The sequence below is a fragment of the Spirosoma endbachense genome (assembly GCF_010233585.1).
In the GTDB taxonomy this organism is placed as follows: Bacteria; Bacteroidota; Bacteroidia; order Cytophagales; family Spirosomataceae; genus Spirosoma; species Spirosoma endbachense.
The window spans coordinates 1-461,373 of the sequence record NZ_CP045997.1 but is presented as its reverse complement, the minus strand read 5'-3'; the positions used below and the strand labels follow the sequence as shown (position 1 = coordinate 461,373).

The window sequence follows — 461,373 nt, the reverse complement described above, 5'->3', positions numbered from 1 at the left end:
CCATAGCTAAATACATAGACAGTCAATCTATCGTCAGATGGTCCGGTAAACAGGCTCTTACCGATCAGCTTAGCCCAGATAACCTGCAAAAAAATCAACTTGTTTTAGCGGACAATGTATCATTAAACGCCGATCCCGGGCGAAAGCAGAAAATAAAGGACTTTAATGATATAGCTTCCCTACAAACTCACCTGAGCCGGGTCGGGACTGGTAAATTACACGGATGGCGGCAGGCTGATCTGGGTTGGTTATCATCGGGCGATGTGTATCATTTCGGTTCACCAGGGCCGAACGGGCTTCGTAATAACTTTTCGCTCTCGCTGCAATCTCCTACTGAAACGTCTATTCAAACACTTACTCTTAAGGTCAACCTCAATAACCCTAATCAGAAGCATATATTACTTATGGAATATGCCTCGATTGGCCAAAGTACGCTAAAAGCCATTGGCATTCCCGCACCAGCTGGCTTATTATCAGCCTTGCTGAATGGAGACCCTTTTGAGGACGAGAACGATCAGCGATTGATTCGCAATGTGTTTGAGCCGGGTCGGATCGACTCCTGGAAACTGATTGTAGTTTCGCACTAACCAGTTCTCCAGGCTTGAAATCGGAAATCAAGTAAACATCGACAGAACGACAAACCTGTTGCTTGCCTTAAATAGTATAAATTGAACTGCCTAAGCTAATCACATGGGTTATTGCTCTATGCTAGTGTCCTGATCTGTAAAGTGCCCGTTATTAACCTGAGCCGGACACTTTACAATAGAAATATCAACTAAGGGTTCAACAGCTTCATCTGAACCACCCCAATGCCACATACTAGCCTGAATAAGCTAGTAGAGAATGAAGGTTTATGTGTTTTACTAGTCTGGGATACACAACCATTACTTTTAAATCGACTCAGCTAATGAAAACAATTCATTTTTCACTCGACCTGCGCTCCTTTTTTCTGGGTGCCCTTACCATAATAGGCGTTCTGATTCTGGCGAATTTTACCGCTAAAGGAACGAATCAACCAGAACCTGGCCAGACCGATACGCGTCGTTTCCAGGCCGTATCAAGTGAACGGGAATCCATTATTCTCGACACCAGGACTGGCCAGTTTGTTATATTACCAAGTTACCTTGGACAACCCCGCTGGATCAAAGCCGACTTTGATGAGATTCAAACGAAGGCTAAAAAATAGCCTAAACCAGACTCCAGGTACATTCTAGTCGCTACTGTTGACAGATACTGATCGTATCTGGAAGCTTGATACGGATGGTCTGATTCCCTGATGTTTGTCCGGAATTGATACGAACGGAGTTGAAACCATTGTAATCAACTCCGGCTTCATACTCTGTATTGGGCTCAAGACCAACCAGCTTCCCCTGGCCTGCCGTCAAAAATGATTGTTGCCAATTGGTGGTTCCAACTTTCCGGTACCGTACCCAGGCGCTGGGAGAAACGACTATATCTGTTCTATTTTCGCAATAAGCGGTAACCGAAATGTCCAGATCAATTAGATTTTGTGGATAGGTAACAGAGGCCGTGTGACTTCCGCAGGCATCACTAACCGTCGAACTACCAACAAGCTTACCGTCGGGCGAAAACAAGTCCAGGCGAGCAGCCCCTGATGATAGTCTGGGAATGGTAATGGTATTCTCCGATGATAAACCGTCGCTCACGTATTGCTGGTTGGCATTGTAAAGTACCCATTTTATGGGCTTCCCTTCCGGTTTTCCCGATAGGGTCCATTGGCCTCCATTAACGCAATCACCCGATGGTGTCCAAAAGGCCAGGTGATAGCCCGACAAATGCCTAACCGGAATCGAGACCACTAAACCAGTGCCTGCCTGTGTGAGTGGTACATTTTGCTCGTAGGTCCATTCGCCTGTAGTCTCGTTATAGCTAAATACAGGAAGCTGGTCCCCCGGTTTTAACGGCTGGCCAGTCAGTGGATTCTTAAGTTGACCAGCGATTTCCAGCGTGGCCATAATTGGCTGGCCAAGCGTAGTTACTCGCTGACCGCTTGCCGTAGTAAGTTCAATAGACACGTATCCAATGGGCGAAAATGTCCCTTTAACATTCGTATTACCCCGGTCGTCGCGGGTTACTCGTGTGGTAAATCCTCCCGGAAAAGCGCGTAACGAAGGTTCTGTTTGACTCGAATAGGCAACTAGTTGTGCAGATAGATTCCCGACAACAGGTTGCCCTTTAGCATCTGTCAGGAGTGTGTTGGCGGGTATAGTTACGGTTGCACTGGTCGTCATCGATGCGTTCGATGGCGTCGTTATTGTTCTCGCCTGCTTTGTCATACCCGTCGTTGCGGTTTCAATACCCTCCTGATTAAGAACAACACCGGCTGGCGGATCGGTTTTTTTTACAAGCCGGATTGAAAAGGGTTCTGGTTTGGCTTTGTCGATGAATAAATAAATGCTTGAATGGATATAACCGGTTGCACTGACGACAATCCTTAATTCGGCCGGTTTGGTGGACGACGGAACATTGCCGGTTAAGCCCAGGAATAAATCTGCTTTAGGGCTTTGAAAAGATGATACCGCTTCACCCTCATAACTAACAACCCGACTTGCATCGGGCCCGAAAATAGTAAACTGAACGGGCACATTGAGCGGAGTGCCGGTTTTAGCGTCAACCACCAATCCCTGAATGGTGGTGGGTGAAGGTTCATAATTGATCTTGAATACAACGCCTTTCAGCGGATCAAGCTGTTGAATGTCTTTCAGATCCTGGCACCCCACGATCAATATGATTAGGAGACTTGACAGGATCGACTTGTTCATACGATTTAACCAGCCGATTTGGTTGTTCATGTTCATGGCGGTATAGCTAGCTAATTGCGAGTGAATCGAATCGTGTAAGAAAGGCCAATGCTGATTAACGGATAGTATTTCAGCGGTTTAAGGTTATTTTCGATCACCGGTCCCTGATCGCTGGAAGGTGTCAGCATACCCGTTGTGACGAGTGTGATGCCAGGGGATTGCTGGTAAAAGAAACCGACATCGGCCATGAGCTTTATCCTGCTGCGCATAAACGGATGCCCCCAGCCAATTCCCGCGTAAGGGGCTATACGCGGGAAATCTGCCTTCCCTTCAACAATGCCAATCTGATCAATCGTGAAAACGACATCGTTAAACCGAACGTCTTTCGTAGGCTTACCCAGAAAGGTGACCTGATTTAAGTTGTAAAAAGCACCTGCCGTAAGTCGAAATCCCGTTTGTTTAAACGGATAAAAATCGAGTAACGCATTGAAGGATAGCAGGTTGATGGTGTAATTAAACCCAAGCTGGAGCTCATCCGATTCATTCTCCGAAGTTAACGTTCCTTTATACGTGAATTTGTTAGCCCCGATTCGTAGTGCTAGCTGTTGAGAAAGCGATTTATCAATCTCAAGCCCAAATCCAGCTGTGCCTGCCTGGGCAATGAGGGCGATACCTGGATTGTATGATGTACTTCCGTTGTACTGACCCCTGCTTAGGCAGGGCAGCAATATCAGGACCCAAAAAAGCGATAATGGCTTCATACCTTAGGCTATCTTTAGAAAAAGAGTATAGTTTATAATATACTATTTTAGTAGACATTTTGTTTTCTAATTTTACAATTGATTAACTATTTAATCCATTGATCAATAATGATTTAGGGGGCTACAGACTGGAATCACGTTAGCTCAGGTAGATTCTTTTCTACATTGGTGCCGTTTAATCAGAAAGTGACTTTATGATTAACCCACTTCCGCAAGCTTGCATGTTCAGGCTGGGTTCTACTATCCGATTCTAGCTCAGAGCCAAACAAACCTGGCCGACTAAGCAGGCATGAGCGATAAACTGCGTGTGTTTGGTGGTGCCCCGATCGGCTTCATTAACTCGCTGGTCGAGTGACAGGGTTATTTCTGGCCTAAGGCAGAATTTTCCAAAAGGATTAGGTAGCTAATGGCTGTGATTAAAAAACGCCGGGGTTCAGGTATAGCCAGGCATTTGGCGTCTTTTTGCTTCGAGTTGTCAGCTAGTAATCAATATCGCTACGATGGCTAATCAGTCAGGTTAAATTTTATAACCTATAGACAAATAGATTGTTAATAAGAGACATTAACACGCTATCGACCCATGAAACTGACTGCTGATCAATTAGCTCGAAAATCCAACTTCAATCAGGCTAAGTTATTGATCGTTGAAGATAATGATGATCATTGGCTACTTATCCAGTCCGCTATTCGTCAGTGCCTAATTGAAGTAACCGTCGTACGGGTTAGTACGCCACAGCAGGCACTGGATCGGCTGGATCAGTGGCAATATCAGGAATGGGAACAACCGAAATTGATTTTACTGGATCTGTACCTTCCCCGCAATTCGGATGGCTGGCAGCTACTCGAACAAATCAAACAAATGCCTGCCCCGCTAAGCCATGTTCCGATCGTTATCTTTAGTTCTTCAGAGGATAACGACGACATTCTTAAAGCCTACCAGTTGGGCGCATCCTCCTATCTGATCAAACCGATGAATGCCGAAGAGTGGCTATTTTTCTTCCGCAAGCTTCGGAGTTACTGGTGGGAAACGGCTACGCTTCCACGTTCTGGGTTTAGTTTTTGATCGTTAACTCGCGAAGTCGGTTTAGGGCTTGTTGATGGCTTAAGGAAACCTTTCTGAGCTGCTCCTCATAGTTGTTCAACAGAGAGACAAAGTGATCGCTGACCGGTGAAAAATTTAAATCATGTGGCTTACAGCTTTCAGCCCGACAACGCAGTTGCTTAAAGTGCCTGATGGTGCTCTCAATTATTGCCATTTGTTTTTCGTAATGATCGATCTGTTTCTTAAGCCATTCGATCAACTCCTGAAGGATACCATAAACTGGTAATCCAGACTCCGGAGCATGATCCAGAACCGAAAGCCATTCCTGTTTTAAGTTTTCAATGGCACGCAGAAAAGGAATTCCATCAAACGCGTCGAGCGGGAGTTGAGTTAGCTGACCATCCTCTTCCGTACAGGCTTGTAGTAAAGTATCTCCCCGGACAACAATCTGATTTAGAAAGTCAAAGGCCTGTTCAAGTTCATGAAACTGGCAGGAAAACTCACGGGTTCGACAGTGCCCATCAATTGTAGTTATGAAAAGAACCATAGGACTAACGGGATTAACTGCGTTCATTTAGCTATAAAACGAGATTAGTCAATTAAAGGCTTGTTTGTAAGGCTAAAATTTAGGTTTGGGCCAGACACATTTGATTCATCCTTTCGCCCAGTGTAGAAGGTTACACAATCAATAAATGCGGGTAGTTTTCAGCTACTACTTAGTCTGGATTAGGACTTTCGCTTCGAGTCGTGCCATCGCAGCCGCGGACGGTCGCAACGGAGGAACAGTGGTTAGTGATGCTGCTCCTGATAATCACCGTCCACGGCTGGGGTTGTACGGCTCTGACTCTAACCGAAAGTACTGCTGTTTTCTTTGCAGCAGTATGTTTGCGCTATTGAGTAGAATGGTATAGCTGATTTAGCATACGACCAAAAGAGGATCTATGAGACCAAGTAGATTTAACGTCCCGTTCCCTCGCATTTAGTTAGCTATAAAGGTCAAAAGCGTCTCGACATACAACCTGATCGTTTTTGAAAAATCGTTCATTACAAAGAAGCCATTGCAGAGGCTCGACCTGACTTTTGTAAATCGATAAGCAGCGAAATGTTTAGCAGGAGATAACCAATGATACACACCGGCAGGAGATACCGCAAGTAGATGGCTAACCAGAAGGAATTCTGAATATAACCTGTCCAGTAAGTGGTTAACGTGTAGTCGGGATAAGCCTCCAGAAGAAACCGAACGGTTTGAGTAATTGGACTAAAAATGAGATAAGCAAGAAGCAAAACAGGCAGAAAACTGAGTTCATAACGGACAAGGGATGTCCAGTTTAATTTTACATGGGTAATCTTAAACAGGCGGTGAAACAGATTCAGCAAGGCCGCGATAATTAGCGCGGTAGTGATCTCAGGAATAATCAGGCTTCGCACCAGGACGGTTATATAGGCCGATAGTCCACCCTCACGATTGACTAGGTTTAGTTTTGCCTCATAGGCGATGTTCCAGGACAGGAACTCGATGAGCACCACTATTGCAAGCAGAATAATCAGACTGCTCAAGGGATTCTTTAGAAAACTGCGAGTCACCTGAACTTCGTTCATACTGAGTTTGGATTTACCACCAAGGTCAATAAACTACAATATACCATTGACTATAAGCAATTTAGAAGATTGTAAGCAATTGACCGAGCAAATTGATCGATCGGTTGCAGGTAGCTTGATAACAAATCTATCAGCCGAGCCGCCGGGGCGGTTTCAAAAACCTGATAGATTTACCTTGGCCGAGCTCTAGTCTTCCAGTAATGTTAACCCTTTCTCTTTATCCAGAAAATAATGACGGTAGGTCGATGCACCATTAAAGCCTACATCGAGCCAGAACTCCGTCTCCGAAACCAGCGATGTCATGCTCTGAACCGAATGGCCCCCATACACCCGAAAGTAATAGGTGCGTCCTCGCTCGAAATGTAAATAGGCGGTTTTCTTATTGGTTACGACAATTCCTAAACTATCCGCGTTTGTTTCCAGTAGTGTGCAGCGACCAATCTTGATGGGCTTATCCGGATTCAGTGTCGTATGGAATGAATTGGCAGGCATAGCTACAAAATACAGCCTTGTGGTCGCCGGACTCTGGCAAAAGGCAATAGCGCTAACCATCATTAGCTTTAGGAAGAACAGGCGTGTTTTCATAAGTTGAGGCTTTCCCATAAAACAGCCAAATGCACTCTCTTTACTGTATCAATGCGGTAAACAGTGCCTACTCTGTGAATCAAATCAGAAGTATTCTATCAAAAAAACGCCCGATCTCAGAGAAATCGGGCGTTCACTTCTATCCACACTTTTTTAGGCTTTTAGACCCAGAAAAGGGCTATACACGGCTACCGTGTACAGACTCTATAACAAGTACTTACCAATTAGTTTATACCCATCGAATGTTTTTCAGCCAGGCTCAAACGGATCTGACATACGTTGGCAAATGGAGCATCTTCCTCGGGTAAATCAGTAGCAGTTTCCGTCAATTATTCCAATTGTTCACATATCAGCAACTATACGCTTACAGCACAGCGTCTGGATTGGGAATAAAGTTTAAAAAGGAATGGGTCGATTGTTGGTATTTCTGCGTATCAACCTGGTAGAAATAAGCTCCTTTCCGGGAGAACCCTTTTTGCTTCTCATCTAATTTAATGAGCAGATTTGTCGAGAGGATTTTCCGACTAAAGTTCCTTTTATCGAATTCTGTATTGTAAATGGCATCGTACAGCTTCTTAAGTTGAGGAATGGTAAATTTCTCGGGTAAGAGTTCAAAGCCAATTGGATGCTGAGATGCTTTATAGCGCAGTCGCTTAATGGCTAAATCCACCATATCGGCATGGTCGAAAAGCAGGGTTGGTAAGTCGTAAAGTGAAAACCAGCGGGCCTGATAGGTCTCCGAAATTTTAGATGCATAATCCGCTACTTTCACTAGGGCAAAATAGGCTACCGAAATCGTGCGGGCAATTGGATCGCGATCAGGATCACCAAAGACACTAAGCTGCTCCAGATAGACATTGTTTAAGCCCGTGAGTTCCAGCAGTATTCGGGCGGCTGCCTGTCCTAAACTCTCGTCGGGTTGCAGCCAGCCGCCCATCAACGACCAGGTGGTTTCTTCTACTCCCCGTTTGACCAGTAATATCTTCAAACTTTCTCCATCGAAACCGAAAATAATGGAATCCAATGCTAGTAGATAGGCATGTTGCTTTTTATACTGATCGATCATTCGTTGCAATAAAGAGTGCCGTTTAGAAAACTGATGGGCCTATTTTAGACTTCCAGGATTGGCATTTCTGCTCATCAAAATAGAAATGGTACAAACTAAATGCAAACTACGTGATTTTGTATTCAGAAACGCATCTGGGCTAATCACTCCGTTTTCCAGCTTTCAGGTCTTGATCTGCCCATTTCCAGGCCAGATTCAACACCGTCTGTGTTTGCTGCGCTTTCTCGACAGCGCCCTGGCTGAGCTGAGCCTGATGCAGACCCGACAACGCCCATCCATTGCGCGGAAACACGGTCAGGTCCTGAGTTAATACTGCTTCCGCTTCACTAAAGCGTTTGGCTTTCAACAAAACAGCGCCAAGCGTATGGCGTACCGGAAAAAACCAGTCTGGTGGTTCCTGATAATTTAGTCTGTCTTCTAACGCAACGGCTTCGTTTAATAATCGGATACTGGATGATAATTGTCCTTCCTGTGCCATTATTTCGGCATTCAGCACCCGACGGGCGATCTCCAGAATTGAGCTCATCGGATTAATGCCTGCTATCTTTAAATTGGCAATATCGGGATCGGCTGTCAGCTTGTTGAGCTCCTGCAACTCCAGTTTCGCTTTCAGAAGCTGCTGTTTACCAACTAAAGCCAGGCCACGGGCATAGTGCCGAATGGCGGTCGGATACTTTAGCTTGACCGTATCGTCCCGACACATACGAAGCAATTCGTCCCATTGTGAAAACTTGATGGCTACGTGATACGGTATGGTGTAATAATGCTGAAGCGTACTCCAGGCAGGATCAGGCATCAGTTTTTTACTGGTATTTTCGGCAACTTTCCGGGCCGATTCCATCGCTAACCGGTAATTGCCCTCCATGGTAGCCGTGGCCACCAATAAGTGATAATTATGGGGAAAGTAGTTCAACGGGAACGCCCCCTGTGCATACACGCCCATCAAATAAAGGCTATCCACTTTCACGGCCTGCAAATTGCTTCGTGAACCTTCGTGGTAGTCGCCTGTGCGGATGTATATGTGTGAGGGCATATGTACCAAATGACTGGCCCTTGGTGCTACCTTTCTGAGCATAGCTGCACTATTCAGCCCTCGCTCCGGCGTTTTAGACGCTTCTACAGCATGAATGTAATAATGATTAAGGGCTATATGGCCGGGGTTATTCGCCATTAAAGTTTCCAGAGTCGTTATTATTCCGGGCGTCCAGGGCTTGGGTTGCCCATCCTGCTCCCATAAATCCCAGGGGTGTAAGTCCATCAATGATTCTGCGTAAAGAGCCGCAATGTCCGCGTCTTCGGGGAATCGTTCGTGAACTTCTTTTATTGCTATCGAATAAGCTTCATCATACGGCCTGCGGTCGTCGACGGGCGAGGCCGTATATCGTTTTGCCAGCGCATCAATCAACGCTTTTTCCTTAGCTGTACAAGTTGCCGACAATTTAACTGCCTGCTGAATGGCCACATAAGCGCGCTCATAGTTATCCGCTTCCATGCCCGCGTTATAATTTGGACCCAGCACATAGGCGAATCCCCAGTAAGCCATGGCACAGGTTGAATCAAGCCGGGTTGCTTCATAAAACGAGCGGGCAGCTTCGGCATGATTGAAGCCCACAGCCAGCATGAGTCCCTGGTTGAAATACCGTTGAACCTCCTGGTTCCGGGTAGTAATGGGGAAGTGCAGATTACCCAGGCTATCGAACAGGGGTGCCTTCTGGCCCGAGCTATACCAGGCTTTGTCAGTGGGTGCAGTGCGGCAGATAACCTGAGCTGTCGTTTGCTCGTCGGTGGCTTTTTGTCGGGATTTACAGGCCAGCAACAGGACCAGGAAGAGTACGGTTACCTTCATGCGGGTAAGGAGTTTAAGTAACGTGAATTTAGTCGTCGCAACCAGTCATTCAATTACTACTCATTTCGTTCAGGTCGTTGGCTCAATCAGAAATTGATCGAAAGCCTTCTCACAAATCGCCTAAAATACCGTACTGCTTTTCCGGCATCTGTTGGTGTATACCTCACCAAGAAACAAATTGAAAATTAGTCACTTACCGCAGTTTCGGGCAGGTAAATTACGATAAGCGGCTAACACTTATCAAGCCTATTTAGCTATCGGCCGCAGATTCCCTTAAAATCACAATACTGACACATTTCCAGCTGATCTGTTTTGCGGAACGGCTCAGTAGGGTCGAGCATTTTCTGGACCAAGGCCCGCAGCAATTCTTCCGAATCATGGATATACTGCGCTGGGCTATCATCGGCTCCGAAAGTAACTGGATTAGTTTTGAAGCCGCCCTTGAGGTCTCTGAATGAATAAAACCCAGCTTCAACGGGCAGATTAGCAGCCGGATAGATGTTTCGTTTTGCTTTGTCACGGGGCAATCCGCCGTGGTCGCGAATATTTTTGAGTGCCAGATACCGGTAGAGCCATAGCTGCCTCATTTTGTCTTCCTTACCGTCATTCAGGAGCTTTTCGGCCAGATCTTTGGGCGCTTTATCGGGCAAATCGACCTTCCCAGTTTTATAATCCACAATACGGATCTGGTCGCCGAAGCGTTCAATACGGTCAATTTTTCCGGCGATGCGCACCCGGATTGACTGGCCATTCGTGAGTGGCACATCGAGGTATGTTTCGAGGGTTTGTTCGGTGCCAATAACCGTTAGTCCTACCTGATCACTTTGCTGCCGATAGAAGTCGAGCATCAGTTTCTTAGCCAGATCGTATAGGAGCAGGTTCATGCCCGATTCAATAACCCGGCCTTTCATCGATGAGGCAAATTCCTCTTCCAGCAACTGCCGTACAATTGATTCGTCGACAGGTTTCCCTTTCAGCCGGTAATCAATATCCAGTCGTTCGAGCACCTTATGAAGCCAGCTTCCGAATTCGGCGGCTCCCATCTTTTCCTCTATTTCTTCTTCTTCGCTGATGTTCACGATCCGGCTGAAATAAAACCGCATGGAACACGTAACAAATTGATTCAGATACGAGGGATATAACCCCTTTGTTGTCAGCAGCTTGATTAGATCCGCCCGAACGCTTTCTGTTTTAGGAACGCTCAGATCGGATGTATCGGCCAATTGATTTATACCCGTTCGGCCAAAACGAACCGTTGGATGCGTAATCCGAATAAGGCCATTTGAACGAGGAACCAGTTCATGCTCAATCTGCCGGATAAACCGACTGGGTTCGCCCTTGCTGTTTCCATAGGCATCGGTTGAGGTCGTATGCAACAGCACAATATCGCTGGCCCGCTGCAGCAATCGGTAGAAGTGATACGCCATAACGGCTTCCTGGTCGCGATAGGTAGGCAGCCCTAGTTCCTGAGCAATGTCAAAGGGAATCAGCGAATTCAGTTTACGGGATTGGGGTAGAATGCCTTCGTTTACGGACAGAATAATAACCCGTTCAAAGTCCAGAGCCCGCGTTTCGAGCATACCCATGACCTGCAACTGGCTCTTCCCTTCGCTCGTGAATGGAATACTCGTCTGTCGAATCAACTCATACAGAAACTGCCGGAAGCTACGCACCGTGACGGCCGTTTCGGCATTTCCGGATTCAGTCTGTCGCTCAAGAGTTGCCTCCAGTTGTTTAAGCAGCGTAAAGAACAGGTACAGGTATTCGATTTCAATGGCATCCTGGCTAGTCCGGTATACATCACGAAGCAATTCGATCAGGTCATACAAACTGCGAATTGCCTTCATCGGTTCCTCATTTGGCCAGCGCGCAAACAGCACCTGAATCAACGGATCATGCTGGCCTAATTCGTGCATATCCTCTTCGGTGAGGTATACGCGCTGATCTTTTACGATGGTTTTTGAAATCCACTGAAACAAAGGCTCCGGGGGCAGAATCTCGCCCGTTTCCTGCACACCTCCCGGCCACTGCAACGCCCGAATCCGCTCGTATTGCTTAACGAACGGATGATTCAGGACCTTGACAACATGCCGGTGGTGGTATTTCGGAATGCGCAGATCACGCCCGTCCTTTGTTCGGAACTCATGCACGGTGCGCTGCATCTCAAACAGAGTATCAACCAGCGTGAACAGCAATGAACTGCGTAAGGATAAACCCATCGTTACGTTCAGGTCGGTAACGCTCTCATCCAGGGCGTAGAGGACGGGCATCAGTAACGTTTCATCAGCCAGCACAATGGCTGTCTTTTTGGTCGGTTCGCTCCTCTGCTCCCGACCCCAGTCGGCATAAAGCTTTCCGGCTACCTTCGCCTGCATACTGGCATTGGGAACACCAACGACACGAATATTTTTTTCGGTACCGAGCAGATTATTAGACAGTTGACTCAGGTCTTCGCGGTTCTTTTTCGAGAAGAACCAGCCATTTTCGCGGTATCGGCGCAAAAATTCACCCGCTTCCTGCCCCCAGTCACGGATGTAATATTGATCGGCATCCCAGATCAATTCAGCTTTATTCGCATCAACCAACACGCGAACAATGTGCTCCTCGGCTCGACTCAGTGCGTTGAAGCCCACAAAATAGACACGTTCATAGCTTAGATTATCCCGTATCAGTACGTCGACATTCTGGGCGAGCAACCGATAGGCCATGCCCCGATAAGCAAGTCCCTGATCGGTCAGGCGTTTTTGCAATGCATGATAGGCTATCTGAAGGTTTTCGAAGAGTTTAAAGTACCGATTTGTACCGGCCGTTTCCAGAATTGGTTTTGCGGAAGCCGGTCGATCCACCTGCCATCGTTCGAGTGCTTTGGCTGCGGTCAGGTAGCTAAACAGCTCAGGGGGATCGATCAGGTACTGATCGATCCGGTCGAAGTCGGCCAGCAGGACGGATGCCCAGCCGATAAATTGCTCGAATTCAACCAACGGATCGATCTCCCGGAAAACGTCGTAGAGTTCAAACAATAAACTTACGGAATCAACCAGCTGTAGACCAGCCGCCTGCGTTATAAAGTCATCGACGGCTAACGCATGGGGGGCCAGAAATGGTCGATCTGAAAGCGTTGCCAGCTCATCAAGAAAGACGGACACTGCCCGTCGGGTAGGCAAAATAACCCAAACATCGCTAAGGCTGGGACCGTGCGTGTCAAAAATTCGCTGAGCCGTTTGTTGAAGAAAAGTCAAATGAACGTTATGGTTAGTCGCACAGTAAAGGTACAACTTGTCGGGCACTGACTCACGTCAACAGGGCTCTTTCCTGAGCAACTATTTCAGTGCATCCGGTCGCCCCGAACTTCCAGATTCGCTATAATATCAGCTTCAACGGCCAGAAACTCCTTCCATCGCTCCCGTACGCGTTCAGCGGGTATGTATGTTTCGGCCAGCTCGATGAAATTGCGGTAGTGGCCCGCTTCGGAGATCATCAGTTCACGGTAAAATTTCCGTAAACTCTCGTCGGCAATGTGTTCAGAGAGGATTTTAAAGCGTTCGCAGCTTCGGGCTTCAATCAGGGCGTTTAGTAACAGGTTGTCCATCAGTTGTTCTTTCTGATCGCCAATCGACCGGCGTAATCGTGCCCTTAACTGATTAACATACTCATCCTTACGCTGACGGCCGAGGGGAATATTACGCTTGCGAAGTTCTTTCAAAACCCGTTGAAAATGCCCCCACTCTTCAGCAACTACTGGTGTCAGCACCTCAACCAGCTCCTCTTTGTCAGAATATTGAACGATGAGCGAGATACACGACGAAGCTGCTTTCTGTTCGCAATATGCGTGATCGATCAAAATATCGCCGATGTTCATTTCGGCGATGTTCACCCAGCGTGGATCGGTGGGCAGTTCGAGGCCTAGGGTTGTAAGCGACATAGCAATTGAGTCAGTATGCAGCAACAAAGATACGTACGAACAGACGTATTGCCCGTGAACGCCAAGGCTGATTCGCAAAGAAACCATTGGCAATAGTCGATGTTATTGATCCGTGACTTAGTCAGTAAAGCAATGGCTGTTGATGTCGGTTTCTTAAAGATGTGGTGTTGGTTATAAGAAACCGACACGGCGAGGACGGTTCGCCGTGCGATTCTCAAAACCTCGTCGTTCAGGCAGTATACGCTTCGGGAAACCACTGGGTCAGGTTGAAGAACCTGACCTCACTTAAAATAGAGCAAACCTTTCGTCCAAAGCCGTGCCACGGTTAGTTTTTGCAACATTAGAAACCATGGCACGGCTTTGGACGAAAGGCTAGTTGAATTCCCCGAATCGGAATCCTGACTCCAATTCTCGTGTTATAAGAGCAATGACTGACATTTTCATGTATTGGAAAAACATACGATTCGCTTTGAGCCTGCTGGTCGTTTATACGCTGCTCTTTACAGCCTGTAATAAGGCGCCGACCAGCACAGCGGCAGAAAACACCAACCCAGTCGACACTCGTCTGGCGACCCTTCCTGTTTTAACGTCTGGCGAGGCCACTGCTACATTTGCAGGGGGCTGTTTCTGGGCAACCGAAGAAGAAATGAAGTCGCTGAAAGGAGTTCGGGCCGTGGTTTCGGGTTATGCCGGTGGTGACCTCGAATACCCAACGTATGAGCAGGTAGGGACGGATCAAACGGGTCATGCCGAATCCGTACAAATCTATTACGACCCGACTATCCTTTCCTATGACACATTGCTGGACGCTTTTTTTGCCGGTCATGATGCGACGGAACTTAACCGCCAGGGGCCCGATATAGGTAAACACTATCGCTCCGTTGCTTTTTATCGAACACCAGCCGAAAAATCCAGAATTGACGCTGCTATTCGGCGTGATTCGAAAAATCACAAAGCGCCTATTGTCACCCAAGTGGTTCCATTCGTTGCATTCTATCCCGCCGAAATGTATCATCAGGATTATTATCGACAACACCCCTACAGCCTATACATCCATCTTGTTTCGGAACCCAAAGTCGATAAGTTCCGAAAACGAATGGCGGAGTGGGTAAAGGAATAAACCGAATAGACAGCCAAACATTCGGCCCGTCCCAGGACAATTTGTCAGGCCCCGCAACCGTTCGGCCAAATCTGATATTGCGGGATTGACCTGAACCTCGTAACATTGTTCAGTCTTTTACAACACGGGCGTCCCCGTAATGACAGACAAACTATGCCAGAACCTGATAAATCGCTTGGTCAAAAGATTCTGAATTTCTTCGTTAAAGAAGAAGTGTCAGGCGTTGCAGCCGGAACACCCGCTGCCCCAACACCAACAACGCCACGTCCGGCAGCAACCAATTCGCCAACTCCAGGGCCAACTCAACCGATACCTCCGGCACCGGTAGGTACGGGTTCAGTAGACCCCAAGTTTGCCGAACACCTGGCCAATGTACTGGCACAGAACAATCCGCCGGGCCCCGACTATTTCGAGTATCGGGAAACGCTGCGGAGTCTGGCCAATCTGGGCCTTCCCGAAGACAAGCAGTATCAGGCGGCCTGGGCTAGTTTTAAGGCTCTGGGCGGTTCCGGTGATATTGCCGCATTGACTAAAACCGCGAATCAGTATATTGCAGCGCTGAATAACGACCGGGATGCTTTCGCAAAAAGTGTCGATGCTGCGCTTGCTGATCGGGTTGGTGGTTTGCAGAATGAGCAGAAACGCTTGCAAACCGAAAATGAAGCACTGGCCAAGCAGTTGGTAGAGATTCAACAGAAGATCAGTGCCAATACCGATCGGCTAACAGCTATCGGTGGCGAAATCACGGATCAAAGCGGTAAAATCACGCAGAACCGACAAAACTACGAAGTGACATTCGCGCATTACACAGAACAAATCAAAAACGACATCACCAAAATAACGCAGTATTTAAAGTAAGTTTCCAGTGACTACATTTTCAGTTGATTTAAACTGAGCAAACTCATTGAAGACTAAATGACCTTAAACTGATAACACTAAACAATGGCTACTCCTGATTTTTCGCAACTTGGTGGTAATACGGACGTGGAAAAGCGTTCGTTCTGGAGCCGCCCCGAAGGTATTCTGGGCATGATTACCCTGGCCGGTATTGCCGGTTTCGGGCTCGTTTATTTCAACCGAATCATTGAATTTCTAATCAGAGCTACTTCGAACGTGCTCGAACTGGCTCTCCTGCTCGGCGCATTGGGCGCTCTGATTTTCCTGTTCACCAGTAAAGATGTTCGGACAGCGGTATTCTTCCTGTTCAAAACCCTCATGCGCAGCCTTACCGGTACGGTAATTCAACTGAATCCCATTGCGATCATGAAAATCTACATTCAGGATTTGAAAGACAAACGGGAGAAAATGCAGGGTCAAATTAATATTCTGGCGGGGCAACTGGTTAAACTGAACAAGAAAATCGGTGAAAACAATGAGACCATTAAGCAGAAGTTTGCCGAAGCCAATAAAGCGAACTCCTTAAGCGACAAGCCTGGTATGCGCGAAACGGCTCAACTGGCCACCATCGAGGGCGCTGGTTTGCAGGAAATGAACGAAAAGTTGCTGCCTCTTCAGCGGAATATGAAAAACGTGCTGGCCTTCATGGAAAAAGTGAACCAGAGCGCCGATTATATTATTAAGGAAACTGAAATCAAAGTTCGGCTCAAAGAAACTGAATACCAGATTGTTAAAGATAGTTCTAACGCGCTCAAAACGGCCGTTAGTATCTTTAAAGGCGATCCGGACAAGAAGTTTTACTTCGACCAGTCCATGGAATATATTCAGGACGATATGAGCATGAAACTTGGCGAAATGAAGCGGGCGATGGATCTCTCGATGGACTTCATCAATGGGGTAGATATTCAGAACGGGATTCTCTCCGATAAAGGCGAAGCTCTGCTGGAAGCTTACAATAAAGGTGAATTCAAAATGGTGCAACTCGATGCACCCGCTCAACCCCTTAATTTAGGCCCAAATCCGCAGAAAGACGCCGGGTATCGGAATCTGCTCGATTAATCACCTATGAGTGAAAGAGCAAATGAGCCATTTAGTTGCTCTTTCACTCGTTTATTCGTTCACTCTTTCATCCTTTCAACATATGCAACGTTTAACTGTAGCCGGTCGGCTGCTAATCACGGCCCTGATTCTGGCCGCTATTTTCTTCGGGTTCCGGTATTTCGGTGGTAGTGAAGCCCTGCGCAAAATTGCGCCGAAACAATCAGAAGAATCCGCTACGCTCCCCAAATCGGACGAGCAGGGATCGTCTACTTCGGCCGACGAGTCATCGGCTTCCGATAATAACTCGGCTTCATCAGGCGAGGCAACGAGTGGTGGGTCGAGTCGGTCATTCACCTATACGCCCCCTGCCCCCAACGGTGGGAAACTTAAGGGCGTTGTGGAGCTAGGTGCCAGTGGATTCAACTCCTTCATTATCCGGGTCGATGATCAGAAAAACTGGAAACTCGAAAAAGCGGAGTTCGGCAATAGCCTGGTCATTGAAAACATGGCTTCGGACGATGATATCCGGTCGGGGTTAAAAAGTTACATCGGCAAAATGCTCGATTTTGGGGTAAGTGGTCGCGATATCCACTTCGTTGTAAGTTCAGGAGCGGTAAAAGCCGACGGCACGCAGAAAATTATCAAAGCGCTGAAGTCGCTGAATTACTTTGTAAACACCGTTACGCCTGAGCAGGAAGGTTCGCTGGGGCTTAAGTCGGTCCTACCCGCTGACTATTACAACAATTCGTTCGTTGTCGATATTGGCTCAGGTAACACCAAAATTTCCTGGAAAGAAGGTAGCTCGACCAAAGCGCTGGAAACCTATGGCGCCAAATATTTTCAGAATGGAACCAGCGATGAGACGGTAACAACAGAAGTAACGGCCAAGGCCAAACAAGTGCCGGAAGACCACCGCAAAACCTGCTTCATTATTGGTGGGGTGCCATTTGAGCTGGCAAAATCCGTCAGAAAAGACAAAGAACGCTATACGGTCCTCGACGCACCTTCGGCTTATAAGTTAGACAATGCGAAGTCGAAAGCGGGGTTAAACATCTACAAAGCCATTGCCGATGCGACTGGCTGCGATCAGTTCGTGTTCGACTGGGATTCTAATTTTACAATTGGCTTCCTGCTGAATATGCCCAAATAACGGAGCGTAAGGTCGGTTTGAAAATCGGCCATATCCAGCAAATCGCCCGGTTCCTGTTGTCTGGAACCGGGCGATTTGTTTATGAAGGATTCTGCTTAAGCCAAACTTTTGGAACCTTATAGTTTAGTGCCGAAATCGGTTACCCAGTAATGTTTGTAGCTGCTACTGGTGCTGTATCCGTAGCCTACACCAACCTCTTTAAAATTGGCACTCATAATATTCTGGCAATGGCCGGGCGATTTTAGCCAACCATCTACCACAGCACGGGTTGTTGTGTATCCAGCCGCAATATTTTCACCGGCAGCCCGCCATTTATACCCCTCCCGTGTCATACGGTCCCAGGGTTGCGACCCATCGCGGCCAGTGTGGCTGAAATAATTATAGGTAGCCATATCGACTGCGTGCTTATCGGAAGCGGCATTGAGTTGGGCATTCAGAGCTAGTGCCGGAACTGCCGGATAAACTTTAGTACCGCATTGGCAAGGTTTAGAACGAGCCTGGTTGATATACGTCAATACCTCCTGCTGCTGCGTTGTGGTAGCTGCTGCCGCCCTCGCTCCTGCCAGATCCGGTGCACTGGCTGTTGTTTCGCCGTTGCCGCTTTCTTTGTAAATGGATGAAGCTACCGGGGCGGGTGATTGATCGGTTTCTCGATCTGATTGGCAGGCCGTTACGGCCCCTAATAAAGCAAATACTCCCAATAGGTACGTAATTTTCATAGATGAACAAAGCGTATAGTTGTTGATTAAACGGTATTTTTCAGTACTTATTATTACAGAATTTACTTTCAGGAACAAATAACTTAACTAGTTCAATGGAGTAGAAACAAAAAAAGGTGAGTGGCCTGTAAAAGCAAATGAGGGAAATTAACAGTGGCCTTTGCAGTAGCTTGCGGAATTAAACGAGCGTAGTTCATTGAACTACTCCTGGCATATCGAGACGCTGGCCATTCTACTCGGATTGAATTAGCTCAGGAAAGTTTATATTTGAATTTCGCAAACCAGTGTATGGAGATTATTTCACTCGACGAATTTTATCAACAGCTAGCATCTGCTACTGAAGGCGGATTAAGTGTACTTTTACCAGATGGTATAAACAAAGAAATAGGCCACTTCAATCTATTTAATGTTGATGAACTGATTGCCAGGGTCAGGGAAAAACCGTTTATGCCTTACAACCGAAGAGCTTATTACAAAATAAGTTTGATTAGTGGACGCAATCGGGCAGAATATGCGGATAAAGTAATCGACATTGAACGAAATGCGCTCTTGTTTGCAACTCCGAAAGTACCTTACCACTGGTTACCGCAGGACATGAATCAGGGCGGTTACTTTTGTGTATTTACCGATGAATTTCTGGTCCAGACCAAAAGTGGTGTAGTTCTCGATGAACTACCTATTTTCCAGCCCGGCGGTTACCCCATTTTCCAGCTCTCTGATGAAGAATCAGAGACTATTTCTTTCATATTCAGAAAGATAGAAAAAGAGTTGTCATCAGACTATATCTTTAAGTATGACCTGATCCGTAATTATGTGCTTGAGTTGATCCACTATGGGCAAAAGCTTCAACCGGCTACATCCCTCTATCCTACTCATACGGCCTCAGCCCGTGTTTCGTCCCTATTCATCGAGCTGTTAGAGCGACAATTTCCGATCGAGTCCCACCATCAAAAACTTAGCCTCCGTACAGCTAAAGATTATGCCGATCGTCTATCTGTCCACGTAAACCATCTGAATAAAGTACTGAAGGAAAATACCGGCAGAACAACAACAGATATAATCACCGGCAGGATCATTCAGGAGGCCAAAATCCTGTTAAAACAAACCGACTGGAACATTTCAGAAATCGCCTTTTGTCTGGGTTTCGAAGAGGTTGCTCACTTCTCCAATTTTTTCAAAAAGCAAACCTCATTCGCTCCAGTCGCCTTCCGGGCTTAAAGCAATACGTTGAATTTTGCAAACGATGGATTGATGTTTGCAAACACCCTGCCCACTTTCTGTATCACCTTTGTTCCATCCTATTTCATAAACAAAGATGGACCTTAGAAACAGCACAGTTTTAATTACGGGTGGAACCAGTGGCTTGGGCTATGAATTTGCTTCCCAACTGCTTGACCTTGGCAGTACGGTCATTATTACCGGAAGAGATCAGGCCAGGCTCGACCAGACGAAGAGAAAGCTACCCAACGTTCACACATTTCAAAGCGATGTGAGCGATCCGGAAGCCATTTCCCAACTTTTTGACAACGTAACCAGGCAATTCCCTGAGCTTAATATTTTGATCAACAATGCGGGTGAAATGCGTAAACTCAACCTTCTTGACCCAATGATTGATCAGGACAACATCAATCGTGAAATTGCCATCAACTTATCGGGTCCGGTCCGTATGGTCCAGCAATTCCTGCCCCACCTCCTGAAGCAGAAATCGGCTGCCATTCTCAATGTAACATCCGGTCTGGCCTTCATTCCCTTTCCGCTTTCCCCAATCTACGGCGCTACCAAATCAGGCCTTCGTGCGTATACACAATCATTGCGAGTTCAGTTGAAGAAGACAACTATTAAGGTATTCGACTTAGTTGCTCCCGGTGCAAAGACGCCTTTAAATGACAAGTTTGGGGGTGATGTAGATAGCCGAATGATGATGGAACCCGACAAATTGGTAAAGGTTGCCATTCAAGGATTGACGAAAAACAAGGTTGAGATCCTTCCGGGCATTGCCGGTATAATGAAATTCCTTAGCCGTATCGCACCTGGTGTGCTTTTTAATCAATTTAGTAAGATCGCTGAAAAATCGCTTGCCCAGGCAGCATAATCAACACAATGAACCTGTCGTCCTACCTGATTATAAGCGAAAAACACCTGAAAAAATGAAAATCATAAGTGGAATCCTCATTCTAATTACCGTCTTCTTTAGTGTCAGACACGGATGGGCTGGTCTATCGAATAACTTAAATCCAGAAGCCTCCAAAATGCTCACGTCGTTGGGAATTGGAAAGACCGCTCTGCTCATAATAAGCATTCTTACGTTGAGTGTTGGGCTGTTAATCCTGTTTCCGCAAACGTATTTTATCGCCAACCTGATCAATGCGGCACTGATTCTGCTTATCCTCGCTTTCCAGCTAAAAGCCAACAACCTGAAAGCCGCACTGATTGAAATTCCGTTTTTGCTGATGCCTTTAGTGATGATTTACCTGGGACACCCGCTTAAAAAGTAAAGCCGTGAAAACTGATTTGATTGGGTACCCGTAAATCCATTACAATTTACCGGTCTTTTTTTCGCTCCCAGTTCCCTTTTTCTGGTTGTGGACGCAGCACATATACGTCGAGGAGGGCGTATGGTCGGGCGAGGTATTCGCGAACGAGGGTGCGAAGGGAGTAACCATCAGGAACATCCTGGGCGGCAAAAGCAATAGCCTCAATCCCCTCGTGATTGCCAATGTAGAGCGCACGGGCATTGTGGAAATTCTGGGAGATGATCGTAATTTTTTCCTGATTGAAGACGTCTTTGCAGCGAACCACCGAATCGAATGTTCGATAACCAGCGTAATCGAGTGTCATTACGGATGTTGGAACCCCTAATTTTACCAGCGCACGCTGCATGTCTACCGGCTCATTGTAGTATTCTGAATCATTATTACCACTCAGAATCAGGTATTTAACTTTCCCTTCCTTCCAAAGCCGCGCGGTTGCCTCCATCCGGAATCGGAAAAACAGGTTTTCTTTTCCAGATCGAACAAACTTGCTCGTACCAAGCACCAGGCCAACATCGTTGGCGGGTAACTCATTGATGTCAAAATAGATCTGGTCCTTTGTGTTATGAACAACCCACCAATTGCAAATCAACACGACCATGGCCCCCGTGAATGTCAGTGCGATGGTAAACTTGATGGTCCATTTGACCACGCGAACGCCAACCGCTTCGCGGGGCGTGTCGTCGCTGTAGTCGGTGGCCAACGTCGTGTTCATTTTACAAACTAAAATGGGGATTTTCGATTAATCCAACAACATTACCAAATGGATCTTTTATGGATGCAGTCTTAATTCCGTCGCCTACATCCTGAATATCAGTGTGTAAAGTCGCTCCCAAATTAAGAAATCTTTGCATTACTTTATTAATATCGGCAACGCCCCAATAGCTAATGGTGCTACCCTCAACAATTGTCGCATCGGGAATAAGTCCCAGTTCATAACCGCCCACATTGAATCCAACGTAAAAGGGCTCATCGAAATAAGGCTCGATCGCCAGCGCTTTTGCATACCAGGCTTTTGTTGCCGAAAGGTCTGGAGCCGCATAAATTACCGTTCGTAATCCTAAAAAAGGCTTTTCTTCCATGCTGTATTATCCTTCCAGAACTCAGTTCTGGAAGGATTTAATGGTTCTATGAAAACAACCCTAACTGAACAGACTCTTTTTCGTCGGTCTCCGTTGTACTGGCTTCTACAGGTTCAGCCGGTTTTATGGGATTCTTTACCGCATTCGGAATTACAACCTTTGGTGCCAGCAGTTTTACTTCTTTTACTTTGGCAAAAGGAAGTTTATTGCCCAGTGCTTTCCAACCCCGCACTTCGATAAAACCTTCTGGCTCAAGGACCATTTTTTCGAGTGGGCCCCGATCCTTTACCTGATGCACAATTTCAATACGCGGAAAGCGATCGGCCGTAACAGCCAGGTTCTTAGACCCTTTGGTGTCGCCTATAAAACTAAATTTCTTATCGAGCGACGTTGTTTCGACTTTAAACCGTTTCACATACCACGCCTTCTGATTGATCTCGTAATAGATCGCAGAAAGCACCGTTTCCGGATCAAATTTCATTAACACAGCCACCTCATTCGGCTCATACCGATTGGTCAGATCAAAGCTGGTCAATTCATACTGTCCATCTTTATAAACGACCAGAATGCTATCTTTTGCATCAAAATTGCCGAGGAGTCGTCCGCGTTCGTCGCGATTCAACCGCCCGAGATGGTCGTCATACCAGATATCGACACCACCCAGTGTAGAAACACCGCCCGATTTCTGAGTAATCTTTCGTACGGGGTATTTAGTCAGAATGTTACCCTGTGCCCCCCGATTCTTAATACCGACCGAAGCAAAGTCGAAATCAAACTGCTTGATCTTTGCCGTCGACTGCGCCGTCAGATTTATCGTAATGATTTCTGCCTCGCCATTATCATTCGCACTGAAATACGTCAGTTTCGATTTCGGGTTACCCATGGTCAGGTCATATTCGCGGTCACGGGTGACGCCCGTAACAGGAAAGCGCTTCGCCATCGAAATTCCCGATTTCCCATCCAGATAGACAAGGTTGTAAATCTTACGCTCGTCATTTTTCTTGAATACAGAGACGTGTACAATATCCTTGCCGACGAATATCTTCTCCTGAATTTTAGTAACCAGGCATTTGGCATCGCGCCGGAAGATAATGATGTCGTCGATGTCGGAACAGTCGCTGACGTACTCGTCCTTCTTCAGGCCATACCCGATAAAACCACCTTCCCGATCCACGTAAAGCTTCTGGTTGGCAGCAGCCACTACATTAGCACTAATTGTGTTGAACGCCCGTATTTCGGTCTTACGTTCGCGACCTTTGCCGTATTTCTTTTGCAGGTCTTTGTAATAAGCAATGGCATACCGGGTAATATTAGCCAGGTTATCTTCAGTTTCGGCCAATTCCTGCTCCAGCCTGCGCATCAGTTCCTCGGCCTTGAAACCATCGAATTTGGAAATTCGCTTGATCTTGATTTCAGTCAGGCGAATCAGATCATCTTCGGTAATTTCCCGGTAGAACTGCTTCTTAAACGGTTTGAGCGCTTTATCGATCGTTACCAGTACGGCCTCGAACGTTTCGCACTCTTCAATTTTACGGTAAATCCGGTTTTCAATGAAAATCTTTTCGAGCGAACTGTACAGCAATCGCTCCATTAATTCACTACGCCGAATTTCAAGCTCGCGTTGCAACAAGTGAACCGTTTGGTGCGTGTTGACGCGCAGAATATCCGTTACGCTGACAAAATGAGGTTTATCGCCAATAATTACGCAGGCATTGGGCGAAATCGATACTTCGCAGTCCGTGAATGCATAGAGCGCATCAATGCTCACATCGGGTGATACGCCCGGCTGGAGGTGAACAAGAATTTCAACATCTCTGGCCGTATTGTCAACGACGGCAGCCACGTTACGACTGGGGGCTTTGATTCTGATTTTCCCTAATTCAGCTGCTTTAACGATAGACTCGATCAGCTGTGGCGTGGTAACGCCAAACGGAACGTCACGAATAGCCAGTGTTTTCTTATCGACTTCTTCTATTTTGGCCCGAACCCGAACCTTACCGCCCCGATGACCGTCGTTGTAGTTACTGACATCAATCAGTCCCCCCGTCTGAAAATCGGGAAATAGCGAAACGGGCTTGTCTTTCAGGATCTGGATCGACGCTTCGACCAGTTCATTGAAGTTGTGCGGCAGAATTTTGGTAGAAAGTCCAACGGCAATTCCTTCAACACCCTGCGCAAGCAGTAAGGGAAACTTGACAGGCAGGGTTACCGGTTCACGCTTCCGGCCATCGTAGGATAGCTGCCACTCCGTTGTCTTGTCATTGTAAATAGCATCCTGGGCAAACTTCGAGAGCCGAACTTCAATGTAACGTGGAGCAGCAGCGCCATCGCCCGTACGAACGTCTCCCCAGCTTCCCTGCGTATCGAACAGCAGTTCTTTCTGACCAATATTAACAAGCGCTTCACCAATCGACGCATCACCATGAGGGTGAAATTGCATGGTCTGGCCAATGACGTTCGCGACTTTATTAAATCGGCCATCGTCCATTTCTTTAAGTGCATGCAGAATCCGGCGCTGAACGGGTTTCAGACCGTCTTCAACGGCGGGTACTGCCCGCTCAAGGATGACGTAAGATGCGTAATCGAGAAAGTAATTTTCATACAGCCCTGAAACGACGGTTTGGTCATGCAGGACTTCGTTAATGGTGTCAATCGGTTGTTCATCCGGTCCTATAGCGTCGATTGGCTCTGCGCCGTCGGCAGAATTATCTGCTCCATGCAGTGACTGTTCGTCGTCTATCGGTTCCTGATTTTCTTCGTTCATCATGAATTGTAATAGGTACTATTTCAATGGATAATTAGGCGGGGTTTGCCGAACGATATATCCTCGGTTCGACTCCTTAAATATACAAAAAAAAGTTGAAAAATCGGCTTTAAAAGCCTAAAAATCGACAAAAAATACTAAATTGACTTTTGTATTTCCGGTTAATATCCCCGGCCCAATTCTACTCCATTCTCGACTGGTTCACCAGCCCGGAACCGGTTAAAATTTTTGATAAACTGAACCACCTTACCCGCATCTTCGTCGGGTTGTCCACCGCCGGTATGTTGCGTCAGCAGCACGTTCGGTAACGTCCAGAGCGGATTGTCGACGGGCAGTGGTTCAACAGCTGTCACATCGAGTACAGCGCCCCCCAGGTGTCCGGATTGCAACGCTTCGATCAATGCTGATTCATCTGTTGTACTACCCCGGCCTACGTTGGCGTACATACTGCCTGGCTTCATAGCTGCCATCAAATCTGCTGAAACAAATCCGGTTGCTGTGCCGGGCAGGCAATTAACGACGATATCGGTCTGAGGCAGGACCGCTTTCAATTCATCAATCGAATGCAACTCGGCCCTGGGGTCGGTACGGGCCAGCATTTTGCAATCGCAGTCAAAGCCGCTCATCATCTGCCGCACAGCCTGCCCGATTGTACCCGTTCCAAGAATAACAACGCGTTTGTTACGGAGCAATCCGGTTCTGGCCCGAATTGGTGCACCAACCCATTCGCTCTGGTTCTGCAAGGTCACTAATTCGGGAATACGCCGGTAAAGAGCCAGAATGCCCGCCAGCATTGTTTCAGCACAGGGCCAGGCGAAGTAATCACCCATGTTGGCCACAATTGCCTGAAGTTGAACGTTTTTGTAGCCATCAAAACCGGCAGAATCCAACTGCCAGAATTTCAGGTTGGGTAATGGCACTGCAAACCAGGCCGATGGTGGGTTTCCGAGTACTAAATCGGCCGCCTGAAAGGCTGTTTGTTGGTCTGCTGGTGGCAGATCATGGCGGAACACAACGGTTATGTCGGCAGGAAGTTGCTGACTAAGTGTATTTTTAAACGTATTATTGAGTGCCGTGTTAACAAATAGTTGCATACTGAAATTACGTAATTCTGACCGATTTGGTTGCGTTCTAACGGAAAAACCGACTTTTAGAGAGATATACTACTGAATTTTGCCAATACCACTTAATCCTGAATTAATAGCACAGGTATTCGACATTCTTCTATTCCAGTTTCTAAGGAGGCACAAAGAATACAACGATTTCTCTCTGTGCTCTTTGTGCCTCCCTACGAAATAGTGGGTAAAACAGAACGAATAATGCGCTGTTATTTACTACCTCCTTTTAACTGGGCCAGGAGCCAGCTGGTCATTTTTTCGGTTTGCTCAGGATAGGTCCAGTGTCCTGTATCAAGAAAGTTCGTGTCGAGTTCTTTGGGACCGGGAATTACGTTATAAGCGGCATACATGGAGGTTGGCGGACAGGTTTCGTCATTAAATCCCCACGAATACCGGCCCGGCACTTTAACCAGTCGGGCAAAATTGACTACGTCGTAATAACCCGTCGTTTTAATGCGATCGGGCTTGTTGTTATACGCCAGTTCGTTGCCCGCAAACAAGTGTGGCCATCCCCCGGCACGACCATTCAGGTAGCCCGTCACGTCGCTTAATGCTGGATAATAGGCAGCCAGCCATTTTATGCGCGAATCAAGACCAGCCGTAACAATCGACAGGGCTCCCCCCTGGCTACCGCCCGTAACGGCCAGATTCTGACCGTCATACTGTGGCATACCTGCCAGAAAATCGACGGCCCGCACGCAGCCCAGATAAACGCGCTTGTAGTAATAGCGGTCGCGATCGTCGAGGTTAGCGGCCTGATAACCGCTCAATGCCCCTCGGCTAAGGTTATCATACACGATTTGATTCATTGTGACGGGAACGCCGTGAATACCCACTTCGAGCGTAATAAACCCTTTTTCGGCTTCAGCAATCATGCCATTGTAAGGCCGAACGCCAGCGCCGGGCACTCGTAGAATGGCCGGGTATTTCCCCTCTTTCTTGGGCACACACAGGATTCCGTAGAAGCGGGAGTTGTTAATGTTTTGCAGGCTCAGCTCGTAGACATTCGTTAGTTCGGTACAGCGGTCAGGCAGCAACGTCATGCGGGCGTCGATGGGTATGGCAGCCAGATCGGTTTTTGCCTTATCCCAGAATGCCTGAAAATCGGCCGGATTGGCAACGGTTGGCTTAATAGCCTGTGGTTCAAAACCCGCCGTTGTTAGCCCCCGGTACTCTTTGCCATCCAGTTCAACGGTTGCAATACAGCGCAGGAAACCCGCCGTTTTCATTGTACCACCGTCCAGCGCCAGCGTTCCGTCGCGCAACGTAACGGTTTCCTTTTTCGTTGGCTCCATCTTTTCAGGGCCAATTTCATACCGAAGTTTCGCCCCTTTCAGTAGCACGTTACTTCGGTAAACCGAGATGTTAAATTTGACTGGTTCGCCGGTTTTATAAACCCAGTCGTCGTGATTGGGTGTAACGATAACTTTGACGAGACGCTCGGCCGGTTGGGCAACAAGATCTGCGATACAAAACAAGTAAAGGACAATAAATAGCCGTTTCATGCAAGAGGTAAAGATGTTTACCGGTAGAAGTTGATTCGGATTTTGGCCTACTCATTCTGACGGAACTCCTCGGTGAAAACAGACTAAGTTGTCATCTATCATACGTCCTATGCTACTCGTGCCGGTGTCTGGTAACCACGCCGGACCATCTGAATATTGACAATACACCGGATAAGTAAGGTTAAAGGAAACACCACGTCGAAACCTCCCGGCACTTTTGAGAAGATCATACCCAATAGAATCAATAGGGCAGTCAGGCTGAAATACGTGGTTCGACGCCGGGAAGTAGTTTTCGAACTGGTAGCCCAATAAATCAGGGGCAAATGAAGCGGCATCATGTAAAACAGCGTCGGATTCCAGGCCGTTACGCCGTGGTCGGTGCCCACCCATAACAGAAAGAGAAACCAGCCCAGAAAGCCAACAATACCAAATAGCCAGCGATCGAGCCAGCGATCCACTTTCCCCGCCTGGTAGCGACGAGCCGTAAATAAAGCGACAATGATCCCAAACAGCGTAAATACGACATTGGGGTCCAGAATAAACGGCAATTCATGCGGAAAAGTCTTCGCGGCCGTAAAAAGCGTCTGATCGCGGGCTACCAACGGCACTACCTGACCGGAAGCCTGTTTTAATTTGGCCTGTGCCATCTGATCATACACATTTTCGGGCAGGTACATAGCGTGCCATCCATCGGTCTGTTCATCAGCCGGCTGTCCGATGGCGAGGTTCATGCCCAGTTTGGCCCAGGCTTTTTCGCCCAGATAATCGTTCATCCAGTCACGGTAGGATTTACCCGTCATTCTAGACCGCGACGGCATCATCAAACTATCACCGCAGGCTTTGGCGATTACATCGCGGGGACGAGTTGCACAATTGTCGTAGAAAAACTTGTACTGGTAGGTTCGATTTTCGGGTAGCATGTTGGTTGCCAGCACCGTAAACAATTGCTGCTTCTGACCCGGCGACAGATTCAGCACCTGTTCCCGGATGGTTCTATTTTCGGCCTGATAGGCGTACATCATCACGTACATCTCGTACGCATCGATGTAATACGGTAAGGTGCCGCGCAGAAATTTCAGATAGAAATTATTCTCAGCGAAGCGGAATCCTCCCCACCCATAGGTTCGGTCTATGTTCTGCGTCGGGTCGTAAATACGAATGGCCGTATGTCCAAAAACAGAATACAGCTCCTCTCCTGACCCGAACGTGAGCAAACTCACCTGCGCCGACGGCGAAAAGGGCTGCGCTACTGCTTCTTGATGGCTACTGAGTATGAGTTGAAGAACGAGCAGAAAACTGCCGATTATTTGTTTCACTATCCGGTTGCTATTCATCGTCTTCGTTGTCATCAACGTCATTTTCATACTGTCGTTTGGCCTTCCCTTTGGCCGGTTCTTTTCCCTGAACGCAGATAACAAGCTCACCCTTTATCGTTTTTTGGGCAAAATACGCAATTAGTTCGGACAACGATCCCCGCTGATTTTCCTCGAAAACTTTTGTTAACTCACGCGAAACACTGGCCGGCCGATCGGGACCCAACACCTCCGAAAACTGTTGCAGGGTTTTGATCAATCGATGGGGTGATTCGTAGAACACCATGGTCCGTTCTTCTTCGGCCAATTCGGAAAGTCGGGTTTGACGGCCTTTTTTGTGGGGCAGAAACCCTTCAAAGGTAAATCGGTCGTTGGGAAGGCCCGAATTAACCAGTGCCGGTACAAAAGCGGTTGGTCCGGGCAGGCATTCGACGGTTATGTCGTTTTTGATACACTCGCGAACCAGAAGAAAACCGGGGTCTGAGATACCAGGTGTTCCGGCATCGGAAACAAGCGCCAGTGTTTTCCCTTCTTTCAGTTGATTCACCAGCCGCTGAACGGTCTGATGTTCATTAAAGATGTGGTAGCTATGGAGCGGTTTGCTGATATTCAGATGACGGAGCAACACGCCCGATGTACGGGTATCTTCGGCCAGGACTGCGTCGACACTTTGAAGCACTTTAATGGCCCGGAGGGTAATATCGTCGAGATTGCCGATGGGCGTCGGCACGAGGTACAGTTTCATGCCGCAAGTTAACTGTCCGCTCACATCAATCACAAAAACTTCATGAAGCAGGATAGATTGCATTAAAATCGCCTTTATAGGTGTAAGGCCAACCTGGTGCTGGTTTCCCCTATCTATATTCTGACTGTGTTTATGAAATCAACCCGATTCTACTTGATTCGTCGATTACTTAACCTCCTGTTCATCAGCCTTTCGTTCTACTATTCAGCAACGGCTCAGCGCTGGTCTGCCCAGCAAGCAAACGACTGGTATAAAACGCAACCGTTTCTGGTAGGGGCCAATTTTATTCCCAGCACCGCCATCAATCAGTTGGAAATGTGGCAGGCCGAATCGTTCGATCCGGCGACTATTGACCGTGAACTGGGGTATGCCGAATCGATCGGGATGAATATTATGCGGGTGTTTCTGCATAACCTGGTCTGGGAGCAGGACGCTGAAGGCTACAAAAAACGGATCGATCAATTTCTGCAAATCGCCGATAAACATCATATCAAAATTATGTTTGTGCTGTTCGATTCCTGCTGGAACGACGACCCCAAATCAGGCAAACAACAGGAGCCGGTTACGGGCAAACACAACTCAGGCTGGGCCCGCTCACCAGGAACTAAACGTCTGTTCGATTCACGCACATGGGGCGGTCTGGAACAATATACCAAAGGCGTACTTACTGCATTCGGGAACGACAAGCGAGTCATAGTCTGGGACTTGTTCAATGAGCCGTCCAACAACGGCTACAACGATGCGGTTCTGCCTTTGCTGACGAAGACATTTGTCTGGGCACAATCCGTGCGACCATCCCAACCCATCACGGCGGGCTGGTGGAATGACCATCCCCTATCGAACGACCTGATGTTCAGCCAGTCCGACATCATAACGTTCCACAATTATTCTGAAGCGCCCAAGCTGGAAGCGCAAATCCTTGACCTCCAGAAACTTGGCCGACCACTCATCTGCACCGAATACATGGCCAGAACCCGTAACAGTTTGTTTGAAACCTGTCTGCCCGTATTCAAAAAGTATAAAGTTGGGGCCATAAACTGGGGGCTGGTCAAAGGGAAAACCAATACCATCTATGCCTGGGACGCTCCAATGCCCAGTGGCGAAGAACCAAAAGTCTGGTTTCACGATATTTTTCGCCCCGATGGCTCGGTTTTCGATCCCAAAGAAACGACATTGATCAAGCAACTGGCAACGGGAAAGTAATTGATTTTATTATCCAGGACTTTCGCCGATAGGTGTACTTACCTTACTACCATGAAATCTACCTTCCTTAGCCTGACTATAGTTCTTCTAGTAACCGTCGTCAATTCATACGCACAGAAAGCAACCTCTGGCAACAATCGGACTCCACTGGCTCCGCAGAAATACCTTGAATTGCCGCTTGGAGCCATCAAACCCGATGGCTGGCTTCATCACCAGCTCGAGGTCATGCGTGATGGGTCCACTGGTCATCTGGATGAGTATTACCCTAAGATCAAAGACGATAACGGCTGGCTGGGTGGTAAAGGCGATGGTTGGGAAGAAACACCCTACTGGCTCGATGGTGCCGTTCCGCTGGCGTATTTATTGGACGATAAAACGCTGAAAGACAAAGTCCAGAAATACGTTAACTGGAGTCTTGAGCATCAGCGGCCCAACGGTTTTTTTGGCCCTTATACCAAACAGGAAGTTGCCAACAGAGGTAAAATGAATTCCTGCGCCGATGGTGAAGACTGGTGGCCTCGCATGGTGATGCTGAAAGTCCTGCAACAATACTATTCCGCTACGAACGACAAACGGGTCATTCCGTTCATGACCCGGTATTTTCGCTACCAGCATGAAAGTCTGAAAACCTGCCCCCTCAACAAATGGACCGAATGGGCCGAGTCGCGCGGGGGCGACAATATCATGGCCGTGTACTGGCTTTACAACCAGACCGGCGACAAATTCCTGCTCGATCTGGCGGATATGCTTTATAAACAAACGACCAACTGGACCGACCTGCTTGGTGGTCGTAACTGGGCCATTGGGGCAGCCGTCAACCAGACGAGCCAACGCTGGATGGATAGGCACGCTGTTAATGTGGGCATGGGGCTGAAACTACCCGCCGAATATTACCGGGGCAAAAAAGACGCAAAGTATCTGTCGGCCGTGAAGACCGGTTTTCATGACCTCATGACTCTTCATGGTCTCCCTCACGGCATGTTTTCGGGTGATGAGGATCTGCACGGCAACGAACCGACACAAGGCGTTGAACTCTGCGCCATTGTTGAAACCATGTTTTCGCTGGAAGAAATCATTGGCATTACGGGCGAACCGGCTTACATGGATGCCCTCGAACGCATGACATTCAATGCGCTGCCAACCCAAACGACCGATGATTTCCATTCCAGGCAGTATTTCCAGATTGCCAATCAGGTACAGGTCTCGCGGGGTGTCTATGATTTCTCGCTCCCCTTCGACCGGGGGATGAACAACGTGTTTGGGCCCTATGCCGGTTATACCTGCTGTACTGCCAATATGCACCAGGGCTGGACAAAATACGCGTCGCATCTCTGGTACAGATCCGGTCAGGAAAATGGCCTTGCCGCGCTGGAATACGCACCTAACACTGTTAAGTCGCCGGTTGGTGATGGAACAATGGTTACCATTCGGGAAGCAACAAACTACCCCTTTGACGATCAGATTACGTTCTCGATCAGCCTGCCCAAAACAACCACTTTCCCACTTGATTTGCGCATACCGGGCTGGTGTAAAGAAGCGACGATACTGCTGAATGGAGCGAAACTTCGCTCGGATAAAGGGGGGCAGATCATTAGCCTGAATCGGGCCTGGAAAAATGGCGATAAAGTTACACTTCAACTGCCGATGCAAGTCATTACGAGCAACTGGGCCAAAAACTCGCGTACGATCGAACGCGGCCCCCTGGTCTATGCCCTGAAAGTAGAGTCGGAAGTAACCGAAAAGAAAATTAAAGAAGAAGGGACCTATTATGAATTTCAGCCGAAAGGAAGCTGGAATTACGGCTTGCCGAAAGCATTGGTTGATGACCCTGTCAAAAATACGACTGTCGTTATGAAGCCAGTCGCTGCCAATTTTGTGTGGAATGAAACCAACGCGCCAATCGAAATTAAGACGACTGGTCGGCAAATTCCTAACTGGAAAATCGTTGAGGGAGTAGCCCGGCAACCCGTTACGCCCCGAGATGGTGTTTACAAAGGCGAAGTAAACGACAAAACCGAAACCATTACGCTCATTCCCTATGGCTGCACCAAACTTCGGGTCGTTGCCTTCCCGGTCGTTCCATAGAGATTCACAGATCGACCGTTTAAAAACACAATCTGTTTGCTGCAACTACCATTATTCTAAAAATCAATAAATTATCCTACCTTTAAAATATCCTCTTTTCTAAATTTAACTGAACATGAAAACAGCTTTAAAATGGATTGGCATCCTGGTTGGCGTTGTTATTGTGAGTATTGTTGGCGTAATGGCTTATGTTAAACTGGGTCTGCCAAATGTAGGTGATGCGCCTGCGCTCAAGGTAGAGAAAACGCCGGAACGTATTGAACGTGGCCGATACCTGGCTAACCATGTTGCGGTTTGTATCGATTGCCACAGTACGCGTGATTTTACCCTTTTTTCAGGACCATTAGTACCCGAAACGCATGGCAAAGGGGGGGAACTGTTCGATCAGAAAGCCGGATTTCCAGGCTCGTTCACCGCCAAAAACATCACTCCTTTTGGCATTGGAAACTGGACCGATGGCGAAATCTACCGGGCCATTACAACGGGCGTCAGCCGCGACGGTCATGCGTTTTTCCCGGTTATGCCCTATCCCTATTATGGTAAAATGAACGGTGAAGATGTGCAAAGTATCATAGCCTACCTACGCACCCTCAAACCCATCGATAACAAACCGGCTGAATCGAAAGCAGATTTTCCCTTCAATTTTATTCTGAACACCATTCCCAAAAAAGCCGAGCCAATGCCGCTGCCCGACCCAACCGATGAACTGGCAATGGGTAAATACCTGGTGACGATCGCCGGTTGTATTGAGTGCCATACCCAGGTTGAAAATGGCCAGATTATCAAGGAAAAGGCGTTTGCTGGCGGACGCGATTTCAATTTACCCTCGGGAACACTGTATACACCGAACATAACGCCAGACAAAGAGACAGGTATTGGGAAATGGACCAAGGAGGTTTTTGTCTCCCGGTTTAAAGCCTACGCCGACAGTAGCTACAAGCCCCATAAGATCGGGCCAACCGATTTCCAGACGCTTATGCCCTGGATGATGTATTCTGGGATGAAAGAGCAGGATCTGGGTGCAATTTACACCTACCTGATGACGCTGCAACCCGTTCAGAATAAGGTAGCCAAGAAATTTAAGCCCATCGTTGCCATGCGCTAACACAGTCGATTAGCTTAAAATAGTGGGGATTCAATAGGTAGCTCTGTGCTATCTACGGAATCTCCACTATTTTTTTTGCATTTATAGACTGGTTACCATCGAGCCTGATAGTGTTTACTAACGAATAAATTTTCTTAAGCCTCTGAAAAGAATCAAAAAAAAGTACGAATAAAAATAGATTTTAAAATCCAGAAGGTAAAACCCTGATGTATATATGCTGTAAGACTTCCAGGAGGCCTTTCTGAAAACACGTTACCGAATCGGCTTTTAATCGCCCGAGAACTCAACTGATTTATTGCGAATCGGACACTCATTGTCCCAGCCCGCGAGGAGCCTAAAAGCTCCGATTCAGTACCCTTGTGTCTAAATTTTCTAAGCCTTAAAAAAAATGAAACTAAACCAACAATACCGAATCTGATGAAAACCAATATCGAAACCGTTCAGGCCATGTACGAAGCGTTTGGCCGGGGCGACATACCTGCTCTCCTTGAGTATCTTGCCGACGATGTGCATTGGGAAACCTGGGCCGATAATTCTGCTCAAAAGCACAATGTTCCCTGGCTGGAGGCCCGTTCGGGCAAAGCAGGTGCCAAGGAGTTCTTTGGCATAGTGGCTCAGTTAAACATCATCGATTTTCAGGTACTGTCGATCATGGCAGGTGGCAATCAGGTAGCAGCCGAATTTGTTATCGAAGCGGCTGCATCCGCTCTTAGCAAAGGGTTTCGCGACGAAGAAATGCACCTCTGGACCTTCAATGACCAAGGTAAAGTAACCCGCCTGCGCCACTACACCGATACGTTCAAGCACATTCTGGCAGCTCAGGTATAATCGAAATGTAGTACGACAACCTATCGCTGGTAATCCTTAATAAATCAGACTATTCCTAATTCTTTGACCGTCATGAATCATACGGACAACGCTCAACGCGCCCATGCCATTGTGGTGGGTGCCAGCCTGGGCGGGCTGCTGACCGCCCGGGTTTTGAGTAATTATTATCAAAAAGTAACCCTTGTCGAACGCGATCCCGTAAATCGACAGCCTGAATCGAGGCATGGACAACCCCAAACCCGGCATCTGCACGGGCTATTACCGGGAGGCTTTCAGATTATGCTGGACTATTTCCCTGACCTTCGGCAGGCTTTGACCGACGCCGGCGCCAACGTGGCCGATTTCGCCGAAAATATGGTTTGGTACACCCACGGCGGTTACCGCAAACGGTTCGATATGCATCTTCCTGCCGTTACCATGAGCCGCCCCCTATTGGAACATCTCATCCGGGAGCGGGTTCTGGCCCTTCCTGCTGTCGAATTAATCGACAACTGTACGGTTCAACACCTGACCACGACCACCGACAAGCAACGGATAACAGGCATTACTATTCAGCATAAACTAAGCGGCCAGATCAAATCCCTGACGGCTAACCTGGTCGTAGATGCATCCGGTCGTGGTTCGCACAGCTCCCAATGGCTGAAAGAACTGGGTTATGAAGCTCCGCAAACGAGTGAAGTAACGGTAAAAGTGGGCTACGCTACTCGAATTTATGAACGCGACCCGAACGCACCCGGTAGCAACTGCTGGTTTCTGTATACCCCGAATGCACCCCACGAAAAGCATTTTGGTGGAATTTTTCCAGTCGAAGGCAATCGCTGGGTCGTTTCGGTTGGGGGCTGGCACGGAGATAGTGCGCCGATTGATGAAGTGGGTTTTACAGAATTCGTGCGCAGTTTACCCATGCCTGACCTGTATGCTATTGTCAGTAAAAATAAGCCACTGACGGAGCCTTATGCCTATAAATTTCCGGCCAGTCTGCGTCGGCATTATGAATTGCTCAATCACTTCCCGTTAGGCTATCTGGTACTGGGCGACGCCATCTCCAGTTTCAATCCTACCTACGGCCAGGGTATGACTTCGGCATCCATGCAGGCCGTCGCCTTGGATAATCTGCTGGCGGCTCAACTTCCCGACCACAAACTAGCTAAGGTTTTCTTTCAGCGAGCGGCTAAAATAGTAGATACTCCCTGGCAATTGGCGGTAGGCGAAGACTTTCGCTATGCCGAAACAGTTGGCCCAAAACCGGCGGGCGTTGGCTTCATAAACAAATACGTTTCCCGCGTACAACGCGCTACCCTCTGCGACGAGGTAGTCTGTGCCGCTTTCCTTCGCGTTATGAGCTTGTTAAAACCCCCTACGTCTCTCTTTCATCCGCGAATACTCTGGCGCGTAATGACCGCTCACTAACGACTAATCCCAATAATCAATAACCTCAATCAAAATCAATGAAAAAACTAATTTCTGTTGCCCTGCTGGCGGGAGTGCTGGCCGGGAATACCATGGCCCAAACCATGGAGATGAACAAAAAAACAGCCCGTGAGGCTTATGAAGCACTCATTAAATACGACTCGGATAAATTTCTATCGTATCTCGCCGACGACGCCATTGATTATGCACAGGGGCCGAAACCCGTTCTGGGCAAAGCAGCCATCGCGGCAAATCTGAACGATTTTTTCAGAGCGTTTCCCGGCTATACGTTAACCGTTGAAGGAATTGCTGCCGATGGCAACAAGGTTTATGTACAAAACACGTTTAAAGGGACGCAAAAAGCCATGCTCGCCGGGATGATTCCGGCAACCGGCAAAACTGTGATCTGGAGTGACGTCGATATTCTTGAATTTGACCAGAATGGAAAACTGCGGGCTCACTGGGCCAACAATTCGAATGCCGTTCTGGACCAACTAGGTTACCACGCATTCAACAATCCGAATACACAGATTGTGTTGGCCGCTTACGAACAATTTGGCAAAGGGAATGTGGCCGGCATTCTGGCTCAGTGTACACCCGATGTCGTTTTTGACGTTACCGATCGGGTTTTTCTCCCGAATGGCATGGTGTATAAAGGCGCAACCGAAGTGCCCAACTTCTTCAGGACTTTAGCGGAGAAAGTGACGTTCACGAAGTTCGACCCTTATCGTTTTCTGGCCGATGGCGACGACGTAGCGGTATACATTAACGGTGAATACAAGGACAACAAAACGGGTAAGCTATTGAAAGCCAATATCCTCCATCAGTTTAAGGTCATGAATGGAAAGATTACCTGGTTTAAAGGCAATACCGATATGCCGAAAGAAATTACAATGGCCACGAAATAAACCAGACTATTTTATAGACGACTTTCGCTGAGAACCACGGTCCGCCCTTGCGCTGTCCTCACTGGGCGGACCGTGGATTCTGAAACTGCTCCTACTGGTGTGATTAATGCCATAAAGCTGATACGATGCTACCCCATTGACCAGATTTAGCGGGGATTGGGGTGAGGTATCGTGCGGTCAGGTTCTTCAAGCTGACCGCTGCGGTTTTGAGAAACCGCATCAACACATCCATTCTTACCAAGCTAAGTCACCAATCAATACTTACCGAACCACGGTTCTCAGCGAACGCCCTATTACTACTTAATTTTGAACGAATCAGTCATGTCCACCAATCAAATGCTCGAAAAATCGGCCCCAGGTATCAACGCCTACCACTTCATCACTCATTGGCATGTAGCGGCTTTGTCCGAAGAGGTTTACCGAACTCTTGAAGATATAGATGCACTGGCTCGCTGGTGGCCAGCGGTGTATCTCGATGTTAAGGTTCTGGAAAAAGGGCAACCCGGCGGTGTCGATAAAGTGGTTGAACTTTACACGAAAGGCTGGCTTCCCTACACATTGCGCTGGAAATTCCGGGTAACAAAAACCAGCGTTCCTACGGGTTTCGCGCTCGAAGCATTTGGCGATTTCGTTGGTCGGGGCATCTGGACGTTTACGGGGGAGGGTTCGGGTACTCACATTACCTACGACTGGCTAATCGAAGCCGAAAAGCCTCTCCTAAAAAAACTATCATTTTTACTGAAACCTATTTTTTCCATGAACCACGAATGGGCTATGCGGAAAGGGCTGGAAAGTCTGCAACTGGAACTTCGACGCCGAAAGGGCGAGAAAAACGTTCCGCCACCGCCCCAACCAACCTTCCCGCACAATCTGTTGAAACGTTCCTCGGCCAATTTAAACCTATAAGCCGGGCCGCCGATGCGCCGGGCCGCCGATGCGGTGTCAAAAACCGTATAGGTTTGTAATCAGAAAAGCAGTCAGTTAGAATCACAACAACCTACAAATCAATACTTTGTTCGAGAAGACTGTGACAAATATCCAGAGCCATGATAATATTCTACTCGCTCTGTCCGGCCATCGGTATGCCGAATCAGTGAATGTGTTTCGGTCGGTTTTAGTCGCCCAATAGCAGGCTGGCTATTTTTTCGGAGGGCTAACCATTGAACGGGCCCATTGGTATTGGTCACCAGATAACTGACTGAAGCGCCAGTCGATAAAACGGCCAGCCCTTTGGCATCACCATCTACCTGCAATCCGGCTTCAGCCGAAGGCACCGCCCGAAACTGGCCTTTCCCGTTGCCCAGCAATACCGTTCCCCGACCAGCATCATACCAGCCCGAATAGGTCTCAGGTGCGTATGAATTACCGGTCAGCAATACATCACGCCAGCCGTCCGCATTGAAGTCGCCGGTTTGCATGCCAAAAACGGGTGAAATCTGGACCGGCATCGGGAGTGGCCGCACGTCAAACCGGCCTCCCCCCTTGTTTTCGATATAGATACTCCTTAGTTCAGTCGCTTCGAGTCGAATAGCCCCCTTTCGTTCCTCATCGGTAAACATCTCGGCAAATGGCTGCTGGGCATATTGCTGAAAACTAACGAATCGTTTACGGGACAGGGTGGTCATCTGGTCGTTCATAACATCCCGAATAGCCACTACCTGCTCGGTTCCCTGAAGATAGTGGGTCAGGATGGGGTCGATCTTACCATTCCCGTCAAAATCGTTGCCGTAAATGCGTAAGGGTTCTGAAGCAGAGACGTTATACCGCGTATTCAGGCCGGTATTGCCAGCGAGGTAATCGATATCACCGTCGCAATCGAAATCAGCACCGATTAACGAATTCCACTGACCAGCTGGCAGTGTAGCAGGCTGTTGCTGAAATTTCCCTTTGGCGTTTTTAACTAGTTTGATTGGCATAAATTCGCCAGCAAGCAGTAAATCAGGCCAGCTATCATTATCATAGTCGGTCCAGAGTGCTGTGCAAACCATCCCTATCTGCCGCAAGCCGGGAGCCAGTTGATCGGTAACATCTGTAAACAGACCTCCATCATTTCGAAATAAATAACTGCGGGGTGGAAATGGATACTTTTCTACCTTGACACGCCCTCCACGGAACAAATCCAGATCGCCATCGTGGTCAAAATCGGCGGCTACAATACAGGAGCCCGAAGAGATCGTTGGTGGTAACAAACCCTGCGATCGGGTAAATTTGCCATGGCTGTCGTTCAGGTATAATCGATCCTGATAAATAGGGCTGCTATCGGGCTGCTGACTTCCTCCACTAACGACGTATAGATCCTGATCGCCATCGTTATCGGCATCAAAAAACAAAGCCCCCATATCATCAAGGTCATTGGCTCCCTGAATCAACGGTGCAAACTGCCCGGCTTTTTTCTGTAAATATACCGTTCGTACCTGACCGGGACCCGCCCCAACAAACACATCATCCAGGCCATTACCATCTACATCGGCAACCGCTATGGCAGGCCCGTTTTTTCCATATACCTGCGGGAGCATCGGCGTTCGCTGCCAATCTGACGAGCGTGCGACCCGATGCAGAAAGGGTATGCCAACCACCGACGCTGGCTGCGTAGCAAACAAACCTGTCGAACTGCTATCTCGTCGGGTCGAGGTCGGGCTATTGGCCGGCAAATAGCGAGTGGTATGCGTTTGATCGGCTTTCAGCTGCCCAAGCGACTGAACTGTGCCATTCGCCCAATGAATGTCAACCCAGGCCGAGGTGTATTTTCCCAGCCCAAAATGAACAATCGATTCAACGGAGGAGGTATAACCCCGAACCGGATGCGCCAGTGTGGTCTGCGTTGTCCCATCGGGTAATTTCAAGCGGACTTCGGCCCCTGAACCCTGTGCATCGGCGGGTAATTTCAGTCGCAGGAAGTGGCGGATAATCGGTTTGCCAGCTTGATTCGTTTCATTTCGATAGAGTCCGGCTGGCTCATCAATGTTATTGAAAACAAGATCCAGATCACCATCTTTATCCAGATCGGCATAGACCGCACCATTCGAGTAATTGAGTTCACCCAAGCCCCAATCCAGCGATTTATCCTCAAAGGTCAGGTCGCCCCGATTTCGATACACATAGTTATGGAGTTTTATCTCGGGGAGTTTATACAGAGCCTCCATGGTCTGTTTATGCGTTGCCGCCAGACCAAAGTTTGAGATCTGCTGGTTGAGATAGACTACATAATCCAGATTGGTAATGTCGCGTCGGTAGCCGTTCGAAACAGTAAGGTCTTTCCAGCCATCGTTGTCCAGATCAGCCAACAGCGGTGCCCAGCTCCAGTCAGTGCGCGAAACGCCCGCCAACTGGCCGATTTCACTAAAGCCCGGTTCCTGATTCTGACCAGATGGACCCTGATTGAGTTGCAGGGTATTTCGAACGTATTCATCCTGATAGCCCTGCTGACGAGCCAGCGTAAAAAAATCCCAGTTGGTTTTAATGAGCATCATTTTTTGTCGCTCATTCGTCTCCGGCATCATGTCAACGACCATCACATCGGGGCGGGTGTCATTATTGATGTCCTGAATATCGACACCCATACTGTTGTAACTGGTATGCTTGAAATAATCGGCCGCACGATTGGTGAACCCGGTATGCTCCCCTTTTTCATTGTGATTGTTGATCCAGACGACATCATTCGACAGAAAATCATTGGCACAGTATACATCCAGCCAGCCGTCCTGATTCAGATCCGCGATCGTGAGTCCCAGGCCATACCCTTCGGCCTTGATTCCCTCCTGACCCGACACATCGACAAACTGCGGCAGCGTTGTGGTTTCGTTCTGAAGCTCACTTTTCTTCGTTGATTTTTGCTCAGCCGTTGATCGGCTTTCATTTCGATACAATCGATCGGTGCTTAGGCCGGTTCCATCGAGTCGGCGTGGTCGAATACTGTTCCGGCCCGTTCGCTCGAAGGCATTGTTCAGAATATAGCAGTCCAGATCACCGTCGTGGTCATAATCAAAAAAGGCAGCCTGAGTATTCATCCCGCTGTCTGCCAGCCCCACTTGTTCGGCCACTTCCTTAAATGCTGGAATGCCGCCCGGCCTGCATTTCTGGTTGAGAAAAAGCAGGTTTCTTCGAACAGCCTTAGCGGTATCGGGACCCGCCACGCTGATATAGATATCCAGCCAACCGTCCTGATTGAGGTCAACGACTGAAACACCCGTACACCAGCTTCGGGTCTGTACGCCAGCCTGTTTAGTAATATCCCTAAACTGGAAGTCAGAATTTTCCTTTTTCGAAAGACCCATCTGGTTCAGATACAGACGGCTACTCACCTTGTTCCCAGCAAAAAAGAGATCATCCCATCCGTCATTATTGAAATCGCCAACCCCTACTCCTGCCCCATTATACAGGGGGTCGTACGTATTGGCATTTAGCGTTTCATTTTCGAAAGGCTGGATTTGATTGTTGAACGATAGGCCCGATTCGTCAGCGCTGATTTTTGTAAATAAAGGAAGACTGTCGGGTGCTGACCGACAACCGGCTAACGTACTGATCACACTGAGTAATACCAGAAATAAAGGGCGTTTAACGATCATAGTTGCAAAAGACATCAGCGAGCATTTTTATCCCTATCGCTAAAAATAAACATTATTTTTCACTGAGTAATTATTACTATTCCTACCCATTACTGTAAATTTAGCCGCTTTTAAATCTACGTAAAGTTGGACGCATCATCAGGCTACCTATACACGACAGATGCTGTGCTTTGGGATAATTTTCTGGAAGGCAGTAAAAGTGCCTATGCTTATCTGTATGCAAAGTATGCGAAGACCCTCTATAACTATGGCTATAAAATTGCGCAGAACCGGGAAGTAACTGAAGATTGCCTGCAGGATCTCTTTCTGACAATTCTGGAGACACGGGAGCGATTAGGCCGCACGGACTCGATCAAATTTTACCTGATGCGGGCATTACGCCGGGATATTGTCCGTAAACTCACCAGCGAACAACGGTTTAATAATGACCTGGATACCCTGGACTTTACCATTGAATTTCATTACGAACCGACCTGGCTCGATGCGCAGATTTCACTGGAGCAGTCGACCCTTTTGCTGCGCGAACTGAATAGTCTTCCGGCCCGTCAGAAAGAAGCCCTGTTTTTGAAATATTTCGATAATCTCAGTTACGAAGAGATTGCGGGCGTAATGGGCATTGAACAGAGCTCTGTCTATAAAATCGTTTACAAAGCCATTGCATCGCTTCAGAAACGGATGGCAACGCATGTCGTTTTTCTGCTATTGGCACTCATTCGATAGCAAATAGTACTAATTTGCGATCTGGAAGAGATAATTTACGAACGTTGGCTCTTTAGTTAGTATTCACTACCTGAGCCATGACGACGAAACTACCTCTTCTCCTCTTTATCTGTCTGGTTGCGTTACGCTTTACCGACAACACCAGTGTCGAATGGAATCAGCCGGTACTCATTAACGATCAGCCCGTTTTCACTGATGCGGGGCTGGTATCCCACGCGGGCGAAACAGAATTACGCAAACACGGAAACTACGGTTCAGAATACGGACGAATGCTTCGCCTGTCGAATGGAACCTGGTTGGCGGCCTACACAATTTCCCGCAATAATGGCTACCAGCGCGATCCGAAAGCAGGGCTGGAGCTTCAGGTTTCTGAAAGCCGCGACAACGGTCAGACCTGGAAATCAATCAGCATTCTTACCGATCCTGGCCGCGATCTGGACAATGCTCAGCTCTGCCAACTCCCCAATGGAGCTGTTCTGCTGGCGTGCCGGTCGGTCCGCTGGCAGGAGTCATACCGGCTGCCCATTTATCAGAGTACGGATCTGGGCAAAACGTGGGCCAAACACAGCACAATAGACGTGGCTGAAGGGAAACCGGGCACACTGGGTAAGCCCGATAAAGGCATTTATGAACCGCATATGGCTTTTCTGGCCGATGGGCGCCTGTCAGTCATGTATGCGAATGAAAAACACGTTACGGAAACGCCTGCCTACAGCCAGATTATTTCGCAGAAGATTTCGGTCGATCAGGGCGCAAGCTGGGGTCCGGAAATATGGGTAGCTCATGAAACGGGGCACAATGCTTCCCGACCAGGGATGCCCGTATGGACACGGATGACGAATGGGCAGTATATGGTTGTCTATGAAATTTGCGGCCCCGAAAAATGCATGGTCTATTACAAATCCAGTCCCGATGGCACCCATTGGGCTGAAGGGTTGGGCACGTCCATTCCCGACCAGTTAGGTGGCCCCTACCTGCTTTCGTTAACCGATGGTCGGTTGGTTGTTTCCTCCAATAGCAGTCACATTTCCGTAAGCAGTGACTATGGGCGATCCTGGCAGCGTATCGCCGACGCCTGGCCCAAATCATTGTGGAGCAGTCTGTATCAGCCAGGACCCAATCAGCTTATTGTCATGAATTCTGTAGAGCGCTCAATTGGTGGGCATAACATTCAGATTCGGTCTGGACAGCTAAGCAGTCAGACCAAGTAAGGTTTACAATTCCCCAAATTGAACTCATCCGACATTCGTTAGTAAAAAAACAGTATGAACGAGGGATAATCTGGAGCCCACTCGTCTTTTCCTACTACAAGTCACCTGTCTCACCCAATGAAATCACCTGATTATAGCCAGTATTCCATGAATGACTTTGTATTGGACGAGTCGTTTCGACGTTGGGTTTTCCAACCCGACGAACAGACGATGTCGTTCTGGCATTCATTTATGCTCAGGCATCCCGATAAACAGAACGCCATTGATGAAGCAAGCGCGATTTTACTGCATCTGCGGGTGCACTACGACGATTTAACGGACGCCAGCCAGGAACGCATCTGGCAGGTATTGGACACCGCTTTTGACCGGCAGCTAGCCGCTCAGACGGATACTATTGAACGGGCAAAACCAATTCTGAGACGGCTTATCAGCTATCCATTCAGGAACTGGCAACTGGCAGCCTCACTCACTGGCCTGTTGTTGCTGGCTGGCGGTGGGTGGGCTTATCGGCACTTTTGGCAGCGTCAGGAAATTCATACCCGATATGGCGAACTCCTGACAATAACCCTGCCTGATGGGTCAGAAGTACGGCTCAATGGCAATTCAACGCTGACCTACCCCAATGACTGGACCGATCGCGATGATCGGGAAGTATGGCTCGAAGGCGAAGCGTTTTTTAGAGTAACCAAAAAACAGGCATCGTCAGGACGACTGAAATTCATCACCCATACACCCAATCTGGATATTTCTGTACTGGGAACACAGTTTAACGTGAATACCCGTCGGGGCAATACGCTGGTCATGTTATCGGAAGGAAAGGTTCAGTTGTCTAACCCTAATGACAAAAAAGCGCCTGTCATTCTGATGAAGCCCGGCGATCTGGCCAGCGCCCAGACGGGTATAGAACAGGTATCGATCACCCCTGCGAAACCCCAGATACATACTGCCTGGACCAAGCATCTGTTTGCCTTTGAAAATACGCCCCTTCGGGAAATTGCCCAACAGTTAAGCGATACCTGGGGTATCACGCTGGTTTTTGAAGACAACGCGCTCGCCGAACGACGCTTTACTGGAAATTTATCCAGTCAGGATATGGAAACGCTCATTACAACCCTTACTACGGCATTCAACCTACAGGCTGATCGCGAAGGCAATCGAATCATCCTCCACAGGCTGTAAATCACCTAAACTACCCGACTATCTACAAGAACTGCTCATAATTCCTTAACTCTTGATGGTATGAAAAAAATGTATTTATCGCTTACCCTCTGGATAGCAGGGACGGCTTTCTTTAGCCTTCCACATTCCGCTGCTGCCCAGTTACTGACCAGGGCACAAACCAAACCTGATCAACCCGCACTGGACACTCGTCCTACGAAAGCACGCGCGCTAAAGAAAGTACTGAATGAACTGGAACGACGCTACAAGGTAAGTTTTGCTTATGAAGAACTATTGATGGCCGGTCGGCTCACCGAAACCGAGACCGATGGAACAACCCTAGAGCAAAACCTGAGCCAGCTACTGGCCGAACAGGGCTTGCGATACCGGAAAATCAAAGACAACCTGTATGTCATTCAGCCTGATGTAAAGCCCGAGCCGGGTATCGCAACACCTCCAGCCATGGCCGACGCAAACCAGCCAGTCACAATCGCTGAAGTTGCTGTTATCCGGCGTTTAACGGGTCGGATTACGGATGAGAGTGGAGCCGGATTACCCGGAGCCAACATCGTCGAAAAAGGTACCGCCACCGGAACGTCGACCGATGCCAATGGCGACTTTGCCCTAAATGTGAGTGATGGGGCAACCACGCTGATCATATCAAGTGTCGGGTACGTTGCCCAGGAAGTCGCCATCGGCAACCGATCGACCATTACCGTTCAACTGGTTGCCGACAACCGCACCCTCGATGAAGTCGTGGTCGTTTCGTATGGTACAGTCAAAAAATCGAACCTGACCGAAGCCGTCAGCATTGTGAATGTTGCCGATGCCAAGAAAGTACAGGCAGCCTCTGTCGTTGATCAGATCCAGGGCAGGGCCGCCGGGGTAACGGTAGCGTCGGCTGGGGGTGCGCCCGGTGCAACGGCCAGCATCAAAATTCGGGGTTCCAGCACGTTTGGGTCAAATCAGGACCCAATCTACATCATCGATGGCGTTATTATTGGCAGCGCATCATCCGACTTTAACCCCAATGATATTGAGACGGTTACGATCCTGAAAGATGCGGCTGCTACGGCGCTTTACGGGTCGCGGGGTATGAACGGCGCCATTGTCATCACAACCAAACGCGGAAAAGCGGGAAAAGCCGTTATTGACTACAATGGTTATTATGGCGTACAGAATATTGACCATCGGCTTCCCCTGGCCACCCGCGACCAGTACATCAAAACCTGGACCGCTGCCTATCAGAATGGCAAACTTCCCGTTCCGGATTTTGGCCAGGGCGGGTTTGATACGGACTGGCAAAAAGAACTGATCAAGCCGGGTGCCATTACCGATCATAACGTCAGCATTTCGGGTGGCGTCGATAATGGGGTCAATAAGTCGAATTACCGGATTTCGGGGGGCTATTTCTCACAGGATGGCACAATCCGGGGTCGAAAAACCGACGGCACGGAGGTGAGTCCGTATTTCAAACGCTACTCGGCCCGCGTCAATGCGGGAACAACCCGTGGAAAACTGACCATTGGCGAATCGGCCTATCTAGCCTATACCAACGAACGGCGGGTTATTGGGCAGCCTTTCGATAATGTTATCCGGATGCCACCTACCATACCCGTTTTTGATCCTACCAATGCCAGTGGCTATGGCTATGGCAATGCCAACAACGCTACGTTTGGTACGAATCCCATCGGTCAGCAGGCCAAAGATGACAACCTCGCCAATAGCTACAAACTGTTGGGTAACGTATATGGCGAATATGCCATTCTTCCCTGGCTGACGTATCGGCTGAGTGTTGGACTGGATTTCAGCAACTACCAGAACAAGTATTTCGCCCGCCCCGGTGCCCTCAGCTACAACAGCCCCAGCGCACCCAACGGCATTCTGGACGACCGGAATGGACGTTTCTTTAACACGCTGATTGAGAATACACTGAACATCAACAAAACCATTGGCAAGCACCAGGTCAGCGCACTGTTGGGCTATACACGGCAGCGGTTCGACCAGAACGAAATCTACTCCCATACGGAAGGGATTGTTGGTGAGTTTTACCAGCAGGGTGCTGGTACGGCCAGCCCACGAACAGATGGATTCTCCAGTATTTCGGGCCTGATCTCGTATTTAGGCCGGGTAAATTACACATACAACGACAAGTACAATATTCAGGCGAACCTGCGTCGGGATGCGTCGTCGAACTTCCCGAAAGACAATCAGGTTGCCTATTTCCCCTCTGTATCAGCGGCTTGGAATATCAACAAAGAGGCTTTCATGCGGAATATTCCGGCCATTGGCGACCTGCGTCTGCGGGCCAGTTATGGGTCAGTGGGTAACCAGGCCATTGCCCCCTATTCGCTCGATCCAACCATTCAGCCTAATCTGAACTATGTACTCGGTGGTGGAAATGTTATTGTTCCGGGCGCATCGAATCGTCAGTTGCAGAATTCAAACCTGAAATGGGAAAGCAAAACCACGACAGATGTGGGTATAGACGCTACATTTCTGAATGGTAAGATTCAGCTTCAGGCCGACTATTTTTACTCATTGTCGAAAAATCTGCTGTTACGCGTTCCCCTGCCCATTACGGCCGGTAACCAGGGGGATAACCCGTACGATAACCTCGGAAAAATTGAAAATAAAGGCTTTGAGTTAAGCCTGACCTATCAGGATAAGACAGGTGATTTCCGGTACAGCATCAATGGTCAGCTTACCAGCATTCACAACAAAGCCCTACAGTTAGTACCCAGCAATGGGAACCAGCCTTTGTATGGCTACGGGAATGTGACACGAACGGAAGTAAACGGTCCGCTGGCTGGCTTTTATGTGCTACGGCAGGCAGGCATCTTCCAGAATCAGGCGGAAATCGATGCAGCGGCCAAGCAACCGAATGTAACTCCTGGCGATGTGCGTTATGTGGACACCAATGGCGACGGTCAGATCAATAACGACGACCGTCAGATTGTGGGCACCCCGTTTCCCAAGTTCGAGTACGGGGCTAACATTTCGCTGTCGTATAAAAACATCGATTTCACGGTCTTTTTCCAGGGCGTGTCGGGGAATCTGCTGTTTAACCGCAGCCGCAACTGGACGGATCGGTTCGATGATGTCCAGAATGTCCGGTCTGATGTTTCGTTCTGGACCGGTCCGGGAAGCTCTACCACGACACCCAAGCCAATTAAAGGGGATCCGACCCTGAATCCGGCTTTCAATACGGATCGGTGGGTTGAAAGTGGGGCTTATGGTCGAATTCGGACCATGCAACTTGCCTATAATTTCCCCACGGCTATGCTAACCAAGCTCAAAATGGGATCGGCTCGGATTTATGTGAATGCTCAGAATTTGCTGACCATTACAAAGTATTCGGGCTACAATCCAGATGTGATTGGTGATGTGGGCGATGGAAATCCTCAAAATCGGGGCAATTACATCGGTCGTGGTATTGACCAGGGCAACTATCCCGTTTCGCGGGTCATCAGCGCAGGTTTGCAACTGAGTTTCTAAGCCGTACACTGAATCATTCAGACAATCGTATAACAAAACTTCACTATGAATACGAAAACACTGGCGCTGACAGCGATGCTTACGGGTGGAATCCTGTTCAGTTGCAGCGAGAGCAAACTGCTCGACCAGGTCAATCCCAACCAGGCGTCGACAGCAACATTCTGGAAAACGTCCGATGATGCGGTTAAAGGCATCAACGCGGCTTACAGCGGTATGCAGGATCGTCGGTTCTCGCTCTGGATTCGCTTCCTGACTGATCTAAGCTCCGACGAAGGATACAGCCAAAGTCCCTGGACAGATCTGGGTAATCTGAGTAAGTTCATCGTAACGGATTATAATATTCCGATGAATATCGAGTCGTTTCAAGCGGCTTATCAGGGAATTTACCGCTGCAATCAGGTACTGGAGAACGTTCCAGCCATTAAAATGGACGCTACTCTACAAAAACGAATTCTGGCAGAAGCCAAAGTAATCCGGGCCTACTGGTACTATAACATGGCCAACATCTGGGGAAATGTGCCGCTGGTTTTAGCCTCTCAAACACTGGGAGATCGGCCAAAACAGTCCACACAGGCGGAGGTTTTTGCGCAGGTAATTAAGGATTGCCAGGAAGCAGCTACCGATTTACCCGAAAGCTATACGGGTCAGGATGTTGGTCGGCTTCACAAGTACAGCGCGGTTGCGTTGATTGGCAAGGCGTATATGCAGCAGCGCAAGTGGACCGAAGCTGCTGCGGCTCTCAAGCAGATCATCGACCAGACGCCTACCCGTTTTGACCTGGTTGCCGATTTTAAGGACAACTTCACGACGCTGTTAGAAAACAATAAAGAGTCGTTGTTCGAGATCCAGTATTATGACGAAAACGAAAGTAAAGTAGGCGGTGCCGTCAACTACGATGTGGCGGGTGGTTCTGAATCCTCCGAACACGCCCAGTTTTTCGGCCTTCGTAATATCAACGGTTTTAGCAAAGGGGGCTGGTGCGATGGGCAGCCTACAAAGTGGCTCCTCAATGAGTTTATGAAAGAAAAAGACAAGGCCGGAAAGGTCGACTACCGGCTCGATTATACCATGTTCTACGGCGGCAGTTCCCTTAAATCGCATGGCTTTTCGTATGCCGATCTGACCAAGTTAGCGGCTGGCAGCGATTATCTGCCCGAGCGGGATCGTTTCTGGATTAAATACACCAATTATTACCAGGCCACCGACAGCTATTTTTCGGGGATAAACGACCGGGTAATTCGTCTGGCCGATGTTTATTTACTCTATGCAGAAGCACTCAACGAATTGGGCAAACCCGCCGATGGTATTCCGTTTGCCAACAAAGTACGGGCACGGGTAAACCTGCTGGCCCTGCCCCTGACGATGACCCAGGCTGACTTTCGGATACAGCTTCGCCACGATCGCGTGGTTGAACTGGCTGGTGAAACCCAACGATTCTGGGATTTGAAACGCTACGGTATTCTGGGTCCTGAACTCGCCGGGCCTGATGCGGGTAAAAAACCGGCCAATGAATCGGATTTCGATACTGATTTTACCACATTTCAGAAAGGGAAGAGCGAGTTATATCCCTTGCCGCTTTATGAAACAGATGCAAATCCTAACCTGAAACAAAATCCGGGTTGGTAATTTATTATTCATAGGTTAGTAGTCGTTTAAAGCCGATTACCTCTATGGTGATCGGCTTTTTTAGATCAGTCAACGCATGAAATACACAGCTTTCTTTTCTCTGCTGATCGTGCTGTCGAGTGCGACAATAGCCTGTAAAAAAATACCCAGTACCAGCTCCGGTGTTACGCCAACTCAAACAGCGACGCAGGATACATCGACCCGATTTCAGAATCCATTGCTGACCTCCGGACCAGACCCCTGGGTTATTTATCAGGACGGCTATTATTACGTCATGCATACAACCGGCGGGGATTTAAGGCTCTACAAAACCAAAAAGATGAGCCTGCTCGGTCAATCGCAAACCAGCGTCGTCTGGTCGCCACCGGCAACCGGGCCAGTCACTCGTGATATCTGGGCACCCGAACTGCATCGGGTAAATAATCGCTGGTATATTTATTATGCTGCCGTGGTGGCACCCAGTACAACACACCGGATGTGGGTTCTCGAGAACGAAGCAACTGACCCAATGACCGGCACATGGATTCTGAAAGGTCAGGTTCAACTTCCCGACAATCGATGGGCCATTGACGGAACGCTGCTCCAGCTAAATGGGAAGTTATACTATGCCTGGTCGGGCTGGGAGAATGAGATACGAAACAACATCCAGCATATTTATCTCTGCACAATGAAAAACCCCTGGACGGCCGACAGTCCAAGGTTGCGTGTTTCAACGCCCGAGTATGACTGGGAGAAACAGGGAATGCCTTCCGTAAACGAAGGTCCTGAATTCCTGACACATGACAACAAGGTTTTTCTGGTTTACTCGGCCAGTCATTGCAGTACCGACAGTTATGCGCTTGGCATGCTCGCTGCCGACGCTTCCGCTGACCTTATGAATCTGGCTTCATGGCAGAAATCAGATCAGCCCGTTTTCGGTCCAAATGCTGCTGATGGCGCTTATGGAGTTGGCCACAATAGTTTTTTTATAACGCCCGACAACCAGGAAAACTGGATTCTGTATCACGCAAATCCGCAACCTGGACAGGGTTGTAGCAACAATCGGTCTCCCCGTATGCAACGATTTACCTGGCGAACGAATGGCTATCCCGACTTCGGTAAGCCTGTTCCCTTAACAACTAGTCTCAAGCGACCAAGTGGCGAATAAAGTGAAAACTTTCTTCCCTCTACACCTAATCCGTTCCTAACCTAAAGAATTTTGCCAATGTTACGTCGCCAGACAAACCTAGCTTCGAACTGGCTTCCTCAGCCTCGCTCCTACCTTTTTCTCCTGCTGGCATTCCTGAGTATATCAGGCGTTTGGGCACAGTTACCCGTCCAGAAATTAGTGGCCGATCAAACCGCTTACTATCCGCGCGTCATACGGCTCCAGACGGATAATCATACACCCAAAAGGCTCCTTGCCAGTTTTGACCGGGGCAATACCGGTTCGTTTTACGAAAGTCTGGACGACGGAGCAACATGGAGTACAAGCCCGGTTGGAACAATCACCGAAACCACTCCGCCCCGTACCTGCTGTAGCGGATTTTACGAAGTGCCCACGACATTTGGGTCAACCGAAGCGGGCACACTTTTCTGGGCAACGTCCGTTGGCACCGACCAGAAACCGCGCACAGATTGTTCTATCCGACTCTATAAAAGCACCGATAAAGCCCGAACATGGTCCTATTTTTCTACAATAGTGAGTGGTAAAACCGGGCTCTGGGAACCCGAGTTCATGATCGATCAACAAGGGCGTCTCTTGTGTTATTACTCAAGCGAAGAGTATAAAGATCAGGGCTTTAATCAGCTTATTGCGCACAAAACATCTATTGATGGCGGCCAAACCTGGACCACCGAAGTAACTGACGTAGCCATGCCGGGTGGTATGTTGCGGCCGGGTATGCCGATCATTCGGAGATTATCTGATCGGAGTTATGTAATGTCGTATGAGTTGTGTGGCGCAGGCTGCGATGCGTATGTGAAATTTTCCAAAGATGGCCACCAGTGGGGTTCAGTGGCGGAAAAAGGCACCCGTATCGAATCCTCGAATGGGAATCATTTTGCTCATGCTCCTACCATTAGCTGGGCACCAGATGGTTCAGCAACTGGCAAACTGCTGGCAATTGGTCAGGTTCTGCACCGAAATAGTGATAACTCCACACCACCCGCCAATGGGAAAGTGTACATGGTTAACAGCAACAAGGGATTAGGCACCTGGACCGAGATGGCGGCACCCGTTTGGTCGCCCAATCAGGGCACTGATCCTTGTCCGAATTACAGTTCACAATTGCTCGTTTCGGCAGATGGCAAACACGTGCTGGAGATCGCTCTGGCCAAAAATACATCCGGACGTTGCCGCCCTTATGTCAATACGATTCCGCTCAACAGCCCGGTTACCGAAAACATGTTGACGAATACTACCGATACGACTGCCCAAACATTCACCAATCCGTTACTCCCGGATGGGGCCGATCCGTGGGTTATTTTTAACGATGGCTATTACTATTACACCAATACGACCGGCCAAAATCTCACCCTTTGGCGCACCAAAGACTTTACAAATTTAGTTCAGGCGGAGAAAAAGGTTGTTTGGACGCCACCCGCTTCCGGGCCTAATTCACGCGACATCTGGGCACCCGAACTGCATCGGCTGAACGGGAAATGGTATTTGTATTATACTGCTACGGACAAAGCAAAACCCAGTGACCTTAACCGATATGTTTTTGTGCTTGAAAACGAGTCAGCGAACCCATTGGAAGGGAACTGGACAGACAAGGGGAAGGTGAATACAAACTACACGGGCCTGGACGGGTCAGTTTTTGAGCACAATGGGAAAATCTATTTTCTGTATTCCGGCTACGTAGGTCCACAAAGCAACCTGTTCATTGCCGACATGATAAATCCCTGGACCATCAGCACGAAGCAGGTAGAACTTACGCGCCCGACTTATGCCTGGGAAAAATACGACGGTCGGGAAATCTGTGAAGGGCCTCAGTTTCTGCGGGGGAAGAATGGCAGACTTCACATCATTTATTCGGCTAGTGCCTGTTGGGATGACAATTATTCGCTGGGGATGCTGACAAGTAATGACACCAGTGATTTGCTCGATCCGGCCTCCTGGAAAAAGTCAGCGACGCCAGTTTTTTCAAAATCAGTCGAAAATCGGGTTTTCGGGCCGGGGCATAACTGCTTTACGAAATCACCGAATGGGCAGGAAGACTGGATTATCTACCACGCAAAAGAGCAGGCAAATGGCGAATGCAAAAACCGGACACCAAGCGCTCAGCCGTTCTTCTGGAAACCCGATGGAAGTCCCGATTTCGGCATTCCAGTAGCCAGTGGCAAGGAAGTTCCCAAACCAAACTAGGCGCTCAGGATAGTTGCGCTACATCAGCAGTCGTACCGGTGGTTCGCCCCTCCCATCGATAAAGCCAGACGGACAACCAGCGCAATAAAGTCGTTGTGCCCAGATAGAAATACATCAGGAACAGCAACTTAAAAAAGCCCCGCCTGAATGTATAGGCAATATTCGCACCGTCTACGTGTTGAATGATGAACCCAAAAAGCAGATAAAGGCCAATTAGCCAGGCCAATACCATCAGGCCATGCCTGTCCCGAAAAATGACAAGGTTCAAACCGGTGGTTACCAAAAAGACTGGAACAGCATAATTCCAGTAGGCAGCGTGGAAAACAACCTGCTTGTTCATGCCCGTAAACACAGTGGCCAGTTCGTCGAGATAGCCTTCGCTGATGCCATGAATCTGGCCCACGCTGACATGGGATGGCAGCGCTACATACCCACGCAGGAATCCATAATTCCAGAAAAGAACTGGAATCAAGCATAGCATGGAGAATATCGAGGCCCAGCCAACCGCTCTCAACCGATTTGTTTTCCATTCCTTCAAGAGTACGACCACTGCTCCGATTGGGGCGAAGAAAATCGTTTCACTCCGTGTCCAGCAGGCAAATGCCAGCAATAATCCACTGGCGATCAATATATTCACGCGATTCGATTCAAGATATCGCTGAAGCAAAATAACACCCGATGCAAAAAACGCAGCATTGGCCCAATCTGTCTGTACCAGAAACGTATACGCAAAAAGTTCGGGCGTACAGGCTAGCAGCGTTACCAGTATTCCGGCCAAAACAGGATGAATACGTTCTCTCAGTTCGGCATACAGAAACAGACCGAAACTGATAACCAGACTAGTAAGCCATAGTTTCCCGAACATGAATAGACCAGAGTCCAGAGCCGCCAGCCGGTAGATAATCTGCTGCATGGCCGTAAATGGCGCATAAAAGGGCTGGTTGCTGAATACAGATACCGACGGCAAATGCGCTGTAAACACAGAGGAGACCAGGGTTTGCTCCCGAACGGCAAACGTTGCGACCAGATCAGGCCCAACAATGGTATCGAATGGGGTGTTTGGAAACCAGGCACATTTCCAGGCACTAATGACCAGTAAATAAGCCCAGAAACCGAGAAATGGTAGTTCATAGAGCCGGATCGATATCCGTTTCCAGGCAAAAACAGCTTTCAGATAAGGCCATTGCCCCCGGAGAAGCGACAGTGATACAAGCGACAAAATACCCAAACTGACCAGAACGGGCACCAGTGTAATCGGTAGGTGTATAAACTGCACCATAAATGGAGCTATTGAACTCACACCCAGTCCGGCCAGCATCGATAACCCCAGCAGACTCAAGCCATTAGTAACGGCTCTCAGGCGGGTAGCGATGCCAAAACCGATCAGAAATTGGGTACAGATTACAACAGCCAGTGGTAAGCTCATTTTCGGGAATAATAGTATTTTCTGGCCTGACTTGGGATGTACGCGAAAAAACGGGGATCATATTTCCTAAATTCGGTCAATACCGACGGCCGATTCTGGGTCGTAAGAGCGAGTAAGGTAACCCGCTTATTCTGCACCCAGAGCGTATGGGTTGCCCGCTGTAGTAACGTATCCGGGCCAGTCAATTCCAGCAAATGAACCGCTTTTCCCAGATGATAATAGAGAACGCTGGGATAAATCCAGACAAAACCATCAGCGGCTCCCTGCCGATAGGCATTTCGAATGAGATAACGTTGGGGAGGAATCAGGAAATAATCGGTCGGCTTACACTGCTGCTTGATAAGCATCGTGTATGTATAGGCATTGCCATAGCCCGCCCGTTCCCGGCTCTGACGATCGGTTTTTTGCCCCAGCTTCTGACGTTGATTGTAAAAAATCTGAATTGGCCCACTCAGCCAGGCGCTGTTTTTAGGTAACAGCAAAATGAACAACACCACCAGCCCGCTCGCGATCAGGTAGACAGATTGCTTTACCCAAAACCGACTAAAAAAATTTACCACACTTCGCCAACAATCAGTTTATCAATTGCCGAAGCCAGTTTTTGATCTTTCTCCGTCACGGTGTTACCCGCATCATGCGTTGAGAGTTTGATCGTAACCTGATTATAGACGTTAGACCACCACGGATGATGATCCATTTTTTCGGCAATGAGCGCCACACGGGTCATGAAGGCAAATGCTTCCGAAAAGTCGGCGAAAGTGAAATTGCGCGTAAGTTGATTATCCTGTTCCTGCCACATAAGGGTTTCGTTTGGGTATATAACTACGGGAGTACTACCCAAGTTTAGGCTCTACCCAAAGACCACTCAGACAGACGATAAATACTACCAGCCAGACCCAGTCCGGCAGGTGATTTTCGGTCACTCTTGATACAGCAGTTCGTCCACTCTGGTCTAACGCATGCGCCATGGCATAGGCCCGCACCAGTCGACTTTGGGCGATGGCTGGCAACCCGTTCCCCTCGGCATAAGTCGCCAGAGAATCCAGTACCGGCATCCAGCCAGCTTTGCTGATTTTAAATTTCCCTTCTGCCGAAAGCGGATTGATAGGTGAATAGGACATCTGAACGGTGTCATTGCCCAGTTGGATAATGGATGGCCGCGCTGGTACGTTGTTCACATGAACTGCCTCCCGGAAACCGGCAAAAACGGGAGCCTCAATGTCGGCGCTGTTGATCGCTGAGGGCTGAAGTTGAGCCAGAATAGCGTTCCAGACCCGATTGTAGGCAAGGCTATCGCCACTCAGTTTCAACGGAAATGTTTCATTCAGTAAACTAACCCCAACCTTGCCCGACACTTGCTGAACAACCACCGGATAGCCAGGAATAACGGCCTGTGCAACAGTCGGGACAATGGAAAAAGGCAACGCATTCAGTCCCTCCGAAACCGGCACCAATGGCTCGTTCGACACTTTCCGAACCTGTAGATTACTCCCAAGCGCTTTATTGATCAGGCGGCAATCGGCTTCCGGATTGGTCAGGTTAATGAATAGCACTGATTTGCCTTCGGCAATTGCCCGCTTAACCACCACATTACCGGCATTGGTTGGATCGGTCACGATCACATCCGGTTTCTTAGACGCTCGATTGATCGTTAGCTGGTTACTGACATCTTTAGAGAGCGTTGCGGTAATCTGAACCGAGTTACCGTTTTTCCCCAGCCAATCGGCCAGGGTTCTGCTCTCAAAATCGGGCGTTCCCAGAATGAACTGGTACGTCAGCGACTTCATGGGGCGGGTAAAAAACCGAATCGTATCCAGCGTAGTCTGATCCAGTACCAGCTCGGCCTCCGTTCGCCCTAACGTAAACGCGGGAAACTGAAGCGAAAACGACGTAAACCCTTTGGGGAGGTTCAGACTGTCGAGTGTCCGGCCTCCATACATGAGCTTGATGCGTTGCTTTTGCGACGACTGAAGGCTCCCCACAACCTGCTGCATCTCTCCTTTCTGGACAATGCTTTTCCAACGAACAGCCTGCATCTGATCAGGTGCGTAATAGGGAATCCAGCGAACCACCTGCCGACTCAATCGGCTCAGTAATTCGGGGGGGAAATCCTGTCCTACAAGGGTCACCGAATCAAAGCGTTCGCTGTTGAATGTTCGGGCCGTTACGACCTGCCGTACCTTCAGACTATCACTTATTTTCTGGCGAAACGTACCCGGAACATCTTCACCAGCCAGCAGCGCATGCGTTGAACTGGCCGTTACGGTCCAGACTGGTTGCAGAACGTAGCCAAGCAAAACCAGCCAGAGCAGTACGTTCAGGGTCAGGCGAACCGATCGCCGTTGCGTTGTGAGCGAATCGTTTCGTAGGGTGAGCCAAACCTGAACCAGCAGCAGGATGACTACCAGTACCAGGATAAGCCAGGTAAGTAAGTCAGTTCGGTCAAAATGGAAAGAAATCATCGCAAATGGTGCCAGAATGACCGTTCAAGTTTTCGTTCACTGGTATAGGATCGACTGGTTTGCAGCGACGTACCCGCCAGGTCATAGAGTTTAGTTTTTAGTTGTTTTTTCTCCGGATCGGTCAGTGTTTTACCACCGGCGAGTTTCTGTAATCCCGTCAGCACCGACCAGTTCGGCAAACCGCTGTTGACGACCCGGTCGGCGAGTGTGTTGCCCAACTGCTGAACAGTTTGTCGCTGTGATGGGCTAAGTTGCTCCAGCGACAGGAAACCCAGCACTTCACCAACCAGCAGCTCAAGCTGTGGCTGATCATATACACGCTTCTGCGTTGTACTGGCATTCACATTCTTCAATTCGCCGGTAAGCCGTGTTTCGAGTTCTTTGATCGGTGGTGGATCGAAGCCGGTTTTCTTCACAAATGACCGGGCTTTCTGCTGCGACAACTTCAGATACTCCAAGGCTTTTTTCTCGAAGGGCAATGCCTTTTCGGGTTCATATAACCGCAAATGCAACTCCGACTGCCACATCTGTTCCAGTGCCATTTTCAGCAAACTCCGGGTCGATTGTTCATGGAAGGTATTCGTTTCGGCATCGTCGTGCGAGTGAACATATTGCTCCATCAAAGCGGCAAGCGGATCTTTACCATCGTCTGTGTGCCCACCGCCACCGTGATTATGCCCATCGTCCTGGGTATGCGATTCGCGCTGGGGAGCAGCTGTTTGTTCACCCTCCCCTTCATCGTGTTTATGCATGTAGGCCTGAATGGCCGCCATGCCCGCTACAACAGCACCATCGCTATTGGTGGGTAAAGGCGGAGGGCCACCCCCACCAATCGATTTCTCGAATTCTTCGCCCAGAAACTGGCCATAGCGCAACCGCAAGGCTTTCTGATCGAAACCGATCTCGTTCGATAAACTCTTAAAAGCCATGGTCGCACCCGACTTGTCGCTCAGCGTTTTGCGCTTCGCAATGAGCTTTTCAGTGTCAATAATGATTTGTCGCTGGCTGCGGAAGTATTCGGGCATTATATTCACGGCCATCGTCGCCAGTTCCCCTTCTTCTGCTTTTGTTGTGTCCTTATAAACCAGGAAATAGGTGTCTGACTTCGTAAAATTTGGTTCTGGCTGGCGGTTATCGAAAGCAGCCCAGTAATAATAGAGTTCATCGCCGGGGGCAAAGTTCAGCGCTTTCAGGTCGATTTGTTTCGTCAGTTTTGCCTCCTTGAAATTGGTTTTGTCCAACGGCATTTTCACTTCCCGAAACTTCACGTTTTCGCCTGATCCCCGTGCCAGTGTTGCCACAATAAACGCCTGGCTCACACTAAAATCATCGGATATTGTCGCTGACAGCCCAATTGCTTTCGGATCTTTCAGGTAGTGGTAGCTGTATAATTCTTTCGATTCAGGAACAATTTTAGGCGCCAGATCCGGTTGGGCTTCCAGCCGGTAAAAGTCAGATTGGTACACTAAGGAATCTTTCCCCGCCATCCCGGACCAATAGGCTTTAATCGCATAAAGGCCAGAACTTATCAGTTTGTCCTGGTAGATGAACCCAGCCGAGGATGGCTTAAACCGAACTTCCACTCCCCGATTACTGACCAGCCGAACCGAGAGATTTCGGTTATCGCTGAAAAGCATACGCCACGTCAGCATTGATCCATTAATGGCGGCAGCATTTAGATCCGAAGAGGTCCGCTCAGGCAGACGCGTATAGGATGGTGGCTGAATGTGCAGCTGGGCTGACTTAAAGGATGGAGCAACCGGCTTTTCGACCGATATTAACGTTGCCTGTGTCTCGCCCTGTTTGGGTGGTACCGGCTCTGACCGTTGAAGCAATGGATACCCAAAACGAATACCCAAAGCAGCCAGCAATACAAGACCATAAACCCAGAGTTGCGAGAAGATGACCGTCGGAATTTTGGCCTCGCGGATTCGCTCGCTGAGTCGCTCCAGTTGCAGTTGTTCGGCAACATTGAGCTGCGACTTATCCAACAACGGGAGACTATATTCAGTATCGCCAACCGTCTGATGGATCAATCGAATGGCTTGCGGTTTCTTGTCCTGATACAGTTTTCCCAAAAATATACCAAGGCTAAGTCCTGCAAATCCGGCCAGTAAAGAGGGTAGCAACGAATTGGTGAATGTAGCCGTGAGGATATAGGCCGATACCCCAAGGACCAGGCACCGTAGCAGGGCGTTGGCGTACAGCTGCTTGCTGACCGATGTTAGAATTTGTCTTGGATCTGTCATGCGTTCTTTGTTAGTGCCATCCATCGTTCTCCAATCAGTAGAACGACAAAAAGCAGTACGATTACGTTATGAACCAATGTCTGTGGTTTCCGGTCGGGCCGGTTTGCCACGACAAACAACGACTTCAACTCCTGCTGACTCAACGGTAATGAACTGACCTGCAATCCGTAATGCTGAATTAATTGCTCACCTAACCATTCGGGCAGTTGCCCATTGGCTACCCGTTCATCGGTTTGCGCTGTCAACGCATTGCCCGTATAACAAATATTGGGTGCCATCGGATAGCCCGGCTTACCCGAAACGATGTATAGCGTTTGGGGCGATGGATTCGAACTAATCCGATCCGTCAGCACCCACTCATAGGGCGTCGTGCCCGTCTGGTTATGGTCAATCAGAAAATCAAGGCCATACACATCAGTCAGTGCCTTGAGAGCCGCTTCAACGGTCTGCTGTTCGCGCTGGCTTCGATAATCGAGCAATACCCGCAACTGGCCACTATGAGCCGGAGCCGCCTGAAACTTCTGGGCTGGCTCGAACACGGCGCTGTTCGTTAGCTTTCCTCCCTGACCTACAAACAGTTTCTGACTGCCTTTTGTCACCAGATAAGCACGCGGTGGCCGGGTTGAATCGACAAGCGTATGCAACTGAAACCGGGGTGGCACATAAATTGACGGGACAGTTGCTAATGATTCATTGTTCAGCAAATACAGATGTACTTCGGTATTTTCCCGACGTAGTTTGTCAATGGCAGCCTGAAGCAATAGCGGTGTAACTGATTTTCGTTCAGGCAATTCAGTCAATTTATCGACTGGCTCGGCGGTTTCATTTATCCAGTATAGCTTCTCTCCCCGTTTGCTGGCCTCTTCCAGCTCGAAGCGAAAATTAGTACTAACCAACGCATTGGGCTGCACCAGATGAATTGGCTGGCTATCGGCCTTACTTTTCAGACTGTTCAATACCGGCTGACTTAGGAGAACAGCCAACAGGATCAATAACAGGCACCGAAGTATCAGCAGCAGGATATTGTCCAGTTTCAGACCACGCTGTTGTTGCTGGTTCTTTTCAACGAGCCATTGGGTAGCTGCCCACGCCAGCGGTTTCCCTTTTTTCTGGTGCCAGAAATGGATGATGACCGGAATTACTACCGCCAGCGCACCCCACAACAAAAACGGTTCTAAGAATGCCATTTATCAATTAGATGTTGGGTAATGGACATTGGAGAGAAGACATTGACGGATCAATGCCAATTGCCAACGTCCTGAATCCCTTATCAAAAGTTCTTCCCGGTCAGAAACGCACTTAACACTCGCCCAATCGGATCACTCAATCGAACACGGATGAGCCGAACGTGCGGAATCCGTAGGGCTACGTCCAGTTTCGCTAAATAATCAGCAGCCGCCTGCCGAACCGTGTCCCGAACAGCATCGGCCTGTAACTCAATCTCTTTCCCCGTTTCCAGGTCCTGAAACCGGTAGAACCCACTCAGGTTGAAATCAAGCTCCTGATCGCCCAGAATCTGGAAAATAACGATCTCCCGGCGAGGGGCCGCTATACTCTGGATGAGTTTTATCCACTCATCACCAATCTGTAAAAAGTCAGACACCAGAACCAGCATTTCGGCCTGTTTCCGGCTAAAGTCCGGAAATGAGGGTTGTTTGATGGTCCATTGCCCGGCTGCCTCCGACGTTTCCAGCGTTCCTACAATTTTCAGGAATGCCTGTTTTCCGGTCGGCACCAATGCCTGAACGGCTCCATTTTGCAGCCCGTACAAACTCAGTTGATCGTTCTGCCGATACCCTAAATAAGCCAATGAGGCCAACAGAATCTGGGCATATTGTAACCGGCTTACCCCGGCTTCAGCGTAGTTCATCGACCCCGACAAATCCAGCAATAGTCGAATTTGCTGGTTGCTCTCCGTTGCCGACTCGCGCACCAGATAGTGACCACTGCGGGCAAACAGCTTCCAGTCGATTCGCTTCGGATCATCGCCCGGCTCGTAGTGACGATACTGCTCAAATTCGGTTCCGACACCCGACCGACGGCTGGTTTGAATACCCAGCATCATTTCATCACTGACGAGTTTACTCGCCAGCTGGAGATTGTTTAATCGAATCAGATCGGACGTTAGTTGGGGCATACTGCTTCTCGTTTTCGGTATTCGGCTTACTGTTTCAGCAGGTTTGGTCTGCCAACGTAGTGATAGACAACCATAAGCCAAAAACTGTAAACCGAATCGTTATTTAACAGTCGTCAGCAACTCCTTAATCACCCGGTCCGTCGTGATGCCTTCCGCATCGGCGCGGAAATTCAGGGCTATCCGGTGACGCAATACGGGATAGGCCAGCGTTTGAATATCGTCGGGTATAACGGAGAATCGCTCACTGAGAACAGCTCTGGCTTTTGCGCACAATACCAGTGCCTGTCCGGCACGTGGCCCCGCTCCCCATTCACACCACTGCTTCACAAAAGCCGATGGGCTATCCTGCGGGCGCGACGCCCGTACGATCCGGTTAATGTACTCGATCAGTTCTTCACTGATGTGCACCTGTCGGGTAAGGCTTTGCAGATTCAGAATATCTTCGTCAGATAGAATCGTTTGCAGCACCGGCTTTTGCGTACCTGTCGTGCTTTTCAACACAACAAGTTCTTCCTGTTCCGACGGATAGCTAAGTTTAATATAGAGCAGAAAACGGTCGAGCTGAGCTTCCGGCAAGGGATAGGTCCCGGCCTGTTCGATGGGGTTCTGAGTGGCAATGATGAGAAATGGCCGGGGCAACGCATAATCGTTACCGCCGTAGGTGACCTTATACTCCTGCATCGCTTCCAGCATAGCCGCCTGCGTTTTAGGCGGTGTCCGGTTGATCTCATCGGCCAGCACCACATTGGCAAAGATCGGCCCTTTGTTAAACTGGAAGAATTTCTTGCCGGTTTCGTGGTCTTCTTCCAGAATTTCGGTACCGACAATATCGCCGGGCATGAGGTCGGGCGTAAACTGAATACGCTTGAAGCGCATTGCCAGCGCATCGGACATTGTTTTCACCATCAGCGTTTTAGCAAGCCCAGGCACTCCTTCCAGCAGGCAGTGTCCGCCCGCCAAAAGTGCGATCAGCACTTCGCTGATGACTTCCTGTTGTCCGATGATCACTTTACCGATTTCGTTTCGTAGCTGTGGCAAGCGGGCCACAAGCGTTTTGTAGCGGGTTAAGTCTGTTGATTCCAATTCGTTAAGTCAGGTTGTATAGAAAAATGGATGATGAAGATTATGGGCTGTACGATCCACACCAAAAGGCAATAGGCACACAGTATATATCCTTCGTCATTCATAAAAATAAACTCAGGCAGTCAACGCGTACGTAATAATGTTTACACCAAATTTTGTGTTATCCTCGGCCAGAAATCGCTTGTTACGAAAATCGTAATCCCATTCACAACCATAATCTTTGTTGCTGTAGAGAACACCAATGCGACCGTTGATCATAATGGCCTTAAGGTAATCATGCACCAGATCATCGCCCCAGCCATTCAGTTCAAATGAGGTTGTCGGAGGCCCTTCATCGAACTTAAAAAAACAGGTGTAGAGCGGATGGTTGTTCGGGATCTTCTGTAATGCTTTCGGCCCGAACGTACGGGCCATTTCCTGCTCGAATGATCGGGCAAAAAGCGCATCGATATCGTGATTGCAGTCGTCTACGAATACGAAGCCCCCATTTTGAACATAGCGTTTGAAATGATCGCGCTCCTGTACTGAAAACTCGACCAGCTTATGACCGCTCATGTAACAGAACGGACTCCTGAATAAGTCAGGACTGCTCAACTGCACTACTTTCTCTTTCTGATCAACCGGGATAGTCGTGTACTCCACCAGTGAGTGCAGTATATTGGACGGCATTCGCTGGTCGGTATCCCAGTCGCCGGACGTATATTGGATTCGGGTGAAAATAAATGGTTTCAAAAGAGGTTCGTTGCGAAGTGTTTTTTAAGAAATCATCAATCGAGCCGGGCGATTAACCCCTACCCTTTCTACATCTGATCGATGATCTATTGGCTTCCAACAAGTCCGTAACACATTTTTTAAGCAATACGGACTATAGTTTTCAGCAGTTGAAGTTACGAATTTTTCGGTGGAGTCGAGCGTAAAAATCGAACTCCGCCGAAAAAGCAAAACTATTCTATATCCTATCCAAAAAACAGCCAATTATAAACCTGAAACCAGGCCAAAAATCAAAATATTCCTACACCGCATCCGATAAACTCGTGAAGGTAAATTCGCGAATTTTCATCGGCGGCACCAGATAATTCTGATCCGTTTCCGTGCTGACTACCCGTTCCGGCTTGCCCAGGGATTCCAGGTTATTGAGCATAATGATGGGACTTTCGTTAAAGCGGAAGTTTTTGACCGGATACTTGATCTTACCGTCTTCGATATAAAACGTCCCATCGCGGGTGAGGCCCGTCAGGAGAATGGTTTGCGGATCAACTTCGCGGATATACCAGAGTTTGGTAACCAGAATGCCGCGCTGGGTCGTCTTGATCATTTCCTCCAGCGACGCATTACCCCCCATCATGATTACGTTCGTTGGGTTAGGGACGGCTTTTTTACCCGTCTTCTGTGCCCAAAACCGCGAATAGGTCAGATTTTTGACAATGCCCTTCTCAATCCACATCGTTTTTTCCTGCGGACGCCCATCACCCGACCAGGGCGACGAAGGAAGTTCCGCATTTGTCGGATCGGTATAGATGGTTACGCGCTCATCAACAATTTTATCACCCAGCCGTGATTTACCGCCCGTTTTACTGAAGTAAGACCGGCCCTCATCGGCACTACGGGCATCCAGATTAAAATAGATGTTTTCCAATAGTACGACGGCAGCTGTTGGCTCCAGAATAACCGTGTATTTGCCCGGCTCAATAGCCCGTGCTTCGGCAGAACCCTGTGCTTTCTGGATCGCAATCCGCGTTGCTGCAACGGTATCCAGCTTCGTAAAATCATTGTAACCCCGCGCCACATAACCCGATCCTTTCCCATCGTCAGTACGAACGGTCAGAGAGAAATTAACGTTTGAACTGGGGTAATAGGCGAATAACCCTTTGGAGTTCATCATAGCCCTGTAGCCATGATTATCCTGCAAAAAACCAGCGGCAGTGAGTTTTTGGTCGCGCGCCAATTGCAGGCTTTTTGCAACAGCCTCTGCCCGAATGTCGGGTGTAATAGTAGCCGTAGCGTCAACATAACCGTTGGATTTCAGGTACTGCTGAGGGCTCAGCACACCAACGTGTTCGGTGTTTTCGGGAGCCAGCCGGGCCAGTTCCTCTGCCCGTCGTACAACCTTCTCCAGCGATGCATCATCAAATTCATCAATCGTAGCAACGCCGACTTTTTTACCAAATGCCGACTGGACCTGTAAATTCTGAGTGGTTAATGAACCACTCGTGGAGACTTCATTACGAGCATAGCGAAGATTTCCCCGTTCTTCGCCGAGAATATTGACCTCACACTCGTCTGCTTTCGAATAACTTAAAACTTTTGTCAGCAGCGCTTTCGCTTCTGCTTCGGTGAGTATGGTTGCCATAAAAGTGTCGTGTTTATACGCTTCCAGTTTTCAATTGGATGACTCGTCAATGAACTGAAAACTGGAAGCGGAGGGCTTTTAGATTTTCCGGGCAGTATTGATCACGTTGACCCCGTTGAAGCGGGCGGTCGAACTTCCGTGCGATACCGCGCTGGATTGCGGTGGTTGCCCTTTGCCATCGAAAAACGAGCCCCCTAGTCTATAATCACGCTCATCGCAGACAGCGACACAGGAGTTCCAGAATTCCTGCGTGTTGGATTGATAGGCCACATCTTTCAGCATGCCAGCAATCTGACCATCTTTGATTTCGTAGAACAGCTGTCCGCCAAACTGGAAATTGTAGCGTTGCTGATCAATCGAAAACGAGCCATCCCCAATGATGTAGATGCCTTTTTTCACATCTTTAATCATATCCTGCACCGACAGGGGTGTTTTTCCAGCGGCCAACGACACATTGGCCATGCGCTGGAACTGGACAGAGCCCCAGTTATCGGCATAGCAGCACCCCTGCGATTCGTTTTCGCCGATGATGTGCACCTGATCACGAATGGCCTGATAGTTCACCAGGGTTCCCGCTTTCACCAGATCCCACTGTTTGGTCTTAACGCCTTCGTCATCCCAGCCAACAGCACCTAATGAACCAACCTGTAATTTATCAGCAAAGAGGTTGACCTGCTTGCTGCCATAGTTGAAGTTCTTGGTTTTCCACTTATCCAGGGTAGCAAAGGACGTACCGGCAAAATTGGCTTCATAGCCCAGTACTCGGTCGAGTTCGAGCGGGTGACCCACCGATTCGTGAATGGTCAGCCACAGGTGGGAGGGGTCAAGTACCAGATCGTATTTCCCGGCTTCAACGGATTTGGCGCTGTGTTTCGCCCGCGCCTGTTTGGCGGCAGCGGTCGCATCTTCCAGCATGTCATACCCCTTATTGTAACGTGTAGTAACACCCGTCACTTTATCCGAAGGATTGGCTTGCAGGTATTCGTAGCCCATGCCGACCGGCGCACTCAGCGCGTTGCGCGTTTCGAACTTACCCGTCTTGGGGTCAATAGCTGTTACGTTGAATATTGGCCATAACCGGTGAACATCCTGATCGGCAAAAGTGCCATCGGTCGAGGCAAAATACTTTTGCTCATTGACCATGAACAGCACTGAATTCACATAGTTTGCGCCGTTTTTGAGAGCAGCGTCGTTTACGGATAACAACAGGTCAACCTTTTCTTTAATCGGGACCTCGAACGCATTTTTCTGAATCGGCGCTTTCCAGCTCACTTCACCATAGCCTTTCTGGGGAGCCAGTTGAACGGGTTGTTTCATCAATCTGGCATTTGCCTTCGCGATAGCAACGGCTTTTTCAGCGGCTTTGGCCGTATCTGCTTCGCTCTTGGCATCGACTACGGCAGCAAAACCCCAGCAACCATCGGCAATGACACGAACGCCAACACCATAAGACTCTGTGTTTACGATATTCTGAACTTTATCCTCACGCGTAATCACGAATTGATTCAGGTAACGACCAATCCTGACATCTGTATACGTGGCCCCTTTGCTTTTGGCCGCGTTCAATGCTGCATCGGCCAGGCGCTTTTTCGTGGCAACATCTACCCCCGGCTCCAGTAAAGCTTCAGGGCTAACGGTACGGGAAAAAGCAGGCAAATTGGGAAGCAATATCCCGGTTGCCCCCATACCCATCAATTGATTAAAGTTTCGGCGGTTCAAAATAAGTTATGGTTTTTAGTTTGCGATTCTTAGTTCGTTGTTTCTGGTCTGTAGTTCATGCATAGGGTCTTTGCTGACCTTACCGCATGAACCACAGACCAGAACCGGGCAGGCTAAACAGCGTCCGACAAGCTCGTGAAGGTGAAGTCCCTGATCTTCATCGGCGGAATCAGGTTGCCACCCGCCCGAACCGGTTTGCCGAGTGCTTCGAGGTTATTGAGCATAATAACCGGGCTTTCGTTGAACCGGAAATTCTTGACCGGAAACTTAATCTGCCCATTTTCAATATAAAACGTCCCGTCGCGGGTAAGGCCCGTGTATAACTGGGTCTGTGGATCAACAGCGCGGATGTACCAGAAGCGCGTGACAAGAATGCCCTTATCCGTACTTTTGATCAAATCGGCCAGTGACTGCGTACCACCCTGAACAATGAAACCGGATGGTGGTGGAACGGCTTTAACGCCCTTCTTATCCGCCCAGAATCGCGAGTAGAACATGTTCTTGACAACGCCATTCTCGATCCAGGTGATCTTTTCCTGAGGTACGCCTTCGCCACCTCCGCCACCACCAAAGCGGCCACCGCCACCTCCTCCGCCACCACCACCAAATGGAGCGAGCGGCAGATCGGCATTCATCGGATCGGTAATAATAGTAACCCGTTCATCGAACAGCTTTTCGCCCAGACGGGTACCTCCCCCTTTTTTGCCCAGAAAGCTACGGCCTTCGTCGGCACTACGGGCATCCATGCTACGCATCATATTTTGCAGCAATTCAACCGAAGCCGTTGGTTCCAGAATAACCGTGTATTTACCCGGCTCCAGCGCTCGGGCACTGGCCGATGCCAATGCTTTCTGCATGGCGATTTCCGTGGTAGACTTCGTGTTTAGTTTGCTGACGTCGTTTACGTCGGGATTGGCATAACCAGATCCCAGTCCGTCAGCAGTCCGAACGGTAATGGAGAAATCAACACCCGTTGACCGGTTATAGCCGAATAAACCCTTGCTGTTGCCAATGGCTGTAAATCCTGTTGTATCTTCCATGTAGCCCGCAGCGGTCAGGTTCTTCTGACGGCATGGATCGATGCTATTGAACGCAGCCTGAGCACGAAATTCCGGGTCAATTTTGGCCGTGCTTTCTGCATACGTACTTGTTTCCAGGTATTTCTGCGGCCCAAGCATAGACATATACTCCGGGTTTTCGGGAGCTAAGCGGGCAATTTCTTCAGCCCGCCGAACGGTTTTCTCCAGCGACGCGTCGTCGAACTCGTTGATCGTCGCGGTACCGCTGCGCTTGCCGAATACGGCTGTAACCGCCAGCGCTAAATTGTCCGTTTCGCCACTGGTCGAAACGGAGTTACGCGCATACCGAATATTACCGGTCCGACCACCATTCAGGCTAACACTGGTTTCATCGGCTTTTGAATAGCCCAAAACCTTATCAATGATTCGTTTGGCTTCGTCTTTAGTTAAAATAGCCATTTATTTAGTTTGTCGTTTTAGGTTTATAGTTTGCGGCTGGTTGGTGTACCTTTTGCAGTGTCAGCCAGCCGCAACTTGTTTTTAGATTTTCCGGGCAGTATTGATCACGTTGACCCCGTTGAAGCGAGCGGTCGAACTTCCGTGCGATACCGCGCTGGATTGTGAAGGCTGGCCTTTCCCATCGTTGAAAGCCCCCCCTAGCCGGTAATCGCGCTCATCGCAGACAGCGACGCAGGAGTTCCAGAACTCACGGGTATTAGCCTGGTAGGCCACATCTTTCAACATACCGACAATCTGACCATCTTTGATTTCGTAGAACAGCTGTCCGCCAAACTGGAAGTTGTAGCGTTGCTGATCAATCGAAAACGAGCCATCCCCAATGATGTAGATGCCTTTTTTCACATCTTTGATCATTTCATCCACGGACAAGGGCGTTTTACCAGCCTCCAGCGACACATTGGCCATGCGCTGGAACTGTACCGAACTCCAGTTATCGGCATAGCAGCACCCCTGCGATTCTTTCTCACCGATGATATGAACCTGATCACGAATGGCCTGGTAATTCACCAGGATACCATCTTTGACTAAATCCCATTTCTTGGTCTTAACGCCTTCATCGTCCCAGCCAACAGCACCTAATGAACCGACCTGTGTTTTGTCGGCCACGAAGTTTACCGCTTTGCTACCATAGTTGAAGTTCTTCGCCTGCCACTTATCCAGAGTAGCAAACGAGGTACCGGCAAAATTGGCTTCATAGCCCAGCACGCGGTCGAGTTCGAGCGGGTGACCCACCGATTCGTGAATGGTCAGCCACAGGTGGGAGGGGTCAAGAACAAGGTCATACTTCCCGGCCTCTACCGACTTAGCCGACAATTTTTCTTTCGCCTGTTTGGCGGCTATAGTAATATCTTCCAGTAAATCGTATCCCTTATTGTAGCGGGTTGTAACACCGGCCAGCTTGTCGCCCGGATTGACCTGAAGGTACTCATAACCCATACCCATTGGCGAACTCAACGAGTTACGGGTAGAGAACTTTCCGTTTTGGGGATCAACGGCCGTTACGGTGAAACTCGGTCCAATCCGGTGAATGTCCTGATCGGCGTAGGTGCCATCGGTCGAAGCAAAATACTTTTGTTCGTTCACCTGAAACAACACGTTATTGACGAAGTTCGCGCCATTTTGCATGGCCGCTGCGTTAGCCGCCAATAACAAATCGACCTTTTCTTTGGCCGGAACCTCAAAAGCACTTCGCTTAATGGGCGCTTTCCAGCTTACTTCGCCGTAGCCTTTCTGGGGTGCTAATTGCACGGGTTCAGTCAGCAGCCGGGCATTTGCTTTGGCAATCGTCACGGCGGTTTCGGCGGCTCTGGCCACAACGGCTTCGTCGCGGGCATCGCCTACGGACGCAAAACCCCAGCAGCCATTGGCAATAACCCGAACACCAACCCCGAACGATTCGGCGTTGATAATTCCCTGTACTTTGTTTTCGCGGGTGAGAACGAATTGATTGAGATAGCGGCCAATGCGGACATCCGCATAGGTAGCTCCTTTCGATTTAGCGGCATTCAGGGCCGCATCAGCCAGGCGCTTTTTGATCGATACATCCATGCCTGGCTCCATCAGGACTTCGGGAGAGACAGTCCGGGAAAAAGCGGGCAGGTTAGGCATCAGCATCCCAGCTGAGCCCATGGCTAGTAATTGGTTAAAATCGCGACGATTCAAGGTAGTTTTTAGTTTATGATGTTCGGTCTATAGTTTACGGTGATCAGCAAGCCGTTGCGACGGATGCGGGGTAAACCATAAATTTTTACACAGCATCCGACAAACTGGTGAAGGTAAAATCTCTGATTTTTAATGGCGGGATCAGATTCCCAGCCAGGCGGACTGGCTTGCCCAGCGACTCCAGATTATTGAGCATAATAATGGGGCTTTCGTTAAAGCGGAAGTTTTTGACCGGAAACTTAATCTGCCCATTTTCAATATAGAACGTTCCATCACGGGTTAAGCCCGTATAAAGAAGCGTCTGTGGGTCAACGGCACGGATATACCAGAAGCGAGTGACAAGAATCCCTTTTTCGGTGCTTTTGATCATATCCGCCAGCGATTCGGTACCACCTGCCATGATAAAATTGGCTGGAGGAGGAATCGCCTTTACGCCTTTTTTATCGGCCCAGTACCGCGAATAGGACAGATTCTTAACTACGCCTTTTTCGATCCAGGTTACTTTTTCCTGCGGACGACCGTCGCTCCCACCCCCACCAAAGCGACCGCCACCACCACCAAACGCAGCAGCAGGTACTTCGGCGTTTGTCGGATCGGAGTAGATGGTTACGCGCTCATCGAATAACTTTTCGCCCAGTCGCGTACCTCCGCCTTTTTTACTGAGAAAACTGCGGCCTTCTTCGGCATTACGAGCATCCAGCGAATTCATCATGGCGGCCATGAGCGACGCATCAACATTGGCCAGAAGCGCGGCTGGTTCCAGAATGACCGTGTATTTGCCCGGCTCCAGTGCCCGTGCATTGGTTGAAGCCATGGCTTTCTGCATGGCGATCTCGGTTGCGTCTTTCGTGCTTAATTTCGACACGTCAGTTACGTCGCGGGTTGAATAGCCCGAACCTGTTCCATCGGCAGTGCGCACCGTAATTGAAAATTCAACGGATGTCTCCCGATTGTAGGCCGATAGGCCTTTGGTGTTGCCTATTGCCGTGAAACGTGTCGTATCCTCCATATAACCCGCAGCCGTCAGATTCTTTTTCCGGCAGGGGTCGATGCTGTCGAATGTTGCCTGAGAGCGATAGGCCGGGTCAATGTTAGCGGTGTTTTGGGAATAGGGATCAGCTGCCAGATACGTCTGAGGCCCTAACATGGGCATGTACTCTGGATTTTCCGGAGCGAGTCGGGCAATTTCCTCGGCTCGCCGAACGGTTTTCTCCAGCGACGCATCGTCGAACTCGTTGATGGTGGCGGTACCGCTACGCTTGCCAAAAGCCGCCGTTACGCTCAACGACAGATTGGTACCTTCGCCACTGGTCGATACGGCGTTGCGGGCATACCGAATGTTTCCGATACGACCTCCAGTCAGATTGGCACTCAACTCATCTGCCTTCGAGTAAGACAGCACTTTATCAATTATTTTTTTGGCTTCGTCTTTGGTTAAAATAGCCATAAAAAAAGGTTCCGTTTTTGAGTTTACTAGTTGTCAGGGGCATGTTTTCAGCGCAAACACGAGTCGGTTTTCGTAGTTATTACGTACGAACTGAAAACCGCTCTGGCGAACTATTGTAAACTGTATTAGATTTTCCGTCCGGTATTGATCACGTTGACACCATTAAAGCGCGTCGTTGCACTGCCGTGCGAAACAGCACTCACCTGAGAGGGCTGCCCTTTCCCATCGAAGAAAGAACCGAACATGCGGTAGTCGTCTTTGTCGCAAAGCTGTGCACAGGAGTTCCAGAATTCCTGCGTATTCGACTGGTACGCAACGTCGTCGAGCATGCCCACTAATTCGCCATTCTTGATTTCGTAGAACAGCTGACCACCGAACTGGAAATTATAGCGCTGCTGATCAATGGAATAAGATCCACGACCAATGATGTAAATGCCTTTATCGACCCCTTTGATCATGTCGAAAACCGAACGTTTTTCATTCCCATGTTTTAAGGATACGTTCGGCATCCGCTGAAACTGCACAGAGTCCCAGTTATCGGCATAACAGCAGCCATTCGATTCTTTTTCACCCAGAATAGCGGCCTGATCGCGAATGGCCTGGTAATTGACCAGAATACCGTCTTTAATCAGATCCCACTCTTTACTGGGCACTCCTTCGTCGTCGTAACCAACCTTACCCAGTGAATGGGGCTGTAATTTGTCGGCTACGATGTTAACCAGTTTACTCCCGTAGTTGAATTTTTTGGTTTTCCATTTATCCAGGGTAGCAAAGGACGTACCGGCATAATTTGCTTCGTAGCCCAATACACGGTCGAGTTCGGTCGGGTGACCCACCGACTCGTGAATGGTCAGCCCGAGGTGGTTTGGATCGAGGACAAGATCATATTTGCCCGGCTGAACTGTTTTTGCGGTCAGTTTTTCCTTAGCCTGTTTAGCCGCCAGAATGGCATCCTCGACCATATCGTATGAATTACGATAGCCAACGAGACCATTTGGAGCTGCTATTTTTTCGGACGCCAGTCCGTCGAGGTATTCATAGCCCATGCCCATTGGTGAGCTGAGCGCATCGCGGGTTTTAAATTTACCCGCAGCTTTATCGACAGCCGTAACCGTAAAGGTTGGCCAGACACGGTGAATGTCCTGATCGGCATAGGTGCCGTCAGTCGAGGCAAAATACTTTTGTTCGTTGACGAAAAAGAGATTGGAGGTAACGAAGCCTGCTCCGTTTTTCATGGCCTCGCTGTTTACTTTCATCAGCAGTTCTATTTTCTGCTGAACCGGAATTTCGAAAGCATTTTTTGTAATGGGTGTTTTCCAGGTTACGTCACCGACTCCTTTTTGGGGAGCCAGTACAACCGGCTCAGTCTGGAACTTCGAGTTAGCCTTAGCGATGGCTACGGCTGTTTCCGCACAACGGGCGATGGCGTCGGGCGTAACGTTGCTGGTCGCGGCAAATCCCCAGGTTCCGTTGGCGATCACGCGAATACCTACTCCATAGGATTCAGCGTTGACAATGTTCTGCACCTTCATTTCGCGGGTGAACATGAACTGTTGCAGGTACCTTCCGATGCGAACGTCGGTGTAGGTAGCACCTTTGCTTTTTGCGGCATTCAGCGCAATGTCGGCAAAGCGTTTTTTGGTTGCTACATCCACACCGGGCTCGAGCAGGTACTCAGGCACCACTGAATTTCCCAGAACCGGAATACCGGTTGCCGGGATACCCGCTGTCAGTAACGCCCCCATGCCCATGCCAGACAAGTGGATGAAATCTCTTCTTTTCATGTGATGAATTAAGTATTTTACTTAGTTAATAAGCCTTAGTAGGTTAAACTTATTGGTTTTGAGAAGCGCGAATATGGCCAAAAATGGCCATCCGAACAATGAGCGACCAAACTTTTATGATGAACGGTGAGAGAATTACCAAATTTTCATTGGCACTAGTACACTTTATACCAGAAACTTGCTATATCCAGCGACCATTTATATTCTTTTGAAAAAAGCAATACATACGCGCATTCTGAGCACCTATTTTTTTTCTGTATCTTATCCCATTCCCGATGAAATTTATGCCACTTTCTTCTTTAAGTTTATGAGGGATTTTGCACAAACTACTGATTTTTGGATTTTCAGGAGAATATATACGACGTAATGCGGTAACGTTCCGCAGAATATTAGGGCGGTATCTATTCTGACCAAACATCGGCAACCTCTTTTTATGCATTACCCTAAACTAACTCAATTTATCATGTTCAAAGTTTTCCGATTAGCGGCCATTTTCCTGCTGATGGTTCAAACCAGCGGATGGTCACAGACACTTCCATCACCCAAAGAGCATTTTGGTTTTAATATCGGCGACGATTACCAACTTGCTACGTACACGCAAACTGAAGCCTATTTTAAAAAACTGGCTACCTCTGATCGCACCAAAATGGTCGACATTGGATTGACGGAAGAAGGCCGTCACCAATTCATGCTGATCGTTTCCTCACCGGAAAACATTAAAAAACTCGACCGTTATAAGGAAATTTCTCAGAAACTGGCCCGAGCCGAAGGACTTACTGAAGAGCAGGCCAGGGCTATGTCCATGGAAGGCAAAGCGATCGTCTGGATCGATGGGGGCCTTCATGCTACCGAAACGGTTGGTACGCATCAACTCATCGAAACGGCCTGGCAGTTAGTGAGTCGCAAAGATCCCGAAACGCTCCGTATTCTGGACAATGTCGTTATTCTGATGACCCACGCCAATCCGGATGGGCAGGAAATTGTCAGTAACTGGTATATGCGTGAACCCAAGCCGGAAAAACGGTCATTGGAAAATTTACCCCGGTTGTATCAGAAATACGTTGGCCACGATAACAACCGCGATTTTTTTATCATGAACATGAAAGAATCGCAGAATATCGGCCGTCAATTGTTTGTTGAGTGGATTCCGCAGATCATGTACAATCACCACCAGCGTGGCCCGGCTGGTTCTGTACTGGCAGGCCCACCTTACCGCGATCCGTTCAACTATGTGTTCGACCCGCTGATGATTACGGGTATCGACGCGTTGGGAGCTGCGATGATCAACCGACTCAATGCTGAGAACAAGCCTGGCTTTACGCGTTTAGGGGGGTCCGTTTTCTCGACCTGGTATAATGGCGGATTGCGCACCACCACTCACTTCCATAATATGATCGGCTTGCTAACCGAGATTATTGGTAACCCGACACCCGAAACGGTTCCCCTTGTTCCACAGCGTCTGATTCCGAATGGAAACACACCCTTCCCGGTAACTCCGCAGAAGTGGCACTTCAAGCAATCGATTGACTATTCGCTTTCACTCAACTACGCTACGCTCGATTATGCAGCAAGGCACCGCGATGAGCTTCTGTATAACATCTACAAGATGGGCAAAAACTCGATTGACCGTGGTACCAGCGATTACTGGACACTTTCACCCAAACGTGCAGAGGCCATTACGCAAGCCTATCAGGCTGATCTGAGAAAAGCGAAACCTGATTCGGCTGGGCGCACAGGTGCCGCAGCCTCCGAATCGGCCAGTGGAAACCCACGAGGTGGTGGTATTCCGGTTAAATATTTCGATGCGGTCCTGAAAGATCCTCAGTTGCGCGATCCCCGTGGTTTCATTATCCCGGCTAGCCAGACCGATATGGCAACAGCCGTTAAGTTTGTCAACGCACTGATCAAGACAGGCATCCAGATTCAGCAGGCAACGGCTGAATTCACCGTTGCAGGCAAAAAATATCCGGCTGGTTCGTATGTTGTTAAAACCGATCAGGCTTTCCGCCCACACGTGATCGACATGTTTGAGCCACAGGATCACCCGAACGATTTTCCGTATCCGGGGGGTCCACCGATCCGTCCTTACGATGCAGCTGGCTGGACACTGGCCTACCAGATGAACGTTCAGTTTGATCGTATTCTCGACGCTTTCGATGGTCCGTTCAAGAAACTGCCCTACGGTGAACTCCAGTCCCCAACGGGTCATCTGGACCCTGCGTCGGGAGCTGGCTATGTCCTGAATGCACGGGCGAATAATGCGTTCATTGCGGTCAATGACCTGCTAAAATCGGGCGTAGAGGTTTACCGTCTGCCTTCGGGCGTTACCGGTAAAGCAAATGTAGAGTCAGGATCTTTCTTTATTCCATCATCGGCCAAAGCTAAAACGGCCCTGGAAAAATCGTCGAAAGACCTCGGACTTGACGTGATCAGCATAGCCAAGCGTCCGGCTGGTGCCCTGGTTAAAGTGTCGCCGATGCGCATCGCTTTATGGGATACCTACGGCGGTTCGATGCCTTCGGGTTGGGTTCGATGGGTGATGGAACAATATCATTTCCCCATAAGTCTTATTTATGCGCAGGACATCGACGCGGGCGATCTCCGGAAAAAGTACGACGTAATTGTGTTTGTTACGCGTGCCATTCCCGGTCTTGGTAATGCGGGTGTTGGTAGTCGTGGCGAAGGCGAAGGATTCCAGGGAAGGGAGCCCAAAGCAGAAGAGCTGCCTGCCGAATATCGTCCGTGGCTCGGCAAAATTACTGCTGATAAGTCAATTCCTCAGCTGAAGAAATTCCTGGAAGCAGGTGGTAATGTCGTAACGATCGGCAGCAGCACAAACCTTGCCTATCATCTGGGACTTCCTGTCAAAAATGCATTAATCGAGATGACAAACAGCGGTCAGGAGCGACCACTGCCAGCTGAGAAATATTATATTCCAGGGAGTATTTTACGGGTAACGCTTGATTCAACCCAACAGGCGACCTGGGGTATGCCTACTCAGACGGATGTTTACTTCGACGCGAGTCCTGTATTCAAACTAGCTCCCGATGCCATTGCCAAAGGCACTGTAAAACCACTGGCCTGGTTCTCGACCAACAAGCCATTACGTAGTGGCTGGGCATGGGGCCAGACCTATTTACAGGATGGTGTTGCCGCGTTTATGGCACCGGTTGGCTCAGGCAAGCTCTTTGCATTTGGACCCGAAATCACATTCCGGGCTCAGGCTCAAGGCACCTTCAAATTGCTGTTCAATCAGCTTTATACGAATTCGGTTGCCCAATGATCGCAGCGATCTGATTTAGTTTTTAACATGAAACAGCCTGATTGAGTCAATCAGGCTGTTTCTGTTTCATAACACCAGGAATCTTCCGAAACTTGTATCCCTGATATATTGGCTCTACAAGATGAGCACCAGACTTCGATACTGGTCCCCCTGCATTCCGGGCAAGACACTAAGCTAACTCTTCGAAATAGGGTAACCGAATAATCGAAATCCTCGATATAGCCATCCGTACAGAAGTTTGAACAATGTCGCCACCGAGTCTCTTCATGCCCACATACCGGACAAATCGTACCGTTCAATTCATAGTCGTTCATGACTTAGCATCATTACTTAGTCTTCTATGAATAGGCTAAAACAAAAGCCCATTCTTGAAAGGTGAAGGAGGTGGTACGTTTAACAAATAGGAAAAATACAAATCACGCAGATATTGTATAAGGCAGCGTAACTGGATAAAAAAGGAGATAACTCAAGCAAAACTTACTGATAATCTATTAAAACAATCGTATAGAATAGTCTACTGATAATTTTCGTTTTTTGGTTCAACCTCTACAAAGGTACGGAAGACTACTATTTCTGTCAACTTTCTTTCTACGAAAAAGAATTCCTCACCGAGATGGTTTTTATAAACCGATGCAGCTACACCCATTGACTACTTTACGAACGAATTTACAGATCAATAATTAATTGTATGTATTAATCCGTATCAATAATAAACTTACTTTTTATCGTGTAAGAGGTTGAATTTTATAAAACCGATCAGAAGCATTGATCCTAGTAAGCCATAAAAAAGTGCAATCAGTATATATTGGATTCGGTCACGCGTATTTGATTTTGCCTGAATAGCATGATGTATATAATTAGCAACCATGAGCAATTCAAACAGCACACCAATACCAATTAGATAATTTGTCATGTTAAGTCACTACAAATAAATATATTTTTTGTTTTGTAAACTTTTAATTTACAATAAAATCAATATAATAAATAGATAGTAAAATTCAAGTTCGAATGCGAAACCTTTTTTGATTTTTACGTCTTAGCTTCATGCAAGCCAACAGTACACGACCTGATGAAGCTCTATTTATTGATCAGAATAAGTATGATCAGCTTCCTTTCGCCATTCAATTAGGTGCACTATTGCTCTGGGGACTAAAACTCACTTCTTACCAACATGAAACTCGGTTATGGGAATTATACCATTTTAATGAATTCTTTGCGAAAATAGAGTATGATGAAAAAGGGCAACCAAGTAGTGTACGTACTCATTCAACCATACAACTTATTGAGTTTCTGCATGGTGAATTGAATTAATCCCCTAAAAACAAGTGAGATTCTCTACGGAAGCAAATTACGATGCTTCTATAGAGAATCTCACTTGTTTTTACTTAAAAGGAATATTCGGCTTTATGAATGGCAAGGCCGTTGTTGGCTACCCGGCCAACGAGTTCGTTTTATTCGGCTACTGTCTGGCGATTGCCTGCTCTGCTGGCCCATGTTTGTGAACTGGTTTCGGCGCAACAAATAAGGTGAGCCAGGTTCGGCGGGCCATCCGAAAGAAGTAAGGCGTTAACAGGATCAGGGATGGGATTAGCCCCATCAAATAATAATCAAGATCAACATCCAGCCATTGCACTACGATAAAAAATGTAAGCAGCGTCCAGATCGTAAACAGCGCATAGCTTACGAACATGGATGCCCAGTAAAAGCCAGGTTCGGGGTTAAAATTTTCTCCACAATTGGGGCAATGATCGTGCATTTGGTCAAAATGTCGGCTAAATGCACTTTTTGTAACAAAGAAATCTCCCTGATGACAACGAGGGCATTTATTGAACAGGACACTATATATGCGGCTATTGGCTAACATGGCGATGGAACAGTTTCTGTGCGTCAGGCCAGCTCACCCGGCAGGCATCCGTAGCGCACTTATTACGTCACAAAGGTACACGAAGCCCAATCGGAACAGAACGATAAACCAAGCCAAGTATGGTACAAATCAACGATGATCGGTCAGGAACAACCGAAATTCGGCCGGTGTTTGCTTTGTCTGTTTTTTAAAGAAACGGACGAAGTATGACGGGTCATCGAAGCCTAACCTGAAGGCAATTTCCTTAACCGATTGAGTTGTATGTGTTAACAAGCGCTGCGCTTCAACAATTAGCCGTTCGTGTACCAGCTGGCTGGCCGTTTTACCCAATATTTTCTTACAGATGTGATTCAGGTAATTAGGCGTTATGTTCATCTGGCTGGCATAGGCGCTAACTTCACGAACAGTAATAAACTGATGCTCAAGTAATTCTTCGTATTGCCGGATGTGATCATATAATTGGGTGTCGGCTCCAGGCCACTGCTGACTGTATAATCGATTTGCGGTTTCCAGCAGGAGATGCAGGTAAGACAGGAACACGTCTGAACGGTTTGCCTGTTGCTGCTCATATTCCTCATAGGCGAACGTAAATAAATCACCAATAAGTTTTTTTCGATCGTTTGCATTCAGCAGAGGCTGGTGCTGATGGGAGTGATAAAACGGATACTGGTGCAACCGATTCCCGAAGCGGCTACGCATAAAATTAGCTTCAAAAAATAAATTATAGCCTCGAATGTCGGCCGATAGCTCCCAGTTATGAACCTGACCTGGCGTAAGAAAATACAACTGGTTAGCAGCTACATCATAGGTTTTAAAATCAATTGTATGCGTGCCACTTCCCTGAGTGATCCACATCAACAGGTAAAACGTGTGAGAATGGGAGTCGCCGATACCTGTAAACTCGCCAACAAGCCTTTCCAGTCGGGTGATATAAAATAGCGCATTGGGTTCATGACGGGGAAAGGACGCCAGTTTGTATACAGGTACTGATTTTGCCATAGTACTCTTCCAATTTATATTTTATACGTGATTACAAACTTATAAGCCGGGCCGCCAGTGCGGTTTCAAAAACCGTATAGGTTTAAATTGGCCGAGCAATAGACAAGAAGATTATTACCGAAAACTGGACAGATTAGCACACCCTGCGCGTGAAAACCTGTCCAGACAAACAAACAATTTACTTTATATCCCGATTTCGGGACTATTATCCATTTAACCTTGTATTGACAAAATAAGTCATCGCTTTACTGAGGAACGAGGCAAATTCAGGATTTTCCTGGCCATTCCGGCTCGTAAAACGTGGGTCGTCAACATACAACTGAGCAAGACCTTTATAGGCTTCAAGTGGATTGCCCCCTCCTACCGACTTTCCCCAGAAAGCCAGAATGTTTGCATAATGCCGGGCAACCTGCTCCTGCACGTTAACTGACGCCGGGTCCAGATTGACCATCGCGGCTAACGATTGTGCGATTTCTTCCTGTTCTGCTTTTAACTGGTCAAAATCGGTCTTGCCCAGGTGCCGTAACGTCACTTCACTTTCCTCAACGACCTGTGATCCATATTTTTCAACAGCCTCGTTTCGATAGGCCTCCGCTTCATCTTTTGGGAAACCCGCATACAATTCCTCGTCTGTCAGCATCGCATTTTCTCCTTTTAGTTTAGACATGGTTTTGTCAATGGTTTCCAATAGCATAGTAAGCCGATTCCGTCGTGTTTCAAGGGCGTGCCGGTGATTTTGCAGCGCCAGTAGCTGGTCGAAATTGGGGTCTTTCACCATCTGTAGAATTTCCTCCAGCGAGAAATCCAGTTCTTTATAAAACAGAATTTGCTGTAATCGAAGCAACTCCTGATCACCATACAGTCTATACCTGGCCTCAGTACGGACTGCTGGTTTCAATAGCCCCAATCGGTCATAATGATGCAGTGTGCGCACACTGATACCTGCCAGTTTGGCCAGCTTGTGAACGGGATAAATGCTCATGCTACTATTGATTCGTATTGACGGAGCAAAACTAGGCTATGACGTAAGGGGAGAGTCAAGTAAAATTTCAACTTTTTTTTATACATTTTCAAAATAGCCTCTTATTCATTTGAGACTTCGGCAAGAAGGCTTCAATTGTAATCAGATTCAGGCTACTCATAGCAAACAGAACACCGTATACAGGATCTTACAGGCAAAAGCTCTTATACACGGCCTGATTCATTGTGGCAATACGACGAATGTAGCATTCAGCACTCAACAGAAAACTGCCTGCTTTGCAAATCCAAGGTTGCCTGTAATCGATTAATGAGGTTATCTTCTACTAGCTCATACCTTCTAAATTAATCCTTTAGCGGGGTAGAACAGCTTTCGTTTAGTGCATGAACGATCACTCCGTTCAAATGTCCAGACTCGTCATACTCGGCCTGGTAAACAAATTTTTTGGAACAAAATAGTTTTCCGCCGATCGATTTTACCTGAACAGGTTTACCATCGACGACAATACGAATTGGGTATTTTCTGGGTGCTGGCATGGAATCACTTCTTTATGTCAATTATACATAAAGAAACTAACGGGCATATTTTTCAAATCGTGTCCAATAGTTAGGATAATCGTTGTGTAGTCCTAGCATTCCCTGTTATCGATCAATTGTGGTGTAGATATGCCAATTTGATGAGACAGATTGTACGGCTGATTAAGACAGACTCAGGCTAACTATTGCTCGAATAGCCGTTTTTATTATAAACTCTGGATATCTATTTTATCGATTAGAATCTAGTAGTGGCAGGTAAATCTGTAAGCGTCATTCCTTCACAGCTCCCCTTTTCCAGAAACGCTGAGCCTATAAACTTGTCATTAACAGCACGGAGCACAGGACTATATACCTTATATGGGTCTAAAGCCAACAACAGGTCGACATTCACCTGGATAAAGTTGATTGAACCAGCCTCTGGAGTAGTTGGCGACTACAAAAAATAAAGGGCAAGCTAACGATGTAGCCTGCCCTTTGCCATTATTCTTCTTTTAGACTAAAAAAAACAGAATCGGTCACACGAAGGTGTCAAGTTTTTTTAAATTTTAAAATTATTCAGCCGAGATACTCTCTAAGTCTCTGATTTTACATAGTGTGCGGTGGTCTTTTACCATTGACTTCCGTGCCGGCAATTCTATTTTCATGAATAGAGGCTTTAGGTAACAACAATTCTTAGATACCATAATCTGGCCATTGTCAGCTATGGAATGTCTTCTGCTTTCAGTTGCCAGTGAAGCCTGTCGACCCAACAAACCCGAACTTGCTGACATCCTTTTATGAGTTTATGCTGTCATAGCCATTACAGGGCAACTACTGAACACCAACAGGTAAAGTTACTGAAGCTCTACTAACTTGACGTACACCAAAAAGCCCAACCTGCATGCAGGCTGGGCTTTTTGGTGCAACAGTATTTTGTACTTTTCCTTTTCAAATTTTTCAGGCTGTTTCTCAAAGCAGGCTGTAAATCAGAGCCAGGTAATTTATTTAGGGGCAATTGAAATCTTTAGTTTCTATAGCATACGTTGATTGATCAGCCGATTTAATTTATCTCTGGTACGCTTGAGTCGCATCTTGATCGCACTTTCATTGAGGTTAAGTTGCCGGCCAATCTGGCTGACGGATAGCCCTTGCTCATACTTAAGTCGCAACAGGGTTACCTCTTCAACTGGCAAATTTTCCATCAATCGCTCGAGCGCCTGTAATTGAAGTTCATCGGAAACGGCTGGTTCTTCAACTAATTCCACCCCTTCAGGAAGCCCCTGCAGATTCATCCGTTTACTGATTCGAATTTGGTCCAGACAGTAATTATGAGCTATCGAGTACAGCCAGGTCGATGGAGCAGACTGTTGTTTAAAGGTATCTAATTTACTAAAAACCTTGATAAAGATTTCCTGGGTAAAATCCTGGGCGTCTTCACTATCTTTTGTCATCGACAGGCATTTCCGATAAACCTGATCAGCGTATTGCGTATAGAGTGTTTCAAAATCGTCCTTTGCCCATGCAGATTGCTCTCGCTTACGATTAGGTTTTTGGCCGTTCAACGATTTATGCATATGGGAATAGACAGTTTTGTTTTGGAATTATATAGTAACAAAATTAGATTTAAAATTATAAATTACTGATTAAGATAAATTTAATATAGCAGTGGTACGTTGTTTACAAAATTCAAAAAATATATCTTTAATAAAATATCTATTTACAATAATTCCATTTTTTACAAAATAGATAACCTTTTATTAAATAATTTTATAATTAGTGCAATTAAATTTCCATTTTCCTTATATAAAAAATTTATTATATGGTAGTTTGATCTTTTAGTTTAACAATAGATGGGAGTAAATGTAATCATCTACAGGGTCAGATCTCTTACACTTTCGGTAGCCGGCCATACGAGGCTATCACAGCTCGACCGGTTTAGACTTGCTCGTTGTCTTAAAACGAGACACTGAAAAATGCGGGATAAATACTTGCATAACGACCAGATTGGGTATTTCCCGGATCAAACCCATGAAAATAATAGTCCCTACTATTTCATCAACTAACATCCTAATGCCTTTATACCAGTAGCGATTTTTCAAATCAGCGATAGAACGAAGGCCAGATTTACCAGTTGATCATGCGTTATTTTTTATAGCACAACGGTATCTGAGGTCAGGATTACCCTGATCTACAGGAGTTAATTTTTGTTTACATTTTTACAATTTCATTAATTAATGTTTTATTGCATTAGGATTAAGTATTATTAGGTAGTAGATGCATAAGACACCAAACAGCCCGGACACTACTAGGCCCGGGCTGTTTTATTAAATTTCGGGTTAAGTATCTCCTGATTAGTTGAAAGCCGAACCATAGAGTGTCGATAAACCTGTGTCTTCGAATATCCTGCTACCAGGCCGCTCACAGTCTGGCAATCCAGATTACATATAGGTAGGTAATTGGACGGTTTCAAACCAATAAATGCACAATGCCCTAACCGATCTTTCCAGACTAGGTTGATCGTCTGACTTCAGGATTACCGAACTGGCTCCGGCCTGATAGCATTGAACCACCTGGCTGGCATCCAGCGAACCCGACCAAATCACAATGGGGATTCGATATAAATTAAGATTCTGCTTGAGTGTCGCTACTAGTTCTAATCCCGTAAGAAGCGGCATATGAAAGTCCAGCAAGATCAGATCAGGCAAAGCCGACACGGAGGAAAGCAGCTCGGACAGTTCAGTGCTACTACTCAGATGTCGAAGCACAAGTTGATTGGAGTACGCTTTAAATGCCTGTTTCAACAGGTAAAAGTCATCGTCATCGTCATCAATTAAAACGACTTCAAGTTGCCGATTCGTTTGAAGAGCCATAGCGCTGAGTAATAATGCTACACGAAGTTAGCCATCGAAAACGGCTAAAAATCAGAAAGTTACTGTATGGGATGTGAGCCGATAAGCCAACTAAGTCAACTTCCACTCCTGCACTAACTGGTTGAATAATTTCAGGGTTAATTCCATCGTCGGGGGTTTTGTCAGAAATCCATTGGCCCCCAGTTGTTTGGCCCGCTCCCGATCGCAATAATCCGACGAGGTCGTCAGCACAATGACAGGTATCTTCTGGAAAGCAGGCTCTGCCCGTAGCTGCTGTAACGCTTCAAATCCATTCACCCGAGGCATGTTCAAATCCAGGATAATCAGACTTGGCAACGAATCATGTTGAATCAGGGCGGGCAGCAATTCTTCACCATCATTGAATAGCTTGATGGAAACGGGTGGAATAAGCTGCTTAAAAGCAATTTCAAACAAATACTTGTCATCCTCATCATCATCAACGATCCAGACGACAGGGGGGACGGAAGAAGGCATAGTTGGGTGGGAACGATGATTATACAGCAAAAGGGAATCCGGGTAAACATACTCATTTATGAGTTGTCTATCCATTAAGCTTGGCTTAAAATATTCGAATTTTGGACTTATAAGGGTAAATAAACATGAAAGGTAGCTCCCTGGCCTGGTTGGCTGTTAGCAGTAATAGCTCCCCCATGATTGGCAACGACTTTCTCACAAATGGCCAGACCAATGCCCGTACCCATATACTCCTTCTTGCCATAGAGCCGCTGAAAAACCTGAAAGATGCGATCCAGGTACTTCTCATCAAAGCCAACCCCATTATCTACCACATCGATTCGGTAATACGCATTGGAAGACCGCGCTGGGTGTACAGACGCGGGTAATTCGGTTACCGCTACGAGCCGGGATAAAATCTGAATTCGTGGTGGGATATTCGGTTGACGGTACTTGAGCGCATTAGAGAGTAAATTCTGAAATAGCTGGTCGAGTTGTAAAGGGTCTCCCTCAATAGTCGGTAAGGCCTCTACCATTATATCTGCCTTCGTTTCGATAATAACTAACTCCAGGGTCGTCAAGGCCCGATCAACTATTTCCTGAAGGTTGGTTGGACGACTTCTGTCCCGTTGGGTAGATACCCGAGAATAATCAAGCAGATCCCGAATCAATGACGACATACGGTTAGCCGCTGACTGCATTCGCTCTAAAAAATACAGCTCCTCCTCCGATGTGCCGGTATATTTTGTCCGTAAGAGATCACCAAATTGTTGAATCTTGCGCAGGGGCTCCTGTAGATCATGCGAAGCTACGTAGGCAAACTTTTGCAGGTCATCATTGGAACGGTTTAGGAGCTGATTGGATTCTGTTAATTCTTCATTAATAGCCGCATATTCTTCATTGGCGGCTTCCAGTTCATGGGTACGCTCCTGTACCAAATGCTCTAACTCACCCGATAAGGCTCGGTAACGGGCTTCACTTTCCTCAACGGCAAGACGAGCTAGTTCTGCCGCCTTTCGGGCTTGAATGAGTTCCGCTTCATACGCATGTCGATGCCCTACAGACAGGTAGGCACAACAAATTAACCCATCGCTAGACTGACGTACTGCATTGAGTAAGATTGGGATGCGCTCACCCGTCCGGGTCAACAGCGTCAACGCCACTTCCTCCACATGGTTATGAAGGTTAATGAGGGGATAAAAATGAGTCTGGTAAAAAAGCCGACCAGCTACCGTGAGTATCTGACTAATGGATTGGCCGACCAACTCGTCGGGCTCATACCCTAGTTGTTGTCCGGCTGTTGCATTGATCTTCCTGATCAGTCCCACTTCATTGATTAGTACGACCCCACAGGGTAACTGGTTTACCAAATCATCCATCATCAAACAGTGCAGAAAGATTAAGCCTGTTTATTATCGAACAGATATGCTTGCATTAGGGCAATTGTTTCCTCGGGAGCGCTCATATGGGGACAATGTCCGCTTGCCTTCATATACTGTAGACTACTAAAGGGAAGATGCTGGTGGGTATATTCGCCTACCACCTGAGGAGCAATGATATCATCACTACTCTGTAAAATTAAAGTAGGCACTGTCAGTTTAGGCAAATCCTGGCGGTTATCAGACAGGAAAGTAACGCGGGCAAATTGTTGCATCACCAGTGGATCGGTGGAACAAAAGCTTTGGGTTAACTCCTCCCCTAAGGCCGGATGATCTGCATTGCCCATAATGGCGGGGGCTAGGGTATTCGCCCAACGGACAAAATTCTGATCCATCAAGGCTAATAGCTCATCCACATCGGGCCGCTCAAAACCACCAACATAGTCTGGAATCTCGTTGAGATAGCGGGGAGAGGGACCGATCATGATGAGTCGGTCAAAGTACTGAGGTTGTTGGATAGCTGCCAGTAGGCCGATCATTGAGCTAACCGAATGCCCGACAAACACAACCTTGGTTAACTCGAGAGCCTGGCAAATATCAAGCACATCCTGAGCATAGCCGTTCAGCTCATTATACCGGATTGAATCATAGGCGGCTATATCTGACTGGCCAGACCCCACAAAATCGAAAAGAATCAATCGATAGTCGGGCTCAAAGGCAGGCGCAATGTGACGCCACATATTCTGATCGCAACCGAATCCATGAGCCAACAACATGGGTTGAGTTCCCAGACCCTTGATTTTAACGTTATTGCGTTTAAGGATATCGGAGGTCATTAATCAGCTTGTTGAGTTTAAAACAAATATAGACTATTTATAATTGGATAAGACTGATCGATACACAAGCCCATTGACAATCAAACATTCTATGTTAATACTAATTTTGTAAAAATTGTCTGACTATTATGGAGCGAGGCTTTAAAAATAATAACGAACATTCTGATATCAATTGGTAATTGTCACGTCTAGCTTTAACAGTGCTTTTCACTATCTATTAGCATTGCTAGAACGCCAACAGTCATATTTTAGCAGGGCCGAACTCGTGGTGATAAAGTTACAGAGCCGGTACGGTGTGTTATTTTCATTAATCGGAGCCGGATGCATAGTAATACTTCTTAATCTTTTTGTTAAGCTCAGATCGGTATACATACCAAAAGGCTGTTACTGAGCAAGTAACAGCCTTTTATGTTGATTCGGCAGAGAGGAAGGGATTCGAACCCTCGATACGGTTGCCCGCATACACACTTTCCAGGCGTGCTCCTTCAACCACTCGGACACCTCTCTAGGGTTTTAAATAAGTCGGTCTGAGGCCGATAAGTAGAAAAAATAGAACTACTTGTTCTGTTCCTTCTTCAACAATCCGCTTTAACCGGCCACAAAAGTACTAATTTTTCGTAAACCTCCGCCTTTGCATTTATAAGATTGACAGGAAAACTGCAAATCGCCTGCCTTTGCCAAATACTTCTGGCGGGTGTCTACTCCCATAAGAGAAGATCAACCACACGGTCTACGTTATTGCGATTCAAGTCGTAAGCCATTTATCTTTTTCACTTGACAAGAACATAATATCACAAATTGTGTTACGTTAGCAGCAAATTTTTTCAAGTATCATGTGGTGGAAAAAAACAAAGACCTACTCTAAACAAATACTAAAAGACGCCAATCTGGACCCAGTTCCGTATGCAAAGGACCGGCTTCGATCCGAATTCGCCAAAACGCTTTTAGATCCTTTACCTGTTGAGCAGATCGATATCGGTGATTCCGTTGAGTTTAAAGTCGAGGCCATTCTCCTCTCTGTTTCTCAATGGCAGGATATCAAGGAACGGTTGTCTACACTGTCCGGATCAACCCAATCCATAAATCAGGATGCAATAGTTCAGCTTATTAACGATATTGAGAATAAGTAGACGGGGGTATTTAGTTCTATTATCCCCGCCCTATCCGGTAAGGTCGTATGGCGTACCATGTCCCTACATTAGTCGTCGACGATGATCCGGCCATTGCCGAAATTCTCCAGCGTGCCGCTAAAAGCAATTTCCCAGAAGCTTCATTTACGCCTGTTCGTACTATTGATGATGCTCTCTCTTACCTGGAAAATCTCGAAGGCAAAGACCCTAAACATATAGTGATGGATATAAATCTGGAAAGTGATGGTGAAGGGCTTGGCTTTTTATCGCCCCTTAGAAGCCATCCGCAGGGCCGTTTAGTGCCAACTATTATGCTCTCCGCGAGTGAATCGTCCCATCAAATTCGGGAAGCCTACGAACTGGGAGCGACTTCTTTTACCAGTAAACCGTATTGTTATACCGAATGGAAAGACTATCTGAGCCGGTTACGAATTTACTGGTACGAGACTGTCAGTTTACCAGGCATCTGGTTTGAAAAGATATTTGAGCCTTTGCCTAAAATTCGAACCACGTCTCCCGTTTACACCTGATCTACTCCGTGACTATCGACTAGCCGGTGCTGACTGAACCCGTTGGCTGTTTAGCAGAATACCTTCTATCCAGCCAACGGGTTTTTCTTTTTTGTAGTAACTTGCCGCCCGAAATCAAAACCAGCCTGTTTATTTCCGGTGCTTTTCCTTAATATTTTCATAACAATCTATAAATCAACCACCTACCCTCCTCCTCATCTTTATGTGGACGATTTACAGCAGGCATGTCTGACGGCAGCTTCTGGTCATGTTTCAGGCATTCATTAAATCACTTCTGCCCTAATGTACCGCAACGTCTGATTACCTTCCGTAAATCATAACTTATCCATTTGTTATGTCTCGCAATCTTAAAATTGGCTTATTTCTCACCGTTTCCATCCTGCTAACGACGTTTACTTTTTACTTCTGGCAGATCTTTAAAAGTCCAAACCTTCAGGTCAGGGACAACGATAAAACCTTTGCCCTACTCATTCCGAGAGGCTCTACCTTCGAGTCGGTGATGGATACGCTTAAAACGCACCAGGTCATTAATGATGAGCTGTCGTTTCGTTTCCTGGCTAAATTGATGAAGTACCCTGAGCGCGTAAAAGAAGGCCGGTACGAGATCAAACCGCGGATGGGCAACCGAGACGCTCTCACCAAACTTCGCAGTGGCAGTCAGGACGCTATGCCCGTTACGTTCAACTCCATGCGCATGAAGAGCGACCTGATCCAGCGATTAGGCAGCAAATTTGAATTTGGCCCCGATGCGCTTGGCAACCTGCTCAACGATCCGGCCACTTGTGAGAAATTTGGCTTTGATACGACGACCATCGTCTGTCTGTTTCTACCAAACACCTACGAATTTTTCTGGACGATCAAACCCGAGGCTTTTCTGGAGCGAATGGGTAGTGAATACAAAAAATTCTGGACACCCGAGCGTCAGGCTAAAGCTAAAGCACTGGGATTAAGCCAAACACAAACCCAGGTACTGGCGTCTATTGTAGCGGCCGAAACCAATAAACGGGATGAACAACCCCGTGTTGCCGGGGTTTACCTCAACCGTCTGAAGCAGGGTATCAAACTCGAAGCCGACCCAACTGTAATTTTTGCCTTACGCGATTTTAGCATTCGGCGATTGCTAAATCGTCAGCTGGCCGTTGATTCTCCTTACAACACCTATCGATATACAGGCTTGCCACCGGGACCAATTAATCTACCGGCTCCCGCTACTATTGACGCCGTACTGAATGCTGAGCAACACGATTACCTTTATTTTGTGGTTAATGCCAATTTCAACGGCTACCATACCTTCTCGAAAACGCTGGCCGAACATTTAGCCAACGCCCGTCTCTATCAGCAGGCGTTGACACGGATGAAAATTATGAAATAGAAAATTGGCGTAAATAAGGAATTAACCAATTGCCTTGTTTACGCCAATTTTCTTTACTAGCTGCCAAAGCTCTCACCATGTTTGTTCACGACGTTACAGGTATCCGTGTTCGGTATTATGATACAGACCAGATGGGTATCGTTTATTACGGCAATTATGCCCGTTTTTATGAGATTGGGCGTGTTGAAGCACTTCGCCATCTGGGTATGGAGTACAAAAATCTCGAAGCTCGAGGCATTGGAATGCCAGTCTATGACATGAGTTCCCGCTTTATTCGACCCGCTAAATACGACGACTTGCTCACGATTCGGGTTACCATTCCTCAACTTCCTACTACACGTATTCTGTTCCGATACGAAATCTTCAATCAAGACGGACAATTACTCAATACGGGTGAAACCACGCTCATTTTTCTTAAATCGTCTACCGGTCGTCCAGGCCCGGCTCCGGCCGATTTGGTAGACGCGGCTAAACCTTTTTTTGAGTAGCCGGTTAAAAAAACAGTCAATGAGTTACTAATGAGCACGTATGTCATTGCTTAGCGGCTTATTACTTTATCGACTTATGTATGATTGAAAAACTGTTGAGCTTCAAGGCGTTGCGTGGTACTCGCGTATGGCTCCGTGATCATAAGCCGTTCAACTCAAAGAGAAGCTGGTACGATTTTCTAAAAAAGATGGGCGATAAAATCACGGAGAACGATACCAGTGAGCGAGCGGCATCGGTATCGTACAGCCTTATTTTGTCAGTCTTCCCTACAGTCATTTTTCTGTTTACACTTATTCCTTACATTCCCGTTCCTAATCTTGAGGAGCAAATAATGGGGTTTCTGAAAGAAGTTTTACCTGGCGACACATTCAGTTCGGTTGAAACAACGATTCGTGATATCATCAGCCGCCCGCGAGGAGGGGTGCTTTCGTTTGGCTTCCTGCTGGCACTTTATTCAGCTACCAGTGGGGTCGTTGCCCTAATGAATGCCTTTAATTCATCCAACGAAACCCAGGACAGACGGGGATTTTTTCAGGTACGGGCCGTTGCCATTGGCTTAACGTTTATTTTGGCGGTTGCGCTGATTCTGGCTATTATCGTGCTTATTGTGGGGGGTGTCGTAAGCGACTACCTCTTGCATTTTGGTATTCTGAACAACCTCATTTTCATCAACCTGCTGGCTTTAGGGCGTTATCTGCTGGTTTTCGCGGTATTTGTGGCAGCGGTTTCGGTCATTTATCACTTTGGCCCTGACGTTCGGATGAAATGGGCCTTTGTTACACCCGGATCGGTTACCGCATCGGTCCTGATTGTGCTGACGACGCTCGGTTTTTCGTATTATGTTTCCAATTTTAGCTCGTATAATAAAGTCTATGGTTCCATCGGTACGCTGATTGCGCTGATGATCTGGATCAATCTGATTTCTCTATTGCTGATTATTGGTTTCGAGATGAACGTTGCGCTTTATGACCTCGAAGGTGAACGCAATCCCAGCGTTGCCGAAAAAACAACAAACGCCACCTAGAATACCTTAGATGGCGTTTGCAAACCCTAACCCATAAATGTAAGTACGGTCGTCTGACTCCAGTTGCTGTCGTCTTCTGAATCCGCTTTTTGATTTATGTCGAAAAACCGTGCCAATTCCATTATTTATTTAGCCTGGGCATATTCTTTTTTCCCGTTTACTCAAAAAACAGAAATTCGGTGACAAACCGTTTGTAGTATTGCTGTATAGTTTAGTACTGAATACATAGCTACTTTTATTTCTGCCGTTCTATTAACTGATCAGCCTGTATGATTTCTGTTACTGGCCAATCTAACCCACTTCCGATGAGTCCTTACCTCAATCGGATTAAGCCGTGGGTAAGTGTTATCTGCACCAGTTATAACCATGAAGCCTATATTGAACAAGCACTTCAATCTGTAGTTGACCAGAATTACCCGAATGTTGAACTGATTGTTATCGATAATGGCAGTACTGATCGTTCTGCCGAGCTGATTACCAATTTCGTAGAAACGAATCCAGCCGTACGGTTCCTCAAAAATCTTACCAATCTTGGCTTAAACCGTGCTTTTAATCAGGGACTTGCTTTAGCGGGTGGCCGATATGTGATCGATCTGGCTGCGGATGATGTACTCCTGCCGAACCGGATTGCTCAACAGGCCGACTTATTCGAGCAGTTGTCCGGGCCTTATGCCGTTGTCTTTTCGAACGCTGTTTATATTGACGAGCAAGGCAAAGAAATTGCCATTCACTACGCCGTGGATGCCGATGGCCGTGCTCGAACCAAAGTACCTTCAGGAGACGTATTTCAGCAGATTCTGGAGTCTTACTTTATCTGCACGCCAACCATGATGATGCGTCGCGATGTGCTGAATGAACTTGGAGGTTACGACGAAACGCTATCGTATGAGGATTTTGATTTCTGGGTGCGCTCATCCCGAATCTATCATTATGCCTATCTCGACGAAGTATTAACGCTAAAACGTCGGCTTCCTGATTCAATGCAGGCGCAGGTAGTGCTACCGGAGAACCAATTGCTTAGCTCATCATTGGCCGTATGTTATAAAGCCTTTGACCGTTGCACCACCCCCGCCGAATACCAGGCGCTTGCGGGTCGCATTCGAAAATTTATTCGAAAATCATTTTATACTGAGCAGTTTGAATTAGTGTCTCAATTCGGCCAGTTATTACAGTATATTGAGCAACCAGACCTGTTAACCAATCTGATTCTCAGCCTAAACCATTTTCATCCGCCCGTCAACAGCTTATACCGGCATTACCTCAAATGGAATCGGGCCCGCCAATCCCCCTACCCACAGGTGAAACTGGTTTAGCCTGTTTGCAGTTTACAGTTTTCAGTTAAGCATTAGCCCGAAAGCCCCATTTGCAAGCTGGACCAACTAAAAACTGTAAACCCGACTTCCCATGCCAGCTGAATTTATTAAACTATATCCCCAGAACCCCGACCCTCGACGTATTGATTATATCGTGAAAGCGTTACGCGATGGGGCCGTTATTATCTACCCAACCGATACAATTTATGGCATGGGTTGCGATATCCATAACGCCCGGTCCGTTGAACGAGTAGCCCGAATTAAAGGAATAAAGCCAGCAAAAAACGATTTTTCATTCATCTGCTACGACCTGAGCCATATTGCCGATTATGCCCGAGTGAGCAATCAGGCGTTTAAGCTGATGAAAAAATTGTTGCCCGGACCATTTACGTTCATTCTGGAAGCAAGCGGCAGCGTTCCAAAACTGCTCAATACGAACAAGAAAACAGTGGGTATTCGTGTTCCTGACAACAGCATTCCCCGCCAGATTGTCCATGAGCTGGGAAATCCTATTATTACAACATCGATCCGTGATGAAGATGAAGTCATTGAATATTCGACCGATCCGGAGTTAATCTTCGAGAAGTTCCAGCATCAGGTCGATATCGTAATCGATGGAGGCTACGGCGGCAATATTCCTTCCACAATCATTGACGCTACCGATGATGATTTTTCGATAATTCGACAGGGCTTAGGCGAATTAATGCTTTGAAAAGTTACAATAAGATTCTATACTTGCACCCTAGGCTAAGCGTTCATTCATGTGAAACATAGCCCTTTTTTCACGACTTATCCTTCTAACCTAGTTGATTAACATGCGTTTCCCCCTGGCCGCACTATCTCTGCTGGCTCTCAGTCAACTTACTGGCTGCACTTCCCAATCTCAACAGGAAAATACCGCTCAAACTGGCAAAATCACTGCTGAAGCATCAGCCGAGCCAGCTAACGCCAAGGTTGACTCGTCAGAAAAGCCCGCTGCTGAAGCCCGACCAATGGCGTCAAATCGTGCGGTATCCACGGGAGATTCTACACTCGATTCGCTCACATACGCACCAGAAGGAGCTATTCTTCCCCAAAAACGAATCTTCGCTTACTATGGTAATCCTCATTCCAAGAAAATGGGAATTCTGGGTAAATATCCTAAAGAGGAGATGCTGGAAAGGCTCGACCGGGAAATAAAAAACTGGGAAAAAGCAGATCCTGCCACACCGATTCAGCCTGCCCTTCATCTGGTGGCTATATCGGCTCAGGGAGCTCCCGGTAAAGATGGCGGCTACCGAATGCGCATGTCCGACAAAACGATCAAGAAAGTTTTGAAATGGGGCAATGAACACAAAGCGATTGTGTTTCTGGACATTCAGCGAGGTCATGCACCCCTTGGCCCAGAGATGGAATTCTTAGGAAAATACCTGAAACTGCCGTTTGTGCATCTTGGCATTGATCCCGAGTTCTCTATGGTGACGGGTGCTAAACCAGGCACTAAAATTGGTAGCTATGATGCCGCTGATGTCAACCAGGCGGTGCAGTTTCTGAGCCGTATGGTAAAAGAATATAAGCTGCCGCCAAAAGTGCTGGTCGTTCACCGTTTTACGCAGGGCATGATCAAGAACTACAAAAACATTAAGCTTGATCCAAATGTACAGATCGTGATGGATATGGACGGTTGGGGCCCGCCGGTACTAAAGAAAGATTCGTATCACGATTACATTCAGAAAGAACCGGTTCAGTATACTGGCTTCAAGCTGTTTTACGATAATGATTTCCGTAAGCCTGGCTCACGTATCATGACCCCCGAAGAGGTACTGGCATTGACTCCCAAGCCCATGTACATTCAGTATCAATAAAGAAATAGCATAAACCTGAAAATCCCGGTTGCTTAGCGCTTCCGGGATTTTTTTTGATTCGTTTGTCAGCCACAGGCAGAAAATCTGACCCGCTTAAACAGTCTTAAAGCATACCATTTTCGTGCGGCATGCTGGCCGGTATAGTCTGGCTTACCGACCATTGCTCGACGATCTTTCCTCCAGTCAAACGGAATATATCATAGAACACAGTCGGCTTCCCTGCCAGTTGGCCCTCTGCCTGAACAACCACAAAATTGCCTTCGCCAATAATCCGATGTACCTTTTTAACGGAAAATTTGCTGGATTCCCCACTAAAATACGCTTGCAAACCGGTGGCTCCATTCGCTATTTCGGGATTGTGCTGAATAAGATCTACCACTACAAAGTCGGTAAGCCGATCGGATTGTCGCTGAATCAAAACTCGTTGGTAATAATCCGCAACAACTGCTTTGTTGGTTTCCGTTGGCTCGGTCGGATCAGCCTCCACGGCTCCATCCAACATAGCATTTCCATTGCGGGTGGATTCGGGCTGATCCTGAACCGCATCCCAATGCTCAATAACCTGCCCATTTTCAAATCGGAACAGATCAACTACCACTTTCTGCGAGCCACCCCACCCAAAACTCATGTTCGTTACAACAAAATCACCTTCCGCCAGTAATCGCATAAATGGTTTTGAGGTTGATACGGGTTTGGGCATTTTTCCGAACGATTCCAGGGATTCAATGAGGCCCGCTTTACCCGGTTTACCCATTGCACTATGCTGAATATACCCATCTGCCACGATTTCCCTGGCAAAATCGATGTCGCCCTGCCCTAAGGCTCGTCTGTAGAAATCGCGGATTAGTGTTTTGTTTACGCTATGTTGGTCCATCGCTGATTCACGTTTGGTCTTGAACTGAAAATTGGAACTTGAGCACGACACTGACAGGCACGCGATTAGACATACCGTGCCAGGAATGAAATGATTGAATTTCATTGGCATCAGAAAGTAAAAAATGAGAAATAGGAAGAATGGCAGGAGAAGCTATCCCTGTCTGGTAAGGTCGCAGCAAACAGCCTACCCTGATTGTTGACGCCTTGTTTAGTATTGAGCTACGGGCGAATCACCGTATAGCAAGACCAGACTAGCGCAACTAGCTTCGTTCAATAAGCTGAACGGGTAGGTGCCTTTAAGAAGGGCTGCGGTATGTGGCAAATGTGATTTTCAGTACGGCAAATGTAGGGTAAATTTCTAAAAAACATAGGGGCTGATTGAAGACGAATTCATTTTTGCTGGCCCCAAAGTCCAGAGAGAAGTCATTAGAACTCGCCTTCTGCGCCTTCTTTTACTTTCTTCTTCGCCTGACGTAACCGATAGCTGAGGGTTAGATTAAACTGGCGAAGCCGAAATTGGGAACTGCTTTCGGCGTAAAAATTAGGCCCTTCTGTAATTGACCGAAAGCGACGGGAATTGAAAACATCAAGTACATTGAGGGTCAATGTGCCGTTATTATTGAACAGATCCTTACTTACCGATAAATCGAGCGTAGCCAGCGCTTTCCGTCGTCCCTGAGGTGTTTGCTGAGGAGCTTCGTAATTTCCCCGCAACTGAATATCTGTGGATTTCCAGACGGTAAAACGGGAAATCATCCGGGTAAACCAGCTATAGGTATCACTTTGATAATTAACATCGAGGTTACTCCCATTGGTTACGGCCCGAAAAAAGTTGAAACTACCATCGAGTTTCCACCAGGTAAACGGGGAATACGATCCGGCAAATTCTGCCCCATAAGAATGTTCACCAGCAAGGTTTTCGGGCCGGGTCGTTGAAAAACCCTGGTCATTAACCCGCCGAATCGACAGAATTTTATTGTCGGTGTGCCGGTAATATACGGATGAACTGATGGAGCCTTTGTTGAAATATTTGATGTGGCCAATCTCGAACGCATTCGTGAATTCAGGATTCAGGTTTGGATTACCGCTCCAGAAGTTCCGATTGTCGCTAAATGTCATAAACGGACTTAGGTCGTTATACTGCGGTCGGCGAATTCGACGGCTATAGCTAAGTTGAAGCGCATGCTGGCGGGGCAGATCGTAGGTGACATGCACACTGGGAAACAGGTTCGCATAATGACGAGGATTGACATCGTTGGTTTGCCGAAGTGTTGTGGTTACATCGGTCATTTCGGCGCGCAACCCCGCCTGATAGGACAGTTTACGCGCTTTGTTTCCAATTATGGCATAGGCCGCATTGATTCGCTCTTCGTACAGAAAGTCGTTGGTCAGGCCCGGCAATGGCGTCCAGCTCCCGTTGTCGGCCCGTTGGGTAACCGAATAATCGTTGGTCATATCGCGGGAACTGCTGCGCAATCCAGCCTCTATCTTCCCATTCTTGCTGAAGGGTCGGATATAATCAATCTGAACCAAAAACTGTTTTTCTGTTTCATCATTAAGTGATCGCTGCAAGGTTGCTGGTGCACTCGCTGTTATTCCATCTGCCTGAAACGTCTGCTGGTTAAAATACTGATCAGAACTCTCCCAATTGTCGAGGTATCGGACATCGGCAGTCAGTTCGTGACCTTCACGGGCAAATGTTCGCTTATAGGTTAGCGCATACTCCGAGTTTGGTTCAGTTTCGGTTTCATCCTGCGTGCGATTGGTTGTACTTCGGAGATTATTGGTCGTAAACTGATAATCCCGATAAACAATATCAGCAAATCGTTTTCCCTTACTCAGGCGCCACGTATACGAAGCAGTCAGGACATTTTTAGGATTGAAGAAATAATCGAGACCAGCACGGGCGTTATTATTTAATCCTTTCAGGCGATTGGTCGAATTCTGTTGGGTGATGAAGGTCGTATCATTGCGGTATAATTCCTGATACAAAGAACTGCGGCCGGGCGTATTTCGGTACGAGGCAGTATAATTGACAAAGAAATTGAGGTTTTTCCGGCGGTAGTTTACGTTGGCAGCTACTCCAAAATTACTCGGGTAGCCCGTTATCAGATCGAACGAACCGTTGATTCCTTCTTTATGCTCTTTCTTTAAAACAATGTTAATGATACCTCCCATCCCTTCTGCCTCGTAGCGGGCGGAGGGATTCGTGATCACTTCAACGCGTTCAATGCTACTGCCCTGTAACTGTTGTAAGCCGCTGCCACCTTTTAGACTTACCAGACCCGATGGCTTCCCATCGATCAGAATCCGGACGCTGTTACTCCCTCTAAGACTAACATTGCCTTCGGCATCGACCGCAACAGATGGTACATTGCTCAAAATATCAACGGCTGTTCCTCCGGCATTCGCCAGATCTTTACCGACGTTGAAAATGCGTTTATCCAGCGACAGTTCCATCTGGCTTCGTTCACCTTTTACAATGACCTCGTCCAATCGTTTGGTTGTGGCTTTAAGAATCAGCTTTCCTAAATCGATCGTTTTATCGACTACCTGAATGGCCGGAATCCGCCGGTCCTGATAGGAAACGACCGTAACTTTCAGCCAGAAAGAGCCGGGTTTACTACGCAGTTCAAATTTTCCGGCTTCATCAGATATTGAGCCTGTTACCATTGACGAATCCGATTTCTGGTGGAGGGTGACGGTTCCAAATGGAATGGGTTTGCTTTGCTCGTCAATCAGAACACCTTTTATCGTTACCTGATGATCCGTTTTATTTTGTGCTAACGTCAACAGCGGTAATAGAAATAGAATCAGTAAACTTGGTTTCATACGCATGAATAGCGACTTCCTTAATCGTTTAAACAAATGGGTAAATGCTGATGGCTTGAAGTAAATCCCAGAACAGTTGGTATAACTAATAGCTGAATTCGGGGAAAATATACTGTTTAATACGGCTGATTTCTTGAAACTATATCATTAGTAGGCCTATAAAGGTATTTACTCGCCGATGAAAAAAAATGGTTAACCTCCCCCTTGTAAGCTGGCAATTCGTTCTGGACTGTGATCTGCTGGTCCATAAATACAGAAGGCCCAGTCAACGACCGGGCCTTCTGTATTTACCTTTTAAAATCTATCAACGATTCTCAACCAATGCTTTAAACTCATCAACTGTCACATCCTGCGACACGATGGTTAGTTGCGTTTTTGCATAGTCAATGACTTTATCGTCATAAACCCGATTGAAGGTGCTCGTATAATTCTGACCGTTGTTCTTTTCATCCAGCAGATAATTCCGGGCAATACGGTCGATGGTTTGGTTCATCTCCTCGTTCTCGCCACCCGCGAAACCAAACTGCTCGCGAACCATCTGGCGCGTTACCTCAAGAACTTCATCGAACTCAACTTTGATGTCGGCTTTATAGGCGATTTTGTTCTTGATGAGTTGCAGTTTTACCGACTTTGTAAAGTCATCATACTGCTCATCAATCTGCTCCGGCGTAAACTTACCTTCGTTCACTTCCAGCAGCCAGTTTTTCAGAAACTCGTCGGGCAACAGGATCGGCGTATTGTCAAGCAGGTTCTTTTCGATATCTAACCGCAGCAATTGAGTCGATTCGCGACCGTAGTTACCCCGAATAATCTCAGCTACTTTTACGCGGAACTGCTCTTCCTCTTCAACCGCTCCGGCGCCAAGCACTTTATCAAAAAACTCCTGATTTAATTCGGCTGGCTCGTGGCGGGTAATGTCGTCAACCTCAAACGTGAATTCACCGGTCAGGTCACCAACTTCTTCTTTGCTTGCGCCGGTAGCTGTGGCACGAGCTTTCTCGTCCGGGAATGCGTCCTCTAATACGAACGTCACTATGTCACCTTTTTTCTTACCGACAAATTGACCTTTGGCCTCTTCAGCCATTTGGTTCATCGGGAAGGCTGTTTTTGCGGTAAACTCACCATTCAGTTGTTTCAGTTCGCCGTAGATGGTATCACCGTCGCCAACCTCTTCCCCATGCGCGTGGGTATGAAAACGTTGTTGCAGATCAGCGATGGTCGAATTAATTTCCGACTCACCAGCCTGTATTTCGTATTGAGTTACGCTTGGAAGGTCACTGAAATCGATATCAAATTCCGAAGCCAGACCGAGTGTATAGCTGAACGCGAAATCAGATTGGTTATCCCAGTCGATTGCATCCGCTTCGTCGCGGTTCGGAACCGGATCGCCAACAACCTGTAGTTTGTTTTCGCGAATATACTGGCTAACTGTTTTGCTCAGCATCGAGTTAATTTCATCCACCAGAATGCTTTTGCCATACATCTTCTGAACGAGCGATGCTGGCACGTGACCCGGACGGAACCCTTTCAATTGAACCTTACGACCGTAGTCTTTCAGTTTCTTATCTACTTCTGGTTTATAATCGGCCGGAGTCAGGACGATTTTCAGCGAAGCATTTGTGTCGCTGGCTTTTTCTAGGGTAATATCCACGTTTATATCGGTTTTAAATAATTAAAGAGCGAAAGAGCGAATGAGTGATAGAGCGCCTGTCCGTAAACATTTCACTCTTTCACTCTTTATCTCTTTCACTCTTTTAGCTATTTGTACGGGCGGAGGGACTCGAACCCCCATGCCTTGCGGCACCAGATCCTAAGTCTGGCACGTCTACCAATTTCGCCACGCCCGCGGCTCTGACGGTTGAAATTTTCCAGAGTTGGCTTCTCGTTACTGTCTCCACCAACGGTCAGCAAATTCGACTCTAAAACCCGTCAACTCGTGTTTTGGAGGTGCAAAAGTACAAAAGAATTTTAATTCACCAAGCAAATTCAGGAAGGATTTATTTTTAGTAAGTCTCTCGTCATTTTTAGATTATTATTTTGTTATCTTGGTAGTACGAGTACAACCGATAGGCAATTACCTGCAAAGACGCCAACCATGATGAATGCCACTGCCGAACCTGCCATTGATTTAGAGTTGGAGCGTCAGGAAATCCTGAAACGCTACCGACGCTTGCTGCGGGCGGCTAAGCCAATGTTGAAGGGCGATGACGCCAAACTGATTAAAAAAGCGTTTAACACATCTGCCGAAGCGCACAAGAACATGCGCAGGCGGTCGGGTGAACCGTATATCTACCATCCGCTCGCGGTTGCCCAGATTGCGGTTGAAGAAATTGGGTTGGGAACAACCAGTATCGTGGCGGCTCTGCTCCACGACGTCGTGGAAGATACCGATACGACCATTGCCGATATCGAACGGGCGTTTGGCCTCAAAGTAGCCCGCATTATTGATGGCCTGACCAAAATCTCAGGAATCTTTGAATACGGCACCTCGCAACAGGCCGAGAATTTCCGAAAAATGTTGCTGACCCTGTCAGATGATGTTCGGGTAATTCTGGTAAAACTGGCAGACCGGCTCCATAATATGCGGACGCTGGATTCGATGCCCCGCGATAAGCAGTTAAAAATTGCCTCCGAAACGATCTATATCTATGCTCCCCTGGCGCACCGGCTGGGTTTGTATGCGATCAAATCTGAACTGGAGGATCTGTATTTGAAACACGTTGAACCGGAAGCCTACAAGGACATCGCCAAAAAACTGCGCGAAACCAGGGTTGCCCGCGATCGGTTTATTGGTCGGTTTATCGAACCCATTGAAAAAGACCTGGCAGAAACGAAGATCAAGTATATAATAAAAGGTAGGCCAAAGTCCATTTATTCGATCTGGACCAAGCTGAATAAGTCGCAGAAACCGTTCGAGGAAATCTACGATCTATTCGCCGTTCGGATTATTCTGAATGTACCACCCGAAGAAGAAAAAGCCGCCTGCTGGCGTGCCTATTCAATCGTTACTGACCATTACAAGCCGAACCCCGATCGCCTTAAAGACTGGATCAGCACCCCACGCACGAACGGCTATGAATCGCTTCATACAACTGTTATGAGCCGGTCGGGCCAGTGGGTTGAAGTGCAGATCCGGACCGAACGGATGAACGAAATTGCGGAGAAAGGCTACGCAGCCCACTGGAAATACAAAGGAAACGATACGCAGACAGGTGCAGGGATTGAAGCCTGGATCAGTCAGGTACGCGACATGATCGAATCGGCAGGGAGTGGCGACAAAAAAGCTGCTATCGAATTTGTCGATGACTTTCGAAGCAACCTCTATAGCGAAGAAGTTTTTGTATTCACGCCGAAAGGTGACCTGAAAGTATTGCAGCGGGGAGCAACTGCGCTGGACTTTGCGTTCGACATTCACACCCAGATCGGGGCACGCTGTATGGCGGCCAAGGTCAATAATACGCTCGTGCCGCTTAGTCACGTTCTGCAAAATGGCGACCAGGTGGAAGTTATCACCTCCAATCGCCAGAAACCCAGCGAAGACTGGCTGCGTTTCGTTGTTACTTCCAAGGCCAAGACCAAGATCAAGGATTTAATCAAGGAAGATAACAAACGGTTCGTTACCGATGGCCGTGATCTGGTTCAGAAGAAACTACGGGTGTTGCGGATGGAAATGACCAATGAGACCATCAATCAACTCCGGGCTTACTTCGGCTCTAAAACCACCGATGATTTTTTCTATCGGGTGGGCAAAGGCCATATTGATGTACAGGAACTAAAGAAATTCAAATCTGACAAAGAAGCGAAGGAAAATCGCCTGAACAAACTCAATACCGATACGATTCAGGACGGGAAGTCGTTTACGAAAGAGCTTAAAAAAATTCATGGTGAACGGGCCGATGCCGATATGTTGCTCATTGGCGAAGACATGGACCGGATTGATTATACGCTCTCCAAGTGTTGTAACCCGATTTCGGGCGACGACGTATTCGGATTTGTAACCATCAATGATGGCATTAAAATTCACCGGGTTACCTGTCCAAACGCCGTCGAACTGATGTCGAACCACGGAAACCGGATTATCAAGGCGAAGTGGACTTCCCAGAAAGAACTGGCATTCCTGGCGGGTCTGCGAATTACAGGTACGGATCGGGTAGGCTTAGTGAACGATGTAACGCGGGTCATCAGCAATGAGCTGCATATCAATATGCGCTCGGTCACGATTGACTCAACAGATGGAATTTTTGAGGGTAATATTCGGCTCTATGTTCACGATACCGGTCACCTCGAAACCCTGATGCGTAAGCTTGAACGTGTTCAGGGCGTATTCGAGGTCGTTCGATTCGACTCGTAAACATCAAAATGATAAATAATAAAGGATGAATCTTCCCATAGATCATTCATAAGTTATCATTCATCATTCCTTTCACTATTTTTGCACTCTCAATAATCGGAACGGATATGGCTGCGCCGAAACAAACCAATTTAGAATCTGCCCGGACAATTTTCACGGCTTACCTGGAAAACAAGGGGCTTCGAAAAACGCCGGAACGATTCGCTATTCTGGAAGAGATTTATAACCGCCAGGACCACTTCGACGTGGATGAGCTGTATATCTCCATGAAGAATAAGAACTACCGCGTTAGCCGGGCCACAGTTTACAATACACTCGATGTGCTGGTAGACTGTGATTTGGTGACTAAACATCAGTTTGGTCGGAATCTGGCTCAATACGAGAAATCGTATGGCTACCGTCAGCACGACCACCTGATCTGCACGGATTGCCACAAGGTGATGGAATTCTGCGATCCGCGCGTTCAGAACATTCAGAGCATGGTCGGCGATATGCTAAAGTTTAATGTGATGCACCATTCGTTGATCTTTTATGGGGCATGTGCCCGCGATTTCTGCGAAAACAGGCAACAAACGGCCAAAGACATCCAGGGTGTTCAAGTACCTGTTGAAGGATAAAAATCGGTGAAGAGTTATGAATGATGCATGAAGGGTAGTCAGCTACTCATCGTTTATTTTCATTCATAACTCTTCATTATTTCTTTATGATGCATCATCTTGCCCAGCTTAACATTGCCCGAATGCACGTGCCGGATATCAATCATCCGATCATGGCCGACTTTGTGGCACAACTCGACCCGATCAACCAATTGGCCGAAGAAAGTGATGGGTTTGTCTGGCGGTTAAAAGGGGATGGCAATGATGCCACTGAGTTTCGACCATTCGACGATGAGCGTATTATTGTCAACATGTCGGTTTGGGAGTCACCGGAGCATTTACAGGCGTTTGTGTTCAAGAGCAGGCACACAGACGTGATGAAAGAACGCCGGAAATGGTTTGAAAAACCAGATCAGCTGATGACGGTATTGTGGTGGATTCCGGTTGGTCATATTCCCACAATTACGGAAGCCAAAGAACGACTTGAGCACCTTAATAAAGTTGGGTCGGGGCCGCAGGCCTTTACATTCCGCGACATTCAGCCAATGCCGGAGGCAATCGTTCCGTCAACTTTATAAATGATTGTACTATGAATGTTTATGCCGGGTTTATTGACTTCATTGTTGCAAACATTAAACCTGAACTTATTGCGGAATTTAAAGCATCGGAGGAAACTCATGATTACTTTTACAGTCTCCTAAGCAAAGAGAAAGCAGGTATTGCATCGGAAGAAGAACGAAAGAAACTAGATCAATTTCTACAGCTTGAGCATATACTTCGGATGACAAAGATTAAAGCCCGACAGTATGTCAAGCAGTAATTATGTTCCACTTACTGTCCGAAAACTGGTTGCTTTACGAGCCGGATATAGTTATGAATATTGCTTACTACCGGAAGCAGACTCGTTCATCGGATATGAAGTCGATCACATAATTAGTCTGAAACATGGGGGTTCCAGTAATGAAGCAAATTTAACATATTCCTGTCCGGATTGTAATCGAAATAAGGGCAGTGACATTGCTTCCATCGACTGGGAGACAATGCAGATTACGCGTTTTTTTTAATCCAAGAATGGATTTTTGGGCTGAACACTTTCGTTTATCAGGTGCCTTAATTGAGCCGGTTACGGTCATCGGAAAAGTCACCGTTATTATATTTAAGTTCAATGATGAAGAGCGGTCAAACGAGCGAACTCATTATCAATCTGACAATTAAATGGTAGATGTTTTATTAGGCCTCCAGTGGGGCGATGAAGGAAAAGGCAAAATCGTGGACGTGCTGGCGCCACAGTATCAGGTTGTGGCCCGTTTTCAGGGTGGCCCAAATGCCGGGCATACGCTCGAATTCAACGGATTCAAGCATGTTTTACACCAGATCCCATCCGGCGTTTTCCGGGATGATATCCTGAATATTATTGGCAATGGCGTTGTACTCGACCCCATCGTTTTCAGAAAAGAAATTGACGGGCTGGCTAAGTTCAATCTGGCACTGACGAAAAATCTCCAGATTTCGAAAAAAGCGTCAATCATTATTCCAACCCATCGTCTGCTGGATGCGGCCTATGAACAAGCCAAAGGAGAGTCGAAAATTGGATCGACGCTTCGGGGTATTGGGCCAACCTATCAGGATAAAGTGGCCCGACAGGGTTTACGTGTCGGCGATATTCTGTCACCTAATTTTCAGGAGAAATATGGTAAGCTGGTAGCCATTCATAAAGTCATACTGGAGCAGAATAATTTCGATTATGCTTCGGTACTTCCTCAGGCTGAAATTGATTTTTTTGCCGCGGTGGAGTTTATGAAGCAATTCCAGTTGACCGACAGCGAATATGAAGTCAATCAGGCTTTAAGTGATGGTCGCAAGGTGCTGGCTGAGGGTGCACAGGGATCACTGCTCGACATTGATTTTGGCTCCTATCCGTTCGTAACCTCGTCGAACACGATGACGGCCGGTGCCTGCACCGGGCTAGGTGTAGCTCCCCGTCAAATCGGTGAGGTCTTTGGAATTTTTAAAGCCTATTGCACCCGGGTTGGCAGTGGTCCCTTCCCTACCGAACTCTCTGATGAAACGGGCGAACGTATCCGGCAGGAAGGCCGCGAATTTGGTGCCACAACGGGGCGTCCCCGCCGGTGTGGATGGCTCGATTTGCCTGCCCTGAAATACGCCATTATGATCAATGGTGTTACCCAGTTGGTGATGATGAAAGTAGATGTGCTGAATATCTTCGATGAAATTCAGATTTGCACCCATTATCAGCTTCCCGATGGTACGACAACCGAGCATTTACCCTATGATCTTTGCGATACAGCGGTGATTCCGGTTTATAAATCATTCAAAGGCTGGCAGACTGATCTGGCGAATATTCATTCGTTCGATGAGATGCCGGCCGAACTGGCAACCTACGTCAGCTTCCTCGAAGAATCACTTGGGTTACCGATTAGTTTTATCTCGACCAGCCCCGATCGCGAAGCCATCATCTACCGGCAGGCAGTAGGCATTCACTGAGCTGTCTGCGATAGAGTATACCTTGCCAGCCTCACTGGATAAACAGAGGCTGGCATTTTTTATGTAATTTTGATCCATCAATTCGGTACTTTCCTACGTACATGGCTTTCCTTAACCCAACTCATAATCACTTCGACCGCCGGGGTTTTCTCAAAAAAAGCTCTCTGGCTACGCTTGCTACCCTGATTGGGACTGACATCGTCTTTGCTGATCGATTACCCCAACATTATCTCCCGCTGGCCTTCGAGGTTGATCCAATGGCCACAAAAAATAAAGGACTGGTCGTTTTGAACGATAAGCCCTGGAATGTTGAAACCCCCGCCCATCTACTCGATGATGCCATTACGCCCGCCGACAAACTCTTTATTCGGAATAATGGCCTGATTCCAGAAAAGATTGATCCGGAGACCTGGACACTAACCATTAATGGTGAGTCGGTTAAACAAGCCAAAACCTACAAACTTGACGACTTAAAGAAACGCTTCAAGCACTATACCTATCAATTGGTGCTGGAATGCGCGGGAAATGGGCGAGCCGGTTATTTCCCAAAAACGGCAGGAAATCAATGGACAGACGGGGGTGTCGGCTGTGCAGAATGGACAGGGGTTCGGTTAAAAGATGTTCTGGCCGACGTTGGCCTGAAAGATGATGCGGTGTACATTGGGTATTATGGAAAAGATCTGCACATAAGCCTCGACCCGAAAAAAGAAGTGATCTCCCGGGGCGTCCCGATGCGGAAAGCCCTTGAAGATGAAACGCTACTTGCCTGGGCCATGAATGGGCAGGATATTCCGCTGGTTCACGGCGCACCGTTAAGACTGGTCGTGGGCGGGTGGCCTGCGTCTACGTCCGGGAAGTGGCTGCATACGATAGCCATCCGCAACAAAGTTCACGATGGTGCCAAGATGACGGGCAAAAGTTATAAAGTGCCGATCAACCCTGTTGAACCCGGTGTTGATCCCCCCGAAGATCAGTTTCGGATTATTGAATCGATGCCCGTCAAATCGATTATCACATTCCCGCAAACGGGTGCTATGCTCACGAAAGGTCAATCGCTTACCCTTCGTGGCCATGCCTGGGCAGGCGACCGATCGGTGCGAGATGTAGCTGTATCGGTTGATTTTGGCGCAACCTGGCAAAAAGCCGACCTGAAACCGCCTAAAAACCGGCTTGCCTGGCAACAGTGGACGGCAGAAGTAAAGCTTCCTCAATCGGGCTATTACGAAATCTGGGCACGAGCCACCGACAGCGCCGGTGTAGCACAGCCAATGGTTATGCCCCAATGGAATCCGGAGGGATACTGTAACAATGCCTGCCATCGAATTGCGGTAAAAATTGGGTAACGAAAGCAACGGGATGAAAGCAAGCAACAAATTATTGGTACTCGTCGTCATTTTGGCAGGGCTATTATCGGCAACAGCACGTATTGGCTTATTAGCAAAATACCCTGAACACCAACCAGTCGTTCAGGTTGTGCATCTGGACTCAGTAAAAACCGATCCGGAGACCGGCCTTGCCGTCGATGATCAGTTCATGCTTGTGAAAGCTCAATGTACGGCTTGTCATTCGAGCAAATTGATCCTGCAAAGTCATTTTTCGCGGGACAAATGGATTGAACGCATCCGATGGATGCAGCGCACGCAGAAACTTTGGGATCTCGGTGAATCTGAGCCTGTTATTCTTGCTTATCTCGTTAAACATTATGGGCCAATTGAACGCCCGTTCGACGGTCGGCGCGAACCATTGAAGAACGTAAAGTGGCATAAACTGGAAACCGGACGATAACCATCAGCGAATGTCAGCAAAGAATTTTTATCAGACGCTTTACCAGAATGACCAGTTATTCCGGGTGGCCAATGACTCCTGGAATTTGGGGAGCGAGTCCTCCATACCAACCCAGGTAGCCGACGAAGTTATTAGCCTTTCGGAGGAAACCACTGATATACCTGTTTTACTGGCTAGTACTGACTTGCTGGCAGAACTTGATGCGTTGGCGGCTGCTCCTATACCCACTCCGGCAGCATCTACAACACCCGATATCATACCAGTACCAGCTAGTGAGACTGCCATTGCTCTTGAGGTAATTAGTGTGCCTGAACCTGTATCTGTAATTACGACACCAGAACCACTACCTCAGGTAAATCCACGCCCAACGGCTCCATCGGTTACACCCCCGATTCAGCAAGTCCGGATGCCCCAACTCAACCACAAAGTTTTGTTATTGGCCGATGAAGAACTGGATCCCAGCAATCTGCTCTTTCTGGAGAAAATTCTGAAGGCCGTCAATCTTAATATCGACGGGGTAGATTTACTGAACCTGCACGGCGCTCGTGACCTCGACTTTGCTGAGCTGGTTCAGGATAAAAAGATTCATCACTTCATAACCTTCGGTGTTCCCTTCAATCGTATTCATCTGGATATTGCGATGGATCGATACCTACCCATTCGTTTTTTTGGCATAACGTTCCTCATGGCTGACTCGCTTCCTACCATCGAAGCCGATCAGAATCTTAAGAAGCGGCTTTGGGGTGCTCTCCAGCGAATATTTTTACAGCGCTAACTGGCTAATTACCTATTCCCGGCACCCGTTGGAAGGATGGTCTTCTATCTCGTTGAGCAAACCAGATAGTGTGAACAGTTGCCAGTTATCCAAATTCCTATTCTAGTAAATTACCAAGGAGACCGTTTATCGTTCTAGCTGGGAGTTAATTCCAGAATAGATGTCAACAGGCGATTTATCGGCATTCCGCTCATCATTCTTCGGTGTGTATAATTGATTGATATTTGTATTATTGGGGCACTATTCGCGTATTTACCACCGTTTCACTAGTACCCATTGTACCCACCAACCCATTTTTGGGTTTGACTAATGACGTTTATCAAACGCCTTCGCTCGCTTTTTGTGCCCATCCCAGCGCCAGCCCGCCCGGTTGCTGTACCTGTTATCAAGAAACCTAATGTACCTGAATTACTGAGCCAGCCTGAAATTCAGGCGACTCTGTATAAAACACCTCCCCTATTCATCTCCAATGAGCCATTACCCTATTGGCTCACCAGCGAAGAATCATTGCGTGATGAAGGCGTATTATTCGGGTTGGCCGATGCTCAGCCTACGGAGAAAGTCGCCGAAATCCGGGCACATTTCGAGCAGCAGGCAATTCCGCTCGATAAACAACGCAACCAATACATCGAAAAAATTGGCGAATTAAATTTGCTGATTGGGCAGCGTGAAAATCGCATTCTGGTGCTGCAAGACCAACTAAAAAGTGTAAGTGACCGTCAATCTACACCCAACGGCCTGCTTCGAACGACAGTAAGCCTTATGCTGGCAATCGGTATGAGCATTGGAACATTTTACCTGATTGACGAAACCCTGGAGCCAGCCTATCCAAATCACTGGATTTCTATTGGCGTGTTTCTGGCAGGTATGTTCAATTTATTCGGTCGCACATCGTTTTTTTATGAGGAAAGTACACTCCTGACCAGTCGACGGGTGATTGAAGAAATAGGATTACCGCTGGCAACGTCGGTATTTGTACTGTCGCAAGCCCTGAAAACACAGACCGTATGGCAGGCGGGAGCCTTATTTATTTTTGTATTTTTCCTATTTCTACTAGCGGGGAAACTGCTTTTTAGCACAGTAACCCTTCTACAAAATGGAATCAGTATTAGTCAGGCAAATCGCCAGTTGTTAGTTGACAAACAACAGAATTTGCCCGTTTGGGAAGCCGAGATCGAACGGCTTGATCAGGAGATTGATAGCATCCGAACGCAAAAATGGCCCGTTGTTACAGCCCTGACTACTTTGGAAACTGATCTGGCCAGATTGAACACCAGGCGCGATCAGCTTGTTAATCTATTTATGAGCGAGTATGAACTCGCTCGCAGTATCCGCAACAGGCTCTCAGAGCAACAGCGGGAATCAATGTTTAACGAATTATGAATGATGAATAATGACTTATGATACTTAATTTCTATTCAATACTTAACTCATACCTAGTGCGCTAAAATCATCATTCATAGTTTATTATCTTACTTATTTATGGAACCAACAAACAATCCCGACTTTCAGCATGGCTATACAAGTGGTGTTGAAGGTGTTAACCGGGAAACATACGAAGGATATCTGTCAAGTCAGGTCAATACAGACTGGCTTCAGGATCGAATTCAGGAAAAGCGAACGGAAGTAACGGATTCTGACCGTCAGTTGGCGGATGCAATCGAAGCCCGTCGTACGGCTTATGCCGAATTGCAAAACCACGCCCTTCAGGTTGAACGCCTGGACAAGCAGGTTAAACAACGCGAATCCGACCGGCTGGCGCTGGAAGCGGACCGCGACAACCTCCGCGAACGCCGAACGAAAGCAGCTCCCGACTATTCACTGTTAGCAGGTCTCTTGTTTCTGGTTGCCGGAATTTCCTTTTTGGCGGGTGATCTGATTATTTCGCATGAGATTGTGGCCTACGCGCTAAACATTCGCAATACCAACGAAGCCTGGGCATTTGCAGTTGGTCTGGCCATGGTATCGATTCTGCTAAAACCTGCTTACGACCGACTGATCGAAAAGCCATACCAGGAAAACCCAGAGAAAAATCGGGGCAAATACGAGCGTTTCAAAATTGCACTGGCTCTCTTTTCAGTGCTGACGCTTGCCGTACTAGGTTGGTTCCGTTATGAAGCCTATCGCACAGACCAACTCAAAGCAGCCATTAATAAATCGGTTCGTCAGCTTCAGCTAAATACCGATCCCACAGCCGCTACGCAGACGCTCAGTCCGTCGACACTGAGTAAAATTGAGCAGCAATTAAGTGAATCGAGCGAATTGAATCTGGCGCTTGTCAATAGCCCGTGGGCATTGTTATCATTCGTTTTAAGCGGAATTCTGTTTGCGCTGGCCGGTGCTGTTTGCCTGGGTATCGCGTTGCCGGTACTAGCTGCTTTCTGGTTCCGATGGCTACAAGCCGATGTTAAGCTATGGAAACTACGTCGACGAATCAAACGACTAAATCAGGAAATAGCGCCCCTGGATGCGCAACTGGCCGAACAACGGACACAACAGAACGTGCTTCAACACAATCTGGATCTGCTACCAATTCTTGACGAATTAAAAGAAAAACGCCAGTCGGCCGCTGATGAACTGAACGAGCTACTGGCTGAATTGAAACTAGCCCAGACTGATAGTCGCATCAGCAACTTTAACGATGGGTATGGACAGGGCGAAGCGACCCGTACGGGTTTGAGCGACGAAGAACAGCGGCAACTTCGCAAGGAGATGCTTTCACTTCAGAATGGCAACCGGGTCAATGGCAGTAATCGGCCCGGCGAACCACGCCCAAATGGTGCCAATCCGGATAAAAATACCAACGGTAAAACGCAGGGATTACGGCCCTATCAAACAATCCGGAAGTTTCTGTCGGATGACATGTAGACCTACATAAAAAGCTTAAAAACGCTCGCTTACCTCAAACTGTAAGCGAGCGTTTTTGCTTTAATACTTGCAAATGGTTTTAACAATGCCTAAACATTTCGATAATTCTCGATATATAGATCTATATTTGCAGTATGGATATTCTGAAAGTGAATGCAGCCCTTTCTAACAATGTCAGGTTAGAAATTATGAAGTGGCTTAAAGAACCAGCGGCTAATTTCCCCCCTCATGTTGAGGTGGAGGGGTTTGATGATGGCGTCTGTGTGAAAAATATTCAGCTAAAGACAGGCCTATCGCAGTCAACCATTTCGCATTATTTATCGGTGTTGCAGGAGGCTGGACTTGTCATTCCAACAAGGCACGGCAAGTGGACCTATTATCGAAGAGATGAAAAAAATATTAAAGCCTATCTTACCCAACTAGTTTTAGAATTATAATTTTTAACACTTTTACATCAATAATTTCACCATACATGGAACGAATTAATTACTATATAGTCGATGTTTTTGCTTCCAATAAATACGAAGGAAATCAGTTAGCTGTTTTCCTGGACCTGGAGAATCGGTTATCTGAAAAACAAATGCAGCAAATTGCCAAAGAGATAAACTTTGCAGAAACCACTTTTATCAAAGAAAATAAAAATGATAGTCGATTTGCAGTCAGGATATTTACGCCTGACCATGAAGTTCCGTTTGCGGGTCATCCTTCAATAGGAACCAGCTATGTTATTTCGAAATTTCTACTAGCTACCAGAACACCAAAACTAACGTTAGAATTAGCTCATTGTGATCTGGAAATTTCAATTCCTGAACCCAATAATCTCGACGAAAGCATCGTCTATATGCGACAGGCTCAGCCTGAATTCAGAGATACATTTACTCACCAGGAGATTGCAGAAGGGCTTGATATTGAACTCTCTAGCTTAGACCTTTTGCTTCCCATTCAGGAAATTAGTACGGGGCTCCCTTACATTTTAGTCCCGCTTAAAAATTTGGCAGCCATGGAAAGCCTCGACCTTACTTATCAGGCATTTAAAGATTTCCTGATATCAAAAAATAAGTACAGGACGAATAGCAAAACTGGCCATTCAACTTCGTTGTTTTTCTTTACAAAAGAAGCGTATGAAACCGGCAATTCATATAATACGAGAATGCTCTTAATTGAAAATAACAAACTATCCGAAGACGCTGCTACGGGAAGTGCAAATGGGTGTTTTCTTGCCTATCTGTTAACCCATGAGGGCGCAGAAATTAATGTGACTGTAGAGCAGGGTTTTCAAATGGGCAGGAAATCCTATTTATATCTCAATGGAAACGTACAGGATGGTCATTTTGAAATTAATGTTGGTGGAAAAAATAAATTAATTTCAGAAGGAGTCTGGTATTTTTAGGGCTAGTTTGTTGATTTGATTCAACTTGAAATTATATTGGTCGCGGTATCTGGCAATCTTTTCTGGGTTTCATTGTGTACAAAGCGCTGGACTGGAATTACTCCATGAAAGGTTTGTAAAAATCCAAAATAAAATACCAACATAAGTATATGGGAAACCCATTAGTTGTCATTTACTAAAAATACGATCCTCTTACTTATTGAATTTCATTTGTTTTTTATATTTTTTTAACTTACTTCATAAAATAGTTGCTTTATCCCTTAACTTTTCGCAAAAATGGAACAACTCTTTACTGGCTCTTTCACCAAACGCTTTCAATTAAACAGCCTAGAAACAAAGTCCCGCCAGGCAAATAAGACTCGGCTTGACAACCTAAGAACGCCAACTTTCTAACTGTGGCCTGGGCTGCTACCGCTACGACTCATCCTGCATTAAAGTTACACACTCCATTCTACCAGGTCGGTAAATGCCATAATATTAGTATGAACTTATACATTTCTTGCTGTCAATACGCAGGATATAAGCTTCATTTATGACTATTCCACATTTTTATATGCTACACTCATTGGGCTATCACCGTTTTATTCGTGAACTTTCTACTTTTTCATGGCTTCTAGCGCTGATCATTGGTTTGTCATTAACCAATACCTGCCTTTTTGCCCAGCTTCCCTCAGGCTTTTCTAAAAATGTAGTTCAGGAGGACTATACAACCCCGATCGGGATGAACTTTAGTCGTACTGGCAATCAATTCTTTGTTTGGGAAAAAAAAGGACTGCTTTGGGTATCAACCTGGAATGGAACCTCCTATGTCCGGCAGGCTACGCCCGTTTTGGATATACAGGAAGAAGTTGGTGATTGGAATGATTTCGGCCTGCATAGTATTTGTTTTGATCCAAACTATGAAACCAATGGCCTGATTTACTTATTCTATCAAGTTGATCTCCATTACTTATTGTACTATGGTACTCCGCAATACAGTAGCACTGCTAATCTGTACAGGCATGCAACAATCAGCCGTGTAACACGGTATCACCTTCAAAATTCGGGTGGTAATCTCACAACTGATTACAACAGTCGGCATGTTCTCCTGGGCGAGTCAATAACAACCGGTGTTCCTGTCACCTACGAATCGCACGCAGGCGGCACACTGTTATTCGGTCGCGATGGCACCTTGCTACTGGCTACGGGTGATGGTGGTCATCATGAAGGTGTTGATGTGGGGAACCGTAGTGATACTTTCTTTCAGGAATCGCTGGATTACAACATGATGAGAGCTAACGAGAATGTTGGCGCCATGCGTTCGCAGATGGTCAATTCGATGTGCGGTAAAATTCTACGCCTTGATCCTGCCACAGGTAACGGCGTATCGAGTAATCCCTTCTACGATCCGGCAAACCCCCGCTCTCCACAATCGCGGGTATGGACACTAGGTTTACGCAATCCCTACCGAATGGTGTTGCAGGATAGTACGGGCAGCACAACTGCCAGCGACGGCAATCCAGGCACATTGCTCATAGCCGATGTAGGCTGGTATAAAATCGAAGATTTCCATATAGTTGATAAGGCCGGGCTTAACTGCGGCTGGCCGGTCTATGAAGGGCTGGAACCAACGATATCCTATAACGGGACCAACGTTCCTAATCTCGATGAACCTGGTCAGCCAACGTTTGAAAGCCTTTGTGTTCAGCCTACGTCATTCATCGATGATCCGAATCCTGCCCTTCGTCGCTTTACCCACTCCCGTCCGGCCCTGGATTACAGTCATGGTCCTAATGCCATAACTCGGGTTCCTGCTTTTAACGGAACAACACCCATTACGCGGATAATTGGAACAACCGGTGCCCCTGCCGGAACATCGTTTTATGGGTATTGTGCGATAGGTGGTGTGTATTATACGGGCAACCAATTTCCGGCTGACTATAAAAACACGTACTTCCTGACCGACCATAGCATGGGTTGGATCAAAAATCTGGAATTACATGATGAAGGCGACCATAAAATTCATGAAGTGAGAGACTTTGCACCCTATAGTTTTGAAACGGGTATCGTGGATATGAAGATGAACCCACGCGATGGTTCCATTTATTATGTCCAGATTCTGGGAACAATATCGCGAATTAGTTATGGAGGGAATCAACCACCCGTAGCCAGCGCATCCTCAAACGTAACTTACGGGCCATCTCCCCTCAACGTTCAGTTTACGGGGTCAAACTCCGTCGATCCGGAAGGTTTACCGCTAACGTATTTGTGGAATTTTGGTGATGGAACAACGTCAACAGTTGCCAACCCCACTCATGTCTTTTCGAACACAGCAGTGCAGAAGTTCACTGTCAGCTTGACTGTTACTGATAATCAGGGGCAACAGTCAATTCCCAAAGTGATCATTATATCGGTGAATAATACCCCCCCGGCAGTTCAAATCACGAACCCAGCCCCTGGCACGTTGTACACGATGAGTCAACCCACGTCCTACACGGTTCAGGCGAATGTTACCGATACGGATCTCAGCGGCCTAACGTATGAATGGCAGGTGAAGCTCCAGCATAATAATCACACGCATCCAGAACCTATTCTTACTGGCTCAAGCCCGGTTATAACGGTTTCGCCGGTAGGGTGTAGCCCCAATGAAACCTATTCTTACCTGCTTTCAGTGAAAGTAACCGATAATGGCGGGTTAACGGCCACTCAATCGGTTACGCTGTATCCCGATTGCAATTCAGCCAGTTCATTAGTAACTCATGTAACAGCAACTCGTCAGCTTAGTGCTGTTCAGGTAAGCTGGATAAACCCTGAACTTTTATTTGATGAGATACTGGTTGCCGCCAGGGAAGGGACTGGATTTACCGACGTGCCCAATGGAACATCGTATACGGCGGTTGCCAGTTTTACGGGCAACGGTTCACCAATTGAAGGAGGAAAAGTAGTTTATCGGGGCACAGGAACCAGCGTAACGGTAACCAATTTGAATCCGTTAGTTCAATACTATTTCCGGGTCTACACTCGCGTGGGGAATACCTGGAATGGTGGAGTTGAGGTCAGTGCTATTCCAAACTTACCGCCCACTGCTCCTAGCCAGATTGTTCAGACAATTCTGCCGAATCAGCCTTTTAGTTATACAGTAGCTGCTTTTACAGACCCCGAAAGTCAAACGCTGGCCTATAGTGCCATCAACCTGCCAGCGTGGCTAACGTTCAATGAAACAACACGTGTCTTAAGCGGTACTGCAACAGCGGCAAACACTTATGTGTTCACTATTGTGGCAACTGATCCCGGCAGTTTAACGGCGTCTACTACCGTGACCATTAACACCGGTGTCTGTACCATGTTCACCCTAAAGACTGGTAACTGGAACGACCCTACGGTCTGGTCATGCAACCGGATTCCAAACAGCACGGATGCTGTGCAATTGAACCACATTGTTAGTATTCCGAACCAGATTACGGCATCTGCCTCGAAAGTAACCTTTAGTAGCGGAATTAAACTGCTTGTTGGTACCAACGCGAAATTGAAGCTTAGCCAATGACAATTGTCTGATAGCAATTGCCCGGCTTGTGCTATAAAACAATACCGGCCATCAAGCCACCAACAACGACGATAAAGGGAGGAATTCGGGTATAGAGCAAAACGCCCATTGTTATCAGCACAACAACGACAGATGGCCAGTGGGGCGCCATGGGTTGAAAAAGAACAATAGCCGCTGCCGCTGTTAAACCCGTACTGGCGGCATTGACGCCATCCAGCGAAGCCCTGACAACACGGTAGCGTTTCAGCTGCTCCCAGAAGCGGTAAACGAAGAATATTAGAAATGTTCCGGGAAGGAAAATCCCGGCTGTCGACACGCAGCTCCCCCACAACTGGCCGCTAAATCCGGCATCACGCATGGATAATGCACCAATGTAGGAAGCAAACGAAAACACAGGACCCGGCAACGCCTGAACCAACCCTAATCCAGACAGAAACTCTTCGCGGGTGAGGTAGTGCTTAAACGCGACAAACTCATTGTAAAGCATCGGTGTCAAGACTTGCCCACCGCCAAAGACCAGACTGCCGTTTCGGTAAAAATTCTCGAACAAACGAACGGGCAGCGATTGCGTAACTGCACCAAGACCAGCCGCGCCGATCAGTACACCCAGCCACAGGAAAAAATTAGCCCACTGTACTTTGAGAGGTTTTTTTTCCATTCGCTCCTGCTTTTCGTAGGTCAGTGCGGTTACTAAACCACCAGCCACAATAACAATCGGTGTCATAACCGGCGACCGGAAAACATAAGCGACCAGTGCGGCAGTAATGGCAAGTGCCAGACTGACTTTATCTTTGATCACTTTCTGGCCAATGCGATACCCCGCCACGATCAGAAAGCCAACGGCCATTGGCTGTATATAGCGGGCAAATCGTAACGAAAGATGGTGTTGTTCGAGGTAGTTAATACCCATGCCAACGGCTGTCATAATGCTGACAGCGGGCAATATCCAGATCAGCAGGGTAACATAGGCTAAATTTGGGCCACCAATTTTAAACCCAACAGCCGTAATGGTTTGTGTAGAGGTTGGCCCTGGCAGAATCTGACAGAGGGCATTCAGCTCCATTAGTTCAGTTTCCGTCAGATACCGTCGTTTCTGCACAAAGCGTTCATACAACATCGCCAGGTGCACCTGCGGCCCGCCGAAGGTAGTAAGGGACAAAATCAGCACATCTTTCAGGAAGATAAGGAAGCGGATTCGTCGTACGGGCTTGACTGGTGTCAGATAGGGAGGCATAATAAACGGAGAAGCGAGCGGGGCGGTTTAGTTCGTTGCCGGGCGCTGAACCAATCAATTTTCAGCGCCCGGCAACGACTATAAACTTCAGTAGTAGCACTGACTCGAAATCGTCAGTTTTTGCAAATGACAGCTTAGAGAGGCCTGCGTTATTACGCTTTTTTCAACCCCAGTTCCATCAACCGTTCGTTCAGAAATTCACCAGCCGTCATGTCCACATAGAGTTTAGGATGCTCCGTGTCGATACAACTCTCCAGGCTCTTCAAATCCATATCGGCACGTGGGTGCATAAAAAATGGAATCGAATACCGGGACTGGTTCATTTTTTCACGTGGTGGATTCACCACCTGATGAATCGTCGACTTGAGTTTATGATTTGTCAGCCGGTCGAGCATATCGCCAACGTTTACAACAACCTGATCGGGAAGGGCAGTGATTCCAATCCATTTGCCATCGCGCCGGAGTACTTCCAGTCCATCTGCCGAGGCTCCCATCAGTAACGTAATGAGGTTAATATCACCATGCGCTGCCGCACGTACCGCTCCATCGGGTGTTTTTTCGGGATCGAGGGGAAAATAGTGGAGCGCCCTGAGGATACTGTCTCCATTTTTCACTTTATCATCGAAATACATTTCCGGCAACTCCAGATAAAGCGCTATTGCCCGCAGTAACTGCTTACCCGCATTTTCGAGCGTTTGATAAGCCGTTAACGTCGCTTCACCAAATTCAGGATATTCTTCCGGAAACACATTGGCTGGCATTTCCCCAACCGGCTCAGGCTGACCAATATGGTAGAATTCTTTGAGATCTGCTACTTTAAACCCTTTGGCTGTTTCTTTCCCTTTGCCAATATAACCCCGTTGGCCACTTAATTCGGGGTGTTCATATTTCCGCTTAATATCGTCTGGAGCCGAAAAAAACGCTTTAGCTGACTCATAAAGTCGCTGTGTAAGGTCATCGGTCAACCCGTGATTGCGGATGGCCACGAAGCCAATCTGATTAAACGCCCGACCTAAATCCTGCACAAAGCGAGCTTTGCGTTCCGGATCGCCCGATGTGAAATCAGCCAGATCCAACGACGGGATTTCATCGTACAATTCTTGTGATGACATAGACTAATCTGTTTTCGCAAAAATACAAAAGTTTACCCAATCTGTCCATCAATCCCTGCAACACAAAGAACCGTTTCGTTTAGTTAACAGCCCATAGAATAAATTTCGCGAATGAGGTCAATGGGCAGGTTCCATTACCCTTGCTACACCATGCTTAGCTCCACGACTAGCACAAACCTGCACTACCTTTCTGCTTCTTTAGCTGTAGATGCCAATGGCATTCAGGTTACAGCATACTCCGTTAGAAACCATATCAACGGACCTCTGTTAACCGAATGCCATCACCTAAGCTTTATGAGCTTTTATCCCGCAAAGTTCTTACCGATTTTGTTCCAGTCAAACACGTTCCAGGCAGCTGTAACGTACTCTGGCCGACGGTTTTGGTATTTCAGATAGTAGGCATGTTCCCAAACATCAAGGCCCATGACCGGTGTTCCTTTTTTCTCGGCCAACGCCATCAGCGGATTGTCCTGGTTAGGCGTCGATACGATTTCGACATCGCTACCACTCTTGATAAGCCATACCCAACCCGAGCCGAAACGACCCGTTGCGGCCTTTGCCCACTCTGTTTTGAAGTTATCGAACGATCCAAACTTCTTGTTAATCGCATCGGCCAACGCACCTTTTGGCGCACCACCTGCATTGGGTCCAAGAATACTCCAGAAGAATGTGTGATTCCAGTGGCCACCGGCATTGTTGCGAACCGCTGCGGGCGTACTGCTGCTGATGCTTTTTACCAAAGCCTCAATGTCCATTTTAGCCATATCGGTTCCGGCTACGGCCTTATTCAGGTTGTCCACATAAGCTTTATGGTGCTTGTCGTGGTGGATCTCCATAGTGGTTTTATCGATGTGCGGTTCCAGCGCACCCGCGTCAAACGGCAGAGGAGCCAGTTTGAACGGACCTTCTGCCTGGTTCAGACCGAAGCTGGACGCAGCCCGACCGAAAGAGCGGAAAGCAACTAAACCGGCCGAAGCACCAAAGGCCAATTTTAAAAACTCGGAGCGATTCATGCGAATGTTGGTTTGTAGAGAAATTTATAACGTTTTGCGAATACAACCCGTCACGCTGACAGATGTTCAGCGAACCTAAAGCTATAAATGCAAAGAACGAAATATTTCCGCGAAAATATGGATTCTAGGCCTGGGTGGGGAAATTGTAGTGCAACTGACGAAGAGATTGTGCTGTTTCGAGCATCTCCTTATAGGTCAGCCAAAAAACCATCGTAAACGGTTCGGCATAATAGCTGGTCCAGACCGGCGATGCTTCTGCTTCCATCCGTACCGTAAGCCTGAACTTATCGAGGACTCGCTGGTGACAATCAAAAAATAAACACGGCTCCTGCAAGACAACAGGCTTTGCTGGCTTCCCGGTAGCCACCAGTTCAAACCAATGAGCCAAAGCCGACAACTCATGCGTTGACATGACCGGAGCCGTTACGATGGAGGATTTCCCCTCATGTTGTAGCTCGATACTTGTCAATAGCGTATTGCGGTCAATACGATTTTTAGCCGTACCATCTTCATAATCTAAGATACTGATGGTCAATCTATTTTGACTGTTTTCCAGCACCATAATTCCAGGATCTTTTTCAGATTAGGGATTTGTATGCAGGAAACCAGAAGTTTCGGGATAAGGTTATAGAATTAATTAAAAAAGCACCTGGATCGGTGCTTTTTTAATTAATCATAAGCTATTCGGCTTAAAATACTTCGCCCCAGCGTAACCTCATCAGCATATTCGAGGTCTCCCCCGATAGGCACTCCCCGGGCAATCGTCGAGATTTTCAGGTTAAACGGCTTGAGTTTCTTTTGCAGATAAAACGCCGTTGTATCCCCTTCCATCGTCGGGCTTATGGCCAGAATAATTTCGCGTACCTGCTCGCTCTCCGGGCCGCGTAATCGCGTAATTAGTGAGTCAATCTGTAGATCACTGGGGCCAATTCCTTCTACGGGGGATATGATTCCTCCGAGCACATGATAAAGACCCTTATATTGAGCGGTATTCTCAATGGCCAGCACATCGCGCGTATCTTCAACAACACAGATCAATGATTGATCACGCTTGTTACTGGTGCAGATCGAACAGAGATCATGGTCTGAGAGGTTATGGCATTTGCGGCAGTATTTGACCTGCGTACGCATAGCCGTCAGGCTTTGAGCCAACGTTTCGGTTTGCTCTTCGTCGCGTTTAAGCAAGTGCAGAACCAGCCGGAGGGCAGTTTTCTTCCCGATTCCCGGCAGTTTTGATACCTCGTTTACCGCAGCTTCTATAAGTTTGGATGGATACTCCAAGAGTCTGTTGTTTAATGACTATTGAACAATGAATACAGCCTAATGAACTCAATCAGTATCATTGTTCATCAGGCTGTACTCATTTATTTCAGTACTTCGGCCGAGATGCCCCGGCGGCAGATTTCGTTGCGCATTGGCACAAGTTCTTCCCACGAGCCATTCTTAACGGCGCATTTTCCTTTATAGTGGATCAAAAGTGTACACTGCTCAGCCTGCTCTGGTGTATGATGGCACACGTCAATCAACGTTTCGATTACGTGATCGAACGTGTTCACATCGTCATTGAAGACTACGAGGCTATGAACGTCGGTTGCAATGACTTCATCGAGCACGTCCACATCGGTTTCTTCAAAAGGTTGCATGGGAGATAAAATGGTATTTATTTAGCAAATTTACAGTAAAACTGCTGCAACGAAAAACAGCGGAATTTTTCTTTTCGTTATTAGTGGTTACCAATACTTTACCAGTCAATTCCGAAAACGTTTATTTCGCCTTATTCCGGCCAATGGTTCAATGGACTTAAAGCATTCCACTTGCCAACCGATCACTAACACCCTCGTCCTGGCTTTCGTCCGATTCTTCGATTACCTGCTTCCGATATACACTATTAGCCCGGTCGATTATCATCTGGCTCTTACGTTTCAAATACCGTTGCGTCGTCTCCAAATCTGAATGAGACAACGATACGGAAACCAATCGCAGGTCGCCAGAGTATTCGAATAAATCTTCAGCAAATAAGTGTCGGGCCGAGTGCATGGAAACTAGTTTATTGAAGCCTGCTGTTTGCGCAACTTCTTTCAATAACTGATCCACATACTTAGTCCGATTATTGGCCTTGCCCTTTAGTTTATCTCGCCTAAGATGCCGCGTTGACGGTGGCATAAATGGAAAGAGATAATCGTCCGGTTCTTTGCCCTCCGAATACGACAAAATCAACGGAAGAATCGCTTCTCTATTAACACCAATTTTGATTTATTCGTTTTCTCAGCGACGGTATAAAAGCGGTATTCTTGCACAATTTTTCCTTCTTTCATCGGCCATATGGTTTGCACCTGTGAAACCTTGGCAACCATCAAATCCATTGCCCGCAGGCCATGCAGGTAATAGCTGACCAGGTAAATGTTTCGGGTATGATTCCGGGTTCGCTCACCTTTTATCCTCGTGGGCAAGGTTAACGTTGACCAAATTTGAAATTCCGCTTTATTAAACACGATTCGTTCCGTAGGTGCTTCTTTAAAGGTTCGCACCCGAAGCGGATCAAGCTCATCGGGCAGTTTATACTTGATAATAAATGAGCGAATATGCTGGTGGAGTTTACGCAAATATTTGCAGGTTGTAATTCGCCGACTTGATTCAGTGGAGGTTTTCCGCATCGGTGGCCGGGTCAACAAATGCGTCTCGTATTTATCGAATAACTCCAGGGTAAGCTGTTGTAGCGAGAATTGCCCTGTCTCCGGGTTGAGTTTCAAGAACCGCAGAAAAGCTCAAAGTTTGTAACGATGGTTATCGGCTGTGCCTTTTTCACCCCGTTCATCCAGACGTTTGACAAAATCCCGGATATGGTCGGCCAGTGAAACGGATTCTGTTTTTTCCAGACGCTGTTTTACCTCATCAACCGTGTAGGCTCTACCCAGTTCATTGAGTCGCAGTACCTGATCTTGATACTTTCGAACCCAGTTTTCATTATCATAAGTACCCCTGGGTTAAAGTGTTTCTGCCGAACGTAGACTATGCTACTCCCCAAAACAGATGGAGAGTAGCATACAGATCTTAATTGACACAGCGTTGGAAATAAGAATGCAATCAGGCGACGAAGCTATATTCACTTTAAAAAGCCATCCAGATAACCTAAGATGGTGGCTGTTTGCATTATCAGGGAAACATGCCCCTGCCCAGGAACAATAGCCAATTGAGATTTCGGCATTGCGCTTAGATCAGTACCTAGCACACCCCCCAGGCGTTGATATGTTTTTATCAGTTCAATTTTATCCAAACCGTCATTGTCGCCGGCTATGATCAGTACAGGTGCAGAAATTTGAGAAATATTGGCATCACCCAGGTCAAAGGGTGTTGAAGCCGAAGTGATCATCTGTTCTAAGAACGCGGTCCATTTGCTTTTATCAGGTGCCACAGCCTCATAGGCGGCTTTCAAAGGCGTGTTTGTAAAAAATTCAGGTTTTGTTTGTTTAAACCTGTCAGTCACTTCTGGAATCCAACCACTACTTTTATAGGTAGACGAAATGATCACTAACTTCTTTAACCGTCCAGGGCTTTGTATGGCAAACTGGTAAGCCACAGAGCCACCAAAACTATAACCTACTACATCCGCGCTGTCAATGTTCAGGTGATCCATGACGCCTTCCACATCACGGGCTAAAGTAGCCCTTGACAATTTTCGATCTGAAAACGGAGTATGTCCATGTCCCTGCAATTCAATAGCAATTACTTTCCTGTTTTTTGACAATTCGGGTATGAATTGCCCCCAGTTCATATCAATGGTCATATAAGCACCATGCAGTAACACGATTGGGCTGCCCTCGCCATATACTTCGTAATACAAATCGATGCCATTAACAGGTGCATAGCCACTGTCGTAAGGCTTGCTTTGTTGTTGGTTGGATTGAGATAGAGCAGACATAGTGCTTGCTATTGGTCGTATTGATTTAAGCGTATTGCCTGTTTTGAATGGATTTTTCGTAACAGGATACAGATTTGATTTTCGACTTTACCGATTATCCAAAGTTAGAAAGCCTTTCAGCGTTTGGCGATGTGTAAAAGCGACAGTTTCCGGGTGAATCCCGACAAATAGTACCAATTCACACCCTGGCGCACCTTCTAAGTTTTTCTCGCCTTTTCTGCCCGCCATTCAATCCGCTGATCGAATACATTCACAACACCAGGAAGCGGATGCCATTTGTGCTGCCCATGGATTCTGCCCGCGCTAAGTACCGTTTCAGAAATCGCCCGAATTAAGAAGTAGATACATGAACGTTCATTCGTCTCAAGTAGGAGCGATTTTTTGAGAAAATCAGAAACTGTTTAAACTTTCTATAATGGAAATAAAATGGAGTGGAGGGTTGCCATTCCTCCTGCCCTGATGTAGGAATGACAAAAAATTCACCAATGGTTGAGCTAAAAGAAACGTTTAAATAGCTCCATAGTTTAGGCTGACAAAAAAACATTTCCATCTTTCATGTAGCGATGTTTAATTTTCCTCCACAATCTTCACGCCCCAGGCGTCCAATTTAATCGGCTTGTCATTCGCTATGGATTCATTCGTTAGTAATTCTTTTCCATCCTTATACGGATACGTAACGGTGCCGGATGCTGCGGAGTAATTGAAGTAGTAATGAATTGTTTTGCCCTGTTGATTAACGCCCGACTTGGTAATCAGCGGGAAGGTTATTTGCTGATCGGGCCCCCAGACCTTCGCTTTCCTGCTGGCATCTTCCAGTATTTTCCGCAAAACGGCATCGCTGGTCATAAAACCGATGTAGGTGGCCATTCCTTTTCCAAAGGTGTTTTCGGTAACGGCAGCATATTTCCCCCAAACCGGGTGATCGTAATACGCCAAAACCTTGGCCGTTGTCGGCGTAATTAATTCCATCCAGGTTTTCACTACGTTATTATCTTTTCCAACCTGATACGGATCGTTTTTTAACGATACCTGCTGGGGAATCGTAAACTGCGAATATGTAATACCGCAAGCCTCGCCGATAATCCCCGGCTGAGGAGTGGTCCGAACTTTCACGTTTTCGTCCGAAAAACCACTTTTAAAGGTATACACAATATGGCCACCATTTTTCACGAACTGATTCAGTCGCTGCAGTAACGCGTCCGAGGCTGCATATAGGGCTGGAACAATCAACAGTTTATAGTTTTCAAGGTTTGTGCTGGACGGATCTACAAAATCAACGCCAATATTCATGTGGTATAAAGCGTCGTACATGGGACGAAGGACGTCGTTGTATTTTTCCCTAGCGCCCCATCCAAAACTGAACGCGTTAAAGCCCGTCAGCGCTTGGTTACTGAAGAGCATAGCCACCGAATTTGTTCTCTTCAGATTGACCAAATTCGGACTGAGTCTGGCAAAATCTTTACCAATAGTTTTGGCTTCTTCATAAGTAGGATTCGGCTCAAAATCATGACTTAGCAAGCCTTTCCAGTACGTTTCTGCCGAGTTGTGAATAGAATGCCAATGCCAGTATTCAAGCATAGACGCTCCCGAAGCCAGGTGACTGAACGCCTGTAACCGCAACTGTCCCGGATACGGCACCCACTGCGGAAAACCCTGCGCTTCCGTTTCAAGCACCAGATAATTTTTGCCCCGGTTGGATGCATCGACTTTCATGGAACGCGCTACGTCGCCACCAAACGAAATTTCAGTTCCGCTGAGTTGGCTCTGCGTGGGATGGTAAATGTCTACGCCCGCAATATCCAACGCTTTGGCAGCCGCGAAATGATCGACATCGGGCTGAATACCATACGAATAGCCGCGCCACTCGAAATCAAAATTCTGCGTAACGAACTGGCCCGGTCGCTTGTATTCATTGACAATCGCGGCTTGCCAGGCCAGGTAATCCGTCACCATCTTCCGCTGGAACGTAGCGAATTCTGAACTAAGGCTAGCGTTGATTGTGCCAACTGTCGATGGGAAATCTTCCCACGAATTGATTCGGTTGCTCCAATAATCGAGGCCGTAGGTTTTGTTAACTACGTCCAGCGATTTGTATTTCTCTTTCATGTAGTCCACAAAGAGTTTCTGCACATTCGCGCCCGTTGTGTTGTAATGCTTTGTTTCGTTATCGACCTGATAACCAATGATTGCCGGGTGATCTTTTACATGTTCCATTATCTTCCGAATAACGCGTTCGGCATGAAAACGGAAGTGCGTATTAACAATATCCATATTCTGACGGGGACCGTAGCGGTTCTGGCCCTGCGGAGTCGTTGCCAGCACGTCGGGGTACATTCTGACTAACCAGGTTGGCACGGCATAAGTAGGCGTTCCCACAATAACATAAATGCCTGCTTTATGCATCGCATTCAGCACCCGATCGATGTGCGAAAAATCGAATGTACCGTCCTGTGGTTCAACCGTGCTCCAAGTAGATTCGGCAATGCGCACTACGTTAATGCCCGCTTCTTTCATCATGGCAACGTCCTTGTCCAGTCGCTCGTAGGGCATGTATTCGTCATAATACGCAACGCCAAACAGCAGCTTATCCAGTTTAGGACCTTGCGCCCACGCAAAGCTGGTTAGGCAAAAAAGGAGCGTAACAACGCAGGCAAATCGTTTATTCATGAGAATAAGTTTAGGATTTTTTCAGTGAATCTGGAATCAGTTTAAACTTTAGCAAAGCATCCCCAAAGCTATGTGAATTTTGAGGAGGGCTCCCCGTGGCGTGCGAACTTTCAATAAACACAGCAAAGGCGGCATGAACGGACAAATCGACTCATCACTGGCCAGTTAGGACTCTGACCAATTTAGCGTGCTCCTCGCACTGGTATAATTCATCTGCTAGCAAGCTACAGAGCCGTCGCTTTAATTAATTGCCCGTTTCCCGAAGCAGAGACTTGAAAACCCTTATTCTCAAAATTAGGAGGATTTAATGGTTCACTAGTTAATTTACCTGTCTCAATTTCCAATCATCCGTCAATTCAGTTAAGGCCTTGGGGAATAGGGTTGTTCAATGGTAGGGGATTCGTTGACCGAACCTGTTTTACATTCCTAAAAAAATGATTTAAATTCGATAACTCCTTTAGTACCTTGTTTATTACCGCCTTTTTGGGTGGACGTTGCGATAGCCTCTAAGTTCTGCTTAGCTGAAACCTGCAAGTCATTCGAATCATTGTACATTAAAGAGGGTAAGCACTGAAACCAAGGCGACGACTATTGGTCTAGAACAGCAAAGCCAACCTTGGAATAATAGCATAGCTCAAACCTAAAGGCATACGCCTAATGCAAATGTCGGACGAAGCCATGCCGCCGATTCCAGCACGTGCTCCTCCACCAAGTACCAATCAACTGTTTTTTACTGACGACTTTTCGGGGAAGCTTACAAGGCATTATGCAACATCATTTACCGATGCAGGTACGTCGACATTAACACCAAACTCGATAATCGCATTTTCTGCAAGTTTACTCTATTAAGTTAATCCATATAGCGCACATTAACCCAGTATTCGTTTTATACTATTCCTTTATCTGCCGACAGAGTACTATCAAAAACTTAAAAACCCTTTATTTTAGCCAAAAAGAGACTTCTCGATAGAGTTTTAGAGGTAATTGCCCTTTTTAATTTTCCTTTAATTTTCTTGTAAATAAGAAAAATACCATTCACCTTTGCCTATCAAACAACAAGACTACTATTCAACTTTCTCAAACTAACCACTCAAACGTATGCCTGTATCCCTACTTCTTCTTTACCCCCGTTTCGAAAGCCAATTAGTCAAATCAGTAGGTATTGGTCTTATTGCCTGCCAATAATTCGTTTTCCTGTCCGCTACTGTCGGTCAACTCTCTCGTCCCTTCCTGCTACTTTAATCCGTAAGCGTTTGAAATAGACGCTGGTAAAGGTGCATACCTAAACGGTTAATCAATCGTTTAGGTATATTATCTATAAATTCTATAGATAATATATATTATTTACATAAAGACCCTATTAATATCGCCATCTGGAAAAATCGGAACGGTCCGCCGGATTGGCGCCGAAGCAAAAGCTCTACCGCAGGTATGAAACATGCGACCAATTCTAACCTAAGTCTCTTTAACCAAACAGTAAGTATAATTCCAGAAATGTGCTATGAAATCAGCCAAAGCAAACACACGCCGGACCTATGAAGAATAAATTACGATCCTTTCAGAGCCTTAAGAGGGGTTCTTTCCTGAAAAAAATACAGTATACATCGTTGATTCTGTTTTTCGGCTTTTTTAACAGCTATGGACAGAACGTAATCAAGGGAACCGTCCTCGACGAAAAAAATCAGGTGATACCCGGCGCTACCGTTGTCATTAAATCAACGGATGCTGGAACAACGTCTGATGCAAATGGGAAATTTAGCTTATCGACCACTAAATCATTACCCTTGACACTCGTGGTGAGTTTTTTAGGCTATAAAGCCCAGGAAATCACCACCGGCCTTAGCCTGGAACCACTCCTCATCCAGTTGGCAGAAACAGCAAACCAGTTGGACGAGACCGTTGTCGTTGGTTACACAACAGCCAAACGGTCGAGCTATACAGGATCTGTATCGGTTGTCAACGCACGGGACCTTGAAAATCTGCAGATTACCTCTATTGGCAAAGCCTTACAGGGAACTGTGCCGGGCCTTCAATCCATTGCATCGGCAGGTCAGCCCGGAGCCGATGCCGATCTGTTTGTGCGGGGTGTTGGTTCAGTCAATGCGTCAACCGCTCCGCTTTATGTGGTCGACGGTATCCCCGGAGCGAATGCGAATAATTTGAATCCCAGAGATATTCAATCCATCTCGGTATTAAAAGACGCGACGGCAAGCGCACTCTATGGTTCCCGGGGTGCTAACGGTGTGATTGTGGTTACCACCAAATCCGGATCACTGAATGCAAAACCTACGTTCAACTTTTCTGCCAACTACGGCTTCACGTCTCGGGCAGTGAAGGATTATGCGTATTTGTCAGCGAAAGATTATTATGAATTACAGTGGGAGGCCATTCGCAACACGCAGTTGGATCAGGGTAAAACAGCAGCAGTAGCCGCTCAGTATGCGACAGACTATCTCGTCGATGGTTCACTGAAAGTCAATATCTTCGGTTCGAATTATCCAAAGCCGATTGGTTTGGACGGTAAATTAGTCGCAGGCGCCACTCCCCTTTGGACGGATGATTGGGGGAAAGCCATCTCCCGTCAGGGAATTCGCCAACAGTATGACCTCAGCATCAGCGGTGGCAGTGCTGCAACCAAATATTTTCTCTCAGCGGGGTATTTAAATGAACAGGGCTGGATCAGGACCTCTGAGTTCAGGCGTTTCAATCTTCGCACGAATTTACAATCGAAAGTCAACAATTGGTTTGAAGCAGGTGCCAACATCTCGTTGTCGTCAGGTTTTCAAAAATCACCTACCCAAAGCGATAGTAACACCGGTAATTTTGCCAATTTCCAACGACTCATAGCGAATATTTACCCCGTTTACGAACGTAATCCAGACGGTTCCTATAGTTTGGATGATGCGGGGAATAAAAAGTGGGATTACGGAAGATATCGCCCAACCACCGCAGCCAGCGGGTCAAATATTCTGGGCTCGGCCGAGAATGCGATATCGGGTGATCAGACGGATGCCGTGTTGCTCGGAACCAATTTCACCATTACGTTTCTGAAAGGATTGTTTTTAAAAACAACGGCGAACGTGGATTATCGTGCTGGTAGTTCGCTTACTTATTCACACTCCTATTACAGCACGGGCGTAATCACCGACGGCGCTGGATCCGCATCCAGAAGCTCAAGCCGTACGCTCAACTACACCGTCAATAGCTTCCTGAATTACTCCGTCTACTTGCCTGGAGCCCATACACTGAGCCTGCTCGCCGGTCCTGAGATCTACGTCAATAACATCTCTTCCTTATCCGGAAGCCGCACTGGCTTTCAGGTTCTGGGAAAAACCGAGCCTTCTGCTGGAACGCTCAGTGGCGTATTTAATGGAACATCATCGGATTACCGGTTGGCGAGTGGACTGGCCAAACTGGATTACGATTACCTGGGACGTTACCATTTTTCCACCAGTTATCGTCGGGACGGTTCCTCCCGCTTCAGTGAACAAACCAGATGGGGTAATTTTTGGTCGGTGGGAGCCGCCTGGAATATTAAACAGGAAGAATTCCTGAAAAATAGATCCTACCTGGATAACCTCAATCTGCGCGCCAGTTACGGAGCCCAGGGCAATGATAATGTCGGCAATTACGCGTACGGCGGATTCTATTCCATTTACAACAGCCTGGATAAACTGGGATTATTACCCTCTTCGCTTCCCACACCGAATCTAAAATGGGAGACCAACCTGAATCTCAATGTTGGGGTTGACATTTCCCTGTTTAACAACCGGATCGCAGCCCAGCTGGATGTGTTCGACCGCCAGTCAAAAGATCTGTTATTTAACAGACCGCTTTCCCCATCAACCGGTTATGGTGGAATCGATGACAACATCGGCTCATTAAGTAACCGAGGTATTGACGGCCAAATTACCGGCGTACCCATTCGCAGTAAGGATTTCAGATGGAATGTTACCCTGAATTTTGGGCACTACACCAATAAGATCACAAAATTGCCGCAGAAAGAAATCCTGACTGGCGCAATTGGTCAGTATGGAAATACCAAAAAGATGGTTGAAGGCGGTTCTATTTACGATTTTTACATCAAAGAATGGGCGGGAGTTAACCCGCAAAACGGCAAAGCCACCTGGTATAAGGACGTTTTGGACGGCAATAAAACTGTTACTGGCAGGACAACTACCGAAAATCAAACTGAAGCCACTCCTTATTTCCAGGGGAGCTCCCTTCCTGACTTTTACGGCGGATTTACCAACAGTATTTCGTTCAAAAACGTTGAGTTCTCCTTCCTGATGGCGTATAGTATAGGGGGTAAAATTTTCGATGGAGACGAGCCGATGATCGCCCATCTTGGCAATGCCCCAGGTCGCGCCTGGTCGGAAGAGGCCCTCACTCGCTGGACACCGGAAAATACAAACACCAATTTTCCTCGTCTCACATACGTTTCTGACGCCTGGAATACCATTCCGTCTACCCGATTTTTATATGATGCGACTTACGCGCGGCTGAAAAATATCTCCCTTTCGTATACATTGCCTCGCAGCCTGGTATCCCAACTGTCGTTGACCAATGTTACCATACGTTTGGTAGGCGATAACCTGCTGACTTTTTACGGGCATAAAGGATTAGATCCAGAACAGACCATTTCAGGGTCTACTTACTATCGCTATCCTGCGCAAAAATCAGTTTCAGCCGTTCTAAATGTATCATTTTAACGACAACGCTTATTCAACCATGATACGGAAATTCAGTTATTTATTCGTTGCTCTGGTTTTGTTTACATCCTGCAGCGACAACTTCTTTGAGACTGCTCCGGCAACCCAGATTACGACCCCGGAGGTATTCTCCTCGGAAGCCAACATTGACGCTTTTGTGAATGGCTCCATCCGCTTTCTGCTGGAAAACAGCACGTCTCAGGACAACCCTGGTCTGCCGACCATTTTCTTAACGCATGATGTAATGGGCGAAGATGCTTTTGCCCGGGACGGCCGCTATGGATTCCGGGATTCGTATCCCTACCGCGATCCGTATGATAATACGACAAGGCGCGCTCTGTTTTTCTGGACATTGCAATACACCTCGATTGATCATACCAACAATATTATTGCTAATATTAAAATCGACGATACGAGCAAGCCCAGTTTAAAATACCTTAAAGGACAAGCGTATGCACTACGGGCAAACAACTACCTGAATTTAGTGAGGCAGTATCAATTTACCTACGTCAAAGACCCAAAGGCGAAAGCCGTTCCTATTTACACCGAACCTACAACGCCTAGTACAGTACCCAAGCCGCGCGCGACGGTCGAAGAAATCTACAATCTGGTGTTCAGTGATTTAACGGAAGCGGAAAAGTTGTTAACCGGCTACACGCGTTCGGTCAAAAATCGCCCCGACGTTAACGTCGTATATGGGCTATTTGCCCGCGCTTACCTGACCCAGGAAAAATGGGAACTGGCCCGGGATTATTCAGCCAAAGCGCGTGTCGGCTATCCGATTATGACCGCCGATCAATATATCCAGGGGTTCAGTGATGTAAGCAATCCTGAATGGATTTGGGGGCATCCGCAAACAGTAACGCAGAATTTGGGGGGAGCCTCGTATCTGGCCTATATCGAAACAACGCCGTATTCGACGGATGCAGCCGGCACGAACCTCTATTACGGCTACAATAGCATTATGCCGGATCCGAATTTTATAGCATTGTTCAGTCCGAACGACATCCGCAAAACGTTATTTGAAATTGCCAAACAGCCCACTGAGGCTCTTTACAGAGGGTACCGTTACAAAAAATTCAGAAACAAGTATCCCAATCATGAGGGTCATATTGTGTTGATGCGTTCGTCGGAACAACTGCTGATTGAAGCCGAAAGTAAAGCAAGATTGAATAACCTGCAGGGGGCCATAGAAACGTTAAATGAATTGAGACGGAAACGAAACCTGACTGATTTGTCGGCAGGACTGGACAAAAACAGTTTGATCGATGAGATTTTACTCGAACGTCGTAAGGAGCTTTGGGGTGAAGGTTTCCGTCTGTACGACATTTTGAGAACCCAAACCGCCCCTGTACGAAAGGAAACATCGGAAAAATTTGTCGATACCAAGGGGGCAACGGTTAGTGTTTTGGGGCACTGGATCACCAAATTTCCCGATGGAACGGCGTTCGTTCCCAACAGCAAATATTACCTCTTTCCGATTCCTCTGAATGAGATCAGTAACAACCCAAACCTGTAGCGGATGATGATTCAGCGGATTTATAGTAAAATCGCTATCGTTAAAATAGAGTACAAATGTAACACTCGTGATGAAGGGTATAAGTGACCTTCATCACGAGTGCCTTGTTGCCAAGTAAAGGTTTATAAACTCTGACAAAATCAATGGACCAGCCAGGGTTGGAATATGTTCAATCCCTGGCTGGTCCAATTCATATAAAGTCGGTGTTGATTTTCTGCTCTTACAATGCAGTCCCCAGCTGGAAGAAATGGAACGTCTCTCAGAAGCCCATAGATTATATAGGATAATATTCAAAACGTTTAACTTATGATGAGCTCAACAAATGACTGAACTACCTGAAAAATAAGTGAATACCTTTCGAGTTTCCGAAATTTACCAATAGCAACAGCATTAGGAGGACTGGGGGGCAACTACTGGGGCCTGGATTGGCCCGGTTCTCTGAAATGAATCTAGCGTAGACATAACGATTGTAAATTTATAGTTCCTAACGAAGTAGGCAGGTTAGCACTATCGCCAATGGGCAAGTTGCTAAGGGTTCAGTGAGCCTGTCTCTCCCCCTTTCGGTATAAATCCACAGCTACTTTGCAGGTAGTAAGTGTAAGACGGCTCAAAGATAAAGTCTCTAAATTTACTTTTCCAAGCTTGATCTATAAATTTAATAGATTTTTTTCACTACATCTAAACTTATTAAGTTAATTAACTATAAATCAATTACTTATATATTTTAATTTAATTTTCTCAGCAAGCCTATCGATAGCAGTATTACTTCTTTAAGTCTATAGACAAAGCCATAAGTCATTGACAATCAGACTTTATGTTTTTTTTAATTAGTCCCTGGATTTCGCCTTTACTTTCAATGGCTTAAATTAGATTCCTACGAATCGAATGGTTTCTCGTAACAGCCCAGGAACTTTCTAGTCTGTTACGAGAAACCATGAACTGTTCAATGACTATTGCTCATTTTGTAAAATTAACTCTAACTTTTTCACTAAATTATAAGGTTGTTCACGCATAGAATAATGCCCGCCCTCAAAGTTGTACACTTTCCAGTTTCTTGCCCGGGCTCTGTTTACCCCCATTTTATCCGTAGCACTGTCGCTTTTGCCGTTTTTTGTCATGACAATATAAGCGGTTGGAATTTTTTTGACTAAAGGATTATTTAGTTTCAGCGATTCGGTATAGGTTTTTAATGGCTGTGGTACATCGGTCGGTGGCGTGGGTTTGGTGGAACCGAATGGATATAAAACAAGGCTATCTTTTATGTTGGGGGCTATTAGAACGTTCCATAAATCGCCACAAACTGCTTGAGCACTTTCGCCATTATTAGGCACCATAGCATCTAAATAAATGAGCTGACTTATGCGGTCGGGGACTTGCTCGGCTACCCCCGAAATAACCATGCCTCCAAAGCTGTGACCCATCAAAATGATGTTGTGCAGGTCTTCAAATTTTATCACATTTACAATGTCGGCAATATAGGTGCTTAGGTTAATTTTTGCATTTGACAAATGTACCCGTTCGCCAAGCCCAGTCAGGGTGGGGCGGTAAACAATATCGCCTTTGGCGCTTAAAATGGCATCTACTTTGGCGTAGTCCCAACCGCCAGACCAAGCACCATGTACTAATAGGAAAGTTCTTGGCTGGTGGGTTTGTCCAAAGCAGGCGGTTGTAAACGTAATGGCGAAAATAAACAGGAATTTCTTCATAATTTGTTTCCTAAATGGTTATCAATGAAGCAAATCTAGCTACATTTACTTACCAAAAGATAGTAGTTACCTTTTAGTAACTAGTTACTAAAAGGTAACTACGCTTTATTTAGTTAGCTTATGAAAAGTACTGAAGCAGCCTGCCAATATGAATTAATGGCGGCAAGAGATGCGTTGGAAGTAATTCAAGGTAAATGGCGTATTCCTATTGTTATATCCTTGACTTATGGAACAAAACGATTTGGGGAAATCCACCGAGATATGCCCGATATATCGCCCAAAATGCTATCGCAGGAATTAAAGTCGCTGGAAGAAAACCAAATTATTACCCGCACACTTTACGACCGGATGCCTGTTACAGTGGAATATTCGTTAACGCCACTTGGTCAGTCACTACAAAATCTTTTAGTCGAATTGCGAAACTGGGGCAAGCATTTTAGGAAAGAAATTGTCGGTAAATAATTGTCGTGGGTTCAAGCAATTGTTTCTATTTCATATACGATTTCGCTGAGCAAACCTGAAGTATAACGGCCTGGGATTTCCCATTTTCCTTGGATATACCAATGATTACCCTAATCCAGGTGTCATAGGGAGGCAAGGCCCGATCAACCCGAATTCCATGTTGGGTAAACCGGGCGGCCACCTCAACATAAGGCTTTTGTAGGTCAATGCAAACAAAGCTGACCTGCGAACTTGGATCAGAAATGCCCAGCTTGTTGACGAATGTGTGCCACTTGACTCGCTCGGCTGTGATAGCCTGATTGACCCGAGGAATAAACGTACTGTCGGTCAGGGCGGCCAGAGCTGTCACAACGGACCCCCGATTTAAATCATGCACATTGCCTAAACCCTGAGCCTATAGAGTGCATGGTCAGTTTTACAGGCAAACAACCTGTAAAGTTTCTGACGATTCGGCTACGGTGCACGGCTCAGTCGGGCAACTTCTTTGCTTACTATGCCGATATCTGTGATTTGGTTGACTACCTGAAGAGCAAGTGAACCCGCTGCCAGAATATTGCCCAGACGAACCACGGCGACTACCACCAATGCTCCGTGCGGAGCTGACGCGGGAAATGGTTATTCAGACCGTCCCAGTAACCCCCAGAGAGGTAGCCATGAGGTTCCTGAACCAGCTCCATAACCCGTCCCTTAGTTTGGGATTCCTATTCCAGTTTCCCAAGCAATACATTACCGAGTAAGTAGCCGTATGTTTCGTTATATTTCTACCCCGGCACGGTTAACGTCGGAGTCGTTTTTTGGGAGCAAATTGAAAAAATGTTTATAACAAAAATTCCTGTCAAACAATACATTGACAGGAATTTCCTAACCTAACCTATGGGATCAGGATAACAAACAGGTATCGATTGTTCTAGGTTTGTTTCGCCAGTTCTCACTTCGCTTTAAAATAACCAATCAAGAGAAAATTGCAGGGGCTCAAGAAACAGAACCGCGAATTATCCCCTATTCACCAAAACTACCCAATCACATACAAAACCCCGACTGCGATAAGTAGCCGGGGTTTTGTATTTTTGTATGCTATTGAAAGCGATTCGATGTATTGTTTCAGCACGATAAGGCAAATCACCTGTGAATCAACGCAATATAACTTATAGTGAAGATTTACAGAAAAATAGCCGCTTTTAAAAGCCATTACCTTGCTTAAGAGTACCTGATTTTACGCCATAAAGTTGCCTTACACTGCATGAATACCACCGTTGCGTTAGTGATCCTGATTGCCTATTTCGGAATGTTGATCGCCGTCTCTTTTTACACCGCCAGAGGAGCCGATACCAACACGTTTTTTACCGCTAACCGGCAATCGCCCTGGTGGTTAGTCGCTTTCGGCATGATCGGGACGTCGTTATCGGGGGTAACCTTTATCTCGGTGCCCGGCGCTGTTGGCAAAATTGGATTTTCGTATTTTCAGGTGGTGTTGGGTTACATCATTGGCTACCTCGTCATTGGTTCCGTGCTGATGCCGCTTTACTATCGACTAAACCTGATTTCTATTTATGGCTACCTCGAAAAACGCTTTGGCTTCTGGTCATACAAGACGGGAGCGGGCTTTTTTCTTCTCTCGCGAACCGTCGGTTCGGCCGTTCGGCTCTATGTGGCTGCTGGTGTATTGCAAATCGCCCTGTTTACCCCTCTGGGTATCCCATTCGAAATTTCCGTACTGATTACGATTGGGCTGATCTGGATTTATACCTTTAAGGGTGGCGTTAAAACGATTATCGTAACCGACACACTCCAGACCGTATTTTTAGTAACTGCGGTTATTCTGACTATTTTTCTGATCTCGAAAGAGCTTCATTTATCGTTTGGCGGACTGGTGAAGACAGTGAGTGACAGCCCGATGTCCCAGATCTTTTACTGGGACGGTAACGACCCCAAGAATTTCTTTAAACAGTTTATTTCCGGGACGTTCATTGCCATTGTTATGACTGGCCTGGATCAGGATCTGATGCAGAAAAACCTGACCTGCAAAAACATTGGTGAGGCTCAGAAAAATATGTTCTGGTTCACCTGTACGCTGGTCGTGGTCAATTTTCTGTTTCTGAGCCTGGGCGTACTGCTGTATCAGTATGCACAGCAGGAAGGTATATCTATTCCGGCCCGCACCGATGATCTCTACCCGTTGCTTGCCCTGAATCACCTTGGTTTAGTCGTTGCCATTACCTTCCTGCTCGGTATCACAGCCGCAACCTACGCCAGTGCCGACTCGGCATTGACTGCCCTGACAACCTCTTTTTGTGTCGATTTTATGAATGTCGAAAGTCGCCCGGAAGCGGAACGGTCGCGCATTAAACACATTGTACACATCGGCTTTTCGCTGCTTTTCTATGTTGTTATTATTGTCTTTCGCCAACTGAACAGCAAAGAGGTGATCACCGCCGTATTCGACATTGCTGGCTATACATACGGACCACTGCTCGGTTTATATGCGTTCGGAATCTTTAGTAAACGGCCTGTTATTGATCGTCTGGTGCCCTTTATTTGCCTGGCGTCGCCCGTATTGACGTATGTTGTCAATGAAAATTCTGTAGCCTGGTTTGGCGGTTATCAGTTCGGATTCGAGCGTTTGCTGCTAAATGGCCTGTTTACGTTCGTCGGCTTACTAGCCGTATCGAAACCGATAAGAAAAGAGGAACCAGTGGCGGTATAAACCAGACTATTTATCTTTTTACGTTATGAGAATCAATCTTTTTGCACTGCTTTTTTCCCTGGTTATTCATAGCGCAGTGCTCGCCCAGTTGCGCTTTACCCCCGAAAAACCACAGGTTGGGCAAACCGTTTCTTTTACCTACTCGCCACAGTCTACCCCCTTGGCAACCGACAGCACTGTTGAAGGGCGATTTATGTTCTATGGATTACCGGGTACCATGCACCTGAGTCGTCCCACTACGACTACCCTTGTTCGGCAGGGCGACGTTTTTATCGGGCAAATTTACATCCCTTTAAAAAATGTTGCCGGTACAATGCTCGCCTTCCGAAATAGCAAACAACCCAAGCGTGTCGATCTGAACAAAGGGCTGTTGTATGCCATCCCACTCTTCGATGCGAATGGGCAACTCGTACCGCATGCGCTTGCCGGACAGGCATCGGTGTTTACGCGTAGCCATTTCCTGTATGAACTTGGTGGCCGTCCTGACCAGAATCGGGTCATTTCGCTCTATTCGCAGGAGTTTCAGCAAAATCCTGATTTTTATCCCATCTACTGGTCGGATTACCTGACCGCACAGATCAACCAGAAGAAGCCAGGATATGGGCCCAAAGTAAAAACGAGTATTGAGACTTATCTGGCTTCCCGCCCAACCCCAACAGCTATAGAACTCACAGCAGCAGCTCAGTTATACGAAAGCATGGGGGATTTTCCCAAATCAAATGCCCTTCGCGAGCGGATGAAAACTCTCGATCCTGCGGGTTCGCTCATGCAAAAAGATCGAGCTACAGTGGTTCGGAACGAAACCGACTGGAATCGTAAAAAGGCAGCTTATCAGGCTTATCAAAAGGAGTTTCCCAATTCATCCTATCTGCCTGCATTGACGGTTATGATGACGGATGGGTATTTTAAAAACAATGACATTCGGGGTTTAGTACCGTTTGTCGATCAGCAACCTGTATCGCATACCGATGTGCTGATGCTAAATACGATGGCCTTTCAATTAGCTGATGAACGACGGTCGCTACCCGAAGCCGAGCAGTTGATCAAGCGTGCCATGGTTGTTCTGAAAACCCAACCTAAACCGGCTACGATATCCGGGAACTGGGAAACCGAGAAACAAACCCGCCAACGGCAATTAATGAACACCTACGCCCGCGTACTTGAGCAACAGGCCAGGTACGGGGAAGCGTATACTGCTTATCAGGATGTTATTTTGCCTGATGATGTCGAAAATAGTGACCCAAGAACCAATGAACGGTATTTCCTGTGCGCCCTTCAGGCCAATCATGCCACTGATGCTCAACCAATGGCAGAAGCCGCTATTCAGGTAGGTAAAGCTACCCCCCGACTTAAAACGGCTCTCCGCGACTGGTATGCCAAGCAACCCGGTAATACTGTCGCAAAAGCTGATGCCTATCTAACCGAACTCGAAGCCGACCTTCGGGCCGATCAACGCGATGAACTTCGGCAGATTCTCATCAACGAACCAGCACCTGCCTTCTCGATGACCGATTTGCAGGGACGTACCATTTCGTCGGCTTCATTGCGCGGCAAAGTGGTGGTTCTGGATTTCTGGGCAACCTGGTGTGGGCCATGTATCGCTTCGTTTCCGGCGATGCAGCAAGCGCAGACACGCTTTCAGAACGACCCTAATGTGCGTTTTTTATTCGTTAACACCCGTGAAGGTGGCCCCATACAGCGGGTGCACAATTTCATGGCCAAACATCCATACGGATTCACGGTACCGGTCGATGCCAGTCAGCGCGTATCGAGAGCCTATAAGGTTCTGGGTATTCCGACAAAGGTGGTTATTGACACAAACGGACGTGTTCGCTACCGCCAGATTGGCTATTCCGGCGATCCCGAGACGACTGTTAATGAGCTGACCCTGGTCGTTGAAATGCTTAAGGAAGGAAAATAAGTGCCCTTAAAGAGAAATCATATAGCTTCCTTTCGTTGATATCCCGTTGTTTCATCCGATGAGAAAGAAGTCTGATATAACGGTTAGCATCAACAATGCCGAGCATTACGTCTGGGGTGATAATTGCGATGGCTGGCATTTAGTGAAATCGGATTCATTGAGCATCATTCAGGAACGGATGCCACCCGGCACATCGGAAGTGAAGCATTTTCACCAGAAAGCCCGTCAGTTTTTCTTTGTCCTTTCGGGAGAAGCAACTCTGGAAATCGGGGATAAAACAACTCGTTTGACAGCGAATGAAGGCGTTGAGATTCCTCCATTGGTTGCCCATAAGATGCGTAACGATTCATCAAGTGACCTTGTCTTTACCGTAACATCAATGCCCAAAAGCCACGGAGATCGTGTTGTTGTCGAATAAGCTGAACCAGAGTCTACTAACGTGTCAGCAGTGCTAAATCGAAGGTAAAGCCTGGTAGCACATTTCACCCGAAAGCGTTTGAGTAAATGAGGGAATCGTTTCGAGCGGTTGGCCAGGTCGATAAATAAACACCTGTTCTACTTTCCGTTCGATGAGCCAGCCTAATAAGCATCCATTCTCCCGGTATTCTTCCATTTTTCCTGAAGGTATTTCAGATCGTCGCTCGCCGAACGAAGTTCACTAATAAAGTCAGGACAAATAGGGGCAAACTTCTCCTGCTGGTCATCGGTATTAGCTTCCCAGCGATCTTTTTGTATCTTGGCTACATCTGGAGAACGAGTTGCTTCATTGGGCAATTTAAATCCAGTAGATGAATCGAATGCGTATCCTAATTCACTGTATTTATTCCATGCATACAATTCTCCTGCCACTGTAATAGTACGCAATCCTGTTTTTGATCCGGCAGATGAAATAATAATGATATTTCCGATTTTATCCCGTTCAAACTCAAGAGGGTCATTTGCCCGACAAAATGCGAAGAACTCGTCATCTGTCATCACCTCCAGCTTCTTCAATATAACCGGAAATTCCAGTTCCATAACAGCACTTACTCTGGTTAATTATAGGTAAAATACCGTATTTGCGTGCAATTAGCAAGTAACCACCGATGACGATTCGCCCCGCCACCACTGCCGACCTTCCAGCTTTACTAAACCTCCTCAAGCATATCGTGCCGCTGATGCGCGAAGCAGGAAATTTCCAATGGGATGACCACTACCCAAATGAAGCCGTTTTTAGTCAGGATATAGCTAAAAATCAGCTGTGGGTAGCTGATATAGACGGCCAACTTGCCGGGGTAGCCGCCCTGACCGAAGATCAGGAACCCGAATACGCACAGGTTGGGTTCGACCTCAGCCAACGGGCCATTGTCACCCATCGGCTCGCCGTTGACCCCGCTTTCCGTGGTCAGGGTGTAGCGGCTGCATTGCTCACTCAGGCCGAAACAATAGCCCTTGAGCGTGGCATTCCTTATTTACGAATCGATACAAATTCAGAAAACCAGATCACCCAGCGATTATTCCCAAAACTGGGGTATACCTATTCTGGTGAAATCACACTGGGTTTCCGGCCGGGTCTACGGTTTCTAGCCTATGAAAAGAAACTGTAGACCCCATACGCCTGAGAACAGGCTTCTGCGCTGCCTTACCCCTGCCCTTCTTTCTTACTGGCGCGATTGGCCTGTTTGATGGTTTGTTCGATCATGTCCCACTGTTCGGAGGTTACCTGCTCCAGGTGCGAGAATTCGCCAGCAGCCAGCACTTCTCCCCCATCGATGGTAATGGTTTCGCCCGTGATATAACCGGAATAATCGGACAGCAGGTAAGCCGCCAGGTTTGCTAATTCGCCATGTTCACCCACACGCTTGAGCGGAATGCGGCTAGTAGGGTCCATCATGCTGGCCAGTGGTTCGGGAAACAATCGATCCCATGCCCCTTTTGTTGGAAATGGGCCCGGCGCAATCGCATTGAGCCGGATGCCATATTTTCCCCATTCGGCGGCCAGCGATTTCGTCATGATCAGCGCTCCACCTTTAGCAACTGCCGACGGCACAACATAGCCCGAACCAGTTGATGCATAGGTCGTTGATATATTGAGCACGGTGCCGGGTATCTTATTTTCAATCCAGTATTTGCCCACCGCAAGCGTGAAATAATAGGTGCCCCGCAAAACAATGTCCACGATGGTATCGAACGCTTTATACGACAACCGTTCTGTGGGGCTGATGAAGTTTCCAGCCGAATTATTAAGCAATCCATCAATGCGGCCAAATTTCTCAATCGTCTGACTGATCACATTTTCGATCTCCGTCGGATTGCGAACATCGCAGGCAACGGCCAGCACCTGCCCGGCACCGGCGGGTCGTCCGGGTTCGGTCATCAGCTCGTGCGCGGTCTCATCGATTACCGCCTGCCGACGGCTGCAAATCGTGACATTAGCCCCCAGTTGCACTAAATACCGGCTTATTGACTTTCCAAGCCCCGTTCCGCCACCCGTGACGATTATCGTTTTACCCTGCATGGCTCCATCACGGAGCATTCTTGTCGTGTTCATTAGTAAGGGGGGATGAGTGAATGAGTTATTAAATGATTGAATGAATAGGTTACCGATGGTCAATTGTTATACTCATTAGGTATTCAATCAATCATTCAATAATTCATTTATTCACTCTTTAATAACCTCGATTTGTCTTTTTATTAAATTCTGCTTTGCGTTTTTCCATTGTGGCCTGAATGGCTTCACTGAAATCGTCGGACTGAAGTTGCGATGAGTTCCAGACGGCCACGTACTGCAATCCGTCTTCAATGGATTTATTCAGACTGTAGTTCAGTACACGTTTGGCTCCCTGAACGGCCGTTGCGGGATTATCGGCAATCTGGCGGGCGAGTGTAGCCGCTGCGTCAAAAAGTTGGTCAGGCGTGTCATATACGTGATTAACCAAACCGATTCGTTCGGCAAAAGCGGCATCATAGTCTGCACCCGTAAAGGCCATTTCGCGCGTAAACCCCTGGCCGATAATGGTTGGCAAAAACTGCAAACCGCCAATATCGGGCGTGATGGCAAGCTTGGCTTCACGAAGACTGAACTTCGCATCGCGGGAGCAAAGCCGAATATCAGCAGCCGCAATCATGTTGACGCCACCACCAATACACCAGCCATGCACCGCTACGATAACGGGCTTCGGCGACTCATGCATTTTCTGAAATCCAGACTGCATCTGCCGAATCTGTGCCATCAGGTCAGTACGTTGATGCGCCACAACAGTACCGGTTGTCATGGTAGCCAGCCTGGGCATCATTTGCGGCAGATTCAGGCCATAGCTATAATGATCGCCACTACCCCGAAAAACAATGCATCGGATGTCGGGCCTACGATTTATCTCGTCCATCGCTTTGGGAAGTTCCTCCCAAAACTCCGGCCCCATAGCATTTCCTTTACCTGGTCCCAGTAAAGTGACAGTCATTACGCCGGCAGCATCAGTAAGTGATAAGGCTTTATAGGTAGATTCCATAGCAATAGTATGCTTGCATACAGTTTTCGTAAAGGTAGTAGAATTACCAAATGCAACGCAAACATCAGCGTGTATATCTGACCAACCAGCCCGTGGTTAACTCCATTTATTAAGCCAAAAAATATTTTACATACAAATAAGGAGTTAATAAAATTATTTTACATACATTTAGTGAGTTAATCAATATTCTACAACCAATCGAACGGGTCAATGAAAGGAACCAACCTGGGAGAATTTGAAGAATTAGTCCTGTTGACAATTGCCGCCCTGATTACCGACGCTTATAGTGTGGCCATCTGCGACGAATTAGAAAAACATACGGGCAGAGCAGCGAAGCTCGGTGTTGTACACGCGGTATTGAACCGGCTTGAAGAGAAGGGATTGGTGAAAAGTAAATTAGGCGAAGCTACCAGTGAGCGGGGCGGCAAACGCAAACGCTTTTATGAGGTTTCTCACGCGGGTAAAGTCGCCCTGATCAAGGCCAAAGATGTACGTGAATCGCTCTGGCGCATCATTCCTGGATTTAATCTGGAAGGCTCAATATGAAAGCACCGAACCACCAAAACAGCGAATCTCCTCTACCGCCCCGCTGGGCCCAGCGTCTGCTGATCTGGTACTGCCGATCCGACCTGCTCGAAGATTTGCAGGGCGATCTGAATGAGTACTTCGAGCGAAACCTGAAAACCAAAAGCGTAAAAAGAGCCCGGTTGATTTACGTGATCGATGTCCTGAAATTCTTCCGATTATATACTGTTCGTAAGCCTGAATTCCTCAACCTTTTAGTCCATTGGATTATGATTGGCAGCTACCTCAAAACTTCCCGGCGCAGTCTGGTGCGCAACAAATTATTTTCGGCCATTAACATTATTGGACTGGCGGTCAGCATGTCGGTCGGATTGCTGGTGATCGCCTTTCTCACCGACCTGCTCTCCTACGATGATTTCCATGAAAAAAAGGGCCGGATGTACCGCATTCTTACAAAAAATGAAATCATCGATCAGCCCGAAATGAATTTCGCGTCTACGTCAATTAAAGCTGGAAACCGAATTCGGGAAACAATACCCGGCATTGAAGCGATGACCTTACTCCGCAAGGAGTTTCAGGGTGATGCCCGGATAAATGAAGAAACTATCATACCGATTGCCGCAACATGGGCAGACCAATCGTTTTTTAAGGTATTCACCTTCCCACTGATCAAAGGCGATCCTTCGACTGCATTGCGCGAGCCCTATTCATTGGTATTGACCGAAAAAACTGCAAAAAAGTTGTTTGGAGACGCCGACGCACTGGGTAAAACGGTACGGTTCGATACCCTGACTTATACGGTCACTGGTGTAGTAAAAGATATTCCCAAACTATCTCACATCCAGTTTGAAGCCCTGGTTTCGTTCGCGTCTATACTCGGGCAAAAAGCCGATGCAGATGGCGAGCTTCTGAGTTGGAAAAGTATTTACTCCAACTATGTTTACCTGGTTCTTCCCGAAAATGCGAATAAGCAAGCCATCCAGGCGAATCTGGATAAACTCAGTGCAGCTGAAAACGCGGGTATTCAAAACCGTAAAATTACATTATCACTCCAACCATTAGACGAAATCGCGTTAGGTGCACATTATGTCAACGAGATCGGTGCCAGCATACCCATACCGGTAGTCTGGATACTGGCCGGGCTGGCGTTTGTGGTTATTCTCTCGGCCTGTTTCAATTATACCAACCTGTCGATTGCCCGTTCGATGAGACGCTCGCGCGAAGTAGGTATCCGTAAAATAGTTGGTGCCCTGAAAGGCCATGTACTGGGCCAGTTTGTTGCCGAATCGGTGATCATTTCTCTTCTGGCACTGGTATTTTCGCTGGGGCTTTTTTTAGTGCTGCGAACACAGTTCCTTGCCCTTGCCCCCCAATTAGATAGCCTTGTTTCTCTCGATCTTTCTCCCCGGATTATTCTCTATTTTCTGGCCCTTGCCATTGTAGTTGGCATCGCAGCTGGATTCGTACCAGCATTGTTTTTCTCACGAATTCAGGCCATTCAGGTTCTGAAAGATGCGTCATCACTCAAAATGTTTCGGCATGTTAGCATGCGTAAAGCATTGATTGTGATTCAATATACCTTCTCGCTGATTTTTATTACGGCAACACTTATTGGCTACAGTCAATACCGGGGGTTTATCTCGTTCGATTTAGGCTTTACCACCGAAAATATTCTGAACATCCGGATGCAGGGCAATAAAACCGAGTTACTGAGAAAGGAACTAGCTGAAATACCGGAGGTCAGCGATATTTCCCAATCAATGCTTGTTACCAGCCTGGGGAGCCTGAATGGATCGTCGATGAAGTACAAAAATCCGCAGGACTCGGCCGGCGTCTGGCTCAATATGGTCGATGCCCGGCATCTGCCTTTGCATCGGCATAAGTTCATCGCTGGAACAAATTTCAGAACCCGACCCGTCAATGGAACTGAAACTGAAGTTATTGTAAATGAACAGGTATTAAAACGATTCAACATTGCGAACCGCAATCCAGCTAAAGCGTTGGGCGAAATGGTGACGATGGATGGCAAGAAATTGACAATCGTTGGCGTACTGAAAGATTTCCATTACGGAACCATGGAAAACAAGATTGAACCCATGGTATTCCGCTATTATACCGGAGAAAACGGGGGGTATCTGAATGTCAAAATAAAATCGACAAACTTGCCAACAACCCTGGCTACTATTGACAATGCCTGGCGGAAAATCGATAAGGTACATCAATTAGACGCTAAATTCTACGACGACCAGATTGAGGAAGCCTACCGCCAGTTTGAAGTTATGGTCAAAGTAATTGGGTTCATTACCTTCCTTGCCATCTGCATTGCATCGATGGGGCTGTTTGGGATGGTCGTGTTCACAACGGAAACCAAACTCAAGGAAATCAGCATCCGTAAAGTACTGGGAGCCAGTGAAGGAAGACTAATTTTCCTATTAAGCAAAGGTTTCCTGTTTCTGCTCGTCATCGCAACACTTATCGCCCTTCCCACTACCTATCTCTTCTTCGATAAGGTCGTTCTGGCCAAATTCGCTTACCATCAACCGATCGGTCTGACTGACCTGTTGACTAGTGTACTGGTGGTTATGGCCATCGCTTTTTTACTTATTGGCTCACAAACGTTAAAAGCCGCCCGAAGCAATCCGGCAACCGTATTGAAGAGTGAATAAGCCCTATTCCAGCCCCTACCCGGTCATCCGGATCGTGTAGGGGCCGGTAAAGTTGATTTTTCCATTTAGCCGAAGTTGCTTCACCGTTATCGTTTGGTTGACCGTCATGGTATGCCCGGCATTAACTTTAACGTACTCGTTGGCGAAAGGCACCCGGCCAACCGTCCATTTTGACTGATCCATCCAATTACCGGATGCCAGCGTTTCGACTGTATCAGAAAACAACGAAACGGTTGGGAATTCGCGGAATAACAGATTGTTGGTCGTTGATTGAGCCGTGCCAAACCAATCGTTCAGGATATCGGTGTATACACGCCGAAAATCGATCTGCATGTTAATGTCTTTGCTGCCCGTCTGGCCCGGCAGGTTAGCCAGATCTGGATTCTGACCAATGGTTCGGTGCTTGAGGCTATTACCAAAAACGAACATGGGAGCCGCCACGCCATGATCGGTCCCTTTTGAATTATTGGAATTAGCCCGTCGGCCAAACTCGGAGAATGTCATTCCAACTACCCGATCGTCGAGTCCCTGTAGCTTCAGATCCTGCTGAAACGTTGCAATAGCCGTCGATAGTTTGCCCAGCAAGTTGCCATGCTCACCTTTGGTCACATCACTACTGTCTACCTGAGTCGAATGGGTATCGAACCCGCCCAGCGACACAAAATATATTTTTGTTTTCAACCCGCCGTGGATGAGTCGGGCTACAATTTTCAGTTGATCGGCCAGTGAATTTTTGGCCGTATCGTCAGGATAGGTAGCCAGGTTTCGGCCTGCATCGGCTGCGCGTTTAATTTCGGCGGCATAGCCCACCGACAACGACTGCTGCTTCCGAATAAAGGCAATCAGATCACCGGCATCGCAGCAGGGTACGTCGCCCGGCGATGTCGCGTCGCCCGACCCTACCAGTTGGTAAAAACTGTTCGGGTCATTGAGCGCAATGCCCATCGACTGTTGGCTGCCGAGCAGAGCCGTTGAGGTCAGGTAACCGATCTGAATCGCCAGCGGGTCTTCCATTTGCGTGTTGGGATAACCCGCCGGATAGCCCGGAAATTGGTTTTCGAGGTACCGACCAGCCCAGCCAGAGTTTGAAGTCTGATTGGCATCAACGGCCGTCATCCAGATGTCGGTTGAGCGATAATGAGACTGATCCGGGTTCGGATAGGATACCGAATGGACAATGGATAATTTTCCGTTGTTATAGAGGTCGCGCATGCAGGTCATGGCCGGATGCAGCCCCGTAGCCGCATTTCCATCCAGCGTCAGAATCTTGTTTTGCGGAATCGCAATATTGGCCCGCAATCCATTATAGGCACTTAGTTGATCGATTGGAATAACAGTATTTAACCCATCGTTACCCCCATTCAGGTAGACAATCACCAAAACTCGGTCGCTATTGAGCGCCGTTGTCGCCAATAAGGATTGTACTAAGACCGACTGGCGAGCCATGGCCTTTACACCAAATCCATCTAGCAACACAGGCAGCACACTCGCCGAAGCCGCCGTTAAAAAATCTCTGCGTTTCATCGTAAGAACAGGTTGGCTGTAGGATTTAGGTCATGAACCGCTCAGGAAATATGGTATTCAGCCATGCGTAGCATATACTTCATCAGGTTCTGTAGACGCCACGTTACGCCATTCCTTTTGTTAGTATCGTTTGGGGCGTTGCGATAGGCATTCCATTCAAATGTCCACGATGTTCGCGGAATCCCCTGCATCATAATGGTATCGATCAAAAAGTCTTTCTGGGTTTGAAGCAACTCAATGGCAAAGAGGTTTTTAGAAAAAGCGGCCTGCACATCCGCGCAGGAAATGGCTGGTGTTCCGGCTACATTGGAGAAATTAGGTTGCAGTGAGGTAGCCCAGGCCAACAGATCAATACCCATTTTATAGCCTGGCTTTACCTCAAGCCATCGCCAGATAAACGCATCGGTATAGTCGCTACGGAGGGCAATGGTCGTTGTATTCATCCAGATTTTCGAATAACCCGTCTGGTAATAAGGTTCATAACCAAACACCGACGGCTGATCGATCAGGGCCATCTGCATATCACGCATTCGCCAGAAAACAAAGCTAAAATAGGTGTCAAATGCCGCGTAGTCGGTGTTCATGTCCGGAACGGGCTGGTTGAAGAACCGGAGCGATCCAACAGCAATCTCTGCTGGTGATTTTACAATGGCTCCCCGGTTCGAATCGTCAAAGAAAATCTGACTCGTCAACAGTTTGACGATGAGCGGCTGAATCGCATAATTATTCCCGGAGCTCGCAAAAAACTGTGCCAGTGGCACAATCACATTGTCTTCAATTTGCTGGGTGACATTGGGATTAACGTACCAGCGGTATAGTTTTCGACAAATAAACCGGGACGTCTGAGGGTGATTCAGCAACATGGTCACCAGGTCGTCGAGCTCGGCGTCACCCGCTGTAACGGTGGGCGAAGGCGCGGTTGCGCGACCAGTTATGACGGTATTGTTGTAATGAGCTGAAAACGTTTTGTTGGTAGCATCGTGCTTGCTGTTGGTAAACGTTGTCGCAAAGCTTGTTGACCCTACCACCCAGTAATTCGTATATTTCCAGCCAGTCAGCACACGAGCTGCGGCTTTTACATCGTCTTCTGTGTAATTCTTGTTACCAGCAAAGTCAACGGCCCCTACCGTAAAGAGTTCCTGAAGTTCTCGGGCGTAGTTTTCGTTGGGTTTACCTACCTCGTTTTCGTTCCCGTTCAGATAGCGCAACATGGCTGGCTCCTTACTGATTTTTGTAACCAGTGTGCGAAAGTTCCCCAGGGCGTTATTGCGTAGGAGTAACAGATACTGATTCACAAAGCGGTAATCATCAACCACTTCGCGGGTCGTCACGAAGTGATTCTGCCAGAAAAGTGTCAGTTTATCGAGTAAACTCGGAGGTGCAGTCTGGGAAGTCATCAGCCCCAGCCACCAGTAACGCAGATAATGTCCGAAGTCAAAATTACGGTCCCCATTAAACGGTTTGTCCAGATACGTTTGTCCAGCCGTGGCCTTCGTACTATCGATATCAACCGGCGGAGGAGGTGAATAATTAGCGTTATTGATCAGTTGTTGCACTGCCTGCGAAGCTGTCAGGCCCGTAAAATTTGTGAGTTCAGTTTGGGTGGGTCCAAACGTTGCCCGTCTGAGCAGGTGTGCAGCTTTCTCAACAGTCAGTGGTGTCGTATACGGGTCCAGGTAAGGCATTCAGGCAGTATTTTACTTTTAGAGTGGAGTTAAATAGCACTCTCATTACGATAAAATTAGACCATATAATTAACAAATTAGATCATAATCGTCTGATATAGCAAATAGTAACTCTCTATTATCTAATAATTTTCACTTATCGTTCACAATTACTCCATCATTTGTAAATAGGGCAATTAATCTGTCTGCCAGACTCATTTTCTGAAGGATTGATTCCGTTTCAATCGTATCGATCCGGACTTACAGGAATGATTGCGATCAATTAATGGTTCATCCTGTGCACTCTGCCTTCAGAGTCATTCTTAATCTAGATGGATAGCTGACTCACAATCCATACAACTATGATTCATTTCGATACCCTCGCCCTCCGCGCTACTCACCAGCCCGACGCAACAACCGGAGCCGTTATTCCGCCCATTTACCTCTCAACAACATTTGCCCGCAATGAAGCGAATGAGCTACCAGCCAACTTTGGCTATACTCGCCCCAATAATCCAACCCGCGAAGCCCTGGAAAAAGCTATGGCCGCGCTTGAAGGCGGAGCCGTTGGTATGGCGTTCGCGTCAGGACAGGCTGCCACAATGACTTTATTTCAGGCGCTACGTCCGGGCGATCATGTTGTGCTTTCTGCTGATGCTTATTATGGAACGCCAGCCCTGCTCGAACAGGTTTTTCACCCCTGGGGCTTAACCTATACGCGGGTAGATATGAGAGATCTTGATGCTGTACAGCAGTCTATTCATGAAAATACCCGGGTTGTCTGGTGCGAAACGCCATCGAATCCCATGCTGGCAATCACCGACTTGCTGACCATCAGCAGTATGGCTCATGATGCCGGAGCCATCTGCGTTTGTGACAATACCTGGGCGACTCCCGCGCTTCAGCGACCTTTCGATTTCAATTGTGATGTTGTCATGCATTCGACCACCAAGTATCTGAGTGGCCATAGCGATGTATTAGGTGGGGCTCTGATTTTTAAACGCGACAATGAGTTTGCGCAACGTATCCGCACATTGCAGGGGCTTTCGGGTGCAGTACCTTCGCCCTTCGACAGTTGGCTGATCAGCCGGGGCATCAAGACGTTGGGCGTTCGGATTCGGGCACAAACCGCTACGGCTCAGGCTATTGGAGAGTTCCTGGATGGTCATCCAGCTGTTGAGACAATCCACTATCCGGGCTTACCAAATCACCCCGACCGGGCTTTAATACAACAGCAAATGAACGGGCCGGGGGCTATGTTGTCAATTCAGGTCAAAGGAGGGGCCGACAAAGCGCTCCAATTTATTGGCAAGCTGCATTTATTCACCAGGGCAACGAGCCTGGGTGGAGTAGAAAGCCTGATTGAGCACCGAGCCAGTGTTGAAGGGCCAACTTCGGCAACACCTCATAACCTGTTGCGTGTATCGGTTGGGCTTGAGCATGCTGAAGACTTGATTGCCGATCTGGCTCAGGCTTTGGACGCCCTCCGCTGATTTCTGTGTCATTTCGAACAAATAAACTAGTACTCGGCCATTACAAACCTATACGGTTTTTGAAACCGCACGGCGGCCCGGCTTATAGGTTTGTAATCATTCAAATCATTCCCGACACATTAGTTAAGCAGCCAATGTGGTAATGTAGAGTTGTGGTGTCGGTTTCTTAAAACCGACCGACACAGCGAAGGCGACAAGTCAAAGCGATTCTACAAAACTCATCCAGAATATATACTCGGTTTTAAGAAACCTCGTGCAGGGGTCAGGTTGAAGAACCTGACCTCACGCTAACCGACCTGATTCCACGCCAATAAGCCTGACGTTACGTACTATCCGCTTACCGGTGTCAAAGTGGGTTGGCATTTCAGCAATTTTTTGCAGTTAATCACAAACCAGTTAAATACATTTATTCCTAACTGAGGCTAATTGCTGAGCTATTTTTAGTTAACTATTGGCATAATCTAATTTAGCCAAATTGTTACTTTTTAGATAAATAGTGCCTGCTTGTGAATCAATTAGTATTGTAAATCGCTTTAATAAATATCCGCCGATAATACTCATCTTTTGCCTGCCGATTGCTCCTTTAAAGAATCCTACTGGCACGTTTGATAATTTCACACTACCGATCGAGAATGCTGTCAAAATTGCTTTTTTAGTTTTTAAACTATTACCAAAAGAATCCTTCAATTCTTTCTCAGCAATAATTTTTAGTTTTTCGTCAATTTTAGTTTCATCAGTAAATTTATCGTCCAATAAAATAGTTCCTGAATAACCCGAGTGTAGTAAGAATTTGTTACTAAATAATTGACCACCTATTTCGCAGCCTGCTTCCAGAAATAGATTTCCATTTTCATTTGTTAGGTTGAGTTTTTCAAACGTAGTAGCTTTATCTGGCAGACTGGTATAGAGTGTAATGAGTTTCTTCTCAAAGTCAAATTCAATGATCTTGTCTCCAAAAAGATCTTTGCCAAACTTCCCATCTGTCTTCGGGCCTCAATTTTTATTCTCCCATATCGATACACCCTGCCATTTTAGTTCGCCAATTTGCAGCGTATTGCCTTTACTGAATCTCGACGAATTACCTCCTCCTCCCCAGCTTTTTACACTATCGGTTCCGGCAAATGTCAAGCTTTTTAATTTCTGGATGGCCTCTTCGGTTAATGTAACAGAATTAGCGGCCGTATGAACCATTAAATTTACCGTGTCAATTTCATTCAATATGGCTTCTATAGAAAGATTATTCGACTCCGTCAATTGAAAAGAAAGTTCATAATTTCTCGCTGATTCTGTTCGCTGTTTTGTTTCCTGGCCAAAATTTGGCTGGCACGAAATTGTGCAAAGAACAAGTACATAAAGTTTTAACGTCCACATAATCAGTAAGGAATTAAATAACGATTCAGCCAGCTAATTTGGGATAAACGTAAGTCGTTTTAACTGTAAATTATGTGGGGTCAGGTTGAAGAACCTGACCCCTACGGTTTCTCAATATGCATTCAGTTTGAACGACGCGGTTTCTCTAAACCTCACCATGTCAGTTTTAAGTAACCGAAACCATATCGTTAACAAACCCAGCCCACTTAGTTATTGTACGCCGTCGAAACGGTATCCCCGCCTTCTCCTGTCCAGTTCGTATGAAAAAACTGGCCACGTGGTTTGTCGATCCGTTCGTACGTATGGGCTCCAAAATAATCCCGCTGCGCCTGTAGCAGGTTTGCAGGTAGCCACTCACTCCGGAAACCATCCAGATAACAAAGCGCGGATGTAAGTGCTGGAGCCGGAATACCATTGATTAAGGCGGCAGCACATACACGTCGCCACCCATCCTGAGCTCCTTCAACTTTTTGTTTGAAGAAACCGTCAAGCAGCAGATGGGGAAGCTCTGGATTGGTATCAAATGCTTTTTTGATATCGCCAAGAAACGCCGAGCGAATAATGCAACCACCCCGCCACATCAGGGCAATATCGCCGTAATTCAGTTTCCAGTCGTACTCTTTGGCAGCAGCCATAAACAGATTATACCCTTGTGCATACGAAATGATTTTAGCACCATAAAGTGCCATTTTCAAATCGTTCAGCAGTTGTGCCTTGTCACCACTAAATGTGGGTTTGGGTCCGCTAATTACTTTCGAGGCTTCTACCCGCATATCTTTTTGCGCCGATAGAAAACGAGCGAAGACCGATTCTCCAATCAGGGTTAGTGGTATACCCAGATCAAGAGCGGCCGTGCCAGTCCATTTACCCGTACCTTTTTGCCCGGCGGTATCCAGAATTTTATCCACCATCGGTTTGCCGTCCTCATCTTTGAAGGCCATGATGTCGGCGGTAATTTCAATCAGGTACGAATCCAGCTCTTCAGTATTCCACTTTTTGAATACTTCATGCATCTCATCAGCGCTCATACCCAACAGATCTCTCATGACCTGATAAGCCTCGCCTATAATCTGCATATCGCCATACTCGATACCATTATGCACCATTTTCACAAAGTGCCCAGCACCATCTTTCCCTACCCAATCGCAGCAGGGCGTACCATCGTCAACTTTTGCCGCAATCGACTGAAAAATATTTTTCACTGCTGGCCAGGCTTCAACACTGCCACCAGGCATCATGGAAGGGCCATGTAATGCACCAATTTCTCCGCCAGATACACCCGTTCCAATGTAAAGAAAACCTTTGCTTTCTACATACTTGGCTCGGCGAATGGTATCTACGAAGTAAGAATTACCACCATCAATGATAATGTCACCCGGTTCCAGATGGGGAATGATCTGTTCAATAAAATCATCCACGGCTTGTCCAGCTTTTACCAACAGCATCACCTTACGGGGACGTTCTAGAGAAGCGACCAATTCTTCAATGGAATGGGCGCCAATGAAGTTTTTCCCGGCTCCTCTTCCGTGAATAAATTTATCCACCTTCTCAACTGTTCGATTGTAAACAGCTACGGTAAACCCTTTGCTTTCCATGTTAAGCACAAGGTTTTCACCCATTACGGCTAGACCGATTAAGCCGATATCTGCAGATTTTGTCATTATGATTTACTTTATTGAATTAGACTTGTAATTACGCGTGTTGATAGTAAAACCTGCTTACCAGTTCTCCTACTCATGTCAATGCCTTAAGCATTTTTACCGATTGCCAGGAACCTTCAGTTCCTGCTCTTGTACAATGAGTTTTTCTTCTTCTGGTAACGATTGCCCATTTGGATTTTACTTGAAATAGCATGCCCAGACTAACGCGTATGAACATCCAGTTCGCAAATGTATGGCAAAACTGGTTGATTAATCGAACCGGATACAAATGCATGTTTACTCCAACGGGGTCGAGGTTTCCCCATAAAGTACGTTTTAAACTTGTTCTGCGGCCTTTTTGTGCTTACACAACAGCAGATTCAGCATCTGTTTAAAGATCATGTGAACGTAGGTAATGGTGAACCAGTAGAACACCTGGCCGTTTCGTTGATTGTCAATCTCCCTGCTTTTGCCTCTAAAGTAATTGTTGTACAGCCTTGCGAAAGGATTGGAGCAATTCAACATTCATGGCCCTGGCGTTATCTCCATTTGCCGAAGCCAATGCAGGCAACGCCCAAACCATTCGTCGAAAGCGGGGGTTTGCAGGTACCCGTGTCCTCCTTTGGTGTACAGATGCAAGTCAGCCGGAATACCCTGCCGTTGTAACGCTTCGTAAAAAACCAGACTATTCGCAACCGGCACCACCTTGTCATCGCCCGCATGGGTCAGGAAGGTTGGTGGAGTAGATATTTCTACGTGCGCTTCGTTGGAGTACTGGCTGATTTGTTCAGGACTGGGAGTGGCTCCCAATAGATTTGTTCTTGTACCCGAATGTCCCATTTTTTCGGACAGACTGATAACTGGATAAACCAGAATCATAAAATCGGGCCGAAGACTGATGTTCGCAGGATTGTCGATCAATGATTTCGAAAAATGTGTTCCCGCCGTTGCGGCCAGATGCCCCCCCGCCGAAAATCCCATAATACCCAGCTTTTTCGGGTCAATATTCCATTCAGTAGCCCGTTGCCGAATCGTTTTTATTGCCTGCTGAGCATCCTGCAAGGGACCGATGGATTTGTCGGGCATCGTTTTATCGCTTGGCAACCGATATTTCAACACAAAAGCGGTAATGCCCATTTTCGTAAACGCTTCAGCAACATCGTAACCTTCGCGTTTAATCACCAAAACACCATAACCACCACCGGGACAAATAATAACGGCCGCCCCATTGGCTTTCCCGCTGGGCGGCAGAAATACAGATAGTGTAGGACGGGACACCTGAGAAACCACATGATCGGCTCGCCTGATTTCTTCATCAGGTGTTTCTTTGGCATTCGGGATAGAGCCGGGATATAAAGGAATTTCCTGTTGAGCTAAACCGGCAGTTCCCCATAAAAAAGTAATGGCGAATAAATAAATAGTTTTGATCATTCGGCGATATTAAGATGGTATTCGTGGCCATTGAGTAGCGTCATGTAAAGCTGACAGGAGCCGAATGCTACTGGAAATTCTAGTCGAAATCAAGTTGTAGGCCTTTCGCTTCGAGCCACGGCGGACCGTGGCTCGAAGCGAAAGGCCAGGTATGAATACGAACCTTACTTGATCTATTACGCTATTACCGACTTATCAGGCTGCACTTAGCACTTCTCCACAGAGCGGCAATAGGATTGTTACCTGAGTGTAGTGATCCTCCACCGACTCAATCTGCATCTGACCATTCAGATACTCAACCACGTCTTTACTCATGAACAAACCCAGACCTGTTCCTTTGGCCGTAGGCTTTGTTGTGAAAAATGGATTAAATAACTGGCTGGCCTCTCTGGCCGGAATTCCACGCCCATTGTCACGAACCTGTAGCTGAACCTGCTCATTGACGACCTGCGTTCTAACCTCCAGCCGGGCTTCAAACTCCTTTTCCCGATGACTCTTTTCGGCCAGCGTGTAACAGGTGTTATCGACCAGACTGGTCAGTATTTCACTAAACTCAACCGGCAGTAAATGCACGTGAGTCGCTTGCGGACTGAGTTGGAGGTCGAGTTGAACCGACAAGGAAGGATATTTAGCCTTCGCCTTCTGCAACGCCGTGTCGATATGCTGCGTCACATAGGGATTTAAGTCCGTGACAACCAGAGTTGACGAGCGCTCTTTGAGTAATTTCCGCATATCCTGTAAAATTCGGGCTGTGCTGTTGCCATGCTCATGAATCTTGGTCAAATTCTGGGCCAGCATCGTTGCCGTATCGTTCAGATCGTCCTGTTCTTCGGCGGGAATCGTTGCCAGGTATTTCTGATTCGCTGTCTGCATTTCCTGGAGCAGTTCCTGGGCGTTGAGGGAAAAGTTGTTGATGTAGTTGAGCGGGTTAAGAATGCGGTCGACAATGCCTTTGGTGAGCTTGCCCAGAGTGGCCATTTTTTCGGCCTGAATCAACTGGTGCTGCGTGCTTCGCAATTCCCCCAGCGACTCTTCCAGGGCGGCCGTGCGCTGGTGCACCAGTCGTTCGAGGGTTTGGTTCTGCTCGGCCAGCAGGTACTGCTTCTCCTGTTCCTGGGCCAGGGTCTGGCGTGAAAGCTGTTCCACTTGCTGCAAATTCTGGCGCAGAGCCTGGTGGGTTTGTGTGTAGTCGCTGACCAGGGAGAGTGAAAACCCGAGCGGAATACTCAGGAATGCCACCGCCACCAGGAGCAGGGTCGCATACACAAACAGGTCGAGGTTTTCGCTCTGGCCCATCACGATTAATAGTATCAAAACCAGAGGACTTCCCAGTAAGGCATAGAAGGCTACCTTGAGGGATTTCCAGGGAAGCCGGGCGTCGGCAGTTGCCTGCTTTTTACCCAGCCAACTAACCCGCACATAGTCGAATAGTAGTGTGCATAGTACCACCGACATCAGAATGCTGGATGGGTTATCAATCCAGAGACTGTAGATGAAGATAATGACCAGACACCCAATCAACACCCGAAAAAGCCAGCCAACAGGTTGATTTAAATACTGATAGACTGCCCTCAGGAGAAAGCCACACCCTAAATAGCAGGTCAGTTCGCAGACCAGACTTATCAGGGAATATGTCGTTAAAGTTACCGGAAAATCACCCAGTGCATCCAGTAACGTACCCAACCCCAGGCAAAGCATCGCCAATCCTTGCCATTTATTGACCACCTGGCTGGGATTCGCTTTGTAGAATAGCAGGTGAAGCACACTCAACAGCGCAAATACGCTCAATAAGCAGAAGGTCAAGCCTGTGATCAGGCGATGCCAGTTCACCATTGTCTGGCTTGCCTGACTGGCTATATAAGCCGTTGTTTCGAACGGTACCTGGCCAGTAGCCGCATAGTAGACGGGTTCGGGCTGGAAACTGTAATGGACCGCCAGCAGGTGCTGATTGGTATCGGCTAGCTGAAATGAAAGGGTTTGTAGCGTTCGCTGGGAAGCCGCCCAGCCCTTAGCCGATGGCTTGAGCGTTGCCACCTTCCGACCATCGAGGTACCATTCGGACGTACCAAACTGGCTGATATTGAGCTGCAATTTGAGGCCAACCAGGGGCCTGTCGATCCGAACTGGCAACCGGAACCATCCTTGTCCTGTCTGCCAAAGCGGTCGATTCTGAAGCAGCAGCGATGATGGTGAACTGTTTATCCATTGCCGATCATTGTAAGAAGGACTGGCCCAGGCTGGGTTGTTGCCCGCCTTAAATCGCCAGTATTCATCGGGCAATATTTCATCTAAAGGCAGCGTAAGCACATCGGCCTTTGGTTGAGCATGCAGGGCGGGCAGGGTTAAGATGCCAAAAAGTAGATATAGCCCAAAAATTAAACGCATAGGAGCTGGTAGTCAATAGACTGACAATATCAAGGATGGCCTAAAATTGATCATGCTCACCGCTTAACTCAAGCTAAGTTTGTATGAATTGATCAGGTGAGTCTCCCAACCGGAAGTTTAGCGGCATCAACCGTCAGTGCTCTTTTACCGGCAAAATCAATTTACAACTCCTTCACGTTGAGCACCCTGTGTGAAAGCTATTACTGACTTAAGCCACCGTGCTGTTTATGTGGGTCAATCTGGTCAAGTGTAACACGACATTCCTTGGTAACCGGGCAAATCCTGTAATTAAGCGAACACTGGGATGGTTATATGCCCAAAAGACGATTTTACCAATAGACCTACATTCAGATACATAGATTGTAACCAGAAGTGCTGTGGCCTCAAGAAACTAAACCCTTATCACTGTGGTTTCTCAGGCATAAGAAGCAACCTGACAAATGAAAATTGCCTTGATTTCTACCTCGTCGCGCAAAAACAGTAATTCACTGCGCTTCGTCAACTACATCCGGCATCTGCTGGCTGAAGTTGGGCAACACGAGGTTTCAATAGTTAATTTCGAGAATTACGACATTCCATACGTAGGCCAGGGCTCGGTTAAAAAAGATACGCTTACGCCTTTTCAGGAAGAATTGATTCATGTCTGGGAATCGGCAGATCTTGTACTTTTCGCCATGCCTGAATATAACTGGACGGCCCCACCACAAGCCACGAATGTGGTTCATCAACTAGGTGTTCCTACGTTTAGACACCTGTTCGACAATAAAGTGTTTGTGATGGTTGGCATCTCCAATGGTCGGGGTGGCCGCCAACCCGCATTAGATATGACTACAGTTGTTAATAAGACAATTAGTTTTACCAACAGCTATTCGATTGTATCACCAAAACTATACGAATCGCACGAAACCGATAAGAATCTGGATGAAAGCGGACATTTTGTTGGCCACGAAGTCTACGACCGAACAGCTAAGGCATTTCTTCACTACACCCTAAACGTGGCTCATCGCTGGATCATCAGTGAGCCAGTGGAATAGATTTAGGATCGAGTAAAAACCAGAAGCGGGGAAAGTATCTAAAAGACAACTTTCCCCGCTTCTGGTTTTTACATTGGTTATTTCACCAATTCCTTCTGATAAAGGCCAACCAGTGTATCGACGGCATAATCAATTTCTGCTGGCGTATTGTATTTACCGAATGAGAACCGGACATAGCCACGATCGGGATCAAGCCCTGGCAGAGCCGACAGTACGTGCGAACCAACGTTCGAACCACTCGAGCAGGCAGAACCACCCGAAGCCGAAATTCGGGCAATATCCAGACTGAACAGAAGCATATCACTCATGTCGGAGGCAGGCAGGCTAACGTTCAGAACGGTATATAAACTAGCTTCCACGTCGGCCGAATCGCCATTAAATCGCACATCCGGCATCTTTTCGCGAAGTTGCTCAATCATCCGACGTTTCAGAGACGTAATGTATTGGCGATGCGTATCCATATCGCGGTAAGCAATTTCCAGCGCTTTGGCCAGTCCAACAATTCCGTAAACGTTTTCGGTTCCTCCGCGCATGTTACGCTCCTGCGCTCCCCCATGAACAAAGGGATGAATTTTTGCGCGTTCGGCATTGACATAGAGAAAGCCTACACCCTTGGGGCCGTGAAATTTATGAGCAGCTCCAACGATAAAATCGACCGGCAGTTGTTGCAGATCATGCCGAAAATGGCCCATTGTCTGCACCGTATCGGAATGAAAAATAGCCTCATAGGCCCGGCAAATTTCTCCTGCCCGAGTCAGGTTCAGGATAGTACCGATCTCGTTATTTCCGTGCATCAGCGATACCAGCGAACGGGTCTGCCCAGTGTTGCGGTTGTTCTGCAACAATGTTTCCAGATGCGCCAGATCAATATGACCTTTTTCGTCGATATTTACCAGACTTAATTGAATGGTTCCCCGCTTCGCTAAATGTTCAAGCGTATGCAGCACAGCATGGTGTTCCAGTGGCGACGTAATTGCGTGCGTCAGACCGTAGGTTTCAATACTACTCCGAATTGCGGTATTGTCGGCTTCGGTGCCACCCGATGTAAAGAAAATTTCGGCTGGCGATGTATTCAGTAATCCGGCAACCGTTTTGCGTGCTTTTTCAATGGCTGTGCGTACGGTTCGACCGTGACTATGAATAGACGAAGGATTGCCAAACTGCTCAGTCATAAGGGGCAACATAGCGTCTAAAACTTCAGGATCGAGCCGGGTGGTCGCAGCATTATCCAGGTATACGGCAGCGGTAGGTGTCATTGTTTGTTGATTATAGAGGCAGCTATCAATACCACAAAGGTACAGTTAACCGCTGTAATGACGAAACACAATCCGAACCTCTGACGTTCTCCTTTCACCACCACGATACATTCTATGGATTTTTCACTTGCCGCCGGACTGATTTATGCTGAACTGTCAAACTGGATTCGCACCGCGATTCGCTTCACCCCCAAGATAGCAGTAGCCATTTTACTGCTGGTTGTGTTTACGTTTCTATCACGCTGGCTTAGTCGCTGGGTGGTGCGAGGACTGGATACGATCAGCAATAATATTTCACTCATTAACCTGACCGGAGCCGTTACCCGCGTTTTTGTAATGGCAGTCGGTTTTTTTGTAGCACTGGGCGTATTAGGACTCGATAAGACCGTGACCTCACTTCTGGCTGGAGCAGGTGTTATTGCGCTGGCAATTGGCTTTGCTTTTCAGGATCTGACAACCAATTTCATTTCGGGTGCTATGATTGCCTTCGCCCGGCCGATTCAGGTTGGCGATGTGGTCGAAACGAACGGGTATACGGGGAAAGTACTGGACATTAAACTCCGCTCGATTGTGATTGACAATGGGCAGGGCCAAACGGTAGAAATTCCCAGCAAAGACGTATTCCAGAAGCCTATTACCAATTTCTCCCGTATTGGCCAGCGACGGGTTGAACTGGCGGCCGGTGTGTCTTATATCGATGATTTAGCCAAAGCGCAACAGGTAGCTAAAGCAGCCGTCAGCCGACTTCCCTTCGTGTTGCGGGATCGCCCGGTCGAATTACACTACCGTAATTTTGCCGACGCCAATGTCCAGTTTGTACTCTGGTTCTGGATCAACAATTCGACGAGTCATCAGGCGGCTCTCAGTGAAGCGATGATGGCGGTAAAACGAACATTTGATGAAAACCAGATTCTGATTGTTTTTGCGGGTCAAACCTTCGATTTGAAAAACAAACTCGCTCCTCCCCAGCCAGAGCAATCGGACAAATAACTGGTTTACTTAAAAAACCTCACCCAGATTTAGAAATAATCCCTGCGATCCACCAATGCCGAACCCATAGTCGAAGGAAAAGTTGAGATTGGAGTGCTTATTCACTTTTATACGAAGGCCAGCCCCTCCACCAGGCAAGAGCCGATCGAACGCGTTGCTGGGCCAGTCGCTATAAGCCTGGACATTGGCAAACACAACAGCGCCTACCAGGCCATTCGTGAGCAGCGGAAAGCGATATTCGGTTTCCAGATACACTAAATTTCTGCCGCGAAAGCGACCCTGCGTATAACCACGGCCCAGATTTGAATACGTATCCCAGCCCGTGCTGGGCAAATCCAGATAGGGAGCCTGCCCGCCGAAACTCAACCAGTTCATGCTCCAGAATGCCAGGATGTTACGCGTGTTTTCAGGAAACGAAACATACTTTCGAAAGTCGGCGACAACTGCCTGCCAATTCTGATCACTGCCCAGCAAGCGCATATTTGGCCGCACCATTACATTTCCAAAAAAGCCCCCCTCTGGATTGTTGGGATTTCGTCGGGTTGTGTATTGAACACTAAACATGAGTCCTGACGATACAGTACGTTCTGTAGCATTATAGTTGTGAAAGTCATCATTTACTTGTGGTGTATTATTCTGGTCGCGGATGCGCCAGTGATAATCGAGGGCATACCCAATTCCGACCGAGAAATTGGGCACTAGCTGCCGCATAACCGATTGGTGCAAACGCAGATAGGAGTACATAAGTCGGTCATCGGCATCAGCGGGCGCAAATCCACCCAACCCAAAATTGTCGGCCGAATAATCATAATACCGCCAGTCGCTAAGAATATTGTAGCGATTTCCTTTCGTCCAGAGATTCGTCACGACAGGGATTATAATCTGGTGGTACTGTGTATATTGCGGTGTAGTCGTAATGATCGAGATATTCTGCTTAGGATCAGCGCTTGTAAAGGCCAGATTCGCATTCAACCCCACAGCAAAACCGGTTTGCAACGCATACGCTAATTCCGGAAAAATCGATGGGTGGAATCCGGGCTGTTCCCGTTCGGCTGGCCGGTGCCCTTTCCTGTTGATGAATCGGTAATATACGTCCCAGATATCGGCAGACGTATCCTGCCGCGAAAGAGTAAATTGCTCTTGCAACAATTCCACCGAATCGACCTGCGCATAGATCGTCGCAGTTGCCCGTAGACTCAATAAAAAACTAACCAGCAGAAACCGGCGCAGTACCCATTGCCTGGCAATGCCGAAAACCGGCTGATACATATTTTTCTCTAGTTGGTCGCTCTAATTACGGCCAACCGATTCGCTTAACATTCCGTTCATTTGCTATGTAATCAGAACCAGAAGTAGTAAACTAGCTATGGTGTGAGATCGCAATAACGGTTTTGCCCCCATCAAGGCTTTATGGCCTATTCTCTATTTCGTTACAGTAGCCAATACTTCTTTGAGTTTGTCATAAGCGCCTGGCCCTTGCAGATTGGCCGCTACTTTGCCGGTTTTATCAATGACTACAAACGTGGGAATACTTGTAATATGGTATTTTCCATGAAAGCCATACGCATTCGGTATGGGCATAAATGGCAACGAATTAAGGGTCGCTCCCGGAGGTTCACTATTTAAAATACCTAACACCACCGGAGCTTCCTGAGCCTGGGAGGGCTTTAACGCATCAGTAAATTGAGAGGCTTCTTTATCGCCCCAAAATGGCTTATCAAGACTAATCCAGAAACTTAAGACGACCACTTTGCCGCGTAAATCAGCTGAGCGATAGTTCTTGCCATCAAGGCCAGTCATTGAAAACGGTGCGATTAGCTGCCCGGCCTTGGGCTGTTTTGCCGGATTTCGATCCCGAAACTGGTGCATTTCATGCTCCTCTGCCGTAGCAGTTCTGAGAACGTACGAGCTCGGCTGGCCAAATTCGTTGTAATCTGGCACTAAATGATAGGCATGCGGATCGGCTTTACTAAGCTGGCTATATTCTTCCAGCGTTACGTGCTGACCCGTTGACTGATTGATAATCGGTGTTAGTTCATCAATCTGTCGATTGACATGGATGCTCCTTTTCTGAACGCCGACCTGCGCCTGGCAAAATGTTCCATACATGGCGATTAGGGCCGTAAGAATTACTTGTTTATAGAATAGCATAAGAATAGACTTAGGGCCAATGGTTTATACTCAGCCCAATACGTAATCCTTATCTAATCAAAATTCACGCCAGTGTCTCTTTTAAAACAAAAAGGTCACTTCTGTTGGAAGTGACCTTTTTGTTGAAGTCCAGTATTAGTGGTCTGCCCATTTATATTTTATACATAATTGTCCTGAATGTGATTGATTACAAACCTATAAGCGGGCCGCCGTTGCGCCGGGCCGCCGATGCGGTTTCAAAAACCTTATAGGTTTAAATTGGCCCAGAACTGATCTATTTTTTGTATTGCTGGATTATTTTGTACAGCGCTTTTTGTTTTTCCAGTTCAGGGAAGAACTCGAATAATTGAACATGAGCGTCATAATCAAGGGAGAGGGCAGCCTCCAGTTGAATCAATGATTCCCGGTAATAACCCGCATGAATCAGATACACCGCCGAACGGTAGTATAAATCCGCTTCTTTGGGCATATCGTCAATTCCAGCCTGAATAATCTCGTTCGCCTTTAGAAAATCACCCTGGTCGAAAGGCACCAGTGACCAGGTCAGATAGACATCCGGATTTTCAGCATCTACCTCAGCGGCTTTCTCGAATGCTTCAATGCTGGATAGAACGTTCCCAATCTTATATTCTGTTTCGGCCAGTGCGAGGTAATATTCGCCATTCTGGTCATTCAGCTTAACCGCTTTTTGCAGGAATGGCAGTGCCTCATACCACTTACCCGATTCGCTCAGACACACCCCGATACCATACCAGGCTTCATCCCATAAACTGTCTAACCGAATGGCTTCCCGGTATTCCTTTACTGCTTCGGGAATGCGATCCTGTTTCTCCAGACTGGCACCGAGATGGCAGTATGTATCGGCTGTGGCTTCTTCATACTTCAGTGTTTCCCGATAACAGACTTCGGCTTTCTCGAACAACCCCAGATTCATGTAGGTGTTTCCCAGGTTGAAATGAGCTGACGCAAAATCCTCTTTGATAATAACGGCGTAATCGTAGGCTTCGGCAGCTTCAGCATAACGGGCCAGCTTGCTGTAGGCAATCCCGATGTTATACCAGGCATTATAGGAATACGGGTCCTTATCAATCAACTGCTGGTAATACGTCAGACTATTTTCCAGTTCGCCCGTTACGTCCAGACAAAACGCCAGTTCATACAACGCATTTTCATTGTTGATATTCAGCGCGATGGATTTTTTGTACTGGGTAATCGCTTCGTCATACTTACCCCAGTTCTGGTAACTCTGCCCTAACTGGAACAGGATATCTTCTTTTTCTTCGGCACGGTCGAGTAGTTCTTCCAGCACCTGAATCGACTCTTCGTATCGGCCAGCCATATTCAGGACAGAGCCCTGCATGAACGGTACGTCCAGATCACCGGGGTTAAACAGTGAAGCCCGTTCCAGCAGTTCCAGCGACTCATCGAACCGTTGGAAGTTAGCCAGAATCTGGGCTTTGTCGAGCATAAGTTCCAGCGCATAAGGGAAGTTTTCCAGACCGGATTCGGCGGCTTTCAACGCCTTGTCTAAATCACCGTGGTTGAGGTAATGTTCAACCATCTGCTCATAGACGTCCAGGTCGAAAAACTGGCTTTGCTGCTGATCCAGCATTTGCTCAAAACGCCGGATTGATTCTTTAATATCGCCTTCTCGTTCTTCGAACTCTTGCTCCATGCTATTGCCTTCAAAAATGTTGGGCGGATAGGGGCCGCACCAATGGTGCGATTTATCCTTTGGCAGTGAAATATAAATTCAAAAAAGCAAAACTCCAACCCAAATCCCGAAAAATTGCAAACCATTCAAGTTACCGTGAACTGAATATATCTCCCATTTTCAGGTCTTCAGAAACGCATCTGCCACACGTTGCAGAGTATCGCTTAGCGGTCGGTACTGAAAACCAAGCACCTGCTCAATTTTATGTCCATCATAGGCATACATCGAGCTCGACGAACGGGCCGTTTCCCGGGTTATTAGCGGAGCCCTCCCCAGAATTCTCGCTCGCACAGCCTCTAGTGGCCAGAGCAAACGGGTCAGGGTTGGCGACACCCGCCTTCTCGGTGGACGTTTCCCCAGCACGACTGCTATCTGTTCTAACAAGGAACGATACGGAATGGTGCCCCCGTTCAGGATGAACCGCTGAGCGGTTATGTCAGACTGCATCAGCTTGACGAGGGTATCGGTCACGTCGAGTACATCGACATAGTTCACCAGCCCCGCCGGATAAAATTGTCGTTCATCATATACATACTTGATCAGTTGCAGGCTGCTGCGACTCCAGTCTCCGGCGCCGAGCACAACCGAAGGATTCACCATTACTACGTTGAGCCCTTCAGCTACTCCCCGCCATGCTTCCAGTTCGGCCCGGTACTTGGTTTTGGCATAAGTCGAGTTATTAGGTGATTCCTCCCATTTCTGTTCTTCATTGACCACAATGGGTTCGCCGGTCTCCCCTCCTTTCGGCACAGGTCGTCCGATTGCCGCTACTGAACTGATCAAACCCAGTTTACGGATACCGACTTTTAAACAGACGTTGACAACATTAGCCGTTCCTTCGACATTAATACGTTCCATTCTGTCACGGTCTTTTGGAACGAATGAGACGATGGCCGCGGCATGCACTACATCGACCGAAGCGTCGGACCGTCCAGATTTTATGGCTGTTTCAAGGGATGGAATATCCAGAACATCACCTTCAAACCAGGTAATTTGCCCGGCTATGTCAGCTAAGAGGCCATAGCCACTGTCAGGGCGTTTCAGGGCAGATACAGCATGCCCATCTGCCAGGTATCGGCGGGCAATGTGTGATCCAATAAAGCCAGTTGCCCCGGTAATGAAGACCGGATTAAGTATTGATGATGTCATTCAAAATTCGTTCAAGTGTGAGGAAGCCCGGAGCTTGTAGGGTGTGGAGATCGGCAAATATCGCCTGATAATCTGGAGCTATTTCGACAACTTAGACTTTAACTAAGTTCTCAATTAATCGACGTCAGATTTAAAACTATCATTCAGCTAATTTTCCGATTTCCTTCAGTAGTAAAGAAAGAGCATTTGTCTGTCACCTTTGCTACTGACTACGCTCAAACAACATTAAACGAAGGCGTTTGCAGGTCCTTAATTGACGTGAAGTTTGTGATTTCGACCCAGTTGAGGAAATTATTCGTATTCGGCGTGTTGTTATCCATAGCAGCCCGGCTTGTACTCGTTGCGTAAACATAACAACGTTCGGGTCTGAATTGCTAATTTTGCGGCCAAATATGGTTTTCAGTGTACGGTTTACGGTGGCCAAAACCCGTTGTTAAACCGAAAACCAGCAATCGAAAACCGATAATCAACTTATGTCTCTCGAAAACCCACAACGCTATACTGTTACGGCGGCCCTGATTTACGCCAACGGACCGATTCATATCGGCCACATTGCTGGTTGTTACCTGCCCGCCGATATTTACGTACGCTACCTGCGCTCAACCGGGAAGGATGTCGCTTTCATCAGCGGCACCGACGAGCATGGTGTTCCAATTACGATTAAAGCCAAAAAAGAAGGAATTACCCCGCAGGAAGTCGTCGACAAATATTACGGCCAGATCAAACAGGCATTCAGCGACTTTGGTATCTCGTTCGATATCTATTCGAGGACATCGAATCAGATTCATCACGAAACGTCGCAGGAGTTTTTTACGAAGCTATACAACAACGGCGATTTCGATGAGGAGGTAACCGAACAATATTACGATGAGGTGGCTGGTAGTTTTCTGGCCGACCGGTATATCGTTGGAACCTGTCCGGTCTGCGGTAATCCAAACGCCTATGGTGACCAGTGCGAACGATGCGGTACAGCCCTCAGCCCGACCGAACTCATCGAACCTCACTCGACTCTGTCGGGTTCGAAACCGGTTATGCGGGCAACCAAAAACTGGTTTCTTCCCCTCGACCGGATGCAGCCCAAAATTGAAGAGTACGTGAATAGCCACACGGAATGGAAAACAAACGTATTCGGGCAATGCCAGTCGTGGTTGAAAGAAGGACTTCGCCCTCGTGCTATGACCCGCGACCTCGACTGGGGAATAAAGGTTCCTCTGCCCAACGCCGATGGAAAAGTCCTGTATGTCTGGTTCGATGCACCGATTGGCTACATTTCGATGACCAAAGAATGGGCCGAACAGCAGGGCCGTGACTGGGAGTTATACTGGCGCGACAAGGATACCAAACTGGTTCACTTTATTGGCAAAGACAATATCGTTTTCCACTGTATTATTTTTCCCGCGATGCTGATGGCTGAGGGCAGTTTCATTTTGGCCGACAATGTTCCAGCCAATGAATTCATGAACCTCGAAGGGGATAAAATCAGTACATCCCGCAACTGGGCGGTATGGCTGCATGAATATCTGGACGAATTGCCCGGCAAACAGGATGTGCTGCGGTATGTACTGGCGGCTAACGCGCCCGAAACCAAAGACAGCGAATTTACGTGGAAAGATTTTCAGTCTCGTAACAACAATGAGCTGGTAGCTGTTTTTGGTAATTTCATCAACCGGGCAATTGTGCTCACCCAGAAATTCTGCGATGGCCACGTTCCACCGGTTAGCAGCTTAACGGATTATGATCAGCAGGTTCTGGACGAATTGGCGCAATTCCCGGATCGCATCGGGCAGGCCATCGCCAATTATAAATTTCGGGAAGCACTGGGCCACCTGATGGATCTGGCTCGACTGGGCAATAAATACCTGGCCGAAACGGAACCGTGGAAAGTGGTTAAAACTGATCAGCTACGAACAAATACCATTCTAAATATCGCGCTGCAAATTTCGGCAAATCTGAGTATTGTCTGCGAGCCTTTTTTACCCTTTACAACGGAGAAATTGCGTAGCCAGCTCAATATTACCGAGCATTTCAACTGGACCAATGCTGGCCGCGCTGATCTGCTTACAGAAGGGCATGAACTTGGTAAAGGAGAGTTATTATTCGCTAAAATCGAAGACGACGAGATTAACAAACAGATTCAGAAGCTACTGAATGCCAAACGCATGAATGAATTAGAGACAAAAACAGTACCGGCTCTCCGGAATGAAATTACGTACGATGATTTTGCCAAAATGGATATTCGGATTGGTACGATCACCGAAGCGGAGCGGGTCCCCAAAAGCGATAAACTCCTAAAACTGAAAGTTGATGACGGCCTCGGTGGGCGCCAGATTCTGAGTGGCATTGCCAAGCATTTCTCGCCCGAAGAAGTGATCGGTAAGCAGGTTACCTTCCTGGCCAATCTGGCTCCCCGCAAGATGATGGGCCTGGAATCGCAGGGAATGATTCTGATGGCTGAAGACCGCGACGGCAAACTAGCCCTCATTGCTCCACCGGATTCGGTCTGGAACGGCGGAACCGTTTCGTAGTCAATCGAAACTAGAAATGAATTAATATTAAGCCGGGTACAGTCACAGTGCCCGGCTTTTTTTATCCTTTTATCGCATGATCGGTTTTCACATCCTGCCCCGACCATATTTTTTTCGCGGTCCAATCGGCCGCCGGATCGGTCCAGAACGGGTCGGTGGCTGGTAAACCGAGCGCCAAAAACGCAACAGAGCACAAATACAAACTCCCCGTCGAAATATAGGTTTCGCCAATCGAAGGCTGATGACCACACAGACCAATCTGTAGCCATCCTTTGGGGTCGAATGTGCCGGTAGCATCCATCGTCCGGCGCATGACGGCAGTCAATGCAGATCGTACCTGACCCGCTGGCAGTTCGGCCGGAAGATTTTTTTGCAAACTGACCTGCGACAATAACTGAAAAGCGCCACACCGATAAGCCAGCGATCGCCCGAAAGCGGCAAATGAACCATCAGGCCCAATTAATCGCTCCTGAATTGAAGCATAGCGCTGGGCACGGGCCAATACGGTTTCATACAAGGTTTTATCTGCTTTTCCGGCTTCTACCAATGTTTTAACAACATCCATTAGCATTGGCTGAATGACATAGCTGTTATAATAATCCCAGTGAAAGTCGGGTCCATCGCCATATGCGCCATCGCCTTTATACCACGCCTGGTGCTGCCTAATTGCATAGTCCATACGCAATTCGTCGCCCGATCCCGTAAACTTCAACAAAGCGGCTTCTACCATAGCACTGAACAACAGCCAGTTATTATAACCTGGCTTAATTGATCTGCTCGCTTGTAGGGCATTAACAAGATTGGTCTGTTCAGCCGTATTTAAGGCGGCCCACAGTTTAGGGGCTCGTAGTAAACCATGCGCCAAAAAAGCCGCATCGACTAAGGGTTGGCCTCCTTTCGTAAAGTTCAGATAATCAACGGCCTGCGGATTAACGGCGTTGGCAATACCTTTCCAGGTAAGGTCAAAATAACGCTGCCGCGATCTGCCTTCCGGCGAGTCGTCAGTATCCAGCTGAAGCCAGGGGGCTATACCTGCCAGCGTTCGACCTAAGGCTTCCAGATGCGACACAGCGATACGTCCAGCCTGTTGGCCCGGCGCCGATTCGACGGGCATCTCGGCTTTTAATCGGTTCTGTGCCAGGGCTGTCAACACCGGATCAGCAACTTTCAACAGGGTTCGCAGCCAGTAGGCCCGATCATCGTCATTCGCTCCTATCGTATCGGTTATCAGTTCAGAACCCGTATAAACTCGGTTTTCTTTTTCTACATTTAAACTTACTGGCAGTGCAGCAACCAGCCGGGCAAACGTCCGCCGTTTCATAGTCATATCCGATAATTGTCTTCCAGTTTACGTAACCTGACCTAAAAGATAGATCGATGGTTTATCAAAATGCGCGATATGGAATTATTCAGTAAAGTAGCTGACGATTAATTTTACTGTTTCTATTCCATCGCTCCAACGAATCAAATCCCTTTTTGGCTGAAACGTTCGGCAACGAAACACTGTTACCCCACTAAACTCGCCATTTAATTTCCCGTGAACGAAGAACAGAAAAGTGGTCGAATCTTCGACTTGGCCATTCTACGGCGGCTATACTCTTTTGTAAAGCCTTATCAAGCTCGCTTTTATCTGCTTATATGTGTCATTTTACTTTCGGCTTGTCTGGCTCCGCTGGCACCCCTGCTTATCCGTTTTACAATCGATAACGTTATTTCAGCGGGTGATTATCAGCAATTAACGCTGATGCTGGCCATTATGATTGGGGTGTTAGTGGCACAAGCCATTGTGCAATTTTCGAATACCTATCTGTCGGGCTGGCTTGGCCAATACATTATTCGCGACATCCGGGTGCAACTCTATCGGAAGATTCTTCAATTGCGGTTGAAGTTTTTCGATAACACCCCCATTGGTCGCCTGGTAACACGCTCCATTTCTGATGTTGAAACGCTGGCTGATGTTTTCAGTGAGGGCATGGCTGCCATTGCGGGAGATATTCTTCAATTGGTACTGATTATTGGGGTCATGTTTTATACCGACTGGCGTTTGGCAGCAATCAGCCTGTCTACAATACCATTGATGCTGTTCAGTACGTATGTCTTCAAGGAAAAAATCAAAAAATCGTTCAATGAAGTCCGGACTGCCGTTGCCAATCTGAACTCGTTTGTTCAGGAACACATCACCGGCATGAACATCGTCCAGATTTTTGGCAGCGAGAAGATTGAAGCGGAGAAATTCCGCACCATTAATGCTGAACACCGGGCCGCCAATATTCGCTCAATCTGGTATTATTCCGTTTATTACCCCGTTGCCGATATTATTTCGGCTGTTGCGGTTGGTCTGGTTGTCTGGTACGGAGCTAAACAAATCATAAACGCCGACATCACATTTGGGACCGTTACGGCCTTTGTGATGTTTATTAATCTGTTTTTCCGTCCGATCCGAATGCTGGCCGACCGTTTCAATACCCTACAGATGGGTATTGTCAGCACCGACCGGATCATTAAGCTTCTGGATAGTGATGAATTTACGGTCAATAATGGCAATTATGCCCCGACGGCCATTCGCGGAGAGGTTGAATTTAATAACGTCTGGTTTGCCTATAACAATGAGGACTGGGTATTACGCGACATCTCATTCCGGGTCAATGCTGGCGAAACCGTAGCCTTCGTTGGCGCAACGGGAGCCGGAAAATCGTCTATCATTAACCTGCTGAGTCGTTTTTACGATATTAATAAAGGTGAAATTAATATAGATGGCATCGATCTTCATGATTATGAACTCGGTCATTTACGCCGAAACATCGGTGTTGTTTTGCAGGACGTTTTCCTGTTTTCTGACACGATCGAGAATAACATTACACTCGGCGATAAACGCATTAGCCGCGAAAAAATGGTGGAAGCCGCTAAACTGGTTGGTGTTCACGACTTTATTGAGCGTCTGCCGGGGGGGTACGCCTATAATGTTATGGAACGGGGCTCTACGCTATCAGTCGGGCAGCGGCAGTTGATTTCATTCGTTCGGGCCATGGTTCAGGACCCCAAAATTATCGTTCTCGATGAAGCGACCTCTTCAGTAGATACCGAAACTGAAGAAATGATCCAAAACGCCATTGACAAACTGATGAAAGGCCGAACTGCTATCGTTATTGCCCACCGCTTGTCAACGATCCAAAAAGCGCATAATATTATTGTCGTAGACAAAGGACGGATTGTTGAACAGGGAAATCATGAAGAACTTCTTCAGCGTGAAGGGTTCTACGCGAATTTATATAGGATGCAATACAAGGAAGTAGTTTAAAATAATTATTTCGTTACATTTGCCTCCATGACACCGGAAAAACGCCTTAACCAACTAGAACCTATAGTAGCTGATATCGCCCAGAAACAAGATCGAATGATCGGACAAATGGGTGCTATAGCCGATGAAATTGCTATTGTCAAATTGGACGTAGCAGAAGTCAAGACTGATATAGCAGAGCTCAAAACCGATGTGGTGGGTCTTAAGACTGATTTGGCCGAAGTCAAGTCAGATGTAGCGGACCTTAAAACCGACGTAGCAGTACTTAAAACAGATGTAGCGGAGCTCAAGACTGATATGGCCGGGGTTAAAACAGATGTAGCGGAGCTCAAGACTGATATGGCCGGGGTTAAATCGGACATTGCGGATCTTAAAACGGATGTGCTTCGCATAGAACGAAAAGCAGACAAAACTGCCTCTGGCCTGGCAAATCTGACAGTTGAAGTCCGCCAGGGCTTCGAACATTTTAATGGTCGGCTTACTACTATCGAAGGAGATGTCTCAATCCTGAAAGGCGACGTATCAGAAATAAAACTGACTCAGCATGTCATTTTAAAATTACTACAAGAGCGGCTGGGTTAGTTCGTTTCGTTTAATGCAAAAGCGAGTGCTCTATTATTAGGGCACTCGCTTTTGCATTAACAATCTTTCAATTCTATAACTAGACTCGTAATGCTTCCTCTTCTTCATCTAATCCGGCGCCGGTTATTCCCTCTGTTATAGGTTTATGTTCTGAAACATTGGGTTTTTCACCAGTTGGGCCGGGGCCGCTTCCATCAAGTGCATAAGCAATTGAGTCGGCCAGATTGTCGGGAGCAATTTTTGCAGGCTCAGGAGTTTGTTCCACAGCTTTCGGATATTGCGCCGATGGATCGCCTTCGCTTTGATCAATTACTTCTTCATCAGCTTTAGGGTCGTTGTCCATACCTGACGGAACCTCGCTCGAGCTGCTGCCGGTAGAATCAATAGAATCTGGGATGAAATATCGCATGGCTATTGATGAAGTTGGTTCTCATCTATAACCAGCAAAATGGGCTTGCTGTTTAACAATATACCTATTCTTCCGCCAATTTACGGACAAGTATCTTATCAATACGACTCTTATCCATATCAACAATTTCGAATCGAAAAGCCTGCCAGACAAAGGATTCACCAGTCTGAGGAATGTCTTTTAGAATATGCAGCGCAAACCCGCCCAACGTATCGAAACCGGTCAGATCACGCCGGGCCTGAGCAGTGATGTTGATAGAAAAGTATGAAACAAAATCTTCAAATGGCAACTGAGCATCAATTAGATAGCTCCCATCATCGCGGGTTCGGATTTCGTAGTCCGAATGCGTGTCGTCATTGATATCACCCACCAAAACGTCCAGAATATCATTCAGCGTTACAACACCCAAAACGCCACCATATTCATCGACAATCATGCCTACATACTGCTTCCGCTCCCGGAAACGCTCGAGTACCTGATAAGCCCGGTTGTTCTCTGGCACAAATAACGCTTCCCGCTTAATCTCATCCAGCCTTGTCAGTTCGACGTCCAGATCTTTACCAAGAAAATCTTTGGTGTAAATCAGGCCGACCACTTCGTCTACACTGCCGTTACAAAGCGGATAGACAGAATGCTTATAGTCCAAAATCTTAGCTTTGTTTTCGGCGAGTTCATCTTCCAGATCAAGGTAAACAATCTCCTGACGGTTCGTCATCAACGACGTAATTTTGCGGTCACCGAGTTGAAAAACATTCTGAACGATTTCCTGCTCGATTTCTTCAATGGCCCCTCCTGACGTTCCTTCCTGAATTAAGCTTTTGATTTCCTCCTCCGTTACGGCACTTTCATTCGGTTTAATATTCAGAATTTTTAGCAGAACATCACTCGAAACCGTTAACAAAGCAATAAAGGGTGAAGTCAATCGCGACAGTAAAATCATTGGCGCAGCCATTGTTTTCGCAATGCCTTCAGGATTAGACAAACCAATGCGTTTAGGAACCAGCTCACCAAATACCAGCGAAAGGTATGTCAGAAATAATAGTACTAACGCAACGGCAACTGAATGAGCATAAGGCCGAATGATTTCAATCTGGGCAACAAAATTCTGAACATCGTCGGTCAGCTTATCGCCCGAAAATATACCAAGCAAAATACCGATCAGCGTAATGCCAATCTGAACCGTTGACAGGAACCGATTAGGAGAATTCGACAGGTCGAGGGCTACCTGTGCCCTGCGGTCACCGTTTTTAGCCGCCGTTTCCAGCTTGGATTTACGGGAAGAAACAAGTGCGATTTCTGACATGGAAAACACACCATTCAGAATCGTCAGCAATAAAATTATAAGGATTTCCACAAATGGGAATGGTTGGCTTGTCGCAAAAATAGTAAACGGAAATTGTTTATAATGGTTTAATGGTACAACAGACCGTTGGTTTTTGCTATTTTTACTCTTCGAACCGCATAATTCCCCAATGATTGTTTTCATTAACGACCGCCCAATCCGGCTCGTTGGCCCAAAAGCCACATCACAACTTACCAGCTCGTTGAAACAGGAAGCTTTCGGCGATTACGATCGTATCGTTGACGCTCGCCTGGATGTGCTGAAAGCGGATGTGTTTCAGGGTCATCTTCTGGTGCTTAATACAACCCCAGCCACGGTTGAGAAAATTCTTGCCTTGCTACAGAAAGCAAAGTCGGACCATCTTTTGTCGATAACGCTTGGATGCCTTGACAAAAGCGCCTGTGAAGACGCGATAAAGAAACCCTTCAGGATCATTAAAGCCGCTGGTGGCGTTGTTTTTAAAGGTGATAAAATGCTGTTGATGTTTCGGCGGGGTGTCTGGGATTTGCCGAAGGGTAAATTAGATGATGGCGAATCATCGCGTCAGGGCGCGGCCCGTGAGGTTGAAGAAGAAACGGGGGTTCGCGTATCGCTGGGTGAACGTATCTGTACCACCTGGCATACCTATGCCTTAAATGGTAACCGGATTCTGAAACGCACGAAATGGTATCGAATGGCCGTAGTTGACGATAAACGAATGGCTCCGCAGGGAGATGAAGGAATAGAAAAGCTTGCCTGGCTCGATCAGCGACAGACCAAGTTAGCGCTCACGAACTCATTCAGTTCTATTCGCTTTGTCATCGATACGGTCAACCAGTCTGTTGATCAATCAATGGACAACTAAACAGCTTGGATTGCCAGTGAACAATGCTCGGCTCAACTTAGCTGCATTAAGGCGCATGTATTTTCCCGTGAGGGGCTGGTAGACCTAAAAAACACCATCTCAAACCTGAACTTATTTCAGATGGTGTTTTTAGAAGTGAACAAGTAGAATAGTATTTTTTGGCAACAGTTTACTTACTGCTGTAGTCAATCCTATTTTCCGTTCTGGTTCACATTCTTATATGAATAACCCTTTTTTTACGGTTGCCTGCCTAATAACTGCGCTGGCTGCTGGTGGCAGTACTGGCGCTGCGCCGACCGATGCTCCTCCCTCCCGTTCAACTCGTAGTTCGTCAAAAGCAATTGTTGCCGCTGACCTGAAACTCCCGGTCGGCTTTTCAGCGACTATCATGGCAGAGGGTTTAGGACCAACGCGACACCTGGTCATCACGAAAACGGGAACTATATACGTAAAGCTGTCCAAATTAAAGGATGGCAAAGGTATTTATCGATTACGCGATACGGATAAAGATGGCGTCATCGACGAACAGGTCGGTTTTGGCGATTATCCAGGCACTGGTATTTACCTGAAAAATGGCTACCTCTACACGTCATCGAACACGAGCATTTTTCGGTACAAGCTCGATGATAAAGAAGAAGTTATCAACCCTGATCAACCCGAAAAGCTTGTGTCGGGTCTGATGGCACACACCAGGGATCTGTCAAAATCAATTGTCGTTGATAATCAGGATAATATTTATGTAAACGTGGCTTCTGATAATGACGCCTGCCGCGACGCAGGAACGGGCAAAGGTTTAATGCCCTGCCCACTGCTCGATTCGGCAGCGGCCATCTGGCAGTTCAAGGCGAGCCGGGCTAATCAAACGTATGCCGATGGTGTTCGCTATGCTACGGGTCTAAAAAACGTAGTTGGTCTTGACTGGAACCAGAAAACCAATTCTTTATTTGTTATGCAACACGGGCGGGGTCAGTTCCACGACTTTTATCCGCAATATTATACGCCTAAACAAAGTGCTGAGTTGCCTGCCGAAACCATGTATGAGATCCATCGGGGTGATGATGCTGGCTGGCCTTATATCTACTACGATCACATTCAGAAAAAGAAAATTCTGGCTCCCGAATATGGTGGTGACGGCAAAAAAACGGGCGGAGAAAAAACAATTAATCCGCTGATGGCTTTCCCGGCACACCTTGGCCCCAATGGTTTGCTGTTTTATACTGGAACAGCGTTTCCTGAAAAATACCGCAATGGTGCCTTCATTGCCTTCCATGCTCAATCGGCGGAGTTGCATAAAGGATATATGGTCGCCTTTGTACCATTCAAGAACGGAAAACCTTCTGGAAACTGGGAGATCTTCGCCGATAATTTTGCGGGAACCGACCTGGTTAAACCAACCGGCCCCGTTCAGCATCGTCCGTGTGGGCTGGCACAAAGCGCTGATGGCTCATTGTACGTAACAGATGATTTAAATGGAACGCTGTTTCGGATCGCTTATAAAGGGGACGCAACCAGCACAAAAAAGCCTGCTTCGCGCACCAGAGAATAAACAGCCAATAAACAAGAAGCGTGTTTTGCCAGTATCCCTCTTGGAGTACTTGCAGGTCGATCATACTGACCAAACACGCTTCTGATTTAACTTTGCTTAATCTAATTTTTAGCCTGCACGGGCATGTCTTCCAGTTGCGCGTAACTTAGCTTCCAGGTTCCATCCTCCCCTTTTTTCCAGAGCAGGATAAAATTTCCTTCGCCAATACCATGCGGCAGATCTGGACTGGCAGGTAAAACATCAACCGAAAATGTACCGGCTTCATAAGCAGTTTTCTTATCTGTACCCGAACTTACTACATTGGTTTTCAAATCAGACAGCGTCGGCAGTGTTTCCTGAACCCACTTCTTCGCCACTTCAGATTTACCCTTAAAATGCGTATTTCCTTGTACGAAGTCCACATCTTCGGCAAGAAACCCAGCTATTTTGTCCGCATTTTTCGTGTTCCAGGCGTCGATAAATTGGCGATTGAGGTCCTGAATATTTACGGCATCACTCGTACAGGCCGTAAAAAATAGAGAACCAATTATAATCCAAAGGAATGATTTCATGACTGTAAAAATTTATGGCACGTTCCCACCAGGTCGTGCCATACATAAGGGCACGACACGACCAGCGAGAAAGTCCTGTTAAAAGAATGGTGTTTTACACAAACCGCTGACTACCAGCTTTTTCGTCTGTATTCTGAATCACCATAGGCCGTCGACTGGTCGCCGAAGGATTCATTAGGCAGATAGCCCTGTCTCAGAATATAGGAAGATGGTGATCCTTTAGGGCTATATAGTGCCGTTGGCTGGACAACAGGTGCCGCCGGAGTGGTGCCATTCGTCCGATTTGTTGCTACATAGGGCTTCAAATCTGCATTGGCAGGTTCCGAAACACGGGCTGCGGCTTCGCGTTCGGCTTCAGCGCGGGCAATTGCCTCGCGTTCGGCAGCGGCTCTGGCAGCAGCTTCTCTCTTGTTCTTGTTATCTATAACTTTTCCTACTCCATAACCAGCAGCACCACCGACAACACCACCAATTACGCCACCAACTACCCGGTTACGCTTGTTGATGATGGCTCCTGCGGCTCCGCCAACGCCAGCACCAATGGCTGTACCTTTTGCCTGCGGGCTCCAGCGTTTTTTCTTTTGTTTACCCACTACGTAACCGGTAGCACCACCTATTACGCCACCAACCACCCCACCTACGGCTGGGTTACGCTTGTTGATGACGGCTCCAGCCACCGCTCCTACACCAGCGCCTACCACAGCGCCTGTTGTTTGTGGAGCCCAACCCAATCGGGTCTGTGCATGGATCGAATGGCCCAGAATAGTGGCCAGTAAAATCAAGGTTAGTTTATTATGAATCGTTTTCATAGCCGTGAATTTTAGTGAGATGTAAGCAGATTGATCTGTCTTAATAATCAACTCGCCTTTCTCCTTACTTGTTTACTCTTAGAATAACGTAGAGCAAGTTGGTTTAATGTATAGGCTAATAAGTGTCCTGATTTCTAGCCATTTGTACCGATGAGTCAATAGTCAGCGCAAAATACTGTTGAGCATTAGAAAAAATTCAAAATCCTTATAATCAACAGGTTAACATCAATATCCCAGCAAATTCAGTTCTTCGGTTTCAAGTATCTCGACCCGTTTGCCCATCTTTTTCTGAATGATTTTGAAGTGATGTTCGTCGTCCGGGCAGATCAGCGAAATCGCTTCTCCTTCCGATTCGGCGCGACCCGTCCGGCCAATTCGGTGAATGTAATCTTTGGGCGATCGGGGTAATTCAAAGTTGATCACATGGGGCAATAACTGTATATCAATCCCTCTGGAAATAAGGTCGGTAGCTACTAGTACTGTCAATCGACCCGCCTTGAATTTAGTGAGGGCATCTGTTCGGGCGCCCTGGGTTTTTCCGCTATGGATGGCAGCCGCCTGAATGCCATTTTTGGTTAGCTTGGTAACGATGTTGTCTGCCGTTCGGGTGGAAGAAACAAAGACCAATACCTGTTTCATAGTTCCCGATTTAATCAAATACCGCAACAATGGCCCTTTTCGTTCGGGATCGACACGATAGGCGATTTGCTTAATTAAATCCAGGTTTTCAGCTTCTTCTACAACCTCAATTTTTACTGGATTTCGCAGCAGGTTTTTATTGATCGTTTCGATAGCATCGCCCAATGTGGCCGAAAAAAGTATCGTTTGCCGCCGGGTTGGCAACAGGTCAAATACCTGGTTCATTTCGTCAGCGAAACCGAGATCAAGCATTTTATCGGCTTCGTCGAGGACAAGAACCTCAACGGCCGATAACTGGACGGCATTTGATGCGATCAGATCCAGCAACCGACCGGGAGTTGCCACCACGATTTCGGCATCCCGTAGCGCTATCATCTGTGGATTAATGGATACGCCCCCATAAACAGCCAGCGTTTTTACCTGTCGGGGAATTTTCTCACTAAATGCCTGGAATACATCGGCTACCTGAACAGCCAGTTCGCGGGTTGGCACCAGAACAAGAACTTTAACAAGGCTGTTTTTGGCCAGTTGCCGACGCAGAAAAAGCTCCAGAATTGGCAACACGAAACTTGCCGTCTTTCCAGACCCCGTTTTAGCGATTCCAAGAATATCTTTGCCTTGCAGAATCGCGGGTATGGCATCCTGCTGAATCGGATAGGGTTTGGTGTAATTCTGGGTTGCTACTGCTTTCAGGAGTGGCTTCGACAAGCCGAGTGATGAAAAAGGCATATAAATTTTACCTGGTAAATGAGTGAGTGAGCCGTTTCCAGCCTTTATACTAGCAATATCTTTTCCGATGCAATAGCATTGATGAACACGTTGTTGAATAATTGTGCTGTCCAGATGCGTACATGGTTTGTCCACAAACGGACAACAAATTTATGTTAACCAGCAAAAAAAGGCTTTTCTGTACAGATATAGCCATTTTTCTTCTTTGGCAAGCGCTTTGCACTACTGAATGAAACGAAATCAGCCAGTTTGCTGAATCTATCTTAACCTTAGACTAATGCGATAGAACGACCAAAACGAATTTGTGGCATTAATTCCATCACTCGATACGGTCGATACCCATTCCAGAGGTAAACAAAGCATTACGAAATACAGAATCTGTGTTTTTTCTAAGAACAGTAAACAGCAACTATGATGGTTTCTTCGCATGCAAATTGCCGATACTGGCTGCTCCTTGCCGTTAGTATGCTGGTTGGTTCATTGCCGGTTCTGGCGCAGTCCAACCCCTATTTCTCAACAGCAGATTCCAGCCCAATTGACTCCACAGGAGCTTACTGGAAACTACGAACCGATTACAAAACCCGGACCACTCATATTCAATTCTTTAACACAGCGCACCAGGTCATTTACGAGGAGAAACTACCCGGACGATATATCAAATTAACCCGGCACAATGTCCGTCTGTTCGATGAACTGTTGGATCGTCTTACCAATCGTCATCTGCTTGATTACCAGATTGAATCTCATGACTTACTCGCGAGTAATGCTGCCCAGTTTTCGCGCTCTGCTGGACATTCGACTCCTACTACTGCACTGGAAGCTTCCTCGTTACAGAAAGAAGACCTGACATTTTCGGCAAATTCTGTCGTAACTGACTTAGGCAAGCTGGTGCTTTACTGCACCAATCCCGAACATTCCCAACTATATATTACCCTAACCGATGATGCGCAACAGATGGAATATTACAGAGAACACAACAAATCCGTCGAATACACACGCTATTTCGATGTAAACCAGCTACCAGTTGGAAACTACCGGCTTCAGATCAAACATCCCGATCAACTGACAGTCTTTCAATTAACGGTGAAACGGAAAGGAGATCGGTATAGTCTGAATAAAGTCGAATAAGCACCCTTCAGTCGGTGGCTATTTATTTTTCTTGCCACTACGCTTGATGGGTCTGCCATATTTTAACATCTTTTCGGCGGCATGATCGCGCCGAACATTTACCTTCTTGTTTTTCGCAAGTTTCTCATGAAAAGCCGGTCCAACATCGTCACGTTTGGGAGCCTTTACCTCAATCGTTTTCATGTACACTTTAGGCTTCTCATCGTCCATCAGTTCGTCTGAAATGGTGAGCTTCTCGGGTAGAGGTACTCGAGGAACCTGGTAATTCATGAGCGCTTCAATGGCGGCCAGTTTCTCTTTTTCGGCTTCGGTAATGAACGTAATGGCGATGCCTTTTTTGTCGGCTCTGCCGGTTCGTCCAATGCGGTGAATGTAGCTCTCCGGCACGTCCGGCGTGTCGAAGTTGATGACATGCGATACGTCGGCTACATCGATGCCACGAGCAATGATATCCGTTGCAATCAGAAGACGATACGTACCTGCCTTAAATTGCTCTACGGCATTAAAACGGGCATTCTGCGATTTATTGGAGTGAATAATCCCCAGTCGATCCGAATAATCGGATTCTAACTGCTCGTACAACTGATCGGCCAGTTGTTTGGTCGCCGTAAAGACGAGCACTTTATTCATGGTCGAATCCTGCTCTATCAGCAATCGCAACAGATTCACCTTCGTATAAAAGTTCGGCACTTCGTAGCCCGTCTGTTCAATATTTTCCAGTGGTGTGCCAACCGGAGCCGCTTCGACACGAACGGGCTTATTAAAGTAGGCGTTGACCAGTTGGTCTACATCGTCGGTAAGAGTAGCCGAGAACAACAGGTTCTGTCGTTTATGGGGAAGCAAATCCAGAATAATTTTTAGCTGGGTACGAAAGCCAAGATTCAGCATTTCGTCGAACTCGTCGATCACGAGTTTCTTGATAGCCTTCGTTTTCACGGCCCCATTCAATAGTAAGTCGGCCAGACGACCGGGCGTGGCCACTAACACATCAATCCCCTGTCGAACCTCCGCGAGCTGGGTCTTCATATTGACACCACCATACACGCCAACCACGACCAGATTCATGTAGGTAGTTAGTTTTTCTACCGCTTCAACAACCTGAACAACCAGTTCGCGCGTTGGAACGATAATCAATAGCTGAGGAAGTTTTTCCTTCGAAAATTGAAATTGCCGAAGACAGGGCAATAGATAGGCGAAGGTTTTTCCCGTTCCCGTTTGGGCGATTGCGCACACATCCTGACCCGACATAACGACCGAGAATACCTTTTCCTGGATCGTTGTAGGCGTTGTATACCCGAGATCGCTCAATGCATTCAGGAGGGGTTTATTCAGATTCAGTTCGTCGAAATTCATAGTCATACTGGTCAAATAGACTACGAAGGTAGGCTTATTCTTTAGTAGCCCCCACATTTTGAGCTACTTTTACGGTATGATAACCCCTCAGCAGCAAGCACAGATCCTGACAAACCTGGGTATTTCGGCTTTAAACCCCATGCAGGAAGCCGCTCAAAAAGCGATCCTGCAAGACAACGATACGTTTTTAATAGCCCCCACCGGTTCAGGAAAAACCGTCGGCTTTCTGCTCCCCATTCTCCAGTTACTCAGGCCAGAGCAAAAAACTGTACAATGCCTCATTCTGGCTCCTTCCCGCGAGTTGGCCTTGCAGATTGAGCAGGTCTGGAAAAAAATGGCAACGGGCTATAAAGTAAATGTATGCTACGGTGGTCACCCTGTAGAAACCGAAATCAGAAACCTGAGCAATCCGCCAGCCCTTCTGATTGGCACACCCGGCCGAATCGCTGACCATATTACCCGTCGGTCGTTTTCGCTGGACGGTATTCATACCCTGATTCTTGATGAATTCGACAAGTCGCTGGCGCTCGGGTTTCATGACGAAATGGACTTTATTATCGGTGGGTTACGCAACCTCCGGAAACGTGTGCTGGTTTCGGCAACGTCGGGCATCACTATTCCTGATTTTATCCGGCTCAAGTCGCCAACCAAGCTAACATTCAGGGCTGAGAACGACGAGTCATCGGGCTTAACCATACAAGTTGTCTATTCAGAATCGAAAGATAAACTTGATACCTTATTTGAGCTGCTTTGTTCGCTCAATTCAGAAGCGGCCTTGATTTTCTGTAATCATCGGGATGCTGCCGAACGCACCAGCGAATTACTGGCCGAGCGGGGTATTCATTCGCTCGTTTATCATGGTGGCATGGAGCAGATCGACCGCGAACGAGCGTTGATTCAATTCAGAAACGGAAGCACGAGGTATCTGGTAACGACCGATTTAGCAGCTCGTGGGCTCGACATTCCGGAAATGAAGTATGTGATCCATTATCATTTACCCTTGCAGGCACACGAGTTTACGCATCGTAATGGGCGAACGGCCCGCATGCACGCATCAGGAACCGCTTTCGTGATTTTATTTCGCGATGAACCTCGACCCTCATACCTGGATGCATCGCTCGATGAGTTCCGATTATCAACCGACAATCAATCGGGGCAACTAACCCTGCCCAGGCCACCCGACTTTGCAACGCTTTATATCAGTGGTGGCAAGAAAAACAAACTCAACAAAATTGATATAGTAGGCTTTTTCTCCCAAAAAGGGCATCTGGACAAAGGCGATTTAGGACTCATTGAAGTCAAAGACTTTATTTCGTTTGCCGCTGTTAAACAGGAGAAAGTTCAGGCGTTATTAGCATTGATTAGTCAGGAGAAAATGAAAGGCAAAAAGTATAAAATTGAGCTAGCGCGGTAAAAAACTAGCTACTCAGTTGAATAGAATACAACGGGTTTGGTCTTTCGATACTGTTCCTGACGTTGATAAACGCACCCATTCATCGCAAATGACCAAGTTCATAGTAACCGCTATTACTCTTTTTTGCCTTGTTCAAACTGTATTCGCCCAATCGAAACTCGATAGTCTGTTACCCGTCCGTGGTTTTTGTATTGCGGCTCCGCAGCCTAAACAACTGGATACATTCATCAAGTTTATCGACGAAGAATTGGCTCCCCGACAAGTCAATACATTGATTTTGAGAGTTGATTTTAATTATCAGTTTGATAGCCACCCCGAGCTTAGTGACAGCATAGCCTTGTCGAAGCGAGAGGTAAAAAAACTGGTCAAGGTTTGTCAGAAAAACAATATCCGTCTGATTCCCCAAATCAATTTACTCGGTCACCAGTCCTGGGCCAGCACGACGCATAACCTGCTTCGCGTATACCCTGACTTTGACGAAACACCCCACGTTAAAATGCCTGACAAATACGTCTGGCCAAATGCTGATGGGCTCTATTGCAAGAGTTACTGTCCCTTGCATCCGGGTGTTCATAAGGTTGTTTTTGAGCTGGTAGACGAAATCTGTGACGTATTCGAGGCCGATGCCTTTCATGCTGGAATGGACGAGGTATTTTTTATCGGCGACGATAAGTGTCCACGCTGTTCGGGTCGCGATAAAGCCGAATTATTTGCCGGAGAGGTAACCGAAATCAGGAATCACCTGGCAAAAACGAATCGTAAACTCTGGATGTGGGGCGACCGATTGATTGACGGAAAAACCACTGGCATTGGCATGTGGGAAGGTAGTTTTAACAATACGTACCGAGCGATCGATTTGATCCCAAAAGACGTGATGATCTGCGACTGGCACTATGAACGCCCTGACCTGACGGCTGTTTATTTCGCCACGAAAGGGCTCAGCGTGATTACCTGCCCCTGGCGAAAGCCAGATTTTGCCGTCACCCAGACGCAGGACATGGTCAAATTCCGCAAGTCGGTCACACCCTTAATGAAGGAACGGTTTCAGGGGATGATGCAAACGGTCTGGTCGGGTGCCGGGCCGTTTCTGGATGAATTTTACGGAGTAAAAGTGAATACGGATGCAGGCGACAATACGCAGGCAAATTGCTTCAAAGCGCTGTACAATGAAATAAAAAGACTAAACGAGGCTCAATAACTTCCACAACATGGTATCTGCTCAACCTCAATCCACGACAGTAGATCTACTGCTAAAACGAGTGTTTTCCATTGACGTTTTTCGGGCGTTGACCATGCTGACGATGATTTTCGTGAATGATCTGGGAACATTATCAAGTATTCCAGTCTGGCTTGAACACGCTCATGCGGATCAGGACTTTCTGGGTTTTGCCGACACAGTTTTTCCCTGCTTTCTGTTCATTCTGGGCATGGCGATTCCCTTTTCCATCCGCCAGCGTCTCAGCAAAGGAGACTCGTATGCGTCAATTATTCAGCACATTATCATTCGGTCGTTTGCCTTGCTGGTGATGGGTGTCTTTACGGTCAATTTGCCTGATCTGAATGCCAATGCGACCGGCATGAGCTCAGATTGGTTTCAGATTCTGATGGTAACCGGATTCTTTCTAATCTGGAATCAATATCCGAATGGGGAGGGAATCCAGAAAATCATTTTCATTGGCCTGCAACTGCTGGGCGTTTGTCTGTTGATAGTTCTGGCCGTTATTTTCAAAGGCGGCCCCGACAATAATCTAGCCAGAATGGTACCTCAATGGTGGGGCATTCTGGGCCTAATTGGCTGGACCTATTTAACCTGTGCGATCCTCTATTTATTTCTTCACAAACAGCCGCTTTTATTGATCGCTTCCTGGTTGTTCTTCACTCTATTAAGCATAGCAGGCCATGCGGGATGGCTGCACACTCTATGGCCCGATGGCCCGCGCACTTGGATTCCCGACAATGGCGCTTTCGATTCATTTGCTTTTACCGGTATCCTGGCCACACTTCTTTTGACACGCTCACAGCGAACAGGTAAAACGCAGCAGTTGCCGATTCTTTATACCGGAATTGGTATCTTATTCCTCGGAGCAGGATTCTTGGCCCGAAATTTCTTTATCATCTCAAAAATTCATGCAACTCCCACCTGGATTTTTCTTTGCTGCGGTATCGCATTCATAGTCTACGCGATAACGTATTGGCTGGTCGATCTGAATGGAAAAGCGCAGTGGTTTGATCTGATAAAACCCGCCGGAACCAGCACGCTGACCAGCTACCTGATGCCTTATCTATTCTATAGCTTCGTCAGTCTGGCCGACATTTCGCTACCCGAATCATTAAAAACCGGCGTAGTTGGCTTACTAAAATCACTTCTATTTGCCTTCCTGATCATAGGCATTACAGCCGTTTTAGGTAAAATGAGAATAAAGCTGAAGTTGTAATCAACTTGATGATCAACACCTTACCCAGTCCCTCTCTTTAATCATGAGAGGGAGACAGTTTCTCATTTTTCACTTACCTGATTTAAACAATCGACAAAAGCCATACTGCATATTAGCTTCACATCATCTCCCGGATTTCTACAAACCCATCCGCATCAAAAACGGGGCAGGTTTTCATCAAGCCAACGGCTTCGTCAACATCAGAAGCTTTTAGTAGTAAATAACCACCGACGATTTCCTGCCCATTTACCTGATATAGTCCTTCAGAAACCTGTGGCCCAATATGAGTTGGGCGCATCACTTTGCCTGACAGCGTTAACGATGCTCCGCCTTCCCAGTGGCCTTTTTCCAGCAGATTGCTGATCCAGGCTTTCCAATCAAGCTGATGCTGACGCGTTTCCTCCGCCGAGGGAATTGTTGACCGACCGTCTGGTTCACGAATCAAAATAAGGTACGTTTTCATTGGATTAAAGTCGCTTATAAAATCAGTTTACCAGGAGGTTTCTCCCTCTTCGCTAAAAAATCGCCCGGTGGGTCCGTCGGCATCCAGTCTTGCAAAACTGGCCACAAAACGGCCTGCCTGATCGACCGGTTTATAGCCAGTATGGTGATTAAAATCAGTAGCTGTATAGCCAGGATTGACACTATTGACCTTAAACGATGTGCCTTTCAACTCCTTCGCCAGCATAACTGTATAAGCGTTAAGAGCGGATTTTGAGGGCGTATAAGCCGCTGGACTCAAGCCGTAAAATTCATAATCGGGATTCGAATGGTTGCCCAATGATCCCAAATCACTGCTTACATTAACAATTCGGGGCGCATCCGATAGACGCAGCAAGGGTAGAAACGCCTGCGTTACCTGAATTACGCCAAAGACATTCGTGTCAAAAACAGTCCGGATGACCTCAATTGGTGTTGTCGACGCATCCTGCGGAAACGCCCCCGGAATACCGGCATTGTTAATCAATCCATCCAGCGATGAGCTTTTTTCAGCAACCTGTTCAGCCGCTTTTTTAATGGATTCGGGTTTAGTTACGTCAAGCTCAATCAGAGCCAGATTGGTTAAACCCCGTTTCTGGAGTTCTTTTAGGGCCTCCTGACCCAACGTCAGATTACGGCAGCCCAGATAAACAAAATACCCTAAACGGACTAATTCGGCAGCAGCTTCCAGCCCGATGCCTTTATTGGCGCCGGTAATCAATACAGTTTTCATGCTAGTTAGTTTAAGCCTGAGTGAGTTGTTGAAGAACAGCGTGGGTATCTCGGATACTCCAGTGTTCAATGTATTTCCCGTGTTGCAATCGGATAATGTCAATCACTGGGAAAACAATGGATTTACCCGTGGCCGGAATGCCCATAAACATGCCGAGATGCGTGCCGTGAAACGCTTTTCGGGTAACGACTTTATCCCCTTCGGCAACCTGATCGTAAATTTCGACGCGCAAATCCGGGAACGCCGGGCGCAATATGTCGATAATGAATCGAATGACACCGTCTCTGCCCGACGACATACCAGCAGGGGCGGTGTGATTGATAAACGCTGCGTCGATTAATTCTTCGAAGACGGCAAGTCGGCCTTCTTCAATGGCTTCCTTGTTGAAACGGGTAACAATGGCCTTGTTTTGCTCTGATTCTGAGCTCATACTGTTTCGTGCTTTGTTGAGGTCACAAAACTACAGGCTCGATCAGGCGCGCTTATTGGCTGGATGACGGTTTCAATGGTACATTTCACGGATTGTTGTCCGGAAGGTAGTCGGCGTCTCGCCCGTCAGGCGTTTGAAGAAGCGGTGGAAGTAAGCCCCATCTTCGAAACCGAGTTGCCAGGCAATTTCTTTGGCCGACAGGTCGGTATGCAACAATCGACGTTTGGCTTCCAGCACGAGTCGTTCGTGAATATGCTCAATAGCCGTTTTTCCGCTTTGCTGTTTTATTCGATCGTTGAAGTGGCCGGGTGTTAAGTTGAGCAGATTGGCATAGTCGGCAACCTGATGAAGTTTATCGTAATGACTGTCGATAGTAGACCAGAATCGGGTCAATAAACTACGATCAGGTGAGCTGTGATCGGCTTGAAATTTCTCCGTATATAATCGACTCAGGTAAATCAACAGCACATTGACATACGAGTGCAGCATGTTATTTCGCCAACTCCGCTCGGAATTGAACTCGATCAGCATTTTACCGAATAAATCGTCCAGAAATTGCAGATTCTCCGGCGAAAGTTTCATTTCGTGTGCATTGTCGGGATTCTGAATAATCGGGAGCTGGCGAAGCGACCGATTTTCTTCCATCTGGATGTATTCCTCCGTGAACGAAAGCATAATTCCATCCATTGGTTCGACCTTTTCCTTGACCTGCACCTGTTGTGGACCCGAAAAATAGAATGTATTGGACTGGAGCGTATACGGTACAAAATCAACCCAATGGCGGCTCGTGCCTCTCCGGACCAGACACAAAAAATAATAGTCCTTACGGTGCGGTACCAGAAAATTTGACCGGTGCCGACGAATTTCGTAGTTGGATTCTACGATCTCAAAAACTGTATTGCCAAAACTGCTACTTTGCTGTAACGAATAGGTAGGGATCGCTACATCTTTTTCCTGGGCAACAATCATTCGTAAATTTAATAAAGGTTAGCAAAAACCGTGTGAGGACACTGTGCTTTTCACTTTACCCGAAAACCTACCTTGTCTCTGAACAGTTTCTTAAAACAGACCATTCTCTACTAAATTATCGCCAATGCTTTCTCCTTCTTATTTAACCCCAATCGTCCAGACACTACTTGGAAGCTGGTTTATTTGCAGTACAAACTTTCCAATGTGGCTGAAAGGCGACAAAACCAACCCTACATTCACGTATTCAGTCAGCTACAGAAAAGCAGAAACGACTGTTTTGCTGGATGAGGTCAAGTACCAGAAAAGGGGAGAAACCAAAACGCTTACAGGCTTCGATTATCAGACTAAAAACGATTCGTCGATCTATATCTGGCGCGGCAAAGGGGTTTTACGTTTAGTACGCAGCCAGTGGCAGGTTGTTCTGCAGGATCCCAATGGGCAATGGGCAGTTATCTGGTTTTCAAGAACTCTTTTTACACCGGAAGGGGTCGATATTATTAGCCGGACACCCCAACAACTTCCCGAAAAAACACTCAATCACATCAAATCGTTAATGGCCGATAATCCGCTGCTGGCTAAACACCTGATAACTATGCGCGAGCTACCTGTTAAGTGATTGAGCAATTGTATGATATTTTTCTGGACTAAAACTTAGGCGGTGCCCATGAACCTTCCGCCTGAAGAGCTTCTCCGAATCTGATATAAGATCACCATCTCGGTTTCAATGATTTATTTCCCAATTTCACTAACACCGCCACCCGAATGAAGTACACACGGATGCCCATTGAAATCGAATCCCCGGAAGAAATAGGCTATTCAACCATCCGCTACAATCTGGCCGAAAGCTCCGTTCGGGATATTCATCTGGGCGGGCTTAACCTCCCGCTCGATGGTCTGCTGTTGTGTTATGGTCATCATCGGGGGCATCCTGAATTACTCGATTGTATTGCCAGCGAGAGCCCACTTCTTCAATCAGACGATGTGCTGGTTTGCAGTGGTGCCGCCACGGCCTTGTTCATTATTGCCACGACGTTACTTAGTGAAAAAGACCATTTAGTTGTCGTACGGCCCAATTATGGCACCAACCTCGAAACACCCAGGGCCATCAACTGCGCGATGAGTATTGTCGATCTGACATTTGACGAGCGCTTTGCCCTGAATGTGAATCATATTAGTCGGGCCATTCGACCAAATACCCGACTCATCAGCATTACCAATCCGCATAACCCAACGGGCACCGTCGTTCCAGAAAACACTCTGAATGAACTGATTACCCTGGCCGAAGCGCATAACTGTTATCTTCTTGTTGACGAAACCTACCGCTATCTGAATTTTCAGACCCCGCTTCTCCCCTATCTGGCTGAAAAAAGCAGAAACGTCATTTCGGTCAGTTCACTCTCGAAGGCGTTTGGTGTGCCGGGCATCCGCATTGGCTGGATCATTTGCCGCGATGCTGCGTTAATGCACCAGTTTCTGGCCGCAAAAGAGCAGATCATGATCACTAATTCGGTTGTGGATGAACAAATTGCGCTGAACATTTTACAAAATCAGGCAAATCGGCTCAGGGAAACGCATCAGGTCATCCGTACAAATTTCGACATTACGCGCCAATTCTTCTCCGAAACTCCTTATCTTGACTGGGTAGAGCCAACAGCCGGAGTCGTTTGCTTTCCGCGGTTAAAAGCAGGCTACACAATCAATACCAACGACTTTTACCAGTCTCTATATACTCATTATCAGACGCTTATAGGGCCGGGGCATTGGTTCGAACAGGATAAGATCTACATGCGCATCGGTTTTGGCTATCCCACTGCCGATGAACTGCGAAGTGGCTTACAGCATGTAGACCGCTGTCTGGCAGAGCACCTAAAATGATCAGGTAATCCCTTATGGAACCGTTGGCAGGCTATGTCCGGCGGGCTTTTTTATGTATTATTAAGGGAAATTGAGAAATACTGCCCCGAAGACATTTCGGTATTTTCCTTAATAACAACCTGAAAACTAGCGTTCAGAATGGATTTTTCGAAGTACAAAAAAAGCACAGCATCAGTCTGGGCCGGTGAGACCGATCCGTTTACCAATGGAGCCGTTACAACGCCAATTGTCAACAGTGTTGCTTTTGCGTATGATGACCTGGACGAGTGGCATAAGGTAGCAACCGGAAAAGCGGATGGCTATATCTATAGCCGAAATACGAACCCCACCGTTCATGTACTCGAAGAAAAAATCCGAATTCTGGAAAAAGCCGAAGCGGCTACGTCCTTTGCGACTGGTATGGGGGCTATTAGCAATACATTATTTGCCTTGCTGGCTCCCGGCAAACGAGTGGTTTCCATCAAAGATACCTACGGTGGAGCCAGCCGACTCTTCCTCGACTTTCTTCCCCGTTATCAAATAAACGTTACGCTTTGCGGGACAACAGACTTCGACGACCTGGAAGCCGAAATTGCCAAAGGTTGTGATGTGCTGTATCTGGAAACACCGACAAATCCTACTCTCAAGGTTGTCGATATAAAACGGCTGTCGGCCGCAGCCAAAAAAGTAGGAGCCATTACCGTTGTCGATAACACATTTGCGACTCCAATCAACCAAAATCCTTTGGCACTGGGTGCTGACCTCGTTATTCACAGTGCCACAAAATTCCTCGGCGGCCACTCCGACGCTATGGGTGGTGTCTTGTGCGGCACCAAAGTGCTGGTCGAGCAGGTGTTCCAGTTCCGGGAAATTAACGGGGCCAGCCTGCAAGCCGATCCGGCCTATATGATTGCCCGTGGCATGAAAACCCTGGAGTTACGAATTGAGCGCCAGAACGCATCAGCACTGACTATTGCTCGCTATCTGAAGGCGCACCCGAAAGTCAGTGATGTGTTTTACCCCGGCCTTGAATCCCATCCCGGCCACGACATTGCCAAAGCGCAGATGTCGGGGTTTGGTGGCATTCTAAGTTTCTCGTTAGTTGGTGGGTATGAGAACGTCAAAAAGTTTTTACCCCAACTCCAGTTTGTGCATCTCGCAGCCAGTCTTGGTTCAGTCAGTACCTTAGCGGGTCCGCCGAGAACGACCAGCCATGTTGAACTCACGGAAGAGCAGCGCCGGTTGCTGGGCATTCCTGAAAGTCTGATCCGGTATTCGGTCGGTATCGAAAACGTCGATGATCTGATCGGTGATTTAGACAATGCCCTGGCCGCACTATAACCAACTCCGCACCCATGAATCATTTCTATCGATCTTTGGTAGGATGCCTGTTAGCAGCCCTTATGCTACCCTTTATCAGTTCGGCACAAGTAGTTCAGCCCCCTCGAAATCCGCACACAGCCGCTTTACTGGCCCGAATGGATAAAGCGGCCGAAGCGCTGACTGCAAAGGTGATTGACTGGCGACGAGACATTCATCAGCATCCCGAGTTAGGTAACCGTGAAGTGCGAACGGCAGCAAAAGTAGCCGCTCATTTGAAGTCACTGGGTATTGAGGTGCAAACGGGTGTCGGAAAAACGGGTGTCGTTGGCTTGCTCAGAGGGAAAGCGCCGGGACCCGTTGTTGCCTTACGGGCTGATATGGATGCTCTTCCGATCACAGAACGAAATGATTTAACCTTTAAATCGACTGTTACCACAGATTATAATGGAAAAACTACGGGTGTCATGCATGCCTGCGGCCACGACTCCCACGTAGCTATGCTGATGGGAGCGGCCGAAGTACTGGCATCCGTTCGGACTGAGTTACGCGGCACGGTCAAGTTTATTTTTCAGCCCTGCGAGGAAGGTCCTCCATCCGGCGAAGAAGGAGGAGCCAAGTTAATGGTGAAAGAAGGAGTGCTTGAGAATCCGAAAGTAGACGTTATTTTCGGACAGCACATTTCATCCGGAACTGAGCTCGGTTCATTCACCTACCGCCCTGGCAGCGTCAGCGCCGAAAATGACATCTTCCGAATAACGGTACGTGGCAAACAAAGCCACGGCGCAGCTCCCTGGACTGGCGTCGATCCGATCGTTACGGGTGCCCAGATTGTGATGGGTTTGCAAACGATCGTGAGCCGAAATTTAATGCTCACCGAACATGCAGCCGTATTGACAATCGGTGCCTTTCATGCTGGTAACCGGGAAAATATTATTCCCGAAGAAGCAACTATGATTGGCACCCTTCGGACCCTAGACACCACCATGCGGAATACCATGTATCGACGGATCAGGGAAGTTGTAACAAATATTGCCGAAAGTGCGGGCGCTACTGCCGAAGTCAGTATTAGCATGGAGGATGCCATGCTGGTTAACAATAAAGAACTGACGTTAGCGGTGGTTCCTACGTTACAGGCATTGGCTGGTACATCCAACGTGGTACTGGTTCCGTCGGGCATGGGTTCCGAGGACTTTGCTTATTTTGCGCAGAAGGTTCCGGGTTTCTTTTTTAGTACCGGTGCCCGGCCCAAAGGCGTCAAATCAAATCAGGTAGCCCATCATTCACCCGATTTCCAGATTGACGAAACCAGCTTCGATCTGGGCGTAAAAGCCCTTTGCCACCTCACCGTGGATTATATGGAGCAAAAAGTTAAAAAATAATGCATTGACAATTTCCCTCTCAGGTAATCCTCAACCTGCATTTACTCGGCAGGGAGGATTACGGTTTTGGACTGGCTTGTTGCATCTGGTAACCTGTAAAGCAGGTAACTGACCAGAAGCAGGCAGACAATATCAGCAACAATCCCCGTCTGAAAAGCAGATAGATAACCATGACCATCGCCCTGATTTGTCTGTAATGTTGTAAAAAACAGCCCCCCAATCAAACTTACTCCAAGCGCCGAAGCCGTTTGCTGAACGGTAGAATAGACTCCGGATGCGGCACCGGCAAACTGGATCGGGATACTTTTAAGTGCCATATTTAACAGGGATGGCAATACAAACCCGCTCCCAAATCCATAGGGAATCAGCAGCAGCAGAAGGGTCCCGCGAGGTAAGCTCAGGGTGAACAGGTTTAATTGCAGAAACAGCATGATCAGCATCAGGAACACGCCCATTTGTAAAACGACCTTCCCGTACCGCACGACCAGTCTGATCGATAGCAGCGAGGAAATCATGAACCCCAGACCCCATAATACGAAGTTAAGCCCAGCCTGATAGGGTGGAATACCCATTCCGTTCTGAAAATACAACGTACTAATCAATAAATGAGAGGTATGCACCATGAAAAAGAACAAGGTAGTTAGCAGCGCTATGTTAAAATCCCGAAATTGAAAGAGATTCATGTTGATGAGTGGTGCCTGATCTTTTTTTAGTTTGCTTCGCTGATGGTGAATGAAATAGTAAAAAATACCCCCGGAAGCAACCAGCAGGCAGATTGTCCACCAGGGCCAGCCCATTTCGCGACCCTGAATAAGTGGGTAAATCAAACAAACCAGCGCAATGGTCAATATCCCGGTGCCAGCATAATCAAACGATTGGCTACGATTACTCGCGGTTTCGGGCAGGTAGATCGTAGCCGCGAGCAGCGCCAGCAGGCCAATGGGTAAGTTGATAAAAAAGATCAATCGCCAGCCAGCAATGGCAAAGTGACTTTCGGAGAAGTATCCGCCTAAAAACTGGCCCGTAATCGAAGCGATACCGAGTGTCAGACCGAAAAGACCAACGGCTTTGGTTCGCTCCGTAGGCTGGGCAAAAAGTACCTGAATATAAGAGATGGTTTGTGGAACCATAAAGGCGGCACTAATCCCCTGGGCAAACCGGGCCAGGTTGAGCTGAAGGGGCGACTGGGCTAGTCCGCACAGACAGGATGTAAGTGTAAATAGGGCCATTCCCCACATAAATACTTTTTTACGGCCAAACAGGTCGCCCGCTCTTCCACCCGTAATCAGAAATGAAGCATAGCCAAGCAGATAGCCCGCAATGACCAGTTGTACCTGTGCATCCGTTGCCTGAACGCCAGCTTTAACGGCTGGAATGGCCACATTCACAATAAACACATCGATGACAGAAAGCAATGGCGCTAATAAAACCACCGCGAGCGCGATCCATTTAGACTTATGTTTTTCCATATTGAATAGACTGTTCTGTCTATATTTAACAAAAAAATAGAACACTTCTACAGCGTTCGATTAACCCAACTAAAGGAATTTTTCCACGATGACTCTCCCACTAACCAGACCCGACGAGTTTTTCGTAATGGCTCCATTTGTTGCCCCACCCTCCAGCAACAAAAATATCATGTCTGTAAGCTGCTCATCAGTAAGCAGTTGGGCATGATTTACCTGCTTCACAAGGTGGCTAATTAAACTCTTCAACCGCTCCTTCTGATCTTTCACGACCTCAAGCACACTGGTTTCTGACCGACTCACCTCGGCACTGATCTTGATAAACTGGCACCCGCCAAAGCCCGACTTTTGCTGTCGACCTATGCGATGATCAAATAAGCCCAGTAATTTCTCTTTGGGATCAGCAATAGGTTCCAGAAACGCGTCAAGCTGAGAAAACCAGATTCGTTCGGCTTTCTCAAGATAAGCCAGCAGCAATTCCGTTTTGGAATCGAAATGATTGTAAAGCGATGCTCTGGCAATTTCCGCTTCATCAATAATTTGATTGATACCCGTCAGGTTATACCCCTGCTCGTAAAAAAGCCTTGAGGCTACGTCAATTATCCGGTCTTTTACCACTGACTCCTTCATGGTACAAATATAGTTCAATTTTTTGAGTAGACAAGTCTGTCTATTAAATTTTGTTGACATTCTATCTTTACCAAATGCTCTGATACAATCGGATGAGATACTGCTTTTGCGATCTAATGTCCTGAAAATCGCTAGTTTAGGGCGAACAACCTGCTAACTCGATGAAACAAGCATTCCCGAACTATTTATTTTTACGAAAGCTGGCCGTCGCTATTCTGTCAGGTAGCCTCCCGTTAACAGCGATTGCCCAGCAACCGACATACGACCTACCTAAAAGCAAGTATGGTCTGCCGGTTGTCAATGATGTCACGATCTACCAGAAAATTGTAGCTGCCAACCCCGACAACGAACTCGTGGATATGCGCCAGATTCTACCCGATGCCCAGTTTGATGTCACATATGCCCACACCAACAATTTCCTTAAACGAAAACTGTACCCTACGGCCGATGTGTTCATGCGAAAACCTGCGGCATTGGCTATTCGGCAGGCTCATGAAAACCTAAAAAAACAGGGACTGGGGATGCTGCTTTTCGATGGTTACCGACCTTATGCCATTACCGTACTTTTCTACGAAGAACATGGTGATACCACATTTGTGGCCGATCCTCGAAAAGGCTCACGGCATAACCGGGGCATGGCTATCGACCTGACGCTTTTCGACCGAAAAACAGGAAAGCGACTATCGATGCCTTCGAATTATGACGAATCGACGCCCCGCGCGTTTCATACTTACATGCAATCTGATAGTGCCTCACTGACACACCGCGCTATCTTAAAAGCCGAGATGGAACGCGTGGGTTTTTCTATTTTTCCCTGGGAATGGTGGCACTACGACTTTCAGGGATGGGAAAGCTGTTTTACGTATGATCTGTCGCACAAAGCAATCCGCCAGGCGAACAAAAAAGGAAAATCCAGGCCAGCAAAATAATCGTCCTGCTCGCTCCATTATTTCAGTTGAAGCCTGGTATTCAGTCCATACCGAAATCTACTATCAGCAATAAATGCTGCACTCAACGGCGAATTTGTGGCACTTCGAAAAAAAAATTACTTCTAGCTGTAATGTTTGTCCGCTTCGCTCGTCTTTGTCATTGAAATGGACTTACAAGCCTTTAAGCAACGGATACTGCCTGTACAGGGTCGCCTTTTTCGGCTGGCGAGTATGTTTCTGCGCAATCGCGAAGAAGCAGAGGACGCCATGCAGGACGTTTTGCTACGGCTCTGGACAAACCGACAACAGTTAGATGCCTACCATAGTGTTGAAGCACTGGCTGTGCAGATGACTAAAAACTTATGTCTGGATCGGTTAAAATCGCCCACCAGACAGAAAATGACCGACGACTCCAGTTTGCAGACTATTCAGTCGGAGACTGTTTCTCCCTACCGACAAACTGAACTGGCCGACAGCGCTGTTCTGATCAACCGTCTGATGAATGAGCTACCCGAGCAGCAGAAGTTCATTCTTCATTTACGGGACGTAGAGGAGTATTCGTTTGAGGAAATCGAACAACTGACTGGTCTTAGCGTCAACAATATTCGTGTAATTCTGTCACGGGCTCGCCAACGTCTGCGCGACAGTTATCTAAAAGCCAATGATTATGAAGCTGGACATTGAAACACTGCTCGAAAAATACTATGAAGGTGAAACTACGCTTGCTGAAGAAAAACAATTAAGACAGTTTTTTCAGCAGGATACGATTCCGGCACACCTGCAAAGTCACGCGGCTCAGTTTCGCTATTTTGCCGATGCCCGGACACAGCATCCGTCAGCAGTCTTTACCAGCAAGCTGGCAGCTAAGCTGAGTGCACCCGAACCAGGTCGCATTCGTAGCCTGACATCCTGGTTCATACGATTAGCCGCCAGTATCGCTTTACTCATCGTTGGCTTCGTAGGTGGCCGGTTCTACAATCAATGGCATTCGGGCCTGTCAGATACAGAAGCGGTTGCATCGGTCAATGGTGACCAAACGTCCGCCAGTGAAATGAAAAAAGTGCTGGCTTTTGGCGAAATGCCTAAAACATCGGCCAGTGAACGGATTCAGGCGGTTAATCAAAGTTATGAGCTGACGCAGGTTGATCGCGACATTACTCAACTACTCATAAACACGCTGAATTTCGACGCCAATGTGAACGTAAGGCTGGCGGCCTGTCAGGCGCTGACTCGCTTCGAAAACGAACCGGGCGTACGGGAAGCGCTGATTCAATCGCTTAAGATCCAGACAGATCCGAATGTTCAGCTGACCCTTATCGACGTGCTCGTTTCGATCAAAGAAAAACGAGCAGTAGACGAAATTCAGCGACTGGTTCAGAACCAGGATGTGCTTGACATTGTGCGAACCCGAGCAGAAGAAGGAATAACCCGACTGAATCAAACCGGCCGATCGGCTTCCTGAGTATTCAGTGGGCAGCTTGCAGTGGGCAGTCGACAATACATACCAATCAGTTCTAACTGGCTATTGCTAACTACCAACAGAAGATTGCCTACTGCCAATTGAAAACAAATAAATAAAACCAGTTCAAATCTTATTATGAAAAAGTTGCTCCTGCTGAGCGCCAGTATTGTCTGGTGCATGACTACTGCGCACGCTCAGGAATACAAAACGAAACTCGCCAATGCCAAAGATCGAAAGGTCACGATCGAAATGTCGGCAGGCGACATAAAAATAGAAGGCCATAACAGTGATGAAGTCATCATACAGGCCGCATCTGGTTTTGAAGCTCCCCCCGAGCGAGCCAAGGGTTTAAAGCCGCTATATTATAGCGCAGTCGACAACTCTGGTATTGGCCTGGCCGTAACGCAGGAAAGTGGGGGTCTGCGCATTGAGAAAGCGACCCGCAAGGCGGTTAAATATACCGTTCGATTACCCCGAAAAGTGGCAATTCTGTTTGAACAGACAAACTGGCAGGGATCTGGCATCACGATCAGCAATATGGATGGCGATCTTGAAGTGCGCACCAACAATGCTCAGATTGACCTCATGAATGTAACGGGTCCTGTGGTTGCCAATACAACGAGTGGAGAAATAAAAGTCGTTTTTTCAGCGCTGAGCCAGGAAAAACCCACCGCCATTTCAACCATCAGCGGTCCGATCGACATTACGTTGCCTGCTAGTTCAAAAGCCAATATGCAGCTTCGGTCAATCAGTGGCGAAATGTATACCGACTTTGATCTGGGCACGAAAAGCACGAAAGATGGTATGTCGAAAGTTGGCGGTGGCCAGAACATCGAAGGAACAACCAATGGTGGTGGCGTTGAGATGCAACTCAAAACGATCAGCAGTAATATCTATATCCGTAAGCAAAAGTGATTGACTCCTACTCCTCTCTTCGCCATGAAAAAAATTGTGTATCTACTCTTACTCTGTCTGCTGGTCAGCCCGGTTTTCGCCCAGAAAATCATTGAAAAAACGCTGCCGGTTGTGCCGAATCAATTGGTAAACCTGAACTTAAAGTTCGCCGATAGCATACAGATCCGGTATTGGGACAAAGCGCAGGTATCTGTGCGTATAGCCGTTACCGTTAATGGAGGTAAGCTCAACGATGCGTTGCTGGTCACCACCGGCTCTACGGATCAGGAAGTCAGCGTCAAAACCGACTTCGACAATGAGCTACTGAAACAGGGTAAATCTGAAGATTGCCCCGGCTCAAAATCTGTCTGGCGCACCGAACGCAACGGAAAAGATTACTACGTTTGCAGCGATATAAATTACGTTGTTTATCTACCTCAGAAAGCGCAACTTAAAGTAGAATCCATCAATGGCAACATTGACATTCGGGGGGCAACATCCGCTGTATCTGCTAAAACCATCAGTGGTTATGTCGATATGAGCTGGCCCAAAGAAAAGGGAGCTAATCTGGCCGTAAAAACCATAACCGGAGAGGTTTATTCGGATCTGGATATTGATTTCAAGAACAAAAAACAGAAAGACCCCATTGTTGGCTATATGCTGGAAGGCACTACAAACGGCGGTGGACCCAATGTTCGGTTGGAGTCAATCAGCAACAATATTTACCTGCGGAAGAAAGACTAAACAGTTGCTACAGGTGGGCCAGTAAATAGAATCTTTCCTGAAAAGCATCGCTATTGGAATAGGTATGCTTTTCAGGAAAGATTCTATTTGTTGTGTAAGCGGTCTGTGAATCCTTAAAAAACTGAAGCAGTAAATTCTCACCTCTAGGCTTCAAGTAATCAATTCATTAATTATCAATACGTTACATCAAATTATATTAGTTTATAAAAAGCTGTAACTGATGGTTAGTACCCCTCTTTCATCCTTGAGATAACCGGGTAGTTTCAAGTCAAAAAAAGATACAAGTTTTATTGCTCGATGCGTTGTATGGGAAATGCGATAACTCTATGCGTCTCGTATCCATCATTGGGCTATTTGCACTGTGCCTGGGGGCACTTTTGCGGCCAACTGTTAGTCAGGCAACCCACGTTCGGGCGGGCGAAATCACCACCCGGCGCCTTCCGGGTTCATCCTTAACCTACCTGATCACACTGACAGCCTATTACGACGAAAGTCCGAAAGGGAAAGGTGCTGCCGATCAGGCAACTGAAGCACCTTTTTGCTTTGGTGATGGCACTGTTCAATCCGTGGCACGGTCGGGCAGAGTCTATATCAATGGAAATACATCATCCGTTAATTCATACACGGTCATTCACACCTACTCCGGACCAGGAGCCTATGTGATTGGAACAGTGCTTGTCAATCGCAACGAAGGGACCTTGAATTTACCCCCTGCTGCCGATTCTGAAAACCTTTCGTTTTACGTCTCTACGACGATTTTGATCAATGCGGCCCTTGAAGTTAATTCAACACCCGTTATGCTGAATCCGCCGTTGGATTCGGCTCGCGTTGGTCAGAAATTCTGCCATAACCCGGCTGCATTCGATGTCGACGGAGACAGTTTAGCATACCGATTGTATAAACCGCAGGAAGGTATTTCCAATAGCTGCCGTAGCCGAGTAATTCCGGCTTATCTCGACCCTACCCAATTCAGTACTGCGCGGGAAAACGGAGGAGCGCCCCCAACATTTACGATCGACCCGGTAACGGGTGATCTCTGCTGGGATTCGCCGGGCCAGATCGGGCAGTTTAACTTCGCTTTTATCATTGAAGAATGGCGCAATGGCGTACTGATTGGCGAGATTATCCGCGACATGCAGGTCACGGTTGTCGATCAACCCAACAAACGGCCGCTCATTGTCGGTGCCGAGATTTGTGTGGAAGCCGGTACACTGATTCAGCAGCCCATCACGGCTACTGACCCCGACGGTCAGCGGGTTATTATCAGAGCGTATGGCGGCCCTTTCAACATCAATAGCGATGGCATGCCCTTACCGGCCGACCTGCGGATTCCGCCCGCCTATGCTACCTTACTTAATGGGGGCGTTGCTTTGGCTCAGCCAGCCACTGCTACCTTTTCCTGGCAAACCAACTGCAATCAGGCACGGGAGGAACCGTATGATATTACCCTCAAAGTCAATGATGTACCTCCCGGAAGAGGAACTGCTTCACTCGTTTCGTTCGCAACGTTGCGTATTCGACTCTATGCGCCATCGGTCAAAAATCTGACGGCCCGCCCCACGGCTACCATCGCCGGACGAGCCATTCAACTCAACTGGACAGCCTATAGCTGCGGCCGAATTGCTACGTCTGGAGGATCAAGCGATACAACCAAGCTGATCATTTATCGCAAAGAAGGCTGTACGCCTATTGATCCACAAGCTTGCATTACGGGTCTGGCTGCCAGCTACGGTTACCAGGAGATTGCCCGTATTTCTTATACGGCAAACAGCTATATCGATACCAGTTCACTCAAACGGGGCGTCAGCTATTCGTACCGGATCGTAGCCAGCAACCCCGGTATTGGCAACAACGGCGGGCTTAGTGTGGTCTCTACCGAAGCCTGTCTCGAATTGCCGTTGCTGGCTCCCGTGATGACCCAGGTCACCGTCGATAGCACGAATACACAACGGGGTCGGATCACTGTTCGATGGACGCGGCCTATTGGCCTATCTCCTGGTGATTTGGGAGCCCCCTATCAGTATCGGCTCCAGCGAGCTACTGGGCTGGCTGGCACTGTCTTTACGAACGTAGCATCGATCAATACGAACATACAGCCAGGCATTGCAGATACCGTTTACGTAGATAGAGGGCTCAATACTACCGATAGCGCCTACCGCTACCGGGTTGAGTTTTACTACACCGGCACCAATGGCCAGCTCACCCGACTGGATGTGACCGACCCCGCTTCCAGCGTCCGGCTGGCCGCTACTCCCGCCCAGCGACAGGTAGCCCTGAGCTGGCAGGCCAACACGCCCTGGACCAACGACAACCAGACCCACGACGTCTATCGAAGCCGCTCCGGCCCCAACGGCCCCTTTAACAAAATCGCCGAAGTGCGGGTGCAGGGTGCCCAGACCTATGTCTTTACCGATACGGGTACCGATACTTTTGTGGCTGATGGAAATACCAGTCGTCAGCTCACAGCGGATAGCAGCTATTGTTATCGGGTGATGACCCGAGGTCAGTATGCTGACCCCAAACTGGCGGGCCTGAAACCGATCGAAAATTATAGCCAGATCATCTGTGCCACGCCAAGTGATACGACCAAGCCCTGTTCGCCAAACCTGGGACTGGATAGTCTGAACTGTGCCAGCCTCAGCAGTGAGAGCCTGTGCGGTCAAACCAGTTTTACCAACAAGCTCCGCTGGACCCTCACCAGCGGCCCCACCTGCGATCCGAATGTGGTGGGCTATAAGCTCTATTATGGACGTTACCAGCAGGATAAACCGGCCGAGCTGGCCAGTATTCCCGCTCCTACGACGAGTTTTGATCACCCGAATCTGACTACGGTGGCCGGTTGTTATTATGTGACGGCAATAAGCAAGTCGGGGATGGAGAGTTTACCTTCGAACACGGTCTGTAATGATGCCTGTCCGGCTTTTGTATTGCCGAACGTGTTTACGCCGAACGGGGATGGGAAGAATGATCTGTTTCAGCCCTTAAAGTGCCCTCGGTTTGTGGAGAGTGTAGCGCTGGTGGTTTACAACCGGTATGGCAGCAAGGTCTACGAAGGCACCAGTCCGACACTGGCCTGGGATGGCAAAACAACCAGTGGAGCCGATCTGCCGAGTGGCTTGTATTATTATCAGGTGACGATTCAGTATGCCATGCTGGATCGGGATGCACCAGCGCAGGAACTCAAGGGCTGGGTGCAGATTCTGCGCGAAGGTGTTACTATGCGCTAGTACCTTTTAGATGAAAACAATTCGAATCAGGCGTTGTTAAACCAATCAACTCATTAAGTTCAAATACAACCACATATCATGGCATCGTTGGCAGATAAAATAGGAAGTTTTTTTAGTGGTAATGACTCTTCGGCCGACGAAGGGTTACGCGATCTGTTTATCAGCGAGCTCAAGCGTGTTTATTACTCAGAAAAGCGATCACTCCATGCCCTTGGCGACCAGGCTGACGCCAGTACGACCAATGAGGTACGTTCGGCTTTTCTGCAACATCAGGAAGAAAGCCGCAATCAGGTGGAACGCCTGGAAGAGATTTTCAAAATAATTGGCATAAAGACTGAGGATCATACATCACACGCGATTGATGGGCTGATTAGTGATGCCCATCAGGTCGTTTCGGAAACGGAGCAGGGTTCTTTGACGCGCGATGCGGCTTTGATCATTGCTGCTCAGAAAATCGAGCATTACGAAATTGCCATCTATGGATCGCTCCTGACCCTGGCCAATGTGCTTGATTTTACTCAGTCGGCGGAACTACTGGCCCAAACACTGGAAGAAGAAAAAGCAACTGATCATAAGTTAACCGCCCTGGCTGAATCGTTCGTGAACACCCGATCCAAAGAGGAAGAGGAAAAACATCCGGGTAGCCATCATGCCAGCCGTCATCCGATTCATGGCTCAGACGCAGACGTAACATTGGGTGGACCATTGGGCGTTTAATTCCTATTCTTACATTCAATTTTTAACATCCCGAAAGTGTATCACTTTCGGGATGTTCTGTTTTGATCGATATTCAGAACAGCAAATTGATCCAGCCAATGTTATCAATGCCTTTCAAAATGCTATAGTAGTCTAGCTAGACGCCCGTAGTGGCCGAAAAAAACTCTGAATATCTTTAGCCAGTAATTCGGGTTCTTCCAATGCAGCAAAATGGCCGCCTTTGGGCATCGTCGTCCAGCGTTGTACGTTAAAAAACCGATCGGCAAAGGTTCTCGGGGGCGGAATCAGGTCTTTAGGAAAAAGGGCAATTCCGAAAGGCACCTCCGTTCGTTCGGTCGTCGAGTAAGGGGGTTGATGCTGGGCTTCATAGTAGAGTCGAATCGATGAATTGATCGTTTCTGTCACCCAATAGATTGTGGCATTTGTCAGTAGCTCTTCTTTCGTAAACCTGCGTTCTAACACGCCATCCGAATCACTCCACCGCTGAAACTTTTCAATGATCCACGCCAGCAGTCCAGCGGGCGAATCATTCAGGCCATAGGCAAGCGTTTGTGGCTTTGTCGACTGAATGAGCGCATAGGCACCTTCCTGCATTTGCCAGGCCTGACCGGCTTTCAGGTACGCCTGTTCCTCGGGCGTCAACTCCTCAGGCTTTACAGTAAATAAGTGATGGTAAGGAATATCCGTCAGGTGAATACCGATCAGTGAAGCCGGATGCGTAAAGGCAAGCTGCTCTGTAATGCTGCTGCCCCAGTCGCCACCATGAGCGCCAAACCGGCTGTAACCGAGACTGTCGGTCATCAGCCGGGTAAACAGATCAGCAACCCGTCCGGACGTGAACCCCTTTTCGCGGGGCCGATCCGAAAAGCCATATCCAGGAATGGATGGCACCACCACATCAAAGGAATCTTCGGCCCGCCCACCGTATTTCTCCGGATCGGTCAATAACGGAATAAGTTTATACATCCGAAGAAACGAATCTGGCCAGCCATGGGTCAGCAGAATAGGGATAGGGTTCGGGCCTTTTCCCCGTTCATGAATGAAATGAATCCCGAAACCGTAGATCGTTGTCTTAAACTGGTGAAACTGGTTTAGCATGGCTTCCTGCTCCCGCCAGTTGAAAACATCATGCCAGTAGTGTACCAGTTCCTGAAGATAGGCCCGATTGGTACCATAATCCCAGTTGGCGTCGTCAACCTCGTCGGGCCAGCGTGTCCGGATCAGACGTTCACGCAGATCGTCCAGCGTTAGCTGTGGAATATTGATCGAGAAAGGCTGTAGTTCCATATGTCAAGTGTTGAGTCTATCTAGTTAACCCCCTCCTTTCGGGATTGTTGTACAGCAACTGCCCGAACGACTATGCGGGAATTCACGATCCAACTTCTTACCGTTTGTGTAAAGCTTTCATACGGCGTTCCGCTTTTTCAATAGTTTAGCCCATTAAATCACCAAAGGCGTTTCGCCTGGAGACCTTCCACCACAACGCCAGCAACAGTTGAAACCAGAAGTTTATCTATGAAAAAAATCGTACTTATTTGCTGCCTTTCCTTGTTTTCATTGGTTAACAGTCAGGCCCAGCGCTTATACATGCCGCGTAACATGAAGCAAGCGTATCAGAAAGGAACGCGATCGATGGATGGAAAACCCGGCAAAAATTACTGGCAGAATTCCGCTCGCTACGCCATCACCGTAACGGCTAGTCCACCCAATCGAACCATTCGGGGCACCGAAGAAATTACGTACATCAACAACAGCCCGGACACGTTGCGGCAACTCGTTTTCAAACTATTTCTGAATAGCCACAAACCAGGAGCCGTCCGACAGTCACCCGCTTCTGCCGACTACATGACCTCGGGTATTCATATCGATAAGTTTGCCGAAAACAACACCACCAAAACCTGGCAGGATGCGGGTACGGCTACCACAAAGCGTCTTGTGCTGACAAAACCGCTAATGCCCCGTGATTCGGTCAAGCTCTCGCTGGACTGGCATTACGATATTTCGGTTGAAAGTAACCGCGAAGGATCGCTTGATTCGACAACCTACTTTCTGGCTTACTTTTACCCCCGCGTGGCGGTTTATGACGATTATTACGGCTGGGATCGAACGGAGTTTACAGAAGCGCAGGAGTTCTATAACGACTTCAATGAGTACACATTTACGGTGAACGTACCTAAAAATTACCTGGTCTGGGCCACCGGCGATTTACTCAATGCCGACGAAGTCTTACAACCTACCTTTGCCAAACGCCTGAATGAATCGATGAGCACCGATTCCATAATTCATGTGGCTACGCTTTCCGACGTCACGTCGGGCAATGTTACCAGACAGCAGGAGATGAATTCATGGAAATGGAAAGCGAATTATGTGCCCGACATTGCCTTATGCATCAGTAATCATTACGTCTGGGATGCGTCGAGTGTTGTGGTCGATAAAACAACAAACCGGCGATCCAGTGTTCAGGCTGCTTTTCTGGATACGGCCAAAGACTTTCACCAGATGGTTGGCTTCGGTCGGCATTCGCTCGACTGGTTTTCGAATAACTGGCCCGGCATTCCGTACCCGTATCCCAAAACAACCATCGTTCAGGGTTTTGCCGATATGGAATACCCCATGATGGTGAACGATGCCACTACCTCAGACCTCAATTTTTCTCGCTTTGTGGCCGAGCACGAAATCGCTCATACGTGGTTCCCATTTTACATGGGCATCAACGAAACCCGCTACGGATTTATGGACGAAGGCTGGGTTACGGCCCTGGAATTTCTAATTAGTCAGGCTGATCTGGGTACAGAAAAAGCAACCAGCAATTTCCAGCAGTTTCGGGTTGCCTTCTGGAGCAAAGACCCTTCTGCCGAAGAAGACCTGCCGATTATTACACCCGCTAATATTCTGAGCGGTGCCGCGCTGGGCAATAATGAATACGGGAAAGCGGCCATTGGCTATCTGGCCCTGAAAGAGTTGCTGGGCGATGCGGCATTCAAAAAATCACTGCACGAATTTATGAATCGCTGGCATGGCAAACACCCCACTCCGTGGGATATGTTTTTCAGTTTCAATAATACGTCGGGGCAGGACCTCAGCTGGTTCTGGAATAATTGGTTTTTCAGCAACCATTACATCGATTTCGCGATTCAGAAAGTTGTAACATCACCAACAAAATGTACCGTTACGCTGGAAAATATCGGTGGTTATGTGGCACCTGTTGACGTTATCGTGACCTTCACGGATGGCAAGACTGAAACATTTCACCAAACACCGAACCTGTGGAAATCCAACCAGAAGCTGGCCACGATCAATCTCCCGGTACAAAAGAAAGTTCAGTCGATAAAACTGGAAGGTGGTATTTACATGGACGCTGACCCCAGTAACAACAGCTGGAAAGTGAAGTAATTAATCATAGAGAGAGGCCATTGATGAAAGCAAGAGCAGGAAAGCGACCTGCTCTTGCTTTCATCAATGGCCTTTTCGCTTTACTCCCGGCTCAACAAATCGTGCACGAACGATTTATCGGCTCCTCCCCCATTATTCGCAAAAATAATGTAAATAGACTGTTTATCGGGGAAATAGAACCAGTTTGCATCCACCCCCAGCAGTGTTCCATTGTGGCCCCAGGCGGTTCCGATGGGCGATTGGTATGAATCCAGGCCAAGACCATATTCTGTTGTCCCTTGTCGGACCGGTGGCACCGTCATCATTTCCTTTACAGAAGTCAGGCTGATCAGCTTTCCACTGAAAAGTGCATTGCTGAAGGCAAACAGGTCTCCAGCTGTTGAAATTAGTCCGCCATTGGCCTGCCCATCGCTGTCGGCGCGATCAAAAGTAGTGACGTCCATGAGTTTCCCATTGGCATAAAAGTCATTATACCCCCGAACCACGTTTCGGTCGTCGCGCCGGTCAATGTACGTATTTGTCAGACCGAGCGGCTTAAAAATAAATTGCTCAAGCACCTGCTGCAAAGACTGTCCGGTTTGCTTTTCGATGAGTTTTCCGATCAGCCAATAGTTGGTATTACTGTAGCCGTACCGGTCACCGGGCTGAAAATCGAGCGGACGCCCATAGACGTATTCGGCAAGCACTTCATCTGTGGACATAGCCGTTCGATGAGCTGGGTTGTTGAGCAAATCAAGCTGATACTGCCGATCATCGTTGGTCGGATCGAAAATACCGCTCGTATGCGAGAGCATGTGCCGAAGTGTTATCGTTTCGGCATTGGGAATTTTACCCGTCACCTCCGGCAGAAGCATTGCCAGTTTGTCGTCCAGTTGAAGCTTGCCCTGCTCCCGCAACTTCATAACGACCGTTGCTACAAAAGTTTTGGTAATACTCCCCGTTCGAAACTGGTCGCTCAGGCGAAGATCGGTCTGGTATTCGAGGTTTGCCTTACCAACTGCACCCGCCCAGACCGATTCGCTGGCCCGTTTGAGCAGCATGATTGTTCCGGGGCAATTCCATTTCTGGTTGAATGTTTGCAGTGCGGCCTGGTAGCTGGCCTGTCGTGGATGATTGCTGTAGTCATCCGATAGACCCGGCTCGGTGACTGGTTGCGGTATTTGGTCAGTCGTGCAGGCTAGTAGCATAAGCCACGCACTTCCCAGTACTGGGAGTGTCCTTTTCATGTTTATTGGAAGTTGTAATTATGGATTAGTCCGTTCGTTACTGCATCGCCAGCTTATTGGCGGATAAAAAAACGGGTGCCAATGCTTAGTGCCTGATGCGGCAGTACGACGTTGTGGAATGGCATCTCACCAAATAGCTCATAATGGGCAAATATCATGGCTCGATTTGGGAATCGATAGCCAATTCCCGTATGCGCAGAAGGCATAAATTTGAGCTGTGTAGCCGATGCTTTACGATACGCTCCCGTGCTTTCAATTCGCTCATACGAAGGAGCCTTGGGGCGTAACAACAGCGCACCTCCGCCCAGAAACGCATCGGCAAAGAAACCACCGATGTATTTACGATACCCGAATTCGGAATTAACGAACAGCCCATCCTGAACCTGTGGATGGTGGTAATAGCCAATCGTAAGGGTTTGAATTAGTTGGGAACCGGATCGATTGCGGTAGTAAAACTCGGTACCAACTTTGATACCGACACCGCCTTTTTTAATCCGTTTGATCGTGGGCAGGCTGATGGATTCTGCAAATAAACTGATGGTGATTGGTAGTATTGGTAGACTCTGGCGGGGTGAAACTTGCTGTGCCAGGGCCGTTCCGATCCCCACCAGAAGGCCCAAAAGAATGAGTTGCAACGTTTTCATCATGCGTCATTAGCGTTGTTTGAACGCTGCAAAGTTGATCGCAAAAACGGTGCAGAATGGATCAAAAACCACCCACCGGGTGGTTGTGCGGGTTGAGTGGCAGGAATAAAAAACTGAATGGTAACCAGCGTAGATTGATCAGATGGCCTTTATTGTTCCATCCACCGCCGAAACTCAGCCACCCGCCGACGGCTAACAGCTACTTCGTCGGCATGGGTGGGATGTAGATGCAGTAACAACCGCCCAGTGCCATCATTCTCGACCCGACGAATAGCCTGACGATTGACAACAAACTGGCGATTGAGCCGGAAGAAACTGGTATCGGGTAATCGTTCACTGAGTTGTTCAAGCGTAGCGTCTACAGTAAATGATTTGTTGTCGGCGGTTTTAACAATGCTGATTTCGTTGGTTATGAACACGTAAGCTACCTGTTCCGTAGCGACCGGCACAAATGCTTTGCCGTGATTGACCAGCAGAGTTTTTAGTGCCTGACTCCGACTTCCGGGCTGTTCTTCTGGGTTTGTCTGGCTATACTCCAATGCGACAATACGATTCTGCAAAGCGGCAACCGTCTGTCGATGATAGCTAACCATCCAATACATGGTGTAAGCCATGTGCAGCAATACGATAAACAGGCAACCAATCGGCACATCGTTGGAAATGGTAATCGACAGGTTAAACGGAGCGGGGCGTTGCAGAATCAGATTATTATAAACCAGGCTAAATACCGCAATGATCAGTATCGTCCCCGACAGGCTGATACCGCCCTGGATCAGCAATCGCTGTAGTGACTGAGTTGCCCATGAATAGCGCCTGTCCATTTCCCGGATGAGCCAGCGGTTCAATGTCCAGAGCAATCCGGTAACCAGCGCTACAACGGCAACATCCTGGTAAAAAAGTGGCGATTGAACCAAATTGCCCAGCGAGGCCGGATCACCAATGAGCCGAAATAAAACAGCCCAGATGGGTATGCCGATGAGTCGGGCGATTTTGTCAGGGTAGTGAATAGAAGTCATACGTAAATTCAGGTACACGAACGTTGGCAGACCAGCGAGGTAATTTATTTCAGCAATTAATGAAGCGCGGGCTGGGCCATTTTAATAGCAAAGCAGTCAAGCAAAAAATCCTCAAATTCCTGTTGATCAGTAATGGCATGGTCAACAACCTGCCCATTGTCCGTAATTTTCAGCGTATGATCCGTTAAGGTAATTCGCCCATGTGGCGTCACGATTGTACAAAGCTTATTCCGGGAGAAAAATGACTCCTTTGAGGTTTGATGAAAGTGGCACATGTCCGTAAAATCGGCCAGCTCTCTTGGGATACAGGTAAAGCTATAGCCTGGTATCCAGTCGCCCTGTTCATTCTCTTGCTTAATCACCAGATTGTCAGCATCGAGCTCCGTAATCTGGTATCGGCCAGTTTGGTCTTCCTGAATCTGGTTTAGCGTCAATAACAGCGGATACACCGGAAACTGTCGGCCAAAGGCAACATCAAGGAGCCAGTCAATTCCATCGACATGGGCAATGATGGAGAGGTGGTCAAATTCCGGATGGAATCCATTTACATCGTCGTGCACCCGCCCTGATATGCGCTTGACCTGAAAACCGATTGCCTGTAGAAATTCAAAAAAAAGCCCATTCAGTTCGTAGCAAAACCCGCCCCGTTTTCGGGTTATGATTTTATCAAATAAGGCATCCGGATCAAGAATTATTTCCTGCCCATAATGAATGGATAAGTTCTCAATTGGTATGGTTAACTGATGTTGGTAGTGCAGTTTCCGCAACGTAGCCAGCGTCGTATCCAATTCCTCGGTGTAGTGAATTCGTTTTAAATAAGCATCGATATCCATGATTATTGGGATGAAATTGGTCTAAGTAATGGTCCGAAGTTGGCGTAATTCACGCAAGCCACCCACTACTTCTCTTCTGAAATGGGCTGATCGGCTACTCAACCGTTTAATAAGACGCATGAGCTGACCCGGCTACTAATCACTAAAAACCTTCCGGTATAGGAACAATCCGTAATTGTTGAACGTCTTTATAAGAAAGTACCATTTCCAGGAGTTTATGACTCGCCGACAATATTTTATTATCATCCTGATCTTAGGGACACTAACTACGATCAGTCCGTTCTCCATTGACATGTATTTGCCGGGCTTTCCGGCCATTGCCAAAGACCTACACACATCCATTGCTCAGGTACAGCTGTCCTTAACGGCTTACCTGATTGGCATTGCCGTCGGGCAACTTGTTTACGGCCCCTTGCTGGATCGTTTTGGCCGAAAACTTCCGCTGTACGCGGGCTTAGCTGTCTATTTGCTGGCATCCATTGGCTGTGCGCTAACGACTTCCATCGAGACTCTGATTCTGATGAGGCTCCTTCAGGCGCTGGGTGGATGCGTAGGCATTGTTGCCGCGCAGGCGCTGGTTCGCGATTTGTTTCCGGTAACCGAAATTGCTCAGGTTCTTTCCTTGCTCACGCTGGTGCTGGCCATTTCGCCGATGATAGCCCCAACAGTGGGTGGCTACGCTACAGTGGTTTTGGGCTGGCATTCGATCTTCCTGATTCTGGCGGGTATCACAACCCTCATTCTGATCGGCATTTACTACGCCCTGCCGGATGGGAAAGCCCCCGACACATCTTTATCGCTTCGGCCAATGGCTGTTTTAGGCAGCTTTTTTACGGTTCTGAAACAGCCTCAGTTCCTGACCTATGCGCTGGTAAGCGGTATCGCTACCTCGGCTCCGTTTGCTTACATTTCAGGCTCGCCCGACGTATTCATGAACCTATATAAAGTGAGTGAGCAGGAATATGGCTGGATCTTTTCATTTCTTGCCATTGCACTAATCGGACCCACGCAATTGAACCGGTTTCTGCTGAAACGGTTTACCAGCGAACAGATTATTTACACAACCTTAATCTACCAGACGGTGGTGGGCCTGCTGATGGTATTTGGCACCTGGGCAGGCTGGTTTGGGCTGTATGGATTGATCGGAATGCTCTTTTTATTCCTCTGCGGTCAGGGTTTAACTGGTCCAAATTCGGCGGCCCTATCGCTGGCACCCTTCGTCCGCCATGCGGGTAGTGCAGCCGCCTTAATGGGCAGTTTCCGAATGGGATTTGGCGCACTGGTATCCGGGTCTGTTAGCGTACTTCACAACCATACTGCCATGCCGATGGTCAGTGTTATGACGGTCTGCCTGATCTTTGGATTGCTCATTTTATTGATTGGGCAACGGGTTATTCACCACAAAAATCAACCGGCAGAGTTGGATTCAGTTTCCGAAGTTGCGTTGTAAGCAGTCGGAGTTCGCTCCAGAATTCCGGCACTTTCTCTTAATGATACACCCTGATCATAACGATGCGGAACCAGTCCGGCAGTAGCGATAAGCCCAGTTCCGACTATGATTACGAGCTGGAAACGATTACCATTCCGACGCTGACCGATAGCGTGTTGGCCAGCCACAGTTCCAGCCTGCTTTCAGCAACGACTGAGTTGGCCGATATTCAGCCGCAGGTCATTGCGCTGAATTATGCTTCGTTTACCAGCGCATCACGAATTACGTATTTCCCGACCGTTGTTGTCAGTCAATCGGAGGAATCGTTGCGGGTATCCTGCAATTGCCCTGCTCCCAAAGATGCCCTATGTGTTCATCAGGTACACGTTTTATCTAGCATTATCAGGCGCCGGGAGTTTCGTATTTTTTTTGATCAGGCACTTCGATATGAGGCCATCAGACAGGTAGCCAAAGAGTATGGTCTGGAACAGGAACGCCGGTTAGATGAGTTTTTTCAGGTGGTTTATGAACACAAAACCATCAGTATCCGGCCAGCCCTTAAAGCACTGATTCTCACTAACCAGACTGGCAAGGAATCCATTGAAGCCCTGTTACTGCCTAAACCCGGACGACAGCTACCGGCAGTTGACGAGCCAGCTTCAACGCTCAAAAAATTGGTCGTTTTTACGAAGCACCGCTACTACGATAATTTTTGTCTGGAACTATACGAAGGCGCAACGGCCCGAGACGGAAAGCCAAAGAACCCCTTAACGCCCATTCAACCGCTGGACCTGATTGCAAAGACAGACAACCTGAGTGAGCTAAAATTCTATTCGGCAATCGCCAAATTCCAGAACCATCATCGTACCAAACAGGAAGAAACTGACCTGGCTGGCTTACAGCTCATTGCCGCGAACCCGGCACGGCTTTCCTTCTATTATCACTCAGGCAGTGTTTCCGAGAATATCACCTCCTATTCGCTGGTTCCAATTAAGGTTGACATTCGACCAGTTAATCTCACTTTATCGGTTCAGCAAAGCGGTAGCTTTTATGAAATCCACGGATCGCTGAGTCTCGATGGAGTTTCGTATGAATTACACAAACTGACCATTAAGTACGACTATTTTGTCCTGCTTCACGATACACTGTATTTGATCAATAATTCTGACTATCTGCGGATTATTCAGTTTTTTGGCTCCAGGGATAACAGAATCATTATTCACCAGTCGAAGTATGACGAATTTCAGCAAACAATCCTGTCGAAACTCGAAAACCGGATTCAGCTAAATTATGCCTACCTGAAACCGGCAACTGCCGGGCAATTAGCGGAGAATGGTTTCGATCAGGAGCGGGAACGTATTATTTACCTGAGCGATTCTGAACATTATGTACTGATTTCGCCGGTGATGAAATACGGAAACGTTGAAGTACCCGTGTTGTCTAAACGACAGATCTACTCCGTCGACAGGAAAGGCAAACCTTTTACGGTGGCCAGAGACGATGAGGCTGAGATTCATTTCACAATGGCCATACTTAGTCAGCATCCGGATTTTCAGGATCAACTCGACCAGCCTCAATTCTATCTGCATAAAAAGTATTTTCTGGACGAGGAGTGGTTTCTGGCTGCTTTCGATGCCTGGCACACCCAGAACATTCGCATTCTGGGTTTCAATACGCTTAAGAATAACAAGCTTAATCAGCACAAAGCGAAAGTCTCCGTAATTGTCAGCAGTGGCCTCGATTGGTTCGAAACAGCACTGGGCATATCGTATGGTAAACAACGGGTTAGCTTAAAACACCTGCAACGGGCAATCAAAAACAGAAGCCGGTTTGTTACGCTCGATGATGGTACGCAGGGCGTCTTACCGGCTGAATGGCTCGATCGGTTTTCGGCTTATTTTCAGGCGGGCGACGTGGTTGACGAGCGCATCCGAACGCCCAAAGTCAACTTTTCGACGGTTCGCGACCTGTACGCCGATGATGAATTAACCAGTGAGGTGAAGGTACAGTTGACCCTGTTTACGACAAAACTCACTGACTTCCAATCCATTCAGCCCGTTTCCGTACCGAAAGAGCTACACGCATTGCTTCGGGATTATCAGAAAGAGGGGTTGAACTGGCTAAACTTTCTGGATGATCTGGGTTTCGGCGGTTGTCTGGCCGACGATATGGGGCTTGGGAAAACGCTCCAGATCATTGCGTTTATTCTGTTACAGCGCACGAAACATGGCCCAAATACCAACCTGATCGTTGTGCCAACGTCGCTGTTGTTCAACTGGCAGGCCGAAGTGGCGAAGTTTGCTCCCAGTCTGACTATTCATACGTTTTACGGCGCTAAACGTAAGCTCAAGAAAACGGAATTCACGCAGTTCGACATCCTTCTGACCTCCTACGGAACGCTCTTATCCGACATCCGTTTTTTAAAGGATTACCCCTTTAATTACATCTTTCTGGATGAATCGCAGGCTATAAAAAATCCGGAATCGCAACGTTATCAGGCGGTTCGGCTGTTGACCTCGCGCAATAAAATCGTCCTGACCGGGACACCGATCGAAAACAATACGTTCGATCTGTATGGCCAGCTTTCGTTCGCCTGTCCGGGCCTGTTAGGCAGTTATAATCACTTTAAGGGTCACTATTCAACACCGATCGACAAATTCGATGACTGGCAGCGTGCCCGCGAACTCCAGAAGAAAATCAGCCCGTTTATCCTGCGCCGGACCAAAGCGCAGGTGGCCACCGAGTTACCAGACAAGACGGAGATGATTATCCATTGCGACATGGGGCCTGAACAGCGAAAAGTCTATGACGCCTACGAACAGGAGTTTCGCAATTTCCTGCTGACAACCAAAGAAGGCGACATTCCGAGGGTACGTTTACATGTGTTGCAGGGGCTCACGAAACTACGACAGATTTGCAACTCACCCGTTTTGATCAACGACGAAGAATTCTACGGTGACTCTTCGGCGAAGATCGATATGCTGATCGACCAGATCGAGAATAAATCTTCACAGCATAAAATTCTGGTTTTCTCACAGTTCGTGTCCATGCTCGACCTGATCCGGAACGAACTGGAATCCCGACAGATTGACTTCGAATACCTCACCGGACAGACCAGCAACCGGGCCGCCAGCGTAAATCGGTTTCAGTCAGACGACGACGTTCGTGTTTTTTTGATCAGCCTGAAAGCAGGTGGTACGGGTCTAAACCTAACGAAGGCCGACTACGTGTACATCGTAGATCCCTGGTGGAACCCCGCCGTTGAAAATCAGGCTATCGATCGGAGTTACCGAATTGGTCAGAAGAAAAATGTAGTGGCTGTACGTTTGATATGCCCCAATACAATCGAGGAGAAGATTCTGGAACTCCAGGAGTCCAAAAAAGAGCTAGCCAACAGCCTGATCAAAACAGACGCATCGTTCGTTAAATCACTCACCAGGAGCGATCTACTGCGTTTACTAAACTAGTAACAGATCGCTGATTTGTACGATGATTAAGATGAGGTATGTTTCCTTTTGATTAAGAACCTATACGGTTTTTGACACCGCATCGGCGGCCCGGCGCATCGGCGGCCCGGCGCATCGGTTTAAATTAGCCGAGCACTAGTCTTAGCCCATTTTCTCGCTGATGTACAGAATCGATCTAATAGCAACGTCTTCCATAAAGCGGCTTCTGCCTTGATTAGCGCAATACGACATTGGGGTCGTCTTCGTAGGCTGACCCAATAAGGCAAAGGTGATTAAGGGTTTCGGCAAAGAGTTCGTAGAGCTGCTTTAACCGCTCAATGTCTTTGATTACGCCCACAACCTTAAACGACAACTGATCGACTCCCTCTGGAAATGTTGTTGACAACCAGCCATCATCGTCTTTTACTTCAAGACTAATCCCGGCCTGTGCATCGATTAATTGCCGGATGCGGGTATTTTTAAACAGGAGTTGTAGTTTGTCCTCGTCATTCCCCTGAATAATGAACTGATCATCAAAATCAGGGAAGCCTACTTCAACATCCTGCATGCCTAATTTTTTTCCTAATTCGCTAAAAAAACCCTTTCGGTATATAGTAAAGCGGAAACCGTCCCTGTTTACATAAGGGGCTCTCATTCGGGTAAACGTAATGCTGGTTTTACCATTCGATACGGTATAGGTGTCGAGTGTAATAGTCCATTCCTTTACGGTAGCCTGTACTTTACTTCCTTTCCAGAAACCGCCATCTATAAAATCGGCGTTTATTTCATCGGCCAGTTGCCCCCAGGCTTCATCTTTATAAGGACCAAATAGTTTTCTCAGCAGGCTCATCAGTGTGTATTTTTCATGACGGTTTAGGCCATGCTATAGCTTGATCAACGAATTCCGGAAAGGTAATCGAATTTCCGACACACCTGACGCTTTACTAGCTACTACTGCCCAAACTTTCGGTTTAAAACGACTCACAATTGATATTGACTTTCGCCATAGTCCTGATTTACATGTAGTACTGAAACCGTCTAGTCCAGCTAATCGGCTCACTGATCAATCAACTCCTCGGCTGTTTGCTTTTGGTAATTCCTGGAAAGTGTCTTATAGGCACTGGATTTCATGGCAATAACCGTCACAAGGAGGCCGATAAGGCCGGTAACGGTGAATAGTAGGGCGAGTCCCCGATCTTTGCCAGTGCCGAACCAGTTGCCGATCAGGTCTACCCCGGCCCCGGTTGTCATAAACGGAATGAAAATGTATTCAGCGATGGGGCCAATCATAAAAGCGGTCAGCGGTGAGGCAGCCTGTTCGATGCTTTGAGCAAAGCCAAATACGCGTCCCTGCCGTTCGGGTGGAATCAGTTTCTGCATGATGGTTTGTTCAGCCGCTTCAACCACCGGAATCAGGCATAGATACAGGAATAATCCAACCGTTAGCAACACGATGGACTCATGAATCGTGAAGAAAACGCATAATACCCACATGGTTATGTTTGAGAGGAAAAGCGTTCGGAGGGGTCGTTTCCCAAGCCCTTTTTTGGCAACGACCAAGCCGCCAATAATAAAGCCCAAACTCAGAAAACCCCACAAAACACCCCACGTCTGAACCGACACGAGCGACAGGCCATAGGCGTCCATCAGTGACATGAAGACGCCACCCAGGAAATTATTGAAGGTGTTGAAGAAAATCAGCGCAAAAAGCCCCGGCATCGCGTTCAGTGCCTGAATGGTGCCCCGAATATCGATTCGTTTGGTATGGTCTTCGGTATGTACGACCCCCTTTTCGGGAATGGATACCGTCCACAAATGAACCAGAACAAGCAGGGTCAGGCCGAGCGCAGCAACCAGCATCCAGAATATACCCAGAAAGCCAATAATCAGTCCACTAAAGATCGAAGCGACAAGAAACGATACGCCGTTTGTTGTCCCAACGAGGCCGTTTGCCTTATCCCTGCCGTCTTCCGGAATCAGAAAGGTAACAAGGGTCGAGAGGGCAATTGATCGTATGTTTCCGGCAATTGCACCAAGGAGCGACAGGATGATAAATGCCCATAGAATTGGACTCGACGGGTCTGTAAATACCTGGCGGGGTGTTGCTATATAAATGAAAAAGGACAGCACATATAAACCTAATGAACCAACACTAGACACAATCATTGCCGTTTTCTTCTTGTACCGATCTACTAAAGACCCGAGAAAAAAACCGGTTATGGCGATTGTACCCGTATACACACCCGCCATAATCGACGTAGCCACCACCGATTTCGTTTCCAGATAGACCCAGAACGTAACCGCAAACCAGACAAGATTATTCGTAAGAGAAGCTGCCAGTGAGTTGGCCAGAATGACATAAAACGTTTTCATCGTTTCTGATTTTGTCGCATCACATCCTGCTTTTTACAAATGCGACCGACTATATAAAGAAAGACCGAATGGGCAACTGGAATGAGCTATGGCTATATAACATCCTGAGTAGTTCAGAAGTATACCTGGCTCATGCATAGCAAAGTACATTCACCATTTGCAACAAATGGTGGGCAGTAAGGTTTTTCAGAAAAACAAGGTAATGAATTGGCGTAAATACACGATAAGACAGCTCTGGTGAGTGAATAGTACTCACCAGAGCTGTCTTATCCCTTACCGTAAGTAGCGCTGTTTCGTGTTTTTATACGGCCGTGGCCTCAGCCGCAGGTTGCTCCTGATTAATAGCCGCCAGGTCCATATACATAATCTCCCAATGATGACCGTCCAGATCCTGGAAGCTACGGCCATACATAAATCCCTGATCCATAGGCTCATTTGGTGTAGTAGCACCTGCCTCAATGGCTTTATCTACCAGTTCGTCAACGGCTTCCCGGCTATCGGCAGAGAGGCAGATAAGGGCTTCCGTTACTTTGGTGGCATCGGCAATCTCAGTTTTTATAAACGTTTTGAAGAACGGCTCTACCAGCAGCATTGCATAGATATCTTCACTGATAATCATGCTGGTGGCATTCTCGTCCGTAAACTGTGGGTTAAAGGAATACCCAAGCTTAGCGAAAAAATCAATCGATTTGTTGAGGTCTTTAACGGGCAGGTTTACAAAAATTTTGGTTGCCATGAGTAGTTGTGTTTTGATGTTTACATAACAAAGATACGCCCCATGGGTAGCATTAGTGGGGGGTAAATGCGACAAGATGCAGGGCGATTGCGGCAACTTTTCAACCTCGTCAAAAGCCTTTTCCAATGGCGTCGAACCAGGGCTTCAACATCCTGTTTTGTCACAAAAAACCTTATTTTGCATTCTTTACAAACCGCAGATTAAATCGATAATCAGGGCTGTTGGTCGTGTAAAACAGAATTGAATGGGCTTTGCCGGAAGCATTTTCCTGAATACTGAAGGTATTTCCATCTGCTACCCAGAATTCACTGATGTCTCCATCCAGAGGAGCACTGTTCTGGAAGCTGTAACCGGCCGGATGCGCGTTGAAACCCGAAATATTCGTGCCGCTAATGGTTCGCCAGTTAGTGGTTGACGTCAGCTTTTTTATAGCCTCCTGTCGGGTTGCCCGATGATCGGCAAACACGACGCCCTGACTTTCGGCCAGTGTCACATAATCCTGCATCGTTGGGAGCCGCCATCCACTGGGAATTGGCACGGCCCTGGCTTCATCGAAGGTGTAATACCGTCCATATTCGGGTTTTTCACTTCCGGATTTATACAGCAATCCACCCGGCCCATCGTAATTGGTTATCGTCCAGACCTGACTGCCAATTGTCGTAGTCGGATATTCTTTTCCACTAATCAGGACGGTGGTTACCTGGGGATTGGGTTGGCTTTCCTGATCCTTTTTACAGGAAGAAAAAGCCAGGGTAAATAGGGATAATAAAAAAAAAGGTAGTTTAACTGAATGCTTTTTTTTAGCTGTACGTGCCATTTTTAGAGCGAATAGGTGAGAAATGATCTGGCTGCCTATCCTCATTCTGCTCAGTTTAGTCAGTTTGACGCACAGACATTGCCGTACAAAGCAAATCAGTATAAATACCCGTTAAAAGCATCTGGATACAAGCTGTCGAAACAGTTGGATGAACTGTCTAAAATGGCGTCTGAAAAGAAACCCTACTTACACCGCTCCCCGTCCAGTCGAAAAAAACGCACAGTAACAGGCATCACAGCCGTTGAATCGACAAACCCTTTCAGGGCAAAAATCCCGACGTATTTTGGTGTAATGCCAAATTCGTAGGTGGTTACTTCTTTAAACGAGAAATTGTCGACGGGGCTGGCCGAGTACAGGAACCGGAATTTCTGACCCTGTTTCTCTATCCGGAAGGCGAAGTTTTTCAGGTTATTCACGGCAAGACGACGATCGCTGGTGTTACCTAACGTAAACAGGGGCTGGTGAGCAATCTCTTCCAGATTCGTGTATCCTTTTCCATACGAAGCGATTGCCTGAATCAGGATTTCGCCGGGTTTGATGTACCCACCAAAGAAGTCGTTGTAGGACAGTGAGATACGGATACTTTTCCCGGCGAACGAGGTATCTTCCAGCAACACTAAACCCGCCTGCTGCCAGTTGGCGCTGGGGACAAAATCCTTAAAATGGACTTCAGTGCGAAAACAGTCATTATGAATGGGCTGCAACAACAGGTTCTGAATCTGCGGAGCCTCGCCCGTCTTATGCCAGTTATCGCCTTTGAGCGTGAAGAGGGTTAAATGACCCGGTTTCTCTGCTCTCCGATTCCAGAAGGCCTTATTTCGGGCATGAACAATCCAGCCATTCCGGTTAAGTGACATCTCGTCAGTTTTACGAAAATCGTCGATTATCCGCTCAGGTTCAGGCTCCTGAACAAACCAAAACAAGCCTATTACGCCCAAAATGAGGGGTATAATCAGCCAGCCTGGCAAACGGTGCCTGTTCGGTTTGGGGTCGATCTGTTCGGCTCGATTGGGCTGGAAAAGTTGTTCGCGATAACGGAACCAGTACGGAAAGTGCTCTTCGTTCTTTTTCCGCTCCGCTTCTGTCGTAACCGGAGCGCGAAAGACAAAGCGTGCCAGCGTATCGAGGGTGGCCACCGATGGATTTTCCTGCTTATCCGGCGAAGGATTTACCAGAAAAGCCGCGTAGTTTTTGATACTTCTCCATCCGACAACCAGTCCTGTGCGTTCTTCGATCTCGTTACTGAGGTGCCTGCTCTCTGATTCGGATAACTGATTTTGTAGTGGTTGACCAAAACACATTTCTACTACGGCCCTAAAAAGAGCGGCAAACGCCCGCCGGTCAAATTCATCCATATAACAACTGGCATCTATCAATTCCTAACCCAACAAGATTCATAACACAGCATTCTGTCCTGGGGTTTAACGATGCGGCATATTGCCCAACGGAAACGAGATTTCCGCAATGTTTCCGGTCAGATTCCGGCCTTTTCGGGCCACAAAGCGAAGTTTTGTCAAAAACATTTTGCTTCGGCAGCCCGATCGTATGAAAAAAGCCTTATTGATTCTTGCACTCTTTTCTGCCCTGACTGGCGTGGCCCAGCAACTCCAGTTTCATTATGATTTCAGGCATTCGATCGACCCTGATCTGAACAAACGGAATTTCGCGTCGCTCACGTTCGAATACTTCAAGGCAAACGATTCGACCGGATCATTCCTCTTAAAAACACAAACCGACTTTAGTGGCGAAAATAATAATATCGGTCAGCTATTTTTGCAAGTCTCCAAAAATCTACGCTTTTGGCGGCCTAAGGTCTATTTGTCGTTAACTTACAGTGGCGGTTTAGGCGTGGCACCACCCTCCTATGGGTATTACCTGACCAATTCGTTCGGCTTCGGTATTGCGTACCCATTTCAGTGGAAAGGTGCCTGGTTTAGCGCCAGTGTCGTGTATCGCTACAATGCATTTCCGCAGCCAAGTCATGACCCACAGGTTACGTTTTATTTCGGAAAAGGATTTTTTCAGTACAAACTCATGGTGGCGGGGAGTCTGGTCGGATGGAGCGAGAACCGTAACCAGGGCACTGATTTTACGGCCAGTCAATCTGGCAAAAAGATCGCTTTTTTCGGTGATCCTCAGATCTGGCTTAAAGTATCGAAAACGCTTTCCGTTGGATCAAGAATCAATTTATTCTATCATACACTTACTCCCGAAAACCAGGTGCAGGTTTACCCGACGCTGGCACTGAAAAACCAGTTCTAACAGGCGCTCTGCGATGAATCGCTACCGTAACTGGCCAGGAACGGCTAGGCGTAAAACACTTTCACAACCACGCTCCCTACCAGCAACACGAAAAATAGAAACAACAAACCGGCAATGTATACGGTGCCGATGCCGGGGCTCTGTTCGCTATGCGCACTCAATGCTTTATCCAGGGCAAAATGGGCACCGACAATTGCCGCAATCCAGATTCGAAGCAGTAGCCAGTCGCGATTAATTCCGGGAACAAACCATAGCGAAAAGGTCAGGATTCCGGCTAGCGAAATCCACAAATGAAGATTCTCAATTATATCCTCGACGGATTTTGACGGAGGCACATTGGCCTGCGCCAGTAGCAAAGCCGCACACACAACAAGAACCCAGAATAATTCCGGACCGATGAGCAATTGAACAAATCGGGGCATCGGCTTATCCTTTGAAGGCTTTAAATACCGAACTGATCAGGGTTGGATAACCAATTAGCGAAAAAACGACGCCAAACAGGCCAAATACGCCGGGCAAAAGCCAGCCGTCTACCCCTTCAAGGGTTATGTCCTCTTGCGGATTGTCGGGCATATACCAAAGTGTTACGGTATCGCCCACGTTAAAGCTGGCAGGTGTCGTGTACGTCTGTGAATAATACGTGATCGGCTTTCCTGCCGATGTTACAAACTGAACGACCGGAGCCTGTGCCGTTGTTGTCCGGCCTTTTTTATCACGACTGTATCGCGTGTCAATCACAAGGCCCTTTGTTTCAATACCGGTTTGAACGATCCGCTGCGTCGACTGCCAGCTTAGGTAGGCCGCAATCGCAAAAACAGTTCCTATCAGGGCAAATAGCCCGAAGAATAACAGGCTGCCATCGATTTTCAATTTCATTTAACAGTATTCTAAACGCAGTGTAGTAATAGTGGCGCTTTCAATCCGTAGTCTATTGATTAGCAGACCACTACAGACAGACAAAAGCGATCCAAACCTACTGTTTTTTCGAGAATCAAAGCATAGTGTTTTGTGTATACGGTAAGCCGAACGTTTTAAAGACACCTGGCTATAATGTCTATAGCTCTTTCCTGCTCAGCCAGATTCAGGGATGCAAAGCCTAACCGGGCTGAGTTATAGTTTATCGTTCCGGTATTATACCGCTGGCCGTCGCTCATAATCAGGCCTTTCTGAAAGGCTTTGGCAGATACATTCCGTAAATCGCTGTCGTTGAATCGTGTCCAGACTGACATGCCGCCGTCTGGAATCCGGAACGTAACCCGTTGGCCCAGGTTTTCCGTCAATAGTGAGCAGAAGTGATCCCGGCGCTCGCGGTAAAGATTGACCACTTTACGAATGTGCCGCCCAATGGTTCCATTACGATACAACTCTGCAATGGCAACTTCCATCATACTGTCGCCCTGCCGGTCAATACCCATTCTAAGGTTAGCAACAGCCTTTATAAAGTTTTCGGGCGCTACGATAAACCCAATCCGTATGGCCGGAACAAGGGTTTTACTCAATGTTCCAATGTAGATTACGCTGCCGTGGTGGTCGAGGCTAGCCATTGGCAGTATTGGATTACTTGTGTAATGAAAATCGTAGTCATAGTCGTCTTCAATGATGGCGAATTTGTAGGTTGCCGCCAGTTCTAGCAGCCGAATGCGCCGTTCGGGCGTAAGGGTCACCGTTGTTGGATGGTGGTGATGCGGAATCACGTATAACAGTCGAATCTTTTTCGTCAGACAAAGCCGCTCAACGGCATCAATAGCAAGACCACCTTCATCTACAGGCACGCGATTAATGCTGGCCCCAGTCTGCTGAAATGTAAGCGTTGCGGCAAAATAGCTGGGCTCGCCCACAATCACCTGATCACCCGGTTTAAGCAGCAGGCTGGCAGCCATATAGATACCCATTTGCGCCCCTCGGGTTATCATCACGTTGGCTGCCGAAATCGGCAATCCACGGGTTTCACGCAAAAAACTGGACAGCGTATCACGTAAGTAATCTGTTCCTTCTGCCCGGCCATACATGTTGTATTTTTTAAAAGCAGGCTGCTTACCCATGCTTCGTAACTCCCTCAGGAATAACTCATTAGGAATTAAACGCATATCCGGAAACCCATCATTAATAATTAACTTTTTAGTATCCGGAAACCCCAAGGCCGGAAATTGGACAAATCGTTTTTCATCAATGGAAAAGATCGTCTTTTCGGGATAGGCAACTGAGGTTTCCGTCTGCTTAAGCTTTTTGGGCTTTATTTCGGGCAAGTCCTGTACGACAAATGTGCCCTTCCTCGGAATCATTTCCAGCCAGCCCTGCGCCAGCAACTCCTCATAAGCGGCTACTGTTGTTTTGCGATGAACACCCAGGGCGGTCGCCAGTTCGCGGGAGCCTGGCAACTTCGATCCGCTTCGCAAACGCCCTCTGCGAATGGCCTGAATAATAGCATTGGCAATCTGCAAATAGATAGCCGTATCGACTGCTTTATCGACGGTAACAAGGTCGTTCAGGAACATCATCTGGCCTACTTAATTTCTTAAATCTGGACTACTTAAGTAGTCCACCAAAGGTAGATATTTGTAGAAATAAAATACAACGATAAACAGCAGGAACAGTATTTGAACGGGCTGTTTCTGCGCAATAATTCTCTGTACCATGAAAGCAAGAATGCATATTAAGTCGGTTGAACCACGGGTTTATAAAGCTATGCTGGAAGCCGAAAAACAGATGGCAACGTTTAATATCGATCCAAAACTTAATGAACTGATTAAACTAAGAGTCTCACAGTTAAATGGTTGTGGTTATTGCCTCAACATGCACGCCAGAGATGCCCGGAAACTGGGCGAAACCGAACAGCGGCTTTATACGCTGAGTGCGTGGTGGGAAACGCCGTTCTTTACCGAAACAGAACAGGCCGTTCTACGGCTGGCCGAAGAACTGACACAACTCACCAATCGGGGCGTTTCTGACGAAGTTTATACGAAGGCGCTCGATCTATTAGGCGAGCAAACACTGGCGCAGGTAATTTTTGCGATCATCACGATCAATAGCTGGAACCGCATTGCTATTTCAACTCATCTGGTGGCCGATCAGGACTGATCAATCGGGCAATCATACGTAGCCTGGCTGGGAAATCAGCCAGGCTTTCAACTAAACTCTACTATGAAATCAATTCTTCTCTTTACCATTGCCCTGTGCCTTTACGCACCCGGTAACCTGCTTGCCCAACAACACGCGCATACAACCAGCACCGGAAATTCGGAGGTAAGTTTTGCTATTATCCGTCAACAGATTCTGGCGGATAAAGGGCTTGAAAATCGGGAAGTTAAGCTATTGATTGTCGATTTTCCACCCAACAGTACCTCGACAGCCCATCGGCATCCCTGCCCAACTTTCGGCTATGTGCTCGAAGGAGAAATCGAGTCGGTTTTTGAGGGGAAAACGTATTTGTACAAAAAAGGAGATTCATTTTATGAAGAAACGAATGGTTTGCACAGTTCAGCGCGCAATAACCATCCAACCGCTCCTGCCAAACTACTGGTATTCTTCCTTGCCGAAAAAGGCAAACCGACCTCCGTGCCCGAAAAAAAGTAAGGCTACAAACGGTCATTCGATTCATCCAATCATTGCAGAATGAGCTAGCCAGACTCTTTCCGTTGGCAATGGTTGCACCACATTTTTCACCATGATCACACAATCACCAGCCAGAAAATGGGCGTATTTTCTGGCTCTCTCTATCATTTGGGGTAGTAGCTACATCCTGCTTAAGAAAGGACTGGAAAGTTTTAGCTATATAGCCGCGGCAACGATTCGTTTAGGGTCGGCGGGGTTGGTTTTTCTGCCGTTAGGCTTAGCTTTTTTCCGAAAGATTCCTTCCGGCAAATGGCCTCTGGTTGTATTATCCGGTTTGCTCAGTTCGCTGATTCCCTCCTATCTGTTTAGTCTATCGCAGGAGCATTTACAGAGTTCAACGGCGGGGATTCTGCTGGCCATAACGCCTTCCTTTACCTTTCTAAGCTCACTTTTTTTCGTCAGAAAAACGTACTCATCCCTTCAGATTCTGGGTCTATTTCTGGGTCTATTCTGCTCGGTTACCCTAAGTTTATTGTCCTCTACTGGCCTGAATCTATCGATCAATGGGTACGTGTTTCTGATAGTCATTGCCACCTTATGTTACGGGATCAATATCAATCTTGTCAAACAGTATTTAGCCGATGTGCCACCCCTGCATTTAAGCACAGTGAGCGTAACCCTCAATGGCCTGCTCGCTTTCCTGTTTGTTTATCTTCCCAATCAGACATTGTTTCAGTTTACGCCAGACACAATAAGTTCCTATCTGGCTTTGGTAACGCTGGGTGTTGTTGGAACGGCTCTGGCTCAGGTGCTTCACGTAAAATTGATCTATAGTTCGTCGCCACTATTTGCCAGCGCAATTACGTATCTGATACCAGTCGTAGCGATTTTCTGGGGAATCCTGGACAATGAATCCTTTACAGTTAACCATTTTATTGCCTGTCTGGGCATATTGGCATCCGTTTATCTGATTCGTCAGGAGGCTAATCAGATTGCCTAGCTTCACTTTCTTATATTCTCAGGGTTTTCACTTCGAGCCGTGCCACGGTTTGTTTTCGCAAAATTAGTAACCGTGGCACGGCTCGAAGTGAAAACCCTGAGAATATAAACCACGGACAAGGCTGACATACTGGCACTTGGTGATTGAGCTCGGTTGCATTCGACAACACAATTCTACTTGATCGCTATTCTATCCCGAAAATGCGTTTATTTTGCCCGGATAGAACAGGCCCTGTAATGCCTGTTGGTTCGTTATGATGAGTCGCTTGCTTTTTTTTCTGTGTCTATCGGTCGCTCTGTCTGCGTTTATGTTGCGCGCCGATGAATCAGCGGTTATTCGGGTAAACTTATTAGGTTACCGACCATCCAGCCCTAAAACAGCCGTGTGGGGAAGCCTGACGGAGAAGAAAACGGCCCGTTTTCAGATCGTCAATGCCGAGACCGATCAGGTTGTCTGGCAACGTGAAGTTGGACAGGCATTCGGCGCATACGGACCATTCCAGCAGACGTACCGACTCAACTTTTCGGCATTCCGGCAACAAGGTCGCTTTTACCTTCGCACCGATGAAGGCACACGGTCGCCTACATTCCGCATTGATGAGAACGTATACGATGGTGCGGCTGATTTCTGCCTGCGGTACATGCGTCAGCAACGCAGTGGCTACAACCCCTTTCTAAAAGACTCCTGCCACACCCACGATGGCTATACGATGTATGGCCCCATGCCCGATAGTACCCATATCGATGCGTCCGGAGGCTGGCACGATGCGTCCGACTATCTGCAATATGTGACAACCTCCGCCAATGCTACTTATCATCTGCTGGCCGCCCTCCGCGACTTTCCGGATGCCTTTACCGATCAACACCAGACAAACGGCCTGACGGGAGCGAACGGGCAACCCGATGTGCTCGACGAAGCGCGCTGGGGCCTCGACTGGCTGATGAAAATGCACCCAAGCGACGATTGGCTGTTCAATCAGTTGGGCGACGACCGTGATCATGCAGGGTTACGCATTCCGAAGGAAGACAATTTTTACGGCAAGGGCTTTGAACGCCCCGTTTACTTCGCAACGGGTGAACCACAGGGTCTGTTTAAATATAAAAATCGGGCAACAGGTGTCGCGTCGACGGCCGGGAAAGTTAGCAGTGCACTGGCTCTGGGCTACCAGCTCATGCGGAAACTCCCAGCGGATTATGTTGATCGGGTCTATATTGACCGGCTTCGGCAGCGGGCGCAATCGGCCTATAAACTCGGGGAACAAAAACCCGGAAACGCACAAACAGCGCCTGGACGGGCACCCTATTTCTACGAAGAAGATAATTACGTGGATGATATGGAACTGGCCGCCGTTGAACAATTAAATCTGTCGGGGACTACCAGCAAACAGGCTGGGCAATGGCGTAGCACCGCGCTGAAGTTTGCCCGTCAGGAGCCAATTACGCCCTGGATCGAGAATGATACGGCTCGCCATTATCAGTGGTATCCGTTCGTCAATATCGGTCATGCTGAGCTGGCCAAACGGTTCCCCGCCAGTCAGCGAAAAACGGTTACTGACTTCTATAAACGAGGCATCGAAACCGTTTGGCAACGGGCAAAACAAAATGCGTTTTATCGGGGAGTGCCTTTCATTTGGTGCAGCAATAATCTTACGACCTCGTTCGCAACCCAATGCCTCTGGTATCGGCAACTTACCAGCGATCAGCAATATGCCGCACTTGAACAAGCCAATTTTGACTGGCTGTTTGGCTGCAATCCGTGGGGAACGAGTTTTGTGTATGGCCTGCCCGCCAACGCAGATACACCTGCCGATCCGCACTCGGCATTTACTCATTTGAAACAATACCCCATTGATGGTGGGCTCGTTGACGGACCCGTACGAGGTAGTATCTACAAAAACCTGATCGGGATTACGCTCCATGCGCCCGACGAGTATGCTGCCTTTCAAAGTGATGTTGCCGTCTATCACGACGATTTTGGTGACTACAGTACCAATGAGCCCACAATGGACGGTACAGCATCACTCGTTTACCTGTTGGCCGCTAAACAGTCCGAAAAACGACCGAAACCAGCCGCACTGACTCAATCGTTAGCTGCAGGAAATCAGCAGGCGAATGTGGACGCAAAGTCCACTTACTTCAAGGGCGCCAAAATTCGGGGCGATACGAGCGTCCGGCAACTCGCCCTGGTCTTTACAGGCGACGAATTTGCCGATGGTGGAACTACGATTGCTCGTGTTCTGCGAAAACACAACGTACGAGCGTCGTTCTTTCTGACCGGACGTTTCCTGCGTAATCGGGCCAACGCTTCATTGGTACAGCAGCTTCGTCGTGATGGTCATTACATCGGTCCCCACTCTGATCAGCACCTTCTCTACTGCGACTGGACCAAGCGTGACAGTTTACTCGTCACCCATGAGGAGTTCAGTAAAGACCTTAAAGCGAATTACGCAGCTCTGGGCCGGTTTGGCATCCAACGAAGTAAAGCAAAACTATTTTTACCTCCCTACGAATGGTATAATGACAGCATTTCGATCTGGACGCAAAGCGCAGGTTTACAACTTATTAACTATACCCCAGGCACCCTAAGCCACGCCGATTACACCACACCAGAGGCCAGTAATTACCGCGACAGCCAGACAATTCTTCAATCCATTCGTGATCACCAGCAACGGTCAGCCACGGGTTTGAATGGATTTATTTTACTGATGCACATCGGTACAGATCCCGCCCGCACCGATAAACTATACGACTATCTGGATGACTTGTTGACAGAGCTACAAACCAGCGCTTACCAACTGGTAAAGGTCAATCGGTTATAAGTGAACGTTGGCGTGATCACCTTCGTGAATCGATACAAAGTGGAATTGTCTTTGCTGATTCTATATGTGACTAATACTATGAATGGAAGTTCTCTGAGGCCATCAGAACCTCCTTCGGTCGGTTAAGAATTTTAGCTGTCCGCCCAAACAAATAGCCAGTACTAGAGCAGCCCAAGCCCATCAAAACTAAATAGGGTTACATAGGTTGTTTTCTAGTTTAAAAAAGTCTTTTTTTGTCGACTTACCTACAAGCAAGTACGTGTATCGAGCGAAAAACCAAAGCAGAATTACTTCGGCCCACTCGGTATTCATCCACAATAATCGTTCATCAACGAACATGATCTATGAGTACCAGCCTGACCTATCAAGCACAAGAGGCTGTAAGGTATTGCCAATTCTGCTACTGATTTACACAGCATTGATTGCTGTTTTGAGCGCTAACGCCCAGCCTTTTATGTGTCGGCAATTTTCGGCCAATGATGGGTTACCCTCGTCTTATTGTTTTGCTTCACTTCAGGATCGCGATGGCTATTTGTGGGTGGGTACTTATGGCGGTGTTGGCCGATTCGATGGAGCAACTTTCAAAAATTTCACCCTTAACAACGGATTAGTTAACAATCAGGCACTTAGCTTATTTCAGGATAAAGACCAAAATATCTGGATTGGCACCTTCAACGGCATTAGTATCTGGAAACAGGGCCGCTTCCAAAATATTACCTCAGCAGGCAACGTACCTATTGAACGTGTTTTCGGAATTACGCAGGATCGGGACGGACGTATTTGGGCTACCAGTGCTCAAGGCCTGCTTTGCTTCGATAATCCCGGCGCAACACCGAAGCTCTTTCAACTCGATGTACAGAATCAACCTGTCAGTCATCTTTGGGGTGTTTGCCAGATGCCTTCCGGACAGTTGCTGGTCAGTAATACCTACCATCTTTTTTTATTCGATAAAAATCGATTTACCGAAATAAAATACCCCGATGGTAAACCCATTGAAGCACGCTGTCTGGTACACATCGGCAATCGGATGCTGATCGGCACCTACGAACAGGGGATACTCGAATACAAATCGGGAACGGCTACACCCCTGTATTCGGCGATACTCCCCAGTAAACTGCGCGTATTTGATATACTGACCGATAAGCGTCAGCGATTATGGCTGGCAACCAACCAGGGTGCTATTTGCATTGACAATGGCAAAGTCACCCTGCTAAACGCGCAAAACAGTCTACCCAGCGATAAATGTCTGGGCATAAGTAAGGATTCTGAAGGAAATATATGGCTCACGACGCCGGAGGGGTTAATTCAGTGCAGAGAGCGGTTTATTGATGTTTTCACCAAAGCCAACGGGTTGCTGAATGACGAAGTCTATTCGCTTGGCAAAGACAAAAATGGCGTTATTTATTTTGGCGGCTGCAATGGAGCTTTTACGGCTTACCAGCGTGGTCGGCTTTTTCAGCCATTCCCAACCTTTACCGGAACAAAACCCAGCGGCCTGCCTATTCATTTTACCCGGTTCGACCATAAAGGAAATTTATGGCTTTCCTGTGATGCTGATGGTGTTTTTAAATTCAGTAGTAGTCAGATAAACAAAATAACGTCGACCGGAAAATTCTGTTCGGCCTTCCTGGAAGATACACTTCACGATGTCATCTGGATGGGCAACCGGGAAAAACTATTTAGATACCAACAGGGCCAATGGACTACGATTAATTCTCCCCCGGCTATGGCCGTCGATGATATCCTGGCGCTGTATCAGGACAAGCAAAATCGATTGTGGATTGGCACGTACGGGCTACGCATTTTTGACGGTAAACACTGGACAGATCTGTCTAAAAAAACAAATACTGAACAGGTATTTATTCAGTCCATAAAAACCGACTCCGAAGGCGCTATCTGGGTGGGTACGATTGGCAAAGGCATCCGCAAAATCAGGCTAGACAAGCAGGGAGCCATCGTTTCGGTTGAGACAATTACCACGCGCCAGGGGCTACAGAATGACAGTGTACTCGATCTGGAATTTGATAATGAAGGGCAATTATGGGTAGGATCATTTGGCGGTATTATGCGTATTGACCTGAAACGGCCTAAAGAAAAAGGACAGTACAGATCCCGAATTTTTAACCGGAATAGTGGTATTCTTGACAATACATGGCAGATCGTATCCTTCCTGAAAGACAATGATGGCAACCTATGGGCAGGTACCTCAAAAGGAGCCATGCGTTTCGTCCTATCAGCGATTCCAAAGACCTCTACGAACCCACCCGTTCATATTGTTTCGGCTCAGTTAGCGCAAAACACGCATGAACCGTCGACCGGTGCCAGCACTGTTGTTGCGAATGAGGAATTGCCGTATTTCCAGAATTCGCTCAATTTTCAATTTACTGGTATCAGCTTAAGCGACCCCTCCGGAATCCGCTATACCTATAAGCTCGCTGGCCTGCCCGGAGCTACCTGGTCGGCATTGTCGAGCCAAAACAGTATTACGGCCAATAACCTATCCCCAAATTCCTATGTTCTGCATGTAAAGGCCATCAATGCCGATGGGGTAGAGAGTCGTCAGGAGGCAACATTTGCGTTTACCATTACTCCCCCTTTCTGGCAAACCTGGTGGTTCCGTACCCTGCTTGCCTTGTTGATAGCCAGTGCTATATGGGCGATCGTTCAGATTAGAATTCGCTTCCTGAACGAAAAACATAAATCAGCGCTCCAGATTAGCGAGTGGAAGCTAAAAGCGCTCCAAAGTCAGATGAATCCGCACTTTATTTTCAACTCGCTCAATTCCATACAAAATTTCATTATTACCAATAAAGCGATTGAAGGCGTAAAATACCTCTCTAAATTTTCTAAACTAGTCAGGAAGATTTTAGAGAATTCGAATTACCAGCAAATGAAATTAGAGCAGGTGATCGAAACCCTGAAAATGTATGTAGAACTGGAAGCCATGCGGTTCAATAATGAGTTTAGTTATCAATTTATTATCGACGACGCGGATAGTCTCTATGATACGTTACTACCGCCCATGCTGTTTCAGCCTTTTGTGGAAAATGCGATATGGCACGGATTAATGCCCAAAACTGGCGACAAACTGCTGCGTATACAGGTTGAAAAACAAGCCGATACACTACTCTGCATTATCGAAGACAACGGCGTTGGTCGAGCCAATAGCAGCAAAAAAGAAGGACACACCTCCCGTGGTGAATCGATCACCAAGGACACCTTCGATGCCTTTAATCAGCAGATGGGGAAAGAAGCAACGCTGACAATCATTGATAAAGCAGAGCCATTGACCGGTACCAGGGTAGAAATCCGAATTCCACTGTAAACAACCTCTAAACAGTCAGGTGTAGGTATGGATCGCATCAAAATGCGTTAGCGGTTCGGCATGACCTCCTTCCGAACGACAAACCAGTTCATACCAACTTGTAAAAGTCAATCCGTTATAAGTCAACGCTGTCGATCCATTCGTATGCTTTTTGTGGGTCAGTGAAAAAGTGTTCGTTTTCTCTGCCAAAGCGTTGTTCGTAGGCATCAATCTTCAAAGCATCCTGATGCGTGTGCGCAGCCGCCACGCAGGTAATTCCTCTGGTATTGGTGTAGCGCATTTTGGCAGCCTCCACGAACAAATCGACGTAGCCGACTTTCCAGCCGTATCGAGCCAATGTTTCCGGGATAATCCCCCTAAATTGTTTGTGGGTGGCGAAATCTGTTGCCGTGAAACCATGGAGGTTAATAAAAATCTTGAAACTACCATGATCACCAATTTGGGCCAGAGTATCCTGAAGCGATTTCTCCCAGAGAACTACGTCAGCTTCTTTAATGTCTCCACTGAGTTGAGTGATAATCAGTTTTTTACCCGGATACCATTCGCTCTTTGCTACTTTAGTCATATTATTACCATGTTAAGTTGATAGGAAACGATCTTACTAATAGCCCACCTGACCTATTTTGACCTTACTATCTCTGGATCGAAAATTTATTCATTAGTTCATTCGACGTTGTTCATCTTCGGAAACCGTCCGACGATTACCTGCTCCTTTGATCTCCCGATTGCCAAAATTGTACGTAAATGTCAGTCGGGCAACGCGGGTTTCGCTATAGGTCGCAAAGTTGAAATCCATATTCTGGAATTGAACCGTTCCCCGAAACCGTTGCGTCTGAAACAAATCGCTCCAGTTAAAACGTAACGTCGCTTTCTTTTGCCAGAGTGTTTTCTGAACCCCAACGCTTAGTTGCCCGAATGCCTGCATTTTATTCTGACTGTATACATAGGGTGAATTGTAAGATGCTGACAGTTCGGCGGTGATACCATTCGCAAAAACGAACGAATGATTGCTCGTCAGATTCGTAGCTAACCAGCTATAATCCAACGGAGTACCACCGATCTCGGCCTGATAGGCAGTATGAAATACGCTCGCCGAATTTCGGGATGACCACCAGGGCGTAATTCGGATGGGCGCGCTCACATTAATTCCCATGTTCGTTTGCTCGGCCAGGTTTGTAAAGGTGATCCGGGTCTCGCCCGTCGCATCGTTCTGTTCATTAATATCGACAATCACATCTCGGGTTCGGTTGTAGCCAAAACTAATTGTCGTTTCTTCTTTATAACTGTAGGCAACCTGGAAGGCGTCAGTGAATTGCGGTTTCAGGTACGGGTTCCCCTGCTGATAGGCGTACGGGCTAAAAATCCGGATGAACGGATTCAGATATTGGTAATCCGGGCGATCGATTCGACGGCTAAACGAGTACAGAAACTGATGTTTATCGCCAACCGTGCGTGTAAGCGACACATTGGGGAACAGATTCAGATAGGTACGGTCGACGGTATTCCGGGCTGTAACTGAATAAGCCTCTGTCTGCGTTCGTTCTGCACGAAGGCCGACCTGCAAGGTCCAGTCGGCCCAGGTACGACGACCCGTAAGATAGGCTGCATGGATGATCTCCCGGTATTCGAACTGATTGGTTCGGCCGTTGTCTACCTGCCAGGGAACATTTTGCCCATTTTCAGCAAGTTTAGTTTCAACCAGCAAATCGTTATTCAGCGTCACATAACTGCTTTTCCAACCAGCCTCAAAAGTGGTTTGTTTATCGATGGGGTGACTATAATCGATTTTTGCGGCTCGAATCAGCGCCTTTGATTTTGTAGTCAGGCGCTGAAAATCCCGAGGCCCTGTTTCTAATCCCTGGTCATCTAGAAATCGGGTTTCGAACTGCTCAGTCGGCCGAAACGACGCATCGGAATAATCGACATCCACCATAAGCTCCCGCCCTTTACTGCCTCGGCCTGTCGTGTCGAATCGATGCCGGAAATTCAGGTTTGCTGCCAACCGATCAATGCTCCGTCTGTTGTCATTCTGTGTTCGCTCGGAGGTTGTCAGAACACCGGATTTGAAAATGTCGCTATCCGTTCCTCCCTGCGATTTGTTACTGACGCTGGTGCCATTCAGCAAAACACCGATCGTATTGTGTTTATCCAGCGCATAATCAGCGCCGAGCCGTAAAGTATGGGTCGTGTTCTGAATGGGTCGATAGCCGTCCTGCCGAATCAGCCTAGGTTGCCCGGCCGATGTAAACCGCCGGTCAATGGTGGCTACTGACCAGTAATCGCGCTGATCGAAGGCATAGTTACCGAACAGACTCCAGTTGTCTTTTCGGGCATTAAGCGTAAGGGCCGTATTGTATTTCGGGAAACGCCCCTGCCCCATCCCGGTGGTCAGATTACCGTTAAGCGGCTGGCTTGATTTATTACGTTTCAGGCGAATGTTGATAATGCCAGCGGTTCCGGCAGCATCGTAGCGAGCCGGTGGATTCGTGATCAGTTCAATGGTCTCGACGGTATTACTGGGCGTGTTGCGTAACAGATCCAGGACCTGATTGCCAGACAGGTACGTCGGCTTTCCGTCGATCATGACCAGCACATTTTCACGTCCTCTCAGGCTAATGCGTTCCGATTGTAGATCGACAACAACGCCGGGTGCTTTTTCAAGCACTTCGAGTGCAGTTCCACCACTTGCCACAATACTATTCTCAACGTTCAGAACCGTTTTGTCTATCTGCTGGTCAATGAATGGCTTTTGTGCTTTTACGGTCACATTGGTCAATTGTCGGGTTTCTTCCTGCATGGTCAACGGCAACAGTTGGATTTTCCATTGCTCATCACCGACTGTGAATACTTCGGAATAGACTTTCTGATAGCCCACCTGTGAACCAGACATCCGGTAGGTTCCGGGAGGAATTAACCCAATGTCGTAATGCCCACGCGCATTACTGACAGCCGCTTTCACCAGAGTCGAGTCGGTGGCTTTGAGCAGTAGTAGGCTCATCATGCCTAACGGTCTTCCACTCGTATCCTGCACCGAACCCGTAACGATTCCAGATTTTGACTGTTGAGCCAGTAGATCACCTGGAACTAAAAAAATAACGAGAACAAGGAGAAATATCTTCATTTTATACCAGTTAAGAAGCCCGCTCATCGCCCTATGCGATGGTGATTCAGGCGGCTAGCTGCTGGTTAAAACTAGTCGTTCACTGGCTTTCGACCAGACAGCATTGTCCCAAATTGACCAATTCTTCGACTGAATTGAGGAAGATCCTGACTGAAATGAAGCCATCAAATTCAGGAGCAGTGATCAATTACTACCTAAACGGGCCAATTTTAGCTGCTTTAGAAACAAGAAAAGGCCTACTCGCTCTTTTATGAGGAGTAGGCCTTTTGGTAGCCATTATAAAATTTATTATGCTCTAATTCACTCTCAGTTTTTGCCCTGGTCGGATACGCGACCGCGATGAGAGGTGATTTTTACGAGTCAATGCTGATACGGACATGCCATAGCGACTGGCGATTGAACTGAGTGTTTCGCCCGACCGGACGCGATGCAATACGGTTCGTTTAAACCGTGGCCGCGAACTGGATTCGGAGGATGCCGAACGGCCTCCACGGAGATAATCCCACACGGACCCAGTCAACAGAAAGTGATCAGAGATGATCGAGTTTTCCGGAAATGAGTAAATGTTTAACGGACTAAATGGGTTGCCTTCGTAGCGGGTCTCAAAGTGCAGGTGAGCGCCGTAACTCCGGCCCGTATTGCCGCCTAACCCCACCTGATCACCCGCTTTCACGAGTTGATTCGTTTCTACGGTTTGCTTGGACATGTGGCCATAAAGCGTTTCAAGACCGTTATAGTGGCGAACCAGTACATAGCGGCCATACCCATTACCATCCCAGCCCACTACGCGCACGATACCATCAAAAGCAGCGTAGACCGGGTCACCGGTTTCCAGATCGAGATCAGTGCCTGTATGCCAGCGCCCCCACCGATACCCGAAGTTCGATGTCATTTTCCCTTCGTTTAATGGAGCCGACCAGTAGCGGTTTGCAGGCGGGTCATAGAGTTTAATATCGATGGCTTCGTTAAACTCCAGTGGATTAATATTATACGGGTCAATGGTTCGGGAATCCCAGACGGCGTAATAATCAGCGATTTTAACCCACTCATTACCAACAAGGACCGAGTCAATCACTTCAACAACGCTGGCTTCACCCTGATCAATTGTGCTGGTGTCTTCGCTAACGACCTTATTAAGTTCTTTTTTGGGCTCAAACTGGCTATTAAAGCGCAGTTGGGTAGCTTCCTGCTCGAATGGGTCGTCCGCTTTTTGAGGCTGTTCGACGACTGGTGCATTCGGGTTATATTGATTTTTGGGCGTAATCGTAAGGTTTTTCTTAAATCGCCCCCGTTCCTGGGCCTGTGCCGTTACGGTAAAACACAGGCAACTGATGGCCAGGAGCCATCGAACAGCCGTTTTTCTCATCAGCATCAAAGATGAGTTTTCGGAGAAAAATTTTCAGTTTTCAGCGGCCTGCGCGGTAATACCGGCGTGTTTGCTACTGAAAACTTTTCTCTGAAAACTAGTAAGTTAATGAACAAGTTGTTGTTCCTGCATTTCTACTGTGACCAGATAACGTTCAGCGTCGAGTGCGGCCATGCAACCCGTTCCGGCTGCCGTAATGGCCTGACGATAGACGTTATCCTGGGCATCTCCGCAGGCAAAGACACCAGGTATATTGGTTCGGGTACTCCCTTTTTCTGTCAGGATATAACCACTCTCATCCATCTCAAGGTACTCCCGAAAAATGTCAGTATTTGGTTTGTGACCGATGGCTACGAAAAAGCCGGTCACGTCTAAAACGCTTTCTTCGCCCGTTACAGTATTCTTCACCCGAACGCCCGACACTTCGTCGTCGCCAAGCACTTCTATAGTTTCGGTGTTGAACAGAATTTCGATGTTTGGCGCGGTATTAACGCGTTGCTGCATGAACTTCGACGCCCGCATTTCGTCGCGTCGAACGAGCATATATACTTTACGGCAGAGGTTAGCCAGGTAGCTGGCTTCTTCGGCCGCCGTATCGCCCGCACCGATTATGGCCACATCCTGCCCACGGAAGAAAAATCCGTCGCAAACAGCACAGGCAGAAACGCCCCGGCCATTCAGGCGCATTTCTGACGGCAAGCCCAGCCATTTGGCCGATGCGCCCGTCGAAATAATAACTGAATCTGCGGTTATTTCGTGTTTATCGTCAACGATCGCTCGGTGCGGATGCCCGGAAAAATCGACGCTGGTCACCATACCATAGCGAACATCCGTACCAAATCGGCGGGCCTGGTTCTCTAAATCCTGCATCATTTGTGGCCCCTGAACACCGTCAGGATAGCCAGGAAAATTATCAACCTCGTTGGTAATGGTCAATTGGCCACCAGGCTGTGGTCCCTGATACATAACGGGTTTCATATTAGCCCGCGATGCGTATATAGCAGCTGTATAGCCAGCCGGGCCGGAGCCGATGATCAGGCACTTTACGTGTTCGGAAGTCATGTGATTGGCACTAAGTTGTCTTCTTTATAACAAAATACCGTTCCCTAAAAAGAGATGGTATTTAGACAACATACACAAAATTGAAAAAAATCCCGCAGGAAAGCAAAAGAGCGAGCAGAAAGGAGCACCGAGCAGCAGTTCCTGGATGTCGCCTGACCGACCGCCTTCTTCTCCCTGCTCATCGCCCCCTTACATCCAGCCCTCAAAGCACCCGCCACTCGATCCGCCGATTCAGTCGTCGGTTTTCGTCGGTAGTATTCGGCGCTACGGGGCGGGTTTTGCCATAACCAACCGCTTTAATACGACTGGGATCAATACCGGCTGTGGTCAGATAAGCCACAACCGACTGCGCCCGCTTTTGTGAAAGCGTCAGGTTAGAGGCTGCTTCTCCCTTGTCATCCGTATGTCCGGCGATTTCGATTTTAACCGTTGGACTTGCTTTCATGAATGCCGATAACCGGTCGAGCTCTGTGCGCGACTTCTCGGCGAGGTCATACCGGCCCGATTCAAAAAAAAGATTATTCAGTGTTTCCTTGGCTGTCTCTCCGGCTACGGCCGGTTCCAGTGGAACGTTCAGCGACATTCCTGTACTGGCCTCCCGATCAGCTTTGGGCTTCTGAGTGAAGTCGAAGGAAAGGCTCTTGAACAGATAGCCCGGAACACTCACGTACAGCGCGTATTCTCCTCCGCTGGGCATAACGGCCGTGTATTGGCCGGTCTGAGCGTCGGCGTGAACGCGCGAAACAATCTGATTGGTCTTTAAATCAATTAATTCGACCGTAGCGGCCAATGGCTTTTTTGTTTTTGCATCAGCCACCACACCCTTTAGGTAATTAACGGGTTTTACACGCTCCCGTAAAGCCTCTGGAAGTTCAAAGGCATACAAACGGGATTTCTGAGATACGCCGTCTTTTTGTTCCTCAAACGAGTAATAGGCCCGCTTTCCATTGGCCGCTACGAACAGGGATGCCTGATCTTCGGATGTGTTGATCGGATAGCCTAGATTTGTTGGTACCGTCCAGCCTGTTGTGGAGCTGTCGGACACAAACAGGTCATAACCGCCCAAACCAACATGACCTTCTGACGCAAAGAAAAGGCTTTGACCATTCGCATGAATAAAGGGCGAGGCTTCATTGAAAGGCGTGTTGACAGGTACGCCAATATTGACCGGTTCCTGCCAGTTTCCTTCGGTATCGAGATCACTGCGCCAGATATCGCGTCGTCCTTTGCCGCCTGGTCGATCAGAAACGAAATAAAGCCGGCGCCCATCGGCCGATAACGAAGGCTGTGATTCATAAAAACGGGTATTGACCGTAGCGCCAAGATTTTCGGGAGCCGACCAGTCATCCCCGGTTTTACGACTCAGATACAGATCACAACTACCGAAACCTTTTCGCCCCTGACAGGCCGTGAAAACGATCATCCGACCATCGGCGGAGAGACTGGCCGTGCCTTCATTATCGGGCGTATTGATCCCGGACGAAATTGACGTTGGGGGCGACCACGTTTCTCCATTAAAGGTTGCCGTCATTAAATCTTCATCACCTTCGGGTTTCAGCGCCGTAAAGACGAGTGTTTGTTCATCAGCCGTCAGCACAGGAAAATATTGCGAAGGTGTTGTCTGCAGGACCGACGACAGCGGCTTGGGATCGACCGGCTGTGGGTGCTGAATGGCCTCCTGGGCAAATCGGGCCGATTCAATCTGTCGACTAACGCGCTGTCCCTGAGCCGACTGAGGAGGAGACATCGTCTGAAATTTCTCCAGATAAGGTAACGCTTCGGCATAACGCCCCAGCCGGAGCAGCGTATTGCTCAGCGACTGATAAGCCGTTCCGGACGCCGGACTGTCGGGTTGAAGTCGAATCGCGTTCCGGTATGCCGCTATAGCGGGTTCATAACGCCGGGCAAATTCATAAAGCTGCCCCAGCTTCAGGTAAGCATCCATGAAATTGGGGTCCTGCTTGACGGCCTGTTCCATAAATGGAATGGCCTCGTTCGCTTTTCGCTCGCCAAACAGCTTAATTGACTGGGCGTAAAGCTCCTGAGCCTTTTTATCCTGTCCTATAGAACAATGGATAATGACCAATGAGCAATGAAGGATCAGGATAGTATAACGGGCTATACGAGCCATTGTCCACTTCCCTTTATTGGTTATCCAGCGATTTACGGAATATCCAGATACTTGTGTGTCTGCAACGAGATTTGCCATTGCGGATGATCTTTAACGTAATCAACGATGCGAGGCAGCATTTCATTGGAACGACTCCACTCAGTTTGCAAAAAGAGTTTGCAATCGGGGCGAAGATGCGGTACGAACGACTCGGCAAACGCAAAGTCGGACTGGTTGTAAATGATAACTTTCAGCTCATCCGCCTTGTCAAAAATAGCCGGATTGGGCTTCCTGAATTTTTTAGGAGAAAAGCAGATCCAGTCCCACGAACCCGTTACAGCCTGGCACACGCCCGACGTTTCGATATTTGTCCGGAACCCGGCATTCTGTAGAGCAGCCGTTAGCTCGGTCAGGTCGTGCATGAGCGGTTCTCCGCCCGTAACGACCGCCATCCGGCCAGGATAGTGTAACGCTCCATCCACAATGGCATCAATCGTTAATTTTGGGTGTGCATCGGCATCCCACGATTCTTTTACATCGCACCAGTGGCAACCGACATCGCAGCCACCGAGCCGGATGAAATAGGCCGCCCGCCCCGTATGTGCGCCCTCTCCCTGAAGAGTATAGAAAGCTTCCATGACAGGTAGTGTAGCCTGCATGGAATCGACAGCCCCTATTTCCTGTTGTTTCTGTTCCAAAAGCATATGGCAAAGATACGCACTTATAGACCAGACCTGTATGATTTTTGCATCCAGATTGGTCCTGCTATTCTGGACTGATCTGACCAGGAGGTCAGGTTTTGTGAACCATATACGGGTGAAGTCGTTACACTAACATCCTCTGAACTGCGTGTATATGAAGCCGTTTTTCCTAATACCCTGCCTACTGTTATGTAGCTTTATAGCCAATTCCCAGGTAAAACCGGCAGACTCCGGCCAATCGCCAGAACTCGAAACTGTTGCCGAGTTTGGTAAACATCAGCCGATTGGTGTCGGTGTATCGAAGGGAAAACGCATATTCGTTACGTTTCCCAAAAATTCCGATAATTATGACTATGGCCTTGCCGAAATCGTCAACGGCCAGCGACGACCCTACCCTAACGAGGAATGGAACAAGTGGGATTCACTGAATCCGCAGAATCGCTTTATCAATGTGCAGGCTTTATTTGTCGACCAGACAGATGCGCTTTGGGTACTCGATCCAGCCAGCCCTTCCGGCATGCCTGCTTTTCCAACGGGCATAAAGCTCCTGAAGATAAATCTGGCTACCAATCAGGTAGAGAAGATCTATCGATTCGAGGACCAGCCCCGCGAGCGTACGGGCCTGAACGATGTACAGGTTGATTCACGCCAACAGATCGCTTACCTGTCGGACCCCAGGCGGGCTGCAATCATTGTGCTGGATTTAAAATCGGGAAAGAGCCGTGCCGTACTCGAAGGCGATAAATCGACCAAAGCCGATCCGAATTTCGTGCTGACGATTGACGGGAAAGAAGTAAGAGACAGCAAAGGGATTCCCTTCAGTAGCAATGTAAATGGCATAGCCCTCACGGCGGACTTTGCCTATTTATATTTTCGCCCGATTACACAAACAAACCTATATCGGATTGCGACAAACTACCTGACTGACCCTGCACTAACCCCAGCAGAAGTGGCCTCACACGTTGAAACAATGGCCGAAACGGGGGTATCTCACGGGATGGTAGCCGACAAAGCGGGTACTATTTACCTGACCGACTCGCCCCGCAAAGCCGTTCGTTATTTCACAGCCGACCGCAAGCTCAAAACGCTGGTGACCGACAACCGACTACTTTGGCCCGACAGTTTTGCCGTTGGCCCGGATGGCTACCTATACCTCACCGCGGCTCAGATTCAGCGTACCAAACGCTATAACAATGGTGAAGATAAGGTTGACTATCCATTTCGGCTGTACCGGATGAAACTACCGAAATGACGCACGGTTAATCGTCAGATTACACTGAGCACTTCTACGAGAAAATTTCCCGGAGCCATCACATAAAATGAGGTCGTTCCCCGCCCGCCCCACGTTTTGGGCTCATGCTCAAGCGACACACCGTCGGCCTTCATCCGAGTGTATGTCTCCGTAACCTGCTCAGGCGTATCGACAACCATACCCACATGAAAATCAGACGGATACTGAGGGATTTGATTCTTATTGAAGTTGCTTAATGCCAGAATAAATCCGTTTTTACCCATCAGAATAGCCAGGGCATCTTTTCCTTTTACGTCGGTGCATTTAAAGCCAAAATACGTTTCGAAGAAGGCACGGGTTTGTGCTACATCAGGCACAGCTATGTTTAAGTGGCTTAGGGTCATGTTCGTTTATATGTTTTTTCGGATGCAATAGTAGTCATAATTGTTGACTATATAGTCAACAATTATGACTACTATTGCATTATTAATTTTACTCAGAAATGAACTTGCCGAAAAGTTAAGGACGAAACCTACACCTTTCGGCAAGTTCAGGAAGCCTATTTTATGGACGATCAGGAACAAATTCAGTCGGAATTAGCGGCATACATGCGTACGAATGACCGCAACTGGGCGCGGCTTATGTGGGCAGGTAAGCGGTTGTTTGAACGAAGCATTCAACAAGCCATGAATGCATCAGGCATTGGTCCTTTTAAACTTTCCTACATACCTTTTCTAGCTAGTATCAGCCTGAAGAGCATTACAAATCGTGAGTTGGCGCAACGGGCCAAGGTTCCCAAACAGGCGATGAGTCGAACGGTAAAGGAGTTAGAGGAACAGGGCCTTATCCGGACCGACAAGAATCAGAAAGATGGGCGGAGTGTGAAAATAAGCCTGACAATTGAGGGACAAAAACACTTACTGACCATTAAGCGGCAGCAGCATCGACTAATGGATGAATACAAACAAGTTGTGGGTGAAGAACACTTTAACATCGCCGTTGATGTCCTTCGCCAGATTATTGCCTACCATGAATCGCTTGAGCAGGAGATTGATGATGAGTAACTTTTGAGTTTTCGTGTACCAGAATGAGCCATAATGTATTGAAATACTGTCGGCATGCCTAATCTATTCCAGTCAGGAAAATAACGATTTCAAGTAAATAAAAGCCCTTTTCAACTTATCAACATCGAATAACTTCTTTTGAACTGCGCTTCCGTTATGAAAACGGTTACTTTATTTCTGACATTTATTGTCGCTCTGGTCCTGCCAATATCGTCCGTTTCGGCACAGGTCGATCATCTGGCAACCACGCCTAAACTACCTGATCACCCTCGATTACTGCTGCTTAAGGGCGAAGAGGAAACGATAAAACGGACGATAGGAACGGATAAAACCTGGGGCAAACTCCATCAGGCAATTTTAACGGAATCGGATGTATTACTCGGAGCCGCCCCGCTGGAACGGATACAAATTGGCCGTCGCTTACTCGATAAATCGCGGGAAGCACTGCGCCGACTATTTTTTCTCTCCTATGCCTGGCGGATGACCCATCAGGATAAATACCTGAAACGTGCCGAAAAAGAATTGCTAACCCTGTCGGCGTTCAGCGACTGGAACCCAACCCATTTTCTGGACGTAGCCGAGATGACGATGGCCGTTGCCATTGGCTACGACTGGCTATATAACGACTTACCCGAGCAATCCCGGTCAATCATTAAGGAAGCCATCCTGAAAAAAGGAATTGAACCGTCGCTGGATTCGAAATACAATAGCTGGCTGAAGGCAAGCCACAACTGGAATCAGGTCTGTAATGCCGGAATGACATACGGAGCCATGGCAATTTATGAAGACCAGCCCGAACTGGCCAAACGCATCATTAATCGATCCATCGATTCCATCGTGTTACCCATGGGCGACTATAATCCCAATGGCGCCTATCCCGAAGGATATGGCTATTGGGGCTACGGTACCAGCTTTAACGTTATGTTTCTAAGCGCCGTTGAAAAAGCATTGGGCACTGACTTTGGGTTATCGACAAAGCCCGGTTTTCTTCAGACTGCCGGTTTCATGGAAAACATGACCGGGCCCTCCAACAACGCGTTTAATTTCTCCGATTCCGGCCTTAGCGGGGAGTTACAACCAGCCATGTTCTGGTTTGCTCAAAAGCAGAAAAACCCTTCCCTGCTTTGGGTAGAACGGAGTCGATTGATAAACGACGATGCCAGACAACACATCAAAAACCGGCTGCTCCCGGCAGCAATCCTCTGGAGTAACAGCGTTGGAATAACGACCATTAAGGAACCCGAATCAACGATGTGGGTAGGAATGGGCAAAACGCCGGTCGGCCTCATGCGTACTTCCTGGTCTGATCCGAACGCGATTTACGTAGCCACGAAAGGCGGGAGTGCCTCAACGAACCATGCTCACATGGATATTGGCTCTTTCATTATGGAAGCGGATGGCGTTCGCTGGGCGATGGATTTTGGGATGCAGAACTATGAAACGCTGGAATCGAAAGGGGTGGATTTATGGAATGGCAAACAGAATTCCCAACGCTGGCAAGTATTTCGATACAACAATTTTGTGCATAATACCCTGACGATCAACGACCAGCTTCAACGGGTCGAGGGGAAGGCCCCGATCACTGGTTCTTCGAGTACTCCCTCGTTCATGAGCGTCACTACCGACCTGACTGCCATCTATAAAGAGTCACTGGCAAAGGCCAACCGCGGTATTGCGATCGTCAATAAAGACTATGTTGTTGTTCGGGATGAACTGGAAACCCTTCCTACGGAGACCACCGTGCGGTGGACGATGCTTACACCGGCTACGGCAAAGATTGTTGGTGAAAACAAAATAGAATTGTCGAAGGAGGGTAAAACGTTGATTCTTCAGGTTCAGGAACCGGCAAAAGTCACGTTAAAAACCTGGCCAACCGATCCACAGCACGACTACGATGCACCTAACCCCGGCACCACATTAGTTGGCTTTGAAGTCAAACTTCCAGCGAGCACCAAATCGGCACTCACAGTTTTGCTGATTCCGGAAAAAGCAGTGAAGAAAACGAATACTAACGTGCAATCGTTACAGCAATGGCCCCATTGACCTGATTAGTTAAGTTAACCGGTCAATGTAACAGGCAATTTCTATGAAGCAGAATAGTCTTTTCGTTTTCGCGGCCCTACTGATTGCAGGAGCGATTTGGCTATACGGCACCTACTTTGCCACGCCTAAACCGCCACACCATCTCCCTGCCGGGGCAACTTCACCGAACGGTAGGCGGGTTGAAAAGACGGATGCTGAATGGAAGTCTATTCTGACAAGGTCGCAATATACGATCACTCGCGAGCGGGGCACCGAATGGCCCAATAGCAGCGAACTGACCCATGAACACAGGCCGGGAGCTTATAGCTGCGTTTGCTGCAGGAATCCTCTATTCTCGTCCGTAACCAAATTTGATTCTCGTACTGGCTGGCCCAGCTTTTATGCGCCGATCATCCCGAATGCGGTTTATTCAGAACCCGACGGTAACCGTACCGAGATTCGCTGTTCAGTCTGTGATGCTCATCTTGGCCATGTTTTCAATGATGGACCAGAGCCGACAGGATTGCGGTATTGTATGAACGGGGTGGCGTTGGTGTTTACGCCTACAAATCGGTAATCTGGTTTTGGTAATTCCACTTAAATTGATTTACGTTAATCTCCGTTTTATTAGAAGACAAATCCATCAGGAATTACTGATGAACAAAAAATCAGTAATTCCTGATGGATTTGTTGAATCTCGCTTATTTCAGAATCGGCTCCAGAGCGGCCCGGTTTGCATCAAGCCAGGCGTGGATGTCGGTTACGATTTCGCGAATGCCGAGTTGCGATTTCCCGACTTTATCAAACGAGGATTTGGAAAGTGGTAATTTCGTTGAAAAAATTGCCTATGCCTGCCAAAGACGCTTACCATGATATTGTTCGTACCGCTCTTGAGAAAGAATCGTGGCAGATTACCCATGATCCGTTACGACTTGTATTAGGACGAAGAAAAGGCTATGTCGATTTGGCAGCTGAAAAATTATTGGCCGCTCAGCGCGGAACTCAAAAAATAGCCGTTGAAATCAAAAGCTTCTTAGGTGCGTCAACATTGGATGAGTTCGAAGATGCTCTTGGACAGTTTTTGATTTACAAGGTAGCTCTGGAAACTGATGAACCTGACCGCAAACTTTATCTGGCAATACCAGCCAGTGTATATACCGATTTTTTTGATGATTCGTTTTTTATCGGCATTCTGGAACGATACGCCGTACTATTGCTTATTTTTGACGAAGAGCAGCAAACAATAATCCAATGGATAGACTGAAAAAGCATAAGGAAATCGTTCGGCTGATTATCGAAGAAATTGGCCGCATAACTCCATCAGATGAGCAGTCAGAAACGCAGGTCATCATAGACGAGGAGCGTGGTCATTATTTACTTTTTTCGATAGGTTGGGGCCACAACCGCCGGGAGTACGTGCCATTTGTACATCTTGACGTAAAGCCAGATGCCAAAGTATATATCCAACATGACGGTACGGATCTGAAAATAGCTGACCGCTTAGTTGAAGAAGGGATTGAAAAACAGTACATTGTCCTTGCTTTTCAATCCCCCAACCGCCGGAAACTCATACCAGATTTTGCACTGAGTTAGTATGCCACTACCGCAATATCGGCTCCAGAGCGGCCCGGTTTGCATCAAGCCAGGCGTGGATGTCGGTTACGATTTCGCGAATGCCGAGTTGAGGTGACCAGCCGGTCTTCGCTGTCACATTCGTATTGTCGGTGATGTAGAGTCGGATATCGGCCGCCCGGTTTTCGGTTACCTCCTTAATTGGAATGGTTTTTCCGGTTATTTCCTGACAAATTTTGGTCAGTTCCTGTAGCGATGCGCTACTTTGAACTCCCCCACCGGCGTTCAAAATATCACCATTGACTTTATCCAGGTTATGTAACTCCCAGTCGATCAACCGGTAAAGATCGTCGATGTGAAGCATATCGCGGGTTTGTTTGCCCGTTCCACCGTAGCCAATATAGGCCAGTTGCTGCTCAAAATAATGTTTGGCGATCCAGAGTACCATTACTCCCTGATCGACCTTACCCATTTGCCACGGACCGGTAATTACGCCACAGCGATTGATAACCGTTTTCAGACCATAAAACTCGTTGTATTCCTGAATCAGCAGTTCAGAGGCAAGTTTTGTCGTGCCATATAACGACCGGGCACCATCGAGCGGAAAATTCTCGGCAATTCCGCGCGACGATACCCCCGCCACTGGTTGATCATCAGTCAATACGAAGCGGGTCTCGGCCTCCTCGAAATTCAATGTTTCGATGGTTCTGATCGGGTAGACACGGCTCGTCGATAGAAAAATAAAATTGGCTTTGTGTTTAAGCGCGTAGTTCAGGCAATTAACTGTACCAAAGAGATTGGTATTGATGAGATAATCGGGGGTACCATCCAGCCCCGCCAGTACGGATGGCTCAGCCGATGCTTCGATGACCGTATCGACGGAAGGTAATGAATCGAAATCTTCCTTGTTTCGGATATCGCCATGAACGAAGTCAATGCCAGCCGCTTTGAGCCGCGCCAGGCTAAGTTCTGAACCTCTCCGCTTCAGGTTATCAAGCGCAAAAATCTGGTAATCAGGATAGTTTTTCTTGAGTGCGATAGCCAGCGATGAGCCAACAAATCCGGCCCCGCCGGTAATCAAAAGTTTCATAGTTTATAATTTTCAGTTTTCAGCATACCGGTTTCGGCTTACAGTTTTTGGCAATTATCGCTACGGATTGCCGAGGCTCATTTTACTGAAAACTGTGAACCGGATACGGTAAACTCAGGATGCGATTCGTTTAAGTTTAACGTTTTCGACTGGTCGGATAACCAACGGTACTTTTTCGATTTTAACGGAGCTACTATCCAGTCCAAACCAACGATCTTCGGAAGTAGTAAAGCCTTTGATTCCGAAGTAAAGGTTCATAATAAATCGTTCGCGGACGGGCAGCTCGTTCTCAAAGGAAAGGAACTTTTCCAGTACTACGAACCGGAAATCACCGATAACGTTCTGACCCCGAAGTGATTCGTAACGGCTGGTAATGTCCACTTCTTTATTTTTCACCATATCCTCGATAACTTTTCGAAAGAACAGGTTTATGCGTTGCTCGACCCGAAACCCAAGTTTGAATGTCACTTTATAGGCATCATCCGGAGCGATGGTATTCACTTTGTATTCCATCGTATAGGGATCGTCGGTGATATCGACATGGACAAACCAATAGATATCGGCCCGCTTAGGTCGTTTCTGGAAGATCGAATAAATAATTTTAGACTCGATTTCCGATTGCCGGGCCGCGTTACTCATAAAGACGAGGTGCGTAGCGTACTTGGGAATACTGATGTCGCGACTCAACTCTTTAATAGCCTGCACATAATGATCGATCCGGACATATTCGGTCAGGCGGAGTTTGATCTGGAACGCCTGTAGCCAGATGTACATGACGCCTGCAATGGTAAACCCAATCAACAGCGATACCCAGCCACCATGCGGGAATTTGATCAGATTGGCGACTAAAAACGAGCCTTCAATGCCCAGATAAACGGTTAGAAAAAGGACAACGCCCCAGGCCTGGTATTTTTTGGTATACAAATAATACGACATCAGAAGCGTAGTCATGAGCATTGTCAGTGTAATGGCCAGACCGTAGGCTGCTTCCATATTCGATGACTCACGGAAGTAAAGGACGACCCCTACACAACCCGCCCAAAGTAACAGGTTAACGCTTGGCACATAGAGCTGTCCTTTCTGAACGCTTGGATAACGCAGTCGAACTTTAGGCCAGAAATTCAGTCGGATAGCTTCGCTGATGAGTGTAAACGAGCCACTTATGAGTGCCTGACTGGCAATAACTGTAGCGGCTGTGGCAATTACGATTCCAATTGTCAGGAACCAGGGCGGCATGACTTCGTAGAAAGGAATGCGCTCACCCAATACTTTCCCTTCCTGACTTACCAGCCACGCACCCTGCCCGAAATAATTCAGGATCAGGCAGGTTTTAACGAAAACCCAGCTAACCCGAATATTCGACCGGCCACAGTGGCCCATGTCGGAATAGAGGGCTTCGGCCCCCGTTGTACAGAGGAAAACTGACCCCAGTAACCAAAAACCACCCGGATATTCTGACAATAGCCACCACGCATAGTAGGGATTAAGGGCCGCCAGAATGCCAGGTGCCTGCGCAATCTGCACAATGCCGAGGGTACCCAGCATGACAAACCAGACCAGCATGATCGGGCCGAAAGCTGTACCAACTACGCTCGTGCCAAAGGCCTGGATCAGGAACAGTACAGTCAGAATGGCAATAACGATCTTGATAATCAGCACTTCGGTTATTGCTGGATACAGCAACCGAAGTCCTTCTACGGCCGATGAGACCGAAATTGGCGGAGTGATAATTCCATCGGCAAGCAGGGCTGAGCCACCAATAATGGCTGGCAGCGTAAGCCACCGGGCGTGTCGGCGAACCAGTGCATACAAGGCAAAAATACCACCTTCACCCCGGTTGTCGGCCCGCAGAATCAGGATTACATACTTAACCGTCGTTTGCAGCGTCAGTGTCCAGAACACGCATGAAAGAGCGCCCCTCACAACATCGGCCCGAATGACGTTCCCAGCTCCAATAATAGCCCTGAGTGTATACAGGGGCGATGTACCAATGTCACCATAAATAATACCCATTGCTACCAGCAGACCGGCAGCGGTGACAGAGTCCAAATGCTTCTTATCTTCCATAAAAAGGGCTAACGCCTTGTCGTTTTACGAGCGGGTCAAAACGGGGCAAAGATAGCCGATGTTTAGATTCATCAGCGTTGGTTCCTTCGAAAGTTGATATTTTGTCTGCCCTGCATGAAAACTAACCATCGAGCCATTGCGTAGGTTTACCATAAACAAGGTCTGAAGACCTGAAATTAGATTGTTAGTTTGTACCTGAATGAGTATTCGCTACCCCCGCACGGCCGTCCTGCTATTTTCCTTACCGGCACACCTCGATGCTGTCCGCAAACGGCTTGCCATCTGTCGGGGGGCATCGGAGACTAAAGGAACGAAACGCAATAGGGCATTTTGGGAGGCCATGCAACAGCTGGCTGTTGCAAAAGTACGGGCTGCCGGGCTAACGTGTGTACATTCAACCGAAATAGTATCAACCACTGATTATTCGGCACCCTTCGGGGAGCAATTGCGCATTGCCGTACGGGCTGTGCTAACGAAAGGCTTCGATCAGGTGATTGTCATCGGGAATGACTGCCCCGATCTGCGGGTTAGTGACCTGCGTTCAGCCGCCAATGCGCTGAATCAAGGCCAGTTGCCAGTTGGTTACGATCAGCGGGGAGGTGTTTTTCTCTTTGGCCTTGATCGGCGGATACTGGCAAATCGTCCAGCTCATGCATTAGCAAATCTTCCGTGGCAAACCCCACAACTCGGGGCCGCGTTGACGAATTTTCTAAGCAATTCGTTTGGCGGAGTAATGACCCAGTCAACTATCCGAACCGACTGGAACAATCGTTCTGATCTACGGTCAGGAGCGTGGTTATCAGGAGCCTTTACCAGTCTGGCACAAAAAATATGGGAACTGGTCGTTACGGTTTCTATCCCGTCTAACACCCTTGTGTTGCGTTCCGTCGACAAGGCAACGCATTCCTATGGTATGCGTGCTCCACCCGTTTCCTGCTAATCATTTTTTTGATCTCCCATGAGCCGTTGTCGGTCGTAGGTTACGTGTGATCTGAGCACACCTACGACGGCCCTGCGCTAGAAAATGGGTTCGTAGTCATTTACGAATGCCCTTACAATCATGAATTTACCCTGGTTATCTAGTTTATCCTATTACAACCTATGAGAAATTTTTCTCTTCTCTGGCTCATGATGAGTCTGGCAATTACGGCTGTTGCTCAAACTGCCGACCTGGATGTAAGCGTCCGTGAGCTAACCCGTCAGCAGGCAAGCGCCGGGCAAACGGTTTATCTCGAAAACCCGTCTATTGGCCTTACCCTGTCAGTAGAGACCGATGCCAATGGAAAGGTTTTATTCCGCTCACTGTCTCTAAACGGGATTTATCGGGTCTACACCAAGGAAACCGACCAATATGCCGAAACGAACGCCGAAAACATCATTCTCCGGGCCAATTTCCGGCGGAGCGTTACGCTTCTACTACCCATAAAACGGGAGATCAACCTAACGGAAGTGAACGTCAGGAGTACAAGTGCTTCCCGTATCAATACGACCAACGCCGAAGTATCGTCGGAACTGGATGGCAAAAAAGTGGAAGAATTGCCCGTTGAAGGGCGCGATATTACCCGTGTGTTGTATCGACTACCCAATGTGAGCCAGGCAACGGGTTTCTTTACTGAAGCCCCAAACGTGAGTATCAACGGTGCCAATGGGCTTTTCAATAACTACATGATTGATGGGATGGACAACAATGAGCGGTTTCTGGGTGGTCAGAAGTTTGCCATTCCTGTTGGATTTACCCGAAATGTGACAGTGCTGACCAATAACTATTCGGCCGAATTCGGGAATACGGGGGGCGGTATCATCAACATCACGAGTAAGTCAGGCAGCAACGAAACCACTGGCGAGGTCTTTCTGCTAAGTCGCCCCGGTTCAGCAATTGATGCCCAGACAAGCTATCCATTACGCGATCTGTCGGGCAATCAGGTGAAAGACGGATTTGCCCGCTATCAGGGCGGTTTTGGTATCGGTGGCGCTCTTGTCAAAAACAAAACGTTCTATTACCTGAATGCAGAGCACACAACCGATGTTAAAGACAACCTTCTGACTTCGCCCCAATTAGGTGTCAATGAAACGGTGCGTGGCACCAATCGATTTACTTATATTTCCGGGAAACTGGATCAGTTCTGGACCGATCGCTTTAAATCATCGTTGCGGGTAAATATAGGGCAGGTAGCTATTGGGCGTCAGGCGGGTGGTCTTACGGGCGGAATCGCCTTTCCGTCAGCAGCCAACGCGCAGGACCGGAATTCCTTGCTGATTGCCTCCCGCAATACGTATACCACCGCCCGATTCGCGTCTGAAACCAACATTCAGTACAGCAGCTTTCGCTGGAACTACGCCCATGCGACGAATCCAGACAGTCCCGACGTGACGGTGCTCAATCCAGCTGGTCAGGGCATTGCCTATCTCGGCCACCCTGGTTATCTGTTCGATTCCCACGAGAATACGCTTCAGGTCCAGCAAAAGGTCTCCTTTTACCGTGGCAATCACACCATCCGGGCTGGTGCCGAGATCATCAGTGCGCGACATCGGCTGTTCGGGGGCGGCAATCCCAACGGAAGTTATACCGTTCAGTTAACGGCCGCCCAGTTAGCCGGACTCCGCGAACGAAATCTGGGAGCGGCCCTTAGCCCTGCCGACATCCCGGCTGATGCGAAAGTGCTCGGCTATTCGGTCGAATTACGACCGGCTTCGTTCGGCACAACCCAAACCATTTATACGGCCTATGTTGAAGACCAGATCACGGCTGGCCCGCGCCTGAACCTGACACTGGGTCTGCGCTATGATTACGATAATCTCTCGAAAGGTGGAGCCAGTTCGGGCGATTTCAACAACGTGGCACCCCGCGCCAGTTTCAATTATAAACTCACTGGCCGTTCGGCCGTTCGCGGTGGTGTCGGGCTGTTTTACGACAAGATTCTGTATACTGTTTATAGCGATGCGCTTCAGCAGAATAATACGGGGGCCGACTTCAAACGGCAATTGCAGTATTTTGCTGAGAAAGGCATTTTACCCGCCAATACAGACCTGAACCGGGTGACGTTTGACGGCAATCAGACGGTTGGACCCGGCTACAACAGCGCCGGGCAATCGTTCGGTTATCTGCAGGGTCCATCGGCGGCTTCGTTTGCCGGACAGCGGAATAACTTCAGTGGTGAACGTCGCATTCTGAATCCCAGTGGCTACCAGAATCCCTATACGTTTGAGTCAACGCTTGGCTATCAGTACCAGGTGAGCGACAAGTTGCTGTTTTATGCCGATGTGGTTTACAATGAGTCTTATAACCTCTTCCGTACCACAAACCTGAATGCCCCGTCGGCCTGGGATTATAACGTGAGTGCTCAGCAAAAAATCGCCCGATCGACCGATGCGGCTAACCTTACCCGGCCCGTACCCATTGCCAACGGGGCAGGAACCATTAACGGCCAACTGCTTACGGGTGTAGCGCAGAGTGTGGTGATGACCGAAGACAAGGGGCGTTCGCGCTATACGGCACTGAGCTTGAATTTACAGAAAGACCGGGCCAGTGATGCCTATGCTTACCGCCTGATTTATACGCTTTCGCGATTGTATAACGACACGGAAGACGTCAATTTTCGGGCAATGGATGCGAATAAGTTCAGCGCCGAATGGGGCCCATCCGTAAACGACAGACGGCACATTATCAACGGCATTTTTAACTACTATGTCGGCCAGCGATTTACGGTTACAATAGCCGCTTTACTTCAGAGTGGACAACCGATTAACCGAATTCCCGACGCGACGAAATACGTAGTTGTCGATCAGAATTTAAAGCCGCTCCTTGGTCCCGATGACAGGCCAGTAACCAGCAATGATCTTAATGGCGATGGCAGCGCCTTTGGCGATACGTACAATGGGAGCACCGACCGTCAACCCGGCGAAAGCCGCAACTCAGATCGACTACCCTGGTCGAAAGTAATTGATGTAAGCCTGCTATACAACCTGCCGGTAGGGGCTAAAACACGGCGCATTGAAATTCGGGCCGATATCTTTAATGTACTGAATACCAATAACCTCAGTGGTTACCCAAACAATGCTACGCAAAGCAACCAGATTCAGGTTGGGCCTCGTGGCAGCGGCATTGTACAACGAAATGCAGGACCTCCACGCCAGTTTCAGTTTGGTGTGCGGTATTTATTTTAACGAACTGGTTCAATGGTAAAAACCAAAAGTTGCCTTTATTCGTACGTACGGCTTCCACCAATCCTCCTAGCTGGTTTTGTTTAATTAGGTGTGTTTGAGCAGACGGTCCGTTCCCTGAGCGGACCGTCTCTATTTTTGCGATTCGCCCGGCATTTTAATTACCTTGTCAGGTTGGCCTTCCTGTGTAGTTTACAGCGACAGGTTCTCCGGCAATGTTTACCGTTTTTTTCCATGAAGAGAAGCATTTTTATCGTCTTTTTGATCGGAGCACTTAGTTGCTCATCGTCTGAGCAACGAGATCCGGCCACCATTCTGAAGCAATCCTGGGAACAAATAGAGGAACGCGGTCGTGACCAGCCGGTCACGCTGTTTATGTGGCTCGGCGACCCGCTTATCAACGATTACATGAACAAATACGTTAAACCAGCGATCAGGAAGCGATACGGTATCGACTTGCGGATATCTGCCGGTCAGGGCGCACAGATTGTGCAAACACTGGTAGCCGAACACGACGCGGGCCAATCGAGCCAGATCGATCTGGCCTGGATCAACGGCGAAACGTTTTATCAACTCCGGCAGATCGATGGCCTGCTCGGCCCCGTGACCGATAAGATGCCCAATGCCCGATACATCGATTTTTCGAACCCGTTTATTGGCACCGATTTTCAGCAGCCGGTTGCCGGCATGGAATGTCCGTGGGGAAACGTGCAACTGGCCGTTATTTACGATTTGCGGAAGGCGCCAGCTCCCCCAAAGTCGTTTGCTGATTTTCCGGCTTACGTAAAAGCACATCCCGGCCAGATGACCATACCCAATGAGTTTACGGGAATGACACTCCTGAAATCCTGGATGATTGCCCTTTCGGGTGATCCGAAGCTATTTCAGGGTACGTTTCGCGAAGACGTTTATACCAAATGGTCGGGTGAGCTTTGGAAACAGATCAATGCGCTAAAACCGTATTTCTGGAAACAGGGGCAAACGTTTCCTGAACAATTGTCGACTTTACACCAGCTGTTTGCAAACGGTGAAGTTGCTTTTACGTTCTCCAACAATGATGCTGAAGTGGACAATAAGGTAAATCTTGGCTTTTTCCCGAAAACAGCCCGTGCCTATGTGCCTGCGCCCGGTACCATTCAGAATTCGCACTATATGGGCATCATCAAACAGGCTCAGCACCCCGAAGCGGCCATGCTGGTGGCTAACTTCCTGATGTCGCCGGAAGCTCAGTTGAAAAAAATGGACCCGAACGTCTGGGGTGATCATACGGTGCTGGACCTCAAAAAACTGCCTGCCAGTTACCGCGCCCGGTTCGAGAATTTACCAACCCGCCAGTATGCCCCCAAACGTGAATCGATTCAGGGAATGGCTTTTCAGGAGCCCGCACCAGCGTACATGACCAGACTCTATAAAGATTTTCGGACTTATGTTATCGAAAAATAATATAATCCGGAAAGGCACACTTGTCCTCTACGCCTTATTCGTTTTAGGCTTTCCGCTGGCGGGACTGGTCAATGCATTCTGTGTAAGCGTTGGTCTGGCAGGGCCACTGGCCACTGGGCTCACCGGACGATACTGGCAACAACTTCCCACTGAAACATCGCTGCTCCTTTCGCTGGGATTTAGTCTATTCGTAGCGATTATGTCGATGGGGCTGGCGGTCCTTATCGGACTGGCTCTGGTTCTAAAACGGCAGACTATGCTCAGGCTCCAGCCCTTCCCGACTCTGCTTTACGTGCCACTGCTGTTTCCGTCACTCGTGGTGGCGTTTTATCTCTTTCAATTGCTGAGCGGATCGGGCTGGCTGTCGCGAATTACCCACACAATCGGGCTGACCAGCACACCGGACAATTTTCCGGCCCTGATTCAGGATAGAGTGGGTTTGGGTATTATTCTGGCACAGGTCGTGCTGGCATTTCCATTTTTTACCCTTCTGTTCCAGTCGCTATACGACGATGCCCGGCTGGACGATCTACGAAATCTGACCCGAACGCTGGGTGCATCAGAAAGCCAGTTTCACCGACGGGTGGCTGCCCCGATTCTCCTTCATCGGGCAGCTCCTACGCTGGTTCTATACGGTGTTGCCGTATTGGGAGCGTATGATATTCCGCTGTTACTCGGCCGTACGTACCCACAGATGCTATCCGTATTTATTACGACGCGGCTCCAGCGGTTCGATCTTGCCGAATTACCGACAGGCTATCTCATTGGATTTTTAATCACGGTCATCCTGATGGCCATCATTTTCTGGACAACCAGATTAACCCAACGCCATGCGATCTAACCCAATTCTGACCAGTGTACTGATCGTATTGTTCGGTCTGCCGTTTGTCTTACTGGGTTTACTGGCACTAGGTCAATACTGGCGGTTTCCCGACATACTCCCACCCACGTATTCATTCGACGCGCTGGCAAGGCTACTCTCCGCCGATGGCGAACTGAGTATCGGCTTGCTTCTGAGTTTGTTTATTGCTACAACAGTCTCCGTTTTGTCAACAGGATTGGGCTTTGTTATTGCCCGAGCGGTGGCACTTTCCAACCACCCGGCCCGGTGGGTAATACTGAGTTACCTCCCCTATGCGCTGCCGCCGGTACTGCTGGCGGTTCTGATTCAGCCTTATTTTATCCGGCTTCACTTATCCGGTTCGATTGCCGGGGTAATCGTCGCTCTACTGTTGATCACGGTTCCCTTCTGCACGCTGTTTTTTCGAAGTTTCTGGGGCCAACAGGCTATTCAGTATGAGCAATTAAGCCGAACGCTGGGCTGTTCACAACGACAGGCTTTCCTGCATGTTTTGCTACCGCTGGCTCGTCCACTGCTGATTACCTGCCTGTTTCAAAGCTTTCTGCTCGCCTGGTTCGACTTTGGCTTAACGAACTATCTGAGCGTCGGAAAAGTCCGGACGCTGACGGTTCAGGTATTTCTTTTTGTCGGTGAAGCCAATAGCAGGCTGGCCGCAGTAGCCTCACTGTTGCTGCTGCTCCCTGCCGCACTGCTGTTGTGGCTGAACAAGAAGGCAATTGTCAGGCGGGTTTAATTGGTAGTTTATGCCTTTCAGCGTACAGCTTACAGTCAGATCAACCAATCGTAAACAAAAACTCTATCACAAACCCCAATTCATTGCTGGCTATTTTTAATCAAAGCCACATAAAACCGGATCATGTTTTGGTAGTCCTTAACGCCAATGCGCTCGTTTGTTCCGTGAATCGTTTGCGTTCCTTCGTCGTTCAAAGGCAGGGGTGAAAATCGATAAATTGCGGTTGATAATGCGGAATAAAACTTGGAATCCGTAGCGCCAAGCATAATATATGGGGCAACAGCTACATCCGGAAAAACACTTTTTATCGTTTTATGAATCGTCAGGAAAGCGGGCGTTTCAGGATCAGATACGGCGGCCGGATTATTTCCCTTGCCTAACACACTGACCGTAATGCTATCATTTTCGATAATTTCTTTCACTCGCTCAATCACTCCGTCGACGGTATCACCGGGTAATAACCGAAAATTAATGGTCGCCGTTGCATCGATGGGTAACACGTTATCTTTAGCACCGGCTCTGAAAATGGTAGGGGCCGTTGTGGTTCGGATGGAAGCGTTACCCGATTTTGTCTGGGCCAGTGTCTTTTCAATTAGCGGAGCAAACAGCCATTGGTTAGCAAAGACAATTCGTTGGCCAAATGATACCTCCGAGGCCAGATAATCCAGCAGGTGATCGACACCGCCGTCCAGACGGGCAGGGAACGGCTGTTTTTCCAATTTGCTGATGGCTTCGGCCACCATTCCGATGCTGGTTTGCGGAGGAGGCATCGACGAGTGGCCGCCTTTTCCTACCGCCGTCAATTCCAGACTCAGGTAGCCTTTTTCGCTGATCCCGATCAGCGCTACCGGTTTTTGCATTCCCGACACACCATCGGTTTTAATGATCCCCCCTTCATCCAGAATATATTCCAGTGAAACTGATCGTTTTTTCAACGCTGCGGCAATTGTTTGAGCACCGCGCAAACCTGAGGTTTCCTCATCCTGTCCGAAGGCGAGAAACAGCGTGCGTTCGGGCTGAAAACCGCTTTGTAACAAATATTCGGCCGACTCCAATAACCCGATTACACTCATTTTATCATCGAGTGTGCCGCGACCATAGAGATACCCATCCTCAACAATGCCGTCGAAAGGTGGTTTCTTCCACATCCGTTGCGTTCCCTGAATTACGGGCACAACGTCATAATGACCCATCAACAGGATCGGTTTCAAAGACGGATTACTGCCTTTCCATTCGTAGAGTAGGCCATATTGATTAAAAGTTTCCTGTTTTAGCCGTTGGTGAACAAGCGGAAATGAAGCCTTGATATAGGTCAGGAATTTATCAAACTGGGTAGTGTCTGTCAGTGCGTAATCTGTATAAGAAACGGTGGGAATTCGAATGGCTCCCGCCAGCCGCTGAATAGCTGAATCAGGAACATGGATCGGCGTTGCTGGTGGTACGTTTGTCAATTGATGCGACGTCAATCGGACTGTATTCACGAGCAAAACAATAATGAGTAGTCCAAGCAAAACTACCAAAGCACGTAACACCAGTTTCATTCTAGTTCAGGTCAGTTGAAGTGAAGGTGCAATAAGGCCAAAAAATCGATATGTAGGCTTCAATTTGCTTTAAACCAAGTTTTTTCCTTATATTGTTCATATTCTACAGGTTACCTACCAATCCAGATAAAGCGGGAAATCGTATTCCCATTCATCCGAACGTTCGCAGGATGCTGTGCCACGTTTCTTTGGTGACGCAAGAGGTAAGCGCGGCACGGCTACTGCGAACGTTCGGATGATTTTTTTCGAACTGAACTCTACCTAAAAGCATTTCTATTTTCTAAAACAATTGCCGGAATGACCAGCAATTGCGTCTCCACGGAACCCGCTTCGCAACTACTCCTGCCCTACGTATAAAACGCGGCAGCCAGCAGATCAACCGGTTGTATGACTAAGCGGCATTGGTGTTAGTGAACCTGCTGATCACTGAAAAATTCTTACTTTCGCATTATGCTTGACGTAGCTTCCCTGTCAAAACAATTTGGTCAAACACCTGTCCTGAATAACCTTACATTCGATCTTCCGGCAGGTCAGGTGATGGCCGTTCTGGGTCGGTCAGGCTGTGGCAAAACAACCCTGCTAAAAATTCTGGCCGGGCTTGAAACGCCGGACACTGGCGAGGTGCTAATGGATGGGCAAAGTATTCTGAGTGTGCCCCCGGAACGTCGTCAGGTCGTTTATCTCTATCAGGAACCGCTTTTGTTTCCGCACCTGAACGTATTTGAGAACGTAGCGTTCGGGCTTCGTATCCGAAAAGTAACGAACGAAATGGTCGATCACCTGGTGCATGAACTACTGGCGGATCTGGAACTAAGCGATCAGGCAAAAAAACAACCCAGTCAATTATCGGGAGGGCAACGTCAGCGGGTTTCATTTGGACGGGCACTGATCATAAAACCCCGGCTGTTACTTCTTGATGAACCCTTCGGCAACCTCGATGCGCAAACACGCGCCACCATGCAAACCCTTTTTGGGAGAGTGGCCCAACAATATAAGATGACAGCCCTGTTCGTCACGCACGACACCCGCGAAGCCCTGACAGTCGGCACCTCCTTCGGCTACCTCGACCAAGGCGTTATGACTTCCTACGAATCAGTAACCGATTTTGTCAATGACCCACGTACGGGCGTTCATGCCGAACTGGCGTTCTGGGAATCCGTGCAATTGAGGGGCCGGAAAGCGGTTTCTTCCACGCCCCCATTGCCCTGATTACCTGCCAGCCAATTTACCCGTTTCCTTCCTAAATATTCCGTTACGCATGAGCATGAATACCAGAAAGCCGAAAAATAGTTGGATAAAAAGTCGGATGTAATCAGGAGGAAAATCGACCGACATAAAATCATTCATCGACTCATCATAATACGCCTGCAGTGAGTCTTGAGGCTTTAGCGCGTCAAAATCATCGCCACTGATTGGAATGATGCGTTCCTGTTGCTGGTATCGTATCCTTGCGCGATACTCATACCATCCAGAGCTGGATCTGGAACTTCGCCGATGTGAAATTCGCTGCGTATCCAGCACCCGAACGGTTACCGGATGCCCGTTCCGTTTCAGCGCTTGATAGTACTCATAATATTTCCAGCTATCGTAGGTAAAGAAAATACAGGCGATGCAAAGCACAATGACAAGCACGATCCGGGCAATATCCTGTAAAAAAGTCAGCGGCAGAATCGTTACCAGAACACCCGTAATGATAAAAAACGATGCTGTAGCCAGGACCAGGCAGAGCAGCAACAGGCGATTTTCAGCGCTAAATGTACTGACCGTGCTCCAATCGACCAGGCGCGATTTTAGGGTAGATCGATTAAAATGAACACCACTATTCGGCTGTCTGAACGCATCATAGCGAGGATGATACAGTAGCGAGACGTCATCACCCGACCCAACAAACACGCTTTCCATAACGAACCGGATTGGGTAGTCTTTATTGTTATATCTGACCGTGAGGTAAGTGCTGTTGCTTAGTATATCGCGCCAGGATTTCTGTTGCTGGTTCGCCTGAACAACAGGTACGGAAATGAGCTTTCCTACTTTCGTAAACTCATTCTGCAGTTTCTCTTCTTCATAAAAACCCCAGCAAACCCAGGTTGCCGCTCCCAAAATGACGGCCAGAACGACCGACATAATGAACGTATAGATTCGGCCTAAGGTAGCAAAGAAGTCTTTGAGCATCCTGGTAGAGCATTGACGTGACGGAACATGTCGATTCTCTAAAGTTAATTCACTGACAAATCCGCTTCAGCAGGAAATTCGTGAACGGTAGGATGCACTGAGTGGATTGGTGATAAAACAACCAAACCGGGCAATAAGCGTAAAGACTACGTTTAGCAACGTGATGGTCGAAGTAAGTCTTTACTACGGCACCGGTTTGATCGTATTAAAAACAGCAAGGCAACAGGCGAAAAGAGTATGGCGCTCTACCCAGCTGAGCTACATTGGAACGTTATCCAATGGCCGGACTCGAACCGGCGACTGCCCGATTAAAAGTCGATGGAACTCTTCTCTACGGCACTTGCTAAAAGCAATATAGGGCAACAGACAAATAGGGTTTATGCTCTACCCCTGAGCTACAACAGATTTCTCCGCTGGCCGGATTCGAACCGGCGACCCTATCGACCGAAACGAAGTAACCCTATTTTACGGCACCTGCATTGTTCAAACTAACAGGAGTAACAAACGAAGTGAGCATGGGGCATGGCAAGCCGGAGTCGAACCGGACCATCTCGCTTCACGGTGTAAGCCACATGATTCCTCCCCTGGGTGCTACGAAGTAACTCACCTCTACGACATCCTGTAAACCTATAAGGTCTTCCTAAACTTCTCCATAAACCTATAAGGTCTCAAAGACCTTATAGGTTTGGTTTGGCATCATAGCACAATTTCGTCAATTGCGCTTAGCGTTGTTTGGCCCTCTTCGAGTGCTTTTAACACATCGAATACTTTATCTGACCAGCCAGCAATCAGATAGACATCGTATGATTCTACCCGTAAAGGCACCTGACCATATCCCGCCAGATCGAACAAATATAATCGGGCATCGGGAAACAGATTTTTATACTGTGCCCATTTTGCCGCCATCGTGTTGTTCACAGCCTGATTGTTGGTCGTGCTATCCCACAACTGCGTATCCGTAAAAAGCATGATCTTGTCGGCTTTGTATTTCCGCTTGATCAGATCATCGAGTACCAGATACCCATTGGTTGCATAGCCAACCTCACCCTCCCGCTGATAAAACTCATCGACGTTAGCCAGGATATGCTTTGCTGGCAGGGCGACCGTTTTCCAACGGTCACCAAACATCCCGCTCAGCACGTTTTTGCATTTAGCCTGTAGAAGCATTCCCAACAGCAACCCAATGTCATACAACAAAACTTTGCTCTTCGGCGAAACAGCTTTCTGCATGGAGCCCGACACATCGCAGGCGACAACAACACGTGTTTGCGCCCCGAAACCACGCAGGTTAGCCACACTGGCATAAACTGCGGCTTCCAGTGCTTCGAGGACCATTGGTACAGAGCCCAGTTGCAGTGCTTTTAGTTCACGGTAAGCCGAAAGAAAACGAAAGGGCAATTGCTTAGCGTTCCGGACGGCTTTTTCGTCAGCCAGCAAGGCACATACCTTTTCGACATGCCTTTCGCTGATTCCTGCTTCGAGCATGTTCCGTAGGTTTCGCAGTGTAGCCATATAACCCAGCCGACCACTATCGATCAGTTCTTCCCATTTGACTCGTACGGCTGCGTTTTTTTCGGCTTCAGAAGCAAATACCACCTGCCCTAATGCACTCAACTCCGTTTCCCAGGTATAGGGCGTGTTCAGTGAACCGGCAACAATTTTATTGAACACGGCTTGCTGAATTTCATTCTTTGCTTTTGGGTGAACAAGAAACAAGGCATCACGAAGTCTAACAGCCGTATCTTTATTGTATTTGGCAAACTGGTATTCATCAAACTTGTTGAATGCCGAAGCCAGTCCTTTCTGCATCTGTTTGGAGAGCCGGTTCAATTTCTTAGCACCTGCACGCTGGTTGGTTACCTGATAATAGGCCAGCAATTCCGTTATTTCGTCGGGGCGTTGCACAGCCCGACCAACCGCCTGCCCGACCAGAGCATCGCCGTTGTGAACTTTCGCCAATTCACCCAACAGCACGACCGGGGCCGAACGCAGGTTCATCTGCTCCCGTACATAAACAGCGAGTTTAGCCACAAACACTGGGTCAACCTTTCCGATCAATTCCTGAATCCTGGCGAGACGCTGGTCCGATTTTTCATAGTATGAATCGTTCAGCATTGTCGTCACTACGGCCGAATACAACTCCACCTCCGGTGTCATAGCATACGCTTTGGCCCCTTCATGGTTGAGTGTCTGTGCTGCATTGCGGTTGAAAAAGTTGAATTTCATGATCGTCGGCGTTTGTTTGATAAACTTGACGATACAAAGGTTTCAGGCACCTGCGCAGTCTTTTTGCGCAGTAGAATTTTTTTCAGTACTTCTAAAAATTCTACTTGAGTCGTGTTTTTACTTTCGCATAGCCCTGTAAAAAATGGTGTTGGAGTGGTGGAGTCAGTTTCTAAAAACTGACTCGTAAAGGAGTATTCGCCGATGCTACGGTTTGCTGTGTCAGTTTTAAGAAACTGACACCACGCCAAGAAACTGATACCACACCATCACACCGATAAACCTGACCTCACTCACTACATTAACTGTTAAACAGTGCCAAAGCGGGGGTCAACTCATCAACTTTAGCGATTTAATCTCCCATCAGTAACCTATCAGTTGACGCTCAGTTCCACCAGAACAGGCAGATGATCTGATGCGTATTGCTCGTCAATTACCTTTGTTGACAGGCTTTTAAACGTCCCATCTGGTTTGTACATAACAAAATCGATGGTTCGGTTCGGATTTACGACCGGTATCGTAGGTAAACACGTCTGACAGCTTCTGGTGAAATTCTGGTCGAAAAGCCCAATAACTTTACTACCGGGCAATGCATTAAAATCACCCCCCAGGATCATTGGAAGACCAGTTTCTTTAAAATGCCTGATAATCAATTCAGACTGAGTCAGTCGATTGGGTTCTTTCAAATCCAGATGGGTGCTGGCAAAAATGATCTTTTTGCCTTTCGCTACCTCTACCGTAATGGCTGCTATTGTCCTGACCTCCCCTCCTATTGCCGGATCAATTGGCAGAATAAATCGGGTTGAATCAAGGATTGGAAACCTCGACAGGACGGCTACTCCATAATCGCCCCCCTGGTGATCGATGGCTTTCGAAAAAAAGAAATTCATCCCGGTCAGTCTTGCCAGCTCTTTAGCCTGGTTCAATCCTTTTCCAGAACGTTCCGTATTTACATCGACCTCCTGTAACGCCACGAAATCGGGTTTTTCATTCGTAATAACACGAGCGACGGCCTCCACATCAATTTTAGTTCCGGCCGATGGCGGATTGCAGTGATGAATGTTGTACGTCATCACTTTCAGATTCTTTATTTTCTTCGCCGGTTGTTTTGACTCCACCGATGGGGCTTCGATGGCGTAGGTAGCTAATGAAATAAGGAGAAAAAATAGGGTAAGAATCGTTTTCATGCTGTTGGGTTTGTCAATTGGCCTGCTTACAGACACTATTAGCTTCGGGCTTTTTTCGGGATCGTGTATTTTCCTACTACTTCCCCATCGTCACGGATCATTTTCAGGTTAAGCTCTTTGCTGGTAGCGTGTAATTTGATTAGCGTTCGGTTTCCTTCGATCGGACCACCACCAATCACGATCGGATAATTGTGCGTTGCATCAGGATCATGGGTGCCATAACGATGCGTATGGCCCGAAAGCTGAAGGTCAATTTTTGCCTTATTCAGCAACGGGCCGAAAACTTCACGACCATGCATAGGGCCATGCCAGTCGCCCGAATGATAGGGAGAGATATGGATCAGGACAATCCGAAAAGGCGCTTTTTTAAAGTCATTGCTTTCAATTTCTTTTTCAAGCCACTTTTTCTGAGTTTCCCGATATCGATCAAAGGCCGACAAGCCGCCATATTCAACACTGTCGTCGGCTTTGTCCTCTCCCGAATCCAGGATAACGAATCGTACGGGACCGCGTGTGAACGCATAGTAGTATTTACCTTCGGGATAAGCAAAGTAAGCCGGAATGTGTCTGGAGAAACTACCCCGGCATTCATGATTGCCCTGGGTCAGGATGAAGGGCATTTCTGAGGCAAAAATATCGACCGCAGGCTTGATCAGATGCTCGACCATCTGGTTTTCTTCCGTAACCCAGTCGAAGCAGTCTCCGTTGAACACAACAAAGTCATAATCCCGTTTATTGCCCGTATAACCGTGACGGTATAGTAACTGGGGAATAATCTGAGGTCGGTCATGAATGTCATTAAAAACAACCATTTTGAACTCTTCCTCATTCTCTGCCGGTGTTTTAAAGCCATACAATGGGCTGGTGATGGTTTCACCAAACTCAACCTTTGAGCCTTTATAGCCCAGAATCTCGGTGGAAACGATCCGGTACTTATGGTCGGTCCCGGAATTTAGTCCGGAAAGGGTTATTTTATTGATTCGATTATTCGCTTCAATCAACCCGTTGGTATAACCAAATTCCCGTTTGCTGGTAAAAGTACCGGCTCCATATTCCACCCAGCTAAAACAGTTTTTATGGGTAATCCACATGATTGTCACTTCATTCGTACCCATATTCTGAAGATAGGGACCGACCACGAAATGGTTTTTCTCCTCGGCTGGAACAGTGGCCGATTCATTGGCTAGTACGGGAGCAACAGGAAGCAGACTAAGCGCCCCGATCTGCGACATTTTTTCAAGAAATGACCGTCTGTCTGAAAGCATTCGATAGGAAGGAATTAGAACGAAAACGTTTAGATTTATACGACAACAGATTGTAGTAAATGCTTTCTACAATCTGTTGTCATACTGTTTATAACCGATGTATACACCAATTTTACTTATCCAGCTTACTCCCAGTTAGGATTCTGCGTCAGTTTGGGGTTTAAAAGGCGCTCCTGAGTAGGAATCGGATACAGGTAATCACGGGCTTCGTTGAATTTTTTGTTGATATGGCCATTGACTACAATGTTGCCGCCCTTGTTTCCATTTTCTAGCAAGATTTCGCTGCCTAATTTCAGGAGTTGCGCACCCGATACGTTCGGCTTATTGCCCTCATAGATAACCAGATCTACTTTTCCGTTCTTGTCCAGATCAAAACTGCCGACTCCCGGGAAATACATCCCTTTAAAGACTTTGGTTAAAAGTTGTCCTTCTTTCCAGCGAATGATGTCATCCCAGCGAAAGAAATTTTCCATGACCAGTTCAACACGGCGTTCCCGACGGATTTCCAGAATAACACCGGCATTGCTCCCTTTCAACTGCGAGTATTGCTGCGCCTGATACGGATCGGGGGTGGCGTTGGCAGTAGCCAGGTTGATGTTAGGCATGCCAACACGGTCGCGGGTCAGTTTCGTCGAACGGTCCAGATCGTCCTGTGTCAGCGTGCCCCGTTCCGCTTTGGCTTCCGCAAAATTCATCAGTACTTCCGCATATCGAAAAATCGGCATATCGGTAATGTCCTTGCTGAATGTATCCCACTTCGGTGCCGAGACGAACTTGATCAATTGATAGCCCGTAACTGTAGCCCCAAATTCAGGAACCAGCGGAACCGATTCACCAATCCGGGTATAGCCTGGTGTCCGGATGGTCTGCGCTAAACGGGGGTCACGGTTTTGTACTTCATCGGCGAATTGCATCGTGTCATAGCCCTTAACATCCGTAAAACGCGATCCATCGGCCATCAAATAACTGTTGACCAGCTTCTTCTCCAAACCAGGCTTTCCGTACGAAGCCGTCATCGTGTAGTAGTTCAGGTTATGATAAACCTGTAATTCGTCGCTGAAATCCCGTGCCAGAATCACCTCGTCCGGGATCGCGTTGTCTGACGAAAATAGCTTGAGATAAGCAGTAGAAGGCGTGGCTTTATAAATCGTATAGCCACTGTTCTTCATCAAATCATCGGAGGCAGCGATGCATTCGTCCAGAAACTTATCGGCATTGGGCAGACTATACTCAGGGTGATATTTCCGGAACGTACCTTCGTATAAAGCCATTCTGGATTTCAGCGCGAGCGCCGTCCATTTGGTAATGTTGTTTACCTGGCGGGAAGCCTCCAGATTGGCAATCGCGTAATTGATATCGGCCATCACCGAATCCATAACAACCGTACGCGGATCGCGTGCTTTCGTCAGCATTTCCTGATCCATCACATCGATTGGTCGTGAATACCAGGGGACGTCGCCAAACCGTTTGACCATGCCAAAGTAAAAATAGGCCCGGAAAAAGCGGGCAAGGCCATTGTATTTGGCAACGGCCTTTTTATCGGGGCATTTACCCGAATTGGCCAGAAAATAATTGATGTTCCGCAAGTTACCCCAGCTCCATCCGCCACCGCTTGTTGGCACGACCCGAGTTCCCTGTAGTTCGTCGCGAAGGCTGTTCTTCACCACATTATCGACGTCCTCATTGTATACATCTTCGGCAGTAGGCAGCGCATTATAAAATGAATTTGTATAAAGCAGGAGATCGTTTTCAGTATTGAAAAAGGTCTCAGGAGAAATAGCGTCCTGAGGCAGCAGGTCCAGATTACAGGACGCGAGGCCCAGGGCAAGGACTATGAAACTTATGATTTTTTTCATCGAATTACGGATTAAAATCGATTTAGAACGTGATGTTCAGACCAGCGGAAAATGTTTTGGATAGCGGGTATGTTCTGCCGTTTGTCGTATCACCGTCCAATTGTTCTGGATCTATATACTTGGATCTGAGGGGCGTATAGGTCAGCAGGTTTTCGCCACTTACGTAAATACGAGCCCTCGGTACCCTGATTCTTTTGGTGAGCGTTTCGGGGAATGTGTAGCCAATGACCACATTTTTCAGGCGGAGGTAGCCGACGTTCTGAATGTAGCGGTCGTTAGCTGCGTTCAAATCGCCACCACCATTCAGGGCAGTATAGCCTCTCAATACCGGGAAATAGGCATTTGTATTCGTTGGTGTCCAGACATCATCTTCAAAATTCTCCGGAATGAACGAATAGTATGGCCGTGAGTATGGCCCCCAGAATTTATCGGCATTATTGCCCGGATACCAGTTTTTACGAAGAATGCCCTGCGCAAGCAACGACAGATCGAGGCCGTTCCAGGTGGCTCCGAGGTTAATACCATACCGGTACCGCGCCCGGTCGTTCCCAATCACTTTCAGGTCGCCATGATCGGCCAGGGTGTTGGCACCCTGATCAATCTTGCCATTCCCATCCCGATCGATAAACTTAAGATCACCCGCCTGTAATTTGCTCCAGTCGCCGGGCGCGCTCAGGCGTTGTTTGTTGACAATGGTCTGATCGACCTTATAGGCCTGTGCTTCATCGTTGGTTTTGAAGAATCCGTCGATGGAATAGCCCCAAATTTCGCCAATGGTTTGCCCTTCATACCGGCTTGACAGAATCTTGTTGGGGTTATCGTATTTGGTGATGATGGATTTGGAATCGGAGAGCACGAAGGAGGCATTATACGACAATGCCTTACCAGCCACTTTAAACTGGTCCCGCCAGCCAATGGATAATTCGAAACCTTTGGTTTGCAGGTCGCCCGCGTTTTTGGTTGGAACTGAAGCGCCATAGACTGAAGGCAGCACCTGACCCGGAACCAGCATACCCGTCGTATTCCGGATGTACGCATCGAAGGACAGATTCAGGCGATTTTTCAATAGGCCCGCATCCACGCCAATATTAGAGGTCGTCGCTTTTTCCCAGGTCAGGTCCGACGAAATCGGGTTCGGGCTATTGACATACGAAGGCTTTTGTCCATTCGTTATCCAGCCCGATTGAGCCGTTGGCATAATGGGCACGTATGGGTAATAATTGGCCGAAACAATGTTGTATGGGTCGAGTTTGTTGCTGGGCGTAGGCGGCAACTGGTTACCCAATGTTCCGTAAGAAGCTCTGATTTTTAAATTATCGACAACGCCACGAATTGGATCAAAGAACCCTTCTTCGCTAACTCGCCAGCCCGCCGATACAGAAGGGAAGAACCCATACCGTTTGCCTTCGCCAAATCGGGATGTTCCATCATAACGTCCGTTCACTTCCAGGAGGTATTTGCCGAGGAAATCATAATTCAGGCGATAAAAGGCACCAAACAAAGCATACTGGAAAGCATCACCGGCCGATAATTGCTCACCCGTTCCCAAATCCAGATCATTGAGGCTTTCGGAAAGCAGATTTTTCCGGGCACCAAATAACCGCTGGTGTTTTCGGGTCTCATAGTTTATACCAGCCGTTGCTCCGAACGAGTGCTTGCCAAACGTTTGGTTATACGATGAATACAAATTGGTGGCATTCATGGGGTCAAACCAAAGGGTCTTTTTGTACTGATCGGTGTTGTAGTTCGGTACGGTAGTCAGGATTCCCGGCTGGATGGAATATTGAGCAACCGCAGCCCGATACCACTCATCGTTGATGTAAAACGAAAAGGAATAGTTAGCCACCAGATTCCAGTGTTTGGTAAAGTCGATGGTAACCGAGTTGATCGTCGTGAGTTCATGAATCTTTTTCTCTCCTCCTGCTACTCCTTTCAGTAGATTGGCGAATAATCCGTCGCCGATGGAGTAGTTGTTTTTCAACGTGTTATAGGTAGCCGTGCCGTCTGGATTGAGGGGCGCGTAAGCTGGTAAAGCGTGTACCGTAATCCCCACGAAGTTGGCATTCGCACCACCTTCCAGACCTGGATATTTGTACTTGGAATCGAAATACTGGGTGTTATTGCTTACTTTAAGCCAGGGTGTCAGTTGCGCGTTTATTTTGCTGCGAAGGGTGTAGGACGTGAATTTATCGGTGTTGATCCGCATGATTCCGTCCTTTTCAAAAACTGACCCCGACAGAAAGTAATTGATCTTATCGGTTCCGCCGGATAGATTGATGTTATGCTGCCGGGAAGGTTCCGTCATGTTAAACAGCGTATTCCACCAGTCATAATTTCCGTAGTAGTTATAGATGTCCTTGCCGTTAACGTTCTTGACAACCGTCCAGGGCCGGGCCGGATTCTCGACTTTGTCGTACCGACGCGCTTCCAGCTCTTTGTAATCTTCTTCAGAATAGCGCGTGTAGCTGTTACCGGTTGCCCGTGTAAACGCTTCGTCATTCATACGCACGTATTCGTACCCATTGGTCAAAAATTTGGTACTGACGGTCGGTGTCGACCAGCCAAAGTTGTTGCTGTACGATATTGTCGTTTTGCCATTCTTGGCCGTTTTGGTCGTTACCAGAACCACCCCAAACGCACCACGGGCACCATAGATAGCCGAAGCAGCTGCATCTTTCAGAACGGATACCGATTCTACATCGCCCGGATTGATGCGGTTAATATCACCGGGAATACCGTCAATAAGCACCAATGGGCCGCCCCCGTTGATCGACGTTTCTCCGCGTACGTTCAGCGTTCCCCCGGCTCCCGGCTGGCCAGTCCCGAACGTAATGTTCAGGTTGGGAACCATGCCCTGAAGAATCTGGGACATATTATTCAGGGGACGATTTTCCAGATCTTTCGCCAGAACCTGCGAAACAGCCCCCGTCAGATTCACTTTCTTCTGCGTTCCATATCCCACTACAACGACCTCATTCAGGGCATTATGTGTTTCTTTCAGCGATACGTTAATGGTGGCCTGGCTGCTGTTGACCGGAACATCCAGTGTTTCGTAGCCGATGAAGGAGAACGATAGGGTCAGGTTGTCGCCAGTATCCGGAATAGTTAAGGAAAAACTACCATTCGCACTCGTCGTTGTTCCTCTCGTGGTTCCTTTCACCACGATACTTACGCCCGGCAACGGCTGGTTACTGGCAAAATCTCTCACCAGGCCCGACAGAAGCCGTTTGGGCTGTTCAAACACAACAGGCGTGTTTATCTGGAAAACCGGCACCGATAACAGGTTGCTTTGGGCGTCAACCTTCTTTAGAATAATCTGCCCATTAATGACTTCCCACGATACATTCAACGAGGAAAACACGCGCTGAAGCACACTCGATAATCGTTCATTGCGGGCACTAATCGAGATCCGCTTATCGGCCCCAATCACGCGGGGGCTATACACGAAACGCACATCAACGGCTTTTTCGAGTTGCTGCAATACGGTTCGTACCGTTTCGCCTTCGACCGTTATAGAAACCGGTCGGTTCATCAGTTCCTGCGCCGAAATGGACACAGCATGGACTAGACTACCACTCAGCAAGACGCTGATCAGTAGCGAAAGTAAACGTTTCATAAAGTGTAACAGGTTGTAAGTAAGTTGTTTTGGTTTTAAAGACAGCCGCGACCGCTGATCCGGATATGAGTACCGTTGGTTTGATAAGTGGCTCCAATAGACAGACAGATCATGTCTAGTTGGGCCTGAAGTGATTGATGAGCCAGATTGGCCGTTAGCGTGCAATTGACGAGTGCCTGCTCGTCGAAGGAGATGTTTACACCATACACATCGTCCAACTCCCGAAACACCCTGGCGATAGGTGTATCATCGAATACAAAATGCGTTTTGATGGCTTCTGGCCGGAGTACCACCGGATGATCGGCCAACGATTTTACGATCCGGCTGTCGGCCCGAAAAAATGTCGCTTTCTCATTGGGCTTCAGGACCACATCCGACGTTGTTGTCTGGTTATCGGTCTGGCGGTAAACGGCCACCCGACCTGTCCGAACCACAACCTCGGCAGTAGGCTTACCAGCATGAGCCACAATGGTAAAACTGGTGCCTAAAACTTTGGTCACCATCCCATTGGCATAGACCAGAAACGGGCTCTCCGGATTTTTAGCGACCTCGAAAAAAGCCTCGCCAACCAAATGCACCTCCCGGCGATTTCCGGCAAACCTCGCCGGATACTGTACCCGTCCACCCGATTGAAGCGTAATCGTACTGCCATCGCTCAAGGCTACCTGAAGTGGCTTGCCAGACTCATTCGTTTTGTCAATTAATTGCGATTGACCGGATTGAGCTGCCATTTTATCTGAGCCGGATTGAGCCGAACGATTCAATAGAAAATACCAGCCTAATCCAGCACAAAGCAGTACGACTGCAGCAGCGGCCACACGATAGAAAGCCATCGGCATACGGCGAATCGTTGGCGTCTGGGCGATCTGTGGGGCTAATTGCTGCCAATACTGGCCAATAAACGCTCGTTTATCGGAAGCAGACAAAGCTGGTTCTTCCTCGCCGTCTAAAGTGTCATACCATGCTTCAACCTGCATCCGTTCATCGTCGGTCGCTTCGCCGTTCTGGTATTTGGTCAGTAAGTCACGGAGTGTTTGTGGGGTCATTGGTCCAAGCGGCAGAAATGTATCGGTTTCAGCCGGATTCAGGGGTTAGACGGACAACCCGAAAAATACCCTAAGACCTCAATGTTATGGTTTTGTTAACGACCTAAAATAATTGTCAGCACAATAGCCGTGGCATAGTCGTGTAAATGAGCACGCAGGAAGGTCAGCGAACGGGACAGATGGTATTCAATGGTTTTTTCGGACAGATCAAGCCGGATGGCTATTTCGCGGATGGTCAACTGCTCGAAGCGGTTCAGGATAAACACTTCGCGCGTTTTGTCGGGCAGTTGCTGCAAAGCCAGATTGAGCGATTCGGTCAGTTCGCTAAACTCAACAGTATGTGCAGTACCAAGGGTATCGGGCGAAGTGGTGTGAATAAAATGGCTGGCATACTGTTCACCCTGCAACTGCGTACGAACATGGTCGATAATCAGGTGTTTAAGGGATGCCGTCAGGTAAGCGTTGGGATTAGTGATCAGGAGGGTTCTGCGTTTTTGCCACAGTCGAAGGAACAGTTCCTGAGCTATGTCGGCAGCTACATCTTCATCGCGGAGTTTGCGTTTTGCCGTCGTAAAGAGAGTATACCAGTAGCGTTCATACAACGTCCGGAATGCCTCCTCGTTGTCATAACGAAGCAGGGCTACTAATTCGTTATCACTTAGCTCTTGCTCAGACATAGCCGCAAAGTTGGCAAGGGCAGCGCAGTCGACAACCAAACGTGCGTTAAATTTCTGTGAATTCTCCCACGATTCAGACCGTAAAATTAAATTCGTCGATAACTAAAAGCCCAACGAATGCAGCGAGGACGAACCTGTCTCTGCACTCGTTGGGCTTTGGCATCGAGCCGTGCCACCGCAGCCGCGGACGGTGGTTTGTTTGCGCATCACCAGAAACCACCGTCCGCGGCTGCGGTGGCACGGCTCGATGCCAAAGCCCTAAAACAAAGTATCCCAGAGAAGATAGCCATTCAGGCCAATGATTATTACGGCAACGGCCCAGGATAATACATTTATCCAGCCCGGATTTACGAAACGTCCCATTTTAAGTTTATCACCCGTGAACGTTACCAGCGGCACAACGGCGAAGCTCAATTGCAACGATAAAATGACCTGACTAAACACCAGCAGTTCAGATGTTCCACGTTCACCATACAGAATCGCCACAATTAACGCCGGAACGATGGCAACCAACCGCGTTATAAGCCGACGTAGCCAGGGTTTGATCCGTAATTCCAGAAAACCTTCCATCACGATTTGCCCGGCCAGCGTGCCCGTTAGTGTCGAGTTTTGCCCCGAAGCCAGCAATGCCACCGCAAATAGAACACCTGCCAGTTTGACGCCCAGTATAGGATCGAGCAGTCGGTGAGCATCTGTAATGTCGGCAACGTGTTGATTACCCGAAAAATGAAAGGTCGCTGCTGATAGTATCAGGATAGCCGCATTGATAAAAAATGCCAGAAAAAGGGAAACCGTAGAGTCAATCGTTGCGAATTTAATAGCGGATTTACGTCCGGCATCGTCACGGCCAAAATCACGGGTTTGCACGATGCTGGAGTGCAGGTAAAGGTTATGCGGCATTACGGTCGCCCCCAAAATTCCGATGGCAATGTAGAGCATGCCAGGGTTTGTGATAATTTCGGTGCGGGGCAACAAGCCCCCAACAACTTCGGCAACAGCCGGATGCGACACGAACAGCTCATACCCAAAACAACCGATAATCAGGAAAATCAGGCTGGCAACGATCCGTTCAATAGTCTGAAAACCTTTGTTCTGTAGATAAAGCAGTAAGAGTACATCAAGAGCAGTAATAAGAATACCGACCGTAATCGGCAACCCAAACAATAGATTCAGGGCAATGGCTGAGCCAATCACCTCGGCCAGATCGGTTGCGGCAATGGCTATCTCGGCCAGCAGCCAAAGGCCAATCGATACCGGACGGCTATAGTGATCGCGACAAGCCTGTGCCAGATCCCGACCCGTAGCAATACCGAGTTTAAGCGACAGGTGCTGAAGAAGAATGGCAAACAGGTTGGAGATCAGTACGACCGATAACAGACGGTAGCCAAACCGGGCTCCACCCGCGATATCGGTAGCCCAGTTACCAGGGTCCATATACCCTACGGCAACCATCAGGCCCGGTCCAAAATAGGCCATCAGTGTCTTGAAAAATCCACTGTTTTTAGGTACGTGGACAGAGCTATGAACATCCGCCAGAGAGTTTTCCGCGCTGTCCTGCTGCCATCCTTTCATAGTTGTATTGGTTGCTTCCATTCGATTGCGAACATTGGGTGTAGACGATTTTGGGTATTGTATTAATAAATCTAACAATCAACCCACAACCTCTACTAGTTAACGCTCAAAGATAAGGATTGTTGAAATATTTTTTTAGACTTATCTAAATTTTTAGAAAGTTTAACATAAAAACTATCTTTGCCCGTAAACTGTTTCATGCGACTCAGTCGTTTTTACTGAGTAGCCGTCGTTTATGCAGTCATTCACGGAAGAAAATTATTTAAAGACGATTTATTACCTCGCCACTCGTCAGGAAGGTGAAGTGAGCACGAACGCTCTGGCCGAAATGACAGCGACCAAAGCCGCTTCGGTTACGGATATGCTGCGTAAACTGGCCGACAAGCAACTCATCCATTACAAAAAATACCAGGGTGTCAGGCTAACCGATGAAGGTGAACGACTTGCACTCCAGATCATCCGACGCCATCGGCTCTGGGAAGTGTTTCTGGTCGAAAAACTGGGGTTTGGCTGGGATAAAGTGCATGAAATTGCCGAAGAGCTGGAGCATATCCGTTCTGATGAGTTGGTTAGTCGTTTAGATACGTATTTAGGCTGTCCACAGTTTGATCCGCACGGTGATCCGATTCCGACACCCGCCGGGCAGATGCCCCAGACTGGCTATCGTAAGCTTTCTGACGTATTAACCGGCCAGGATGTTCGCCTGATGGCGGTACTGGAACATTCGACGGAGTTTCTGCAACACCTCGACCACTCGCAGTTAACATTAGGGTGTACAGTGACAGTAACTGAAATTAACACGTTCGACAAGTCGATCCTATTGCAGATTGCCAATGACAGAACCCTTTTTGTGAGCCACGAAGTTGCCAAAAATTTATTAGTGAGTTAATCAGTTCACCGTTTATAGTTTACGGCAGGCTGACGCGCCTGAAGCTGTAAACAACCCAACGTGTCGGTTTTAAACGGTTCGCTGTTTTGGAAGTCGACACCAAAAAAAATGAAACTATTAGACTGGTACATTTTAAAACGTTTCCTGCAAACCTATCTCTTCGTGGTCATGATCATCGTACTGATCGTTGTCATGATCGATTACACCGAAAAAGTGGATAATTTCCACAAAACCAAGGCACCCGGCAGCGAAATACTCCTGAATTATTATCTCAATTTTATTCCGTACTGGGCCAATTACATCAGCCCGCTAATGGTTTTTATTGCCACCGTATTTTTGACCTCACGACTGGCTGCCCGAACTGAAATCATCGCCATTCTGAGTAGTGGAGTTAGCTTTATCCGCTTGCTCTTTCCGTACGTTCTCGGCGCATCGGTGCTGGCCTTACTGACCTACTTTATGGTCAATTATGTGATTCCCAAGGCAAATAAAACGCGCATCGCCTTCGAAATAAAATACATCAACGATGCCTTTACGTACTCCCACCGGAACGTACACATCAAGATTGCGCCCAATACCTATGCGTACCTGGAAAGCTACAACAACCTGAGTAACACAGGTTATAAGTTTACGCTCGAGCGGGTTGACGGAAATGAGCTAAAGCAAAAACTTACGGCCGACCACATCGAATGGGACGCCAAGAAAAAGAAATGGGGTGTCTATGATTACAAGATCCGGACAATCAATGGCTTACAGGAAACACTCACGCCCGGAACCCGACTCGACACAACCCTCAATCTGAAACCCGACGATTTCAGTTCGGATTTCAATCTGTACGAAACGCTTACCCGACCGCAGTTGAATAGTCAGATCGACCTGCTGACAAGCCGGGGTTCTGATGGTGTAGAAACGTATCTGCTCGAAAAATACAGCCGGGACACCCGTCCTTTTGCGATTATCATTCTGACGGTTATCGGCGTTATCATGTCGGCTCGTAAAAGCCGCCGGGGAGTTGGCTGGCAGGTGGCCTTGGGGTTCTTTCTGGCTTTCACCTATCTGCTCTTTTTCATGCTGGCCAAAGGCATTGCCGAGTCCGGTAACCTGAACCCAATTGTGGCAGTCTGGCTGCCAAATGCTATTTTTACGCTCATCGGTGTATTTCTGTACAATACAATACCGAGGTAACCACTTAATGCATGACAAAGTATTGGTACTAAAAAATGAATATGCCCCATTTTTTAGTACCAATACTTTGTCAAGTCCCGTATGTCGCAAAAGCCTGCTCTTTCTGATTATTTTCAGCTCCACTTCATTGTTGTCATCTGGGGGTTTACGGCCATTCTGGGTAAACTCCTGGAGCCGCTCGATTCGTCGGCAGTAGTCCTGTTTCGAACCCTCCTGGCAGTAATCGGACTTGGTGTGGTGCTGGCCGTTCGAGGGCTGAATCTACACGTGTCGCCCACCGACCGATGGCGGCTTCTGGCCACTGGCGGCATTATTGGTCTGCACTGGGTCTTATTTTTTGCCGCTGCCCGACTGGCTAACGTATCGGTTTGTCTGGCGGGCATGGCAACCAGTTCGCTCTGGGCCAGTTTGCTCGAACCCTTGATCCTGCGTCGACGGGTGCAGCTGATCGAGGTTATTCTGGGAGCAGTCGTCATGGCGGGTCTGTATCTGATTTTTCAGTTTGAATTCGACAAGGTGGCTGGCCTGATCGTTGCCATGCTTTCAGCCATGCTTTCTTCGCTGTTTACGATCATCAACAGTCGATTTACGCAACGGTATGACGCGCTGGTCATTTCGTTTTACGAAATGGCCGGAGCACTGGTTGCTGCCTTCGCATTATGGCTGATTGTGAGAAATACCGATACCATGGCCGTTGATCGGGTTATTCAATACATACCCGAAACACCCCTGCAATGGCTTTGGTTACTGGTGCTTTCATTGGTCTGCACAGTCTATGCGTACACGGTTGGCGTGAGCCTCTTACGAAAATTTTCGCCCTACATGGCCGTATTAACCGTAAATTTGGAGCCAGTGTATGGAATTTTACTTGCTGTGTTAATTTTTGGAAACTCCGAACGGATGACAGCTGGCTTCTATCTGGGTACGCTGGTCATTCTGGCCGCTGTGGTCGCTTACCCTCTCTGGAACAATAGACCCAGGAAAGTTAAACCACAACTACCTACACCGCTTTAATAGCACGTTCATGACTACTTCTTCGCCATCAGCGCGTTCTGTTACTACCGTTCTTCTCCTAATTGCGATTGCCGTTTCATTACCGCTCATCGTATTATCATTCTACAATCATCCTTCACCAACCGACGATTATTGTTTTGCCAACACATCGATGCGGTACGGATTCTGGGAATCTCAGCAGATCTATTATGATGGGTGGAGCGGTCGTTTTTTTCACAATTTTCTTGTTCATGGTAGCCCGCTGACCTTCGGATGGTACGATGGCTATAAGATTTACCCGGTCGTATTGCTCGGCTTGCTTGCCCTCAGTTTCTACACGTTTTCCAGCCAGTGGTTGTATCGTTCCTTTACGTTCAGCACCAAACTAGCTTTGGCCAGCGGGCTCTTTGTGGGCTTTGTTGCAACCCTGGTCAGTTTGTCGGAATACTTATACTGGTATGCCGGTATGGCTTGTTACAGCTTGTCCAGCGTCTTTCTGCTGTTCTTATTGGCCGTTTTAATCGCCCATCAGCGACGTGGTTTTGGCTGGCAACCGGGCTATCTGCTCCTCGAAAGTTTACTGATCATCTGTATTATCGGATCGAGTGAAACGAGCATGGTGATGGTGATGTCTGTCCTGGGTATGATTGCTCTGGGTGATTTAGTCCTGCGCCGTCGGTTGTCGATCCCGACCCTGATCCTATTGGCGGTGGGTGTTTTAAGCTGTTATTACCTGATCACTGCACCGGGAAATGCCGTTCGTATGGGTTCGAACCCCAACAGCCGGGATATTCCACTGACACTCTTATCGTCGCTCAAGTTTGCGGTCGGGTACGTAGCCCGCCAGATTTTTCTAACGCCTTTATTACCGCTGTCGCTGTTGTATTTTCCGATTGCCAGCCATCTGACAGCGAATCGGCCCTTACCGGCTTATCTCCGGATTCACCCGCTATTGGCCTTATTGCATGGTTTATTAACCGTATTGGCGCTAATCTCACTTCATTTCTATGCAGTCGGTATTGCTCCCGCTTATCGGCTGGTGAATCTGATCAACCTGGTTTTCTGGCTTAGCTGGGGCTACAACCTAACAATTTGGGCGGCCCTTCTTCAGGGCCGGATTGTTACATGGCAGCGCTTTTCGCGTCTTATTGTGGTAGTTTCGCTCGGCTGGATAGTCCTGGCAACTGGATTCGGGCCGGTATTACCGATGGCTTATGGAGACTGGCTGAGTGGTCGCGCTGCCCGTTACGATCAGGCAATGCAGGAGCGATACAACCAAATGACTCAATCGACCGACGACACCGCTTTGGTTACGCCCTTACCGGTTTATCCAGCATCTATGTTTATGGAAGATGTCAAAGAAGACCCTAAACACCTCTGGAATCGCTGCTGGGCCGATTATTACCACAAAAAAACGATTGTGCTCAAAGAAGAACCTATTTCATCCACACATTAAACAGACCCTCTTTCACTGACCAGGCAGTTTAAATTAATTTTCTGATGCGCTTTTCTGACCTGAGATGGGCTAGTGTGTCAATCTAATTTTCTCTTTTTAAAAAATAATAACCATGCTACATCGACAACCACCGCAACTCATGAATTCATGTCATCAATTTGTATCATTATTCCATGTTACAACGAAGCCGATCGACTCCCTGTAGACGTTTTTCTGTCGTACGTCCACCAGGTTTCAACGGTAAATTTTTGCTTTGTCGATGACGGAAGTACCGACCAGACCGGTTTTTTGCTGGAAGCGATGCGAAGGCAATTCCCCGATCGGATTGACATCCAGACACTGGCTAAAAATGAGGGAAAAGCCAGGGCCGTTCAATCGGGTATGCTGCTGAATTTGTCGAAACCTTTTGATTACCTTGGTTTCTTCGATGCAGATTTAGCGACTCCCCTTGCTGCGATCCACGATTTAACCGAGGCTCTCGATACCAATCCATCGCTTGACCTGGTTATGGGATCTCGTATTAAACACCTTGGAACCGATATCCAGCGCGATACATACCGGCATTATGCAGGACGTATTATAGCAACAGTGATCAGTAGCATCCTTAAATTACCCGTTTATGACTCCCAATGCGGGGCTAAATTATTCAGGCATGGTATTGTAGACAGTTTATTCCGGGAGCCATTTATCAGTCCCTGGCTGTTCGATGTAGAGTTACTGGCCCGGCTTATTCAGCATCATGGCCGTTTAAAAGTATTAAGTCATGTGGCCGAGCAGCCCCTAAAACAATGGACGGAGCAAAGTGGCTCACATATTAGTTCAGATTATATATCTAAAGTATGGTACGAATTGTATCGAATTCAACGAACTTACCGAAACGTATGACTCAGTTTTACCGACTATTGGCAACACCTCCCCTTACCATTGCCTTACTGCTGTTGCCAATTGCCGGTTTCTTCGTTTATTTCTTTGCCCTTCGTTATAACATTCCCTGGTTCGACGATTTCGAAAATATACCCTATTTTCTGGATCATTTTCTGAATGCATCGTCCGTCAGCGAGGCAGTGGCAGCCTTGCTTCGACCTAATAATGAACACCGTGTAGTGTATGCCCGACTCGTCGTTTTAGGGCAATATTTTTTAACTGGTGGCCTTAATTTCGCCAATCTGATGCTTTGGGGAAATGCCGGTCTTATCTTGATTTTTTATCTGCTTTATCGCGCCTTAAAGCAGCAGGAACGGCTTTCACAGCAGGCTATGGTCGGTCTTCTGCCCGTGCCCCTTCTACTGTTCACGGCCCAGAGTTACATCATGACGTTCACGGCCATTTTTTCACTTCAATACCTGGCCATAATTACGCTTGTGGTGCTGACTCTCTTTGTGTTGGCCACCGATCGACCGCTTTATTTATGGACAGCATTAGGTCTTGGGTTACTGAGTACGTTTAGCATGGGGAATGGCTTGTTACTTTGGCCTGCGGGTGCGGTAATGCTGCTTATTCAACGGCGCTGGCTTGGACTAGGTATCTGGGTAGTAGCTGGCGCGATTAGTGCGTATCTGTATTTTCTGGGTTATCCGGTTCAGCAAGGTAACGATGAAGGTTTTTCGTATGTAATCCAGCATCCCTTACAAACGATTGCCGGTTTTCTCATTTTTGCGGGTAGTGTGTTTGATGTCATTCCGTCGATACCCGAAAAATACCGGTTTTACCTACCCTTTGTGGCTGGCCTGATTTTACTGCTTGGTCTTAGTTACTGGCTACTGACAACCCTATTCCGGTCATCGAAAAACAAGTCTTTTTTTGAGGTGTTCATTGTCGGCTGCCTTCTCTTTCTGCTGGCAAACATCGCACTGATTGCGTTTTTTCGGCTCCGGTTTTATTTCGGTATGGCACTCCACATTCCATACCGCATTTATGCCTTAGCCCTGTGGTCGGTTGCCAGTGTCCTACTTTATAGTCGCCTGTCAGAAACATGGCGAGTCCGGTTATGGCCCGCTGTTTGGCTGTTATTCCTGGGCCTAAATGGGTTCACTTACTATACGTATCTACCCGAAGCCATGGAACGAAGGAAACAGATGCAGGGATTGTCTTTCAATCAGTTACACTCCGATATTGGTCTTGGTGGAACGCGTAATACGGAATTAGCCCGCTACATATCGAATCTGACCCGTATGATGCGGGACCGGGACTGGTATCATCTGCCCGACCCGGCCATTACACCTTCAGAACGACAGCTAATCAGGCCCGCCGGTAGAACGACAGCGCTGACCCCATTTCGAATTACGCAGAAGCCCGATTACATTATAGTTGACGGCAATGATCCAACCTATAAAGTGGGGCTTAATACGGGCAGTTATATCATTATGAAGTCTGCCCGTTATACATACCTGGTTTTTGCCCCAAAAAACCGACCGTTGACCGTTAAACCCTGGCAGGTAAGTCCAGGATTTTCGGCCGCCCTGCCTGTTTATATGATGCAGTCGGGTCGATACCAGGTAGGACTCTTTAAAACACAACCCGATCATAGTGACATTCAGTTTGGTAACCAGTACATTGACGTACCTTAGAAACCCTACTAATTCGAGTCTTCTAGTGCCTGATCGTGCTATACGCTAAGTCATCAGGCAGTTTTTTGGATTAAAAGCCTATTTTTGCCGCTCAAACCACCCATCACGTTGGACAATACAACCAATTCACTGCCGGACCGGATCAATGTTGTCATTCCTCTTTTCAATGACTGGCTGGCAGTAGGACTACTTCTCGAACGAATTCGGTCGGTTGTAGACACACCGCTACAAAACCGGCTAGCCTTTTTAATTGTAGACGATTGCTCGGCAATAAATTACGATACTCTACCCTCGGGCATCGGAAAATCGCTATCGATTCTCAGGCTCTTTCGCAACGTTGGTCATCAGAAAGCCATAGCCCTCGGTCTGGCCTATCTGGCCGATCAAACCGACCAGTACCCGACAATTGTTATGGATTCCGACGGCGAAGATCGTCCTGAAGATATCGTTCAGCTTGTGCAGCGTAGCCTCGAAAAACCTGGACATGTCGTTTTTGCCCATCGTGCCAAACGACATGAAAGCCTCGCTTTCCGGGTCTTTTATACCGTCTACAAATCCGTATTTCGTCTGCTCACAGGCAAGGTCATCACGTTTGGTAATTTTAGTCTGATACCGGCCTCCCAACTTCGGAAACTCGCTCATGTTTCCGAAATATGGAATAACTATCCCGGCGGGGTTATCCGATCACGACTACCTTATACGGCCGTACCGCTCGAACGGGGACGTCGGCTGGCGGGCGAGTCGAAAATGAATTTTGTGTCGTTGGTACTGCACGGACTAAGTGCCGTTTCGGTACTCATTGACACAACAGCCGTACGACTGGCTCTGTTCTGTGTTATGATGGTTGTCGCTTCCATCTTTGGCATCAGTGTTTTATTGTATTTGAAATTCTTTACCAATACATCGATACCGGGCTGGACAAGTTATTTGACATTCTCTTTTCTGATTGTCATTTTACAGGCCTTTCTGATTTCACTGCTGCTGGTATTCATTGTACTTTCTTACCGGATACAGCCGCAGTTTATTCCTGCCAGACAGTTCAATGATTTTGTCGAACGAGTTGAGCGCGTGTATTGATCACAACGGGTCCTCGGTTAATAGCTATTGGTGCGTCAGCATACTGAAAACTAGTTTATGAGTATTGTCTATATTAAAACGGCGGTTTCTGTTGCTCTGGGGCTTTTGCTGATCGGACTATTGTGGCAACGCAGTACGCTGACAGCCCTGCTGCAACGAGCAGGAACATGGGTTCTTGATGGCTGCTGGATCGCCCTGCGACTGGTTCCGTTTCTGGCTACCTACATTGTACTGGGCTACCAGCCCCAGTCAGATGTGGCAACATTTTACTATCCGATCGGCATGTCAGCCCTGGAGGGAGGCATTCCCTACCGGGATGTTTATAGCTGTTATTCGCCCTTATTTGGTTATTGGCTGGCTCCGTTCCTGAGCCTTTGGAGCGACATGCGCATGGTTGTGCTGGCGATGATGATTGTTGAGGGTTTAGCTGTCCGGTTAACGTTCCACCACTACCAGACTCAGGAAACAATGGGCCAACGCCTGTTTCGCGGAGTATTCTATTATTTCCTGCCGTTACCTTTCGTGATGTGTGTATTTAGCGGGCAGGAAGATGTCATTCTCTGGTTGTTTGCTTTGTTGGCTATTCCGCTCATGCAATCAAGGCCCTTCCTGGCCGGACTTGTCCTAGGCTTAGGTATGCTTGCGACCAAAGCCGTATTTATTCTGTTGCTGATCCCGGTTTGGTTGTTAACACTCCGGAATGTAAAGTTCGCGGCCTGGTTCACGGCGGGGCTGGTAACTGTTGGGTTGCCGGTTGCCTTATTTATTTTCTGGAAAGCGGGTCTGTTGTTTCTGGATCAGCAATCGCACGAGGGCGACTACCTGAAAGCGCCCAACTGGCGGTCGATCTTAAATCCATTCTTAAATGATGGCATGCGGTCGGCGGTCGGTATCTGGAAATGGGGCGGACTGATTCTTACATTATTGATCATGTTACAGGGCGTGTGGCGCATTCACACTACCCGCAGTAACTGGCGCTATCAGGATTATCTGCCTTTTATTTACATCCTGACCTATAGCGCCATGAGCGTATTGCAACAGAATGCAATCAGCAATTATGCCTATCTGTTTATGCTCCCATTGGTGTTTACAATGACCGACTTCCGGCGGCTCTGGTTCTGTGTCGGGCTGATTGGTTTTAACATTCTGGCAGCTATTCATCCGTCGCTATGGTGGCGGCTTGGGATGCCCTATTATGATCGACTCTCGGCCCTGGCCAATCCAACGGCTGCCCTGGAATATTCTATTGAAATTCTGATATTCATCGGTTTTATCTATTACGCCATTCAGGCAATGAACGCGCTGCGCCGACCCAAACCGGTTGCGCAGGCAGAACCATATGCTGTTTAACTCACTTCAGTTCTTACTATTTTTCATTGTTGTTACGCTCACCTACTTTGGTCTGAAGTGGCAGGGGCGTTGGATGTTGTTGCTGGTAGCCAGTTGCTACTTCTACATGGTTTTCCGGCCAGCCTACATCCTGATTCTGTTTGCAACCATTGTTATCGATTACATCGCAGGTATCTGGATCGAAAAAACGCCCGGAAAAGCCCGAAAGTGGTTGCTGATCGTATCGCTGGTGACTAATATCGGGATTCTTGCCTTCTTCAAATACCTCGGTTTTTTCACCGAGAATATATCCTGGCTGTTTGATCAGCTGCATATGCCGGAGGTCGCCGACCGGGTCTTTAGCATTGGCAATCGCCTGTTCGTTAAGGTGCTGCGTTTATTTGGTGAAACCGGTGTTTCATCGTTCAAAGAAAACATGAGTATCCTGCCCGTTGGCCTCTCATTCCACACGTTTCAGGCCATGAGCTACACCATTGAAGTGTACCGGGGCAATCATAAAGCGGAGCGGCATTTCGGGATATATGCACTTTATGTTATGTTCTACCCGCAGTTAGTAGCGGGCCCGATTGAACGGCCGCAAAATGTGCTTTGGCAGTTTCATAAGCAATTTCCGTACGACGCCGAGAATGTAAAGGCTGGGCTGATGCAGATGGCGTTCGGCTTCTTTAAGAAAGTTGTCATTGCCGACCGACTGGCCATGCTCGTCGATTATGCGTACGGCAATCCATCTTCCCACAATGGCCTGACGCTGCTGGCAGCTACCTTTTTCTATACCATCCAGATTTACTGCGATTTTTCGGGCTACTCGGATATTGCTATCGGCGCTGCGCGTGTCATGGGCTTTACGCTCATGGAAAACTTCCGGACACCCTATATTGCCCAATCGATTTCGGAATTCTGGCGACGCTGGCACATTTCGCTGTCGACCTGGTTCCGGGATTATCTGTATATACCGCTCGGTGGTAACCGCAAGGGTGAATTCCGGCAGTACCTGAACATGATGATTGTTTTTCTGGCCAGCGGTCTCTGGCACGGCCCCAACTGGACCTACGTCATCTGGGGTGGTTTGAATGGCTTTTATCAGATTCTGGCCGTTCTGCGCGATAAGTTACTGGCTCGCCTGGGGTTCAGTTCGACCCCACCGCGTACGGTCACCTCCCCTGCCAGTGATCCTCAAACCAATCGCTCCCCCGTACGGGTTGTTATCAATGTGCTGACTACCTTCGTGCTGATTATGCTGACGTGGGTCTTTTTCCGGGCCAGAAGCGTTGGGGATGCTTTTGTCATTTTAAGTCGCATTGCCACCCTATCGCCCAGCGACCCTATTGACAGCCCAATGAATGCCACAGAGATGTGGTTTAGCATGGCCCTGATCGTGTTTCTGCTGATTAAGGAATATTTCTATCTCTATATTCCAACGCGCAACACCTTTCGGTTTGCGGTATTGTTCGTGTTGATCACGTTCGTAACCTATCTGTTTGGCGTCTTCTCGTCCAACCAGTTTATCTATTTCCAGTTCTGATCAGAAGTCTAAGCTTACTGATTTGCAATTCGCGAATTACAAATCAGTAAGCTTAGACAATCTGTTAAAAACACAAAAAGCCGTTCACAGACTGGTGTGAACGGCTTTTGCCAATCGAGTTAACTATTTTCTAGACTAATCCTTTTTTCATCGCCTTCACCGCGTAATCGGCCGAGCGGGCTGTCATCGCCATGTAGGTTAGCGACGGGTTCTGGGTCGATGTCGATGTCATACAGGAACCGTCGGTCACGAAAACGTTCTTGACGGCGTGGAGTTGATTCCATTTGTTGAGCACTGACGTTTTAGGATCTTTCCCCATACGGGCGCCACCCATTTCGTGAATGTCCAGACCCGGATTCCGGTGATCATCACGGACACGAATATTGGTAAAACCAGCTGCCGTAAACATCTCGGTCATCTGCTCCTGATAATCCTTCACCATCTTGTCGTCGTTATCGTCATAGGCAATCGAGATTTTCAGCTGCGGAATGCCAAATGGATCTTTCTGCGCCGAATCGAGGGCAACAAAATTCGTTTCTTTCGGAATGGTTTCGCCCATCATGTGCGAGCCAACATACCAGCCACCCAATTCAGGATTCAGCAGATTTTGCTTCAGATCGGCCCCAATTCCATTCTGATTTGCCCGGGAAGAACGGCCTGCCGAGAACCCAGCCGCATAGCCCCGCAAAAAGTCGGTCTCCTGCTTATAAACGTTCCGGAAACGGGGAATATAAGGACTATTCGGCCGACGTCCATCGGTTGTTGAATCGAGATTTCCATCGTACTGCGCCGAAATACCTGCCCGGTAATTATGGAACGCTATGTATTTACCAAGTACTCCGCTATCGTTCCCCAATCCGTTCGGGAAACGGTGCGATGTAGAATTCAGCAACACCAGATTTGAGTTTAATGCAGCCGCATTCAGGAAGATAATCCGGGCATAATACTCCTGCATCTGCTTCGTGTTGGCATCAACGATCCGAACGCCTGTTGCCCGGACTTTCTGCTCATCATAGATAATTGAATGCACGACCGAATCAGGGCGCAGCGTCATTTTACCGGTTTTGGCAGCCCAGGGTATGGTTGATGAATTACTACTGAAATACCCACCAAATGGACAGCCCCGCTCACAAATGGTGCGGTGTTGGCATTGTGCCCGACCCTGCTGAAGATGAACGGGTTGCGGCTTGGTAATGTGAGCCGCCCGGCCCATAATAACATGCCGGTCTTTGTAGCGGCTGGCTACCTTTTGTTGAAAATGTTTCTCTACACAATTCCATTCGTGAGGGGGCAAAAACTCACCGTCGGGCAGCGTATCCAGGCCGTCTTTATTGCCGGTAATCCCAGCAAATCGCTCAACGTAGCTATACCACGGCGCCAGATCAGCATAACGAATTGGCCAATCGACGGCAAATCCATCGCGGGCGGGACCTTCAAAATCGAAATCACTCCAGCGCTGCGTTTGCCGCGCCCACATCAGCGATTTACCACCAACCTGATAGCCCCGAATCCAATCGAATGGCTTTTCCTGTATGTAGGGATGCTCAGCATCTTTCACAAAAAACTGTTGTGTCCCTTCATAAAACGCATAGCATTTGCTGATGATCGGATTGGCATCCTTGACCTCTTTGGTCAACTGCCCCCGGTGGTCAAACTCCCAGGGCTGCATCATCGTTGTGGGGTAATCGGTAACGTGCCTGACATCGCGGCCCCGCTCCAGAACAAGGGTACGAAGGCCTTTGCCCGTTAATTCTTTAGCTGCCCAGCCACCACTAATACCCGATCCGATTACGATCGCGTCGTAGGTATTTTGCGCCTTGGCGTCAATATTCAGGTTTGCCATGTTAAAAAAGTGATAGACACAGGCTAATGTTGGATCAGTTAAGATTCCGACATCCAGAATCCAGCCTTAACCTCTACTATCGAATTACTTGGTTTGAGAAACGGCTTTGGCAGGAACAGGAACACAGCCATAATAATGGCCGGGAATCATCTGGTAATGGGTCAAGTTCGTCATTACGTATTCGGAGTTCATGTATCCGCGCACGGTCAGCCCCTTCACCATCGAATAAAATTCTTTCTGAGCAGGCTCTGTAGACTGCGAAAACTGGGTCAGCAAGGCGGTGCGCTGAGCGGTATCACCCTCCCGAAACGATTTACCGAAGGCTTTCTGTGCCTGTTCATCGATTGCGTTGAGTCCATTACGGAACGTTTCCTGGGCTGGCTTATCGTAGCAATCGGTCACGATTTTCTGAATAAACTGATGGACGTTCAGTGCTTTAGCGCCTGGCGTGTCAGTTGTGGGAATAATCGTTTCGGCAATATCAGCGAGCAGGTCGTCTTGCCCGGATGTGAGAAATGGATGGGTTAACTGGACTGTTTCGGAGGTCCAGTTAGTAGCCCAGGCGGGCAAACTGATGAAACCACCAGCCGCTACAGCTATTGATTTAAGCGCACTACGTCTTTCCACAGCAGGTTATGATTCAGTTCTATTTGCTCTTTCAAAGATACAAAATCAACGAAATTAACTCACTATTCTTATAGCCAGAAACTGAAGAAGAATCTTCTGGCTCCAGATGTTATCGCAAGCTAGGATAAAACGATGATCGCTCGTAATAGAGTTATTCACGAATCTATAGAGGACAGGCAAGATGTAGCGCTGCGAGTTGAAAACCATTGTTCAGATACACTTTTTGCGCTGTATTATTCGTAAAATCGGTATCAAGCACCACGGCATCCTTCTTCTCTGATAGAGCGACAGCTTTCACATAGTTTAATAACTGAGACGCCAACCCTTTACCTCGATAAGATTCCAGGGTGCAGAGATCATCAAGATAAATTATATTCCCGCTGTGCAACGAAGTCATGCTGCGATAACCTGCAAAAGCGACAAATCTGCCATTATCCATAATTCCGGCGATGCTGTACTTTTCATGTTGCATCATCTCCGAGATCATGGTAGCCCAATTATTTTTATTCAGATGGGGTCTTAACAAAAAAACAACCTCCCAACATTGCTGAATTTCATGATCTGTCTCAATTAATTTTACCTGATATGTATTATCCATAATTTGTTTTGTTTGCGACAAAACTAGAGTACGGACATTGCAGCTAAATATACCAATTAAGAAATAAAGGGTGGACCAGTGTATTTAATGCACTACCTGTTTCAGGATTCCGAGCGCTTTCACCATTTCATTTTCGTTAAGTGACGCAAAGCCCATTCTAAGCGCATTGGTAAAAAAGGATTCGTTCTGGCTAAAACTTCCATTGCCGATATAAAGACCTTTTTTTGATGCATCCTTCGACATTTTTATTAAATCAATATTTTTATCAAAAATCGACCACACAGCAAGCCCTCCCTCCGGCATTTTGAATTCGATTGTATCCTTAAAATCCGTTTTTAGGACTTGACAAAATTGGTTCCTGCGCTGCTTATAAATCGTTAAGGATTTCCGAAAATGCCTTTCCATCTCACCATTGTCAAACAGCGCAGCAAATGCTTCTTCCAGCAAAGTGTCCCCCTGTCGATCGATCAATTGTCTTAATGAAGATGCGGCTTCAACAAATACCGATGGCCCTACCATAAACCCAATTCGTAGCGCAGGGGCAAACGTTTTTGTAATTGAACCAATATAAATGACATTCTGATTGTGATCAATACTTGCCAATGGCAGGTATGGCTTATTATCATAATGAAAATCAAAATCATAATCGTCTTCCACTATCGCAAAACGGTATTCCTTTGCGAGACTTAATAGTTTTAACCTGCGTTCCACATTCATGGTTACAGTTGTTGGGCAGTGATGATGCGGTATGATATACACTGCCTTTATTTTCTTGTGCTGTAAAATCGCTTCGAGATGATCAACATCCATTCCATTGTTATCAATAGGAATCCGCAACAGGTTTGCACCAGCATGCCTGAACGTATCATCTGCAGAGCCGTAGTTTGAAACTCCAACGGCTATAGTATCAGTAGGATTTAGAAGCAACTGGGCAGCCAAATAGATTCCCATCTGGCTGCCTTTTGTGATTAGTATATTCTCTGGTGAAACAACTAATCCTCTGGTGTTGGAAAGATAGTTGCAAATAGAGACGCGAAGATGTTCCGACCCTCTGGCGCTTCCATATTTCAGAAAATTTCTTCCATAAAATTTCCTCGAAATACTTCGGTATTCGCGCATTAGCAGGTCTACCGGTGCCAGACGCACATCAGGCAGTCCATCGTCAATAGCGAGACCGGTTTTCTGGAAATTCTCGCTGGGTATTGCCTTCTCAAACTTATTAGTCCAAACGAAAGCCTCCTTAGGACCGTCGTTTTTGTTGGTCTCAGGCAATTTCGTTCTGGAAAGATCGGGCAGCCTGGAAAGTACAAAAATTCCCTTTCGCTCAACAGATTCGGCCCAGCCCTGGCTAATCAATTCATCATAGGCTAGCCTTACCGTATGTCTGTTAATACCAATCAATTCGGCTAGTATACGGGAGCTTGGTAATAAATCAGATGGCCGTAGCGTACCATCCGTGATCAAGGCTATAAATCGGTTACACACCTGGATATACAGGGCTACAGGAGCTTTTCGGTCAACCTGGATCAATGATTTGTAAGGGAGCATCTGGGTGGTAGTTTTTATGAAAATTGGTCTACAAAGCTAGCCCAACCGCCAGGTATTTTTGTATAAAAATCAGCAGCATGAAGAAATTATTGGTCATTAATTCAAGCGCACGAGTACTTAATTCTCAGAGTAGGAAACTCACTGAAGTCTTTGTCGATCACTGGAAAAGTATCCATGTCAATCCGATTATTCGTTTTCGTGACCTGGGAAATACCAATGTGCCACACATCAACGAAAATTGGATTCGTGCCGCTTTCAAACCTGAAGGAACAAGGTCTGAGGAGGAAATTGAATATTTAAAAGCAAGTGATATCTACCTTTCCGAACTACGGGAAGCTGATGTTATTGTTCTTGGTTCGCCAATGTACAACTGGTCAATTCCCAGTTCTCTTAAAGCCTATATCGATCAGATTCTCAGAGTTAATGAAGCCTTTAAGGTTGACCGAACCAATGTGTTGAATCCATATACCGGTCTGCTTAAAAACAAAACATTATATCTTCTGCTATCAAGAGGTGCCCAGGGATATGAAAAAGGAGGATATAACGAAAATATGGACTTCCAGAGCACTTATTTAAAAACTGTATTTACGATTATAGGTATTAGCAACATTCATGTGATTGCAGTTGACGGCGTGTCTTTTGGTGTAGAGAAATTTAAAAATTCTATAGACAAATCATATCAAACGATAAGAAATCTGATTGAGATGGAATTGGGGTGACAGGAGGAGCAGTTTGAAAAAAGCTACCTATTTATTGAGGGTAATGAAGCAGTAGTTTTTGGGGAAGCGACAAGGTTAGTTAAAAAATATAGGCGCAAGTTTATGATGCCGTTTCGCCAGAGGTCTATCATTTCAGGTGTAAAAATCATAATCTTTTTGGCGATTAAAATACATCTGGAATCAAGAAGGTTTTTTAAGGACATCGATTGATTTCCAGAGACTCCTTAATCATGAAACACTCAGTAACTCAGGTAAAAGATTAAATGATAAATCAACTTAATAACAGTTATATTTTTTAAAATGAAAACACGAATTAACATCGAAAAAGTAGAACCAGCTGGTTACAAAGCTGTTCTTGGACTTGAAAAATTCATTGAAAGTACACCATTGAAAAGAGTCCATAAAGACCTGATTAAAATCAGAGCTTCGCAGATAAACGGATGTGCTTTTTGCATTGATATGCACACTAAAGAAGCCCGTAGAGCTGGCGAAACAGAGCAGCGCATTTATGCCCTCAATGCCTGGCGCGAAACTCCATTTTTTTCAGAAGAAGAACGAGCCATATTGGCACTGACCGAGCAAGTTACGTTAATTAGTAATCATGTGACAGAAGAAACTTATGAGCAAGCAGCTAACGTACTTGAAGAGGCATATCTGGCACAAGTGATCTTAGCAATCATTACGATTAATGTATGGAATAGAATTGGGATCGCAACTCGCCTAATGCCAGTCTAGAACTGACACAGGAGTATGAGAAAATTAATTAGTAATTATTTAAAGGAATTTCAGAAAATTTCCAGAAAAAAGTCAGTTTTTCTTCCTGATATTTTTGCGAACCTCAGGAAAATGAAGTACATCAGAAAGAATATAAATTGGTTGTAGTTAATAATGGCGGTATGGTATAATTCCTTCCGCCATTTTCAGTTAGCAGTAGCGAAACTATTTTTTCTTTTTACTATTTCTGCCAACATATCTCTTCTCAAGCAATGAAACTCGCGCGACTCATCTTCTTTTAGCTCAAACTCATGTTGATGCTTAAGCAGGGAATTAGTTGATCTGCATGATAGCCGCCATGGTTTCGATCCCATCCCAGAGATACTGAACCAGCACATTCTCGTTTTCAGCATGCTGATTGTTATCGTAGTTATCTACGGGCACTGAGACTACATTGGCTTTCAGCACATTCTCAAACAAATACAAGGGCAGGCTCCCGCCCGATGAAGGCAACAACACGATCGGTTCCGAGGATGTTGATTGTACTGCCGCAACAACACCCTGGGCAATAGGCAAATCCATAGGTGTTCGCTGGGCATTGTAGCCAACACCAGCCGTTATTTTAATGAGCTTTGGGTATTGCTGGCGTTCGGCATCGGTTGGGTCGCGTTCGAGAACATAAAAACCTTTGCTGCTAATATGGTCTTTGACCCGCTGCATCTGCCGGGCCACATCATTACCCCGAACCAGGCGCAGGTCAAGCACCGCTTCTGCCTTCGCCGGAATGACATTACCGGCCATGGCACCCACATTTGCACTTTGAATACCATTTATATTCAGTGTAGGAATCATCAGCAGTTCCTGAAATGGTGCACCATTTCCGTCGGGTTTAGCAATGCCAAGCTCTTTTTTTAAAGCGGTTTCCATGTTAGGCAATGCGGCTATTGCCTGTTTTTCGCTGGCCGTCAGTGGCGTTACATCGTCGTAAAATCCTTTGATCAAAATTTTTCCGTCTTCATCTTTCATGCTCGCCAGCAGAGTCACCAGCCGTTGGGCGGGATTGGGAGCCCAGTTGCCATAGTTGCCGCTGTGGAGGGGGCGTTTGGGTCCGAACACAGTCAGGTGCATGTTCACATCACCCCGAACCCCAAACTGAACGAGTTTTTTCCCTGAAACATGACGTGGCCCATCGGCAATAATCCAAAGGTCGCTTTGCAGTTTATCCCGGTGTTTTTGTAGAATATCGCCCAGATGCGTCGAACCAACTTCTTCTTCACCTTCGAAAAAGAATTTCAGATTGGCGGTCGGCTTGCTATTGCTTTTTACGAGCGCATCATACGCATTTAAAATAGTCATTACGCCCGCTTTATCATCGGCACTTCCCCGGCCCGTGAGCCGCCAGGCCGGATTAACTGCATCGCCGGTTTTGTGGGTGGTAACGATGGTACCGCCCTGTTCGACAGGAGCCGTAATGAACACCGGCACAAAGGGTTGTAAGCCATCGGCCCATTGCTTCGGATTGACGGGCTGACCATCGTAATGAGCGTAAAAAATCAGGGTTTTCGTAGCACCTGGTACTGTTACTTCACCAAACACCGCTGGATTGGTTCCGGGTTTGGTACCATCGAGCAGTGTAGCCGTAATGCCCCTTTGTTTCATCATCTGCACGATGAATACCGCATTTTTGCGAATATTAGCCGAATCTGACGATACATTGGGGATGCTGACAAACTGTCGATATTCGTCCATCAGAATCGTTTCACGGCTTTGTCGATACTGTCGAATACGCTGTTGAGTGGATTGCGCAATGGTAACGGCGAAACAGGCACTGCTTAGAATGATCGAGAGTACAGTTTTTAGAGACATAATTGCAATTGGGTTGTCTAATTTATTTACCACCTGCTACACCTTTATCCGGTGCATCAGGTACTTTTTCCAGTTCGGCTCCACTCCAGATTAGCCTGGCCACTTTACCCTGTCGATTCAGTATAAAACTGACCGGATCATTGCCATTCCAGAACTGATCGTAATTCAGCCGGAAGGTATCGAAATGCCAGTGATCGAGTTTACCCGTCATGACTTTGTTTAGCGATACATAGAGTTTACCGTCCTGAATGGTAACGTCAGCTTTCCCGTAAAGCGGGCTACTATAACTTCCGATATAGGCCGTTAAAGGTAAAGATGGCTTTGTGTTAAGCACGCGGGTACTATCGGATTTGCGCTCGGCAAGTTTCGCTTTCTGTTTAAGGTTGCCGTATAGCTTTATAAACTCTGCACTCCAGTCACGCGATGCGCCTAACGCAAATTCATCAAACGCACGGTACATAATGGCATGACGGAGTTCGGCATGGTCAAGATTACTCTGCACATAGACGGCTAACTTCTGGTCGGGCAGTTGACCATGAATGGCAATCATTCCGGTCAGACTTCCCGTATGAAAATTGATCCGATGGCCGCGATAATCATGCTGAAACCAGCCCAGACCGTATGTTTTCCAGACCGGTTTGGTGAGTTGCTGGGTAGGATAAAACTGACTATCGGTCACAAACGTCTGTGGTTTGAACAACTCGGCCCAGGTTGCGGGTTTCAGCAGCGTTTTTCCCGCAAACCGACCACTATCCAGCATGCACTGCATCCAGGCTGAAATATCATCCGGGCACGTCCAAACCGACCCAGCCGGGCCAACTGCATCAACCAATCCCTCTTCGAGCCGACTGTCGACGACCCGAATTGTATCTTTTACCTCGATGTGTGGTTTGGCGCGGTTTGCATCGGTCACTTCCCGAAATAAAGCCTGTGTCCGACGCATGTTGAGTGGTTCAAAAATACGTTTGCGAATAAATGTTTCCCAGGGAATTCCACTCGCCTTTTCAACCACTTTCCCGGCAGCCAGATACATGATATTCTGATAAATAAAGCTTGATCGAAACGAATAGGCTGGTCTAATGAGCCGCAATCGATGGAGAATCTCATCTGATGGAATCTGCATAGCTGCCCATAAAAAATCGGCATTACCGACACCCGTATTGTGAATGAGCAAATCGCGTACCCGCAACTCACGGGTAACAGCCGGATCATACAGCTGAAAATCAGGCAGGTAGTTGGTAACAGGATCATCCCAGTGGAGCTTCCCTTCATCGACGAGCATGCCAAGGCAGGCGGCTGTCATGGCCTTGGTAGTTGACGCCATTGCAAAAAGCGTCTGCGTATCGACCGGTTCAGGCTTGCCGAGTTCACGGATACCATAGCCTTTTTTGAACAGGACACGACCCTCTTTAACGACCGTAACGGTAAGGCCAGGCACCTGCCAATCGCGTACTGCCTGCTGCACATAGCTGTCAAAGCGAGAGACAGGATCAGGCGTGATTTTCCTGGATTGAGCCGAAAGGAGCTGTATGGGAAAACTACCAAACAGCAGCATAAAAACGAGGTAGATCTGCTTCATGACGGGCCATTATTTTGCCCAAGATAGCAAATTGTCATTGTTGAGACACAATATGCTGCATCTCTCCTTTATCAGAAATTTGCAAAAACCATCCGGGTTTAAGGCCCGATGTAATGCGTCTCTACGTAGATTTGTTCTACCCCAATCATCGACGTATAAAGAAATAATGATTTACCTGAACTACAACAAGATTCGGCCACTGGCAACCGCTATTCTGATGGGTATGCTATCCATTAGTAACAGCCTTAGCCTGGCCCAGTCGAAAGCTTCCCAAACCGGCAATGCAGCAGCGGCCATAAAAGAAAGTGATATCAAACGCGACCTGTTTGCCCTGGCTGGAGACCATTTTCGAGGGCGCGAGGGCGGCTCGCTCGATGAATTGAAAGCTTCGGTCTGGATTGCCGACCAGCTTCGGGCAATGGGTCTTCAACCCGCTGGGGATGATGGTACGTTTTTTCAGTTTTTTCACATCCAGCGCACCCGCATTACCGAAACCAGTCGATTAACCATCGGCACTCATCAGCTCATTCACGGACAGGATGCGTTTATTCTGGCTCCTGCCATTGCCTCTGTCGATGCACCCCTGGTGTTTGCTGGAAGAGGTACTCCCGAAGATCTGGCGAAAGTAGATATTAAAGGGAAAGCGGTGGCTCTGGAGTTTTCGGGGACACCACCGGCTGAGTTGAGCTATCGACGGTTCCTGCTCGGGACCATGAATCGCAAAGCTGCCGAACTCGTAAAAGCGGGTGCGCTGGCCATTGTGTGGGTGTCGAATTCAGATGCGCAGTTCTATTTTGACCGCTGGACAACCGGTCTCGAACGTGGTCGCTACGATCTGCCGGGTGGCCCGAACACCCGCGTCTTTTCGCAGGCTCCAACCGTATGGTTACCAGCGAGTGCACTGGAGTGGGTAAAGCAACCCGGCCAGCAATTTACCAATGTTGTCAATGTTGAGAGCTTCAATTATCCGTCGGTCAATATCGTTGCCAAAGTACCCGGAACAGACCCCAAACTCAAAGATGAATATGTACTGTTCAGCACTCACCAGGATCATGATGGCGTTCGCCGGGCTGTGGCGGGTGATTCCATCTGGAACGGGGCCGACGACAATGCCAGCGGCTGTGTTGCCACGATGGCCATTGGTCGGGCATTCGCCCAGAAACCCGGTAAGCGTTCGGCACTCATTGTCTTTCATGGTGCCGAAGAACGTGGCCTTTTAGGCTCCCGCTATTATGTGGAACACCCAACCGTACCCAAAGGCTCGATCGTTGCCGTACTCAACGCCGAGATGATTGGTCGGAATGCGCCCGACAGTGCGGCCATTCTGGGTCAGCAACCACCCCATCGTAATTCAAGTGATCTGGTCAATGCAGCCCTGGCGGTTAATCAGGCAGATGCTCACTTCAAACTCGATACGCTTTGGGACAAACCAGAACACCCGGAAGGCTGGTACTTCCGTTCCGATCACCTCCCCTACGCCCGCGCTAATGTACCCGCTATTGCTTTCACGACCCTGCTCCATCCCGATTACCATACCCCTAAAGATGAGCCTGATCGCATCAACACAGCGAAAGTAACCCGCATTGCGAAGTGGATTTACCTGACTGGCTGGGATGTAGCCAATCGCCCGCAGCGTGTACGTGTAGACGAGGGCTTTAAACTGGAGCGGTAAAATACAGCAGGCAGTGTGCAGTATTTGGACATTGACCAAAATAGCGCACACTGCCTGCTAAGAACTACCTATTTCTACCGGCGTCCGCCGTGAAAGCCACCGCCACCAAAGGATCGCATACCGCCCCCACCCCAGGACTGAGCATGGTAAGCTCCGGCATTAAAGTTCTGATACCGGGCGATTGGTGCACTACGCGTCGTGTTGGCCCAACTGCTGGGTCGGTTATACTGACGGGCATTGGTCAGCCAGTTAGCACGGGCATTATTGAAACCGGCAGTCGGAGCAAACGCCCGATGAGCTGCGGTCATAAAACCAGCATTTCCTGGCGTCCAGAAGTGATGCTCACCCATGTTGTGGGAATAGTAATTATTGAACCGGTTATACAGGTGTGGGTAAGCCAGACGGCCCGGTCCAAAAAACCAGTTTGAGAAGCCCAGCGATGGCAGGCCAAAAAGCACCATATTCCCACCCAGACCATAATAAAATCCGGTTCCGTACCACCAGGCTGATGGGTACCACAGGGGTGATGAATACCAGTATGGATACCCAAACCAGTATGGATACGGATTCTGATAATAGTATGAACTATTCACCCAGGCCGGATTTGGATTAATTCCCGTATTATAGCCATTGGCTTGTGCATAAGCTTGCCCGGCCTGCTGCAACTCCTGCTTTGCCTGTGGATCTCGGTTCAATTCATTCTGGTAATCAGCCAGCTCCTGCTGATTCTGAACCGTTAAGCTATCGTGCAAGGCCGTCAGATCGTTGGTGACCTGATCAGGATTCATCCGATAGGCATTTCCTAACTGAGTGGTCTTATCAATCTGATCGGTGAGTTGTGTGAGCACATCAGGCATATCGAGTAGTTGCCGAAATGCATTCTGGGTCGTAACATCCAGTGGGGCGATGAGGTTATCAAACGCCTGCTGCGCCTGCTGGTTCAGATTATCGACCTGTAGCAGATCATTGTTGTGATGCCGATAAATCTTCCAGGCTGATTCCTGCAAATCAGTCGGTATAGTTTTGGTCAGATTTTTCACCGACGATTCATCAGAGCCAGCGGGCAAGGTGGCTAATGCGTGCAATACGTCGGGATAGCGAGACAGATCATAAAACCAGCCTTGCTTTTTCTGATCATACGATTGAATCAGATTGTTGAAAGCCTGCTGACTGGCAGAACGCTGCTGAGCCAGCCTGGTTAATACCTGTGGTTGCTCACTGGCCAATAATATCGACCGGCGAACATCGTCGCGATAGGGCGCAATAGCCGACACAATCGTTTGATCGTTGTCGGTTCCGGCTTGCTGTTCGTTTCCCGTATTCTGGGCAATGGTGGATTGCCATCCCGCGACCAACAGCCCCAATGCAAGCAGCATGGTTTTGGCCGGGACAAGTTGGATGAACATTTTCATGATTGATAACTTATTTACGTACGCTACTAACAATCTTGTTAATGGATACAATGGGCTAGTCTGGTGTCGCGAAACCGTTGCTCAATTTATCGGGCATCGGGCTGGTTCATTGTCTATGCAAACAACATTCGCAGACCTAAAAAAGAGATAAAAGCCGGGTTAATGTTTAGTTAAAAAAGTAAGATCTCGAAAAGAGTATTGGAATTGAGCAAAAAGAGGTATCTTCTAGTCGACGAAACGATCAGATTCTCTCTAAATCTCCTAACTTCGATCTTTAGTTTCTCGCTCGAATACAACCCTGAACTGAACTCTTTCATCACAACGCATGACGCTGCCTCTTTTCCGGAAGCTTTCCTTCTATATACTAGCGCTGGCTGCGCTAACGGCCTGCCATCGGCAACTTCCCAAATCAACGGTTTACTTCCCGCCCAAAGGCGATAACTGGGTTCACCTGGCTCCTGAAAAAGCAGACATGGATGCGACTTTGCTGGAGCAGGCTGTAGCCTTTGCCAAAACGCAGGAAACAACCCAGATGACCCCTAACTTCTCAACTCAGGAAGAGATATTTGGTAAACTTCTGGGTCCGATGCCAACCAGCCGGGCTGCTACCAATGGCGTTGTGTTACGCCACGGGTATATTGTAGCCGAGTGGGGCGATACCCAACACCCTGATCCTACCTATAGCGTGGCGAAAAGTGTGTTGTCTACCCTGGCTGGCATTACGATAGAGCGCGGTATGATTCCCGACATTCATGATCCGGTAGCCAGGCTCATTCATGACGGCGGCTATGAATCTGAGCAGAACAAGGCGATCACCTGGGAAAATCACCTTCAGCAAACCAGCGAATGGGAAGGAACCTTATGGGGAAAAAACAGCGATTTTGTTGGAAAAGAAGCGTTTGGTAAAGGAGAGAGAAAACCCCGTACGCTTCAAAAACCCGGTGCCTTCTATGAATACAATGACGTACGCATCAATCGAATGGCCCTCTCCTTGCTGCGCTTATGGAAAAAGCCCTTACCGGATGTCGTTCGTGACGAAATCATGAATCCCATCGGGGCTTCAGATACCTGGCGTTATGTTATGTATCCGAACGCCGTTGCCGACATTGATGGCAAACAGATGCCATCGGTCAGCGGTGGTACCCGCTGGGGTGGTGGTTTATGGATCAACGCCCTCGACGAAGCCCGGTTTGGCTATCTCTTTCTGCGGCAGGGCCGTTGGGGCGATCGCCAGATTGTGTCGCCGGCCTGGGTTAAGCAGGCAACCACGCCCAGCCCGGTTGGCCCGGACTATGGGTACTTGTGGTGGCTTAATACAGGAACGAGCCAAACCGGCAAGAAAGCCTGGCCCGACGCGCCTACGACAAGTTTCGCGGCTATTGGAGCAGGTTCAAACACAATATGGGTTGATCCCGAACACGATATTGTGATCGTATGGCGTTGGCATAATGGCAATCCAAACGAATTGATAAAGCGTGTGCTGGCTGCTGTAAAAAAATAACGAGACCAGCAGCTAAATTAATAGTCTAAATAAGATGCATTGACTTGTTACTCACTAAACATACCTCCTAATCAAACAGTTAACTACTGAACTTAGGGTTTCTCTGTTTACTGTTTTTAATGTATCAACACAGGTTTAGCACTATTTTTGATTATCATCAATTACATAAAATTTCAAAAGCCTACCGTACAATACAATGCCGACAGCTGAACGCGAACGAATTTACGAGCGAGCCGATAATAAAGGCTGGAAAAAATGGGGACCCTACCTGTCTGACCGTGCCTGGGGTAGTGTTCGGGAAGACTATAGCCCTTACGGTGATGCCTGGAACTACGTCACGCATGATATGGCCCGCTCCCGTGCCTACCGCTGGGGGGAAGAAGGTATTGGCGGCATTTCCGACAATAAAGGCCATATCTGTTTCGCACTGGGTTTCTGGAACCATAAAGACAATATCATAAAAGAGCGATTTTTCGGCCTATCGGGTCCGGAGGGAAATCATGGCGAGGATGTGAAGGAACTGTACTATTATCTGGATAGTACGCCAACACATTCTTATATGAAAATGCTCTATAAATACCCTCAGCAGGAGTTTCCTTACAACCGGCTCGTCATCGAAACATCACGCCGGGGTCGGCAGGAACCCGAATTCGAATTGATGGATACGGGTATTTTTGACAAGGACGAGTACTTCGACATTTTCATTGAATATGCCAAAGCCGACCAGAACGACTGGTTAGTGAAAGTAACGGCCCATAACCGTTCGGCCCAGGCAGCCCCGCTCACGCTACTTCCAACCATTTGGTTTCGAAATACCTGGGCTTGGGGTTATGAACAATACAATGCCCGGCCGATGCTTAATGGTATCGGGAATAAACAAATTGAAATTAACCACAAGCAGTTAGGGAAATATAAACTCTACTGTGAAGACGCCGATGCGCTCTTATTCTGCGATAACGACACCAATACGGATCGGCTTTACGGTCGGCCCAATGTGGCCAAATATCCGAAAGATGCGATCAACAATTTTATCATATCGGGTGGCAAAAAAAGCTTTATAAATCCGAACCAGATTGGCACCAAGGCCTCGGCCCACTATGTACGTCAGGTGCCGGCGGGCGGCAGCGTCAGCATTCGCCTACGGTTTAGTGATCAAACGATTCTAAATCAGCCCTTTGCTGATTATGATGATATCTGGAACAAACGTCTGGACGAAGCCAATGCGTTTTTTGGCGACCTCCAGAAGAATGTTACCGATCCAGAGTTGCTGGCCATCCAGCGGCAGGCCTACGCGGGTATGCTCTGGAATAAGCAGTTTTATTATTACAACGTCAATGAGTGGCTTAAAGGTGATCCCAAAATGCCGGTGCCATTTCAGGGACGCGTCTACGCCCGGAACGAAAGCTGGCGGCATATGTACACGGCAAATATTTTGTCGATGCCCGACAAATGGGAGTATCCGTGGTTTGCGGCCTGGGACCTTGCCTTTCACACGCTGACGCTTGCCCGGCTCGATCCGCATTTCGCCAAACGCCAGCTGGCAGTTATTTTACGGGAGTATTACATGCATCCTAATGGGCAGATTCCGGCCTATGAATGGAATTTTAGCGATGTAAATCCACCCGTGCATGCCTGGGCTACCTGGAAAGTTTACGAAATTGACCGCGACCTCAATGGCGTTGGTGACGTAGGTTTTCTGGAACGTGTATTCCACAAATTACTCCTGAATTTCACGTGGTGGGTGAATCGAAAAGACGTAGCGGGTAACAATATTTTCGGTGGTGGCTTCCTTGGTCTGGACAACATCGGCGTATTTGACCGCTCGCAACCGCTACCAATGGGAGGCCGCATCGAACAGGCCGATGGTACGGGCTGGATGGCCATGTATACCCTGAATATGCTGCGGATCGCCTGCGAAATTTCGTTGACACGCCCGTCGTATCAGGACATGGCCAGCAAATTTTTCGAGCATTTTCTGCACATCGCATCAGCCATGAATAACCTCGGCAAGCAGAACATCAGTCTGTGGGACGAGGTCGATCAGTTTTATTACGATGTGCTCCATACGCCGGACCAGAACGCCAGACTGCTCAAAATCAGGTCGATGGTAGGATTAATTCCGTTATTTGCGGTTGAGATCCTGGACGAAGCGCTGCTGTCAAAACTCCCTGATTTCAAACGTCGGGTCGAGTGGGTTCTGACGAATCGGCCCGACCTTGCTTCGCTCATTTCGCGCTGGCATGAACCCGGAAAAGGGGAAACTCACCTCTTGAGTTTGCTGCGCGGTCACCGGATGAAAATGATCCTGAAACGGATGTTCGATGAAACCGAATTCCTGTCTGATTATGGTATCCGTGCCTTATCGAAGTACCACGAAAAAACGCCTTACCAGTTTGAACTGAACAGTGAAATTTTCCAGGTACGTTATGTTCCGGCCGAATCAGAAATGAGCATGTTCGGGGGCAATTCTAACTGGCGGGGACCAATCTGGTTTCCGGTCAACTTTCTGCTGATCGATTCGCTGTTTAAATTTTACCAATACTATGGCGATGACTTTGAAGTCGAGTACCCAACCAATTCGGGTCAGGTAATGAGCGTCAAAGAAGCGACCGTTCTGGTAGCAGAGCGGCTTATCAATATTTTCCGTCGTGGGGCCGATGGTCGTATTCCGGCCTATGGTGCCGATGAAAAGATGCAGAAAGGCAAGCATTTTGACGGACTATATTTATTTTACGAATACTTTCACGGCGATGTTGGAGCAGGCCTTGGTGCAAATCACCAAACTGGCTGGACAGGCTTGGTTGCCGATCTGATTGAGTATTGGTATAAGTACCAGTCAGAAAGTGTAGCAGCGGTTAGCGCCGGGAAATAGTCTTCAGTGGGCAGTTTTCAGTAGGCAGTGGGCGGTTAGTGGTCTAAACAGTTTACATTTCTTAGGTCGCAGGCTGTCTACTGAAAACTGCCTACCTCCTACTGCCCACTCCTCCAAACTTTTCGCGTCACCATGTCTCCAATTAGCACACCTCGCTTAACCTTGTTACCCATTGATCTTCCGACCTACGAAGCTCTTTTTATTGGTCCGCCTGAACTTAGTCAACATCTGTCCATTCGCGTACCCGATGTACTCAGCGAATTCGGGATGGATATATTCGACTATACCCAGGCGAAGTTGATTGAGGATCATAAACAGGGTCCCTGGTGGCTTTATTTTTTCATTCATCGTGCTGATAATGCGCTGATCGGCGTAGGCGGCTATAAAGGAATGCCCGACGAGACGGGCATGGTTGAAATTGGCTATGAAATCTATCCTGACTACCGGGGACAGGGATTAGCTACTGAAACTGCTCAGGGCCTTATTAACCGAGCATTCGAATACCCGGAAGTAATGCTGGTAAAAGCCCATACGCTCGCCGAAATGAGTGCCTCCGTACGGGTGCTGGAAAAATGTGGTATGGTATTCAACGATGCCTTCGACGACCCAAACGATGGCCCTGTCTGGCAGTGGCAGGTTAAACGATCGTATCTAAATCGTCTCGTTGTCGCTTCTCCCCCGACAAAGTCATCGCAGCCATAAACATCTTAAATTGCCGGGTGAGTTGAGTCAAAAGCGGGTTTCCCCAACGATATAATCAAGTTTAAACGCCCCTCAGCGAAAGTTCATAACCGTGTTTTTATAAACTTGCCGTATTTTTGTGGATTCATCCGTCATGACCACAAGTATCCGCGATATCGCTTACCAACTCCGGCAGGGGCAGTTTATTGCTCTTGCCGACGAAACGGGCTGGTCTGTTGCTACAGATCCGACCAATGATGCTTCCGTTGAGCAATTGCTTACGCTTCAGGCACTTATGCCCGCCGGTGTGTATCCAACCGTTGTCATTCAGAACGCCGATCAATTGGGATTGTACGTGGCGAAATTGCCCGATATAGCGTATGATCTGGTTGAGTTTGCCGAAAATCCATTGACAGTGGTTTATGAACAGGGAAAGAATGTATCCGCCAACTTGTGGCCGTCGTCAATAACGCCCTTTTCGGCAGGTGAAATTGCGGTTCGGCGAACATTAAGTGCCGATGTTCAACGCCTGATTGGCGGGTTCGGTCGCGGTCTGTTAACGCTTCCGCTCGAATCACTAACTATTCCTCCGAAAGCCATAGAGGTTATTAAAGAGCGATTTGGCGTATTACCAGCCATGCCCCGTCGACCACGCATTATGCGACTGGGCGTTGGAGGAGAGGTAAGTTTTATTAGAAAGTAGGTTAGGTTTTCAGGATAACGTTTTGGCAGCCCATAGTTACAGCTGACTGCACCATAAACCGAAAGCCACAGACCAGTATTATGAATTTCAGCGACACACTACATAAAAACCCAGTTTTTGACATCATCGCCCGTGAAGCCGGCAATCTCGGCGTTCAGGCTTATGTCATTGGTGGGTTCGTACGCGACCTGATTCTACAACGGCCATCGAAAGATATTGATGTTGTCTGTATCGGAAGCGGCATTGCACTGGCCGAAGCCGTTGGAAAAACCCTTCGCACAAAAGTTTCGGTATTCCCCAATTTTGGTACAGCGATGCTCCGAACGGCCCCTGATCAGAACCGCGACGGTGGAGCCGATTGGGAAGTCGAATTCGTGGGGGCCCGTAAAGAATCGTATCGTAGCGAATCGCGCAAGCCGATCGTGGAAGATGGCACGCTCGAAGATGATCAGAATCGCCGGGATTTTACGATCAATGCCATGGGTATCAGCCTGAATCCGAACAATTTCGGCGAACTGATCGACCCATTCGATGGTCTGAAAGACCTCAAACGCAAGGTTATTCGAACACCGCTCGACCCCGACATTACGTTCTCCGACGACCCGCTGCGGATGATGCGCGCCATCCGATTTGCGGCCCAGTTGAACTTCGATATAGAACCCGATACGTTCGATGCCATTGTGCGCATGAACGAGCGAATCAGCATTGTTTCGCGCGAGCGGGTGACCGATGAGTTGAATAAAATCGTTCTGGCTCCTACACCATCTTATGGATTCAAGCTACTGTATCATGCTGGGTTACTGGATCGGATTTTCCCTGAACTGATCGCGTTGAAGGGCGTTGAAACCATTGAGGGTAAAGGTCATAAGGACAATTTTTACCACACGCTGCAAGTGCTCGATAACATCGCCAACCGGACCGATAGATCTCAGATATTGAGCGATAATGAACTTTGGCTTCGCTGGTCTGCTCTGTTACACGACATTGCCAAACCCGCTACCAAACGCTTTGATCCCAAAGTCGGCTGGACATTTCATGGTCATGAGGATTTGGGAGCCCGGTGGGTTCCGGGAATCTTCCGAACCATGAAACTACCACTCAATGAGCATATGCGTTATGTGCAGAAGCTCGTGCGGCTGCATTTACGCCCAATTGCGCTGACGAAAGAGCAGATTACAGACTCTGCCCTTCGCCGACTTCTGGTGGATGCGGGTGACGATCTGGATGGGCTCATGGCGCTTTGCCGCGCCGATATTACGTCAAAAAATTACGAGAAGGTCCAGAAACACTTACGCAATTTCGATAAGGTTGAGCGGAAGCTGCACGATCTTGAGGAACGCGATAAACTGCGTAGCTTTCAGCCAGTTATTACGGGCGAACTGATCATGGAAACGTTTAACCTTCCGCCATCCAAAGAGGTGGGTGAGATCAAAACCATCATTCGGGAGGCTATTCTGGATGGTGTGGTACCAAATAATCTCGAATCGGCTTTCCCGCTACTGATTGAAGAAGGTCGTAAACGTGGATTTACTGCGGTGAAAACCCTGTCGGAGTTAAAGCTTAGTATCGTATCAACTGAAGATGATAAATCTGTATAACTGAACCAATGGAGAACCGAACTAATTTCCGCCGTTTCTTTGGCGCATCACTCACTATTCTGGGCGTTGTCGTTATTCTTTTTGCTTTGATTGCCTTTCTATCTAACAATAAACCCGTTTTAGGCCTTAGCGTCTCAAAAGGAGAATCAGCCGCTCCATTCATTGTCGGCATGATTTTTCTGATTACAGGCGTGAATCTGGTACGGGAATCGTAGTCTCCAGTCGGCAGTTCCAGTACCTCAGTGATAAAGCGCTTACTTAGACAATTGTGCCATTAAGAGCCACTGATAGGTATCTAAGGGTTGTGGTAATCCATTCGGCTGAATCTGAAGATACATCAGGTGCAGGTGCGTTGGCGATCGGGTTTTATAGGCATTAAAGCCCGATCGGCCCATTTCAGCGAGCTTCTGCCCAGCTTTTACCCACTGCCCCGGCGATACATCGACCTGGTTGTTGTGGGCGTAATAGAATAAGCCATTTAAAATGGGGTCATAAACCCAGATCCAGTTCCCTCCCCTATAATCGGAGCCGGGGTGCCAGTCAGTTTCGATAGCCAGTACCAATCCACTCGTCATGGCCAGAATATCGACCGGCTGTCCGGTCCTATCGTCGTTCGTGTCCTGATTACGATCAACAATGAAAATATCCTGCGCCGGATGGCTTCCGCGCACATTGTAATCGAAAAGATCGAAGCCATTCCCTCGATAACCCTCCCCACGAGAGCCGCCAATTGCGCTCTTTGTATAGCCTCGAATCGGAAACGAAAAATAAGTACCCGTCCTTAGCAGACTATCTCGCTGCAGGCTGTCGGAAGGAATGGTTTCTGAGCTAAGGAACCGCTCCTGCAATCCTTTCATTATTGCACTAAATTCTAACCGGGCCGAGTCAGGCGTTACGGCCTGCTCCCGGATTTTTGTATACAGCGTCTGGTATTGCTGGCAATAGTCGTAGAGGGTAGGGTCGCTCGAATTGCCGGTAACTACCTGCGACGACGCTACGTTGATTCCTCCTACCAGCACAGCCGCCATCAAACCTGCTACCCGCATGAACGAAGTTATATCAATCTTCACTAACTCATTTTTTCAGTTACGCCCCCAAAAATACGCAAAGTCAGCCTTATGCGTATCGCTTACTTTCATGAACAGGAAGAGGTCATGGATAAACCGTCTATTCTAGTGAGTCAAGTGCCTTTTTTTAAACCGCATTGGGTTTTCGCCGGTCACCTTTTTAAACGTTTTATTAAAGTACGATACGCTCTCGAAACCGCTGGCGAAACAGGCTTCTGTCACATTATGATCAAGTAATAGCAATTTTTGGGCCTGATTGACACGATATTGATTCAGAAACTGAGTGAACGTTAATCGGGTCATTTTTTTGAAGTAGCGACAAAAAGCGGCTTCCGTCAGATTCACGAGTGCGGCCATCTCCTCAATATCAATCTTGCGCTGAAAATTCTCGTCGATGTACTGGTGAACGCGCCTGAGCCGCTGTTGCTCTTTAAGATTGTATTGGTTTTCGACCGGCTTTTCATTCAGTAATGTCATTTCATTGCTGGTGGCCAGGCGTTGAATTAAGTTTATTAGCGTCATTAAACGCTCAAAATGCGATAGATTGGCTAATTTCTCCAGTTGCTCACCCACGATACGTTTCGTTTCGCCATAGAATGAAACGCCGTTTCGAGCCAGTTTAAACAGTCGGGCAATGTCCGAAAACTCAGGGATTTCAAGAAACTGCTCGCCCAGAAAATCCTCCTTCATCTGCACAACTACCTTTCGATGATCCGTTTTAACACCATAATCAAAATTCAGGTGCGGAATGTTGGGGCCAATAAACACCAGATCGCTGCCCTCATACCGGGAAATATGATCGCCCACGTGCCGATTACCGCTGGCTCCCGTGATGTACACGATTTCATACTCCGGATGATAATGCCATAAGAAAACATCACTCAGATGGGGAGTCAGCAGGATATGAAATGAACTGTTTGTATCAGGATTGATTTCTTCGAGCTTAACTTTCATAGCAACGCCTATTTTGTTCTAAACTATACTCTTCCCCTAGTCAATAACAAATTTAGAACAATATAATACAAAAAATGGCCATCATGGGAGTAGAAAACGGGCTACATGAAGGGCTAATTTTGTCTTATCAGATACACGCGAAACCTTACGATAAAGACATGGAAACCCAACAGACAATGGCCCCAACGGCAGCGCCTGCCACCATGATTGCCGATAATGCCCATAAAGACATTCCCGGCAATCCATCGACAGCCACAAGCAGTAAAATTAAACTGAACGACCGCTCCGGTGCCGGTAAATCCCTGCGCGTTCTGTCTGAAGCCGACTGGCAGTTCTGGATCGAAAATGGTTATATCATCATCAGGCAGGCGGTACCCAAAGAAAACGCAGAACGACTGGCTAAACTCTTATGGGAATTTGAAGAGAAAGATCCCAATAACCCGGAAACGTGGTATGCGCCCGCACGCGCCGAAATGAAAATGAAAGAGCTGACCAATAGCGGTATGGTTGAGCTTTATAATCATCAATATGAATGGGATAATCGCCAGTACCCGCGAGTTTATGACGCCTTCGTCGATATCTGGGGCACGGAAAAATTATGGGTAACAATTGATCGGGCCAACCTGAACTTCCCAGTCCGGCCAGGTCACGAGTTTAAAGGGTTTATCCACTGGGATTACGATCCGGAAACCCGGCCACAAAATGTGCAGGGCGTATTGGCGCTGGCCGATCAGACCGATGAGAATATGGGGGGATTCCAGTGCATTCCGGAGCTCTATCGAACCTACGATACCTGGAAACAAACGCAACCCACCGACCGCGATCGTTTTAAACCGGACACTACAGGTTTCGCACTGGTCAAAGTTAAAATGGAAGCTGGCGATCTATTGATTTTTAACAGTACGCAACCTCATGGTATCCGCCCGAATTTATCAACGGATAAAGTTCGCATAGCCCAGTATATTTCGATGATGCCTGCCCAGGAAGACAATGAAGCACTACGTCAATGGCGCATTAATTCCTGGCGCAACCGCCAGGCTCCAGAAGGTTACGCATTCCCCGGAGACCCGCGCAATTGGGAAAAGGATCGCTACCAAACTGCCGAATTAACCGAACTGGGACAAAAATTATTGGGACTAAGAAACTGGTGATGAGAAAATTAAGGGCAAACAATTTTATAGAATGTATAGCTAACTGTAATGGCGGTGTAGGTATAACTATCATTTAGAGCAGGATTACCCTGAGCTAGTTTACTGGTTGTCACCCCATAGGTTCGTTCGCCTAAGCCATCGAGGTAATCGTTGTTTGTAAATCGCGTCCCGAACTCAAGTCCAACGCTCCAGGGACGTTTGATTTCATACTTGACACCAATACCAAGCGGGAAATTTAAAAGCGCGCGGGCTTTAACAACCGGGTTCGTATAGCTATAGAGCCCCAGCCCACCAAAAACATAAGGTGTCCAGTTTTTAGCTTTGGGCAACGGCTTATAATTCAGGAAATTATATTCCAGATCAATGGTTGCTTCGCTGCTTGTACTCCTGAACGAATAGTTACGGGCCTGCTGATACGGGTCTTTGCTGTAATGATCTTCGGCCTGGAAACTGCCGATCGCTACTCCTGCCCGCATTGAAAACGATCGGGATACGTTATACCGAAAAAACAGACTCGCAGCCGGACGATAAAAGCGCGGATTCAGGTGCGGTGATACATCGCCCTTATAGAGCATACCACCCAGGCCACCACCAACCTCAATTTTCTGGGCCTGAACGCTGTAACTGATAAAAAGCCCGGCTACAACCAGCCGGGCTATATGAATTTGTCGTTTGCTCACAGCCTACTTAATGGGCGGGCATTTAATCTTGCCCGGAATGATGTAGTGAATCTGGAAACTCGTTAATATATATCCATCCTTCAAAAAACCAAGGATACTACCAGGCGCTCCGCGAACCGGCGTTTGCAAGGCCGATAACACATCGGCCTGGCTTTGTCCGCCAGCGTTAAAGAGGTCTTTCAGTACAGCATACCGATCAGGCGGATTTTTATAGCGAGAATCAAATTGCTGTTGTCGGCGATCGGCCATTTTAGATGCAACCCCCGTTAAAACAGCGGGATCAGCATAAGGACCGCCTACATCATCAAGGTAGTCGGTAAAGGTGTACCGATACCCTATTTCAAAGCCAAGGTTAAAGTTTTCGTTTAAGCGGTAGCGTAACCCAAAACCGACAGGAATTGCTGCCGTAACGAGCGAATAAGGCTTATCATAACCAGGCTGGCCCTGGCCTTCCGTGTGCAGGGGCTGTAATTTAACCCACTTCTGCGGTTCATATTCACCGGCATCGGTTCCGGCTGGTGTTCGTGCTTCGGGACTATGTGCCAGCAGGGCAATTCCACCAAAAATATACGGGGTAAATTTAGCCCGAACGTTCGAGTTGCGCCCGTCTGCTACGAAGTTATAGATTCCGGTGATGGCAAACTCCTTTAGATCGTTACGAAAATGCAGGTTCCGGGTATACTGAACCAGGCTTTCAGTGCTCTTGTTGATGTTCCCCTTATTGAATGTATAATCATCACCAGCAATCCGTGCCCATGTAAATGCAGCCCGCGCAGCAAAATGGGGCGTAAACTGACGCGTGTAGCCAAGTCCTACATTCCAGCGAGGCATGATGTAGGTTGCCTTGATAAATTGCCGATAGCCAGCCAAATCGCCGTAGTAATGGGAAGAACCTACACCAAAACTAACCGACGAATAAGGTGCAAATTGGGTGTTAGGCCGACGCTGGGCCTGACTGTCTGACGAGTTGCCAAGTAAAAATAGACTTGCCAGAGCACCCGCTGTCAGATAATGATATCGCTTCATGTGGTTAAGTTTCGTGAATCAACCGGGTTGGCCCGAAGGTCAGCCATTTCCGAAACGGCTATCACACCGGTTTTATTGGGAAATGCGACCGAAAAATATATTATGGATTAGCAAAGAGAGTGCCAAGAAAACGCAAAGCAGGCTGTAAAGTGCTGTTTATTGCTACTTTATCCTAAATTGGACCATTCCCTCTAATTTCTGATATCCCAGCCCCAGTTCAATTTGCTGCGAAGTGTATTCAGAAAATTATCGTCGCTAAGTTTAACGAGACGAGCTTTGAACGCTTCCTTCTGTACGCTGATACGGGCCGACACCTCAACCGTAAATGAGCGGGAATCCAGAGCCGCCAGAAAGTTTCCACTTCGGCTTTCTACTTCAAATGCCAGCTGGCAGCTGTCCATCACAATCATAGGCCGAACGTTGAGGTTGTGCGGGCTAATGGGCGTAATGATGAAATTGTTAGTTTGGGGAAGAAGTACAGGACCTCCACAGCTAAGCGAATAGCCCGTTGAACCCGAAGGCGTTGACACGATCAAACCATCAGCCCAATAGGAATTTAAAAATTCACCATCCAGATACGTATGAACTGTGATCATGGACGATGTTTGTGTACGTGTAATCGTGAAATCATTCAGGCCGAACGGCAATCCGCCAAAAATATCGGGATTTGAGCGGACACCTACTAGAGCGCGCTCATCGATACTATACTGTTCATTAAACAACGCATCGATCATTAGTCGAATCGAGGACGGAGCCACGGTAGCCAGAAAGCCCAATCGCCCTATGTTAATGCCAACAATTGGTATCTGATGAGGCCCCACATGCGTAACAGCGTCCAGAAGCGTTCCGTCGCCCCCTAAACTGAAAATAAAGTCGACATCGGCAATGCCCTCGTCGGTCTGATAAACGGCTTCACTATTGTGAGACACAGCTGCGCCGTCTAAGAATTCGCGGTAAACCTGGGAGAGAACAACTTCGACCTGGCGTTTAGCCAGTTCGTCAAACATGGACTGAATATACGGCCGGGCTTTTTCGGGAAAGTTGCGTCCGTGAATGGCGATTTTCATGAAAAAAAGTTTTCACCGGGTCGCCGGTGCGGTCTTCTGTCTTCAGTTTTCAATAGTTGAGTAGCTTACAACCAGAAACCGAAAACTGAAAACTTTAAAACCTATGTATTGAGATAGCGTAGCAGCGAATCGAGCCGCTCCTGATCAATGCTTTCAACGGGTGCATTGGCAAAAGCCGCTTCGATTTGATAGCCAAATCGTTCGAGCGTTGATATAACCGGTGTGATATCCCGGCGGTTTAATTTGAGGGTCAGTCGGGAACGGTCGGGCATACCATACGCTGCACTTGAAAAATAGCTGCTTATGATTTTAACATTGTTCGACTCTACCAACCGACTAATTTCAGCCATCGAGTAATCACGCTCATTGAGGCTCAGAATAAGGATGGCACCTGCCTCCTGAACACCAAGTTCCTGTGCAAACTGTTTCAGCAATTCATTGGCAGAGATCGTCCCCGAAAATTCACGGCCTTCGTTCAAAACGGCCACCACATCCATTCGATTTTGAAGGATTAGCCCCATAATCTCAAACAGATGCTGATCTTCATAAACGTATATCTGCTCAAACAGGCGCATGACATTGCTTAATGGCTGATCGCCATCGGGAATATCCATTAATAACTCTTCACTAACCACGCCCCGGTAATCACCCTGGTCGATCAGTACGAGTTGCCCGATACGGTGCTCCTGCATCCAATCCAGCGCCTGCCCGACAGAATCGGTCGGTTTCAGGGCTGGAAGCATCGGGTCTATGAGTTCGGCAGCCAGCATACGAATTGGAATTAAAAGAAACTGTGTGGCAGAAAACTACGGAAATTATACCATAGTTTCCAAAACTTAGTAAAAAACAGTTTTGCAGGGTCGGCAGGAATCAGATCGTTATCAGATTTTAGTGTATTATTCCAAGCGAAAACGGATTTCGGGCCGTTTTATTGAAAACTACCCACTGTCTGCTCCCGATTGCCAACCAGCATTTGTTCATCAACAACCGGATGCCTTTCGAGCCAATTGTTCAGCAGTTCATTGAACCGGTCGGGATGCTCCATCATAGGGGCATGACAGCACTTGTCAATAAAATGCAGTTCAGAATTGGCAATCAACCGGTTAAATTCATAACCAACTTCAGCCGGTGTTATCGTATCGTTCAGCCCCCAGACCAGCAACGTTGGCACGTTGATTTTGTATAAATCTTTAGCCACATTATTCCGCTGTGCCGACTTGGCAATTCCAACAATGCTCATGCATTTAGGAATACTGCTCGTGATCTCGAATACTTCATCGACCAGATCTTTCGACGCCACTTTTGGATCGTAGAACGTGTAGGCCACGCGCTCAGAAATATAGTCGTAGCTACCACGTTTAGGAAACGACCCGCCCATGCCATTCTCAAACAAACCCGAACTTCCGGTAAGAACTAACCTTTGCACCTGATCGGGATGCTTGAAACTGTACAGCAATGCAAGGTGACCTCCCAGCGAATTACCGAGCAGGGTCAGGTCGGTCAACTGTTTATGGGCCAAAAATTTCTCAATAAATGCCACCAGGCCTTCGAGGCTGGCTTCGCGCATGGGCATTTCATAGATCGGCATCAGCGGAATAACCACCCTGTATCGGTCGGCAAAACCCTGAATGACGCCATCCCAGTTACTTAGAGCACCAAATAGGCCGTGTAATAACAACAATACATCACCCTGGCCTTCGTCTACGTAGCGGAAGCCCGCTTCCTCCCGAATCTGATAGTTCATACAATAGCCCTAATTAATGCAGTAACCCGAACATGGCCGACTTTTCCTGCTGTACCGTACTAAATTTTAAAAAATTAATCCAATTTGACAAAATTGGCACTCCAAATTCTGTTAAAGCCGCTTCCGGATGGAACTGAACTCCCCATACTGGCAACGTCCGATGCCGCATTGCCATTACTTCCTGTTCCTCCGTTACAGCCGTACTAACGAGCGTATCAGGCAAATCGAGGAGGAGCAGTGAGTGATAGCGGGTCACATCAAATTGCCGGGGTAAATTCCGAAACAACTGATCATCAGCCTGCACCCGAATGCGTGAAACTTTACCATGCATGGGTCGGGAAGCCGGGGCCAGGGTAGCTCCGAAAAATTCACCGATAGCCTGATGCCCAAGGCAAACCCCCAACATAGGCACCTGCTGGTAATAGTGTTCAATCACCTCCATCAGTCGACCCGCTTGCCGGGGTATTCCCGGACCAGGCGACAGCACAATACCCTCTACCGACCGCTTCGTAAGCCTACTCATCGATTCGTTGTTACGCATAACATGACAGTTGGCTCCTGCCTGATGCAGATAGTCTACCAGGGTGTACGTAAACGAATCGAAATTATCGACTACTAACAGATTCATACCCATATAACACAATCTGTTGCGACAAAATTAATAGTTTCTAAAAAAAAGCATCAACCCATTTTTAGTAGTATCTGATTATCAGAATATTATTTTTTTATTATCTTTAAATTATTCTATATATCTAAAAAAAATACCAGACAATTCGTACCAACTACACACGATAGGTCGGTGGAAAGGCTAATTTTGGGCTTTATTCAACACACAAGAACCTGTTCTATATGCCTACGAATTTGCCTGATCAGTCATTAGCCAATCCGGTGGGCTCGCCCGGCATGGATGCGCCTGGCGTGGAATCGCCGGTTGTTATTATTGGAGCAGGAATCGCCGGTCTTAGCTGCGCCGTTTATCTCAAACAAGCGGGTATTAAAGCACTGGTAGTCGAAGCGACTGATGGCGTAGGCGGTCGTGTTCGAACGGATGTTGTTGATGGATTTCGGCTCGACAGAGGGTTTCAGATTTTATTAACTGCTTATCCGGAAGCCCAGCGTCTTCTCAACTACGATGACCTCGACCTGAAACCATTCCGGTCAGGTGCGCTCATTCGGCATCAGAGCGAATGGCTTACGCTGCTGAATCCGTTTCAGGAGCCGCTATCAGCCTTTCGAACACTCGCATCGTCCGTCGGAACAGTCGGCGATAAACTACGTATTGTCGACTTGATACGCCGGACTCAGGCGATTTCTATAAGTGAACTATTCCAGCAGACGCCGACGACTACGCTGGCTTTTTTGAAGGAAACGGGCTTTTCGGATCAAATCATTGAGCGATTTTTCCGGCCATTTTTTGGTGGTGTTTTTCTGGAAGATGGGCTCACCACATCAAGCAATTTTTTCGAGTTTTGCTTCCGTATGTTTTTTACGGGCGATGGGGCCATACCGGCACAAGGTATCGGTGCTATTCCGAACCAGTTGGCAACTCGTTTATCGCCAGACCAGATTAAGCTCAATAGCCCCGTGGCACGCATTGACGGCAATTCGGTTCATTTAACCAATGGCAATACCCTCAAAGCTGGTGTTGTTGTGCTGGCGGTTGATGCCGCTCAGGCTGCCGCCTTGCTGAATCGCCCTGCCCCTTCCGAACAATCGTTTAACCAGACAACCTGTACCTACTTCGCGACGGGCTCGGATCTTTCAGGCGTATCAAAACAGAAATTACTGGTATTAAATACTGATCGAAGCTTGGTGGTTCATAATCTGGCTATTCTGAGCGATGTGTCGCCGGAGTATGCACCGGCAGGACAAACGCTCGTTTCGGTCAGCACACAGGGTATCGAAACGGTAAATGCAACCGCGTTGACCGAACAGGTACGGACAGAACTGACGGGTTGGTTTGGTGACGATGTAAAATCCTGGAAGCATTTGCGAACCTATCATATTCCGCAGGCCTTGCCCAGCTACCCAGCTGATCGGGCTGGTACAGACGCGATTCACGAGTTACTGAAATTGGGCGAGAACCTCTATCAATGCGGTGATCAAACTACGTATCCATCCCTGAATGCGACCATACAAACAGGCCGTCTTGTGGCAGAAATGATCCGAAAACAGTAACCAGCGTTCAGGCATTTTGAGCCTGACTATCAATTAACATTCGTATAAGCGATAACTACTGACGTAGTGTTTCTGCATCAGCAGTTGTATTGACAAAAACCTATGAAAGCAGACATTGACGTGGCGATAATCGGCGCAGGTTTTGCCGGAATTGCTGCGGCCATTCGGCTAAAAGAACGTGGTAACACATCCTTTGTACTTTTCGAACGGGCTGGTCAGGTAGGTGGAACCTGGCGCGACAACATCTATCCGGGTTGTGCCTGCGATATTCCTTCACCACTTTACTCATTATCGTTCTCACCAAACCCAAACTGGTCACGAACCTATTCAACCCAACCCGAAATCCTGACCTATCTCAACGATGTGGTTGGACGTTATGGGCTGAATTCCCAGATTCAGTATAACACGGAAATCAACCGCACCGAATTTTCATCCTCAACCGGCCTCTGGACACTTACCAGTAAGACGGGTCAATCAACTACAGCCCGTGTCGTTATCATCGCCGTTGGCCCCCTTAACCGACCCAGTTATCCAAAACTGAACGGATTGGATACGTTTATGGGCAAAACATTTCATTCGTCTAAATGGGATGCTACCTACGATCTCACCAACAAACGGGTTGCGGTAATTGGTACGGGCGCAAGCGCCATTCAGTTCATCCCAAAAATGGCTCCTCAGGTAAAGCACCTTACTGTTTTTCAGCGAACAGCACCTTACGTATCCGCACGAAATGACCGGGCAGTGTCAACGGTTGAGCAGCAAATTTTCCGGCAGTTTCCCATCGTGCAGAAAGCCTATCGCTCGATGATTTATTGGCTCAACGAGGTCCAGGGCTTCGCTTTTTTAGGCAATAAAACCTTTAATAAAATTGGCACGAAACGGGCGTTAAATCATCTCAAAAAATCGATAAACGATCCTGTACTCCGACGAAAGTTAACGCCTGACTATACATTAGGCTGTAAGCGTGTTCTGATCTCGGACGACTATTACCCAGCCCTTAATCGCCCGAATGTTGAGCTGGTGACGGATGGGATTGCAACGGTTAAACCAAATTCGATTGTCGATAAATCCGGCCATGAGCATCCTGTCGATGCAATTATTTTCGGGACTGGGTTTGTCGTCGGCGGTGTAATCGGCACGATGACGATTACAGGTCGTTATGGTCAGAATCTCTTCGATGACTGGTTAACGAAAGGAGCCGAAGCCCATTACGGAATCACTAGTTCAGGTTATCCAAACCTACTGTTTATGGTTGGTCCAAACACGGGCTTAGGCCATAATTCGATTATTCACATGATTGAGTCGCAGGTGAACTATGTGCTCGACTACCTGAACCTGCTCGACAAAGCTGGTGAGGGGGCTTATCTGGATGTTAAGCCAGAAGCTCAGCAACGCTACAATGACACGATCCAGCAGAAATTGGCGGACACTGTTTGGGCATCGGGGTGCCAGAGTTACTACCTCGACTCTAAAGGAAAAAACACGACGATCTGGCCAGCGTTGACCGCAACTTATCGGAAAGCCACCCGGCAGGCCAATCCGGCAGACTACGACGTTGTTTTCAGCAAGCAGTCTTCGCCGGCTGTACCTTGTTAATCTCCTTACGAAAATGCAGCATAAGGGCGAAACAATTATCTTCTTACGGTTCTAAAACGGCACACGTGTTATAGCCTGTCGTTGCTTGATATTAACGGGCAACTCTAGGAAAAATCCCGGCTTCAAGCGTACTTCGTAAACCAACAAGCGATCACCTGGCTTTGTTGATTTTTAGTCATGCGTGGAAATGTGTTGCTCCGTTATACCCTGCCGTTGCTGATTGCCCTGCCGATTGGTTTCCTGATTCTCTACCCGCAGTTGGTTCGGTGTTTGCGCGTGAGCCAGTCAACTGATTTTCAGACATTAGCGGGCATGAATACGGTCTACATCAGCCAGACGGCAACGCCAAAACAGCACGCGCAACTCCGTCGAAATGTTCAGCATGCCTATGATCGTATCCGGCGATTCTGGGGAGGTCGACGGGGCCAGGCTATCCTCATTTACTGCCCAACTCAGGACGAATACGAACAGTATTGCATTGGCGGAGAAGGGGCCGGGTGCAGCCTTGGCATGCCCTGGGGCGACTCTTACCTTGTGTTGGGACCAGATGGAAACAATACCGATGTGATTGCTCACGAACTCTGTCATGACGAATTATTTGCGCGTCTGGGATGGTGGCGAGTCAAACGACAGATTCCCCAATGGTTCAATGAGGGGCTGGCCTTAATGGTCGATTACCGCTTCAGTCACCCAGCCGTTTGGGAGCGATCGACTGATTGGCAACGTGACTCTACCTATGTGGGCGACGAGCCTCTGAAGTCATTTCCGGGCCAGCCCATGCTTAAACTCTCAGATCTGGAAACCACCCGTGACTTTTTCGGGGGCGATTATCACAAAGTCATGCAGGCGTACCAGATAGCCGCTGAAGAAGTAGCCCGGTGGCTCACTTTGGTAGGGCAACCGGGGGTTCCGGCACTAGCCAATGCACTGGCCAACGGTGACGATTTCAGACAGGCCTACCAGCAGTTAGAACGAGAGAAACGAAGAAGTGGGCGGTAGCCAATAGTCAGTCGCCAGGATGCAGTTGATGCCGAAGACCGACTACGACTTGCTCAGTACGTCAACAACCTTTCCTGCTGTTGTTTCGTCTAACAGTTCATGCGGCAAATGGGCCATGATCTCATGTTTCAAGGCATTTATAAGTTTACGCTTCAGGAAACTACGGTGCATCACTAAACTTACTTCGCGTACGGGTTGAGGAGCACTGAACGGCCGAATACGTGCCCGACGGGTTTCATCCATATCGAACGTGGCCAGGTAGGGTAACAGCGTAAACCCGTCCTGCTTGTCAATCAGTTTGATGAGTGTCTCAAGGGAGCCCGTTTCATAGCGTAAGGCGGTTCCGTTTGCTTTCCGGTCGGCTCCACAAAGGTTCATTACCTGATTGCGGAAGCAATGGCCTTCCGTCAACAGCCAGAGCCCATCCGTATGAAGATCCTGAGAATCAACACAGTCGGCATTGGCAAGCGAGTGCGAATCAGCAGCATAAACCACAAATGGCTCCTTGAACAATGGAATTTCGGTAATGCCATTTTCCAATAAAGGTGTTACTACCAGCCCCACATCAATAAGGCCATTCCGGAGCCGTTCGATAATCTGTTCTGTGACCAGCTCCTGAATCTGAACTGATACTGACGGGTATTTCTCAATAAATTCGCCAATAAAATAAGGCAGTAAATAGGGAGCCAGTGTAGGAATGATACCGATTCGCAGTTCGCCCTGAAAATCATTCTTCGATTCACTCACGATTTCGGGTATTCGTCGGGCGGCCCGCAATACCTCCCGCGCCTGAGCCAAAACAGCCTGCCCGGCCTCGGTTGGCACTACTGGCTGTTTCGATCGGTCAAATACCAGAATACCGAGTTCATCTTCCAGTTTCTGGATTTGCATGCTTAACGTTGGCTGGGTAACGTGGCAACTTTCAGCGGCCGTTGCAAAGTGTCGATGCGTATCAACAGCCACAATATAATCAAGTTGTGAGAGTGTCATTGGCATGAATCAGGATGTCGAACATGGTGTATTGGCATCCTACATAATTAAAATTGATGCAAAAATAAATCTTATCGAACCAAACAACAGCCCTATGTTCTATTTTTGTTAAAGAAACTATTTCTCTATCTCATGAGGCTCTATCCCTTCCTTTTATTTTTTGCGCTTATAGGTGGGACTATAAGTTTCGCTCAGTCGAAGAAATCGGCAAACCCACCCGCTCAGGGCTTCGATCTGGCTGGTTCAGACCCCAAAGCGGTGCAACTTGCCGATCAGGTCATGCAGGCTATGGGCGGTCGCAAAGCCTGGGACAATACACACATGGTTGCCTGGAATTTCTTCGGGGCACGAAAACTCGTGTGGGACAAATGGTCGGGCGATGTGCGCGTAGATAATCTGCGTGACGATCAAACTATAATTTTGAACATCAATAACGATAAGGGCAAGGTATTTCGTGGCGGCAAAGAACTCACTGATCCCGATTCGGTAGCGAAGTATGTCAAACAGGGGAAAGGAGCCTGGATCAATGATTCATACTGGCTTTTTATGCCCTTCAAACTCAAGGATTCAGGGGTAACGCTTAAATACCTGAATGAAGATAATACGAAAGAGGGTAAACCGGCCGATGTGATCCAGATGACATTCAAAAATGTAGGCAATACGCCTGACAACAAGTATAAAATCTGGATCGATAAGCAATCTCACCTGGTGACTCAATGGGCACACTATCCTAAATATACCGACGAACAACCACGCTTTACGCTTCCCTGGGCTGACTACCAGCAACATGGTGGCATTTTACTATCGGGCGAACGTGGCGAACGCGACATAACGGATATTATGGTTTTTACGGGATTACCGGGCGAAGTCTTTAGTGAGTTTACCCGGACCGATCTAAGCAGGTATCCGCAGGCAAAGTAATTTAGGAAAGACATAATGCCGTTCTGTTACAGGACAAGCTTTACCTTTGTAAGTACTAAGCTGACTTGTTCCAAAGACCAACCGATGTTTTGTAATGGCCGGTCAGCAAACTAATTTCTAACATTACGGTTTTCCTTAAGATGGAATCACCTGTTTTACAACCACCCGTTGCCACGGTGAAAACAGTAGGCAAAACGGGCGTTCTACTTGTTAATCTCGGTACACCTGATAGTCCGTCGGTACCCGATGTCCGAAAATATTTACGCGAATTTCTAATGGATAGTCGCGTTATCGATATTCCCTATATCCAGCGATTTTTCCTCATCAATGGTATTATTGCACCTTTCCGGGCACCTAAATCAGCCAAAGTGTACAAACAATTATGGTCAGAAACGGGCTCACCTTTGAAATACTACGGAAATGTTGTTGAACGGCAGTTACAAACTGTACTAGGCGACGACTATGTTGTAAAGCTGGCGATGCGCTACCAGAGTCCGAGTATTCAGGCGGGTCTGGACGAATTTCAGCAGTTGGGTTTACGTGACATTGTCGTGGTTCCATTTTTCCCACAATATGCATCAGCATCAACGGGATCGGTATACGAGAAGGTGATGGACATTGTGAAAACCTGGCAGGTAATTCCAGCCGTTCGATTTATTAACCGGTTTCTGGAACATCCTAAATTCATTGAGGGCTTTGTTCAATTGGGCCGTAAATACATGGCTGCCTACGACTACGACCACATTATTTTTAGCTACCACGGCCTACCCGAACGCCAGATTACCAAAGGCGATGTAGCTCATACGGTTTGTCGTTTCGGTACCTGCTGTGAATCATTTCATGCCCAGAATCAGCATTGTTACCGGGCTCAATGTTTTGAAACAACCCGCCTTCTTGTTCGCGACCTAGGGATACCGGAGGGAAAATATACCACCTGCTTTCAATCCCGGTTGGGCCGTACGCCCTGGATCAAGCCTTATACCGACGATGTTATTCGCGAACTTGGTGCCAAAGGAGTCAAGAGTGTTCTTGCGTTCTCACCATCTTTCGTGGCTGATTGCCTGGAGACAACCATTGAGGTTGGCGTTGAATACAAGGAGCTATTCGAGGCTTCTGGCGGCAAACACTGGCAGCTGGTAGAAAGCCTGAACGACAATCCATTATGGATCGAAACGCTGGTTGATCTGGTTAAGTCAGCCTAATATCAATAAGCCTATAAAGTGAACACCCCATCACTGCTAGTGATGGGGTGTTCTTGCATAAAGCCAGTTATTTTATTGAATTGTGAGCGTTTAAAGGATGTTACCGTAGGCTGATAATCGCAAAGTGGTCCTAAAACATACTTTTTTGTTTAAGTCCTCTTCGTAGTGGATGGCTGAGCGTGTATTTAAGTTGACTTACCGTTTAACCCTATACTGATGAGGACCTGTTTAGGACCCCTCGTCTCTGGCTTACTCAAGATCACCCTTACATATGTTACTTTTATATAGAAAAGATATATTTATGCTTTCTGACAAAATCCATGCCATTTACTAAGATTCTATAATAATCTCTTCAGGTATAGCATATGTCACAAATTGCAACTATAAATATGTGCTTACTATTGGCAAAATAGCTAGTTCTATTTGCTCTTTGTCTCCTCAGATTTCACATATTACCTACTTGAAACAAAGCGTGCCTGGCTTGAACTACAACAATCCTATAAAGTTCACCGTCAGGCCAGTTAGTTCAGCTGATTGAGCAAGATATAAGCCCAAAATCGCCTTTTTCGCGTAATAAGGCTACCATTTATCACTTCTATAGAAGCCATTATCCGTTTCATTTTTTGGAAAATACCGCCCATAAACAGTACTCCATTCATGAAACTATAAGGTTAGCTCTATTCTGGCCCTAATTAATTTGATTTCAAGCAAATCCAGCCTTTAGAAGGTTCAGATTAACAATAAATTAACCAGATTGTAGCTATATATACAATTTTAATAACTTAAATGGTCATTTTTCAGTTAAACTTCCCATTAGCAACATTAAACACTATTAAGACTACTTAATTATCAAAGTGAATAAAAGAGATAGTACTTTATAAATGGTCACAAAAAATAAAAATAGTACTGGCACTCACCATTTAGCCAGAATTAGCGAATACTCTTAAGTTAACGATTTTATAAACTTATTAATAAATAACTAATTAAGTATATTCTCAAATCATTAATTATTTCTTACCATTTCTTACAAAACCGGTACAAATTTTGCTACGGACCTATCAGTGCCTAGTCATAGGCTTGCTTACCAACTAGCTTTATCCAACTTATTATGAAATTAATCTTTTACAATCTGAAAAGATGTATTACCGGATACTCTTTGAGCTATTTTTGCCTACTGTTTCTGCTAGCACTCTCCTCGTACAGCCTACCTATTATAAAAAAGCCACCGGGGCGTAGGCTAGTTAGTGTTACGCCCCGGCCGACTCCAGTTAATTTATTTACGTATCATAATTTCGCTAATCTATCGGATCGGCAAAGCCTTTCACCCACTGATAATGATCCGATCCGGTTTAGTCTAAGTATCAATAAGCAGTCGATCCGGCTGGGCGAAACCATCGATCTGACGATCAAAGCCGAACTGCTATCAATATCCCCGAATTTACTCTTTCATCTACCTGGTTCCAATACGTATCGATTAAAACTTATACTCCCTGCAGGTTTTGAACAAACAGGAGGTGACTTTGTCGATTATATCGGCGCCGAGTTATCTTATCCAGCGCGGACTGAAGCAACGTATCACATTATTGGGCATTTTTCAACGATAACACCTGGCACTTCTTTCCGGCTATTGCGTAGCCATGGTCAGGCCGATGCACAGAGCTTATTTGTAGAAAAAGCGTTAGTTAACCTAAAAGAGTTAACCACTCAAAAGGCAGCGCTTCGCGAACCTGCTAACGATGCCAATAACCAGACTAATTCTGCTTCACCAACCTTATACGTTCTTACGGATAACGTTGTTACCGACAATACCGCTAAAGGAGCAAGGGTTGCCAGTCCCGATTACCGAGGCTTTCTGGAGTTTGCCAACTGTGATGTTATTGGTGGCTGGGCCATCGATGTGAACTCTCCGAAACAATCGGTAGATCTGGACATTTACATCGACAACGCTAAGGTAGCAACGATCAAGGCCGATCAAAACCGGTCGGATGTTGCCAGGACATACAATGTGAGTGGTTTTGAATTATACGGCTACCGCTGGAGTCTGCCCGAAAAGTACAAGGCCAATAAAGCCCTGAAAGTATCGGTACGGTATGCCAATACCAACACGGATTTAATCCAGAGCCCAACCACTACCCCCGTTTGCCCTGGGTCGTCCCCTGGAACAGATCCATCTGATCCATCTGGCACCCCTAATTATCGAGGATTCTTAGAATTTGCGAACTGTGATGTCATTGGTGGCTGGGCTATAAACCTCAATGCGCCCAAGCAATCCGTAAATCTGGATATTTACATCAATGATGTTAAGGTGACGACCATCAAAGCCGATCAAAATCGTACGGATGTCTCAAAGTCGTTCAATGTCAGCGGATTTGAACTATACGGGTACCGTTGGAATTTACCCGACCAGTACAAAAATAACTCGCCCCTTAAAATTGCGGCTAAAGTAGCAGGAAGCTCCTTTGAATTAACCCAGAGCCCGTTGTCAACCCCGAGTTGTCCCGGATCGTCTACCCCTACCTGCGCTTTTGATGTATCGGTTAATTCAGTCAACGCTTCTTGTGGAGGATCGGTGACCCTGAACGCTACCTGTTCAGGACCCAACTGTGATCAGGTCAGTTATAACTGGAGTGGCAATGGTGTTAGCCAGCAAGGACAAACCCTTAACCTGACGGCTCCCTCCACCAATGGAACCTATACGTATACGGTTACCGCCACTCGGCCGGGTTGTGCCAGCAAAACCGCGACGGGAACCGTCACCGTTAGTGGCTGTAGTACACAACCCTCCTGCGCTTTTGATGTGTCGGTCAGCCCGGTCAATGCTACTTGTGGTAATGCGGTAAGCCTGAACGCCAACTGCTCAGGCCCTAACTGTGATCAGGTCAGCTACAGCTGGAGTGGCAATGGCATCAGCCAGCAAGGACAAACCCTTAACCTGACTTCACCGTCGACCAACGGCACTTATTCCTACACTGTCACGGCCACGCGCAATGGCTGCACCAGTAAGACTGCCGTTGGGGTTGTCACCGTCACGGGTTGTAGTAGTGCTTCCACTCCCGAATACCGCAGCTACCTCGATAATGCCAACTGTAACGCTCTCAATGGCTGGATCCTCGATACCAAAGCCACCCAGAAATCCCAGAGCGTCGATGTCTACATCAATGGCACCAAAGCCACTACCCTGCTGGCCGACCAGACACGAACCGATGTCGCTCTGGCCTACAACACCAATGGCTTTGCTCAGTTCGGCTATAGCTGGTCGATTCCCGACTCCTACAAAACCAACACCCCCCTCACCATCGCGGTGAAGGTGGCAGGCAGCACCTTTGAGCTGGCTCACAGTCCCATCACCACCGCCAGCTGTCCCAGCTCGACCTCCACGGCTAGTTGTGCCTTTGATGTGTCGGTCAACTCGGTGAATGCCGCCTGTGGGAGTGCGGTAAGTCTGAACGCCAATTGTTCTGGACCCAACTGTGATCAGATTACCTATAGCTGGAGCGGCAATGGCATCAGTCAGCAAGGGCAAACCCTCAGCCTGACCGCGCCCTCCACCAACGGCACTTATTCCTACACCGTCACGGCCACGCGTAATGGCTGCACCAGTAAGACGGCGGTCGGAACCGTCACCGTTGCGGGTTGCACGCCAACCCAGAACTGCGCTTTCGATGTGTCGGTCAACTCGGTCAACGCCACTTGTGGGAGTGCGGTAAGTCTGAACGCCAATTGTTCTGGGCCTAACTGTGATCAGGTCAGCTACAGCTGGAGTGGCAATGGAGTTACCCAGCAAGGCCAAACCCTCAACCTGACCGCCCCATCGACTAACGGAACCTATTCCTACACTGTCACGGCTACTCGCAATGGTTGTACCAGCAAAACCGCCGTTGGGGTTGTCACCGTCACGGGTTGCACACCGACCCAGAATTGCGCTTTCGATGTGTCGGTCAACTCGGTCAACGCTACTTGTGGAGGAGCCGTAAGTCTGAACGCCAACTGTTCAGGCCCCAACTGTGATCAGATTACCTATAGCTGGACTGGGAATGGCATTAGTCAACAAGGCCAGACGATCAACTTCACAGCGCCCTCTACCAATGGTTCCTACTCCTACACCGTCACCGCCACTCGAAACGGTTGTACCAGCAAGACCGCAACGGGCACTGTCACTGTCGATGGTTGCACGCCCACTCAGAACTGCGCCTTCGATGTGTCAGTCAACTCGATGAGCGCCACTTGTGGAGGAACGGTAAGTCTGAACGCTACCTGTTCAGGACCCAACTGTGATCAGGTCAGTTATAGCTGGAGCGGAAATGGAGTCAGCCAGCAAGGTCAAACCCTCAATCTGACGGCTCCATCCGCCAACGGCACCTACTCCTACACTGTCACGGCCACTCGAAACGGCTGCACCAGTAAAACCGCCGTTGGGGTTGTTACCGTCACAGGCTGTACTCCTCCACCTACATGTGCTTTCGATGTGTCGGTCAACTCACTGAGTGCCGCCTGTGGGAGTGCGGTAAGTCTGAATGCCAACTGTTCAGGTTCTAACTGTGATCAGGTCAGCTACAGCTGGAGTGGCAACGGCATCAGTCAGCAGGGACAAACCCTCAATCTGACCGCGCCCTCTACCAATGGTTCCTACTCTTACACTGTCACGGCCACGCGCAATGGCTGCACCAGTAAAACCGCCGTTGGGGTTGTCACCGTCACGGGTTGTAGTGCTCCCACTCCCGAATACCGCAGCTACCTCGATAATGCCAACTGTAACGCTCTCAATGGCTGGATCCTCGATACCAAAGCCACCCAGAAATCCCAGAGCGTCGATGTCTACATCAATGGCACCAAAGCCACTACCCTGCTGGCCGACCAGACACGAACCGATGTCGCTCTGGCCTACAACACCAATGGCTTTGCTCAGTTCGGCTATAGCTGGTCGATTCCCGACTCCTACAAAACCAACACCCCCCTCACCATCGCGGTGAAGGTGGCAGGCAGCACCTTTGAGCTGGCTCACAGTCCCATCACCACCGCCAGCTGTCCCAGCTCGACCTCCACGGCTAGTTGTGCCTTTGATGTGTCGGTCAACTCGGTGAATGCCGCCTGTGGGAGTGCGGTAAGTCTGAATGCCAACTGTTCAGGACCCAACTGTGATCAGGTCAGCTACAGCTGGAGCGGCAATGGCATCAGTCAGCAAGGGCAAACCCTCAGCCTGACCGCGCCCTCCACCAACGGCACTTATTCCTACACCGTCACGGCCACGCGTAATGGCTGCACCAGTAAGACGGCGGTCGGTACTGTTACCGTTGCGGGTTGCACGCCAACCCAGAACTGCGCTTTCGATGTGTCGGTCAACTCGGTCAACGCCACTTGTGGGAGTGCGGTAAGTCTGAACGCCAATTGTTCTGGGCCTAACTGTGATCAGGTCAGCTACAGCTGGAGTGGCAATGGTGTCAGTCAGCAAGGCCAAACCCTCAACCTGACCGCCCCCTCCACCAACGGCACCTATTCGTACACTGTCACGGCTACTCGCAATGGTTGTACCAGCAAAACCGCCATTGGGGTTGTCACCGTCACGGGTTGCACACCGACCCAGAATTGCGCTTTCGATGTGTCGGTCAACTCGGTCAACACTGGCTGTGGAGGAGCCGTAAGTCTGAACGCCAACTGTTCAGGCCCCAACTGTGATCAGATTACCTATAGCTGGACTGGGAATGGCATTAGTCAACAAGGCCAGACGATCAACTTCACAGCGCCCTCTACCAATGGTTCCTACTCCTACACCGTCACCGCCACTCGAAACGGTTGTACCAGCAAGACCGCAACGGGCACTGTCACTGTCGATGGCTGTACGCCACCATCTAACGAGGATTACCCCATCTTAAATAGCCCTCAACCAGATGATAAGCGGCCCGTATTGCAGAATGAGCGGGTTCGGGTGGCCATTGATCTAGGCGTTGGTGGTGTTGTTCGCGAAGTAACCGATCTTCAGGTGGGTGAAAACATGATTAACTGTTATGTTAAATCAAATGGAAAACGGGATCCAGGCCGCGACGATCAAATTTCGCTCTATGGTCTCCCCGATGCTAATACCGGATGGACTCAGAATGGGAAACGGGTATTAGACGACATAGGCTATAACCCCGTACAGGGAGGTAGCATTGCTGGAGACTACTCGCCGATTCTGGGATATGGACGTACGGATAAAATGCTTTACTGTAAAACACGTGGTATGCACTGGGGCTTGAGTAACGAACCCGGCGACTACATCGTTGAGCAATGGATTCGATTGGAAGGCAACGTCGTAAAACGACATGTCCGAATTACAGGCAGCCGTCCAGACCAAACCAAGTATGCAGATTCACGCCAACAGGAACTTCCCTGTACGTATACCAGCAGCATGTACTACCAGTTCTATGTGGTGCAGGGCGATCCGTATACCAACGCTCCTCTGGTTAATGTGAACGCGATTCCAAATATTGGCGGAAGTGGCAAAAGCTTCAACCAATATAATTATCAGGGACATATGGGGCCTTATGACATCAGTGCCTCAGAGCCATGGATCGTCGCTGTCCGGCCCAATACAAACCGGGGCCTTGCCCTGCATACCCCTTACTCGAACGAATTCAAGGCGGGTCTGTTCGATAGCCCTGGTATTGGCCCTCCTGAATCGATCAATGCAGGCTATATTGCCAACACCGTGAACATGATTCTGGACCCAAATGGCGTATATGAATTTGACTTCAATGTTGTCGTGGGTACGCTGGATGAAATCCGCAGTACAATCAACGGACTGCCCCGTGCAGAAACCAAGCCTAATTATGTATTTGCCAATAGCCCAACACGCAAGGGGTTCACGTATCGTAAAGGATATGATCAGGGATTCCCGGTTGGTGATGAACTGGTAATAACCCCAACCGATCGGCGCTTCCGGCTGTCGTCGCCCCAAAAAGGCTATAAAACAGCTGAGTTTGGCACGATTTACGTTCGGATGCGGGCTATTACGCCAGAAACGCAATTATCGCTTGATTGGAAGAAGATTGGTCAGTCGGAGCTGGAAGCGGAGCAATCCAATCAGAAAATCCAGTTCAATATCATACCCGACAACCGGTATCATACCTATGCAATCCCGGTGAAAAACAGCGCTCAGTGGAATGGAATTGTCAATTCGTTTACCATCCGCTATATAAACCCATCCGAATCTGGGATCCAGGGACAGCAATTTGGGGTGAAATGGATTTCCGCAACTGATCTGGGCGATCAATAAGAGGACGCAGTAAAAACGCGTAAGGGGGATAGAAGAACAATGAGGCTTGATGCTTCCGTTCTTTTATCCCCCTTACGCGTTTATGACTCGTATGATTATCCTTACAAAACGGTGATCAACCCTTTGATCACAGCCGCTAACCGGATCGCATCAAAAACACGTGGCTCACTGGCACCGTGTTTCAATACACTTTCTTCGTGCGACCGAACGCAAAGTTCGCAGCCATTGACGGCCGACACCGCCAGACTCATCAGCTCAAAAAACTCCTTACCCAGCACCGGATTCATCATAATACTCATCCGAATTCCGGGTTGAGTTTGCTGATAATAATCTTTGCTGACAAAGTGCCGGAACCGATAAAATACATTGTTCGTGCTCAAAAGCGATGTACAGGCAACTGTTTCAGCAACCTCGGCATCAGAAGCACCCTCCTGTTTAGCAACCGTTGTCAGGGAATCGATCAGCGGCTGGTATTTTTCATTTACAGCGATCGACAGAGCTAATAACAGCGCTTCTTTTTTGGTCAGCGTCTGAGTGCTGTTCAGGACGTTGCCTACGTTGATTTTCAGATCGCGCAGGTAGCGATGGTCCGCCTGAGCTAATGCCTCCAAAACAGGATGCTCGCCGGTAGGTTCGAGACCGACCAGACCCAGCAACGACGTAACGGTTTCGTTTTGTGTAGTTGTCATGATTGAATTGTCGACTGACTGACTGGCTGAATGATTGGAGGAATTCAGAACTCAATCATTCAGCCAGTCAATTAGTCAATCATTAATTAAGCGGTCAGCGTAGCTTCGCCTTTCTGCCAGTTGCAGGGGCACAGTTCGTCCGTTTGAAGGGCATCAAGCACGCGGATTACTTCGTTGACGTTACGACCAACAGAAAGATCATTAACGTTTACCCAACGAACAATACCCTGTGGATCAACGATGTACGTAACACGATACGCAACTTTTTCGTTGGCTTCCAGAATACCCAGCTCTTCGGCCAGTGATTTCGATGTATCGGCCAGCATCGGGAACTTCAGACCACGCAGATCGTCGTGGTTTTTACGCCATGCCAGGTGAACGAATTCGCTATCGGTTGAAGCGCCGATTACCATCGTATCGCGATCCTGGAAATCGTTAAACTTCTTGTTGAATTCAGCAATTTCGGTTGGGCATACGAAGGTGAAATCCTTTGGCCACCAGAACATCACTAACCACTGATTCGCATTCTTGTGATCGTCCGACGAAATTTCGTAGAACTCGTTGTCTTTATCGAGCGAAACAACAGCCAGTTTTTTAAAATCCGGAAATTGCGAGCCAACAGAAATAATTTGATTTTTCATAGAATCAATTCAGGTTGTATATCAGTTCAAATCTAATTCAAATGCAAATTAAGGGAGTGTTCTTCTGGAAATGATATTGTTTTTATCGATGAGTGATAGATAGAACAACACCATTTGTGAGTAATTAAAAGGCATTCAGACGATTAGTAGCAAATTGGATAAAACAAAATGAATACCCTTCTTTAAAGAATAATACTAATAGGCAGGAATGTTCTATTTATAATTTTACTCATAAACAAAAAAGCCAGATTAGTGACGTCACTAATCTGGCTTTTGCCGGATCTATCGAGTGTCAGGCCGCCATCCGCAACTGCGAATCCTCATCGGTGGTAAGCATAGGCACAATGAGCGTATTCATTCGCTCCCGCACAAAGCTTTCCTGAAGATAAGAAGGTAGCTTGGCAACCAACTGTCGATAAGCCTCAACCCCAAGCGCTTTGGCAATGTAAGCCTCATGAACGGCATTGACATGCGCTACAATATTCACCAGACTTTGATGAAAGAGCTTGACATCGATCTCAGAATCGACAAACCGTTCTATTTCCCGGTTGGTCGATGAAATACGAAGTCGGCTCAGCATGTCAAAATAGGTGGTATACCCGATCTGTTTTGCCAGTTGCTTATATTGCTCTACACTAAACTTCTGCAAAATCTCGCCCGTTTTAGGACTACGCAACGCTGTTTTCGGATTCGTCTGAATGGCATTGCGTAGAGCCTTGATACGCTGATCGCGGGTGGTTTTAAGAAACTGAGCCAGTTCAGCCTGAACAGATCCTTCGCGCGACGGCAGCAACAGATCGGTTTTAGACGCAACAGAGAAGCGTTTGGCCATTGGCAGCCGCTGAATTCGGTAGCTATTGATCGGACCCAGTGCATAATAGCCAATAGAAGCCGGATAATAGCCCCGTACGACCATATTACCAATCCGCTTACGGATCAACTCTTCATTGCTGACATTGACGCCCTGTACGGCCAGAAACGCCCTTGCACTAAACAGCGCGCTATAATAGGCTTGCGGAAAAGTCCAGTGCAATGAGCTTTGCAGGTATTGTTCATCGTTAACAACCGGCGTAATACGCAGGGCGTATTCGGCGCTCCAGCTGTTTAGCAACAACTTCTCCAATGCTTTATAACTGGCGTCTGTTACAGTCCCGTGGAATTGCTGAAAAATCGGAAACTTCGATACATCGAAAAGGTCGTTCTGGTGCTGGATATGGTAATCCATAGCAAAAAAATGGTTCAGAAACACCTGTGCCGGAATCGACTTCCGCCAGTTGTCGTCGAGCGGCAAATTGCCCGCTGAATTCGGTGCAAGGGGTGCCTGAGCGTTCGGGGAATGCATCGTCACGTTAGTTATCTGTGTCATATTTTATTAACGAAAAAAGTGTATTTGACGTTCATTTTTCATCAACAATTTTCTATATATAACATAGTCATAATCAAGAAGTTATGCAGTATTTTTTGCCTCTTAAAAATACTTCAAAAACAAGCGCATTCTCATCCGTACATCAGGTTGTTTTTTACCGGAATGAACGTACTTTTGGGCTTTCTTTTCGCGTTGTTTCTTGACAATGAAACGAACCTATTCACTATTTTTTGCCAGTTTCCTGTTCCTCAGCAGTTCTCCGTTTATCACGAGTTGGGGGCAGTCGAAACCTCAGGCGGTTACAACCACGGCACCAGTTTCTCTTTCCATGGAAGGAACAATTGTTGACGATGCCACACGCGAACCCATTACCGGGGCAACGATCTCGGTTAAAAATCAGTCGGGTACATTCAGCGATAAACAGCGGACGGGTCAGGACGGTACCTACCGGCTCATTCTCAGCAAAAATGAGGCTTATCATCTTTCAGTGGTAGCCAATGGCTATGAACCTTACGATCAGGAATCAGCGCCTACCTCGGCTTATACAAATAGAATTTCCAAACTTATCAGCTTGTATCGCCTTGGATCCAAGCCTGTAGCAGCTACTACTAGCCCTGTCGTATCGGCTTCATCCAGTCCAAAGCCAGCCAAAACGGAACCGGCACAAACCGCATCATCGACCTCGTCAAACACGTCGACTCCACCGGTTACTCTCCCAACCGTGGCCGTAACCAGTAACCGATCGGCGGGTAGCAGCGTACCACCCCCAACTGAGCGGCTTACGCCCCCAAAAACGCTCGATGCCAAGGTTACCTATACGCCACCACTGGTTGTAGCGCCTAAAGGCAAAGCCACTCAATTGCGGGCACTTCAATTTGTACAGAGCAAGTCTGAACTGCTCCCAGACGCCCAGCCGATGCTGGAACAGGTGTTGCAATTTATGCAGCAGCACCCTACTGCCGAGATTGAACTGGCCGGCCACACTGATAATCAGGGCGATTTCGACAAAAATGTTGAGTTGTCGAAAGAGCGGGTGGAGGTTGTGAAAGCCTATCTGGTACAAAGCGGCATTTTAGCCAGTCGCATCACAACACGCGGTTATGGGCCTACGCGCCCGATTGCCAATAATAACTCAGAAGCAACCCGCAAACTCAACCGACGGGTAGAAATGATTGTCCTGAAACAGTAGACAGACTTCAGTAAGCAATTTTCAGTTGGCAGTACTAAATCTTTATTTCCTATTCTGCCTACTGAAGACTGCTTACTCTTTCCTGCTTACAGACGATTTTTCCCGTCCAAGCCACAACCCGCAAATTACCAGTGCCGTACCCACCACGGTGTATAGGGTGATCGGCTCACCCATAAGCAGATAGGAGTACATAAAGCCAAAGATCGGACAGAGAAACAGCCATAGCGATGCCCGGATGGGGTCTTGCCGCACCAGAAAAAACCATAATTGCAGGGCGGCTACCGATACAGGTAAAATGAGCCAGAATACTGACGCCCAGAATCGCAGGTCATAGTGTGATGAACTAAACGCGTTTGGATCGAGTACAGCCATCAGACCTGTAAACGGCAGCAGTAGTAAGCCCCCTAAAAGTACCTGCCAGCCGTTGATCACAAGACTGGGCAATCGCCACTTAATTCGCGCATAATAGACAGTTGCCGCCGAAACAGAGATCATCCCTCCCAACAAAATCAGCAACCCGTCGACAGTAGCATAACTATTCAGGAGCAGTGGATAGGTGGCTATACCGATACCCAAAAGGCCTAGCAATAACCCGCCGATTTCGCTCCACTGCGGTATTCGGCGCAACCATAGAGCGGAAAGTAAGGCGATAAACAGCGGGTTGGTAGCCGTCGATAAGCTACCAATACCCGCCGATACCTGTTTCATCGCCAGTACGAACGCGCCGAGGTAGAGAGTCGTGTTCAGGAGAGCGAAAATGGTTAACTGCCGCCATTCGGTAGCCGTCGGCCAGGCTTTTTTCAGACTACCTGTACTGCCACGCTGAATGCCATAGGCATACAGGAGCATTCCGCCACCGGCAACGAAAAAACGAACATTAGCCAGAATGAGCGGATGAACCGATTGTACACCGAATTTTGTAGCAGCCGAAGCCGAGGCCCAAAGAGCCGCAAAGAGAAGACCGGGAATGAGTTGTCGCAAAATTTACCTGTTTACCTAAAACCCAATTTTACCCCTGCCTGGATTGCCTTTACGACTGGCTGGCTTCCGATCAGCGGCCCAATCGCGCATCTCGGCTAACTCCTTCTCGAAACCTCCCGACAAAATCGGAAAACGGCACCACGAACGCGGATCGAGGTTATGATCGTCGAGGTAAAACGACGGTGCGTAACGTTCACGCTTCCACTGATTACGGCTCCAGAGTTTGAAAAACCGTTCGACCCAAACCAGCAATCGCTCGCGGTCATAACCGGGAATTCCATCTCGTTCTGCGTAACGAACTTCCACGAGCTTTAACACCTCAACCGGTGGCTGTTTGTCACGAATAGCGGCTTCTTCAATCGAGTTCAGCACATCGTATGGCATCAAATCGTCTTCGTCGGTCTGCTTCTTGTCTAATGGGCGCAGTTCGGCGGTCGGTTGCAGGTTATTTACGGCGTGTAAGCCTTTTACCTTGATGAGTTGGTCGGATGTTGTCGGATCGTTGGTAGAACCCGTGCGGTCAGCCGGGGTCGATTCATTTTTGACGTTCAGACCGACGGTTTCGAGCCAACGCAGCCAGCCCCGCAGAAAATGCTTGTCGATTCCGGTGATTGGACTGATACTTCCTGCGGTATCACCATCCATTGTAGCGTACCCAACGGCCGCTTCCGACCGATTCGACGTACTGAGTAGCAACGCATTATTGAGATTGGCCATCATCCAGATACCCGGAGCACGCACCCTCGCCTGAATGTTTTGCAATGCCAGATCATCGGTATCCCACGATAATTTACGCCCCAATTGTCCTTCGATCAGCCCACGATAGGTCTCAACCAATCCATTGATATTGATATTCATGAACGTTGCACCAATATCTTCGGCAAGTTCTTTGGCTGAATTAAAGGTATCGCCCGACGAATTTTCGGTTCCCTGATACATCACCGTCAGTAGTTTGCCTACCATTTCTTCCGGTGTATGGCAATCCTGAATCGCTTTAATGTAACTGAGTTTTTTCTTGACACCCTCTAAACCAAGGTTCTGTACAGCCATCCGAATCATCAAAAAGACTGTTGCAGCAATGGCCGATGAGTCGGCACCACCACTCAGCGACAGCACGTATCCCTGCGAACGGCTCTTACGCAGGTAATCGAAGAGTCCAAGCGCGACCGCCCGTGCAAACTCTTCTTCTTTGAGATAACCGCCCCGCTCCCAGGCTTCGAGTTCCGCTTTCTGAATGACGGGCGCGATATCGGGCCAGTCGAACCGCTCCGAAACACGAAGATTGGGATAGGACAACGACAGGTTAGCCCGGTTCTGGGTCTGATTCAACCGTGTTGCTTCAACATCGACGACTGCCGGAACGATCAGAAAATCCTCGTAACTCAGGCGCGGCCCTGATACCAGCAATTCGCCATTCGAGGCAACCATCGCGTCGCCGTCGTAGATCATCCGGCCCGCTTCATTACCCAGCATATTGCTGTAGATATAGCTCACACCAAATGCGCGCGATGCGTCGACCACAAACCGTTCGCGCACCTGCGATTTCAGGAATGCAAAATGGCTGGCTGTCGGATTGAGAATAATATCAACACCTCGTTCGTAGAGGATACGGCCGGGGCGGTTGGCAACCCAGGCATCTTCACAAATCTCAAAACCAATCCGGATTCCCGATAAATCGAATACAATATCCCCAAAAGGGTACGAAAAATCGCCATGCGACGAACTGCTGATTTTGATTTCATCGCGTACATAAGCTGGCCAGGGCTGAAACCAACGCGTTTCGTAATGCACGCCATTATTGGCCATGTATTGTTTGGCCGCAAACCCCAATATGCGTTTATTGGCAATCAGACAGGCGACATCAAACGTGCGGTTGTTGTGGCGAAGCGGCAAACCAACGGCAACGGCAATATCGCTGGTATACTCTACTATGTCCAGCAACGAAGCAATGGATTGATCGATGGTATTCTGGGCAAAAAACGCATCCTCACACCCGTATCCTGAAATACAGAGCTCAGTCAGGCACAGCAGACTAACATCCTGACGTTTAGCTTCTTCAATGGCGTTAATGATATTCTGTTTATTGTGTTCCCAGGCTAAGGGTATCTGGTTCAGCACCCCGGCTGCTACTTTCAGAAGTTTCATGGATTATACTGGCGAAAGAGCGAAAGAGTAAATGAGTGGTTAAGCTCATTCCTCCTAGCTACATTATGATCATGCAAGGATAACAAAGATGAAGTAAAAATAGGTTGAATACTCCCTGATTCAATTGAAATAAGCCCGTAAAGTAAATCTTCATACGAGTTAATGTAAAGCAATCAGCCACTCTATAATCTGTCTTGCTGTTCCGTGCAATCATCCGAAGAATCTGCTACATTTACCGGTACGTGACTTACGTTCAAGGCTGTCTGAAAGCTCTTGCAATCGTAGCCTTATGACGAACCAGGGAAACGACCATTTCTGCTACTAAAACGATCGATTTTAACTCAGTATGACCAGATGGGCACGAATCTCAACCGTCATCACTTCGGTGGTCCTAGTCTGGTTAACTGAACGCACTCCATCGATAGCCCAAACGACTACCCCACCCCTACAAATCCAACTCGAAACGGGTGGATTTGCCTCCACAAACCAGGTTACACCCTTTTGGTTGCGGGCCAATCAATACGGCGTTGTTCCATTAATGACGCCATTGGCTACGTTTCAGATTAGTCTGTCGAAAGACTACAAGCCCATCGATACGACCCGGCATCGTGCGAACCGATTGGATTGGGGATTTGCTGTAAATCCAATCGCCAATGTGGGGAATAGCAATCAATTTGTACTACCCGAAGCTTATGTAAAACTAAAATATGGAGCCATAGAGTTCTATGCCGGGCGTCGCCGTGAGTTGATTGGCCTCGGTGATTCGTTGCAGTCGTCGGGTTTTATCATTGGCTCCGGCAATGCCATTCCAATTCCTAAAGTGCAAATTGCCACACTGGGTTATGTACCCCTGAAATTTCTGAGACGTTTCCTTGCCATTAAAGCTGGTTACGCGCATGGGTGGTTTGCTGATACGTATGTCAGGGGTTCGTATCTGCATCAGAAATATGTTTACCTGCGATTTGGGAAGCCCAAATCATCCTTAAAGGTACATATCGGCATGAACCATCAGGTGCAGTGGGGCGGGCAGGCCGATTACCTGCGTGGCACGCCACTGGCTCTGGATGGCCATTTGCCGTCTTCGTTCAAATATTACGGTAATGTAATTCTGGCCAATCGGCCCAGTGATTTCGAAAACGCCGACTACACCGATTTCGATGGCTCATACCGCATTGGTAATCATGTCGGTGGACACGATTTTGCGGTTGAGCTAACGACCCAGCGCGAAACAATGCTGATTTATTATCAGCACCCATTTGACGATGTTTCCGGGCTTCTTTTCCAAAATCTACCCGACGGATTGGTCGGATTCAGTTGGCGACGTCATCCCGGCAATGCTGAAACACGGTTTAGAGTCAGTCGATTTGTGGCCGAATTTCTGAGTACGATGGATCAAAGCGGCCCTACATTCTGGATTCCGAACTCCACGTTTCAGGGGGCCGATAATTATTTTAATCATTCGCAATATTGGCAAGGCTGGTCGTACAAAGGGCGCTCGATCGGTACGCCGTTCATTGCTCCCGAAGGCGAATTAAAACCTGAACTTACTCAATCGGCGGGTGCCTTTTTCCCGGACAACCGGGTTCAAATGGGCTACCTGGGAGCAGAAGGATGGTTCACAAACCGACTTCATTGGTTAACCCGGCTTGCTTACAGTCGTCATTATGGCACCTATGCCAACCCGTTCAATGCGGGCCTGGAACAGATCTCGCTCTTGCTGTCAGCCCAAACTTCGCTTTCTAAATCGGGAAAGACGCAGCTACGAACCAGCATTGCACTCGATCAGGGGCAGGTTTATCCTGAAACGGTTGGCGGTTCTGTCAGTCTGATCCATAAGTTAAAATGACTCCGATAGGTGTTTTGGCAACCACATGCTTCTAAAAATCGCCGTAATCAACCTGTATACACGTCAGGCCCAGTGTTCGACGCCACATATCGACAACCTGCTGGCGGTCATCTATAACCAGATCAACAGAATACCGTCCGGCAATGTGCTGTTCGAATAGCTCATACTTAATCACAGAGTCTTTTTTTCGATCGTTTTCTGGTCGCATAAATAGCTCATAATCAGACTCTAACCAACCAAAATATTGGTTTAGCCAGGTTATTGTTTCTGATCGACAGACAGCGTCACGACCGGAAATGAATATAATGACATGACCTGACGACCGCAGGGCCTGAACCAACCTGATGATGGGCCACTTGGGCGTATCAACCCCAACGCGATGCCAGTCGAAAGGTGATCGATCTCCCCGTTGGGCCACGGTGCCATCTATATCGACCAGCACACAGCGCGGCAGCAATGAGTTGGTAGTATGACCCTCCTGAATCCGGTTAGCTACCGGCCTTCGGGTCAGCACTTCCCTTTGAAAGTTGACGTTTTTTTTGAGCGCTGCGAGCTGTTCGGCCTGCCGGCGAATGACGGCCTCCCCTACCGAATCTGACCGATTCTGATCACGCCGAATGCACTCTTCGATTGGCGTCTCAATCAATGCATACCGAATTTCGACCTCAGGAAAACGACCACTGATCAATCGTCGGTACGCATTCAGGTAGCTCAGTTTCAGGTTCGTGTTGTCGATCAATACATGCCAGCCTCGTGCCAGCCCTTCCAGAATAGCCGTTTTCTGTAGCTCATTGACGAGTAATTCGATGCGATTTTTCTCCAGATCTGGCCAGGTTGCCCAGTAATCGCCCAATGATACAGGTAGTAATCCACGTCGCAGATCGTCGCGGTTAACGCGTAACCAATTCGAATTTTCGGAGCAGAATCGCCGGGCAAACGTAGTTTTACCACTACCGCTCAGGCCAGCCACTATCAGAACGTGTTTCATGCGTTAACAGGATGTGTTGTCAAAGATGTGCACCCATGGAATACGAACATAAAAAATCCAGCATTTGGGAAAATGCTGGAGTGCTAAGACCTTCTGCTGTGCCGGTTTTTGATCCGCGTACTCGTTTATAGCTGCTTATACCCCGGAGATAGTGACTAATTTTTCTTCTTTCTGAAACCGCCCTTTGAAGTAAATGAATGAGCCAATCACCAGTACAACATACAAAGCGGCCATGATGTAGGCTCCGTAGATGAAAAACTCGCGGTAACTAATACTGGCATGGCCAAAGTTCTTATACAGCAACACGCATACGCTGCCCAGATAGCCGTACCAGTCGGCCAGCGTTACGATAAATCCGACCGTGCTGACATACCGAAAGGTGGCAATTAGCCGCTCAAAGTATAGGCCATTGCAGGGCACATAGGCCATGTATAAACCTAACCCTGTGAGAAGGAACCAGTTACCAGGCGACAGCACACCGGTCGAGTATGCGTATGTGCTCAGACCGACCATGGCTCCCCCGGCCAGCATCAAACAGTTTAGCAAAGCAAACGCCCTGAAGTTGTCGGTCACACGCTGAAGCAGGGCCATCACGATGAGTATACCAACGGCGACCAGTGTTTCGGTTTTGGCAAAAATACCCGGATTGTTCACCCCGGCATCTTTCAGAATCTCTGGACCAAAATTATCACGGAAGTCGCGGAAGGCCGACAGCAATACGTACGATGCAATCAGCAGGATCAATCCCGGTCTGAAGTTCCGCACAAACGCCCTGCGTTCGGCCGCATCCATCGGTTTTCGTTCCGTACGCAACGCACGGTCTTCGTCGGTGGGTGGGGGTAGCAAGGTGAGCGCATAAATGGAAACCAGCATGGGCAAAACAAAGAGCATGCCTGTTACGAACGGCAACCAGAATTCGGTTACGCCCCAATCGGCCTTGATCGTCAGGGCGACCGTTTTCACGAATCCTGATGCGAAAATAAAGGAAGCGGTCAGGCCAGCCACCAGCGCGTCGGTCTGCCGACGCCCTTCCAGAAAACCAATCATGGTGCCATATACCATGCCCAGTGGTAAGCCATTGAGAAAGAGGAAAATAATATTCCAGGGAGCCGGAACCAGCGCAAAACCAAGTAGAGCCAGTAAGGCCACCAAGACAAAAAAGAGAATATTGATGGCCCGACGCCCCGGCGACATTTCAGAAACTACCTTCACGCCAATTCCTTTCGATACGGCATAACCGAAAACCTGCGCCGTAACGAGCCATATTTTATAGCTGACTCCGGCAAAAAACATACCCTCAAAGGTAACTGCCGTTATGCCCCTTCGGAAAGCATACATGCAGGCGTAGGAACAGAAGGCAGCGGTTGCCCCAAAAAGAACAAAGGCAGTAGGATTTCGGAGAAAACGCATTGAGTGTTGATGTAGGCGATGTTCGATAACATCCAGCGGTAGATTCCTGGCATTAAACTACGAACTTCAACTGAAAAACTCATAAACTAATTAAAAGTGATGCCCACGCACTGCGCCCGATACCATCTACGCCTGAACCATGTGTCCGGTAGGCTTCATTGGTAAGGTTCTGAAATTCAGCACTGAGGGTTATTTTTTCCCATCGATAGCCAGCGTTCACATTAATTACCTGCCAGGCTGGCGTACCGCCTTTGGCAATGCGGTTATCGTCCAGATCGGCCTGCGATAGTCGGGTCTGTGCACCCGCCCAGAGCAGTTCAGCCCTCGCCCACCAGTTGGTTTGTGGCTGATAGGTTAGACGAACCCGGCCATTGAGGGGCGGAATTCGTCGAAATGGTTCGTTTGGGCTGCTATTCTGACCGTACGTGTACGTCACTCCGGCATTAGCCAGCCAGTTCGTTGCGATTTCACCTTCAACCTCAGCCTCTATGCCCTGGGTAACTCCTTCGGCAATGTTCTGCTTTAAATAGACTGGGTACCCCTGAACCGAATCCATCCCGGTTCGAACAAGGCTGATAAAATTGGTCAATTGATTATGATACGCCAGCACCGTTGCGGAGAAGCGCGATGTCCGGACTTTTAGCCCGATTTCTTTATTGAACGATCGCTCCGGTTGAAGGGTATTATTGATCCCTTCGTAACGATAGTCAATCATACCACGGGCCCCCAGATCATTTACGTTGGGCACTCTAAATGCGGACTGTATCGATGCTACGACCCGTATCACTGGCATCACGGCATACGAAATTCCCAGATTTCCAACCAGCGCAGACGGTCGAATAATGGTTTTCCCCAGGGGCGGCTCAGTCGTTTGAATCCAGAACATATTGTAGCGCCCACCACCCGTTAACATCAGTCGGTTAAACGACAGCGTGTGGAGTGAAAATGCGGCCAGGCTGTTCATCGAAGCCCGATCTGGATATAAGCCACGGCTGGTGGTCACGGCTCCGGTCTGTGTATTTATCGCTTCACCACTGCTTCGTACGCGATCGTAGTACCACTCTAGTCCATTCTGCATTTGCCAGAATCGATTGGGGTTCGCTTTGGCCAGCAGTGTCAGGCCAGTGGTTGTCGTCTGATCACGTTCCTGTATCGCCGAAATACTACCGTTCATCTGACTCTGTCGCCCCTCCGTCTGCCGTTGCCAGGAGGCAGTCAATTGCACCGATCCCAGAAACCGTCGATTATAAAATCCTTCCAGGCGGGCATAGGCTAATTGCCTTCGTTGCGGGTTAAACCGATAATAGGCATAGTCTTCAGAGCGAACCTGGTGATAGACAGGCACATTATCCAGCTTTCCATTTTGGTAGGCAATCGTTGCAACGTATCGATTCGACAACCGAAACAGGGTCTTTACATCGCCCGAAATCTGGTTGTAGCCCGTTGGCGTTTCACGACCCAGACCCTTTCCGGCAACCAGATCGCCAAATGATCGATAGGCAAATCCACCCAGAAAGGCAAAGGAACGCGTTCCAAACCCTACCTCAGCCCGACCGGAATAGTCCATGCCCTGCGTCATTGCTTTGGCAAACAAACTCCCCTGAAACCTGGGCTGATCGGAAAACTGAGGTGTTTTGGTCAATACATTAACCACCCCGCCAATCGCATCTGACCCATAGGCGACCGAACCGGAGCTGCGAAGAACTTCGACTTGCCCCACACTCTGCGGATCAATCGTATTTAAGTACGGATTTGGTCCCGAGCGGGTTATGGCATTATTGAGCCGTATCCCATCGACCAGTAACAGTGTTTGCTGGCCGGTCAATCCTCTAATAAACGGCGCCCCTCCTGCATGATCGGTTTTCTGAATCCAGACACCCGTTGAACCAAACAAAGCTTCCGAAATTGTCCGCGGAGGTTGTTGCCGTAGATCCCGATTCGATACGACAGTGGTTACCTCAGGTCGGTTAAAATCCGGCGTTTCTGCCCGCTGAATGCTGGTAACTGTCTGCTGATTAAGCTGAACAGCACTAGGCTGTAATCGAATGGTCGTGTTTACATCGGCACGGACACCCATCGTTATCGGTTCTTCGGCCAATTGATAACCGACCGAACGAAGCCGCATCACATAACTTCCTCTTGGCACATTATAGATAATAAAATACCCTTGCTTATTTGTTATGGCTCCTTTGGTAGTCTGTAAAAGTTGCACAGTAACTTCCGGCAGAATTCGGTTTGTTCGGGCATCACGAATCGTACCCGTAAGAGTCTGTGCATTACAAAATCCAGAAAGCAAATAAAATAAAATAACAGTTATACGTATTCTCATATACTTTATATTCTATATTTTATTAAAAATAAAAAATAAAATACAAGTATCAGCGAAATAAAATCAAACCTAGTTAACGGTAAAATAGCTACTTATAAATACACCATTTTACCAATATAATACAATAATTGGATTTTAATAATCCTACTCTGGGTCTGCCAATGAGCGTTAGAACGTATTCCTAATACCTAGGACTTTCTCCACAAAACTCCGTGCCACGGTTAACCATGTCGCTCTAAAATAACCGTGGCACGGGGTTTTGTGGAAAGACGAACTCACCTACATAGCCAGGTAATAGTCAATTCCCGGTGTGGGCAAACCGGGAATTTTAGCCTGTTCGTCCCAGGATCGAAGCTGTAGAATACCTTTGAAATACGGGTTGGTCTCAAAAGCAGCCGCTTCCTCTTCCGACATCGGCCCACCTTGAAATTCCAGCGTTTTCAGACTGGCTTCTGACAGTCGGGCGAAGTATTTCGGATTTTTGAAGACCAGATATCGCTTGGCATTTACGTGGTTTTCAATCAATTGAGCTACTTTCTCCGAATAGCCAAGCTGCCTCAGATAGTCGGCACCAAGCCGCTCATGGTCAATCGTTCCATAACCATCCATGTACCCTTCAGCCGATTCGACCGGCAACAGATGACCAATATCATGCAGCAGGGCGGCTTTTACCGTGTCGGTGTCGGCTCCGGCCAGTTCTGCCAGCTGGGCACATTGCAACGCGTGTTCGAGCTGCGTTACAGGTTCTCCAAAGTAGGCATCATTACCGCTTTGGGCGAAGAGGTTAGTTATTACCTGCATATCAATGATGGTTGCTGGATGAATTGAGCGCCAACTCAATTCATCCAGCAATCCAATTACAGTCAAGTATATTGAACGTATGTTCGCGCTACACTTCCATCGTCATACAAATCGATCAGCGCATAACCGGCTTTGGTTTCATGGAATGAATCGGTCTTCCACCAGTTACCGCTCACGGCTCCGTTGCACAGATAAGCGATACCATTGTAATCGACCCGATCGAGCAAATGAGTGTGGCCGCTCAGTGCAGTTTTTACATTCGGATACTGGTAAAAAAGCTTTATTAATTCCGCGGAATCAGTGTGCATCAACCCACTAGTGATAATCGTCGGGTCTTTTTTAGGCTCGCTGTCGAATGTAAAAACCGTACTTGTTAGAATTGGTACATGCGATAGTACTAAGATAGGCGTTTTAGCGCTGGTTTTCGCCAAATCCTGTTTTAGCCAGTCGAGTTGTTCTGCATCCAGAAAGGCCGTATACCAGCTTCCATCGGGTTTGGGCTGCACACTATCAAGCACAATAAAATGCCATCCGTTCCGGTCGAACGAACGATACCGGTTGCTAATCTTCATCTGCTCAACGGCCCATTTCTTGCCATAAAGCGGTTCACCTTTCGCCTTCTCAAATCCCCACACATCGTGATTTCCAATGCAATGTTCAATAGGCAATGAGTTATCGGCTTTTATGACCTGATGCCAGACATCCCATTGTTTCTGCACCCGATCGTGATCCTGCACCAACGCGTCCATAATCGTGTCGCCCCCATGCATCAGAAAGACCGGCTTATCAGCCTGATTCTGAATATGGTGCAGGCATTTGGCAATTTGCTGCATGGGCTTCGATTCCGGCAGGATGTGCGTATCGCCGATATAGGCAAAACGAACAGAACGCTTTCTGGGCTGATCAGCCGTTGTAGTCAGAGAAGTCCCGGCTGTCGCTATAGGCAGCAGACTGGCTGTTTTGAGGAGAGTTCGACGGTTCATGGTTTTGGAAGAGTACTAAATTGATCACCGACTTTTACTGCCAATGCTCTCAAGCGGTTTGCCGACCGGATGATCACTTTTAAACTCCATGCCCAGCAGTTGAGCCAATGTGGCAGCGATCTGATTCTGAAACAGAACAGGACCGTTTTTCTGCTCCCCTGTCGATGCAACGCCAGCACCTATTGCAGCCATCCAGATCTGATATGAATCGGCAGTTTTGGTACCGTGATCTTTCCAGCGGGCTTTGGGTGTATGCCCCCGTCCGTGATCAGTCGTCAGTAACATTGCCGTTTTTCCGGCATATTGCGGCATCCCTTGCAGTAGTTTCCACAAATCAGCCAGATACCCATCGATCGACTGAACCATGCGCAGATGATCGAGGTATTGTCCGGCATGGGCCAGATCGTCGGTTTCGTCGAACGATAAAAAAAACACCCTGGGCTGGTTTTGTTTGACATACTGCCGGGCTGAAAAATAAGTCAGAAAATCGGCACGCACGCCATCTCCAAACTGGCGGGGATACAGCGTTGTCATGTCACTCAGCAACGAATCCGTTGCCGAACGAGGTTGCATCGGCTCGTTTGCCGAACTGGCGTAAATGCCCGTTCGTTTCTCATTAACGGCCGCTTCAATAACGTCCCACGATGAAAACACGGCCACTTTTCCCGCTAGACCCGGCTGTTTATTCAGAAACTCCAGAACCGTTTCGTTCGGGTTGTCGATTTTGTCGTTCGATTTGATCCGGTCATCGGCATATCCACTAAGAATTTCGTTGTAGCCCGGATAACTGAACCAGTGTGGATTCGACACATTCATACGGTTCCCCAACTGCCGATTGCCATACACCTGCCCTTGCTGACCGATGGTATTCCAGAGAAAAGGCGTAAGGCGTTTCCGGCGCTCGGTGGGTGCAACGGCCCAGAATTGCTTACGGGCACTGGCCGTATCGCGACTGTATACCGGATCAAACAACAATGTTGAATCGGCTCCATTAAAAATTTCCTGCCAGCGAACACCGTCAAGGGTAACCAGCACTATATTCTGAGCGGGCTGGGCAATTACCGGGCTGCTGAACAGCAAGACAAGTAAACAAAGAGTAAGTCGCATTAATGAGAAGCAAAAAGGCCCGTGGTTCTAATTGCACGGGCCTGTCGGGGTTTTATTTTAAAATCCACATGGCTGCATTTATATCATCATTACCGCCGAACTGACTCGTAATGGCCGCAGAATTATTGGCCGAATTATACGATCGCTCCGTAGACGGATACTGCCAGCGCAATGGGATTCGGGTGCTATTTCCGGTACCGGGTCCAACCATGAATGTGGGTACCCCTGTTCGGCGCTGGTTATAGAACGCTTCGAGACCGCCCTGCTGGAAGAACGCCAGGTATTTCTGCGTCAGTACCTGCGTTAGACCAGCGGTTGTATTACCGGCATATTTTACGGCTGGCTGAGCGTAATAATCGGCAAAACTAACCATAACCTGATAGGTGTTGAACACTTTATAGCCCCCATCGGCCGAGAAAAATACATCGTTACTGCCATCTTTTAACCCATAAAAACCCCACGATGCCTGAATGCCTTTTTTGTAATAATCTTCGGCACTTCCTGTAGCCCAGCCCCGATTGATGCCTTCGGCAATGGTAAACTGAAGCTCAGGATAGCCGATAATGACATATGGTTCAGCCGTGTAGGTGCTATAATAATGTTTCCGGTTCTGGAACGAGTAAAGACCCTGATTGGCGTTCGTTGACATAACGGCCAGATCTTCGCCCGATGATGCACCGATAAAAGCCGCAAAATCGGTTGGTTTGACACCTGCCGCAACCTTAGCCGTGGCGGGTTCAGCGACAATAAATGTGCGGGGATCTTTCAGCGTTGTCAGCGTACCCAGATATGTAGCAGCCATATTCTCACGAGTAGCGTTCTGGCCAAAATTATCCGGGTTACGGGGATATTTGTTAAACTGACCATTATAAACAAATTGCAGGTTATCGTCCATCGAACTCATCACCGGATATTTGGTGGGGTTATTGACGATATCCGCAAACCGCGCCTTTACGTTCAGGTCGGTATCCGCATCTTTCTTGCTCAGGCTAACCAGCACTCGCAACTTATAGGTATTGACCACCTTCTGCCACTTGCTGAGGCTATTGGACAGGTAAATATCTCCCGTCAGGTTATTGTCGCTTTTCGCGATCAATGCTGTCAGGTCGGCATTTGCATCGTCGAGCCATTTCAGAATCTGCACATAGGTGTCCTTCTGCGTGTTGTATTTGGGCGTTTGGTTCGCTTCTCCCAGCAGCGCTTCCGTCACCGGGATGTCACCCACCCGCTTGGTCATGTTCTCGAAAAAGAACGCTCGGAAGAACTTGCCCAGTGCCGAATAGGCATTGACATCGGGTAGGCCTGCTTTTTTAGCTTCCTGCTCCATTTTCACAACGTTTTTCAACGTCGTATAGTAGAGATCCGTCGATGTCCAGGCATAATCGTTGGTGGCATAGTAATTATAGTTACTCGCGTAAAACTGGTTCCAGCGTTGCTGGTCGCCCCACCCGCCATTGGTCACACCATGATAACCCGTTGGGCTACTGTTGCTGTTGTACATATCGTTCAGAATGCCACTGAAAACCAGCGAAGCCGGTGCGCTTGTCGGCCGGTTTGGGTCCTGTTCGAGTTCACCAAAGGGCTTTTCGCAACTGGTCAGTGTCAGACCAAGGATGAAAAGCGGGAAAAGAATATGGTTATGAAGTTTCATGATTTTTTAGTCGGCAGTGATCAGTCGATTCTACAGGACTGTGATTAAAATACCAGGTTAAGGTTGATCCCGTACCGGCGTGTTGTTGGTGTTTGTAGACCAGAGATGCCGTCCTTCAGGTATTGATCGAGGTCAATATCTTTGTATTTGGCGAAATAGAGCAGGTTCCGTCCTACGACCGATACGCTGGCCTGTTTTACACCCACCCGTCTCAGCAGATGCTGTGGCAGCGAATAACCGATTATAACCTCGCGGAGCTTGGCAAAACTCCGGCTCATCAGGAATGATTCGGTAGCGCCATACACACGGGCAATGTAGTCCTGCTCGTAAGTTTTGATCGTGTTTGGCGCATACTTCAACTCGCCGTAATTCAGCACGTTGCCGTTTACGTCGTAATTGATACTGCCGCTGGTCAGCACGACGCCATCGCCCACGTAGGATTTGATACCCTGCACGTCGTTAGGCCGGGCAGCACCCAATGCGCCCTGTACGGTTTCGATATGACGACCACCCTGAAAGGTTTTCTGCCGAACGTAATCGCCAATAACCCCGCCTACGCGACCGTCGAACTGGAAACTAAAGGTGATGTTCCTGTAACTGAACCGGTTATTGATACCCCAAACGAATTTTGGATTTACATAGCCCAGAAACTGCGATACCGGATTCACAATGGGTCGACCGCCGTCATCATTGATCAACTGCCCGTCGGGTGTCCGCACCAGCGCGCTCGAATAAAACCCATCCGTACGGTCACCAATGTTGATAAACCGGGAACCGCTACTATTGGCGACAAAATAGCTGGACGCCAGGGTATTGATACCGCCCTCCGGATAGACTTCTTTCAGTCGTTCGGTAAAGGTCGAATAGTTGGCCACGATGTCCCAGTTAAAGCCTTTTGGTGAGCGAATCGCCTGCCCCGTCAGGGAGATTTCACCACCTTTTTTCTGGGTACTGATTCCATTCACCAGCCGGCCCGTGTAGCCCGTTCCTTCCGACGATGGCAGTGTAAAAATGCGCGGTCCGTCGTTGCTGACATAATAAGCGCCATCCAGTACCAGTCGGTTGTTCAGGAACCGAATATCAATACCGACTTCCGTCTGCGAGGTCGAATTGGGTTTCAGATTCGGGTTATTGAGGGTATTGGCGTAATAGGCCGCTGGTTTGTTGTTATAAGCCAGTGGTAACGAATACACGGCTGAGTTCTGATACGTTGGTCCACCATAGGCCGAACTATAATTGTCACCGTAGCCGATTGGGTTGGAGCCGTAGTTTGTGATTGGATTAAAAGCGTTCTGAATGGTCGACTGGGTCAAACCATCCTTCACGTTGGCATAGGACGCCCGAACTTTCAGGAACGAAATTCCAAGTTTAGCCGGCAACTGAACGTAATCTGAAATGACCGTGCTCAGTGCTACCGACGGATAGAAATACGCATTGTTACCCTTTGGCAAGGTCGAGAGTTTATCCAGACGACCCGTTGTGGTCAGTGTAGCATAATCGCGGAAGGTAAAATCGGCCGAATAGTAAGCGGATAACACCCGCATGTCCGACTGAAAGTTCGAGGCAATAACCGGATTCGATGAGTTCGCGAAATTATATACGCCCGGTACGTTCAGGTAATTGGTGCTCGCAAAATCGGAATTGTAATTAAAAATCCGGGCTTCACCACCAACCAGTGCATTCAGAGACAGGTCGGGTGACACCTTTTTGTTGTACTGAAGCAACAGCTGGTTAATGTTGTCGAATAGACTCCGGCGGTCTTCGCGGTAATCGCCACGGGCTTCTTCGCGGCCGTAGCTTGTAGCCGAATAGGGGAATTTCTCCGTACGCAGAATACTATAAGTTGTCAGTTGGGTTTTACCCGTCAGCTGCAATCCGTCGGCGATTTGATAACGCAGGGACGTATAGCCGTAGATGTTGCTGTTATAATGGCCGCGCAGCCAGTATTTGGCCAGAAACCAGGGGTTGTTGTACCGTTGATATTCTGCATAGATCTGCTGCGTACCTTCTTTGCCGGGCTGCCAGATCTGCTTCATGTCATCAATATTCCAGTCGGCACCACCCCAGGCAATAATGTTGTAAATCAGCGAGTTGGGGCCGTAGTTCACATCCGGAAAGTTCGGTGTATACTGCCGGTTGTAGTTCAAACTCGACTCAAAACGTAGTTTATCCGAAAAATTATAACCGCCCGTAACATTGAAGTTCGTTACGTTGAGCTTGGTGTTCGGAACCAGCCCCTGCTGGAAATTATGCGACAGTGAAAAACGCATATCATATTTCTCACCCGATGCGGCAACGGCAACGTTATTCGTTGATAGAACGCCGGTCTGAATAAACCGACGGAGATTGTCTTTACCGCGCGGTAGTAATGGAGTTGGCTGGCGGTTGCTGGTAAAGACAACATTATTGCCATCAGCTTTCTTGAATGTCGTCGTGAACGACTGGCCCGGCACCACAGGGCTGTCGTATTGCGGAACCAACTGGCCATTCAGGGCTGGCCCCCAGATATCATAATCGCCATCATTCAGGCCATTGCCTTTGCCATCACCAAACGCATAGACGCCGTGATCACCGGGACCGTATTGGTCCTGCACCTTAGGAATGGCAATGAATCCCTGATCGACCATCTGGCTGGTGTTCACTTCCACCGAAAACCCCCGCTTGTCTTTCGTACCGCGCTTGGTGGTGATCAGAATAGCTCCGTTTTTACCCCGGAAGCCGTAAAGGGCAGAAGCCGATGCCCCTTTCAATACTGTATAGGTCTCAATATCATCGGCGCTGACGTTCCAGGTGTCGGACGTAATGGGAATTCCGTCAACAACAAATAATACGTCTGTATTTCCGCGCAGGGAGATGTTCGGGCGGCCCAGCAACTCGGAGGATGACCCGATGGTCAGTCCGGCAACTTTACCGGTCAGGGAGTTGATCGGATTAGGCTCACGGGCTTTAAGCAACTGCGTCCCATCGACCGTTTGAATCGCAACACCCGTTTGCCGGATGTCCTTTTTAATACCCAGCGCCGTTACGACGACTTCGTTTAGGGTCGATGTTCCTACAGCCAGCGATACATCAATGGCCGTGCGATTGCCAACGGCAATTTCCTGGGTTTCGTAACCAATAAATGAATAGGTCAGTGTACTGCTCGATGGTGTGTTAAGCGAATAAGTACCATCAGCACGGGTCGTTGTACCCGTAGTAGTACCTTTTACCACAACCGATACGCCTGGCAGGGGCTGGTTGTCATCGGCCGACAGAACGCGGCCAGTAATCGTTTGCGCGAGTGCCGGTATTGCTGGTAGCAACAGCATAGCCAGAAACACCACTGACAGCAAACGCAATACGCGAATTAGTGGGGTTAAAAATTGTAGAGAAATCTTCATCCGTTTGCAGGTTAGTATTACTTATATGATTACCTGCAAAAGTACGGTCGTCATATTACCTCAAGATTGACTGATTATCAACGATTTGTAAACACCCTTCGCAAAAATTTCATAGGCCGTTAATACTTGTTCCCTGACTGTTTGTAACAGGCAGATATAGCTTCATTTGTTTTTATCCCCGTTTTATCCGGTTTTATCCGTGCGACTGCCCTTATAAATCCTGACCGATTCAGGAGTAAAAAAGCGAATAAAGGAACTTAACAGACAGGAATGCCTGACCGATTCAGGCTGATGATACAACCCGTTCATGCTTACGAAAACAACGCATTTTTACCTAATTCTGCTTGCCTTCGCCCTACGTCTGTCAGATCCACTCACGGCCCAGCCACTCAAACTGTGGTACAAACAACCCGCCCGAAACTGGAACGAAGCGCTGCCCGTTGGCAACGGTCGCCTGGGGGTTATGGTGTTTGGCAAAGTGAGTGAAGAATTGCTTCAACTCAACGAAAGCACACTCTGGTCGGGCGGTCCCGTCGATCCGAACCCCAATCCGGACGCAAAAGCGTATTTACCCCAGATTCGCAAGGCGTTGTTTGAGGAGAATTATGAACTGGCGACCTCGCTCACCAAAAAAATGCAGGGTCGCTATACGGAGTCCTACGAACCGCTGGGCGACCTTCTGATCCGTCAGCCATTCAGCGGTCAGCCAACAACGTATTACCGCGCCCTGAACATCAGCGACGCTACGGCAACGACCCGTTTCACCGTTGATGGAGTGACCTATTCGCGGGAAATCTTCGTATCGGCACCCGATCAGGTCATTGTTGTTCGCCTGACCGCCGATAAACCGGGCAAGCTAAATTTTGTGGCATCCACAAAAAGTCAGCTTCGATACCAGCTGGCAGCCATCAATAGCCGGGAATTAGCCCTTACCGGGAAAGCCCCGGCCCATACCGATCCAAATTATGTCCGTGATAATCCACAACCCATTATTTATGATGATGCGAATCAATGCCGGGGGATGCGTTTCGCATTACGCATTCGGGCACTGCCCAGCGATGGCACCGTCACGACAGACACGGCGGGTATACACGTCAGCAATGCGACCAGTGTTGTGCTGCTGCTCTCTGCGGCAACGAGCTTCAATGGGTTCGACAAGTGCCCGGATAAAGACGGTAAAGATGAAATCAAGCTGGCAGAAAGCTACCTGAATCCAGCCGCCCGAAAAACTTATGCGGCTCTGAAACAGGCGCACCAACAGGATTATCAGACCTATTTCAATCGTGTTTCGCTCACCCTGACTGCTAAAACTGGTTCAACAGATCGTCAGGCTCTGCCGACCGACGAGCGATTAAGCCAGTACGCAACGGGCGAAAATGACCCGACGCTGGAAAGTCTGTACTATCAATTTGGTCGCTACCTGCTTATTTCAAGTTCACGCCCGACCGGAACACCCGCCAATTTGCAGGGCATCTGGAATCCGCACGTTCGACCACCCTGGAGCAGTAATTTCACGATCAACATCAACACGCAGATGAACTACTGGCCAGCCGAGGTCAGCAATTTATCCGAATTTCACCGGCCGCTATTTGGGCTAATAAAGGATGTAGCCAGTACCGGCAAAGCCACCGCCCAGAATTTCTATGGCATCGGCGGCTGGACTGCCCACCACAATACCGATATCTGGGGCGTCTCTAATCCGGTTGGCGATCTGGGCAAAGGGAGTCCGTTATGGGCCAACTGGGCAATGGGTGGCGCCTGGCTCAGTCAGCATCTTTATGAACACTATCGCTTCACGGGCGACAAAACATTTCTGCGGGAAACGGCCTACCCGCTCATGAAAGGAGCGGCCCAATTCTGCTCGGAATGGCTGATACCAGATAACGAAGGGCATCTGGTAACGGCCCCGTCGACCACGCCCGAAAATGTGTTTGTACTCCCGAATGGCAAACGAGGGGAAGTATCCATAGCCACCACAATGGACATGGGCATCATCCGCGACCTGTTCACGAATGTCATCGAAGCATCAGCAATCCTCAATACGGATGCTGATTTCCGGAAAGTGATCAGTGAGCAAACGGGGAAACTGTATCCGTTCCAGATCGGCAAAAAAGGGAATCTACAGGAATGGTTTAAAGACTTCGATGAGGTTGAACCGCTGCACCGGCACGTATCCCACCTGTTTGCCTTACACCCCGGTCGGCAGATTGCGCCATTGACAACTCCCGAACTGGCAGCCGCAGCCCGCAAAACCCTCGAACTCCGGGGCGATGAGGGCACAGGCTGGAGTAAAGCCTGGAAAATTAACTTCTGGGCGCGGCTTAATGATGGTAACCACGCCTACAAACTTCTTCGCGAGCTACTGAAACTAACCGGCATGGAAGGAACCAACTATACCAATGCGGGCGGCACCTATCCCAATATGTTCTGCGCCCATCCGCCGTTCCAGATCGATGGAAACTTTGGGGGTATTGCCGGTATGAGCGAGATGCTGCTCCAGAGTCATCTCGACCATATCGGATTGCTGGCCGCCCTCCCCGACCAGTGGAAAAGTGGTCAGGTAAAAGGGTTACGGGCGCGGGGTGGATTTGACATCGTTGAGATGACCTGGCAGGATGGCAACGTAAATAAGGTCGTTATCAGGTCCAACGTTGGCGGAAACTGTCGCCTTCGCGTTCCCAACGCCCTGAAAGCATCAGGTGGTGTGGTGCTGAAACCCGCCAGCGGGGCAAATCCGAATCCTCTTTTCCAGGGGCCAACCGTTCAGAATGCGCAAGCTGCAACGGCCAAGGTGTATGATTTCATGACCCAGGCAGGACGGAATTACACGTTTGTGATGCAGTAAATTCAGTAAGAAATACTGCTGAACTATTCATTTGCAGCACACCTCCAATGCTGATACCTGTCGCATTGGCTTATTTTTATAAAGAATGAGGAAATTCTACGAAAGAACGGGAAATTCCCCATTCTTTATTTATTAACTTCTCTCGAAATTAGTGCTCTTTCTATTTATCAATAATTTTTTCAACTGTACTTAAACTTATTAGTCAACTCAAGAGCAATGTTATAGATACTACCAATATGAAAACACAGAAAAAACTTCAATCGTATATTGCTAAAGCAACCCCGAAGTTGCTTTAGCGGTCGCAAATACAACATCGCCCTTTACCATTGAAGTACGATTTTTAGGTGGGCTGACAAAGAAACAAAAGGATGCGTTTAAAAAAGCGGCAGATCGTTGGTGTAAAATTATCATTGGCGATTTACCCAGCGTACAAGTCGATGGCGAAGTAATTGATGATGTTCTCATTCTCGCTTCCGGTGCGGCAATTGATGGTCCAGGCAGGATTTTAGGTCAGGCCGGTCCAACGCGGTTACGGCCAGCGAATGCTGGTAATGCCGCCTTCCTACCGGCTAAGGGTGAAATGCAATTTGATACTGCCGATTTAGCGGAAATGGGAAAAAATGGAACGCTGATTGATGTAATCACGCATGAAATGGGCCATGTTCTTGGCATAGGGACTGTATGGAGTAAAAAAAATCTTTTACAAGGGGCAGGTACTTCCAATCCAACATTTAAAGGTCATAATGCGTCAATAGAGTATGGACAACTTAGAGGGATGGGCTCTACACCCGTGCCGGTTGAAAATACCGGCGGCATTGGAACACAGGACTCCCACTGGCGAGAAACTATCTTTCGGAATGAACTTATGTCGGGCTTTATTGCAGGCCAAAATAACCCGATAAGCCGCGTTACTGTCGCCAGTCTTCAGGATTGTGGCTATGAAGTAGATATTAATGCCGCCGAACCTTTTGCATTACCTAACCTTATTGCATTGGCTGAAGCCGGATTTTTGGTTGCCGAGGATCTGCACTCCGAACATATGCTTATCAGTATCCCTACCGTTTTACCAGATGATAGTCTTATGTAGTAATAACATAACTTAGCTTCATGAAAGGATTTAATGAAACTAAATATAAAGTGCTGTCTGAGGAGAGTATTGTTCCGGAAAAGAATATTATATCACCGGCTCCGAATCAATTCTCTCATCAGATCGTACGATTATGCCCTTATTATTTTAATAAATACGAACAAACCCGCCCTCCTGATGGAAAATTAAAAAAAGGAGCTAAAGTTACATTACTGGTATATGAAGGGGGTGATTATTGCCGGGTAGCTGATAAACGTGGATTATATATAGAAGTACTTTACAAAGACATTGCTAAACTATAATTACGAGGTTGTTACTCAGCGGGGTGCCACGGTTCAAAACCATGTCACCCCGCTGAGTAACAACTCTGCTCAATCAAATCCTGACAGACTTTAAGTCATTAATTCACAGTCAATTAGGAAGGTCTTACATGCCTTAATCGACAGGTATCAGCCAACTTCCAGCAATACCTCTTCCATTTCTTCTTTTGGTGCATCACAGGTAGGACACGAATAATCACTCGGCAACGCGCTGAACGGGGTTCCTGCTGGAATGGCATTTAACGTATCACCATATTGTTCGTCATAAACCGTAAAACAATGCGGACATTGATAAACACTCGAAATGGGCGATAAGGCTGGTTCCGGTTTTTCGGATTCCAGCCGAACGACTTCACCACGTTGCAGCAAACGACCAGTGCTGAATTTTCGGCAAAGCCGGTTTATCTGATTGGGTAAATGCAGCTTAAATAACCCTTTTTCAAACAGGTGGTACGTTCGGCTATTGGGGTTAAAATTTTCGGTGTAATAGACATCATAGACGCTAAAAAGCGCTAACTGACCAAGTTGAAGCAAAGGCCGTTTCCGAACCAGTACCGAACCAAATACTTCCGATTTAGGCCGCGTCTGCACGCCAAAACAAAGCCCAAATGTTCGGGTATCGTGCTTTTCAAAATAGCGCAGCACATAATTCTTCAGCTGCGTTCCCTCGTTGGTATGGTCTTCGGTTTGCCAGGCCAATTCATTTGCGGCATGGCGTACATTGATGTTGTGTTTGCCCAGGATACGCGACCAGGTAGCCCGGTCTTTTTCTTCAATGCCCTTAATAATGAGCGATTTCCAGGGCGTTACACATAGTTCTCCGACGCGTGTTTTCAGGCATAGCGCGCAGACTTCGAGCAGAAACGCCACCGAAAACTGTTCGTCACGCCGGTAAAGACCAAGCCACGAACGCTGCCCATATCGGTTAAAGCCTTCGTAGTAGGGTAATGAAAATTCAGGAAGTTCTACGTCATTCGTTGCTGGCTGCGTAATGAAGCTTCGGCCTGTTGTTACGGCTCTGAAAAGGGCTTCTTCTTCCGTGTGGTCATGCTCCAGCATGGCTTCCTCAACGGCTTTAGCGAGTCGGCCCATGTCGTTCGTATAGATCAGTTCCCGCCACCGGAAAAGCGTATTACTCTGTTTCGGACGGACATACAGATACCAGAAATGCGGTATCGGCGAAGCAATGAAGTTGAGATTTCCGGTAAAAAAAGGTGTAAAACTCTGGTTCGAATCCGACAGGTTAACTTTCAGACGTGGCTGATAATCAAACTGGTCCAGCACCGTATGGTATTCACTTTCGCGTAGCCAGGCACCCGTGCGAAACACATCTTCGCCACAATACGAGCTAATAATATTAGGATACTGCTCCGTATTGGCTTCATACGCAATCTGGTGTTTTTTCAGGTCTTTTTCCAGGAAGCGCATGTCTTCATAATGCACCGTCATCAGTAGTTGCTGCCGGGCACCAAACCGCACCGTATGTACGCCCGCATCATGTGCCAGTGTCAGCACATTTTGCAACGCTCCCGGCGAAACGATTCCAGCGGGCAGGTTGATTTTCAGGGTGTAATAGTCGCGCATAATCGATGACTGAATGAGTGAATGGGCTAATGAGTGAATGGTTTGTCGCGTGGTTACTCAGTCACTAATTCGCTCATTGATAAAAGAATACTTCGCACTTCGGGTCGGCAGGAGCCACAGCCAGTTCCGGCTCCGGTTTTCTGGCAAAGCTGCTGAAAATCGGTACAACCACCCAGAATGGCCTTTTCCAGGTTCCCCTGCCCAACCGAGTTGCAGGAACAAACCAGCTTCCCGGCTATGGGATCGACTTTTTTGTTGGCTCGTAGTAATTGAAGACGCTTTTCGGAAAGTTCGGTTCCATTGGCAATCAGTTCGCGAAACTCCTGAAATTCGTTTTTATCGCCGACCAGAATAGCTCCGACCAGCTTGTCGCCCTGAACAATACACTTTTTGTAATAACGCTTGGCTTTATCGATGAAAACGATTTCCTCATAATCGTCCCGGTCCACCCGATCGACCGTTCCGGTGTTGGCAGGTACTTCGGCCATCCCTATGCTACAGAGATGTAGACCCTCCATTTTCAGGATACTGATAGACAGGCTCCCCCGATAGGGTTGCGATACATCGCCGGCCAGAAATCGGGCTGCAATTTCGGCCTGCTGTTCGGCTGCCAAGGTAATGCCCCACATCTGCCCGTTCCACTGAGCCAGTTCGCCAGCGGCAAAAATATCGGGATCAGAGGTTTGCATGTAGTCATTGACAACGACACCCCGGTTGCATACCAATCCGGCATCGCGCGCCAGTTCGATGTTTGGCTCTGTTCCAATGGCCACCACAACGACCTGGCACTGAATCTTTCGGCCCGAATTCAGTTGGATACCCTCTACGTGTCCGTTTCCCATAAACGTCTGAACTTCTTCATTGAAATAGACGTCGATGCCCCGATCCAGCAGTTCGAGGTATAGCAATTCACTGGCAAGCGGATCAAGCTGGCGTTCCATAAATCGCCCACCCCGCTGAATAACTGTAACCCGAACACCAATCTGCCGCAGCGAGGCCGCCAATTCGAGCCCCAACAATCCCCCTCCGACAATTACGGCATGGGGTTCGGTCGAATCATCCGGCGATCGTTGCAGAAACGGCAGAAGCGAATCGGCATCGAGCCGCGATCGCATGTTGAAAATACCCGGCAAACGAGGTACACTTTTAGGCATGAAAGCCCGGCTTCCGGTTCCCAGCAAAATCTTGTCATACGTATGTTCAACGCCATCGCTATCGGTGACCACTTTCGCCTTCCGGTCGATATGAGCAACGCTGACACCTTTGTGCACAATGATATTCGCATCCTCAAACTGGTCTTCACGCAGTTTGACGAGTTGCTCCCACGATTGTTCGCCACTGATATAGTCGGGCAGGAGTACCCGGTTGTAAAACGGGTAAATCTCTTTGGAAAAAACGTGAATTTCATCGTCGGCATTGACCAATCGATAGGCATTGATGAACCCAAGTCCAGCCGAGCCAGCCCCAATAATGATAATTTTTTCCTGCGGCTTACGGTACGGCAAAACCGTTACGGCCGTAAACTTAAAATCAGGCTCTTTAGACCGCGGATCAACGAGTGAATTGGTCAGGTTATTGGCCCGGTTCAGATTGCTGTTGAGAATCTTCCCCCAGTGCATGGGCAGAAAACACAGCCCCGAACGCACATCGTCGGTAAGCTGAGCCTTTACCCGGACCTCCCCGCGTCGCCCACGCACAACGACCAACTGCCCGTCACGAATGCCACGTGTCCGGGCATCGTCCGGATGAATTTGGAGGAACGGCTGCGGACTATGCTGATTGAGTTTCGCTACACGTCCCGTCTTGGTCATGGTGTGCCACTGGTCGCGGATACGGCCGGTAGTCAGCACCAGCGGGAAGTCATCGTCAGTTGGTTCAGAGGCATTGCCATCCGGAACAGCATGAATCTGAGCCCGCTCATTCGGCGTATAAAACCGATGATCCGTAAACAGTCGCTTCGTTCCGACTGGAACACAGTTGTCGCTGTTCACATCTAACGGCTCGCTGTTTGCCGGAAATGGCCATTGTACCGTCCGTTTCCGCTTCAGCAGCTCATAACTCACGCCCGTCACATCGACATTGGTTCCGGCCGTGAGTTGGGTATATTCCTGATAAACCTCGGCAGAATTAGCGTAGTTAAATGAATCACCAAAGCCCATTTTCTGCGCAAAACGCCAGATAATTTCGGCATCGGGTAAGGCTTCACCCGGCGCATCGATCACGTTAGGCAGGTAGGCAATCCGACGTTCGGCATTGGTCATCGTGCCTTCTTTTTCGAGCCAGGCCGCAGCCGGTAGCACGACATCGGCAAACGGCACCGTATCGGCCCGGTTCGACACATCCTGCACAACAACGAAACGGGCGTTTTTGAGCGCCTTCTCCACTGCATTGGCGTCGGGCATACTCACCATTGGATTCGTATTGATGATCCAGATGGCTTTTAGATGACCATCGGCCAGCGCATCGAACATTTCGGTGGCTGTCAGGCCGGGTTTGGCGGCAATCCTGACGGGTCCCTGCCAAAATGCTTCTACTTCGGCGCGGTGAACTGCGTTCGTCACATCACGATGGGCGGGTAACACATTGGCCAGTCCACCCGTTTCGCGACCGCCCATTGCGTTTGGCTGTCCGGTAAGTGAGAACGGGCCATTGCCCGGTTTACCAATCCGCCCTGTAATGAGGTGTAAATTAATGAGTGACAGGTTTTTATTGACGCCAACTACGGACTGATTCAGCCCCATTGTCCAGAGCGACAGGAAGCCTTTCGAGCGTCCGATCCAGTAAGCTGCCTGCTCGATATCATCAGGCTCAATCCCACACAGATCAGCCGCTTCGACCAGCGTCCGCTTCATGACCTGCTCCCGATAAGCCTCAAAACCATCGGCGTGATTGCTAATGAATTCATTGTCAATGAATCCCTTTTCGATGAGTAACCGCCCAATGGCATTGTTCAGGACAATATCAGTGCCGGGTAGGATGGGTAAATGCAAATCGGCCGACCGGGCCGTGTCGGTCCGGCGCGGATCAATGCAGATGATTTTAACGTGTGGATTGGCCGCCTTATGCGCTTCGATCCGGCGCCACAGAATCGGATGGCACCAGGCCGGATTAGCCCCCTGCACGTAGAATACATCTGCTTCTTCAATGTCATCGTAACAAACCGGTACCGAATCTTCACCCAGCGATAGTTTGTAGCCAACCACCGCCGAGCTCATGCACAGCCGGGAGTTGGTATCGATGTTATTGGAGCCAATAAATCCTTTGATGAGCTTATTGACCAGGTAATATTCTTCGGTCAGGCACTGCCCCGACACATAAAACGCCACCGAATCCGGACCATATTTCTGAATAAACGTTTTAAAAACAGCCGCTGTACGCTCCAGAGCTGCATCCCAACTCACCCGCTGCATCGGCATCGACCGATTGAGCCGCATCTGTGGATATAGCAATCGGTCTGACTGATCCATAACCGTGTAATGCAGATTCATACCTTTCGAGCAGAGCATACCCCGGTTCGACGGGTGCTGCTTATCGCCCTCAACGGTCAATCGCCCGTTCGGTTCCTGCCTGACTACGATTCCACAGCCAACGCCACAATAGCAACAGGTCGTTTGATGAGTCATAATGATTTTGAGTGACAACTGTAGCGTGAAAAGTGAAGAAGAGCTACGAGTAGTTTATTCTCTACTTTTCACGCTATATTTTCACTGTTTAAGCGGTTTGCAATTCAGCTTCGGCTGGTTCGGCTACTACCGTCTTACCAAAGTTGACCAGGAATAAGGTTAAACCGACGGCTGCGACGATCGCACCGATGTACAGGAAAGCTTGGCCGTAGGAAATTGACTGCGACTTGAACAGAAAGCCCATTAGCATTCCACCAACGTTGCCCCCTGCCCCTACCACGCCAGAGATCACTCCAACAGCCTTCGGGTTGACAAAGGGAACAATGGCATAGGTCCCCCCATTCGACATTTTCAGAAAGAGCGCGAAGGATAGCATGGTTGCAATAGCCATTGGCAGATTACCGGCCTGCGCAAACAGCATAATACCAACACCTTCCAGCAACAGCATAGCCGCCAGCAAAACGCCCTTTCCACGCATGCCGTATTTGTTACCTACTTTATCGGCCACGATACCGCCCAGCGCACGGGCAAAAATATTCATACCGCCGAAGAGCATGGCCCAGAAACCAGCCTGGGTTTCTTCCATCTTGAAATTATCGAAGAAGTATAGGGCAGCCACGCCATCGAATGTAATTTCCATGCCGAAGCAGCAGGCATAAGCCAGGGCCAGCGCCCAAACCCGAATGTCGGCGCAGGCTTCCCAGAAACTTACCTTCTCACCGGTCTGAGCCGACCGCTGAATTTCGTCGTAGTTACCGGCAGGTGTGTCTTTCGTAAAACGGAAATACAAAAACGCCATGATGAGCATCATAATACCCGGCACCACCATTGCCAGCCGCCAGGCTTCTGGTTTTGTATAACCAAAACCAACGATCGCGGCCATGATCACCGGCATTGCCAGTTGCGTGATACCACCGCCCAGGTTGCCCCAGCCGCCCGCAACTGCGTTAACGGTCCCTTTAATTTTCGGAGCGAACATCAGGGAGGTATGCACCTGCGTGATTACAAACGATGCACCAATGACCCCAATGGCCAGCCGAAAGAGTAAAAATGTCGTGTAATCGTGGGCCAGCCCAACAAACATAACCGGTAGCGAGCCCAATACGAGCAGGGCGGTGTAGGTTTTGCGTGGTCCCCAGGTGTCGCAGAGTTTCCCGACAATCAGTCGGGCAAAAATGGTGGCCGATACAGCCGCAATGATGGTGTTCCCGACCTGCGGTTTAGTCAGCCCCAGGTCGGCCCGGATGGCGGGCATCAGTGGAGCCAGTCCGAACCAGCCAAAGAAACAGACAAAAAAAGTTAACCAGGTGATGTGGAACGTCCGCATCTGGACGCCGTCGAAACGGAAAATATTCAGCGAAGTAAGTGGCTTATTCGATGACAGATTCATGGTTGTATGCGTTTAGATGGTGTTGATTAGCACTGATTACTTTTTGGATGCTAAAAAATCCGGTCGAATGTTGATCATCAGATAAGCCCAGGTGCCGACTTTATCTTTCTGATTCATAGTTCCCTGTTTCGTGTACTCCAGGGTGTTGGTGCCGTTCATGATGGCGTAACCAGCCTCTACGGTAGTGACTTTGTTCAGGGCATACGTGGCAATCAGATCATATTCCATACCCAGTTTTGATGCCAGTGGGGTAGCTGGCAGCGCATCAGGCATTTTGTTGAACGTCGTGTTGGCCAGTGCGAAATAATGCACATCAAACGTAGTGGTCAGGCGTTTTCCCGTGTATTTGAACTTCAGAAAAGCATCCTGCAAACCGCCAGACGGCGAGCCGGTTCCGACATAGAAATAGTCCATATAGCCCCAGTGTCGATGTGGAGTACCATAAAGTGGATCGAATCGACTGGTTTCGCCCGCTTTAATCGTCGCGTCATTATTACCAGACAGCACCTCATAACCGGGTCCAATGCTCAGAACCCCTTTCTGGATCATCAGGTTGGCTCCGTAGTGGTAGGCATTTTTGAGCTGTAGTCCATCCCGATCTTTCCCCTGCTGAGCATACCCAAAAACCTGCCACAAAGCCTGGTTTGCTTTGGCAAATTGAAATTGCCCCGTGAGCATAGCGCCGTATGTTATCCGCGAATTGGTACCGGTTACGTCATAACGTCTCCCATATACGTAACCCGTACTGACAGCACCAATAGAGTCAATCCGGTACTTCTGAAAATCATCTTTAAAGAACAAAGCCGAAAACTTTGTTTGCCGGGCCGCCGAACTGCCAAACTTCCGGGTCAGATAAACCATCTGAAACGACTTGAACTGCTGATTTTGCCCGTTAGTACTTACGGCATTCGTCACCACGGGCGCTCCACCTTTTCCAGTGGTAGGCAGAAAACCGGCCGGAATGGCCAAGGTTATATTTTGGGTCGATAGTGCCGATGTAGGCACATTGGCGGGTGTATAATACGTACCGGCAACGCCAAACGCATCGGTGTTCTGATTAAATCCAACCCCTAAATCCAGTGCCCAGCCGTGGTGTTGAGCCTTGAGCAATGCCGCATCGAACCGACGTCCCTGTTGCAGCCAGTCCAGATTGCCAAGAAGGCGCACATCGTCATAGACAAGTTCCTGACGGCCAATCTTTAAGGACAGATAATCGATCGGCCTGAATTTCATGGTCGTATCGGCTCTATTGATCAGGGCCACATCAGCCCATGCCTCGTGAACCATCAGTCGGTTTCCATCGGCATTGGAAATCGTCGAGGCATCCTGGCCCCAGACCCGCACATCCTGAATGGCCAGGCCAAACGTAATGCGGTCCCATTTATAGCCAAATGTCAGGCGAGCCCGCTGCGAAGTGAAAGCAGCCATCGGGCTATCTTTAACGGGCAGATTACCGAAGCCGTGACGCAGTTCGGTGCGTGTACGCAGCTGGCCAATCAAGGAGAACTGTGCGTTCAGCTGCGACCGAAAACCCAATAGCAATGCACCCAAAAGCGATAATCGCGTTAGGAAAGATTTCATCATGATAGGGATTAATTCAAGAAAATGAATGGTGTCGGCAAACAGTCGTTCTGACTACACAGGCGTAGTAGCTCTCAGACGGTTAGCAAAGTTAGAAGCGAATGTTGGGTTCCGGATCGATGGTGTGCGTGACTGACACCCTGCCCAACGCGAAAGAAGCCGGTTTGCTTTACGTGTTTTTTTTCATTTTCTTTGAAGCGTTTGTGTTATACATAGACAAACCCTGTTTGGCCGATCCAACGGTGCCCCCACACCGGATCGGCCTTTTTGCTAGATGGCCACGCCAGCGTTACGCAAACATTCCGCCACATAGGATGGATGAAGCGAAACGACCTCCCCGATAATCAGCACAGCGGGCGCCCCCACGCCCTGCTCTGCCACCAGCTGAGGTATATTCCAGACCTGACCAACCACGCACTGTTCATCAGCGCGCGTACCGTTCTGTATGACCGCCATGGGCATATAACCACGCCCGGCCTGACAATACATGGCACATATTTCACTTAATTTACTCATTCCCATCAGCACAACTACAGTTGCTTTGGACTGAACGGCCAGCCGCATATCGTCGGCCAGTTCGCCATGGCGGGTTGTGCCCGTAATTACCCAGAAGCTTTCGCTCACTCCCCGGCTGGTTACCGGAATACCCTGCGAAGCCGCTACGGCAATACTGCTCGATACACCCGGCACTACTTCACAACAGATTCCATACTGACGGGCGTAGTCATACTCTTCAAATCCACGCCCAAATACATAGGGATCTCCTCCTTTGAGCCGGACAACATGCCCATGCTCCTGCGCCAGGCGAATGATCAGTTCGTTGATTTCGTCCTGCGTAAACGAAGCTTTACCAGCCCGCTTCCCTACATATAATTTAAGGGATTGTTCCGGTGCAAACTCCAGTAAAGTAGCATTGGCAAGGTCGTCGTATAAAACGACATCGGCTTGCCGTAGCGTCCTGATCCCTTTCAAGGTGATCAATTCGCCGTCGCCGGGACCCGCCCCCACGAGTGTAAGCTTTGGCTGCATATCGATACTATGTCAAATGGTTAAATAGCAACAATGTACTATTTATAGTTAAATACAACTATGTGCTATTTCTGCTTCAAAATTAGAGCATGAATTCTTAAAAACAAGTCTTTTCTGAAAAAATATGTTTCAAAATTGACTTTAAGACAAATATAATGTTAGGTTTTACCAAAATGACCTTTTATTTTTGAGCTGTCTTTTTGTGGGGGCAAAAAGCAATTTTCTAAAAATAATACAATACCATAACAGGGTTTTCATAATGAAATAGTTAGTTATAACTATGAACACAAACAAAAACAATCGAATCGTTGTCATTGGTAATGGCATGGTAGGCTATAAGTTCTGCGAGAAATTAATAGCCAAACAAAAAAATGGGCAACAGTTTACACTAACTGTTTTTGGGGAAGAACCACGTGTCGCCTACGATCGGGTTCACCTGAGTGCCTACTTTGCAGGTAAAACAGCCGAAGATCTGACGCTGGCACCCGAAAATTGGTACGCCGAGAATGGCATACAGCTTTATCTGAGCGATCCGGCAGTTGATATTGATCGGGAGCGTAAAGAAGTTCGTTCCCATCATGGCCTGGTAGTACCTTACGACTATCTGATACTGGCCACTGGCTCCGGCGCGTTTGTTCCACCCGTAGCCGGTGTCGAAAAAGATGGCGTTTTTGTTTATCGCACGATTGAAGATCTTGACCTCATTCAATCGTATGCGCGTAAAGCCAGGAAAGGGGCCGTTCTGGGCGGTGGCCTACTGGGTCTGGAAGCGGCCAAAGCTCTACTTGATTTAGGCATAGAAGAGACGCATGTCGTCGAGTTTGCCACTCGCCTGATGCCCCGCCAGATCGATGATGCCGGTTCGGGTATTTTGCAACGCCAGCTCGAATCACTTGGCCTGACGATTCACCTCTCAAAAAGTACACAGGAAATAACGGGCGAAGATACCATAACAGGTATGCAATTTGCCGACGGCTCCAAACTGGATGTTGATATGCTGGTCATTTCGGCCGGTATTCGCCCACGCGACGAGTTAGCGAAATCGGCGGGAATCGATACACACCCACGCGGAGGAATTATTGTCGATAATTTCCTGCAAACGTCCGATCCGTCCATTTTTGCCATTGGTGAATGTGCCGTTGCTCACCACATGATTTATGGGCTGGTAGCACCCGGTTATGAAATGGCTGAAGTGGTCGCGCTGCAACTCATGGGTGAATCCAAAGAGTTTAAGCCCTTTGATATGTCGACCAAACTGAAGTTGATCGGCACCGACGTTGCTTCTTTTGGCAATCCGTTTGCCGAAGGAGCAGACTGTCGGACAATCGTTTACGAAAACAAAGCCAAGGGTGTTTACAAACGCGTTAATATATCAGCCGATGGCAGAGAGCTTTTAGGTGGAATTCTGGTGGGTGACGCCGAGCAGTATAACATGCTGTTGCAGACCTGTAAGAATAAAACCATTTTGCCACCCAATCCCGAAGATCTGATTCTGGGTTCCCGCGGTGGTGATGATACGGGAGCCGCAACATCCGTTGGGGGGATCATGAGCCTCCCCGATGATGCGCTGATCTGCTCCTGCGAAGCAATAACGAAAGCCACACTTTGCCATGAAATTAGCCAGAATGGTCATACCACCATCGACGCGCTGAAAAAAGCCACCAAAGCCTGCACAGGTTGCGGAGGATGTACGCCAATGGTTAAAGACATCATTCAGGGCGTTATGAAGCAGCAGGGAATTTACGTACGAAATATCCTCTGCGAACACTTTGACTACACCCGTCAGGAATTGCTGGATCTGGTGAAAATCAACGGTCTGAAAACATACGGCACCGTTCTGGATCAGTTCGGGCATGGCGATGGATGTGAAGTTTGTAAACCCGCCGTTGCATCAATTCTGGCCAGCCTCTGGAATGAAAACATTCTGGAAAAAGGCCGGGCAACGATTCAGGACTCCAATGATCGCTTTCTGGCCAATATTCAGAAAGGCGGAACCTACTCCGTAGTGCCACGCATTCCAGGTGGCGAAATCACACCCGATAAGCTGATCGTCATTGGTCAGGTCGCCAAGAAGTATGGTCTTTATACGAAAATTACGGGCGGGCAGCGGATCGACCTGTTCGGTGCGCACGTCAGCGATTTGCCTAACATCTGGGAAGAGTTAATTGCCGCCGGTTTTGAAAGTGGCCACGCATACGGCAAATCCCTGCGCACCGTAAAAAGCTGTGTTGGCAGCACCTGGTGCCGTTATGGCGTTCAGGATTCGGTTTCGTTCGCAATTGAAGTCGAAGATCGGTATAAAGGTGTTCGGTCTCCGCATAAAATCAAGTCGGGTGTATCGGGCTGTATCCGCGAATGCGCCGAAGCCCAAAGTAAAGATTTTGGCATCATAGCTACCGAGAAAGGCTGGAACCTGTATGTAGGTGGCAACGGCGGCTCCAAACCCCAGCACGCCCAGTTACTGGCTTCCGATGTCGATAAGGAAACCTGCATTCGCTACATCGACCGGTTCCTGATGTTCTACATCAAAACAGCCGACCCACTCACCCGCACGGCAACCTGGCTCAACAAACTGGAGGGTGGAATGACCTACCTCAAAGCCGTTGTTCTGGACGATGTTTTGGGCATAGCCGATGATCTGGAAAAAGAGATGCAGCTACTCGTCGATACATTCAAATGTGAATGGACGGAAGTGGTTGAAAATCCAGAGCTCCGCAAGCGATTTACTCACTTTGTGAATGTTCCTGAGAAGAAAGACCCCACTGTTCAATTCGATGCCCTGCGCGATCAGAAACGCGCTAAAGAATGGGCATAGCGGCATTTGGTTTATGGTATTGATCTATGAGCCAGCTCAAACACTAGCTCCAGTAAATCGGCCCCTGAAAATCTGCCAATAGAGTCAAAAACAAATTTCTTCACTCCTTACACTAATACAACCCATGGAAGTTCTTGTTGCACCCAAACACGAAATAACCTGGCATCTGGCTTGTCGGGTAGACGATATTCCCGAAGACGGTGGCGCCTGCGCACTGATCGAAGGAAAGCAAATTGCCATCTATAATTTCACCCGGCGGGGCAAGTGGTATGCCACAGACAACGAATGTCCGCATCGTCAGCAAATGGCCTTGTCACGGGGTATGATTGGTAGCCAGTCCGACGAGCCGAAAGTTGCCTGTCCGTTTCATAAGAAGACATTTTCGCTTCAGACCGGCCAATGCCTGAACGACGATTCTTACCAGATTAACACCTATTCCGTAAAAATTAAGGACGGAAAGGTGTATATTGGGATTTAGATGGTATTCCGTTTACGGCATACAGTGTCCTGTATTCGGTTTACGGATGGCTGACGCAAGAGGTCGTAAACCGAATACTCTAGCCTATGAAGCAACTCGACCAACAGGTAGCCCGTCGGTTAACGCGGTTCTATGTGATGGCCCTTACCGCCATTGCTGTACTGTCAATCAGCGGATTAGTATTCATTCGAAGTACGCTCAGCAATCACTACGACGATAGCCGGGTTGTCAACGTAACCGGTCGCCAACGAATGCTAAGTCAGCGGTTGACAAAGCTTGCTCTGTTGCGAACCACAGGACTGTCGGCTGCCGATACCGTTTCGTTTGATTCCCTGCTGCATACATGGTATCAAACCCACGTTCAGCTTCGGAATGGGCTCCTGAAAATGGAAAAGGACTATTCCGTTCGGAAAAGCACTCTGCTAACCAGCATGTTTGCCCGGATTGAACCGGTTTTTCAGTCCATTTACCAGAACTTTAGTCAAATCAATAGCCCAGAAACGACGCTTGCCGAAAAAAAAGAGGCTCTTCAGATCATTCTGAGGGATGAACTTTCTTTCGTGCAACAGATGAACGACATCGTTTTTCAGTTCGACACGGAAAGCTTCGAGCGGGTTCAATCGCTTGAACGAATCGAATGGCTATTAACGATTGCAACCCTGCTGACGATTCTGGCCGAGGCTTTGTTTATTTTTCGTCCGGTAGTCAGTTACACGAAGAATATTGTTCGGCGACTGGCCCGCTCAGAGAATGCGCTACAACTGGTGAACAGGCAGATGGAAATTACCAACCATGAGCTGGAAGCCACCAATCAGAACCTGGCGGCCTCTAATCGGAAGCTGGTAGCCACTCAACAGGAGCTTATTCGTACTACTGAAGAGAAGTATCAGTTGCAGATCGCCGAAGAGAACATTCGTTCGGCGGCCCTGCTCGAAGGCCAGGAAGAAGAACGACGTCGGTTTGCCCGTGAACTTCACGACGGTATCGGTCAGATGCTAACCGGCCTGAAGCTGCACGCAGAAAAAATGAAGACGATTACGTTTCCGGACGAGAAGCAACGGCTCCGGTTTGACGAACTGTGTAATTTGATTTACGAGATTATTCAGACAACCCGACAAATATCCCATAATCTGATGCCATCCGTACTGGGCGACTTCGGATTGGGCGCTACGTTGCAGTATCTAGCTGAACAAACAGCGCGGTCATCGGGAATCGATGTGCTTTTTGACGGGGATCGCGACGCCAATCGATTGGCCCCAGCCATGGAAATCGGATTATATCGCATTGCGCAGGAAGCCCTGAACAATGCCATAAAATATGCAGGAGCACAGACCATACGCATTCATTTACAACAAAATTCGCGTAAACTTGAACTGGCCGTTATTGATGACGGTAAAGGTTTTCAGGTCAAATCCGTTCAAAAAGAACAAGTGGTGCCTACAATAAACGGCATCGAAAACATGCGGACCCGAACCCGCCTGTTAAACGGCACGCTGACAATTACCTCAAAACCCAGAAAGGGTACTAAAGTGTTGGTCAGCATTAATGTAGCGGGTAACCTTCATTAACTATTCGAGATTTGTTGTTTACAGCTGCTTATAGCTGAGATAGAGCAGGCAAACTTTACCATTAATTTACCTTACTATGGCTATTCGAATTCTTCTTGCCGACGATCATTCTGTAGTCCGAAAAGGAATTCGGATGCTGCTGGAAGATGAAGCAGATATTCAGATTGTCGGCGAGGTTGCCGATGGCGACGAAGCGATCGATCAGGTTGCCGCTATCAAACCCGATGTGCTGCTACTGGATATAACCATGCCCCGAATGTCGGGCATCGATGCCTTAAAGGTTATTTCTCAACAATACCCGAAAGTGAAAACGGTGATGTTCAGTATGCATAACAACCCGGACTACATTCTGAAAGCTGTTCAGAATGGTGCGGCTGGCTATCTGCTCAAGGATACGACCCCGGAAGAAATTCTGAGGGCGGTGCGGACCGTAATCAGTGGTGAGTTGTACTACCCACCCAATGCATCGTCAATAATTATCCGCCAGTTGGTCTTACCAAATGTTAGTCAGCAAAAGAAAGAAGAACTAACGTACAGCCCCCGAGCGTCATCGTCAGTCTGGAATAAAATTACATCGCGGGAAGCCCAAATACTGACATGTTTAATTGAGGGCCTGAGTAGCCCCGAGATAGCCGAACGATTCGGTATCAGTGCCAATACCGTGGCCAATCAGCGGGCAAGTATCATCCGTAAAGCAGGGGTAAAAAATACGATTGACCTGATCCGGATTGCGCTGGAAGAAAAAAGTCGGCTTTAAGTAGGCTCCCCCCATCGATCAGACTATGGAACTCAGTTGGCAGTGCAGTTGCCAGCCTACAGGTAGTCATGGTTCCAGCTGTTCCTGATTATGACCCGCTTAGGCAAAATTCAGATATGTATAAACCCACTGCAAAAGAAGCATTTCTACTTATAATATAACTTTTTATAGATTTTAAATATTTGTTTAAAAAAACTATTCAATAAAGTTGCGTGTTAGAAAAGCAACAAATACTTTTGATCGTCAAATGAAACAGAACATGAATTGTTCCCCTTTTAAATCTACTGAAGAGAAAATCCGGGCGGCTGCCAAGCAGGTCTTCCTGGAGAAGGGGTTTGATGGTGCTACGTCCCGGGATATTGCCGATACCGCCGGTATCAATATAGCCTTAACCAATTACTATTTCCGCAGCAAAGAAAAGCTATTCATGAGCATATTCGAAGAAATGATCCAATTGTTCTTTAATGGAATGGTTGAGATTATGAATAAGCCAACCGGTCTGCGCGAAAAAATTGCCGAGTTGATCGAGCATGATTTTGAGTTGCTTAAAAACAACCCCAGCCTGTCGATCTTCGTCATGAACGAAATCCACCGCAATCCGGAACGAATGGCAACAAGCATTGGCGTCATGAAACAAATTCATCACTCCATGTTTGAGGAACAGCTTCAACAGGAAATTGCTCTTGGCACAATCCGGCCGATCAAGGCGATGCATTTAATGCCAATGATCTTTTGTAACGTGCAGTTCTTATTTATTGGCAAGGCCATGCACATGAAAATGTGGCAAATGACCGATGCCGAGTTTGACGAGTTTGCCAATCAGCATAAGAGCCTGGTCATTGACATGATTACCACTTATTTGTTTGAATTCGAGAAGGTGTAATATTTTTTTATCCGCGATTTAAACAAATATTTAAAATTCATGATTAATTACAATGTTTAAAACAAATCATTCAACACATGTCATGAGAACCATTCGATGGTACCTTTCCACGTTCTTCGCACTGGGATTTACGCTAGCCAGAGCCCAGGACTTTACGCTTGATCAGCTGATTAACAAGGCATTGACCAATAACTACAGTGTTCAGTCGGCCCGACTTGATGAGATCAAAACGGAAGCCCAGATTGCAGAAGTTAAAGCCAGTGCCCGCCCACAGGTGAACCTAACGGGTGATTACAAACGCTACCTCAAAATTCCCGGACAGGTAATTCCCGCATCGGTCTTTGGCGGACCCGAAGGAACCTATTCGGCCGTAGCATTCGGGTTGCCATATAACCTGTCAACGAGCCTTCAGGCCACTCAGGCTCTGTATAACCAGTCGTTGCTGATTGCCACTAAAGCGGCCAAAGCCAGCCGTGATTTGTCGGCGCTGCAAACGCAGAAGACAAAAGAAGACGTTGCTTACAATGTATCAGCGACTTATTACAATCTGCAAACGACTGCTCAGCAAATTGCCTTTCTACGCAACAATTTAGTTTCGACCGAACGGCTGATCCGCATTACAGACCTACGGCGGCAGAACCAGCTGGCACAGGGTATTGACGTTGACCGGCTTCAGCTCAGTAAAACCTCATCGCAAACCCAGATCGAATCGCTCCAGGCGACTTACAACCAGCTCCTGAATACACTGAAATACCTGACGGGAACACCACAAACGGATTCGCTCCAGGTTCGGACGTCCATCGAGGAAACGATACCGGTAGCACCTGGCAATGAATACACCATTAACCGAACCGATTTACAGTTGATCGATCAGCAAAAAATAATCAACGGCCTCGAACAACGAAACGTCAAAACGGGCTTTGTGCCGACGGTGTCGGCCTACGGTGTTGCCAACAGTTCAGTGTATGCGATTGGCGGAGATAACTCCTATGTTAAAAATTTACCGGGCTATTGGGTTGGGCTGCAACTAAACTGGAATGTGTTCGACGGCCTGGCCCGCAAAGCGAAACTTAGCCAGAAACGCATCGATGATCAGAAATTAGACGTACAGCTTCGTCAGGTTCGTGAGTCCATTTCCATGGATATCACCAATGCCCGTAACAAGTTTCTGATCGAGCAGCAGAATCTGTCAACCAACAGCGGTCAGGTGAAACTGGCCGAAAAAGTATACACCCAGACTCAGCTTCAATTTAAAGAAGGCACCGTCGACATTACCGATGTCGTCCAGGCCGAAAACTCGCTTCGGGATGCCCAAAACAACTATCTGACCACACTGGTCAATCTGCGTACCGCCGAACTTGACTGGAAAAAAGCAACCGGCAGTTTAATCAATCGATAAATCACCCCCATTTACACTACCTGTAATCTCAAATCTCAGCAAAAGCTATGAAACGTATCTGGTTATTACTCGCCCTTGTTGGCACGTTAGGCATGACTGCCTGGACGTTGTTGAACAACAAAAAAGAAGTCGAAGCAAAAATTTACAAACCCAACCCCGACCAGAAGGTAGGTGTCCGTACGGCCGTTGCCGAACTGCGTAACTTATCGCAGAATAGTGAATTTCTGGGCTCATTTGCTGCCAATCGTCAGGTCGAAATCCGGCCACAGGCGGGCGGTCAGATTATCCAGCTTCCCATTGAGGAAGGTCAATCAGTAGGTGCTGGCCGATTAATCGCCAAGCTGGACGACGAACAACTGCGCTATCAGATCGAAGCCTTACAGGTAACACTGGAAGGGTATCAGAATGATCTGAAGCGCTACGAAAATCTGGTAAAAGGAGATGCTACGCCCGCCGTTAATCTGGAACGGACGCAATTGAGCATTCGCTCAACGCAGGCGCAGATCAAACAGCTTCAGAAGCAGATAGCCAATACCACGATTACGGCACCTTTTGCCGGAATCGTTACCGAGAAGATGGTTGAAAAGGGTTCGGTTGTATCGCTTGGATCGCCGATTGCCACAGTAACGGATATTTCATCGCTGAAACTGGTTGTTGATGTGCCCGAAAAAGCCATTAATCAGTTCCGCGTTGGCCAGTCACTATCGGTATCGACCGAGATTTATCCGGGCGCTCACTTTGCTGGCCGGGTTACTCTGATCGGGGCTGAGGGCGATGCCGCACACAATTATCCGGTTGAGATTACAGTCAATAATTCGGGTAAAAATTTATTGCGGGCGGGCATGTACGGCTCCATTGCCAACACCAGCCAACTGAAAGGTCAGACTCTGTCGGTACCTCGCCAGGCCATTATCGGTTCGGAAAAGCAACCACAGGTTTATGTGGTTGAGGGTGGCAAAGCGGTGCTGAAGTCAGTCGAAATTGGCGCTACAACCAACGATTATTACGAAATACGTACCGGCTTGAAAGCGGGTGATCAGGTCGTTACCAGCGGTCAGATCAATTTACAGAACGGAACAGCGGTTAGTGCGCAATAGAGTAGAGACGCAACCTTGCGTCTCCTCAGGCGTCAGCGACTGTGGCGTCGCTTGGGGTCTCCTCTCCGGAAAGGTATTCTATCGGATAATTTGGCTAACGCAATGATTGCTGACGCCTGAGGAGACGCAAGGATGCGTCTCTACTTAATAAAAATCTACGAATATGAAATTTGTTGAAACAATCATCAAGCGCCCATCGCTCATCATCGTTCTGTTTGCGATTTTGACAATTGGAGGTCTGTTTTCGTATCGAATGCTGAGTTATGAGTTGCTGCCCGAGTTTTCTACGCCGGTCATCACCATCACGACGGTTTATCCGGGTGCGGCTCCTTCGGAAGTTGAAACGGAGGTTAGTAAAAAACTCGAAGACGCCGTATCGGGCTTAGATAACCTCGACGACGTAAAAGCCAATTCATTTGAAAACGCGTCGGTCATTGTCGTGCAGTTTAAACCAGGGACCGATATCGATATGGCCCTGCAGGATGCTCAGCGGGAAATTGATAAAATGGTCAGCGATTTGCCCGATGATGCCGAGCAACCATCTCTGTCCAAAATATCGCCCAGCGACCAGCCAATTATGCAGTTGCTGGCCACTTCGACCCTACCCAATGAAGTATTTTATCAACAGGTAGAAGACAAATACCTGCCGGTTCTCCAGCAAATTAAAGGGGTGGCCGACATCACAATGGTTGGGGGCGACAAACGCGAAATTCGTATCAACGTCAACGACGATAAACTCAATTATTACGGTTTATCACTGCTTCAGGTAACCCAGGCCATCAATCAGGCAAACCTGGATTTTCCAACCGGGAAGGTAAAAAGTATAAAAGAGAACATGACGCTGCGCCTGGCGGGTAAGTTCTCATCACTAGACGATATTCGGAAGTTAGTCGTAGCAACTCCACCAAACGGTAGCCCTATACGCGTTGGTGATGTGGCCACCGTAACCGATGGTTTGACAGAAGCAACCAGCATCAGCCGTTACAATGGACAGAACGGTATTGGTCTGTTCATCAAAAAGCAATCCGACGCCAACGCTGTTGAAATCAGTAAGTTAGTTGAGGAAAAACTGAAGACGATTGAGAAAGAAAACGTTAAGGACAAAGTTACGTTTGCGATTGCCTACGATAGCAGTGTCTTTACGCTGGCATCCGTAGAAGCTGTAACGCACGACCTGATTCTGGCCGTTGGGCTGGTAGCTATTGTGATGCTGCTTTTCCTACATAGTTTCCGGAATGCCTTCATCGTCATGATTTCCGTACCGGCCTCACTGATCTCGGCATTCCTGTTCATGTTCGTTATGGGCTATTCGCTCAACCTGATGACCCTGCTTGCCTTGTCGCTTGTGATTGGTATTCTGGTCGATGACTCGATTGTGGTACTCGAAAACATCCAGCGACACCTCGAAATGGGTAAAGATCGCTGGCGGGCTACGCTCGATGGTGTGAGCGAAATTGGTTTCGCAGCGGTAGCCATCACGTTGGTTATTGTGGTCGTGTTTGTTCCAATTACGTTTGTGAGTTCAGTCATTGCCGATCTGTTGCGGCAATTTTCGCTGACGGTTGCTTTTGCTACGATGGTCAGTTTGCTGGTCAGTTTTACACTAACCCCCTGGCTCACATCGATGCTGGCGAAATTGGAGCATCTGAATCCAAAGAATCCGTTCCAGGCTTTCCTGCTCTGGTTTGAAAAAGGGCTGACTGCGTTAACCAATGGCTATCATCAAAGTCTGGGCTGGGTTCTGAAACACAAGCTAGCCTTTACCGGAATTTTGATTGCTATTTTTGTCTTCACGGGTTGGGTCATGAGTCTGGGCATTATTGGTTCAGAATTCGTAGCGCAGGGCGATCAGGGTAAATTTCTGCTGACGATGAAGCTCGACAAGAGTGCTTCTCTGCAGGAAAACAATCTCACATCCAGACGTATCGAAAATTACCTGCAAAAGAAACCTGAAGTTCAAACCATCTTTGCCAACGTGGGCGGAGCCAGTACGGGTATCAATAGTACGGGTCAGGGTGCAACGAACCGAACGGAATTGACGGTACAACTTGCCGATGCGGCCGAACGGCCGGGTCATAAGCTAACCGAGCAATACATGATCGATCTCCGCAAAGAACTGGAAGAAGGCTTTCCGGCCATCGAATTCAGTTCCTCCGTGGTAGGTATCGTGAACTCGGGTACATCGCCTATCGAGATATTCCTGAGTGGCGACGATGCCAGCCAGAATCTAGCAGCCGCCGAAGAACTGGCAAATCGTATTCGGAAAACACCCGGCGCAAACGACGTTAACGTATCGGTAGAATCAGGAAATCCGGAAGTTCGTGTCGAAATCGACCGCGAAAAAATGGCCAAACTGGGCCTGAATATTCAGACGGTGGGTGGTACGCTCCAGAATGCATTTGCCGGTAACGATGATTCCAAATTCCGCGATGGTGGTGAGGATTATGACATTCGCGTGATGCTTGATGCTTTCGACCGGAAAAACCCGGATGATGTAAAAAATATCAACTTCTTCAGCCCATCGGCCAATCGATCGGTACGGTTAGCGGAGTTCGCCAACGTAACGCTCAGCAATGGACCGTCGCTGCTCGAACGAAAAAACCGTCGCTCATCGGTAACGGTTACGGCCAATACGCTCGGTACGGGTTCGGGTACGCTAACCGGCGTCATTCAGGCCGATCTGGCAAAAAATCCACTGCCTGCTGCGGTTACCGTTAGCTGGGGTGGTGATGCCAAGAACCAGAGTGAAGGATTCGGTTCGCTGGGTATTGCCATGCTGGCGGGTCTGATGCTGGTGTATTTCATCATGGTGCTCCTCTACGACAGTTTCGTTTATCCGTTTGTCGTATTGTTCTCCGTTCCGGTTGCGGTAATTGGTGCGTTGCTGGCTTTGGCCCTCAGCTCATCGAACATTGGTATTTTCGCCATGCTGGGGATGCTGATGTTGATTGGTCTGGTTGTTAAAAACGCCATTCTGATCGTTGACTTTGCCAACCAGCAGAAAGCCAATGGAACGTATTATAAAGACGCCATTCTACACGCTGGCGAAGAACGTTTGCGCCCCATTCTGATGACGACGATTGCCATGGTCATCGGGATGATTCCAATTGCAACGGCAAGTGGTGCGGGTGCCGAATGGAAAAACTCGCTGGCCTGGGTACTTATTGGTGGTCTGAGTAGCTCGATGGTCCTGACGATCTATCTGGTGCCCATGATGTATTACCTCGTTGACAGGCTCCAGGAATGGTTCAAAAACCGCTTCCGGAAATCGAACCCATCAGAAGCATTGACTGAAGCTGAAGCGGCTGTTTCCTAACTTCGTTTTCGGGAGCCCTGAGGTACTACTAACACCGCTTCAGGGCTGCCGGAATAGGTTATGTTTAATTCTTTTCATTAACTAACTCAACCAATTCAAATCATGACACTTGCACTGATAAACAGTCGTTTGCAGGACATACTCGTTAATATGGGTGTCAATTTAACGGCGCTCACCGATCAGGCTAATTTCATCCGGGATCTGGGCCTTGATTCACTTGACGTTACCGACCTGCTTGTTCAGGTTGAAAATAGCTTTAGCATTCGCATTCCAGATGAGGATTGGTGGAAACTGCAAACGGTTGGGCAATTAAAAAACTACCTTAGCCACGAGGTTACGTTTGATTAAATTCAGGCCTTTCGCTTCGAGCCGTGCCACGGTTAAGTTATAGAGTCATGGTTAACCGTGGCACGGCTCGAAGCGAAAGGCCTGTAAATTGTTCAGACAAAAGAGATTCGCCTGCCCTCAGAAACGGGCCATACAGGCAAACAATAAACAACAAAGCCGCCGTGTTCAGAGTGACACGGCGGCTTTGCTTGTATTCAACTAAAGGTTTCTGTTGTGAATTTTGCCAGTAGATACCAACGCCTTTCAGAGACTATCTACTGATAGAAATCTGATAATCAGATGTCAATCGAAACAGGATTCAGTTTAGCCGGGAAAATATACGCTGAACGTTGCTCCCTGATCAGGCTGGCTACTGGCTGTAATGGCACCGCCATGATTGCTCGCTACTTTCTCACAAATGGCGAGACCAATACCAGTTCCCGGATACTGATCTTTTCCATGCAACCGCTGGAACACCTGGAAGATACGATCCAGATACTGTTCCTTAAAGCCAATTCCATTGTCGATTACATCGATGCGATGATACGTAGCCGCCTGGCGGGTAGGGTTAACCGATTGAGGCAAGTTATCTTCAGCAACAATCGCTGCGCTGACCTTGATATGGGCAGACTCATCTGGTTTTCGAAATTTAAGCGCATTACTGATCAAATTCGAAAAGAGTTGTCTTAGTTGCGACGGATCACCCAATATGGTCGGCAGGGTGTCTAGTTCAACAACAGCACCGGCCTCTTCGATTGCCATGTCCAGATCGTTCAGAACCGCGTCAATAACCTGAGACAACGGTACATAAAGGGTACTATCCTGTCGCGTAGAAATTCGCGAGAAGGTGAGTAGATCTTTGATCAGGGTCGACATGCGGCTCGCTGCCGACTGCATTCGCTCTATATACTCAACGCCATCACCCAGATGCTCGCTGTACTGCATTTTCAGCAAATCACCGAAAGACTGAATTTTTCGAAGCGGTTCCTGCAAGTCATGGCTGGCAATGTAGGCAAACTGTTGAAGATTGTCATTTGACCGATTCAACGCCTGGTTACTAACTTCCAGATCATTATTTGTTTTGGCCAGTTGCTGGTTATTTACTTCCAGCAGTTGTTGCGTTTGCTTCTGCACGGTCAGATCCGTCAGAATCATGCTCAAACAAACACCTCCATCGAGTTCCAACGCCGTTACTGAAAGCAGACAGGGTACTAATTTACCCGAACTGCTGCTAAGCGCAAATTCAATTTTCCGAACATCGGCCCATCCTTCATTAAACAGGGCATCAAAATCCACTTTGCTGGTGGCAGCCGCAAAGCGATCGAAGGATAAACCAATAACTTTCGATAAAGGCAAGTCAACCATTGAGGCAAATGTTGAATTGCAGTAGAGAATAAGACCTTCCTTATTCAGCGTTACTGCCCCCTCATTCATGGTTTCAATAAAAATCCGGTAGGTATAATCGGCCGTTTTTAGCGTGTAAAGCTCATGGCCATCATCGCCCTGAACGACCAGTGCATCGATCTGGCCGGTACGAATCGCCTGTAGTGTTTCGGTTGCTTCTTCAAGCTGCCATCGTAGACTTTCATTTTCGACTACAAGTTGCTCGTATGTTTTAGCCCCGTTCATCCTCATTAAGTAGCAAGTCCTAATCCGTTAAGTACCTTCCTGGTATCCGACAAGTCACCGATCAATCGTCGCTCAGGTAAAGGAAAGCGTTTAATTAATAAAGGGAGCGCAATCAGCTGTTCCTCTTCTGCTACTTCCCGTTGCTGATGTACATCAATTATTTCCAGCGAGTATTTACCGGATAGGTATTGATCGCAGATGTGCCTTATATTCTTAATCGCCCGCGTTGAATACAGGGATGCGCCAGTTACAAATAAATGTAAGACATATAACTGGCCTTCGCCATCCGGATCAGTATCCTTGTCGTTTAGCAGTGATGACTCAATCATCTATATTTTTGCTGGGCGAATGTTCAATCCAACTAACACTTTTTCTTCGTTCGATAAATCGCCAATAATCTTGCGAATTGGCTCAGGTACTTTTTTTACTAAGGTAGGTACGGCTAAAATCTGGTCACCCTCTGCCAATTGAGGCTTCACCAGTAGATCGATAACCTCAATAATATATTTACCCTTTAAATGCTCCTCGCAATACTTTTTCAGATTGGCCAGCGCAGTCTGGGATTTAACTGTATTTCCAGCAATATAGAGTCGCAACTCCCAAATTTCTTCTTTTGTTTTCATTCATCAACAGTTAGCAGCCTTCTTGATTACTCATTGTGTCGATTACGGATCATTTGTTCCCGATTCTTTTCCAGAACTTCCTTTCGTAGTTCTTCCTCGATATAGGTCTTATTTAGCTCATCCTGTACAGATTCAAACTCCTCCTTCAGGCCAGCTATTTTCGACTCAAGTACCAGGCGTTTTCGTTCAATCTCCCGGTCTTTCCTATTGACGGCATTTTCTCTCAGGACAATACCTGTTTCTTCCTGTAATTGCGAGGCTTCGCGCGCAGAACCAGTCAGTACGCCTTCCGGTCCTAAATAAACACTAACCAGATGAAGCCCTTTATCGGTAATGACAAACTCCCGAACCTGATTGGAATGCTTCATGCCGCGCGATTTCATGACATATAATCCCCGGTTCCGCTCCCCATTATGTTCGATATCTTTAACGAGTAACCAGGCATCGACCAGTGAAGATACTCCTTCGTCTGTTTGCTCATTAATGACATTATTCAGCGAGAGCGCCGTAAACATAACAGTAATTTGCTCAGACTGTAAAAAATCGATTAACCGGATTAACATTGATTTTACATCGCTCACTGAGCCGACAGCAATCAGGTTAGTTATGGGATCCAGGATTACGACGGATGGCTTAAATTCTTTGATCTGTTTATGGATGGCTACCAGGTGCATTTCCAGACCATTCAGTGTGGGTCTGGAAGCCTGAAACTTCAGTAAACCACTGTCAATATAGGGCTGAAGATCAAGACCGATCGAATGCATATTCCGGACGATTTGTTGAGGTGATTCCTCAAAGGCAAAATAGATACACCGTTCTTTTTTGCGGCAGGCTTCGTTGGCAAACGTAGCAGCAATACTGGTTTTACCAGTACCAGCAGTGCCCGAAACCAGAATGCTGCTACCCCGGTAAAAACCATGCCCTTCCAGCATTTTATCCAGCGCCTGAATACCAGTTGAAACCCGTTCCGATGAAACGGGGTGATCTAAGGTTAAGGACGTAACCGGTAACACCGAAATACCCTTCTCATTGATCAGAAATGGGTATTCGTTCGTTCCATGCATTGACCCGCGGTATTTAACGATGCGCAGTAGCCGGGTTGAAATCTGGTTACTGATCCGGTGGTCAAGCAGAATTACGCAGTCAGATACATACTCTTCCAGTCCGTGACGGGTCAGAGTACCATCTCCTTTTTCGCCTGTGATTATCGTCGTTACCTTTTTTGCCTTCAACCACTCGAAAAGCCGTCTTAATTCGGCCCGCAGAATTCCCTGATTGGTGAGGCCAGCAAACAAATTCTCGATCGTATCCAGTACTACGCGTTTAGCACCGATGCTATCGATAGCATAGCCTAATCGGATAAAAAGACCATCCAGGTCATACTCCCCGGTTTCTTCTATTTCACTTCGCTCGATGCGTACATGATCGAGCTTGATAAGTTTTTCTTTCTGAAGTTGATCGAGATCAAAGCCTAATGAAGCTACATTCATGGCTAGCTCATCCGCTTTTTCCTCAAAAGCCATAAAAACGCCTGGCTCATTATATTCCATTGCACCACAAACTATAAATTCAATGGACATCAATGTCTTACCACTGCCAGCACTTCCACAAATAAGTGTTGGTCGACCTTCGGGTATTCCGCCTTCTGTTATTTCATCCAGACCGATAATACCAGTGGGGCACTTAGGCAACGACTTCAAGGTTTTTTTGGGGCTATTCGGTGATTCTAAGCTCATTTACGTGTCAAAAGTGTCTAGTTCTGATTAACGAATGGTGTTATAAAAAAAGTACTGTAATCCAGTTGAGTAAAGCTTTGTTCATCGATTGCGATTCGTACAAGTAAGCCTGGACCTGATCTGATCGATCACTAAGTCTCTAATAAACCATTAATTACGTCAAGTTCTGCAACAAATGGCGAGGCTACTCTACATATCCTATTACCAATAATCAGAGCATTTTCATATTAAAACCCTGATTCATTATTCTATAATCGCTAAAGGTGCCGAATAGTTTTACATAATCGTCTGTAAACTATGTTCAGAAAGTAGCCAATTCGACCGAAAAAAGGCCGACCAGTTCGCGCAAGAACGATTCGGCATGGTCCGATTTTAGCCTACAAAGCCAGCTTCTTTTTTCGAGTTGCAAAGGCTTAAGCGCTACTACCTGATCGACAGGATTGTTCTCTGAAATTACAGCCGCCCGGATTTGTTTAGTCCTTTCCTCTAACGTATACCTAAGGTTTTTCTAATCCTCCTCTAATCGGTGCAACTAACCCGAGCCCTACCTTTGTGCCTTTAGTTTAACATGTATTTTAAGGTAGATAATCAAAAAACGCCAGCCCTTCTGGGACTGGCGTTTTTCGTTTTATAGTGGTCCTGACCTGGCTTACTGATCGGCTGGAAACGTAATTGTCCCTGCTCCGTCTGTTGGCTCAACCAGCAGAACCTGTATGCCAGCGGTTTCGTCAGAAGCAGATATTCCTGGCTTTTTTCCTGTAGCTAAATAGTCGATAACCTGCTGTTCATTGTCAAACCGGCACTGCTCAAGGGGGTGTTCATACCGTTTTTTTTCGGGTAAATCAGTTAGGTTGCTGCTAAAAACAAGCAGGTTAACGACGGTAAAATCAGCTGATCGCCTTGCCATTATTTCCAGATAGGCCGACTGTTCCGATGGATTTTCCCGGCGATTATTTAGAATGGTGTAATAATTTCCCTCGTTGCCGGTATTTTCCAGTAGCCAGATGTAAATCGATTCCATAACGTTTTGTATTGTAGATTATCTGGAAGCCTAACAGACCCACTACCTCTGTTGTTTATGTTGATAAGAAAAGCCATCTGTAGTTTCAACCTGGTTTCTGTAATGAACCATACACTAATACATTCGCAAACGGCCAGCGAATACATGGAACGAGTTCTCCAGGCCGATACCACCCTACCGATAAGTTGAATCTGAACGACTTGCTGGAGCGTTCACCAACGTTAAGAAAGTAATTCACGATTTACCAGAATGCAGGTACCGCCTGGGGTTATAGGCTACAAAATCGGGGCCTTCCCTTTACGAGTACATAATTCTCTATCAGTTCGAATAAAACCAGCGATCAATTTCGGTAACAACCCCTCTTCGTTTGGGTTACAGCTATAGGCTATTGCCATTGACACCTAATATGTATGGTGTCAATTAAGCCTCATTAATACTCAACCGTTATGGATACGAAGACAGATAAACGCTTTTTTGCCAATTTATGGGCCATTTTAAAGGACTCATTCAATGGTTTCCTTGATGATCGCTGCCTGAAATTAAGTGCAGCTCTTGCCTACTACACCGTGTTTTCGCTGGCTCCGTTACTTGTCTTAATCATATCACTGATCAGTCTTTTTCTGGGCGAAGAGGCCATCCAGGGGCAAATCTTTGGCCAGATCAATGGCCTGGTCGGCAATGAAGCGGCCAAGCAGATTCAGGACATGATCAAAAATGTGGAGTTATCAGGTAAAACCAACACGGCCCTGGTTGTCGGCATAATAACCCTATTGCTGGGTGCGACCAGTATCTTTGTCGAGATCCAGGATTCGGTCAATCTGATCTGGCGGGTCAAAGCAAAACCCAAACGCGGCTGGTTAAAAATAATAAAAGACAGGCTACTTTCTTCGTCGTTGGTCGTTAGTCTGGGTTTTCTTTTGTTGGTATCGCTGGTTATCAATGGGCTCGTGCTTGCCCTGAGTGACTTTTTAACCCGCTATATTCCAGGCATTGGCGTTTTCATAATCAGTGCATTTAATTTGCTGATCAGCACTGGCGTAGTCGCCGTTCTCTTCGGAGTCATTTTCAAGGTACTACCCGATGCCAAAATTGCCTGGAAAGATGTGCGATGGGGTGCGTTTTTTACCGCCCTGCTGTTTATGCTGGGACGATACCTGATCGGCCTGTATATCGAAACGACCAGTACCAGTTCAACGTACGGGGCCGCCGGGTCGCTGATCGTTATTCTGACCTGGATTTATTACACGGCCGCCATTCTCTATTTTGGCGCTGAATTTACCCAGGCATACGCGAACCGTTTAGGCATCAAAATTGAACCCGCCGACTATGCCGTTTACGTTGAACAAACCGAACGGGAGCGCGATGTGAAAACAATTCCTACCGAGCAGAAAGTAGCAGAAAGCCATTGACTATAGTGAGCAGTAGGCAGTTTTCAGCATCTGCCTACTGCTCTTGGCTTGCTACAAACTTCCCTAAGTTCTGGTAAATAACGTTTTTTTGCCAGAACAACTGAGTTACCATCTCAATATGCTTTTTGCCGGGCATAACGGCAAATTCATGCTTGATGCCAAGTTCCAGAAGCCTCTGATTAAATTTCCGGGTACTTCTGATAATGCTCGGATAGGTGCGTTCACCGACATAGATCAGCATGGGTTGGCAACCGGCATTAACGTGATACAGGGCCGACATTGCTCGCCAAACTGCTGGTTTTTTCCCGAACGGAATCAGGTATTGTTCATCATTCGGGTATTCCATCTTTTGCAGGTAATCATACATATCGAGTCCGGCCGGATCATCGAGAACAGTACCTTTTATGGGGCTCTGGGCTAAACCCCGATTAGCCAGATAGTGGTTGTCGACAGCCAAAAGGGCAGCGATCCCCCCTCCTGCTGAATGCCCCATCAGAAAAATCCGATTCGGATCTCCGCCATATTCAGCACTATGTTTCGTAATCCAGACAACCGCCTGAGCACAGTCATCGACCATATCCGGCACCTGCACACCGGGGGCCAGCCGATAGTTCATGAGCACCGCAACAAAGCCCTGTTTTGCCAGCCTCCGTCCGATGAAACTGTACAGGTTTTTGTTGCCGCTATCCCAGCTTCCTCCGTGAATAAACACGACGACTGGCCGGAGTTTAGCCGACGGTTCTTTGGGTGTATATACATCGAGCACATGCCTCTCGGCATCAAAGCCGGGTTGATCGGAAGAGACATAGGCAATATTTTTTTCACGACGACTAGAACGAGCAATCGCATATTCGTTGGCAAAAACAAGAACTATAGTCAGCAGGAGAAGCGCAATAGGAATCTGCCAGAGCAATCGAAGAAAAATCATTTTTTAACACGTTCAGAAGCGACGAATGGTAGATTCCGACATTCGCTTCTACCTATCAATACATACACCCAAAATAAGGTTTCAGATTGACACTGCATTCATTTATTTCCGGCATGTCGACAAAGAATTGGGATGGTGTCGGTTACAACTAACCGACACCACAAACCTACGCCAACCATTAATCCTCACGCCCTTCTTTCCGATTGGCGTCGGCCATCCGAACGATTTTGGGCGTAAACTTCGCCAATACCGACACCAGATCCCGTTGAGCATCGATGACCGTCTCGATGTTTTTATACACCATTGGAGCCTCATCCAGATCACCTCCTATGAGCTGAATATCAGCCTCCAGTAACGCTTTGTTCCATTGAGAGCGCGTCAGCGTATTGAACGCCTGTGTGCGTGACATCAGCCGTCCGGCCCCATGCGACGCCGAGTTCAGCGAGTCGGCATTGCCTCTCCCCCGAACAACAAAGCCCGGCTGCGTCATCGATCCCGGAATAATTCCCAGAACATCAATCCCGGCAGGAGTCGCCCCTTTCCGGTGAACAATCACCTCACGGCCATCGGCCAGTTGCTCTTTCCAGGCGAAGTTGTGGTGATTCTCAATCATTGTTAATGGCTTCTCACCCAGTGCTTTGGCCAGCTTTTTATGAATTTCGTGATGATTGGCCGAGGCATATTCGCCCGCTAGATTCATACCAATCCAATAGGCCTGCCCCTCCTCGGTATTTAGGTCCAGCCAGGCCAGATGAGCAGCCTGCTTAGGCAGTTTGGTTCTCTGCATAGCCAGTTTTGAATAGTAATTCGCTATGTTTCCGCCAAAGCCGCGTGATCCGGAATGTGAAAGCAACGCCAGATACTCGCCCGGAGGCAGGTTCAACCGATCATCCTGTTCATACACCTCAACAATACCCCACTCGACAAAGTGATTACCCGTACCGGAGCTTCCCAACTGGCGATAAGCTTTGTCTTTCAAGTCGCGAATTACTTTCGTGGCCTGCCATTCGGGCAAATCCATCACGCTCTCATCGATCTTCTCGCGGATTTCACCACCAATTCCAAACTTGGTTTTCTCTACCAATGACTTTTTTAGTAGATGCGGTTCGCGCTTTAAAAAAGCGGGCGGTAAATCAAACACAGAGAGGCACATTCGACAGGCAATATCGACCCCAACCGCAAAGGGAATGACGGTGTTTGCCTCCGTAGCCAACACGCCCCCAATGGGCAAACCATAGCCCTGGTGGGCATCAGGCATGAGCGCACCCGCCACCGAAACTGGCAAACTTGCAGCCGTTTCCATTTGCATTAATGCACCCTCTTCAATCTGATCGCGGCCAAAAACGGCATATGGCAGCGGTCCGGTACGCAGGTCAAACACCTTCTCCGACTGTTTTTCGTTGGCTTCCAGGACATAAGAAAGGGGCTCAATGGGCAAATAAGCTTTTCCAGACTCGCTAAGCTGGACAGAGATACCCTGTTTGTTCAAATCATAGATTGACTGAGCCAGATTTGTGACTTTATTTCTGGAAAACGCAAATTTTTTGGGGTTCTGGAGCATCTGTGCCAGCAAACCCATTACTTTCTCTTTAGGGTAGTTGGCCCGTTGAACCAGCCCGTTTGCTACCCGCAGAAATGTAGTATGTAACTGATCGGGGATTGGCCCCAGCATCAGAATATCCTCGATTAGAATTGGTGTTTCCATTGGTTTAGAACGTTAAATAAGGTAATGAACGAGCCTCGTCTCTGAGCGAAAAACTATAGTAACGAATCATAGTTAGATACTATCGCAGAGTGATACATAGTCAACCGCATGCTTAGCTATTGACCAGAGAACCGTCGCAACAGCGAACCTTCCCGACAAAGGTTGGTGGTTGCTGCGCAATGTTTTTGCGTAGTTCAAAAAGTTTTTTCATTTTTCCGAAAAATCGAACCATTTCAACGGCGAACTGCCTGATGCCTGCCAATCGAAACGCTCTCGTACGGTACAAAACCCTGGATGCCTGTCTGCGCAATCGGCAGCGCAGGTGGACACTCGATGACCTGATCGAAACGGTTTCGGAAGCTTTGTATGAATACGAAGGCATCGACAAAGGAATCAGCCGGCGCACCGTTCAGGCCGACCTCCAGATGATGCGGAGTGATAAACTGGGCTATTTCGCCCCCATCGTTATCATCGACAAAAAATATTATACCTACGAAGATCCAGCTTACAGCATCACCAATATTCCACTATCGGACGGTGACCTGTCGCGGATGAACGAAGCCGTTGAAGTACTGAAGCAATTCAAAGGATTTTCACACTTTACGGCACTCAACGAAGTGGTTCAAAAGCTGGAAGATCATGTGTATTCGACGGCTAAAAAGTCGGCTCCCGTCATTGATTTCGAGAAAAATGAATACCTGAAAGGTCTTCACTGGCTGGATGAGCTGTACCAGGCTGTTATTCAGAAACGTACGCTACAGCTTCAGTATCAATCGTTCTCAGCGCGATCGCCACAAACATTTCTCTTTCATGTGTGGTGGCTGAAAGAATATAAAAACCGCTGGTTTGCGGTGGGTATTCGAGATGGGAAAGGGTATATCATGAATCTGGCACTGGATCGAATGCTGTCTGTAACCATCGCCCCCGATGTCGATTATGTTCCCAACTACGGCATCGACCCCGATGCGCACTACAAGGACGTTATCGGCGTATCCGTCAGCGAAAACATCCGCCCTATTAAGGTTCTGCTGTTTGTCAACCGTCTACACGCGCCTTATGTGGAGACCAAGCCTCTTCACCATTCGCAACAGGTAGTCGAACGAACCGCCGATGGCATCGTGATTCAACTGCTCGTACAGCACAATTTTGAGCTGGAGAAAGAAATACTTGGTTTCGGCGAAGGGATGCGCGTACTCCAACCCGAACGGCTTCGCCGGGTCATCCGTCAGCGTTTGCAGGCCGGTCTGGATGGGTACAATCCTGAAGCGATCGATCCGCCGATTAGTCCTGATGAAGCTACTACTTTTTAAAGTGTTTATCAGCAAATAGCAGATACTGTGTCCAATCGTAACTGGTTACATCATGGCCACCCGATCGGATATGATACCCGATCTGGCCCTGTACCGATTGATTCAGGGCGGGCATTGTGGACGTTGGCAAGCCCTTCGTCCCCAGAAACTGATACACCTGACTGGCCGCTTTGGCTCCTTCAAATTCGCCTTCGGGGTCCGATCCTTTGTCCTGTTGTGCACTGGCAACATAGACCGGGCGGGGCGCAATGAGCGAAATAACCATATGCTGATCAAAAGGCAACAGGGTATCCTGATCCATGTATTTCCTGAAATTGCCACAATACCAATGCGGAAAAACAGTGCATAAACGTCGGATGTTTTCGCCCACACCGCGATGAAATAATTTGGCTCCTCCCGCTCCCGATTCGTTGCTGATAACCAGCGCAAAACGCGGATCGGTTGCGCCCGCCCATAAAGCAGCTTTCCCTAATCGCGACCAGCCAAACACGGCAACCCGTTTGCTATCAATCGCCCGATCGGTTTGCAGATAATCCATAATTCGGCTCAGGCCCCAAGCCCAGGCCGCAACGGTACCGAAATTGTCGGCCCGGTTCTGAAATTCCGGATATAGAGGGTGAACACCCGTCGTAAATTTGTTGGCTGGTTCATCGGTGGCAATATCCTCCCGGTAGGCCGTTACAAGCGCATAACCCCGATTCAGAATGCTATCTATGGGCCATTGCCGGGCGTTGATGCCCCGACAGGATTCGGTTGAGCGGTGATTGACAACACAGGATACGTCGATATACGGATTCCCCCGACTCGATTCCATCCAGCTTGTAGCGATTCGAATACCAGGATCGGAATTGATGCTGTGATTGCCCCAGAAATTTAGTCCAACGATAGCCGGAACAGGCCCTTTTACCTGATTGGGAATGTACAGCAGCACGTCCATGCGCGGCCCATCGGGTTTGCCATTAAAAAAAACGGCTATCTGTTTGCGAGTGGCTTTTCCACCGAGCGCTTTGGTGTCCGTATCGAACACTACGAATGTCATCTGAGCGGGCTTGCCCGGCGAATGGCCATACATCTCGCTGGCGAAGAGTTCAAGGAGTTCGGTCCGTCGCTGCGTATGCCATTGCTTCGCCGTAGTAACCCGGCTACCCTCATTGAGAACCAACGGGTTCGGCAATGGAAGCGATTGTGCCTGTAGAGCCAGCGTTAGCAGGTAACAGATCGAGAAGGCAAGACTTAGTCTTATCATGGTTGCCATTACGATTGGGGAGTTATCATTATTGCCTGGCCCTCTTTGGCTTTTATCGATATCGGAAACGAATCGCCCTGTTTTACCACAACAGTGCGCTTATTGATACCGCCCGCCGGATCGTCTTCATAGATCGTTGCCGTATAGGACTTTCCTTTTTCCAGAAAATCGAGTTGTAGTGAACCATTCCAGTCTGACAGGCCGGCTGCCGATCCTACATACCATGTTTCACCTTTTCGACGGGCCACGCTGATCTGTTTGCCAATTTCACCGGTCAAATATCGGCTTTCATTCCAGACAGTTGGTACAAGTTTGAAGAATTCCGTTTCCTGATCGTCGTTATAATCATGGGGATTTCCGTACCAGAAAATAGCCTGCAACGGGCTAAAGTACACGACCGACAAGGCCAGTTGCTGCCCTTTACTAACCTGCAATTTAGTCTTATACAGGTTATCGGTGAAAAACCGGTTTGAATTTGGGTAGCAAAAGGTATAATCAGCCGCACCAGCCAGAAACCGAGTAAAAGGCAACACCGTATTATGAAAGGCGTCGGGGTTGTTTTCATTCCCGCGTATACCTTCCTGCGTGAGCAGATTCGGGTAGGAATGACTTAGGCCGGTGGGTTTGTAGTTGTCGTGAATGTCCAGAATAAAACCGTGGTCGTACACTTTTTTGATAGCACCCGCCAGCCAGCTTATACCTTCCTGACTCAGTCCATCCACGAATCCGAATTTAAGTCCGGCAACGCCCCATTTTTTGTAAAGTGGGAGAATGGTGTCCAGCTTAGCCCGAAGTCCTACCCGATTGACATACAAAATAACGCCGATGTTATTGTCTTTACCATGCTGAATCACCTTCGGCATGTCGATGGCTGGAATGGGCTTTGTTGGATCGGAGCTACCCCGAAATTCAGCCCCGTACCAACCGGCATCGAACATGATGTACTGAAAATTGTGTTTTACCGCGAAGTCGATGCAATCCAGCCCGGCCTGCGTGGTCAATGATGATCGAATAAGCTTCCCCGGTTTTATCCAGTTTGCCATTTCTTTCACGGGTGGTGTCAGCCGAAGTGGCAAATCACTGAATTGGTGAAGGCCAATGGCCGACGTTGCCACGCTGATTGTTCGCCAGGGCGTTTGAAAATCAGCGGCCGTATTGACCGAATCCTTGTGAAATGCCACGCCAAGCGAGTTGGCTACGGCCCCTTTGGTCAACACCGTTTTCGTATATGCATCGTTGCTAGCCTCACCAATGGAGAGAAAGAGTTTGCCATTGGTCAGCGTTGCCGGAAAATCACAGGTTTTAGTCAGGGCATCGAGTGTAACGGGCGTGAAAACGGTTTCTTCATTGTATTGATAGATGGTGTACGTATCTGTCAGGTTAAATGTAGTTAACTCAGCGGTAATCAATCCGTTAGTATATCCTTTCTGCTTCGGCAGCACATACCGAAACGCCACGGTTCCATCAAAAACACGGGCAACGAGTTTGTACAGAAAGGCCCCGGAACGACACTCCAGCACGATCTCATTGTACTTGTTCTGAACGTGATCGTTTTCGCCCAGCGGCCAGGCAAACTGCTCATTGTTTGTTCGCTGCGTCTGCTTCAGAATCGATGTATTTGGTCCCAGGCTAATCGATTTAAGCTGTAAACCCAACACCGACCAGTCCAGCACCGGAGCCTTGTTGAACAGAACGCGATAGGTCAGATTTTTCTGTTCATTAACCGTCAGTTCAATTCGGGTTTTGCCATCGGGCGATGTCGCCTGATAGATTTTCGGAGCGGCATAAACCGACGCAACAAAAACGCTGGTAGCCAGCAGTAAAATGGTTAGTACGGTTCGGATCAAAACGTTTTCTGTTCTCACAATAAGTAAAAAAATGCGCTGTTTCTGATGATTGAGTTGGTGTATGATAGGGTTGATAGTTCGTATCCAATTCCAGGATTTCTACCGATATTTTTTCAGGAATCGAAGCCGCGAGCTTGCCTGTTTAATCCACTCCCTGGCCATTAATTCGTGCGCAAAAACCGTCGGATGAATACCGTCCCATATCCAGTATTCTGCCGGAGTGTTTTTCATCGCCTTGTCGAATACGGCCGGATAATCCACCAAAACCGCTTCAAATTCGGTGGCCAGTTTTCGAACGACCTCCTGCCGTTTGGTCGTGTCGTCGCGCCAGAGTTCCCAGTTCTCCTTTCGCTTGCCGACTGGATACACAAAGGGAATGCCCAGTACAAACAACGTAGCCGGATTCTGGCTTTTACTGTCGGTGAGCAGTTGACGATAGACGGTTTCGAATTGCTCGCTACTCATGGCTTCGGCTGGCTTATTCACGACAGCAGCGGTATCGTTAATGCCAATCAATATACTCAGCACATTGGGTTTAAGATCCAGCGTATCGGCTTGCCAGCGTTTCTCCAAATCAGACACTTTGTTGCCACTAATACCCCGATTATAAAACGTGAATCCATTTTCCGGAAAGTCAGCTCCGATTCGACTGGCAATTGAAAAGGCATATCCGTGCCCCAGAATATGGTTTGGATCCGTGTTCCGGCCCCGATTCCCATCCGTAATGGAGTCGCCCTGAAACAGAAACACGAGTCCGGTTTCTTCGGCGTTTCGATCATGATGATTTCGCGTTAAACCGGGTGCCAAACCGGACAATGCCGATACTTGAAGGAAGGTTCGCCTTGGTAGTTTATGAGGCATATGGATTTTCGTTTATAGGAGAACGGCTTGACCGACCCAATCGCATAAAGCTACTAAGTCCAACGGTCTAATTCCCGTTCTCAACCCGCACCCGTAACTGCCCTTTCTCATATACCGGCTTCAGAGGCTGATGATTGAGGATAAAGGTGTCGGGCGTTTTCGGAAATCGGAAACTGGCATTGATCAGCGGCTGGCCCTGCACGATCAAATTCAGCTTATTGCCGTCTTTGCGGGCCATCATAAACACTTTCGACAATGAGCTAAATACCGTTTCCTGATTTTTCCGAACATAACTCCCGTAGGCCATAAAATAGTCGTTTACCTCATCGGGGCCAGCCACGGTTGGGGATGATCCGCTGCCCCGCTGCCCATCGGTATGGTCGGGATACGTAATTCCGAATAGATACGCATCGGTTTCCCAGCCGTTGAACTGATTCACACTGTTGAGGTGCATGATGCGACCGTCGGCCAGCAGATTCAGGTAAATTTCCGAGATTTTTCCGTGTTGTTTAATCCGTACACCCTGCATGGTTTCGCTGTGCAGCCGTTCAATAATTGGCAGATCTTTATCGTCAGGCGATTCTTTCAGAATAATGGCCGTGATGAATTTCGTTTGCTTCACCTGTTCTGGGTAATCAATCGAATAATAAAGTTCGGTCGGATGCTGTGGGTCGCGGGCTTTCGGCGCTGTCACTTCAGTCAGTTTCATTTTCTCCGGAAAATCATGATCGAAGCCCGTCTGTACCAGCGTTTCAGGAAAAAGCGGTCGTACCAGTACTGACGATTTTCCCTTCACAATGCTGATATCACCACCAACCTTTTTTGACTCTCCCCCCGGATGCAGAAGCCACTGAAATTTACCCGTTTCGTAAGCTTTCACATCGTCGATGATCAGAATTACCTTATCCAGCCAGAGATAATGCCGGAAGTTCCGGGAAAAGTTGGCTGAAGTTGGGCCCGTTCCGTTGGCCATAATGTATTTCATGTCGCCCGCGTCCATCAACTCGCTGAGTTTGCCGCTCAGCGGTGAACCGTTGTACTGCTGTTCTTTCGGCTGTGCCTTCCCGTTAAACAAAATCACGTTATGTGCCTGACTCTGAAAGAAATACTCCGGGTAATCTTTCGACCCATACCAGCTATTCCCGGCATCTTTAATGATGTCTTCGCCCTTGTGAAACAGGATAAACGAGTTGGCATCAGCGTGCGAATGGTTCCAGGTATAACCCGATTTTACGCCCAGCATCGTAGCGTCCCGCTCCCATGAAGTACGCATACTGGCCCAGTTCATATCGGCAAACAACGCCGAAGTTGCCAGATTGGGAAGTTTAGGAGCCTTACTCATGTCAGGCTGGTAGACCAGACCAATCGGCGTATTCGGAAAAAGGCCCTCCCGATGCTGACCATTTGTTAGCTGGTTCATATACCACAAATCATTGGGATTATCGCTTCCCAGGGCATACAGCAGTTTCACCGGCCGATCGGCTGAAACCGTCAATTCACCATCACCAAAGTTCAGTGAATACAACGGTCCCGTTCGCGGGTATGATACGTGCGCAAAGAAATCGTCCAGTTTTTTCAAGGCACCCAGATCAGGCTGTTTTTTCCCCGGAAAGGTATTGGTGTAGGCCAGCCGAAAAAACAGGTATTCCGACGAGCCGAAAGCGGCATAGTTCACACTTTCGTACATGCCTCCCGTACGGTCAAACGTTCTGGGCTTGGCCTGAAGCTGATCGCCACTGAACCGCATCCATTCTTCCGATGCCTTCATTACCGTTTCGGCCCAGTCGGCGGCTTCGGGCTGGTCATCGAGAATGGCCAGAGACGCTATGCCCGCCATATCGACGCAGGCACTCCACCAGTTGTGGCCCATCGAGTTGAGCGTATGGATGCGCGTTTCGGGCAAAACCCAGTCATTCAGCGCTGGTTTAATACCGTTTCGCACCACGCCATCGACAATGATTTTCCGTTCGTCTTTGGTGAGCGTGTTGTAAATAGCATCGTAGCCAATAGCCACCGACCAGCATCGATCCGCCGTTTGAAGATCTGATGTCCAGGGCGGATTCCGGTTCATCATCTCCTGATTCGACCAGGTGGGTTGGCTACACAACCGAATCAGTATGCCTTTGACTTTATCGGCATACTTCTTCTCAGTGGTCATCAGGTAGGCCAGAGCTAACCACTCGATCTTCGTTCGGGCCTGTCCGTCGCCACGATCACCGTTTGTCAGCAGGTTATCGGCTTCCTGCCTGATATCGTTCCAGTTATGGGCAATTGCCGTATCGGTTTTGATGCGATTAGTCAGCGTCGCCAATCGCTCTTTACTGAAGAACAAATAGGGGTGCGACGGCTTTTGAGCGAAAATGGGGATCGATAACGTGATCCAGGCGAGTATGCCAAAAAGAACTGATTTCATGTGTTTCGGGACGATGGGCCTTACCTGTTAGTTCAAATCCCAGTACACCACGTAGCGTTGACGATGCACTTTGTAATAGGGTTCCAGTTCTACCACTTTCCCTTCAGTGGTATTGGCGGTTTCAAATGTTAAGGGTTTTCCGGCAACCGGCTTCAGCCAGTCGGTGATCTTCTTCCCCTGGGTATTGATCGTATGGCTCAGGCTGGCTGGAATGGTATAATCGTAGCCATAATATTGATAGGGATCTTCGGGATCATGAAACGGAGCCGTGCCTTTCATATTTTCCGTACCCATTTCGCCTGCCAACAGCACAGGGCCGTAGGCAATGGCTGATACCTTTGGATTGTCGGGTGTGGCGACTAACCGTAGGCTCATTGGGTACTTAATTTCTACCTGATCCCCATCCTTCCAGGTCCGGTCGATGATGATGTAGCTACCCGGTTGCTGCGCAATTTTCAGGGCCTTACCATTCACGTTTATAGTCGCTCCGGCTGTTGCCCAGGCAGGGTAACGGAGGTAAAGCGGCATACGAACAGTCTCCTTCGTCTGAATCGTCAGTCGGGTGGTTTCCTCCTCAGGGTAGTTCGTTTCCTGCGTAATTTTCACCCCTTTGTCAGCCCAGTTTACTTCCGACGGAATAAAGAGGTTCACGTAAATGCCTTTGTCGTCGTGGTAGTAAATACTCTCACCGTATTTGGAATGGCTTTCAAAACCCGATCCGACACAGCACCAGAACGACTGATCGGGTGTGCTGTAGAGTCGGTACGCTCCCGGTTTCATCGGAGTGAAATAGCACACCATTCCCGACTCAGGGTCCTGCTGGCCCAGAATGTGGTTATAGAGAGCCTGTTCATAATAATCGGCATATTTCTCGTCGGCCGACCAGGTGAACAGGTGCCGGGTCAGCTTAAGCATGTTGTAGGTATTGCAGGTTTCGCTGGTGTTACCGGTCAGGTGTTCCGAGATTTTTCCCGGTTCAAAAAAGTGTTCTTTGTCGCTATTGCCGCCGTGGGCGTACGTGTGATCCCGAATGACCGTATTCCAGAAGAAAGTAGCGGCCGTTTTCGCTTTCTCATTACCCGTCAGTTCATAGTCTCGCGCTTCGCCGACCAGTTTAGGAATCACTGTGTTAGCGTGCAGTTTATTCAGATTATCCTTCCCGTTTTCCAGTGGTTCGAGCGCAGCTTTATGATAAAATAACTGAGCGAGTTTGAGGTGATCCGGGTTTGCGGTAACAGCATACAGGTTTAAAAAAGCATCATTCATACCGCCAAACTCGTTCCGCAACATTTTCTGTAACTGCTCCGGGCTCAGTGGCGACAGTTTTTTAGCCGCCCAGGATGCCATTCTGGTTTCGATGTCGAGCGCCTGCTGATTACCGGCATAGGTATACATATCGGTGAGGCCAGCGAACAGTTTGTGTAAGGTATACCAGGGAGCCCACACGCTGGTAGCCGCAATAGTTCGATCGATGTACTGTTGCGGATAGGCACTCAGATACCCCTCCTGATTCAATACCTTTTGCACGTCGCCCAGAGCCATAACCAGGCTATCGCCTTTTTTACGGAATGCTTCATTGCCGGTAGACGCATACTGCAATGACAGCCCTGACAAAATATGACCAATACTATGTCCACGCAACTCCATGTCCAATCCTTCCCAGCCGCCCAATGGTTTCGGCATTTTGGTAATGCTACCGGGTTTAGGCGTATTCATACCAGCGTTAACCCGAAAGCTATGCATCAGTCGTTCGACGGGTAGCGAAAGCAGCCACTGTCCTTCCCGATCCATATTCTCCTTAAACGGTCCTCTCGTTATTCGAACATCCTGAAGATTAAAGCTGTACGCTTTGATTGGGGCCTTCATGGATACTTTCTGCTTATCGCTGGCCTGTCCAGGGTATTGAGCCTGTGACGACACCGAACAGACTAGACAAGCTACTATTAGTTTATACGAAATGGGCCATTTTGATACGCGAAATGCCGGGTTATTCATCATGACTAAAAAGCTGTGCACGGATCAGCTTATTTGCATCGATCCTTCATCAGTAAATAGTACCAGAGTTATTCCGAATACCCTCCCAACCTTTAAATTATTCGTTTGTCAGGCAGGCAATCAATTGTGATCGACCCTAAGAAGTGACATTGGTCTTGACAAAAAACGGGTAGGGAGTCAGTATGGCCGACTTATAGTCATTCGGCGTTTATCTGAATCCGACATTAGCTACTCCTCCAAACCGGAACAATTCATCCGACCATGTACGACATCGTCAAAAATCTGAAGTTGGGTTTGCTTCACATCGGCTTTATCCAGCTAGACGAACGATGGCAATATGACAACGTGATCAGTCCATTTTCACGACTTTACCTCATCACAGACGGCGAAGGGTGGGTATGGCACAACGGAGAGAAATTTGTGCTGAGACCGGGCTCGCTGTACCTGATTCCGAGCTTTACCTACAGCCGTTATCATTGCGACCGGTTTCTGGAACAATATTACATCAGCTTCTTCGATGAAATGAGTGAAGGCTTGTCGATCTACGACCTGAAGTCAATGGCGTATGAAACGAACGCTAATGAACTGGATTACCGACTGATGGAACGCCTGCTGGCGCTGAATCCTGGCCGAACAATTAAAGAAGCAGACCCTAAAACGTACGATAATCGTCCAGAAGTATTGAGCTTTAACCAGCCTAAACCGAACCAGTCAACAAGCCAGTATGTTGAAACGCACGGTATATTGCTACAGCTTTTTTCGCGTTTTTTCGCTTCTGAAAACGACCAGGATCGGCAGCGGGCCAAAGGATTTCACCAACTGGCGGTTGTTTTACAATACATCGACAGTCATCTCCACGAAAAGCTTACGGTCGAGCAACTGGCCAGTAATGCGAATCTGAATGCCGATTATTTCTCCCGCCTGTTTCTGAGTATCGTGGGCATACGCCCCGTCGATTACATCATCAACAAGCGATTGGAACGGGCTCAGCTCCTGATGATGACCTCGTCGAGTGCCCTGAAAGAAATCGCCGAATCGGTTGGTATTCCGAGCATTTATTACTTTTCACGTCTGTTTAAACGCCGGTTTGGTATCCCGCCCGGTCAGTATCGGGAAACGATCTGGACCATGTAACAGGTGGTCGATTGATTACTCTACACGCGCTCCAGCTTAATGGGATAGGTCCGGTTGGCATTCCATTGGCAAACGTATAAATTCTGGTCTTCGTCCACACAGACATCGTGCCCGTGGTAAAACGTATTGCCATCCTGAAAGAGCTGTTGCAGCGCGCCATTGTTATACACTGGCGCGGTTCCGCCCGGATTTGAGACGACTCGATTGTTCTTATCCAGAATCGTTACGAAGCCTGAATTGTCGAAACGTTTTCCCGTTTCCCGCGATTTCGACCAGCATACACCCGCGTAGATATTCTCGCCGTGAACAACGGGTCGGCAAACGTATGCCCCCGGTAACTGAACGGTTTCGAGGTACTTACCGTCGAGCGTAAAAAACTTGAATGCGTTATCCTCCCGCGATGTGCAAATGAGCTTAGGATGATTCGGTTGGCGCAAATCGACCGCTACGCCATGTGCGTTGTTGAGGTTATGATCAGGATTAGCGTTGGCATGTCCACCAAAATGCCGGATATACTGACCCTGGTGATTGTACTGGATAATGTAATCAGAGCCATAGCCGTCGGCCACATAAAAATCGCCATTGGGTGCCACAGCCACTTCCGTTGGCATAAACTTTTGTTCTGGCTTATAAACGCCAATCGTTGACGGATGACCGATACTGAAAATAAGGCTTCCATCGACGGTTGTCTTGAAAATCCCACCTGACTGCGCATGCCACTTGTTGTCTCTTCCGAAAAAATAGCCGCAATCCGTGATGAAGAGAACATCTTCTCCGCCCTCCTTCGCCAGTGTCAGCCCGTGCCCACCCGGATAGCGGGTTCCCCAGGAATCGAGCAGTTTGCCCGACCGATCATAAATCAAGACATTGTTCTTCACCTCATCATTGATCATGATTAGCCGCCCTTTCGAGTCACTGACCATTTCGTGACAATTGAAGACCGGTGTTTTGGCCGGATCGAGAACACCCCATTCTTTATTGACCCGGTAGCGGTAGTTACCATGACCGATTATCTCGTGGTCCTGATTACGGGCGTAGCCGACGAGGTTCACGGCAAGCGAACCAGCCACTACGGCGGTGGACTGTTTCAGAAAGGTTCTGCGGGTCTGATTCATGGTCAATTTCAGGTAGCTTAGTTTTTAGACTGATCAGGCCATAATTCCCTTTACAAGTTTTCCCTCTACATCCGTTAGCCGAAAGCGACGGCCCTGAAATTCGAAAGTCAGTTTCTCGTGATCGATGCCCATCAGGTGTAACAACGTAGCCTGAAAATCATGCACATGTACCGGATTATGGGCGATATTATAGCCAAATTCGTCGGTTTCGCCGTAGGTAATGCCGGGTTTGATACCACCACCTGCCATCCAGATCGTAAAACAACGCGGGTGATGATCACGGCCGTAGTTGTCTTTCGTAAGCTTTCCCTGCGAGTAGTTCGTCCGGCCAAATTCTCCACCCCACACCACTACCGTATCATCCAGCAAGCCGCGCTGTTTAAGGTCCTGAACCAGAGCCGCCGACGGCTGATCAGTCGCTTTGCATTGGCGAACAAGACCCTTTGGCAAGTTACTATGCAGGTCCCAGCCCTGGTGATAAAGCTGAACGAATTTCACATCCCGCTCCAGCAATCGCCTTGCCATCAGGCAGTTGGCCGCGAACGTACCCGGATTGCGGGCCTCTGGCCCATAAAGATCAAACACCCAGTCGGGCTCGTCAGACAGGTCGTTCACATCCGGAACCGAGGTTTGCATCCGAAAGGCCATCTCATACTGAGCAGTATGGTTGGCCACTTCCGGATCGCCGTAAAGTTCCTCCTGTACCTGATTCAGATCTTTCAGGGCATCGAGCATGTTACGCCGATCGGTTGTTGTATAGCCGTTCGGATTATTGAGGTATAGAACAGGGTCAGAACCGGAGCGAAACTGAACACCCTGATGTTTTGAAGGCAGAAATCCATTCCCCCACAACCGGGCGTAAAGCGGCTGATCCTGTGGCGCATTTTTGGAAACCAGCACAATAAAAGCCGGTAGGTTTTCATTGGCCGAGCCAAGCCCATAACTGATCCAGGCACCAATGCTGGGTCGTCCGGCCAGTTGATTACCCGTCTGGAAGAACGTCAGTGCCGGGTCGTGGTTGATCTGCTCGGTAAACATGGACTTGATGAAACACAACTCATCGGCGACCTTGCTCGTATATGGCATCAGTTCGCTGACCCACGCGCCACTTTTGCCATGCTGGGCAAACTGATAGGGTGAGCTCACCAACGGCAGCGACGATTGCTGGGCACTCATGCCGGTAAGTCGCTGGCCTTTCCGCACCGAATCAGGCAGGTCTTTACCGTGCATTTTTTGCAGGTATGGCTTATAATCGAATAGTTCCAACTGCGATGGGCCACCGCTCTGGCACAAATACACGATCCGTTTCGCTTTCGGAGCCCGATGCGGAACCAATGGCAGTTGCTCGGGAGATGGAGTTGAAAACAGATTACGCGGCAATAATGAACCCAGTGCCAATGAGCCTAAACCCAATGACGCTTTTGTCAGAAACGACCGCCGGTTCACTGTATCGGCCAATTGTTGTGCAAGTTTCTTGTTCATTGCGTTTTTTGGATTCATGCCAACCGGCCGAAGGGGCACGTTCGGCCAGTTAATCGTCAATGTTTCGTCACAAAGGCTTCTGAATTCATTACAGTACTGGCCACTACGGCTCCGGCTGCCAGGGCGGGCATATCGGTTATGTTAGCTGGTTTATGCGCTCCGGCCTGAATCCAGCCCCGAACCTTAGCCGGAGACTTCCGAAATTTCTGATACTCCTGCCCATAAAGTCGGGTCAGAATCGCCAACTCTCTGGTGGTCGGTTTTCGGCTGGTTAACAGTTGAAAACTGTAGGTCAACTGGTCTGGCAGAGACTGATAGTGAGTCAGCGACTGCTGGGCAACTACGCTGGCCGCTTCGACAAACTGCGGATCGTTCAGCAGAATCAGCGCTTGTAGCGGTGTACTGGTTTTTTGCCGTTGCACGACGCAATAGCTGCGCGAAGGTGCATCGAAGGTATTCATCGACGGTGGAGGATTGGTTCGTCGCCAGAACGTATACAAGCTGCGACGGAAAAGATTTTCGCCTTTATCCTGCTTATACACATCGTCATTTACTGCCCACAAACCCGCTGGCTGGTAAGGCTTCACGCTTGGCCCGCCCATTTTAGCCGACAACAAGCCACTGGCGGCCAGGGCGTTATCGCGAATCATTTCTGCCGTTAAGCGGGAAGATGGTCCGCGTGATAACCATGTATTTTCCGGGTCATGCTGAAATCCTTCGCGGCTGGCGTGGGACGATTGGCGATATGTGGCCGACATAACGATCAGTTTCTGCATCGCTTTCATATTCCAGCGGTCCGTTGCATTTCTACCATCCCGAAACGTGATGGCCAGCCAGTCTAGTAGTTCGGGGTGCGTAGGCAATCCTCCCTGATTGCCAAAATTATTGGACGATTTCTGGAGACCGGTTCCGAAGTACGTTTGCCAGTAGCGATTCACTACAACACGGGCCGTCAGCGGATTATCAGGATGAAGGAGCCATTTTGCCAGCCCTAGTCGGTTCCGTGGAAATTCCGGCGAAAAAGGCAGAATACTGGCCGGTACATCGGGGCGTACCCGTTGACCATGTGCGTCGTAAACACCACGTTTAAGCAGGAAGGTAGGCCGGGGTGTTTTCATCTCCTCCATCACCATTAATTCCGGGATGGCTTCTACAAGCTTATTACGCTCTGTTCGAAGCTGTTGTAAGGCTGTTTGCTGCTGCTGATAAGCCAATGATCTGGTTGACAGGTAGTAGGGAAACGATACGTTTGCGTCGGTCACGGTTGCCTGACGGGTGGCCAAAGTCCCGGTAGTAGTTGCCAGCATGGACACTTCAGCAGCCGTGAGTTCACGGCCGTAGACAACCAGCTCATCGACCAATCCATTTTTAAAACCGGCTCCCCTCATATCGGCACCTACCTGCAAACCGGGCTGTTCTTTCCCTAAATGCGTGCCTTTGGGCCAGATGATGTCCTTGTACAGATTGTCTTTTTCCGTGATCATCGACGCTTCTTTGCCATCGATATACAGCTTCAGGCCACGGGCTTTGCTCGACCCATCGTAGGTCATGGTCAGGTGAATCCATTGTTGCTTCGGCAACAATGCCTGACTAATCCTGACGATATTGTTGTACGGCCAGGTGTGGGCCATCAGTAATTCGGCTTTCCGCTCGCGGATGTTCAGAAAATAGCCCCTGAAATTGTACAGAATATCACCCTGTCCTTTGTGTAAAATCACGCCCTTGTTCAGCTCTTTAGGAATATTCACCCACACACCGATCGAAAATGGCTGCGCCCGATGAAAAATACCCACTTTGCCGAGGCTCAGAATATCATCGCCATTGGATTGAAATGCCTGCCCGAACTTGCCCGCAGCCAGTACCGGATCGACCACAGTTCCTTTATCTGTTCCTGAAACCTCACTTACGAACTTCCCATTGACCAGCTTATCGAAGGTAAATCGAGCCTGAAGCCCGGTCTGGGGAGCAAACGAGATTACATTATCTGCCTCTTTCCGCCATTGTTCAAAGGCTGGCTTTTCGGTCTGAACGGTTTTGGCAAGGGTCGTTTCCGCCGTTTTGATCTTCGTATCGATATAAGTCAGCAGACTATCCTGTTTCTTTTCGGTCAGCAGCAGGGTAGGCACCGGTATGGCATCGTCCCACGAAATCTGTCCGGCCTCATCAACATTGTTAAAAAACGCAAACAGGCTATAATAATCCTTCTGCGAAATCGGGTCAAATTTGTGGTCGTGGCAACGGGCACATTCCACCGTCATACCCAGCATGGCCGTACCCAGCGTGTTGGTGCGGTCAGCCACATATTCAACCCGAAATTCTTCGTTAATAATCCCCCCTTCCATATTCTGGGAGTGGTTCCGGTTGAAACCTGTCGCCAGCCGCTGCTCACGCGTTGGCTGTGGCAGCAAGTCACCGGCCAGTTGCCAGGTAATGAATTGGCTAAACGGCCGGTTTTGGTTGAACGATTGAATGACCCAATCCCGCCATGGCCACATCGACCGATAACGATCCACTGTATAGCCGTGCGTGTCGGCATATCGGGCCAGGTCCAGCCAGTCGACAGCCATTTTTTCGCCGTAATGGGGTGATTGTAACAATCGGTTGACCACTTTTTCGTACGCATTCGGCGATTTGTCGGCCAGAAATGCGTCTCTTTCGTCCAGGGTTGGCGGTAAACCCGTCAGGTCGAGCGACACCCGGCGCAGCAGCGTTTCTTTATCGGCTTCAGGCGCAGGTTTCAGCCCTTTCTCCTCCATTTTATGGAGTGTAAAATAATCAATGGCGTTTTTAGGCCAGCGCTTATCCTGTACATCAGGTAGTTTTGATTTTTCTGGCTTGATGAGCGCCCAGTGCTGTTTATAGTCCGCACCTTGCTCAATCCATTTGATGAGTACGGCCTTTTCGTAAGTCGACAGTACGCGGTTAGATGCTTTAGGCGGCATCATCTCCTGTTCATCGGCGGTAATAATCCGATGGTATACTTCGCTTTTGTCCAGATCACCGGGAACAATGGCATGCTTGTGTCTGGCTTTTTTTAAGGCTGCCAGGGCTCCTTCACGGGTGGCCAGTTCCAGACCGGCTTTCTGACTGTTTTTGTCTGGGCCATGGCAGAAAAAGCACTTATCCGAGAGAATGGGTTTAACGTGTAGGTTGTAATCGACCGTTTCGGGGAGCTTATCCGCCAGGTTGGCAATGTCGGCGGGTTTTTCGACAGAACTACAGGCTTGCAAGAGCACAGCAGTACAGAAACAAGTAAGCCCTAGCAGCAAGAGACTGGAACGGATTTGTTTCGTAAGTCCTGTGTTTTTCATTGGCTCTACTAGATTAGGCCTTTCGCGATTAGCCGTACTGGCGCATTAGCTGCTTACAGCTAACTTAATTTTTTATTGTCTGATCACCAGCAAAAGTAGGATTTAAGTAAGCCAAAGAAAATACACAAATAAGAGGTTGTTTTACACAAATCCGACTTATGTATTCGTATGGAAGTCAACTATACTTAGACTTCCATACGAACGGATCGACTAGTTGTTGAGAACCAGCGTGTAGCTTTTGCCGGGCTGCGTCGCAAAATCATAGACTGGCCCAATAAACGGCTTCTTCATGATAAGCTGGGCCTGGGGCGAAATGATTGGGTCTTTGATAGCCAGTGTCTGATAAAATGGATTCGGGTTGTCGGCACCATTAAGCACCGTAGTGAATCCATTTGCCTTCAATTCGTTCGGAACCCGAATTCGGCAGTTTCCACCTAACGTAGATTTTATTATGACTTTGGCCACTTTGCCATTTTTCCACTCAAGAGATGTAATCTCGAAACCACCCCGTGCCCGCAGGCCGCTGATGCTTCCATTCTGCCAGCGGTCGGGCAAGGCCGGTAACAAATGAATAGCACCGTCATGACTCTGCATGATCATTTCGGCTATTCCGGCCGTGCAGCCAAAATTACCATCGATCTGAAACGGCGGATGCGCATCGAACAAGTTTGTATAGGTGCCTCCTCCCTGCTGTGAACCAACCGGCGACAGTTGATTGGTAATCAGCTTATAAGCCCGATTCCCGTCCAGAAGCCGCGCCCACCAGTTCACTTTCCAACCCATTGACCAGCCCGTGGAAACATCGCCCCGCTGCTCAAGCGTGTTGCGTGCTGCCGTGAACAGCTGAGGAGTACGGTAGGCCGACAATTGCGCCGATGGGTACAGGCCATACAGGTGTGAAATATGCCGGTGCTTGTCGTCGGGGCTGTCCAGATCGTCGATCCACTCCTGCAACTGGCCATGCTTACCAACCTGCATTGGCGGCAACTGAGCCAGTTTAGACGCTACTATCCTGACAAAATCGGCATCAATGTTGAGCGCTTTGGCCGCCCGGATGGTACTGGTAAAAATGTCGAAGACAATCTGATTGTCCATCGTTACACCAGCGTCAATCGAGGTTTTGGGCCGGGTCGACGGCGCGTTTTCGGGTGACATACCGGGGCAAACAACCAGATAATGATGATTGGGATCTTCGACCAGATAGTCAACAAAGAACTCAGCGGCCCCTTTTATGGCTGGATAAACCGACTTCAGGTACTTTTTATCGCCCGAGTACTGGTATTTTTCCCACAGGTGCTGGCTGAGCCAGGCACCGCCCATTGGCCACATCGCATAATAAATTGGGTCGACAGGACCCGTAATACGCCAGAGATCGGTGTTGTGATGGGCAACCCACCCTTTGGCTCCATACATAACCCGCGCGGTTTCCTGACCCGTCTGCGACAACTCATTCACCATCTTCACCAGCGGCTCATGCAACTCGGTCAGGTTCGTGACTTCGGCAGGCCAGTAGTTCATTTCGGTGTTGATATTGATCGTATACTTGCTATCCCAGGGCGGGCTCATCTCATCATTCCAGAGTCCTTGCAGCGTTGCAGGCTGCCCCTGAACCCCATTGCGCCCCGCCTGAGAAGCCGAAATCAGCAGATACCGCCCAAACTGAAAATACAGCGATACCAATTCCGGATCATTGCCCGACGCAAACTGTTTAATGCGTTCGTCGGTGGGAAGTTTAGCAGCATCGGCAGAACTGCCCAGATTCAGTTTTACACGGTTGAAATAACGCTGATAAGCCCCAACGTGGTTATTCAGAATAGTCGAAAAAGAGCGCTTGATGGCCAGATTCAGGTATTTATCGGCCAGTGCCTGCGGGTCGGCAGTGAGAGTTTTATAATCGACGAAATTGGTTGCCATCGATACGTAAAGCGTAGCGGCATTGGCGCCACTCACCACGACCGACGTATCGGTTTTGCTGGTTTGACCACCCTCCGGCATGACCTGTATATGGGCATTAAAGCGCACCTGGCCCTTCACGCCCTCGTGATCGCTGGTGGTACCTATTAGCACGAGCTTATTCTTTCCTTCGATGGTTTGCTGGGTTTGCTGCGGGCTGTTCAGAAAAGCTGCAAACGATAACTTGCCGGGCTTATCGGCAGTCAATCGAACAACAATGACCTGGTCAGGTACCGACGCAATCACCTGACGCGTATAACGCACGCCATCAACCGTATATGACGTTGTAGCGATTGCTTTTTCAATATCCAGATCACGGTAATAATTGCTGTACGACTGATGATTCGGAAAATTCAGCAGGAGGTTACCGACCGGCTGATATTTCATACCGTTGATTTTGGTCGACTGGATTTTCTCGCTCGCCAGTTTCTGCGCTTCGTCCTGCTTCCCCTCAAAAATTAATTTCCGAATTGTCGGTAAAGCGGCCAGAGCTTCCGGATTGTCGTTGCGGTTTGGCCCGCCCGACCAAACTGTCGCTTCATTTAGTTTAATGATTTCCTGCTCGGGATTTCCGTAAACCATCGCCCCTAATCGACCATTACCAACAGGCAAGGCATTAGTCCAGGTGGTTCCGGCCGGTTGTTTGTACCAGAGTTTTAAAGCATTAGGCTGCTGGGCAAGTGTCGACAGGGAAATGCAGAGAAGACAAAGGGTTACTCGAAAGATCGTCATAATGGATAGTCAGGCTGTATACTGGCTATGTTGAATGAGTCAATTTTCGTATTTTTTTACCCGTCCCGGCCTAATTTTATTCGTAGCAATCTGATAGTCAGCGCAGAGTTACACGAAAGCCGTATGCCAAGATTATTTTGCAAACGCCCTTCTCCACTATCTTTTAGGCCTTTCGCGGAGAGCCGTGCCACGGTTACCAATGACGGACAAACAAACCGTGGCACGGCTCTCCGCGAAAGGCCTATCTTTATATTGTATCGTTCAGGTCATCTGAACCGAGCGCCACTCCGTTTACTTAAAATCAGGCAGGATCACATCCTTGGTTCGTTCGGCAGGTGTTACCGTCAGTTTTTCGACTTTCCCGTTAACAAATCGGCCTTCTACAGTGGTGTTGTAAGGTGCATGAAGCTTGAACGTTACGTCCCAGTTTCTGGGCCAGGCCGGAAGCAACCGGATCACCTTGCCATCCGTCTGCATCAGCATTTCCTGAAGACCGATCATACCTGCTCCGCCCCAGTTATGGTCGGGCGTCCAGTCGAAGCCCGGTCCCCAGAAAGCCGGGAAACGCCGACCGGAATTTCCAAGCTTTAACGTAGTCAGGCGGGCAGCTTCATCAGTCAGGCCAAGCCGGGCGGCAAAGATGTTATGCTGCCGCCAGCCAACATGACTAATCTGCCTGACTACATCCGGGTCATATTTGTAGGTGTTGATGGCGGTATCGAGGCCGGGCTTACCGAGCCCATACGTACCCCACGGGAAAACCGGATACAGCTGCGGACTCTCGGTATTATTGATTCGTTCCCAGAGCTTAGCGGGAGAAATTGTCACGTGCCCATCGAACTCCCGAAAACTGATCGGCGGAATTCGCCTGAGCATCTCAGTCCAGGTTTTGCGTTTCTGGTCGTTCAGATAAGAATCTGGCAACTCAAGCAGTCGGGTCAACACGGTTGTCAGACCCGCTACGGTTGAGGACGGATTATAGGCCATTTTGTACGTCTCAGCCGCTGATCCCGGATAGATGACAAGCTGTTTCTTTTCATCCAGTGCGCTGGCACCCCGCTTACGAGCCAGATACTGATAATGCTGGTCGAAAAAAGTCAGGCAGCTTTCAATAAACGGGATGTAGGCCGAAATGTCGTTGCCGGTGTATCGCTCTTCGTCCAGCATCATCAGGCAAAACTCCAGCGATGTATCCCAGAGGTATTCCAGCCAGCGATTGTACTCCATTCCCCGGTCATAATCAGCGGGGCGTTTGTATCCATATTCGGCCGGGTTTGGCAGCCCGAAATTCTCAATCTGTTCGGTAAAACTAGCGCCTTCGTGCCCCCAGTAGTGCTTTGTGCGCAGTTCAGCCGTTTTTAGAATTCGTAGATAGAAATCGAACTGCGGCTTCATCAGGTCAAAATCACCACTCTTCAGCATCGGAAAATAGACCAGCCGCTGATTTTGCGCCGTGTGGGTTCCACCGCCCCAGTTTCTGAAATCAGGCGACAACGTATCGTTTTTGTTCGTAAAAACAGGGTCATAGGTAAACAAACCCCCGTTGAATTTCGTCGGCCATTTGCCCAGTGCATTACAACCAAGCATGTAGCGAAACAACTGGTAATTACGGCCAACCTGCCATGTCGCCAATGATGTATCGGGCCCGTCGGGTTGAATAAAAATGGAGCTTCGGTTCCAGAATTGCTTCCACCAGTCGAGTGTTTTTGGCAATGCCGTCTTCTCTGACTTTGTTGCATCGACAATAAGCTGGCGAACGCCCGTCTGCCATTCCGCTACGTTTTTCACCGTATCACTATGCAGGTAAACCGCAATGGCATGCGACCGCGCGGGTAATACACTGGCCAGCTTCCAGCCATCAAAATCAGTATCGACGTATTTCCCAGTCGTTTTTCCGGCGGGGCGCATGTTCTGCCCGAGCATTGTTCCGCCGAAAATCAAATCCTTCATCGGGTTGTACAATTGCTCTTTACTAGCCTCCAGACCCTGTTGTTTTACCGCCATATCGAACACGGTCGTAGCCCGATTCTGATGGTAGAACAAAACCGAATTTGACTGGAAATTGATTGTATCGCGAAAGCTGGTTACCTCGCCAGAAAACATGTGCTTCCAGGTATTTGCCTTGTTCGCTTCCCCTTTGCTGACTCGATCTTTCGTTCGCCAGGTTTCGTATGTTGCCTCAACTTTCGTTGCTTTATTGCTCTGAATATCAACGTGAATGACTGGCCGATACACATCGACCCAAACGCGCACATCAGCGGTTAATGCACCATTGGCTCCGTGAATTTTCACATGCCCGTCCTGAAGCGACAATTCCTGCCGAAACGTCTTACCCTCAAATGGGTTAGGCGACAATTTTATCCGCACACGGCCTGCTTTGAGTGACGCATTATTTTCGTCGAACACACCACTTTGAGCCATATAAAAAAGGAGTTCGCCTTTCTCAACCCAAACATTCAGGCCAATATCGCCCCCTCCGCAAGGCATCGATTCCGACGAATTCCGGCTTTGACTGCTCCAGATAATATTATAGGATGACAAGGTCTGGGCTTGTGAAACGCTGCACTGTATGCCAGAAATGGCGAGAAGCAGAACCAGGAGGGCTATTTTCATTCGTACAGGAAAATCGGGAATCAAAAGCACAAAAGTAAAGCAATCTGCTTCTATCCGTAAATTCACGATACAGGTTTTCTTTTATCTGATTCCGACTCTTGTTCACGAAACCGATGCAATCATCTACCGTATAGAACAGCGCGATCTACTTTCTTTTATTTATTATTATTTTCTATTATTTAAGAAAATCATAGATTTGCAGTAAGTTTAATCCAATTAATTTACCCTTACTATACAAATATGCACAAGAATACGACCAAAAGTCTATTTTATGAGCATACTACCTTTATTAAACGAAAAAATTAGAAACTCCACCCAGCAAATCAGCTGAGTCAATAAGTGGATCGGACTGCTGGGCAAGTGATTGACTAAGAAATACGCTCAAAACGAATAGACCATTTAACCAAACCTACACAAATGCAAAAAACGGGTTTATTGTTGCTGCTGGGTTTCCTGATAGCGCTCTCTCCTGCCGTGGCTCAGTCAACATCGGGCAAACCACGTACCATTGTCACCACCGATGGCGAAGTGGACGATGTCGATACGTTCATTCGGATGCTCCTCTACAGCAATGAATTTGACATTGTGGGATTGGTATATAGCAGTTCACAGTGGCACTACAAAGGGGATGGCAAAGGCACAAAATTTACGTCGGAGATGGACAATACGGCGAAACGCTATGGCGAACGAACAGAACTCCGCTGGCCCGGAACAACCTGGATGGAGGACTATATCGGCAAATACGCCAGGGTGTATCCGAACCTCATCAAACATGCAAAAGGATACCCTACCCCCGACCATCTACTGAGTCTTATCCGAGTTGGCAATATTGATTTTGAAGGCGAAATGAGCCGGGATACCAAAGGCTCTGAGTTCATCAAGAAAATTCTGCTCGATGCTGATCCCAGCCCTGTTTACCTGCAAATATGGGGAGGGACAAACACCGTTGCCCGAGCCCTGAAATCCATCGAAGATCAATACAAAAATACGCCCAGCTGGCCGATGATTGCCAAAAAGGTATCCGATAAAGCCATCATCTACGCGGTGCTCGATCAGGATGCGACCTACCAGAAATATGTCGCTCCCAACTGGCCGCATATCAAAGTATTATACAATTCCGATCAGTTCTGGAGCTTTGCCTACTTATGGCCAAGGGTTGTTCCGACTGAACTACAACCTTATCTGGGCGGCAAATGGTTTTCTGAGCACATCAAGTCCGGGCATGGCCCACTCCTGTCTTCGTATTATCTGTGGGGCGATGGGCAGAAACTCCCCGGCGACCCGGAGCATACACACGGGGATATGGAAGAGGCTAAAAAATACAACCGGAGTCAGTATGATTTCATTTCGGAGGGTGATTCACCGGCTTATTTCTACCTGATCGATGTGGGACTACGAAGCATGGAGGCTATTTCATACGGAGGATGGGGCGGTCGGATGGTGCAATCAAAAACGAATCCGTACCGATGGGAAGATGGCAAACAGGTGACCGATTATGATCCGTATACAAAGAAAAACGAAACTGCCTATCCCCAAACCCGCTGGATTCCGGCGCTTCAGAATGATTTTGCCGCCCGTGCCGACTGGTGCGTTAAGCCCTATAAAGAAGCCAACCATCCGCCAATGGTCAAGCTTAATCATGCCCGCAATCTAACCGTAAAACCCGGCCAACGCATCACACTCAGCAGTTCGGCTACTGACCCAGACAACGACAAGGTCAATTACCGGTGGTGGCAGTATGAAGAAGCGGGTACATACGCTGGCCAAATTTCTATTGAGCAAGCCGATCAGCCGAAAGCATCCATTACCATCCCAAAGGATGCTACGGCGGGAAAAACGATCCACCTGATTCTGGAAGTAAGCGATCAGGGAACACCCTCGCTGACTCGTTACCAGCGCGTTATCGCTACAGTGGCCAATTGAGTTTTTCGTTTTTTTACAACCCTGTACTACCCAATGACGAGCGGCAAGTTTACGCACGAACATGCCTCACCGCTCGTCATTGGGGTCGACATAAGACCTGTATTGCTGGTAGCTACAACCGTTTACCTTCCTGTAATCGCTTCAGTCTCAGCAAGGCTTCGATGTAGTAATAATCAGCATAATTGATCGACACATCGATCTCGGAGTTGTTGGGTTTATGACCCGTTGAATGCAAAAGAAACGCGTTGTTTACATCATGGCTCTGGTAACTGGCTGACGACAGAGACGTCAGCATGGCCTCGGCTTCGGCTCGGTATTTGGTTTGGAGGGATTTATCCTTCGTCAATGTGGAAAGTTCGAGGAGCGCCGACGAAACCACTGCCGCAGCCGAGGCATCCCTGGGTGCATTCGGAATATCAGGCGAGTCCACGCCGGGCGAGTCCACGCCGGGAGCGTTGAAATCCCAGTACGGAATATGATCGGCGGGTAGGTTTTTGATGAACACATCGGCCGTTTTCTGGGCTGTTTCGAGAAACTCTTTTTTACCCGATTCGCGATACGACATCGTAAACCCATAAATGGCCCAGGCCTGCCCCCGCGCCCACATCGACTCGTCGGAATAGCCCTGATGCGTTACTCCTTTAATTTTCCGCCCGGTTTTTCGGTCATATACCACCACGTGATAGGATGTCCAGTCGGGCCGGAAGTGGTTTTTCATGGTCGTCATGGCATGGCTCACGGCGATGTCATACAGCTTTTTGCTCCCTCCATTTTTCGATGCCCAGAACAACAGTTCGAGATTGATCATGTTGTCCATGATTGTGTTATGCTGTGGCCACTCCATATTGGGCACGGGTCGTGGCCACGATAAAATTGTGCCGACGTTTGGATTAAAGAGCGTCGCCAGTGAATCGGCCGCCCGGAGCAACGTTTTTTTATAGGCCGGATTTTGGGTCAGGCGGTAACCGTTGCCGTAGCTGCAATAGAACTGGAAGCCCAGATCATGATCGAGAACGGGTTTGTCGAGGACGGTTGCCAGTGATTTGGTAAAGCCTTCAGCCTTTGCTTTGAGAGCCGGATCTTTGGTGTATTCGTAACTATACCAAAGCGTTCCCGGCCAGAAACCGCTTGTCCAGTCGGTTACCGATACTGTATTCCAGCTTTTCTGTCCGGCTGGTATCCGACGGGGTTCTTTTGTATAATCGGTCTGTTGAGGCAGCTCTTTTTTTAACTGCGCAACACAGTAATCAAGCTGATTGCCGACATTCAGGGTTAATTTTTGGGCCAGAGCCTGGCTTGAAATCAGTAGTATAAAGCAATAAATTGGTATGAATCGCATGAGTATCAATTGTCTTTTTAGAGATGGAGAGGATGAGTACCTATACAATGGATTTTATAGATCTGGTGTCAGCCAAATTGCCTGCCCGCCTTTCGGGAGCAACGTCATATCCAGTGATTGTCCGGCTTTTACCTTTTTGATGGATACACGCACCTGGGTTTTGGTTTGAACAGTCGGATCGTCCGAATAAATATGGGCCGTATATGCCTTTCCTTTGGGTAGAAAATCGAGCGGTACTTTAAGGTTTCGACCATCGTTGTTGCTGATCGTGCCGACAAACCAGTCGTTATTACTCCGCCGGGCGATCGTAACGTATTCACCGATGGCATCGTGAATCACTTTCGTTTCATCCCAAACGGTCGGGACTTTCTCGAAGAACTCTATTTCGGGTTCGCCACCGTATTGAGCGGGTTTGTCGTACCAGAAAACGGATTGCAGTGGACTATATGAAATAACATTCATGGCCAGCTGATGAGCATGAGTGTTTTTTAGCCGTTTATCGTAATAACAAATTGTATAATCGCCAGCGCCGGCCAGATACCGCGTGAAGGGCAAAATGGTATTGTGTGTAGCATCAGGAAACTCTTCATTGCCTCGAATACCTTCCTGCGTCATCACGTTCGGGTAGGTTCGGCTGGTTCCGGTCGGTCGGTATTCGTCGTGAATACTTACCATCAGGCCATTTTCCATTGCCTTTCGTTTCGCTTCAGTAAGCCAGGTTGTCCAGCGGTGTGATCCGACCTGCACAAACCCAAACTTTACGCCCTTTACGCCCCACTTTTTATAGAGCGGAAAGATCTCGTCCATCTGTTTGTACAATGCCTGCAGGTTGACGTACAGGATCACTCCAACTCCTTTTTGCTTTCCATACTCGATAATTTTCTGAAGGTCCATTTTGGCCACTACTTTTGTCGCATCCGAATTGAAACTGAATGCCGGGCCGTACCATTTCCAGTCGAATAGCATGTATTGTAGCTGGTGAGCCGCGGCAAAATCGATGCAGGCATTGGCCCCCTCATCGGTGAGTGTCACCTCACGCATGACCTTTCCCGGCTTAATCCAGTTGGTGTTCTGGAGCGTTGTCGGCGGGTTCAGGTTCAACAGAATGTCATTATTTTCGAGGAGTTGACCGGGGTGTTCGGCTACCATGATGACACGCCAGGGTGTCCCTACATCCGACATCAAATCGGCACTTTCATACATTGCAGTCACCAGCGTATTCGGTTTGGCAGGCAATAACTTATACTTTGTCAGTGCATAATCGGTCAGGTCCGCTTCTGCCAGACTTACGTACAGCTTATTGGGCAACTGGAGCGTCAATGGGCGCTCGGCCATATCCGGCCAGTCGCGTAACGGCCGTAATGAATACGGACCCTGCGCCCAACCCGTAAACCAGGCTTTGGTATCAGCAGGGAGCGCAAATTCGGTATTTTCAGCCATTACCCGATGGTATAGCCCCTGCGGGTGCTCCGGGAAAAAATATCGGATGGCAACACCTTCATTATAGGCACGGATAAAGATGCTCAGGCGATAGTTCGGGTTATCATCTTTCTGAAGCTGAATTTCAATCTGGTTATACTGGTCACGAATCAGGCTGCGCTCGCCATAAACAGGTTTCCAGGTTGTGTCGCGCTGTGTATTGATAACGTTTTTTATGGACAGGTTGTCGCACCAGCCAGCACCCGCCGACCCAACTGCACTGGATACTTTCTGAGCCATGGCCTGCTCGAAAATATGGTTGTCGACCTGAATACCCAGCCCCGATTCGAGAATAACGGGTTTCTTCTGAAAATTGACCTGATACGTCATCTGTCGTCGGGCCGCGTTCGGTTTGCCGGAGCTGGTTTCCTTCTGCGCGAACACGACCTCCAGCTTACCATCCGGCGATTGAAGATGTGTTTCCGATGGCGGATTCGCCACTGTCTGGCCAAAAACGGATCGGGTGAATAAAATCCCGGCAAGCAGGGCATAGAAAATGAAACGTCGCATTATTTCTGTTCAGAAATCATAAAAGATGTGTCCAGTCAAACCTTTAGACTGGAGCAAGCATTTTAATAGCAAAATTTCGCCCCACGAATGCCCTGATTGCGTGCCTAGCCGTGAACGCTTATAACTATACGTCGAAATTCATTATGCTATCCTTTGCCATGCGGATATCGGTAATTGGCCGGTCTTTCAGTTAAAACACCAGCCCCTGCTTTATCGACTCTACCAACTGGTTCAATCGAACAACAAAGGCTATGACTTTTCATGGGGCAACTCCATTTGGGGAATCCATCTGCCTGTAAATAGGCATTTAGCTGGTATCCATACCCTTTTGTTAAGCTTTTTTATTTACAAATTAGCCATTCTGCGAGATCATTGCCTTTACTATGAAACAGACCGAAAGAACAAGTGAGAACAATGGTCGCACAATGATGCATACACAAAAAATGAAGCTGATTGCCGACGAGTGGCTCATCGTCAGGCCGTAAATCTATACGAAACGCTGGAGCGATGGCCTTGTACGAAATCTACAAGCCACGTAGGATGAACTACTTAGTGGGCAATAAAGGCGCTAACTTAAGGGATATAGGGCTTACCGATAACCAACTTATTGCCCGAAAAGTCTACTTCAAATAAATGAGGAACCCGGACATTACGGCCGTTGCTGGATTTATGACTATGAAGTGACATCAACCACTTGCCATCCAGCGTAGAGAACAACATTCCATGACCGTAATTGGGCGGGGTTATAGGCTCTTTCTCCTGTATCCAGGGTCCATCCAGCGTGCCGCTTTCCGAATAGGCAACGCCTTGTGTATAAACATCGTATATCCAGCTGGTCCAGATCATGCCAAGCTTTCCGGTTCCTGTTTGGAATAAATAGGGGCCGTCCGTCACTTTATTCGGGCCAATCTTATCATTCGATTTCTCACGGCTCCACGGGCTTTCGCTGGCCCGAAAAAGCAGTTTTCCTTCACCGATCGAACCGCTCAAATCGGGCTTTAGCTCAATTTTTTCAATGGTTCCATTCAGGTTTTGCAGCCATTCATAACAATAAACCATGTAAGGCTTACCATCTTTATCCACCCAAAATGTGCCATCCAAGGTAGGTTTGTCAGCGGGCAGGTAGACCGGGTCTTTCATGGGGACATAGGGTCCCTCGGCTTTATCGCTTACTAAAACATGGGAGGCCCGGCGTTCGATGACATTCCCGGCGACCGTATCAATTTTCACCTCCCGGTTGGTGAAGGTGGCAAAATAGTAGTATTTATCGTTGTAGTGGTGCAGTTCTGCCGCCCAGATCATCGGGCTCTTTCCCATCCAGGATTCAGGGTCAGTTTTGGCAATTATGACTGGGCCTGTCCATTTTTTCAGGTCTTTGCTTTTCCACAGCATGCCCCCCGTACCGGTCATGTAGTACGTTGCGGTAGCTTTGTCGGCCAGGATAAACGGGTCGCTCAGGCGAATAGAATCCAGGGGTACATCCTGCCTTAGCACAGGCGTTCGGTTTTGCGAAAAAACCGTGGTCAGAGTAACGCTAATCAAAACCAGGATCAATAACGACTCATTAACCTTCATACAACGATATACTAAATTTTCTAACCCTATTTCCATCTGCCCCTACTTCCTGGCATTTTCTGCCGCTAAGCTACCATTTTCCTGATGAATCAGGGACGTTTTTCTCTACGGGGCAATCAATGTGTGCTTTGTGCTTTTACCAAATTTATGCTGACTATCATAAGCCAGACCAAGACCAACGCTGGAGAGCTTGTTTTCATCAGCAATTGCTGCCTTTGGAAAGAGTCGCTTGAATTCGGCCTGTATGGAGTGAACTTCTGTAGAGCCGCCAGTAAGTATGACCAGATCAATGTCTTCATTTCTGACACCGGCCTCCCGGAGGCACTGGGTGGCTGAGGCCGCGATTTTCTCTACTTCATCCTGAATAGCTGCTTCAAAGAGAGCGCGTTTGATCGTTATCAAAAAATCGTCCTCGATAAAATCAAACGCGGCCCGGTGCTCACTCTGCGACGACAGCGCAATTTTTGCCCCCTCGGCAGCGGCAAGAAGTGTATGACCGGTTTCATCTTCAAGTACCTTCAGGAGCCGACTATACCGCTTTTTATCATGCGACTGATGCAGAAATTGCCGGGTTTGCATGATGACTTTGGGCGTATACAGAAAATTAACTTTACTCCACTCAGCCAGGTCATGATAGGGTTTTAATGGAACTTCCAGGTATTTATCACCGTATCGGCTGCGGTACCCCAGTTCGGGCATGATAGCCGCCAGGCTTAAATCTTTATCAAAATCATTACCCCCAACCCGAATACCCGTATTGGCCAGAATATCGGATGATCGATCCGTTTTGTGAATGGCTTTATTCGACAGTCTGATCACCGTAAAATCAGATGTACCTCCACCCAGATCAGCGACAATCGCCAGTTTTTCACCGTTTAACTTAGCTTCGTGCGCAAAGGCCGCAGCAATCGGTTCGAACTGAAAATCGATGTATTTAAAGCCGATTCGCTGCGCAATTGCCTTTAGTTCGGCCTGAGCCTGCGCATCGGCCATCGGGTCATTGTCGACAAAATGAACAGGGCGTCCCATAACCACATGTTCGATTTCCTGACCGGCAGCAGCATCCGCTTTCGCTTTAACATGCCTTAAAAAAGCGGTGATGATGGTGGCAAAATTCATGGAAGTACCATTAACGATGGTTCCATGTTTCATGAGGGAAGTACCCAAAACCCGCTTTAAACTTCGCATAAAACGACCGGACTTCCGATCGAAGAACAGATTGACGGCCGTTCTGCCGAAGAAGGGCTTGTTATCGATACTCTGGAAGAAAATGGCACTGGGAATGGTTACAGACCCTTGTTCAACCGGCACCAGGCTAATTTCACCGTTATTATCGATGGCTACACTCGTATTCGATGTGCCAAAATCTATTCCGCAGGAAATCGTTGCCATTCCGGTCTGTCTAAATTTTCATCGTGCACAGATCCTGTAGTGGGAAGAAACACTATAGCCTGCACGACGTATCGCTAGATAAAAGGGGGGCAAATTTACGTTAAAAAATGGTTTTGCTAGCATCGTTTTCTTATCTGGTAATATAAAAATGCTGCTCGACCGGAGTAGCCGATTGAACCTTAACTCCTATGCTTGTTCCATATTGCCAGGCGACAACCGTTACTTTCAGGGGCATTTTGCTACGGGGAGGGATTTTGGTAAAGACCAGACGATTTCCCTCAATTATAGCTGGCCCTTCCTTCACATAATACGAGACGGGCATAAGGGCATCTGAAACGGCATTCAGTGTCAATGATTTTACACCTGTCTTTTGATCCTGTAGCTGAGAAAAGCGGATTATCTGCGCTTTCCCTTCCTTATTGACCAGCGGGAATCGGATGTCGGCCTGCTGTACGATACTCTTGTTGGTTTTATCGCCCTTGTTGGAAGCCAGGAGCCAGATGTCATTGGATCGTTTGGGATTATTGAACCCCATCCGATAAAAGCTGAGCTGAAAGGTACTGTCGTTCAGCTTCTTCACGGGGCCACAAATCCGATCTATCGAAATCCTTGTACGGGCATGGTTAGCAGTAGGGCGCACTCGTGTACTATCCGTAAACACACTTGTCAGATGGAAAGTAATGCCATCTGCTTCGGGCAAAAATTGTAGCTGATAATTGCCATGACTTTTCATAGGCTCTAAAAAGTGGCCGTTTTGCTGAAACCCCAGATGCTGTGGTTTTTTCCCCCTCGCCTGTCGGTAGATTGCTTCGGTGGCCTCAGCCATCTCTTTATCGAAGCACCAGGATGCAACCTGTTTATTGCCTTTGTAGGCCAAATAGGGCGCAGGGCTGGCCATCGGTAAACTATCTTTTCGCCACCTGTCCATGAGCCAGCCGTGTTCGGGATTAATGGGTGTTAAGACCACACTATCTTTTACGTTTCTTTTATCAGGCAATCGGTATGCAGCGGCTTTCCCGATATACAGTGCCAGAAAGTTTACCAGTTCATCGGAGTAGTCGAAATGTCCCCTACCCGCATCGGCCAGTAAGCTAAATGGCGTTTGCGGATGTTTGGCCACATAGGCAAAAGCCGGGCTGAGCCGATCTTCCCACCACTCATATTCGCCCATCACCATCAGCCCCGGCACACCCTCGATGGTTCGGTTACCGTGCGGCCGGATCGCTGGGCTGGGCACTTCCCAATCGGGATTAGGGCGACCACTGCCAGTAAGTTTGGTGAGTGGAGCATCGCCATGTATGGATATTGCTGCAAGCGTACGACCGGGGTTCCAGGCCGCAAAATTCCACGGATAGCTGGCCAAAGCGGAATGACCAATGGGCACAACGGGGGAAAATTTCAGTTCAGTATACCCGGAAACAATAGCTAGTTGATCCATCATGTTCTGAAATTGCGCGCTGGCTCCATTCGTAAAATCAAAAACGAAATTAAAACCGGGCGTTACCCAAACCTCGGCAAAACCTAATTTGGCTAGTTTTTTACGAAAATCAGGATGTTCGAAAATGCCCTCCTCCAGCATATTATGCTGACCGACCACTACGCCCCGAACGTACTTACAGTTTTCAGGAATCCACAAAAAGGCCTGTGGATGATCGTTGGTTTCTGTGGAAACAACTGAATTTACCGGGGCTGACCATTGCCACACTTGAGCCTGGGCAGGAATTACAGAACCGAAACAGGCCCACAAAAACCATAAACACGTTTTATCTATTCGCATGCGATTAACTTCCTAAAACTCACGATTCAGCTTATTGGGGTGGTGTCAGGTTCTTCAACCTGACCCTTACCAGGACGATTCGTGGAGTCGGTTTTTAGAAACCGACTCCACTCTACTCGACTTTTACCTTCCTGCCTATCCCACAAGAGCAGAGCAAGCTACACCCGAAAGTATAGTACTGCTCTGCTCTCAGCAACTAGTCATCGACAGAACACAATAACCGTTATGGCTTAATTAACTTTACCACTGCTCTTTTTGCGGCCGTACTGACCCGCAGTAAATAAACACCAGCTTTTCGGTTTAGCGGTATGACCTGACGCTGTATGGCGGTGGCCTGGTCAATGTGTTGTTCCAGCAACTGACTACCAGCCAGATCAGTCAATAGTATGTTTACGGATTGTCCCGAAGCTCCATGAATCTCAACCTCCGCCCGCTCAGTAGCGATCGGATTGCCCAAAACAGTCACGACCAATGGGGTTTGGATCTCCGTTGTGCCAATTCGGCTACCAACCGGACAAACAGCCCGGATATTCCAGTCCAGGGTCACTTCCCGGCCATTCTGACGGGCTCTTAGCGTCAATACGGGTGCATCGGCGGCCGTGCGCATTTCCTGATCGACAAACTGGTTCGGATTCGTTGTCCAGCCCGTAATACCGGGCACCGCATAATACTCGATCAGTGAGCCATCGCCACCGCTCGTTCTGAACGTAAAAGCCCCGGTCTGACAACTATAATCAGGTGCCAGCAAAGTCAGTGGCCCACTGGCAGCATCGCTGACGGTAAGTTGGAAACTACTCGACACATGCAGCCCCCCCGGATCGGTAGCCGTAACGATGATCGTGGCTACACCCGTAGAAGAGGGTATACCAGAAATGATTCCATTCGACAAGCTTAGTCCTGTTGGTAAACCGGTTGCCGACAAACTCAACACATCGCCATCTGGATCACCAAAGGTATTGACCGGTAAGCTGTAACTAAAAGGTTGATTTACGAGTGCAGATTGGTTGGTGAGCGCGCTAATCAGACTCGGCGCCTGATTGGCTGGCAGGTTCGGCCCAAGCGGACAAACGGCACGGATATTCCAGTCCAGAGTCACTTCTTCCGATCCACTTTGGCGAGCGCGCAGCGTGATAACGGGTGCATCGGCGGCCGTACGCAAGCCCTCATCAACGAACTGATTCGGGTTGGTCGTCCAGCCCGTAATGCCGGGTGCCGCGTAGTATTCGATGGGTGAGCCATTGCCACCGCTCGTTCTGAATGTAAAGGCCCCTGTCTGGCAATTGTATGTCGGTGTCAATAAGGCTAAAGGCCCTCCCGTAGGTTGACTTACCGTCAGCGAAATATCATTGCCTGTACCACCCTGATACGTAATCTGGAATTTAGCCGTTCCTGCATTGATGGTACTCCCTTCGGCCAAACCATTGAACGTGCCCGTTATGGGTGATCCGCCGGTGTTGTCAACAATAACGTAACTTGTGCCTGCCGGAAGCGTAGCTCCGTTGCCTAAATCGGTGATTACCAACGCAGCATTGTTGATCGTTACACCGTTCGCAACAAGCTTATCGAAGGCTGCCTGATTGCTATTGAACTCAAGGTTGTATGTAGCATCGGCGTTTACCAGAAGGGCTCCTGTGGTTGTAAACGTACCCACTGAATTTCCGGGTGCAATACTTGCTCCGCTCCCTGAACCGGTTCCTACGCTGACAGAAGCGGTACTAGTCCCTGTTCCTGCCAGCGTTCCTCCGTTGACCCGGATTGGACTTACTAACGAACCATTGATCACCAGCGACCCACTCGTTACCGTTGTCGCACCCTGGTATTCGTTCGAGCCGTTCAGAATCAGCTTTCCATTGCTGACCGTTACTGCCGAGTAGAAAGGCGTGCCCGCAACTGTCGTCGTTCCATTTTTTATGGCTCCAGTGATGGTTTGCGTACCCGTGCCCGTTTTTTCAAGGTTCACCCGCCCTTTATCGGCAGCATCGGCGGTTGGGCCCGACCCGATTGTCCCTTCAAATGTACCGTCCTGATTATCAGCACCGACAACTAAAGTGGATGTGCCGTTGGTCAGGGCATTACGGGCGATAATATAGGCCGCATCCGTACCATCGAGTGCGCCGATGGTTTGCTTGCTGGTGTATAAATTAGCGCCGTTGAATACCAGAACAGCCGTAGCGTCGGTACCCATTGTCAAGCGCTGTGGCGGTAGCAGGACATTATCCGCATCGGTTGTGCTATTCGTGGTGTTGTGTAATTCGATTGTACCCTGCGCCAGGTTAATTCCTCCCTGCAAACCACTCCAGTCCATAGCCGCCTGAATCCGTAAGCCTGCATACGAGCCACTACTGCCATAGATGGGTGTGAGGATTTTCAGACCCTGCGTTCCGGCAATTTTCATCGGTATTCTCGAATTGTTGATGGCATTACCCAGAAAGAGCTTCCGGCTACCGCTGTTGATCATGTTGATTGTCGGCATACCCGAAAGCGCCTGAAACGTTAATGTACCGCCATTCTGTCCACTGGCCAGATGCAGTTCCGAGGTTCCATTCGCAGCGTAAGTCAAGGTGCCGACGGTTATGTTCCCGTCCAGCGTGACGCCCCCGATGTTGGAAAAACTGGTAGCCCCGAATGTCGCATTGGATTGAACGCCCCCCGGAATGATCGAATTGCTCCAGTTGGTCGCCGTCGACCATTTCAGAAAACGCAGCCCGGTTCCATTGGCTATGGTCGAAGTCGCAACAACAGCTGATCCGCCCGGACGTTGCGCCAACTGGATTTTATTACCCGTAACCGCCACTACGTTATAGGCTGTATTCGCGATGAAACCACCCGGAACGGTACCCGTCAACCGTACCAGATCACCCACAACGAAGGTCTGCCCTGACCAGGTCAAATCGGCACTGCCACTGGTTGATGAGATGGTGCTGGTTGTGATACCTGTTGTGTTGGTCCAGGTTCCGTCCGTAACGCCCGGAATTGGATTTACGGTCAGCGTTTGATACATAATCGTGGCCAGATTATACTGACTATCACCCATCTGTTGCGCAATGATGGTTGTTGTTCCGGGCTTCGAGACATGGATCGTTCCATCGGCATTGACTGAAGCGATTCCCGGATTCGAACTGGAATACACGACGGGCAATCCGGAGCTGGCCGTTGCACCGGGACTGAAATCCGGAGCTCCGAATTCTTTGTTTGCAATAGCGGGGAACGTAATGGTCTGGTTATTGGGTTTGGTCGGTTCATCGAGCGAAAACGCCAGGGTTCCATACCCCAGCTGGTCGTAACCTCCGCTATTGGGACCAAAATTACCCCCTCCACCTTCGGGTCGGACGATCTGCGCAAAGCGGGCGGTGTAAGGTGCCGATAATCCTTTCCGGTTAACGTAGTGATTATACACCAGCTCCCAAACCGGACGGATATTCCCCCGTCCATCTTCCGATACAATCGGCTGCACAACGCCAATACAGTTGCTGTAGGTTGTATACGGAACTTCGTACCCTAAGTTGTATTTTGCAATGTATTCAAATCCTTTCAGGAGTCGGTTATCGTCATACCCGTATAAGTCCTCGCCCTGATTCCAGGCCATTTCGCAGAAAGAACCGGCCAGTGCCACACCAAGTACGGTATGCCCCTGATCGCGACCACTCTCCTGCCACTGGCCCAGATCACCATAGATAGCCGGAACTACGTTTTTGATGGAGCCCATACCGGCTCCATTTTTAAAATAATCAACCGCTTCGTTGTAGATGTCCCTCCTATCGCAAAGTACACCGATACTGAGCATGGAGGCCATGTTACACAAATCCCAGTTTGCCCAGTAATTGCTGATGCAGGCCCCATTGTGATTGACCAGAAAGTCGTGGTTCATCGAGTAAAAAACGGTCAGCATCCAGTTCTGATACCGGGCGAAATCGGCGGGAGCCCAGCCGCTGTAGGTCCGCATGATCTCAGCCGCATTCGCCAGTTGATACCCCTGTATACCCGCCAGCAGGAATTTATCCGATGTACCGCTGATGGTTGTTAAGGCAGCCGACCAGGCGTTCATGATCGCAATTGATTTCTCGGCATAGGCGTTGTCACCTGTGATTTGCCAGCGTAAAGCCGTTGCATACGCCGACGCAGCATCCCGAAACAGCGACGCGTAATTCTCGGCGTTCGTGCCATCAAAACCACGGTAAATGATGGTAGGTACCGGATTGGTAAAGGCCCGACCGAGCGACGAGTGCGAGTTAGCCGCCAGAATGTCCCAGCTCGATTTCCAGGGCTGCGCATTGGCTGCAATTTTGGCTTTCATCCGATCCAGATCGGCCTGTTTATGAAGTAAGCCCGGATGCACAAATGGCTGGGCCAGAACTGATGCGGCTGATGTCCAGAAAAACAGCAGAAGGAGCGGTAGTGCTTTTACAAATGAAGTGATTTTAGTGCTTTTAGGGCGTGAGTGCCCCAAACCCATACCCCATGAATAGGGTAGGTTGAGTATGTTTTTTTTCATGTAACGTAAAGTTTAACGACTTAGGAATAGAAAGAATGAAAGGGAAGGTGATCCGATGTGGGCTGGAAAAAAGCAAAGGTGTAGCGGGCGGTGATCCGGAAATCATATTTCCGGATCACCTCGCATACAGGAATCGATAAAATTAGTGGGAGCGAATTACCAGCCCGTATTTTGTTCGAGCTTGGGGTTCAACTGGATCTGCTGGGAAGGGATCGGGAGCAGATAATTTTTCTCACTGAAAGAGCGGCTACCATCCACGATCAGGTTTCCTTCCGCATCTTTCGCCGTAGCGGCCTGTGAAGGCCAAAGTGTCTGAAATTCAGTACCCGTCCATTTAACACCAACCAATGGTTTGGTGAGAACCTCAACGGCATTGTGCCAACGCTTCAGATCATCGAGCCGGAAGCCTTCCTGATACAGTTCAATGGTCCGTTCCCGCCGGATTTCCGTCCGCATGTCCAGCCCATTGGTCGTGACAAACTGGGTGCTCAGTTTTGGCATTGCCTTGTTAACCCGATTCCGTACCAGATTTAAAGACTTGTCCAGATCGGCATCGCTAATGGTTCCATTCCGTTCAAACACGGCCTCAGCGTAGTTCAGTAACACTTCGGCATACCGAATTACCGGATAATCATAGGCTTCCTGATTATCAGGAACCTGACGCTCCGCTACCCACTTCTGGCTGTAGTATCCCGATGTACCGTTGGCATATGGTTTAAAGGGCGATCCATCGGCATTGGCTCTGTCGGCCGGGCCACCCGTCCAGTCGATGCGCCAGTTGGCATTTGGCGACCAGTAATAACCGCCTGCAATTTTCATGTTGTACCGCATCCGGTTATCGCGATTCTCGAACTCGGACGTCATCGTTGCGTACCCTTTAAACAGCGGTGACTTTTCGATCGGCAAACCATCTTTACTCAGGTACAGATTGACAAAATTTCGGGTCAGATTGATAGGCGTTGACCGGCTCACGTTGTTGTTGATCATCCGTACCGTTTGGTCGTAGCGGTTGGCCAGAATGTACTCATTATTGGCCGATTTCTGGATGCTGGCCGGATTCGACTTCTGATTTTCCAGAATGAACATGTATTTCTGAGCCGAATCACCCAGGGCTGCGGGGGCAAATAGCTGGTATTGACCGCCCGTAATCACGGCACCACTCGCACTAATGGCCATGTCCAGCAGGGTATTGGCCCGTGCACCCGAGCGAAATTTCTGCCAGGTTCCTTCGTAGAGAGCAACCCTTCCCAGAAATGACTGGGCAACTTCCTTATTGATTCGACCCAGTTCAGCAGCCGTCTGAGCTGTTTTAACCGGCAGATCGGCAATGGCATCATTGAGATCTTTGATGATAAAATCAACGACTTCATCACGGGTATTCCGGGGTGCCTGCAACTCAGGCGAATCTGGGGCCAGTAATTTACTGATGATCGGAACACCCCCGTAAACCTGCAGCAGATCGAAATAGATATACGCCCGAAAGAACTTCGCTTCGGCAACGTATTTGCTGATCTCAGCGGGTGTTGGGTAGGTTGGCACCTTACTCAACAGGTAGTTAATGTTCCGGATGCGCGTATAACCGTTGCTATACGGGCTATCAGTCGTTGGCACGGTATTCAATCCCCGGCTGAAAATATTCTGTGAGGCCAGTATATCTGCTTTGTAATCCGTATGGTAATTCTGGTTCGAGGTATTGGGCGGAGTATCGTAAACGACATCCGCAAAGGTGCGCATGTACGGATAGAAGGCATTGGCAGCCAGCAGAAAATCATTCGGTGATGTCCAGTAAGCTGCATCCGAGAGCTGGTCCAACGGGTCCAGTTCAAGTGCTTTATTACAACTGGTTTGCGTGAGGGATAGCGCCCCCGCCAGCAATAGCGTATATGAGAATCGAAACGGTTTCATGTCTTTTCTATGGTTAAGGCCTATAAGCAGTGCTAAAACTATATAGTCCTCTGGATTAAAAGGTGACGTTTACGCCGACTGTATGTAAACGATAGAAGGGATACCGATCAACGGCCGTAACCCGGTTAGGATCAGCAATACGACCCGCAGCTCGGGGTGCTTCGGGGTCCCAGCCATCCTTGATCTTGCTGATTTCCCACAGGTCGCTACCCGAGTAGTAGATGCGAAACCGGTCAATTTTCACCTTTTGGGTCAGGGATTGCGGAAGCGTGTAGCCGACGACCAGATTCTTCAACCGTACATACGCCCCATTTTGTACTGACCAATCCGAAGTCTGGTAGTTGTAGGTATTGTAGGTTGTACCGTTCTGGCCAGCAGACAGATTCGGATAATAGGCATCCGTGTTGGTTGGCGTCCAGGTTTTGCCTACCCAGAAATCAGTTTGTCCCTGGAAGATGGAACCGAATGGTACGCGCCAGTTTCCTTCCCGGAAAATTGTTCGCTGACCAACACCCTGAAACACCGCCGAGAAATCGAACCCGTTCCAGTCGGCACCCAGATTCAACGCGAAGCTGTAGCGTGGATCGTCGCGACCCAGGTATTTCAAATCACCCGGTGTTGTCAGTTTCCCATCGCCATTCAGATCTCTGAACATGTTATCGCCTAACCGAACGCCCGGTAGTGTAGCCGTTGTTACGGGCATACTGATGTTATTGCCGGTGGCCAGGGGCCGGTACGCAGCCAGTTGCTCTGCCGTTTGAATACGGCCTGCATACTCCAGGCCAAAGTATGAATTGAGTGGGTAGCCTTCAACGGGACCATTTAAACCTGGGTTGAGCACATTGGCACCACCATAGCTAATCAATTTGTTCTGGTTATCGGTCAAAGAACCACCAATACGGTAGTTTACATTACCGATTTTATCCCGCCACTGAATCGACGTTTCCCATCCCCAGGCTTTCAGGTGACCAATGTTAGCGGCTGGAGCTGTTGCACCAATTACGGCTGGATAGGTTTGCCCCAGCAGCATGTTGCGGTTATGCTTCACGAAGTAATCGAAGCTACCCGACAAACGCCGTTGCAGAACTGAATAATCGACGCCGAAGTTGGTGGTCTCTATCTTTTCCCAGGTACGGTTCAGGCTCACCAGGCTGGCGGTTGGAGCTACATAGACGACCGGAGCCGTACCAATAATGGGGAATCCGCTATTATTTGGCCCGGCGGTAGCGCTCACATTCAGGAGTTGGATATAATCGTACAGGCCAATCCCGTTCTGGTTACCAACAGTGCCATAGGACCCACGCAGCTTCAGTTCATCCAGCCAGGTCAAGCCATTCATAAAGTCTTCCTGCGAGATACGCCACCCGCCCGATATACCATAAAATGCCTTCCAGCGGTTGGCCGCACTAAACTTTGAAGAGCCGTCGTAACGGGCGTTGACCTCAACCAGATATTTTTGCTTGAATGCGTAATTAAAGCGGCCAAAATAAGACCCGATCGCGTAGTGATTCTGGCTCTCGGTTACACTCTTGGTCGTGTTATCGCCAATACCCAGATTCAGCGAAGGCACATTATCATTGGCAACGTAATTGGTTCTGGCCGTATAGGCATTGGCCTCGTCGCGTTCGTAGTTCGTACCCACCGTAACCCCTACATCGTGTGTACTGTTAAAGGTTTTAAAATATTCCAGATACGCATTCAGGTTAGTATAGGCATCTTTAATCAATCGACGCGAATAATAGGTGTTTGGCTGCGTGGGGTTACTCGCTGCCTGAATCGTTCCGAGGTAATTATACCAGGGTATCGATTTCGCTTGCTCTTTGATATCGGTCGATGTCCAGTTATAGCCCGCCGTTCCCACTAAGCGCAGGTTCTTCCCTAACTCGTAGGTCAACTTGAAATTAGTGAATACCCGTGTGTTATATTCCTTATTCTCACCACCCAATTCGGCCTGCCAGTTCGGGCTGTATTGCGTTCCCCAGGCATAGGGTTTGCCATCCACCGTCGAAATTGGGAAACCGGGCTGTTGATATTGCCCTAACACATTGCCCAACTGGGTGGGCTGAACAATGTCATTTTTCTCCAGTGAGATATTCGATTCTAATTTCAACCGGCTCGTAAACTGGTAATCGTGAGTCAGGCGAATGTTGTAGCGGCTATTCGAGTTCTGGCCCCATTGCAGCAAGCTTCCATCGCGCAAATAACCCAACGATACCCGATAGCCTGATTTTTCGCCCCGCCCCGATACGCTCAGATTATGTTGCGTAGACGTGGCTTTCCCCCATAATACATCCACCCAGTTGGTGTTGAAAAACGTTAAGTCCTTCACATCGCCAAAGCCCGGATTCAGCGGATGCGAAGCTGGACTGATCGGTTGCCCATTATTGGTCGTGAAGTCGATAAAACCCGAAGCGGGCGGATTGACCTCCAGCTGTCCGAGTCGGTACCAGAGGAACGAGGTCGGTGGAACACCATAAAAATCGTTCGTCGTGGCATCGAGCAGCCCCTGCCCGAATTGATTCACATTAATCAGGTGCGGTTGCAGGCCAAGTGTTTTCTGAGAAACAGACCCATCGTACTGGATCTGTACCTTGCCCGATTTTGCCCGTTTAGTCGTAACCAATACGACGCCACCAGCCGCTCGGGCACCGTAAATGGCAGCCGAAGCATCTTTCAGTACCGATATGTTTTCAATATCGTTTGGATTGATGGAGTTCAACGCACTCTGATTCACTAGGGGTACACCATCGACAATGATCAGCGGTTCGGCACCGTTGCTCGATGAAGCGCCCCGAACCTGAAAGTTCCAGTTTGCCCGGCCGGGAGCCGATGAGGTGCGGGTAACGACAACACCCGGAATCTGACCCTGTAGTGCTGACAATGGGTTGTCGACAACCCCTCTATCCTGAAACACTTTAGCGTCGATAGTAGCTACGGAACCCGTGAGGGTTGCCCGTTTCTGTGTACCATAACCAACCACGACGACTTCGTCCAGGCCCCGTGATTCTGCCTTTAGCTGAATATTCAGCGCTGTTTGATTGCCCAGCACTACTTCCTGACGCTCATAACCCACAAACGAGAAGACCAGGATTGCTTTTTCGGGTACGGTGAGTGAATATTTTCCGTTGGCGTCGGTTGTTGTGCCTCGCGTGGTGCCTTTTACCGCGATGGTTACGCCCGGTAAGGGAGCATCTTTTTCGTCAGAAACGGTGCCGATTACGGTTTGATCGGTCGGTGCAATCTGAACTTCTTTCGTTGGCACTGGAAGAGTCCGTTGGCCATTATTGTCTGCGTTTCGCAGGATGATCTGTGAACCGACAACTTCATAGGTCACATGAAGCGGTGTCAGTAGCGTGTTCAACACATCGGCAAGGGGCTGGCTCTGTACCGACAGGTTCACTTTTCGGTCGGACCGGATAAGTTGTGGACTATATATAAAGCGCACTGAAGCCAGCTTACCAATTTTTTTGATGGCTTGCTCGACCTGCTGATTTTCGATCGTGACTGAAATGGGGCGGTTTAGCACTTCCTGCCCCTTTCCGTCGAAGGCCAGCACCAGGCTGGAACACCAAGCCAGGATGAAGACCTGATAAAACGCCGTTCGCATGATTTTTCCGAAAATCACCCGTGGTTTTGTAGTGGTTATCATAGAATTAAGAAAAGATACTCATTAAAAGTTTGGCGCAAAAAATCCCCTTACCCAGTTTTCAACTGGATCTTAAAAAATGCCGGAATCTGGATGATGAGAATTAAGTCAGTAGGTCCGCTTTGGCATCACCTGCCAGCGACTGAGATAGGGCTATACCTGCTTTTGTTCGACTAACGGGTCGTGTTCGTTCATACTGGTGTTAGGCTGGTTTATTGGGTATTTATCGCTGTACGTTAACCTGACGACAACCTTTGCTATAGACAACAATCTGCGCATCGATCACTTCATATCTTGATTCCGTGGCCCGGCAAATCAGGTCTAGTTTCTCGAAAAGCGACTCTTGCCCGAACTCGGCAGTCAATTCGCAACCGACCAGCAAATCAGCATCGTAGTTAATCAGGATACCGTAGGCAGCTTCGAGATTTTTGAACACCTTTACTACGGGCGTATGATCAAAAACAACGGTTTGTAGCTGCGCTGTCGAAGCCACAATGGGCTCTGGTGCAGTTACTAAAGAACGCGTCAGTTGTTTCTCCTCCTGATTAAAGGTTACCTGCTGATTGGGCGTCAGAATAAAAGCGGGTTGTACTTTATCGGACTCCCCCGGCTTTCCGGCGGCTGATGTCTTGAATACGGACACCTTACCCGTCCGAACAATTACTTTAGCCTCTTTGTCGCCTTCGTAAGCCCGTACGGTGAAGCTAGTCCCCAGGACTTTAGTCGTTAGCTGATTCGTATAAACCAGAAAAGGCTGTTTAGGGCGCCGAACAACATCAAAAAAAGCTTCTCCAACCAGAAAGACCTCCCGTTGACGGGCCGTAAAAGCGATGGGGAAACTGATCCGGCTCCCGTTGCGCAGTGTTACCCGGCTTCCATCCGGCAATCTGACCAGCCGACTGGCTCCCGTCTCATTGGTAACTTCCCTTAACGATTCAGTCTGTTGCTCAGCCCTTTGCTGAAAAACGGCCAACGGTGTTTTAGCCGTTTGTCGGCTAATAAAAAACCAGCTACCCAGGCCAATAACAAGCAAAGCAGCGGCTACCTGCAGCCAGCCACCAAACCATTGCCGACCTGTTTGTTCGTCCAGATCGGGCGACTGCTGTCGGGCCGTTTGCAATCGATTTAATTCGGTATCCAGTTCCTCATCCGTCAAATCATCGTGCGACTGGTGCATTTGAATCACAAACTGCCGGGCCGCCAGCACCAGATCGAGTTTATCGGGATTCGCCTGTAGCCAGTCGTTCCAGAATTCCCGTTCAGTGGGCGAATCGGTCAATGCCCACTCCCGAAACCGGGCATCCAGCACAAAGTCGTCAAACGTATAGTCGGTATAATCAGGCATGCTATTGGTCTGACAGTTTCCTCCTTTTTATAATGAAATAGACCGCTACACGAATGCGATACCCTTTCCGAATGAAATTTTTTGTGAATTAGTTGGGAAATACCACTGAACAATGAATTTGACAGGAATCAGGGAGGTTTCCTTAAAAATGACTAGCCCTGATACGCTATTTGCTGGTAGCAAAGAAGCGTATCAGGGCTGGAAATTAGCTCGCTTGATTGAGGATCAGGAAAAAATACGGGCAGGCAGGTAATTGCGCAGTTGCGTCATGGCGCGGTACAGAAAATTAGCGACCGTTTGTTTTTCAACGTCCATCACCTGCGCGATATCGTCGTTTGAAAGCCCTTCGTAAAACTTCAGAAAAACGACCTCCTGCTGCCGCTTAGGTAACTGCCCAACAGCTTGCCGTAAGCTCTGCTCCGTTTCAGTCATAGCTTCTTCGGCAATCCATTCAGCTTCGGCGGTCAGACCGTCAGTAATCACGGTTTCAGGCTCGATGCCTTCTTCAGTAGCAGCCCGCCATCCCTGCTCCCGACGTAGCTTACGGATCAGATTATTTCGCAACGCTTTAATAAGGTATATCGTTACATAAGGCGTTTCGACAACGGCTTTGCGTCGATTCCATAGTTCCATGAATAAATCCTGGAGGCAATCCTTGATCAGATCCCGATCTTTAGTGAAACGGGTGGCATAATTGAACAAGACCCGGTATCGGGCACGGGCCAATTGGTCAAACGCTTTTTCATCCCCGGCCTTGAAGCGAACCCAGAGTTGTGCCATTAGCACTTCATCAGTAGGAATCATCGTGGACGTAGCCATACCAGTAAGTTACAAAAAGAGTAAAACGTATTTTGTGTTATCTCGACACATTTAAACTGACTCAGACCTATTTCTGGCACTATCTGTTTTTAACAACAGTAGTACACCTGTTAACGTCCTCTGTAAAGTACAATTCTCCCAACCAGCCTATGTAATTTATTAATGGCTTTTCTGTATCCGCTTTAGATGCGTTTACTGGGTATTTTACACTAATATACAGGGTTAATACAAAAATAAAAGGGGTTGCCCCTGCAATAAATCGCTTTTTTGGTGCAAGCGTTACCGCAAACGCTTGCGGTAACGCTTGCATAGTGGTATTGGATCTTAAAAACATTAAATATTTTTATTTATACTTGATAATCGATTTTATCCAGCGATAGGCAGTAGGTGAAAGCACCTCCATTGATTTCCTTTAAAAGTTATATTTTTACGAATTGATCCCAGTGCTGTGAAAAATACACCCGTAACAATCAAAGACATTGCCCGTTCGCTTAACATTTCAATTTCGACCGTTTCGCGTGCCTTACGTGGAATGCCCGAAATTCATCCCGATACCCGAAGTGCTATAGTACGGCTTGCCGAAGAACTGGACTACCAGCCTAATCAGTTAGCGAAGAATCTGGCCAAAAGCCGAACCCGGACCATCGGTGTGATTGTACCGAACCTGAGCTATTATTACTTTTCGGCAATGCTCAATAGCATTGAAGAATCGGCCCTTCAGGCTGGCTATAGCGTGTTGGTATGCCAGACAAACGAGTCCTATCTGCGTGAAATCACCAATATTCAGAACTTGATGCGGAGTCAGGTTGAAGGCTTTATTATTTCGCTCTCACGGGATACCGACAATTATGAGCATGTCGAACGACTGGCCCGTAAGAACATTCCGCTGGTGTTATTTGACCGTTATGCCGAAAGCATCGATGTTTCTAAAGTAATTGTTGATAATCAGGCAGCCGCCTTTAAAGCTACCGAACATTTAATCGAAAATGGCTGTCAGCGAATCGGCTTTCTGGCTGGTCCTTCACAACTACTGCTCAGCAATCAGCGGGTAGCCGGTTACCGGGAAGCCCTGGCCAAACATGGCCTCAGCATCGGCGATCAGTATGTGGTTCATTGCGATTATACACAGGAAAACACCATCATGCAAACGCTGACGCTGATGAGTCTCCCCCAACCTCCCGACGGTGTGGTTATGATCAGCGACCGGGTGGCTTATCCGGCTATGTATGCCATGAATCAAAAAGGGTTGCGCATTCCTCAGGATGTAGCGGTGGTGAGTTTCAACAATGAACCGGTTTCCGCTTTTTTCTCGCCAGCCCTGAGCAGTGTCAGTCAGCCCATACAGGATATGGGTGCTGAAACGGTACGGCTATTACTGAAACAACTAGACGCTACCGAAGACACAGTCGTGCCCAGAGAAACGAAAGTGATGGAAACCCAGTTGATTGTCCGGGCATCGTCACTTCGGCCAGCAGTTCGATAAGGCGGATCGCGTACCTTTGGGAAATCTCCCAAAAAGTAGTTCAAACTGATTGCTTTTTCAATGACCATCTGGTACCTGACCGATTTAGTGGGCACGAGCGTATTTGCGATCTCTGGTGCACTATCGGCATTGAGCAAAAAAATGTATCACGACCTATTCGGTATATTTTTTATTGGATTCCTGACGGCCATTGGAGGTGGCACGCTGCGAGACATCATTATGGGAGCTCACCCCATTGCCTGGATACGCGACCCAAACTACCTGATTGTCATTATTGTAAGCGTTATCATTGCGGTATTATGCCGCCGGTGGTGGTTGGGAACGCTTCGCCGACCCCTCTTGATTTTCGATACCATCGGCATTGGCATCTATACCATTCTGGGCATGCAAAAAGCCCTGAATGCAGGCGTAAATAACTGGGCAGCCATGTTACTGGGTGTCATTTCTGCCCTTTTCGGTGGGGTGATCCGGGACACACTGGTCAATGACTTACCGCTGATTTTTGATCGGCAACTCTACGCAACGGCCTGTCTGGCGGGTGCCGTTCTGTACCAGATTGGCTGGTCTCTGAACCTCGACCCCAACCTAAACTTTATCGTTTCAGCGGGCGTCATCACGCTGGTTCGTCTGACTGCCATCCGCAAAGGCTGGGCCCTGCCCCGCATTAACAATTAATTTTTCTTTCCAGTTTTTGGGGAAACAGCGATCACTATGGAATGTAATAACCCAGATTATGCTTGATTTCCTTTAGAACAAACGTGCTGTTGAGCACGCCAATGTTCTCAATCTGAGAAAGTTTATACTTCACAAAATCATGGTATTCATTGAGGCTACCGACATGTATTTTAAGCAGGAAATCAACCTGTCCGGCCATGTGATAGCATTCCTGTACCTCTTCCAGCTTCTGTATTTCTTCTTCAAACTTATCAATAAACGCTTTGTCATGGTAGCGCATAGATACCTGGCAGAACGTCGTAATGGGTTGCCCCAGCAGGCTCTTATTCAACACCGCAACGTATTGCTTGATGAAGCCAAGTTCTTCCAGACGTTTGATTCGTTCATAAACCGGCGACAGCGTCAGCCCTGATTGAGCGGCTAGTTCCTTCGTCGTTAACTTCGCATCCTGCTGAAGCAATCGTAACAGCTTCTTATCGATTTCGTCGATTAATTCCATGCCGAAAATTTTTCTCCAAGCCTTTCCGGCTCAAAACGTATTTAGAAATTTTATCTTCAAATAGGGTTCAAAGGAACAATATTCACTGTTTGATAATCTTTTGATCTATTTATTATCTGCAAACTTAACTTTGTGCCAGAAATAATCAATACTGAAATCATTGATTAGCTGAACTTCACTTCATCTGTTTCCAAAGTTTCTATTGACAGACAATGAAACGAGAAACCATTTTAGTTATCGGTGCAAACGGGCAGATCGGAACAGCCCTGCTCCCGCAATTACAAAACCGATTCGGTGTCAACAATGTCATTGCTGCCGACTTGCGAAAACCAGAATCAGACCAGGGGATTTTTGAATTGCTGGATGCCACCAAACCCGATGCGTTGACCGAGGTTGTTCGTCGGCATCGGGTTACGCAAATCTACCACCTGGCTGCTGTACTGTCGGCAAAGGGTGAAAGCGACCCGCTCTGGGCCTGGAATCTGAATATGCAAACCGTGTTAAATGTACTGGAAGTTGCCCGGCTGCATAAAATCAGAAAACTGTTCATACCCAGCTCGATTGCTGCTTTTGGCGAACACGCACCCAAGTATGAGACTCCCCAAACGGCATTTCTGGACCCGGCTACTGTTTACGGGATTAGTAAAGTAGCGGCCGAAAACTGGTCGCTATACTACCATAAACGGTATGGCCTGGATGTTCGATCCATCCGCTATCCGGGTGTGATCAGCTACCAGTCTATGCCCGGTGGCGGCACTACGGATTATGCGGTATCGATTTTTCATGAGGCTGTTCAGGGGCATGATTTTGAATGCTTTCTGGCAGAAGATACATTGCTGCCGATGATTTACATGGATGATGCCCTGCGCGCTACGCTTGAATTGATGGACGCTCCCGAATCGAAAATCAGCGTCCGGACCTCATACAATCTGGCGGGTATGAGTTTTACGCCCGCCGAACTAACGGCAGCTATTCAGGTATATTTTCCGGATTTTGTAACATATTACAAGCCGGATTTCCGGCAGGCAATTGCTGAATCCTGGCCAAAAACTATCGATGATTCAGTTGCCCGGCATGATTGGGGCTGGAAACCCGCCTTCGATCTGGCCCGAATGACGCAGGAAATGATTGCTAACCTGACAACGGTTTACCGGCCGCTTGTCTCAGTCCAATAAACACCATGTACGGAACGATCAAAGAACAACTTCAGCAAGAACTAAACGCGATTAAAGAAGCCGGTCTCTATAAGTCCGAACGTATCATTGTATCGCCCCAATCGGCCGTTATTGCCATTCACGACGGTCGGGAGGCTTTAAACTTCTGTGCCAATAATTACCTTGGCCTATCGTCTCACCCGGATGTAGTGGCGGCTGCTCATGACACCCTGGACAGTCACGGATTCGGTATGTCGTCGGTGCGGTTCATCTGCGGAACGCAGGATATCCATAAAGAACTGGAACGCCGAACTGCTGAGTTTGTCGGGGCTGAAGACAGCATTCTATACGCTGCTGCCTTCGATGCAAACGGTGGCGTGTTCGAGCCGTTGCTAGGCGAAGAAGACGCGATCATTTCGGATGAGCTTAACCACGCGTCCATCATTGATGGCATTCGGTTGTGTAAGGCGAAACGATTCCGCTACAAACACAACGACATGGCCGACCTGGAAACCCAGTTGAAAGCCGCTTCAACATCACGCCGTACGTTGATCGTTACGGATGGGGTTTTCTCCATGGACGGCACCATCGCCCAACTGGATAAAATCTGCGATCTGGCCGATCAATATGGTGCGATGGTCATGGTTGATGAATGCCATGCCAGCGGTTTTATGGGCAAAACGGGCCGTGGTACACCGGAGTACCGAAATGTGCTGGGCCGTATCGACATCATTACCGGCACCTACGGCAAAGCGCTTGGTGGCGCATCGGGTGGGTTCACGGCGGCTCGCAAAGAAATTGTTGAGCTGCTGCGCCAGCGGTCGCGTCCGTACCTGTTTTCGAATACGTTAGCCCCATCCATAGTTGGCGCATCGCTCAAAGTGCTGGACATTCTGGAAGGTTCTACCGCCCTTCGTGACAAGTTGGAAAACAACACCCGTTATTTCCGGGAAGCCATGACCGCTGCCGGATTTGACATTCTGCCCGGCGAGCATCCCATTGTCCCGATCATGCTCTACGATGCGCCACTGGCGCAGGAGTTTGCCGCCCGACTCCTTCAGGAAGGCATTTACGTCATTGGCTTCTTCTATCCAGTTGTGCCAAACGGGAAAGCCCGGATTCGGGTACAGATTTCGGCAGGTCACGAGCCAGCGCATCTGCAACAGGCCGTAGCTGCTTTTACCAAAGTAGGTCAGGAACTGGGTGTTATTTCGGCCGAGCAACCAGAACTAGGTTAATGCGACGCTAGTGAAAGCCCCGATTGCATTAACCATTTATTCTGTCCGCAAACTCATTACTTCGTATTGAACCGCTTTTTGTAGCGTGAGTTTTTCAATTTTGAATCACGAATATTCGGTAATATACATGGCCGCTTGAAGGGTAGAGTTCTGGCAATAAATTGAAAAGCTGGCGTATTTTGGGTAAAAAGCATAAAAAAGAAGCATGCCAGTCATGGCTTGCTTCTTTTTTGTGGTAGACCGTTTTTTATTAAGTTTTTTACTGACTTTTTTCGATTCTAATCACGTTAAGTTTACGTTTAAGAGGCAAATTCACTGAGTTTTCGCAGCCGACTCGAAGCCTGACAAGCGCGTTTGACCTCTTTATCAGTGAATCATCTAATGTGTCATTATTTAGAGTTGATCTCACCTAATTTCAGTAACAGACTTGCTTATACCTGCAAAGGCCTTGGTGTTTGAAGAGAAACCTAAAGCCTCATAATAGTGCCGTAGTCTCCTCTTTTATAAGTCTTTACTTCTTAGTACAATATTCCATGGTATAAAATTAATTGATGAATATTGATCAGGATTTTTGAAGTTCATTCTAGTTTTTTTGATTATCTTTTCTATATTTTCAATCTCAGCTATTGTCAATGGTGAATCTTTTGACAGAAAAAAAACAGGCTCTTCTATTTTTCCCTGATTATTAATTTCAAAACTTACTAATATATTTTTTCCTGCTTTGAACAGTGACTTCTGTTTACTACTTAAAGCTGTCCTTAAATTATCCATTATATCCGTATAAACTTTGTTAGCATCTATACCAGATGTTGAAACCTTTTCAATATTATAATTAGGAGTTGTTCTTGTTAACTTGTTTTTCTGATTTTTAACAATAATGTCCGTTCCACTGATCGACACCGAATATGATTCTATCGAGCCTTTAAGTACACGTTTATCAAAATTACCCTGGCCAGCAACACTAAAGGATTTGGACCAAAATATTAGTAGCAGAATGAAAGTCATTTTCTTTTTCATTGACTAGTTTGTTTTAATGTGTACACGTTGACCCTACAATAGCATTCATTAATCGAACGAAATGGCTACCATAATTTCGTCGGTCAGCCAATTGAGTTGGTTTGAGGGTTTTGAAAGCTACCTTGACGATTTACCAGGGAAATTGAAACCACGGCACAACTACCCATTTCGAATGATCAACTCCGGTTCCAGCATAACCCGCTGAAAGCCTTTGTCAGGATCGTCTGTTTTAGGATCAGTGATGGACAGCAGAATTTCAGCCGCTTTCAGTCCAATCTGATAGGGGTGCTGCTCAACGGAAGCCAATGGCGGGTGCTCCAGATAGGTATTGAGTGGAAGGTTGGCAAAACTGACGAACGAAATATCTTCATTGATGCGCAAACCCTGCCTTCTACAAACCTGCATCGCATCCAGGGCTACATAATCGTTAAAAGCCAGCACCGCATCGGGCCGATTCGCCGACATCAGCAATTGGGTCATTTTCTCCGTAATATCTTCAGTGGTCAGATCGACCCGCTTGATCAGTGCATTTTCGACCGGCAACTGCTCTTCGACCAGCGCCTTGATATAGCCCCGATACCGGTCTTCACTGGCCACCAGGGGGTGAGGTCCATTCAGTAGGGCAATCCGGCGAAACCCACGATGCGCTAACCACTTTGTGGCGTCATAAGCGCCTTTCTCAATATCACAGCCCACCTGATGAGCCTCAATTTTTGGTGGAATCCGGTCGAATAAAACCACGGGAATGCCCCGGTCAATCAGATCCTGAACGTGCTGAAATTGCTGCGACTCTTTCGCCACCGACAGCATGATCCCATCGACCCGATTTGACGCCAGCACCGCCAGAATCTGCTTTTCCCGCTCGAACAGATCATGCGATTGATAGAGGGCAACGGTATACTGGTGGCTAAACGCCAGTTCTTCGACACCGTTGACCACTTCCGAGAAAAAATTCTCCCTGATTTCGGGCAGCACCATCGCGAAAACACCCGTCTTTCCACTCCGCAGGTTACGGGCCGTGGTACTCGGAAAATACTTTAACTCACCTGCCAAAGCACGAACAGCCTCGCGGGTTGTCTGGCTAATACGCGGATTATCCTGCAAAGCCCGCGAAACAGTAGACGGTGAGATACGTAACCGACGGGCAATTTCCTTGATTGTAATTGTTTCTTTCATCAGTTGGATTAATCGCTTCTACAAAATAGCTATTTATCCACTGGAATCGAAAATTTCTTCTGTTTTTGACAAACGTTTGCACAGGGTAGGGCAATCGTTTGCGCACGCGTCCAATCCATTTTTGTCGCTATTATAGAGCCGTCCCCTGTTTACTATGGCGTTTTGAAGGACTAATTTTCCTAAACCTTTCGGCACTACAGAAAGCCCCATTTGGCCTCTTGCCCTTCTCATAAAACCTGTGTCAACAATGACAACTACGCGTCGTTCTTTTCTGCGGACTGCTGCTCTGAGTAGCGCTGCCGTTCCCCTTATTCCATCGTTATTTACATCAGCCTCAGCCAATAATCACTTACCTGCTTTATCAAAAGTACGACTAGGGTTCATCGGTGTTGGCGCTCGCGGGCGCAGCCATCTCCAGCAGGCATTATTCCGCGAAGATGTAGAGATTACGGCTATTTGCGACACTGATCCGAAGTCTATCGCGAAAGCCAATGCCATGATCGAGAAAGCAGGCCGTAAAACACCACCTGCCTACACAACCGGCGACGAAGCGTTCCTGCAGATGCTCAAACGTGAAGACATTGATGGTGTTGTGATTGCTACGCCCTGGGAATGGCATACACCAATGGCTGTTGCAACCATGAAAGCGGGCAAATATGCTGGTCTGGAAGTATCGGCCACGGTTACGCTGAAAGAATCCTGGGATCTGGTCAATGCTTATGAAAAGAGCGGCTCTCACTGTATGCTGCTCGAAAACGTATGCTACCGGCGCGATGTAATGGCCATTCTCAACATGGTTCGTCAGGGTATGTTCGGTGAAATGACCTACGCCCACTGCGGTTATGAACATGATCTGCGGAATATTAAATTCAACGATGGCCAGTCGATCGGGGGCATTGGTGCTGAATTTGGCACGAAAGGTTTCTCGGAAGCGCATTGGCGCACCCAGCATTCTGTTGATCGGAATGGCGACCTCTACCCTACCCACGGTCTCGGACCAGTTGCTCACTGGCTCAATATTAACCGAGGTAATCGGTTTACGCACCTGACCTCAACGGCCACAAAATCAAGGGGATTGCATAAATACGTTGTCGATAAAGGCGGGCCGGATCATCCGAACGCAAAGGTCAATTTCAAGCTGGGCGATGTGGTCACAACGGTAGTCGAGTGCGCCAATGGTGAGAATATTGTCATTATTCATGATACGAACTCGCCCCGCCCTTATTCGCTGGGTTTCCGGGCCCAGGGCACGCAGGGGATATGGATGGACGATGGCGATACGATTTATCTAGAAGGCGTTAGTCCTAAACCGCACCAGTGGGAGTCGTTTAACACTTATCAGGAAAAATACGACCATCCGCTCTGGAAACAGCACGCTCAAACGGCACAGAATTCCGGGCATGGTGGCATCGATTTCTTTGTGCTGCGTGGCTTCATCGAATCTATCAAAAATCAGGTCGCTCCACCCATCGATGTCTACGACGCTGCGGCCTGGAGTGCCATCAGCCCCCTGTCGGAACAAAGCATTGCGGGAGGCAGCAAACCCATGGAAATCCCTGATTTCACCAGGGGTAAGTGGAAAACCAATAAGCCTATTTTCGGCCTGAATGAGGTCTATTAATCAATAATCAACCAATCAGATTCGTGTCGGGTTTTACCGGGCTATGGCACCCCAAAACCCGACACCTTCTAGCTCTCACGGCTCCATACCGTGAACACTACCATATTTACCCTTCGTTCTCTTACCTATCTCATTTCTTTAAACATTCTACCATGAGCAATCTTTTCGTTAAAGCGTTGCTACTGACGCTATGCCTAAGCATCAGCGGATTTGCGCAGCAAGTGACGTTTACTGGCCTGGTTCGCGACGACACCGGTCAGCCATTACCGGGAGCAACCATCGTGGTTCGTGGCACAACGCAGGGCACAACCACCAATGCCCAGGGTACATTCTCGGTTCGCGCTACAGCAACCGATGTACTGGAAATCAGTTCGATTGGTTTTCAGGGAACAACGCTGACCGTTGGTAATCGCACCAATGCCGAGATTACGCTCAAAAAAGCCGACACCATGCTGGATGAAGTCGTCGTGTTAGGCTACACCTCCACCCGGCAGAAAACCCTGACGGGGGCTGCTCAGGCCGTATCGGCAAAGGAGTTGAAGGACGTAACGGCCAACAACGTTGGTCAGTTGTTACAGGGGAAAGCAGCCGGCGTATTCGTTGGCAATAGCTCGGGCGACCCACGGACTCCACCCAAAATCCTGATTCGGGGTGTGGGTACCCTCACGGCCAGTTCAAATCCGCTTTATGTAGTGGATGGTGTTATTGGCGGCATTCCAAACCCCAGTGACATTGAATCGATTACGGTGCTTAAAGATGCTTCGGCAACAGCGCTGTATGGAGCGCGGGCCTCAAACGGAGTTATCGTTGTTACGACGCGCCGGGGGGCTTCGGGCAGAACGCAGGTTACGGCTCGATTAAATAAAGGGGTCGGATATCTGAGTCTGGGAAACTTTCGATTACTCGACGGTCAACAGTTGTATTCACTGCAGAAACAGGTTTTTCAGCGCGACCGGCCAACAGCCAATGTCAATGATTACCTGCCTACACCGGAAAAGAACGCCAATACCAACTGGTTCGATAAGGCGTTTCGACCCGCCAGCAACACACTGGCCGAGCTAAGTGCATCGGGAGGCAACGACAAATCCCGTTTTTTTCTGAGCGGCAACTACTATCAGGAAGATGGTATTTTGAAAGAAACTGGATTGGATCGCTTTGGGCTACGGCTCAATTTCAGCCATAACGTGAGTGAAAAGTTTCGCGTTAGCCTGAACACGGCTGGAACTTACACGCGTGGATACGATAACAGCGGTGGCTCGCTCTATGGCGCTTACACCTACCTGCCCTACGACGACCCTTACCTGAATGGCCAGCCTTATAATCCGGTTACCGGGGCTAAAACATGGTATGGCCGTGATAATGCCAACTTCATCTACAATCAGCAATATGGCACCTTCAAGGAGAACACGCTTTCGGGCGATCTGCTCCTGAAAGCGGAATACGACCTGCTTCCCTGGCTCACGCTAACCACAACCAACCGGGCGCAGACTTCCATTTATGCCAGCGAAACCAGTCAGGATTTGCGGGGTAACAGTGCTGCCGATGTGTTCGGGCGGCTGACCAACTACACCGACCGCAGCAATACATTGCTCACCTCAAATCTGCTTCGCTTCCGCCACAGTTTCGCAGGTGGCCATAGTTTGGATGGGCTGGCGGGTTACGAGTATCAGACGTACTACTATCAGTCGCTGGGCGCTACTGGCAAGGGGATTTTTTCGGGACTCAATATCCTGGACGCTACATCGCAGGCCGAGAGCATCAATGGTACCAAAACAGATAATGCTTTTTCATCGTATCTGTTTCAGGCGAATTACGGCTATAACGAGAAATACCTTGTAACGACTTCGTTTCGACGGGACGGCTCCTCGAAATTTGGGCGCAACCACAAATACGGTAATTTCTACGCTGTTGGGCTGACCTGGGTGGCCTCCAACGAAGCATTCCTGCGGAGCAATCCTACGTTGAATAACCTGAAATTCCGGCTGAGTTACGGTACAACCGGTAACGCCGATGGCATCAGTGATTATGCGTCACAGGGCTTGTATAACCTCACGGGCCAGTATGCCGGCGTACCGTCGGCTTATCCAACCCGAATCGAAAATCCGAACCTGTCCTGGGAAGTATCGAACAATACGAATTTCGGAGTTGACGCTACATTATGGAGTCGCCTGTCAGTCTCGGTCGATCTGTATAACCGCCTGACAGACAACCTGCTCTTCAATCGTCCGTTGCAGGCTACCAGCGGCTATGCGTCCATTACAGAGAACGTTGGAGCCGTATTGAACCGGGGGCTTGAGGTCGTTTTATCCACTGATATTCTTCAGAATTCGGCCCTGAAGTGGCGGGCGGAACTCAACGCAGGCATGAACCGCAACCGGGTTACCGCCCTCTACGGCGACCGAACCTTTGTAGCGAACAACATGCGCCCGTTCGCCATCGACCAGCCCCTGAACAGTTGGTACATGCGTCGCTGGGCGGGCGTCGATCCGCAGACTGGCTCACCACTCTGGGAAAAAGTGAATGCCGACGGCACATCGACGACAACGGGTAATTACAACGAAGCGACGATTCAGTTTATCGGTAGCAACGCCAACCCGAAACTGTTCGGTGGTATCCGGCAGGTGTTGAGCTGGAAAGGTCTTGAGCTGAATGCGTTCTTCACCTACTCGACGGGGGCGACGCTGTATAATGGCGACCGAAACCTGTTCGACAACGATGGTGCGTATGACCGCTATAACCTGATGGCTTTGCAGAAAGGCTGGAGCCGATGGGAAAAACAAGGTGATATTGCCACACACCCGAAGTACGTGATTGGCGGCAACAACAATGCCCAGCGTCCTTCGTCGCGTTTTCTCGAAAATGGCAATTATCTCCGCTTGCGCAACGTCAGCCTGAGCTACGATCTACCGACAGCTTTAGTGAAAAAAGCCAGGCTTACCGGCGTCAGACTGACTGCATCGGGCGATAACCTGTTCACGATCACGAAATTTTCGGGTATTGACCCCGACGTGACAGAAACGGGCGAGGTCGGCACGAAATACCCCTTCAGCAAAAAGTTTGTTTTTGGCGTTCAACTCAGCTTCTAATCTTTCTCTGAATATGATACCTATTTTTTCACGCTTTATGATGCTGGGATGCGTACTGTTAGCGTCCGGATGCAGTATCGACAAAACTGCCTACAACGGCCTTTCTGAAGAAGTTATTCTGCAGAACGCCCAGGGGCTACGGGCCGCCACGGATGGCAATTATACCTTCCTGAAAGATTCAGACTTTACTCGTAACCTGTTCATTATGAACGAGTATCCGGGTGACAACCTGACGCTAAGCGGCACTACGACTGACCCGCTATTTTTGACCTATACGTATCGTCATACGTCAGATCAGGGCAATTCGCTCCAGATTTACCGGAAAGGCTATCAGGTTATTGTGGGTTGCAACAAAGTAATTGGTGCCATTAAAGAAGGAACATCAAAAGAGCTGGATCAGCTTTTGGGTGAGAACCTGTTCCTGCGGGCTATGGTCCATTTTGACCTGGTTCGGCTGTTTGGTCGTCCTTACAATCAGAGTCCGGAAACAAATCCTGGCGTCATTATCAAAACCGATACCAAAGCCGACGACGATGCCAGTCGGGCAACGGTGAAAGATGTGTACACCTTTGTCATCAATGATCTGACCAAAGCGGCCCAACTCATGACCAGTGTCCGTACGAACAGTTACGCCAGTGCCGCTTCGGCTTATGCGTTACTGTCGCGGGTATCACTGTACATGAATGATAATGCGAATGCGATCAACTACGCGAATAAGGTCATTGCCGATGGTCGGTTTACGCTCTCTACCCCAACGCAGGTACCGGATTTCTATTCGGTTGAGAATGAGCAAAACCGGGAAATTATTCTGGCGATCAAGCACACGCTGAAAGATGACCGGGGCTTTAGTGCCATTGGCTCCATGTATTATACCTCGCCGGGTGGTGTTGGCTGGGGTGAAGTATATGCGTCCCAGGCCTACCAGGATCTGGTCAACAAGTATCCGAATGATCAGCGCCGGGTTTTTCTGGTTCGTAAGCTGACGGCACAGGGCCTGCAGGAAAAACGGAATGGGATCGATAAAGTGTATATCACCAAGTTTTCGAATCAGGGTGGCATTCCTACGCTGAGTTCGCCAGTCCTGCTTCGCCTGTCGGAAATGTATCTGAACCGGGCCGAAGCGTATGCCAAAACGGGTGAACTGGCAAAAGCCATCGAAGACGTAAACCTTATTCGCAAACGGGCCGGATTGAACGGAACCGACCTCTACTCGGCTACGGATCTGAAAGGATTGCCGACTGTACTGGACGTGGTGTTGCAGGAGCGACGGCTGGAACTGGCTTTTGAAGGCCACCGCCCCTACGATTTATACCGCAACAACCTGAATCTGGTTCGCAACTACCCCGGCTATCACAATACCCAGACCGGCCAGCAAACGGTTGCTCCCGACGATAAGCAGCTTGTCCACCTGATCCCGGAAGCCGAGATTACCCTGAATCGCAATCTGAAGCAGAATCCATTATAAGTTTGCAGCAGCCAGCGTATGGCTGGCTGCTGTACATATTCGCTACCCTAAACCCGTACCATCCATGCAATCTGGCATCGTCACGTTTCTATATGCTTTCGTAGTGTCGGTAGCCTGCGCATCCAATGAGCCCTCTCCAGCGGGAAAAACGTTGCATTTGTCTAATCTGGCCGATACGACGCTATCCATTCCACTAGCCGGAAATGGATTCATCACGCAGACAGTTTCGGGTGGATCTGAGGTTATTACAGCTCAGGGCCTAACCAATTGGCGTAATCCAGGAAGTACGGCCAGCATTTATTTCCGCCTGGATAAAACCGAAAAAATGGCAGTTTCTATACGGGCGAAAGTGCCATCTGGAACGAGTACGATCAAGGTTTCGGTCAATGGGAAACCATTCACGATCAGCCTGACAGCGCCTGATTTTCAAACGATACCCATCGGATCGATCACGGTTCCTGCCGCCGGATACGTTAAGGTCGATTTACAGGGCGTCAATAAAACCGGCGATTCATATGGTGAGATTTCCGACCTGATCATCACCGGCCCTGCAGCCACTTCCAACGTCGTTTTCGCCAATGATCCGGCTACTTATTACTGGTCGCGACGAGGGCCTTCCGTTCACCTCAAATACACCCCTCCGGCTGCTACAGAGGTGGAGTGGTTTTATAACGAAATAACGGTTCCATCTGGCGAAGACAACATAGGCTCGTATTACATGGCCAATGGTTTTTCGGGTGGTTACTTTGGTATTCAGGTAAATAGCGCAACCGAACGACGCATCCTGTTTTCGGTCTGGGACCCTTCGACAGGCAAGACTACACTCGTCCGAAAAGGCCCCAACGTCACTGACAATGGATTCGACGGTGAAGGAACTGGCGGGCAGAGCTATCTGAAATACAACTGGAAAGCCGGAACCTCATATAGATTTCTAACTCATGGCGTACCGGATGGATCAGGAAACACCCTGTTCTCGTCCTGGTTCTTCGCTCCGGAAGTCGGGAACTGGCAGTTTATTGCAACCTGGAAAAAGCCCAATACAACCACCTACCTGACCGGGCTTTACTCCTTTCTGGAAAATTTCAACGATAAGGTTGGGTATACCGGGCGAAAAGCTTTTTATACGAATCAGTGGGTCAGGAGTACGACTGGCAACTGGATCGAACTGGCAACTGCTTCGTTTACCGGGGACGCAACCGCTAAAAACAGGCAGCGACTGGACTATGCGGGTGGGGTCGAAAATGGCCAATTCTTCCTGCAGAATGGTGGTTTCTTCGCCAATCCTGTTCCATTGAACAAATCCCTCAGCCGTCCGGCAACGGGTCAGCCACCCGCGGTCGATTTGCACTCACTGCCCAATGTACTTCCCTAAACGCTTCATCTGTTTCGTTTTAGTTGATCAGAATACGCTTAGCTTTCCCTAGTGAATGAATAAACAATCCATATATGCCTCAACGCCTGGTCGAATCTGCCTCTATGGTGAGCACCAGGATTATTTGGGACTTCCCGTCATTGCCTCGGCTATTTCGTGCCGAATTTACTTAACCGGCGAGCGCATCGACCAGCCAATTGTTCGACTACGCTTACCCGACATTGGTGGTCAGGAACAAATTAGCCTGACCGATCTACCCCTGACTTATCGGCATGATCGAGATTATTTCCGCAGTGCCATCAACGTGTTGCATCGCGCCGGGTTTCAATTTAGTCAGGGGATAGATGGTGAAGTCAGCGGGCAAATTCCGATTAACGCGGGTACATCAAGCTCATCAGCCCTGCTGGTTACCTGGCTCAATGTGCTGAGCCAACTGGCCGATAACCCTCAGGTGCTTCTTCCCAAACGGCTTGCAGAGCTTGCCTATATGGCCGAAGTTCTGGAATTCGGCGAACCGGGAGGTATGATGGACCACTACTCTACGGCACTTGGTGGTGTCATTTATCTGGAATCGAAACCGTTTATTCGATTAAAAACCTACCGTGCCACTTTAGGAACGTTCGTTCTGGGCGATTCGGGAGAGCCGAAAGATACCATCCGAATACTGGGACGGGTGAAACACGGTATGTTACGGATTGTGAAGCAATTAGCAGTTCTTAATCCAGCTTTCTCATTACATACGGCCAATGTCGATGAGGTAAAAAAGTACCGAAAATTTCTAACGAAAGACGATTATATACTTCTGAAAGGAACACTCTCGAATCGTGATATCCTTCAGGAAGCCCTGGCCCTGATTCAGTCGTCCGACCAATCGGCCGCACCGCTCAACGATGTTCGGCTTGGGCAGTTACTGACGGCCCACCATGCCAATCTTCGCGATGCGCAGCGAATTTCGACACCCAAAATTGACCGGATGCTCGACGCTGCTCTGACTGCCGGAGCGCTGGGCGGAAAGATTAACGGCTCAGGCGGGGGCGGTTGCATGTTCGCCTATGCGCCTGATAACGCTGAACAGGTAGCCGAAGCGATCGAACGGGAGGGCGGACGAGCCTACATTGTCAACGTGGATGAAGGAACAACTCAGCTACAGCAATCGTCACCAGTGAGAGCGTCCACCAGTCAGCTATCAACGAAGTAACAACTTTTGTAGTTGTGTATAGGTAATTAAATTGTCCGGGTAGCTTTGCTATAAATAATGGCATACCCTGATCATTTAATTACCTTTTTTATCTCTGGTCTAGCGCTAATTCGATGAATAACATGGCTGTGCTGCTACGCACTATTACTGTAATTGCCCTGACTCTATCCAGCACGGCAGAAATCGCTCAGGTTACCAAAGCGGATGCGCGTCAGACAGCTCAACGGCCAAATGTTATCCTCATCTACGCCGACGACCTTGGTTATGGCGACCTAAGCTGTTATGGATCGACCAAAGTCAAAACACCAAACGTAGACCGGCTGGCCAGTCAGGGATTACGCTTTAAGAACGCCTACGCAACCTCGGCAACCTGTACTCCCTCGCGCTATTCGCTCCTGACGGGTGAATACGCCTGGCGTCAAAAAGGCACGGGCATTGCCCCCGGCAATGCCTCACTTATTATCAAACCGGGGCGTAGTACGTTGCCCGGCGTGTTCAAAGCTGCTGGCTATCAAACTGCATCAGTGGGTAAATGGCATCTGGGCCTGGGTGGCCCCGAAGGACCAGACTGGAATGGTGACCTTAAACCCGGCCCGGTGGAAGTGGGATTTACTCACTCGTACATCATGGCTGCTACCGGCGATCGGGTGCCATGCGTGTACGTGGAAAATCATCGGGTCGTCAATCTTGACCCCAAAGACCCGATTCAGGTCGATTACAAGCAAAAGATTGGCGATGAGCCAACGGGCCGTGAGAACCCGGATAAGCTAAAGATGAAACCATCGCATGGCCACGACATGACCATCGTCAATGGCATTAGTCGCATTGGCTACATGACGGGTGGCAAATCGGCTCTGTGGAAAGATGAGGACATGGCTGATGTATTCACCAAACAGGCGGTTCAGTTCATTGAGAGCACTCAAAAAAACAAAGTGGCGGCCCAGCCATTCTTTCTTTACTTCGCAACCCACGATATTCATGTGCCGCGCGTTCCGCACCCTCGATTCGTGGGTAAAAGCGGGCTGGGGGCACGCGGAGATGCCCTCCTCGAATTTGATTGGGAAGTGGGTGAAATCCTGAAAACGCTCGATCGCTTACAGCTGACAAACAATACACTGGTACTGCTTTCGAGCGACAATGGTCCGGTTGTAGACGATGGCTATCAGGATCAGGCCGTACAAAAACTGAGTGGGCACCGACCCGCCGGGCCGTTGCGGGGCGGAAAATACAGCGCTTTTGAGGCCGGAACGAGAGTGCCGTTGCTCGTGCGCTGGCCGGGAAAGGTGAAACCCGGCCAATCAGACGCTCCCATCAGCCAGATTGATTTTCTGGCCGATTTTGCCGCTCTTTTAGGACAACAGTACAATCACACTGACGCTCCGGACACCGAAAATCAACTAAATGCGCTACTTGGTCGCGATCCGACCGGCCGTGCCGAGATTGTTGAACATGCCGGAACGTTGTCAATTGTTCAGGGATCATGGAAATACATTGATCCCAGCGACGGTCCAGCCTTTGAAAAATTCACGTCAACTGAATTGGGAAATAATCCCCAGCCTCAACTGTATAATCTTGCCACCGATCTGGGTGAAAAACGAAACGTAGCCAATCAATATCCCGCACGGGTACAGCAGCTAAAACAACGACTACAGGAAATCCGGCAGAAGGCAACGCAGTAATTGCTGATGATTCGTGGCAGGACTTTGGCTCAATGCCTTACCACGGTTATCAACTCGTCATCGGCAACCGTGGCACAACGCAGTTCAAACTCTACGTTGTTTTTATGACATACTGTGAAGGCAAAAAACAGTAGTAGTATCGATTGGTAGTCTTTATCTACTATTCTTAAATCCTTACGTTATGTTCAAATCCGCTTATCCCCTGGGCCTATTGCTTGGGTTATCGCTTTCCGTAACCGGCGTTTCTGCCCAATCGCGTAAACCGCTGTATACCTTTCCTTTAGGCGTCGAGGCCTATACCTACCGGGCTTATTTCCCCAAAGATGTAGTGGCCACGCTGGACACGATCAAGGCATTGGGTTTTACAGAAATGGAGGGTGGCACGCCAAAGGGTGTAACAACCGAAGAATACCGAAAAATGCTGGATAAACGGGGCATCAAGATGGTTGCTACTGGAGCCGGGTATGAGCAGATTGTGAAAGATCCGGAAAGCATCGTCAAAAACGCCAAACAACTGGGGGCTTCCTATGTCATGGTCGCCTGGATACCGCACGAAAAGAGCAACTTCACCATCGAGAACGCAAAAAAAGCCGTCGACGATTTCAACCGGGTGGGTAAGACCCTGAAAGACAACGGCCTTACGTTTTGCTACCACAACCACGGCTACGAGTTCGGTCCGTATCAGAACGGAACCCTTTTCGACTACATTGTTCAAAACACCAACCCGCAGTATGTATCCTTTGAGCTGGACATTTTATGGGCCCAGCACGGCGGTGCTGACCCGGTCGCGTTATTGAACAAATATGGCAGCCGCTGGAAACTCATGCACCTTAAAGACCTCAAAAAGGGCATTAAAGGTGACCTCAGCGGTGGTACACCGCCCGAAAACGACGTTGTACTGGGCAAAGGTCAGGTAGACATGCCCGGTGTATTGAAGGCTGGCAAAAAAGTAGGTATCAAGCATTATTTTATTGAGGATGAAAGCAATCACGAAGATGTTCAGGTTCGCCAGAGCATTGCCTATCTGAAAAATTTAAAGGAGTAGTGGCTTTTTTTAAATTCCTCTGAATAACAACAACTTCCCGAAAGCGTCATGCTTTCGGGAAGTTGATTTTTACCCCATTCTGTCAAATGCAAATCCGGCTGGCTGGTCACCTATCCATCTTCCTATTTCTTTTCGGCTTTCCACTCTTCGGGCAGCCCGTAACCGGCAAAGGTGATCGTATAACCGGATCAAACATTGCCACCAGAAGCCCGGTGCTTGGGAAACATGGCATGATTGCAACGAGCCATCCCCTTGCCACTCAGATTGGCCTGGATATACTCAAACAGGGCGGAACTGCGGTCGATGCGGCTATCGCGGCCAATGCCGCACTGGGTGTTATTGAACCCAATAATGGCGGTGTCGGTGGTGACCTGTTCGCGATTGTATGGTCGGCCAAAGATCGCAAACTGTACGGACTCAATGCCAGCGGCCGCTCGCCAAAAGGCTTATCGTATGAGACCCTAAAGACGGTTCTGGGCCAACGGGCGCAGATTCCATTGTACGGTCCACTATCGGTTTCGGTGCCCGGAGCAGTAGACGGCTGGTTTCAGTTGCATAAGCGTTTCGGTAAATTACCTGTTTCAACCCTTCTCGCACCGAGCATTCGCTACGCCCGCGAAGGCGTTCCGGTACCGCAGGTGATTGCCTACTCCTGGCAGGTAGCCGCCCGTCGGTTGGCCGACAATCGGGCCGACATCACCGAATTCGATAACTTTCGCAAAACGTTTCTTATTGACGGAAAGGCTCCAATGGAAGGGCAGGTATTCCGGAATCCGGATCTGGCCAATACGTACGAAAAAATTGCCAGGGGTGGCCGGAATGGATTCTATAAAGGAGCAGTAGCCGAAGCGATCGACCGTTATGCCCGCCGGGCGGGCCTATACTTACGGAAAGAGGATCTGGCAAGCCACCAGAGTACCTGGGTCGAACCGGTTTCTGTCAACTATCGGGGCTTTACGGTTCACGAACTTCCGCCCAATGGCCAGGGAATAGCCGTGTTGCAAATGCTTACAATTCTGGAGGGTTTTGACTTGAAAAGCCTCGGGCACAATAGCGCCGATTACCTTCATCTGCTGGTAGAAGCCAAAAAATTAGCCTTCGAAGATCGGGCTCGTTATTATGCCGATCCGGATTTTGCCAAAGTACCTGTCGATGCTTTACTGAGCAAAGACTATGCAGCGCGTCGTCGCAAGCTGATCGACCCCAGTAAAGCCGCCGAACGCATCGATGCAAGCGACCCTGCCCTCCGCGCTGGCGATACCGTGTACCTGACCGTAGCCGACGACGAGGGAAATATGGTATCGCTGATCCAAAGCAACATGCTCGAATTTGGCAGTGGTATGGTTCCTGATGGCCTCGGTTTTGTTTTTCATAACCGGGGAACCAGTTTTACGATGCAGCCCGACCACGCGAACGTTTATGCGCCCAACAAACGACCTTTCAATACCATCATTCCAGGCTTTGTCACAAAAAATGGTGAGCCCTTCCTCAGCTTCGGCGTAATGGGGGGAGCCATGCAACCCCAGGGTCATTTGCAGATTTTGTGCAACATTATCGACTTCGGCATGAACGTACAGGAAGCGGGTGACGCGGCCCGATTTAGCCATTCGGGCAGTAGTGAACCCATCGGAACGGTCATGAAAGACGGGGGGCGGCTGGCGTTGGAAAGTGGTATTTCCCGCGAAGTTCGTGCTGAGCTGGAACGTCGTGGGCATCATCTGGCCGAAACCGATTTCTTTGGGGGTTATCAGGCTATTCTGTGGGATGCTAAAAACCAGATCTACTGGGGTGCCAGCGAAATGCGTAAAGATGGTCAGGCTTCAGGTTTTTAATAATCGGCTGCATTGAATACACTGCATGACGTTTTAGTAGTTGAAAAACAGCCTGCTCACCAAATAGATCCGGCAATCGCCATGAGCATGTTTCTTACCATAAACCGTATCTTAAAACCGATCATCTTTCCATGGGCATTCCGTTCAAACAGCAAACTGCGGCTCTCTGCCTGCTTGCCAACTTAGTCTTTACTACTGGCTTCCAGAACAATGCATTCAGTCAGGGTTCCCCAAAAAACGTCGAATTCTGGCTGACCAACCCCAATCGATCAGTTCTATTTGTAAAGCAGCAGGGCACACTCTCATTCCGCACATCCATCAACGCGAATCCAACCATCGATATCGACGCCACGAAAACGTTTCAATCGATCGACGGCTTCGGCTATACGTTGACAGGCGGCAGCGCCATGCTCATCAACCGGATGGACGCTAAGGCGAAAGCAGCACTGTTGAAGGAGTTGTTCTCGACAGAAGGAAAAAGCATTGGCGTAAGTTATCTGCGGCTCAGTATTGGTGCATCGGATTTAGATGACCGGGTTTTCTCGTACGACGACCTTCCGGAAGGCCAGACCGATGTCAGACTTGAAAATTTCTCACTGGCCCCCGATCGTATTCACCTGATTCCGGTGTTGAAACAGATTCTGGCCATTAATCCTAACCTGAAAATTCTGGGCTCACCCTGGTCTCCACCAACCTGGATGAAGACAAATAACAACTCGAAAGGTGGTAGTCTGAAGCTCGACTATTATGACACTTATGCTCAGTATTTCGTAAACTACATTCAGGGTATGAAAGCCGAAGGCATTCGGATCGACGCCATTACCATCCAGAATGAGCCGCTGCATCCGGGCAACAACCCGAGTCTGCTGATGCTACCCGCCGAGCAGGCTACGTTTATCAAGAAGAGCTTAGGCCCTTCCTTCAAAAAAGCGGGCATTAAAACCAAAATTTTCCTATACGACCACAACGCCGATCGGCCCGACTACCCGATTTCGATCCTGAACGATCCGGAAGCCAAAAAGTACGTCGACGGATCAGCGTTTCACCTGTATGCCGGGCCCATTGAAGCACTCTCGAAGGTTCATGATGCCCATCCGGATAAGAACCTGTACTTCACCGAACAGTGGATTGGTGCACCGGGGAATCTGAAGGGTGATCTGGCCTGGCACGTGAAGACACTGATTATTGGCGCCACCCGAAACTGGAGCCGGACGGTGCTGGAATGGAACCTGGCAGCAGACCCGAAGCAGCAACCTCATACTGTTGGCGGGTGCACAGAATGCCTGGGGGCCATTACAATAGCTGGCAATACCATAACCCGTAATCCGGCTTATTACAATGTAGCCGTTGCGTCAAAATTTGTCCGTCCGGGTTCAGTAAGGATTCAGTCCAATACGTCAGAAACGCTGCCAAATGTGGCGTTTAAAACACCGGATGGCCGAAAAGTCGTGATTGTATTGAATACGAAGGCGTCAGCACAGGCTTTTAATATCCGCGAAAATGGCAAACAGATTAGCACATCGTTGCCAGCTGGTTCTGTCGGAACGTACGTCTGGTGATCTGTAATGGCTATTGTTGGCTTACTTCGACAATATGAACTCACCAATTCCAGCCGCTCCTGATGCTGATTTGGGAATATAAATAACCCCAAATCAGCCATTCCAATTATTTCTCTATCGTTTAGTTTAGGAGGACCCTCCTACTCCAGCAAATCGGGTCTCCGCATCCGTGTTCGTTCCAGTGCCTGTTCATACCGCCACTCGTCAATTTTGGCTTCGTGGCCCGATAACAGAATATCAGGTACGCGATGGCCTTCAAATTCGGCCGGGCGGGTGTAGACCGGAGGAGCCAGTAAATTATCCTGAAAGGAGTCCGTTAAAGCCGATGTTTCATCATTAAGCACGCCAGGCAATAACCGGATTATAGCGTCGGAAAGCACAGCCGCTGCCAGTTCACCACCCGATAGCACATAATCGCCAATGCTGATTTCTTTGGTAATAAATAACTCACGAACGCGCTCATCGACCCCTTTGTAATGTCCGCAGAGGATAATTAAATTCTGACGTAACGAAAGCGAATTAGCCGTTTGCTGATTCAGACGTTCACCATCAGGCGTCATGTAAATAAGCTCGTCGTAGGTACGTTCGGCCTGCAAAGACCGGATGCAGCGGGCAATCGGCTCGATCTGCATCACCATACCGGCTCCTCCGCCAAAGGCATAATCGTCTACCCGCCGATGTTTATCGGCCGTAAAGTCACGCAGATCATGCGCGACAACCTCCACATAACCACCCTGTTGCGCCCGCTGAAGAATGGAATGCGCAAAAAAGCTGTCCAATAATCGGGGCAAACAGGTAATAATATCAATCCTCATCGGTATCGTCCTCGTCGCCATTAACTTCTGGCTTTTCTTTGCTGTCCTCTTCCATGTAGATCGCCAACAAACCATCCGGTAGGGCAACATTCAGCTTCTGATTAGCCCGGTCTACCGTTTTCACAATATCGCTATTGATGGGAATCAGAACCTCTTTACCGAGATAATCCATGGCGATCAGATCCTGTGCATTCATGGCATACACACCACGAACTGTGCCTAAAGGTCCTTCCTGTGCATCGACTACCTGATAGCCGACAATCTCATGGAAATAGAATCGGGTTTCATCCGTAATCGGTTCCAGTTCATCGAGCGGTAAATAAGCACCGCAATTGATCAGTCGTTCGGCCTGTTCGATGGTATCAACGTCCTCAAAGGCAATAATTGCCCGGCTACCTTTCACGATAGCGATGGATTCGATGAAATACGGGATCAAGTCGCCTTTCACCTCCAACAGTACCGATTCCAGATCGGCATACTCACTGGCGTTATCAACGTCTAAATAAAGAACCAGTTCACCACTTACGCCATGCGTCTTGGTGATATGGCCTACCTGATAGCAATCGTCCTTAGTCATAGGGGAAGCAGCTGAGAAGCCGCATTTTCTGGCAAAAGTACGGCTTCCCGCCGGAACGCCGACTGGTTGCCTTACTCATAAAAAGAGCCTGCTCACAAACGAACAGGCTCTTTACTAATCCATTTTCCGGATTTCCGGTATAACCGGACCGGTCGAAAAACTATTCCGCAGCAGGAGCGTCTGCAACGGGAGTTTCTTCTGGTGCAGCAGCTTCCGTAGCTGGAGCCTCTTCAACGGCTGCTTCTACAGCAGGTGCTTCGGCAACAGGTTCTTCCACTTTGTTTTTCTTAGCGATCGCTTCAGCACGCGCTTCATTTACCTTACGCTCAGCTTCCAGACGCGCGGCACGAGCCTGCTCTTTGGTTTGCGTTTTGGTATCGGCCGAACCTGCTTTACGATTCTCTTTATCATCTTTCCAGGTTGTGAATTTCTCATCAGCCTGTTCCTGCGTGATAGCGCCTTTGTTAACGCCTACCTGCAGGTGTTTGCGATACATGATGCCTTCATGCGACAATACCGAACGGGCGGTATCGGTCGGTTGAGCACCAACTAAGAGCCAATGTACGGCCCGCTCCGACTTCAATACAACCGTCGAAGGGTCTGTGTTGGGATTATACGAACCGATTTTCTCGATGAACCGGCCATCACGGGGCGAAGTTGATTCTGCCACGACGATGTCGTATATCGCCATTCTTTTGCGTCCACGACGCGATAAACGGATTTTAACAGCCATTTGTGCTTGTTGGTTTTGATGGGAGACGCATCTCCCCTGTAAAACGTGGCCGCAAAGGTAAGGAAAGTTTTTGAAAAAATAATGCGAACTTCCTGTCTGTAAGTGAGAATATAGAAAATTCTAGTTCTCTTACCTACCGACAGGAGGTCCGCATGACAAAAAACCTGATTGACACGAGCCTATAAGCCGGGTTCTGTCCTCCGGGGTTAACCGAATGGCTTATCATTTATCTAGGATGGTCGTCACCGGCCACCTCATTCGACCTACCCGCGTCGGCATCTGGATTGTTCCCGGCTGGGATTACTCCAGAACGGGGACGAGCAGCCCCACATCCGACGCTTATTTGGTCTTTCAGCCCCTAAGGTTTATCCTGCCCCGTCGGTCGCCCGCCGGGCGGTAGGCTCTTACCCCACCTTTTCACCCTTACCAGTTCTTCAATGAGCGAATGAGCGAACTATTGCCTGAGTGGACCGGCTTGCGCCAGCTATTCACTCAATCACTCATTATCCCATTCGCTCATTGAAAAATCGGCGGTATATTTTCTGTGACACTGGCTGTCGAACGGCCGTTCCCAGCCGTCCTCCTTCCCGTTAGGAAGTAGAGTGCTCTGCGCTGCCCGGACTTTCCTCGCCTGATTGCTCAAACGCGATAAGCCAGCTCATATCGTTCAGGTATCACAAAGGTACACCCATCGTATCGGTTTCTCAAGCTGTCGTTCGATGTTTACGGTTATTCACCCGATACGCTCAAAACCAAAAACTCCCGGTTCGCAGCTGAAAGCTACTGATACCGGGAGTTTTCTTAGCTAATCAACGAATCTTCGTAGACAGCAATCCGATTAATTGGTTTTGGGATTTTTTGTCGGTGCGCTTCCGCTGGTTGGTGGATTATAGACGATTTCGTTATCCGGTACATCCCAGTAATCCAGATAGCCGTAGGTGATGGTTGCGTTTGTACTAACGACCCCCGTGCGGCTAAGCGCAACAGCTCCTTTTCGGCCTGTTTCAAGCAATCCCCAACGACGGGCATCGTAGAATGAAAGGGCGCGGAACAGTAAACCGATACGACGTTCGCGACGTAGTTCTTCTTTAGCCGCATCCAGCGTCAGGTTTTTTCCGGTAACGACAGCCAGACCGGCTCCCTGTGCCTTGCGAACCTCATCGATCAGGGCAAGACCTTCCTCAATCTTACTGGTATAGATCAGCGCTTCTGCTTTCATCAACTGGTTTTCTTCGTACGAACTTGCCAGGAATAATTCATAACCGCCTGCATTCGTGTTTGAGTACGAAATAACAGAGGCCAATCCTTCTGAACCAGACGCTCCCCGGTTAACCAGGTTCCATCGGGTAAAGAACGCATTACCCCGTGAGGTTTCCCCGATGTATGCCGAGGCTCTTTGCTGGAAATTATTAGACAGGCGAAGGTCACCCGTTTTGAAATCCTGAATCAACCGTTCGGAGATTTTATAGGTGTTGTTCGCACCCGTTGTTTTCCCGGAAACAGTACCAGCCGTTGGAGACAGGAAGTCACCGGCGGCATTGGAACGACCCGTAAAGACAAGATCAGAAGCCTGCACACCATTATTCGTAAGCGTCAGAATTTCGGCCCATTGAGCAGCTGTCATGGCGTTCACACGCGTATTGACCAGTATATTCCGGGCTTTCATTGTATTGATATTGCGAACCCACATGGCTGGCGTCAATATTCCTCCTTTACCAACACGGTTAAAGTTAGGAATTAAACCCGTCATCGTAGCCGTATAATCAGCGCTGGCCGTCAAGCCACTCAGAATTGTAGCCGCTGCATCGAAGTTTTTATTGGCTTCGGCAATCATGGCTTCTTTGGCCACATAATTACCGTTTGTACCATTCAGGGCTTCCCCATTTGCCTTATCGTTAATAATACCGGCATAATAGATGGAACCGATCCGGGAATACGCGTAGCCTTTCCACCAGTATGCCCAGGCTTTCAGAATGCCTTTTTTCGTATCCGCTTCGCCCGAAAACGTAGTCGCATCAATGTTAGCTAACAATGTATTAGCGGCATTGTTCATGTTATACATGTAGGCCCATTCGTAGTAGATCGAGTTCTGAAAACCCGTCGAGTTGACGTTGGCTGTAATCCGGATAAAATCGATCTGCTTATTGGGCGAGTTCGGATTCAGCAAAATCGTACCGTCATCGAGCGTAATCTGGTTTGGCGCACCAATCTGGTTAATAAAGACGTTAGCAATGTCGGTCCCGATGACGTCGCCCATTAACTCATGATTACCAATGGCTCCCGACCAGAAATACCCTGGCACGCCATCGTAATATTTTACATCTCTAAAACCGGTCACGTAAAACCCTTCGCCGAAGGCAATCAGACCAGTCTCGGTTTTTAAGGCCGGTGACGAAGGCTGGTTGGGGTTCTTAACGTCCAGTTGTTCTTTACAAGATGCCATAAACCCGGAGAAAGCCAGTGTTAAGGCAAGTATCTTTAACTTGTTCATAAGGTCAGTTTTTTGAGATGGGGTTCCTTAAAATCCGAAGTTCAACGAAGCCTGGTACGACTTAAAGTTTGGCATCGTGCTGTGGTCAGTTCCTCTGTCCCAGGCAGAGTTCGACGTTCCTGAGCTGATTTCCGGATCAAAGCCCGTGTACTTGGTAAGCGTCCAGAGATTACGTCCCGATAAAACAAGCTGGAGTCGTTTAACAGCCGGAATGTTAAATACTTTAGCCAGATCAACACCTACAGAAATGTTTCTCAGACGCAGGAACGACGCATCTTCATAGAAATAATCTTTGGTGCCGTTGGCTGTACGCTGTGCATAAACACCCCGGTAGAAAGCCGTCCAGGCACCGGTTTGCCCATCGATGGTGAAGGGGTTAGCATAATCGCTGTGGATACCATCTCTGTACATCCATTCTTTCGTCTGATTGTACAGGTGGCTACCGTTTACCCAATCAAGCTGAACACCAAAAGTAAGGAAGTTCTTGAAGGTCAGATCATTGATAAACGACATGTTGAATTTCGGGTTTGGATCACCGAAACTGTATTTATCTGCCGTGAAATAGGGCTGTTTCGTTGCTTTATTGACAACAAACCCGTTACTGGCAACCGTATAAGCTTCCTGTTCGGCCTGTGGAATGAAGAAGTTGCCGTTGGGGTCTTTCGCATCGACAGTACCTATGGTTTTGTAGCCATACAACTGCCCGATTTTCTCGCCCGCTTTCAGGACATAGTTGGTGCTACCTGCATTCGATGTAACAATAATCGGAGCATCGCCCCGGACGGCGATTATTTTGGAGGATTGTTTACCGAAATTGATCGTCGTATTCCATTTCAGATTAGAGCTATGGTAAACAGTCGAATTTAACGACATCTGAAGCCCATTCGAACCTAAGGTAAAGGCATTATCGGTCAGTTTCCCCAGTCCGACAGAAGGAGCCACGTCAACCTGGTAGATAGCATCTTTTGTTTTCCGATCCCAGTAGGTAGCTGATAGCGCAATGGCATTTAACCAGCTGCTGCCTTTAAATAAGCTAAATACCATGTCGGTTCCAATTTCCAACTCTTCCGATACCTCTACGCCCAATGCCGGGTTACTCTGCTGATTGGCGTAATAAAATGCCGTTGTGTTCCCTACCGTTGTTGGCGTAATGGTTACGTAACGGTCGAAAGGCTGAGGCTGGATACCCGCCTGACCATAGGCTGCCCGCAGTTTCAATTCTGGCAGGAAGCTGTTTACAGAACTATTTTGCCAGAACTTCAGCGCCGATAAACGCAGGTAAGCATCGCCACGCGGGAAGGTAAATGGCTTGGAGCCCTGACCAAAGGCCGATGAATAATCACTCCGGAAACCACCCGAAATCCCGGCAAACTCACCATATTCGAACCGCTGATTCAATAAATAGCCATAGGTAATAAATGGCTCCGAGTAATCGCGATAGACCCGCCACGATGTGGTATTTGCGGCATTGTAGGGCGAATAGGCAGCCGGTAAACCAATGCCCGCACTGGTATATTCTTTTACCTGACTGTTACGCCAGTCGAACAATGCCTGGGTGGTCGATTTGATCGGGACATTCAGGTGAAAATCTTCTTTAAAGTCAAAAGAAGCCGTAGCCGTTGCCAGGAAATTCTGGAACACTTTACTGTTCACATACTTTGTGAGATCACCCGTATTCGTTGTGTTGTAGTTCGAGATATAGTTGGTTGATCCCTGCGTTAACCAATATTTGTTATTGGCATTGTTTGCCTGGTTCATGTATTCCAGATCACGGTTCTGCGTCTGGAAATTCAACCCGTATTTCAGGTCTAAATCAACATACTTCGGAAACTTATAATTAAGGTTCAGGTTCTGAATGATGTCAACCTTATTGTCATTGTTCCGGGTGTATGCCTGCCGATACGATGGGTTCGACGCATTGATACCAATGGTCTGGTTCATGTTATAAGGAATAGAACCATCCGTGGTTGTCAGATCAAAATCAGCCAATGGATACGCATTCAACAAGCTGAACAGAATGGTCCGGTCACTGGTTTTCAGTGTGCTTTTGGTGTAAGCTAACTGCGTGATCGAACGAAGGGTAAGCCCTTTGGCCAGCTGCATCCCAATGTTGGCCGATAGGTTGCTCCGATCCCAATACCCATTGTTAATAATGTTACTTTCCTGATGGCTATTGGAAGCAGACAGGCCAAAATCGGCTTTCTGACTTCCACCCGAAATGGAAACACTGTTATTAACTGTTTGGGCTGGTTTGAAGAAATAATCGAAGTGATCGTGGTATAGCAGATTCGCGTTGTAAGGCTTGCTGTTCGTAACGGTCGGGTCAGTAGAATTATACTGTACGTTCTCCGAATAGATGCCATTGAGAGCATCATATACGATTGGCTTACCCGACGATCCAATGATATTATTGCTGGCATCGGTGGCAAAAGCATGGAATTTCGCTTTGCTTAAACCGCCTACATTCAAGTATGTATTTTCTGCAATGCTGGACGAGAAATCGATATTCAACACGCCGTTTTTACCTTTTTTGGTAAACAGTTGAATTACACCGTTTGCGCCCTGCGCTCCATAAATAGTAGCTGCTGCTGCGCCCTGTACTACCTCAACCCGCTCGATTGAGTTCAAATCAATCGTTTGCAGGCTGGTCGCTCCCATTTGGATACCATCAATCAGAATCATGGGTTGCGTTCCCCGGTTGATGGTGTTGATTCCGCGCAACAGAATGTTTACGTCAGCGCCCGGTGTACCGCTCCGGCTGGTGATCTGAGCACCCGGAATTTTACCGATCAGGGCTTGATCTACAGAAGCAGAAGGCGTTTGTGGTAAATCTTTTCCACTAACGGATTCAACCGATATGGCAATTTTCCGTTTGTCGGTAGCAACCCCGACCCCTGTTACGACAATTTCGGCAAGTTGTTTGGTATCCGTTGCTAATTTGACATCAATGACTGAGTTCGCTCCTATCTCAACTTCTTTGGACGCCATGCCAATGAAGGAGAACACCAACGCACCTTTTGCAGGGGCCGCTATCGAGTAGGTACCACTGCCATCCGTGACAGCTCCAACCGTGGTCCCTTTTACGACCACCGACACACCGGGAAGCGTGGTTCCATCTTCAGCTGAAGATACCTTTCCCGTAATTTTCCGTTCCTGCGCCCAACAAAAAGCCCAGGTTGAGCACACCAGCAGGAGGCTCAACAGTAAATTTCTTCTCATAAATTGATTAGAGTAGATTAGGTTATAATACTTGCAGTAAGTATCCTGCAAAAGTAGGTGAGCATTTTTTTAATCCAAAGGCAAATATAAAAAAAATTATAATTTCTTATAAAAACTGATCGACATACCCTTAAAATTAATAATTCATTTTTAGTCTATATTTTAATATAATATTACATTTTATGAAAGAAATACAAAATTATATACCGATCTTAGTTAATTTATTATTGTATACATATATATCTATTAAGCATACATAGTAAGCTCTTTATAGAATAAAAGTACAATTTTACACAAAACACAATCTGCAAGAATTAGTCCAGAATATGAGTATTTTTACTCATTAAATCAGGAATTTACAGGCATTACCAAAGATTAAATTGTATTTTAATTATAGTTTAATATTAAATTCTACAAAGTATTCTTTAAGCGCGTCTAATAGCCCACTATTAACCATAAAGCCATATAAAATCAAGCAAGAAAATTCCTACTAATAAAAAAGAGAGTACCGATAAGTTTTTCACTAGATAAGCTCTGCGCGCTCTTTGTTTGTTTTTGCGGCCCAGCAATCCTATCCCCTCTAAGGTCGGATAGCCTAAGTGCAATTGAGTTGATTGTTGAACCTATCGCTTTGGATGCCTCTTTATCTGGGAAGCAAATCAGATAATACCTATAAGATTGGCACTGATAGCGCTTAAAGTTTTGCTATCCATCCAATATCCAGTTTCCATTTACCGGGATGAAAGAGTGCTTCAGGGGTTATTTTCGCCTGTTCGTGTAGCATTTGCGTCATCTATACAGATAACCCAACAAGCGATTCAAAGTCTATATCTGGCAAATTGTTCTGGACCACACCCATAAAATCTAGCGCGACCAAGCGGGAATTTATATGCAGGCAATAGTGATCACCTACCCGCTGAAGGAATAAACTGCTTTAATTCAAGCATGAGCAGCATTGCTAATGAACGGAATTCATTAGTTGGCAAGAAATAAAATGACGAAGAATCGTACATATCGCTGGTTACAGCGGATACGTTCTACGATCATGGTACTGATTGTCAGGCATAAATCCTGTCCGATCTGTACCATGTGGCGTTTCAGGAGGCATTTATGTACTTTGGCAAAGTACCTGCTGGATTCGGCGGGCCTGCTCCTGTAGCCGTAGTGTATGGGCATGAAGGCACTCGATGGTTGCCTGTTCAGATAGTTGATTCTGCGCCGACGATTTATCCATAACGCTTATCAACTGGCTGATTTCCTGAATCATCGCACAATGAACCTGTTCAAGATCACAAAGTGGGTATTGACCATAGAAGTTAGCACCGGGATGCATCAATTTGCGGGCTACCTGTTTGTGAGCAGCAATCGTTTGACTTAAAGTTTCATACCAGGTATGAAGATCTATGACTGCGTGGTGCCAGTTTTCAATTACAACCGGTAAGTCAGCAGAGCTTGAAGGGACATACTCATCGGTCTTATTACTTGATGTTATTCTAATCATTCCGTAAAATCCTGTAGGCAAAACGCCTGTATTTTTGACCTGAATAGTTAAACAAAGTCACAAGTATGTAACTGAAACCAGTACATATAGAAACCCAATGTCGCCCTGGATCTTTCGTAGTTGCCGTGCTGGCAAACCAGCCATACTTAGGGCAATCTCCGGCATCAAGTAAACAACTTGTAAGCTGGAATTTTGCACGATCGAACAGGCGACATTTACTATAGATTTTATGCAATAATCAGGCCGTTTTGAGGGAAATTCCCAAAAAAACGGCCTGATTCCAGGAAAAATAGGGTTATTGTTTATTACGAACGGTGTACGCTATTAATATGACGGGCCAGAATGCAAACTCGACATTTACGTTTTCCCGAATGTGCATCATCAAAAAGTCAGCCCGACTGTTAGCACCGCACTACGTCCATCGGAAGGCCAGACACCCGGCCCTGGGTAAAATGTCGGACGCTTGGTAAAATATTGTCTGTTGAGCAGGTTATTGACACTCCCCCGCAGGGTCAATTGGCGGCCAATGTGCCAGGTTCCATTCAGGTCCCATAGGCTATAGGCAGACACGGGTCCAATTGCCCCATTAGCCGACGCTACGGTTGTGTTCAGTGGATCGGAGAATGTTTGGCTAACGTAACTGTACTGAAGTGTCAGGCTGGCGGTTCCATACCGGGCCGTCAATCCATTTCGGGTTGTCCAGCGGGGAGCCGATTCAACCTGATTGCCCTTCACTGACCGATTTTCGCTTCCAGTCGATACCTGACCATTGATATACCGTGCATGGTTAACCGCGGTTGATGTAAATCCACTGATCAGGACTTTGTCGGTACGAATCAACTGCGATTCAAGCAGAGCCTCGATACCCGTACTTCGGCTGTCGCCAATGTTTGTCCGAAAAATATAGTTCGTTCCGTCCGGATTCGTCAGTAGCAAAGTACCCAGCCGATTACGGTATAAAAGGTCAAAGAGTGTCAGATTTATGTGTACGCCCTGCCAGCGTCCCTCAATGCCTAGTTCGGCGTTATACCCATACGCATCTTTCAGATTCTTATCGATCTGTTCATAGGTCGAGGCTGGAATAATATCCTTGAAAACCACGGGGCGGTACGCCTGCGACCAGCCGCCGTATAGTTTCACTTCATCCGTAAGTTTATAGTTCGCATTGACACCCAACAAGGCAAAATGATGGCTAATATTTGTTGGGAGATTAGCGGGGTCATAATAGGTAATAGTTCCACGCATTTCGGTCGTTCCGCTTTCAATCCGAATGCCGGGCGAAATGGTCAGACGATCTGTAAGGTTGAGGTTATTTTCGGCAAAAAAGGCGATGTTTTTCGTTCGATAATGCAGGTCTCGCTTAAATGGAGTACTCAGGGAGAGATCAAAATCACTACCCGTTGAGCCTACGCCAAGCTGCTGCCGGTGCAGGTCTGTTCGCATTAACTGGACACCAGCGGCTAAAGCTCCGCCAACGGAGCCCAATTTGTATTGATGTAGTATCCGGGCTTCTGTTGTATAACTATTGAAATGGTCGACATCCACCTGCCGGGGCCGATATTGGCCGGTCATTCGATTAACGGTGTCAGGTATTGTTGCAAAGGCGTCAATCTGAACACTGTTTCGAGCCCCCAGTACGGCCGATGTTGTCCAGAGCAAACTGGTCCGATCGGAGATTTGCCAGGCCAGTTTCAGCGATGGAACATAAATATCCGGATTAAAATAGTTTCGACTCCGGGTCGACTGGCGCGGGTCCTGTGCAAACATGGCATCGGTGAGCGGACCGGGAATCTGGTAGGTATACGTTGAGCGGCCTAGTTCTGCAGTTAGCCCCAGGCGCTTCGTTGCCTGAAAGTGCAGCCGCCCCAGTTGAGCTTCGGCATCCGATTTACTATTTTCCCGATATCCATTCGAATGCCGTCGGTAATAATAGGCATAGTATGTCCACTTGCCAACTCGACCACCAATGGCATTATAGGTACTCAACAGGCCGTATGTCCCAACAGAATTGAGCGTCTGGAAACTGAATCGACGCGAGGTATCGGCGCCTTTAGTTACGTAATTAAGCATACCGCCAAATTGCGCACCGTATTGTAGCGAACCCATTCCTCGCACAAACTCAATCCGATCAATACTTTCCATCGGAGGTGAGTAATGGCTAGCCGGATAGCCATACATATCGGAGTTGGTAATGATGCCATTCTGGCGAATATTATTTTCCCACGATCGGTGTGGGTCCAGACCGCGTGTAGCAATATTTATCTGGTTACCGGTGCCGTCCATGTCGTAAATGAACACACCGGGAATTCGGGCAAACACCTGTCGCGGATTCTTTTCGGCGACATTGACGTCAATGTCAGACAGCCGAATAACCTCACTGCGTTTACCGCCCATCAGGTAGGTATTGTGCACCTCGGGTAATGATTCAACAACGGTCGGTCGTACGCCTTTAACCGTAATTTGATTGAGCGTATGCGTTCGTATTGAGTCGGTATCTGTCTTTAGCTGACCAATAGCTACAGGCGCATACTGCCCAAGTACAAGATAAAGTACGAAACCGGTTACCGATCGTCTGAAATGTTTTTTTGTATAGGGGAAGGAACGTTGTGTCATGTGCAGATAATTTACACTCACATGACTGTTTCGATCAATAAAACACCTAGTACTCTTCCAATTTATATTTTATACGGAATAGTCATGAATGGGGTTGATGACAAACCTATAAGCTGGGCTGCCGATGCGCCGGGCCGCCCAATGCTGTCAACTTAAGCATCAAGTTGCTCTTCTTCGATTAATTTGGGGCTTTCTAGGCCTTTTCCGTTGGCGGCTAAATGCTCGGTTTGGCTTCGACAACG

347 protein-coding genes, 2 tRNA genes, 1 other RNA gene, 1 pseudogene and 1 riboswitch (1 of these 352 only partly in view) are annotated in these 461,373 nt (G+C 48.0%); of the genes and pseudogenes, 160 read left to right on the top strand and 191 right to left on the bottom strand.

The features are described from left to right. Positions 1 to 587, top strand: the 3' portion of a protein-coding gene (locus GJR95_RS01750; protein WP_162384246.1) for a hypothetical protein. The gene continues 61 nt to the left of window position 1, outside the view; 587 of the gene's 648 nt are visible here — the last part of the coding sequence; its start codon lies beyond the left edge, outside the window; the stop codon is at positions 585 to 587. A gap of 320 nt (positions 588 to 907) precedes the next feature. Continuing rightward, the gene (locus tag GJR95_RS01745) at positions 908 to 1,186 is read left to right on the top strand and encodes a hypothetical protein (protein ID WP_162384245.1); all 279 of its coding nucleotides are present in this window, start codon (positions 908 to 910) and stop codon (positions 1,184 to 1,186) included. Positions 1,187 to 1,217: 31 nt separating this feature from the next. On the opposite strand, the gene GJR95_RS01740 is transcribed toward GJR95_RS01745, so the two are convergent. Continuing rightward, positions 1,218 to 2,813: a hypothetical protein gene (locus GJR95_RS01740; RefSeq protein ID WP_162384244.1), complete on the bottom strand. Its 1,596-nt coding sequence runs from the start codon at positions 2,811 to 2,813 to the stop codon at positions 1,218 to 1,220. A gap of 20 nt (positions 2,814 to 2,833) precedes the next feature. Next, a complete protein-coding gene (locus tag GJR95_RS01735) occupies positions 2,834 to 3,523 on the bottom strand; it encodes a hypothetical protein (protein ID WP_162384243.1) in 690 nt (229 codons plus the stop codon). A 580-nt stretch (positions 3,524 to 4,103) separates the two neighbouring features. On the opposite strand from GJR95_RS01735, the gene GJR95_RS01730 reads away from it, so the two are divergent. Continuing rightward, on the top strand, positions 4,104 to 4,586 hold the full coding sequence (locus GJR95_RS01730; RefSeq protein WP_162384242.1) for a response regulator: 483 nt from the start codon (positions 4,104 to 4,106) through the stop codon (positions 4,584 to 4,586). On the opposite strand, the gene GJR95_RS01725 is transcribed toward GJR95_RS01730, so the two are convergent. The 7 genes from GJR95_RS01725 to miaE all read right to left on the bottom strand — a co-directional run bounded on the left by GJR95_RS01725 (position 4,576) and on the right by miaE (position 13,583). Next, complete coding sequence (locus GJR95_RS01725; RefSeq protein ID WP_162384241.1) at positions 4,576 to 5,112, bottom strand: hypothetical protein; 537 nt, start codon at positions 5,110 to 5,112, stop codon at positions 4,576 to 4,578. The two genes, GJR95_RS01730 and GJR95_RS01725, sit on opposite strands and share 11 nt — an antisense overlap. Positions 5,113 to 5,609: 497 nt before the next feature. Next, positions 5,610 to 6,164, bottom strand: coding sequence for a hypothetical protein (locus GJR95_RS01720; protein ID WP_162384240.1), 555 nt, complete (start codon positions 6,162 to 6,164; stop codon positions 5,610 to 5,612). A 186-nt stretch (positions 6,165 to 6,350) separates the two neighbouring features. Beyond that, positions 6,351 to 6,749 (bottom strand): hypothetical protein, encoded by a 399-nt coding sequence (locus GJR95_RS01715; protein WP_162384239.1) that lies wholly within the window; start codon positions 6,747 to 6,749, stop codon positions 6,351 to 6,353. A gap of 364 nt (positions 6,750 to 7,113) precedes the next feature. Continuing rightward, positions 7,114 to 7,815 carry an NUDIX hydrolase gene (locus tag GJR95_RS01710; RefSeq protein WP_162384238.1) on the bottom strand — a complete coding sequence of 234 codons (702 nt, stop codon included), beginning with the start codon at positions 7,813 to 7,815 and terminating at the stop codon, positions 7,114 to 7,116. Positions 7,816 to 7,954: 139 nt separating this feature from the next. Next, a complete protein-coding gene (locus GJR95_RS01705; RefSeq protein WP_232541050.1) occupies positions 7,955 to 9,661 on the bottom strand; it encodes a tetratricopeptide repeat protein in 1,707 nt (568 codons plus the stop codon). 254 nt (positions 9,662 to 9,915) lie between these two features. Next, on the bottom strand, positions 9,916 to 12,900 hold the full coding sequence (locus GJR95_RS01700) for a PD-(D/E)XK nuclease family protein (protein ID WP_162384237.1): 2,985 nt from the start codon (positions 12,898 to 12,900) through the stop codon (positions 9,916 to 9,918). 86 nt (positions 12,901 to 12,986) lie between these two features. Then, positions 12,987 to 13,583 (bottom strand): tRNA-(ms[2]io[6]A)-hydroxylase, encoded by a 597-nt coding sequence (gene miaE, locus GJR95_RS01695; RefSeq protein WP_162384236.1) that lies wholly within the window; start codon positions 13,581 to 13,583, stop codon positions 12,987 to 12,989. 427 nt (positions 13,584 to 14,010) lie between these two features. Here miaE and msrA point away from each other — a divergent pair, with 427 nt between their 5' ends. The 4 genes from msrA (at position 14,011) to GJR95_RS01675 (ending at position 17,791) form a co-directional block, all read left to right on the top strand. Continuing rightward, positions 14,011 to 14,703 carry a peptide-methionine (S)-S-oxide reductase MsrA gene (gene msrA / locus GJR95_RS01690; RefSeq protein ID WP_232541049.1) on the top strand — a complete coding sequence of 231 codons (693 nt, stop codon included), beginning with the start codon at positions 14,011 to 14,013 and terminating at the stop codon, positions 14,701 to 14,703. A 153-nt stretch (positions 14,704 to 14,856) separates the two neighbouring features. Then, positions 14,857 to 15,561 (top strand): hypothetical protein, encoded by a 705-nt coding sequence (locus tag GJR95_RS01685; RefSeq protein ID WP_162384235.1) that lies wholly within the window; start codon positions 14,857 to 14,859, stop codon positions 15,559 to 15,561. Positions 15,562 to 15,645: 84 nt separating this feature from the next. Next, positions 15,646 to 16,659 carry a hypothetical protein gene (locus GJR95_RS01680; RefSeq protein WP_162384234.1) on the top strand — a complete coding sequence of 338 codons (1,014 nt, stop codon included), beginning with the start codon at positions 15,646 to 15,648 and terminating at the stop codon, positions 16,657 to 16,659. An 82-nt stretch (positions 16,660 to 16,741) separates the two neighbouring features. Beyond that, complete coding sequence (locus GJR95_RS01675) at positions 16,742 to 17,791, top strand: hypothetical protein (RefSeq protein WP_162384233.1); 1,050 nt, start codon at positions 16,742 to 16,744, stop codon at positions 17,789 to 17,791. Between the two features lie 116 nt (positions 17,792 to 17,907). On the opposite strand, the gene GJR95_RS01670 is transcribed toward GJR95_RS01675, so the two are convergent. Then, entirely contained in the window at positions 17,908 to 18,510 is a 603-nt protein-coding gene (locus GJR95_RS01670; protein WP_162384232.1) for a CAP domain-containing protein, read from the bottom strand. A gap of 288 nt (positions 18,511 to 18,798) precedes the next feature. On the opposite strand from GJR95_RS01670, the gene GJR95_RS01665 reads away from it, so the two are divergent. From GJR95_RS01665 to GJR95_RS01655, 3 genes are all read left to right on the top strand, one after another. Continuing rightward, entirely contained in the window at positions 18,799 to 19,728 is a 930-nt protein-coding gene (locus tag GJR95_RS01665) for a helix-turn-helix domain-containing protein (RefSeq protein WP_162384231.1), read from the top strand. Between the two features lie 97 nt (positions 19,729 to 19,825). Then, positions 19,826 to 20,602: an SDR family oxidoreductase gene (locus GJR95_RS01660; RefSeq protein ID WP_162384230.1), complete on the top strand. Its 777-nt coding sequence runs from the start codon at positions 19,826 to 19,828 to the stop codon at positions 20,600 to 20,602. A gap of 55 nt (positions 20,603 to 20,657) precedes the next feature. Further along, positions 20,658 to 21,005 (top strand): hypothetical protein, encoded by a 348-nt coding sequence (locus tag GJR95_RS01655; protein ID WP_162384229.1) that lies wholly within the window; start codon positions 20,658 to 20,660, stop codon positions 21,003 to 21,005. A gap of 46 nt (positions 21,006 to 21,051) precedes the next feature. On the opposite strand, the gene GJR95_RS01650 is transcribed toward GJR95_RS01655, so the two are convergent. From GJR95_RS01650 to rsmI, 7 genes are all read right to left on the bottom strand, one after another. Continuing rightward, the gene (locus GJR95_RS01650; RefSeq protein ID WP_162384228.1) at positions 21,052 to 21,756 is read right to left on the bottom strand and encodes a SanA/YdcF family protein; all 705 of its coding nucleotides are present in this window, start codon (positions 21,754 to 21,756) and stop codon (positions 21,052 to 21,054) included. Between the two features lies 1 nt (position 21,757). Beyond that, complete coding sequence (locus GJR95_RS01645) at positions 21,758 to 22,123, bottom strand: VOC family protein (RefSeq protein ID WP_162384227.1); 366 nt, start codon at positions 22,121 to 22,123, stop codon at positions 21,758 to 21,760. A gap of 46 nt (positions 22,124 to 22,169) precedes the next feature. Then, positions 22,170 to 24,890 (bottom strand): DNA gyrase/topoisomerase IV subunit A, encoded by a 2,721-nt coding sequence (locus GJR95_RS01640; protein ID WP_162384226.1) that lies wholly within the window; start codon positions 24,888 to 24,890, stop codon positions 22,170 to 22,172. Positions 24,891 to 25,048: 158 nt separating this feature from the next. Continuing rightward, positions 25,049 to 25,981 carry a D-2-hydroxyacid dehydrogenase gene (locus GJR95_RS01635; RefSeq protein ID WP_162384225.1) on the bottom strand — a complete coding sequence of 311 codons (933 nt, stop codon included), beginning with the start codon at positions 25,979 to 25,981 and terminating at the stop codon, positions 25,049 to 25,051. Positions 25,982 to 26,214: 233 nt separating this feature from the next. After that, a complete protein-coding gene (locus tag GJR95_RS01630) occupies positions 26,215 to 27,510 on the bottom strand; it encodes an acetylxylan esterase (RefSeq protein ID WP_162384224.1) in 1,296 nt (431 codons plus the stop codon). Between the two features lie 107 nt (positions 27,511 to 27,617). Next, positions 27,618 to 28,874 (bottom strand): lipoprotein N-acyltransferase Lnb domain-containing protein, encoded by a 1,257-nt coding sequence (locus GJR95_RS01625; RefSeq protein WP_232541048.1) that lies wholly within the window; start codon positions 28,872 to 28,874, stop codon positions 27,618 to 27,620. Next, complete coding sequence (rsmI, locus tag GJR95_RS01620) at positions 28,837 to 29,568, bottom strand: 16S rRNA (cytidine(1402)-2'-O)-methyltransferase (protein WP_162384223.1); 732 nt, start codon at positions 29,566 to 29,568, stop codon at positions 28,837 to 28,839. The genes GJR95_RS01625 and rsmI overlap by 38 nt, the downstream gene beginning before the upstream one ends. A gap of 132 nt (positions 29,569 to 29,700) precedes the next feature. Here rsmI and GJR95_RS01615 point away from each other — a divergent pair, with 132 nt between their 5' ends. The 7 genes from GJR95_RS01615 (at position 29,701) to GJR95_RS01585 (ending at position 38,013) form a co-directional block, all read left to right on the top strand. After that, the gene (locus GJR95_RS01615; protein ID WP_162384222.1) at positions 29,701 to 30,771 is read left to right on the top strand and encodes a cellulase family glycosylhydrolase; all 1,071 of its coding nucleotides are present in this window, start codon (positions 29,701 to 29,703) and stop codon (positions 30,769 to 30,771) included. 51 nt (positions 30,772 to 30,822) lie between these two features. Then, complete coding sequence (locus GJR95_RS01610; RefSeq protein WP_162384221.1) at positions 30,823 to 32,856, top strand: beta-L-arabinofuranosidase domain-containing protein; 2,034 nt, start codon at positions 30,823 to 30,825, stop codon at positions 32,854 to 32,856. A 115-nt stretch (positions 32,857 to 32,971) separates the two neighbouring features. After that, on the top strand, positions 32,972 to 33,961 hold the full coding sequence (locus GJR95_RS01605) for a c-type cytochrome (protein ID WP_162384220.1): 990 nt from the start codon (positions 32,972 to 32,974) through the stop codon (positions 33,959 to 33,961). Positions 33,962 to 34,378: 417 nt separating this feature from the next. Beyond that, positions 34,379 to 34,789, top strand: coding sequence for a nuclear transport factor 2 family protein (locus tag GJR95_RS01600; RefSeq protein ID WP_162384219.1), 411 nt, complete (start codon positions 34,379 to 34,381; stop codon positions 34,787 to 34,789). Between the two features lie 72 nt (positions 34,790 to 34,861). Beyond that, the gene (locus GJR95_RS01595; protein WP_162384218.1) at positions 34,862 to 36,199 is read left to right on the top strand and encodes an FAD-dependent oxidoreductase; all 1,338 of its coding nucleotides are present in this window, start codon (positions 34,862 to 34,864) and stop codon (positions 36,197 to 36,199) included. Between the two features lie 38 nt (positions 36,200 to 36,237). Next, a complete protein-coding gene (locus GJR95_RS01590; protein WP_162384217.1) occupies positions 36,238 to 37,107 on the top strand; it encodes a nuclear transport factor 2 family protein in 870 nt (289 codons plus the stop codon). 321 nt (positions 37,108 to 37,428) lie between these two features. Beyond that, positions 37,429 to 38,013 (top strand): SRPBCC family protein, encoded by a 585-nt coding sequence (locus tag GJR95_RS01585; protein ID WP_198424801.1) that lies wholly within the window; start codon positions 37,429 to 37,431, stop codon positions 38,011 to 38,013. A gap of 98 nt (positions 38,014 to 38,111) precedes the next feature. On the opposite strand, the gene GJR95_RS01580 is transcribed toward GJR95_RS01585, so the two are convergent. After that, complete coding sequence (locus tag GJR95_RS01580; RefSeq protein WP_198424800.1) at positions 38,112 to 41,687, bottom strand: VCBS repeat-containing protein; 3,576 nt, start codon at positions 41,685 to 41,687, stop codon at positions 38,112 to 38,114. 111 nt (positions 41,688 to 41,798) lie between these two features. Here GJR95_RS01580 and GJR95_RS01575 point away from each other — a divergent pair, with 111 nt between their 5' ends. From GJR95_RS01575 to GJR95_RS41760, 7 genes are all read left to right on the top strand, one after another. Next, entirely contained in the window at positions 41,799 to 42,392 is a 594-nt protein-coding gene (locus GJR95_RS01575) for an RNA polymerase sigma factor (RefSeq protein ID WP_162384215.1), read from the top strand. Positions 42,393 to 42,469: 77 nt separating this feature from the next. Next, a complete protein-coding gene (locus GJR95_RS01570) occupies positions 42,470 to 43,603 on the top strand; it encodes an exo-alpha-sialidase (protein WP_162384214.1) in 1,134 nt (377 codons plus the stop codon). A gap of 117 nt (positions 43,604 to 43,720) precedes the next feature. Then, complete coding sequence (locus tag GJR95_RS01565) at positions 43,721 to 44,782, top strand: FecR family protein (protein WP_162384213.1); 1,062 nt, start codon at positions 43,721 to 43,723, stop codon at positions 44,780 to 44,782. Positions 44,783 to 44,842: 60 nt separating this feature from the next. Beyond that, on the top strand, positions 44,843 to 48,259 hold the full coding sequence (locus tag GJR95_RS01560) for a SusC/RagA family TonB-linked outer membrane protein (protein ID WP_162384212.1): 3,417 nt from the start codon (positions 44,843 to 44,845) through the stop codon (positions 48,257 to 48,259). A 45-nt stretch (positions 48,260 to 48,304) separates the two neighbouring features. Then, positions 48,305 to 49,885: a RagB/SusD family nutrient uptake outer membrane protein gene (locus tag GJR95_RS01555; RefSeq protein ID WP_162384211.1), complete on the top strand. Its 1,581-nt coding sequence runs from the start codon at positions 48,305 to 48,307 to the stop codon at positions 49,883 to 49,885. Between the two features lie 76 nt (positions 49,886 to 49,961). Further along, positions 49,962 to 51,032 (top strand): glycoside hydrolase family 43 protein, encoded by a 1,071-nt coding sequence (locus GJR95_RS01550; protein WP_162384210.1) that lies wholly within the window; start codon positions 49,962 to 49,964, stop codon positions 51,030 to 51,032. A 57-nt stretch (positions 51,033 to 51,089) separates the two neighbouring features. Then, positions 51,090 to 53,234, top strand: coding sequence for a family 43 glycosylhydrolase (locus GJR95_RS41760; RefSeq protein ID WP_198424799.1), 2,145 nt, complete (start codon positions 51,090 to 51,092; stop codon positions 53,232 to 53,234). Positions 53,235 to 53,238: 4 nt separating this feature from the next. Here GJR95_RS41760 and GJR95_RS01540 read toward each other — a convergent pair whose 3' ends face one another. The 15 genes from GJR95_RS01540 to GJR95_RS01470 all read right to left on the bottom strand — a co-directional run bounded on the left by GJR95_RS01540 (position 53,239) and on the right by GJR95_RS01470 (position 73,091). Further along, positions 53,239 to 54,660, bottom strand: a complete 1,422-nt coding sequence (locus GJR95_RS01540) for a glycosyltransferase family 39 protein (protein WP_162384209.1) — start codon at positions 54,658 to 54,660, stop codon at positions 53,239 to 53,241. Next, positions 54,657 to 55,220: a hypothetical protein gene (locus tag GJR95_RS01535; RefSeq protein ID WP_162384208.1), complete on the bottom strand. Its 564-nt coding sequence runs from the start codon at positions 55,218 to 55,220 to the stop codon at positions 54,657 to 54,659. The genes GJR95_RS01540 and GJR95_RS01535 overlap by 4 nt, the downstream gene beginning before the upstream one ends. Further along, positions 55,214 to 55,459 (bottom strand): 4a-hydroxytetrahydrobiopterin dehydratase, encoded by a 246-nt coding sequence (locus tag GJR95_RS01530; protein WP_162384207.1) that lies wholly within the window; start codon positions 55,457 to 55,459, stop codon positions 55,214 to 55,216. Before GJR95_RS01530 ends, GJR95_RS01535 begins: the two co-directional genes overlap by 7 nt. Before the next feature lie 34 nt (positions 55,460 to 55,493). Further along, positions 55,494 to 57,122, bottom strand: coding sequence for a hypothetical protein (locus tag GJR95_RS01525; RefSeq protein WP_162384206.1), 1,629 nt, complete (start codon positions 57,120 to 57,122; stop codon positions 55,494 to 55,496). After that, positions 57,119 to 59,371 (bottom strand): hypothetical protein, encoded by a 2,253-nt coding sequence (locus GJR95_RS01520; protein ID WP_162384205.1) that lies wholly within the window; start codon positions 59,369 to 59,371, stop codon positions 57,119 to 57,121. Before GJR95_RS01520 ends, GJR95_RS01525 begins: the two co-directional genes overlap by 4 nt. Then, positions 59,368 to 60,558: a BatA domain-containing protein gene (locus GJR95_RS01515; RefSeq protein ID WP_162384204.1), complete on the bottom strand. Its 1,191-nt coding sequence runs from the start codon at positions 60,556 to 60,558 to the stop codon at positions 59,368 to 59,370. Before GJR95_RS01515 ends, GJR95_RS01520 begins: the two co-directional genes overlap by 4 nt. An 83-nt stretch (positions 60,559 to 60,641) precedes the next feature. Beyond that, positions 60,642 to 61,508, bottom strand: a complete 867-nt coding sequence (locus GJR95_RS01510) for a DUF58 domain-containing protein (RefSeq protein ID WP_162384203.1) — start codon at positions 61,506 to 61,508, stop codon at positions 60,642 to 60,644. A 99-nt stretch (positions 61,509 to 61,607) separates the two neighbouring features. Further along, entirely contained in the window at positions 61,608 to 62,591 is a 984-nt protein-coding gene (locus GJR95_RS01505) for an AAA family ATPase (RefSeq protein WP_162384202.1), read from the bottom strand. A gap of 114 nt (positions 62,592 to 62,705) precedes the next feature. Beyond that, entirely contained in the window at positions 62,706 to 63,323 is a 618-nt protein-coding gene (locus GJR95_RS01500; RefSeq protein WP_162384201.1) for a DUF4159 domain-containing protein, read from the bottom strand. Between the two features lie 280 nt (positions 63,324 to 63,603). Continuing rightward, positions 63,604 to 64,941, bottom strand: coding sequence for a TldD/PmbA family protein (locus tag GJR95_RS01495; protein WP_162384200.1), 1,338 nt, complete (start codon positions 64,939 to 64,941; stop codon positions 63,604 to 63,606). 78 nt (positions 64,942 to 65,019) lie between these two features. Continuing rightward, positions 65,020 to 66,660: a TldD/PmbA family protein gene (locus GJR95_RS01490; protein WP_162384199.1), complete on the bottom strand. Its 1,641-nt coding sequence runs from the start codon at positions 66,658 to 66,660 to the stop codon at positions 65,020 to 65,022. A 113-nt stretch (positions 66,661 to 66,773) separates the two neighbouring features. Beyond that, positions 66,774 to 68,138, bottom strand: a complete 1,365-nt coding sequence (locus GJR95_RS01485) for a TldD/PmbA family protein (protein WP_162384198.1) — start codon at positions 68,136 to 68,138, stop codon at positions 66,774 to 66,776. Between the two features lie 81 nt (positions 68,139 to 68,219). Beyond that, a complete protein-coding gene (locus GJR95_RS01480; protein ID WP_174260178.1) occupies positions 68,220 to 69,827 on the bottom strand; it encodes a TldD/PmbA family protein in 1,608 nt (535 codons plus the stop codon). Between the two features lie 118 nt (positions 69,828 to 69,945). Then, positions 69,946 to 71,307 (bottom strand): TldD/PmbA family protein, encoded by a 1,362-nt coding sequence (locus tag GJR95_RS01475; protein ID WP_162384196.1) that lies wholly within the window; start codon positions 71,305 to 71,307, stop codon positions 69,946 to 69,948. 125 nt (positions 71,308 to 71,432) lie between these two features. Next, the gene (locus GJR95_RS01470; RefSeq protein ID WP_162384195.1) at positions 71,433 to 73,091 is read right to left on the bottom strand and encodes a TldD/PmbA family protein; all 1,659 of its coding nucleotides are present in this window, start codon (positions 73,089 to 73,091) and stop codon (positions 71,433 to 71,435) included. 463 nt (positions 73,092 to 73,554) lie between these two features. Between GJR95_RS01470 and GJR95_RS01465 the strand changes: the two genes are divergently transcribed. After that, on the top strand, positions 73,555 to 76,374 hold the full coding sequence (locus GJR95_RS01465) for a M14 family metallopeptidase (RefSeq protein ID WP_162384194.1): 2,820 nt from the start codon (positions 73,555 to 73,557) through the stop codon (positions 76,372 to 76,374). A gap of 1,044 nt (positions 76,375 to 77,418) precedes the next feature. Continuing rightward, positions 77,419 to 77,685, top strand: a complete 267-nt coding sequence (locus GJR95_RS01460) for a hypothetical protein (protein WP_162384193.1) — start codon at positions 77,419 to 77,421, stop codon at positions 77,683 to 77,685. A gap of 148 nt (positions 77,686 to 77,833) precedes the next feature. Here the strand turns inward: GJR95_RS01460 and GJR95_RS01455 are convergent, their stop codons facing one another. The 9 genes from GJR95_RS01455 to GJR95_RS01415 form a co-directional block, all read right to left on the bottom strand. After that, entirely contained in the window at positions 77,834 to 78,130 is a 297-nt protein-coding gene (locus GJR95_RS01455) for a DUF983 domain-containing protein (RefSeq protein ID WP_232541047.1), read from the bottom strand. Positions 78,131 to 78,367: 237 nt separating this feature from the next. Further along, complete coding sequence (locus tag GJR95_RS01450) at positions 78,368 to 79,237, bottom strand: helix-turn-helix domain-containing protein (RefSeq protein WP_162384191.1); 870 nt, start codon at positions 79,235 to 79,237, stop codon at positions 78,368 to 78,370. 205 nt (positions 79,238 to 79,442) lie between these two features. Further along, complete coding sequence (locus GJR95_RS01445) at positions 79,443 to 80,219, bottom strand: MerR family transcriptional regulator (RefSeq protein WP_162384190.1); 777 nt, start codon at positions 80,217 to 80,219, stop codon at positions 79,443 to 79,445. Between the two features lie 1,543 nt (positions 80,220 to 81,762). Then, complete coding sequence (locus GJR95_RS01440; RefSeq protein WP_162384189.1) at positions 81,763 to 82,305, bottom strand: RNA polymerase sigma factor; 543 nt, start codon at positions 82,303 to 82,305, stop codon at positions 81,763 to 81,765. 864 nt (positions 82,306 to 83,169) lie between these two features. Beyond that, positions 83,170 to 83,601: a response regulator gene (locus GJR95_RS01435; RefSeq protein ID WP_162384188.1), complete on the bottom strand. Its 432-nt coding sequence runs from the start codon at positions 83,599 to 83,601 to the stop codon at positions 83,170 to 83,172. A gap of 90 nt (positions 83,602 to 83,691) precedes the next feature. Then, complete coding sequence (locus GJR95_RS01430) at positions 83,692 to 84,096, bottom strand: response regulator (RefSeq protein ID WP_162384187.1); 405 nt, start codon at positions 84,094 to 84,096, stop codon at positions 83,692 to 83,694. Positions 84,097 to 84,203: 107 nt separating this feature from the next. Next, a complete protein-coding gene (locus GJR95_RS01425; protein ID WP_317167042.1) occupies positions 84,204 to 85,457 on the bottom strand; it encodes an ATP-binding protein in 1,254 nt (417 codons plus the stop codon). Between the two features lie 17 nt (positions 85,458 to 85,474). Further along, complete coding sequence (locus GJR95_RS01420) at positions 85,475 to 86,290, bottom strand: alpha/beta fold hydrolase (protein ID WP_162384186.1); 816 nt, start codon at positions 86,288 to 86,290, stop codon at positions 85,475 to 85,477. 420 nt (positions 86,291 to 86,710) lie between these two features. Then, positions 86,711 to 86,797 (bottom strand) — tRNA-Ser (locus GJR95_RS01415). A gap of 326 nt (positions 86,798 to 87,123) precedes the next feature. Between GJR95_RS01415 and GJR95_RS01410 the strand changes: the two genes are divergently transcribed. The 8 genes from GJR95_RS01410 (at position 87,124) to GJR95_RS01375 (ending at position 93,992) form a co-directional block, all read left to right on the top strand. After that, positions 87,124 to 87,420: a hypothetical protein gene (locus GJR95_RS01410; RefSeq protein ID WP_162384185.1), complete on the top strand. Its 297-nt coding sequence runs from the start codon at positions 87,124 to 87,126 to the stop codon at positions 87,418 to 87,420. 47 nt (positions 87,421 to 87,467) lie between these two features. Continuing rightward, positions 87,468 to 87,950, top strand: coding sequence for a response regulator (locus tag GJR95_RS01405; RefSeq protein WP_162384184.1), 483 nt, complete (start codon positions 87,468 to 87,470; stop codon positions 87,948 to 87,950). A 334-nt stretch (positions 87,951 to 88,284) separates the two neighbouring features. Further along, complete coding sequence (gene mltG / locus GJR95_RS01400; protein ID WP_162384183.1) at positions 88,285 to 89,322, top strand: endolytic transglycosylase MltG; 1,038 nt, start codon at positions 88,285 to 88,287, stop codon at positions 89,320 to 89,322. Between the two features lie 77 nt (positions 89,323 to 89,399). Next, positions 89,400 to 89,810: an acyl-CoA thioesterase gene (locus GJR95_RS01395; protein ID WP_162384182.1), complete on the top strand. Its 411-nt coding sequence runs from the start codon at positions 89,400 to 89,402 to the stop codon at positions 89,808 to 89,810. 80 nt (positions 89,811 to 89,890) lie between these two features. Beyond that, positions 89,891 to 90,835, top strand: a complete 945-nt coding sequence (locus GJR95_RS01390; RefSeq protein WP_162384181.1) for a YihY/virulence factor BrkB family protein — start codon at positions 89,891 to 89,893, stop codon at positions 90,833 to 90,835. Between the two features lie 269 nt (positions 90,836 to 91,104). Further along, positions 91,105 to 92,148, top strand: a complete 1,044-nt coding sequence (locus GJR95_RS01385; protein WP_232541046.1) for a glycosyltransferase family 2 protein — start codon at positions 91,105 to 91,107, stop codon at positions 92,146 to 92,148. Positions 92,149 to 92,239: 91 nt separating this feature from the next. Further along, a complete protein-coding gene (locus GJR95_RS01380; protein ID WP_162384180.1) occupies positions 92,240 to 92,860 on the top strand; it encodes an L-threonylcarbamoyladenylate synthase in 621 nt (206 codons plus the stop codon). Positions 92,861 to 92,963: 103 nt separating this feature from the next. Next, the gene (locus GJR95_RS01375) at positions 92,964 to 93,992 is read left to right on the top strand and encodes a hypothetical protein (protein ID WP_232541045.1); all 1,029 of its coding nucleotides are present in this window, start codon (positions 92,964 to 92,966) and stop codon (positions 93,990 to 93,992) included. Between the two features lie 103 nt (positions 93,993 to 94,095). Here the strand turns inward: GJR95_RS01375 and GJR95_RS01370 are convergent, their stop codons facing one another. The 4 genes from GJR95_RS01370 to GJR95_RS01355 form a co-directional block, all read right to left on the bottom strand. Further along, the gene (locus tag GJR95_RS01370) at positions 94,096 to 94,866 is read right to left on the bottom strand and encodes a nuclear transport factor 2 family protein (protein ID WP_162384179.1); all 771 of its coding nucleotides are present in this window, start codon (positions 94,864 to 94,866) and stop codon (positions 94,096 to 94,098) included. Between the two features lie 428 nt (positions 94,867 to 95,294). Next, complete coding sequence (locus tag GJR95_RS01365) at positions 95,295 to 97,700, bottom strand: TonB-dependent receptor domain-containing protein (RefSeq protein WP_162384178.1); 2,406 nt, start codon at positions 97,698 to 97,700, stop codon at positions 95,295 to 95,297. 304 nt (positions 97,701 to 98,004) lie between these two features. After that, on the bottom strand, positions 98,005 to 99,351 hold the full coding sequence (gene tig / locus GJR95_RS01360) for a trigger factor (RefSeq protein WP_162384177.1): 1,347 nt from the start codon (positions 99,349 to 99,351) through the stop codon (positions 98,005 to 98,007). Between the two features lie 114 nt (positions 99,352 to 99,465). Continuing rightward, positions 99,466 to 99,547 (bottom strand) — tRNA-Leu (locus tag GJR95_RS01355). Positions 99,548 to 99,798: 251 nt separating this feature from the next. Between GJR95_RS01355 and GJR95_RS01350 the strand changes: the two genes are divergently transcribed. The 14 genes from GJR95_RS01350 to GJR95_RS01285 all read left to right on the top strand — a co-directional run bounded on the left by GJR95_RS01350 (position 99,799) and on the right by GJR95_RS01285 (position 115,493). Continuing rightward, positions 99,799 to 102,051 (top strand): RelA/SpoT family protein, encoded by a 2,253-nt coding sequence (locus GJR95_RS01350; protein WP_162391521.1) that lies wholly within the window; start codon positions 99,799 to 99,801, stop codon positions 102,049 to 102,051. Positions 102,052 to 102,158: 107 nt separating this feature from the next. Beyond that, a complete protein-coding gene (locus GJR95_RS01345) occupies positions 102,159 to 102,668 on the top strand; it encodes a Fur family transcriptional regulator (RefSeq protein WP_162384176.1) in 510 nt (169 codons plus the stop codon). A gap of 86 nt (positions 102,669 to 102,754) precedes the next feature. After that, a complete protein-coding gene (locus GJR95_RS01340) occupies positions 102,755 to 103,225 on the top strand; it encodes a DUF3291 domain-containing protein (protein WP_162384175.1) in 471 nt (156 codons plus the stop codon). Positions 103,226 to 103,236: 11 nt separating this feature from the next. Continuing rightward, positions 103,237 to 103,467 (top strand): hypothetical protein, encoded by a 231-nt coding sequence (locus GJR95_RS01335; RefSeq protein WP_162384174.1) that lies wholly within the window; start codon positions 103,237 to 103,239, stop codon positions 103,465 to 103,467. Then, the gene (locus GJR95_RS42725) at positions 103,454 to 103,711 is read left to right on the top strand and encodes an HNH endonuclease (protein WP_198424798.1); all 258 of its coding nucleotides are present in this window, start codon (positions 103,454 to 103,456) and stop codon (positions 103,709 to 103,711) included. The genes GJR95_RS01335 and GJR95_RS42725 overlap by 14 nt, the downstream gene beginning before the upstream one ends. A gap of 151 nt (positions 103,712 to 103,862) precedes the next feature. Next, positions 103,863 to 105,152: an adenylosuccinate synthase gene (locus GJR95_RS01325; RefSeq protein WP_162384173.1), complete on the top strand. Its 1,290-nt coding sequence runs from the start codon at positions 103,863 to 103,865 to the stop codon at positions 105,150 to 105,152. 101 nt (positions 105,153 to 105,253) lie between these two features. Beyond that, positions 105,254 to 106,495, top strand: coding sequence for a sulfite oxidase (locus GJR95_RS01320; protein ID WP_162384172.1), 1,242 nt, complete (start codon positions 105,254 to 105,256; stop codon positions 106,493 to 106,495). A gap of 13 nt (positions 106,496 to 106,508) precedes the next feature. Next, positions 106,509 to 106,937 (top strand): hypothetical protein, encoded by a 429-nt coding sequence (locus GJR95_RS01315; RefSeq protein WP_162384171.1) that lies wholly within the window; start codon positions 106,509 to 106,511, stop codon positions 106,935 to 106,937. 10 nt (positions 106,938 to 106,947) lie between these two features. Then, complete coding sequence (locus GJR95_RS01310) at positions 106,948 to 107,712, top strand: hypothetical protein (RefSeq protein ID WP_162384170.1); 765 nt, start codon at positions 106,948 to 106,950, stop codon at positions 107,710 to 107,712. A 309-nt stretch (positions 107,713 to 108,021) separates the two neighbouring features. Next, positions 108,022 to 109,095: a hypothetical protein gene (locus tag GJR95_RS01305; RefSeq protein WP_162384169.1), complete on the top strand. Its 1,074-nt coding sequence runs from the start codon at positions 108,022 to 108,024 to the stop codon at positions 109,093 to 109,095. 99 nt (positions 109,096 to 109,194) lie between these two features. Further along, on the top strand, positions 109,195 to 110,580 hold the full coding sequence (locus GJR95_RS01300) for a LapA family protein (RefSeq protein WP_162384168.1): 1,386 nt from the start codon (positions 109,195 to 109,197) through the stop codon (positions 110,578 to 110,580). 134 nt (positions 110,581 to 110,714) lie between these two features. Next, positions 110,715 to 111,017: an ArsR/SmtB family transcription factor gene (locus tag GJR95_RS01295; RefSeq protein WP_162384167.1), complete on the top strand. Its 303-nt coding sequence runs from the start codon at positions 110,715 to 110,717 to the stop codon at positions 111,015 to 111,017. Between the two features lie 35 nt (positions 111,018 to 111,052). Next, a complete protein-coding gene (locus tag GJR95_RS01290; RefSeq protein WP_162384166.1) occupies positions 111,053 to 111,970 on the top strand; it encodes a PhzF family phenazine biosynthesis protein in 918 nt (305 codons plus the stop codon). Between the two features lie 553 nt (positions 111,971 to 112,523). Beyond that, positions 112,524 to 115,493 carry a PQQ-dependent sugar dehydrogenase gene (locus GJR95_RS01285; protein WP_162384165.1) on the top strand — a complete coding sequence of 990 codons (2,970 nt, stop codon included), beginning with the start codon at positions 112,524 to 112,526 and terminating at the stop codon, positions 115,491 to 115,493. A 31-nt stretch (positions 115,494 to 115,524) separates the two neighbouring features. Here the strand turns inward: GJR95_RS01285 and chrA are convergent, their stop codons facing one another. The 10 genes from chrA to GJR95_RS01235 all read right to left on the bottom strand — a co-directional run bounded on the left by chrA (position 115,525) and on the right by GJR95_RS01235 (position 125,438). Beyond that, positions 115,525 to 116,727 (bottom strand): chromate efflux transporter, encoded by a 1,203-nt coding sequence (chrA, locus tag GJR95_RS01280; RefSeq protein WP_162384164.1) that lies wholly within the window; start codon positions 116,725 to 116,727, stop codon positions 115,525 to 115,527. A 152-nt stretch (positions 116,728 to 116,879) separates the two neighbouring features. Further along, positions 116,880 to 117,839 carry an isopenicillin N synthase family dioxygenase gene (locus GJR95_RS01275; protein ID WP_162384163.1) on the bottom strand — a complete coding sequence of 320 codons (960 nt, stop codon included), beginning with the start codon at positions 117,837 to 117,839 and terminating at the stop codon, positions 116,880 to 116,882. 302 nt (positions 117,840 to 118,141) lie between these two features. Continuing rightward, complete coding sequence (locus GJR95_RS01270) at positions 118,142 to 118,852, bottom strand: superoxide dismutase (protein ID WP_162384162.1); 711 nt, start codon at positions 118,850 to 118,852, stop codon at positions 118,142 to 118,144. A 124-nt stretch (positions 118,853 to 118,976) separates the two neighbouring features. Next, complete coding sequence (locus tag GJR95_RS01265) at positions 118,977 to 119,414, bottom strand: WapI family immunity protein (RefSeq protein ID WP_449618979.1); 438 nt, start codon at positions 119,412 to 119,414, stop codon at positions 118,977 to 118,979. A gap of 107 nt (positions 119,415 to 119,521) precedes the next feature. Further along, positions 119,522 to 120,133: a recombination mediator RecR gene (gene recR, locus GJR95_RS01260; protein ID WP_162384160.1), complete on the bottom strand. Its 612-nt coding sequence runs from the start codon at positions 120,131 to 120,133 to the stop codon at positions 119,522 to 119,524. Positions 120,134 to 120,216: 83 nt separating this feature from the next. Continuing rightward, the gene (locus GJR95_RS01255) at positions 120,217 to 120,495 is read right to left on the bottom strand and encodes an ATP-dependent Clp protease adaptor ClpS (protein WP_162384159.1); all 279 of its coding nucleotides are present in this window, start codon (positions 120,493 to 120,495) and stop codon (positions 120,217 to 120,219) included. A 157-nt stretch (positions 120,496 to 120,652) separates the two neighbouring features. Continuing rightward, positions 120,653 to 121,063, bottom strand: coding sequence for a tyrosine-type recombinase/integrase (locus GJR95_RS01250; protein WP_262889748.1), 411 nt, complete (start codon positions 121,061 to 121,063; stop codon positions 120,653 to 120,655). A 2-nt stretch (positions 121,064 to 121,065) separates the two neighbouring features. Then, positions 121,066 to 121,602, bottom strand: a complete 537-nt coding sequence (locus tag GJR95_RS01245; protein ID WP_162384157.1) for a hypothetical protein — start codon at positions 121,600 to 121,602, stop codon at positions 121,066 to 121,068. Between the two features lie 353 nt (positions 121,603 to 121,955). Then, the gene (locus GJR95_RS01240; RefSeq protein WP_162384156.1) at positions 121,956 to 122,771 is read right to left on the bottom strand and encodes an alpha/beta fold hydrolase; all 816 of its coding nucleotides are present in this window, start codon (positions 122,769 to 122,771) and stop codon (positions 121,956 to 121,958) included. Positions 122,772 to 123,338: 567 nt separating this feature from the next. Further along, positions 123,339 to 125,438 (bottom strand): beta-galactosidase, encoded by a 2,100-nt coding sequence (locus GJR95_RS01235; RefSeq protein ID WP_198424797.1) that lies wholly within the window; start codon positions 125,436 to 125,438, stop codon positions 123,339 to 123,341. A gap of 1,535 nt (positions 125,439 to 126,973) precedes the next feature. Here GJR95_RS01235 and GJR95_RS01230 point away from each other — a divergent pair. Beyond that, positions 126,974 to 130,150, top strand: a complete 3,177-nt coding sequence (locus GJR95_RS01230) for a SusC/RagA family TonB-linked outer membrane protein (protein WP_232541044.1) — start codon at positions 126,974 to 126,976, stop codon at positions 130,148 to 130,150. A 19-nt stretch (positions 130,151 to 130,169) separates the two neighbouring features. Beyond that, positions 130,170 to 131,669 carry a RagB/SusD family nutrient uptake outer membrane protein gene (locus GJR95_RS01225; protein ID WP_162384155.1) on the top strand — a complete coding sequence of 500 codons (1,500 nt, stop codon included), beginning with the start codon at positions 130,170 to 130,172 and terminating at the stop codon, positions 131,667 to 131,669. A gap of 472 nt (positions 131,670 to 132,141) precedes the next feature. Further along, a riboswitch (SAM riboswitch) is annotated at positions 132,142 to 132,241 on the bottom strand. Between the two features lie 378 nt (positions 132,242 to 132,619). Here the strand turns inward: GJR95_RS01225 and GJR95_RS01220 are convergent. Next, positions 132,620 to 133,375, bottom strand: a complete 756-nt coding sequence (locus tag GJR95_RS01220) for an alpha/beta fold hydrolase (RefSeq protein WP_162384154.1) — start codon at positions 133,373 to 133,375, stop codon at positions 132,620 to 132,622. Positions 133,376 to 133,495: 120 nt separating this feature from the next. Here GJR95_RS01220 and GJR95_RS01215 point away from each other — a divergent pair, with 120 nt between their 5' ends. Beyond that, entirely contained in the window at positions 133,496 to 133,837 is a 342-nt protein-coding gene (locus GJR95_RS01215; protein WP_162384153.1) for a winged helix-turn-helix transcriptional regulator, read from the top strand. Between the two features lie 25 nt (positions 133,838 to 133,862). Here GJR95_RS01215 and GJR95_RS01210 read toward each other — a convergent pair whose 3' ends face one another. After that, on the bottom strand, positions 133,863 to 134,186 hold the full coding sequence (locus tag GJR95_RS01210) for a hypothetical protein (RefSeq protein WP_162384152.1): 324 nt from the start codon (positions 134,184 to 134,186) through the stop codon (positions 133,863 to 133,865). Positions 134,187 to 134,242: 56 nt separating this feature from the next. On the opposite strand from GJR95_RS01210, the gene GJR95_RS42470 reads away from it, so the two are divergent. From GJR95_RS42470 to GJR95_RS01195, 4 genes are all read left to right on the top strand, one after another. Continuing rightward, positions 134,243 to 134,374, top strand: a complete 132-nt coding sequence (locus tag GJR95_RS42470) for a hypothetical protein (protein ID WP_262889747.1) — start codon at positions 134,243 to 134,245, stop codon at positions 134,372 to 134,374. 703 nt (positions 134,375 to 135,077) lie between these two features. Beyond that, on the top strand, positions 135,078 to 136,541 hold the full coding sequence (locus GJR95_RS01205; protein WP_162384151.1) for a sodium:solute symporter: 1,464 nt from the start codon (positions 135,078 to 135,080) through the stop codon (positions 136,539 to 136,541). Between the two features lie 25 nt (positions 136,542 to 136,566). Then, positions 136,567 to 138,462 (top strand): TlpA family protein disulfide reductase, encoded by a 1,896-nt coding sequence (locus tag GJR95_RS01200; RefSeq protein WP_162384150.1) that lies wholly within the window; start codon positions 136,567 to 136,569, stop codon positions 138,460 to 138,462. Positions 138,463 to 138,520: 58 nt separating this feature from the next. Continuing rightward, positions 138,521 to 138,880 (top strand): cupin domain-containing protein, encoded by a 360-nt coding sequence (locus GJR95_RS01195; protein WP_162384149.1) that lies wholly within the window; start codon positions 138,521 to 138,523, stop codon positions 138,878 to 138,880. Positions 138,881 to 138,913: 33 nt separating this feature from the next. Here the strand turns inward: GJR95_RS01195 and GJR95_RS01190 are convergent. Further along, positions 138,914 to 139,437 (bottom strand): annotated as a pseudogene (locus GJR95_RS01190) (Uma2 family endonuclease). Positions 139,438 to 139,547: 110 nt separating this feature from the next. On the opposite strand from GJR95_RS01190, the gene GJR95_RS01185 reads away from it, so the two are divergent. Next, the gene (locus tag GJR95_RS01185) at positions 139,548 to 140,048 is read left to right on the top strand and encodes a GNAT family N-acetyltransferase (protein WP_162384148.1); all 501 of its coding nucleotides are present in this window, start codon (positions 139,548 to 139,550) and stop codon (positions 140,046 to 140,048) included. A gap of 35 nt (positions 140,049 to 140,083) precedes the next feature. Here GJR95_RS01185 and GJR95_RS01180 read toward each other — a convergent pair whose 3' ends face one another. After that, positions 140,084 to 140,992: an SDR family oxidoreductase gene (locus tag GJR95_RS01180; protein ID WP_232541043.1), complete on the bottom strand. Its 909-nt coding sequence runs from the start codon at positions 140,990 to 140,992 to the stop codon at positions 140,084 to 140,086. A gap of 118 nt (positions 140,993 to 141,110) precedes the next feature. Further along, positions 141,111 to 141,950 (bottom strand): crotonase/enoyl-CoA hydratase family protein, encoded by an 840-nt coding sequence (locus GJR95_RS01175; RefSeq protein ID WP_162384147.1) that lies wholly within the window; start codon positions 141,948 to 141,950, stop codon positions 141,111 to 141,113. A 210-nt stretch (positions 141,951 to 142,160) separates the two neighbouring features. Between GJR95_RS01175 and GJR95_RS01170 the strand changes: the two genes are divergently transcribed. Then, positions 142,161 to 142,496 carry a PadR family transcriptional regulator gene (locus GJR95_RS01170; protein ID WP_162384146.1) on the top strand — a complete coding sequence of 112 codons (336 nt, stop codon included), beginning with the start codon at positions 142,161 to 142,163 and terminating at the stop codon, positions 142,494 to 142,496. Then, positions 142,493 to 145,141, top strand: a complete 2,649-nt coding sequence (locus GJR95_RS01165) for an ABC transporter permease (RefSeq protein WP_232541042.1) — start codon at positions 142,493 to 142,495, stop codon at positions 145,139 to 145,141. Before GJR95_RS01170 ends, GJR95_RS01165 begins: the two co-directional genes overlap by 4 nt. Before the next feature lie 15 nt (positions 145,142 to 145,156). On the opposite strand, the gene GJR95_RS01160 is transcribed toward GJR95_RS01165, so the two are convergent. After that, positions 145,157 to 146,665 carry a DUF1501 domain-containing protein gene (locus GJR95_RS01160; RefSeq protein WP_162384145.1) on the bottom strand — a complete coding sequence of 503 codons (1,509 nt, stop codon included), beginning with the start codon at positions 146,663 to 146,665 and terminating at the stop codon, positions 145,157 to 145,159. 41 nt (positions 146,666 to 146,706) lie between these two features. After that, positions 146,707 to 148,350: a DUF1800 domain-containing protein gene (locus GJR95_RS01155; protein ID WP_162384144.1), complete on the bottom strand. Its 1,644-nt coding sequence runs from the start codon at positions 148,348 to 148,350 to the stop codon at positions 146,707 to 146,709. Between the two features lie 344 nt (positions 148,351 to 148,694). On the opposite strand from GJR95_RS01155, the gene GJR95_RS01150 reads away from it, so the two are divergent. Further along, positions 148,695 to 149,822 carry a trans-sulfuration enzyme family protein gene (locus GJR95_RS01150; RefSeq protein WP_162391516.1) on the top strand — a complete coding sequence of 376 codons (1,128 nt, stop codon included), beginning with the start codon at positions 148,695 to 148,697 and terminating at the stop codon, positions 149,820 to 149,822. Positions 149,823 to 150,266: 444 nt separating this feature from the next. Here GJR95_RS01150 and GJR95_RS01145 read toward each other — a convergent pair whose 3' ends face one another. The 5 genes from GJR95_RS01145 to GJR95_RS01125 form a co-directional block, all read right to left on the bottom strand. Continuing rightward, on the bottom strand, positions 150,267 to 150,575 hold the full coding sequence (locus GJR95_RS01145) for a hypothetical protein (RefSeq protein ID WP_162384143.1): 309 nt from the start codon (positions 150,573 to 150,575) through the stop codon (positions 150,267 to 150,269). Between the two features lie 240 nt (positions 150,576 to 150,815). Beyond that, entirely contained in the window at positions 150,816 to 151,193 is a 378-nt protein-coding gene (locus GJR95_RS01140; RefSeq protein ID WP_162384142.1) for a retropepsin-like aspartic protease, read from the bottom strand. 206 nt (positions 151,194 to 151,399) lie between these two features. Next, on the bottom strand, positions 151,400 to 152,854 hold the full coding sequence (gene gnd / locus GJR95_RS01135; protein WP_162384141.1) for a decarboxylating NADP(+)-dependent phosphogluconate dehydrogenase: 1,455 nt from the start codon (positions 152,852 to 152,854) through the stop codon (positions 151,400 to 151,402). Positions 152,855 to 153,358: 504 nt separating this feature from the next. After that, positions 153,359 to 154,264: an alpha/beta hydrolase gene (locus GJR95_RS01130; RefSeq protein WP_162384140.1), complete on the bottom strand. Its 906-nt coding sequence runs from the start codon at positions 154,262 to 154,264 to the stop codon at positions 153,359 to 153,361. Between the two features lie 195 nt (positions 154,265 to 154,459). Next, positions 154,460 to 156,649: a sensor histidine kinase gene (locus GJR95_RS01125; RefSeq protein ID WP_162384139.1), complete on the bottom strand. Its 2,190-nt coding sequence runs from the start codon at positions 156,647 to 156,649 to the stop codon at positions 154,460 to 154,462. 440 nt (positions 156,650 to 157,089) lie between these two features. Between GJR95_RS01125 and GJR95_RS01120 the strand changes: the two genes are divergently transcribed. Further along, complete coding sequence (locus GJR95_RS01120) at positions 157,090 to 157,683, top strand: NAD(P)H-dependent oxidoreductase (RefSeq protein ID WP_162384138.1); 594 nt, start codon at positions 157,090 to 157,092, stop codon at positions 157,681 to 157,683. A 77-nt stretch (positions 157,684 to 157,760) separates the two neighbouring features. Here the strand turns inward: GJR95_RS01120 and GJR95_RS01115 are convergent, their stop codons facing one another. Beyond that, entirely contained in the window at positions 157,761 to 158,939 is a 1,179-nt protein-coding gene (locus GJR95_RS01115; protein WP_162384137.1) for a cysteine desulfurase family protein, read from the bottom strand. 114 nt (positions 158,940 to 159,053) lie between these two features. Here GJR95_RS01115 and GJR95_RS01110 point away from each other — a divergent pair, with 114 nt between their 5' ends. Beyond that, positions 159,054 to 159,929 (top strand): mechanosensitive ion channel family protein, encoded by an 876-nt coding sequence (locus GJR95_RS01110; RefSeq protein WP_162384136.1) that lies wholly within the window; start codon positions 159,054 to 159,056, stop codon positions 159,927 to 159,929. A 9-nt stretch (positions 159,930 to 159,938) separates the two neighbouring features. On the opposite strand, the gene GJR95_RS01105 is transcribed toward GJR95_RS01110, so the two are convergent. The 4 genes from GJR95_RS01105 to GJR95_RS01090 all read right to left on the bottom strand — a co-directional run bounded on the left by GJR95_RS01105 (position 159,939) and on the right by GJR95_RS01090 (position 164,943). Beyond that, entirely contained in the window at positions 159,939 to 161,198 is a 1,260-nt protein-coding gene (locus GJR95_RS01105) for a BamA/TamA family outer membrane protein (RefSeq protein WP_162384135.1), read from the bottom strand. Positions 161,199 to 161,351: 153 nt separating this feature from the next. After that, positions 161,352 to 162,038: a peroxiredoxin family protein gene (locus GJR95_RS01100; RefSeq protein WP_232541041.1), complete on the bottom strand. Its 687-nt coding sequence runs from the start codon at positions 162,036 to 162,038 to the stop codon at positions 161,352 to 161,354. A 316-nt stretch (positions 162,039 to 162,354) separates the two neighbouring features. Further along, positions 162,355 to 163,755, bottom strand: a complete 1,401-nt coding sequence (locus tag GJR95_RS01095) for a tetratricopeptide repeat protein (protein ID WP_162384133.1) — start codon at positions 163,753 to 163,755, stop codon at positions 162,355 to 162,357. Between the two features lie 159 nt (positions 163,756 to 163,914). Continuing rightward, positions 163,915 to 164,943: an NAD-dependent epimerase/dehydratase family protein gene (locus GJR95_RS01090; RefSeq protein ID WP_162384132.1), complete on the bottom strand. Its 1,029-nt coding sequence runs from the start codon at positions 164,941 to 164,943 to the stop codon at positions 163,915 to 163,917. A gap of 473 nt (positions 164,944 to 165,416) precedes the next feature. Here GJR95_RS01090 and metG point away from each other — a divergent pair, with 473 nt between their 5' ends. Further along, a complete protein-coding gene (gene metG / locus GJR95_RS01085) occupies positions 165,417 to 167,468 on the top strand; it encodes a methionine--tRNA ligase (RefSeq protein WP_162384131.1) in 2,052 nt (683 codons plus the stop codon). Between the two features lie 61 nt (positions 167,469 to 167,529). On the opposite strand, the gene GJR95_RS01080 is transcribed toward metG, so the two are convergent. Then, positions 167,530 to 168,789: a DUF2264 domain-containing protein gene (locus GJR95_RS01080; protein ID WP_162384130.1), complete on the bottom strand. Its 1,260-nt coding sequence runs from the start codon at positions 168,787 to 168,789 to the stop codon at positions 167,530 to 167,532. 216 nt (positions 168,790 to 169,005) lie between these two features. On the opposite strand from GJR95_RS01080, the gene GJR95_RS01075 reads away from it, so the two are divergent. Both GJR95_RS01075 and GJR95_RS01070 read left to right on the top strand, forming a co-directional pair. Next, positions 169,006 to 170,766: an ABC transporter ATP-binding protein gene (locus tag GJR95_RS01075; RefSeq protein ID WP_162384129.1), complete on the top strand. Its 1,761-nt coding sequence runs from the start codon at positions 169,006 to 169,008 to the stop codon at positions 170,764 to 170,766. Positions 170,767 to 170,793: 27 nt separating this feature from the next. Continuing rightward, a complete protein-coding gene (locus GJR95_RS01070) occupies positions 170,794 to 171,348 on the top strand; it encodes a kinetochore Spc7 family protein (RefSeq protein WP_162384128.1) in 555 nt (184 codons plus the stop codon). Between the two features lie 79 nt (positions 171,349 to 171,427). Here the strand turns inward: GJR95_RS01070 and GJR95_RS01065 are convergent, their stop codons facing one another. Together GJR95_RS01065 and GJR95_RS01060 are read right to left on the bottom strand one after the other, a co-directional pair. Beyond that, positions 171,428 to 171,757, bottom strand: a complete 330-nt coding sequence (locus GJR95_RS01065; protein WP_162384127.1) for a hypothetical protein — start codon at positions 171,755 to 171,757, stop codon at positions 171,428 to 171,430. Between the two features lie 64 nt (positions 171,758 to 171,821). After that, on the bottom strand, positions 171,822 to 173,111 hold the full coding sequence (locus tag GJR95_RS01060; protein WP_162384126.1) for a hemolysin family protein: 1,290 nt from the start codon (positions 173,109 to 173,111) through the stop codon (positions 171,822 to 171,824). Between the two features lie 118 nt (positions 173,112 to 173,229). Between GJR95_RS01060 and GJR95_RS01055 the strand changes: the two genes are divergently transcribed. Together GJR95_RS01055 and GJR95_RS01050 are read left to right on the top strand one after the other, a co-directional pair. After that, positions 173,230 to 173,943 carry an NUDIX hydrolase gene (locus GJR95_RS01055; protein ID WP_162384125.1) on the top strand — a complete coding sequence of 238 codons (714 nt, stop codon included), beginning with the start codon at positions 173,230 to 173,232 and terminating at the stop codon, positions 173,941 to 173,943. Positions 173,944 to 174,163: 220 nt separating this feature from the next. After that, entirely contained in the window at positions 174,164 to 175,489 is a 1,326-nt protein-coding gene (locus GJR95_RS01050) for a PQQ-dependent sugar dehydrogenase (protein WP_162384124.1), read from the top strand. A gap of 101 nt (positions 175,490 to 175,590) precedes the next feature. Here the strand turns inward: GJR95_RS01050 and GJR95_RS01045 are convergent, their stop codons facing one another. The 3 genes from GJR95_RS01045 to GJR95_RS01035 all read right to left on the bottom strand — a co-directional run bounded on the left by GJR95_RS01045 (position 175,591) and on the right by GJR95_RS01035 (position 178,217). Further along, positions 175,591 to 176,040 (bottom strand): YybH family protein, encoded by a 450-nt coding sequence (locus GJR95_RS01045; RefSeq protein WP_162384123.1) that lies wholly within the window; start codon positions 176,038 to 176,040, stop codon positions 175,591 to 175,593. 110 nt (positions 176,041 to 176,150) lie between these two features. After that, the gene (locus GJR95_RS01040; protein ID WP_162384122.1) at positions 176,151 to 176,849 is read right to left on the bottom strand and encodes a YMGG-like glycine zipper-containing protein; all 699 of its coding nucleotides are present in this window, start codon (positions 176,847 to 176,849) and stop codon (positions 176,151 to 176,153) included. A 225-nt stretch (positions 176,850 to 177,074) separates the two neighbouring features. After that, positions 177,075 to 178,217, bottom strand: coding sequence for a DEAD/DEAH box helicase (locus tag GJR95_RS01035; protein WP_162384121.1), 1,143 nt, complete (start codon positions 178,215 to 178,217; stop codon positions 177,075 to 177,077). Positions 178,218 to 178,628: 411 nt separating this feature from the next. Here GJR95_RS01035 and GJR95_RS01030 point away from each other — a divergent pair, with 411 nt between their 5' ends. After that, the gene (locus tag GJR95_RS01030) at positions 178,629 to 179,345 is read left to right on the top strand and encodes an immunoglobulin domain-containing family protein (protein WP_162384120.1); all 717 of its coding nucleotides are present in this window, start codon (positions 178,629 to 178,631) and stop codon (positions 179,343 to 179,345) included. Positions 179,346 to 179,363: 18 nt separating this feature from the next. Here GJR95_RS01030 and GJR95_RS01025 read toward each other — a convergent pair whose 3' ends face one another. Beyond that, entirely contained in the window at positions 179,364 to 180,698 is a 1,335-nt protein-coding gene (locus GJR95_RS01025) for a DEAD/DEAH box helicase (protein WP_162384119.1), read from the bottom strand. Between the two features lie 76 nt (positions 180,699 to 180,774). Here GJR95_RS01025 and GJR95_RS01020 point away from each other — a divergent pair, with 76 nt between their 5' ends. The 3 genes from GJR95_RS01020 to GJR95_RS01010 all read left to right on the top strand — a co-directional run bounded on the left by GJR95_RS01020 (position 180,775) and on the right by GJR95_RS01010 (position 184,547). Next, positions 180,775 to 182,112, top strand: coding sequence for a DEAD/DEAH box helicase (locus GJR95_RS01020; protein ID WP_162384118.1), 1,338 nt, complete (start codon positions 180,775 to 180,777; stop codon positions 182,110 to 182,112). 88 nt (positions 182,113 to 182,200) lie between these two features. Then, positions 182,201 to 183,310, top strand: a complete 1,110-nt coding sequence (locus GJR95_RS01015) for a family 20 glycosylhydrolase (RefSeq protein WP_162384117.1) — start codon at positions 182,201 to 182,203, stop codon at positions 183,308 to 183,310. Between the two features lie 10 nt (positions 183,311 to 183,320). Further along, positions 183,321 to 184,547, top strand: coding sequence for a DUF5009 domain-containing protein (locus tag GJR95_RS01010; RefSeq protein WP_162384116.1), 1,227 nt, complete (start codon positions 183,321 to 183,323; stop codon positions 184,545 to 184,547). Between the two features lie 118 nt (positions 184,548 to 184,665). Here GJR95_RS01010 and GJR95_RS01005 read toward each other — a convergent pair whose 3' ends face one another. The 4 genes from GJR95_RS01005 to GJR95_RS00990 all read right to left on the bottom strand — a co-directional run bounded on the left by GJR95_RS01005 (position 184,666) and on the right by GJR95_RS00990 (position 187,159). After that, positions 184,666 to 185,010 (bottom strand): YciI family protein, encoded by a 345-nt coding sequence (locus tag GJR95_RS01005; protein ID WP_162384115.1) that lies wholly within the window; start codon positions 185,008 to 185,010, stop codon positions 184,666 to 184,668. Positions 185,011 to 185,037: 27 nt separating this feature from the next. Then, positions 185,038 to 185,760, bottom strand: a complete 723-nt coding sequence (locus tag GJR95_RS01000) for an SDR family oxidoreductase (RefSeq protein WP_162384114.1) — start codon at positions 185,758 to 185,760, stop codon at positions 185,038 to 185,040. Between the two features lie 10 nt (positions 185,761 to 185,770). Then, complete coding sequence (locus tag GJR95_RS00995) at positions 185,771 to 186,190, bottom strand: ester cyclase (RefSeq protein ID WP_162384113.1); 420 nt, start codon at positions 186,188 to 186,190, stop codon at positions 185,771 to 185,773. Positions 186,191 to 186,262: 72 nt separating this feature from the next. Further along, a complete protein-coding gene (locus GJR95_RS00990; RefSeq protein ID WP_232541040.1) occupies positions 186,263 to 187,159 on the bottom strand; it encodes an AraC family transcriptional regulator in 897 nt (298 codons plus the stop codon). 124 nt (positions 187,160 to 187,283) lie between these two features. On the opposite strand from GJR95_RS00990, the gene GJR95_RS00985 reads away from it, so the two are divergent. The 4 genes from GJR95_RS00985 (at position 187,284) to GJR95_RS00970 (ending at position 191,715) form a co-directional block, all read left to right on the top strand. Beyond that, the gene (locus GJR95_RS00985; RefSeq protein WP_162384112.1) at positions 187,284 to 187,775 is read left to right on the top strand and encodes a lipocalin/fatty acid-binding family protein; all 492 of its coding nucleotides are present in this window, start codon (positions 187,284 to 187,286) and stop codon (positions 187,773 to 187,775) included. A 146-nt stretch (positions 187,776 to 187,921) separates the two neighbouring features. Beyond that, positions 187,922 to 189,034, top strand: a complete 1,113-nt coding sequence (locus GJR95_RS00980; RefSeq protein WP_162384111.1) for a pyridoxal phosphate-dependent aminotransferase — start codon at positions 187,922 to 187,924, stop codon at positions 189,032 to 189,034. Between the two features lie 138 nt (positions 189,035 to 189,172). Next, positions 189,173 to 190,354, top strand: a complete 1,182-nt coding sequence (locus GJR95_RS00975) for a cystathionine gamma-synthase family protein (protein WP_162384110.1) — start codon at positions 189,173 to 189,175, stop codon at positions 190,352 to 190,354. 62 nt (positions 190,355 to 190,416) lie between these two features. Then, entirely contained in the window at positions 190,417 to 191,715 is a 1,299-nt protein-coding gene (locus GJR95_RS00970) for an amidohydrolase (protein WP_162391514.1), read from the top strand. A gap of 41 nt (positions 191,716 to 191,756) precedes the next feature. On the opposite strand, the gene GJR95_RS00965 is transcribed toward GJR95_RS00970, so the two are convergent. Beyond that, positions 191,757 to 193,184, bottom strand: coding sequence for an MFS transporter (locus tag GJR95_RS00965; RefSeq protein WP_162384109.1), 1,428 nt, complete (start codon positions 193,182 to 193,184; stop codon positions 191,757 to 191,759). 69 nt (positions 193,185 to 193,253) lie between these two features. Next, complete coding sequence (locus GJR95_RS00960; protein WP_162384108.1) at positions 193,254 to 193,811, bottom strand: TetR/AcrR family transcriptional regulator; 558 nt, start codon at positions 193,809 to 193,811, stop codon at positions 193,254 to 193,256. Between the two features lie 161 nt (positions 193,812 to 193,972). Between GJR95_RS00960 and GJR95_RS00955 the strand changes: the two genes are divergently transcribed. From GJR95_RS00955 to GJR95_RS00925, 7 genes are all read left to right on the top strand, one after another. After that, positions 193,973 to 194,740, top strand: a complete 768-nt coding sequence (locus tag GJR95_RS00955; RefSeq protein WP_162384107.1) for a M15 family metallopeptidase — start codon at positions 193,973 to 193,975, stop codon at positions 194,738 to 194,740. A 165-nt stretch (positions 194,741 to 194,905) separates the two neighbouring features. Next, positions 194,906 to 195,424, top strand: coding sequence for an RNA polymerase sigma factor (locus tag GJR95_RS00950; RefSeq protein WP_162384106.1), 519 nt, complete (start codon positions 194,906 to 194,908; stop codon positions 195,422 to 195,424). Beyond that, on the top strand, positions 195,408 to 196,202 hold the full coding sequence (locus GJR95_RS00945) for a HEAT repeat domain-containing protein (RefSeq protein ID WP_162384105.1): 795 nt from the start codon (positions 195,408 to 195,410) through the stop codon (positions 196,200 to 196,202). Before GJR95_RS00950 ends, GJR95_RS00945 begins: the two co-directional genes overlap by 17 nt. A gap of 135 nt (positions 196,203 to 196,337) precedes the next feature. Beyond that, positions 196,338 to 197,117, top strand: a complete 780-nt coding sequence (locus tag GJR95_RS00940; protein WP_162384104.1) for a DUF4097 family beta strand repeat-containing protein — start codon at positions 196,338 to 196,340, stop codon at positions 197,115 to 197,117. 24 nt (positions 197,118 to 197,141) lie between these two features. Beyond that, complete coding sequence (locus GJR95_RS00935; protein ID WP_162384103.1) at positions 197,142 to 197,840, top strand: DUF4097 family beta strand repeat-containing protein; 699 nt, start codon at positions 197,142 to 197,144, stop codon at positions 197,838 to 197,840. A 326-nt stretch (positions 197,841 to 198,166) separates the two neighbouring features. Then, positions 198,167 to 201,067 carry a T9SS type B sorting domain-containing protein gene (locus tag GJR95_RS00930; RefSeq protein ID WP_162384102.1) on the top strand — a complete coding sequence of 967 codons (2,901 nt, stop codon included), beginning with the start codon at positions 198,167 to 198,169 and terminating at the stop codon, positions 201,065 to 201,067. Positions 201,068 to 201,145: 78 nt separating this feature from the next. Further along, the gene (locus GJR95_RS00925) at positions 201,146 to 201,784 is read left to right on the top strand and encodes a YciE/YciF ferroxidase family protein (RefSeq protein WP_162384101.1); all 639 of its coding nucleotides are present in this window, start codon (positions 201,146 to 201,148) and stop codon (positions 201,782 to 201,784) included. A 132-nt stretch (positions 201,785 to 201,916) separates the two neighbouring features. On the opposite strand, the gene GJR95_RS00920 is transcribed toward GJR95_RS00925, so the two are convergent. Next, entirely contained in the window at positions 201,917 to 203,071 is a 1,155-nt protein-coding gene (locus GJR95_RS00920) for an epoxide hydrolase family protein (RefSeq protein WP_162384100.1), read from the bottom strand. A 228-nt stretch (positions 203,072 to 203,299) separates the two neighbouring features. On the opposite strand from GJR95_RS00920, the gene GJR95_RS00915 reads away from it, so the two are divergent. Further along, entirely contained in the window at positions 203,300 to 205,177 is a 1,878-nt protein-coding gene (locus tag GJR95_RS00915; RefSeq protein ID WP_162384099.1) for a M1 family metallopeptidase, read from the top strand. Between the two features lie 80 nt (positions 205,178 to 205,257). Here GJR95_RS00915 and GJR95_RS00910 read toward each other — a convergent pair whose 3' ends face one another. The 4 genes from GJR95_RS00910 to GJR95_RS00895 all read right to left on the bottom strand — a co-directional run bounded on the left by GJR95_RS00910 (position 205,258) and on the right by GJR95_RS00895 (position 208,896). Then, the gene (locus GJR95_RS00910; protein ID WP_162384098.1) at positions 205,258 to 206,403 is read right to left on the bottom strand and encodes a serine hydrolase domain-containing protein; all 1,146 of its coding nucleotides are present in this window, start codon (positions 206,401 to 206,403) and stop codon (positions 205,258 to 205,260) included. A 53-nt stretch (positions 206,404 to 206,456) separates the two neighbouring features. Further along, on the bottom strand, positions 206,457 to 207,050 hold the full coding sequence (locus GJR95_RS00905) for a hypothetical protein (RefSeq protein ID WP_162384097.1): 594 nt from the start codon (positions 207,048 to 207,050) through the stop codon (positions 206,457 to 206,459). Between the two features lie 146 nt (positions 207,051 to 207,196). Continuing rightward, complete coding sequence (locus GJR95_RS00900) at positions 207,197 to 208,063, bottom strand: LytR/AlgR family response regulator transcription factor (RefSeq protein ID WP_162384096.1); 867 nt, start codon at positions 208,061 to 208,063, stop codon at positions 207,197 to 207,199. Positions 208,064 to 208,119: 56 nt separating this feature from the next. After that, positions 208,120 to 208,896: an arylamine N-acetyltransferase family protein gene (locus GJR95_RS00895; RefSeq protein WP_162384095.1), complete on the bottom strand. Its 777-nt coding sequence runs from the start codon at positions 208,894 to 208,896 to the stop codon at positions 208,120 to 208,122. 217 nt (positions 208,897 to 209,113) lie between these two features. Here GJR95_RS00895 and GJR95_RS00890 point away from each other — a divergent pair, with 217 nt between their 5' ends. Together GJR95_RS00890 and GJR95_RS00885 are read left to right on the top strand one after the other, a co-directional pair. Beyond that, a complete protein-coding gene (locus GJR95_RS00890) occupies positions 209,114 to 210,346 on the top strand; it encodes a multidrug effflux MFS transporter (RefSeq protein WP_162384094.1) in 1,233 nt (410 codons plus the stop codon). Positions 210,347 to 210,408: 62 nt separating this feature from the next. After that, a complete protein-coding gene (locus GJR95_RS00885; RefSeq protein ID WP_162384093.1) occupies positions 210,409 to 213,792 on the top strand; it encodes a DEAD/DEAH box helicase in 3,384 nt (1,127 codons plus the stop codon). Between the two features lie 214 nt (positions 213,793 to 214,006). Here the strand turns inward: GJR95_RS00885 and GJR95_RS00880 are convergent, their stop codons facing one another. The 5 genes from GJR95_RS00880 to GJR95_RS00860 form a co-directional block, all read right to left on the bottom strand. Next, positions 214,007 to 214,621 carry a DUF3137 domain-containing protein gene (locus GJR95_RS00880; RefSeq protein WP_162384092.1) on the bottom strand — a complete coding sequence of 205 codons (615 nt, stop codon included), beginning with the start codon at positions 214,619 to 214,621 and terminating at the stop codon, positions 214,007 to 214,009. Between the two features lie 206 nt (positions 214,622 to 214,827). Beyond that, complete coding sequence (locus tag GJR95_RS00875; protein WP_162384091.1) at positions 214,828 to 216,144, bottom strand: MFS transporter; 1,317 nt, start codon at positions 216,142 to 216,144, stop codon at positions 214,828 to 214,830. A gap of 301 nt (positions 216,145 to 216,445) precedes the next feature. Further along, complete coding sequence (locus tag GJR95_RS00870) at positions 216,446 to 216,880, bottom strand: VOC family protein (protein ID WP_162384090.1); 435 nt, start codon at positions 216,878 to 216,880, stop codon at positions 216,446 to 216,448. Positions 216,881 to 217,052: 172 nt separating this feature from the next. Beyond that, complete coding sequence (locus GJR95_RS00865) at positions 217,053 to 217,697, bottom strand: FISUMP domain-containing protein (RefSeq protein ID WP_162384089.1); 645 nt, start codon at positions 217,695 to 217,697, stop codon at positions 217,053 to 217,055. 182 nt (positions 217,698 to 217,879) lie between these two features. After that, on the bottom strand, positions 217,880 to 219,052 hold the full coding sequence (locus GJR95_RS00860; RefSeq protein ID WP_162384088.1) for a hypothetical protein: 1,173 nt from the start codon (positions 219,050 to 219,052) through the stop codon (positions 217,880 to 217,882). 190 nt (positions 219,053 to 219,242) lie between these two features. Between GJR95_RS00860 and GJR95_RS00855 the strand changes: the two genes are divergently transcribed. Continuing rightward, positions 219,243 to 219,959, top strand: coding sequence for a DUF5020 family protein (locus GJR95_RS00855; protein WP_162384087.1), 717 nt, complete (start codon positions 219,243 to 219,245; stop codon positions 219,957 to 219,959). A 44-nt stretch (positions 219,960 to 220,003) separates the two neighbouring features. On the opposite strand, the gene GJR95_RS00850 is transcribed toward GJR95_RS00855, so the two are convergent. The 3 genes from GJR95_RS00850 to pdxR (GJR95_RS00840) form a co-directional block, all read right to left on the bottom strand. Further along, positions 220,004 to 220,381, bottom strand: a complete 378-nt coding sequence (locus tag GJR95_RS00850; protein WP_162384086.1) for a hypothetical protein — start codon at positions 220,379 to 220,381, stop codon at positions 220,004 to 220,006. A 4-nt stretch (positions 220,382 to 220,385) separates the two neighbouring features. Continuing rightward, a complete protein-coding gene (locus tag GJR95_RS00845; protein ID WP_162384085.1) occupies positions 220,386 to 220,835 on the bottom strand; it encodes a DUF3592 domain-containing protein in 450 nt (149 codons plus the stop codon). Between the two features lie 155 nt (positions 220,836 to 220,990). After that, complete coding sequence (gene pdxR, locus GJR95_RS00840) at positions 220,991 to 222,457, bottom strand: MocR-like pyridoxine biosynthesis transcription factor PdxR (protein WP_162384084.1); 1,467 nt, start codon at positions 222,455 to 222,457, stop codon at positions 220,991 to 220,993. Positions 222,458 to 222,593: 136 nt separating this feature from the next. Between pdxR (GJR95_RS00840) and GJR95_RS00835 the strand changes: the two genes are divergently transcribed. From GJR95_RS00835 to GJR95_RS00815, 5 genes are all read left to right on the top strand, one after another. Beyond that, a complete protein-coding gene (locus GJR95_RS00835; RefSeq protein WP_162384083.1) occupies positions 222,594 to 223,037 on the top strand; it encodes a carboxymuconolactone decarboxylase family protein in 444 nt (147 codons plus the stop codon). A gap of 63 nt (positions 223,038 to 223,100) precedes the next feature. Next, positions 223,101 to 223,532, top strand: a complete 432-nt coding sequence (locus tag GJR95_RS00830; protein ID WP_162384082.1) for a cupin domain-containing protein — start codon at positions 223,101 to 223,103, stop codon at positions 223,530 to 223,532. Between the two features lie 91 nt (positions 223,533 to 223,623). Further along, the gene (locus GJR95_RS00825) at positions 223,624 to 224,511 is read left to right on the top strand and encodes a DMT family transporter (RefSeq protein WP_162384081.1); all 888 of its coding nucleotides are present in this window, start codon (positions 223,624 to 223,626) and stop codon (positions 224,509 to 224,511) included. A 253-nt stretch (positions 224,512 to 224,764) separates the two neighbouring features. Continuing rightward, positions 224,765 to 227,329 carry a glycoside hydrolase family 9 protein gene (locus GJR95_RS00820; RefSeq protein WP_162384080.1) on the top strand — a complete coding sequence of 855 codons (2,565 nt, stop codon included), beginning with the start codon at positions 224,765 to 224,767 and terminating at the stop codon, positions 227,327 to 227,329. Between the two features lie 337 nt (positions 227,330 to 227,666). Next, entirely contained in the window at positions 227,667 to 230,654 is a 2,988-nt protein-coding gene (locus GJR95_RS00815; protein WP_162384079.1) for a sensor histidine kinase, read from the top strand. Between the two features lie 115 nt (positions 230,655 to 230,769). Here the strand turns inward: GJR95_RS00815 and GJR95_RS00810 are convergent, their stop codons facing one another. The 6 genes from GJR95_RS00810 to GJR95_RS00785 form a co-directional block, all read right to left on the bottom strand. Then, positions 230,770 to 231,219 carry a hypothetical protein gene (locus GJR95_RS00810; RefSeq protein ID WP_162384078.1) on the bottom strand — a complete coding sequence of 150 codons (450 nt, stop codon included), beginning with the start codon at positions 231,217 to 231,219 and terminating at the stop codon, positions 230,770 to 230,772. 93 nt (positions 231,220 to 231,312) lie between these two features. After that, positions 231,313 to 233,775 (bottom strand): outer membrane beta-barrel protein, encoded by a 2,463-nt coding sequence (locus tag GJR95_RS00805; protein ID WP_162384077.1) that lies wholly within the window; start codon positions 233,773 to 233,775, stop codon positions 231,313 to 231,315. Between the two features lie 295 nt (positions 233,776 to 234,070). Next, positions 234,071 to 235,141 (bottom strand): M23 family metallopeptidase, encoded by a 1,071-nt coding sequence (locus GJR95_RS00800; RefSeq protein ID WP_162384076.1) that lies wholly within the window; start codon positions 235,139 to 235,141, stop codon positions 234,071 to 234,073. A gap of 105 nt (positions 235,142 to 235,246) precedes the next feature. Then, on the bottom strand, positions 235,247 to 236,203 hold the full coding sequence (trxB, locus tag GJR95_RS00795; RefSeq protein ID WP_162384075.1) for a thioredoxin-disulfide reductase: 957 nt from the start codon (positions 236,201 to 236,203) through the stop codon (positions 235,247 to 235,249). Positions 236,204 to 236,405: 202 nt separating this feature from the next. Further along, on the bottom strand, positions 236,406 to 238,412 hold the full coding sequence (locus tag GJR95_RS00790; RefSeq protein ID WP_162384074.1) for an OmpA family protein: 2,007 nt from the start codon (positions 238,410 to 238,412) through the stop codon (positions 236,406 to 236,408). Beyond that, on the bottom strand, positions 238,367 to 239,017 hold the full coding sequence (locus GJR95_RS00785; RefSeq protein WP_394369981.1) for a 7-carboxy-7-deazaguanine synthase QueE: 651 nt from the start codon (positions 239,015 to 239,017) through the stop codon (positions 238,367 to 238,369). Before GJR95_RS00785 ends, GJR95_RS00790 begins: the two co-directional genes overlap by 46 nt. Positions 239,018 to 239,168: 151 nt before the next feature. Here GJR95_RS00785 and GJR95_RS00780 point away from each other — a divergent pair, with 151 nt between their 5' ends. Beyond that, on the top strand, positions 239,169 to 240,266 hold the full coding sequence (locus GJR95_RS00780) for an L-dopachrome tautomerase-related protein (protein WP_162384073.1): 1,098 nt from the start codon (positions 239,169 to 239,171) through the stop codon (positions 240,264 to 240,266). Positions 240,267 to 240,280: 14 nt separating this feature from the next. On the opposite strand, the gene GJR95_RS00775 is transcribed toward GJR95_RS00780, so the two are convergent. Next, on the bottom strand, positions 240,281 to 240,649 hold the full coding sequence (locus tag GJR95_RS00775; protein ID WP_162384072.1) for a VOC family protein: 369 nt from the start codon (positions 240,647 to 240,649) through the stop codon (positions 240,281 to 240,283). Positions 240,650 to 240,811: 162 nt separating this feature from the next. Between GJR95_RS00775 and GJR95_RS00770 the strand changes: the two genes are divergently transcribed. From GJR95_RS00770 to GJR95_RS00745, 6 genes are all read left to right on the top strand, one after another. Further along, positions 240,812 to 241,309 (top strand): MarR family winged helix-turn-helix transcriptional regulator, encoded by a 498-nt coding sequence (locus GJR95_RS00770; protein WP_162384071.1) that lies wholly within the window; start codon positions 240,812 to 240,814, stop codon positions 241,307 to 241,309. 156 nt (positions 241,310 to 241,465) lie between these two features. Beyond that, a complete protein-coding gene (locus GJR95_RS00765) occupies positions 241,466 to 243,352 on the top strand; it encodes a heparinase II/III domain-containing protein (RefSeq protein WP_162384070.1) in 1,887 nt (628 codons plus the stop codon). A 43-nt stretch (positions 243,353 to 243,395) separates the two neighbouring features. Next, a complete protein-coding gene (gene msrB / locus GJR95_RS00760) occupies positions 243,396 to 243,908 on the top strand; it encodes a peptide-methionine (R)-S-oxide reductase MsrB (RefSeq protein WP_162384069.1) in 513 nt (170 codons plus the stop codon). Positions 243,909 to 243,987: 79 nt separating this feature from the next. Beyond that, positions 243,988 to 244,158, top strand: coding sequence for a hypothetical protein (locus GJR95_RS00755; RefSeq protein ID WP_162384068.1), 171 nt, complete (start codon positions 243,988 to 243,990; stop codon positions 244,156 to 244,158). Positions 244,159 to 244,178: 20 nt separating this feature from the next. Beyond that, positions 244,179 to 244,595, top strand: coding sequence for an element excision factor XisH family protein (locus GJR95_RS00750; protein ID WP_162384067.1), 417 nt, complete (start codon positions 244,179 to 244,181; stop codon positions 244,593 to 244,595). After that, entirely contained in the window at positions 244,583 to 244,924 is a 342-nt protein-coding gene (locus GJR95_RS00745; protein ID WP_162384066.1) for a XisI protein, read from the top strand. Before GJR95_RS00750 ends, GJR95_RS00745 begins: the two co-directional genes overlap by 13 nt. A 7-nt stretch (positions 244,925 to 244,931) precedes the next feature. On the opposite strand, the gene GJR95_RS00740 is transcribed toward GJR95_RS00745, so the two are convergent. Then, the gene (locus tag GJR95_RS00740; RefSeq protein WP_162384065.1) at positions 244,932 to 245,993 is read right to left on the bottom strand and encodes an NAD-dependent epimerase/dehydratase family protein; all 1,062 of its coding nucleotides are present in this window, start codon (positions 245,991 to 245,993) and stop codon (positions 244,932 to 244,934) included. Between the two features lie 114 nt (positions 245,994 to 246,107). After that, positions 246,108 to 248,060, bottom strand: coding sequence for a KUP/HAK/KT family potassium transporter (locus tag GJR95_RS00735; RefSeq protein ID WP_162384064.1), 1,953 nt, complete (start codon positions 248,058 to 248,060; stop codon positions 246,108 to 246,110). Between the two features lie 199 nt (positions 248,061 to 248,259). Between GJR95_RS00735 and GJR95_RS00730 the strand changes: the two genes are divergently transcribed. The 5 genes from GJR95_RS00730 to GJR95_RS00710 all read left to right on the top strand — a co-directional run bounded on the left by GJR95_RS00730 (position 248,260) and on the right by GJR95_RS00710 (position 255,259). Then, a complete protein-coding gene (locus tag GJR95_RS00730; protein ID WP_162384063.1) occupies positions 248,260 to 249,000 on the top strand; it encodes a DUF2064 domain-containing protein in 741 nt (246 codons plus the stop codon). A gap of 161 nt (positions 249,001 to 249,161) precedes the next feature. After that, positions 249,162 to 252,224, top strand: coding sequence for a TonB-dependent receptor plug domain-containing protein (locus tag GJR95_RS00725; protein ID WP_162384062.1), 3,063 nt, complete (start codon positions 249,162 to 249,164; stop codon positions 252,222 to 252,224). A gap of 231 nt (positions 252,225 to 252,455) precedes the next feature. Continuing rightward, entirely contained in the window at positions 252,456 to 253,664 is a 1,209-nt protein-coding gene (locus tag GJR95_RS00720; RefSeq protein ID WP_162384061.1) for an ABC transporter substrate-binding protein, read from the top strand. Next, positions 253,648 to 254,505, top strand: coding sequence for an ABC transporter permease subunit (locus GJR95_RS00715; protein ID WP_232541038.1), 858 nt, complete (start codon positions 253,648 to 253,650; stop codon positions 254,503 to 254,505). Before GJR95_RS00720 ends, GJR95_RS00715 begins: the two co-directional genes overlap by 17 nt. Then, positions 254,495 to 255,259 carry an ABC transporter permease gene (locus GJR95_RS00710; protein ID WP_162384060.1) on the top strand — a complete coding sequence of 255 codons (765 nt, stop codon included), beginning with the start codon at positions 254,495 to 254,497 and terminating at the stop codon, positions 255,257 to 255,259. The genes GJR95_RS00715 and GJR95_RS00710 overlap by 11 nt, the downstream gene beginning before the upstream one ends. 80 nt (positions 255,260 to 255,339) lie before the next feature. Here GJR95_RS00710 and GJR95_RS00705 read toward each other — a convergent pair whose 3' ends face one another. Next, entirely contained in the window at positions 255,340 to 256,800 is a 1,461-nt protein-coding gene (locus GJR95_RS00705; protein ID WP_162384059.1) for a M20 family peptidase, read from the bottom strand. Positions 256,801 to 257,250: 450 nt separating this feature from the next. Here GJR95_RS00705 and GJR95_RS00700 point away from each other — a divergent pair, with 450 nt between their 5' ends. Further along, positions 257,251 to 258,009: an ABC transporter ATP-binding protein gene (locus GJR95_RS00700; RefSeq protein WP_162384058.1), complete on the top strand. Its 759-nt coding sequence runs from the start codon at positions 257,251 to 257,253 to the stop codon at positions 258,007 to 258,009. On the opposite strand, the gene GJR95_RS00695 is transcribed toward GJR95_RS00700, so the two are convergent. Then, positions 258,010 to 258,972: a hypothetical protein gene (locus GJR95_RS00695; RefSeq protein ID WP_162384057.1), complete on the bottom strand. Its 963-nt coding sequence runs from the start codon at positions 258,970 to 258,972 to the stop codon at positions 258,010 to 258,012. A gap of 479 nt (positions 258,973 to 259,451) precedes the next feature. On the opposite strand from GJR95_RS00695, the gene GJR95_RS42465 reads away from it, so the two are divergent. Further along, complete coding sequence (locus GJR95_RS42465; RefSeq protein WP_262889746.1) at positions 259,452 to 259,574, top strand: hypothetical protein; 123 nt, start codon at positions 259,452 to 259,454, stop codon at positions 259,572 to 259,574. A gap of 94 nt (positions 259,575 to 259,668) precedes the next feature. Here the strand turns inward: GJR95_RS42465 and GJR95_RS00690 are convergent, their stop codons facing one another. The 8 genes from GJR95_RS00690 to GJR95_RS00655 all read right to left on the bottom strand — a co-directional run bounded on the left by GJR95_RS00690 (position 259,669) and on the right by GJR95_RS00655 (position 272,435). Continuing rightward, a complete protein-coding gene (locus GJR95_RS00690; RefSeq protein WP_162384056.1) occupies positions 259,669 to 261,198 on the bottom strand; it encodes a TROVE domain-containing protein in 1,530 nt (509 codons plus the stop codon). A gap of 371 nt (positions 261,199 to 261,569) precedes the next feature. Further along, the gene (locus GJR95_RS00685; protein WP_162384055.1) at positions 261,570 to 262,382 is read right to left on the bottom strand and encodes an endonuclease/exonuclease/phosphatase family protein; all 813 of its coding nucleotides are present in this window, start codon (positions 262,380 to 262,382) and stop codon (positions 261,570 to 261,572) included. A gap of 38 nt (positions 262,383 to 262,420) precedes the next feature. Next, the gene (locus GJR95_RS00680; RefSeq protein WP_232541037.1) at positions 262,421 to 263,647 is read right to left on the bottom strand and encodes a metallophosphoesterase family protein; all 1,227 of its coding nucleotides are present in this window, start codon (positions 263,645 to 263,647) and stop codon (positions 262,421 to 262,423) included. Between the two features lie 125 nt (positions 263,648 to 263,772). Next, a complete protein-coding gene (locus GJR95_RS00675; RefSeq protein ID WP_162384054.1) occupies positions 263,773 to 265,503 on the bottom strand; it encodes a RagB/SusD family nutrient uptake outer membrane protein in 1,731 nt (576 codons plus the stop codon). 22 nt (positions 265,504 to 265,525) lie between these two features. After that, positions 265,526 to 269,119, bottom strand: coding sequence for a SusC/RagA family TonB-linked outer membrane protein (locus GJR95_RS00670; protein ID WP_162384053.1), 3,594 nt, complete (start codon positions 269,117 to 269,119; stop codon positions 265,526 to 265,528). A gap of 35 nt (positions 269,120 to 269,154) precedes the next feature. Then, positions 269,155 to 270,165, bottom strand: a complete 1,011-nt coding sequence (locus GJR95_RS00665; RefSeq protein ID WP_162384052.1) for a FecR family protein — start codon at positions 270,163 to 270,165, stop codon at positions 269,155 to 269,157. A gap of 95 nt (positions 270,166 to 270,260) precedes the next feature. Then, positions 270,261 to 270,842 carry an RNA polymerase sigma factor gene (locus GJR95_RS00660; RefSeq protein WP_162384051.1) on the bottom strand — a complete coding sequence of 194 codons (582 nt, stop codon included), beginning with the start codon at positions 270,840 to 270,842 and terminating at the stop codon, positions 270,261 to 270,263. Between the two features lie 258 nt (positions 270,843 to 271,100). Then, positions 271,101 to 272,435, bottom strand: coding sequence for an Nramp family divalent metal transporter (locus GJR95_RS00655; protein WP_162384050.1), 1,335 nt, complete (start codon positions 272,433 to 272,435; stop codon positions 271,101 to 271,103). Between the two features lie 214 nt (positions 272,436 to 272,649). Between GJR95_RS00655 and GJR95_RS00650 the strand changes: the two genes are divergently transcribed. The 9 genes from GJR95_RS00650 to GJR95_RS00610 all read left to right on the top strand — a co-directional run bounded on the left by GJR95_RS00650 (position 272,650) and on the right by GJR95_RS00610 (position 283,453). Next, complete coding sequence (locus GJR95_RS00650) at positions 272,650 to 273,303, top strand: metal-dependent transcriptional regulator (RefSeq protein ID WP_162384049.1); 654 nt, start codon at positions 272,650 to 272,652, stop codon at positions 273,301 to 273,303. Between the two features lie 108 nt (positions 273,304 to 273,411). Further along, positions 273,412 to 274,488 (top strand): LptF/LptG family permease, encoded by a 1,077-nt coding sequence (locus GJR95_RS00645; RefSeq protein ID WP_162384048.1) that lies wholly within the window; start codon positions 273,412 to 273,414, stop codon positions 274,486 to 274,488. 81 nt (positions 274,489 to 274,569) lie between these two features. Beyond that, complete coding sequence (locus GJR95_RS00640; RefSeq protein WP_162384047.1) at positions 274,570 to 275,502, top strand: DMT family transporter; 933 nt, start codon at positions 274,570 to 274,572, stop codon at positions 275,500 to 275,502. Positions 275,503 to 275,512: 10 nt separating this feature from the next. After that, complete coding sequence (locus GJR95_RS00635) at positions 275,513 to 276,937, top strand: DUF6056 family protein (RefSeq protein WP_162384046.1); 1,425 nt, start codon at positions 275,513 to 275,515, stop codon at positions 276,935 to 276,937. 147 nt (positions 276,938 to 277,084) lie between these two features. Continuing rightward, complete coding sequence (locus GJR95_RS00630) at positions 277,085 to 277,822, top strand: glycosyltransferase (protein WP_162384045.1); 738 nt, start codon at positions 277,085 to 277,087, stop codon at positions 277,820 to 277,822. Then, complete coding sequence (locus GJR95_RS00625) at positions 277,819 to 279,504, top strand: hypothetical protein (RefSeq protein ID WP_162384044.1); 1,686 nt, start codon at positions 277,819 to 277,821, stop codon at positions 279,502 to 279,504. The genes GJR95_RS00630 and GJR95_RS00625 overlap by 4 nt, the downstream gene beginning before the upstream one ends. A gap of 108 nt (positions 279,505 to 279,612) precedes the next feature. Then, the gene (locus GJR95_RS00620; protein WP_174260177.1) at positions 279,613 to 280,581 is read left to right on the top strand and encodes a glycosyltransferase; all 969 of its coding nucleotides are present in this window, start codon (positions 279,613 to 279,615) and stop codon (positions 280,579 to 280,581) included. Between the two features lie 57 nt (positions 280,582 to 280,638). After that, positions 280,639 to 281,931, top strand: a complete 1,293-nt coding sequence (locus GJR95_RS00615) for a hypothetical protein (RefSeq protein ID WP_162384043.1) — start codon at positions 280,639 to 280,641, stop codon at positions 281,929 to 281,931. Then, entirely contained in the window at positions 281,921 to 283,453 is a 1,533-nt protein-coding gene (locus GJR95_RS00610; RefSeq protein WP_162384042.1) for an MBOAT family O-acyltransferase, read from the top strand. Before GJR95_RS00615 ends, GJR95_RS00610 begins: the two co-directional genes overlap by 11 nt. Before the next feature lie 130 nt (positions 283,454 to 283,583). Here the strand turns inward: GJR95_RS00610 and GJR95_RS00605 are convergent, their stop codons facing one another. The 4 genes from GJR95_RS00605 to pdxR (GJR95_RS00590) all read right to left on the bottom strand — a co-directional run bounded on the left by GJR95_RS00605 (position 283,584) and on the right by pdxR (GJR95_RS00590) (position 288,069). Then, positions 283,584 to 285,296: a GMC oxidoreductase gene (locus tag GJR95_RS00605; protein ID WP_162384041.1), complete on the bottom strand. Its 1,713-nt coding sequence runs from the start codon at positions 285,294 to 285,296 to the stop codon at positions 283,584 to 283,586. A gap of 84 nt (positions 285,297 to 285,380) precedes the next feature. After that, entirely contained in the window at positions 285,381 to 285,896 is a 516-nt protein-coding gene (locus GJR95_RS00600; RefSeq protein ID WP_162391509.1) for a gluconate 2-dehydrogenase subunit 3 family protein, read from the bottom strand. Between the two features lie 190 nt (positions 285,897 to 286,086). Then, positions 286,087 to 286,521 (bottom strand): GNAT family N-acetyltransferase, encoded by a 435-nt coding sequence (locus tag GJR95_RS00595; protein ID WP_162384040.1) that lies wholly within the window; start codon positions 286,519 to 286,521, stop codon positions 286,087 to 286,089. Positions 286,522 to 286,605: 84 nt separating this feature from the next. Continuing rightward, complete coding sequence (gene pdxR / locus GJR95_RS00590) at positions 286,606 to 288,069, bottom strand: MocR-like pyridoxine biosynthesis transcription factor PdxR (protein WP_162384039.1); 1,464 nt, start codon at positions 288,067 to 288,069, stop codon at positions 286,606 to 286,608. 77 nt (positions 288,070 to 288,146) lie between these two features. On the opposite strand from pdxR (GJR95_RS00590), the gene GJR95_RS00585 reads away from it, so the two are divergent. Beyond that, positions 288,147 to 288,788: an FMN-dependent NADH-azoreductase gene (locus tag GJR95_RS00585; RefSeq protein ID WP_162384038.1), complete on the top strand. Its 642-nt coding sequence runs from the start codon at positions 288,147 to 288,149 to the stop codon at positions 288,786 to 288,788. A gap of 300 nt (positions 288,789 to 289,088) precedes the next feature. Next, complete coding sequence (locus GJR95_RS00580) at positions 289,089 to 289,523, top strand: carboxymuconolactone decarboxylase family protein (RefSeq protein WP_162384037.1); 435 nt, start codon at positions 289,089 to 289,091, stop codon at positions 289,521 to 289,523. Positions 289,524 to 289,835: 312 nt separating this feature from the next. Here GJR95_RS00580 and GJR95_RS00575 read toward each other — a convergent pair whose 3' ends face one another. Both GJR95_RS00575 and GJR95_RS00570 read right to left on the bottom strand, forming a co-directional pair. Next, the gene (locus GJR95_RS00575; protein WP_162384036.1) at positions 289,836 to 291,368 is read right to left on the bottom strand and encodes a M20/M25/M40 family metallo-hydrolase; all 1,533 of its coding nucleotides are present in this window, start codon (positions 291,366 to 291,368) and stop codon (positions 289,836 to 289,838) included. A gap of 22 nt (positions 291,369 to 291,390) precedes the next feature. Further along, positions 291,391 to 292,947, bottom strand: a complete 1,557-nt coding sequence (locus GJR95_RS00570; RefSeq protein WP_162384035.1) for a serine hydrolase — start codon at positions 292,945 to 292,947, stop codon at positions 291,391 to 291,393. 166 nt (positions 292,948 to 293,113) lie between these two features. Here GJR95_RS00570 and GJR95_RS00565 point away from each other — a divergent pair, with 166 nt between their 5' ends. Further along, on the top strand, positions 293,114 to 294,619 hold the full coding sequence (locus tag GJR95_RS00565; protein ID WP_162384034.1) for a M28 family peptidase: 1,506 nt from the start codon (positions 293,114 to 293,116) through the stop codon (positions 294,617 to 294,619). A 74-nt stretch (positions 294,620 to 294,693) separates the two neighbouring features. Here the strand turns inward: GJR95_RS00565 and GJR95_RS00560 are convergent, their stop codons facing one another. After that, complete coding sequence (locus GJR95_RS00560) at positions 294,694 to 296,031, bottom strand: DUF3300 domain-containing protein (protein ID WP_162384033.1); 1,338 nt, start codon at positions 296,029 to 296,031, stop codon at positions 294,694 to 294,696. 325 nt (positions 296,032 to 296,356) lie between these two features. On the opposite strand from GJR95_RS00560, the gene GJR95_RS00555 reads away from it, so the two are divergent. The 6 genes from GJR95_RS00555 (at position 296,357) to GJR95_RS00530 (ending at position 303,601) form a co-directional block, all read left to right on the top strand. Next, a complete protein-coding gene (locus GJR95_RS00555) occupies positions 296,357 to 297,532 on the top strand; it encodes a serine hydrolase domain-containing protein (RefSeq protein ID WP_162384032.1) in 1,176 nt (391 codons plus the stop codon). Between the two features lie 196 nt (positions 297,533 to 297,728). Further along, the gene (locus tag GJR95_RS00550; RefSeq protein WP_162384031.1) at positions 297,729 to 300,404 is read left to right on the top strand and encodes an MGH1-like glycoside hydrolase domain-containing protein; all 2,676 of its coding nucleotides are present in this window, start codon (positions 297,729 to 297,731) and stop codon (positions 300,402 to 300,404) included. A gap of 132 nt (positions 300,405 to 300,536) precedes the next feature. After that, positions 300,537 to 301,106, top strand: coding sequence for a GNAT family N-acetyltransferase (locus GJR95_RS00545; protein WP_162384030.1), 570 nt, complete (start codon positions 300,537 to 300,539; stop codon positions 301,104 to 301,106). 133 nt (positions 301,107 to 301,239) lie between these two features. Next, positions 301,240 to 301,788, top strand: coding sequence for a Sua5/YciO/YrdC/YwlC family protein (locus GJR95_RS00540; RefSeq protein WP_162384029.1), 549 nt, complete (start codon positions 301,240 to 301,242; stop codon positions 301,786 to 301,788). A gap of 80 nt (positions 301,789 to 301,868) precedes the next feature. Beyond that, positions 301,869 to 303,386 carry a CCA tRNA nucleotidyltransferase gene (locus GJR95_RS00535; protein ID WP_162384028.1) on the top strand — a complete coding sequence of 506 codons (1,518 nt, stop codon included), beginning with the start codon at positions 301,869 to 301,871 and terminating at the stop codon, positions 303,384 to 303,386. 8 nt (positions 303,387 to 303,394) lie between these two features. Further along, positions 303,395 to 303,601, top strand: coding sequence for a hypothetical protein (locus GJR95_RS00530; RefSeq protein WP_162384027.1), 207 nt, complete (start codon positions 303,395 to 303,397; stop codon positions 303,599 to 303,601). A 39-nt stretch (positions 303,602 to 303,640) separates the two neighbouring features. Here the strand turns inward: GJR95_RS00530 and GJR95_RS00525 are convergent, their stop codons facing one another. Continuing rightward, positions 303,641 to 304,432: a M23 family metallopeptidase gene (locus GJR95_RS00525; protein ID WP_174260256.1), complete on the bottom strand. Its 792-nt coding sequence runs from the start codon at positions 304,430 to 304,432 to the stop codon at positions 303,641 to 303,643. 126 nt (positions 304,433 to 304,558) lie between these two features. Next, the gene (locus GJR95_RS00520; RefSeq protein ID WP_162384025.1) at positions 304,559 to 305,407 is read right to left on the bottom strand and encodes an AraC family transcriptional regulator; all 849 of its coding nucleotides are present in this window, start codon (positions 305,405 to 305,407) and stop codon (positions 304,559 to 304,561) included. A 158-nt stretch (positions 305,408 to 305,565) separates the two neighbouring features. On the opposite strand from GJR95_RS00520, the gene GJR95_RS00515 reads away from it, so the two are divergent. After that, complete coding sequence (locus GJR95_RS00515) at positions 305,566 to 306,558, top strand: phytanoyl-CoA dioxygenase family protein (protein WP_162384024.1); 993 nt, start codon at positions 305,566 to 305,568, stop codon at positions 306,556 to 306,558. Positions 306,559 to 306,566: 8 nt separating this feature from the next. Here GJR95_RS00515 and porG read toward each other — a convergent pair whose 3' ends face one another. From porG to GJR95_RS00485, 6 genes are all read right to left on the bottom strand, one after another. Further along, entirely contained in the window at positions 306,567 to 307,238 is a 672-nt protein-coding gene (gene porG / locus GJR95_RS00510; RefSeq protein ID WP_162384023.1) for a type IX secretion system protein PorG, read from the bottom strand. Between the two features lie 3 nt (positions 307,239 to 307,241). Beyond that, complete coding sequence (locus GJR95_RS00505; RefSeq protein ID WP_162384022.1) at positions 307,242 to 308,264, bottom strand: DUF6089 family protein; 1,023 nt, start codon at positions 308,262 to 308,264, stop codon at positions 307,242 to 307,244. Positions 308,265 to 308,455: 191 nt separating this feature from the next. After that, positions 308,456 to 309,331, bottom strand: a complete 876-nt coding sequence (locus GJR95_RS00500) for an NAD kinase (protein ID WP_162384021.1) — start codon at positions 309,329 to 309,331, stop codon at positions 308,456 to 308,458. Between the two features lie 101 nt (positions 309,332 to 309,432). Continuing rightward, positions 309,433 to 310,101 (bottom strand): CBS domain-containing protein, encoded by a 669-nt coding sequence (locus GJR95_RS00495; protein ID WP_162384020.1) that lies wholly within the window; start codon positions 310,099 to 310,101, stop codon positions 309,433 to 309,435. Between the two features lie 158 nt (positions 310,102 to 310,259). Continuing rightward, positions 310,260 to 311,075 carry an alpha/beta fold hydrolase gene (locus GJR95_RS00490; protein ID WP_162384019.1) on the bottom strand — a complete coding sequence of 272 codons (816 nt, stop codon included), beginning with the start codon at positions 311,073 to 311,075 and terminating at the stop codon, positions 310,260 to 310,262. A gap of 13 nt (positions 311,076 to 311,088) precedes the next feature. Beyond that, positions 311,089 to 311,703 carry an anthranilate synthase component II gene (locus tag GJR95_RS00485; RefSeq protein ID WP_162384018.1) on the bottom strand — a complete coding sequence of 205 codons (615 nt, stop codon included), beginning with the start codon at positions 311,701 to 311,703 and terminating at the stop codon, positions 311,089 to 311,091. A gap of 221 nt (positions 311,704 to 311,924) precedes the next feature. On the opposite strand from GJR95_RS00485, the gene GJR95_RS00480 reads away from it, so the two are divergent. The 3 genes from GJR95_RS00480 (at position 311,925) to GJR95_RS00470 (ending at position 315,848) form a co-directional block, all read left to right on the top strand. Next, positions 311,925 to 313,253: an NAD(P)/FAD-dependent oxidoreductase gene (locus GJR95_RS00480; RefSeq protein ID WP_317167041.1), complete on the top strand. Its 1,329-nt coding sequence runs from the start codon at positions 311,925 to 311,927 to the stop codon at positions 313,251 to 313,253. A 102-nt stretch (positions 313,254 to 313,355) separates the two neighbouring features. Beyond that, complete coding sequence (locus tag GJR95_RS00475) at positions 313,356 to 314,849, top strand: flavin-containing monooxygenase (RefSeq protein WP_162384017.1); 1,494 nt, start codon at positions 313,356 to 313,358, stop codon at positions 314,847 to 314,849. 177 nt (positions 314,850 to 315,026) lie between these two features. Continuing rightward, positions 315,027 to 315,848, top strand: coding sequence for a hypothetical protein (locus tag GJR95_RS00470; RefSeq protein ID WP_162384016.1), 822 nt, complete (start codon positions 315,027 to 315,029; stop codon positions 315,846 to 315,848). A 42-nt stretch (positions 315,849 to 315,890) separates the two neighbouring features. On the opposite strand, the gene GJR95_RS00465 is transcribed toward GJR95_RS00470, so the two are convergent. Then, complete coding sequence (locus GJR95_RS00465) at positions 315,891 to 316,838, bottom strand: hydrogen peroxide-inducible genes activator (RefSeq protein ID WP_162384015.1); 948 nt, start codon at positions 316,836 to 316,838, stop codon at positions 315,891 to 315,893. Between the two features lie 132 nt (positions 316,839 to 316,970). Between GJR95_RS00465 and GJR95_RS00460 the strand changes: the two genes are divergently transcribed. The 3 genes from GJR95_RS00460 to GJR95_RS00450 all read left to right on the top strand — a co-directional run bounded on the left by GJR95_RS00460 (position 316,971) and on the right by GJR95_RS00450 (position 326,213). Further along, complete coding sequence (locus GJR95_RS00460; RefSeq protein ID WP_162384014.1) at positions 316,971 to 317,759, top strand: hypothetical protein; 789 nt, start codon at positions 316,971 to 316,973, stop codon at positions 317,757 to 317,759. Positions 317,760 to 317,899: 140 nt separating this feature from the next. Then, complete coding sequence (hemH, locus tag GJR95_RS00455; RefSeq protein WP_162384013.1) at positions 317,900 to 318,961, top strand: ferrochelatase; 1,062 nt, start codon at positions 317,900 to 317,902, stop codon at positions 318,959 to 318,961. A 1,156-nt stretch (positions 318,962 to 320,117) separates the two neighbouring features. Then, a complete protein-coding gene (locus tag GJR95_RS00450) occupies positions 320,118 to 326,213 on the top strand; it encodes a hypothetical protein (protein WP_162384012.1) in 6,096 nt (2,031 codons plus the stop codon). A 101-nt stretch (positions 326,214 to 326,314) separates the two neighbouring features. Here the strand turns inward: GJR95_RS00450 and GJR95_RS00445 are convergent, their stop codons facing one another. The 3 genes from GJR95_RS00445 to GJR95_RS00435 form a co-directional block, all read right to left on the bottom strand. Beyond that, positions 326,315 to 326,902 carry a carboxymuconolactone decarboxylase family protein gene (locus GJR95_RS00445; RefSeq protein WP_162384011.1) on the bottom strand — a complete coding sequence of 196 codons (588 nt, stop codon included), beginning with the start codon at positions 326,900 to 326,902 and terminating at the stop codon, positions 326,315 to 326,317. Between the two features lie 86 nt (positions 326,903 to 326,988). After that, complete coding sequence (locus GJR95_RS00440) at positions 326,989 to 327,543, bottom strand: peroxiredoxin (RefSeq protein ID WP_162384010.1); 555 nt, start codon at positions 327,541 to 327,543, stop codon at positions 326,989 to 326,991. 292 nt (positions 327,544 to 327,835) lie between these two features. Continuing rightward, on the bottom strand, positions 327,836 to 328,909 hold the full coding sequence (locus tag GJR95_RS00435) for a hypothetical protein (RefSeq protein WP_174260176.1): 1,074 nt from the start codon (positions 328,907 to 328,909) through the stop codon (positions 327,836 to 327,838). Between the two features lie 205 nt (positions 328,910 to 329,114). Between GJR95_RS00435 and GJR95_RS00430 the strand changes: the two genes are divergently transcribed. Beyond that, positions 329,115 to 330,098, top strand: a complete 984-nt coding sequence (locus tag GJR95_RS00430; RefSeq protein WP_162384009.1) for an OmpA family protein — start codon at positions 329,115 to 329,117, stop codon at positions 330,096 to 330,098. 72 nt (positions 330,099 to 330,170) lie between these two features. Here the strand turns inward: GJR95_RS00430 and GJR95_RS00425 are convergent, their stop codons facing one another. Both GJR95_RS00425 and nadE read right to left on the bottom strand, forming a co-directional pair. Continuing rightward, entirely contained in the window at positions 330,171 to 331,079 is a 909-nt protein-coding gene (locus GJR95_RS00425) for a DMT family transporter (protein WP_162384008.1), read from the bottom strand. Between the two features lie 15 nt (positions 331,080 to 331,094). Beyond that, positions 331,095 to 333,224, bottom strand: coding sequence for an NAD(+) synthase (nadE, locus tag GJR95_RS00420; RefSeq protein WP_162384007.1), 2,130 nt, complete (start codon positions 333,222 to 333,224; stop codon positions 331,095 to 331,097). A 346-nt stretch (positions 333,225 to 333,570) separates the two neighbouring features. Between nadE and GJR95_RS00415 the strand changes: the two genes are divergently transcribed. After that, complete coding sequence (locus GJR95_RS00415) at positions 333,571 to 335,070, top strand: capsule assembly Wzi family protein (protein ID WP_162384006.1); 1,500 nt, start codon at positions 333,571 to 333,573, stop codon at positions 335,068 to 335,070. Between the two features lie 31 nt (positions 335,071 to 335,101). On the opposite strand, the gene GJR95_RS00410 is transcribed toward GJR95_RS00415, so the two are convergent. The 8 genes from GJR95_RS00410 to GJR95_RS00375 form a co-directional block, all read right to left on the bottom strand. After that, the gene (locus GJR95_RS00410) at positions 335,102 to 336,058 is read right to left on the bottom strand and encodes a phosphatase domain-containing protein (RefSeq protein WP_162384005.1); all 957 of its coding nucleotides are present in this window, start codon (positions 336,056 to 336,058) and stop codon (positions 335,102 to 335,104) included. A 135-nt stretch (positions 336,059 to 336,193) separates the two neighbouring features. Further along, the gene (locus GJR95_RS00405) at positions 336,194 to 337,468 is read right to left on the bottom strand and encodes a DUF5690 family protein (protein ID WP_162384004.1); all 1,275 of its coding nucleotides are present in this window, start codon (positions 337,466 to 337,468) and stop codon (positions 336,194 to 336,196) included. Between the two features lie 79 nt (positions 337,469 to 337,547). Beyond that, positions 337,548 to 339,797, bottom strand: coding sequence for a TonB-dependent receptor (locus GJR95_RS00400; protein WP_162384003.1), 2,250 nt, complete (start codon positions 339,795 to 339,797; stop codon positions 337,548 to 337,550). Positions 339,798 to 340,076: 279 nt separating this feature from the next. Continuing rightward, entirely contained in the window at positions 340,077 to 340,598 is a 522-nt protein-coding gene (locus GJR95_RS00395) for an HD domain-containing protein (RefSeq protein WP_162384002.1), read from the bottom strand. 62 nt (positions 340,599 to 340,660) lie between these two features. After that, a complete protein-coding gene (locus GJR95_RS00390) occupies positions 340,661 to 341,581 on the bottom strand; it encodes a metallophosphoesterase family protein (protein ID WP_162384001.1) in 921 nt (306 codons plus the stop codon). 24 nt (positions 341,582 to 341,605) lie between these two features. Next, positions 341,606 to 342,688: an alkaline phosphatase family protein gene (locus GJR95_RS00385; RefSeq protein WP_162384000.1), complete on the bottom strand. Its 1,083-nt coding sequence runs from the start codon at positions 342,686 to 342,688 to the stop codon at positions 341,606 to 341,608. 52 nt (positions 342,689 to 342,740) lie between these two features. Next, on the bottom strand, positions 342,741 to 344,339 hold the full coding sequence (locus tag GJR95_RS00380; RefSeq protein WP_162383999.1) for a SusD/RagB family nutrient-binding outer membrane lipoprotein: 1,599 nt from the start codon (positions 344,337 to 344,339) through the stop codon (positions 342,741 to 342,743). A gap of 44 nt (positions 344,340 to 344,383) precedes the next feature. Then, positions 344,384 to 347,647, bottom strand: a complete 3,264-nt coding sequence (locus GJR95_RS00375; protein WP_162391506.1) for a SusC/RagA family TonB-linked outer membrane protein — start codon at positions 347,645 to 347,647, stop codon at positions 344,384 to 344,386. A 379-nt stretch (positions 347,648 to 348,026) separates the two neighbouring features. On the opposite strand from GJR95_RS00375, the gene GJR95_RS00370 reads away from it, so the two are divergent. From GJR95_RS00370 to GJR95_RS00360, 3 genes are all read left to right on the top strand, one after another. Then, on the top strand, positions 348,027 to 350,564 hold the full coding sequence (locus GJR95_RS00370; protein ID WP_162383998.1) for a glycoside hydrolase family 95 protein: 2,538 nt from the start codon (positions 348,027 to 348,029) through the stop codon (positions 350,562 to 350,564). Positions 350,565 to 350,889: 325 nt separating this feature from the next. Next, positions 350,890 to 351,651: a leishmanolysin-related zinc metalloendopeptidase gene (locus GJR95_RS00365; RefSeq protein ID WP_162391505.1), complete on the top strand. Its 762-nt coding sequence runs from the start codon at positions 350,890 to 350,892 to the stop codon at positions 351,649 to 351,651. A gap of 20 nt (positions 351,652 to 351,671) precedes the next feature. Then, a complete protein-coding gene (locus GJR95_RS00360; protein WP_162383997.1) occupies positions 351,672 to 351,953 on the top strand; it encodes a hypothetical protein in 282 nt (93 codons plus the stop codon). 147 nt (positions 351,954 to 352,100) lie between these two features. Here GJR95_RS00360 and GJR95_RS00355 read toward each other — a convergent pair whose 3' ends face one another. The 5 genes from GJR95_RS00355 to cobA all read right to left on the bottom strand — a co-directional run bounded on the left by GJR95_RS00355 (position 352,101) and on the right by cobA (position 361,178). Continuing rightward, positions 352,101 to 353,555, bottom strand: coding sequence for a rubredoxin domain-containing protein (locus GJR95_RS00355; protein WP_162383996.1), 1,455 nt, complete (start codon positions 353,553 to 353,555; stop codon positions 352,101 to 352,103). A 53-nt stretch (positions 353,556 to 353,608) separates the two neighbouring features. Then, entirely contained in the window at positions 353,609 to 357,178 is a 3,570-nt protein-coding gene (locus GJR95_RS00350; RefSeq protein WP_162383995.1) for a nitrate reductase, read from the bottom strand. 88 nt (positions 357,179 to 357,266) lie between these two features. Beyond that, complete coding sequence (locus tag GJR95_RS00345) at positions 357,267 to 358,568, bottom strand: NarK family nitrate/nitrite MFS transporter (RefSeq protein WP_162383994.1); 1,302 nt, start codon at positions 358,566 to 358,568, stop codon at positions 357,267 to 357,269. A 36-nt stretch (positions 358,569 to 358,604) separates the two neighbouring features. Next, on the bottom strand, positions 358,605 to 360,149 hold the full coding sequence (locus GJR95_RS00340) for an alginate export family protein (RefSeq protein WP_162391504.1): 1,545 nt from the start codon (positions 360,147 to 360,149) through the stop codon (positions 358,605 to 358,607). 270 nt (positions 360,150 to 360,419) lie between these two features. Beyond that, the gene (gene cobA, locus GJR95_RS00335; protein ID WP_162383993.1) at positions 360,420 to 361,178 is read right to left on the bottom strand and encodes a uroporphyrinogen-III C-methyltransferase; all 759 of its coding nucleotides are present in this window, start codon (positions 361,176 to 361,178) and stop codon (positions 360,420 to 360,422) included. A 280-nt stretch (positions 361,179 to 361,458) separates the two neighbouring features. On the opposite strand from cobA, the gene nirB reads away from it, so the two are divergent. From nirB to GJR95_RS00290, 9 genes are all read left to right on the top strand, one after another. Beyond that, positions 361,459 to 363,993 carry a nitrite reductase large subunit NirB gene (gene nirB / locus GJR95_RS00330; protein WP_162383992.1) on the top strand — a complete coding sequence of 845 codons (2,535 nt, stop codon included), beginning with the start codon at positions 361,459 to 361,461 and terminating at the stop codon, positions 363,991 to 363,993. Positions 363,994 to 364,117: 124 nt separating this feature from the next. Further along, positions 364,118 to 364,471, top strand: a complete 354-nt coding sequence (nirD, locus tag GJR95_RS00325) for a nitrite reductase small subunit NirD (RefSeq protein WP_162383991.1) — start codon at positions 364,118 to 364,120, stop codon at positions 364,469 to 364,471. An 86-nt stretch (positions 364,472 to 364,557) separates the two neighbouring features. Continuing rightward, on the top strand, positions 364,558 to 366,039 hold the full coding sequence (locus tag GJR95_RS00320) for an ATP-binding protein (RefSeq protein WP_162383990.1): 1,482 nt from the start codon (positions 364,558 to 364,560) through the stop codon (positions 366,037 to 366,039). A 76-nt stretch (positions 366,040 to 366,115) separates the two neighbouring features. Beyond that, entirely contained in the window at positions 366,116 to 366,796 is a 681-nt protein-coding gene (locus GJR95_RS00315; RefSeq protein ID WP_162383989.1) for a response regulator transcription factor, read from the top strand. Between the two features lie 259 nt (positions 366,797 to 367,055). Next, complete coding sequence (locus tag GJR95_RS00310) at positions 367,056 to 367,679, top strand: TetR/AcrR family transcriptional regulator (protein WP_232074290.1); 624 nt, start codon at positions 367,056 to 367,058, stop codon at positions 367,677 to 367,679. Between the two features lie 82 nt (positions 367,680 to 367,761). Beyond that, positions 367,762 to 369,078 (top strand): TolC family protein, encoded by a 1,317-nt coding sequence (locus GJR95_RS00305; protein ID WP_162383987.1) that lies wholly within the window; start codon positions 367,762 to 367,764, stop codon positions 369,076 to 369,078. 47 nt (positions 369,079 to 369,125) lie between these two features. After that, a complete protein-coding gene (locus tag GJR95_RS00300) occupies positions 369,126 to 370,175 on the top strand; it encodes an efflux RND transporter periplasmic adaptor subunit (protein WP_162383986.1) in 1,050 nt (349 codons plus the stop codon). A gap of 163 nt (positions 370,176 to 370,338) precedes the next feature. Continuing rightward, positions 370,339 to 373,491: an efflux RND transporter permease subunit gene (locus GJR95_RS00295; RefSeq protein WP_162383985.1), complete on the top strand. Its 3,153-nt coding sequence runs from the start codon at positions 370,339 to 370,341 to the stop codon at positions 373,489 to 373,491. Positions 373,492 to 373,593: 102 nt separating this feature from the next. Beyond that, positions 373,594 to 373,839 carry an acyl carrier protein gene (locus GJR95_RS00290; protein ID WP_162383984.1) on the top strand — a complete coding sequence of 82 codons (246 nt, stop codon included), beginning with the start codon at positions 373,594 to 373,596 and terminating at the stop codon, positions 373,837 to 373,839. Positions 373,840 to 374,142: 303 nt separating this feature from the next. Here the strand turns inward: GJR95_RS00290 and GJR95_RS42460 are convergent, their stop codons facing one another. From GJR95_RS42460 to GJR95_RS00265, 5 genes are all read right to left on the bottom strand, one after another. Next, on the bottom strand, positions 374,143 to 375,447 hold the full coding sequence (locus GJR95_RS42460) for a sensor histidine kinase (RefSeq protein WP_162383983.1): 1,305 nt from the start codon (positions 375,445 to 375,447) through the stop codon (positions 374,143 to 374,145). A 5-nt stretch (positions 375,448 to 375,452) separates the two neighbouring features. Continuing rightward, positions 375,453 to 375,776 (bottom strand): circadian clock KaiB family protein, encoded by a 324-nt coding sequence (locus GJR95_RS00280; RefSeq protein ID WP_162383982.1) that lies wholly within the window; start codon positions 375,774 to 375,776, stop codon positions 375,453 to 375,455. After that, the gene (locus GJR95_RS00275; protein ID WP_162383981.1) at positions 375,777 to 376,070 is read right to left on the bottom strand and encodes a circadian clock KaiB family protein; all 294 of its coding nucleotides are present in this window, start codon (positions 376,068 to 376,070) and stop codon (positions 375,777 to 375,779) included. A gap of 26 nt (positions 376,071 to 376,096) precedes the next feature. Continuing rightward, positions 376,097 to 377,806, bottom strand: a complete 1,710-nt coding sequence (gene kaiC, locus GJR95_RS00270; RefSeq protein ID WP_162383980.1) for a circadian clock protein KaiC — start codon at positions 377,804 to 377,806, stop codon at positions 376,097 to 376,099. Positions 377,807 to 378,455: 649 nt separating this feature from the next. Further along, the gene (locus GJR95_RS00265; RefSeq protein ID WP_162383979.1) at positions 378,456 to 378,827 is read right to left on the bottom strand and encodes a hypothetical protein; all 372 of its coding nucleotides are present in this window, start codon (positions 378,825 to 378,827) and stop codon (positions 378,456 to 378,458) included. A gap of 446 nt (positions 378,828 to 379,273) precedes the next feature. Between GJR95_RS00265 and GJR95_RS00260 the strand changes: the two genes are divergently transcribed. Further along, entirely contained in the window at positions 379,274 to 380,236 is a 963-nt protein-coding gene (locus tag GJR95_RS00260; RefSeq protein ID WP_162383978.1) for a YihY/virulence factor BrkB family protein, read from the top strand. A gap of 34 nt (positions 380,237 to 380,270) precedes the next feature. On the opposite strand, the gene GJR95_RS00255 is transcribed toward GJR95_RS00260, so the two are convergent. Together GJR95_RS00255 and GJR95_RS00250 are read right to left on the bottom strand one after the other, a co-directional pair. Continuing rightward, positions 380,271 to 381,164 carry an alpha/beta hydrolase gene (locus GJR95_RS00255; protein ID WP_162383977.1) on the bottom strand — a complete coding sequence of 298 codons (894 nt, stop codon included), beginning with the start codon at positions 381,162 to 381,164 and terminating at the stop codon, positions 380,271 to 380,273. Between the two features lie 178 nt (positions 381,165 to 381,342). Beyond that, positions 381,343 to 382,869, bottom strand: a complete 1,527-nt coding sequence (locus tag GJR95_RS00250; protein WP_162383976.1) for an RtcB family protein — start codon at positions 382,867 to 382,869, stop codon at positions 381,343 to 381,345. A 251-nt stretch (positions 382,870 to 383,120) separates the two neighbouring features. On the opposite strand from GJR95_RS00250, the gene GJR95_RS00245 reads away from it, so the two are divergent. Next, complete coding sequence (locus GJR95_RS00245; protein ID WP_162383975.1) at positions 383,121 to 384,179, top strand: helix-turn-helix transcriptional regulator; 1,059 nt, start codon at positions 383,121 to 383,123, stop codon at positions 384,177 to 384,179. On the opposite strand, the gene GJR95_RS00240 is transcribed toward GJR95_RS00245, so the two are convergent. The 5 genes from GJR95_RS00240 to GJR95_RS00220 form a co-directional block, all read right to left on the bottom strand. Further along, on the bottom strand, positions 384,169 to 385,434 hold the full coding sequence (locus GJR95_RS00240) for a glucuronyl esterase domain-containing protein (protein WP_232541036.1): 1,266 nt from the start codon (positions 385,432 to 385,434) through the stop codon (positions 384,169 to 384,171). The genes GJR95_RS00245 and GJR95_RS00240 overlap by 11 nt on opposite strands. Beyond that, a complete protein-coding gene (locus GJR95_RS00235) occupies positions 385,434 to 387,290 on the bottom strand; it encodes a glycoside hydrolase family 97 protein (protein WP_232541035.1) in 1,857 nt (618 codons plus the stop codon). Before GJR95_RS00235 ends, GJR95_RS00240 begins: the two co-directional genes overlap by 1 nt. 81 nt (positions 387,291 to 387,371) lie before the next feature. After that, positions 387,372 to 388,133, bottom strand: a complete 762-nt coding sequence (locus tag GJR95_RS00230) for an SGNH/GDSL hydrolase family protein (protein ID WP_162383974.1) — start codon at positions 388,131 to 388,133, stop codon at positions 387,372 to 387,374. A 67-nt stretch (positions 388,134 to 388,200) separates the two neighbouring features. Then, the gene (locus tag GJR95_RS00225) at positions 388,201 to 390,546 is read right to left on the bottom strand and encodes a heparinase II/III domain-containing protein (protein ID WP_162383973.1); all 2,346 of its coding nucleotides are present in this window, start codon (positions 390,544 to 390,546) and stop codon (positions 388,201 to 388,203) included. 27 nt (positions 390,547 to 390,573) lie between these two features. After that, positions 390,574 to 392,544, bottom strand: coding sequence for a glycoside hydrolase family 127 protein (locus GJR95_RS00220; RefSeq protein WP_232541034.1), 1,971 nt, complete (start codon positions 392,542 to 392,544; stop codon positions 390,574 to 390,576). Positions 392,545 to 392,802: 258 nt separating this feature from the next. Here GJR95_RS00220 and GJR95_RS00215 point away from each other — a divergent pair, with 258 nt between their 5' ends. Further along, entirely contained in the window at positions 392,803 to 393,675 is an 873-nt protein-coding gene (locus GJR95_RS00215) for an AraC family transcriptional regulator (RefSeq protein ID WP_162383972.1), read from the top strand. A gap of 20 nt (positions 393,676 to 393,695) precedes the next feature. Here GJR95_RS00215 and GJR95_RS00210 read toward each other — a convergent pair whose 3' ends face one another. The 5 genes from GJR95_RS00210 to GJR95_RS00190 all read right to left on the bottom strand — a co-directional run bounded on the left by GJR95_RS00210 (position 393,696) and on the right by GJR95_RS00190 (position 404,881). Beyond that, a complete protein-coding gene (locus GJR95_RS00210) occupies positions 393,696 to 394,790 on the bottom strand; it encodes an NHL repeat-containing protein (RefSeq protein WP_174260174.1) in 1,095 nt (364 codons plus the stop codon). A 33-nt stretch (positions 394,791 to 394,823) separates the two neighbouring features. Beyond that, positions 394,824 to 396,272 (bottom strand): DUF1501 domain-containing protein, encoded by a 1,449-nt coding sequence (locus tag GJR95_RS00205; RefSeq protein ID WP_162383970.1) that lies wholly within the window; start codon positions 396,270 to 396,272, stop codon positions 394,824 to 394,826. Positions 396,273 to 396,328: 56 nt separating this feature from the next. Further along, the gene (locus GJR95_RS00200; RefSeq protein ID WP_162383969.1) at positions 396,329 to 399,583 is read right to left on the bottom strand and encodes a DUF1553 domain-containing protein; all 3,255 of its coding nucleotides are present in this window, start codon (positions 399,581 to 399,583) and stop codon (positions 396,329 to 396,331) included. Between the two features lie 210 nt (positions 399,584 to 399,793). Next, on the bottom strand, positions 399,794 to 402,268 hold the full coding sequence (locus GJR95_RS00195) for a glycoside hydrolase family 95 protein (protein WP_162383968.1): 2,475 nt from the start codon (positions 402,266 to 402,268) through the stop codon (positions 399,794 to 399,796). 291 nt (positions 402,269 to 402,559) lie between these two features. Next, positions 402,560 to 404,881, bottom strand: coding sequence for a DUF5703 domain-containing protein (locus GJR95_RS00190; protein ID WP_162383967.1), 2,322 nt, complete (start codon positions 404,879 to 404,881; stop codon positions 402,560 to 402,562). Positions 404,882 to 405,298: 417 nt separating this feature from the next. On the opposite strand from GJR95_RS00190, the gene GJR95_RS00185 reads away from it, so the two are divergent. Beyond that, a complete protein-coding gene (locus tag GJR95_RS00185; RefSeq protein ID WP_162383966.1) occupies positions 405,299 to 406,804 on the top strand; it encodes a DUF1593 domain-containing protein in 1,506 nt (501 codons plus the stop codon). 112 nt (positions 406,805 to 406,916) lie between these two features. On the opposite strand, the gene GJR95_RS00180 is transcribed toward GJR95_RS00185, so the two are convergent. From GJR95_RS00180 to GJR95_RS00130, 11 genes are all read right to left on the bottom strand, one after another. After that, a complete protein-coding gene (locus GJR95_RS00180) occupies positions 406,917 to 408,143 on the bottom strand; it encodes a glycoside hydrolase family 88 protein (RefSeq protein WP_162383965.1) in 1,227 nt (408 codons plus the stop codon). Positions 408,144 to 408,197: 54 nt separating this feature from the next. After that, positions 408,198 to 410,132 (bottom strand): glycoside hydrolase family 97 protein, encoded by a 1,935-nt coding sequence (locus GJR95_RS00175; protein WP_162383964.1) that lies wholly within the window; start codon positions 410,130 to 410,132, stop codon positions 408,198 to 408,200. Positions 410,133 to 410,705: 573 nt separating this feature from the next. Then, positions 410,706 to 411,707 carry a glycoside hydrolase family 43 protein gene (locus GJR95_RS00170; RefSeq protein WP_162383963.1) on the bottom strand — a complete coding sequence of 334 codons (1,002 nt, stop codon included), beginning with the start codon at positions 411,705 to 411,707 and terminating at the stop codon, positions 410,706 to 410,708. 105 nt (positions 411,708 to 411,812) lie between these two features. Beyond that, positions 411,813 to 413,099, bottom strand: coding sequence for an Hsp70 family protein (locus GJR95_RS00165; protein WP_162383962.1), 1,287 nt, complete (start codon positions 413,097 to 413,099; stop codon positions 411,813 to 411,815). Between the two features lie 130 nt (positions 413,100 to 413,229). After that, positions 413,230 to 414,876, bottom strand: coding sequence for a hypothetical protein (locus tag GJR95_RS00160; protein ID WP_174260173.1), 1,647 nt, complete (start codon positions 414,874 to 414,876; stop codon positions 413,230 to 413,232). 223 nt (positions 414,877 to 415,099) lie between these two features. Next, the gene (locus GJR95_RS00155; protein WP_162383961.1) at positions 415,100 to 419,368 is read right to left on the bottom strand and encodes an alginate lyase family protein; all 4,269 of its coding nucleotides are present in this window, start codon (positions 419,366 to 419,368) and stop codon (positions 415,100 to 415,102) included. Positions 419,369 to 419,524: 156 nt separating this feature from the next. Further along, positions 419,525 to 421,273, bottom strand: coding sequence for a RagB/SusD family nutrient uptake outer membrane protein (locus tag GJR95_RS00150; protein WP_162383960.1), 1,749 nt, complete (start codon positions 421,271 to 421,273; stop codon positions 419,525 to 419,527). Between the two features lie 55 nt (positions 421,274 to 421,328). After that, the gene (locus tag GJR95_RS00145; RefSeq protein ID WP_162383959.1) at positions 421,329 to 424,922 is read right to left on the bottom strand and encodes a TonB-dependent receptor; all 3,594 of its coding nucleotides are present in this window, start codon (positions 424,920 to 424,922) and stop codon (positions 421,329 to 421,331) included. Positions 424,923 to 425,142: 220 nt separating this feature from the next. Continuing rightward, positions 425,143 to 426,264, bottom strand: a complete 1,122-nt coding sequence (locus GJR95_RS00140; protein WP_162383958.1) for a FecR family protein — start codon at positions 426,262 to 426,264, stop codon at positions 425,143 to 425,145. A gap of 225 nt (positions 426,265 to 426,489) precedes the next feature. Next, entirely contained in the window at positions 426,490 to 427,083 is a 594-nt protein-coding gene (locus GJR95_RS00135; protein ID WP_162383957.1) for an RNA polymerase sigma factor, read from the bottom strand. Between the two features lie 79 nt (positions 427,084 to 427,162). Beyond that, positions 427,163 to 427,393 (bottom strand): hypothetical protein, encoded by a 231-nt coding sequence (locus GJR95_RS00130; RefSeq protein ID WP_162383956.1) that lies wholly within the window; start codon positions 427,391 to 427,393, stop codon positions 427,163 to 427,165. A 138-nt stretch (positions 427,394 to 427,531) separates the two neighbouring features. Between GJR95_RS00130 and GJR95_RS00125 the strand changes: the two genes are divergently transcribed. Both GJR95_RS00125 and GJR95_RS00120 read left to right on the top strand, forming a co-directional pair. Beyond that, complete coding sequence (locus GJR95_RS00125) at positions 427,532 to 428,566, top strand: LacI family DNA-binding transcriptional regulator (RefSeq protein WP_162383955.1); 1,035 nt, start codon at positions 427,532 to 427,534, stop codon at positions 428,564 to 428,566. 60 nt (positions 428,567 to 428,626) lie between these two features. Further along, entirely contained in the window at positions 428,627 to 429,241 is a 615-nt protein-coding gene (locus tag GJR95_RS00120) for a trimeric intracellular cation channel family protein (RefSeq protein WP_162383954.1), read from the top strand. Positions 429,242 to 429,275: 34 nt separating this feature from the next. Here GJR95_RS00120 and GJR95_RS00115 read toward each other — a convergent pair whose 3' ends face one another. After that, positions 429,276 to 429,740, bottom strand: coding sequence for an Lrp/AsnC family transcriptional regulator (locus tag GJR95_RS00115; protein WP_162383953.1), 465 nt, complete (start codon positions 429,738 to 429,740; stop codon positions 429,276 to 429,278). A gap of 212 nt (positions 429,741 to 429,952) precedes the next feature. Between GJR95_RS00115 and GJR95_RS00110 the strand changes: the two genes are divergently transcribed. Both GJR95_RS00110 and kbl read left to right on the top strand, forming a co-directional pair. Continuing rightward, positions 429,953 to 430,915 (top strand): NAD-dependent epimerase/dehydratase family protein, encoded by a 963-nt coding sequence (locus GJR95_RS00110; RefSeq protein ID WP_162383952.1) that lies wholly within the window; start codon positions 429,953 to 429,955, stop codon positions 430,913 to 430,915. A 5-nt stretch (positions 430,916 to 430,920) separates the two neighbouring features. Continuing rightward, the gene (gene kbl, locus GJR95_RS00105; protein ID WP_162383951.1) at positions 430,921 to 432,132 is read left to right on the top strand and encodes a glycine C-acetyltransferase; all 1,212 of its coding nucleotides are present in this window, start codon (positions 430,921 to 430,923) and stop codon (positions 432,130 to 432,132) included. Between the two features lie 501 nt (positions 432,133 to 432,633). Here kbl and GJR95_RS00100 read toward each other — a convergent pair. Both GJR95_RS00100 and GJR95_RS00095 read right to left on the bottom strand, forming a co-directional pair. Beyond that, on the bottom strand, positions 432,634 to 433,149 hold the full coding sequence (locus GJR95_RS00100; protein ID WP_162383950.1) for a hypothetical protein: 516 nt from the start codon (positions 433,147 to 433,149) through the stop codon (positions 432,634 to 432,636). A 159-nt stretch (positions 433,150 to 433,308) separates the two neighbouring features. After that, entirely contained in the window at positions 433,309 to 434,325 is a 1,017-nt protein-coding gene (locus GJR95_RS00095) for a LacI family DNA-binding transcriptional regulator (protein WP_162383949.1), read from the bottom strand. Positions 434,326 to 434,572: 247 nt separating this feature from the next. On the opposite strand from GJR95_RS00095, the gene GJR95_RS00090 reads away from it, so the two are divergent. The 9 genes from GJR95_RS00090 to GJR95_RS00050 all read left to right on the top strand — a co-directional run bounded on the left by GJR95_RS00090 (position 434,573) and on the right by GJR95_RS00050 (position 449,182). After that, positions 434,573 to 435,946: a Gfo/Idh/MocA family protein gene (locus tag GJR95_RS00090; RefSeq protein ID WP_162383948.1), complete on the top strand. Its 1,374-nt coding sequence runs from the start codon at positions 434,573 to 434,575 to the stop codon at positions 435,944 to 435,946. A gap of 152 nt (positions 435,947 to 436,098) precedes the next feature. Further along, entirely contained in the window at positions 436,099 to 439,032 is a 2,934-nt protein-coding gene (locus GJR95_RS00085; RefSeq protein ID WP_162383947.1) for a SusC/RagA family TonB-linked outer membrane protein, read from the top strand. Between the two features lie 13 nt (positions 439,033 to 439,045). Then, the gene (locus tag GJR95_RS00080; protein ID WP_162383946.1) at positions 439,046 to 440,497 is read left to right on the top strand and encodes a RagB/SusD family nutrient uptake outer membrane protein; all 1,452 of its coding nucleotides are present in this window, start codon (positions 439,046 to 439,048) and stop codon (positions 440,495 to 440,497) included. Between the two features lie 64 nt (positions 440,498 to 440,561). Next, positions 440,562 to 441,869, top strand: coding sequence for a DUF3472 domain-containing protein (locus GJR95_RS00075; RefSeq protein ID WP_162383945.1), 1,308 nt, complete (start codon positions 440,562 to 440,564; stop codon positions 441,867 to 441,869). A 55-nt stretch (positions 441,870 to 441,924) separates the two neighbouring features. Further along, a complete protein-coding gene (locus GJR95_RS00070) occupies positions 441,925 to 443,067 on the top strand; it encodes a GHMP family kinase ATP-binding protein (protein WP_162383944.1) in 1,143 nt (380 codons plus the stop codon). 113 nt (positions 443,068 to 443,180) lie between these two features. Next, positions 443,181 to 444,746 carry a sulfatase family protein gene (locus GJR95_RS00065; protein WP_162383943.1) on the top strand — a complete coding sequence of 522 codons (1,566 nt, stop codon included), beginning with the start codon at positions 443,181 to 443,183 and terminating at the stop codon, positions 444,744 to 444,746. Between the two features lie 181 nt (positions 444,747 to 444,927). After that, the gene (locus GJR95_RS00060; RefSeq protein WP_162383942.1) at positions 444,928 to 445,791 is read left to right on the top strand and encodes a sugar phosphate isomerase/epimerase family protein; all 864 of its coding nucleotides are present in this window, start codon (positions 444,928 to 444,930) and stop codon (positions 445,789 to 445,791) included. A gap of 86 nt (positions 445,792 to 445,877) precedes the next feature. Continuing rightward, a complete protein-coding gene (gene ggt, locus GJR95_RS00055) occupies positions 445,878 to 447,623 on the top strand; it encodes a gamma-glutamyltransferase (RefSeq protein WP_162383941.1) in 1,746 nt (581 codons plus the stop codon). 131 nt (positions 447,624 to 447,754) lie between these two features. Beyond that, positions 447,755 to 449,182, top strand: coding sequence for a glycoside hydrolase family 30 protein (locus tag GJR95_RS00050; RefSeq protein ID WP_162383940.1), 1,428 nt, complete (start codon positions 447,755 to 447,757; stop codon positions 449,180 to 449,182). A 140-nt stretch (positions 449,183 to 449,322) separates the two neighbouring features. Here GJR95_RS00050 and trmD read toward each other — a convergent pair whose 3' ends face one another. From trmD to GJR95_RS00005, 8 genes are all read right to left on the bottom strand, one after another. Then, positions 449,323 to 449,997: a tRNA (guanosine(37)-N1)-methyltransferase TrmD gene (gene trmD / locus GJR95_RS00045; RefSeq protein WP_162383939.1), complete on the bottom strand. Its 675-nt coding sequence runs from the start codon at positions 449,995 to 449,997 to the stop codon at positions 449,323 to 449,325. Next, the gene (gene rimM, locus GJR95_RS00040) at positions 449,987 to 450,574 is read right to left on the bottom strand and encodes a ribosome maturation factor RimM (protein WP_162383938.1); all 588 of its coding nucleotides are present in this window, start codon (positions 450,572 to 450,574) and stop codon (positions 449,987 to 449,989) included. The genes trmD and rimM overlap by 11 nt, the downstream gene beginning before the upstream one ends. Before the next feature lie 160 nt (positions 450,575 to 450,734). Then, entirely contained in the window at positions 450,735 to 451,307 is a 573-nt protein-coding gene (locus GJR95_RS00035; RefSeq protein ID WP_162383937.1) for a 30S ribosomal protein S16, read from the bottom strand. 166 nt (positions 451,308 to 451,473) lie between these two features. Then, positions 451,474 to 451,972, bottom strand: an RNA gene (rnpB, locus tag GJR95_RS00025) — RNase P RNA component class A. 173 nt (positions 451,973 to 452,145) lie between these two features. Next, positions 452,146 to 453,798 carry a RagB/SusD family nutrient uptake outer membrane protein gene (locus GJR95_RS00020; protein WP_162383936.1) on the bottom strand — a complete coding sequence of 551 codons (1,653 nt, stop codon included), beginning with the start codon at positions 453,796 to 453,798 and terminating at the stop codon, positions 452,146 to 452,148. Between the two features lie 27 nt (positions 453,799 to 453,825). Then, positions 453,826 to 457,017 (bottom strand): SusC/RagA family TonB-linked outer membrane protein, encoded by a 3,192-nt coding sequence (locus GJR95_RS00015; protein WP_162383935.1) that lies wholly within the window; start codon positions 457,015 to 457,017, stop codon positions 453,826 to 453,828. A 1,108-nt stretch (positions 457,018 to 458,125) separates the two neighbouring features. After that, positions 458,126 to 458,518, bottom strand: coding sequence for a hypothetical protein (locus GJR95_RS00010; RefSeq protein ID WP_162383934.1), 393 nt, complete (start codon positions 458,516 to 458,518; stop codon positions 458,126 to 458,128). Between the two features lie 381 nt (positions 458,519 to 458,899). Continuing rightward, entirely contained in the window at positions 458,900 to 461,131 is a 2,232-nt protein-coding gene (locus tag GJR95_RS00005) for a TonB-dependent receptor family protein (protein ID WP_162383933.1), read from the bottom strand. Between the last annotated feature and the right edge of the window lie 242 nt (positions 461,132 to 461,373).

Bases quoted from the DNA above. Each gene is read 5' to 3' on its own strand.
- GJR95_RS01745 (WP_162384245.1), top strand. From the start codon at position 908: ATGAAAACAATTCATTTTTCACTCGACCTGCGCTCCTTTTTTCTGGGT.
- GJR95_RS01740 (WP_162384244.1), bottom strand. From the start codon at position 2,813: ATGAACAACCAAATCGGCTGGTTAAATCGTATGAACAAGTCGATCCTG.
- GJR95_RS01735 (WP_162384243.1), bottom strand. From the start codon at position 3,523: ATGAAGCCATTATCGCTTTTTTGGGTCCTGATATTGCTGCCCTGCCTA.
- GJR95_RS01730 (WP_162384242.1), top strand. From the start codon at position 4,104: ATGAAACTGACTGCTGATCAATTAGCTCGAAAATCCAACTTCAATCAG.
- GJR95_RS01725 (WP_162384241.1), bottom strand. From the start codon at position 5,112: ATGGTTCTTTTCATAACTACAATTGATGGGCACTGTCGAACCCGTGAG.
- GJR95_RS01720 (WP_162384240.1), bottom strand. From the start codon at position 6,164: ATGAACGAAGTTCAGGTGACTCGCAGTTTTCTAAAGAATCCCTTGAGC.
- GJR95_RS01715 (WP_162384239.1), bottom strand. From the start codon at position 6,749: ATGAAAACACGCCTGTTCTTCCTAAAGCTAATGATGGTTAGCGCTATT.
- GJR95_RS01710 (WP_162384238.1), bottom strand. From the start codon at position 7,815: ATGATCGATCAGTATAAAAAGCAACATGCCTATCTACTAGCATTGGAT.
- GJR95_RS01705 (WP_232541050.1), bottom strand. From the start codon at position 9,661: ATGAAGGTAACCGTACTCTTCCTGGTCCTGTTGCTGGCCTGTAAATCC.
- miaE (WP_162384236.1), bottom strand. From the start codon at position 13,583: ATGTCGCTTACAACCCTAGGCCTCGAACTGCCCACCGATCCACGCTGG.
- msrA (WP_232541049.1), top strand. From the start codon at position 14,011: ATGACTGACATTTTCATGTATTGGAAAAACATACGATTCGCTTTGAGC.
- GJR95_RS01685 (WP_162384235.1), top strand. From the start codon at position 14,857: ATGCCAGAACCTGATAAATCGCTTGGTCAAAAGATTCTGAATTTCTTC.
- GJR95_RS01680 (WP_162384234.1), top strand. From the start codon at position 15,646: ATGGCTACTCCTGATTTTTCGCAACTTGGTGGTAATACGGACGTGGAA.
- GJR95_RS01675 (WP_162384233.1), top strand. From the start codon at position 16,742: ATGCAACGTTTAACTGTAGCCGGTCGGCTGCTAATCACGGCCCTGATT.
- GJR95_RS01670 (WP_162384232.1), bottom strand. From the start codon at position 18,510: ATGAAAATTACGTACCTATTGGGAGTATTTGCTTTATTAGGGGCCGTA.
- GJR95_RS01665 (WP_162384231.1), top strand. From the start codon at position 18,799: ATGGAGATTATTTCACTCGACGAATTTTATCAACAGCTAGCATCTGCT.
- GJR95_RS01660 (WP_162384230.1), top strand. From the start codon at position 19,826: ATGGACCTTAGAAACAGCACAGTTTTAATTACGGGTGGAACCAGTGGC.
- GJR95_RS01655 (WP_162384229.1), top strand. From the start codon at position 20,658: ATGAAAATCATAAGTGGAATCCTCATTCTAATTACCGTCTTCTTTAGT.
- GJR95_RS01650 (WP_162384228.1), bottom strand. From the start codon at position 21,756: ATGAACACGACGTTGGCCACCGACTACAGCGACGACACGCCCCGCGAA.
- GJR95_RS01645 (WP_162384227.1), bottom strand. From the start codon at position 22,123: ATGGAAGAAAAGCCTTTTTTAGGATTACGAACGGTAATTTATGCGGCT.
- GJR95_RS01640 (WP_162384226.1), bottom strand. From the start codon at position 24,890: ATGATGAACGAAGAAAATCAGGAACCGATAGACGACGAACAGTCACTG.
- GJR95_RS01635 (WP_162384225.1), bottom strand. From the start codon at position 25,981: ATGCAACTATTTGTTAACACGGCACTCAATAATACGTTTAAAAATACA.
- GJR95_RS01630 (WP_162384224.1), bottom strand. From the start codon at position 27,510: ATGAAACGGCTATTTATTGTCCTTTACTTGTTTTGTATCGCAGATCTT.
- GJR95_RS01625 (WP_232541048.1), bottom strand. From the start codon at position 28,874: ATGAAAATGACGTTGATGACAACGAAGACGATGAATAGCAACCGGATA.
- rsmI (WP_162384223.1), bottom strand. From the start codon at position 29,568: ATGAAACTGTACCTCGTGCCGACGCCCATCGGCAATCTCGACGATATT.
- GJR95_RS01615 (WP_162384222.1), top strand. From the start codon at position 29,701: ATGAAATCAACCCGATTCTACTTGATTCGTCGATTACTTAACCTCCTG.
- GJR95_RS01610 (WP_162384221.1), top strand. From the start codon at position 30,823: ATGAAATCTACCTTCCTTAGCCTGACTATAGTTCTTCTAGTAACCGTC.
- GJR95_RS01605 (WP_162384220.1), top strand. From the start codon at position 32,972: ATGAAAACAGCTTTAAAATGGATTGGCATCCTGGTTGGCGTTGTTATT.
- GJR95_RS01600 (WP_162384219.1), top strand. From the start codon at position 34,379: ATGAAAACCAATATCGAAACCGTTCAGGCCATGTACGAAGCGTTTGGC.
- GJR95_RS01595 (WP_162384218.1), top strand. From the start codon at position 34,862: ATGAATCATACGGACAACGCTCAACGCGCCCATGCCATTGTGGTGGGT.
- GJR95_RS01590 (WP_162384217.1), top strand. From the start codon at position 36,238: ATGAAAAAACTAATTTCTGTTGCCCTGCTGGCGGGAGTGCTGGCCGGG.
- GJR95_RS01585 (WP_198424801.1), top strand. From the start codon at position 37,429: ATGTCCACCAATCAAATGCTCGAAAAATCGGCCCCAGGTATCAACGCC.
- GJR95_RS01580 (WP_198424800.1), bottom strand. From the start codon at position 41,687: ATGTCTTTTGCAACTATGATCGTTAAACGCCCTTTATTTCTGGTATTA.
- GJR95_RS01570 (WP_162384214.1), top strand. From the start codon at position 42,470: ATGACGACGAAACTACCTCTTCTCCTCTTTATCTGTCTGGTTGCGTTA.
- GJR95_RS01565 (WP_162384213.1), top strand. From the start codon at position 43,721: ATGAAATCACCTGATTATAGCCAGTATTCCATGAATGACTTTGTATTG.
- GJR95_RS01560 (WP_162384212.1), top strand. From the start codon at position 44,843: ATGAAAAAAATGTATTTATCGCTTACCCTCTGGATAGCAGGGACGGCT.
- GJR95_RS01555 (WP_162384211.1), top strand. From the start codon at position 48,305: ATGAATACGAAAACACTGGCGCTGACAGCGATGCTTACGGGTGGAATC.
- GJR95_RS01550 (WP_162384210.1), top strand. From the start codon at position 49,962: ATGAAATACACAGCTTTCTTTTCTCTGCTGATCGTGCTGTCGAGTGCG.
- GJR95_RS41760 (WP_198424799.1), top strand. From the start codon at position 51,090: ATGTTACGTCGCCAGACAAACCTAGCTTCGAACTGGCTTCCTCAGCCT.
- GJR95_RS01540 (WP_162384209.1), bottom strand. From the start codon at position 54,660: ATGAGCTTACCACTGGCTGTTGTAATCTGTACCCAATTTCTGATCGGT.
- GJR95_RS01530 (WP_162384207.1), bottom strand. From the start codon at position 55,459: ATGTGGCAGGAACAGGATAATCAACTTACGCGCAATTTCACTTTCGCC.
- GJR95_RS01525 (WP_162384206.1), bottom strand. From the start codon at position 57,122: ATGATTTCTTTCCATTTTGACCGAACTGACTTACTTACCTGGCTTATC.
- GJR95_RS01520 (WP_162384205.1), bottom strand. From the start codon at position 59,371: ATGACAGATCCAAGACAAATTCTAACATCGGTCAGCAAGCAGCTGTAC.
- GJR95_RS01515 (WP_162384204.1), bottom strand. From the start codon at position 60,558: ATGGCATTCTTAGAACCGTTTTTGTTGTGGGGTGCGCTGGCGGTAGTA.
- GJR95_RS01510 (WP_162384203.1), bottom strand. From the start codon at position 61,508: ATGCCCCAACTAACGTCCGATCTGATTCGATTAAACAATCTCCAGCTG.
- GJR95_RS01495 (WP_162384200.1), bottom strand. From the start codon at position 64,941: ATGGCAACCATACTCACCGAAGCAGAAGCGAAAGCGCTGCTGACAAAA.
- GJR95_RS01485 (WP_162384198.1), bottom strand. From the start codon at position 68,138: ATGGCTATTTTAACTAAAGACGAAGCCAAACGAATCATTGATAAGGTT.
- GJR95_RS01480 (WP_174260178.1), bottom strand. From the start codon at position 69,827: ATGGGCTCAGCTGGGATGCTGATGCCTAACCTGCCCGCTTTTTCCCGG.
- GJR95_RS01475 (WP_162384196.1), bottom strand. From the start codon at position 71,307: ATGGCTATTTTAACCAAAGACGAAGCCAAAAAAATAATTGATAAAGTG.
- GJR95_RS01470 (WP_162384195.1), bottom strand. From the start codon at position 73,091: ATGAAAAGAAGAGATTTCATCCACTTGTCTGGCATGGGCATGGGGGCG.
- GJR95_RS01465 (WP_162384194.1), top strand. From the start codon at position 73,555: ATGTTCAAAGTTTTCCGATTAGCGGCCATTTTCCTGCTGATGGTTCAA.
- GJR95_RS01460 (WP_162384193.1), top strand. From the start codon at position 77,419: ATGCAAGCCAACAGTACACGACCTGATGAAGCTCTATTTATTGATCAG.
- GJR95_RS01455 (WP_232541047.1), bottom strand. From the start codon at position 78,130: ATGCACGATCATTGCCCCAATTGTGGAGAAAATTTTAACCCCGAACCT.
- GJR95_RS01450 (WP_162384191.1), bottom strand. From the start codon at position 79,237: ATGGCAAAATCAGTACCTGTATACAAACTGGCGTCCTTTCCCCGTCAT.
- GJR95_RS01445 (WP_162384190.1), bottom strand. From the start codon at position 80,219: ATGAGCATTTATCCCGTTCACAAGCTGGCCAAACTGGCAGGTATCAGT.
- GJR95_RS01440 (WP_162384189.1), bottom strand. From the start codon at position 82,305: ATGCATAAATCGTTGAACGGCCAAAAACCTAATCGTAAGCGAGAGCAA.
- GJR95_RS01435 (WP_162384188.1), bottom strand. From the start codon at position 83,601: ATGGCTCTTCAAACGAATCGGCAACTTGAAGTCGTTTTAATTGATGAC.
- GJR95_RS01430 (WP_162384187.1), bottom strand. From the start codon at position 84,096: ATGCCTTCTTCCGTCCCCCCTGTCGTCTGGATCGTTGATGATGATGAG.
- GJR95_RS01425 (WP_317167042.1), bottom strand. From the start codon at position 85,457: ATGATGGATGATTTGGTAAACCAGTTACCCTGTGGGGTCGTACTAATC.
- GJR95_RS01420 (WP_162384186.1), bottom strand. From the start codon at position 86,290: ATGACCTCCGATATCCTTAAACGCAATAACGTTAAAATCAAGGGTCTG.
- GJR95_RS01410 (WP_162384185.1), top strand. From the start codon at position 87,124: ATGTGGTGGAAAAAAACAAAGACCTACTCTAAACAAATACTAAAAGAC.
- GJR95_RS01405 (WP_162384184.1), top strand. From the start codon at position 87,468: ATGGCGTACCATGTCCCTACATTAGTCGTCGACGATGATCCGGCCATT.
- mltG (WP_162384183.1), top strand. From the start codon at position 88,285: ATGTCTCGCAATCTTAAAATTGGCTTATTTCTCACCGTTTCCATCCTG.
- GJR95_RS01395 (WP_162384182.1), top strand. From the start codon at position 89,400: ATGTTTGTTCACGACGTTACAGGTATCCGTGTTCGGTATTATGATACA.
- GJR95_RS01390 (WP_162384181.1), top strand. From the start codon at position 89,891: ATGATTGAAAAACTGTTGAGCTTCAAGGCGTTGCGTGGTACTCGCGTA.
- GJR95_RS01385 (WP_232541046.1), top strand. From the start codon at position 91,105: ATGATTTCTGTTACTGGCCAATCTAACCCACTTCCGATGAGTCCTTAC.
- GJR95_RS01380 (WP_162384180.1), top strand. From the start codon at position 92,240: ATGCCAGCTGAATTTATTAAACTATATCCCCAGAACCCCGACCCTCGA.
- GJR95_RS01375 (WP_232541045.1), top strand. From the start codon at position 92,964: ATGCGTTTCCCCCTGGCCGCACTATCTCTGCTGGCTCTCAGTCAACTT.
- GJR95_RS01370 (WP_162384179.1), bottom strand. From the start codon at position 94,866: ATGGACCAACATAGCGTAAACAAAACACTAATCCGCGATTTCTACAGA.
- GJR95_RS01365 (WP_162384178.1), bottom strand. From the start codon at position 97,700: ATGAAACCAAGTTTACTGATTCTATTTCTATTACCGCTGTTGACGTTA.
- GJR95_RS01350 (WP_162391521.1), top strand. From the start codon at position 99,799: ATGAATGCCACTGCCGAACCTGCCATTGATTTAGAGTTGGAGCGTCAG.
- GJR95_RS01345 (WP_162384176.1), top strand. From the start codon at position 102,159: ATGGCTGCGCCGAAACAAACCAATTTAGAATCTGCCCGGACAATTTTC.
- GJR95_RS01340 (WP_162384175.1), top strand. From the start codon at position 102,755: ATGATGCATCATCTTGCCCAGCTTAACATTGCCCGAATGCACGTGCCG.
- GJR95_RS01335 (WP_162384174.1), top strand. From the start codon at position 103,237: ATGAATGTTTATGCCGGGTTTATTGACTTCATTGTTGCAAACATTAAA.
- GJR95_RS42725 (WP_198424798.1), top strand. From the start codon at position 103,454: ATGTCAAGCAGTAATTATGTTCCACTTACTGTCCGAAAACTGGTTGCT.
- GJR95_RS01325 (WP_162384173.1), top strand. From the start codon at position 103,863: ATGGTAGATGTTTTATTAGGCCTCCAGTGGGGCGATGAAGGAAAAGGC.
- GJR95_RS01320 (WP_162384172.1), top strand. From the start codon at position 105,254: ATGGCTTTCCTTAACCCAACTCATAATCACTTCGACCGCCGGGGTTTT.
- GJR95_RS01315 (WP_162384171.1), top strand. From the start codon at position 106,509: ATGAAAGCAAGCAACAAATTATTGGTACTCGTCGTCATTTTGGCAGGG.
- GJR95_RS01310 (WP_162384170.1), top strand. From the start codon at position 106,948: ATGTCAGCAAAGAATTTTTATCAGACGCTTTACCAGAATGACCAGTTA.
- GJR95_RS01305 (WP_162384169.1), top strand. From the start codon at position 108,022: ATGACGTTTATCAAACGCCTTCGCTCGCTTTTTGTGCCCATCCCAGCG.
- GJR95_RS01300 (WP_162384168.1), top strand. From the start codon at position 109,195: ATGGAACCAACAAACAATCCCGACTTTCAGCATGGCTATACAAGTGGT.
- GJR95_RS01295 (WP_162384167.1), top strand. From the start codon at position 110,715: ATGGATATTCTGAAAGTGAATGCAGCCCTTTCTAACAATGTCAGGTTA.
- GJR95_RS01290 (WP_162384166.1), top strand. From the start codon at position 111,053: ATGGAACGAATTAATTACTATATAGTCGATGTTTTTGCTTCCAATAAA.
- GJR95_RS01285 (WP_162384165.1), top strand. From the start codon at position 112,524: ATGCTACACTCATTGGGCTATCACCGTTTTATTCGTGAACTTTCTACT.
- chrA (WP_162384164.1), bottom strand. From the start codon at position 116,727: ATGCCTCCCTATCTGACACCAGTCAAGCCCGTACGACGAATCCGCTTC.
- GJR95_RS01275 (WP_162384163.1), bottom strand. From the start codon at position 117,839: ATGTCATCACAAGAATTGTACGATGAAATCCCGTCGTTGGATCTGGCT.
- GJR95_RS01270 (WP_162384162.1), bottom strand. From the start codon at position 118,852: ATGAATCGCTCCGAGTTTTTAAAATTGGCCTTTGGTGCTTCGGCCGGT.
- GJR95_RS01265 (WP_449618979.1), bottom strand. From the start codon at position 119,414: ATGGTGCTGGAAAACAGTCAAAATAGATTGACCATCAGTATCTTAGAT.
- GJR95_RS01255 (WP_162384159.1), bottom strand. From the start codon at position 120,495: ATGCAACCTTTTGAAGAAACCGATGTGGACGTGCTCGATGAAGTCATT.
- GJR95_RS01240 (WP_162384156.1), bottom strand. From the start codon at position 122,771: ATGTCTGCTCTATCTCAATCCAACCAACAACAAAGCAAGCCTTACGAC.
- GJR95_RS01235 (WP_198424797.1), bottom strand. From the start codon at position 125,438: ATGAATAAACGATTTGCCTGCGTTGTTACGCTCCTTTTTTGCCTAACC.
- GJR95_RS01230 (WP_232541044.1), top strand. From the start codon at position 126,974: ATGAAGAATAAATTACGATCCTTTCAGAGCCTTAAGAGGGGTTCTTTC.
- GJR95_RS01225 (WP_162384155.1), top strand. From the start codon at position 130,170: ATGATACGGAAATTCAGTTATTTATTCGTTGCTCTGGTTTTGTTTACA.
- GJR95_RS01220 (WP_162384154.1), bottom strand. From the start codon at position 133,375: ATGAAGAAATTCCTGTTTATTTTCGCCATTACGTTTACAACCGCCTGC.
- GJR95_RS01215 (WP_162384153.1), top strand. From the start codon at position 133,496: ATGAAAAGTACTGAAGCAGCCTGCCAATATGAATTAATGGCGGCAAGA.
- GJR95_RS42470 (WP_262889747.1), top strand. From the start codon at position 134,243: ATGGTCAGTTTTACAGGCAAACAACCTGTAAAGTTTCTGACGATTCGG.
- GJR95_RS01205 (WP_162384151.1), top strand. From the start codon at position 135,078: ATGAATACCACCGTTGCGTTAGTGATCCTGATTGCCTATTTCGGAATG.
- GJR95_RS01200 (WP_162384150.1), top strand. From the start codon at position 136,567: ATGAGAATCAATCTTTTTGCACTGCTTTTTTCCCTGGTTATTCATAGC.
- GJR95_RS01195 (WP_162384149.1), top strand. From the start codon at position 138,521: ATGAGAAAGAAGTCTGATATAACGGTTAGCATCAACAATGCCGAGCAT.
- GJR95_RS01185 (WP_162384148.1), top strand. From the start codon at position 139,548: ATGACGATTCGCCCCGCCACCACTGCCGACCTTCCAGCTTTACTAAAC.
- GJR95_RS01180 (WP_232541043.1), bottom strand. From the start codon at position 140,992: ATGAACACGACAAGAATGCTCCGTGATGGAGCCATGCAGGGTAAAACG.
- GJR95_RS01175 (WP_162384147.1), bottom strand. From the start codon at position 141,950: ATGGAATCTACCTATAAAGCCTTATCACTTACTGATGCTGCCGGCGTA.
- GJR95_RS01170 (WP_162384146.1), top strand. From the start codon at position 142,161: ATGAAAGGAACCAACCTGGGAGAATTTGAAGAATTAGTCCTGTTGACA.
- GJR95_RS01165 (WP_232541042.1), top strand. From the start codon at position 142,493: ATGAAAGCACCGAACCACCAAAACAGCGAATCTCCTCTACCGCCCCGC.
- GJR95_RS01160 (WP_162384145.1), bottom strand. From the start codon at position 146,665: ATGAAACGCAGAGATTTTTTAACGGCGGCTTCGGCGAGTGTGCTGCCT.
- GJR95_RS01155 (WP_162384144.1), bottom strand. From the start codon at position 148,350: ATGCCTTACCTGGACCCGTATACGACACCACTGACTGTTGAGAAAGCT.
- GJR95_RS01140 (WP_162384142.1), bottom strand. From the start codon at position 151,193: ATGTGGACGTTAAAACTTTATGTACTTGTTCTTTGCACAATTTCGTGC.
- gnd (WP_162384141.1), bottom strand. From the start codon at position 152,854: ATGACAAAATCTGCAGATATCGGCTTAATCGGTCTAGCCGTAATGGGT.
- GJR95_RS01130 (WP_162384140.1), bottom strand. From the start codon at position 154,264: ATGATCAAAACTATTTATTTATTCGCCATTACTTTTTTATGGGGAACT.
- GJR95_RS01125 (WP_162384139.1), bottom strand. From the start codon at position 156,649: ATGCGTTTAATTTTTGGGCTATATCTACTTTTTGGCATCTTAACCCTG.
- GJR95_RS01120 (WP_162384138.1), top strand. From the start codon at position 157,090: ATGAAAATTGCCTTGATTTCTACCTCGTCGCGCAAAAACAGTAATTCA.
- GJR95_RS01115 (WP_162384137.1), bottom strand. From the start codon at position 158,939: ATGACACCTACCGCTGCCGTATACCTGGATAATGCTGCGACCACCCGG.
- GJR95_RS01110 (WP_162384136.1), top strand. From the start codon at position 159,054: ATGGATTTTTCACTTGCCGCCGGACTGATTTATGCTGAACTGTCAAAC.
- GJR95_RS01105 (WP_162384135.1), bottom strand. From the start codon at position 161,198: ATGTATCAGCCGGTTTTCGGCATTGCCAGGCAATGGGTACTGCGCCGG.
- GJR95_RS01100 (WP_232541041.1), bottom strand. From the start codon at position 162,038: ATGTATGGAACATTTTGCCAGGCGCAGGTCGGCGTTCAGAAAAGGAGC.
- GJR95_RS01095 (WP_162384133.1), bottom strand. From the start codon at position 163,755: ATGGAGCAAGAGTTCGAAGAACGAGAAGGCGATATTAAAGAATCAATC.
- GJR95_RS01090 (WP_162384132.1), bottom strand. From the start codon at position 164,943: ATGACATCATCAATACTTAATCCGGTCTTCATTACCGGGGCAACTGGC.
- metG (WP_162384131.1), top strand. From the start codon at position 165,417: ATGTCTCTCGAAAACCCACAACGCTATACTGTTACGGCGGCCCTGATT.
- GJR95_RS01080 (WP_162384130.1), bottom strand. From the start codon at position 168,789: ATGAAACGGCGGACGTTTGCCCGGCTGGTTGCTGCACTGCCAGTAAGT.
- GJR95_RS01070 (WP_162384128.1), top strand. From the start codon at position 170,794: ATGACACCGGAAAAACGCCTTAACCAACTAGAACCTATAGTAGCTGAT.
- GJR95_RS01065 (WP_162384127.1), bottom strand. From the start codon at position 171,757: ATGCGATATTTCATCCCAGATTCTATTGATTCTACCGGCAGCAGCTCG.
- GJR95_RS01055 (WP_162384125.1), top strand. From the start codon at position 173,230: ATGATTGTTTTCATTAACGACCGCCCAATCCGGCTCGTTGGCCCAAAA.
- GJR95_RS01050 (WP_162384124.1), top strand. From the start codon at position 174,164: ATGAATAACCCTTTTTTTACGGTTGCCTGCCTAATAACTGCGCTGGCT.
- GJR95_RS01045 (WP_162384123.1), bottom strand. From the start codon at position 176,040: ATGAAATCATTCCTTTGGATTATAATTGGTTCTCTATTTTTTACGGCC.
- GJR95_RS01040 (WP_162384122.1), bottom strand. From the start codon at position 176,849: ATGAAAACGATTCATAATAAACTAACCTTGATTTTACTGGCCACTATT.
- GJR95_RS01035 (WP_162384121.1), bottom strand. From the start codon at position 178,217: ATGCCTTTTTCATCACTCGGCTTGTCGAAGCCACTCCTGAAAGCAGTA.
- GJR95_RS01030 (WP_162384120.1), top strand. From the start codon at position 178,629: ATGATGGTTTCTTCGCATGCAAATTGCCGATACTGGCTGCTCCTTGCC.
- GJR95_RS01025 (WP_162384119.1), bottom strand. From the start codon at position 180,698: ATGAATTTCGACGAACTGAATCTGAATAAACCCCTCCTGAATGCATTG.
- GJR95_RS01020 (WP_162384118.1), top strand. From the start codon at position 180,775: ATGATAACCCCTCAGCAGCAAGCACAGATCCTGACAAACCTGGGTATT.
- GJR95_RS01015 (WP_162384117.1), top strand. From the start codon at position 182,201: ATGACCAAGTTCATAGTAACCGCTATTACTCTTTTTTGCCTTGTTCAA.
- GJR95_RS01010 (WP_162384116.1), top strand. From the start codon at position 183,321: ATGGTATCTGCTCAACCTCAATCCACGACAGTAGATCTACTGCTAAAA.
- GJR95_RS01005 (WP_162384115.1), bottom strand. From the start codon at position 185,010: ATGAAAACGTACCTTATTTTGATTCGTGAACCAGACGGTCGGTCAACA.
- GJR95_RS01000 (WP_162384114.1), bottom strand. From the start codon at position 185,760: ATGAAAACTGTATTGATTACCGGCGCCAATAAAGGCATCGGGCTGGAA.
- GJR95_RS00995 (WP_162384113.1), bottom strand. From the start codon at position 186,190: ATGAGCTCAGAATCAGAGCAAAACAAGGCCATTGTTACCCGTTTCAAC.
- GJR95_RS00990 (WP_232541040.1), bottom strand. From the start codon at position 187,159: ATGATTGTTGCCCAGGAAAAAGATGTAGCGATCCCTACCTATTCGTTA.
- GJR95_RS00985 (WP_162384112.1), top strand. From the start codon at position 187,284: ATGCTTTCTCCTTCTTATTTAACCCCAATCGTCCAGACACTACTTGGA.
- GJR95_RS00980 (WP_162384111.1), top strand. From the start codon at position 187,922: ATGAAGTACACACGGATGCCCATTGAAATCGAATCCCCGGAAGAAATA.
- GJR95_RS00975 (WP_162384110.1), top strand. From the start codon at position 189,173: ATGGATTTTTCGAAGTACAAAAAAAGCACAGCATCAGTCTGGGCCGGT.
- GJR95_RS00970 (WP_162391514.1), top strand. From the start codon at position 190,417: ATGCTACCCTTTATCAGTTCGGCACAAGTAGTTCAGCCCCCTCGAAAT.
- GJR95_RS00965 (WP_162384109.1), bottom strand. From the start codon at position 193,184: ATGGAAAAACATAAGTCTAAATGGATCGCGCTCGCGGTGGTTTTATTA.
- GJR95_RS00960 (WP_162384108.1), bottom strand. From the start codon at position 193,811: ATGAAGGAGTCAGTGGTAAAAGACCGGATAATTGACGTAGCCTCAAGG.
- GJR95_RS00955 (WP_162384107.1), top strand. From the start codon at position 193,973: ATGAAACAAGCATTCCCGAACTATTTATTTTTACGAAAGCTGGCCGTC.
- GJR95_RS00950 (WP_162384106.1), top strand. From the start codon at position 194,906: ATGGACTTACAAGCCTTTAAGCAACGGATACTGCCTGTACAGGGTCGC.
- GJR95_RS00945 (WP_162384105.1), top strand. From the start codon at position 195,408: ATGAAGCTGGACATTGAAACACTGCTCGAAAAATACTATGAAGGTGAA.
- GJR95_RS00940 (WP_162384104.1), top strand. From the start codon at position 196,338: ATGAAAAAGTTGCTCCTGCTGAGCGCCAGTATTGTCTGGTGCATGACT.
- GJR95_RS00935 (WP_162384103.1), top strand. From the start codon at position 197,142: ATGAAAAAAATTGTGTATCTACTCTTACTCTGTCTGCTGGTCAGCCCG.
- GJR95_RS00930 (WP_162384102.1), top strand. From the start codon at position 198,167: ATGCGTCTCGTATCCATCATTGGGCTATTTGCACTGTGCCTGGGGGCA.
- GJR95_RS00925 (WP_162384101.1), top strand. From the start codon at position 201,146: ATGGCATCGTTGGCAGATAAAATAGGAAGTTTTTTTAGTGGTAATGAC.
- GJR95_RS00920 (WP_162384100.1), bottom strand. From the start codon at position 203,071: ATGGAACTACAGCCTTTCTCGATCAATATTCCACAGCTAACGCTGGAC.
- GJR95_RS00915 (WP_162384099.1), top strand. From the start codon at position 203,300: ATGAAAAAAATCGTACTTATTTGCTGCCTTTCCTTGTTTTCATTGGTT.
- GJR95_RS00910 (WP_162384098.1), bottom strand. From the start codon at position 206,403: ATGAAAAGGACACTCCCAGTACTGGGAAGTGCGTGGCTTATGCTACTA.
- GJR95_RS00905 (WP_162384097.1), bottom strand. From the start codon at position 207,050: ATGATGAAAACGTTGCAACTCATTCTTTTGGGCCTTCTGGTGGGGATC.
- GJR95_RS00900 (WP_162384096.1), bottom strand. From the start codon at position 208,063: ATGACTTCTATTCACTACCCTGACAAAATCGCCCGACTCATCGGCATA.
- GJR95_RS00895 (WP_162384095.1), bottom strand. From the start codon at position 208,896: ATGGATATCGATGCTTATTTAAAACGAATTCACTACACCGAGGAATTG.
- GJR95_RS00890 (WP_162384094.1), top strand. From the start codon at position 209,114: ATGACTCGCCGACAATATTTTATTATCATCCTGATCTTAGGGACACTA.
- GJR95_RS00885 (WP_162384093.1), top strand. From the start codon at position 210,409: ATGCGGAACCAGTCCGGCAGTAGCGATAAGCCCAGTTCCGACTATGAT.
- GJR95_RS00880 (WP_162384092.1), bottom strand. From the start codon at position 214,621: ATGAGCCTGCTGAGAAAACTATTTGGTCCTTATAAAGATGAAGCCTGG.
- GJR95_RS00875 (WP_162384091.1), bottom strand. From the start codon at position 216,144: ATGAAAACGTTTTATGTCATTCTGGCCAACTCACTGGCAGCTTCTCTT.
- GJR95_RS00870 (WP_162384090.1), bottom strand. From the start codon at position 216,880: ATGGCAACCAAAATTTTTGTAAACCTGCCCGTTAAAGACCTCAACAAA.
- GJR95_RS00865 (WP_162384089.1), bottom strand. From the start codon at position 217,697: ATGGCACGTACAGCTAAAAAAAAGCATTCAGTTAAACTACCTTTTTTT.
- GJR95_RS00860 (WP_162384088.1), bottom strand. From the start codon at position 219,052: ATGGATGAATTTGACCGGCGGGCGTTTGCCGCTCTTTTTAGGGCCGTA.
- GJR95_RS00855 (WP_162384087.1), top strand. From the start codon at position 219,243: ATGAAAAAAGCCTTATTGATTCTTGCACTCTTTTCTGCCCTGACTGGC.
- GJR95_RS00850 (WP_162384086.1), bottom strand. From the start codon at position 220,381: ATGCCCCGATTTGTTCAATTGCTCATCGGTCCGGAATTATTCTGGGTT.
- GJR95_RS00845 (WP_162384085.1), bottom strand. From the start codon at position 220,835: ATGAAATTGAAAATCGATGGCAGCCTGTTATTCTTCGGGCTATTTGCC.
- pdxR (WP_162384084.1), bottom strand. From the start codon at position 222,457: ATGATGTTCCTGAACGACCTTGTTACCGTCGATAAAGCAGTCGATACG.
- GJR95_RS00835 (WP_162384083.1), top strand. From the start codon at position 222,594: ATGAAAGCAAGAATGCATATTAAGTCGGTTGAACCACGGGTTTATAAA.
- GJR95_RS00830 (WP_162384082.1), top strand. From the start codon at position 223,101: ATGAAATCAATTCTTCTCTTTACCATTGCCCTGTGCCTTTACGCACCC.
- GJR95_RS00825 (WP_162384081.1), top strand. From the start codon at position 223,624: ATGATCACACAATCACCAGCCAGAAAATGGGCGTATTTTCTGGCTCTC.
- GJR95_RS00820 (WP_162384080.1), top strand. From the start codon at position 224,765: ATGATGAGTCGCTTGCTTTTTTTTCTGTGTCTATCGGTCGCTCTGTCT.
- GJR95_RS00815 (WP_162384079.1), top strand. From the start codon at position 227,667: ATGATCTATGAGTACCAGCCTGACCTATCAAGCACAAGAGGCTGTAAG.
- GJR95_RS00810 (WP_162384078.1), bottom strand. From the start codon at position 231,219: ATGACTAAAGTAGCAAAGAGCGAATGGTATCCGGGTAAAAAACTGATT.
- GJR95_RS00805 (WP_162384077.1), bottom strand. From the start codon at position 233,775: ATGAAGATATTTCTCCTTGTTCTCGTTATTTTTTTAGTTCCAGGTGAT.
- GJR95_RS00800 (WP_162384076.1), bottom strand. From the start codon at position 235,141: ATGAGAAAAACGGCTGTTCGATGGCTCCTGGCCATCAGTTGCCTGTGT.
- trxB (WP_162384075.1), bottom strand. From the start codon at position 236,203: ATGACTTCCGAACACGTAAAGTGCCTGATCATCGGCTCCGGCCCGGCT.
- GJR95_RS00790 (WP_162384074.1), bottom strand. From the start codon at position 238,412: ATGGCAAATCTCGTTGCAGACACACAAGTATCTGGATATTCCGTAAAT.
- GJR95_RS00785 (WP_394369981.1), bottom strand. From the start codon at position 239,017: ATGCTTTTGGAACAGAAACAACAGGAAATAGGGGCTGTCGATTCCATG.
- GJR95_RS00780 (WP_162384073.1), top strand. From the start codon at position 239,169: ATGAAGCCGTTTTTCCTAATACCCTGCCTACTGTTATGTAGCTTTATA.
- GJR95_RS00775 (WP_162384072.1), bottom strand. From the start codon at position 240,649: ATGACCCTAAGCCACTTAAACATAGCTGTGCCTGATGTAGCACAAACC.
- GJR95_RS00770 (WP_162384071.1), top strand. From the start codon at position 240,812: ATGGACGATCAGGAACAAATTCAGTCGGAATTAGCGGCATACATGCGT.
- GJR95_RS00765 (WP_162384070.1), top strand. From the start codon at position 241,466: ATGAAAACGGTTACTTTATTTCTGACATTTATTGTCGCTCTGGTCCTG.
- msrB (WP_162384069.1), top strand. From the start codon at position 243,396: ATGAAGCAGAATAGTCTTTTCGTTTTCGCGGCCCTACTGATTGCAGGA.
- GJR95_RS00755 (WP_162384068.1), top strand. From the start codon at position 243,988: ATGAACAAAAAATCAGTAATTCCTGATGGATTTGTTGAATCTCGCTTA.
- GJR95_RS00750 (WP_162384067.1), top strand. From the start codon at position 244,179: ATGCCTGCCAAAGACGCTTACCATGATATTGTTCGTACCGCTCTTGAG.
- GJR95_RS00745 (WP_162384066.1), top strand. From the start codon at position 244,583: ATGGATAGACTGAAAAAGCATAAGGAAATCGTTCGGCTGATTATCGAA.
- GJR95_RS00740 (WP_162384065.1), bottom strand. From the start codon at position 245,993: ATGAAACTTTTGATTACCGGCGGGGCCGGATTTGTTGGCTCATCGCTG.
- GJR95_RS00735 (WP_162384064.1), bottom strand. From the start codon at position 248,060: ATGGAAGATAAGAAGCATTTGGACTCTGTCACCGCTGCCGGTCTGCTG.
- GJR95_RS00730 (WP_162384063.1), top strand. From the start codon at position 248,260: ATGAGTATTCGCTACCCCCGCACGGCCGTCCTGCTATTTTCCTTACCG.
- GJR95_RS00725 (WP_162384062.1), top strand. From the start codon at position 249,162: ATGAGAAATTTTTCTCTTCTCTGGCTCATGATGAGTCTGGCAATTACG.
- GJR95_RS00720 (WP_162384061.1), top strand. From the start codon at position 252,456: ATGAAGAGAAGCATTTTTATCGTCTTTTTGATCGGAGCACTTAGTTGC.
- GJR95_RS00715 (WP_232541038.1), top strand. From the start codon at position 253,648: ATGTTATCGAAAAATAATATAATCCGGAAAGGCACACTTGTCCTCTAC.
- GJR95_RS00710 (WP_162384060.1), top strand. From the start codon at position 254,495: ATGCGATCTAACCCAATTCTGACCAGTGTACTGATCGTATTGTTCGGT.
- GJR95_RS00705 (WP_162384059.1), bottom strand. From the start codon at position 256,800: ATGAAACTGGTGTTACGTGCTTTGGTAGTTTTGCTTGGACTACTCATT.
- GJR95_RS00700 (WP_162384058.1), top strand. From the start codon at position 257,251: ATGCTTGACGTAGCTTCCCTGTCAAAACAATTTGGTCAAACACCTGTC.
- GJR95_RS00695 (WP_162384057.1), bottom strand. From the start codon at position 258,972: ATGCTCAAAGACTTCTTTGCTACCTTAGGCCGAATCTATACGTTCATT.
- GJR95_RS00690 (WP_162384056.1), bottom strand. From the start codon at position 261,198: ATGAAATTCAACTTTTTCAACCGCAATGCAGCACAGACACTCAACCAT.
- GJR95_RS00685 (WP_162384055.1), bottom strand. From the start codon at position 262,382: ATGAAAACGATTCTTACCCTATTTTTTCTCCTTATTTCATTAGCTACC.
- GJR95_RS00680 (WP_232541037.1), bottom strand. From the start codon at position 263,647: ATGCTTTCAGACAGACGGTCATTTCTTGAAAAAATGTCGCAGATCGGG.
- GJR95_RS00675 (WP_162384054.1), bottom strand. From the start codon at position 265,503: ATGAAAAAAATCATAAGTTTCATAGTCCTTGCCCTGGGCCTCGCGTCC.
- GJR95_RS00670 (WP_162384053.1), bottom strand. From the start codon at position 269,119: ATGAAACGTTTACTTTCGCTACTGATCAGCGTCTTGCTGAGTGGTAGT.
- GJR95_RS00665 (WP_162384052.1), bottom strand. From the start codon at position 270,165: ATGACCCCACAAACACTCCGTGACTTACTGACCAAATACCAGAACGGC.
- GJR95_RS00660 (WP_162384051.1), bottom strand. From the start codon at position 270,842: ATGTCTGAGCAAGAGCTAAGTGATAACGAATTAGTAGCCCTGCTTCGT.
- GJR95_RS00655 (WP_162384050.1), bottom strand. From the start codon at position 272,435: ATGGAAGCAACCAATACAACTATGAAAGGATGGCAGCAGGACAGCGCG.
- GJR95_RS00650 (WP_162384049.1), top strand. From the start codon at position 272,650: ATGCAGTCATTCACGGAAGAAAATTATTTAAAGACGATTTATTACCTC.
- GJR95_RS00645 (WP_162384048.1), top strand. From the start codon at position 273,412: ATGAAACTATTAGACTGGTACATTTTAAAACGTTTCCTGCAAACCTAT.
- GJR95_RS00640 (WP_162384047.1), top strand. From the start codon at position 274,570: ATGTCGCAAAAGCCTGCTCTTTCTGATTATTTTCAGCTCCACTTCATT.
- GJR95_RS00635 (WP_162384046.1), top strand. From the start codon at position 275,513: ATGACTACTTCTTCGCCATCAGCGCGTTCTGTTACTACCGTTCTTCTC.
- GJR95_RS00630 (WP_162384045.1), top strand. From the start codon at position 277,085: ATGTCATCAATTTGTATCATTATTCCATGTTACAACGAAGCCGATCGA.
- GJR95_RS00625 (WP_162384044.1), top strand. From the start codon at position 277,819: ATGACTCAGTTTTACCGACTATTGGCAACACCTCCCCTTACCATTGCC.
- GJR95_RS00615 (WP_162384043.1), top strand. From the start codon at position 280,639: ATGAGTATTGTCTATATTAAAACGGCGGTTTCTGTTGCTCTGGGGCTT.
- GJR95_RS00610 (WP_162384042.1), top strand. From the start codon at position 281,921: ATGCTGTTTAACTCACTTCAGTTCTTACTATTTTTCATTGTTGTTACG.
- GJR95_RS00605 (WP_162384041.1), bottom strand. From the start codon at position 285,296: ATGGCAAACCTGAATATTGACGCCAAGGCGCAAAATACCTACGACGCG.
- GJR95_RS00595 (WP_162384040.1), bottom strand. From the start codon at position 286,521: ATGGATAATACATATCAGGTAAAATTAATTGAGACAGATCATGAAATT.
- pdxR (WP_162384039.1), bottom strand. From the start codon at position 288,069: ATGCTCCCTTACAAATCATTGATCCAGGTTGACCGAAAAGCTCCTGTA.
- GJR95_RS00585 (WP_162384038.1), top strand. From the start codon at position 288,147: ATGAAGAAATTATTGGTCATTAATTCAAGCGCACGAGTACTTAATTCT.
- GJR95_RS00580 (WP_162384037.1), top strand. From the start codon at position 289,089: ATGAAAACACGAATTAACATCGAAAAAGTAGAACCAGCTGGTTACAAA.
- GJR95_RS00575 (WP_162384036.1), bottom strand. From the start codon at position 291,368: ATGTCTCTAAAAACTGTACTCTCGATCATTCTAAGCAGTGCCTGTTTC.
- GJR95_RS00570 (WP_162384035.1), bottom strand. From the start codon at position 292,947: ATGAAGCAGATCTACCTCGTTTTTATGCTGCTGTTTGGTAGTTTTCCC.
- GJR95_RS00565 (WP_162384034.1), top strand. From the start codon at position 293,114: ATGATTTACCTGAACTACAACAAGATTCGGCCACTGGCAACCGCTATT.
- GJR95_RS00560 (WP_162384033.1), bottom strand. From the start codon at position 296,031: ATGAAAATGTTCATCCAACTTGTCCCGGCCAAAACCATGCTGCTTGCA.
- GJR95_RS00555 (WP_162384032.1), top strand. From the start codon at position 296,357: ATGACGCTGCCTCTTTTCCGGAAGCTTTCCTTCTATATACTAGCGCTG.
- GJR95_RS00550 (WP_162384031.1), top strand. From the start codon at position 297,729: ATGCCGACAGCTGAACGCGAACGAATTTACGAGCGAGCCGATAATAAA.
- GJR95_RS00545 (WP_162384030.1), top strand. From the start codon at position 300,537: ATGTCTCCAATTAGCACACCTCGCTTAACCTTGTTACCCATTGATCTT.
- GJR95_RS00540 (WP_162384029.1), top strand. From the start codon at position 301,240: ATGACCACAAGTATCCGCGATATCGCTTACCAACTCCGGCAGGGGCAG.
- GJR95_RS00535 (WP_162384028.1), top strand. From the start codon at position 301,869: ATGAATTTCAGCGACACACTACATAAAAACCCAGTTTTTGACATCATC.
- GJR95_RS00530 (WP_162384027.1), top strand. From the start codon at position 303,395: ATGGAGAACCGAACTAATTTCCGCCGTTTCTTTGGCGCATCACTCACT.
- GJR95_RS00525 (WP_174260256.1), bottom strand. From the start codon at position 304,432: ATGCGGGTAGCAGGTTTGATGGCGGCTGTGCTGGTAGGAGGAATCAAC.
- GJR95_RS00520 (WP_162384025.1), bottom strand. From the start codon at position 305,407: ATGAAAGTTAAGCTCGAAGAAATCAATCCTGATACAAACAGTTCATTT.
- GJR95_RS00515 (WP_162384024.1), top strand. From the start codon at position 305,566: ATGGAAACCCAACAGACAATGGCCCCAACGGCAGCGCCTGCCACCATG.
- GJR95_RS00505 (WP_162384022.1), bottom strand. From the start codon at position 308,264: ATGAAGCGATATCATTATCTGACAGCGGGTGCTCTGGCAAGTCTATTT.
- GJR95_RS00500 (WP_162384021.1), bottom strand. From the start codon at position 309,331: ATGAAAATCGCCATTCACGGACGCAACTTTCCCGAAAAAGCCCGGCCG.
- GJR95_RS00495 (WP_162384020.1), bottom strand. From the start codon at position 310,101: ATGCTGGCTGCCGAACTCATAGACCCGATGCTTCCAGCCCTGAAACCG.
- GJR95_RS00490 (WP_162384019.1), bottom strand. From the start codon at position 311,075: ATGAACTATCAGATTCGGGAGGAAGCGGGCTTCCGCTACGTAGACGAA.
- GJR95_RS00485 (WP_162384018.1), bottom strand. From the start codon at position 311,703: ATGAATCTGTTAGTAGTCGATAATTTCGATTCGTTTACGTACACCCTG.
- GJR95_RS00480 (WP_317167041.1), top strand. From the start codon at position 311,925: ATGCCTACGAATTTGCCTGATCAGTCATTAGCCAATCCGGTGGGCTCG.
- GJR95_RS00475 (WP_162384017.1), top strand. From the start codon at position 313,356: ATGAAAGCAGACATTGACGTGGCGATAATCGGCGCAGGTTTTGCCGGA.
- GJR95_RS00470 (WP_162384016.1), top strand. From the start codon at position 315,027: ATGCGTGGAAATGTGTTGCTCCGTTATACCCTGCCGTTGCTGATTGCC.
- GJR95_RS00465 (WP_162384015.1), bottom strand. From the start codon at position 316,838: ATGACACTCTCACAACTTGATTATATTGTGGCTGTTGATACGCATCGA.
- GJR95_RS00460 (WP_162384014.1), top strand. From the start codon at position 316,971: ATGAGGCTCTATCCCTTCCTTTTATTTTTTGCGCTTATAGGTGGGACT.
- hemH (WP_162384013.1), top strand. From the start codon at position 317,900: ATGGAATCACCTGTTTTACAACCACCCGTTGCCACGGTGAAAACAGTA.
- GJR95_RS00445 (WP_162384011.1), bottom strand. From the start codon at position 326,902: ATGACAACTACACAAAACGAAACCGTTACGTCGTTGCTGGGTCTGGTC.
- GJR95_RS00440 (WP_162384010.1), bottom strand. From the start codon at position 327,543: ATGAAAAATCAAATTATTTCTGTTGGCTCGCAATTTCCGGATTTTAAA.
- GJR95_RS00435 (WP_174260176.1), bottom strand. From the start codon at position 328,909: ATGACACAGATAACTAACGTGACGATGCATTCCCCGAACGCTCAGGCA.
- GJR95_RS00430 (WP_162384009.1), top strand. From the start codon at position 329,115: ATGAAACGAACCTATTCACTATTTTTTGCCAGTTTCCTGTTCCTCAGC.
- nadE (WP_162384007.1), bottom strand. From the start codon at position 333,224: ATGAAACTTCTGAAAGTAGCAGCCGGGGTGCTGAACCAGATACCCTTA.
- GJR95_RS00415 (WP_162384006.1), top strand. From the start codon at position 333,571: ATGACCAGATGGGCACGAATCTCAACCGTCATCACTTCGGTGGTCCTA.
- GJR95_RS00410 (WP_162384005.1), bottom strand. From the start codon at position 336,058: ATGAAACACGTTCTGATAGTGGCTGGCCTGAGCGGTAGTGGTAAAACT.
- GJR95_RS00405 (WP_162384004.1), bottom strand. From the start codon at position 337,468: ATGCGTTTTCTCCGAAATCCTACTGCCTTTGTTCTTTTTGGGGCAACC.
- GJR95_RS00400 (WP_162384003.1), bottom strand. From the start codon at position 339,797: ATGAGAATACGTATAACTGTTATTTTATTTTATTTGCTTTCTGGATTT.
- GJR95_RS00395 (WP_162384002.1), bottom strand. From the start codon at position 340,598: ATGCAGGTAATAACTAACCTCTTCGCCCAAAGCGGTAATGATGCCTAC.
- GJR95_RS00390 (WP_162384001.1), bottom strand. From the start codon at position 341,581: ATGAACCGTCGAACTCTCCTCAAAACAGCCAGTCTGCTGCCTATAGCG.
- GJR95_RS00385 (WP_162384000.1), bottom strand. From the start codon at position 342,688: ATGCGACTTACTCTTTGTTTACTTGTCTTGCTGTTCAGCAGCCCGGTA.
- GJR95_RS00380 (WP_162383999.1), bottom strand. From the start codon at position 344,339: ATGAAACTTCATAACCATATTCTTTTCCCGCTTTTCATCCTTGGTCTG.
- GJR95_RS00375 (WP_162391506.1), bottom strand. From the start codon at position 347,647: ATGCTGTTGCTACCAGCAATACCGGCACTCGCGCAAACGATTACTGGC.
- GJR95_RS00370 (WP_162383998.1), top strand. From the start codon at position 348,027: ATGCTTACGAAAACAACGCATTTTTACCTAATTCTGCTTGCCTTCGCC.
- GJR95_RS00360 (WP_162383997.1), top strand. From the start codon at position 351,672: ATGAAAGGATTTAATGAAACTAAATATAAAGTGCTGTCTGAGGAGAGT.
- GJR95_RS00355 (WP_162383996.1), bottom strand. From the start codon at position 353,555: ATGCGCGACTATTACACCCTGAAAATCAACCTGCCCGCTGGAATCGTT.
- GJR95_RS00350 (WP_162383995.1), bottom strand. From the start codon at position 357,178: ATGACTCATCAAACGACCTGTTGCTATTGTGGCGTTGGCTGTGGAATC.
- GJR95_RS00345 (WP_162383994.1), bottom strand. From the start codon at position 358,568: ATGAATCTGTCATCGAATAAGCCACTTACTTCGCTGAATATTTTCCGT.
- GJR95_RS00340 (WP_162391504.1), bottom strand. From the start codon at position 360,149: ATGAAATCTTTCCTAACGCGATTATCGCTTTTGGGTGCATTGCTATTG.
- cobA (WP_162383993.1), bottom strand. From the start codon at position 361,178: ATGCAGCCAAAGCTTACACTCGTGGGGGCGGGTCCCGGCGACGGCGAA.
- nirB (WP_162383992.1), top strand. From the start codon at position 361,459: ATGAACACAAACAAAAACAATCGAATCGTTGTCATTGGTAATGGCATG.
- nirD (WP_162383991.1), top strand. From the start codon at position 364,118: ATGGAAGTTCTTGTTGCACCCAAACACGAAATAACCTGGCATCTGGCT.
- GJR95_RS00320 (WP_162383990.1), top strand. From the start codon at position 364,558: ATGAAGCAACTCGACCAACAGGTAGCCCGTCGGTTAACGCGGTTCTAT.
- GJR95_RS00315 (WP_162383989.1), top strand. From the start codon at position 366,116: ATGGCTATTCGAATTCTTCTTGCCGACGATCATTCTGTAGTCCGAAAA.
- GJR95_RS00310 (WP_232074290.1), top strand. From the start codon at position 367,056: ATGAATTGTTCCCCTTTTAAATCTACTGAAGAGAAAATCCGGGCGGCT.
- GJR95_RS00305 (WP_162383987.1), top strand. From the start codon at position 367,762: ATGAGAACCATTCGATGGTACCTTTCCACGTTCTTCGCACTGGGATTT.
- GJR95_RS00300 (WP_162383986.1), top strand. From the start codon at position 369,126: ATGAAACGTATCTGGTTATTACTCGCCCTTGTTGGCACGTTAGGCATG.
- GJR95_RS00295 (WP_162383985.1), top strand. From the start codon at position 370,339: ATGAAATTTGTTGAAACAATCATCAAGCGCCCATCGCTCATCATCGTT.
- GJR95_RS00290 (WP_162383984.1), top strand. From the start codon at position 373,594: ATGACACTTGCACTGATAAACAGTCGTTTGCAGGACATACTCGTTAAT.
- GJR95_RS42460 (WP_162383983.1), bottom strand. From the start codon at position 375,447: ATGAACGGGGCTAAAACATACGAGCAACTTGTAGTCGAAAATGAAAGT.
- GJR95_RS00280 (WP_162383982.1), bottom strand. From the start codon at position 375,776: ATGATTGAGTCATCACTGCTAAACGACAAGGATACTGATCCGGATGGC.
- GJR95_RS00275 (WP_162383981.1), bottom strand. From the start codon at position 376,070: ATGAAAACAAAAGAAGAAATTTGGGAGTTGCGACTCTATATTGCTGGA.
- kaiC (WP_162383980.1), bottom strand. From the start codon at position 377,806: ATGAGCTTAGAATCACCGAATAGCCCCAAAAAAACCTTGAAGTCGTTG.
- GJR95_RS00265 (WP_162383979.1), bottom strand. From the start codon at position 378,827: ATGGAATCGATTTACATCTGGCTACTGGAAAATACCGGCAACGAGGGA.
- GJR95_RS00260 (WP_162383978.1), top strand. From the start codon at position 379,274: ATGGATACGAAGACAGATAAACGCTTTTTTGCCAATTTATGGGCCATT.
- GJR95_RS00255 (WP_162383977.1), bottom strand. From the start codon at position 381,164: ATGATTTTTCTTCGATTGCTCTGGCAGATTCCTATTGCGCTTCTCCTG.
- GJR95_RS00250 (WP_162383976.1), bottom strand. From the start codon at position 382,869: ATGGAAACACCAATTCTAATCGAGGATATTCTGATGCTGGGGCCAATC.
- GJR95_RS00245 (WP_162383975.1), top strand. From the start codon at position 383,121: ATGCCTGCCAATCGAAACGCTCTCGTACGGTACAAAACCCTGGATGCC.
- GJR95_RS00240 (WP_232541036.1), bottom strand. From the start codon at position 385,434: ATGGCAACCATGATAAGACTAAGTCTTGCCTTCTCGATCTGTTACCTG.
- GJR95_RS00230 (WP_162383974.1), bottom strand. From the start codon at position 388,133: ATGCCTCATAAACTACCAAGGCGAACCTTCCTTCAAGTATCGGCATTG.
- GJR95_RS00225 (WP_162383973.1), bottom strand. From the start codon at position 390,546: ATGAAATCAGTTCTTTTTGGCATACTCGCCTGGATCACGTTATCGATC.
- GJR95_RS00220 (WP_232541034.1), bottom strand. From the start codon at position 392,544: ATGATGAATAACCCGGCATTTCGCGTATCAAAATGGCCCATTTCGTAT.
- GJR95_RS00215 (WP_162383972.1), top strand. From the start codon at position 392,803: ATGTACGACATCGTCAAAAATCTGAAGTTGGGTTTGCTTCACATCGGC.
- GJR95_RS00210 (WP_174260174.1), bottom strand. From the start codon at position 394,790: ATGAATCAGACCCGCAGAACCTTTCTGAAACAGTCCACCGCCGTAGTG.
- GJR95_RS00205 (WP_162383970.1), bottom strand. From the start codon at position 396,272: ATGAACAAGAAACTTGCACAACAATTGGCCGATACAGTGAACCGGCGG.
- GJR95_RS00200 (WP_162383969.1), bottom strand. From the start codon at position 399,583: ATGAAAAACACAGGACTTACGAAACAAATCCGTTCCAGTCTCTTGCTG.
- GJR95_RS00195 (WP_162383968.1), bottom strand. From the start codon at position 402,268: ATGACGATCTTTCGAGTAACCCTTTGTCTTCTCTGCATTTCCCTGTCG.
- GJR95_RS00190 (WP_162383967.1), bottom strand. From the start codon at position 404,881: ATGAAAATAGCCCTCCTGGTTCTGCTTCTCGCCATTTCTGGCATACAG.
- GJR95_RS00185 (WP_162383966.1), top strand. From the start codon at position 405,299: ATGCAAAAAACGGGTTTATTGTTGCTGCTGGGTTTCCTGATAGCGCTC.
- GJR95_RS00180 (WP_162383965.1), bottom strand. From the start codon at position 408,143: ATGCGATTCATACCAATTTATTGCTTTATACTACTGATTTCAAGCCAG.
- GJR95_RS00175 (WP_162383964.1), bottom strand. From the start codon at position 410,132: ATGCGACGTTTCATTTTCTATGCCCTGCTTGCCGGGATTTTATTCACC.
- GJR95_RS00170 (WP_162383963.1), bottom strand. From the start codon at position 411,707: ATGAAGGTTAATGAGTCGTTATTGATCCTGGTTTTGATTAGCGTTACT.
- GJR95_RS00165 (WP_162383962.1), bottom strand. From the start codon at position 413,099: ATGGCAACGATTTCCTGCGGAATAGATTTTGGCACATCGAATACGAGT.
- GJR95_RS00160 (WP_174260173.1), bottom strand. From the start codon at position 414,876: ATGCGAATAGATAAAACGTGTTTATGGTTTTTGTGGGCCTGTTTCGGT.
- GJR95_RS00155 (WP_162383961.1), bottom strand. From the start codon at position 419,368: ATGAAAAAAAACATACTCAACCTACCCTATTCATGGGGTATGGGTTTG.
- GJR95_RS00150 (WP_162383960.1), bottom strand. From the start codon at position 421,273: ATGAAACCGTTTCGATTCTCATATACGCTATTGCTGGCGGGGGCGCTA.
- GJR95_RS00145 (WP_162383959.1), bottom strand. From the start codon at position 424,922: ATGATAACCACTACAAAACCACGGGTGATTTTCGGAAAAATCATGCGA.
- GJR95_RS00140 (WP_162383958.1), bottom strand. From the start codon at position 426,264: ATGCCTGATTATACCGACTATACGTTTGACGACTTTGTGCTGGATGCC.
- GJR95_RS00135 (WP_162383957.1), bottom strand. From the start codon at position 427,083: ATGGCTACGTCCACGATGATTCCTACTGATGAAGTGCTAATGGCACAA.
- GJR95_RS00130 (WP_162383956.1), bottom strand. From the start codon at position 427,393: ATGCAAGCGTTACCGCAAGCGTTTGCGGTAACGCTTGCACCAAAAAAG.
- GJR95_RS00120 (WP_162383954.1), top strand. From the start codon at position 428,627: ATGACCATCTGGTACCTGACCGATTTAGTGGGCACGAGCGTATTTGCG.
- GJR95_RS00115 (WP_162383953.1), bottom strand. From the start codon at position 429,740: ATGGAATTAATCGACGAAATCGATAAGAAGCTGTTACGATTGCTTCAG.
- GJR95_RS00110 (WP_162383952.1), top strand. From the start codon at position 429,953: ATGAAACGAGAAACCATTTTAGTTATCGGTGCAAACGGGCAGATCGGA.
- kbl (WP_162383951.1), top strand. From the start codon at position 430,921: ATGTACGGAACGATCAAAGAACAACTTCAGCAAGAACTAAACGCGATT.
- GJR95_RS00100 (WP_162383950.1), bottom strand. From the start codon at position 433,149: ATGAAAAAGAAAATGACTTTCATTCTGCTACTAATATTTTGGTCCAAA.
- GJR95_RS00095 (WP_162383949.1), bottom strand. From the start codon at position 434,325: ATGAAAGAAACAATTACAATCAAGGAAATTGCCCGTCGGTTACGTATC.
- GJR95_RS00090 (WP_162383948.1), top strand. From the start codon at position 434,573: ATGACAACTACGCGTCGTTCTTTTCTGCGGACTGCTGCTCTGAGTAGC.
- GJR95_RS00085 (WP_162383947.1), top strand. From the start codon at position 436,099: ATGAGCAATCTTTTCGTTAAAGCGTTGCTACTGACGCTATGCCTAAGC.
- GJR95_RS00080 (WP_162383946.1), top strand. From the start codon at position 439,046: ATGATACCTATTTTTTCACGCTTTATGATGCTGGGATGCGTACTGTTA.
- GJR95_RS00075 (WP_162383945.1), top strand. From the start codon at position 440,562: ATGCAATCTGGCATCGTCACGTTTCTATATGCTTTCGTAGTGTCGGTA.
- GJR95_RS00070 (WP_162383944.1), top strand. From the start codon at position 441,925: ATGAATAAACAATCCATATATGCCTCAACGCCTGGTCGAATCTGCCTC.
- GJR95_RS00065 (WP_162383943.1), top strand. From the start codon at position 443,181: ATGAATAACATGGCTGTGCTGCTACGCACTATTACTGTAATTGCCCTG.
- GJR95_RS00060 (WP_162383942.1), top strand. From the start codon at position 444,928: ATGTTCAAATCCGCTTATCCCCTGGGCCTATTGCTTGGGTTATCGCTT.
- ggt (WP_162383941.1), top strand. From the start codon at position 445,878: ATGCAAATCCGGCTGGCTGGTCACCTATCCATCTTCCTATTTCTTTTC.
- GJR95_RS00050 (WP_162383940.1), top strand. From the start codon at position 447,755: ATGGGCATTCCGTTCAAACAGCAAACTGCGGCTCTCTGCCTGCTTGCC.
- trmD (WP_162383939.1), bottom strand. From the start codon at position 449,997: ATGAGGATTGATATTATTACCTGTTTGCCCCGATTATTGGACAGCTTT.
- rimM (WP_162383938.1), bottom strand. From the start codon at position 450,574: ATGACTAAGGACGATTGCTATCAGGTAGGCCATATCACCAAGACGCAT.
- GJR95_RS00035 (WP_162383937.1), bottom strand. From the start codon at position 451,307: ATGGCTGTTAAAATCCGTTTATCGCGTCGTGGACGCAAAAGAATGGCG.
- GJR95_RS00020 (WP_162383936.1), bottom strand. From the start codon at position 453,798: ATGAACAAGTTAAAGATACTTGCCTTAACACTGGCTTTCTCCGGGTTT.
- GJR95_RS00015 (WP_162383935.1), bottom strand. From the start codon at position 457,017: ATGAGAAGAAATTTACTGTTGAGCCTCCTGCTGGTGTGCTCAACCTGG.
- GJR95_RS00010 (WP_162383934.1), bottom strand. From the start codon at position 458,518: ATGATTAGAATAACATCAAGTAATAAGACCGATGAGTATGTCCCTTCA.
- GJR95_RS00005 (WP_162383933.1), bottom strand. From the start codon at position 461,131: ATGACACAACGTTCCTTCCCCTATACAAAAAAACATTTCAGACGATCG.